392 protein-coding genes, 1 tRNA gene, 2 other RNA genes, 14 pseudogenes and 5 riboswitches (2 of these 414 only partly in view) are annotated in these 461,373 nt (G+C 40.0%); of the genes and pseudogenes, 342 read left to right on the top strand and 67 right to left on the bottom strand.

Annotated elements, in window-relative coordinates; all coding sequences use genetic code 11:
- The 15 genes from SM12261_RS08180 to rpsI all read left to right on the top strand — a co-directional run.
- Positions 1 to 516, top strand: the 3' portion of a protein-coding gene (locus tag SM12261_RS08180) for an SAM hydrolase/SAM-dependent halogenase family protein (protein ID WP_001063605.1). The gene continues 333 nt to the left of window position 1, outside the view; 516 of the gene's 849 nt are visible here — the last part of the coding sequence; its start codon lies beyond the left edge, outside the window; the stop codon is at positions 514 to 516.
- Between the two features lie 15 nt (positions 517 to 531).
- On the top strand, positions 532 to 1,077 hold the full coding sequence (locus SM12261_RS08175) for an ECF-type riboflavin transporter substrate-binding protein (protein WP_000795929.1): 546 nt from the start codon (positions 532 to 534) through the stop codon (positions 1,075 to 1,077).
- A gap of 168 nt (positions 1,078 to 1,245) precedes the next feature.
- Positions 1,246 to 2,928, top strand: coding sequence for an ABC transporter ATP-binding protein (locus SM12261_RS08170; RefSeq protein ID WP_000656561.1), 1,683 nt, complete (start codon positions 1,246 to 1,248; stop codon positions 2,926 to 2,928).
- A complete protein-coding gene (locus SM12261_RS08165; protein ID WP_001148089.1) occupies positions 2,913 to 3,743 on the top strand; it encodes an energy-coupling factor transporter transmembrane component T family protein in 831 nt (276 codons plus the stop codon). Before SM12261_RS08170 ends, SM12261_RS08165 begins: the two co-directional genes overlap by 16 nt.
- A 192-nt stretch (positions 3,744 to 3,935) precedes the next feature.
- Complete coding sequence (locus tag SM12261_RS08160) at positions 3,936 to 4,439, top strand: tRNA (cytidine(34)-2'-O)-methyltransferase (protein WP_000181382.1); 504 nt, start codon at positions 3,936 to 3,938, stop codon at positions 4,437 to 4,439.
- A 59-nt stretch (positions 4,440 to 4,498) separates the two neighbouring features.
- Positions 4,499 to 4,733: riboswitch (FMN riboswitch) on the top strand.
- A 162-nt stretch (positions 4,734 to 4,895) separates the two neighbouring features.
- The gene (locus tag SM12261_RS08155) at positions 4,896 to 5,459 is read left to right on the top strand and encodes an ECF transporter S component (protein WP_000185822.1); all 564 of its coding nucleotides are present in this window, start codon (positions 4,896 to 4,898) and stop codon (positions 5,457 to 5,459) included.
- Positions 5,449 to 6,099: a phosphatase PAP2 family protein gene (locus tag SM12261_RS08150; RefSeq protein ID WP_000653438.1), complete on the top strand. Its 651-nt coding sequence runs from the start codon at positions 5,449 to 5,451 to the stop codon at positions 6,097 to 6,099. The genes SM12261_RS08155 and SM12261_RS08150 overlap by 11 nt, the downstream gene beginning before the upstream one ends.
- A gap of 27 nt (positions 6,100 to 6,126) precedes the next feature.
- Positions 6,127 to 6,546: a chromosome partitioning protein ParB gene (locus SM12261_RS08145; RefSeq protein ID WP_000867301.1), complete on the top strand. Its 420-nt coding sequence runs from the start codon at positions 6,127 to 6,129 to the stop codon at positions 6,544 to 6,546.
- Between the two features lie 311 nt (positions 6,547 to 6,857).
- The gene (gene pheS, locus SM12261_RS08140; protein ID WP_004239141.1) at positions 6,858 to 7,904 is read left to right on the top strand and encodes a phenylalanine--tRNA ligase subunit alpha; all 1,047 of its coding nucleotides are present in this window, start codon (positions 6,858 to 6,860) and stop codon (positions 7,902 to 7,904) included.
- Entirely contained in the window at positions 7,904 to 8,413 is a 510-nt protein-coding gene (locus tag SM12261_RS08135) for a GNAT family N-acetyltransferase (RefSeq protein WP_000619937.1), read from the top strand. Before pheS ends, SM12261_RS08135 begins: the two co-directional genes overlap by 1 nt.
- A 76-nt stretch (positions 8,414 to 8,489) precedes the next feature.
- Positions 8,490 to 10,895 carry a phenylalanine--tRNA ligase subunit beta gene (pheT, locus tag SM12261_RS08130; RefSeq protein WP_000961526.1) on the top strand — a complete coding sequence of 802 codons (2,406 nt, stop codon included), beginning with the start codon at positions 8,490 to 8,492 and terminating at the stop codon, positions 10,893 to 10,895.
- Positions 10,896 to 11,130: 235 nt separating this feature from the next.
- A complete protein-coding gene (locus SM12261_RS08125; RefSeq protein WP_000895284.1) occupies positions 11,131 to 12,024 on the top strand; it encodes an ABC transporter ATP-binding protein in 894 nt (297 codons plus the stop codon).
- Complete coding sequence (locus SM12261_RS08120) at positions 12,021 to 13,220, top strand: ABC transporter permease (protein ID WP_001245398.1); 1,200 nt, start codon at positions 12,021 to 12,023, stop codon at positions 13,218 to 13,220. The genes SM12261_RS08125 and SM12261_RS08120 overlap by 4 nt, the downstream gene beginning before the upstream one ends.
- Positions 13,221 to 13,435: 215 nt before the next feature.
- Positions 13,436 to 13,882: a 50S ribosomal protein L13 gene (rplM, locus tag SM12261_RS08115; protein ID WP_001044624.1), complete on the top strand. Its 447-nt coding sequence runs from the start codon at positions 13,436 to 13,438 to the stop codon at positions 13,880 to 13,882.
- 18 nt (positions 13,883 to 13,900) lie between these two features.
- Entirely contained in the window at positions 13,901 to 14,293 is a 393-nt protein-coding gene (gene rpsI / locus SM12261_RS08110) for a 30S ribosomal protein S9 (RefSeq protein ID WP_000075964.1), read from the top strand.
- 131 nt (positions 14,294 to 14,424) lie between these two features.
- Here rpsI and SM12261_RS08105 read toward each other — a convergent pair whose 3' ends face one another.
- Together SM12261_RS08105 and SM12261_RS08100 are read right to left on the bottom strand one after the other, a co-directional pair.
- The gene (locus SM12261_RS08105) at positions 14,425 to 15,579 is read right to left on the bottom strand and encodes a site-specific integrase (RefSeq protein ID WP_000022155.1); all 1,155 of its coding nucleotides are present in this window, start codon (positions 15,577 to 15,579) and stop codon (positions 14,425 to 14,427) included.
- A 51-nt stretch (positions 15,580 to 15,630) separates the two neighbouring features.
- The gene (locus tag SM12261_RS08100; protein ID WP_000181350.1) at positions 15,631 to 16,149 is read right to left on the bottom strand and encodes a helix-turn-helix domain-containing protein; all 519 of its coding nucleotides are present in this window, start codon (positions 16,147 to 16,149) and stop codon (positions 15,631 to 15,633) included.
- Between the two features lie 147 nt (positions 16,150 to 16,296).
- On the opposite strand from SM12261_RS08100, the gene SM12261_RS08095 reads away from it, so the two are divergent.
- The 4 genes from SM12261_RS08095 to SM12261_RS08075 all read left to right on the top strand — a co-directional run bounded on the left by SM12261_RS08095 (position 16,297) and on the right by SM12261_RS08075 (position 18,293).
- Positions 16,297 to 16,578 (top strand): hypothetical protein, encoded by a 282-nt coding sequence (locus SM12261_RS08095; RefSeq protein WP_000005472.1) that lies wholly within the window; start codon positions 16,297 to 16,299, stop codon positions 16,576 to 16,578.
- A gap of 8 nt (positions 16,579 to 16,586) precedes the next feature.
- Positions 16,587 to 17,426: a phage replisome organizer N-terminal domain-containing protein gene (locus SM12261_RS08090; protein WP_001014725.1), complete on the top strand. Its 840-nt coding sequence runs from the start codon at positions 16,587 to 16,589 to the stop codon at positions 17,424 to 17,426.
- A 359-nt stretch (positions 17,427 to 17,785) separates the two neighbouring features.
- Positions 17,786 to 18,118 carry a hypothetical protein gene (locus SM12261_RS08080; RefSeq protein ID WP_001220781.1) on the top strand — a complete coding sequence of 111 codons (333 nt, stop codon included), beginning with the start codon at positions 17,786 to 17,788 and terminating at the stop codon, positions 18,116 to 18,118.
- Positions 18,099 to 18,293 (top strand): hypothetical protein, encoded by a 195-nt coding sequence (locus SM12261_RS08075; protein ID WP_000469564.1) that lies wholly within the window; start codon positions 18,099 to 18,101, stop codon positions 18,291 to 18,293. Before SM12261_RS08080 ends, SM12261_RS08075 begins: the two co-directional genes overlap by 20 nt.
- Before the next feature lie 344 nt (positions 18,294 to 18,637).
- On the opposite strand, the pseudogene SM12261_RS09745 reads toward SM12261_RS08075, so the two are convergent.
- A pseudogene (locus SM12261_RS09745) lies at positions 18,638 to 19,015 on the bottom strand (hypothetical protein).
- 251 nt (positions 19,016 to 19,266) lie between these two features.
- A pseudogene (locus SM12261_RS09650) lies at positions 19,267 to 19,441 on the bottom strand (FanG protein).
- 28 nt (positions 19,442 to 19,469) lie between these two features.
- Between SM12261_RS09650 and SM12261_RS08060 the strand changes: the two are divergent.
- The 5 genes and pseudogenes from SM12261_RS08060 (at position 19,470) to SM12261_RS08040 (ending at position 24,264) form a co-directional block, all read left to right on the top strand.
- Positions 19,470 to 20,084, top strand: a complete 615-nt coding sequence (locus SM12261_RS08060; RefSeq protein WP_000615751.1) for a CadD family cadmium resistance transporter — start codon at positions 19,470 to 19,472, stop codon at positions 20,082 to 20,084.
- A gap of 11 nt (positions 20,085 to 20,095) precedes the next feature.
- Positions 20,096 to 20,434 (top strand): Cd(II)/Zn(II)-sensing metalloregulatory transcriptional regulator CadX, encoded by a 339-nt coding sequence (gene cadX, locus SM12261_RS08055; RefSeq protein WP_000711088.1) that lies wholly within the window; start codon positions 20,096 to 20,098, stop codon positions 20,432 to 20,434.
- A gap of 268 nt (positions 20,435 to 20,702) precedes the next feature.
- A complete protein-coding gene (gene merR / locus SM12261_RS08050; RefSeq protein ID WP_000640389.1) occupies positions 20,703 to 21,095 on the top strand; it encodes an Hg(II)-responsive transcriptional regulator in 393 nt (130 codons plus the stop codon).
- Positions 21,096 to 21,123: 28 nt separating this feature from the next.
- The gene (gene merA / locus SM12261_RS08045; RefSeq protein WP_001031943.1) at positions 21,124 to 22,782 is read left to right on the top strand and encodes a mercury(II) reductase; all 1,659 of its coding nucleotides are present in this window, start codon (positions 21,124 to 21,126) and stop codon (positions 22,780 to 22,782) included.
- Positions 22,783 to 22,941: 159 nt separating this feature from the next.
- Positions 22,942 to 24,264 (top strand): annotated as a pseudogene (locus SM12261_RS08040) (ISL3 family transposase).
- 488 nt (positions 24,265 to 24,752) lie between these two features.
- Here the strand turns inward: SM12261_RS08040 and SM12261_RS08035 are convergent.
- Positions 24,753 to 25,649: pseudogene (locus SM12261_RS08035) on the bottom strand (site-specific integrase); the annotation flags it as partial.
- On the opposite strand from SM12261_RS08035, the gene SM12261_RS08030 reads away from it, so the two are divergent.
- Together SM12261_RS08030 and SM12261_RS08025 are read left to right on the top strand one after the other, a co-directional pair.
- Complete coding sequence (locus SM12261_RS08030) at positions 25,638 to 25,823, top strand: hypothetical protein (RefSeq protein WP_004239148.1); 186 nt, start codon at positions 25,638 to 25,640, stop codon at positions 25,821 to 25,823. The pseudogene SM12261_RS08035 and the gene SM12261_RS08030 overlap by 12 nt on opposite strands.
- A 380-nt stretch (positions 25,824 to 26,203) precedes the next feature.
- Positions 26,204 to 28,036: a retron Ec67 family RNA-directed DNA polymerase/endonuclease gene (locus tag SM12261_RS08025; RefSeq protein ID WP_001105313.1), complete on the top strand. Its 1,833-nt coding sequence runs from the start codon at positions 26,204 to 26,206 to the stop codon at positions 28,034 to 28,036.
- Between the two features lie 104 nt (positions 28,037 to 28,140).
- Here SM12261_RS08025 and SM12261_RS08020 read toward each other — a convergent pair whose 3' ends face one another.
- Positions 28,141 to 28,497 carry a hypothetical protein gene (locus SM12261_RS08020; protein ID WP_000735494.1) on the bottom strand — a complete coding sequence of 119 codons (357 nt, stop codon included), beginning with the start codon at positions 28,495 to 28,497 and terminating at the stop codon, positions 28,141 to 28,143.
- Positions 28,498 to 28,689: 192 nt separating this feature from the next.
- Here SM12261_RS08020 and SM12261_RS08015 point away from each other — a divergent pair, with 192 nt between their 5' ends.
- From SM12261_RS08015 to SM12261_RS08005, 3 genes and pseudogenes are all read left to right on the top strand, one after another.
- Entirely contained in the window at positions 28,690 to 29,553 is an 864-nt protein-coding gene (locus SM12261_RS08015) for an ImmA/IrrE family metallo-endopeptidase (protein WP_000656071.1), read from the top strand.
- A 2-nt stretch (positions 29,554 to 29,555) separates the two neighbouring features.
- Entirely contained in the window at positions 29,556 to 30,233 is a 678-nt protein-coding gene (locus tag SM12261_RS08010) for an XRE family transcriptional regulator (RefSeq protein ID WP_000284651.1), read from the top strand.
- A 56-nt stretch (positions 30,234 to 30,289) separates the two neighbouring features.
- Positions 30,290 to 30,693 (top strand): annotated as a pseudogene (locus SM12261_RS08005) (Y-family DNA polymerase); the annotation flags it as partial.
- Positions 30,694 to 31,051: 358 nt separating this feature from the next.
- Here SM12261_RS08005 and SM12261_RS08000 read toward each other — a convergent pair.
- Positions 31,052 to 32,218 (bottom strand): IS30 family transposase, encoded by a 1,167-nt coding sequence (locus SM12261_RS08000; RefSeq protein WP_000163015.1) that lies wholly within the window; start codon positions 32,216 to 32,218, stop codon positions 31,052 to 31,054.
- Between the two features lie 354 nt (positions 32,219 to 32,572).
- On the opposite strand from SM12261_RS08000, the gene SM12261_RS07995 reads away from it, so the two are divergent.
- From SM12261_RS07995 to SM12261_RS09645, 3 genes are all read left to right on the top strand, one after another.
- Positions 32,573 to 33,349, top strand: a complete 777-nt coding sequence (locus SM12261_RS07995; RefSeq protein WP_004239161.1) for a hypothetical protein — start codon at positions 32,573 to 32,575, stop codon at positions 33,347 to 33,349.
- A 163-nt stretch (positions 33,350 to 33,512) separates the two neighbouring features.
- Positions 33,513 to 33,863, top strand: coding sequence for a hypothetical protein (locus tag SM12261_RS07990; protein WP_000370998.1), 351 nt, complete (start codon positions 33,513 to 33,515; stop codon positions 33,861 to 33,863).
- Positions 33,864 to 34,421, top strand: a complete 558-nt coding sequence (locus tag SM12261_RS09645) for a hypothetical protein (RefSeq protein ID WP_001198039.1) — start codon at positions 33,864 to 33,866, stop codon at positions 34,419 to 34,421.
- 466 nt (positions 34,422 to 34,887) lie between these two features.
- Here the strand turns inward: SM12261_RS09645 and SM12261_RS07975 are convergent, their stop codons facing one another.
- The 3 genes from SM12261_RS07975 to SM12261_RS07965 form a co-directional block, all read right to left on the bottom strand.
- Positions 34,888 to 36,096, bottom strand: coding sequence for an ATP-binding protein (locus SM12261_RS07975; protein ID WP_001106639.1), 1,209 nt, complete (start codon positions 36,094 to 36,096; stop codon positions 34,888 to 34,890).
- Positions 36,097 to 36,491: 395 nt separating this feature from the next.
- Complete coding sequence (locus SM12261_RS07970; RefSeq protein WP_001023729.1) at positions 36,492 to 38,030, bottom strand: response regulator transcription factor; 1,539 nt, start codon at positions 38,028 to 38,030, stop codon at positions 36,492 to 36,494.
- On the bottom strand, positions 38,011 to 39,681 hold the full coding sequence (locus SM12261_RS07965) for a sensor histidine kinase (protein ID WP_000773062.1): 1,671 nt from the start codon (positions 39,679 to 39,681) through the stop codon (positions 38,011 to 38,013). The genes SM12261_RS07970 and SM12261_RS07965 overlap by 20 nt, the downstream gene beginning before the upstream one ends.
- 202 nt (positions 39,682 to 39,883) lie before the next feature.
- Here SM12261_RS07965 and SM12261_RS07960 point away from each other — a divergent pair, with 202 nt between their 5' ends.
- The 9 genes and pseudogenes from SM12261_RS07960 to SM12261_RS09640 form a co-directional block, all read left to right on the top strand.
- Positions 39,884 to 40,801 (top strand): ABC transporter permease, encoded by a 918-nt coding sequence (locus SM12261_RS07960; RefSeq protein WP_000861543.1) that lies wholly within the window; start codon positions 39,884 to 39,886, stop codon positions 40,799 to 40,801.
- 17 nt (positions 40,802 to 40,818) lie between these two features.
- Positions 40,819 to 41,715, top strand: coding sequence for a carbohydrate ABC transporter permease (locus SM12261_RS07955; RefSeq protein WP_000870790.1), 897 nt, complete (start codon positions 40,819 to 40,821; stop codon positions 41,713 to 41,715).
- A 9-nt stretch (positions 41,716 to 41,724) separates the two neighbouring features.
- Positions 41,725 to 43,290, top strand: coding sequence for a type 2 periplasmic-binding domain-containing protein (locus tag SM12261_RS07950; protein ID WP_000681132.1), 1,566 nt, complete (start codon positions 41,725 to 41,727; stop codon positions 43,288 to 43,290).
- Positions 43,291 to 43,495: 205 nt separating this feature from the next.
- Positions 43,496 to 44,140 (top strand): DUF624 domain-containing protein, encoded by a 645-nt coding sequence (locus tag SM12261_RS07945; protein WP_001170588.1) that lies wholly within the window; start codon positions 43,496 to 43,498, stop codon positions 44,138 to 44,140.
- Complete coding sequence (locus tag SM12261_RS07940) at positions 44,137 to 46,350, top strand: glycoside hydrolase family 31 protein (protein ID WP_000688732.1); 2,214 nt, start codon at positions 44,137 to 44,139, stop codon at positions 46,348 to 46,350. Before SM12261_RS07945 ends, SM12261_RS07940 begins: the two co-directional genes overlap by 4 nt.
- 366 nt (positions 46,351 to 46,716) lie before the next feature.
- Entirely contained in the window at positions 46,717 to 48,189 is a 1,473-nt protein-coding gene (locus SM12261_RS07935) for a peptide MFS transporter (RefSeq protein ID WP_000414834.1), read from the top strand.
- Between the two features lie 368 nt (positions 48,190 to 48,557).
- Positions 48,558 to 49,244: an XRE family transcriptional regulator gene (locus tag SM12261_RS07930; protein ID WP_000284671.1), complete on the top strand. Its 687-nt coding sequence runs from the start codon at positions 48,558 to 48,560 to the stop codon at positions 49,242 to 49,244.
- A gap of 3 nt (positions 49,245 to 49,247) precedes the next feature.
- On the top strand, positions 49,248 to 50,663 hold the full coding sequence (locus SM12261_RS07925; protein ID WP_000540282.1) for a Y-family DNA polymerase: 1,416 nt from the start codon (positions 49,248 to 49,250) through the stop codon (positions 50,661 to 50,663).
- Positions 50,660 to 50,871: pseudogene (locus tag SM12261_RS09640) on the top strand (hypothetical protein); the annotation flags it as partial. The gene SM12261_RS07925 and the pseudogene SM12261_RS09640, both read left to right, overlap by 4 nt.
- A 72-nt stretch (positions 50,872 to 50,943) precedes the next feature.
- Here SM12261_RS09640 and SM12261_RS07915 read toward each other — a convergent pair.
- Genes SM12261_RS07915 through SM12261_RS07895 form a run of 5 tightly spaced genes read right to left on the bottom strand, consistent with a single transcriptional unit; the run spans position 50,944 to position 53,111 of the window.
- Positions 50,944 to 51,420 carry a glutathione peroxidase gene (locus tag SM12261_RS07915; RefSeq protein ID WP_000203040.1) on the bottom strand — a complete coding sequence of 159 codons (477 nt, stop codon included), beginning with the start codon at positions 51,418 to 51,420 and terminating at the stop codon, positions 50,944 to 50,946.
- A complete protein-coding gene (locus SM12261_RS07910) occupies positions 51,417 to 51,995 on the bottom strand; it encodes a DUF3278 domain-containing protein (RefSeq protein ID WP_000711239.1) in 579 nt (192 codons plus the stop codon). Before SM12261_RS07910 ends, SM12261_RS07915 begins: the two co-directional genes overlap by 4 nt.
- 26 nt (positions 51,996 to 52,021) lie before the next feature.
- On the bottom strand, positions 52,022 to 52,348 hold the full coding sequence (locus SM12261_RS09635; RefSeq protein WP_000839386.1) for a hypothetical protein: 327 nt from the start codon (positions 52,346 to 52,348) through the stop codon (positions 52,022 to 52,024).
- A 10-nt stretch (positions 52,349 to 52,358) separates the two neighbouring features.
- On the bottom strand, positions 52,359 to 52,901 hold the full coding sequence (locus tag SM12261_RS07900; protein WP_000712356.1) for a DUF3278 domain-containing protein: 543 nt from the start codon (positions 52,899 to 52,901) through the stop codon (positions 52,359 to 52,361).
- Positions 52,902 to 52,916: 15 nt separating this feature from the next.
- Positions 52,917 to 53,111 carry a helix-turn-helix transcriptional regulator gene (locus SM12261_RS07895; protein ID WP_001082470.1) on the bottom strand — a complete coding sequence of 65 codons (195 nt, stop codon included), beginning with the start codon at positions 53,109 to 53,111 and terminating at the stop codon, positions 52,917 to 52,919.
- A gap of 166 nt (positions 53,112 to 53,277) precedes the next feature.
- On the opposite strand from SM12261_RS07895, the gene rsmH reads away from it, so the two are divergent.
- The 5 genes from rsmH (at position 53,278) to SM12261_RS07870 (ending at position 60,233) form a co-directional block, all read left to right on the top strand.
- Positions 53,278 to 54,228 carry a 16S rRNA (cytosine(1402)-N(4))-methyltransferase RsmH gene (gene rsmH, locus SM12261_RS07890; RefSeq protein ID WP_000159416.1) on the top strand — a complete coding sequence of 317 codons (951 nt, stop codon included), beginning with the start codon at positions 53,278 to 53,280 and terminating at the stop codon, positions 54,226 to 54,228.
- A gap of 9 nt (positions 54,229 to 54,237) precedes the next feature.
- Positions 54,238 to 54,555, top strand: coding sequence for a cell division protein FtsL (gene ftsL / locus SM12261_RS07885; RefSeq protein WP_000227824.1), 318 nt, complete (start codon positions 54,238 to 54,240; stop codon positions 54,553 to 54,555).
- 3 nt (positions 54,556 to 54,558) lie between these two features.
- Positions 54,559 to 56,811, top strand: coding sequence for a penicillin-binding protein PBP2X (pbp2x, locus tag SM12261_RS07880; RefSeq protein ID WP_000872180.1), 2,253 nt, complete (start codon positions 54,559 to 54,561; stop codon positions 56,809 to 56,811).
- 1 nt (position 56,812) lies between these two features.
- Complete coding sequence (mraY, locus tag SM12261_RS07875) at positions 56,813 to 57,793, top strand: phospho-N-acetylmuramoyl-pentapeptide-transferase (protein ID WP_000470817.1); 981 nt, start codon at positions 56,813 to 56,815, stop codon at positions 57,791 to 57,793.
- A 334-nt stretch (positions 57,794 to 58,127) separates the two neighbouring features.
- The gene (locus SM12261_RS07870; protein ID WP_001063354.1) at positions 58,128 to 60,233 is read left to right on the top strand and encodes an ATP-dependent Clp protease ATP-binding subunit; all 2,106 of its coding nucleotides are present in this window, start codon (positions 58,128 to 58,130) and stop codon (positions 60,231 to 60,233) included.
- A 58-nt stretch (positions 60,234 to 60,291) separates the two neighbouring features.
- Here the strand turns inward: SM12261_RS07870 and SM12261_RS07865 are convergent, their stop codons facing one another.
- Both SM12261_RS07865 and SM12261_RS07860 read right to left on the bottom strand, forming a co-directional pair.
- Positions 60,292 to 60,774, bottom strand: a complete 483-nt coding sequence (locus SM12261_RS07865) for an S-ribosylhomocysteine lyase (protein ID WP_000032563.1) — start codon at positions 60,772 to 60,774, stop codon at positions 60,292 to 60,294.
- 94 nt (positions 60,775 to 60,868) lie between these two features.
- Positions 60,869 to 62,353: a DUF1846 domain-containing protein gene (locus tag SM12261_RS07860; RefSeq protein WP_000743565.1), complete on the bottom strand. Its 1,485-nt coding sequence runs from the start codon at positions 62,351 to 62,353 to the stop codon at positions 60,869 to 60,871.
- A 152-nt stretch (positions 62,354 to 62,505) separates the two neighbouring features.
- On the opposite strand from SM12261_RS07860, the gene SM12261_RS07855 reads away from it, so the two are divergent.
- The 22 genes from SM12261_RS07855 (at position 62,506) to SM12261_RS07750 (ending at position 88,148) form a co-directional block, all read left to right on the top strand.
- Entirely contained in the window at positions 62,506 to 64,113 is a 1,608-nt protein-coding gene (locus SM12261_RS07855) for a glycoside hydrolase family 13 protein (protein ID WP_001156785.1), read from the top strand.
- 195 nt (positions 64,114 to 64,308) lie between these two features.
- Positions 64,309 to 66,267, top strand: coding sequence for a peptide ABC transporter substrate-binding protein (locus SM12261_RS07850; protein WP_001093128.1), 1,959 nt, complete (start codon positions 64,309 to 64,311; stop codon positions 66,265 to 66,267).
- Positions 66,268 to 66,456: 189 nt separating this feature from the next.
- Positions 66,457 to 67,902, top strand: coding sequence for an LCP family glycopolymer transferase CpsA (gene cpsA / locus SM12261_RS07845; protein ID WP_000091629.1), 1,446 nt, complete (start codon positions 66,457 to 66,459; stop codon positions 67,900 to 67,902).
- 6 nt (positions 67,903 to 67,908) lie between these two features.
- Positions 67,909 to 68,640 (top strand): capsular polysaccharide biosynthesis protein Cps4B, encoded by a 732-nt coding sequence (gene cps4B, locus SM12261_RS07840; protein ID WP_000565386.1) that lies wholly within the window; start codon positions 67,909 to 67,911, stop codon positions 68,638 to 68,640.
- Positions 68,641 to 68,648: 8 nt separating this feature from the next.
- The gene (locus SM12261_RS07835) at positions 68,649 to 69,341 is read left to right on the top strand and encodes a CspC family polysaccharide chain length determinant protein (RefSeq protein ID WP_000662188.1); all 693 of its coding nucleotides are present in this window, start codon (positions 68,649 to 68,651) and stop codon (positions 69,339 to 69,341) included.
- A 10-nt stretch (positions 69,342 to 69,351) separates the two neighbouring features.
- On the top strand, positions 69,352 to 70,056 hold the full coding sequence (locus SM12261_RS07830) for a tyrosine-protein kinase (protein WP_001142527.1): 705 nt from the start codon (positions 69,352 to 69,354) through the stop codon (positions 70,054 to 70,056).
- Between the two features lie 23 nt (positions 70,057 to 70,079).
- A complete protein-coding gene (locus SM12261_RS07825; protein ID WP_001209502.1) occupies positions 70,080 to 71,429 on the top strand; it encodes a sugar transferase in 1,350 nt (449 codons plus the stop codon).
- A gap of 34 nt (positions 71,430 to 71,463) precedes the next feature.
- Complete coding sequence (gene cps2T / locus SM12261_RS07820; protein WP_001232426.1) at positions 71,464 to 72,636, top strand: beta 1-4 rhamnosyltransferase Cps2T; 1,173 nt, start codon at positions 71,464 to 71,466, stop codon at positions 72,634 to 72,636.
- A gap of 2 nt (positions 72,637 to 72,638) precedes the next feature.
- A complete protein-coding gene (locus SM12261_RS07815; RefSeq protein ID WP_001169546.1) occupies positions 72,639 to 73,808 on the top strand; it encodes a glycosyltransferase family 4 protein in 1,170 nt (389 codons plus the stop codon).
- Positions 73,809 to 73,851: 43 nt separating this feature from the next.
- A complete protein-coding gene (locus SM12261_RS07810; RefSeq protein WP_050540657.1) occupies positions 73,852 to 74,454 on the top strand; it encodes a DUF1919 domain-containing protein in 603 nt (200 codons plus the stop codon).
- Positions 74,455 to 74,477: 23 nt separating this feature from the next.
- Positions 74,478 to 75,452, top strand: a complete 975-nt coding sequence (locus tag SM12261_RS07805) for a glycosyltransferase (RefSeq protein WP_000803544.1) — start codon at positions 74,478 to 74,480, stop codon at positions 75,450 to 75,452.
- 19 nt (positions 75,453 to 75,471) lie between these two features.
- Positions 75,472 to 76,467: a glycosyltransferase family 2 protein gene (locus SM12261_RS07800; protein ID WP_000877801.1), complete on the top strand. Its 996-nt coding sequence runs from the start codon at positions 75,472 to 75,474 to the stop codon at positions 76,465 to 76,467.
- A 66-nt stretch (positions 76,468 to 76,533) separates the two neighbouring features.
- Positions 76,534 to 77,700: a hypothetical protein gene (locus tag SM12261_RS07795; protein ID WP_001089418.1), complete on the top strand. Its 1,167-nt coding sequence runs from the start codon at positions 76,534 to 76,536 to the stop codon at positions 77,698 to 77,700.
- A 42-nt stretch (positions 77,701 to 77,742) separates the two neighbouring features.
- The gene (locus SM12261_RS07790) at positions 77,743 to 79,158 is read left to right on the top strand and encodes a flippase (RefSeq protein ID WP_000866212.1); all 1,416 of its coding nucleotides are present in this window, start codon (positions 77,743 to 77,745) and stop codon (positions 79,156 to 79,158) included.
- Between the two features lie 11 nt (positions 79,159 to 79,169).
- Positions 79,170 to 80,282, top strand: coding sequence for a UDP-galactopyranose mutase (gene glf, locus SM12261_RS07785; RefSeq protein ID WP_000272527.1), 1,113 nt, complete (start codon positions 79,170 to 79,172; stop codon positions 80,280 to 80,282).
- Positions 80,269 to 81,261 carry a stealth family protein gene (locus tag SM12261_RS07780; RefSeq protein WP_025169761.1) on the top strand — a complete coding sequence of 331 codons (993 nt, stop codon included), beginning with the start codon at positions 80,269 to 80,271 and terminating at the stop codon, positions 81,259 to 81,261. The genes glf and SM12261_RS07780 overlap by 14 nt, the downstream gene beginning before the upstream one ends.
- Before the next feature lie 10 nt (positions 81,262 to 81,271).
- Positions 81,272 to 82,336, top strand: coding sequence for a glycosyltransferase (locus SM12261_RS07775; protein WP_000878660.1), 1,065 nt, complete (start codon positions 81,272 to 81,274; stop codon positions 82,334 to 82,336).
- Between the two features lie 78 nt (positions 82,337 to 82,414).
- Positions 82,415 to 83,284: a glucose-1-phosphate thymidylyltransferase RfbA gene (gene rfbA / locus SM12261_RS07770; RefSeq protein WP_000676151.1), complete on the top strand. Its 870-nt coding sequence runs from the start codon at positions 82,415 to 82,417 to the stop codon at positions 83,282 to 83,284.
- Positions 83,285 to 83,878 carry a dTDP-4-dehydrorhamnose 3,5-epimerase family protein gene (locus SM12261_RS07765; protein WP_000131475.1) on the top strand — a complete coding sequence of 198 codons (594 nt, stop codon included), beginning with the start codon at positions 83,285 to 83,287 and terminating at the stop codon, positions 83,876 to 83,878. It begins immediately after the preceding gene.
- Positions 83,879 to 83,891: 13 nt separating this feature from the next.
- Entirely contained in the window at positions 83,892 to 84,941 is a 1,050-nt protein-coding gene (rfbB, locus tag SM12261_RS07760) for a dTDP-glucose 4,6-dehydratase (protein ID WP_000141489.1), read from the top strand.
- A 65-nt stretch (positions 84,942 to 85,006) separates the two neighbouring features.
- On the top strand, positions 85,007 to 85,870 hold the full coding sequence (gene rfbD / locus SM12261_RS07755; RefSeq protein ID WP_000600892.1) for a dTDP-4-dehydrorhamnose reductase: 864 nt from the start codon (positions 85,007 to 85,009) through the stop codon (positions 85,868 to 85,870).
- A 298-nt stretch (positions 85,871 to 86,168) separates the two neighbouring features.
- Positions 86,169 to 88,148 (top strand): peptide ABC transporter substrate-binding protein, encoded by a 1,980-nt coding sequence (locus SM12261_RS07750; RefSeq protein ID WP_000857579.1) that lies wholly within the window; start codon positions 86,169 to 86,171, stop codon positions 88,146 to 88,148.
- A gap of 142 nt (positions 88,149 to 88,290) precedes the next feature.
- Here SM12261_RS07750 and pbp1a read toward each other — a convergent pair whose 3' ends face one another.
- Both pbp1a and recU read right to left on the bottom strand, forming a co-directional pair.
- Positions 88,291 to 90,474: a penicillin-binding protein PBP1A gene (gene pbp1a, locus SM12261_RS07745; RefSeq protein WP_001041321.1), complete on the bottom strand. Its 2,184-nt coding sequence runs from the start codon at positions 90,472 to 90,474 to the stop codon at positions 88,291 to 88,293.
- The gene (recU, locus tag SM12261_RS07740) at positions 90,471 to 91,067 is read right to left on the bottom strand and encodes a Holliday junction resolvase RecU (protein WP_000248752.1); all 597 of its coding nucleotides are present in this window, start codon (positions 91,065 to 91,067) and stop codon (positions 90,471 to 90,473) included. The genes pbp1a and recU overlap by 4 nt, the downstream gene beginning before the upstream one ends.
- Positions 91,068 to 91,133: 66 nt before the next feature.
- On the opposite strand from recU, the gene SM12261_RS07735 reads away from it, so the two are divergent.
- From SM12261_RS07735 to tig, 17 genes are all read left to right on the top strand, one after another.
- Positions 91,134 to 91,661, top strand: a complete 528-nt coding sequence (locus SM12261_RS07735) for an SLOG family protein (protein WP_004239174.1) — start codon at positions 91,134 to 91,136, stop codon at positions 91,659 to 91,661.
- A 72-nt stretch (positions 91,662 to 91,733) separates the two neighbouring features.
- Positions 91,734 to 92,063, top strand: coding sequence for a cell division regulator GpsB (gpsB, locus tag SM12261_RS07730; protein WP_000146535.1), 330 nt, complete (start codon positions 91,734 to 91,736; stop codon positions 92,061 to 92,063).
- Between the two features lie 20 nt (positions 92,064 to 92,083).
- Positions 92,084 to 92,465, top strand: an RNA gene (gene rnpB, locus SM12261_RS07725) — RNase P RNA component class B.
- Positions 92,466 to 92,548: 83 nt separating this feature from the next.
- Positions 92,549 to 93,706, top strand: coding sequence for a THUMP domain-containing class I SAM-dependent RNA methyltransferase (locus tag SM12261_RS07720; RefSeq protein ID WP_000711362.1), 1,158 nt, complete (start codon positions 92,549 to 92,551; stop codon positions 93,704 to 93,706).
- 13 nt (positions 93,707 to 93,719) lie between these two features.
- Entirely contained in the window at positions 93,720 to 95,129 is a 1,410-nt protein-coding gene (mapZ, locus tag SM12261_RS07715) for a cell division site-positioning protein MapZ (protein ID WP_000039297.1), read from the top strand.
- 75 nt (positions 95,130 to 95,204) lie between these two features.
- Positions 95,205 to 96,629, top strand: a complete 1,425-nt coding sequence (gene gndA / locus SM12261_RS07710) for an NADP-dependent phosphogluconate dehydrogenase (protein WP_000158771.1) — start codon at positions 95,205 to 95,207, stop codon at positions 96,627 to 96,629.
- Between the two features lie 11 nt (positions 96,630 to 96,640).
- Positions 96,641 to 97,330 carry a response regulator transcription factor gene (locus SM12261_RS07705; protein ID WP_000518021.1) on the top strand — a complete coding sequence of 230 codons (690 nt, stop codon included), beginning with the start codon at positions 96,641 to 96,643 and terminating at the stop codon, positions 97,328 to 97,330.
- 100 nt (positions 97,331 to 97,430) lie between these two features.
- Positions 97,431 to 98,372 (top strand): N-acetylmuramoyl-L-alanine amidase family protein, encoded by a 942-nt coding sequence (locus tag SM12261_RS07700; protein WP_078228276.1) that lies wholly within the window; start codon positions 97,431 to 97,433, stop codon positions 98,370 to 98,372.
- A gap of 275 nt (positions 98,373 to 98,647) precedes the next feature.
- Positions 98,648 to 99,526, top strand: a complete 879-nt coding sequence (gene mvk / locus SM12261_RS07690; RefSeq protein ID WP_000163302.1) for a mevalonate kinase — start codon at positions 98,648 to 98,650, stop codon at positions 99,524 to 99,526.
- Positions 99,508 to 100,461, top strand: coding sequence for a diphosphomevalonate decarboxylase (mvaD, locus tag SM12261_RS07685; protein WP_000373450.1), 954 nt, complete (start codon positions 99,508 to 99,510; stop codon positions 100,459 to 100,461). Before mvk ends, mvaD begins: the two co-directional genes overlap by 19 nt.
- Positions 100,448 to 101,455, top strand: coding sequence for a phosphomevalonate kinase (locus SM12261_RS07680; protein WP_000562409.1), 1,008 nt, complete (start codon positions 100,448 to 100,450; stop codon positions 101,453 to 101,455). The genes mvaD and SM12261_RS07680 overlap by 14 nt, the downstream gene beginning before the upstream one ends.
- The gene (fni, locus tag SM12261_RS07675) at positions 101,439 to 102,449 is read left to right on the top strand and encodes a type 2 isopentenyl-diphosphate Delta-isomerase (RefSeq protein WP_000210642.1); all 1,011 of its coding nucleotides are present in this window, start codon (positions 101,439 to 101,441) and stop codon (positions 102,447 to 102,449) included. The genes SM12261_RS07680 and fni overlap by 17 nt, the downstream gene beginning before the upstream one ends.
- Positions 102,450 to 102,526: 77 nt before the next feature.
- The gene (gene liaF, locus SM12261_RS07670; protein ID WP_001224652.1) at positions 102,527 to 103,225 is read left to right on the top strand and encodes a cell wall-active antibiotics response protein LiaF; all 699 of its coding nucleotides are present in this window, start codon (positions 102,527 to 102,529) and stop codon (positions 103,223 to 103,225) included.
- A complete protein-coding gene (locus tag SM12261_RS07665; protein WP_000743694.1) occupies positions 103,222 to 104,217 on the top strand; it encodes an envelope stress sensor histidine kinase LiaS in 996 nt (331 codons plus the stop codon). Before liaF ends, SM12261_RS07665 begins: the two co-directional genes overlap by 4 nt.
- Positions 104,218 to 104,230: 13 nt before the next feature.
- Positions 104,231 to 104,863, top strand: coding sequence for a response regulator transcription factor (locus tag SM12261_RS07660; RefSeq protein ID WP_000698442.1), 633 nt, complete (start codon positions 104,231 to 104,233; stop codon positions 104,861 to 104,863).
- Positions 104,864 to 105,529: a DNA alkylation repair protein gene (locus SM12261_RS07655; RefSeq protein ID WP_000050044.1), complete on the top strand. Its 666-nt coding sequence runs from the start codon at positions 104,864 to 104,866 to the stop codon at positions 105,527 to 105,529.
- Between the two features lie 83 nt (positions 105,530 to 105,612).
- Entirely contained in the window at positions 105,613 to 106,896 is a 1,284-nt protein-coding gene (gene tig, locus SM12261_RS07650; RefSeq protein WP_000116485.1) for a trigger factor, read from the top strand.
- Between the two features lie 152 nt (positions 106,897 to 107,048).
- Here the strand turns inward: tig and recD2 are convergent, their stop codons facing one another.
- The 3 genes from recD2 to rnhC form a co-directional block, all read right to left on the bottom strand.
- Positions 107,049 to 109,415: an SF1B family DNA helicase RecD2 gene (gene recD2, locus SM12261_RS07645; RefSeq protein WP_000454517.1), complete on the bottom strand. Its 2,367-nt coding sequence runs from the start codon at positions 109,413 to 109,415 to the stop codon at positions 107,049 to 107,051.
- A 234-nt stretch (positions 109,416 to 109,649) separates the two neighbouring features.
- Positions 109,650 to 110,264, bottom strand: a complete 615-nt coding sequence (lepB, locus tag SM12261_RS07635; RefSeq protein WP_004239180.1) for a signal peptidase I — start codon at positions 110,262 to 110,264, stop codon at positions 109,650 to 109,652.
- Positions 110,265 to 110,267: 3 nt separating this feature from the next.
- Positions 110,268 to 111,149, bottom strand: a complete 882-nt coding sequence (rnhC, locus tag SM12261_RS07630) for a ribonuclease HIII (protein WP_000146882.1) — start codon at positions 111,147 to 111,149, stop codon at positions 110,268 to 110,270.
- An 86-nt stretch (positions 111,150 to 111,235) separates the two neighbouring features.
- Between rnhC and zapA the strand changes: the two genes are divergently transcribed.
- From zapA to SM12261_RS07600, 6 genes are all read left to right on the top strand, one after another.
- Positions 111,236 to 111,538 (top strand): cell division protein ZapA, encoded by a 303-nt coding sequence (gene zapA, locus SM12261_RS07625; RefSeq protein ID WP_000002019.1) that lies wholly within the window; start codon positions 111,236 to 111,238, stop codon positions 111,536 to 111,538.
- Positions 111,535 to 112,083 carry a CvpA family protein gene (locus tag SM12261_RS07620; protein WP_000622765.1) on the top strand — a complete coding sequence of 183 codons (549 nt, stop codon included), beginning with the start codon at positions 111,535 to 111,537 and terminating at the stop codon, positions 112,081 to 112,083. Before zapA ends, SM12261_RS07620 begins: the two co-directional genes overlap by 4 nt.
- A 102-nt stretch (positions 112,084 to 112,185) precedes the next feature.
- Positions 112,186 to 114,522: an endonuclease MutS2 gene (locus SM12261_RS07615; protein WP_001035049.1), complete on the top strand. Its 2,337-nt coding sequence runs from the start codon at positions 112,186 to 112,188 to the stop codon at positions 114,520 to 114,522.
- A gap of 163 nt (positions 114,523 to 114,685) precedes the next feature.
- A riboswitch (glycine riboswitch) is annotated at positions 114,686 to 114,774 on the top strand.
- Positions 114,775 to 114,864: 90 nt separating this feature from the next.
- A complete protein-coding gene (locus SM12261_RS07610) occupies positions 114,865 to 116,187 on the top strand; it encodes an alanine/glycine:cation symporter family protein (protein ID WP_000891462.1) in 1,323 nt (440 codons plus the stop codon).
- Between the two features lie 131 nt (positions 116,188 to 116,318).
- Entirely contained in the window at positions 116,319 to 116,867 is a 549-nt protein-coding gene (locus SM12261_RS07605) for a carboxymuconolactone decarboxylase family protein (RefSeq protein WP_004256949.1), read from the top strand.
- Positions 116,868 to 116,976: 109 nt separating this feature from the next.
- Entirely contained in the window at positions 116,977 to 117,876 is a 900-nt protein-coding gene (locus SM12261_RS07600) for a TDT family transporter (protein WP_000735981.1), read from the top strand.
- Between the two features lie 23 nt (positions 117,877 to 117,899).
- Here the strand turns inward: SM12261_RS07600 and serS are convergent, their stop codons facing one another.
- The 3 genes from serS to SM12261_RS07585 form a co-directional block, all read right to left on the bottom strand.
- The gene (gene serS, locus SM12261_RS07595; protein ID WP_000884220.1) at positions 117,900 to 119,174 is read right to left on the bottom strand and encodes a serine--tRNA ligase; all 1,275 of its coding nucleotides are present in this window, start codon (positions 119,172 to 119,174) and stop codon (positions 117,900 to 117,902) included.
- A gap of 213 nt (positions 119,175 to 119,387) precedes the next feature.
- Positions 119,388 to 119,759, bottom strand: coding sequence for a DUF956 family protein (locus SM12261_RS07590; protein WP_000079350.1), 372 nt, complete (start codon positions 119,757 to 119,759; stop codon positions 119,388 to 119,390).
- 2 nt (positions 119,760 to 119,761) lie between these two features.
- Entirely contained in the window at positions 119,762 to 121,126 is a 1,365-nt protein-coding gene (locus SM12261_RS07585) for an aspartate kinase (protein WP_000869665.1), read from the bottom strand.
- A gap of 209 nt (positions 121,127 to 121,335) precedes the next feature.
- On the opposite strand from SM12261_RS07585, the gene SM12261_RS07580 reads away from it, so the two are divergent.
- The 13 genes from SM12261_RS07580 (at position 121,336) to SM12261_RS07520 (ending at position 131,897) form a co-directional block, all read left to right on the top strand.
- Complete coding sequence (locus SM12261_RS07580; RefSeq protein WP_000400068.1) at positions 121,336 to 122,121, top strand: enoyl-CoA hydratase; 786 nt, start codon at positions 121,336 to 121,338, stop codon at positions 122,119 to 122,121.
- 93 nt (positions 122,122 to 122,214) lie between these two features.
- Complete coding sequence (fabT, locus tag SM12261_RS07575) at positions 122,215 to 122,649, top strand: fatty acid biosynthesis transcriptional regulator FabT (protein WP_000386356.1); 435 nt, start codon at positions 122,215 to 122,217, stop codon at positions 122,647 to 122,649.
- The gene (locus tag SM12261_RS07570) at positions 122,649 to 123,623 is read left to right on the top strand and encodes a beta-ketoacyl-ACP synthase III (RefSeq protein ID WP_000852951.1); all 975 of its coding nucleotides are present in this window, start codon (positions 122,649 to 122,651) and stop codon (positions 123,621 to 123,623) included. Before fabT ends, SM12261_RS07570 begins: the two co-directional genes overlap by 1 nt.
- 59 nt (positions 123,624 to 123,682) lie before the next feature.
- Positions 123,683 to 123,907 (top strand): acyl carrier protein, encoded by a 225-nt coding sequence (locus tag SM12261_RS07565; protein ID WP_000257838.1) that lies wholly within the window; start codon positions 123,683 to 123,685, stop codon positions 123,905 to 123,907.
- Between the two features lie 117 nt (positions 123,908 to 124,024).
- Positions 124,025 to 124,999 (top strand): enoyl-[acyl-carrier-protein] reductase FabK, encoded by a 975-nt coding sequence (gene fabK, locus SM12261_RS07560; RefSeq protein ID WP_000857456.1) that lies wholly within the window; start codon positions 124,025 to 124,027, stop codon positions 124,997 to 124,999.
- Positions 124,992 to 125,912, top strand: coding sequence for an ACP S-malonyltransferase (gene fabD / locus SM12261_RS07555; RefSeq protein ID WP_000167635.1), 921 nt, complete (start codon positions 124,992 to 124,994; stop codon positions 125,910 to 125,912). Before fabK ends, fabD begins: the two co-directional genes overlap by 8 nt.
- A gap of 43 nt (positions 125,913 to 125,955) precedes the next feature.
- Complete coding sequence (gene fabG, locus SM12261_RS07550) at positions 125,956 to 126,687, top strand: 3-oxoacyl-[acyl-carrier-protein] reductase (RefSeq protein ID WP_001176199.1); 732 nt, start codon at positions 125,956 to 125,958, stop codon at positions 126,685 to 126,687.
- Positions 126,688 to 126,708: 21 nt separating this feature from the next.
- Positions 126,709 to 127,944: a beta-ketoacyl-ACP synthase II gene (fabF, locus tag SM12261_RS07545; RefSeq protein WP_000774068.1), complete on the top strand. Its 1,236-nt coding sequence runs from the start codon at positions 126,709 to 126,711 to the stop codon at positions 127,942 to 127,944.
- 2 nt (positions 127,945 to 127,946) lie between these two features.
- Positions 127,947 to 128,432 (top strand): acetyl-CoA carboxylase biotin carboxyl carrier protein, encoded by a 486-nt coding sequence (accB, locus tag SM12261_RS07540; protein ID WP_001052228.1) that lies wholly within the window; start codon positions 127,947 to 127,949, stop codon positions 128,430 to 128,432.
- The gene (gene fabZ, locus SM12261_RS07535) at positions 128,429 to 128,851 is read left to right on the top strand and encodes a 3-hydroxyacyl-ACP dehydratase FabZ (protein ID WP_000565517.1); all 423 of its coding nucleotides are present in this window, start codon (positions 128,429 to 128,431) and stop codon (positions 128,849 to 128,851) included. Before accB ends, fabZ begins: the two co-directional genes overlap by 4 nt.
- A gap of 11 nt (positions 128,852 to 128,862) precedes the next feature.
- Positions 128,863 to 130,230 (top strand): acetyl-CoA carboxylase biotin carboxylase subunit, encoded by a 1,368-nt coding sequence (gene accC, locus SM12261_RS07530; RefSeq protein WP_000488686.1) that lies wholly within the window; start codon positions 128,863 to 128,865, stop codon positions 130,228 to 130,230.
- A 36-nt stretch (positions 130,231 to 130,266) separates the two neighbouring features.
- Positions 130,267 to 131,133: an acetyl-CoA carboxylase, carboxyltransferase subunit beta gene (accD, locus tag SM12261_RS07525; protein WP_001173357.1), complete on the top strand. Its 867-nt coding sequence runs from the start codon at positions 130,267 to 130,269 to the stop codon at positions 131,131 to 131,133.
- A complete protein-coding gene (locus SM12261_RS07520; protein WP_001017402.1) occupies positions 131,130 to 131,897 on the top strand; it encodes an acetyl-CoA carboxylase carboxyl transferase subunit alpha in 768 nt (255 codons plus the stop codon). The genes accD and SM12261_RS07520 overlap by 4 nt, the downstream gene beginning before the upstream one ends.
- Positions 131,898 to 132,010: 113 nt before the next feature.
- Here the strand turns inward: SM12261_RS07520 and nusB are convergent, their stop codons facing one another.
- From nusB to gatC, 7 genes are all read right to left on the bottom strand, one after another.
- On the bottom strand, positions 132,011 to 132,436 hold the full coding sequence (nusB, locus tag SM12261_RS07515; RefSeq protein ID WP_000203640.1) for a transcription antitermination factor NusB: 426 nt from the start codon (positions 132,434 to 132,436) through the stop codon (positions 132,011 to 132,013).
- The gene (locus SM12261_RS07510; RefSeq protein ID WP_000510579.1) at positions 132,429 to 132,818 is read right to left on the bottom strand and encodes an Asp23/Gls24 family envelope stress response protein; all 390 of its coding nucleotides are present in this window, start codon (positions 132,816 to 132,818) and stop codon (positions 132,429 to 132,431) included. The genes nusB and SM12261_RS07510 overlap by 8 nt, the downstream gene beginning before the upstream one ends.
- Positions 132,819 to 132,839: 21 nt before the next feature.
- Complete coding sequence (gene efp, locus SM12261_RS07505; RefSeq protein ID WP_000568643.1) at positions 132,840 to 133,400, bottom strand: elongation factor P; 561 nt, start codon at positions 133,398 to 133,400, stop codon at positions 132,840 to 132,842.
- Positions 133,401 to 133,776: 376 nt separating this feature from the next.
- Positions 133,777 to 134,820, bottom strand: coding sequence for a 2,3-butanediol dehydrogenase (locus tag SM12261_RS07495; protein ID WP_000224425.1), 1,044 nt, complete (start codon positions 134,818 to 134,820; stop codon positions 133,777 to 133,779).
- A 125-nt stretch (positions 134,821 to 134,945) separates the two neighbouring features.
- Entirely contained in the window at positions 134,946 to 136,388 is a 1,443-nt protein-coding gene (gatB, locus tag SM12261_RS07490) for an Asp-tRNA(Asn)/Glu-tRNA(Gln) amidotransferase subunit GatB (RefSeq protein WP_001008638.1), read from the bottom strand.
- Complete coding sequence (gene gatA / locus SM12261_RS07485; RefSeq protein ID WP_023946545.1) at positions 136,388 to 137,854, bottom strand: Asp-tRNA(Asn)/Glu-tRNA(Gln) amidotransferase subunit GatA; 1,467 nt, start codon at positions 137,852 to 137,854, stop codon at positions 136,388 to 136,390. The genes gatB and gatA overlap by 1 nt, the downstream gene beginning before the upstream one ends.
- Positions 137,854 to 138,156: an Asp-tRNA(Asn)/Glu-tRNA(Gln) amidotransferase subunit GatC gene (gene gatC, locus SM12261_RS07480; protein ID WP_000705419.1), complete on the bottom strand. Its 303-nt coding sequence runs from the start codon at positions 138,154 to 138,156 to the stop codon at positions 137,854 to 137,856. The genes gatA and gatC overlap by 1 nt, the downstream gene beginning before the upstream one ends.
- A gap of 293 nt (positions 138,157 to 138,449) precedes the next feature.
- Between gatC and SM12261_RS09740 the strand changes: the two genes are divergently transcribed.
- Entirely contained in the window at positions 138,450 to 138,569 is a 120-nt protein-coding gene (locus SM12261_RS09740; RefSeq protein WP_230529158.1) for a putative holin-like toxin, read from the top strand.
- A gap of 252 nt (positions 138,570 to 138,821) precedes the next feature.
- The gene (locus SM12261_RS07470; protein ID WP_001025437.1) at positions 138,822 to 140,366 is read left to right on the top strand and encodes a peptide chain release factor 3; all 1,545 of its coding nucleotides are present in this window, start codon (positions 138,822 to 138,824) and stop codon (positions 140,364 to 140,366) included.
- A gap of 454 nt (positions 140,367 to 140,820) precedes the next feature.
- Here the strand turns inward: SM12261_RS07470 and SM12261_RS07465 are convergent, their stop codons facing one another.
- Together SM12261_RS07465 and sstT are read right to left on the bottom strand one after the other, a co-directional pair.
- Complete coding sequence (locus tag SM12261_RS07465; protein ID WP_000028189.1) at positions 140,821 to 141,774, bottom strand: aromatic acid exporter family protein; 954 nt, start codon at positions 141,772 to 141,774, stop codon at positions 140,821 to 140,823.
- A 67-nt stretch (positions 141,775 to 141,841) separates the two neighbouring features.
- On the bottom strand, positions 141,842 to 143,047 hold the full coding sequence (gene sstT / locus SM12261_RS07460; RefSeq protein WP_000720163.1) for a serine/threonine transporter SstT: 1,206 nt from the start codon (positions 143,045 to 143,047) through the stop codon (positions 141,842 to 141,844).
- A 152-nt stretch (positions 143,048 to 143,199) separates the two neighbouring features.
- On the opposite strand from sstT, the pseudogene SM12261_RS07455 reads away from it, so the two are divergent.
- From SM12261_RS07455 to SM12261_RS07350, 22 genes and pseudogenes are all read left to right on the top strand, one after another.
- A pseudogene (locus SM12261_RS07455) lies at positions 143,200 to 143,761 on the top strand (mechanosensitive ion channel family protein).
- A 57-nt stretch (positions 143,762 to 143,818) separates the two neighbouring features.
- Positions 143,819 to 144,724, top strand: coding sequence for a magnesium transporter CorA family protein (locus SM12261_RS07450; protein WP_000242267.1), 906 nt, complete (start codon positions 143,819 to 143,821; stop codon positions 144,722 to 144,724).
- A 16-nt stretch (positions 144,725 to 144,740) separates the two neighbouring features.
- Positions 144,741 to 145,268 carry a YqeG family HAD IIIA-type phosphatase gene (locus SM12261_RS07445; protein WP_000234217.1) on the top strand — a complete coding sequence of 176 codons (528 nt, stop codon included), beginning with the start codon at positions 144,741 to 144,743 and terminating at the stop codon, positions 145,266 to 145,268.
- Positions 145,269 to 145,270: 2 nt separating this feature from the next.
- On the top strand, positions 145,271 to 146,377 hold the full coding sequence (gene yqeH / locus SM12261_RS07440) for a ribosome biogenesis GTPase YqeH (RefSeq protein WP_000391192.1): 1,107 nt from the start codon (positions 145,271 to 145,273) through the stop codon (positions 146,375 to 146,377).
- A gap of 213 nt (positions 146,378 to 146,590) precedes the next feature.
- Positions 146,591 to 146,902 carry a ribosome assembly RNA-binding protein YhbY gene (gene yhbY / locus SM12261_RS07435; protein WP_000060171.1) on the top strand — a complete coding sequence of 104 codons (312 nt, stop codon included), beginning with the start codon at positions 146,591 to 146,593 and terminating at the stop codon, positions 146,900 to 146,902.
- Positions 146,903 to 146,953: 51 nt separating this feature from the next.
- Positions 146,954 to 147,583 carry a nicotinate-nucleotide adenylyltransferase gene (locus SM12261_RS07430; protein WP_000963701.1) on the top strand — a complete coding sequence of 210 codons (630 nt, stop codon included), beginning with the start codon at positions 146,954 to 146,956 and terminating at the stop codon, positions 147,581 to 147,583.
- On the top strand, positions 147,583 to 148,176 hold the full coding sequence (gene yqeK, locus SM12261_RS07425; RefSeq protein WP_000541096.1) for a bis(5'-nucleosyl)-tetraphosphatase (symmetrical) YqeK: 594 nt from the start codon (positions 147,583 to 147,585) through the stop codon (positions 148,174 to 148,176). The genes SM12261_RS07430 and yqeK overlap by 1 nt, the downstream gene beginning before the upstream one ends.
- Positions 148,177 to 148,530, top strand: a complete 354-nt coding sequence (gene rsfS / locus SM12261_RS07420) for a ribosome silencing factor (RefSeq protein WP_001003032.1) — start codon at positions 148,177 to 148,179, stop codon at positions 148,528 to 148,530.
- Positions 148,531 to 148,639: 109 nt separating this feature from the next.
- Positions 148,640 to 149,381: pseudogene (locus tag SM12261_RS07415) on the top strand (class I SAM-dependent DNA methyltransferase).
- Positions 149,382 to 149,390: 9 nt separating this feature from the next.
- Positions 149,391 to 150,498: pseudogene (locus tag SM12261_RS07410) on the top strand (nucleotidyltransferase).
- Between the two features lie 181 nt (positions 150,499 to 150,679).
- Positions 150,680 to 152,293, top strand: coding sequence for a ribonuclease Y (locus SM12261_RS07405; RefSeq protein WP_000404934.1), 1,614 nt, complete (start codon positions 150,680 to 150,682; stop codon positions 152,291 to 152,293).
- Positions 152,294 to 152,422: 129 nt separating this feature from the next.
- Positions 152,423 to 153,049, top strand: coding sequence for a guanylate kinase (gene gmk / locus SM12261_RS07400; RefSeq protein WP_000775045.1), 627 nt, complete (start codon positions 152,423 to 152,425; stop codon positions 153,047 to 153,049).
- 24 nt (positions 153,050 to 153,073) lie between these two features.
- Positions 153,074 to 153,388, top strand: a complete 315-nt coding sequence (gene rpoZ, locus SM12261_RS07395; RefSeq protein WP_025169762.1) for a DNA-directed RNA polymerase subunit omega — start codon at positions 153,074 to 153,076, stop codon at positions 153,386 to 153,388.
- Between the two features lie 65 nt (positions 153,389 to 153,453).
- Positions 153,454 to 155,850 (top strand): primosomal protein N', encoded by a 2,397-nt coding sequence (locus tag SM12261_RS07390; protein WP_020903001.1) that lies wholly within the window; start codon positions 153,454 to 153,456, stop codon positions 155,848 to 155,850.
- A gap of 12 nt (positions 155,851 to 155,862) precedes the next feature.
- Positions 155,863 to 156,798, top strand: coding sequence for a methionyl-tRNA formyltransferase (gene fmt, locus SM12261_RS07385; RefSeq protein WP_000163673.1), 936 nt, complete (start codon positions 155,863 to 155,865; stop codon positions 156,796 to 156,798).
- Positions 156,791 to 158,104 (top strand): 16S rRNA (cytosine(967)-C(5))-methyltransferase RsmB, encoded by a 1,314-nt coding sequence (rsmB, locus tag SM12261_RS07380; protein WP_004239203.1) that lies wholly within the window; start codon positions 156,791 to 156,793, stop codon positions 158,102 to 158,104. The genes fmt and rsmB overlap by 8 nt, the downstream gene beginning before the upstream one ends.
- Positions 158,105 to 158,118: 14 nt before the next feature.
- Entirely contained in the window at positions 158,119 to 158,859 is a 741-nt protein-coding gene (locus SM12261_RS07375) for a Stp1/IreP family PP2C-type Ser/Thr phosphatase (protein WP_000406256.1), read from the top strand.
- On the top strand, positions 158,856 to 160,769 hold the full coding sequence (pknB, locus tag SM12261_RS07370) for a Stk1 family PASTA domain-containing Ser/Thr kinase (protein ID WP_000614511.1): 1,914 nt from the start codon (positions 158,856 to 158,858) through the stop codon (positions 160,767 to 160,769). The genes SM12261_RS07375 and pknB overlap by 4 nt, the downstream gene beginning before the upstream one ends.
- A gap of 88 nt (positions 160,770 to 160,857) precedes the next feature.
- Positions 160,858 to 161,616 carry a threonine/serine exporter family protein gene (locus SM12261_RS07365; RefSeq protein ID WP_000392943.1) on the top strand — a complete coding sequence of 253 codons (759 nt, stop codon included), beginning with the start codon at positions 160,858 to 160,860 and terminating at the stop codon, positions 161,614 to 161,616.
- 1 nt (position 161,617) lies between these two features.
- The gene (locus SM12261_RS07360; RefSeq protein WP_004239205.1) at positions 161,618 to 162,067 is read left to right on the top strand and encodes a threonine/serine exporter family protein; all 450 of its coding nucleotides are present in this window, start codon (positions 161,618 to 161,620) and stop codon (positions 162,065 to 162,067) included.
- 113 nt (positions 162,068 to 162,180) lie between these two features.
- Positions 162,181 to 163,353: a hydroxymethylglutaryl-CoA synthase gene (locus tag SM12261_RS07355; RefSeq protein ID WP_000151944.1), complete on the top strand. Its 1,173-nt coding sequence runs from the start codon at positions 162,181 to 162,183 to the stop codon at positions 163,351 to 163,353.
- Positions 163,353 to 164,628, top strand: a pseudogene (locus SM12261_RS07350) (hydroxymethylglutaryl-CoA reductase, degradative). Before SM12261_RS07355 ends, SM12261_RS07350 begins: the two are co-directional and overlap by 1 nt.
- A 140-nt stretch (positions 164,629 to 164,768) precedes the next feature.
- Here the strand turns inward: SM12261_RS07350 and SM12261_RS07340 are convergent.
- The gene (locus tag SM12261_RS07340) at positions 164,769 to 165,734 is read right to left on the bottom strand and encodes a LacI family DNA-binding transcriptional regulator (RefSeq protein ID WP_000225997.1); all 966 of its coding nucleotides are present in this window, start codon (positions 165,732 to 165,734) and stop codon (positions 164,769 to 164,771) included.
- Positions 165,715 to 167,169 carry a sucrose-6-phosphate hydrolase gene (locus SM12261_RS07335; protein ID WP_000455280.1) on the bottom strand — a complete coding sequence of 485 codons (1,455 nt, stop codon included), beginning with the start codon at positions 167,167 to 167,169 and terminating at the stop codon, positions 165,715 to 165,717. The genes SM12261_RS07340 and SM12261_RS07335 overlap by 20 nt, the downstream gene beginning before the upstream one ends.
- Positions 167,170 to 167,548: 379 nt before the next feature.
- On the opposite strand from SM12261_RS07335, the gene SM12261_RS07320 reads away from it, so the two are divergent.
- On the top strand, positions 167,549 to 169,435 hold the full coding sequence (locus tag SM12261_RS07320) for a sucrose-specific PTS transporter subunit IIBC (RefSeq protein ID WP_001064579.1): 1,887 nt from the start codon (positions 167,549 to 167,551) through the stop codon (positions 169,433 to 169,435).
- Between the two features lie 302 nt (positions 169,436 to 169,737).
- Complete coding sequence (scrK, locus tag SM12261_RS07310; protein ID WP_000164311.1) at positions 169,738 to 170,625, top strand: fructokinase ScrK; 888 nt, start codon at positions 169,738 to 169,740, stop codon at positions 170,623 to 170,625.
- A gap of 42 nt (positions 170,626 to 170,667) precedes the next feature.
- Here scrK and SM12261_RS07305 read toward each other — a convergent pair whose 3' ends face one another.
- Positions 170,668 to 171,285 carry a TVP38/TMEM64 family protein gene (locus SM12261_RS07305; RefSeq protein ID WP_000076171.1) on the bottom strand — a complete coding sequence of 206 codons (618 nt, stop codon included), beginning with the start codon at positions 171,283 to 171,285 and terminating at the stop codon, positions 170,668 to 170,670.
- Positions 171,286 to 171,469: 184 nt separating this feature from the next.
- Between SM12261_RS07305 and SM12261_RS07300 the strand changes: the two genes are divergently transcribed.
- The 19 genes from SM12261_RS07300 to SM12261_RS07200 all read left to right on the top strand — a co-directional run bounded on the left by SM12261_RS07300 (position 171,470) and on the right by SM12261_RS07200 (position 194,160).
- On the top strand, positions 171,470 to 174,532 hold the full coding sequence (locus SM12261_RS07300) for a type I restriction endonuclease (RefSeq protein WP_000113945.1): 3,063 nt from the start codon (positions 171,470 to 171,472) through the stop codon (positions 174,530 to 174,532).
- On the top strand, positions 174,532 to 176,136 hold the full coding sequence (locus SM12261_RS07295; RefSeq protein WP_001006413.1) for an HsdM family class I SAM-dependent methyltransferase: 1,605 nt from the start codon (positions 174,532 to 174,534) through the stop codon (positions 176,134 to 176,136). Before SM12261_RS07300 ends, SM12261_RS07295 begins: the two co-directional genes overlap by 1 nt.
- Positions 176,129 to 177,286: a restriction endonuclease subunit S gene (locus SM12261_RS07290; protein ID WP_001291280.1), complete on the top strand. Its 1,158-nt coding sequence runs from the start codon at positions 176,129 to 176,131 to the stop codon at positions 177,284 to 177,286. Before SM12261_RS07295 ends, SM12261_RS07290 begins: the two co-directional genes overlap by 8 nt.
- 18 nt (positions 177,287 to 177,304) lie before the next feature.
- Positions 177,305 to 178,372: a nucleoid-associated protein gene (locus tag SM12261_RS07285; RefSeq protein WP_000415506.1), complete on the top strand. Its 1,068-nt coding sequence runs from the start codon at positions 177,305 to 177,307 to the stop codon at positions 178,370 to 178,372.
- Positions 178,369 to 179,757, top strand: a complete 1,389-nt coding sequence (locus tag SM12261_RS07280) for a hypothetical protein (protein WP_115262365.1) — start codon at positions 178,369 to 178,371, stop codon at positions 179,755 to 179,757. The genes SM12261_RS07285 and SM12261_RS07280 overlap by 4 nt, the downstream gene beginning before the upstream one ends.
- Before the next feature lie 134 nt (positions 179,758 to 179,891).
- Complete coding sequence (locus SM12261_RS07275) at positions 179,892 to 180,593, top strand: DNA/RNA non-specific endonuclease (RefSeq protein WP_000748126.1); 702 nt, start codon at positions 179,892 to 179,894, stop codon at positions 180,591 to 180,593.
- 67 nt (positions 180,594 to 180,660) lie between these two features.
- Positions 180,661 to 181,065, top strand: coding sequence for a YbgA family protein (locus SM12261_RS07270; protein ID WP_000527884.1), 405 nt, complete (start codon positions 180,661 to 180,663; stop codon positions 181,063 to 181,065).
- Positions 181,049 to 181,414: a TIGR02328 family protein gene (locus SM12261_RS07265; protein WP_001241814.1), complete on the top strand. Its 366-nt coding sequence runs from the start codon at positions 181,049 to 181,051 to the stop codon at positions 181,412 to 181,414. Before SM12261_RS07270 ends, SM12261_RS07265 begins: the two co-directional genes overlap by 17 nt.
- Before the next feature lie 155 nt (positions 181,415 to 181,569).
- Positions 181,570 to 181,935: a type II toxin-antitoxin system RelE/ParE family toxin gene (locus SM12261_RS07260; RefSeq protein WP_000556942.1), complete on the top strand. Its 366-nt coding sequence runs from the start codon at positions 181,570 to 181,572 to the stop codon at positions 181,933 to 181,935.
- Entirely contained in the window at positions 181,925 to 182,218 is a 294-nt protein-coding gene (locus SM12261_RS07255; protein WP_000797746.1) for a helix-turn-helix domain-containing protein, read from the top strand. Before SM12261_RS07260 ends, SM12261_RS07255 begins: the two co-directional genes overlap by 11 nt.
- Positions 182,219 to 182,742: 524 nt before the next feature.
- Positions 182,743 to 184,992, top strand: a complete 2,250-nt coding sequence (gene metE / locus SM12261_RS07250) for a 5-methyltetrahydropteroyltriglutamate--homocysteine S-methyltransferase (protein WP_000108228.1) — start codon at positions 182,743 to 182,745, stop codon at positions 184,990 to 184,992.
- Positions 184,993 to 185,095: 103 nt separating this feature from the next.
- A complete protein-coding gene (metF, locus tag SM12261_RS07245) occupies positions 185,096 to 185,962 on the top strand; it encodes a methylenetetrahydrofolate reductase [NAD(P)H] (RefSeq protein ID WP_000089956.1) in 867 nt (288 codons plus the stop codon).
- 535 nt (positions 185,963 to 186,497) lie between these two features.
- Positions 186,498 to 188,711, top strand: coding sequence for a polyribonucleotide nucleotidyltransferase (gene pnp / locus SM12261_RS07235; RefSeq protein WP_000166429.1), 2,214 nt, complete (start codon positions 186,498 to 186,500; stop codon positions 188,709 to 188,711).
- Between the two features lie 15 nt (positions 188,712 to 188,726).
- On the top strand, positions 188,727 to 189,344 hold the full coding sequence (gene cysE / locus SM12261_RS07230) for a serine O-acetyltransferase (RefSeq protein ID WP_000539979.1): 618 nt from the start codon (positions 188,727 to 188,729) through the stop codon (positions 189,342 to 189,344).
- A gap of 11 nt (positions 189,345 to 189,355) precedes the next feature.
- Positions 189,356 to 190,240 (top strand): GNAT family N-acetyltransferase, encoded by an 885-nt coding sequence (locus SM12261_RS07225; protein ID WP_000613638.1) that lies wholly within the window; start codon positions 189,356 to 189,358, stop codon positions 190,238 to 190,240.
- 81 nt (positions 190,241 to 190,321) lie between these two features.
- Positions 190,322 to 191,665 carry a cysteine--tRNA ligase gene (cysS, locus tag SM12261_RS07215; RefSeq protein WP_000591110.1) on the top strand — a complete coding sequence of 448 codons (1,344 nt, stop codon included), beginning with the start codon at positions 190,322 to 190,324 and terminating at the stop codon, positions 191,663 to 191,665.
- Positions 191,658 to 192,044 (top strand): Mini-ribonuclease 3, encoded by a 387-nt coding sequence (locus tag SM12261_RS07210; protein ID WP_000567927.1) that lies wholly within the window; start codon positions 191,658 to 191,660, stop codon positions 192,042 to 192,044. The genes cysS and SM12261_RS07210 overlap by 8 nt, the downstream gene beginning before the upstream one ends.
- Positions 192,045 to 192,047: 3 nt before the next feature.
- Entirely contained in the window at positions 192,048 to 192,917 is an 870-nt protein-coding gene (locus SM12261_RS07205) for a helix-turn-helix domain-containing protein (protein ID WP_000560740.1), read from the top strand.
- A 112-nt stretch (positions 192,918 to 193,029) separates the two neighbouring features.
- Entirely contained in the window at positions 193,030 to 194,160 is a 1,131-nt protein-coding gene (locus SM12261_RS07200; RefSeq protein WP_000229944.1) for an ABC transporter ATP-binding protein, read from the top strand.
- A gap of 96 nt (positions 194,161 to 194,256) precedes the next feature.
- Here SM12261_RS07200 and SM12261_RS07195 read toward each other — a convergent pair whose 3' ends face one another.
- The 5 genes from SM12261_RS07195 to SM12261_RS07175 form a co-directional block, all read right to left on the bottom strand.
- Entirely contained in the window at positions 194,257 to 195,447 is a 1,191-nt protein-coding gene (locus tag SM12261_RS07195) for a ferredoxin reductase family protein (RefSeq protein ID WP_000835808.1), read from the bottom strand.
- A 249-nt stretch (positions 195,448 to 195,696) separates the two neighbouring features.
- A complete protein-coding gene (locus tag SM12261_RS07190) occupies positions 195,697 to 196,356 on the bottom strand; it encodes an amino acid ABC transporter permease (protein ID WP_000443858.1) in 660 nt (219 codons plus the stop codon).
- 9 nt (positions 196,357 to 196,365) lie between these two features.
- Positions 196,366 to 197,043, bottom strand: a complete 678-nt coding sequence (locus SM12261_RS07185; RefSeq protein ID WP_000131137.1) for an amino acid ABC transporter permease — start codon at positions 197,041 to 197,043, stop codon at positions 196,366 to 196,368.
- 12 nt (positions 197,044 to 197,055) lie between these two features.
- Positions 197,056 to 197,850, bottom strand: a complete 795-nt coding sequence (locus SM12261_RS07180; protein ID WP_000726197.1) for a transporter substrate-binding domain-containing protein — start codon at positions 197,848 to 197,850, stop codon at positions 197,056 to 197,058.
- 10 nt (positions 197,851 to 197,860) lie between these two features.
- Positions 197,861 to 198,619, bottom strand: a complete 759-nt coding sequence (locus SM12261_RS07175; RefSeq protein WP_001229574.1) for an amino acid ABC transporter ATP-binding protein — start codon at positions 198,617 to 198,619, stop codon at positions 197,861 to 197,863.
- 176 nt (positions 198,620 to 198,795) lie between these two features.
- Here SM12261_RS07175 and recJ point away from each other — a divergent pair.
- The 18 genes and pseudogenes from recJ to rplA all read left to right on the top strand — a co-directional run bounded on the left by recJ (position 198,796) and on the right by rplA (position 218,337).
- Positions 198,796 to 201,019, top strand: a pseudogene (gene recJ / locus SM12261_RS07170) (single-stranded-DNA-specific exonuclease RecJ).
- A 170-nt stretch (positions 201,020 to 201,189) separates the two neighbouring features.
- Complete coding sequence (locus tag SM12261_RS07165; RefSeq protein ID WP_000065614.1) at positions 201,190 to 202,851, top strand: ribonuclease J; 1,662 nt, start codon at positions 201,190 to 201,192, stop codon at positions 202,849 to 202,851.
- A 66-nt stretch (positions 202,852 to 202,917) separates the two neighbouring features.
- The gene (locus SM12261_RS07160; RefSeq protein ID WP_000290006.1) at positions 202,918 to 203,697 is read left to right on the top strand and encodes an alpha/beta hydrolase; all 780 of its coding nucleotides are present in this window, start codon (positions 202,918 to 202,920) and stop codon (positions 203,695 to 203,697) included.
- A gap of 133 nt (positions 203,698 to 203,830) precedes the next feature.
- Entirely contained in the window at positions 203,831 to 205,054 is a 1,224-nt protein-coding gene (gene murM / locus SM12261_RS07155; RefSeq protein ID WP_000286582.1) for a peptidoglycan bridge formation alanyltransferase MurM, read from the top strand.
- A 4-nt stretch (positions 205,055 to 205,058) separates the two neighbouring features.
- Positions 205,059 to 206,291 (top strand): aminoacyltransferase, encoded by a 1,233-nt coding sequence (locus tag SM12261_RS07150; protein ID WP_001174044.1) that lies wholly within the window; start codon positions 205,059 to 205,061, stop codon positions 206,289 to 206,291.
- A 78-nt stretch (positions 206,292 to 206,369) separates the two neighbouring features.
- Positions 206,370 to 207,071 carry a M57 family metalloprotease gene (locus SM12261_RS07145; protein WP_001267186.1) on the top strand — a complete coding sequence of 234 codons (702 nt, stop codon included), beginning with the start codon at positions 206,370 to 206,372 and terminating at the stop codon, positions 207,069 to 207,071.
- 38 nt (positions 207,072 to 207,109) lie between these two features.
- Complete coding sequence (uvrC, locus tag SM12261_RS07140; protein WP_001061166.1) at positions 207,110 to 208,957, top strand: excinuclease ABC subunit UvrC; 1,848 nt, start codon at positions 207,110 to 207,112, stop codon at positions 208,955 to 208,957.
- On the top strand, positions 208,947 to 209,801 hold the full coding sequence (locus SM12261_RS07135; protein ID WP_000680852.1) for a metallophosphoesterase family protein: 855 nt from the start codon (positions 208,947 to 208,949) through the stop codon (positions 209,799 to 209,801). Before uvrC ends, SM12261_RS07135 begins: the two co-directional genes overlap by 11 nt.
- 173 nt (positions 209,802 to 209,974) lie before the next feature.
- Complete coding sequence (locus SM12261_RS07130; protein ID WP_000670177.1) at positions 209,975 to 210,580, top strand: nitroreductase family protein; 606 nt, start codon at positions 209,975 to 209,977, stop codon at positions 210,578 to 210,580.
- A 13-nt stretch (positions 210,581 to 210,593) separates the two neighbouring features.
- On the top strand, positions 210,594 to 211,994 hold the full coding sequence (pepV, locus tag SM12261_RS07125; RefSeq protein ID WP_000125031.1) for a dipeptidase PepV: 1,401 nt from the start codon (positions 210,594 to 210,596) through the stop codon (positions 211,992 to 211,994).
- Positions 211,995 to 212,047: 53 nt separating this feature from the next.
- The gene (locus tag SM12261_RS07120) at positions 212,048 to 212,626 is read left to right on the top strand and encodes a uracil-DNA glycosylase family protein (protein ID WP_000078104.1); all 579 of its coding nucleotides are present in this window, start codon (positions 212,048 to 212,050) and stop codon (positions 212,624 to 212,626) included.
- 114 nt (positions 212,627 to 212,740) lie between these two features.
- A complete protein-coding gene (locus SM12261_RS07110; protein WP_000659133.1) occupies positions 212,741 to 213,028 on the top strand; it encodes a rhodanese-like domain-containing protein in 288 nt (95 codons plus the stop codon).
- Between the two features lie 170 nt (positions 213,029 to 213,198).
- Positions 213,199 to 214,524 carry a branched-chain amino acid transport system II carrier protein gene (brnQ, locus tag SM12261_RS07105; RefSeq protein WP_001074581.1) on the top strand — a complete coding sequence of 442 codons (1,326 nt, stop codon included), beginning with the start codon at positions 213,199 to 213,201 and terminating at the stop codon, positions 214,522 to 214,524.
- 97 nt (positions 214,525 to 214,621) lie between these two features.
- On the top strand, positions 214,622 to 215,659 hold the full coding sequence (locus tag SM12261_RS07100; protein WP_001077213.1) for a M42 family metallopeptidase: 1,038 nt from the start codon (positions 214,622 to 214,624) through the stop codon (positions 215,657 to 215,659).
- Position 215,660: 1 nt separating this feature from the next.
- Positions 215,661 to 216,131, top strand: a complete 471-nt coding sequence (locus tag SM12261_RS07095; protein ID WP_000335585.1) for an HIT family protein — start codon at positions 215,661 to 215,663, stop codon at positions 216,129 to 216,131.
- Positions 216,132 to 216,133: 2 nt separating this feature from the next.
- Positions 216,134 to 216,850 (top strand): LD-carboxypeptidase LdcB/DacB, encoded by a 717-nt coding sequence (ldcB, locus tag SM12261_RS07090; RefSeq protein WP_000747755.1) that lies wholly within the window; start codon positions 216,134 to 216,136, stop codon positions 216,848 to 216,850.
- Between the two features lie 274 nt (positions 216,851 to 217,124).
- Entirely contained in the window at positions 217,125 to 217,550 is a 426-nt protein-coding gene (gene rplK / locus SM12261_RS07085) for a 50S ribosomal protein L11 (protein WP_001085807.1), read from the top strand.
- Positions 217,551 to 217,647: 97 nt separating this feature from the next.
- Positions 217,648 to 218,337 carry a 50S ribosomal protein L1 gene (rplA, locus tag SM12261_RS07080; protein WP_001085675.1) on the top strand — a complete coding sequence of 230 codons (690 nt, stop codon included), beginning with the start codon at positions 217,648 to 217,650 and terminating at the stop codon, positions 218,335 to 218,337.
- Positions 218,338 to 218,417: 80 nt separating this feature from the next.
- On the opposite strand, the pseudogene SM12261_RS07075 reads toward rplA, so the two are convergent.
- Positions 218,418 to 219,724 (bottom strand): annotated as a pseudogene (locus tag SM12261_RS07075) (transposase).
- A 484-nt stretch (positions 219,725 to 220,208) separates the two neighbouring features.
- On the opposite strand from SM12261_RS07075, the gene SM12261_RS07070 reads away from it, so the two are divergent.
- The 15 genes from SM12261_RS07070 (at position 220,209) to whiA (ending at position 239,117) form a co-directional block, all read left to right on the top strand.
- Entirely contained in the window at positions 220,209 to 227,450 is a 7,242-nt protein-coding gene (locus SM12261_RS07070; protein WP_000792066.1) for an Ig-like domain-containing protein, read from the top strand.
- 203 nt (positions 227,451 to 227,653) lie between these two features.
- Positions 227,654 to 228,166, top strand: coding sequence for an adenine phosphoribosyltransferase (locus tag SM12261_RS07065; protein ID WP_001049320.1), 513 nt, complete (start codon positions 227,654 to 227,656; stop codon positions 228,164 to 228,166).
- Positions 228,167 to 228,347: 181 nt separating this feature from the next.
- Positions 228,348 to 229,292: a homoserine O-acetyltransferase MetA gene (gene metA / locus SM12261_RS07060; protein ID WP_001122693.1), complete on the top strand. Its 945-nt coding sequence runs from the start codon at positions 228,348 to 228,350 to the stop codon at positions 229,290 to 229,292.
- A gap of 8 nt (positions 229,293 to 229,300) precedes the next feature.
- Positions 229,301 to 229,978, top strand: a complete 678-nt coding sequence (locus SM12261_RS07055) for a DnaD domain-containing protein (RefSeq protein ID WP_000221591.1) — start codon at positions 229,301 to 229,303, stop codon at positions 229,976 to 229,978.
- Between the two features lie 97 nt (positions 229,979 to 230,075).
- A complete protein-coding gene (gene tpiA / locus SM12261_RS07050) occupies positions 230,076 to 230,834 on the top strand; it encodes a triose-phosphate isomerase (protein ID WP_000087891.1) in 759 nt (252 codons plus the stop codon).
- A gap of 33 nt (positions 230,835 to 230,867) precedes the next feature.
- On the top strand, positions 230,868 to 232,478 hold the full coding sequence (gene lytC, locus SM12261_RS07045; RefSeq protein WP_078228356.1) for a choline binding-anchored murein hydrolase LytC: 1,611 nt from the start codon (positions 230,868 to 230,870) through the stop codon (positions 232,476 to 232,478).
- A gap of 232 nt (positions 232,479 to 232,710) precedes the next feature.
- Positions 232,711 to 233,229 (top strand): Dps family protein, encoded by a 519-nt coding sequence (locus tag SM12261_RS07040; protein WP_000229882.1) that lies wholly within the window; start codon positions 232,711 to 232,713, stop codon positions 233,227 to 233,229.
- Positions 233,230 to 233,360: 131 nt separating this feature from the next.
- Positions 233,361 to 233,867, top strand: coding sequence for a dihydrofolate reductase (locus SM12261_RS07035; RefSeq protein ID WP_000162491.1), 507 nt, complete (start codon positions 233,361 to 233,363; stop codon positions 233,865 to 233,867).
- Entirely contained in the window at positions 233,867 to 234,037 is a 171-nt protein-coding gene (locus SM12261_RS09500) for a hypothetical protein (protein WP_000442260.1), read from the top strand. Before SM12261_RS07035 ends, SM12261_RS09500 begins: the two co-directional genes overlap by 1 nt.
- A gap of 36 nt (positions 234,038 to 234,073) precedes the next feature.
- Positions 234,074 to 235,306 carry an ATP-dependent Clp protease ATP-binding subunit ClpX gene (gene clpX, locus SM12261_RS07025; protein WP_012972566.1) on the top strand — a complete coding sequence of 411 codons (1,233 nt, stop codon included), beginning with the start codon at positions 234,074 to 234,076 and terminating at the stop codon, positions 235,304 to 235,306.
- Positions 235,307 to 235,314: 8 nt separating this feature from the next.
- Complete coding sequence (yihA, locus tag SM12261_RS07020; RefSeq protein ID WP_000422605.1) at positions 235,315 to 235,902, top strand: ribosome biogenesis GTP-binding protein YihA/YsxC; 588 nt, start codon at positions 235,315 to 235,317, stop codon at positions 235,900 to 235,902.
- Between the two features lie 10 nt (positions 235,903 to 235,912).
- Positions 235,913 to 236,293 carry a RidA family protein gene (locus SM12261_RS07015; protein ID WP_001140420.1) on the top strand — a complete coding sequence of 127 codons (381 nt, stop codon included), beginning with the start codon at positions 235,913 to 235,915 and terminating at the stop codon, positions 236,291 to 236,293.
- 51 nt (positions 236,294 to 236,344) lie between these two features.
- Positions 236,345 to 237,235, top strand: coding sequence for an RNase adapter RapZ (gene rapZ, locus SM12261_RS07010; RefSeq protein ID WP_000163055.1), 891 nt, complete (start codon positions 236,345 to 236,347; stop codon positions 237,233 to 237,235).
- Positions 237,232 to 238,209, top strand: coding sequence for a YvcK family protein (locus tag SM12261_RS07005; RefSeq protein ID WP_001231080.1), 978 nt, complete (start codon positions 237,232 to 237,234; stop codon positions 238,207 to 238,209). The genes rapZ and SM12261_RS07005 overlap by 4 nt, the downstream gene beginning before the upstream one ends.
- Positions 238,206 to 239,117 (top strand): DNA-binding protein WhiA, encoded by a 912-nt coding sequence (gene whiA / locus SM12261_RS07000; protein WP_000011276.1) that lies wholly within the window; start codon positions 238,206 to 238,208, stop codon positions 239,115 to 239,117. Before SM12261_RS07005 ends, whiA begins: the two co-directional genes overlap by 4 nt.
- A gap of 423 nt (positions 239,118 to 239,540) precedes the next feature.
- Here the strand turns inward: whiA and SM12261_RS06995 are convergent, their stop codons facing one another.
- Positions 239,541 to 240,509, bottom strand: coding sequence for an NAD(P)/FAD-dependent oxidoreductase (locus SM12261_RS06995; RefSeq protein ID WP_000081015.1), 969 nt, complete (start codon positions 240,507 to 240,509; stop codon positions 239,541 to 239,543).
- A 137-nt stretch (positions 240,510 to 240,646) separates the two neighbouring features.
- Between SM12261_RS06995 and cdaA the strand changes: the two genes are divergently transcribed.
- The 8 genes from cdaA (at position 240,647) to SM12261_RS06955 (ending at position 249,165) form a co-directional block, all read left to right on the top strand.
- Positions 240,647 to 241,504 carry a diadenylate cyclase CdaA gene (gene cdaA / locus SM12261_RS06990; RefSeq protein ID WP_001011069.1) on the top strand — a complete coding sequence of 286 codons (858 nt, stop codon included), beginning with the start codon at positions 240,647 to 240,649 and terminating at the stop codon, positions 241,502 to 241,504.
- The gene (locus SM12261_RS06985; protein ID WP_001230940.1) at positions 241,491 to 242,270 is read left to right on the top strand and encodes a CdaR family protein; all 780 of its coding nucleotides are present in this window, start codon (positions 241,491 to 241,493) and stop codon (positions 242,268 to 242,270) included. Before cdaA ends, SM12261_RS06985 begins: the two co-directional genes overlap by 14 nt.
- Positions 242,271 to 242,294: 24 nt before the next feature.
- Complete coding sequence (glmM, locus tag SM12261_RS06980) at positions 242,295 to 243,647, top strand: phosphoglucosamine mutase (protein WP_000521447.1); 1,353 nt, start codon at positions 242,295 to 242,297, stop codon at positions 243,645 to 243,647.
- Between the two features lie 73 nt (positions 243,648 to 243,720).
- Positions 243,721 to 244,095, top strand: a complete 375-nt coding sequence (locus tag SM12261_RS06975; RefSeq protein ID WP_001050081.1) for a DUF1149 family protein — start codon at positions 243,721 to 243,723, stop codon at positions 244,093 to 244,095.
- A 1-nt stretch (position 244,096) separates the two neighbouring features.
- Complete coding sequence (locus tag SM12261_RS06970; RefSeq protein WP_000762173.1) at positions 244,097 to 244,945, top strand: DegV family protein; 849 nt, start codon at positions 244,097 to 244,099, stop codon at positions 244,943 to 244,945.
- A 388-nt stretch (positions 244,946 to 245,333) separates the two neighbouring features.
- A complete protein-coding gene (gene dapB / locus SM12261_RS06965) occupies positions 245,334 to 246,101 on the top strand; it encodes a 4-hydroxy-tetrahydrodipicolinate reductase (RefSeq protein WP_000027873.1) in 768 nt (255 codons plus the stop codon).
- Positions 246,098 to 247,297 carry a CCA tRNA nucleotidyltransferase gene (locus SM12261_RS06960; protein ID WP_078228358.1) on the top strand — a complete coding sequence of 400 codons (1,200 nt, stop codon included), beginning with the start codon at positions 246,098 to 246,100 and terminating at the stop codon, positions 247,295 to 247,297. Before dapB ends, SM12261_RS06960 begins: the two co-directional genes overlap by 4 nt.
- Positions 247,294 to 249,165, top strand: coding sequence for an ABC-F family ATP-binding cassette domain-containing protein (locus tag SM12261_RS06955; RefSeq protein ID WP_001279117.1), 1,872 nt, complete (start codon positions 247,294 to 247,296; stop codon positions 249,163 to 249,165). Before SM12261_RS06960 ends, SM12261_RS06955 begins: the two co-directional genes overlap by 4 nt.
- A gap of 20 nt (positions 249,166 to 249,185) precedes the next feature.
- On the opposite strand, the gene mntE is transcribed toward SM12261_RS06955, so the two are convergent.
- Positions 249,186 to 250,385 carry a CDF family manganese efflux transporter MntE gene (gene mntE, locus SM12261_RS06950; RefSeq protein WP_000813940.1) on the bottom strand — a complete coding sequence of 400 codons (1,200 nt, stop codon included), beginning with the start codon at positions 250,383 to 250,385 and terminating at the stop codon, positions 249,186 to 249,188.
- 306 nt (positions 250,386 to 250,691) lie between these two features.
- On the opposite strand from mntE, the gene SM12261_RS06945 reads away from it, so the two are divergent.
- The 6 genes from SM12261_RS06945 (at position 250,692) to yaaA (ending at position 258,983) form a co-directional block, all read left to right on the top strand.
- Complete coding sequence (locus SM12261_RS06945; RefSeq protein WP_000032421.1) at positions 250,692 to 253,388, top strand: cation-translocating P-type ATPase; 2,697 nt, start codon at positions 250,692 to 250,694, stop codon at positions 253,386 to 253,388.
- Between the two features lie 138 nt (positions 253,389 to 253,526).
- Positions 253,527 to 255,695 carry a mucin-binding protein gene (locus SM12261_RS06940; protein ID WP_000534926.1) on the top strand — a complete coding sequence of 723 codons (2,169 nt, stop codon included), beginning with the start codon at positions 253,527 to 253,529 and terminating at the stop codon, positions 255,693 to 255,695.
- 129 nt (positions 255,696 to 255,824) lie between these two features.
- On the top strand, positions 255,825 to 256,235 hold the full coding sequence (locus SM12261_RS06935; RefSeq protein WP_000412230.1) for a peptide deformylase: 411 nt from the start codon (positions 255,825 to 255,827) through the stop codon (positions 256,233 to 256,235).
- Between the two features lie 11 nt (positions 256,236 to 256,246).
- Positions 256,247 to 257,842, top strand: a complete 1,596-nt coding sequence (locus tag SM12261_RS06930; RefSeq protein ID WP_000822852.1) for a hypothetical protein — start codon at positions 256,247 to 256,249, stop codon at positions 257,840 to 257,842.
- Between the two features lie 169 nt (positions 257,843 to 258,011).
- Entirely contained in the window at positions 258,012 to 258,176 is a 165-nt protein-coding gene (locus SM12261_RS06925; RefSeq protein WP_000508321.1) for a YczI family protein, read from the top strand.
- Positions 258,177 to 258,254: 78 nt separating this feature from the next.
- Positions 258,255 to 258,983 (top strand): peroxide stress protein YaaA, encoded by a 729-nt coding sequence (gene yaaA, locus SM12261_RS06920; protein ID WP_000697786.1) that lies wholly within the window; start codon positions 258,255 to 258,257, stop codon positions 258,981 to 258,983.
- A 50-nt stretch (positions 258,984 to 259,033) separates the two neighbouring features.
- Here the strand turns inward: yaaA and pclR are convergent, their stop codons facing one another.
- Complete coding sequence (pclR, locus tag SM12261_RS06915) at positions 259,034 to 260,518, bottom strand: virulence transcriptional activator PclR (protein ID WP_001245187.1); 1,485 nt, start codon at positions 260,516 to 260,518, stop codon at positions 259,034 to 259,036.
- A 217-nt stretch (positions 260,519 to 260,735) separates the two neighbouring features.
- Between pclR and SM12261_RS09415 the strand changes: the two genes are divergently transcribed.
- From SM12261_RS09415 to SM12261_RS06865, 3 genes are all read left to right on the top strand, one after another.
- Complete coding sequence (locus tag SM12261_RS09415; RefSeq protein ID WP_000682779.1) at positions 260,736 to 268,295, top strand: mucin-binding protein; 7,560 nt, start codon at positions 260,736 to 260,738, stop codon at positions 268,293 to 268,295.
- A 151-nt stretch (positions 268,296 to 268,446) separates the two neighbouring features.
- Positions 268,447 to 272,322 carry a mucin-binding protein gene (locus SM12261_RS06870; protein ID WP_001045347.1) on the top strand — a complete coding sequence of 1,292 codons (3,876 nt, stop codon included), beginning with the start codon at positions 268,447 to 268,449 and terminating at the stop codon, positions 272,320 to 272,322.
- Between the two features lie 356 nt (positions 272,323 to 272,678).
- The gene (locus tag SM12261_RS06865) at positions 272,679 to 280,805 is read left to right on the top strand and encodes an SIALI-17 repeat-containing surface protein (protein ID WP_161969981.1); all 8,127 of its coding nucleotides are present in this window, start codon (positions 272,679 to 272,681) and stop codon (positions 280,803 to 280,805) included.
- Positions 280,806 to 281,006: 201 nt separating this feature from the next.
- Here SM12261_RS06865 and SM12261_RS06860 read toward each other — a convergent pair whose 3' ends face one another.
- Positions 281,007 to 281,552, bottom strand: coding sequence for an NADPH-dependent FMN reductase (locus SM12261_RS06860; protein WP_000039631.1), 546 nt, complete (start codon positions 281,550 to 281,552; stop codon positions 281,007 to 281,009).
- Between the two features lie 359 nt (positions 281,553 to 281,911).
- Between SM12261_RS06860 and SM12261_RS06850 the strand changes: the two genes are divergently transcribed.
- From SM12261_RS06850 to SM12261_RS06760, 17 genes are all read left to right on the top strand, one after another.
- Positions 281,912 to 282,400, top strand: coding sequence for a cell wall elongation regulator TseB-like domain-containing protein (locus SM12261_RS06850; protein ID WP_000747270.1), 489 nt, complete (start codon positions 281,912 to 281,914; stop codon positions 282,398 to 282,400).
- A complete protein-coding gene (locus tag SM12261_RS06845; RefSeq protein WP_000777770.1) occupies positions 282,397 to 283,575 on the top strand; it encodes a pyridoxal phosphate-dependent aminotransferase in 1,179 nt (392 codons plus the stop codon). Before SM12261_RS06850 ends, SM12261_RS06845 begins: the two co-directional genes overlap by 4 nt.
- Positions 283,576 to 283,597: 22 nt before the next feature.
- The gene (asnS, locus tag SM12261_RS06840) at positions 283,598 to 284,941 is read left to right on the top strand and encodes an asparagine--tRNA ligase (protein ID WP_000167142.1); all 1,344 of its coding nucleotides are present in this window, start codon (positions 283,598 to 283,600) and stop codon (positions 284,939 to 284,941) included.
- 259 nt (positions 284,942 to 285,200) lie between these two features.
- Positions 285,201 to 290,996 carry a mucin-binding protein gene (locus SM12261_RS06835; RefSeq protein ID WP_000287308.1) on the top strand — a complete coding sequence of 1,932 codons (5,796 nt, stop codon included), beginning with the start codon at positions 285,201 to 285,203 and terminating at the stop codon, positions 290,994 to 290,996.
- A gap of 420 nt (positions 290,997 to 291,416) precedes the next feature.
- Complete coding sequence (locus SM12261_RS06830; protein ID WP_004239242.1) at positions 291,417 to 297,944, top strand: mucin-binding protein; 6,528 nt, start codon at positions 291,417 to 291,419, stop codon at positions 297,942 to 297,944.
- Positions 297,945 to 298,107: 163 nt separating this feature from the next.
- A complete protein-coding gene (gene rpsF, locus SM12261_RS06825; RefSeq protein ID WP_001151778.1) occupies positions 298,108 to 298,398 on the top strand; it encodes a 30S ribosomal protein S6 in 291 nt (96 codons plus the stop codon).
- Between the two features lie 11 nt (positions 298,399 to 298,409).
- On the top strand, positions 298,410 to 298,880 hold the full coding sequence (gene ssbA / locus SM12261_RS06820) for a single-stranded DNA-binding protein SsbA (RefSeq protein WP_000609602.1): 471 nt from the start codon (positions 298,410 to 298,412) through the stop codon (positions 298,878 to 298,880).
- 31 nt (positions 298,881 to 298,911) lie between these two features.
- The gene (gene rpsR / locus SM12261_RS06815; protein ID WP_000068664.1) at positions 298,912 to 299,151 is read left to right on the top strand and encodes a 30S ribosomal protein S18; all 240 of its coding nucleotides are present in this window, start codon (positions 298,912 to 298,914) and stop codon (positions 299,149 to 299,151) included.
- 173 nt (positions 299,152 to 299,324) lie between these two features.
- Complete coding sequence (locus SM12261_RS06810) at positions 299,325 to 299,828, top strand: GNAT family N-acetyltransferase (protein WP_004239245.1); 504 nt, start codon at positions 299,325 to 299,327, stop codon at positions 299,826 to 299,828.
- A gap of 79 nt (positions 299,829 to 299,907) precedes the next feature.
- Positions 299,908 to 301,308, top strand: coding sequence for a bifunctional Cof-type HAD-IIB family hydrolase/peptidylprolyl isomerase (locus SM12261_RS06805; RefSeq protein ID WP_020903466.1), 1,401 nt, complete (start codon positions 299,908 to 299,910; stop codon positions 301,306 to 301,308).
- A 1-nt stretch (position 301,309) separates the two neighbouring features.
- On the top strand, positions 301,310 to 301,672 hold the full coding sequence (locus SM12261_RS06800; RefSeq protein WP_000689605.1) for a S1 RNA-binding domain-containing protein: 363 nt from the start codon (positions 301,310 to 301,312) through the stop codon (positions 301,670 to 301,672).
- A 52-nt stretch (positions 301,673 to 301,724) separates the two neighbouring features.
- Positions 301,725 to 302,474, top strand: coding sequence for a tRNA1(Val) (adenine(37)-N6)-methyltransferase (locus SM12261_RS06795; RefSeq protein WP_033685376.1), 750 nt, complete (start codon positions 301,725 to 301,727; stop codon positions 302,472 to 302,474).
- Positions 302,464 to 302,760 carry a GIY-YIG nuclease family protein gene (locus SM12261_RS06790; protein ID WP_000349617.1) on the top strand — a complete coding sequence of 99 codons (297 nt, stop codon included), beginning with the start codon at positions 302,464 to 302,466 and terminating at the stop codon, positions 302,758 to 302,760. Before SM12261_RS06795 ends, SM12261_RS06790 begins: the two co-directional genes overlap by 11 nt.
- Before the next feature lie 178 nt (positions 302,761 to 302,938).
- Positions 302,939 to 303,874, top strand: coding sequence for a manganese-dependent inorganic pyrophosphatase (locus SM12261_RS06775; protein ID WP_000036046.1), 936 nt, complete (start codon positions 302,939 to 302,941; stop codon positions 303,872 to 303,874).
- An 86-nt stretch (positions 303,875 to 303,960) separates the two neighbouring features.
- Positions 303,961 to 304,473 (top strand): YiiX/YebB-like N1pC/P60 family cysteine hydrolase, encoded by a 513-nt coding sequence (locus SM12261_RS06770; RefSeq protein WP_000892239.1) that lies wholly within the window; start codon positions 303,961 to 303,963, stop codon positions 304,471 to 304,473.
- On the top strand, positions 304,457 to 305,107 hold the full coding sequence (locus tag SM12261_RS06765) for a DUF1803 domain-containing protein (RefSeq protein WP_000614491.1): 651 nt from the start codon (positions 304,457 to 304,459) through the stop codon (positions 305,105 to 305,107). The genes SM12261_RS06770 and SM12261_RS06765 overlap by 17 nt, the downstream gene beginning before the upstream one ends.
- Before the next feature lie 100 nt (positions 305,108 to 305,207).
- Complete coding sequence (locus SM12261_RS06760; RefSeq protein ID WP_000051184.1) at positions 305,208 to 305,399, top strand: CsbD family protein; 192 nt, start codon at positions 305,208 to 305,210, stop codon at positions 305,397 to 305,399.
- A 46-nt stretch (positions 305,400 to 305,445) separates the two neighbouring features.
- Here the strand turns inward: SM12261_RS06760 and SM12261_RS06755 are convergent, their stop codons facing one another.
- Positions 305,446 to 306,891 carry a UDP-N-acetylmuramoyl-L-alanyl-D-glutamate--L-lysine ligase gene (locus SM12261_RS06755; RefSeq protein WP_000590269.1) on the bottom strand — a complete coding sequence of 482 codons (1,446 nt, stop codon included), beginning with the start codon at positions 306,889 to 306,891 and terminating at the stop codon, positions 305,446 to 305,448.
- A gap of 105 nt (positions 306,892 to 306,996) precedes the next feature.
- Between SM12261_RS06755 and SM12261_RS06750 the strand changes: the two are divergent.
- The 33 genes and pseudogenes from SM12261_RS06750 to SM12261_RS06590 all read left to right on the top strand — a co-directional run bounded on the left by SM12261_RS06750 (position 306,997) and on the right by SM12261_RS06590 (position 356,829).
- Positions 306,997 to 308,620: pseudogene (locus SM12261_RS06750) on the top strand (putative polysaccharide biosynthesis protein).
- 204 nt (positions 308,621 to 308,824) lie between these two features.
- Entirely contained in the window at positions 308,825 to 310,783 is a 1,959-nt protein-coding gene (locus tag SM12261_RS06745) for a peptide ABC transporter substrate-binding protein (RefSeq protein WP_000748522.1), read from the top strand.
- A 312-nt stretch (positions 310,784 to 311,095) separates the two neighbouring features.
- Positions 311,096 to 311,551: a hypothetical protein gene (locus SM12261_RS06740; protein WP_000500942.1), complete on the top strand. Its 456-nt coding sequence runs from the start codon at positions 311,096 to 311,098 to the stop codon at positions 311,549 to 311,551.
- 164 nt (positions 311,552 to 311,715) lie between these two features.
- On the top strand, positions 311,716 to 312,810 hold the full coding sequence (locus SM12261_RS06735; RefSeq protein WP_000031982.1) for a cystathionine gamma-synthase: 1,095 nt from the start codon (positions 311,716 to 311,718) through the stop codon (positions 312,808 to 312,810).
- 7 nt (positions 312,811 to 312,817) lie between these two features.
- Positions 312,818 to 313,984, top strand: coding sequence for a MalY/PatB family protein (locus tag SM12261_RS06730; protein WP_000521355.1), 1,167 nt, complete (start codon positions 312,818 to 312,820; stop codon positions 313,982 to 313,984).
- A 92-nt stretch (positions 313,985 to 314,076) separates the two neighbouring features.
- Positions 314,077 to 317,175, top strand: a complete 3,099-nt coding sequence (locus SM12261_RS06725; RefSeq protein ID WP_078228455.1) for a pilus expression-regulating Snf2 family helicase — start codon at positions 314,077 to 314,079, stop codon at positions 317,173 to 317,175.
- Between the two features lie 47 nt (positions 317,176 to 317,222).
- The gene (gene zapJ / locus SM12261_RS06720; RefSeq protein WP_001206454.1) at positions 317,223 to 317,840 is read left to right on the top strand and encodes a divisome accessory protein ZapJ; all 618 of its coding nucleotides are present in this window, start codon (positions 317,223 to 317,225) and stop codon (positions 317,838 to 317,840) included.
- A 10-nt stretch (positions 317,841 to 317,850) separates the two neighbouring features.
- Positions 317,851 to 319,185 carry a UDP-N-acetylmuramate--L-alanine ligase gene (gene murC, locus SM12261_RS06715; RefSeq protein ID WP_000048085.1) on the top strand — a complete coding sequence of 445 codons (1,335 nt, stop codon included), beginning with the start codon at positions 317,851 to 317,853 and terminating at the stop codon, positions 319,183 to 319,185.
- Positions 319,186 to 319,194: 9 nt separating this feature from the next.
- Entirely contained in the window at positions 319,195 to 319,650 is a 456-nt protein-coding gene (locus SM12261_RS06710; RefSeq protein ID WP_000405280.1) for a GNAT family N-acetyltransferase, read from the top strand.
- A gap of 8 nt (positions 319,651 to 319,658) precedes the next feature.
- Positions 319,659 to 320,153 carry a GNAT family N-acetyltransferase gene (locus tag SM12261_RS06705; RefSeq protein WP_000405741.1) on the top strand — a complete coding sequence of 165 codons (495 nt, stop codon included), beginning with the start codon at positions 319,659 to 319,661 and terminating at the stop codon, positions 320,151 to 320,153.
- A gap of 79 nt (positions 320,154 to 320,232) precedes the next feature.
- A complete protein-coding gene (gene mltG / locus SM12261_RS06700) occupies positions 320,233 to 321,927 on the top strand; it encodes an endolytic transglycosylase MltG (RefSeq protein WP_001291438.1) in 1,695 nt (564 codons plus the stop codon).
- A 60-nt stretch (positions 321,928 to 321,987) separates the two neighbouring features.
- A complete protein-coding gene (gene greA / locus SM12261_RS06695) occupies positions 321,988 to 322,470 on the top strand; it encodes a transcription elongation factor GreA (protein WP_000818748.1) in 483 nt (160 codons plus the stop codon).
- Between the two features lie 75 nt (positions 322,471 to 322,545).
- Positions 322,546 to 323,910, top strand: coding sequence for an amino acid permease (locus SM12261_RS06690; protein WP_000095647.1), 1,365 nt, complete (start codon positions 322,546 to 322,548; stop codon positions 323,908 to 323,910).
- A gap of 100 nt (positions 323,911 to 324,010) precedes the next feature.
- Positions 324,011 to 324,421 carry a GNAT family N-acetyltransferase gene (locus SM12261_RS06685; RefSeq protein ID WP_000273892.1) on the top strand — a complete coding sequence of 137 codons (411 nt, stop codon included), beginning with the start codon at positions 324,011 to 324,013 and terminating at the stop codon, positions 324,419 to 324,421.
- Between the two features lie 45 nt (positions 324,422 to 324,466).
- Positions 324,467 to 324,607 carry a hypothetical protein gene (locus SM12261_RS09495; RefSeq protein WP_000676227.1) on the top strand — a complete coding sequence of 47 codons (141 nt, stop codon included), beginning with the start codon at positions 324,467 to 324,469 and terminating at the stop codon, positions 324,605 to 324,607.
- A 146-nt stretch (positions 324,608 to 324,753) separates the two neighbouring features.
- Positions 324,754 to 324,963 (top strand): helix-turn-helix transcriptional regulator, encoded by a 210-nt coding sequence (locus SM12261_RS06675; protein WP_000240380.1) that lies wholly within the window; start codon positions 324,754 to 324,756, stop codon positions 324,961 to 324,963.
- Complete coding sequence (locus SM12261_RS06670) at positions 324,953 to 325,441, top strand: DUF6773 family protein (protein WP_000797146.1); 489 nt, start codon at positions 324,953 to 324,955, stop codon at positions 325,439 to 325,441. The genes SM12261_RS06675 and SM12261_RS06670 overlap by 11 nt, the downstream gene beginning before the upstream one ends.
- A 114-nt stretch (positions 325,442 to 325,555) precedes the next feature.
- A complete protein-coding gene (locus SM12261_RS06665) occupies positions 325,556 to 327,016 on the top strand; it encodes a nicotinate phosphoribosyltransferase (RefSeq protein WP_000283125.1) in 1,461 nt (486 codons plus the stop codon).
- Complete coding sequence (nadE, locus tag SM12261_RS06660) at positions 327,013 to 327,837, top strand: ammonia-dependent NAD(+) synthetase (protein ID WP_000058030.1); 825 nt, start codon at positions 327,013 to 327,015, stop codon at positions 327,835 to 327,837. The genes SM12261_RS06665 and nadE overlap by 4 nt, the downstream gene beginning before the upstream one ends.
- Positions 327,838 to 328,144: 307 nt before the next feature.
- Complete coding sequence (locus SM12261_RS06655; protein WP_000835666.1) at positions 328,145 to 328,693, top strand: GNAT family N-acetyltransferase; 549 nt, start codon at positions 328,145 to 328,147, stop codon at positions 328,691 to 328,693.
- A 166-nt stretch (positions 328,694 to 328,859) separates the two neighbouring features.
- Positions 328,860 to 329,570, top strand: a complete 711-nt coding sequence (gene ccdA2 / locus SM12261_RS06650; RefSeq protein ID WP_000368753.1) for a thiol-disulfide oxidoreductase-associated membrane protein CcdA2 — start codon at positions 328,860 to 328,862, stop codon at positions 329,568 to 329,570.
- A gap of 13 nt (positions 329,571 to 329,583) precedes the next feature.
- On the top strand, positions 329,584 to 330,147 hold the full coding sequence (locus SM12261_RS06645) for a redoxin family protein (protein ID WP_000759264.1): 564 nt from the start codon (positions 329,584 to 329,586) through the stop codon (positions 330,145 to 330,147).
- 9 nt (positions 330,148 to 330,156) lie between these two features.
- Positions 330,157 to 331,269 carry a peptide-methionine (R)-S-oxide reductase MsrB gene (msrB, locus tag SM12261_RS06640; protein ID WP_000998569.1) on the top strand — a complete coding sequence of 371 codons (1,113 nt, stop codon included), beginning with the start codon at positions 330,157 to 330,159 and terminating at the stop codon, positions 331,267 to 331,269.
- A gap of 70 nt (positions 331,270 to 331,339) precedes the next feature.
- Positions 331,340 to 332,077, top strand: coding sequence for a response regulator transcription factor (locus tag SM12261_RS06635; RefSeq protein ID WP_000222640.1), 738 nt, complete (start codon positions 331,340 to 331,342; stop codon positions 332,075 to 332,077).
- Positions 332,074 to 333,765, top strand: a complete 1,692-nt coding sequence (locus tag SM12261_RS06630; RefSeq protein ID WP_000831084.1) for a cache domain-containing sensor histidine kinase — start codon at positions 332,074 to 332,076, stop codon at positions 333,763 to 333,765. Before SM12261_RS06635 ends, SM12261_RS06630 begins: the two co-directional genes overlap by 4 nt.
- A 114-nt stretch (positions 333,766 to 333,879) precedes the next feature.
- Positions 333,880 to 334,443 carry a TIGR01440 family protein gene (locus SM12261_RS06625; protein WP_000659520.1) on the top strand — a complete coding sequence of 188 codons (564 nt, stop codon included), beginning with the start codon at positions 333,880 to 333,882 and terminating at the stop codon, positions 334,441 to 334,443.
- Between the two features lie 2 nt (positions 334,444 to 334,445).
- Positions 334,446 to 340,352 (top strand): ZmpA/ZmpB/ZmpC family metallo-endopeptidase, encoded by a 5,907-nt coding sequence (locus tag SM12261_RS06620; RefSeq protein WP_000751577.1) that lies wholly within the window; start codon positions 334,446 to 334,448, stop codon positions 340,350 to 340,352.
- 321 nt (positions 340,353 to 340,673) lie between these two features.
- Complete coding sequence (locus SM12261_RS06615) at positions 340,674 to 351,674, top strand: sialic acid-binding adhesin (protein ID WP_000791761.1); 11,001 nt, start codon at positions 340,674 to 340,676, stop codon at positions 351,672 to 351,674.
- A 184-nt stretch (positions 351,675 to 351,858) separates the two neighbouring features.
- A complete protein-coding gene (gene pabB, locus SM12261_RS06610; RefSeq protein ID WP_000554841.1) occupies positions 351,859 to 353,580 on the top strand; it encodes an aminodeoxychorismate synthase component I in 1,722 nt (573 codons plus the stop codon).
- The gene (locus SM12261_RS06605) at positions 353,581 to 354,198 is read left to right on the top strand and encodes an alpha/beta fold hydrolase (protein ID WP_000766568.1); all 618 of its coding nucleotides are present in this window, start codon (positions 353,581 to 353,583) and stop codon (positions 354,196 to 354,198) included. It abuts the gene before it with no gap.
- Positions 354,199 to 354,247: 49 nt separating this feature from the next.
- A pseudogene (locus SM12261_RS06600) lies at positions 354,248 to 354,814 on the top strand (excalibur calcium-binding domain-containing protein); the annotation flags it as partial.
- Positions 354,815 to 354,931: 117 nt separating this feature from the next.
- Positions 354,932 to 355,891, top strand: a complete 960-nt coding sequence (locus SM12261_RS06595) for an ROK family glucokinase (protein ID WP_000078545.1) — start codon at positions 354,932 to 354,934, stop codon at positions 355,889 to 355,891.
- Positions 355,892 to 355,989: 98 nt separating this feature from the next.
- Complete coding sequence (locus SM12261_RS06590; RefSeq protein ID WP_000158610.1) at positions 355,990 to 356,829, top strand: thymidylate synthase; 840 nt, start codon at positions 355,990 to 355,992, stop codon at positions 356,827 to 356,829.
- Positions 356,830 to 356,879: 50 nt separating this feature from the next.
- On the opposite strand, the gene SM12261_RS06585 is transcribed toward SM12261_RS06590, so the two are convergent.
- Complete coding sequence (locus tag SM12261_RS06585) at positions 356,880 to 357,050, bottom strand: DUF3042 family protein (RefSeq protein ID WP_001051780.1); 171 nt, start codon at positions 357,048 to 357,050, stop codon at positions 356,880 to 356,882.
- 120 nt (positions 357,051 to 357,170) lie between these two features.
- Between SM12261_RS06585 and miaA the strand changes: the two genes are divergently transcribed.
- Genes miaA through SM12261_RS06560 form a run of 5 tightly spaced genes read left to right on the top strand, consistent with a single transcriptional unit; the run spans position 357,171 to position 361,622 of the window.
- A complete protein-coding gene (miaA, locus tag SM12261_RS06580; protein WP_000850198.1) occupies positions 357,171 to 358,055 on the top strand; it encodes a tRNA (adenosine(37)-N6)-dimethylallyltransferase MiaA in 885 nt (294 codons plus the stop codon).
- The gene (gene hflX, locus SM12261_RS06575; RefSeq protein WP_000573171.1) at positions 358,048 to 359,286 is read left to right on the top strand and encodes a GTPase HflX; all 1,239 of its coding nucleotides are present in this window, start codon (positions 358,048 to 358,050) and stop codon (positions 359,284 to 359,286) included. The genes miaA and hflX overlap by 8 nt, the downstream gene beginning before the upstream one ends.
- Positions 359,279 to 359,902, top strand: a complete 624-nt coding sequence (locus tag SM12261_RS06570) for a cystathionine beta-lyase (RefSeq protein ID WP_000129696.1) — start codon at positions 359,279 to 359,281, stop codon at positions 359,900 to 359,902. The genes hflX and SM12261_RS06570 overlap by 8 nt, the downstream gene beginning before the upstream one ends.
- A 14-nt stretch (positions 359,903 to 359,916) precedes the next feature.
- Positions 359,917 to 360,846: a ribonuclease Z gene (rnz, locus tag SM12261_RS06565; protein ID WP_000354330.1), complete on the top strand. Its 930-nt coding sequence runs from the start codon at positions 359,917 to 359,919 to the stop codon at positions 360,844 to 360,846.
- A gap of 20 nt (positions 360,847 to 360,866) precedes the next feature.
- On the top strand, positions 360,867 to 361,622 hold the full coding sequence (locus SM12261_RS06560; RefSeq protein WP_001142139.1) for an SDR family NAD(P)-dependent oxidoreductase: 756 nt from the start codon (positions 360,867 to 360,869) through the stop codon (positions 361,620 to 361,622).
- 53 nt (positions 361,623 to 361,675) lie between these two features.
- Here the strand turns inward: SM12261_RS06560 and SM12261_RS06555 are convergent, their stop codons facing one another.
- Positions 361,676 to 362,584, bottom strand: coding sequence for a LysR family transcriptional regulator (locus SM12261_RS06555; protein ID WP_001222582.1), 909 nt, complete (start codon positions 362,582 to 362,584; stop codon positions 361,676 to 361,678).
- 704 nt (positions 362,585 to 363,288) lie between these two features.
- On the opposite strand from SM12261_RS06555, the gene SM12261_RS06540 reads away from it, so the two are divergent.
- From SM12261_RS06540 to SM12261_RS06500, 8 genes are all read left to right on the top strand, one after another.
- A complete protein-coding gene (locus tag SM12261_RS06540; protein ID WP_115262369.1) occupies positions 363,289 to 363,396 on the top strand; it encodes a QVPTGV class sortase B protein-sorting domain-containing protein in 108 nt (35 codons plus the stop codon).
- Positions 363,397 to 363,527: 131 nt separating this feature from the next.
- Positions 363,528 to 364,262 (top strand): ABC transporter ATP-binding protein, encoded by a 735-nt coding sequence (locus SM12261_RS06535; protein ID WP_000811489.1) that lies wholly within the window; start codon positions 363,528 to 363,530, stop codon positions 364,260 to 364,262.
- Positions 364,263 to 364,274: 12 nt separating this feature from the next.
- On the top strand, positions 364,275 to 366,290 hold the full coding sequence (locus tag SM12261_RS06530; RefSeq protein WP_000283298.1) for an FtsX-like permease family protein: 2,016 nt from the start codon (positions 364,275 to 364,277) through the stop codon (positions 366,288 to 366,290).
- Between the two features lie 80 nt (positions 366,291 to 366,370).
- A complete protein-coding gene (locus SM12261_RS06525) occupies positions 366,371 to 367,945 on the top strand; it encodes a sensor histidine kinase (protein WP_004239283.1) in 1,575 nt (524 codons plus the stop codon).
- Positions 367,926 to 368,522 (top strand): response regulator transcription factor, encoded by a 597-nt coding sequence (locus SM12261_RS06520; RefSeq protein WP_000698194.1) that lies wholly within the window; start codon positions 367,926 to 367,928, stop codon positions 368,520 to 368,522. The genes SM12261_RS06525 and SM12261_RS06520 overlap by 20 nt, the downstream gene beginning before the upstream one ends.
- Before the next feature lie 85 nt (positions 368,523 to 368,607).
- On the top strand, positions 368,608 to 368,838 hold the full coding sequence (locus tag SM12261_RS06510; protein WP_001808324.1) for a YqgQ family protein: 231 nt from the start codon (positions 368,608 to 368,610) through the stop codon (positions 368,836 to 368,838).
- Positions 368,838 to 369,218, top strand: coding sequence for a rhodanese-like domain-containing protein (locus SM12261_RS06505; protein ID WP_000259256.1), 381 nt, complete (start codon positions 368,838 to 368,840; stop codon positions 369,216 to 369,218). The genes SM12261_RS06510 and SM12261_RS06505 overlap by 1 nt, the downstream gene beginning before the upstream one ends.
- An 88-nt stretch (positions 369,219 to 369,306) precedes the next feature.
- Positions 369,307 to 369,534 carry a hypothetical protein gene (locus SM12261_RS06500; RefSeq protein ID WP_000660081.1) on the top strand — a complete coding sequence of 76 codons (228 nt, stop codon included), beginning with the start codon at positions 369,307 to 369,309 and terminating at the stop codon, positions 369,532 to 369,534.
- A 42-nt stretch (positions 369,535 to 369,576) separates the two neighbouring features.
- Here the strand turns inward: SM12261_RS06500 and SM12261_RS06495 are convergent, their stop codons facing one another.
- A complete protein-coding gene (locus SM12261_RS06495) occupies positions 369,577 to 370,302 on the bottom strand; it encodes a 16S rRNA pseudouridine(516) synthase (RefSeq protein WP_001235011.1) in 726 nt (241 codons plus the stop codon).
- 161 nt (positions 370,303 to 370,463) lie between these two features.
- On the opposite strand from SM12261_RS06495, the gene typA reads away from it, so the two are divergent.
- The 7 genes from typA (at position 370,464) to pyrE (ending at position 377,969) form a co-directional block, all read left to right on the top strand.
- On the top strand, positions 370,464 to 372,305 hold the full coding sequence (gene typA, locus SM12261_RS06490; protein ID WP_000164111.1) for a translational GTPase TypA: 1,842 nt from the start codon (positions 370,464 to 370,466) through the stop codon (positions 372,303 to 372,305).
- A gap of 19 nt (positions 372,306 to 372,324) precedes the next feature.
- On the top strand, positions 372,325 to 372,579 hold the full coding sequence (locus SM12261_RS06485; RefSeq protein ID WP_000262672.1) for a DUF3165 family protein: 255 nt from the start codon (positions 372,325 to 372,327) through the stop codon (positions 372,577 to 372,579).
- Between the two features lie 114 nt (positions 372,580 to 372,693).
- Positions 372,694 to 374,046 carry a UDP-N-acetylmuramoyl-L-alanine--D-glutamate ligase gene (gene murD, locus SM12261_RS06480; protein ID WP_078228463.1) on the top strand — a complete coding sequence of 451 codons (1,353 nt, stop codon included), beginning with the start codon at positions 372,694 to 372,696 and terminating at the stop codon, positions 374,044 to 374,046.
- A 1-nt stretch (position 374,047) separates the two neighbouring features.
- On the top strand, positions 374,048 to 375,106 hold the full coding sequence (locus SM12261_RS06475; protein ID WP_000724823.1) for a UDP-N-acetylglucosamine--N-acetylmuramyl-(pentapeptide) pyrophosphoryl-undecaprenol N-acetylglucosamine transferase: 1,059 nt from the start codon (positions 374,048 to 374,050) through the stop codon (positions 375,104 to 375,106).
- Between the two features lie 9 nt (positions 375,107 to 375,115).
- Positions 375,116 to 376,369 (top strand): cell division protein FtsQ/DivIB, encoded by a 1,254-nt coding sequence (locus SM12261_RS06470; protein ID WP_000031175.1) that lies wholly within the window; start codon positions 375,116 to 375,118, stop codon positions 376,367 to 376,369.
- 232 nt (positions 376,370 to 376,601) lie between these two features.
- The gene (gene pyrF / locus SM12261_RS06465; protein ID WP_001206736.1) at positions 376,602 to 377,303 is read left to right on the top strand and encodes an orotidine-5'-phosphate decarboxylase; all 702 of its coding nucleotides are present in this window, start codon (positions 376,602 to 376,604) and stop codon (positions 377,301 to 377,303) included.
- A gap of 33 nt (positions 377,304 to 377,336) precedes the next feature.
- Complete coding sequence (gene pyrE / locus SM12261_RS06460) at positions 377,337 to 377,969, top strand: orotate phosphoribosyltransferase (RefSeq protein ID WP_000170898.1); 633 nt, start codon at positions 377,337 to 377,339, stop codon at positions 377,967 to 377,969.
- 50 nt (positions 377,970 to 378,019) lie between these two features.
- Here pyrE and SM12261_RS06455 read toward each other — a convergent pair whose 3' ends face one another.
- Positions 378,020 to 378,643 carry a cysteine hydrolase family protein gene (locus SM12261_RS06455; protein ID WP_000483067.1) on the bottom strand — a complete coding sequence of 208 codons (624 nt, stop codon included), beginning with the start codon at positions 378,641 to 378,643 and terminating at the stop codon, positions 378,020 to 378,022.
- Between the two features lie 253 nt (positions 378,644 to 378,896).
- Here SM12261_RS06455 and SM12261_RS06450 point away from each other — a divergent pair, with 253 nt between their 5' ends.
- The 14 genes from SM12261_RS06450 (at position 378,897) to thiE (SM12261_RS06385) (ending at position 390,062) form a co-directional block, all read left to right on the top strand.
- Positions 378,897 to 379,457 (top strand): TetR/AcrR family transcriptional regulator, encoded by a 561-nt coding sequence (locus tag SM12261_RS06450; protein ID WP_000111604.1) that lies wholly within the window; start codon positions 378,897 to 378,899, stop codon positions 379,455 to 379,457.
- Positions 379,458 to 379,788: 331 nt separating this feature from the next.
- Positions 379,789 to 380,073 (top strand): hypothetical protein, encoded by a 285-nt coding sequence (locus SM12261_RS09430; RefSeq protein WP_158077646.1) that lies wholly within the window; start codon positions 379,789 to 379,791, stop codon positions 380,071 to 380,073.
- Positions 380,074 to 380,215: 142 nt separating this feature from the next.
- Entirely contained in the window at positions 380,216 to 380,398 is a 183-nt protein-coding gene (locus tag SM12261_RS06440) for a hypothetical protein (protein WP_002877065.1), read from the top strand.
- Positions 380,399 to 380,557: 159 nt separating this feature from the next.
- On the top strand, positions 380,558 to 381,694 hold the full coding sequence (lctO, locus tag SM12261_RS06435) for an L-lactate oxidase (RefSeq protein WP_000120723.1): 1,137 nt from the start codon (positions 380,558 to 380,560) through the stop codon (positions 381,692 to 381,694).
- A 148-nt stretch (positions 381,695 to 381,842) separates the two neighbouring features.
- A riboswitch (TPP riboswitch) is annotated at positions 381,843 to 381,931 on the top strand.
- Positions 381,932 to 382,146: 215 nt separating this feature from the next.
- On the top strand, positions 382,147 to 382,815 hold the full coding sequence (locus SM12261_RS06430; RefSeq protein ID WP_000449832.1) for a TenA family protein: 669 nt from the start codon (positions 382,147 to 382,149) through the stop codon (positions 382,813 to 382,815).
- 234 nt (positions 382,816 to 383,049) lie between these two features.
- Positions 383,050 to 383,844: a hydroxyethylthiazole kinase gene (thiM, locus tag SM12261_RS06425; RefSeq protein ID WP_000202461.1), complete on the top strand. Its 795-nt coding sequence runs from the start codon at positions 383,050 to 383,052 to the stop codon at positions 383,842 to 383,844.
- Entirely contained in the window at positions 383,834 to 384,463 is a 630-nt protein-coding gene (thiE, locus tag SM12261_RS06420) for a thiamine phosphate synthase (protein ID WP_000468570.1), read from the top strand. Before thiM (SM12261_RS06425) ends, thiE (SM12261_RS06420) begins: the two co-directional genes overlap by 11 nt.
- A gap of 95 nt (positions 384,464 to 384,558) precedes the next feature.
- Positions 384,559 to 384,647, top strand: a riboswitch (TPP riboswitch).
- 156 nt (positions 384,648 to 384,803) lie between these two features.
- The gene (locus SM12261_RS06415) at positions 384,804 to 385,364 is read left to right on the top strand and encodes an ECF transporter S component (protein ID WP_000915275.1); all 561 of its coding nucleotides are present in this window, start codon (positions 384,804 to 384,806) and stop codon (positions 385,362 to 385,364) included.
- Positions 385,365 to 386,750 carry an ATP-binding cassette domain-containing protein gene (locus tag SM12261_RS06410; RefSeq protein ID WP_000522084.1) on the top strand — a complete coding sequence of 462 codons (1,386 nt, stop codon included), beginning with the start codon at positions 385,365 to 385,367 and terminating at the stop codon, positions 386,748 to 386,750.
- A 1-nt stretch (position 386,751) separates the two neighbouring features.
- Positions 386,752 to 387,402: an energy-coupling factor transporter transmembrane component T gene (locus tag SM12261_RS06405; protein WP_000241384.1), complete on the top strand. Its 651-nt coding sequence runs from the start codon at positions 386,752 to 386,754 to the stop codon at positions 387,400 to 387,402.
- Positions 387,403 to 387,412: 10 nt separating this feature from the next.
- Positions 387,413 to 388,105, top strand: coding sequence for a thiaminase II (gene tenA, locus SM12261_RS06400; protein WP_000397203.1), 693 nt, complete (start codon positions 387,413 to 387,415; stop codon positions 388,103 to 388,105).
- Between the two features lie 4 nt (positions 388,106 to 388,109).
- Positions 388,110 to 388,634 (top strand): energy coupling factor transporter S component ThiW, encoded by a 525-nt coding sequence (gene thiW, locus SM12261_RS06395; protein WP_001225552.1) that lies wholly within the window; start codon positions 388,110 to 388,112, stop codon positions 388,632 to 388,634.
- A complete protein-coding gene (gene thiM, locus SM12261_RS06390; RefSeq protein WP_001147718.1) occupies positions 388,634 to 389,437 on the top strand; it encodes a hydroxyethylthiazole kinase in 804 nt (267 codons plus the stop codon). Before thiW ends, thiM (SM12261_RS06390) begins: the two co-directional genes overlap by 1 nt.
- Positions 389,430 to 390,062 (top strand): thiamine phosphate synthase, encoded by a 633-nt coding sequence (thiE, locus tag SM12261_RS06385; RefSeq protein WP_001078215.1) that lies wholly within the window; start codon positions 389,430 to 389,432, stop codon positions 390,060 to 390,062. Before thiM (SM12261_RS06390) ends, thiE (SM12261_RS06385) begins: the two co-directional genes overlap by 8 nt.
- 159 nt (positions 390,063 to 390,221) lie before the next feature.
- Here the strand turns inward: thiE (SM12261_RS06385) and thiD are convergent, their stop codons facing one another.
- Entirely contained in the window at positions 390,222 to 391,013 is a 792-nt protein-coding gene (gene thiD, locus SM12261_RS06380; RefSeq protein ID WP_000221754.1) for a bifunctional hydroxymethylpyrimidine kinase/phosphomethylpyrimidine kinase, read from the bottom strand.
- A gap of 83 nt (positions 391,014 to 391,096) precedes the next feature.
- Positions 391,097 to 391,194: riboswitch (TPP riboswitch) on the bottom strand.
- 183 nt (positions 391,195 to 391,377) lie between these two features.
- Between thiD and SM12261_RS06375 the strand changes: the two genes are divergently transcribed.
- From SM12261_RS06375 to SM12261_RS06355, 5 genes are all read left to right on the top strand, one after another.
- Positions 391,378 to 391,773 carry a CopY/TcrY family copper transport repressor gene (locus SM12261_RS06375; protein ID WP_001167188.1) on the top strand — a complete coding sequence of 132 codons (396 nt, stop codon included), beginning with the start codon at positions 391,378 to 391,380 and terminating at the stop codon, positions 391,771 to 391,773.
- A gap of 10 nt (positions 391,774 to 391,783) precedes the next feature.
- Positions 391,784 to 392,155: a cupredoxin domain-containing protein gene (locus SM12261_RS06370; RefSeq protein ID WP_000932059.1), complete on the top strand. Its 372-nt coding sequence runs from the start codon at positions 391,784 to 391,786 to the stop codon at positions 392,153 to 392,155.
- A gap of 9 nt (positions 392,156 to 392,164) precedes the next feature.
- Entirely contained in the window at positions 392,165 to 394,408 is a 2,244-nt protein-coding gene (locus SM12261_RS06365; protein WP_000136345.1) for a heavy metal translocating P-type ATPase, read from the top strand.
- Positions 394,409 to 394,730: 322 nt separating this feature from the next.
- Positions 394,731 to 396,506: a pyruvate oxidase gene (gene spxB, locus SM12261_RS06360; protein WP_000191819.1), complete on the top strand. Its 1,776-nt coding sequence runs from the start codon at positions 394,731 to 394,733 to the stop codon at positions 396,504 to 396,506.
- Positions 396,507 to 396,660: 154 nt separating this feature from the next.
- On the top strand, positions 396,661 to 397,008 hold the full coding sequence (locus SM12261_RS06355) for a VOC family protein (protein WP_001052644.1): 348 nt from the start codon (positions 396,661 to 396,663) through the stop codon (positions 397,006 to 397,008).
- 165 nt (positions 397,009 to 397,173) lie between these two features.
- Here SM12261_RS06355 and SM12261_RS06350 read toward each other — a convergent pair whose 3' ends face one another.
- Positions 397,174 to 397,518: a lipopolysaccharide assembly protein LapA domain-containing protein gene (locus SM12261_RS06350; RefSeq protein WP_000913393.1), complete on the bottom strand. Its 345-nt coding sequence runs from the start codon at positions 397,516 to 397,518 to the stop codon at positions 397,174 to 397,176.
- 326 nt (positions 397,519 to 397,844) lie between these two features.
- Here SM12261_RS06350 and SM12261_RS06345 point away from each other — a divergent pair, with 326 nt between their 5' ends.
- The 3 genes from SM12261_RS06345 to manA all read left to right on the top strand — a co-directional run bounded on the left by SM12261_RS06345 (position 397,845) and on the right by manA (position 400,818).
- Positions 397,845 to 398,105 (top strand): SemiSWEET family transporter, encoded by a 261-nt coding sequence (locus SM12261_RS06345; protein WP_001291472.1) that lies wholly within the window; start codon positions 397,845 to 397,847, stop codon positions 398,103 to 398,105.
- A 208-nt stretch (positions 398,106 to 398,313) separates the two neighbouring features.
- Complete coding sequence (locus tag SM12261_RS06340) at positions 398,314 to 399,753, top strand: 6-phospho-beta-glucosidase (RefSeq protein ID WP_000136869.1); 1,440 nt, start codon at positions 398,314 to 398,316, stop codon at positions 399,751 to 399,753.
- 120 nt (positions 399,754 to 399,873) lie between these two features.
- Positions 399,874 to 400,818 carry a mannose-6-phosphate isomerase, class I gene (gene manA / locus SM12261_RS06335; protein WP_001294313.1) on the top strand — a complete coding sequence of 315 codons (945 nt, stop codon included), beginning with the start codon at positions 399,874 to 399,876 and terminating at the stop codon, positions 400,816 to 400,818.
- A gap of 40 nt (positions 400,819 to 400,858) precedes the next feature.
- Here the strand turns inward: manA and SM12261_RS06330 are convergent, their stop codons facing one another.
- A complete protein-coding gene (locus tag SM12261_RS06330; RefSeq protein WP_078228474.1) occupies positions 400,859 to 402,199 on the bottom strand; it encodes a sodium-dependent transporter in 1,341 nt (446 codons plus the stop codon).
- Positions 402,200 to 402,539: 340 nt separating this feature from the next.
- Between SM12261_RS06330 and SM12261_RS06320 the strand changes: the two genes are divergently transcribed.
- Complete coding sequence (locus SM12261_RS06320; protein ID WP_070482830.1) at positions 402,540 to 403,280, top strand: MerR family transcriptional regulator; 741 nt, start codon at positions 402,540 to 402,542, stop codon at positions 403,278 to 403,280.
- 41 nt (positions 403,281 to 403,321) lie between these two features.
- On the opposite strand, the gene SM12261_RS06315 is transcribed toward SM12261_RS06320, so the two are convergent.
- The 3 genes from SM12261_RS06315 to SM12261_RS06305 are packed head-to-tail and all read right to left on the bottom strand — an operon-like array spanning position 403,322 to position 405,968.
- Positions 403,322 to 403,843, bottom strand: a complete 522-nt coding sequence (locus tag SM12261_RS06315; protein WP_061864256.1) for a DUF1697 domain-containing protein — start codon at positions 403,841 to 403,843, stop codon at positions 403,322 to 403,324.
- Between the two features lie 48 nt (positions 403,844 to 403,891).
- A complete protein-coding gene (gene aao / locus SM12261_RS06310) occupies positions 403,892 to 405,064 on the bottom strand; it encodes an aminoacetone oxidase (protein ID WP_078228466.1) in 1,173 nt (390 codons plus the stop codon).
- 58 nt (positions 405,065 to 405,122) lie between these two features.
- Positions 405,123 to 405,968: a DegV family protein gene (locus SM12261_RS06305; RefSeq protein WP_078228468.1), complete on the bottom strand. Its 846-nt coding sequence runs from the start codon at positions 405,966 to 405,968 to the stop codon at positions 405,123 to 405,125.
- Positions 405,969 to 406,092: 124 nt separating this feature from the next.
- Here SM12261_RS06305 and SM12261_RS06300 point away from each other — a divergent pair, with 124 nt between their 5' ends.
- The 17 genes from SM12261_RS06300 to SM12261_RS06210 all read left to right on the top strand — a co-directional run bounded on the left by SM12261_RS06300 (position 406,093) and on the right by SM12261_RS06210 (position 422,140).
- Positions 406,093 to 406,650: a TetR/AcrR family transcriptional regulator gene (locus SM12261_RS06300; RefSeq protein WP_000004136.1), complete on the top strand. Its 558-nt coding sequence runs from the start codon at positions 406,093 to 406,095 to the stop codon at positions 406,648 to 406,650.
- 18 nt (positions 406,651 to 406,668) lie between these two features.
- Positions 406,669 to 407,136, top strand: coding sequence for a deoxycytidylate deaminase (locus tag SM12261_RS06295; protein ID WP_000136976.1), 468 nt, complete (start codon positions 406,669 to 406,671; stop codon positions 407,134 to 407,136).
- A gap of 88 nt (positions 407,137 to 407,224) precedes the next feature.
- Complete coding sequence (gene upp, locus SM12261_RS06290; RefSeq protein WP_000515974.1) at positions 407,225 to 407,854, top strand: uracil phosphoribosyltransferase; 630 nt, start codon at positions 407,225 to 407,227, stop codon at positions 407,852 to 407,854.
- A gap of 172 nt (positions 407,855 to 408,026) precedes the next feature.
- Positions 408,027 to 408,617, top strand: a complete 591-nt coding sequence (gene clpP / locus SM12261_RS06285) for an ATP-dependent Clp protease proteolytic subunit ClpP (protein WP_000613475.1) — start codon at positions 408,027 to 408,029, stop codon at positions 408,615 to 408,617.
- A 78-nt stretch (positions 408,618 to 408,695) separates the two neighbouring features.
- Positions 408,696 to 408,971, top strand: coding sequence for a YlbG family protein (locus SM12261_RS06275; RefSeq protein ID WP_000462122.1), 276 nt, complete (start codon positions 408,696 to 408,698; stop codon positions 408,969 to 408,971).
- Between the two features lie 77 nt (positions 408,972 to 409,048).
- Entirely contained in the window at positions 409,049 to 410,209 is a 1,161-nt protein-coding gene (locus tag SM12261_RS06270) for an ABC transporter substrate-binding protein (RefSeq protein ID WP_000726117.1), read from the top strand.
- Positions 410,210 to 410,325: 116 nt separating this feature from the next.
- Entirely contained in the window at positions 410,326 to 411,195 is an 870-nt protein-coding gene (locus SM12261_RS06265) for a branched-chain amino acid ABC transporter permease (RefSeq protein WP_000941427.1), read from the top strand.
- A 3-nt stretch (positions 411,196 to 411,198) separates the two neighbouring features.
- Positions 411,199 to 412,155: a branched-chain amino acid ABC transporter permease gene (locus tag SM12261_RS06260; protein WP_000662290.1), complete on the top strand. Its 957-nt coding sequence runs from the start codon at positions 411,199 to 411,201 to the stop codon at positions 412,153 to 412,155.
- Positions 412,155 to 412,919 (top strand): ABC transporter ATP-binding protein, encoded by a 765-nt coding sequence (locus tag SM12261_RS06255; RefSeq protein ID WP_001185997.1) that lies wholly within the window; start codon positions 412,155 to 412,157, stop codon positions 412,917 to 412,919. The genes SM12261_RS06260 and SM12261_RS06255 overlap by 1 nt, the downstream gene beginning before the upstream one ends.
- Positions 412,919 to 413,629, top strand: coding sequence for an ABC transporter ATP-binding protein (locus SM12261_RS06250; protein WP_000062200.1), 711 nt, complete (start codon positions 412,919 to 412,921; stop codon positions 413,627 to 413,629). The genes SM12261_RS06255 and SM12261_RS06250 overlap by 1 nt, the downstream gene beginning before the upstream one ends.
- A gap of 307 nt (positions 413,630 to 413,936) precedes the next feature.
- Positions 413,937 to 414,593 carry a CBS domain-containing protein gene (locus tag SM12261_RS06245; protein ID WP_000268667.1) on the top strand — a complete coding sequence of 219 codons (657 nt, stop codon included), beginning with the start codon at positions 413,937 to 413,939 and terminating at the stop codon, positions 414,591 to 414,593.
- A 108-nt stretch (positions 414,594 to 414,701) separates the two neighbouring features.
- Positions 414,702 to 415,797, top strand: a protein-coding gene (prfB, locus tag SM12261_RS06235; protein WP_115262371.1) for a peptide chain release factor 2 whose coding sequence is annotated in 2 segments (ribosomal slippage) — positions 414,702 to 414,773 and positions 414,775 to 415,797 — 1,095 coding nt in all. Because the reading frame shifts where the segments join, the coding sequence is not laid out codon by codon here.
- Positions 415,798 to 415,814: 17 nt separating this feature from the next.
- Positions 415,815 to 416,507, top strand: a complete 693-nt coding sequence (gene ftsE, locus SM12261_RS06230) for a cell division ATP-binding protein FtsE (protein ID WP_000022269.1) — start codon at positions 415,815 to 415,817, stop codon at positions 416,505 to 416,507.
- Positions 416,500 to 417,426, top strand: a complete 927-nt coding sequence (gene ftsX, locus SM12261_RS06225; RefSeq protein WP_000625545.1) for a permease-like cell division protein FtsX — start codon at positions 416,500 to 416,502, stop codon at positions 417,424 to 417,426. Before ftsE ends, ftsX begins: the two co-directional genes overlap by 8 nt.
- Positions 417,427 to 417,610: 184 nt before the next feature.
- Positions 417,611 to 419,791 (top strand): PTS transporter subunit IIBC, encoded by a 2,181-nt coding sequence (locus SM12261_RS06220; protein ID WP_000974075.1) that lies wholly within the window; start codon positions 417,611 to 417,613, stop codon positions 419,789 to 419,791.
- A gap of 51 nt (positions 419,792 to 419,842) precedes the next feature.
- Positions 419,843 to 420,658, top strand: coding sequence for an endonuclease/exonuclease/phosphatase family protein (locus SM12261_RS06215; protein ID WP_000670854.1), 816 nt, complete (start codon positions 419,843 to 419,845; stop codon positions 420,656 to 420,658).
- Between the two features lie 138 nt (positions 420,659 to 420,796).
- On the top strand, positions 420,797 to 422,140 hold the full coding sequence (locus SM12261_RS06210) for a DEAD/DEAH box helicase (protein ID WP_004238723.1): 1,344 nt from the start codon (positions 420,797 to 420,799) through the stop codon (positions 422,138 to 422,140).
- A 262-nt stretch (positions 422,141 to 422,402) separates the two neighbouring features.
- Here SM12261_RS06210 and SM12261_RS09620 read toward each other — a convergent pair whose 3' ends face one another.
- On the bottom strand, positions 422,403 to 422,618 hold the full coding sequence (locus SM12261_RS09620) for a hypothetical protein (protein ID WP_000780967.1): 216 nt from the start codon (positions 422,616 to 422,618) through the stop codon (positions 422,403 to 422,405).
- 382 nt (positions 422,619 to 423,000) lie between these two features.
- On the opposite strand from SM12261_RS09620, the gene SM12261_RS06195 reads away from it, so the two are divergent.
- The 13 genes from SM12261_RS06195 to SM12261_RS06125 all read left to right on the top strand — a co-directional run bounded on the left by SM12261_RS06195 (position 423,001) and on the right by SM12261_RS06125 (position 436,544).
- Complete coding sequence (locus SM12261_RS06195; RefSeq protein WP_000656278.1) at positions 423,001 to 423,333, top strand: LytTR family DNA-binding domain-containing protein; 333 nt, start codon at positions 423,001 to 423,003, stop codon at positions 423,331 to 423,333.
- 10 nt (positions 423,334 to 423,343) lie between these two features.
- On the top strand, positions 423,344 to 424,084 hold the full coding sequence (locus SM12261_RS06190; protein ID WP_001019941.1) for a response regulator transcription factor: 741 nt from the start codon (positions 423,344 to 423,346) through the stop codon (positions 424,082 to 424,084).
- A gap of 10 nt (positions 424,085 to 424,094) precedes the next feature.
- Entirely contained in the window at positions 424,095 to 425,420 is a 1,326-nt protein-coding gene (locus SM12261_RS06185) for a GHKL domain-containing protein (RefSeq protein WP_000575877.1), read from the top strand.
- Positions 425,421 to 425,778: 358 nt separating this feature from the next.
- Positions 425,779 to 425,943 carry a Blp family class II bacteriocin gene (locus SM12261_RS06180; RefSeq protein WP_000448735.1) on the top strand — a complete coding sequence of 55 codons (165 nt, stop codon included), beginning with the start codon at positions 425,779 to 425,781 and terminating at the stop codon, positions 425,941 to 425,943.
- Between the two features lie 60 nt (positions 425,944 to 426,003).
- On the top strand, positions 426,004 to 426,396 hold the full coding sequence (locus SM12261_RS06175; RefSeq protein WP_000443464.1) for a hypothetical protein: 393 nt from the start codon (positions 426,004 to 426,006) through the stop codon (positions 426,394 to 426,396).
- A 1,277-nt stretch (positions 426,397 to 427,673) separates the two neighbouring features.
- Entirely contained in the window at positions 427,674 to 427,973 is a 300-nt protein-coding gene (locus SM12261_RS06165; protein ID WP_000361394.1) for a bacteriocin immunity family protein, read from the top strand.
- 792 nt (positions 427,974 to 428,765) lie between these two features.
- On the top strand, positions 428,766 to 429,956 hold the full coding sequence (gene metK, locus SM12261_RS06155) for a methionine adenosyltransferase (RefSeq protein ID WP_000003942.1): 1,191 nt from the start codon (positions 428,766 to 428,768) through the stop codon (positions 429,954 to 429,956).
- A gap of 87 nt (positions 429,957 to 430,043) precedes the next feature.
- Positions 430,044 to 431,435, top strand: a complete 1,392-nt coding sequence (gene pgdA / locus SM12261_RS06150) for a peptidoglycan-N-acetylglucosamine deacetylase PgdA (protein WP_000361597.1) — start codon at positions 430,044 to 430,046, stop codon at positions 431,433 to 431,435.
- 76 nt (positions 431,436 to 431,511) lie between these two features.
- Positions 431,512 to 432,354: an aldo/keto reductase gene (locus SM12261_RS06145; protein WP_000844580.1), complete on the top strand. Its 843-nt coding sequence runs from the start codon at positions 431,512 to 431,514 to the stop codon at positions 432,352 to 432,354.
- 269 nt (positions 432,355 to 432,623) lie between these two features.
- On the top strand, positions 432,624 to 432,995 hold the full coding sequence (locus SM12261_RS06140; RefSeq protein ID WP_000912013.1) for a GFA family protein: 372 nt from the start codon (positions 432,624 to 432,626) through the stop codon (positions 432,993 to 432,995).
- A gap of 35 nt (positions 432,996 to 433,030) precedes the next feature.
- Positions 433,031 to 433,948, top strand: a complete 918-nt coding sequence (glyQ, locus tag SM12261_RS06135; RefSeq protein ID WP_000038733.1) for a glycine--tRNA ligase subunit alpha — start codon at positions 433,031 to 433,033, stop codon at positions 433,946 to 433,948.
- 259 nt (positions 433,949 to 434,207) lie between these two features.
- Positions 434,208 to 436,244, top strand: coding sequence for a glycine--tRNA ligase subunit beta (gene glyS, locus SM12261_RS06130; protein WP_000164733.1), 2,037 nt, complete (start codon positions 434,208 to 434,210; stop codon positions 436,242 to 436,244).
- 42 nt (positions 436,245 to 436,286) lie between these two features.
- Entirely contained in the window at positions 436,287 to 436,544 is a 258-nt protein-coding gene (locus tag SM12261_RS06125; protein ID WP_000371299.1) for a DUF896 family protein, read from the top strand.
- Positions 436,545 to 436,763: 219 nt separating this feature from the next.
- On the opposite strand, the gene SM12261_RS06120 is transcribed toward SM12261_RS06125, so the two are convergent.
- Genes SM12261_RS06120 through SM12261_RS06110 form a run of 3 tightly spaced genes read right to left on the bottom strand, consistent with a single transcriptional unit; the run spans position 436,764 to position 439,609 of the window.
- Positions 436,764 to 438,002: an NAD(P)H-dependent oxidoreductase gene (locus tag SM12261_RS06120; RefSeq protein ID WP_000673651.1), complete on the bottom strand. Its 1,239-nt coding sequence runs from the start codon at positions 438,000 to 438,002 to the stop codon at positions 436,764 to 436,766.
- An 18-nt stretch (positions 438,003 to 438,020) separates the two neighbouring features.
- Positions 438,021 to 438,626, bottom strand: a complete 606-nt coding sequence (locus SM12261_RS06115) for an NADPH-dependent FMN reductase (protein WP_000915955.1) — start codon at positions 438,624 to 438,626, stop codon at positions 438,021 to 438,023.
- A 59-nt stretch (positions 438,627 to 438,685) separates the two neighbouring features.
- Positions 438,686 to 439,609 carry an FAD:protein FMN transferase gene (locus tag SM12261_RS06110; RefSeq protein WP_004238721.1) on the bottom strand — a complete coding sequence of 308 codons (924 nt, stop codon included), beginning with the start codon at positions 439,607 to 439,609 and terminating at the stop codon, positions 438,686 to 438,688.
- Between the two features lie 308 nt (positions 439,610 to 439,917).
- On the opposite strand from SM12261_RS06110, the gene nox reads away from it, so the two are divergent.
- The 3 genes from nox to pdxT all read left to right on the top strand — a co-directional run bounded on the left by nox (position 439,918) and on the right by pdxT (position 442,908).
- On the top strand, positions 439,918 to 441,297 hold the full coding sequence (gene nox, locus SM12261_RS06105) for a H2O-forming NADH oxidase (RefSeq protein ID WP_000036778.1): 1,380 nt from the start codon (positions 439,918 to 439,920) through the stop codon (positions 441,295 to 441,297).
- 153 nt (positions 441,298 to 441,450) lie between these two features.
- Positions 441,451 to 442,326 (top strand): pyridoxal 5'-phosphate synthase lyase subunit PdxS, encoded by an 876-nt coding sequence (gene pdxS, locus SM12261_RS06100; protein ID WP_000138517.1) that lies wholly within the window; start codon positions 441,451 to 441,453, stop codon positions 442,324 to 442,326.
- Entirely contained in the window at positions 442,327 to 442,908 is a 582-nt protein-coding gene (pdxT, locus tag SM12261_RS06095) for a pyridoxal 5'-phosphate synthase glutaminase subunit PdxT (RefSeq protein WP_000689951.1), read from the top strand.
- Positions 442,909 to 442,928: 20 nt separating this feature from the next.
- Here pdxT and trhA read toward each other — a convergent pair whose 3' ends face one another.
- Positions 442,929 to 443,576, bottom strand: coding sequence for a PAQR family membrane homeostasis protein TrhA (trhA, locus tag SM12261_RS06090; protein ID WP_001098001.1), 648 nt, complete (start codon positions 443,574 to 443,576; stop codon positions 442,929 to 442,931).
- Positions 443,573 to 444,019: a DUF1836 domain-containing protein gene (locus tag SM12261_RS06085; protein ID WP_000858732.1), complete on the bottom strand. Its 447-nt coding sequence runs from the start codon at positions 444,017 to 444,019 to the stop codon at positions 443,573 to 443,575. Before SM12261_RS06085 ends, trhA begins: the two co-directional genes overlap by 4 nt.
- Before the next feature lie 134 nt (positions 444,020 to 444,153).
- Between SM12261_RS06085 and SM12261_RS06080 the strand changes: the two genes are divergently transcribed.
- The 7 genes from SM12261_RS06080 to trxB all read left to right on the top strand — a co-directional run bounded on the left by SM12261_RS06080 (position 444,154) and on the right by trxB (position 448,506).
- Positions 444,154 to 444,648, top strand: coding sequence for a GNAT family N-acetyltransferase (locus SM12261_RS06080; protein WP_000405856.1), 495 nt, complete (start codon positions 444,154 to 444,156; stop codon positions 444,646 to 444,648).
- Positions 444,648 to 445,157 (top strand): methylated-DNA--[protein]-cysteine S-methyltransferase, encoded by a 510-nt coding sequence (locus SM12261_RS06075; protein WP_001171156.1) that lies wholly within the window; start codon positions 444,648 to 444,650, stop codon positions 445,155 to 445,157. Before SM12261_RS06080 ends, SM12261_RS06075 begins: the two co-directional genes overlap by 1 nt.
- A 12-nt stretch (positions 445,158 to 445,169) precedes the next feature.
- A complete protein-coding gene (locus SM12261_RS06070) occupies positions 445,170 to 445,526 on the top strand; it encodes an arsenate reductase family protein (protein ID WP_000889083.1) in 357 nt (118 codons plus the stop codon).
- Between the two features lie 157 nt (positions 445,527 to 445,683).
- Complete coding sequence (locus SM12261_RS06065; protein ID WP_001103445.1) at positions 445,684 to 446,484, top strand: amino acid ABC transporter permease; 801 nt, start codon at positions 445,684 to 445,686, stop codon at positions 446,482 to 446,484.
- Positions 446,484 to 447,227, top strand: a complete 744-nt coding sequence (locus SM12261_RS06060) for an amino acid ABC transporter ATP-binding protein (RefSeq protein ID WP_000590982.1) — start codon at positions 446,484 to 446,486, stop codon at positions 447,225 to 447,227. Before SM12261_RS06065 ends, SM12261_RS06060 begins: the two co-directional genes overlap by 1 nt.
- A 77-nt stretch (positions 447,228 to 447,304) precedes the next feature.
- On the top strand, positions 447,305 to 447,529 hold the full coding sequence (locus SM12261_RS06055) for a DUF4059 family protein (protein ID WP_000926599.1): 225 nt from the start codon (positions 447,305 to 447,307) through the stop codon (positions 447,527 to 447,529).
- A 65-nt stretch (positions 447,530 to 447,594) separates the two neighbouring features.
- Positions 447,595 to 448,506 carry a thioredoxin-disulfide reductase gene (gene trxB, locus SM12261_RS06050; RefSeq protein ID WP_000272298.1) on the top strand — a complete coding sequence of 304 codons (912 nt, stop codon included), beginning with the start codon at positions 447,595 to 447,597 and terminating at the stop codon, positions 448,504 to 448,506.
- 39 nt (positions 448,507 to 448,545) lie between these two features.
- Here the strand turns inward: trxB and rlmB are convergent, their stop codons facing one another.
- The gene (gene rlmB, locus SM12261_RS06045) at positions 448,546 to 449,274 is read right to left on the bottom strand and encodes a 23S rRNA (guanosine(2251)-2'-O)-methyltransferase RlmB (protein ID WP_000855747.1); all 729 of its coding nucleotides are present in this window, start codon (positions 449,272 to 449,274) and stop codon (positions 448,546 to 448,548) included.
- A gap of 44 nt (positions 449,275 to 449,318) precedes the next feature.
- Positions 449,319 to 449,930 (bottom strand): peptide deformylase, encoded by a 612-nt coding sequence (gene def / locus SM12261_RS06040; RefSeq protein ID WP_001272937.1) that lies wholly within the window; start codon positions 449,928 to 449,930, stop codon positions 449,319 to 449,321.
- Between the two features lie 174 nt (positions 449,931 to 450,104).
- Between def and SM12261_RS06035 the strand changes: the two genes are divergently transcribed.
- From SM12261_RS06035 to SM12261_RS06010, 6 genes are all read left to right on the top strand, one after another.
- The gene (locus SM12261_RS06035; RefSeq protein ID WP_001189732.1) at positions 450,105 to 451,430 is read left to right on the top strand and encodes a CapA family protein; all 1,326 of its coding nucleotides are present in this window, start codon (positions 450,105 to 450,107) and stop codon (positions 451,428 to 451,430) included.
- A 21-nt stretch (positions 451,431 to 451,451) separates the two neighbouring features.
- Entirely contained in the window at positions 451,452 to 452,279 is an 828-nt protein-coding gene (locus SM12261_RS06030; RefSeq protein WP_000153517.1) for an HAD family hydrolase, read from the top strand.
- Position 452,280: 1 nt separating this feature from the next.
- Positions 452,281 to 452,916 carry an SGNH/GDSL hydrolase family protein gene (locus tag SM12261_RS06025; RefSeq protein ID WP_000290664.1) on the top strand — a complete coding sequence of 212 codons (636 nt, stop codon included), beginning with the start codon at positions 452,281 to 452,283 and terminating at the stop codon, positions 452,914 to 452,916.
- A gap of 61 nt (positions 452,917 to 452,977) precedes the next feature.
- Positions 452,978 to 453,325: a transfer-messenger RNA gene (gene ssrA, locus SM12261_RS06020) on the top strand.
- A 420-nt stretch (positions 453,326 to 453,745) separates the two neighbouring features.
- Positions 453,746 to 455,080 carry an Nramp family divalent metal transporter gene (locus SM12261_RS06015; protein ID WP_000094601.1) on the top strand — a complete coding sequence of 445 codons (1,335 nt, stop codon included), beginning with the start codon at positions 453,746 to 453,748 and terminating at the stop codon, positions 455,078 to 455,080.
- Positions 455,081 to 455,187: 107 nt separating this feature from the next.
- Positions 455,188 to 456,536 (top strand): IS3 family transposase gene (locus SM12261_RS06010; protein ID WP_115262385.1). Its coding sequence is split into 2 segments (ribosomal slippage): positions 455,188 to 455,638 and positions 455,638 to 456,536, totalling 1,350 coding nucleotides; the frame shifts between segments, so codons are not numbered across the junction.
- 60 nt (positions 456,537 to 456,596) lie between these two features.
- On the opposite strand, the gene SM12261_RS06005 is transcribed toward SM12261_RS06010, so the two are convergent.
- A tRNA-Ser gene (locus tag SM12261_RS06005) sits at positions 456,597 to 456,684 on the bottom strand.
- Between the two features lie 161 nt (positions 456,685 to 456,845).
- Between SM12261_RS06005 and SM12261_RS06000 the strand changes: the two genes are divergently transcribed.
- From SM12261_RS06000 to SM12261_RS05985, 4 genes are all read left to right on the top strand, one after another.
- Positions 456,846 to 457,586 (top strand): DeoR/GlpR family DNA-binding transcription regulator, encoded by a 741-nt coding sequence (locus SM12261_RS06000; protein WP_000920651.1) that lies wholly within the window; start codon positions 456,846 to 456,848, stop codon positions 457,584 to 457,586.
- The gene (pfkB, locus tag SM12261_RS05995) at positions 457,583 to 458,494 is read left to right on the top strand and encodes a 1-phosphofructokinase (RefSeq protein WP_000640798.1); all 912 of its coding nucleotides are present in this window, start codon (positions 457,583 to 457,585) and stop codon (positions 458,492 to 458,494) included. Before SM12261_RS06000 ends, pfkB begins: the two co-directional genes overlap by 4 nt.
- Positions 458,491 to 460,443 carry a fructose-specific PTS transporter subunit EIIC gene (locus SM12261_RS05990; protein WP_000701448.1) on the top strand — a complete coding sequence of 651 codons (1,953 nt, stop codon included), beginning with the start codon at positions 458,491 to 458,493 and terminating at the stop codon, positions 460,441 to 460,443. Before pfkB ends, SM12261_RS05990 begins: the two co-directional genes overlap by 4 nt.
- Before the next feature lie 85 nt (positions 460,444 to 460,528).
- A protein-coding gene (locus tag SM12261_RS05985; protein ID WP_004238719.1) for a DNA translocase FtsK crosses the window boundary here: on the top strand, positions 460,529 to 461,373 show its beginning. It continues 1,459 nt past the right edge of the window; the window shows 845 of its 2,304 coding nt (coding positions 1-845); it begins with the start codon at positions 460,529 to 460,531; its stop codon lies beyond the right edge, outside the window.

Genomic DNA, 461,373 nt, shown 5'->3' with positions numbered 1-461,373 from the left:
ATTCGTGAAATTTCTGAAGTGGCCAATAGACGTCAAAACACAGAGCATTCTTATACTTTCCACGGTCGTGATGTTTATGCTTATACTGGTGCTAAACTGGCTAGTGGTCACATTAGTTTTGAGGAAGTGGGGCCAGAGCTCAGTGTAGATCAGATTGTGGAACTTCCAGTCGTAGAGACAATCATTGAAGATCATCTGGTAAAGGGAGCTATTGATATTCTAGATGTGCGTTTTGGTTCGCTTTGGACCTCTGTCACACGAGAAGAATTTTACAAACTGGAACCAGACTTTGGTGACCGTTTTGAAGTGACTATCTATCACGCAGATATGCTGGTTTATCAAAATCAGGTTGTTTATGGCAAATCATTTGCAGATGTGAGAATTGGGCAACCCATCCTTTACATCAACTCTCTCTATCGTTTAGGTTTGGCTATCAACCAAGGTTCCTTTGCCAAGGCCTATAATGTAGGTGTCGGTTCATCTTGGACCATTGAAATAAAGAAAATAGAATCATAAAATAGGAGAATATAGATGAAAAATCAATCAATTAAACAAGTTGTTGCTATCGGTGTTGGAGCTGCGCTCTTCGTTGTCATCGGGATGATCAGCATTCCGACACCTGTTCCAAATACAAGCATCCAGCTTCAGTATGCGGTACAGAGCCTCTTGTCTATCATTTTTGGCCCTCTAGTGGGATTACTTGTTGGTTTAATTGGTCATGCAGTGAAGGACTCTCTTGCTGGCTACGGTCTTTGGTGGACTTGGATTATTGCTAGTGGTCTATTTGGTCTAGTCGTCGGACTCTTTAGAAAATACATTCGAGTAACACAGGGTGTTTTTGAGTTGAAGGATATTGTCTTCTTTAACCTCATTCAGATTGTTGCAAATGCTCTTGTTTGGGGTGTCTTGGCACCACTTGGAGATGTTGTGATTTATCAAGAAGCTGCAGAAAAAGTATTTGCCCAAGGGATTGTTGCGGGAATTGCTAATGCTGTAACTGTAGCTATCGCAGGTACTCTTCTCTTGCTAGCTTATTCACGTACGCAGACTCGTTCAGGAAGTTTGAAAAAGGATTAACATAAAGGCAAAGGCTGGGCAACCAGTCTTTTTCGATGTTTATAGACTAGTCAGGCAAGTAAGCTAGGATAGGAATCTTTTTGGCGCTAAGATTTTAAGAGAAGAGACTGCAAGAAGGGGTAGATTTATGATAAAATAGAAGTCTAAGAAGCGAATGAAGAGAGTAAGATGAAAGAAGCTATAATTGAGTGGAAGGATTTCTCTTTCCGGTATGAAACACAACAAGAACCGACCTTGCAAGGGGTGGACTTGACCATTTATAAGGGAGAGAAAGTCTTAATTGTTGGGCCATCTGGGTCAGGTAAGTCTACCTTGGGTCAATGTTTGAATGGGATTATTCCCAATATTTACAAGGGTCAGACGTCTGGAGAATTTTTGATCAAGGGGCAAGCGGCCTTTGATATGAGTATCTATGATAAGTCTCATCTGGTCAGTACAGTTTTGCAGGATACTGATGGGCAGTTTATCGGTCTGTCTGTGGCAGAAGATTTGGCTTTTGCTCTAGAAAATGATGTAACAAGTTTAGAAGAGATGAAAAGCCGTGTTCATAAATGGGCTGAAAAGCTGGACCTTCTTTCTTTACTGTCTCAGCGTCCTCAGGATTTGTCAGGTGGACAAAAGCAGCGGGTCAGTCTGGCTGGTGTCTTGATTGATGAGAGTCCGATTCTTTTGTTTGATGAGCCACTTGCCAATCTGGATCCCAAGTCAGGTCAGGATATTATCGAATTGATTGACCAGATTCATAAGGAAGAGGGAACGACGACACTTATTATTGAGCATCGTTTGGAGGATGTTCTGCATCGCCCTGTGGATCGGATTGTCTTGATCAATGATGGTCGTATTCTCTTTAATGGGAGCCCTGACCAGCTACTGGCGACTGATTTATTGACCCAAAATGGAATTCGAGAACCCCTTTATCTAACCACTCTCCGTCAATTGGGTGTGGATTTAGCCAAGGAAGAACAATTAGCAAATCTGGATAACTTGTCTATCTCAAAAGGCCAGATTCAGTTGCGGACGGAACTGGTAAAAGAAACCCCAGAATTGCAGTCACTCTTTAAATTAGAGGATGTGTCTTTTTCTTATGATGATAGACCGATTTTAAAATCCATTTATTTAGATATTAAAAAGGGTGAAAAGATTGCCATTGTCGGAAAAAATGGAGCAGGGAAATCAACTCTAGCCAAGGCCATAAGTAGCTTTATCCAGACGGAAGGCCGCTATCTTTGGGAAGAGCAGGATATAAAAGGAGATTCGGTAGCAGAACGGGCGGAACGAGTAGGCTATGTGCTGCAAAATCCTAATCAAATGATTTCAACCAATATGATTTTTGATGAGGTGGCTCTAGGGCTCCGTTTGCGAGGTGTGAATGAGAAGGAAATTGAAACGAGAGTCTATGAAACCTTGAAAATCTGCGGTCTCTATGAATTCCGTAATTGGCCCATTTCTGCCCTGTCATTTGGTCAGAAAAAACGTGTCACTATTGCATCGATTTTGGTTTTAGGAGCTGAAATTATCCTCCTAGATGAACCGACTGCAGGTCAGGACCAGAAGAACTATACTGAGATTATGGAATTTCTCGAAGAGTTGCATCAAAAAGGGCATACCATTGTCATGATTACTCATGATATGCAATTGATGCTGGATTATTCAGACCGAGCTCTTGTCATGGTGGATGGGGAACTGATTGCCGATACCGATCCAGCTAGTCTGTTGAGCAATCCTGAGCTGTTAGTAAAAGCCAATCTAAAAGAAACTTCAATCTTCAACTTGGCCAAGAAACTAGACGTGGATCCACTTGCTTTAACGGCATTTTATAAAGAAAGGAGAGAAGGATGCAAGCTAAATTAATCGGTTACCAGCATAGAGATACTGTGATTCATCGCTTGTCAGGAGCTGGTAAACTCCTCTTTTTCATCCTTGTATCATTGGCGGCCATGATTAGCTATGATACCAGACTGCTTGTTCTGATTGCTATTTTTTCGGTCTTTCTCCTCTATTTGTCAGAAATCCGCTTTAAAGATGTTTCCTTTGTAGCCGTTTTTGCGACGGTATTTGCCGTTTTAAACGTCTTGATGGTCTATCTCTTTTCTCCCGAGTATGGGGTTGGACTTTACGGAGAGAGGAGTGTGATTTGGCAGGGAATCGGTGCCTACACTCTGACCAGCCAAGAGCTCTTTTATCTGCTAAATCTGGCCATTAAGTACCTTTGCACTATTCCTCTGGCTATTATCTTTTTGATGACAACCCATCCTAGTCAGTTTGCTTCCAGTTTAAATCAAATTGGTGTGCCTTACAAGATTGCCTATTCAGTCAGCCTGACTTTGCGCTATATTCCAGATTTGCAGGAAGAATTCTTTACTATCAAGATGTCTCAGGAGGCGCGTGGGATGGAATTATCCAAGAAAGCTTCTCTTATGCAACGAATCAAAGGCAATCTGCGCATTATTACGCCCTTGATTTTTAGCTCGTTAGAACGCATTGATACCATCGCGACCGCCATGGAGCTTCGGCGCTTTGGGAAAGAGAAAAAACGCACTTGGTATAGTTATCAGGCCTTGAAAAAAGGAGATTATCTTACCTTGCTCTTGGCAGCCTTGTTTTTAGTAGCTAGTTTACTACTTATCTTGCAGAATCAGGGACGATTTTACAACCCTTGGAAATAGCTTGAAAAAATTGAAAAAATCAAGTCGTTTCTATTGACAATGATTCTGAAAGTGTTATACTAAGAAAGTAGTTTCGCTGATTTACTTCAAACCTGTTGTGAGGTAAGTTAACGATGCCTTAACCACGCTGTTTGCTGAGCTTGACTCCGGGCAGTGTGGCTATTTTTTTGCAATGGTGAAAGGAAGCAAGTCATGACAAATCACATTGTATTATTTGAACCTCAAATTCCACAAAATACAGGCAATATCGCGCGTACTTGCGCTGCGACCAATTCTCCCCTCCACATCATCAAGCCAATGGGCTTTCCTATCGATGATCGCAAGATGAAGCGGGCGGGGTTGGATTATTGGGATAAGCTAGAGATTTATTTTTACGAGAGTTTGGAGGATTTCATGTCTCAGATGAAGGGCAAACTCTACCTGATTTCTAAATTCGCTGAGAAAGTGTATTCTGATGTGGATTTATCGACTGACGAGGACCATTATTTTCTTTTTGGACGTGAAGACAAGGGTTTACCTGAAGACTTTATGCGCGAACATCCTGAGAAGGCTCTTCGTATTCCTATGAATGATGAACATGTCCGCAGTCTTAATGTGTCTAATACCGTCTGCATGATTGTCTATGAGGCTCTTCGCCAGCAGAACTTTGCAGGTCTTGAGCTTGTTCATACCTATGAAGTGGATAAATTGAAATAAAAAATGAAAATGAAAATGAACAAAATGCTTGCGCTTGCAAGCGTTTTTTGTTATGATAAAAGAGTCTTCAGGGCAGGGTGTGATTCCCGACCGGCGGTGACTTTAACTAGGAAATGATCTTTTCCTTTTATACTTTGTTGACAAGCTTTGCCTAACCAGAAGTTATGCCTACAGCTTGTCGCCTAGTCTAAAAGAAAAATCTCTATTTCCTTCTCTTTAAAGAAGTCCGCGAGCGCAAGCTGATGTGGTGAGATTCCACAACCGACAGTATAGTCTGGATGGGAGAAGACGAAAGAATAGCTTTGTCTGTTCTGATAGATTTATAGCTAAACTGTAACCGCTTGCTTGAATTTCCTTAATAGAGTGAGAGGGAACTTTTGGGATATAAAAAGTGAGAATAGATAGAAAATCCTTTCTAACTTCTTCTGATTTTATAGAAAATTGGAGGAACCTGTTATGACAAACACACGTCGACTTTCGACCATTGCAATTCTATCAGCTATCTCATTTGTGCTGATGTACTTTGACTTTCCGCTTTTACCAGCGGCATCCTTCCTTAAGATCGAATTTAGTATCTTGCCAGTCCTTGTGGGCTTGGTGGTCATGGATTTGCCTGCTGCTCTAGGAATTCTCTTGCTTCGCTCACTCTTGAAGCTGCTTCTTAACAGCCAGGGAGTGAATACTTACATTGGTTTGCCAATGAATATCGTAGCTTTGGGAGTTTTTGTCATCGTATTTGCTTTGATTTGGAAAAAGGAACGGACAACCCTTCGTTTCCTACTAGGCTCTCTAGCTGGAACTATTGGCTTGACCGTGGCTATGTTGGTTCTCAACTATGTTTACGCTGTTCCTTTGTACGCTAAGTTTGCTAACTTTGATATTGGAAAAATTTTGGGACTTTCCAACTACCTAATGACCATGGTATTACCTTTTAACTTGATTGAGGGAGTAATCTTTTCCGTTTCATTCTGGTTGTTGTATATTCTCTTGAAACCAACCTTAAAACATTATGAAAGATAAACAAACATTTTTAATGAAGGGCAGTTTTGCCCTTTTACTTTTCGTTATTCTTGGCTACATGGTCAAATTTTACCCTGAAACGCTGGTCGGTTTTGACCAACCGATACAGACTGCCGTTCGAGGAGACTTGCCAGATTACTTGACTATTCTTTTCCGAGCCATCACACGCCTGATTGATATCCCAGTGATTATCACTTGGGTTGTCATCGTAGCCTTTATCTTTTATCGTAAGCGGTGGAAGATAGAAAGTTTCTTCATGCTAGGGAATTTGGCTTTGGCTGGTCTTTTAATCGTGACCTTTAAAAATATCTACCAGCGCCCACGACCAGCTATTTTACACTTGGTTGAGGAGAAGGGATTTTCCTTCCCAAGCGGCCATTCTCTGGCTGTAACCTTGCTGGTCGGTTCTCTGATTGTCATTCTCAGTCAACGGATTAAAAATCCAGTCTGGAGAAAAATCGTGCAAATCGTCCTTGGTCTCTACCTAGTCAGTGTGCTGGTATCAAGGGTCTATCTGGGAGTTCACTATCCATCAGATGTCCTTGCCAGTCTCTGTGTGGGCTTGGGAGTCCTGTTTATCGAGTTTCCCTTCTATGACAAGCTCCGATTCCAATGGCGATTTAAAGGCAAGCAGAAGTGAGTATCAAATTCCTTTGAGGAGAAAGAAATGAAAGTCAATATAGCAGATCTTCATCCGACTCAACTATACTTATCAGAAAAGAAGTTGCAAGATATTCAGATGCTTTACCAGTCGGCAGAAACAATCCAAGTCGATCCAATCAGTATTCTTGCCTTTGGAAATTGCTTGTTGATTACAGATGGACATCACAGGGCTTATCAGGCTTTATTGGCAGGTCGGGATACGATTTCTGCTGAGTGGGATAGAGATGGTGGTGATGAACTATATCATCTCTATGCGCAAGCTTGTGAGGAAAGAATGATTTACTCTGTTCTGGATTTAAAAAATCATATCTTAGCTCAAGATGAGTATGAAGCAAAATGGTATAACTGGTGTGATGGTTTTAATCAAGCAGCAACTCTCTTATTGAAAAGGAAAGCAGATGAAACAGGCCTTATAAATAGGTAGTGCATTGTGTCTTGTTCCTTTTTATACTGAAATTAGTCTAATCTAACTTGTTTTTTAACTAAAAATCTGATAAACTATGTAGTAATTGAATAGAAATCCGCAAGACTAGTAGCCTAAGGGAAGTATATCAGGGAGGAGAGCCGTGACTGCAAGCTCTCTATATGAAAGCTGGGTGAATTCACTTGCGCATGGATTTAGAAATGAAGGTCTGACTTGTCAGATGAAAACGGATGGTACCGCGTGTCAACGCTCCGAGTGGAGTTTTTGGCATGTGGTTTTCTTTTTATCTACGAGCGACTGATGGAGGAAATATGTCAACTATTGAAGAACAATTAAAAGCGCTTCGCGAAGAAACGCTGGCTAGCTTGAAGCAGATTACTGCTGAAAATGAAAAAGAGATGCAAGATTTGCGTGTCTCTGTCCTTGGTAAAAAGGGTTCGCTCACTGAAATCCTCAAAGGGATGAAAGATGTTTCTGCTGAGATGCGTCCAATCATTGGGAAACACGTCAATGAAGCTCGTGATGTCTTGACAGCTACCTTTGAAGAAACAGCTAAGCTCTTGGAAGAAAAGAAAGTCGCGGCTCAACTGGCTAGCGAGAGTATCGATGTGACGCTTCCAGGTCGTCCAGTTGCGACTGGTCACCGTCATGTCCTCACACAAACCAGTGAGGAAATCGAAGATATTTTCATTGGGATGGGTTACCAAGTCGTGGATGGTTTTGAAGTGGAGCAAGACTACTATAACTTTGAGCGTATGAACCTTCCAAAAGACCACCCAGCTCGTGATATGCAGGACACTTTCTATATCACAGAAGAGATCTTACTCCGTACTCACACGTCTCCAGTTCAAGCGCGTGCAATGGATGCTCATGATTTCTCTAAAGGCCCTTTGAAAATGATCTCACCAGGGCGTGTGTTCCGTCGTGACACAGACGATGCGACCCACAGTCACCAGTTCCACCAAATTGAAGGCTTGGTTGTTGGGAAAAATATCTCTATGGCTGATCTTCAAGGAACCCTTCAGTTGATTGTGCAAAAAATGTTCGGTGAAGAGCGTCAGATCCGTCTGCGCCCATCTTACTTCCCATTCACAGAGCCATCTGTTGAGGTGGATGTTTCTTGCTTCAAGTGTGGTGGAGAAGGCTGTAACGTATGTAAGAAAACAGGTTGGATCGAAATTATGGGGGCCGGTATGGTTCACCCACGTGTCCTTGAAATGAGTGGTATCGATGCGACTGTTTACTCTGGATTTGCCTTTGGTCTTGGACAAGAGCGTGTAGCTATGCTCCGTTATGGAATCAACGATATCCGTGGATTCTACCAAGGCGATGTCCGCTTCTCAGAACAGTTTAAATAATGATTAGAAAAGTAGAAAAGGCAGATGTTGGGGTGTTGTCCAAAATTGCCAAACAAACCTTTCGTGAAACATTTGCTCATGATAATACAGAAGAGCAGTTACAGGAATACTTTGAAGAGGCTTATAGTTTGAGAGTTTTGTCAACTGAGTTGGAAAATCCAGAATCCGAAACCTATTTCATTATGCATGAAGAGGAGATAGCTGGTTTTCTCAAAGTCAACTGGGGAAGTGCTCAGACTGAGAGAGAATTAGAGGATGCTTTTGAAATTCAACGTCTCTATGTGCTACAAAAATTCCAAGGATTTGGACTAGGTAAGCAACTGTTTGAATTTGCTCTGGAACTTGCTACAAAAAATAGTTTTTCCTGGGCTTGGTTAGGTGTTTGGGAGCATAATACAAAAGCTCAAGCGTTTTATAATCGATATGGTTTTGAAAAATTTAGCCAACATCATTTTATGGTTGGTCAAAAAGTAGATACGGATTGGTTACTGAGAAAGAAATTAAGGTAAGAAGATGATTCTTCTATTGAAATGATAGGAAAGGAAAAGAACTAGAGTGACAACTGTCATTCTGGAAAACTAAATTATGCTTGTATCTTATAAATGGTTAAAAGAATTGGTGGACATTGATGTGCCATCACAGGAGTTGGCTGAAAAAATGTCAACTACAGGGATCGAGGTAGAGGGTGTCGAATCACCAGCTGCTGGTCTCTCAAAAATTGTCGTCGGTGAGGTCTTGTCTTGCGAAGATGTGCCAGAAACTCACCTCCATGTTTGTCAGGTTAACGTTGGCGAAGAAGAAGCTCGTCAAATCGTTTGTGGTGCCCCAAATGTGCGTGCTGGTATCAAGGTTATGGTGGCTCTTCCAGGAGCTCGCATCGCTGACAACTACAAAATCAAAAAAGGGAAAATCCGTGGCTTAGAGTCACTTGGGATGATTTGTTCACTTGGCGAATTGGGAATTTCTGACTCGGTTGTGCCTAAGGAATTCGCAGATGGTATCCAAATCTTGCCAGAAAATGCCGTTCCTGGGGATGAAGTCTTCTCTTACCTAGACTTGGATGATGAAATCATCGAACTTTCTATCACACCAAACCGTGCGGACGCTCTTTCTATGCGTGGAGTAGCTCACGAAGTTGCATCCATCTATGACAAGGCGGTCAACTTTAAAGAATTTACTCTAACAGAAACAAACGAAGCCGCTACAGATGCACTTTCTGTAGGCATTGAAACAGACAAGGCTCCTTACTATGCGGCTCGTATCTTGGACAATGTGACCATCGCACCAAGTCCACAATGGTTGCAAAATCTCCTCATGAACGAAGGTATTCGTCCCATCAATAACGTAGTGGACGTGACCAACTACATCCTGCTCTACTTTGGTCAACCAATGCATGCCTTTGACTTGGATACCTTTGAAGGAACTGACATCCGTGTGCGTGAAGCGCGTGCTGGTGAAAAATTGGTGACCTTGGACGGTGAAGAACGTGACTTGGACGTGAATGACCTAGTCATCACTGTCGCAGACAAGCCAGTAGCTCTTGCAGGTGTTATGGGTGGTCAAGCAACAGAAATCTCTGAGAAATCTAGTCGTGTCGTCCTTGAAGCTGCAGTCTTCAACGGAAAATCAATACGTAAGACCAGCGGTCGTCTCAACCTTCGTTCTGAGTCATCTTCTCGCTTTGAAAAAGGGATTAATGTGGCAACTGTTAACGAAGCTCTTGATGCGGCAGCTAGCATGATTGCAGAGCTTGCAGGTGCGACTGTGCGTAAGGGTATCGTTTCAGCGGGTGAACTTGATACCTCTGATGTGGAAGTTTCTTCAACTCTTGCTGATGTTAACCGTGTCCTTGGTACAGAACTTTCTTACGCGGATGTAGAAGACGTCTTCCGTCGTCTTGGCTTTGGCCTTTCTGGAAGTGCAGATAGCTTTACAGTCAGCGTCCCACGTCGTCGCTGGGATATCACTATCGAGGCAGACCTCTTTGAAGAAATCGCTCGTATCTATGGTTATGACCGCTTGCCAACCAGCCTTCCAAAAGATGATGGTACAGCTGGTGAATTGACAGCCACACAAAAACTCCGCCGTCAAGTTCGTACCATTGCTGAAGGGGCAGGTTTGACAGAAATCATCACCTATGCTCTAACAACTCCTGAAAAAGCAGTTGAGTTTACGGCTCAACCAAGTAACCTTACTGAACTCATGTGGCCAATGACAGTGGACCGTTCTGTCCTCCGTCAAAATATGATTTCTGGTATCCTTGATACGGTGGCTTACAACGTGGCTCGTAAGAATAAAAACTTGGCCCTTTACGAGATTGGAAAAGTCTTTGAACAAACAGGCAATCCAAAAGAAGAACTTCCAAATGAGATCAACAGCTTTGCCTTTGCCTTGACAGGCTTGGTTGCTGAAAAAGATTTCCAAACAGTAGCAGTTCCAGTTGATTTCTTCTATGCTAAGGGAATCCTTGAGGCCCTCTTTGCTCGTTTGGGACTCCAAGTAACCTATACGGCAACATCTGAAATCGCTAGCCTCCACCCAGGACGTACAGCTATGATTTCACTCGGTGACCAAGTTCTTGGTTTCCTTGGGCAAGTGCATCCAGTCACTGCTAAGGCTTACGATATTCCAGAAACGTATGTAGCTGAGCTCAACCTTTCAGCCATCGAAGCTGCCCTTCAACCAGCTGCTCCATTTGTGGAAATCACGAAATTCCCAGCAGTTAGCCGTGACGTTGCCCTCCTTCTCAAGGCAGAAGTGACTCACCAAGAGGTTGTGGACGCTATCCAAGCTGCAGGCGTAAAACGTTTGACAGATATCAAACTCTTTGACGTCTTCTCAGGCGAAAAATTGGGACTTGGTATGAAGTCAATGGCTTATAGCTTGACTTTCCAAAATCCAGAAGATAGCTTAACGGACGAAGAAGTCGCACGCTATATGGAAAAAATCCAAGCATCGCTCGAAGAAAAAGTCAATGCAGAAGTGCGTTAAAGTATCAATCCATCCTTTGGGGTGGATTTTTGCTTTTCAAATAACAATTCAGGATCAAAAATAGACAGTTGAGGAACAGAGAAGATAAATTGGAGTTTACCAGTGTATAATGTACTCATAGCTCAAAGTACCCTAAGATTTTTTACTAAAATGAGGATGATAAAAATGGACAGAAATCATTGTAAAGGCTATCAAAAAGGAGTATAATGAGTGCAAGACATTTCGGAGGTGAAAGATGCTAGAAGTAAGAAGTCTAGAGAAAAGTTTTGGACCCAAGCAAGTTTTGTTTGGTATTGACTTTCAAGCGCGACCAGGTCGTATTTTGGGATTAGTCGGGAAAAACGGTGCTGGGAAGACAACGATTTTCCACAGTATTTTGAAGTTTTTAGAATACCAAGGAGAAATTAGTCTGGATAATCAGGATATTCGACAAGAGACCTACGCTCGGATTGGCTATCTGCCTGAAGAACGCAGCCTCATGCCTAAATTGACAGTCCTTGAACAAGTTCGTTACTTGGCGACTCTAAAAGGTATGGATGCCAAGGAGATCAAGGAAAAACTCCCTCAATGGATGAAGAGGTTGGAAGTGAAAGGGAAGCTGACTGATAAAATCAAGAGTCTGTCAAAAGGAAATCAGCAGAAGATTCAGCTCATTATTACTCTGATTCATGAGCCAGACTTGATTATCTTGGATGAGCCTTTCAGTGGATTGGACCCGGTCAATACAGAATTGCTCAAGCAAGTCATTTTTCAGGAAAAAGAACGTGGGGCAACCATTATCTTTTCTGACCATGTCATGACCAACGTCGAGGAGCTTTGTGACGATATTCTCATGATTCGAGATGGCCGTGTGGTCTTGCATGGACCAGTTCAGGATGTCCGCAATCAATACGGGAAAACGCGTCTCTTTGTTTCAAGTGAACGAAGCAAGGAAGAATTGGAAAATCTTCCTCATGTCAAGCAGGTAAGTTTGACCAAACAAGGCAGTTGGAAATTGATCTTAGAGGATGAGAGCGCTGGAAGGGAACTCTTCCCAATCTTGACTCAGGGGCAATACATCGCAACCTTTGACCAGCAAGCGCCAACAATTGATGAAATCTTTAAACTAGAATCAGGGGTGGAAGTATGAGAAATATGTGGGTTGTAATGAAGGAAACCTATCTTCGACATGTCAAATCGTGGAGTTTCTTCTTTATGGTGATTTCGCCGTTCCTCTTTTTAGCCTTATCTGTAGGAATTGGCTATCTCCAAGGATCTTCTATGGCTCAGAGTGGCAAGATAGCAGTAGTCAGCACTGTTCCAGCTGTGACAGACAGTCTTAAATCTACCAATGGTCTCAATTTTGATTATCAGGATGAAGCCAGTGCCCAAGCTGCTATCAAGGATGAAAAATTAAAAGGCTATCTGACCATTGACCAAGAGGATAGTGTCTTGAAGGCAGTTTATCACGGTGAAACTTCCCTTGAGATTGCTATTAAGCTAGGAGTAACGAGCAAGTTAAATGAGCTTCAAGATCAACTCAATCGTTCGGCAGCCAATTTGTCACAAGAACAGGAAAAACGCTTGGGACAAACAGTTAACTTTACGGAGAAAATTGATGAATCCAAGGAAAATAAAAAAATGATTCAAACCTTTGCGGCCGCAGGGCTTGGTTTCTTCCTTTATATGATTTTGATTACCTATGCTAGTGTCACTGCTCAGGAAGTGGCTAGCGAGAAAGGAACCAAAATTATGGAGGTGGTCTTCTCTAGTATCCGTGCTAGTCATTATTTCTACGCTCGCATGCTGGCTCTGCTTCTTGTGATTTTGACCCATATTGGCATTTACGTCGTGGGTGGAATTGCTGCCATTCTTCTCTTTAAAGACCTACCAATCTTGGCACAATCTGGTATTTTAAACCATATAGGAGAGGCTTTCTCGCTCAACACCTTATTGTTTGTCTTGGTTAGCCTCTTTATGTACGTTGTTTTAGCAGCCTTCCTAGGCTCTATGGTTTCTCGCCCTGAGGATGCAGGAAAAGCCTTGTCGCCTTTGATGATTTTGATTATAGGTGGTTTTTTTGGAGTGACAGCTCTAGGTACAGCTGGTGACAATCTCATCTTGAAGATTGGTTCATATATTCCCTTTATTTCGACTTTCTTCATGCCGTTTAGAGCTATTAATGGTTATGCAAATGGGTTAGAAACTTGGATTTCGCTTGCTATTACGCTTGCTTTTGCAGTAACGGCAACAGTCTTTATCGGACGTATGTATGCTAGCCTCGTTCTGCAAACAGATGATTTAGGTCCTTGGAAAACCTTTAAACGTGCCTTATCTTATAAATAGAAGAGCCTCGCGAAAGCGAGGTTTTTTAGAGATAAAAAGAGTGGAATTCAGAAAAATATTTTTCATATCTATTGACTTTTAGGGGTGAAATTTGGTATTATAGTAGGCGGTATTGTTTACCCCATTTGAAAGGCCCCGGAACCTTCCAAATACTTTTCGATGGGAAGGAACACCCATCACCGTAAACAAAAATCGAACTATATATAGGAGAAATCATGAACAAAACAACATTTATGGCTAAACCAGGCCAAGTTGAACGTAAATGGTACGTAGTTGACGCAACTGATGTACCACTTGGACGTCTTTCTGCAGTAGTTGCTAGCGTACTTCGCGGAAAAAACAAACCAACATTTACACCACACACTGATACAGGTGACTTTGTGATTGTTATCAATGCTGAAAAAGTTAAATTGACTGGTAAAAAAGCAACTGATAAAATCTACTACACTCACTCAAACCACCCAGGTGGATTGAAACAAATCTCTGCAGGTGAACTTCGTTCTAAAAATGCAGTACGTTTGATCGAGAAATCAGTTAAAGGTATGCTTCCACACAATACTCTTGGACGCGCTCAAGGTATGAAGTTGAAAGTATTTGTTGGAGCTGAGCACACTCACGCTGCACAACAACCAGAAGTTCTTGATATTTCAGGACTTATCTAAGGAAAGGAACAATAAAGTATGTCACAAGCACAATATGCAGGTACTGGACGTCGTAAAAACGCTGTTGCACGCGTTCGCCTTGTTCCAGGAACTGGTAAAATCACTGTTAACAAAAAAGATGTTGAAGAGTACATCCCACACGCTGACCTTCGTCTTGTCATCAACCAACCATTCGCAGTTACTTCAACTGCAGGTTCATACGACGTTTTCGTTAACGTTGTAGGTGGTGGATACGCAGGTCAATCAGGAGCTATCCGTCACGGTATCGCTCGTGCCCTTCTTCAAGTAGACCCAGACTTCCGCGATTCATTGAAACGCGCAGGACTTCTTACACGTGACTCACGTAAAGTTGAACGTAAGAAACCAGGTCTTAAGAAAGCTCGTAAAGCATCACAATTCTCAAAACGTTAATCAATACGATTATATCAACGTTTCAAAGCACTTTGCAAAAATTTTGCAAAGTGCTTTTTTGTCGATTTTTGAGCTCAAATAGCTTTGTGATAACCTTCTGATAACCTCTTCTAAATTTTTAAAATCATGATTTATTTTGCTTTATTGAGATAGTCTGCAAATTTGTCAATAGAGTTTTTCTCACCAGTTTTTGTGGTGTGAGTATAGACATCTAATGTCACCTGACTGCTTGCATGACCGAGACGTTTTGATGTATTAGAAGGATCGATTCCAATTTCAGACATAAGTGTTGCATGTGTATGTCTAAACCCATGTGGGCTAATTGGTTTTAATTTATGCTTTTTAATAATTCGATTCAGTACGTTATTAATGTAATCAGCATGCAAAGGTTCAATTTTGTCATTACTTGATATGTAAGAGAACATATATTCATCACTAATATTCAGCTTTGTAAGAGGAAGCTGAGATTGTTCTTTCAGATAGAAATTTCTCCATTGCTTAATAATATCGATTGTCTCATCATCAAGATAGATTGTACGAACTGAAGATTCATTCTTTGTGCTCTTTTCAATCGCTTTACCGTCAATTCTTCCTAGACTTTTATCTATGTTCAATAGATTGCTGTCAAAGTTAATATCAGCCCATTTTAAAGCGTATAACTCCCCTTTTCGTAGTCCACTAAATGCAAGCAGTCTAAATAAAGCAAAATGTTTAAATGGCTCAGTTTCTTTCACTATATCAAGGAAATGATGTAATTCCTCCAGAGACCAAAAATTATCTGATCTAGTTTTTTTGATTTTAGGCATGATAACATTCTTCATTGGATTTCGATCAATGTAGTTCATGTTGATTGCAAAATCAAAAATTTTTGAGGTATAGGATTTTATCTGTTTGATATTTTTGAAAGTCTGAGATTTTTGTGTAATAAAGTTTTGACAGTCTAAAGGACTGATTTGGTCAATAAATTTATCGCCAAATATTGGTAGAATATGTATTCGATAGATATTCTTAGTTTGGGAAGAAGTTGTTTCTTCAACGGTACCAACATAGGCATTAAACCATTCTTGATAAAGTTCTTTATAAGTGACTTTGGGGTTAGTTTTGTCGGTACTTACTGTGGGGGCAACGACACCAGCTTCTAAACGAGCTTCGTACAATTTTGCCTCTTTTTTGGTTTTGAACCCTCTCTTTAAGTGCCTTTTTTTCTTTCCATAAGCATCTAAGCCAATGTAAAAGCTGACATAGTATAGGATTCCTTTTTTTGTTTTGTATTTGTGTATAGACATTTTTTCTCCGTATCTAAGTTTTCGGAGCTTATGTAATTGAGAAATGAGTGTCTATCTATTTTTTCTATCTTCTTGGCGGATAGCGTATTCGTCTGTTTTAATCCAGCTCTGCCAAACTTTAGAATCTTTATTTTGGTGATTCATATAATCTATAAACTCAGACATAAAACGTTTGTTTTTCTCAGCTAGGTATTCTGAGAATATATGACGAAATTCATCTGAAAAACTATCATCAAGTGGTAGTGTTAATGCCCTTTCGCCAAATTCGATACTCTTCTTTAACTTCTCCATATCGCTTTTAAAAGGTGTCACAGAACCAATTTTAGATGTTTTGAAACTATCTGTAACAATTTTAAGATTTGATGGAGCGTGTGGGTTGCTATCAAGTCCCATAATGTAAGCGACGGAAACATTAAAGTATTTTGCCAATTTTTCAGCATTATCTTTTTTAGGTTTGCGGATTCCTTGATTGTATCCAGAAAGTGTAGGATAGGCTATATTTGTAGCTTCGCTAATTTCTGTCAATTTTTTTCCGCTATTTTCTATCAGTTTAGTAATATGATTCGTCATAAGAACCTCCTTTTTATCATTATAACACATTTTATTCTTTTTGAATAAAAAAGCTTGACAAAAATTCAAAAAGGATATATAATTCAAAATGAATAACAAATTAAATGGTTTCGGAGCTTATTTAATTTAGAAATGAGGTGTGAATTTATGTCGGAAACTACTTTAGTTGTCCAGCTTCCTAAAGAATTAGAGAAGCAATTACGTGCTCACTATGATGAGATGATTTCAAATGCTGTAGCAAGAGTATTTGAAGATAAAGAACTTTATAAACCCATGGTTCGTATGTCAGGTTTGTCTAGGTGGTTAGATGTATCTACGACAACAATCCAAAAATGGACGAAAGAAGGAATGCCAACCATGGTGATTGATGGAGTGACTTTATACGATAAAAGAGCAGTAACAAGATGGTTGAAGCAATATGAAAGATAGGTACTTGTATGAATGGTGTTCAGTGGATCAAGATAACAACAGATATATTTGATGATGAAAAAATTCAGCTAATAGAATCAATGCCAGAAGGAGATACTCTTATTGTAATATGGTTTAAAATTCTGGTGCTTGCAGGAAAGCAAAATAATAGTGGCATATTAAGTCTAGGGAACAAGGTTTATTACACAGAAGAGATGCTTTCAACAGTGTTTAGACGAAAGGCTACATCTGTAAAATTAGCTCTCAGTATGTTTGAAGAATTTGGCATGATAGAAATCATAGATGGCGCTATTACCATTCCAAAATGGGAGAAACATCAGAATATAGATGGCCTAGAAAAGATTAGAAAACAAACAAGGGAACGTGTTGCTCGCCATAGACAAAAACAAAAAGCACTAATTAAAGGCGAGCCACAACTCATTTTAGACTGTAACGTTACAGTAACGGATGAAAATGAGAATGTAACGCAAGAGATTAAGAACAAGAGTAAGAATAAGAAAGAGATTGAGAATATACTGGATAATAGTTCTAGAAAGACTGAAACTTATATTCCACCCAAATATTATTCTTTGTTAGAATCCATTTCTTATAAGTACAATGATAGATTTTTGTATCCTAACAATTACACTTTAACACATGCTCAGAAGATGAAGATAGGCGAGTATTTGGCTAGTGGGTATATAACTAGTGATGAAGTTATTAGCATGATTGAACGGATTCCTGAGGATGCGACTTCTCCTTTAGCGTATTTATTTAAGTCTATGGAGAATTTAAAGCAGGAACGTATGCTGGAGTGCAAAGCTATTGCCCATGAAAATGCCCGAAAGAAGTATATGATAAATGAGTAGATATAGGACTGTTCTAAAGAAATGTTATATCACTGAGGAGCAAAATGAAATAGTGAATAACTTGATTGAAATGACAAATCATCTAAGTTTTTCCTCTTATGCCAGAAAAATGTTATTTAAGAGCTCGCCTATTTATCTTCAATTTGATTTTGAATCTTATCATGACTTTATATTTCAAGTTAGAAGAATTATCAATAACTTACGTCAGTTAGAAAGAATAGCAGAACAAAGTGAAGATTTGGATAATGTAAGGATATTTCACTACTGCGTTGAGCTGATGATAGAATATGAAAAGAAGACAAGTAAACAAGTGAAAGAACTTGTAAAACGACTAAATAAGAAAACGAGGTGATAGGACCATGAGAATAAAATCTGTGTTGAAACAGGTGTTTTTGACGGAAGAAGAAAATAAAAAACTAAATGATTGTATGAGGAAGGAAAATATTCGTAATTTTTCTGAGTTTGCTAGACAAAAATTAATACGAACAGATTTGAACATCCAAAAAGTCTCTTTTGAAGGTTTAGTTCCTTTAACAGAAGAGTTGGAACAAGTCGGAAAGAATATCAATTCTATAGCCTGTCTTGCAACTGTAGTTGGGAGAATAAGCTATGAAAACAAAATGGATATGTCTATTTTGATGCAAAAAATAGTTGATGTGATGGAGGAAAAAGATGTTTATTTTCAAAAGTAATATGGATAAGGATTTTGATCAGATATGCGAATACATATTGAAATTAAAGCGAGCAGAATTATTTCTTCATGGAATTAAACAACAAGATAAAACGAAGGCTCGTTTGTATCATGCGATGCTGGAATACTATGATGCTAACCATAAAAAAGAAAGACATATGAGAATTTTAAAATAAGGAAACGCTGTTAAAAATTTTGCAGCGTTTTTTATATATCTTCTTAAAATATTTGTACACACAAATGACAGTCAAATTGATTTTTGGGATTATTTTATCGAGAAGGAAAGATTTCTCATAATATGACTTTGCGAGCTCAGAGTCTGTATACACACACTCCCAAAATCATCCCAAAATTTGTATACACAAAGTGTATGTACTTTTTGGGATGATTTGAATTTTGGGGAATCCCCAAACCCCTGATGAATTATACGAGCAAAAAAATACCCGCTATGCGGGTGTGTACTGACCCCCAAAAGTTAGACAGAAAAAATCTAACTTTTGGGGTCAGTACAAAAGCGTTTTTATTGTATAAAGAATATCAAATAGTTTGAGGGTTTTACTTGTCGCTGTATTTCTTCACTATCCTTTTTGTAATACTCCTGCTTTGTTCCTGAAATATCTACAGTGAATACGTCATCCTTGAAGGTATAATTCTCTTTTCGGTTTATGATATTAGAGCCAGTCGGTTCGATTGTTGCACTGTCTTTATCAATTGTAAAGGTGTCGGCCTCTCCTTTGTTGCTATTTCCTTTGTTACCTGAAATGGTAAAGGCAACTTCATTTCTACTCTCGTTTATTCAACGGTATTCGCCATCTAAAGAATTGCTTGATTGGTTAGAACATGCAATTAATAAAATTGTAGATAGAGACACTAAAAGTAATGTGATAAATCTTTTCATTTACATACTTTTTATTTCTATATTATATTAAAGAAACATTACATAAGTAAGAAAGTAATTTTTTAGGTTGATCTCTTTCTTTCGGGAAAATCATTATGTTTCGGAAAGTCAAGATTTTGTTATTATTTATGATATACTGGTACCGTAATTATATCCTTACAGAGGTTAAGTAAGGGTTTCAGTACACGTCAATAGATGTCAAAATATTGATTTTAAGCGATTTTTGATTTTTGGAAACTCATTATATCACACTACAAATCAATAAAAACTCTACCTTTTTTAGATAAATATATCATCTGGATATTGAAGTTTAAGCCCTGCTGTCATTTCGATGGCAGGGCTTTTTAATATTTGGTACACTAACTTCTTATCTATATTTTGGTAGATTTTAAGTTGACATCTACAAAGTTTAATGTTAGAATACATTCAAAAATATATTTGAATGAGGTATTTTATGATTCAAAATGTTGTTACTTCAATAATCCTGTATTCTGGGACAGCCGTAGACTTACTTATTATCCTAATGTTATTTTTTGCCAAAAGAAAAAGCAGAAAAGACATCATTAACATCTATTTAGGACAATTTCTAGGCTCTGTTAGTCTAATATTACTAAGTTTGCTTTTTGCATTTGTCTTAAATTATATTCCTAGTAAAGAGATTTTAGGTTTACTCGGTTTGATTCCAATTTTCCTAGGCCTCAAAGTTTTGCTTTTAGGAGATTCTGATGGAGAAGCTATTGCCAAAGAAGGTTTGCGCAAAGATAATAAAAACCTGATATTTCTAGTCGCTATGATTACTTTTGCAAGTTGTGGTGCTGACAATATTGGTGTCTTTGTCCCATATTTTACTACCTTAAATTTAGCAAATTTGATAGTAGCTTTACTTACCTTTCTAGTCATGATTTATCTCTTGGTTTTTTCTGCCCAAAAATTGGCACAAGTCTCTTCTGTTGGAGAAATTTTGGAGAAATATAGCAGATGGTTTATTGCCGTTGTTTATTTAGGATTGGGGATATATATCCTGGTTGAAAATAACAGTTTTGACATACTATGGACTATATTAGGCTAGGAGAAAATATTATGAAAAAAGATAGTATCTGCCAAGTGAATGTTATAAATCAGCAAAATATTACAACCGCAACGAACTACCTTGAAAAGGAAAAAGTCCAAAAATCACTTCGCATTTTAACAAAATTTACCGATAATAAACAGATAAATATCATCTTCTATCTTCTTGCTGTTGAAGAACTCTGTGTCTGTGATATAGCCTGTTTACTAAATCTCAGTATGGCATCTACTTCCCACCATCTTCGTAAACTAGCCAATCAAAACATCTTGGGCACTAGAAGAGAGGGGAAAATTATATATTATTTTATAAAAGATGAGGAAATCAGGGATTTTTTTAATCAACTAGGATAACAGCTATTTTTACTACTTTTCCATGATTCTAGGGAGCTACTCTATGAAATTTCGGGTCTTCGGAATATATAGTGGAATTACTTTCTTAATAGTTTAAAAACAACTGGTGTTTAAATCGGATTTTCTGGTGGGATGTTAGGATAATCAATAGTATTATATAAAAGTATCAATCACATACGAGTGATACTTTGGGAAAAAATAAAATAGTCCAATTTACTTGACCGTGTACTATGGTACATGGTTTATAATATTCAGGGGGTGAAATAAGATGATTTATCGCATTAGTGAGTTTGCAGATAAATGTGGAGTTAATAAAGAAACGATCAGATATTACGAGCGAAAAAATTTATTACAAGAACCTCACCGAACGGAAGCTGGTTATCGGATATATTCATATGATGACGTTAAGCGTGTTGGGCTTATTAAACGAATACAGGAACTTGGTTTCTCTTTAAGCGAGATTTATAAATTACTTGGTGTTGTAGATAAAGATGAAGTTCGTTGTCAAGATATGTTCGAATTTGTTTCTAAAAAACAAAAGGAAGTGCAAAAACAAATAGAGGATTTAAAACGAATTGAAACTATGTTAGACGACTTAAAACAACGATGTCCAGATGAAAAGCAATTACATTCGTGTCCAATAATAGAAACATTAACATGAGAGATTAATTAACGAAAGGAGCTTTTTTATGAATAAATTTAAGGTAAACATTTCAGGAATGACTTGTACGGGTTGTGAAAAACACGTAGAATCAGCACTTGAAAAGATAGGTGCTAAAAATATTGAGTCTAGTTATCGTCGTGGTGAAGCAGTATTTGAACTGTCCGATGATATTGAGGTTGAAAGTGCAATAAAGGCGATTGCTGACGCAAATTATCACCCGGGCGAAGCAGAAGAAATACAAGTGCAATCGGAAAAAAGGACAGATGTAAGTTTAAATGATGAAGGTAACTATGATTATGATTACATCATCATCGGTTCTGGTGGAGCTGCCTTTTCATCTGCCATTGAAGCCGTTACTTTGAACGCAAAAGTGGCTATGATTGAGCGTGGAACGGTGGGTGGAACTTGCGTTAATGTCGGATGCGTTCCTTCTAAGACCTTATTAAGAGCAGGGGAAATCAATCATCTAGCAAAAAATAATCCATTTGTGGGATTACACACTTCGGCTTCAAATGTTGATTTAGCGCCATTAGTAAAACAAAAGAATGATTTAGTAACCGAGATGCGAAATGAAAAATATGTGAATTTAATTGATGATTATGGTTTTGAATTAATAAAAGGTGAAGCAAAATTCGTAAATGAAAATACAGTTGAAGTAAATGGCAATCAAATCACAGCCAAAAGATTTTTAATAGCTACAGGTGCTTCTTCAACTGCACCTAATATTCCCGGATTAGATGAAGTAGATTATTTAACAAGCACTAGCTTATTGGAATTAAAGAAGGTTCCAAATCGTCTTACCGTAATTGGTTCAGGATATATCGGCATGGAATTAGGACAACTATTTCATAACCTCGGGTCAGAAGTCACTTTGATTCAAAGAAGCGAGCGTCTATTAAAAGAATACGATCCTGAAATTTCAGAAGCCATTACTAAGGCCTTAACAGAACAGGGAATTAATTTAGTAACAGGTGCAACCTATGAACGAGTTGAGCAAGATGGAGACATTAAAAAAGTTCATGTTGAGATAAATGGTAAAAAGCGAATTATTGAAGCAGAACAATTGCTAATTGCCACTGGAAGAAAACCAAATACAGAATCATTAAACTTACATGCAGCAGGCGTTGAAGTTGGTTCCCGTGGTGAAATTGTCATTGATGATTATCTTAAAACGACCAATTCCCGAATTTATTCAGCTGGAGATGTCACTCTCGGTCCCCAATTTGTTTATGTAGCTGCTTATGAAGGTGGACTTGCTGCTCGTAATGCAATCGGAGGACTAAATCAAAAGGTCAATTTAGAAGTGGTTCCAGGCGTTACGTTTACTTCTCCATCGATTGCAACGGTTGGTTTAACGGAGCAACAGGCAAAAGAAAAAGGATATGAAGTGAAAACATCGGTATTGCCGTTGGATGCTGTTCCAAGAGCGCTCGTTAATCGGGAAACAACAGGTGTTTTCAAATTAGTGGCAGACGCGAAAACATTGAAAGTGTTAGGGGCGCATGTAGTGGCAGAAAACGCAGGAGACGTAATTTATGCAGCAACATTAGCTGTGAAATTCGGTTTAACTGTTGGAGATCTGAGAGAAACGATGGCTCCATATCTAACAATGGCAGAAGGATTGAAGCTGGCTGTCCTAACTTTTGATAAAGATGTTTCGAAATTATCTTGCTGTGCAGGCTAAGGGAACTTTTTTACAACTCCCTATTCAAGTGAACCAGCTAATGCTTTAAGGGATTTTCTAAGTGCATTTGTGGTCACAAAAATAATTTAACACTGATGATTTCGACATCAAATCTATAATTGATACCTTAACACTGCAGAGTAATAAAGGATGAATAATATGTCAGACTTATTATCCCTACCAGACATTAAAACAATAGAACCGCCACAAGAAAATGAAACCGATATGATGTTTAAAGTTGAAGCAGTCGGACCACCTGAACGTTGTCCTGAATGTGGTTTTGACAAGTTGTACAAACACAGTTCAAGAAATCAACTAATTATGGATTTGCCCATTCGTTTAAAGCGAGTGGGCTTACAATTGAACCGTAGACGATACAAGTGTCGTGAATGCGGATCTACCTTCTGGGAACGCCTAATATCTGTAGATGAAAAGCGTAGTATGACCAAAAGGCTTTTAAAGTCCATTCAAGAGCAATCCATGTCTAAGACCTTTGTAGAAGTCGCAGAAAGCGTTGGTGTTGACGAGAAAACCATTAGGAACGTTTTTAAGGACTATGTGGCACTCAAAGAACGTGAATACCAGTTTGAAACTCCTAAGTGGCTTGGGATAGACGAGATACATATTATCCGTAGACCTCGGCTTGTATTGACTAATATTGAACGCAGGACTATTTATGACATCAAGCCTAACCGTAACAAGGAAACAGTCATCCAACGTCTTTCAGAAATCAGTGACAGGACTTACATTGAGTACGTCACAATGGATATGTGGAAGCCCTACAAAGACGCAGTGAACACTATCCTTCCACAAGCTAAAGTTGTCGTAGATAAGTTTCATGTAGTTAGAATGGCTAATCAAGCCTTAGATAACGTCAGAAAGTCTTTGAAAGCCCATATGAGCCAAAAAGAAAGACGTACCCTTATGCGTTAAAGGTTTATCCTTCTAAAGCGTAAACACGATCTAAATGAACGTGAATCATTCCTCTTAGATACTTGGTTAGGTAATCTTCCTGCTTTAAAAGAAGCCTATGAACTCAAAGAAGAGTTTTACTGGATATGGGATACTCCTGATCCAGATGAAGGTCATCTTCGTTATAGTCAATGGAGACACCGTTGTATGTCCAGCAACTCTAAAGACGCATATAAAGACCTCGTGAGAGCCGTAGACAACTGGCATGTTGAAATATTCAACTACTTTGATAAAAGGCTCACTAATGCTTATACGGAGTCAATTAACAGCATTATTAGGCAGGTAGAGCGAATGGGTAGAGGTTACTCGTTTGATGCCTTACGAGCCAAAATCCTTTTCAATGAGAAGCTCCATAAAAAGCGTAAGCCACGATTTAATTCAAGTGCTTTCAATAAAGCTATGTTATACGATACTTTCAATTGGTATGAAGTGAATGATCACGACATTACAGACAACTTAGGTGTCGATTTTTCCACACTTATTAAGAATTTGGAGAAGGGTGATTTATAAGCCCTTTTCCACCATAAAATCCGAATACCCGAAATTTTTTGATGAAAATTACTCACAAGAAATAATATATAGAACTGTTTAAATATCTTCAGGATAGAAAAAGAAATTGTCCAGGCACGAAGAAACTGTATATTTGTTGCTAAACTGTACATCATCTTTATGATACGGTATTTCGTATTTCTCAACTACATAAGCTCCGAAAACTAAAATGTGATAACCCTTTGATAACCTCTCGATTTTCAAAAGGATTATATATGTAAATATTGAGGATTTATCTCTTAAAATTACTTGATTTTAGTGATAATTTACCATAAATATCATAATGTAGAAAAAACCAGGTCTTAAGAAAGCTCGTAAAGCTTCACAATTCTCAAAACGTTAATCAATACGATTATATCAACGTTTCAAAGCACTCAAAAGTTTACCTTATGGGTGCTTTTTTCGTGTTTTTTTGAAAAGTTCACCTCAAAGTTTACCTTATTTTCACCTTATTGTTTTAGAGACTTTAAAGCAAATTCACCTACTGTCATAGGAACTACATTAGAAGTATTTACATAAATCTGTGTTGTTCCTGTGTCACTGTGTGTTAGAGCCTCAGAAATAGCTTCTAAGCTCATTCCTGCTTGTTTAGCAAGCGTTGCTCCTGTATGTCGCAGTTTATGAGGTGTAGCATGTGCCAGCTCTTTATGTCGCTTTCTAATGCTTTTCATTTTATTGTTTAGATAGTCAGCATGTAAAGGCTTGTTGATGTTTCCTCTTGTGTCGATATATGTAAAAACAAATTGTTCTGGATTACTGATGATGCCAAACTTTGCTAGTTCATATTTTTGTTGCTCTTTCCAAGAGGTAAGAAGTTGAAGTAAATCATTAGAAATAGAGAAAATAGTTTTCTTATTTCCCTTTGTTGATTTTACTTCTCCATATCTATCTAAAGCTTGAATTAGCTGAATCTGTGATTTTGAAAAATCGATATGTTTCCATTGAAGAGCATAGGTTTCAGATTTTCTATCGCCTAAGAAAAAAGTAAGATAAAATAGGACATAATCTTTAAGGGTTATTTTATCATTCTCTAAATCTTCTTGAAATGCTGAGAACCATTCTTGGAGTTGTTCATGAGTTAGATATAAATCTTCCTCTCTCTTTGACTCTGCAAGTTGAATCTTTTTAGTAGCTTTTATTCGTCTTAATATTTTTGCGATTTTATTCGCTTCAATATATTCCAGTTCTTCTGCCCAGTCAAAAATAGAAATCACATAGCTACGTAAAGATTTAAAGTTCGCATATTCGTTAGCTTTTGATGTCATAAGGTTTAAAATAACCTGCTTGTTTTGATTTAGAAACTGTATTGTATAATTTCCAAGAAGTGGTAGTATATGTTTTTCAAAACTACGGACTATCTATTAGATGGAAAAAATGACGACATTGATTTATCAAATATCGAAGTATTGTTCCGTATGACTTCTGATGGATTGACAGAGGAAGAAAAGGTAATCTTTCGCGATGAGTTGATTGAATTCATGAAAGAGCATAAAAAACTTTTTGATGAGGACAAAAAATGAGACTTAAAGAACATAGACAACAGCGTAGAATGGTTCGTGCGGAACTGGCAAAAGAAATCTAAACGATTGTACGTAGTATCAGCCGTTGGGGAAATTGTGAGACTGATATGCTTTTGTGAACAGCTATTCAGTTGGCTAAGTTTTTTGAAGTAAGTTTGGATGAGTTTGTAGGATAAAATGTTCTTGACAGAATTCTCGAATTATTTTATACTTTAAATGCGTATGAACAGATTCTATGGCTTAGCGTTTCGTAAGTCGTTCTCCCTCTAGCAGGGGGATATAGCAAGTTACTTTAGCTTCCTAGAGGTCTAGTTGACTTGTCTGTTGCATTTTGCGTAATGAGTTTTCATACGCTTTTTTATTATTCTTAGGAGAAAACAATGAATTATGAGGATATACGCTCCAGGGACATGTTAGCTTTTGCCCTTGGGATTCCAATAAAACAATTGACAGGGTTGCTATATGGAGTGAAAATTGAAAATTGTTACACTACATTTACAATTAGTAAGAAAAATGGAAGTGAACGTACCATCAGTGCTCCAAATAAGAGCTTGAAATATGTGCAACGTAAGCTAGCTCGATTGCTTTTAAAACGGTACGAAGAATTTTTAACAGAAAAAAATACTAAAAATAGGATATCACATGCATTTTTTAAAGGAAAAAGTATAAAAACTAATGCATTACCTCATAGAAACAAAAGGTACGTACTTAATGTAGATTTGCAAGATTTTTTTGATTCGATTCACTTCGGTAGGGTACATGGTTTTTTTAAGAATAATGATTTTTTTAAATTACCTGATGTAGCGACAGTCATTGCTCAATTAACTTGTTACGAGGGAGTACTACCACAAGGAGCTCCAACGTCCCCAATAATTTCAAATTTAATATGTCAAATCCTTGACTATAAAATAATTGAACTGTGTCAAGAATATCACTTAACATATACAAGATACGCTGATGATTTAACTTTTTCGACAAACGAAAAAAATTTTGACAATAATTATCAAGATTTTCTAGACAAACTAGATAAATTAGTTACTCGTTCTGGCTTTAAAATTAATGCGGAAAAAACTCACTTTCAAGAATATAATAGAAGGCAAACAGTAACAGGTCTCTCGGTAAATAAGAAACTAAATGTGAAAAAAGATTTTTATAAACATACTAGAAGTATGGCACATAGTTTATATAAAACTGGAAAATTTATGATAAACGGTAAAGAAGGCACTCTGAATCAATTAGAAGGGCGGTTTTCTTTTATTAATGACTTGGTGAAGTACAACAACAGATTAGAAGAATTACCATCTCTAAAATTAAATTCAATAGAATACAAAAAGAATTTACAATTTACCGATGGAAAGGAATTCGAAGTCAAGAAAAATGAGCAGAAACAGATACTCGATTGGAAAAAGAATTTAAGTACTTTATCAATTAGAGAAAAAGACTATCAAAAATTTATTTTTTATAAATATTTTATAGCTAATACAAATATTACTGTAGTAACTGAGGGCAAGACTGACAGTAGATATATTAAAGCAGCTCTTCGAAAATACTATGCAGAATACCCAGAGTTAGTTACTAAGGAAAAAGATGGGTTCAAGTATAAAATAAATTTTTTACCTCGAACAAAGAGGATGAGATATTTCTTCGGTTTTTTGTCAGGTGGTGGATCTGACCAAATCCAACTTTTTAATTACTTTATTAATCGGGATAACCATATAAGTCGTAATTACATCAAATACTTTAAAGAAATCTCTGAGGATGTACCTTTGCCTCAAAAACCTACGGTATTTTTATTAGATAATGAGTGGGAAATCAAAAAGCCTCTACATAATATAATCAAAGTATTGTGCAATGCTCAAAATTTAAATGATAAAGATATCATTCAAAAAATACATACCGATTACTTGTATCACGTAGATTTAAATGCCTTTTTAATGACATTACCAGTAGATAATTTAAGTACTAAATGTGAAGTAGAAATTGAAAATTTATTTGATTTGGAAAAAATAAATACTGAGCTAATTGAACCTCTTCACGATGGGAAGAAATTTGATATCAAAAAGGAGCACGGCAATGATAAATCCATAGGGAAAGAAATTTTTGCAAACACAATATTAACTAACTACGACTCTGAAATTATTGATTTTTCAAATTTTAAGCCATTATTAGATAAACTTAGCGACATATCAAAGGATTTTACAAAATATACTTAATAACGAGCTAATAGGCAGATATAAAGTTTAAAGGACAAGCATTATTGATTTTACTCTAAAAAATCTATAATGTTTGCCCTTTAGTATTATATCTAACTCTATTACTATTTTGTCATATTAAACTTCTTAAACTCATCCTTATATGCTTTACTATCTTTTTTGAAATATTGACGTTCTGAGCCTGTAATACTAGCAGTGATAACATCATTCTTGTATTCATATTTTACCGTTGGATTGACGAATCCTGAAATCTCAAAGGTTTGTGTATCAGTATCAATCGTCATGTTACTAGTTGAAACTTCGACATCGACAGTTCCCTTGTCACCCTTAATGGTGATGACCAGGTTGGTTCCGTAGTCCCCGGTTTCATAGTATTCCCCGTCCATGATAGGTTTACTTGAACAAGCGACGAGAAAGAGAGTGGTAAGAGAAAGAGCAATAAGGCTAAGTAATTTTTTCATAAATATTTCCTCCTAGTTGGAATTTATTTTACAGGAATCGTGTTACAAACGTGTTAATGATAGGGTTTCAATTTAATTGCGAGACAGATGCATTAGTTGTTAAACTAATTTTCAGTGGACATTCATCCATTTTTTTTTATATAATTTTAGTCAACCAAATAGTTGACTTATAAATTTGTGAGGAGGCGTACTATGAAAGACGTTTATACAAGAGTAACCCAAATTGCAAGAGAACAACTATACCAATTCATGAAGGATAATCAGGTTTCACCCTTAAATTATCACTTTCATTACTATTTTGATGACTGTATCCAAAAGTTTGCCATTAAGGTAATGGAGCATCACTTTACCAATCGGAAGATTGAGGGATTGACGATGATAGATGAGGACGGTATTTTAATTTCCTATGAAAGTCAGAATTCGCAAGTTAAACAGTACTTCACTAAGTGTCATGAACTAGGTCACTATATCTTGGGACATTCAGGGAAGCAGTTTACTCAATTAAATGGAAAAAAAGATACGATTGACGAGAGTGAAGCCAATCTTTTCTCTGCTTATATTCTCATGCCTGATATTGTCTTACTATCAAAAATTTATTATCGCTTGGATAGTTTCAAGCAAGTAATGACAGAGCTATCCGTATCAGCGGATGCCTTGGAATTTCGATTACAAGATTTATTCCGCTATCGTTTGAAACGAAACAATCAAGAGATTAACTCAACTATTTATCAATATCAATCAGGTCAAAGCAAGTTTGTCCTCAGTATTTTTGAGAAAGTCCATACTGAGATTGAAGACGAGTACCGAGTGGTGAAAGAAGATGTTTTTGCTAAAGTTCTGAATCGCCTGAGAGAGTGTCATTTTGTGGCAAGTACAGAGTTTCCTGAGTTGCTAGAAAATAGCTTTCGCAAGGAACTAGAACAAGAAGATGATATTGGTACTTGGTTAGAATATGACTTTGGACAGTCAGTGGGTTACGCCTGGCGTACAGATAAGTTGACCACAAAGCAAGCAAAATCACGAGTCAAAACAATACTCCTATTAGAAAAGAGGTAGTTATGTATCAACCTGATAAATTAAAACAAAAACGAGAAGAGCTAGGCTTAGAGCAACAAGAATTGGCTGAGCTTATCGGAGTTTCAAAGCAGGCTTACTTCAAGTGGGAAAAAGGCTTGTCAAAACCAACTAAAGTCAATATTGCTAAGTTGGAAAAAGTCTTAAAGATTCCAGAAGGCTATTTGAGTGAAGATGAAATCTCATCTCTCTATAAGCAACTGACAGAGCCAAATCAGGAGAAAGCTATTACCTACGTTCGTGACCTGTTATCGTCACAGAAGATTGTTAGCATTTCTGAGAAACGTTCAGAGTATCATGTTTACGAGAAACTTTCTGCTGGTATTGGTGCCTCTGTTTATGGTGACCTGGACTATGACGTGGTTTACTACAATGAAGAATTACCGCATGATTTTGCTTCTTGGGTTGATAGAAATTCAATGGAACCGACCTACCAGAATGGAGAAGTAGCTCTTATCATAGAGACTGGTTTCGATTATGACGGTGCTGTTTATGCTGTCGTCTGGGATTCACAGACCTACATCAAGAAAGTCTATCGTGAGGAAGAAGGACTCCGCTTAGTGTCAATCGATAAGGGTTATCCTGATAAGTTTGCGCCATTCGATGAGAACCCGCGAGTCGTAGGAAAGATCGTCGGTCACTTCATGCCATTGGAGGACTAGCTATGGGGTATTTTGACTATTCATGAGAACCAAAAAGCGACATAGCTTTTGTGGATATGAAATCCTTCTATGCTAGTGTTGAGTGTGTGGAACGTGGACTACATCCGTTGAAAACCTCTCTTTGTGTCATGAGTAGAGCGGTGAATGCTAACGGCTTGATATTAGCTTCCTCGCCGATGTTTAAGAAAGTGTTTGGTAAAAATAACGTTAGCCATTCCTATGACCTGCCTTTTGATATTAAGACCAAGAAATTCAACTATTATGTAGCATGCAGACAAGGCCTGCCTATAACCTTTGATTATGTCCGATTTATCGAAGAGTGGGCTAGGATTACTCATATCGTTCCCCCCCTCGCATGGACTTGTATATTGAGAAAAACATGGAAATCCAGTACATTTTCCAAAACTATGCCAGCCCAGATGACATTCTCCCTTATTCTATTGATGAGAGATTTATTGACAGTATTTACATTTTTGATTCTTAATTAGACTGTAATACTTAAGTAGGAGAATTATTTATAAAGATTTTTAAAGAATAGACAAGATAATGTGGTAACTTCTAAAACTAACTTCCAGTTTCCCACAACCTAGCCTTTAGTATGAGAAAAACGCGTGAAATCAGTAGAAATTCTTCTTAGACTAACGTCCACTGGTTTTCTTTTTTTGATATATAAAGGTTCAAAAGAGAAAAGACTAAGAAAAAAGTGCACGACAAATAGCCCTAAAACAGAGTCGTCTTAGAGTAACTTCCAGTTGCTAGCGTTTAGTGTGAGACTTTTCGATGGTGATAAGATGTGTAGTTAGAGAGGAAAATTCCCTTTATTTCAATAAATCAGGTGATAAGTGTGTGTCTTCTGGTTTGACAAATTGGCACCCCAGAAGAGCAGCGATGTCCTCGCCAAAGTTGAAGGTGAAGACGTTGTAAGCAGATTTTCCTTGAAACTCTTCTCGTTTCAAGGAATTGACATGGGAAATGACTAGATTGACGTCTTTCTGAGTCAGCTGGTCAAAGGAAGTGCCCTTGGGCAGAATGGCTCGCAAAACCGTATGGTTCTTCTCAATCCGCCCCTTCTGGTCAGGACGGCTAGGGTCGCAGAAGTAGAGGTGAGACTTACCATCAATGTCTCGCTCAAGCTCCTCCACATAGGAGAACTCAGATCCGTTGTCCGTTAGAATGACAGGGAACAGCTGATGGAACGCATACCCTCCGTCCATGACTCTTTCTTTCAAAGCTGCGAATTTAGTGGCGACCTCCAGAGCAGTCTTGTTGTCCAAAAGCAAGGCGAAGAGGAAATTGCAGAAGGAAACGTTGAAGGTGAGCAGTAGCTTTCCACCAGGTCTGCCGATGACCGTATCCATTTCCAACCATTTGAAGAAATCATCTATTTCTCGTAACTCTTGGAAATCTTGGTAGGTTCGCCCAATTTTCAGCTCTTTGGGAATAGCTACTTTTCTGGATTTTCTGCGTGCCTTGAACTTGACCATCCGAGGGAAATCAATGGGCTTGGTTGTTAGATAGCCCAGCTTGGCATGTCGATACACCGTAGCTTTCGACACAGGTAGGTTATGTGTCTGAATGATATGGTAGATGCTTTGTTTCTTCTGGATGCCTAGGGATAAGATCTTGTCCATCTGATAAAAACTTTTCTTGTTTAGGGGAATGCCCTCTCTGGACTCCCTCAACATAGTCTTGTACTGTTCCTGGGCCTTTTTCGCGTAGTAAAGATAGCGGTTAAAGCCACAATCCGTTCTCTTTTTTGGACAGTTGTTACAGACATAAGGAGCTTTTTTGAGAAGTGGGCAATCCGTGCAATCAGATTTGACGGATGTTGGATGCATGATGCGATTGCGCTTGATTTCCTTTGAAATCGTTGACGGGTCTTTTCTAATTTTCTCAGCGATGGAACGGAAAGTCTCCTGTTGGCTGATTCCAGTTTGGATGTCAATACGTTCTTCTAGAGTGAGATGTTTTTGTTTTTTCGTCATGAGGTTCCTCCTCACGAAAAGTCTCAGACTTAATTCTAGCATCATTCGTCGTCTGAGACTAACTTCCAGTTTTGGGAGAGAGATGGAAGTTACTTTTAGAAGTTACGGACAAGATAATGTATCTATAACGTATTAGAAAGTTATTGACTAATAGTCAGTGATTGGTTATAATAAAATTGTATACTTTATTACACGGAGATGGTGTAAAGTGGTAAATAACACATCCAAATTTGGAAGTCGGTCACTTAGGAACTAAGTTTAATGACCAAAGGTGGGTTCGAACCCTACCCTCCGAAAGAGTTTTGATTTATGAAAACTTTTTCGAAGAGTAGGGTTTTTGTTTTTGGAGGGGAAATGGCACAACAGCTTACAAAGGAAAATTTATATCAATTCTATACTGAAAATATTCGATATGCAGATTTTCAGTTAGATGTTCTTAGACGTCAAATAAGACCATTAGCAGGTGAATATTATTGGTATATTTCAAATAATAAAGAAAGTCAAATTAGAAAAAAGCTTATATATGAATTGAAAGCATTGACTAATCTATACGCTTATATTTTAGGTAGCAGATTTGAATTACAATTGATGAAAATATTACATGAAAATTCTTCGGTAGCCTTTAGTGAGGCTGAATTACAAACTATTATTAAGAGAAAAGGTACAACATATGATAAATGGCATAAGTGCCTAGAAATCAGTTTTCAAAAATCAACAGATATTGATTGGACTGATGTGAATGGACAAAATCTATTAGAGCTCTTTCGAGATAAGAGTAATTATTTAAAAGAGTTTCAGGAATTTATAACGATGAGAAATAGATTGGCTCATGGTCAGTGGAGTACACAATTAAATTCTGATGGAACAAAAGAAAGTACTCCAGATGCTTTGAATAAATACGATGATATATCAAAATTAGTTTTGTTATCAAAAAAACTAGATACAATGGTTAAGATAGTTGAAACAATAGTAGTATACAGAGAAAAAAATAATGAAAAGTTCAAAAATAAGATATCTAATTTAATTAAAGAAAACAAAATTATCGACTGTAGAATCAAAAATAGTAGCCTTAAAAAATATGTCCAACTAGAAATTAATAAGTTTGATAAGAAGAAAAGTCGAAATAGATAATAATTTGAAATTATTAAAAAAATCTGGCATTAATACGGTTCGCATATATTCTATTTAAGATCAATACTTCCAATATATCGTATTAGTTTTCGGGAAGTCAAAATTTTGTTGTTATTTATGATATACTAATGCTACAATTATATCCTTTGATGAGGTAAAATTTATGGATAATGTAGTGAGATTACACTTGAAGACTGGGACTGATTCTAGACAGGAATTGGTGGATTTCTGTTTAAATAGTAAAAAACAGTATGTTGCTATTGGGTGGAGTAGTCAGAGTGAAGATCTCTATCGTGAGAGTTTTCAAGAGTATTATCAAAGGGTTAAAGAATTATCTGGAAGAGCTAACCCAGCAATTAACGTTTTTAGGGATGCAAAAGTAGACGACTTATTCTGGACAAGAGATCTAGATGGTAGATACTGGATTTGTAGAGTTAAGTCGCCTGTTGAAGTAGTATGTGATAAACGATTGGATATTGGAGCAGTCTTACCAGTTGAAGCTTATAATTTTTGAATGCAAGTTCCTGGTCAAATTAAATCGTCCTTCAATAGGCCACGAGGTGGTACTGTTGAAAGAATTCGTGATAGAATAATAATTGAGTATTCGAAAACAATTTTTAATCAATTATCAAACAGTAAATATTATAAGGTTATTCCATATGAGGATAATCTTTTGGATAATCTACCAGATTTTGACTTAGAGGAACTTGTGATATCTTATTTGCAAATAGAAGAGAACTACTATGTTCTATCTAATTCAATAGCAAATAAATCTACTACAATTAAGATCGAGTGTGAAATGATTTCTAGGGAGGTTGGCAACTTTAGGAAAGCTGTGGTTCAGGTGAAAGGTAAGAAAGCGAAAGTACTTGATGCTTTAGATTTTAAACAATATGTTGAAGAGGGATATATAGTTTACCTATATGCACCGCAAGTAATTAATATAGATCAGATTGACAATGTGATTCGAATAGATAATGATGACCTATTAGATTTTTACAAGAAAAACAAACCCATACTCCCATTATCAATAACTCAGTGGGAAACTCTATTCGGGAGTAATAACAGCTAAGTTGTTTACTTGAAATTTCCCTCATTCAATAAAACTTATACAAATTTTTTGAAATAAAAAGGCAGTTGAAAACTATAGAATATTGATTTTACACTATTTTTAGTCCAACTGAAACTCATACTTTCCAAACCAGGTCTTAAGAAAGCTCGTAAAGCTTCACAATTCTCAAAACGTTAATCAATACGATTATATCAACGTTTCAAAGCACTTTGCAAAGATTTTGCAAAGTGCTTTTTTGTCGATTTTTTAGCTCGATTAGCTTTGTGATAACCTTTTCTAAATTTTGATTGCAAGGCTAGGCGTGATTACCTTATTTAATTTCTATCATTTTTTATTTTGATGAAGGGTAACTTAGTTTCTACGGAATAACCTTTTTCGGTCATAATAAAACACTCCTGTTCATAGTTTCACTAGATCTAAACAGGAGTGTTATTTTTGCGTCTCAATTTATGTGTTCAGTGCCTATCTACTTTTCTAGTAACCAATCTATAATGTTTTTCTTCTCAATACCATTGTAATTGGCTGTTGGCTGAATCGTATCCATTGTTAATAGATATTTTGGGAATTGATCTTTAATGGCTTCTAGTGGTCTAAGTTCTCTTTCTAGTGTTTCTGGAGCAAGTGTTGTTTCACTGACTTGATAATAAGTGTAGTGACCAAGATCAGTTACAACAACAAAATCAACCTCATATTTATCTAAATTACCAACATATACTTGTGAATATCTACGTCTCAATTCTAAATATACCATATTTTCCAAGATATGCCCAATGTCTTCTTTGTGGTCTGGTAATAAGAGATGTCGTAAACCTAAATCAACGGGATAATATTTTTCTAAGCGTTGCAATAATGCTCTACCTTTTACATCAAAACGTGGAACGGAATAAAAAAGCAAACTATCTGTCAAAGTCGTCAAATAATTTTCCAAAGTATTATGGGAGATTGAAACGTTTTGGCTGACCAGGGTATTGCGAATCTTATTTGTTGATATTAAGCTACCTGTACTACTGAGAAGGGTTCGGACAATGCGTTCAATAATAGTAGGATTTGGATTTCCTAATCTAGTTACAATATCATTTAACAGTATTGAGTTATATATTCCTCTTAGATAATCAATTTTTTCAGCGTAAGATGATGTTTGCAATAAGTAAGGGAAAGCACTAAAGAGATAATTGTTAAAAATTTCTGTTGTATTCAGATTTTCTGTGAGAGATTGACCTGATAGATATTCTTCAAATGACAAAGGAAGAACCTCTATCTCAACATACCGACCAGTCAAGTTTGTTGCTAATTGGCTGCTCATAAAGTAGGCGTTTGATCCAGTCAAATAGAGGTCAACATTTGGTAGGATGAATAGACTATCTGCTACCAGTTCAAATTTCTCAACATGTTGAATTTCATCTAAAAAGATATAGTATGTTTTCTCGCTAACTAATTGATCTTTTATATAAGCGTATAATGTTTGAAAATGTCGGAGGTCATAGTAACTCAGATCCTCAAAATTGATGGATATGATTTGATCCTCGTCTACCCCAGTTGCTAGTAACTCCTCTTTATAGAGTTGAAAGAGAACAGATTTACCAGCTCGTCTAACTCCACTCACAACTTTGATGATTTGTCGGTCACGATGTCTTCTTAAAAAATCTAAATAATGTGGTCTTTTAATATAGTTCATAATAGATACCTCAAAGATAGTATAATACAAATAGACATTATTTTCAAATATTTAGAAATAAATTGGAATTTATTTTATTATTTCTAAACATTTAAAAATAATCTTTTTCTATAATCAAAAAATAGTCCATTTTGGTATGGCATGATAGTAAATCTTGTGAGGTTTTGTAGCAAGTATTCAAATAAAAAGCGCATACTATCAGGAATAAAAAACTTGATAGTATACGTTTTATCCTAGAAATATTTGCTGGCTGTTTTTCTCAAACTGACTTTTTAAGAAGTTACCTTATCAGCAATTTCAAATAAGTTTATGGAGCTATCTTTGGAAAAACTGTAGAATTTCAAAAATTACTACAGACCTTGAATTTTACTTATCATTTCAATGATTTAGATTGCTTACATTTTGTTTTGATAAGTTTTACGGTAATCTCCAGGAGAAAGTCCAGTCCTTTGTTTAAAAATTTTAGTAAAGTAAGAATAATTATCATACCCTACTTGACAAGATACTTGTGATATCGAGATATTTGTTTGAGATAGGAGAGATTTAGCAGCATTAATGCGCTTATCCGTTATATATTTAACAAGAGTTTCTCCAGTTTCTTTTTTAAAAATTCTAGCTAAATGATCTGCACTGAGATAAACAACATCTGCTAAGATAGAACGATTTATATCTTCATAGTAGTGATGATCTATGTATTCGACGATGCGTTGAATACTATTTTTTTGGTTTTCAATGTTTGTTGCAAATTTCTTAGCATGTGACCAGTAATAATCAAAGTAATCCTGAAAAGATTCAATTGAATGAAAGCGTCGTTGGAATAAGAAATCATGAGTGCTGTTTTGGAATAATTTATGTGCCGAGATTCCATTTTGATCTAGATATATTCCTATTTGTTGAGTCCAATCTAGTAAAATTTGTTGTAGTGTGAAAGTAGGTATTTGAGAATTATAAGCAAGTGAATTAATTTTTTCTCTTAATTCGTATTCACTTAAGGTATCTAAAAAAGTAATTGAAAGAGTTTCTGTTTTAAAAGAAGTTGGGAAACTATGTGGAACACATGTAATAGTATTCCAATAAGAAACATATTGTTCATTATAAGTGTAGAGTTCTTTGGTATGAAATAAAATATCGGATATTTTATGGCAACTCTTATATATAATGTTTGAGTATTTACTAAAGTTATTAGAAATTTGAGAATGAATCTCATATGCTAATTTGTCACTACGTTTTGATGAGTCTACTCTAAAAAGACAAACATATTGATCAACCTGGCTTTCCATCTTAAACAAACTTATCAGTTTATAAGAAGGTTGTGAAATTCTTTGAAGTTCTCTTTTTAGTTGAGAAGTCCATGATGGAGTTTCTACAGAATAATCTTCTTCATTAAGATTAATGGTTAAAACTGCGAGGAAAAAATACTGGTGTTGTTTAAGAATAAAATCTTGTTTGCTCGCTATGTTTTCTAGTTCATCAATGCGAGAAATTTGAGGTTTTCTAAGGTAATCATACCAGAAATTATCTTCTATTTGTAAAAGTGAATCATTTTTTCCATTTAAGTTATGATTCTCAATTTTACTAATGGCTTTTTGAATAATAAATTCTAATTTTTCAAAGTTAATGGGTTTTAGATAGTATTCAAAGCTTTGCAATTCAATTGCTTTTTGAGCATAGTTGAAGTCGGCGTAATTAGTTAAAAAAATTGTTTTTATATCATATTTTTCATTTCTAATCCAAGATAAGAGTTCGAGGCCGCTGCCTTGAGGCATTTCTATATCGCTTATCATGAGATCAATAGGATGCTCTCTAATAATATTTTGAGCTTGAGTGAGGCTATAGGCAACATAAACAATGTCAATGTGTAGTTTAGCCCAATTTATTTTCTCTCGTAAAGCTTCAATGATAAAACGATCGTCATCAACTAATAAGATGTTCATTATAACCTCCGTCTATAATCTTGTATGGAATGAGTAAAAGAATTTTAGCTCCACCTTCTTCATTATTTTCAAATGCAATACTATAGTCATTAGGATAGAGAAGATTTAAACGTTCGATGGTGTTTGTTATCCCGATATGATGTCCATCTTCTGTTATTAGAGACTGTTTCTGATTTAGTTTTGATAAAATTTCTTCAGAGAAACCTGGACCATTATCTTCGATACAAATCTGAATATAATCTGAGTCCTCAGTTTTTACTTTTTTTATTGATAGTAAAATTGTAAATAAATCTTGAAATGAAAAACCGTGTTTGATTGTGTTTTCAATAAATGTTTGTAAAAGTAATGATGGAACAAGAGTATTTTGTAAATCAGAATTGTAGTCTAGTGAAAAGTAGATACTATTTCCATATCGAATCCGTTGTATTTCTAAATAATCTTTAATATGCTGAACTTCATCTTTAAGTTCTGAAAAATCTTGATTAGCCATAAATAAATGACGGAGATAATTTGAAGTTAGGATAGTTAATTCTTCAATTTCCTTGTAGTTTTTTGTTTGAAGCATACTATGAATCATTGATAACATATTTAAGTAGAAATGCGGACGAATTTGATTTTTAAGATAATTAAGTTCTATCTTCTTAAGTTCTAGTTGTGAATGGTATTCCCGTATTTTTAATTCTTGCATGTCAAATATTACTTTATTAAGTTTATCATTTGCCTTATCAATTTCTAGTATACCTTCAGATATAAAAAATTCAGAAGGGGGGATGGAGTCCCCAAATTGAGAGAGCCGTTCAGTAAGTCTTGTTATAGGTTTAATCATCCACTGACGAATATACAGGATAATGATGATTGATAAAATGGTGATAATGATAGGAACAGCTGATAAAAATACTTCTAAGAGTGTGATATTTCTAAAGACTTCGGCATAATCGACTAAAACATAAATATCGAAAGGTAAATGTGTTTTTTCATTTTGTGCATGAATTAGGTAATTAGAGGACGGTATATTGTTAGGCTCTTTTAGGGAAAGTTTACCATTATTTCCAATATTGAGTTTTTTGAGAGGTTTTAGGATATCTTCTGAAGATATGACGGCATAAATGATTTTTCCTTCGTAATGAACAGATTTAACTAAGTATTCACTGTTTTTAGTAGTTACATTTTTCCATTTACGGTCACTTATATCACTACGCAATGATTTTAGATTTGATTTTAACAGTAAATAATCTTCATATGGAATATAAAGATTGGAGACATTTATAAAATAATCAGTACTATCGGTTTCTAATAAGAATGTCATATGAGTTTCATTTTGATATTCAAACTCTGCAAAGCTAGTTTGAACTTTTTTGAGATCTTCTTGATAGTCAAGAAACGTTTGTACATGATTTAATTTCTCTAAAGATTCATTATGCGTTATTGTTGAGTACATAAAGCGTTCTACAGAATGCAATTTCTCATTAACAGAGTCAGCATAAATTTCAATTGAACTACGTAGGTGTACTATATTTTGGTTTTTAATAAAATTTCTGGTTATGTCACTCATAGCAATATTGATTAAAATATTTATCAATAGTAGTACAAGTAGGAGTTTAAAGAAAAAATGAATAGAATGTTTTTTTGATAAGTCGTGATTTAATTTCATATACTAGTCTCCTATTAAAATTATAGCACTTTGAAAATATGATATCATGTAACAAAACAGATATGTTTTATTAAGATGTCGGAAAAGTAATAGTTCTTAAAATTAAAAAACTGAAAAATTGATAAACCTAGTCCAAAAAGTTATATTAAGGGAATTCTTTATGGTGTAAAATAATCGTAGAAAATCAGATGGGAGGAAAAACATGAAAGTAGCATCTCAACTTCATAAAATAAAATTAAAGCATAGTATTCCGTTATATATATTACTTTTTCCTTCAATATTGCTATTAATTTTATTTTCCTATATTCCCATGTTGGGACTAATTATTGCATTTAAAGACTATTCACCAGCCAATGGTATCTTTGCTAGTCAGTGGGTAGGATTTAAGTACTTTACTCAATTTTTCTCATCATTCCAATTCGGGACAACTATGTTCAATACATTAAAAATTTCACTTTATAGTATTGTAGTAGGATTCCCCTTACCTATTATACTAGCTATAATCAGTAATCAGTTAAGAGTTGGGAAATTTAGAAAAATATTTCAAGTGACAACTTACTTACCCCATTTTATCTCTACAATGGTTATGTGTGGGATGATTATCTTATTTTTATCTCCTACTAGTGGTTTGTTAGCGAATGTATTTAAGTCTGTTGGAATTACTATTCCAGATCTTTTATCAAAACCTAGTCATTTTGCAGGTGTTTATGTTTGGAGCGATGTATGGCAACATATTGGTTGGGATAGTATTATTTATCTAGCAGCGCTTTCTGCAATTGATCCTACATATTATGAGGCTGCAACTATGGATGGTGCCTCTAGGTTACAAAAAATTCGGCATATAGAATTACCATTGCTTTTGCCGACTGCTATGATTCTATTAATATTAAGAGCAGGTAGTTTATTAAGTGTAGGTTTTGAGAAAGTGTTACTACTACAGAATCCTCTTAATTTAGCAGGAAGTGAGATAATTTCGACCTATGTTTATAAAGTTGGTATGGTGAACTTTCAGTATAGTTATTCGACAGCTATAGGGTTATTTAACACGGTAGTTAATCTAATAATTTTGTTATCTGTTAACTGGTTCTCAAAAAGATATACCAGAACGGGTCTTTTTTAAAGGAAGGAGTGCTCAAGGTGAAATGGTTTCATAAATCAAGAAAAACGAACTCTGAATTATTATTTGATATAGTTACCTATGGTTTAGCAATTTTCCTTATCCTGTTAATTGTTTATCCGTTATGGTTTGTAGTGATTGCATCTTTTAGTAATCCTTCAGATGTTGCAAATGGAAAGGTATGGTTTATTCCTAGAGAATGGAAATTAGATGGATATTTACGTCTTATTCAACAACCTTTATTCTTACGTAGCTATCTAAATACCATTTTATATACTGTTGTTGGTACCTTAGTTGCTTTAGTAGTCAATATTCCAGCTGGTTATGCTTTATCTAGAAAAGAATTAGTTGGTAGAAAATGGATGAGTATTTTATACATAATCCCTATGTTCGTATCAGGTGGCTTGATTCCTACCTACTTAACAGTAAAGAATGTTGGCCTAATTGATACATTTTGGGTAATGGTAATACCTTTTGCGGTTTCATCATACAATATTATTGTTGCTAGAACTTTCTTTAATAATAGTATTCCAGACGGGATGTGGGAGGCTGCGCAAATTGATGGATGTGGTACAATTCGTTATTTTATTAAGATAGTCGTTCCTTTATCAAAAGCTATTATAGCAGTTATTGGACTTTGGACTGCAGTTGGTATTTGGAATTCGTGGTTTAATGCTTTAATTTATTTAACGAATGAAAATTTACAGCCATTGCAATTAATTTTACGACGTTTACTAATTAGTAATCAAATGTTACAATCGCAAGCAACAGGAGAAGTGGCATCAGATCTTCGTATCAAAGCCGATATGATGAAATATGCAGCAATTGTTATTTCAACCGCTCCGATAATGTTGCTATATCCCTTTGTTCAAAAATATTTTAATCAAGGCGTAATGATTGGTGCCTTGAAAGAATAGGAGAAAAACATGAAACATAAATCATTTACATATTTGTTCTTAGGAACCGTTACACTTGCTGGCTTAACAGCCTGTGCAAATTCCAATAATGCGAATAAGGACGATAAGTCTGGAGAAGATTCTTATAAAATCACAACTGTTCGTTGGTCTGACTGGGGAGAAGATTATCATAAAGGTTTTCTAACTGATTCTGCCAAAGAATCAGGTATCGATGTTAAATGGGATACACTTGTAGCTGCAGATTGGGCAGATAAGAAATCTGTGTTGGTTGCTAGTGGAGATTTACCAGATGCATTTTTAGGTTCAAATGCTTTTACAGATTCAGAAATTGCTCAGAATCAATCTTTATTTATTCCATTGGAAGATTTAATCAAAGAAAACATGCCAAATTTAACTAAGGCTATGGAGAAAGAACCTAAGATTAAAGCTATGATTACTTCACCAGATGGTCATATCTACAGTCTACCTAAAAAATTACCGATGCGTCCTACTGTAGCTAATCAGCTATTTATTAATAAAAAGTGGCTGGATAATTTAGGATTAAAGGTTCCAGAAACTTATGATGATTTAGTAAAAGTACTACAAGAATTTAAGGATAAAGATGCGAACGGAAATGGAGACGCTTCTGATGAAATTCCATTCGGAGCAGGAAACTTTGATCCAACATTCTCATATATTCTTCCGTTCAATAATCGTTTAGGGGCAGATAATACATATGAAATGTCTGTAAAAGATGGAAAACCAGTCTACCTTCGTACAGAAGAAAGTTATAAACAAGGGATTGCAGCAATGCACGAATCTTATAAAAAAGGTTTGATTGATCCGGAAATCTTTACAGAAGATACCTCTATGAGTGTAGCAAAACGTATGGATAAGGGAGTATCTAGAGTAGGTGTTTCTAGTGGTTGGACAGCAGATGCAACGTTTGGCTTACATTCAAGTGAGTATATTGCTCTACCTGCTTTAAAAGGTATGGATGGTAAACAATATGTCTTTTCTGATCCAGATCATTACAACTACGGTCGAAATGAAATTTTGATTACAAATAAGAGCAAAAATCCTGCTAAATTATTGAAATGGTTGGATAAATTATATACAGATGAAGCAAGTATTCAGAATTTCTATGGATCATTTGGAATAGCTACTGAAAAGAATGGTGATAAGTTTAAAGTGTTACCTCCTAAAGATGGTAAATCAGCTGATGAATGGGCATGGATTAATTCACTTCGAGATTTTGGTCCTAAATACGTAAGCGATGATATCAATAGTCGCGTAGAAATCGATCAAACACAAGGTGATGGATTGAAATTGAAGATGGACCAAGATTTGAAACAATTTGCGTTGCCAGCTTACCCTAATGTGATTTATTCACAAGAAGAGCTTAACAAATTATCATCAATCTATGTTAGTATTGAATCTTATGTCAAACAACAAGCATCTAAATGGGTAGTTGAAGGCGGCATAGAAAAAGAATGGGACTCATACAAAGAAACTCTTAAGAATATGGGATTGGACGAATTTATGAAGATTCAACAGGAAGCATATAATCGTTACCAAAAAGAAGTAAAAGAGTAATACTTTATATGAACTCTTGGTTGTATAAACAAGGGACTAGCTAATTACAGGAAGCGAGACTGATAACATCAAATTATCTCGCTTCCTTTATTCTAATTTTTAAAGAAATTTAGAAATGTTTTTTAAATAATTTAGGTAATATTTTTGTGCAACTGACATTCTAAAGTATAGAGTTAAGACGATTGATTTTATGGAGATATCTATTATGCAAAAATTATTTTCATTAGATGGAAAAGTGGTTAGAATTTTAACTTTTTTGACAGATTTAATTATTTTAAATACTCTATTTATTGTTAGTTGTATTCCAATAGTTACAATTGGGGCATCATTAACTTCTCTTACGACAATGTGGTATCGTATTTTAAAAGGTAAAGATACCGATATTGCTTATCATTATTTTCGGATCTTTAGACGAAATTTTAAACAGTCAACTTTTATTTGGTTGTTTATCCTCCTAATAGAATTACTTTTATATGTGAACTATTGTCTTTGGGGCTATTCAAGTTTATTTTCAGAGTATAGTTTATTGTTAGTGTTGCCCTTTTTATTTGTTATAATACTTTTGATGAGTGTTATTTTTCCCTATATTGGTTTATTTAAAGATAATCTAAAAAATAGTATTGTAAATAGCGTATTAATTTGTATTTTAAATCCAATACAAGCTATCATGTTGGTTTTATTTAATATTTCTGTACTGTATATGAGTTTTAGTAGTCCAGAACGAGTTTTAACAGCTATTTACGTATTTACATTTGGGGGCTTTGCTTTTTGCGGATTGATGAATGTAACGATAACAAATAAAATGTTTGATAAGGTAAAGAAATTTACTAAAAGGAGGACAACAAATTGAAAATTTTTAAGGGAGAGTTTTATCGAATCTCTGTATTAACAGACAAGCTAGTAAGGTTAGAATACTCTCAAACTGGAAGTTTTGAGGATAGAACGACACAACTTATCTACAATAGAGATTTTGGCCAAGTTTCGTTAGATTATATCGAGACATCAAACGTACTAGATATTATGACGGACTATTTTCATCTGCACTTTAATAAAGGAGAATTTAACGCCGAAAATTTATTTATAGAATTAAAAGGAAATTTTGCCGTATATGGTAGTCGCTGGTATTTTGGTGAGTCTATTGAAACGTTAAAAGGAACAGCTCGGACTCTGGATAAGGCAGATGGAGCAATCTCGTTAGAAGATGGAATTATTAGCCGAAATGGTATAGCCTTATTGGATGATTCTCAAGGATTTATTTGGGATGAACAGTCTGGTTATATTGAGAGAGAAAATCAAATTGACCTGTATTTCTTTGCCTATGGGCATGATTATAGAGGAGCAATCAGAGACTTTTACCATTTGACTGGTTCAACACCCTTGTTGCCAAGATATGCTTTAGGGAATTGGTGGAGTAGATATTGGCCTTATACGTCGGATGAATACTTGGATTTAATAGACAGATTTAAAGCAGAGAAAATTCCATTATCTATCGGTGTGTTAGATATGGATTGGCACATAACTGACATTCCAGCTCGTTTTGGAAGTGGCTGGACAGGATATAGTTGGAATAGAAACTTAATACCTAATCCAGAACAGTTATTGCAACAACTTCATGATAAAAAGTTAAAACTCTCCTTAAATGTCCATCCTGCTGATGGTATACGAGCTTATGAAGAAGCTTATCCTCAAGTCGCAAAACGATTGGGGTTAAATGTAGAACTAGAAGAACCTGCTATTTTTGATTTTTTTAATCCCTCTTTTAGAGAAGCCTACTTTAAAGATGTTCATTATAAGCTAGAAAAGCAGGGAGTAGATTTTTGGTGGATTGACTGGCAACAAGGGACACAAGGCATGTTGGATCCACTATGGCTTTTAAACCATTATCACTATCAGGATAGTTGTAAAAATTCAGAAGGTGGCTTGATTTTATCAAGATATGCAGGTCCTGGTAGTCACCGCTACCCTGTTGGTTTTTCAGGGGATACTATTATTAGTTGGAATTCCTTAAGATTTCAACCTTATTTTACAGCGACAGCATCAAATATCGGTTATAGTTGGTGGAGTCATGATATCGGTGGGCACATGCTGGGGGATTATGACGAAGAGCTACAAACTAGATGGCTACAGTTTGGCGTTTTTAGTCCGATAACTCGATTACATAGTTCTAGAAGTCCCTTTAATAGTAAAGAACCTTGGTTTTTTTCAGAAACAACATCTAAGATTATGAAGAAATACCTTCGTTTGAGACATCAGATGATTCCATATCTATATACCATGAATGTAAAGACACATGAGGAAGGTGCCCCATTAATCAGCCCAATGTATTATTTCTACCCAGAAAATGATGAGAGCTATAATGTTCCAAATCAATACTTTTTTGGAACAGAATTGATGGTGGCTCCCATTGTAGAAAAGATGGATTTGGCATTCCAATCTGCAAAAGTAGATGTATGGTTCCCTGAAGGTGAATGGTATGACTTCTTTTCAGAGAAAAAGTACACAGGTGGTGTGAACTTAAGTGTTTATAGAGATATTTCGACTATTCCTGTGTTTGCAAAAAGTGGTGCAATCATTCCTTTGGTTGGTTCTGAGATAGATATGGGTGTTGATTTACCTGAAGTTGTAGATTGGTATGTATTCCCAGGAAAACAACATTCTTTTGAAATGATTGAAGATCAAAATGGTCAAAGATATAAAACAAGATTATCAATCAACTGGGAAATGGGGATGGTAGAGTTAACATTACAAGGAGATTCTAGTATCGTTCCAAGTAATAGAAAACATAGAATTCATTTTAAAGGAACGAATGTGTCTATGATTGAATTGCCAAATAAGAATGATACAGCTAGATTTGAATGTAAAGATAATAAAAGGATATCCCTAAATGATGAAGTTTTTAGACTACTAAAGACGGCTTTTCTTCCATATGAATTAAAAGATAGATTGTTAAATCAATTCATCAATGCTAAAAATTCTCATGACTTAATGAATATCTTGCATCATCAGGATAAGGAATTGAGAGGGCGTTTGTTGGAAAAGATATTTACTAGCGAAAACTAATTGAGAAATTTCGTACACAATTTCTATTATTTAATGTGTAACAGTTTTACATCTCTATGCTTATTGGCTTGTATTGTAGTAACTACAAGTTTGGCATAGGGATTTTTGTTTACTGAAGAGGAAAGGATAAGTATGTTTCAAGGTTTGAAATATTTTTAAACTAAACAAGAGCAAATTTTTAAAGGAGATTTTTCAACGTAACTTCCACTTGTCTGACCGAAGTGGAAGTTAGTCTGAAATTTATGGTGGAATTAAGTATGAGACGTTAGATTTTTTCAGAAAATTTTCTAAAACAAACAGGATTTGTTTGACATTTATTTGAAAATTCTGTAAAATGAATTATTATATCGTTAAAGGAGAATATATATGGAAAAACAGAAAACATTTTTTGGACATCCTATGGGCTTGTCCACCCTCTTCTTTACAGAAATGTGGGAACGCTTTTCTTACTATGGGATGCGAGCTATCCTACTTTACTATATGTACTATAGTGTGCAAGATGGTGGATTGGGAATGGATAAGACCACAGCTGCATCGGTTATGGCGATTTATGGCTCGCTGGTATTTTTGTCCTCGGTTATCGGTGGTTTTGTCAGTGACCGTATTTTAGGAAGTCGTAAGACTGTCTTTTACGGTGGGATTTTGATTATGCTAGGGCATATTGCTTTAGCAACACCTTTTGGACAAGTGGCTCTCTATCTTTCTATTGCCTTGATTATCTTTGGTACTGGATTTTTAAAACCCAATATCTCAGATATGGTTGGGGGAATTTATGAGAAAGAGGATGATAGACGGGATGCAGGTTTTAGTATCTTTGTCTTTGGTATTAACTTAGGTGCCTTCGTTGCCCCTTATTTAGTAGGTTATCTAGGTCAGGAAGTCAATTTCCATCTAGGTTTCTCATTAGCTGCCATTGGGATGTTCTTTGGTTTGGTGAAGTATGTTTTGGATGGGAAGAAATATCTGCCTGAATCAAGTCTTTACCCCACTGATCCACTTTCACAGAAGGACCAGCAGACCTTGATTAAACGCTTGCTGATTACACTTGTCGTAGTTATTCTCGTGGTTATAGGTTTAGTCTTTACTCACCAGTTTAATGTGGATATGATTGTTAATATCTTTACAGTGATTGCTGTAATTATTCCAATCTACTATTTCTTTAAGATTTTATCTAGTCAGAAAATAACTGCCACTGAGAGATCCCGAGTATTTGCCTACATTCCTCTATTTATCGCTGGAGTACTCTTCTGGTCTATTGAGGAACAGGGTTCTGTTGTTCTCGCTCTATTTGCGGATGATCAAACTCAACTTTACTTTAATGTATTTGGGAATCAGATTCATTTTCCATCTAGCTTTTTCCAAAGTATCAATCCCCTTTTCATTATGATTTATGTGCCGATTTTTGCGTGGTTGTGGGGGAAAATGGGTAAAAAGCAACCATCCTCTGCTAAGAAATTTGCTTACGGTTTATTTGCTGCAGGTTTATCCTTCTTGTGGATGATGTTACCAGGGATGCTCTTTGGGACAGATGTTAAGGTCAGTCCTCTCTGGTTGATTATGAGTTGGGCTATTGTGATTGTAGGGGAAATGCTGATTTCGCCGATTGGTCTATCAGTCACTACTAAGTTAGCACCAAAATCCTTCCAAGCACAAATGATGTCTATCTGGTTCTTGAGTAATGCAGCTGCCCAAGCTATCAATGCTCAAATTGTAAAATTTTATACAAGCGAAACTGAAGTGGCTTACTATGGAATTGTTGGAGGAATTACGATTGTATTCGGTATTATCTTACTCTTCTACGTTCCACGTATTGAAAAACTAATGTCTGGTATCAAATAGAGAAAAACTGGAATTTCTGTAGGAATTTTAAAAGTTAGATCAATTATTTATTCAAAGGATTTAGTTCTGTATTGTATAGGGCTAGGTCCTTTTAGTTTGATTAATACTCTTCGAAAATCAAATTCAAACCGCGTCAACGTCGCCTTGCCGTACTCAAGTACAGCCTGCGGCTAGTTTCCTAGTTTGCTCTTTGATTTTCATTGAGTATAAAACTCACGATGTTTCTGCTTTTCCTAGTGGACATTTGTCTACTTTTTTTATATAATAAAACTAAACCAAATTGGTTGAGTTTTAAAAGTGACTCAACTAAAGATTAGCTTTTCTAAGGAAAATCATTTAAGATAAGGTTCTATACTAGGAGGTGAAGTATGTATCAGCCAGAAAAATTAAAGGCTCGGAGGAAAGAGTTAAAACTGACACAGAAGGAAATTGCAGAGCAACTTGGGATTAGTTTCCAAGCTTACTCAGCTTGGGAACGTGGAATCAAAGAACCGTCTAAGGAGAAGGTGTTTCAGCTAGAGAATATTTTAAAAGTGCCAAAAGGATATTTTACTCAGATCGAGATTGTCCGTCTCTACCATAGCCTCTCCAAGCAAGGGCAGGAGAAGGTTGTTCTCTATGCTCGCAACCTATCTCAAGAGGAGCAAGCCCACAAAGTGACAGCTATGCCAGAGCGCCTCTACGAGTACCGTGTTTATGAACGCATGTCAGCAGGGATTGGGGCTTCGGTCTACGATGATCAGAATTTTGATACGGTTTACTTTAATGAGGAGTTGGCTCATGATTTTGCGTCATGGGTGTCTGGGGACTCCATGGAACCTAAATACCAAAATGGTTCAGTAGCTCTGATTCGAGAGACAGGATTTGACTATGACGGGGCGGTTTATGCAGTGGTTTGCAACAACCAGACCTATATCAAACGGGTCTATCGAGAGGAGAATGGATTGCGTCTGGTCTCTATCAATCCTAAATACAAGGATATTTTCATCTCCTATGAGGAAGATCCTCGGATTGTGGGGATTATCGTTGGGAACTTTGTGCCGATGGAGGGCTAGCCAATGGGCTACTTTGATTATTCCAGAGAGCCCAAAAGTGACATTGCCTTTGTCGATATGAAATCCTTTTATGCCAGTGTTGAGTGTGTGAAAAGAGGATTGCATCCGCTGAAAACCTCGCTTTGTGTCATGAGTCGCGCGGATAATTCAACTGGTCTTATCCTAGCCTCCTCTCCCATGTTTAAGAAGATTTTTGGCCAGTCAAATGTTGGTCGGGCCTATGATTTGCCTTTTGATATCAAAACGCGAAAATTTTCCTATTACAATGCTCGAAAGCAAGGGCTACCGACTGACTCGGACTATGTTCGCTACATCGAAGATTGGGCTCAAGTGACCTTGATTGTCCCTCCTCGAATGGACGAGTACATTGCAGTCAATATGGAAATCCAGCGAATCTTTCAAAACTATGGCAGTCCAGATGATATTTATCCTTACTCTATCGATGAGGGCTTTATTGACCTGACTAGTTCGCTCAACTATTTTATCCCAGATAAGAGTCTCTCTCGCAAAGACAAGCTGGATATGCTTTCTGCTCGTATTCAGAGGGATATTTGGAGGCAGACAGGGATCTACTCTACAGTAGGTATGTCAAATGCCAATCCCTTACTGGCCAAGTTGGCTCTGGATAATGAAGCCAAGCACACTCCGACCATGAGGGCCAACTGGTCTTACCAGGATGTGGAAGAGAAGGTCTGGTCCATTCCCAAGATGACCGACTTTTGGGGAATTGGCAGGCGGATGGAGAAACGCTTGCATGCTCTGGGGATTTTTTCCATCAAGGAATTGGCAACCAGCAATCCAGACCAGCTAAAGAAAGCTCTGGGTCAGGCTGGTCTGCGTTTGTGGTTTCATGCTAACGGGATTGATGAGAGCAATGTTCATAAGCCCTATAAAGCCAAATCCAAGGGCTTGGGGAATTCTCAAATCTTGCCGAGAGACTACGTGAAGCTACGGGATATTGAAATTATTATCCGAGAAATGGCGGAGCAGGTAGCTATTAGATTGAGAAGGTCTGGTAAGAAAACAACCCTTGTCTCTATCTATGTCGGTTTCTCGAAACAGGAGGTCAGGTCGTCTATTCACACACAAATGAAGGTCGAACCGACCAATAATACAGCTGTCTTAACGGGTTATGTTTTGAAGCTATTTCATAACAAATACACTTCTGGAGCGGTCAGAAGTGTCGGAGTTAACTATTCAGGCTTTGTAGACGAGTCCTTTGGTTTGATTTCCCTTTTTGATGATGTTGATAAGTTAGAAATAGAAGAAAGGCTCCAGACGGCCATTGACTCCATTCGGGAACAATTTGGTTTCACTTCTCTTTTAAGAGCCAATGCACTGGAAGAAGGCTCTAGGAGCCTTGCCAGAAGTAAGCTGATTGGGGGACATTCTGCTGGAGGATTAGATGGATTACAATGATTTATTGTTCTTATTCACCTTTTCAATCTGCGCGAGATTATCAAAATCCAGGTATGCAGAAATGGATGGGATTTTACCTTTCAGAACACACCAGTTCGCTTAGTGAAGAAAAAATCGTGTTGATTTTTCGATAGATTTGGACCCAGTTGAGAAACTACATTTACTTTCTCAGCTTTATGTTGGCCAACTTAAGGGAAGTTTTTCTATTTAAGTCAAAGCCCATCAAAAAATCTCACTATTCATTAGGCTAAAGGAAACCTAATCATAGTGAGATTGTGAATTATAGTAATTTTTGTATGGCCTCTTCAATTTGTTTTGGGTCTGTTTTTGAAGAGAAGCGTTCAAAAACCTGCCCATCACGACTGATGAGAAATTTAGCGAAATTCCATTCGATTCGTTTTCCTAGTGGACCAGATTTCTGGTCTTTCAACCAGACATAGAGGGGATCTGTTTCCTTGCCGTTGACCTTGATCTTGGCAAAACGTGGGAAGCTGGTCTGGTAATGTAGGCTACAGAAGGCGTTGATTTCCTCTGCGCTACCTGGTGCTTGTCCCATAAACTGATTGCAAGGGAAGTCTAAAATCTCAAAACCTTGGTCTTGATAGCGATCATAGAGTTCTTGAAGTCCTTGGTACTGGAGCGTTAAACCACATCCAGTAGCAGTGTTGACAACCAAAATAACCTTACCACGATAGGCATCTAGTAGAGTTTCTTGCTTGTCTTGGTTCAAGACTGAAAAATCGTATAGTGAAGTCATTGCTTGCTTTTCTCCTTCTGTTTGGTATTTTTAGGAGTTTTCTCCTCCTGTAGTGATAGAAATCCGTAGGTCAGGGTTCCAAAAATGCTTCCGATAATCAGGCCATACATCAGGAAAGGAACACTTTTATCGAATTGCATGAGCAATTTCACAAAATCTGAAAGGGACATCTGCTGAACGAAGACTTTATGAAAGATGAGTAAGGTAAAGAAGCCAATCTGAATACTGATAAACACAATCCAGCTTCGGAATTTGATTTGGGCTTTGCTGTAGGTTTTGAGGATGATTTCTGATTTGTCATCCTTTTCAAGATGAAGCTCTTGGACGGCTTTTTGAGCTTTTATACTCATGAACAAAATGAGTCCAAAATAGATGTAGGGCATAACATTTCGAACAATTTCTATAAAGCTTCCGAACAAAATATAGAATAGGAAGAGAATGAAGGAAGAGTAAAAGATTTGGATCATGGAACGGGCGCAAGCCTTGTAGATAACCTCTTGACGGCATTCATCAAAAGGCCCTTGGATATGAAAGAAATTTCGAAGTAGGCGAGTTGTTAAGTCTTCTTTTTTCATGGGTGATTTCTCCTAAATGAACGATGCTATTTTGTTTCTTTTACGAATTGATAGAGATAATAAAGATAAGTAATAGAAGAAAGGATAGCGATAGTGAGCAGTAAATAATAATTCCAATTGCCTGAGACGAGCATCAGTTGTGGAAAAGATAGAATTATAAAGTATAGTGCTAAGTTGAGTATGCGTGTTTTTGGGGAGTTAATCTTTAGATAAGTTAGTCCTTTATTAAGTCCTGGAAAAAAGACTAGCACGAGGAATATCTCTCTGATTGGCAAGTTCCCTGAAACGATGATGAAGATGAGCAGAGAACTGAACAAAAGATGATAGGTAAGTAAAGTTACTAGTGATTTCATAGGGCACCTCCTAATCCTCATCTTGCTCTTTTTTAGTTTTTGCAATGCGACGGGAAATGAGGAACTGTATGCTTGCTCCGAAGAAGATAGAACCGAGAATGCTTGATACACCATTTCTTATAGTGAGAAGAGAATTAAAATAGTCCGGACTTTCACCTATGAGTATACTGAGAAGAGGAGTTATAAAAAACATCCATAGACCAAAGAACAAACCTGCTTTAAGACCTGGGTAGTATAGTTGCTTGCTTTCTTTCTCATTCAGCATATCTGGATCAATAGCTGTAATCCCTGTTTTTTTCATTTGGTAGGTGACATAGCCAGCAGCGATGAGGGCAATCACTAGAATCAGAGGAGGATAGATTAGAGCCACTTCTTGAGGGTATTTATAGGCCAGAAGGAGTGGAATAAGATTTCCGAAAATCATCAGATAAAAGAGGATGATAAAGACTTGGTTCCCAATACGATCGGCCTCATGCCGTTTGTATTCGTCAAGGGGACCAGAAATACCGTATGTGCGTTTGATCAGTTTTTCAGTGAAGGTTTCTTTTTTCATGAGTTGGCTCCTTTTTTAAAAATCATCCTCCCAAAAGAGACTGTTGAGGTCAGTTTGGAGGCTTCGGGCGAGATTGAGACAGAGTTCCAGAGTTGGATTATACTTGTCGTTTTCAATCATGTTGATGGTCTGTCTCGAGACGCCGATATCCTTGGCGAGTTCGAGCTGGGAAATGCCCAGTTCCTTGCGAAATTCTTTCACACGATTCATTTGTTCTCCTTTCTGATTTGTGTCGTATATATTTGACTATATTATATTCTTCTAAGAAATAGATGTCAAGCATATTTGACATATTTCTTAAAGAAATCTTACTTGTTTTTGCCCTATTTGTCTGACTAGTGCAAGCTGGTCGGATTTATGGTAAAATAGATAGGATATGACAAAAGAATTTCATCATGTAACGGTCTTACTTCATGAAACGATTGATATGCTCGACGTAAAGCCTGACGGTATCTACGTTGATGCGACTTTGGGTGGAGCGGGCCATAGCGAATATTTATTAAGTAAATTAAGTGAAAAAGGCCATCTCTATGCCTTTGACCAGGACCAGAATGCCATTGACAATGCGCAAAAACGTTTGGCACCCTATATCGAAAAAGGGATGGTGACTTTTATAAAGGATAACTTCCGTCATTTACAGGCACGTTTGCGCGAAGCTGGTGTTCAGGAAATTGATGGAATTTGTTATGACTTGGGAGTGTCTAGTCCTCAATTGGACCAGCGTGAGCGTGGTTTTTCTTATAAAAAGGATGCGCCCCTGGACATGCGGATGAATCAGGAAGCTAGTCTGACAGCCTATGAAGTGGTGAACCACTATGACTATCATGACTTGGTTCGTATTTTCTTCAAGTATGGTGAGGATAAATTCTCTAAACAGATTGCGCGTAAGATCGAACAAGCACGTGAAGTCAAGCCAATCGAGACAACGACTGAGTTAGCAGAAATTATCAAGTCTGCCAAACCTGCCAAGGAGCTCAAGAAGAAGGGGCATCCTGCCAAGCAGATTTTCCAGGCTATTCGAATTGAAGTCAATGATGAACTGGGAGCAGCAGATGAGTCCATCCAGCAGGCTATGGATATGTTGGCTCTAGATGGTAGAATCTCAGTGATTACCTTCCATTCACTAGAAGACCGCTTGACCAAGCAATTGTTCAAGGAGGCTTCAACGGTTGAAGTTCCCAAAGGTTTACCTTTCATCCCAGATGATCTCAAGCCCAAGATGGAATTGGTATCCCGTAAGCCAATCTTGCCAAGTGCAGAGGAGTTAGAAGCCAATAACCGTTCGCATTCAGCCAAGTTGCGCGTGGCCAGAAAAATTCACAAGTAAGAGGGAAAAATGGTAGATAAGAAAGAAACAACCAGTCAATTCTTGCAGAATCGTATAAAAAAATTCTCACGTGTGGAGAAGGCTTTTTATCTTTCCATCGCTTTTACGGCTCTCGTTTTAGCAGTGAGCATCATCTTTATGCAGACACGACTCTTGCAAGTGCAAAGTGATTTAACAAAAATCAATGCGCAGATAGAGGAAAAGAAGACAGAGCTCGATGATGCTAAGCAGGAAGTGAATGAATTGATTCGTTCAGAGCGCTTGAAAGAGATTGCAGATAAAAAAGATTTGAAATTGAATAATGAAAATATCCGAACAGCGGAGTAAGATATGAAATGGACAGAAAAAATAACCCGATTTGCGATAAAAAATCGTAAATCTCCAGCAAAAAACCGTAGGATAGTTGGTAAGTACCTCAGCTTTGTAGCTGTTGCCCTTTTCGCCCTCTTTTTGGCCAATTTTGCGTATATTATCGCAAAAGGTAATATATTTGGTACTGACTTGGTAAAAGAGGCTAAAAAGGTTCACCAAACCACTCGAACAGTACCTGCCAAACGCGGGACGATCTATGACCGAAATGGAGTGCCTATCGCTGAAGATGCGACCTCTTATAACGTCTATGCTGTTATTGATAAAAAATACAAGTCAGCAACGGGTAAAATTCTTTATGTAGAGGATTCGCAGTTTAATAAGGTAGCTGAAGTCTTCCATAAGTATTTGGATATGGATGAAGCTTATGTGAAAGAGCAACTAGCTCAACCAAATCTGACCCAAGTTTCCTTTGGAGCAAAAGGAAATGGGATTACCTATGCCAATATGATGGCTATTAAAAAAGATTTGAAAGATGCTAGTGTGGAAGGGATTGACTTTACAACTAGCCCTAATAGAAGCTACCCAAATGGACAATTTGCTTCTAGTTTTATTGGTTTAGCCCAACTCCATGAAAATGAGGACGGCAGTAAGAGTTTATTAGGAACTTCTGGTCTGGAGAGTTCGTTAAATACCATTCTTGCTGGGACAGACGGAATTATTACCTATGAAAAAGACCGTGTAGGAAATATCGTACCAGGTACAGAACAGGTGTCGCAACAAACTGTGGATGGTAAGGATGTTTATACAACATTGTCTAGCCCGCTCCAATCTTTCATGGAAACTCAGATGGATGCCTTTCTACAAAAAGTAAAAGGTAAGTATATGACCGCGACCTTGGTCAGTGCCAAGACCGGTGAAATCCTCGCTACCACCCAACGACCTACCTTTAATGCAGATACTAAAGAAGGAATCACTGAGGACTTTGTTTGGCGTGATATTCTTTATCAAAGTAACTACGAACCAGGATCAACCATGAAGGTCATGACGTTAGCTTCTTCTATTGACAACAATACCTTCCCAGGTGGAGAATACTTCAATAGCAGTGAATTAAAAATAGCGGATGCGACAATTCGAGATTGGGACGTTAATGAAGGTTTGACCGGTGGTGGTATGATGACATTTTCTCAAGGGTTTGCTCACTCAAGTAATATTGGGATGACCCTTCTTGAGCAGAAAATGGGTGATGCTACGTGGTTGGATTATCTAAACCGCTTTAAATTTGGGGTTCCAACTCGTTTTGGTTTGACAGATGAATATGCAGGCCAACTTCCAGCTGACAATATTGTTAATATTGCTCAGAGTTCATTTGGACAAGGGATTTCAGTAACTCAGACGCAAATGATTCGTGCCTTTACAGCCATTGCCAATGATGGCGTCATGCTAGAGCCTAAATTTATTACGGCCTTGTATGATCCAAATGATCAAACCGTTCGTAAATCTCAAAAAGAAATCGTAGGAAATCCCGTTTCGAAAGATGCAGCTAGCCAAACCCGTACTCACATGGTCTTGGTAGGAACGGATCCTAGATATGGAACTATGTACAATCATAGTACAGGAAAAGCAACTGTCAATGTTCCAGGTCAAAATGTAGCCCTCAAGTCTGGTACGGCTCAAATCGCTGACGAGAAAAATGGAGGCTACTTGGTTGGTTCTACCAACTACATTTTCTCGGTTGTGGCTATGAACCCTGCTGAAAATCCTGATTTTATCTTGTATGTAACGGTTCAACAACCTGAACATTATTCAGGTATCCAATTGGGAGAATTTGCTAATCCTATCTTGGAGCGAGCTTCAGCTATGAAAGAATCTCTCAATCTTCAATCTCCAGCTAAGAATTTAGATCAAGTGACTACAGAGTCTTCTTATGCAATGCCTAGCATCAAGGATATTTCACCCGGTGATTTGGCGGAAGCCTTACGCCGAAATATTGTGCAACCAATCGTTGTAGGTACTGGAACAAAGATTAAAGAGACTTCTGTAGAAGAAGGGACCAATCTTGCACCAAACCAACAAGTTCTCCTTTTATCGGATAAGGTAGAAGAAATTCCAGACATGTATGGCTGGAAAAAAGAGACTGCTGAGACCTTTGCTAAATGGTTGGATATTGAACTGGAATTTGAAGGTTCAGGTTCCGTCGTTCAGAAGCAAGATGTTCGGACTAATACAGCTATCAAAAACATTAAAAAAATTAAATTAACTTTAGGAGACTAATATGTTTATTTCTATCAGTGCTGGAATTGTGACATTTTTACTAACTTTAGTAGGAATTCCGGCCTTTATCCAATTTTATAGAAAGGCGCAAATTACAGGCCAGCAGATGCATGAGGATGTCAAACAGCACCAGGCAAAAGCTGGGACTCCTACCATGGGAGGTTTGGTTTTCTTAATTGCTTCTGTTTTAGTTGCTTTCTTTTTCGCCCTATTTAGTAATCAACTCAGCAATAATGTTGGTATGATTTTATTTATCTTGGTTCTTTATGGTTTAATCGGATTTTTGGACGACTTTCTCAAGGTCTTCCGAAAAATCAATGAGGGGCTAAATCCCAAGCAGAAATTGGCTCTTCAGCTTCTAGGTGGTGTCATTTTCTACCTTTTCTATGAGCGTGGTGGCGATATGCTTTCTGTCTTTGGCTACCAAGTGCATCTAGGGATTTTCTATATTGTCTTCGCTCTTTTCTGGCTAGTCGGTTTTTCAAACGCAGTAAACTTGACAGACGGTATTGACGGTTTAGCTAGCATTTCCGTTGTGATTAGTTTGTCTGCCTATGGAGTTATTGCCTATGTGCAAGGTCAGATGGATATCCTTCTAGTGATTCTTGCCATGATTGGTGGTTTGCTTGGTTTCTTTGTCTTTAACCATAAGCCTGCTAAGGTCTTTATGGGAGATGTGGGAAGTTTGGCTCTCGGTGGAATGCTGGCAGCTATTTCAATGGCTCTCCACCAAGAATGGACTCTCTTGATTATCGGAATTATTTATGTCTTTGAAACAACTTCGGTCATGATGCAAGTCGGCTATTTCAAAATGACTGGTGGAAAACGTATTTTCCGTATGACGCCTGTGCATCACCATTTTGAACTTGGAGGATTGTCTGGTAAAGGAAATCCTTGGAGCGAGTGGAAGGTTGACTTCTTCTTTTGGGGAGTGGGGCTTCTAGCAAGTCTCCTGACCCTAGCAATTTTGTATTTGATGTAAGAATGGCACCCTGATGTTTCAGGGTGTTTTTGCTTTTTAAAAAATATTGGTCAATTAAAGTCAAATTCCTTGACCTTTTTTGACTAATGTAGTATATTATGAACGTAAGGTAAATGAAAGCCTTACTAGAACACTTATTTAAAGTAAAATAGAAAGAGGTGGGGTCTATGTTTAATCTAGAAATCTTTAGAAGTAAAGATAGTCTACTCCTGCTTGAAAAAGAAAAACCAGAAATAGTACGTAGAGTAGCGATTTAGCTAGTCTAAATTTTTTAAAGAAAAAGTCAAAGATAGTCAATATCAGTAATAATAAATAACAAAAAGAGGTAAAGAATATGAACAACAACTTTAATAATTTTAACAACATGGATGATTTATTTAACCAATTGATGGGTGGTATGCGTGGATATAGTTCAGAAAACCGTCGTTACTTGATTAACGGCCGTGAAGTAACGCCTGAAGAGTTCGCTCACTATCGTGCAACTGGTCAATTGCCAGGAAATGCAGAAGCTGATGGACAAATGAAACAACAGTCTTCAGGTATGAAACAAGACGGTGTCCTTGCAAAACTAGGTCGAAACTTGACTGCAGAAGCACGTGAAGGTAAGTTAGATCCGGTTATTGGACGTAATAAAGAAATCCAAGAAACTTCTGAAATTCTTTCTCGTCGCACAAAGAATAATCCAGTTCTCGTCGGTGATGCTGGTGTTGGTAAAACTGCAGTAGTAGAAGGATTGGCCCAAGCTATCGTGAACGGTGACGTTCCTGCAGCAATCAAGAACAAAGAGATCATTTCTATTGATATTTCTGGACTTGAAGCTGGTACTCAATACCGTGGTAGCTTTGAAGAAAACATTCAAAACTTGGTAAACGAAGTCAAAGAAGCTGGAAATATTATCCTTTTCTTCGACGAAATTCACCAAATTCTTGGGGCTGGTAGCACAGGTGATGGTCAAGGGTCTAAAGGTCTTGCTGATATCTTGAAACCAGCTCTTTCACGTGGAGAATTGACAGTGATTGGCGCAACTACTCAAGATGAATACCGTAATACTATCTTGAAAAATGCAGCCCTTGCTCGTCGTTTCAACGAAGTGAAGGTTAATGCTCCTTCAGCAGAGGATACTTTTAAAATCCTTCAAGGAATTCGTGATCTCTATCAACAACACCACAATGTTATTTTGCCAGATGAAGTCTTAAAAGCTGCCGTTGATTATTCTGTTCAGTATATTCCTCAACGTAGCTTGCCAGATAAGGCTATCGACCTTGTCGATGTAACGGCAGCTCACTTGGCAGCTCAGCATCCAGTAACAGATGTTCATGCTGTTGAACGTGAAATTGAGGCAGAAAAAGACAAGCAAGAAAAAGCAGTTGAGGCAGAAGATTTTGAAGCAGCTCTAAACTATAAAACACGCATTGCAGAATTGGAAAAGAAAATCGAAAACCATACAGAAGATATGAAAGTGACTGCAAGTGTCAACGATGTGGCTGAATCTGTAGAACGAATGACCGGTATTCCAGTATCTCAAATGGGGGCTACGGACATCGAACGTTTGAAAGATATGGGTCATCGTTTGCAGACGAAAGTTATTGGTCAAGATAAGGCCGTTGAAGCAGTAGCAAAAGCTATCCGTCGTAACCGTGCTGGTTTTGATGAAGGTAACCGTCCAATCGGTAGCTTCCTCTTTGTAGGTCCTACTGGTGTTGGTAAGACTGAGTTGGCTAAACAATTGGCTCTAGATATGTTCGGAACGAAAGATGCTATCATCCGTTTGGACATGTCAGAATACAGCGACCGCACAGCCGTATCTAAATTGATTGGTACAACTGCAGGTTATGTTGGTTACGATGACAACAACAATACCTTGACAGAACGCGTCCGTCGCAATCCATACTCAATCGTCCTTCTCGACGAAATTGAAAAGGCTGACCCTCAAGTCATCACCCTTCTCCTTCAAGTTTTGGATGATGGTCGTTTGACAGATGGTCAAGGAAATACAGTAAACTTCAAGAACACTGTCATTATTGCGACCTCAAATGCTGGATTTGGCTATGAAGCCAACTTGACAGAAGATGCGGACAAACCAGAATTGATGGATCGTTTGAAACCTTACTTCCGTCCAGAATTCCTTAACCGTTTCAATGCTGTCATCGAATTCTCACACTTGAGCAAAGAAGATCTTTCTAAGATTGTAGACCTTATGTTGGTTGAAGTTAACAAGACGCTTTCTAAGAAAGACATTGACTTGGCAGTGAGCGAAGCTGCTAAAGAATACATGACTGAGGAAGGCTACGATGAAATCATGGGTGTTCGTCCACTCCGTCGTGTGGTTGAACAACAAATCCGTGACAAAGTCACAGACTTCCACTTGGATAACCTTGATGCTAAGCACCTAGAAGCTGACATGGAAGATGGTGTTTTGGTCATTCGTGAAAAAGCCTAAATCAAGATTTTGAAAATAAAAAAAGGAACCAGTTCAAAAGCTGGTTTCTTTTTTATTATTAGATGACATGACGTTCAAAGGCATCGTCAGAGATTCCTTGTTGGAGAATCAATTTTGCCCATTCTTTAGCTGAAAAGAGGCTGTGATCCTTGTAGTTACCGCAAGATTCGATGGTTGTTCCAGGGACGTCTTCCCAAGTAGTAGTCTCAGCGATTTCCTTGAGCGAATCCTTGATGACGGCCGCGATTTCAGCACTGGTGTGGCGCCCCCACATAATCATATGGAAGCCTGTGCGGCAACCAAATGGTGAACAGTCAATCATGCCGTCGATGCGGGTACGGATGAGCTTGGCTAAGAGGTGCTCAATAGTGTGAAGGCCAGCGGTAGGGATAGAGTCTTCGTTTGGTTGCACTAAACGAATATCATAATTGGAGATGACATCTCCCTTTGGCCCTGTTTCTTCCCCGATCAAGCGAACATAGGGTGCTTTAACAATGGTGTGGTCAAGTTCAAAACTTTCAACAATAACTTCTTTTGACATGGTAAATCCTTTCAGTTTTCTAATTTCATTATAACATAAAGCCAGCTCTTGAGACAGAGAGAAAACCTCTCCGAGGCTGGAGAGGTTGAAATCTTTATTTACGATACAAGCGGTCGTATTGGTAGTAAGGGTCAAAGGTTACATTGATACCCAATTTGCGAAGGACATTCTTGTCTTCATCGGTTAAGATGATGGTTGAGTGGGCTTCGCTTCCTTTGAGGTTGCCAAGTTCTTCCATAGCACGAGCAGCATCAGGATTTTCTGTAGCTGTGATAGCAAGTGCAATCAGGATTTCATTTGAATGAAGGCGTGGATTGCGGCTACCGAGATGATCGATTTTAAGACCTTGGATTGGCTTAACAACTTCAGGTTCGATTAGTTTTACTTCTTTAGCGATGTCAGCTGATTTCTTGATAGCGTTGATAAGAGCAGCGGCTGTAGGGCCAAAGAGCTCTGAGTTCTTACCTGTGACAATTTCTCCGCTTGGCAATTCAAGGGCTAGGGCTGGTCCACCAGTTTCTTCTGCTTTTTGACGTGCAGCAACAGCAACCTTACGGTCTGCTGGTGTGATACCGAGGTCATTCATAAGCAACTCGATTTTCTTGACAGCTGCTTCACCAACTTTTTCGGCTTTAAAATCAAGAACAGTTTGATAGTAGCGGCGGATGATTTCTTGTTTAGAAGCTTCGACAGCAGCTTCATCATCTGTAATAGCGAAACCAACCATGTTGACACCCATATCTGTCGGAGAAGCGTATGGAGATTTACCAAGGATACGTTCTAACATGCGCTTGAGCACTGGGAAAATCTCGATATCACGGTTGTAGTTGACAGTGGTTTCTCCGTAGGTTTGGAGATGGAAGGGGTCAATCATGTTGACATCATCAAGGTCAGCTGTGGCAGCCTCGTAGGCCAAATTGACTGGGTGATGAAGGGGAAGATTCCAAACTGGAAAGGTTTCAAATTTAGCGTAACCAGACTTGATACCATTGATTTGGTCGTGGTACATATTGGACATACAGGTTGCCAATTTTCCAGAACCAGGTCCAGGAGCAGTTACGACGATCAAGTTGCGACTGGTTTTGATGTAGTCATTTTTTCCCATGCCTTCTGGAGAAATGATGTGATCCATATCCGTTGGATATCCTTTGATTGGATAGTGAAGATAAGAATCAATTCCGTTTTTCTCAAGTTGGTTGCGGAAGGCATCTGCAGCTGGTTGGCCAGCGTACTGTGTGATGACAACGGAGCCAACAAAAATTCCCAGTTCATTGAATTTGTCAATCAAACGAAGAACTTCTTGGTCATAAGAAATGCCCAAGTCACCACGTGCTTTGGAATGTTCGATGTTGTTAGCATTAATGGCAATTACAACCTCGACTTGCTCTTTCAATTCTTGCAAGAGCTTGATTTTGTTGTCAGGCTCATAACCAGGAAGAACACGAGCAGCGTGAAAATCTTCTAACATTTTGCCACCAAACTCCAAGTAGAGCTTGCCGTCAAATTGGTTAATGCGCTCCAAAATGTGGTCGCGCTGTAGATTCAAATATTGTTCAGAACTAAAAGCTTGTTTTTTCATTTTTTTACCTCTGACCTCTATTATAATAAAAAAATGGAAGTTAGGAAACTATGGAGTTAAAAAAGGAATCAAAAAGATTAGGCAAACGCTTGCATAAAAATCTGAAAAGCGCTATCATAGACTGTAGATTATTAAAATAATGAGGTAAGAAGATGCAAGAAAAATGGTGGCACAATGCCGTAGTCTATCAAGTTTATCCTAAGAGCTTTATGGATAGCAACGGAGATGGAATTGGCGATTTGCCAGGTATTACCAGTAAGTTAGACTATCTAGCTAAGTTAGGAATCACAGCGATTTGGCTTTCTCCTGTTTATGACAGTCCCATGGATGATAATGGCTATGATATTGCTGATTATCAAGCGATTGCAGCTATTTTCGGAACCATGGAGGATATGGACCAACTGATTGCGGAAGCTAAGAAGCGTGATATTCGTATCATCATGGACTTGGTGGTCAATCATACCTCAGATGAACATGCTTGGTTTGTCGAGGCCTGTGAAAATCCTGATAGCCCTGAGCGAGACTACTATATCTGGCGGGATGAACCTAACGATTTAGATTCTATCTTTAGTGGTTCTGCTTGGGAATATGATGAAAAGTCGGGTCAGTACTATCTCCACTTTTTCAGTAAGAAACAGCCGGATCTCAACTGGGAAAATGAAAAACTTCGTCAGAAAATTTATGAGATGATGAACTTTTGGATTGATAAAGGCATTGGTGGTTTCCGTATGGATGTCATTGACATGATTGGGAAAATTCCTGACGAGAAGGTGGTTAATAATGGTCCTATGCTCCATCCTTATCTCAAGGAGATGAATCAAGCGACCTTTGGAGATCAGGATCTCTTGACAGTAGGGGAAACCTGGGGAGCAACTCCAGAGATTGCTAAGCTTTACTCTGATCCAAAGGGCCAAGAATTGTCTATGGTCTTCCAGTTTGAGCATATCTGTCTTCAGTATCAGGAAGGTCAGCCTAAATGGCACTATCAAAAAGAGCTGAATATCGCTAAGTTGAAAGAGATTTTCAACAAATGGCAGACAGAATTAGGAGTTGAAGATGGCTGGAATTCGCTTTTCTGGAACAATCATGACCTCCCTCGTATCGTCTCAATCTGGGGAAATGACCAAGAATACCGCGAAAAATCTGCCAAAGCCTTTGCCATCTTGCTTCATCTCATGAGAGGGACTCCTTATATCTACCAAGGTGAGGAGATTGGGATGACCAACTATCCGTTTGAAACACTGGACCAAGTAGAAGATATTGAATCCCTCAACTATGCGCGTGAGGCTCTTGAAAAAAGTGTTCCGATGGAAGAAATCATGGACAGTATCCGTGTCATTGGACGTGACAATGCCCGTACCCCTATGCAATGGGACGAGAGCAAAAACGCTGGTTTCTCAACAGGTCAACCTTGGTTGGCAGTGAATCCAAACTATCAAGCAATCAACGTTCAAGAAGCGCTGACAAATCCAGATTCTATTTTCTATACCTATCAGAAACTGGTTCAAATCCGTAAGGAGAATAGCTGGTTGATTCGAGCTGACTTTGAATTGCTTGATACGGTTGATAAGGTCTTTGCCTATATCCGTAAGGACGGTGACCGTCGCTTCCTAGTTTTGGCTAACTTGTCCAATGAAGAGCAAGACTTGACCGTAGAAGGAAACGTCAAATCGGTTTTGATTGAAAACACCGTGGCTCAGGAAGTTTTTGAAAAACAAAGCTTAGCTCCATGGGATGCTTTCTGTGTGGAATTACTATAAACATTTTTTACAGAAAAATTTAAAATTGAAATCGTATAAAAACAAGGGAGGACTGTATGAAAGACAGAAATCCTTTGTTTTTTTATGACTAAAGTTTATAAACTTTCATTCTCAAAATTCAATTAACTTTACAAATTCCCACTATTTTGGTAAAATAAACTTATGTTATAAAAACTAACATAAAGGAGAAAGAAGATGAATACAAAAAAGCGTGTTCTTAGCGCAGGCCTGACCTTTGCGGCTGCTTTGCTTTTAGCTGCTTGCGGACAATCAGGTTCAGATACAAAAACTTACTCATCAACCTTTAGTGGAAATCCAACTACATTTAACTACTTGTTAGACTACTACGCTGATAATACAGCTATCATTACTAACCTAGTTGATGGTTTGCTTGAAAATGACAACCACGGAAACCTAGTTCCATCTTTGGCAGAGGACTGGTCTGTTTCAAGCGACGGTCTGACTTATACCTACAAATTAAGAAAAGATGCTAAATGGTTCACGGCTGACGGTGAAGAGTACGCCCCAGTCAAGGCCCAGGATTTTGTGACAGGTATCAAGTACGCAGTGGATAATAAATCCCAGGCCATTGACTTGATTCAAAACTCGATCAAGGGCTTGAATGATTATATTACAGGAGCGGATTCTGACTTTTCTAAGGTTGGAGTGAAAGCAATTGACGACCAGACTGTTGAGTATACTTTGGCGCGCCCAGAACCTTACTGGAACTCAAAAACAACCAATAGTATCCTTTTCCCAGTGAATGAAGAATTTCTAAATTCAAAAGGCAAAGATTTTGGTACCTTATCTCCAGATAGTATTCTCTACAGCGGACCTTATTTGTTAAAAGATTTCACATCAAAATCATCGATCGAGTATGTGAAGAACCCACATTACTATGATCATGACAAAGTATCAATTGAACACGTAAAATTGGCTTACTTTGATGGTTCAGACCAAGAATTGACCATCCGTAACTTTGAAAGTGGAGCTTATTCTATCGCTGGGGTTTATCCAAATAGTTCTAACTTTGCTAAGACCAAGGAGAAATATAAGGATAATATCGTCTATAGCTTGCAGGACAAGACTTCTTGGTATTTCAATTTCAACGTCAACCGTAAGGCTTACAACCATACGTCTAAAACGACAGATGAGCAGAAGAAGTCAACTGAGACAGCTGTCTTGAACAAAAACTTCCGCCAAGCGGTGAACTTTGCCCTGGACCGCACAGCCTATTCTGCTCAGTCAAACGGGGAAGAAGCAGCTAGCAAGACTCTTCGTAACACCCTAGTGCCTCCTACATTTGTCCAAGTTGGAGACAAGACCTTTGGAGAAGTAGTTGCTTCTAAATTGGTCAACTATGGCACAGAATGGTCAGATATTAACTTGGCAGATGCTCAGGATGCCTATTTCAACAAAGAAAAAGCCCAAGCAAAATTTGCGGAAGCTAAAAAAGAATTGGCAAGTCAAGGTGTGACTTTCCCAATTCACTTGGATGTTGCAGTTGATCAGACTAGTAAAAATGCTGTGACAGGCATGAACTCAGTTAAGCAAACCCTTGAGTCGGTTTTAGGTGCTGATAACATTGTCATTGATGTTCAACAACTTTCAACGGATGATTTTAATAATGTAGCCTTTTTAGCGCCAACACCAGCTGATCGTGACTATGATTTGAACTTTGATGGTTGGGTAGGTGACTACCAAGATCCGTCAACTTATCTTAATCCTTTCAATGCAGAGGATGGATTCTACCTCAAGATTTTTGGTCTAGATGCTCAAGAAGATAAAGCTAAGATTGCTAGCTTGGGACTTGATACTTACACCAAGATGCTCAAAGATGCAGATAGCGAAAATAAAGATGTAGCCAAACGCTATGAAAAATATGCTGAAGCACAGGCTTGGATGATTGACAATTCTCTGATTATGTCAGCAATGTCAAGTGGTGGTACAGCATCTGTAACCAAAGTAACGCCATTTACAAGAGGCTATTCACTGGTCGGCATCAAGGGTGATGGCAATAACTACAAGTACATGAAACTGCAAAAAGATACTGTGACAACCAAACAGTATGAAGAAGCTAAGACTAAATGGGAGCAAGAAAGTAAAAAAGCAATCGAAAAAGCTCAAAAAGAAGCAGAAAATCATGTTAAATAAAGATGAATGAGGTTCCGTAAGGGACCTTTTTGATGTTTATATAGTAAATTTATTGATGTAATTGTTTGCAAATCAAAAAGAATGTTTCGGAAAGAAGATGAAAACGCCTTACCTAAGCGGATTTATCTCACAAGTGTATTTTTTTATGATATAATAAAATGAAATAAAAATTGATAATAGAGGTATATCGTGAGTAGATCTTCGAAGCGAGCTCGTCAGGGTAAAACAAAAATATTGATTAGTTGGGGGTTGCTAGCTATCTATGCATTACTAGCAGTCTTTTTATTGTTTTTGATTTTCAAGTACAATATGCTAGCCTTCCGATATCTCAATATAGTGGTCACTGTCTTAATTGTAGCCTTAGCTATCTTGTGCTTCTTTTTAATTCGGTCCAAGAAAGTTCAAAATCTAACGCTGATTTTATTACTACTTGGTGTGTTAATCACTGGTACTTCTCTCTTTGCCGTAGGGCAGTTCATTGGATTTACCAGTCGTTTGAATGCAACATCGAATTACTCAAATTATTCGATGAGTATTGCAGTGTTAGCAGATAGTCCAATTGATAATATCAGTCAGGTAAGCAGTGTGATGGGACCGACTGGGACGGATAAGGATAATATCCAACAGTTGATGAATGATCTTAAGGATAGTCAAAATAGGGAATTGACTGTCGAAGAAAGTAGCTCCTATCTTGCGGCCTATAAGAGTTTGCTAGCTGGTGATACAAAGGCAATCATTCTAAACAGTGTCTTTGAAAATATTATCGAATCAGAATATCCTGACTATGCTTCAAAAATTAAGAAAATCTATACCAAAGAATTAACCAAGACGGTTGAAACTCCAAAAGATATCAAAGGTAACAGTTTCAACGTTTATATCAGTGGAATTGATACTTACGGTCCAATCAGTTCAGTTTCTCGTTCGGACGTCAATATCATTATGACAGTGAATCGCGAAACTAAAAAGATTCTCTTGACAACAACACCTCGTGATTCCTATGTTCCAATTGCAGATGGAGGCAACAATCAAAAAGATAAGTTGACCCATGCGGGGATTTATGGAGTAGATGCTTCAATACATACACTGGAAAATCTCTACGGTATTGATTTGAACTATTATGCTCGTTTGAATTTCACTTCTTTCTTGAAATTGATTGATCTCCTTGGTGGAGTTGATGTTTATAATGATCAGGATTTTACATCATTACATGGTAAGTTTCATTTTCCTATAGGGAATGTACATCTTGATTCGGAGCAAGCTCTTGGTTTTGTGCGTGAGCGCTATTCTTTGGCAGATGGAGATCGGGATCGCGGCCGTAACCAGCAAAAGGTCATTATTGCAATTCTGCAAAAATTAACCTCTACAGAAGCTTTGAAAAATTATGACAGTATTATAAAAGGGCTGCAAGATTCGATTCAAACCAATATGCCACTTGAAACCATGATGAACTTGGTCAATGCCCAACTTGAAAGTGGTGGAACTTATAAGATCAATTCACAAGATCTTAAAGGGACAGGGCGGATGGATTTACCATCCTATGCCATGCCTGATAGTAACCTCTACATGATGGAGATAAGTGATAGCAGTTTAGAGTCAGTCAAGGCTGCAATCAATGATGTGATGGAAGGGAAATAAGACAAAATGATTGATATTCATTCGCATATTGTATTTGGTGTGGATGATGGTCCGAAATCTAAGCAAGAAAGCAAGGCGCTTTTGACAGAAGCCTATCGGCAAGGGGTAAGGACTATTGTATCGACATCGCATAGACGAAAAGGAATGTTTGAAACTCCTGAGGAGACGATAGAGGCAAACTTTCAAGAAGTGAAGGAGCTAGCCAAGGAAGTGGCTCCAGATTTGAACATTCTCTATGGAGCAGAAATTTATTATACCCATGATGTGCTTGAGAAGTTAGAAAAACAGGTGATTCCAAGTCTCAATGGGACACGCTATGCTCTCATTGAGTTTAGTATGGCTACCCCTTACAGGGAAATCCATACTGCCTTGAGCAATGTTCTCATGCTTGGGATAACGCCTGTAGTTGCCCACATTGAACGTTACCATGAATTAGAAAATAACGAAAAACGTGTAAAAGAGTTGATTGACATGGGCTGCTACACTCAAATCAATAGCTCAAGTATTTTAAAACCAAAGTTATTTGGGGATAAATATAAATTTATGAAGAAACGAGCTCGCTATTTCCTAGAGCGTGATTTGGTACATTTTGTGGCGAGCGATATGCACAATTTAGACCAAAGACCGCCTTACATGAAAGAAGCTTATGAGATCGTCTCAAAACAATACGGTGAAAGAAAGGCGAGAGAATTATTTATCGAAAATCCTCGCTTTATCTTGGCAGATCAAATTATTTAGGAGTTGACATGAAAGAAAATAAAGAAATCGGAATTGATGTTGTTCAATTATTTAAAATCCTTTGGAAGAAGAAACTCGCTATCATACTAACTGCGGTTGTGACAGCGTTACTTGCATTTGGCTTGAGTAGTTTTGTGTTGAAACCGGAATATGCTAGTACAACACGAATCTATGTTGTTAGTCGCAATCAATCTGAAAATACAGGGTTGACGAATCAGGATTTGCAGGCAGGTACCTATCTTGTAAAAGACTATAAGGAAATTATCCTTTCGCAAGATGTACTGGAAAAAGTCATTTCAAATCTTAAATTAGAGAAAACAGTTAAAGAACTAACTAAGAAAATTCAGGTGACAGTACCGGTAGATACTCGTATCGTATCGATCGTTGTTAAGGATGATCAACCAGAAGAAGCAAGTCGTATCGCAAATGCTCTTCGTGAAGTGGCAGCTGAAAAAATCATTAAGGTAACTCGTGTATCTGATGTAACAACATTAGAGGAAGCTAGACCAGCAATAACACCATCCTCACCTAATATTCGTCGAAATACTGCACTTGCTTTCCTAGTAGGTGGAGCAGTGATGGTTGTTGCAGTCGTATTGCTTGAATTATTGGACGATCGTGTCAAACGACCAGAAGATGTCGAAGAAGTCATGCAGGTTGCACTTTTAGGAATTGTTCCAGATTTGGATAAGTTAAAGTAAGGGAGAAAACATGCCAACATTAGAAATCTCAAAAAAGCGTTTAGATTTTGCTAAAAAAGCTGAAGAACACTATAATGCTTTGCGTACCAATATTCAATTGAGTGGTGATAATTTGAAAGTTCTTGCTATTTCATCTGTCAAACCTGGTGAAGGAAAATCGACAACGTTAACTAATATCGCCTGGGCTTTCGCGCGTGCAGGCTATAAAACATTGCTAGTTGACGCGGATATCCGTAATTCAGTTATGTCTGGTGTCTTCAAGTCAAGGGAAAAAATTACTGGGTTAACTGACTTCTTAGCTGGAACTACTGATCTTTCAAATGGTCTCTGTGATACCAATATTGATAACCTATTTGTTATTCAGGCAGGACCGATATCACCTAACCCAACGGCCCTCCTGCAGAGTGAAAATTTCCATACCATGATTGATACCTTGCGTAAGTATTTTGACTATGTCATTGTGGATACTGCACCGATTGGGATGGTTATTGACGCCGCTATCATTACACAAAAATGTGACGCTTCTATCTTGGTTACGGCAGCTGGAGAGACAAAACGACGTGATATCTTAAAGGCAAAGGAACAGTTAGAACAAACAGGAACTCCTTTTTTAGGTGTGGTTCTAAATAAATTCAACACCGAAGTTGAAAAATATGGAGCTTATGGTGGTTATGGAGCCTATGGTTCCTATGGAAATTATGGGAAAAAGAAGTAGGTAGAGTTACCTAGGAGGTAGTTTTGAGAGAAGTATCAAATATTCGAAAACTAGAGATTCTCATAATACAACTGTTTCCAATTTATCTGTTATCGTTTGTATTAGCTAGTCATGAACTTCTGGTATTTCTGATGGTGGTTCACACTATTTCTTACTACATTAGTGCATATAGTAAAAATTTCAAATACCGGACCCTTGCAGAGGAATGTATACAAACGTTAAAATATATACTGGTTTATATTTTCTTATCCTGTCTAGTTTTTCCTATTTTAGAACCAAATATACCATATTTATCATTAGCTAATCTATTATGCATTGTGACTGTAAATTCAATTATGCTAATGATTGTCAATATTTGGATTCGTAAGATTTGGAAATATCTATCACTTCAAAAAAAATATACTCAGCGTATCTTGCTAGTGACCACACGTGCACGAGTTGAGAGAGTACTAAAGCAACTGTCTACTTATGAGTATGGCTATGTTTCAGCTGTTTGTATTGTGGATGATGAGCATTTTGAGTCTTCTAATTTGACAATCGTTACGTTGGATAACTTAGTAACCTATGCTACGAGATCAGTCGTAGACCAAGTGGTGATTAATCTCCCAAGCGAGAGCTTTTTAATTGCAGATTTTGTTTCTAAATTTGAAACGATGGGTTTACCAGTAGCTGTCAATATAGCAGCTTTAGATTTTGTGACCAATGGTGAAAAAGCGATTCAACGCTTTGGAAATTCTAGTGTTGTCAATTTTTCAACAACCTTTTATCGTTCGAGTGATGTTGCTTTAAAACGAATGATGGATATAATCGGATCCTTATTTGGTCTAGTTCTTTGTGGCATAGCGTCTATTTTTCTTGTTCCTCTGATAAAAAGAGACGGAGGGCCTGCTATTTTTGCTCAGGATAGGATTGGTAGGAATGGACGTATATTTAAATTCTACAAATTTCGTTCTATGAGAGTGGATGCTGAGGAAATTAAGAAGGACTTGATGAGTCAGAATCAGATGCAGGGTGGAATGTTTAAGATTGAAAATGATCCACGCGTGACAAAGATTGGACACTTTATTAGAAAAACGAGTCTAGATGAATTGCCACAATTTTGGAATGTTCTAAAAGGGGATATGAGTTTAGTTGGTACTAGACCACCAACCTTGGATGAGTATATGAAGTATACACCTGAACAAAAACGTCGTCTAAGTTTTAAACCTGGAATCACAGGCCTTTGGCAGATTAGTGGTAGAAGTAATATTAAAAACTTTGATGATGTGGTGAAGTTAGATGTTACTTATTTAGATGGCTGGACAATTTGGAAAGATATTGAAATTTTATTGAAGACTATAAAAGTTGTAGTAATGAAAGATGGAGCAAAGTAATTTTTGTTTTATCATAAAATGAAGTAGGAGTGATATGAGAAAATCAGTTTATATCATTGGTTCAAAAGGGATTCCTGCCAAATATGGAGGTTTTGAAACTTTTGTTGAAAAATTAACAGAATCTCAAAAAGATAGCAACATAAAATATTATGTTGCTTGTATGCGTGAAAATTCAGCTAAATCTGGTATTACAGATGATCGGTTTGAATATAACGGAGCAGTCTGTTTTAATATAGATGTTCCGAATATCGGCCCGGCCCGAGCGATTGCCTATGATATTGCTGCAGTTAATAAGGCTATAGAACTAGCCAAAGAAAACAGGGATGAAGCTCCAATTTTTTACATTTTAGCTTGTCGTATTGGTCCTTTTATTTCAAAAATTAAGAAAAAAATTCAGGACATTGGAGGCACTTTACTTGTGAATCCGGATGGTCATGAATGGCTGCGAGCAAAATGGAGCTTGCCAGTTCGTAAATATTGGAAATATTCTGAGAAACTTATGGTTAAACATGCCGATTTATTGGTCTGTGACAGTAAAAATATTGAAAAATATATCCAAGAGGATTATAAGCAGTATCAACCAAAGACCACCTATATTGCCTATGGGACAGATACAGCTCCTTCAAGCCTGAAAGCAGAAGATGCCAAAGTTCGAGACTGGTATCAGGAAAAAGGAGTTTGCGAAAATGGCTATTATTTAGTGGTGGGGAGATTTGTTCCTGAAAACAACTACGAAGCTATGATTCGTGAATTTATCAAATCTAAGTCTCAGAAAGACTTTGTCCTCATCACAAATGTGGAGCAGAATAAATTTTACGATCAGTTGTTACAGGATACGGGTTTTGACAAAGATCCTAGGGTCAAATTTGTCGGAACTGTTTATGACCAAGAGTTGCTCAAGTACATTCGTGAAAATGCCTTTGCTTATTTCCATGGGCATGAGGTTGGAGGGACCAATCCTTCTCTACTGGAAGCTCTAGCAGCCACAAAACTAAATTTGTTGCTAGATGTTGGTTTTAACCGTGAAGTCGGTGAAGATGGTGCTCTTTATTGGAAGAAAGACCAGTTGGCAAGTGTCATTGATCAGGCTGAACGTTTAGATAAACAATCTATTGAAGCCTTTAATAAGAAATCAAGCAAGCGTATTGCTCAAGCCTTTACATGGGGTAAAATTGTCACAGACTACGAGAAAGTATTTAAAGGATAGAAATGCAGAAAATTTTATATCTTCACGCTGGTGCCGAAATGTATGGTGCTGACAAGGTTTTGTTGGAGCTTATTAAAGGTTTGGATAAAGAAGCCTTTGAGGCTCATGTCATCTTGCCCAACGATGGCGTCTTAGTGGGTGCATTGGAAAAGGTTGGTGCTAAGGTAAAAGTAATTGATTATCCAATCTTGCGCCGTAAGTATTTTAATCCTAAGGGAATCCTTGAGTATTTTGGCTCTTATAATCGTTATTCAAAGCAAATTGCTAAATATGCTAAGGAAAATGGCATTACTCTCATTCACAACAATACGACTGCGGTACTTGAAGGGATTTATCTCAAACGTAAGTTGAAACTTCCTTTGATTTGGCATGTGCACGAGATTATCGTCAAACCAAAAGCAATCTCAGATTTCATCAACTTTTTGATGGGACGTTATGCTGATACGATAGTGACAGTTTCAAATGCTGTGGCCAACCACGTGAAGCAGTCTCGTTTTGTAAAAAATGACCAAGTTCAGGTCATCTATAATGGTGTTGACAATGGCGCCTATCATGAAATGGATGCCAGCGCAGTTCGTGACCAGTTTGGTATCGCACAGGATGCCTTGGTTATCGGAATGGTTGGTCGAGTGAATGCATGGAAAGGGCAAGGCGACTTTTTAGAAGCTGTGACTCCAATTTTGAAGGCTAATCTAAAAGCAGTAGCTTTTCTGGCAGGGAGTGCTTTTGAAGGTGAAGAGTGGCGTGTTGATGAGTTGGAAAAGGCAATATCAGACTCACCAGTGGCCGGACAAATCAAGCGTATCGATTATTATAATCAGACAACAGAGCTCTATAATATGTTTGATATCTTTGTCTTGCCAAGCACCAATCCAGATCCTCTACCAACTGTAGTTCTCGAATCAATGGCTTGTGGTAAACCTGTAGTGGGTTACCGTCATGGCGGTGTCTGTGAAATGGTGAAGGAAGGTAAAAACGGCTTTCTCACCACACCAAATCAACCTGTAGAATTGTCTAATGCTATTCAAGAATTGGCTAACAATACCGAGAAGAGAGAGCAATTTGGTGAGTCCTCTGTCCAACGTCAAAAAGAACTCTTCTCATTACAGAGTTATATTCAGAATTTCTCAGAGATATATAAGAAATACAATACTAAGATGAATACTGAATAAATTAAGAATAAAATAAGAATAAAATAAGAATAAATTAAAACCAATCGTATATCCAATTATTAATTTTATTCCTAGACGAAGACTCAAGAATAAAAATTTTACAGTCATTTGTGATAATTGTTGGGCTGGAAAAGTTTATCAAGAATTGGGCTTGCCTTATCAAACACCATTTGTAGGGATGTTTGTCTTTTCTCCTGATAACATCAAGATGCTCGAGAATTTAAAATACTATTTGAGTGGAAATATCTCCTTGAAATTTGTTAAGAAATCAAAATATATCAAGGACTTTGATAAAGCTTATCCTTTAGCGCTTCTTGATGATATTGAACTTCATTTCTTGCATTATGTAGACCAGGAAAAATTAACTCAAAAATGGAACCGTCGTTTAGAAAGAATTCATTGGTATAATTTGTATTTCAAGTTCAATGATAATGATGCTTGTAATTATAAATTGATAAAGGAGTTTGAAAAACTTCCTTACAAGAGTAAGATTATCTTCTCTTCAAAGAATTACAGTGATTTACCTTCTCTAGTTCATTTCAAATCAGCTGAAAAGCAAGGACACGTTGGCATCGACTTGAAAACGTATCATCGCTATTTTAATGTTGTAACTTGGTTGAATAAAGGAGGAGAAGATTTAACATAGACTATACATTAGGTAATATAATTATGAAACCACTTTTAACTGTCGTTATTCCAGTTTATAATGTCGAAAAATATTTGAAACGTTGTCTTGAAAGTATACTGTCTCAAGAGTGGAAATGTTATGACATTCTACTTATTGATGACGGAAGCACTGACAATTCTCCTCAAATTTGTGATAATTATGTTAAGGAATATGACTTTATCTCAGTTATCCACAAAGAAAATAGTGGGCTTTCTGAAGCTCGTAATACTGGTATTTTACATGCTAAAGGGGAGTATGTTTATTTTCCTGATTCAGATGACTGGATTGAACCACAAACCTTTGTAGAATTAGCAGAAGAGTTGGAGTCTCGAGAATTTGATATCATTTCTTTCAACCGTGAGTTTGTAAAAAGTGAAGAAGAAATTATTTTATCTGAGCCCAAAACAGATCAAGTGTATAAAGGTAAAGAGGCTTTTGTGAAAATGTTGACGCATAGTCACATCACTGGTTTTGCCAACGACAAAATATATAAGAAATCTCTTTTTATTGAGAATAATATCCTATTTCCCAAAGGGAAATATTATGAAGATTTGGGAACAAATTATAAGCTTTTTCTCTTAGCTAATAGAGTTTATGCGACAAATCAAAAATATTACCACTACCTAATTGATAACCCTGATTCCATTACACAATCATGGAATGAGAAAAAGTTTAGAGATATGTTTGAATTTTATAAAGAAGTTTTTTATTCGGATTTAGTTCGTTCGCAAATAAATCAAGAAGAATTTCAAATTTCAAAACTTTATTATGTAAATGGATTAACCCATATTTTAGCTAGTTTGTATAAATCTAAATTGGATAAGAAATATTTAGAACTCACTAATGAAGTGAAACTTGAATTACTAAAAAATAGAGTCTTTATTTCTCAAATGAAAGATCAACCAAATAAGTTAAAATATATACTGTTTAGACTTAAAGTGTTAAAATTTGCATTCAGTATTCAAAACATTTTCTGATATGATGTAGGAGTTTAGTTTGAAATACTCAGTTGTTATTCCAGTTTATAATGTTGAGAAATATATAGATCGTTGTTTACAAAGTGTTATTTTTCAGAATTATGAGGACTTGGAGATTATAGTGATCGAGAATGGATCTACAGATAATAGTCCTCATATTTGTGATACTTATGCTAACAAGTATCCTAATATCTCAGTCTATCACATTGAAAACCACGGTGTTGGTTTTGCCCGTAATTTTGGATTATCAAAAGCAAGAGGAGAATTCATATATTTTGTTGATGCGGATGATTATTTAATTGGTAATCTATTCTCTGATTTTGAAGAGAAGCTTCATGATAAGGTTGATTTGCTGGTGTTTAGTTATTATAATTCAATAGAAAAAGATCTTATTGAATTGAAGAGAAATCCCAAAATTTTACCGAATAATGTCTTGTTAGATAAAACTAATTTTATAACTTCTTTTAAAGAATTAGTTTTAACAGATATGATGTATACAGTATGGAATAAGATTTACCGAAGAGATTTTCTAATAGACAATAATTTGTATTTTTTAAAGTATGAACTAGGTGAGGATGTACGATTTAACCTGAGGGTATACGATTTTGTTGAAAATATTTTACTGTCCACAGAGTGTTACTATGTGTACATATCAGGTAGAATGAATTCTGCAATGGGGAGTTACAATTCAAATCGAGTTACATACCAGTTAGAGGAGTTATCACAGATTGAATACTTATTAAACAAATGGAATATTTTTGATAAGTCATTTATCGATACATTAAAATCAAGAATTTTAATGAGTAACATACAGAACATAGTGCTACAAAATATGTCTATAGAGACTCAGAAAAAAAAGATTGGCAAGTTATGTAGAATTGACGATATAAATTCTCTAATAAATAGTTCTCCTTCTAAATTACACATTCTTATACGTATTTTTTTGAAAAGTAAACTATATATCATTGTAATTTTTTTGAAAAGAATACAGAATTTTGTCGATAAGAAAAGATGATACGTATAGAAATGTTTGTTAGAGTATTCAATTTATTAAAAACATGGAAAGGTTTGGAAAGTATAAGTGAATAGTACTCGCTTTATATCAGAGAAGATTTATCTATTAACTTTATTTGTATGGATTATAGTTTCTTCATTAATTACTACTACATATTTTGTTAGATTAGATGGAGCATTGTTGATTTATCGCTTATCTCTATACGCTACTATTGCTATAATTCTTATAAAAGAATTATTTAATCTTTCGAATACGATGAATTATTTTAGATTTCATTTAAAACAAATGATTCTATTCATATTATTCATATTATCTATGCTAATCGTATCTAAAAATAGAGATGGTTTACTGGATATTACAGTTATTTTACTGGTTGCTTCAGCTAGAGATATTGATTTTAAGAAGTTATTAAAAACTTTCTCATATGCATCTTTTTCAGTATTAGCGATAACGATTTTTTCTAGTAATTCTGGGATTATTTCTAATATGTATATGAATGCTAATGGAGGATATCGCTATAGTTTAGGTTTTAATTATGTATCTTTTGCTTCTCAGCGTACGTTTTTTGCAATATGTAGTTATCTGATGTATAAAGGAAGAAAAATATCATATCTTGAGCTATTTTCTTTTTTGATACTCACTATTTATATGTTCCAACAGACAGGGACAACCAGTCCTTTTTATTTGAGTCTTCTCATAATACTTTATACCTGTTTTAGTAATAAGATTTTTAAGAAAGATTTTATCATTGATAATGGCTGGTTGACTAAGATAGTAAATCATTGTTTTTCTTTTGCGTTAACGATAATACTATATTTTTGCTTCTATTCATCAGGTATGTTGTACCATTTGACCGACAAATTCACCCATAATCGTCTTAGATTAAGTGTAGAAGGATTTCATAATTTTGGGGTTTCAATTTTTGGGAGACCGATAACATTTACAACATTTGATATTTTTGGGAACTTTTCTAGTAATTATAATTTTATTGATAGTTCATTTGTCCAGCTCCTTGTTATTGATGGTTTATTAGTTACTCTATTTATGTTACCAGCTTTGACAGGAGTAGTATCCTATTTCAAATTAAAAAGAAGAGATACTGTACTAGCTTGTATAGGAATTATGACAATACATGGTATGTTTGATCCTCAGATGTTAGTACTTCGTTACTCACCTCTTATTCTATTGATTAGTCGACTATTTATCATGAACGATGAGAGAAATATTGAGTAAATAAAAACGGAATATAGAAGGGTTGAGAAAATCTAGTCAATTATGAAAGTTTTAAAAAATTATGCTTATAATCTTTCTTATCAGTTATTACTCATAATACTACCTATCATCACAACTCCATACGTTACGAGAGTATTTTCTTCAAATGATTTAGGAACCTATAGTTTTTTTAACTCCATAGTTACTTATTTTCTTTTGTTAGCTACTTTAGGAGTAGCCAATTATGGTACAAAGGAGATTTCTGGTGATCGAAAAATCATTCGTAAGAATTTTTGGGGAATTTATACTTTACAGCTAGGAGCAGCTATTTGTTCTTTTGTACTGTATGTTTTGTTATGTCTGATTTTACCTGCTATGAAAAATCCTGTGGCCTATATTCTAGGTTTTAGTTTGCTTTCTAAAGCTCTAGATATTTCTTGGTTATTTCAAGGTTTAGAGGATTTTCGAAAGATTACAGTAAGAAATATTACGGTGAAATTAGCCGGTGTTATTTCTATCTTTCTATTCATAAGATCAGCAAACGACCTATATTTATATGTTTTTTTTCTGACAACTTTTGAATTGTTGGGACAATTAAGTATGTGGATACCAGCAAGAGAGTTTATTGGTAAACCATACTTTGATTTGATGTATGCTAAAAGGCACTTGAAGCCAGTCATCTTATTGTTCTTACCTCAGATTGCTATATCGCTTTATGTAACATTAGATAGCACTATGCTTGGAGCTCTTGCTTCAACAAGAGATGTAGGTATTTATGACCAAGCTTTGAAACTTATTAATATTTTATTAACTCTAGTAACTTCATTGGGTAGTGTTATGTTACCGCGAGTTTCAAATCTATTATCATCAGGAGATCATAAAGCAGTTAACAAGATGCATGAGATGTCATTTCTGATTTATAATTTGGTAATTTTCCCTATTATAGCAGGGATGTTAATCGTAAATGATGATTTTGTAAATTTTTTCCTGGGGCAAGATTTCCAAGAAGCACGTTATGCGATAGCAATTATGATTTTTAGAATGTTCTTTATTGGTTGGACCAATATTATGGGTATTCAAATCTTAATACCTCATAATAAGAATAAAGAGTTTATGCTGTCAACAACAATTCCTGCAATTGTTAGTGTGGGATTAAATCTTCTCTTGCTTCCCAAGTTGGGCTATATAGGTGCTGCAATTGTGTCTGTCTTAACAGAGGTACTAGTATGGCTGATACAGTTATTCTATACTCGTTCTTATTTGAGAGAGGTGCCTATTCTAGGTGCATTGATTAAAATTATAATCTCATCTGGAGTTATGTATGGTATTTTGTTATTTATAAAACAATTCCTCAATGTATCACCAATGATTAATGTGGGACTATATGCTGTTCTAGGGGCAATAATTTATGCCAGCTTGATCTTAATCTTAAAGGTCATAAATCCAAATGAGTTAAAACAACAATTACTAAAAAAATAAAGGGGTGTATTATGTACGACTACTTAATCGTTGGTGCTGGTTTGTCTGGAGCAATTTTTTCTTATGAAGCAACCAAGCGTGGAAAAAAAGTAAAAGTTATTGATAAACGTGACCACATTGGTGGGAATATCTACTGTGAGAATGTAGAAGGGGTTAATGTTCATAAATATGGTGCACATATCTTCCATACTTCTAATAAGAAAGTCTGGGATTATGTTAATCAATTTGCTGAATTTAACAACTATATCAACTCGCCTGTAGCTAATTATAAGGGTAGCCTTTATAATCTACCTTTCAATATGAATACTTTCTATGCTATGTGGGGGACAAAAACTCCTCAAGAAGTGAAAAATAAGATTGCTGAGCAAACGGCTCATATGAAGGACGTTGAACCTAAAAACTTGGAAGAGCAAGCTATTAAGTTGATCGGTCTAGATATTTATGAAAAATTGATTAAAGGATATACTGAAAAGCAATGGGGACGTTCTGCGACTGACCTTCCACCGTTTATCATTAAACGTTTACCAGTTCGTTTAACCTTTGATAATAATTATTTTAACGACCGTTATCAAGGGATTCCAATTGGAGGGTACAACGTTATTATCGAAAATATGCTGAAGGATGTGGAAGTAGAACTTGGAGTTGACTTTTTTGCCAATCGTCAAGAATTAGAAGCTTCTGCTGAAAAAGTTGTCTTTACAGGGATGATTGACCAATACTTTGATTATAAACATGGTGAGTTAGAATACCGTAGTCTTCGTTTTGAGCATGAAGTTCTAGATGAAGAAAACTATCAAGGAAACGCAGTTGTAAACTATACAGAACGAGAAATTCCTTATACTCGTATTATTGAGCATAAACATTTTGAGTACGGCACACAAGATAAAACGGTCATTACTCGTGAGTACCCAGCAGATTGGAAACGAGGAGATGAACCTTATTATCCAATCAATGATGAGAGAAACAATGCTATGTTTGCTAAGTATCAAGAAGAAGCAACACAGAATGATAAGGTGATTTTCTGCGGACGTTTAGCAGACTACAAATACTACGACATGCATGTGGTCATTGAACGTGCCCTACATGTTGTAGAGGAAGAGTTTAACAAAGATAATGAAGGATAAAATTGATATTGTTGTTTTATGGGTAGATGGGAATGATCCTAACTTTATTAAGGAAAAACAAAGAGTAACTAGTCAAAAGGAATCGTTAAATGCAGACGCTGATGGTGAACAGCGTTATCGAGAATATGGAATTTTTCAGTATTGGTTTCGTATGATTGAGAGACATGCACCGTGGGTCAATAATATTTATTTAATTACGAATGGTCAAAAGCCGAGCTGGCTGAACCTTAGTCATCCAAAGTTGAGATTTATATCACATAAGGAATTTATTCCAGAATCCTATCTTCCAACTTTTAATTCAGCGACTATTGAGTTAAATCTTCATAGAATTGAAGGCTTGTCTGAAAATTTTATTTATTTTAACGATGACATGTATTTGATAAAAGATGTAAAGCCTTCAGATTTCTTTAAAAATAATAAACCGAGGCTTTTAGCAGTTTACGATGCTTTAGTTCCATGGTCCTCGTATACAAACACTTATCATAATAACGTTGAATTGATTTATCGTCATTTCCCCAAAAAGCAAGCCTTAAAGTCTTCGCCTTGGAAATTTTTTAATTATAGATATGGTGCTTTAATATTGAAGAATATCTTATTACTTCCATGGGGCCCTACGGGGTATGTAAATCAACATCTTCCAGTTCCAATGAAAAAGAGTACTTTAGCTCATCTTTGGAAAATCGAGTCGGAGGTATTGGATAGAACGTCACGGAATCAATTCAGAAATTATGGGGTGGATGTGAATCAGTATATTTGTCAGCACTGGCAAATTGAAAGTAATGAGTTTTATCCAATTTCAAAAAATATGGGTGAATCAATTGAGCTAAATCAAATTGATAAGCTGAAGAAGATTTTTGGAAATAAGAAGCGAAAACTACTATGTGTGAATGATAGTATTAATATTGATGAAAGAAATATTATACTTTTCAAAAAATTATTAGAAGAACGCTATCCAGAAAAGTCATCTTTTGAAAAATGAAAGGTAAAATATGAAATACTACTTAAAAGAAGAATTTTTAAATGATGTTAACCAAAAAAATGCTGGCAATAAGGCACGTAATGATGTTGAAACTGTGTTAAATGAGTTGGGATATATCCCTTTAAGAGTATTGGTTGATGATTGGTATAAAATGAATGTACTCAAGGCACAGATACATAAATTTCAAGCACTATCAAAAGCATTCAAACTTTTAAAAAGAGGCGATGAGATTGTTATCCAATTTCCATTATTACACCATTCCTTACTATTTAGTAATTTACTAAAATCCCTTAGAAAAAAAGGTATTAAAATCTATTTCCTGATTCATGATTTAGAAACATTACGTTTTGTAAATGATGAAACATTACCTTTTAGAATGAAATTACGTATGAAAATTACGGAGGGATCTTCTTTACATTATGTAAATGGTATTATTGCTCATAATAAAGTAATGAAAGGAGTATTAGTCAATAAAGGAGTTCTTGGAGAAAAAATTACTAATTTAGAAATCTTTGATTATTTAATTCCAGATTTTATAGAAAAAACTAGTTTAAGAAAAGAACAACCAATAATTGTTGCAGGAAATTTATCACAAGATAAAGCAGCATATCTATACTCATTACCTATAGAACCACAATTTAATTTATATGGTGTTGGATTTGATGAGTCTAGGAAGTTATCTAATGAAACCTACTTTGGTTCATTTCTTCCAGATGAACTTCCATCAGTATTGGAAGGAAGTTTTGGTTTAGTTTGGGATGGTGACAGTTCTGAGACTTGTAGTGGATTTTTTGGAGAGTATCTACGCTATAACAATTCTCATAAAGCGTCACTTTATTTGGCTTCTGGTTTCCCTATCATTGTTTGGAAGGAATCTGCTTTGTCTCATTTTGTCTTAAAGAATAATTGTGGTATCACAGTTGATTCTTTGTTTGACATACAAGAAACAATCAATAATATTTCGGAAGAAGAATATCAAGAGTTAGTAGAAAATGCACAAAAGGTAGGAAATAATATAAGATCAGGATATTATTTGAAAATAGCTTTAGAGAAACTAACTAAATACTTAGTTTAAATTCACTAAGTAATGTATCATTTGTCTCTGATTACTAATTAGAAAAATTCTAATTTAATATAGAAAGGTAGTTCGATTATGAAAGGTATTATCCTTGCAGGAGGTTCAGGAACTCGCTTGTATCCTTTGACTCGTGCTATATCCAAACAACTGATGCCGGTTTATGATAAACCCATGATTTATTATCCTCTATCGACACTCATGTTAGCTGGTATCAAAGATATTTTAATTATCTCTACTCCTCATGATTTACCTCGTTTTAAAGAGCTGCTTCAAGATGGTTCGGAGTTGGGAATTAATCTTTCTTATGCGGAACAACCTAGTCCAGATGGTTTGGCCCAGGCCTTCATTATCGGTGAAAAATTTATTGGAAATGACAGTGTCGCCCTAATTTTAGGAGATAATATTTACTATGGTCCTGGTCTATCTAAAATGCTTCAGAAGGCTGCTAATAAGGAGAAAGGTGCAACTGTTTTTGGATATCAAGTTAAGGATCCTGAAAGATTTGGTGTTGTGGAATTTGATGAAGAGATGAATGCTGTTTCTATTGAGGAAAAACCAGAACATCCTCGTTCCAATTATGCAGTGACCGGCCTTTATTTCTATGATAATGATGTTGTAGAAATTTCAAAAAATATTAAACCAAGCCCTCGTGGTGAATTGGAAATTACAGACGTAAACAAAGCATATCTAGAACGTGGAGACTTATCAGTTGAGCTAATGGGGCGTGGTTTTGCGTGGTTAGATACTGGAACTCATGAAAGTTTATTAGAGGCGTCACAGTACATTGAGACAGTGCAACGGATGCAAAATGTTCAAGTGGCAAACTTAGAAGAGATTGCTTATCGTATGGGTTATATCAGCCGTGAGGATGTATTAAAGTTGGCGCAACCTCTTAAGAAAAATGAATACGGACAATATTTGCTCCGTTTGATTGGAGAAGCATAGATGACAGATAATTTTTTCGGTAAGACGCTTGCGGTTCGTAAGGTCGAAGCTATTCCAGGTATGCTGGAGTTCGATATTCCCGTTCATGGAGATAATCGTGGTTGGTTCAAAGAAAATTTCCAAAAGGAAAAAATGCTCCCCCTTGGTTTCCCAGAGTATTTCTTTACAGAAGGAAAATTACAAAACAATGTATCCTTCTCACGTAAAAATGTTCTCCGTGGTCTACACGCAGAACCTTGGGATAAGTACATCTCTGTAGCAGATGGTGGGAAGGTTCTGGGTTCTTGGGTTGATCTACGCGAGGGCGAAACTTTCGGAAATACTTATCAAACAGTAATTGATGCAAGTAAGGGAATCTTTGTTCCCCGTGGTGTGGCTAATGGATTTCAGGTTCTATCAGATACAGTCTCTTATAGCTATCTGGTCAACGATTATTGGGCATTAGATTTGAAACCTAAATATGCCTTTGTCAATTATGCAGATCCAGAATTAGGAATTGAGTGGGCCAATCTTGCTGAAGCAGAGGTTTCAGAAGCAGATAAAAATCATCCACTACTTAAGGATGTAAAACCTTTGAAAAAAGAAGATTTGTAAAAAAGGAAAGACTATGACTGAATACAAAAAAATTATCGTGACAGGTGGAGCAGGTTTTATCGGTTCTAACTTTGTTCATTATGTTTACAAGAACTTTCCAGATGTTCACGTGACAGTATTAGACAAGTTGACTTATGCTGGAAATCGCGCTAATATTGAGGAAATTTTGGGAGATCGTGTTGAGTTAGTTGTTGGTGATATTGCTGATGCGGAGTTGGTAGACAAGTTGGCTGCTCAAGCAGACGCTATCGTTCATTATGCAGCGGAAAGTCACAATGATAATTCACTGAATGACCCATCACCGTTTATACATACTAACTTCATCGGAACCTATACTCTTTTGGAAGCAGCTCGCAAATATGATATTCGCTTCCACCATGTATCGACAGATGAAGTTTATGGTGATCTTCCTCTTCGTGAGGATTTGCCAGGAAATGGTGAAGGTCCAGGTGAGAAATTTACTGCTGATACCAAATACAATCCTAGCTCTCCATACTCATCAACCAAGGCCGCTTCAGACTTGATTGTAAAAGCCTGGGTACGATCATTTGGTGTCAAGGCAACGATTTCTAACTGTTCAAATAACTACGGTCCTTATCAACACATTGAAAAATTCATCCCACGTCAGATTACCAACATCCTAAGTGGAATTAAGCCAAAACTTTATGGTGAAGGTAAGAATGTTCGTGACTGGATTCATACCAATGATCATTCTTCGGGAGTTTGGACAATCTTGACAAAAGGTCAAATCGGTGAAACTTACTTAATCGGGGCTGATGGTGAGAAGAACAACAAGGAAGTTTTGGAACTTATCCTTAAGGAAATGGGCCAAGATGCAGATGCCTATGATCATGTAACTGACCGTGCAGGACATGACCTCCGCTATGCAATTGACGCTAGTAAGCTCCGTGATGAATTAGGCTGGAAACCAGAATTCACTAATTTTGAATCTGGTCTCAAGGAAACAATCAAGTGGTATACAGATAACCAAGAATGGTGGAAAGCAGAGAAAGAAGCTGTTGAAGCCAATTATGCTAAAACTCAGGAGATTATCAAATTATAAAAAGCAGGAAATAGTTGCTTTTTATTGCTATAGTGGGAAGAGTTACAGATTAGGAAGGTGTAGAGATGATTTTAATTACAGGAGCAAAAGGCCAATTAGGAACTGAACTTCGTTATTTATTAGATGAGCGTAATGAAGAATACGTAGCAGTAGATGTGGCTGAGATGGATATTACAAATGAAGAAATGGTTGAGAAAGTTTTCGAAGAAGTTAAACCGACTTTAGTATACCACTGTGCTGCCTACACCGCTGTTGATGCAGCAGAGGATGAAGGGAAAGAATTAGACTTTGCTATCAATGTTACGGGGACAGAAAATGTCGCAAAAGCATCTGAAAAGCATGGTGCAACCCTAGTTTATATTTCCACCGACTATGTCTTTGACGGTAAGAAACCAGTTGGAGAAGAGTGGGAAGTTGATGATCGACCAGATCCACAGACAGAATATGGACGTACAAAGCGCATGGGAGAAGAGTTAGTTGAGAAGTATGTGTCTAATTTCTATATTATCCGTACTGCCTGGGTATTTGGAAATTACGGTAAAAACTTTGTTTTTACGATGCAAAACCTTGCGAAAACTCATAAGACATTAACGGTTGTAAATGACCAGCATGGTCGCCCAACTTGGACTCGTACCTTGGCTGAATTTATGACTTATCTAGCTGAAAATTGCAAGGAATTTGGTTACTATCATTTATCGAATGACGCAACAGAAGACACAACTTGGTATGATTTTGCAGTTGAAATTTTGAAAGATACAGATGTGGAAATCAAGCCAGTAGATTCAAGTCAATTTCCAGCAAAAGCTAAACGTCCGTTAAACTCAACAATGAGTCTGGCTAAAGCTAAAGCTACTGGATTTGTTATTCCAACTTGGCAAGATGCCTTGAAAGAATTTTATAAACAAGAAGTAAAAAGTGATATTAACTAATTTGAATCCTGGTCGTTAATGAACTCCCCACGAAAATAATAGATATAATATTCTCATGACAACAGCTTTGCAGTGTGTAAGAAATGAGTTAGATTAAAGAATTAAAACTGTTTCTCAGATGCTATTTTCAAATATGATTAATAATTCCTTGACTACCTAATGTAGTTGAGGTATTTTTGATATTATTCATATTTTTGCAAATCTATTGTTTAAAAAATAATTTTCTAAAATTCTGAAAATTCTGTTGACAGGACTTTAAAAAGGGTCTATAATGGATAGAAAAACAAAGGAGAATACTATGAAAACAAGGAAAGTATTGGCTCTTGCGGGAGTCACTTTATTAGCAGCTGGTGTCTTAGCGGCTTGTTCTGGTGGTTCTGCTACTAAAGGTGAGCAGACTTTTGCATTTACCTACGAGACAGACCCAGATAATCTCAACTATTTGACAACCAGCAAGGCAGCTACTTCAAACATTACTAGTAACGTCATTGATGGATTGTTTGAAAATGACCGTTATGGGAATCTTGTTCCCTCTATGGCAGAGGACTGGTCAGTTTCTAAAGATGGTTTGACCTACACTTATAAGATTCGTCAGGATGCCAAGTGGTACACATCTGAAGGGGAAGAATATGCTCCTGTCAAGGCTCAAGACTTTGTAACAGGTCTTAAATATGCAACAGATAAGAAATCACAAGCTCTTTACTTGGTACAGGATTCAATCAAGGGGCTGGATGCTTATGCTAAGGGAGAAAATAAAGATTTTTCTCAAGTTGGAATTAAAGCCCTTGACGATCAAACAGTCCAATACACTTTGAACAAACCTGAAAGTTTTTGGAATTCTAAAACAACAATGGGTGTCTTGGCACCAGTTAATGAAGAGTTTTTGAACTCAAAAGGGGATGATTTTGCTAAAGCGACAGATCCAAGCAGTATCTTGTATAATGGTCCTTATTTGTTAAAATCTCTTGTGGCTAAATCTTCCGTTGAATTTGCAAAAAACCCTAACTACTGGGATAAAGATAATGTTCATGTTGATAAGATAAAATTGTCATTCTGGGATGGTCAAGATACCAGCAAACCTGCGGAAAACTTTAAAGATGGTAGTCTTACAGCAGCCAGACTTTATCCTACAAATGCAAGTTTTGCAGAACTTGAAAAAACGATGAAGGACAATATTGTCTATACCCAACAAGACTCTACGACTTATCTAGTTGGTACAAATATTGACCGCCAGTCCTATAAATATACTTCTAAGACTAGTGACGAACAAAAGACTTCTACTAAAAAGGCTCTCTTAAACAAGGATTTCCGCCAAGCTATTGCTTTTGGTTTGGATCGTACTGCCTATGCTTCACAAGTGAACGGTGCCAGTGGTGCAAGCAAAATTTTGCGTAATCTCTTTGTGCCACCAACATTTGTTCAAGCTGATGGGAAAAACTTTGGCGATATGGTCAAAGAAAAATTGGTGACTTACGGGGATGAATGGAAGGATGTTAATCTGGCCGATGCCCAAGATGGATTATATAATCCTGAAAAAGCCAAGGCAGAATTTGCCAAAGCTAAGTCCGCTCTACAAGCTGAGGGAGTACAATTCCCAATTCACCTAGATATGCCAGTTGACCAGACAGCAACTACAAAAGTTCAACGTGTACAGTCTTTCAAACAATCGGTTGAAGAAACCTTGGGTACAGATAATGTCGTAATTGATATTCAACAACTACAAAAAGATGAAGTCTTGAATATTACCTACTTTGCTGAAACAGCAGCTGGGGAAGATTGGGATATTTCAGATAATGTTGGTTGGTCTCCAGACTTTGCGGATCCATCTACTTACCTCGATATTATCAAACCATCAGTTGGTGAAAACACTAAAACCTACTTTGGCTTTGATTCTGGTACAGATAATGCTGCAGCTAAGAAGGTTGGTCTGAACGACTATGAGAAATTGGTAACTGAAGCTGGAAATGAGACAATAGATGTAGCAAAACGTTATGATAAGTATGCTGCAGCCCAAGCTTGGTTGACAGATAGTGCCTTGATTATTCCAACAACATCACTCACTGGTCGCCCAATCTTGTCTAAGATGGTACCATTTACGATGCCGTTTGCCTTCTCTGGTAACAAGGGGACAAGCGATCCGCTCCTATACAAATACTTGGAACTTCAAGACAAGGCAGTCACAGCAGATGAATATCAAAAAGCTCAAGATAAATGGATGAAAGAAAAAGAAGAATTCAATAAAAAAGCGCAAGAAGAACTTGCAAAACATGTGAAATAAGATAAAAAGAAGTTAGTTGTTAGCTAACTTCTTTTGGTTTTGAGAAAATAGATTGATGCCTATCCTCATGTTTTAGATGTCAATGAGTCTATTGAATTGTAGAAAAAATCCTGAGTTTTGCTTCTCAGGATTTTCTTTCATCTCACTGTTGTGGTTGTTGAACTTGTGGATTTTGTGGTGCTGGTTGTACTGGCTGCGTTGGCTGAACAGCTTGACCAGCTTGTCCTTGATTAGGATCAGTTGCTGGAGCATTATTTGGTTGTTGACCAACCGTTGTACTTGCCTGTGTAGTTGAACTTTCAGCGGTTGTGCTTGGAGTTTCTACTGTTTGTGTTTGTTGTGTAGCTGGATTATTCCAGGCGTTCTTCGCGTTGTTTTGGAAGACGAATTCTCCATTTCGATACAAGCCATCTGGCATTGTCCAGTCTCCAGGATGGTCATCTTCAGAAAGGTAAGTTATCATTGAACGGTAGACCTTACCAGCCACAAGGAAACCATCTCCGATGATTGGAGTTAGACGATTTGAGTATCCTGTCCAAACAGCCATTGCATATTTACGAGTATACCCTACAAACATTTCATCTGGGGCTACGTAGCCAGTGTTCTTGATATACTTTTCAATTTCGTCGTCAGTATAGTTAGAAGTACCTGTCTTACCTGCTTGTGGAAGCCATGGTAGGTAGGCTCCACGTCCGGTACCGTATACTAGGACTGTTTTCATCATTTCAGTCATCATATAGGCAGTAGTTTCTTTCATAGCTCGTGTGCCGGCATCAGAAAATTCTTTCTCACTACCGTCGCTAAAGACGATTTTATTGATGTACATTGGCTTGTGGTAAATACCACCATTAGCAAAAGCAGCGTAGGCAGCAGCCATTTTTTCACTACTTGCACCGTATTTTTTGTTGGATTCAGTTGTATTACTTGAAATGGCGTTTGCATAATGCATGCTTGGATAATCAATACCAAGCCCATTAAGGAAGGCTTTAGCCTTATCTAGACCGACCTTATTCAAAGTTTCAACGGCTGTGACATTACGTGATTGTTGAAGAGCATATTGGACAGTAATGTTTCCAAAGTAGCCATGATCCCAGTTGTAGACTGGAGTATCAGTACCAGGATAGTTATAAGGAACATCATGAACAATATATGCAGTAGAGTCATAGACTCCATATTCTAAAGCGGGAGCATAGTCAGTGATTGGTTTCATAGTAGAACCCCAGTCACGGTTGGTTTCAACGGCTTGGTTAACACCGAAAGATACATTACTTGATTGGTGACGGGCACCTAGTTGAGCAATGACTTTACCATTTGTTACATCTACGATGGTTGAAGCTACTTGGAGTTCATCATCTGGATAGGCAACATATTCATCTGTGTTGTAAACATCCCAAAGTCGCTGTTGAACATCTTTGTCCACATTTGTGTAGACATCCATACCTGTAGTCAGAAGGTTGTAACCAGTTTCTTGTTCAACTTGGTCAATGACTTCTTTGAGGTAGTTATCCATATAGGCTGGGTAACTATTGGCTGATTTTAAGCTCTGAAGACCGTCAGTGATAGGCGTATTGATTGCTTTCTCATACTGTTCTGCACTGATGTAATTTTGTCCCTTCATTTCTGAAAGTACCAAGTTACGACGCTCGAGAGCAGCTTCTGGATGGGAATATGGATCATATTGGTTTGGTGCCTGAGGCATTCCAGCTAGGAGCGCTAACTGTGGCAAGCTTAAATCCTTCAAGTCTTTTTCATAGTAATTTTGGGCTGCGGTTTGCATTCCATAGTTACCGTTAGACATGTAGACTTTGTTGATGTAGTAGGTTAGGATTTCTTGCTTAGTTGCTTTTTGTTCTAGTTGAACGGCCAGCCAAGCTTCTTGGGCTTTACGTGACAAGGTTTGATCAGCAGTTGAAGTTGAGAAATAAGTTAATTTAATCAATTGCTGGGTCAAGGTTGATGCCCCTTGGAGTCCTCCTTTTCCTTGGAGGTTTCGCAATGCTGCACCCATGATACGAATGGTATCGACACCTCTATGATCAAAGAAACGGTGGTCTTCGATAGACACAATTGCCTTGACTAAGTCAGTAGGAATTTCATTTGCTTGAGCATTTACGCGACGTTCAGATCCAAGGTCAGCAATCAGTTCGTTCTTATTGTCATAAATCTTGCTAGAAGTTGTCGCGATTAGTTTACTTTCAGATAAGGCTGGAGCCTTGCTAACAAAGTAGAGGAAGACACCACCACCTAATAGAAATAAAGCGATAAATAAGGTAAGGAATGTAATTCCCATATACTTTAAAAATCGCAGAATAATTTGTTTATTCATCTTGTTTTACCACCTAGTAAATGTTCTTTGATAATATCGAGATAGGGTATTTGAGGGAAGGCTCCTTGCTTTACTAAATATCCGTATTCTTGAATATATCCAAGTGGCATTGATTTCTGCCCCTTATCTTGATGATAAAAGCGAATTAAATCAAGTGCCGGCAACAAATAAGTTTCTTGTTGAGAAGAAAAATGAAGCAGTACGAAGCAAATGCCCTGCTGTTCTAGAACTTGTTCCATATGTTGAATCTGGTGAAGATGGAAGTTCTTCATTGGGATAGCATTTTTTTGCCGCGTTTCTTTAGCTTCAAAGTCAATGTAATATCCTCTATACACCCCAGAATAATCTGTTGTGGAAGCTTGTCTAAAATAGGCTTCTACAATTTTGGCTCGACTACGTTGAGGATAGTCTACTCGAACAATTTGAACAGGCGTCGGCTTTTTATGGATAACTGCCATGCCATGCGTCAGATAGTAGTCGTTGGTAGCGTTGATCATCTTTTCAAAAGTCATTCCTCGATTTGCGAAATTTTTTGGTTGAGAAATGGATGTTTGGCTTTTTTTTGATGAAATTTTATGAGGATAGTTGACCATATTTCTCCTTATTGGTACAATAACATCACTCTATTATACCATAAAAATATAAAGAAAGGTGTAAAAATGACCACAGCTTTAATTATGGGCTATTCTAATTTTGACTTGGGTGTCTTTAATGAAAAAGATATCAGGTTAAAAATTATAAAGAAAGCCATTCGCCGTGATTTAGAAAGTTTAGCAGAAGAAGGGATTAAATGGCTGGTATTTACAGGGAACTTGGGATTCGAATCCTGGGTTCTGGATGTCGCAAATGAAATGAAAGAAGAATATGATTTCAGCCTAGCGACGATTTTTGATTTTGAAACGCACGGGGACAATTGGAATGCAGCGAATCAGCTTAAACTTAGCCAATTTAAGCAAGTAGATTTTGTTAAATATGCCTATCCCAAATATGAACATACAGGGCAACTGCGTGATTACCAACGATTTTTATTGGAAAATACTGATTTAGCTTATTTTTTCTATGACCCAGAAAATGAGACCAAATTAAAATTTATGGATAACTTGATGAAAAATCAGGAAGGTTATCGCATAAAAAGGCTAACGTTTGAAGACTTAAATGAGCTAGCAGAAAATTTTTCTGAAAAGTAAGCCTTTGACCTTGATTTTTGTTTGCCTTTTTTTATATAATAATACTATTAGAAACCGAGAATGGAGAGAGAGATGGCAAGTATTATTTTTTCAGCAAAAGATATTTTTGAGCAAGAGTTTGGACGTGAAGTCCGTGGATATAGTAAGGTTGAAGTTGATGAATTTTTGGACGATGTCATCAAGGACTACGAAACTTATGCTGCCTTAGTCAAGTCTCTCCGTCAAGAAATTGCAGAGTTGAAGGAAGAATTGTCTCGCAACCCTGAATCTGCACCGGTTCAAGCAGAACCACTTGAAATGACAGCAACAACTTCTATGACGAATTTTGACATTTTGAAACGTCTAAATCGTCTTGAGAAAGAAGTGTTTGGCAAACAAATTTTAGATAACTCTGATTTGTAAGAGATTATTTGAAAAGTGCAATTTTTGGATAATCGCGTGAGGAGAATTTCTTTTCATGAGGAAAGTCCATGCTAGCACAGGCTGTGATGCCTGTAGTGTTTGTGCTAGGCGAAACCATAAGCCTAGGGACGAGAGATCGTTACGGCAGTTGAAATGGCTAAGTCTTCGGATAGGTCAGAGTAGGCTTGAAAGTGCCACAGTGACGGAGTCTTTCTGGAAACGGAGAGAGTGGAACGCGGTAAACCCCTCAAGCTAGCAACCCAAATTTCGGTCGGGGCATGGAGTGCACGGAAACGAACGTAGTACTCTGACTGCTATCAGCTATAGGCTGTTAGTGGTAGACAGATGATTATCAAAGGAAGTGGTCCTAGTCACTTCTGGAACAAAACATGGCTTATAGAAAATTGCATATAGGTTGGGGCTGAGAAATTTTCTCAACCTCATTTTTTAAAGTGGACATATAGAAAGGTCTTATAAGACTGAAAATGAAAAAAGAATTTAATTTAATCGCGACTGCTGCAGCGGGTCTTGAGGCTGTCGTTGGTCGTGAAGTACGAGAGTTGGGCTACGATTGTCAGGTTGAAAATGGCCGTGTTCGTTTTCAAGGAGACGCGAGAGCCATCATCGAAACCAACCTCTGGCTTCGTGCAGCAGACCGTATTAAGATTATCGTTGGATCTTTCCCTGCTAAGACTTTTGAGGAGCTGTTTCAGGGAGTTTTTGCTCTAGATTGGGAAAATTATTTACCGCTTGGGGCTCGTTTTCCGATTTCAAAAGCCAAATGTGTTAAATCTAAACTTCACAATGAGCCAAGTGTTCAGGCTATTTCTAAGAAAGCTGTTGTTAAGAAGTTGCAGAAACACTATGCCCGTCCAGAAGGGGTTCCTCTGATGGAAACTGGTCCTGAGTTTAAGATTGAGGTCTCTATTCTGAAAGACATAGCAACTGTCATGATTGATACGACAGGGTCTAGCCTCTTTAAACGTGGTTATCGTACCGAAAAAGGGGGAGCTCCTATCAAGGAAAACATGGCGGCAGCCATTTTGCAACTCTCTAACTGGTATCCAGATAAGCCCTTGATTGATCCGACCTGTGGTTCAGGAACTTTCTGTATCGAGGCAGTTATGATTGCTAGGAAGATGGCTCCTGGTCTTCGTCGCTCCTTTGCCTTTGAGGAATGGGATTGGATTAGTGATCGCTTGATCCAAGAAGTTCGCACAGAAGCAGCTAAGAAAGTGGATCGTGAGTTGGAACTGGATATCATGGGATGTGACATCGATGCACGTATGGTGGAAATTGCTAAGGCCAATGCTCAATCAGCAGGTGTTGCAGGAGATGTTACATTTAAGCAGATGCGCGTGCAGGATTTGCGTTCTGATAAAATAAATGGAGTGATTATCTCTAACCCACCTTATGGTGAACGCTTGTCAGATGATGCAGGAGTTACCAAGCTTTATGCTGAAATGGGTCAAGTATTTGCACCGCTGAAAACGTGGAGCAAGTTTATCTTAACCAGTGATGAAGCCTTTGAGACCAAGTACGGTAGTCAGGCGGATAAGAAACGTAAGTTGTATAATGGAACTTTAAAAGTTGATTTGTATCAATATTTTGGTCAGCGTGTGAAACGACAAGAAGTAAAGTAGAAAGGAAAAACTCATGAGTAAGAAAAGACGGAATCGTCATAAAACAGAACATAAAGAAGCGCAATTTGATTTTGATGATGCTAAAGAGCTAACGGTTGGAGAAGCCATGCGAAAAAATGAAGAGGTGGAAGCAGGTGTGTTGCCTGGAGATTCTATCTTGGACAAGTATGTGAAACAACATAAAGATGAAATTGAGGCAGATAAGTTTGAAACACGTCAGTTTAGCAAGGATGATTTAGTTGAAAAAGAAGAGGTAGAGGAGACTCAGACTCTGGATAATTTGCTTCAAGAGCTTCGTGAGGAAACAGGAGTAACTTCTCCAGCTCCAGAAGATGAATTGAATCAGTTTGATGATTTAGAATTAACACGAGTTTCAGAAGCTCCTCTTGTCGAAGAATTTGAGAAGGAAGAGGTACCATTAGTTGGAACGGAAGAGGCTCTCACACGTTCTCGAGTCACAGATAGTGAAGATGGAAAAAGTAAGAAGAAATGGGTGCTTTACGGTATTCTAGCAGCCTTAGTGGTTCTTATCCTTGGAACTGGTTATTATGTTTATCGTCAAGTGGCTCGTTCAACCAAGGAAATCCAAACTTCTCAATCAACTACAAACACGCAGCCAGATGTGGAAGAATTCAATAATTTATATGATGCCTTCTATACAGATAGCAACAAAACGGCTTTAAAAAATAGCCAGTTTGATAAACTGAGTCAACTGAAAACCTTGCTTGATAAGTTAGAAGGTAGTCGTGAATATACGCTTGCAAAATCTAAGTATGATAGCCTAGCAACTCAAATCAAGGCCATTCAAGATGTCAATGCTCAATTTGAGAAGCCAGCTATTGTGGATGGTGTCTTGGATACTAACGCTAAAGCTAAATCGGATGCTAAATTTACAGATATTAAAACTGGAAATACGGAGCTTGATAAAGTTCTAGATAAGGCTATCAGTCTTGGTAAGAGCCAGCAAACAAGTGCTTCAAGCTCAAGTTCAAGTGAAACTAGCAGCTCAAGCTCTAGTCAAGCAAGCGAAAATACTGCTAGTGAGACAAGCCCAAGTAGTTCAAATACTGCCTCAACTGAAACGAGAAGTACCCGCAGTGAAGTCAATATGGGTGTATCAAGTGCAGGAGTTGCTGTTCAAAGAAGTGCGAGTCGTGTTTCTTATAACCAGTCTGCTATTGATGATAGCAATAATTCTGCCTGGGATTTCGCGGATGGTGTCTTAGAACAAATTCTAGCGACTTCACGTTCACGTGGTTATATCACTGGTAACCAATATATCCTTGAGCGTGTTAATATCGTTAATGGCAATGGTTATTACAACCTCTACAAACCAGATGGAACCTATCTCTTTACCCTTAACTGTAAGACAGGATACTTTGTTGGAAATGGTTCTGGACATGCGGATGACTTGGACTACTAAGCAGTCGTTACAAAATTCTTTCTTTTCAAAAGTAAAAATGATAAAATAAAACAAATTAAACAAGAGGAGTGTCAAATGACAAAAGCTAACTTTGGTGTTGTTGGTATGGCCGTAATGGGTCGTAACCTTGCCCTTAATATTGAATCTCGTGGTTACACAGTTGCTATTTACAACCGTAGTAAAGAAAAAACTGAAGATGTAATTGCTTGCCATCCTGAAAAGAACTTTGTACCAAGCTATGACGTTGAAAGTTTTGTAAACTCAATCGAAAAACCTCGTCGTATCATGCTCATGGTTCAAGCTGGACCTGGTACAGATGCTACAATTCAAGCCCTTCTTCCACACCTTGACAAAGGTGATATCTTGATCGACGGAGGAAACACTTTCTACAAAGATACCATCCGTCGTAATGAAGAATTGGCAAACTCAGGTATCAACTTTATCGGTACTGGAGTTTCTGGTGGTGAAAAAGGTGCTCTTGAAGGTCCTTCTATCATGCCTGGTGGACAAAAAGAAGCATACGAATTGGTTGCGGATGTTCTTGAAGAAATCTCAGCTAAAGCACCAGAAGATGGCAAACCATGTGTGACTTACATCGGTCCTGATGGAGCTGGTCACTATGTGAAGATGGTCCACAACGGTATCGAGTATGGTGACATGCAATTGATCGCAGAAAGCTATGACTTGATGCAACACTTGCTAGGCCTTTCTGCAGAAGATATGGCTGAAATCTTTACTGAGTGGAACAAGGGTGAATTGGACAGCTACTTAATCGAAATCACAGCTGATATCTTGAGCCGTAAAGACGATGAAGGTCAAGCTGGACCAATCGTAGACTACATCCTTGATGCTGCAGGTAACAAGGGAACTGGTAAATGGACTAGCCAATCATCACTTGACCTTGGTGTGCCATTGTCACTCATCACTGAGTCAGTATTTGCACGTTACATTTCAACTTACAAAGAAGAACGTGTGCATGCAAGCAAGGTTCTTCCAAAACCAGCTGCCTTCAACTTTGAAGGAGACAAGGCTGAGTTGATTGAAAAGATCCGTCAAGCCCTTTACTTCTCAAAAATCATTTCATACGCACAAGGTTTTGCGCAATTGCGTGTAGCTTCTAAAGAAAACAACTGGAACTTGCCATTTGCAGATATCGCATCTATCTGGCGTGATGGCTGTATCATCCGTTCTCGTTTCTTGCAAAAGATTACAGATGCTTACAACCGTGATGCAGACCTTGCTAACCTTCTTTTAGATGAATACTTCTTGGATGTCACTGCTAAGTACCAACAAGCAGTGCGTGATATCGTAGCTCTTGCTGTTCAAGCTGGTGTACCAGTACCAACCTTCTCAGCAGCTATTACTTACTTTGATAGCTACCGTTCAGCTGACCTTCCAGCTAACTTGATCCAAGCGCAACGTGACTACTTTGGTGCCCACACTTACCAACGTAAAGACAAAGAAGGAACATTCCACTACTCTTGGTATGATGAAAAATAAGTAGGTCTGCCATGGGGAAACGGATTTTATTACTTGAGAAAGAACGAAATCTAGCTCATTTTTTAAGTTTGGAACTCCAAAAAGAGCAATACCGAGTTGATCAGGTTGAGGAGGGGCAAAAAGCCCTCTTCATGGCTCTTCAGACAGACTATGACTTGATTTTATTGAATGCTCGTCTGGGGGATATGACAGCCCAGGATTTTGCAGATAAGCTGAGTCGTACTAAGCCAGCCTCAGTCATCATGGTCTTGGACCATCGTGAAGAATTGCAAGATCAGATTGAGGCAATCCAACGCTTTGCCGTTTCTTACATCTATAAGCCGGTTATTATTGACAATTTGGTGGCCCGTATTTCAGCGATTTTCCGAGGTCGGGACTTTATCGACCAACACTGTAGTCAGATGAAGGTTCCAACGTCTTATCGCAATCTGCGTATGGATGTAGAACATCATACCGTTTATCGTGGCGAAGAGATGATTGCTCTGACCCGTCGTGAGTATGACCTCTTGGCTACTCTTATGGGAAGCAAGAAAGTTCTGACTCGTGAGCAGTTATTGGAAAGTGTCTGGAAGTATGAAAGTGCGACCGAAACAAATATCGTGGATGTCTATATCCGTTATCTACGTAGCAAGCTTGATGTAAAAGGTCAAAAAAGCTACATTAAAACCGTGCGTGGTGTCGGTTACACCATGCAAGAATAGAAAAGCAGTTGCAGTTATGTAACTGCTTTTTTTGAGGGGTGTTCTATATATTGACATGCGATTTTGTATTTGCTACAATCAGCTATGGAGGATAGGTCTAATGAAAATAATAAAAAAATTGATGCAAATCGCATTAGTATTCTTTTTCTTTGGTTTACTGGCAACAAAGGCAGTATTGGCGGATGATGCTGATTCAGAAGGTTGGCAATTTGTCCAAGAAAATGGTAGAACTTACTACAAGAAGGGTGACATCAAAGAAAAGGCTTGGCGAGTGATTGATGGCAAGTACTATTATTTTGATCATGTATCAGGAGAGATGGTTGTTGGCTGGCAATATATCCCGTTTCCGTCTAAAGGTAGTACAATTGGTCCTTACCCAAATGGTTTAAGATTAGAATTTATGCCAATGCCAAGATGGTATTACTTTAATCAAGATGGGGTCCTACAAGAATTTGTTGGCAAGCAAGTTTTAGAGGCAAAAACTGCTACAAATACCAACAAACATCATGGGGAACAATATGATAGTCCAGCAGAGAAACGAGTCTATTATTTTGAAGATCAACGTAGTTATCACACCTTAAAAACTGGTTGGATTTATGATGAGGGACACTGGTATTATTTACAAAAGGATAGTGGCTTTGATGCTCGTATCGACAGTTTGACGGTTGGGGAGCTAGTGCGTGGTTGGACCAATGATAACTCAACTTGGTACTATCTAGATCCAACAACTGCTACAATGCAAACTGGTTGGGAACAACTTGGCAATAAGTGGTACTACCTCCGCTCATCAGGAGCAATGGCAACTGGCTGGTATCAGGAAGGCTCAACTTGGTACTATTTAGATGCTGAAAATGGCGATATGAAAACAGGCTGGCAATACCTCGGTAACAAGTGGTACTATCTCCGTTCATCAGGAGCTATGGCAACTGGTTGGTTCCAGGTCAATGGCAAATGGCACTATGCTTATAGCTCAGGTGCTTTGGCAGTGAATACGACCGTAGATGGCTACTACGTCAACTACAATGGCGAATGGGTTCAATAATGAAAGAGGCGATTGTGAAGGAAACAATCGCTTTTTTTGTGAAAATATAATAGAATAGATAGGAGAGAATAAATACTTGTAGGAAAAAATAATACTCTTCGAAAATCAAATTCAAACCACGTCAGCGTCGCCTTACCGTAGCTATGGTTACTGACTTCGTCAGTTCTATCCACAACCTCAAAACAGTGTTTTGAGCAACCTGCGGGTAGCTTCATAGTTTGCTTTTTGATTTTCATTGAGTATGAGACGGCTTTTTCGTCTAGTAAAAGGAAAATATGACAAAAAAAGTTGGTGTCGGTCAGGCACATAGTAAGATAATTTTAATTGGGGAGCATGCAGTCGTTTACGGTTATCCGGCTATTTCCCTGCCTCTTTTGGAGGTGGAGGTGACTTGTAAGGTAGTTCCTGCAGCGAGTCCTTGGCGTCTCTATGAAGAGGATACCTTGTCCATGGCAGTTTATGCTTCTCTGGAGTATTTGAATATCAAAGAAGCCTGCATTCGTTGTGAGATTGACTCGGCTATCCCTGAGAAGCGGGGAATGGGTTCGTCAGCGGCTATCAGCATAGCGGCCATTCGTGCGGTTTTTGACTACTATCAGGCAGAACTGCCTCATGATGTATTAGAAATCTTGGTCAATCGGGCTGAGATGATTGCTCATATGAATCCTAGTGGTTTGGATGCTAAGACCTGTCTCAGTGACCAGCCTATTCGATTTATTAAGAATGTAGGATTTACAGAGCTTGAGATGGATTTATCTGCCTATTTGGTGATTGCTGATACGGGTGTTTATGGCCATACTCGTGAAGCTATTCAAGTGGTTCAAAACAAGGGCAAGGATGCCCTACCGTTTTTGCATGCCTTGGGAGAATTGACCCAGCAGGCAGAAGTTGCGATTTCACAAAAAGATGCTGAAGGACTGGGACAAATCCTTAGTCAAGCGCATTTACATCTAAAAGAAATTGGTGTTAGTAGCCCTGAGGCGGATTCTCTAGTTGAAACGGCTCTTAGCCATGGTGCTCTGGGTGCCAAGATGAGCGGTGGTGGGCTAGGAGGCTGTATCATAGCCTTGGCAACCAATTTGACTCAAGCTCAAGAACTAGCAGAAAGATTAGAAGAGAAAGGAGCTGTTCAGACATGGATAGAGAGCCTGTAACAGTACGTTCTTACGCAAATATTGCTATTATCAAATATTGGGGAAAGAAAAAAGAAAAAGAGATGGTGCCTGCTACTAGCAGCATCTCTCTGACTTTGGAAAACATGTACACAGAGACGGCCCTGTTGCCTCTACCGACGGATGCGACTGCTGATGTCTTTTACATCAATGGTCTGCTACAGAGTGAGGCGGAGCATGTCAAGATGAGCAAGATTATTGACCGTTACCGTCCAGCTGGTGAGGGCTTTGTTCGAATTGATACTCAAAATAATATGCCTACGGCAGCGGGCTTGTCATCAAGTTCTAGTGGTTTGTCTGCCTTGGTCAAGGCTTGTAATGCTTATTTCAAGCTTGGATTGACTCGGAGCCAGTTGGCACAGGAGGCTAAGTTTGCCTCAGGCTCTTCCTCTCGGAGTTTTTATGGACCACTAGGTGCTTGGGATAAGGATAGCGGAGAAATTTACCCTGTAGAGACAGACTTGAAACTAGCTATGATTATGTTGGTACTAGAGGACAAGAAAAAACCAATCTCTAGTCGTGATGGGATGAAACTTTGTGTGGAGACATCGACGACCTTTGATGACTGGGTGTGTCAGTCTGAGAAGGATTATCAGGATATGCTGCTTTATCTCAAAGAGAATGACTTTGCCAAGGTTGGGGAATTAACGGAGAAAAATGCCCTGGCTATGCACGCTACGACCAAAACAGCATCACCAGCCTTTTCTTATCTGACCGATGCAAGCTATGAAGCCATGGACTTTGTCCGTCAGCTTCGCGAGCAAGGAGAATCCTGCTACTTTACCATGGATGCAGGTCCCAATGTCAAGGTCCTATGTCAAGAGAAAGACTTGGAGCATTTATCAGAAATCTTCGGTCAGCGTTACCGCTTGATTGTGTCAAAAACAAAGGATTTGAGCCAAGATGATTGCTGTTAAAACTTGCGGAAAACTCTATTGGGCAGGTGAATATGCTATTCTAGAACCAGGGCAGTTGGCCTTGATAAAGGCTATTCCCATCTATATGAGGGGAGAGATTGCTTTTTCTACTCACTACCGTATCTACTCAGATATGTTTGATTTCGCAGTAGATTTGACACCAAATCCTGACTATAGCTTGATTCAAGAAACGATTGCTTTAGTGGAAGATTTCCTCGTTTATTGTGGGCAGACTTTGCAACCTTTTTCTTTGGAAATCCGAGGAAAAATGGAAAGAGAAGGGAAAAAGTTTGGTCTAGGTTCTAGCGGTAGCGTTGTTGTTTTGGTCATCAAGGCTCTGTTGGCTCTGTATAATCTTTCGGTTGATCAGGATCTCTTGTTCAAGCTGGCCAGTGCTGTCTTGCTCAAGCGCGGAGACAATGGTTCTATGGGGGACATTGCCTGTATTGTGGCAGAGGATTTGGTTCTCTACCAGTCATTTGATCGCCAGCAGGTAGCAACTTGGTTGGAAGAAGAAAAGTTGGCGACAGTTTTGGAACGTGATTGGGGATTTTCAATTTCACAAGTGCAACCAGCCCTAGAATGTGATTTCTTAGTGGGATGGACCAAGGAAGTGGCTGTATCTAGTGATATGGTTCAACAAATCAAGCAAAATATCAATCAGAATTTTTTAAGTTCCTCAAAAGAAACGGTGGTTTCTTTGGTAGAAGCCTTGGAGCAGGGGAAAGTTGAAAAAATTATCGAGCAAGTAGAAGTGGCCAGTCAACTTTTAGAAGGCTTGAGCGTAGATATTTACACGCCTTCGCTTAGACAGTTGAAAGAAGCCAGTCAAGATTTGCAGGCTGTTGCCAAGAGTAGTGGCGCTGGTGGTGGTGATTGTGGTATTGCCTTGAGTTTTGATGAGCAATCAACTGAAACCCTAAAAAATCGTTGGGCCGATCTGGGGATTGAGCTCTTATACCAAGAAAGGATAGGACATGACGACAAATCGTAAGGATGAGCACATCCGCTATGCCCTTGAGCAGAAAAGTTCCTATAATAGCTTTGATGAGGTGGAGTTGATTCATTCTTCCTTGCCTCTTTACGATCTAGATGAAATCGATCTGTCGACAGAATTTGCTGGTCGAAAGTGGGACTTTCCTTTTTATATCAATGCTATGACGGGTGGAAGCGATAAGGGAAGAGAAATCAATCAAAAACTAGCTCAGGTGGCGGAAGCCTGTGAAATTTTGTTTGTGACGGGCTCTTATAGCGCAGCCCTCAAAGATCCAGCAGATGACTCTTTTTCTGTCAAGTATGATCATCCAAATCTCCTTCTTGGAACCAATATTGGATTGGATAAGCCGGTTGAACTTGGTTTGCAGACTGTGACGGAGATGAATCCCTTACTTTTACAAGTGCACGTCAATGTCATGCAGGAATTACTCATGCCCGAGGGAGAAAGGAAGTTTAGAAGCTGGCAATCGCATCTAGCAGACTACAGCAAACAAATCCCTGTTCCTATTGTCCTCAAGGAAGTGGGCTTTGGAATGGATGCCAAGACCATCGAGAGAGCCTATGAATTGGGCGTTCGAACCTTTGACCTGTCAGGTCGTGGTGGTACCAGTTTTGCCTATATTGAAAATCGCCGCAGTGGGCAACGTGATTACCTCAATCAATGGGGGCAATCTACCATGCAGGCCCTTATCAATGCCCAAGACTGGAAAGACAAGGCTGAACTCTTAGTTAGTGGAGGTGTTCGCAATCCGCTGGATATGATTAAGTGTTTGGTCTTTGGTGCTAAGGCTGTAGGACTCTCTCGAACAGTTCTAGAATTGGTTGAAACCTACACAGTTGAAGAAGTGATTGGCATTGTCCAAGGCTGGAAAGACGATCTGCGTTTGATCATGTGTGCCCTTAATTGTGCCACCATAGCAGATTTGCAAAAAGTAGACTATCTTCTTTATGGAAAATTAAAAGAAGCAAAGAATCAGATGAAAAAGGCGTAACCACCGCCTTTTTTTCCATCCTCAGACTGAGGTGACTTTTTTGAAGTGTGATAAAATAGAAGGGAGAGGATGAACCTATGAGAAAATTTAAAATCTTTTTATTTATCGAAGCCTGTCTTTTGACAGGAGCTCTGATTTTGATGGTTTCAGAGCATTTTTCGCGTTTTCTGCTGATTTTATTCCTCTTTTTGCTTTTGATTCGCTATTACACTGGTAAAGAGGGCAATAATCTTCTTTTAGTGGTGGCAACCATTCTCTTCTTTTTCATCGTCATGCTCAATCCTTTTGTGATTTTAGCTATTTTTGTTGCGGTTATATACAGCCTCTTTCTTCTTTATCCGATGATGAACCAGGAAAAAGAGCAGACCAATTTGGTGTTTGAAGAGGTGGTAACGGTTAAGAAGGAGAAAAATCGTTGGTTTGGCAATCTCCATCATTTTTCAAGCTACCAGACTTGCCAGTTTGATGATATCAATCTCTTTCGTCTCATGGGCAAGGACACCATTCATCTGGAGAGGGTCATTCTAACCAATCATGACAATGTCATTATCCTTAGAAAGATGGTAGGCACGACCAAAATCATCGTACCTGTAGATGTGGAAGTCAGTCTCAGCGTTAACTGTCTCTATGGGGATTTGACTTTTTTCAACCAGCCCAAGCGAGCCCTCCGTAATGAACACTATCATCAAGAAACAAGAGACTATCTCAAGAGTAACAAGAGTGTCAAGATTTTCTTGACCACTATGATTGGCGATGTTGAGGTGGTTAGAGGATGAAAAAACAAGCTTATGTAATGATTGCTCTCACCTCCATCTTGTTTGTCTTGTTTTTCTCCCACAGCTTGCTGGAAATCCTTGACTTTGACTGGTCTATTTTCTTGCATGATGTCGAAAAAACAGAAAAATTTGTCTTTTTGTTGTTGGTATTCAGCATGTCCATGACCTTTCTCTTAGCCCTGTTTTGGCGAGGTGTTGAAGAGCTTTCTCTAAGAAAAATGCAGGCTAATCTCAAGCGTTTGTTGGCAGGGCAAGAAGTAGTTCAGGTTGCAGATCCAGATTTGGATGCCAGTTTCAAGTCCTTGTCTGGCAAACTTAACCTTTTGACAGAAGCACTTCAAAAGGCTGAAAATCACAGCCTTGCTCAGGAAGAGGAAATCATTGAGAAGGAAAGAAAGCGGATTGCTCGGGATTTGCACGATACAGTCAGTCAGGAGTTGTTTGCGGCCCACATGATTTTATCGGGTATCAGTCAGCAGGCTTTGAAATTGGATAGAGAAAAGATGCAGATCCAGTTGCAGAGTGTCACAGCTATTTTAGAAACAGCCCAGAAGGACTTGAGAGTCTTGCTCCTGCACTTGCGACCAGTTGAACTGGAGCAGAAGAGCTTGATAGAAGGGATTCAAATTCTCCTAAAAGAGCTTGAAGACAAGAGTGATCTTAAAGTTGCTTTCAAGCAAAATGTGACGAAATTGCCTAAGAAAATCGAGGAGCATATCTTCCGCATCTTGCAAGAATTGATCAGCAATACCCTCCGCCATGCCCAGGCATCTTGTCTGGATGTCTATCTCTATCAGACAGATTTTGAATTGCAACTGAAGGTGGTGGATAATGGGATTGGTTTCCAGTTAGGGAGTTTAGATGACTTGAGTTATGGACTACGCAATATCAAGGAGCGGGTTGAAGATATGGCAGGGACGGTTCAGTTATTAACAGCTCCCAAGCAAGGGCTGGCAGTTGATATCCGTATTCCCCTGCTCGATAAGGAATGATAAAGGAGTAAAGATGAAAATTTTACTAGTAGATGACCATGAAATGGTCCGATTGGGCTTGAAAAGCTACTTTGACCTCCAAGACGATGTAGAAGTTGTGGGTGAGGCTACCAACGGATCTCAAGGCATTGACTTAGCCTTGGAATTGCGTCCAGATGTCATTGTCATGGATATCGTTATGCCTGAGATGAATGGGATTGACGCGACCTTGGCTATCCTCAAAGAATGGCCTGAAGCCAAGATTTTGATTGTGAGCTCTTACTTAGACAATGAAAAAATCATGCCTGTCTTAAATGCTGGTGCTAGGGGATATATGCTCAAGACTTCTAGTGCAGACGAACTACTCCATGCTGTTCGTAAGGTGGCTGCTGGCGAGTTGGCCATTGAGCAAGAGGTCAGCAAAAAAGTCGAATACCACCGCAATCACATAGAACTACATGAGGACCTGACTGCGCGTGAGCGAGATGTTCTCCAACTTATCGCCAAGGGCTACGAAAATCAGCGTATAGCAGACGAACTTTTTATCTCTCTCAAGACGGTCAAGACCCATGTGTCTAATATCCTAGCCAAACTTGAAGTCAGCGATCGTACCCAGGCTGCAGTCTATGCCTTTCAGCACCACTTGGTGAGGCATGAGGAGTTTTAGATGAGTCTAGCAGATTTGCTTGTGGAGCTAGAAGCCGCAAAAGATTCTCAAAAAGCAGGGGCCATGGAAGCCTATATGCGCCATCAATTTTCCTTTCTAGGCATTGCGGCGCCTGAAAGAAATAAACTCTATAAAAAATACTTTCCAAAAGCGAAAAAAACAAGGGCCATCGATTGGGATTTTTTAGATACTTGCTGGGAAAAAGAGTATAGAGAATACCAGTATGTAGCTGCTAATTATTTGAAAGCAATGCAGTCTTATCTAAAGGACAGCGATTTGCCTAAGCTAGAGCAGTTGGTTGTTACCAAGTCTTGGTGGGATACGGTGGATATCCTAGATCGAGTAGTAGGGAGTTTGGTGTATGACAAGCAGGAACTGGAAAAAATAATTCTCCAATGGAGCCTGTCAGACAATATCTGGTTGAGACGCGTCGCTATTGACCACCAGTTGTTAAGAAAAGAGAAGACCAATGTTCAATTACTGGAAAAGATTCTGCTTCATAATTTGAATCAAACAGAATTCTTTATCAATAAAGCCATTGGCTGGGCTCTGAGAGACTACTCCAAAACGAATCCAGCTTGGGTAGCATGCTTCATTGAGAAAAACAAGGAAAGAATGGCTGACCTTAGTATCAAAGAAGCAAGCAAGTACCTCTCCCATCATTGAAAAGCGCATTCATTACTTGAAAAAAGTCGTCCATTTATGTTATAATAGACTGTATTTAAAAAATTTTAAGGAGAAATGACAGAATGTCTGTATCATTTGAAAACAAAGAAACAAACCGTGGTGTCTTGACTTTCACCATCTCTCAAGACCAAATCAAACCAGAATTGGATCGTGTCTTCAACTCAGTGAAGAAATCTCTTAATGTTCCAGGTTTCCGTAAAGGTCACCTTCCACGTCCTATCTTCGACAAAAAATTTGGTGAAGAGTCACTTTACCAAGACGTTATGAACGCTCTTTTGCCAAACGCTTATGAAGCAGCTGTAAAAGAAGCTGGTCTTGAAGTCGTTGCACAACCAAAAATTGACGTAACTTCAATGGAAAAAGGTCAAGACTGGGTTATCACTGCTGAAGTCGTTACAAAACCTGAAGTAAAATTGGGTGACTACAAAAACCTTGAAGTATCAGTAGATGTAGAAAAAGAAGTAACTGACGCTGACGTTGAAGAGCGTATCGAACGCGAACGCAACAACTTGGCTGAATTGGTTATCAAGGAAGCTGCTGCTGAAAATGGCGACACTGTTGTCATCGACTTCGTTGGTTCTATCGATGGTGTTGAATTTGATGGCGGAAAAGGTGAAAACTTCTCACTTGGACTTGGTTCAGGTCAATTCATCCCTGGTTTCGAAGACCAATTGGTAGGTCACTCAGCTGGCGAAACTGTTGATGTTATCGTAACATTCCCAGAAGACTATCAAGCAGAAGATCTTGCAGGTAAAGAAGCTAAATTCGTAACAACTATCCACGAAGTAAAAGCTAAAGAAGTTCCAGCTCTTGACGATGAACTTGCAAAAGACATCGACGAAGAAGTTGAAACACTTGCTGAATTGAAAGAAAAATACCGTAAGGAATTGGCTGCTGCTAAAGAAGAAGCTTACAAAGATGCAGTTGAAGGTGCAGCAATTGATAAAGCTGTAGAAAACGCTGAAATCGTAGAACTTCCAGAAGAAATGATCCACGAAGAAGTTCACCGCTCAGTAAACGAATTCCTTGGAAACTTGCAACGTCAAGGTATCAACCCTGACATGTACTTCCAAATCACTGGAACTACTCAAGAAGACCTTCACAAACAATACGAGGGAGAAGCTGAGTCACGTACTAAGACTAACCTTGTTATCGAAGCAGTTGCCAAAGCTGAAGGATTTGATGCTTCAGAAGAAGAAATCCAAAAAGAAGTTGAGCAATTGGCAGCAGACTACAACATGGAAGTTGCTCAAGTACAAAGCTTGCTTTCAGCTGATATGTTGAAACACGACATCACAATTAAAAAAGCTGTTGAATTGATTACAAGCACAGCAACAGTTAAATAATCTTATACTCTTCGAAAATCTCTTCAAACCACGTCAGCGTCGCCTTACCGTACTCAAGTACAGCTTGTGGCTAGCTTCCTAGTTTGCTCTTTGATTTTCATTGAGTATTAATAAACAAAAATCCCACCTGAATTGGTGGGTTTTCTTATGCACTATTTTCCAAAAATCTCTTTGAGGTCTGCGTCTGTAATCCCAATCATGGCTGGTATACTGTCCCAGTTTTCTTCTGTCAGGATGTAGGATTGTTCAGAGGTACTTGATGTGGCAGTTTCAGAGACAGCTGGTTGCTTTTCTTCAACATTTTCCAATAAATCACTGAAGCGTTCAATCAGATAGGTTTTTCGGGCAGTTCCGATATGTTGGGTAGCATAATCAAAGGCCTGTAATTCGCCTAGTAAGATAAGCTTGCTTTTGGCGCGTGTAATGGCTGTGTAGATGAGATTGCGCTCCAGCATACGCCTGCTAGCACTGGTGATAGGTAGGATAACAACAGGGAACTCACTTCCCTGCGATTTATGGATACTCATGGCATATGCCAAGCGAATCTTGTACCATTCGTTACGTGGGTAAGAGACTTCGTTGCCGTCAAAATCAATGACAATCTCATCTTGTTTCGACTCAGTATATTTGCCGGGAATCAGGTCTGTGATAGCTCCCAAATCCCCATTAAAGACATTGATTTCAGCATCGTTGACCAAATGAATGACCTTGTCGCCCTTACGATAGTGGCACTGGGGAGCTTCAAAACTGAGCTGATTTTTTTGTGGTGGATTGAGCAGGTCTTGCATGAGCTGATTGATAGCATCAATTCCTGCCGTCCCTCGGTACATGGGAGCCAGAACTTGGATATCACGGGCAGGAATACCACTTCTGAGGGCAGCACCTAAGATTTTTTCAATCGTAGCTGGAATATGGCCACTAGCAATTTCAAAGTAGGAACGGTCTGCTTTTTTCTGGGTGAAATCAGCTGGCAAGATGCCCTGTCGAATTTGACTAGCTAGGGTGACGATGGTTGATTCTTCGCTTTGCCTGTAAATTTTTTCCAAGCGAGTCTGAGGAATCAAGGGAATATGAAGCAGATCAGCTAGAACTTGTCCAGGACTGACAGAAGGCAACTGGTCGCTGTCGCCCACGATGAGGATTTTACTGTTAGAAGAGATGTTGGAGAAGAGTTGATTGGCCAGCCAAGTATCCACCATGGAAAATTCATCCACGATGATAAAGTCAGCATCCAGATAATCTTCCAGATGACTGGTATCATCGTCACCTGTCATTCCTAAATGTCGGTGTATGGTCGCGCTAGGCAAACCTGTCAATTCATTCATGCGGCGAGCTGCTCGTCCAGTTGGAGCAGCAAGAAGAATCGGCAGGTTGCTTTTTTTCCTGAGGTCAAGTCCTTCTAAAAGGGCATAAACAGCGATGATTCCATTGATAACAGTCGTCTTACCCGTACCGGGCCCACCTGTCAGGATAAAGACCTTGTTCTGGATAGCGTCGCAGATAGCCTGTTTTTGAATGATATCATACTTAATCCCCAGATCTTCTTCGACAGTAGTGATATGTTTTTGAATGGTTTTTAAATCCTGGCTCTTCTGTTTTCCTTTTTCAAGGATACGGACCAAGTGACTGCGGATGCCTTCCTCAGCGAAAAAGAGGCTGTTGTCAAAAATTTTGGTATCAATCTGCTGAATCTTGTCTTCTTCAATCAGGTAGGAGAGCTCTTGGGCCACTTGGCTGGGATCCAGTTCCACGGGACGAGAAGACTCAAGGAGAGTAAGGGTTTGTTCCAGCAAATCCCGTGCTTCAACATAGGTGTCCCCTGTTTCCATACAGGTCTGAAAAAGACTGTGAACTAGACCGGCACGAAAGCGTTCAGGAGCCTGACTTTCGATGCCTAGTTCTTCTGCTAATTGGTCAGCAATAGTAAAGCCCAAACCCTTGATATCTTCAACTAGTTGGTAGGGATAATTTTCAACCACGTCAAGGGTTTTTTCCTTGTAAAAGTCTTGAATCTGAAAGGCTAATTTATTGGGAATGCCGTAGTTGGCTAGTTTGGCCAAGACCATCTCGGTTCCGTAGTTGAGACGAAGAGTTGAGACGAAGGCCTCGCGATTTTTGGCAGAGAGTCCTGCAATGCCTTCTAACTTTTCTGGGTGTTGCAAAATTTCGTCAATGGTATTGCCGCCATAGGTATCTACAATTTTTTGAGCTGTTTTGAGACCAATTCCCTTGAAATGGCTACTTGAAAAGTACTTGACCAAGCCCTTGCTAGTTGGTTTTGCGCGTTCATAACGACTGATTTGCAGTTGCTCCCCATACTTGGAGTGCTGGACAATTTGTCCCCAAAAAGTATAGTCTTCTCCCTCAATCACATCAGCCATGGTGCCCGTGACAATGATTTCAAAATCATCAAAATCCTCTGCGTCTGTATCGTCGATTTCTAGGAGAAGGATGCGATAAAAATTGCTGGGATTTTCAAAAATAATCCGTTCAATAGTTCCTGAAAAATAAACTTCCATAAGATTCCTTTGCATAAATAGGTGAGAGTTAATACTCTTCGAAAATCAAATTCAAACCACGTCAGTTTCGCCTTGCCGTACTCAAGTACAGCCTGCGGCTAGCTTCCTAGTTTGCTCTTTGATTTTCATTGAGTATAACTTTGTTTCTATCCTAGTTAGACTGGGTAGAGAATAATCATCTTCTTACGATAGAAGAAGAGGCTGAGATTCTTGATTCTCGGCCTCTTAGGTCTCTTAAAATGTTCCGATACGGGTGATTGGCCAGAAGCGGAATTTAGCTTCCCCTGTGATATCTTTTGCTTTGAAGGTACCTACGTGGCGGCTGTCGCTAGAAACCAGGCGGTCGTCTCCGAGGAGAAGGTATTCTCCTTCTGGGACAGTAAAGCTAAAGTTGGTGTTATAGTTGACATCAACTGTGAAGGCTTGGGCTTTTTGAGCGATACTTCTAAAGAAAGTTCCTTTATTTCCTTCAAAGCCCTTGCCTGAGTAGGTGCTTTGGAGTTTGTCATCCTTGAAACGTTTGATGTAGTCAGCTAAGTAAGGCTCATCCGTCTCTTTATCATTGATGTAAAGTTTATCATTTTCATAACGGACGGTATCGCCAGGCATTCCGATGACACGCTTGACGATGTCTTTATTGCCATCTTCCTCATGGGCCACCACGATATCAAAACGGTCAATAGGAAGGTGCTTAACAACAAAGAGGATTTCGCCATCCGCTAGAGTCGGATCCATGGAATGTCCTTCTACGCGGACATTACTCCAAAAAAAGATACGGCTCAAAGCTAGTAATGACAGAATCAGGAGGAACAATCCCCACTCTTTTAGAAATGTTTTAAAAGAATACATAACTTACCTTTCTAAGCGTTTTTTCGCTTTTTCAGTATTTTTAAAGTGCAGTTTGGCGCAGAAGTTAAGTCCCTGCATACCATAGGCTTGCAAAATCTGGCTAGCCACCTTGTCAGATGCCGTTCCAGCTCCACTTGGAAGTTGATAGCCCAGTTCTCGTCCCAGATTTTCTAGATTTTCCAGAAAGAGATCACGCGCAATGATAGAAGAAACTGCGACAGCCAAGTATTTGCCCTCAGCCTTTTCTTCTAGGCTGATAGGATTGCTGAAACGATTGGCCTCTTGTGCCAAGTACTTGTCATAATTTTTAGCACTGGTAAAGGCATCAATCACAATTTTCTCAGGCTGAAGACCTTTTTTAAGGAGGAGATAGATAGCCTGATTATGGAGGGCAACCTTAACCGAAACAGCGTTGTAGCGGTCTCCGATGACCTCGTTGTACTTGCTTGGTGAGAGCAGCAGTGCCTGGTGCTGGATTTTTTCTTTGAGGATAGGGGCAATCTGACGGATTTTTAGGTCGGTCAGAGTTTTAGAATCCCCCACACCAAGTTTTCGCAAGAAGGCATGCTGGTCAGGTGTGACAAAGGAAGCCACAACTGCAAGCCCACCAAAGTAGGAACCATTTCCCACCTCATCTGTCCCAATTAAAGGGAAATTTTGTCCCCTGTTTTCCTCTACAACTTGATATCCAAAGAAACGAGCGTATTTCTCAGCTCCTTCACCCTGAAGCAAGACCTTTCCAGAAGTATAGATAGAAGCCGTTGCTTGAGGTAGTCGCAAAAAGTAGCGAATATAGGGATTCTTGCTGGGAGCTAGACTGGTTTGATAGTGTTCAAGAAAAGCCTGAATCTCCTTTTCACTTGGTGTGAGTGTTATACTTGCCATAGTTTCTATTGTATCATAAAAGCAGGCAAATTTGTAAAAACTGACAAAATTAGCGAATTTTGGTATAATATCGTGAGGTGAATTTTATGGCAAATCTAAATCGGTTCAAATTTACATTCGGAAAAAAATCACTAACCTTGACAAGCGAGCATGATAATCTCTTTATGGAGGAAATCGCTAAGGTTGCGACAGAAAAATACCAAGCAATTAAAGAACAAATGCCTAGTGCAGATGATGAAACAATCGCTCTTTTGTTGGCAGTCAACTGTTTGTCAACTCAACTCAGCCGTGAGATTGAATTTGATGATAAGGAGCAAGAATTAGAAGAACTCCGTCACAAGCTCGTGACTTGCAAGCAAGAACAGAGCAAGATTGAGGATTCCTTATGATTTCATTCTTTCTTCTATTGGTCTTGGCTTGGGGATTTTATATCGGCTATCGGAGAGGCCTGCTCTTACAGGTTTATTACCTGATTTCAGCCATGGCATCGGCTTTTGTGGCTGGCCAGTTTTATAAGGGACTTGGAGAGCAATTTCATTTGCTGCTCCCTTATGCAAATCCGCAGGAAGGTCAGGGAACTTTCTTTTTCCCATCGGATCAACTCTTTCAGTTGGATAAGGTCTTTTACGCAGGGATCGGCTACTTGCTTGTATTTGGGATTGTCTATAGCATCGGTCGTTTGCTTGGTCTCCTTTTGCACTTACTTCCTAGTAAAAAACTGGGTGGTAAGTTGTTCCAAGTTTCAGCAGGGATCTTGTCCATGTTGGTGACCTTATTTGTCTTGCAAATGGCCTTGACCATCTTGGCGACCATCCCCATGGCAGTTATACAAAATCCTCTTGAAAAGAGTATCGTCGCAAAACACATCATCCAGAGCATACCGGTAACAACCAGTTGGCTCAAACAAATCTGGGTGACAAATTTAATCGGATAAAAAGGGCAGGAGTTTTCCTAGCCCTTTGTTTACAGATTGACTAGAATCTATCAGAATGTAAAAAGCTACCACACCTAGACATTCAAAGACAAGGAAATAAAGATGAATAAGAAAATATTAGAAACATTAGAGTTCAATAAGGTCAAGGCCTTGTTTGAGCCTCATTTGTTGACCGAGCAGGGCTTGGAGCAATTGAGACAGCTGGCTCCGACTGCTAAAGCGGATAAAATTAAACAGGCGTTTGCTGAGATGAAGGAAATGCAGGCTCTTTTTGTTGAGCAACCGCATTTTACCATTCTTGCAACCAAGGAAATCGCAGGAGTCTGCAAGCGGTTGGAGATGGGAGCGGACCTCAATATCGAGGAGTTCCTACTTTTGAAGCGCGTGCTTCTTTCTAGCAGAGAACTACAAAGTTTTTATGATAATCTGGAAAATGTCAGCTTGGAAGAATTAGCCCTTTGGTTTGAAAAATTACACGATTTTCCGCAATTACAAGGAAATCTCCAAGCCTTTAATGATGCAGGTTTCATTGAAAATTTTGCCAGTGAAGAATTGGCGCGAATCCGTCGAAAAATCCATGATAGCGAGAGTCAGGTCCGTGATGTTTTGCAGGACCTGCTCAAGCAAAAAGCGCAGATGTTGACGGAAGGTATTGTTGCCAGCAGAAATGGCCGTCAGGTTTTACCAGTTAAAAACACCTACCGCAATAAGATTGCAGGTGTCGTTCATGATATTTCTGCCAGCGGAAACACCGTCTATATCGAACCCCGTGAGGTGGTCAAACTGAGCGAAGAGATTGCTAGTTTGCGAGCAGATGAGCGCTATGAAATGCTTCGCATTCTCCAAGAAATTTCTGAACGTGTCCGCCCTCATGCGGCTGAGATTGCCAATGATGCTTGGATTATCGGCCATCTGGACTTGATTCGTGCCAAGGTTCGTTTTATCCAAGAAAGGCAAGCAGTCGTTCCTCAGCTGTCAGAAAATCAGGAGATTCAACTGCTCCATGTCTGCCACCCTTTGGTCAAAAATGCCGTCGCAAATGATGTCCATTTTGGTCAAGATTTAACAGCCATTGTCATTACAGGTCCCAATACAGGTGGGAAGACCATCATGCTTAAAACTCTGGGCTTGACACAGGTTATGGCCCAGTCAGGTTTGCCGATTTTGGCAGATAAGGGAAGCCGTGTTGGTATTTTTGAAGAAATCTTTGCCGATATTGGAGATGAGCAATCTATTGAACAGAGCTTGTCTACCTTCTCTAGCCACATGACCAATATTGTGGATATTCTTGGCAAGGTTAACCAACATTCACTTTTACTCTTGGATGAGTTGGGAGCTGGTACAGACCCTCAAGAAGGAGCTGCTCTTGCCATGGCTATTCTGGAAGACCTTCGCCTGCGTCAAGTCAAGACAATGGCGACCACCCACTATCCAGAACTCAAGGCCTATGGTATCGAGACAGCCTTTGTGCAAAATGCCAGCATGGAGTTTGATACTGCGACTCTACGCCCGACCTATCGCTTTATGCAGGGTGTGCCTGGTCGAAGCAATGCTTTTGAAATTGCTAAACGTTTAGGATTATCTGAAGTTATCGTAGGAGATGCCAGTCAGCAGGTCAATCAGGACAATGATGTCAACCGAATCATTGAACAACTGGAAGAGCAGACGCTAGAAAGTCGCAAACGCTTGGACAATATCCGTGAGGTGGAGCAAGAAAATCTTAAGATGAACCGTGCTCTCAAAAAGCTCTACAATGAGCTCAATCGTGAAAAGGAAACCGAGCTTAACAAGGCGCGTGAACAGGCTGCTGAGATTGTGGACATGGCCCTCAGTGAGAGTGACCAGATTCTCAAAAATCTCCACAGTAAATCTCAACTCAAGCCCCACGAAATCATTGAAGCCAAAGCCAAGTTGAAAAAATTGGCTCCTGAAAAAGTAGATTTGTCTAAAAACAAGGTTCTTCAAAAGGCCAAGAAAAAACGAGCTCCAAAGGTGGGAGATGATATCGTGGTTCTCAGTTACGGTCAGCGTGGTACCTTGATCAGTCAACTCAAGGACGGTCGCTGGGAAGCCCAAGTTGGCTTGATTAAGATGACTTTAGAAGAGAAAGAATTTGACCTTGTTCAAGCCCAGCAAGAAAAGCAAGTCAAGAAGAAACAGGTCAATGTTGTGAAACGAACTTCTGGTCGTGGACCACAAGCCAGACTGGACCTTCGAGGCAAACGTTATGAAGAGGCCATGAATGAGCTAGATGCCTTTATCGACCAAGCCTTGCTTAATAATATGGCTCAAGTTGATATCATCCATGGTATCGGAACAGGTGTCATCCGTGAAGGTGTCACTAAATACCTACAAAGAAACAAACATGTCAAGAGTTTCGGCTATGCCCCGCAAAATGCTGGAGGCAGTGGTGCGACCATTGTGACGTTTAAAGGATAGAAGTATTCCGAGCTTTATACAGTAAAAACTGTTGAATTAAGTTTTACTAATAAACACATTGACAAAAGCCAACATTTTTTGTAAAATAAGAATCAATTAAATACCAACACCGAATGAAGTTTAATAGAAGTGGGGAATCGTTTGATTTTCCATGACTGTAAATGGACGGAACTCTGGAGAGACCGTAAAGGCACCGAAGGGGCAAGGCAGGCAACTGCTCAAACTCTCAGGTAAAAGGACAGAGCTAGGATAGACCGCTTTTTAGCATTTATCTAAGCATTCCAGAGTACATGTATCTTGCATGTGCTCTTTCTTTTGGGGTTGAAAAGATAGGAGAAGGAAATGTTAGAATTGCTTAAATCAATTGATGCTTTTGCTTGGGGTCCACCCCTCTTGATTCTATTGGTCGGGACAGGGATTTACCTAACTGCTCGTCTAGGCCTCTTGCAGGTTTTGCGTTTGCCTAAGGCCTTTCAGCTTATTTTTACTAAGGACAAGGGGCATGGCGATGTATCCAGCTTTGCGGCCTTGTGTACAGCCCTAGCAGCGACAGTTGGTACGGGAAATATTATCGGGGTGGCGACGGCTATCAAGGTCGGTGGCCCAGGAGCCCTCTTTTGGATGTGGATGGCCGCTTTCTTTGGAATGGCTACCAAGTATGCGGAAGGACTACTAGCTATCAAATACCGTACCAAGGATGACCATGGTGCAGTAGCGGGAGGTCCGATGCACTATATCCTTCTAGGGATGGGAGAAAAGTGGCGTCCCCTTGCTATCTTCTTTGCCCTGGCAGGTGTCTTAGTGGCTTTATTGGGGATCGGGACCTTCACCCAGGTCAACTCGATTACAGAATCTATCCAGAATACAACAACTATTTCGCCAGCAATCACAGCTCTTGTGTTGTCTGTATTTGTAGCGATTGCAGTCTTTGGTGGACTCAAGTCCATTTCAAAGGTTTCAACTACCGTTGTTCCTTTTATGGCCATCATCTATATTTTGGGAACTCTTACAGTTATTTTCTTTAATATTGGGAAAATCCCTGCTACAATCGCTTTAATCTTGACATCAGCATTTAGTCCTGTTGCTGCGGTAGGTGGATTTGCAGGTGCTAGCATTCGAATGGCTATTCAAAATGGTGTAGCGCGTGGTGTGTTTTCAAACGAATCTGGTCTGGGTTCTGCTCCCATTGCAGCTGCTGCCGCTAAGACAAATGAACCGGTAGAGCAGGGCTTGATTTCCATGACAGGAACCTTTATTGACACCCTCATCATCTGTACTCTGACTGGTTTGACCATCTTGGTAACTGGTGTTTGGAGTGGTGACTTGAATGGGGTGGCTTTGACTCAGTCAGCCTTCTCAACAGTCTTTTCACACTTTGGACCTGCCCTTTTGACCATCTTCCTTGTGCTCTTTGCCTTTACAACGATTCTAGGTTGGAACTATTACGGGGAACGTTGTTTTGAGTTTCTCTTTGGGGTTCGCTTTATCTGGCTCTACCGTGTGGTTTTTGTACTCATGGTCTTGCTGGGAGGATTCATCGAGTTGGATATGGTTTGGATTATCGCAGATATTGTCAATGCTTTGATGGCTCTACCAAACTTGATTGCCCTCTTAGTTTTATCTCCAGTTGTTATTGCTGAAACTAAAAAGTATTTTAATAAATAATGGAATCACACATCTCGTGTGATTTTTTGCTTTCATAAAAAATTTCTATCAGTGCAATTTAAAATATATATTATACACGGTATAGAATCTGTGATAGACTAGATTTCAACAAAATAAAAAGAGGTTTTATGATGACAACATTTACAATCCATACAGTCGAATCAGCACCAGCAGAAGTGAAAGAAGTTCTTGAAACAGTAGAAAAAGATAACAATGGCTATATTCCTAACCTAATTGGTCTCTTGGCTAATGCACCGACTGCTTTAGAGGCTTACCGTACTGTCGGAGCTATCAACCGTCGCAACAGCTTGACACCCGTTGAGCGTGAAGTGGTGCAAATCACAGCAGCCGTAACCAATGGTTGTGCCTTCTGCGTCGCAGGTCACACAGCCTTTTCAATCAAACAAATCCAGATGAATGATGACCTTTTGCAAGCCCTCCGCAATCGTACTCCAATTGAAACAGATCCTAAATTGGACACCCTAGCTAAGTTTACCTTGGCGGTTATCAATACCAAGGGTCGTGTAGGAGATGAAGCCTTATCTGAATTTTTAGAAGCTGGCTACACCCAACAAAATGCCTTGGATGTGGTTCTTGGTGTCAGCCTAGCAAGCCTTTGTAACTATGCCAACAACCTAGCTAATACCCCAATTAATCCAGAATTGCAACCTTATGCTTAATTCATATCTGAGTAAAATGAAGTCTGAAATAATCGGACTTCGTTTTTTTATCCCCTCATTTAAGCACTTTTATGCTATACTGAAACTGACATGATTATTGGAGGTTAAGATGAAAAAACTCCCCTTGGTATTTTCTGGTTGTTTGCTAGGTTTGGCAGGAGCTGGAAATCTTATGTTAGATACGTTACCGATTCTGTCCCATCTGCTTAGTCTGACAGGTTTGATTTTGTGGATTTACTTTCTGATTTTGCATTTGTTTAGTTGGAAGGAAACCAAGCAAGAATTGACTAAGCCTCCTCTTTTGTCAGGAATGGGGACCTTTCCCATGGCTGGGATGATTTTATCGACTTATGTCTTTCGCATTTTCCCTCATTTGCCAATAGTAGCGCAAGGACTCTGGTGGTTTTCTTTTCTCTTGGATTGGGCCTTGATTGTTATTTTTACAATTAAATTTGCCTATCCATGTAAGAGAGTAAACTCTACTCCCAGCTGGACGGTGCTTTATGTGGGGATAGCAGTGGCAGCCTTGACCTATCCTCTCGTAGGTATCATCGAAATTGCCTATGTGACCTTGATTTTTGGATTTCTCTTGACCTTCTATCTCTACCCGCTTATTTATAGCGATTTAAAGAAACATCCACTCCCGCTAGCCTTGCTTGCGCAAGAAGGAATCTACTGTGCTCCTTTCTCTCTACTCTTGGCTTCCCTTGTTCGAGTTGGAGGAGAGAGCTTACCAAATTGGGTCTTAATCGTCATGATTTTGGCTTCTCAATCCTTCTTTTTCTTTGTTTTAACTCGCCTGCCCAATATTTTAAAACAAGGCTTTCAACCATCCTTCTCAGCCCTTCCCTTCCCAACCATTAGCACAGCTATCGCGCTCAAGATGTCTCAGGGAATTTTGAAACTTCCATTTCTGGATTATCTGGTAGTGGCTGAAACCGTTATTTGTCTAACTATTTTATTCTTTGTATTAGGCGCTTATCTGATTTGGTTACGAAAAAAGGTCTAGCTAGAAATAGCTAGGCCTTATTTTTATGGTTTGATAACTTCAGCTCCACCCATGTATGGACGAAGTGCTTCTGGGATGGTCACAGAACCATCTTCATTTTGGTAGTTTTCAAGAATAGCAGCCACTGTACGTCCAACTGCAAGTCCAGAACCGTTTAAGGTGTGGAGCAATTTTACCTTGCCATCTGCTTCATCACGGTAACGGATTTGGGCACGACGGGCTTGGAAATCTTCTGTGTTTGAACAGCTTGAGATTTCACGGTAGGTATTTTGTGCTGGAATCCAAACTTCCAAGTCGTAAGTCTTGGCAGCTGAGAAGCCCATATCTCCAGTAGAGAGAGCAACGACACGGTATGGAAGGTTAAGTTTTTGAAGGATGTTTTCAGCATTGGCTGTCATTTTTTCCAATTCTTCGTAAGATTCTTCTGGTTTGGCAAATTTAACCATTTCAACCTTGTGGAATTGGTGCAAACGAATCAAGCCACGAGTATCACGACCAGCAGAACCAGCCTCAGAACGGAATGAAGGACTCATAGCAGTGAAGTAGATTGGCAGGTCTTTACCATCAAGGATTTCATCACGGTAGTAGTTTGTTAGAGGAACTTCAGCTGTAGGAATGAGGACATAATTGCTGTCGCTCAATTCAAAAGTATCTTCCTTGAATTTTGGATATTGACCAGTACCAAACATAGAATCGTGGTTAACCATGTAAGGTGTGATGACTTCAGTGTAGCCTTCTTTTCCATGTTCATCCAACATAAAGTTGTAAATAGCACGTTCCAAACGAGCGCCGAGACCTTTATAGAAGAGGAAGCGAGCTCCTGTTACCTTACCACCACGTTCCCAGTCAAGGATGCCAAGGTCTTCACCCAGATCCCAGTGAGCTTTAGGTTCGAAATCAAACTCGCGTGGAGTACCCCAACGGCGAACTTCCACATTGTCATCTTCGTCAACCCCAACAGGAACGCTATCAGCTGGAATATTTGGAAGAGTAGTGGTAAATTCTGTCAATTTAGCATCGATTTCTGCCAATTCAGCATCCAAGGCTTTGACTTCAGCAGATAGAGTTTGCATGGCAGCAATCTTGTCATCTGCATTTTCCTTGTTGCGCTTAGCTTGGGCAATCTCAGCAGAAACTGTGTTACGTTCTGCTTTTAAAGTTTCAACCTTGACCAAGATGTCACGACGTTTAGCATCGATTTCTTTCATCTCATTCAAGATAGCAGCATCTACACCACGTGTAGCTAATTTTTCTGCGACAGCATCAAAGTCTGTACGAATACGTTTGATATCTAACATAAGAACTCCTTTATGAAAAAAGCACACCTGACAAAGCGTTGGAGTGGCAGGGCCACGGTTCCATCCAACTTCACAGGTGTGCACTTGATTGTGTATGCAATTGTTACTAACGGTAGAATTTCACCTATCCCTCCTATCTGCTCGCAGCACCCGCAGACTTTCTGAAAGAAGAAGATAACCTACTTATCCGTTGCTATGATTATACTAAAGTTTCTACTTTTTTGCAAATAGATTTTTAAATTTTTGACTAATGGTTTGAATCAGGGTCGGAAGTTTGACGACCTTGTCATTGCCCAGTTTTTCGCGAGCAATTTTAAGAATGGCACCTGAGTCTTTTGAAGCAAAGAGGAATTTTCCTCTGTCTGTAAAGACTTCGAAGTGGCGACTGATTTTTCGCCCAGTGACATTTGCCCCAATTTGGTTGATATGGCTCCAAGGAATCTGGATAAATTGTTCAACATTGACATCGGGGTAAAATTCCAAAGCCTGATCTCCGACAAGGAATTTCCCAACTTTCCCAGCTATAGAGAGGTAGGAGGTGCCTGTCGTATTGAGGAGCACTGTTTTGTTAAGTGATTGAGCCATGCTTAGTCTTCCTTACTTTCACCGAAAAAGGCATTGTAGAGGGCTTTAATAGCTGCTTTCTCTTGGTCCTTATGGACAACAAACATGATAGACACTTCACTAGAACCTTGAGACATCATCTGGATGTTGATCTTATTTTCAGATAGAGCACGTGTCGCAGTAGCAGTTACTCCGATATGGCTCTTCATCTTTTCTCCAACAATCATAATGATTGAAAGGTCGTGCTCGATTTCTGCATGGTCTACTTCAGCCTTTTGAACCAACTGACGAAGGATTTCTTCTTCCTTGATAGGAGTTAGTTCGCGAGAACGGAGAATGATTGAAAGATCGTCGATACCTGTTGGCATATGTTCCCAACCGATGTTAAGATCTTCAAGGATTTGAAGAACCTTGCGTCCAAATCCAACCTCACGGTTCATGAGGTATTTAGACATGTTGATGCTGACAAAGCCAGAGTCACCAGCAATTCCTACTACTGGAAATTCATCACTACTGTGTTTTAGAACGATACGAGTACCTGGATGATCAGGATTGTTGGTATTCTTGATAACCAGAGGAATTTTTCCACGGTAGGCGGGAAGAAGGGCTTCGTCATGAAGGACTGAGAAGCCTGCATAGGCCAACTCACGCATTTCACGGTAGGTCAACTCTGGGATAGAGTGTGGTTGGTGAATGATTCCTGGGTGAGCCGCAAAGATACCATCAACATCCGTAAAGTTTTCATAGAGGTCTGCCTTAACACCGGCAGCAATGATAGAACCTGTAATGTCTGATCCTCCACGTGAGAAGGTACAGATTTGATTTTCCTTGGTAACTCCAAAGAAACCAGGAATGACAAGAACTTCATTTGTATTTGTCAATTCTTCAATCTTGTCATAACTTGATGGAATGATGCGAGCGTGACCAGGTTCACTTGTGACCACAATACCAGCTTCTCTAGGGTGCACATAGCGTGCATCGATCCCGTTTTGATTAAAGTAGGCAGCAATCAATTTAGCATTGTTATTTTCACCAGCTGCTAGGAAAGTGTCGTAGAGAAATTCGTTTTCTTCGATAGGAAGAGTAGCTAAGGCACGAATGCTTTTAGAAATTTTTTCTAGCACAGCTGGTTTAAGACCTAGTTCACTAACCATAGCAGCATAGCGGTCGATAATCCAGTTTTGACTCTTACTAATATCGTTACCAGCAACATAGTCGCGGTAGTATTTAATCAAGGCATCCGTAACCTTAGTATCTTCAGCATTGCGTTTACCAGGCGCAGAAACGACTACAAAACGACGCTCTGAATCGCTTTTTACGATGTTTAAAACTTTTTCTAATTGACTAGCAGAGGCAAGAGAGCTACCTCCAAATTTAACAACCTTCATAAGAACTCCTAAAGTAAGTATTTTATACGATTATAGCAGAAAGAAAGCCTTTTTTCAATGAAGAAAATAAGATGCTTTCTAGTATAAAGCGATCCTTTCTAATCGGCTGAGACACTTTCAGTTGATTTTTTCTTGCTTTCTGATTTTAAAAAAGATATACTTTGAAAATAGAATAATTTAAACTGCTTATAAAATAAAAAGGAGTCCTGATGGAACACATTATTTATCAGCTTGAAGAGGATTTGGCAATTCTTACCTTGAATCGTCCTGAGGTCGCGAATGGTTTTCATATTCCTATGTGTGAGGAGATTTTAGAAGCTCTGACTTTGGCAGACGAGGATCCGGCTGTGCATTTTGTCTTAATCAACGCGAATGGCAAAGTCTTTTCAGTTGGGGGAGATTTAGTAGAGATGAAGCGGGCAGTGGATGAGGATGATATTCCATCATTGACGAAAATCGCAGAATTGGTCAATACTATTTCTTATAAAATCAAGCAAATTGCAAAGCCTGTTTTGATGGAAGTTGATGGGGCTGTTGCAGGTGCCGCAGCGAATATGGCTGTTGCTGCAGATTTCTGTCTGGCAACGGATAAGGCTAAATTTATCCAAGCCTTTGTTGGAGTTGGTTTGGCTCCAGATGCAGGAGGAATTCATCTTTTGAGCCGAAGTATTGGTGTGACGCGTGCTACTCAACTAGCCATGACAGGAGAGGCTTTGACAGCAGAAAAAGCTCTAGAGTGGGGCCTAGTTTACCGCGTTTCTGAAGCTGATAAACTTGAAAAGACGAGAGAACAGCTTCTTAAAAAATTAAGACGTGGTTCAAGCAATTCCTATGCTGCCATTAAGAAGTTGGTGTGGGAGAGCCAATTTAAAGATTGGCAAGATTATGCTACTTTAGAACTGAACCTTCAGGGGTCACTAGCGAAAACAGAGGATTTCAAAGAGGGAGTTCGGGCTCATTCGGAAAGAAGAAGACCTAAATTTACAGGAAAATAAAAAAATACTTGCACCATTCTTTGAACTTTGATATAATTCTCTTGTCAAATGTTTTGATTCTAAAAGTTTTTTTGAAAAGGAGGGAAGGAAAGATTGGACTACCAACGAATTAATGAATATTTAACGTCTATATTTAACAATGTCCTCGTTATTGAGGAAGTTAGCTTGAGGGGTAGTCGTTTCAAGGATATCTCCATCAAAGAAATGCATACGATTGATGTGATTGGAAAAGTTCCAGATGTGACACCAAGTCAAGTGTCAAAAGAGTTGATGGTTACTCTTGGGACAGTTACGACTAGTTTGAATAATCTCGAACGCAAGGGTTACATTGAACGCATTCGTTCAGAACATGATCGACGTGTAGTGCATCTGCATTTGACAAAGAAAGGTCGCTTGGTTCATAGACTACATAAACGCTTCCACAAGGCTATGGTTGAAAAAATCATTGATGGTATGAGTAAGCAAGAGATGGAGGTTATGAGCAAAGGTTTGACCAATCTTTATCAATTTTTGGAGGATTTGAGATAATGGCTTTTGCAAAAATAAGCCAGGTTGCTCATTATGTGCCAGAGCAAGTGGTTACAAATCATGATTTGGCTCAGATTATGGATACCAATGATGAGTGGATTTCAAGTCGGACGGGAATACGACAAAGGCATATTTCAAGAACAGAATCTACTAGTGATTTGGCTACAGAAGTTGCCAAGAAACTGATGGCAAAAGCTGGAATCACAGGAGAGGAGTTGGATTTTATCATCCTAGCTACCATTACTCCAGATTCGATGATGCCCTCTACAGCTGCTCGTGTTCAAGCTAATATTGGTGCTAATAAGGCCTTTGTTTTTGACCTAACAGCAGCTTGCAGTGGATTTGTATTTGCTCTTTCAACTGCTGAAAAGTTTATCGCTTCTGGTCGCTTTCAAAAAGGCTTGGTGATTGGTAGTGAAACCCTCTCTAAAGCAGTCGATTGGTCAGATCGATCAACAGCTGTTTTGTTTGGAGATGGTGCTGGTGGTGTCTTGTTAGAAGCTAGCGAGCAAGAGCGTTTCTTGGCAGAGAGTCTCAATAGTGATGGGAGTCGTAGCGAGTGTCTAACTTATGGACATTCAGGCTTGCATTCTCCGTTTTCAGATCAAGAAAGTGCAGATTCATTTTTGAAGATGGATGGGCGCGCAGTCTTTGATTTTGCTATTCGGGATGTAGCCAAGTCTATCAAGCAGACTATTGAAGAATCTCCTGTAGAGGCAACAGACTTGGATTATCTGCTACTTCATCAGGCTAATGACCGTATCTTGGATAAAATGGCTAAAAAAATTGGTGTTAACCGAGATAAACTTCCAGCCAATATGATGGAATATGGCAATACCAGTGCAGCCAGTATCCCGATTTTACTTTCAGAGTGTGTAGAACAAGGCCTCATCCGTTTAGATGGTAGCCAGACTGTTCTACTATCAGGCTTCGGTGGAGGCTTGACATGGGGCACGCTCATTCTTACAATTTAGGTAATCATGTGGTGAACACATTGTTATAAAAAAACTATTTATTTTAAAGGAGTCCTATCATGGCAGTATTTGAAAAAGTACAAGAAATTATCGTTGAAGAACTTGGGAAAGACGCATCAGAAGTAACACTTGAATCAACTTTTGATGATTTGGACGCAGATTCATTGGACTTGTTCCAAGTAATCTCAGAAATCGAAGATGCTTTTGATATCCAAATCGAAGCAGAAGATGACTTGAAAACAGTTGGTGACTTGGTTGCCTATGTTGAAGAGCAAACAAAATAAGCAGAATATAAGATAGAAGGAGTAGGGAAACCCGCTCCCTCTTGTTTAGGCAATAGTTTGATTGTCAAATTATGACGGTATCGAACTATTACGTAAGCAAGAAACGATGGAGGCACTATGAAAACGCGTATTACAGAATTATTGAACATTGATTATCCTATTTTTCAAGGAGGAATGGCCTGGGTTGCTGATGGTGATTTGGCAGGAGCTGTTTCCAAGGCTGGAGGACTAGGGATTATCGGTGGGGGGAATGCCCCTAAAGAAGTTGTCAAGGAAAATATTGATAAAATCAAATCATTGACTGATAAACCCTTTGGTGTCAACATTATGCTCTTGTCTCCCTTTGTGGAAGATATTGTAGACCTCGTTATCGAGGAAGGGGTTAAGGTAGTTACAACAGGCGCAGGAAATCCAAGCAAATACATGGAACGTTTCCATGAAGCCGGTATTACGGTTATTCCTGTTGTACCAAGTGTGGCCCTAGCTAAACGCATGGAAAAAATCGGTGCGGATGCCGTTATTGCAGAAGGAATGGAAGCTGGGGGGCATATCGGTAAATTAACAACCATGACCTTGGTGCGCCAGGTTGCTGCTGCTGTATCTATTCCTGTTATTGCTGCAGGAGGGATTGCGGATGGTGAAGGTGCTGCTGCTGGCTTTATGCTAGGTGCAGAAGCTGTTCAGGTTGGAACTCGTTTTGTCGTTGCAAAAGAGTCTAATGCCCATCCAAATTACAAGGCGAAAATTTTAAAAGCTAGAGATATTGATACTACAATTTCAGCTCAACACTTTGGACATGCTGTTCGAGCTATTAAAAACCAACTGACTCGTGATTTTGAAAAAGCTGAGAAAGATGCCTTTAAACAAGAAAATCCAGATTTAGAAATTTTTGAACAAATGGGAGCGGGTGCTCTAGCCAAAGCGGTTGTTCACGGAGATGTGGATGGTGGATCTGTTATGGCAGGTCAGATCGCAGGACTTGTTTCCAAAGAAGAAACAGCTGAAGAAATCCTAAAAGATTTGTATTACGGAGCAGCTAAGAAAATTCAAGAAGAAGCCTCTCGTTGGGCAGGAGTTGTAAGAAATGACTAAAACGGCCTTTTTATTTGCTGGCCAAGGTGCCCAGTATCTAGGTATGGGACGGGATCTCTATGATCACTACCCTATTGTCAAAGAAACGATTGATCAAGCAAGTCAGGTGCTTGGTTACGATTTGCGTCATCTCATTGATAGGGAAGAAGAAAAACTTAACCAGACCCGCTATACGCAACCAGCCATTTTAGCGACTTCAGTTGCTATCTACCGTTTATTGCAAGAAAAGGGCTATCAACCTGATATGGTTGCTGGTTTGTCTCTTGGAGAATACTCTGCCTTGGTGGCCAGTGGCGCCTTGGATTTTGAAGATGCGGTTGCCTTGGTTGCTAAGCGTGGAGCCTATATGGAAGAAGCGGCTCCTGCTGGCTCTGGTAAGATGGTAGCAGTTCTCAATACGCCAGTAGAGGTCATTGAAGAAGCCTGTCAAAAAGCTTCCGAACTTGGAGTGGTTACCCCAGCCAACTATAATACACCTGCACAAATCGTGATTGGTGGGGAAGTGGTTGCAGTTGATCGAGCTGTAGAACTCTTGCAGGAAGCTGGTGCCAAACGCTTGATTCCTCTTAAGGTTTCAGGACCTTTTCATACCGCTCTCCTTGAGTCAGCTAGTCAGAAACTAGCTGAAACTCTAGCTCAGGTAAGTTTTTCAGATTTTACTTGTCCCCTAGTCGGCAATACAGAAGCTGCAGTTATGCAAAAAGAAGACATTGCTCAACTCTTGACGCGTCAGGTCAAGGAACCAGTTCGTTTCTATGAAAGTATTGCGGTTATGCAAGAAGCAGGCGTAACCAACTTTATCGAGATTGGACCGGGGAAAGTCTTGTCAGGCTTTGTCAAAAAAATTGATAAGACAGCTAAACTAGCCAATGTTGAAGATCAGGCGAGTTTGGAAGCTCTTCTAGGAAACTAGTAATCCCTTCTCCCATAAATACAGGAGGAAACAGGAGAAAAGAATGCAACTAAAAAATAAAAATATCTTTATTACAGGTTCGAGTCGGGGGATTGGTCTTGCCATTGCCCACAAGTTTGCTCAGGCAGGAGCCAATATTGTTTTAAACAGTCGTGGTGCAATTTCAGAAGAATTGCTCGCTGAGTTTTCAAACTATGGTGTCAAGGTGGTTCCTATATCAGGAGACGTGTCAGATTTTGTAGACGCTAAACGTATGGTTGATCAAGCTATTGCAGAGCTGGGTTCAGTAGATGTTTTGGTTAACAATGCAGGAATTACCCAAGATACCCTGATGCTCAAGATGACAGAAGCAGATTTTGAAAAAGTGCTCAAGGTTAACTTGACTGGTGCCTTTAACATGACACAATCAGTCTTGAAACCGATGATAAAAGCTAGAGAAGGTGCTATCATTAATATGTCTAGTGTTGTTGGTTTGATGGGAAATATCGGTCAAGCTAACTATGCAGCTTCTAAGGCTGGTTTGATTGGTTTTACCAAGTCTGTGGCTCGTGAAGTGGCCAATCGCAATATCAGGGTTAATGCTATTGCACCTGGAATGATTGAGTCCGATATGACAGCTGTTCTATCAGACAAGGTAAAAGATGCTATGCTGGCACAAATTCCTATGAAAGAATTTGGGCAGGCAGAGCAGGTTGCAGATTTAACAGTATTTTTAGCAGGCCAAGATTATCTAACTGGTCAAGTGGTTGCCATTGATGGTGGCTTAAGTATGTAGCAGAAGCTAGAGGTAAAAAAGATGAAACTAAATCGCGTAGTAGTAACAGGTTATGGAGTAACATCTCCAATCGGAAATACACCAGAAGAATTTTGGAATAGTTTGACAACTGGAAAAATCGGAATTGGTCCAATTACAAAATTTGATCATAGTGACTTTGATGTGCATAATGCAGCGGAAATACAAGATTTTCCTTTTGATAAATACTTTGTTAAGAAAGATACCAATCGTTTCGATAACTATTCTTTGTATGCCTTGTACGCAGCTCAAGAAGCCGTTAATCATGCAGGTCTTGATGTAGAGACTCTTGACAAGGATCGTTTTGGTGTTATCGTGGCCTCTGGTATTGGTGGAATCAAAGAAATTGAAGATCAAGTGCTTCGCCTAAATGACAAAGGACCAAAACGTGTGAAACCATTGACCCTTCCAAAAGCCTTACCAAATATGGCTTCAGGAAATGTTGCTATGCGTTTTGGAGCAAACGGTGTTTGCAAATCTATCAATACTGCCTGCGCTTCATCAAATGATGCGATTGGGGATGCCTTCCGCTCAATTAAATTTGGTTTCCAAGACGTTATGTTGGTAGGTGGTTCAGAAGCCTCTATCACACCTTTTGCTATTGCTGGTTTCCAAGCCCTAACTGCTCTCTCAACTACAGAGGACCCAACTCGTGCTTCCATTCCATTTGATAAGGACCGTAATGGTTTTGTCATGGGTGAAGGTTCTGGGATGTTGGTTCTTGAAAGCCTTGAACACGCTGAAAAACGTGGGGCTACTATCCTTGCTGAGGTGGTTGGTTACGGAAATACTTGTGATGCATACCACATGACTTCACCACATCCAGAAGGTCAGGGAGCTATCAAGGCCATCAAACTAGCCTTGGAGGAAGCTGAGATTTCTCCAGAGCAAGTAGCCTATGTCAATGCTCACGGAACGTCAACTCCTGCTAATGAAAAAGGAGAAAGTGGTGCGATCGTGGCTGTTCTTGGTAAGGAAGTACCTGTATCATCAACCAAGTCTTTCACAGGACATTTGCTGGGGGCTGCAGGTGCGGTAGAAGCTATCGTAACAATCGAGGCTATGCGTCATAACTTTGTACCAATGACAGCTGGAACAAGTGAAGTATCAGATTATATCGAAGCCAATGTCGTTTATGGACAAGGCTTGGAGCAAGAAATTCCATACGCTATTTCAAATACTTTTGGTTTTGGTGGCCACAATGCAGTTCTTGCTTTCAAACGTTGGGAGAATAAATAACTATGAATTTAAACGATATTAAAGACTTGATGGCTCAATTTGACCAGTCAAGTTTGAGAGAATTTTCTTATAAAAATGGGACGGATGAGTTACAGTTTAGCAAGAATGAAGCTAGACTCGTATCCGAAGTTGCAGCTCAAGTCGCTCCAGCGCCCGTTCTAGCAACACCAAGTCCAGCGGCTCCTACATCTGCTCCAGCAGAGCCTGTAGCAGAAGAAGTTCAAGCTCCAGCTGAAACAAGTGTAGCTGCTGAGGGAGATGTTGTAGAGAGTCCACTTGTTGGGGTGGCTTACTTGGCTGCTGGTCCAGATAAACCTGCCTTTGTAACAGTTGGTGATAGTGTTAAAAAAGGCCAAACATTGGTAATTATCGAAGCCATGAAAGTCATGAATGAAATCCCAGCTCCTAAGGATGGTGTGGTAACAGAAATTCTCGTTTCTAATGAAGAAATGGTTGAGTTTGGTAAAGGATTGGTACGTATCAAATGATCGATATTCAAGGAATCAAAGAAGCCCTTCCCCACCGTTATCCTATGCTCCTAGTAGACCGTGTGTTGGAAGTGAGCGAGGATACCATTGTTGCCATCAAAAATGTAACCATCAATGAGCCCTTCTTCAACGGTCATTTTCCTCAATACCCTGTCATGCCAGGTGTTCTGATTATGGAAGCCTTGGCGCAAACTGCTGGTGTCTTGGAGTTGTCTAAGCCTGAAAATAAAGGACAACTGGTCTTTTATGCTGGTATGGACAAGGTTAAATTCAAGAAGCAAGTTGTACCAGGTGACCAATTAGTTATGACGGCAACGTTTGTAAAACGTCGTGGCACCATAGCTGTGGTTGAAGCAAAGGCTGAAGTGGATGGCAAGCTTGCAGCCAGTGGTACTCTAACCTTTGCAATAGGGAACTAAGGAGGTTCTCCATGTTTCGAAAAATTTTAATTGCCAATCGTGGTGAAATTGCGGTCCGTATTATCCGTGCGGCGCGTGAATTAGGGATTGCGACGGTAGCGGTTTATTCAACTGCTGATAAGGAAGCCCTTCATACGCTTTTGGCAGATGAAGCGGTTTGTATCGGTCCTGGTAAGCCTACAGAGTCTTATCTCAATATTAATGCGGTTCTATCAGCTGCAGTCTTGACTGAGGCTGAGGCTATTCACCCAGGTTTTGGATTTCTCAGTGAAAATTCCAAATTTGCAACCATGTGTGAAGAGGTGGGGATTAAGTTTATCGGCCCATCTGGTCATGTCATGGATATGATGGGAGACAAAATCAATGCGCGTGCTCAGATGATCAAAGCTGGTGTTCCAGTCATTCCAGGTTCGGATGGAGAAGTGCATAACTCTGAGGAAGCTTTGACTGTCGCTGAAAAAATTGGCTATCCTGTTATGCTCAAGGCTTCAGCAGGTGGAGGTGGTAAAGGGATTCGTAAGGTTGAAAAACCAGAAGACCTCGTTTCAGCCTTTGAAACGGCCTCTAGCGAAGCCAAGGCCAATTATGGAAATGGTGCCATGTACATAGAACGGGTCATCTATCCAGCTCGTCATATCGAGGTTCAAATCTTAGGAGATGAACACGGAAATGTGATTCACTTGGGGGAACGGGATTGTTCTCTTCAACGGAATAACCAAAAGGTTTTGGAAGAAAGTCCTTCAATTGCAATCGGAAAAACGCTGCGTCATGAAATCGGTGCGGCTGCTGTTCGAGCTGCAGAGTCTGTTGGTTATGAAAATGCAGGGACCATTGAGTTTCTTCTTGATGAAGCCAGTGGTAAATTCTATTTTATGGAGATGAATACTCGTGTACAAGTAGAACATCCAGTAACAGAATTTGTTTCAGGTGTGGATATCGTTAAGGAACAGATTCGCATTGCGGCAGGTCAGCCTCTGTCTGTTAAGCAAGAAGATATTGTCCTACGCGGTCATGCCATCGAGTGTCGTATCAATGCAGAAAATCCAGCCTTCAACTTTGCTCCTAGTCCAGGTAAGATTACCAATCTCCATCTGCCAAGTGGTGGAGTTGGCTTGCGCGTGGATTCAGCAGTTTATCCAGGCTATACCATTCCACCTTATTATGATAGTATGATTGCTAAAATCATCGTTCACGGTGAAAATCGTTTTGATGCCTTGATGAAAATGCAACGTGCCCTCTATGAATTAGAGATTGAAGGGGTGCAGACCAATGCAGATTTCCAGCTTGACCTTATTTCAGATCGCAATGTCATTGCTGGAGATTACGATACTTCCTTCTTGATGGAAACATTTTTACCCAAGTATCAAGAAAAAGAATAAAATGACTTCAAGAGTTTAAACCGAAAAGGGGAATCAATGGCTCTATTTAGTAAAAAAGATAAGTATATTCGAATCAATCCCAATCGTTCGGTTAGGGAAAAACCTCAAGCTAAGCCAGAGGTTCCAGATGAATTATTCTCCCAGTGTCCAGGCTGTAAGCATACCATCTATCAGAAGGATCTGGGAAGTGAGCGCATCTGTCCACATTGTAGCTATACCTTTCGTATTTCTGCCCAAGAACGCTTGGCTTTGACGATTGATATGGGAACCTTCAAGGAATTGTTTACAGGGATTGAAAGCAAGGATCCCTTGCATTTCCCTGGTTATCAAAAGAAACTAGCAACTATGCGTGAAAAAACTGGTCTGGACGAAGCCGTCGTGACAGGAACAGCTCTTATTAAAGGTCAGATTGTGGCTCTTGGGATTATGGATTCCAATTTTATCATGGCTTCTATGGGTACAGTTGTAGGTGAAAAAATCACTCGCTTATTTGAGTATGCGACTGTCGAACAATTGCCAGTTGTTCTATTCACAGCCTCTGGTGGAGCCCGTATGCAGGAAGGAATCATGAGTCTCATGCAGATGGCCAAGATCTCTGCAGCAGTTAAGCACCATTCAAATGCTGGTCTCTTTTATCTGACCATTTTGACAGATCCAACGACAGGTGGTGTGACAGCTTCTTTCGCTATGGAAGGTGATATCATTCTGGCTGAACCACAGAGTTTGGTCGGTTTTGCTGGGCGTCGTGTCATTGAAAATACGGTTCGTGAAAGCTTGCCTGAGGATTTCCAAAAGGCAGAATTCCTATTGGAACATGGCTTTGTGGATGCTATTGTCAAAAGAAGAGACTTGCCAGACACCATTTCTAGCCTAGTCAGATTGCATGGAGGGAGTCCTAGATGAATATTGCAAAAATAGTCAGAGAAGCGCGTGAGCAGAGTCGCTTGACAACCTTGGACTTTGCGACAGGCATTTTTGATGAATTTATCCAATTACATGGTGACCGTTCTTTTCGTGACGATGGTGCAGTTGTTGGTGGTATCGGCTGGCTTGGGGACCAAACTGTATCAGTGGTTGGTATCCAAAAAGGCAAGAGTTTACAAGATAACCTCAAGCGGAATTTTGGTCAACCGCATCCAGAAGGCTACCGTAAGGCCCTACGTTTGATGAAACAGGCTGAAAAGTTTGGTCGTCCAGTTGTGACCTTTATCAATACTGCAGGTGCCTATCCTGGTGTGGGAGCGGAAGAACGTGGTCAGGGAGAAGCTATTGCTCGCAATCTCATGGAAATGAGTGACCTGAAAGTTCCGATTATCGCCATCATTATAGGTGAAGGTGGTTCAGGTGGGGCTCTGGCTCTAGCCGTTGCAGACCGTGTCTGGATGTTGGAAAATTCCATCTATGCCATTCTCAGCCCAGAAGGCTTTGCTTCTATTCTATGGAAAGATGGTACTCGTGCCATGGAAGCGGCAGAGCTGATGAAAATCACCTCACATGAATTGTTAGAAATGGACGTGGTGGATAAGGTGATTTCTGAAGCAGGACTTTCTAGTAAAGAACTGATTAAGAGTGTCAAAAAAGAACTCCAAACTGAGCTAGCCATACTTTCACAAAAACCGTTAGAAGAGTTGTTGGAAGAGCGCTATCAACGATTTAGAAAATACTAATACCTCAGAATACATAAAAACTAGAACTGGCAGTCAGTTCTAGTTTTTATGTGGTTCTTACTCTGTATCAAGGACGAGGTAAAAGGTGCTTGGGAAACCAAACACCTTTTCGATTATTCATTTTCTTCAGTTACAAATTGACTAAGCAGTCCGTTGATAAAGCGGGCTGATTTTTGATCTGAAAAATTCTTAGCAAGTTCAATAGCTTCATTGACTGCTACCAGCTGAGGTGTATCAAATGATGTGATTTCAAAGATACCCAAGCGTAGTAAGTTTTTTTCGACCAAGGTCAATCGTTCAACTGTCCAGCCTGACTTGAGGTGCTGGTTGATTTGTTTATCCAACTCGTCTTTTTGAGCTTGAACACCAGAAACCAAGTTCAGAAGAAAGGCAGGGATTTGCACATCTTCATCTTCACGGTCATGTGTATATGCAAAGTGACAAGCTGTTTCCATATCTGTGCCGAATTCAAGGCTCATGAGGGCTTGAAAAGCGCATTTACGAAGTTCGCGTCTAGATTCTAATAATGGACTAGTCATTGAGGAAGTCCTCGTTAAATAGATCTTTCAACTCAGGTTTTGGTGTTTTATCTGGAACGATTCCTGCAACATGGATGTTAACAGCAGCAAGTTCCACATCAGCCATATCTCGGACAGCATCTTTGACTGCTTTTTGAATAGCAAGAGCAACTTTTGGTACTTTCACACCGTACTCAAGGTAGAGGTAGATGTCAGCAGTTAGTTCTTCGTTGCTTTCTTTTAAGTAGACGCCACGACCAAGAGAGAGTTTTGATAGGGTATCAGATACGGATTTATTTGAAAATGAGTGGACACCATCAACTTTAGCAGTTGTGATGGCAATGATTTTTTCAAGTACACGTGGAGCGATAACGATTTCGCCAAATTGTTCTTCAATTCCCATAGAATGACCTCTTTCTAGAGATTAGGCACGAGAAACGTAAGTTCCTTCTGCAGTGTTGATGATCAATTTTTGTCCAGCTTCGATGAAGTCAGGAACGTTGACAACAAGTCCAGTTTCCATAGTTGCTGGTTTACCAGAACCTGTAACAGTAGCACCTTTGATAGATGGTTGTGTTTCAGCGACTGTCAATTCAACAGTAGTTGGTACAGTTACACCGATTACTTCAGTTCCGTAGAATTGGATTTTCACATCAGAGTTTTCAAGGATGTAAAGCAATTCATTTTCAACGTTTACGACTGGGATTTCGTATTGGTCGTAAGTTTCAGTGTTCATGAAGTAGGCAGTTTCATCCATTTTGTACAAGTATTGAGCTGGGACAGTTTCGATAATAGCTTGTTCGAATTTTTCTTCTGGACGGTAGCTTGTGTCAAATGTAGAACCAGTACGAACATCACGCAATTTCATACGCATGATTGTGTTTCCTTTACCTGGTTTGTGGTGGCTAGCTTCCAAAACGCGGATCAATTTTCCGTCTGCAGTTTCAAATGTCATACCAGCTTTCAATTTGCTTGCTTCAATCATGTTTTTACCTCTTTAATAAATATTATTACTCTTCATTTTACCATAAAATCTTCTGGAAATAAAGCCAAAATAGTTATTGGGAGATGGTAGGGGAGAAAAAGAATATTGCCTAGTCAGGTGGAGTGGTTAATGTTAAAGAGTATCTACCATATTTCTTCTCATACTCAATGGAAATCAAAGAGCAAACTAGGAAGCAAGCCGCAGGTTGCTCAAAACACTGTTTTGAGGTTGTGGATAGAACTGACGAAGTCAGTAACCATATATACGGTAACGTGACGCTGACGTGGTTTGAAGAGATTTTCGAAGAGTATTATATTTCAAAAGGCCGAAGTAAGCTTACTCCGACCTGTTAGTATTGTCTTAAAAAGATTGATTTTTATTCTGGTTCTACCAAAATTTTAATTTGTGACTTATCTTGAGTTAATTCGATAAAGCCTTCTTCGACGATATTTTCCAATTTGATTTTCTTAGTAACCAATTTTTCAGCAGAGAAGTAGCCTTGTTCCATCAATTCTAATACTTTAGGGAAGATATGACGATAAGCAATGATTCCTTTTAGTGTCTTTTCTTGGATTGCAAATTCATTCGGATTAATATTTGCTTCTCGTTCCCAGATAGAGACCACCATGCACTCACCTGCTTTATGTACGGCAGCTAAGGCTTGTCCTAAAACTACTGGCACACCCGTTACTTCATAAGAAACATCTACACCACCGTTTGTTAAACGATGAATAGCTTCAACAGCTGTTTCACCTTCTTCCGGACGGACAACGATAGCTCCTAACTCTTCAGCTTTTGCTTGACGTTCAGGTGATAGTTCAACAGCATAAATCTTAGAAGCACCCGCTGCACGAAGGGCTTCTATAATTAAGAGACCAATCGGACCTAAGCCAAAGACAGCAGCAGTATCACCAGCTTTTAGTGCTGATTGACGAACTGCATAAACTGCAACAGCAGCTGGCTCAGTGAGAGCAGCTTGCTCATAGCTTAAGCTATCTGGAATGACATGTACTAAGTCACCGTCTAAAACACAATATTTGGCAAATCCACCGTCTGCAGCCAAACCGACAAAATTAAGGTTTGGATCCAAATTATAATTACCAACTAAGTTATTCTTAGCTAGAATTGGTTCTACAGCAACACGATCACCAACTTTAACACGAGTAACATCGCTTCCGACTTCTACAATTTCACCAGAAAATTCATGTCCCAGTGTTACTGGTGCTTTTTGACCAGAATAGACATGTTCTTCTGTTGGGATGAAGATAGGGCCATCTAAAAATTCGTGGAGGTCAGTACCACAAATTCCCGTGAATTTAACAGCAACTTTTACTTGGTGCGGAAGTACCTCAGGGACTTCTACTTCTTGAATACGAACATCTTTTGCTGCATGCCAGCGAGCTGCTTTCATTGTAGCCATATGAATAACTCCTTATTGTTACGATTTTTAGTTTTCTTTTTAGGAAACTTTACATGTAACATTGTAAACGCTTTCCTTGTATTTGTCAAGAAAAAACCAACCTCAAGGCTGGTTTCTTTTACATATTAATCTTCTTTCAACTTCGCTAATTCCTGAGCAAGGAGTTTAAGGGCGACTTGTGGGTTGGCTTGGCCTTTGGTTGCTTTCATAAGGAATCCTGTGAAGGCCTTATCTGCGTTACGTTTACCTGACTTGAAGTCGGCAACCGCCGCTTCGTTATCGACAAAGACTTGGTGGATGATTGGAATCAGGATTTCAGGATCTGAGATTTGAACCATACCTGCTTTTTCAACGTATTCACGCGCTCCTCCGCCATTTTTAGCTAGGTGGACAAAGACTTTCTTAGCAATCTTAGAAGAGATAGTGCCGTCTTCGATGATGGCAATCATTTCAACCAAGTTTTCTGGTGTCAATTCGATTTGTTCTAGTGTCTTGCCTTCGGCATTCAAGAACTGAGCGACTTCCCCTTGGAGCCAGTTAGAGACTTGTTTGGCATCGCCACCGAGGGTAACAGCTTTTTCAAAGAAGTCAGAAGTGACTTTGTTTGCCGTCAACTGACTAGCATCATAGTCTGACAAGCCAAGGTCAGATACATAACGCGCACGGCGTTCTTTTGGAAACTCTGGCAACTCAGTTCGCATTTCCTCAATCCACTCGTCTGAGATTTCAAAGATTGGTAGGTCTGGCTCTGGGAAGTAGCGGTAGTCTGCAGCTCCTTCCTTGACACGCATGAGGATGGTTGCCTTGTTAGCTTCATCGTAACGGCGTGTTTCTTGACGGATTTGACCCCCTGAGCGAAGGATTTCAGCTTGACGTTGGACTTCGTATTCAAGACCTTTACGAACGTTTGAGAAGGAGTTGAGGTTCTTCAACTCTGTCTTGGTACCGAATTTCTCTTGACCATAAGGGCGAAGGGAGATATTGGCATCCACACGCATAGAACCCTCTTCCATCTTAACGTCAGAAATACCAGCGTACTGGATAACCTCCTTGAGGGCTGTTAGATAAGCATAGGCTTCTTCAGGAGAACGCATGTCAGCTTCAGATACAATCTCAATCAATGGCACCCCTTGGCGGTTGAGGTCAACATAAGAGTAGCCATCTGTACCGTGGGTGTTTTTACCAGCATCTTCTTCTAGGTGGGCACGTTCGATACCGATTTTCTTAGTTGTACCGTCTTCTAGCTCCACTTCAATCCAGCCGTTATAACCGATTGGCTCATCAAACTGAGAAATTTGGTAGGCTTTTGGATTATCAGGGTAGAAGTAGTTCTTGCGGTCAAAGTGCATCTTTTTGTGGATGTCCATGTTGAGGGCAAGAGCAGCCTTGATACCGGCATCGACAACACCTTTATTAAGAACTGGCAGAACTCCTGGGAAAGACCAATCAATCACGTTAGTGTTGGCATTTTGGTCATTTCCAAAGTGGGCAGAAGTAGGTGAGAAGATTTTTGAATTGGTGTTGAGCTCTACGTGGACTTCAAGTCCAATGACTGTTTCAAAGTTCATTAGTTATCACCTCCAAAAATCACGGGTTGTTGTTTGTGGTAGTCTGTTGTCGCCTCAAAAGCAGCAGCAGCTTGGTAAATGGTTTCCTCAGAGTACTTAGGACCGATCAATTGGAGACCGACAGGCAGACCTTGAGAGAATCCAGCAGGAATAGAAATTCCAGGCAGTCCTGCCAAGTTTACAGGTATGGTCAAGAGGTCAGCCAAGTACATAGCAACTGGGTCGTGGTTGAGTGAATCCAAGTCATAGGCAACACTAGGAGCAGTTGGGCCCAAAATCAAGTCGTAATCCGCGAAGACTTTTTCGAAATCTTGGATGATGAGGGTACGGACCTGACCAGCCTTCTTATAGTAGGCGTCATAGTAACCTGATGAAAGACTGAATGTGCCAAGCATGATACGGCGTTTAACCTCTTCACCGAAACCTTGGCTACGGCTGTTTACATAGATTTCATCAAGGTTGGTTGCATCTTCTGCGCGGTAGCCGTAACGGATACCGTCAAAACGTTGCAAGTTTGATGAAGCTTCAGATGAAGCAATGATGTAGTAGACGGCAACACCGTATTTTGAGTGAGGTAGACTCACTTCTTCAACAATAGCACCAAGTTTTTCAAAGTGTTTGGCTGCGTTCAGAATGGTTCCCTTAACCTCTGGGTCAATTCCTTCACCAAGGTATTCCTTAGGCAAAGCAATTTTCATGCCCTTGATGTCTTGGCCGATTTTTGAAGTAAAATCGGCAATGCGGACAGGAGCAGAAGTAGAGTCTTTGGCATCTTCGCTTGCAATAGCATTGAGCAAGAAGGCATTTTCCTTAACAGTCGGAGCGAAAGGTCCAATCTGGTCTAATGAACTACCAAAGGCAATGAGACCGAAACGTGAAACTGTTCCGTAGGTTGGTTTGAGACCGACGATCCCATTGAAGGCAGCAGGTTGGCGGATAGATCCACCAGTATCAGAACCAAGTGACAAGCGAACTTGTCCTGAGGCTACAGCTGCAGCAGAACCACTTGATGATCCACCAGGGACCTTGCTGTGGTCCCAAGCATTTTTAGTGGCACCGTAGTAAGAAGTCTCACCTGATCCACCCATGGCAAACTCGTCCATGTTGGTTTTCCCTACGACAATCATGCCTTTCGCTTTTGCATTGGCAACGGCTGTCGCATCAAAGATTGGCTCGTAGTTGTAGAGCATTTTTGAGGCTGCAGTTGTAAGAATACCGTCTGTAGAGATATTATCCTTAACTGCAAGTGGAATTCCTGAAAGGACATTATCAGCATCGATTCCAGCTTCATCAATAGCTTTAGCTTGAGCAAGAGCTTGCTCTTCAGCGATGGTAACAAAAGCGTTGATAGCGGTCTCGCGAGACTTGATATCTTCAAGTGTTGCTTGTGTTAATTCAGTTGCTGAAATTTCCTTAGAGACAAGGAGATTGTGCAAGTCTTCAATGGTTTTATTGTTGAAAGTCATTAGGCATCTCCTCCATCGTCTAGGATAGCTGGTACCTTGATATAGTAGTTGTCTTTTTCAGGTACGTTTTTAAACAAGCGATCACGGTCTGTTCCTTCTTCGGCCACATCAGGGCGGAGTACAGTCTTGCGGTCAGCCATGGTTGTAGTAGGTGCGACACCAGTTGTGTCAACTTCGCCCAGCAATTCAACCATGTCAACAATCTTAGACAAGGTAGTCGCAAAGGCAGCAGTTTCTTCTTCAGAGAATCTTAATTTTGAAAGATTGGCAACGTGTGTTACCTCTTCTTGCGTAATTTTCATCTTGCATCCTTTCGTGAAATGATGATTTTTAGTCTGTTCTATTTTACCATATTTTCCTATAAATAAGGGAAGGAAAGATGAAAAAAGACAGGTATAGGATGGAGAACGGATTCTGATGATGATTTATTTGAAAAGCGGATTTCAAAGGGGAAAATATATGGTACAATAGTTTAACAGAGAAGTGAAGACGGTGGTTACAAAATCGAAAGGATGGTGATGCTTATGTGCAGAACCTGTAAAATCTTAGTAGAAAGGAGTAACCAGATTTGTCCCCTTTTGAGGCTTTGACACTCATGTTTGTAGCTGGTAACTTTGTTATCACGCTCCTAAGGTTCATCCTTGAATTGGTAAAAGAGACAAAAAATAGCCGTCCTAACTTTGGCGAGTTAACGAGCTATTTTTTAGTTATGTAATTACAGCCACCGTCTTAAACGGCTCTGTGGGGTGTTGTTGTCGCAACACCTTTTTCTATATTTATTGTAACATTTATTTGAAAAATTGCAAGGGGAATTGTTCTACTTTAGCAGTGTCTGATATAAAATAGAAATTGAAAAAAATGCTAAAATCCGATATAATGGAGTGTTGAAAGGAATGGTAAAATCCAATGTAGAAATCATTCTTAGCTATTGAAACAAGAAAAATAGAGAATCAAAGAAAGAGAACTTATGAATATTCAAGAAGAAATTAAGAAACGTCGTACCTTTGCCATCATCTCCCACCCGGACGCGGGGAAAACAACTATCACTGAGCAGTTGCTCTACTTTGGGGGCGAGATTCGTGAGGCTGGTACCGTAAAAGGAAAGAAAACAGGGACTTTTGCCAAGTCTGACTGGATGGATATCGAGAAGCAACGCGGGATTTCGGTGACTTCATCTGTTATGCAGTTTGACTACGATGGTAAGCGCGTCAACATCCTAGACACCCCAGGGCACGAGGACTTTTCAGAAGATACCTATCGTACCTTGATGGCGGTGGATGCTGCTGTTATGGTCGTGGACTCTGCCAAGGGTATCGAGGCTCAGACTAAGAAATTGTTTGAGGTTGTGAAACACCGTGGCATTCCGGTCTTCACCTTTATGAACAAGCTAGACCGTGATGGACGTGAGCCACTGGACCTCTTGCAAGAATTAGAAGAAGTACTAGGCATTGCGAGTTACCCGATGAACTGGCCAATCGGGATGGGGAAAGCCTTCGAGGGGCTCTATGACCTCTATAACCAACGCTTGGAGCTCTATAAAGGGGATGAGCGTTTTGCTAGTTTAGAAGATGGGGACAAGCTTTTTGGCAGCAACCCTTTCTACGAGCAAGTCAAGGATGATATTGAACTTTTAAATGAAGCTGGGAATGAGTTTTCAGAGGAAGCTATTCTGGCTGGAGAATTGACACCAGTCTTCTTCGGTTCAGCTTTGACAAACTTTGGTGTGCAAACATTCCTTGAAACTTTTCTCAAGTTTGCTCCAGAGCCACATGGACATAAGAAAACAGACGGAGAAATTGTTGATCCTTACGATAAGGACTTCTCAGGATTTGTCTTTAAAATCCAAGCCAACATGGACCCTCGACACCGTGACCGTATTGCCTTTGTACGTATCGTATCGGGTGAATTTGAACGTGGCATGAGTGTCAACTTGCCTCGTACTGGTAAGGGTGCTAAACTGTCTAATGTTACCCAGTTTATGGCTGAAAGTCGTGAGAATGTGACCAATGCCGTGGCAGGAGATATCATCGGGGTTTACGATACAGGAACTTATCAGGTTGGGGATACATTGACAGTTGGAAAAAACAAATTTGAATTTGAACCACTGCCAACCTTCACTCCTGAAATTTTTATGAAAGTTTCTGCTAAGAATGTCATGAAGCAGAAATCCTTCCACAAGGGGATTGAGCAACTGGTGCAAGAAGGTGCTATTCAGCTTTATAAGAATTACCAAACAGGCGAGTACATGCTGGGAGCTGTTGGTCAACTCCAGTTTGAAGTCTTTAAACACCGCATGGAAGGCGAGTACAATGCGGAAGTAGTCATGAGCCCAATGGGTAAAAAGACCGTTCGTTGGATCAAGCCTGAGGACTTGGATGAACGAATGTCATCAAGTCGAAATATCTTGGCTAAAGACCGTTTTGACCAACCAGTCTTCCTCTTTGAAAATGACTTTGCCCTCCGCTGGTTTGCGGATAAGTATCCAGACGTAGAGTTGGAAGAGAAGATGTGACTCAGTACCAACAATTGGAACTAAAGTTCCTAATTGTTGGACGCTAGTCGCTATTTGGCGAACTAGCTAACTGCCTCACTAACTGAGTTTTACAAATGGAATCGATTTGTAAAACTCAGTGTCGTAATCTAATAATAGGTAACCGCTATGGCGGCTTACCTAAACGCTTCACTAGGAAAAATCCACGAATGGTATCGATTCGTGGACTTTTCCGTCGTAGATAGAAAAGGGTAACTGCCTTACTAACTCCGTTTGCAAATAGACTCGATTTGCAAAACTTCGTGTAGTGGATAAAAATACTGCAAAGTTTGCAGTATTTTATCTCAGCATTCTATAAACAGATGTTGAATATTAAGCCTTATTTATTTTATTATTAACCTTTATGGTAATAACTTTACAAATAAAAGAAAACTTCAGATATTCACCTTTTGTGATTGGTCTGAAGTTTTCTTTTTTACTGTCCATATTTTTGGTAAAAGTCAACTTTTACTTGGATGAAGGTTTTGGCCTCGCGTAGGAGTTGAAGAAGGGTGGCGCGGGTTTCAAATTCTTCTCTTGTCTTGGGTAGACTACGGTTCCGGAAGACTTCCAGATAGCGTTCAATTTCATCTAGCAAATCAGAAGCAGGATTGGTCTGGCTCAGTTGAGCTGCAATTTTTGAAAAGAGTTGGGCCAAAATCAGGCTCTCACTGGCAGCTAGGTGACAGGTGTTGATGTGCTGGGCCATGTTTCGCAGGATACGACTTTGTCGCTGTCTCATCTCAAAGTAGTGGATATGGTAATCAGTCTGGTGAAAGAGGTGGTCAGAGTGATCCAAATAGACCAGTCTGAGGGCTTCTTCCAAAAGGGTGTCCAATTCTTCAACTAACTGTGCTCGGTTGCGTCCATCCCCTCTGGATAAATAATATTTGAAGCGCTGGAGAATATCTTTTAACTTTTCTTCTACCAATGTGTGGTAGTGATGAATTTCCTCTTCTCGTGAAGGCATGTAGAGATTAACCAGTAAGGCAAATCCTGTACCGATAGCAAAGAGAAGGAATTCATTGACTAGGAGGTCTGGAGAGGTTGACTTTTGCACCAAGAGATGGCTAACCAAAACGCTACTTGGTGTGATGCCAATTTCCCAGCCCATCTTGTAGGCTAGAGGCACATAGAGGGCTAGATAGAGGCCGAGGCTCCAGATATGAAATCCGCTCAAGTGAAAAGCCAGAACTCCGATAACCAAAGCTAGAAGCATGGAAAAGAGGCGATTTCGGGCCAGTTTTAAGGTACTTCTACGGGTATCGGATAGGCTCAAGAGGGCGATGATTCCAGCCGAGACAGCTGAGGAGAGATTGAGAAAGTAAGCAAGAAGGCAGGCAAGACAGGTAGCTAAGATGAGCTTAGTCGTACGTTGGCTAATAGACATAAGGATTTCCTAGTAAGTTATAATAAAAGCGGAAAAGACAAGACCTGAGCAGGCTTGTCTTTATGAGTTATTTTTTACGGGCTGCTGCGTATTCGGCAACAGCAGTAAAGAGGACATCTGTTGAAGAGTTAAGGGCTGTTTCACATGAGTCTTGGATGACCCCAATCACAAATCCAACCCCAACAACTTGCATGGCAATATCGTTAGAAATACCAAAAAGGCTACAAGCAACTGGGATAAGAAGGAGGGATCCTCCGGCAATACCAGAAGCACCACAGGCTGAGATTGCTGCTACTACACTGAGGACAAAGGCTGTGGCAAAGTCAACAGGGATTCCAAGAGTATTTACTGCAGCAAGGGTTAAAACGTTAATAGTAATCGCTGCCCCTGCCATGTTGATAGTAGAACCAAGTGGGATAGAAACAGAATAGGTATCTGGATCCAGACCGAGGTCGTGGCAAAGTTTCATATTGACAGGGATGTTAGCCGCAGAACTACGAGTGAAGAAGGCTGTAACACCGCTGACACGCAAACATTTCCAAACGAGGGGATAAGGGTTTCTCTTCATAAAGAGGAAGGCAATCAATGGATTGACAACCAGAGCGACAAAGAACATAGTTGTCACCAAGAGGGCAAGCAAGATTCCGTAGTTAGCTAGGCTTCCGATTCCCTTATCAGAGATGGTTTTGAAGACAAGACCAAGGATACCAAATGGAGCTAGATTGATGATCCATTCGACAATCTTAGAAGTCACATCAGCCATAGTTTTCAGCAATTCTTTACTATTTTTGCTGGCCTCTCTCATAGCAATCCCGAAAACAACTGCCCAAGATAAGATACCGATGTAGTTAGCAGTAACGAGGGCATTGACTGGATTGTCAACCAGTTTGAGCAAGAGATTGCTGAGGACCTGGCCAATTCCATCTGGTGGTGCGATTTCTGTATTGGCACTATTTAAGGTAATCTCAACAGGGACGATGAAGCTTGCTAGGACAGCAACAAGTGCCGCTGCAAAGGTTCCCACCAAGTAAAGGAGGATAACCGTTTTCATGTTGCTATCTTGACCCTTTTGATGTTGGGAAAGGGCATTGGCAACGAGGGCAAAGACTAGAATAGGTGCGATGGCTTTGAGGCCACCAACAAAGAGATCTCCAAGTAAACCAATTCCTGAAATGTTAGGAAGTGTCAGCCCTAGGGTTCCTCCCATAAGCATACCAATCAAAATCCGTTTGATTAGGCTTGCCTTATTCCAAGCATGAATGATTTTTTTCATAACAATCTCCTTTGGTGTGTAATGTTTATGATTATAGTATAAATATGGAGCTAAAATCAAGAATTTTCTGTCTATTTTGGCTATTATTTTTGAATATTTATGGAGATTCATCACTTGTGAAACTATGGTATAATAAATGAAAGGAGTTTTCTATGCAAGAATTTATTCAAACCTACCTCAATAAGCATTGATATAACAACGATTATTGAGAATATCTTAACCAAGTTAATTTCTCTGTTATTTCTATTTTTGCTATTCTATATAGCTAAGAAACTACTTCATACCATGGTGCAGAGAATTGTTAAACCTTCTTTAAAAATGTCTCGCCACGATGTCGGGCGTCAGAAAACCATCTCACGTTTATTAGAGAATGTGTTTAATTATACCCTCTATTTCTTTTTACTTTACTGTATCTTGTCTATTTTGGGCTTGCCAGTCTCTAGTTTGCTGGCAGGTGCTGGGATTGCTGGGGTAGCTATTGGTATGGGAGCCCAAGGCTTTCTGTCTGATGTCATCAATGGCTTTTTCATCCTCTTTGAACGTCAACTGGATGTGGGAGATGAGGTCGTTTTGACAAATGGTCCTATTACCGTATCGGGCAAGGTTGTCAGTGTCGGCATTCGAACAACGCAACTCAGAGGAGAAGATCAGGTTCTGCACTTCGTTCCCAATCGGAATATCACCGTCGTCAGCAATTTCTCACGCACAGACTAGACCTGTTATTTTAAGTAATTTGTGGTACAATAGAAAGAGTTTAATAAAGGAGAAAAGATGGTTTTAGAAAAGCAGTTGGGCAATGGTTGTACCTGGATAGACCTTGATGTGGATAAGATTAAAAATATGGAAGATCTTTCTGACATCTATGGATTGGACAAGGAAACCATTGAGTATGCTCTGGATAGAAATGAACGAGCTCATATGGATTATAACCGTGAAACGGAGACGGTAACCTTTATTTATAATGTTCTTGATTTAGAAAAAGACAAAGAATATTATGAAGCGATTCCCATGACCTTTATCGTCGAAAGACAACGAATGATTACCATCAGCAACCATAAGAATGCTTATGTCATTGATCAGATGTCAGCTTATCTGGATAGCCATGAGTCGCTTTCTATTTACAAGTTTCTCTTTGCTGGTTTAGAGATTATCAGTAACGCTTATTATCCTGTCATTGAAGAGATGGATAAAAGTAAGGACGAAATTAGTGCCTTGCTACGTCAAACTACAACAAAGAAAAATCTCTTCGCCCTCTCTGACTTGGAGACTGGTATGGTTTACTTGACAGCAGCAGCAAAACAAAATCGACTCCTCTTGGAACATATCCAGGGCCATGCTCTTTATCGGAGATTTAATGATGTCGAACGAGAGCAGTTTGATGATGCCATGATTGAAGCCCATCAGTTGGTGTCTATGACAGACTTGATTTCTCAAGTCTTGCAACAACTCTCAGCTTCTTACAACAACATCCTAAACAATAACTTGAATGATAGTTTGTCAATTTTGACTATTATCTCCGTCTTACTAGCAGTACTTGCGGTTATTACAGGTTTCTTCGGAATGAATGTTCCTCTACCATTTACAGAAGAGCCAAATGCTTGGATTTATATCTTAATGACTAGCTTGATTTTATGGGTGGCCTTATCTCAATGGCTGAAGAAAATTACTAGAAAATAAAAGAAAAGGAGCCAAAATGGTGATTGAAAACTACATGCCAGACTTTGCTGTGGAAGCAGTCTATGATCTGACAGTCCCAAGCCTGCAGGCGCATGGAATCAAGGCTGTTTTGGTCGATTTGGACAATACCCTCATTGCTTGGAACAACCCTGACGGGACGCCAGAGATGAAGCAATGGCTACATGATCTTCGGGACGCGGGCATTCGCATCATTGTGGTATCAAATAACACTAAAAAACGCGTCCAACGAGCAGTTGAGAAATTTGGGATTGACTACGTTTATTGGGCTCTGAAGCCCTTCACATTTGGGATTGACCGTGCCATGAAGGAATTTCATTATGAGAAAAGTGAAGTGGTCATGGTTGGCGACCAGCTCATGACAGATATACGAGCAGCCCACCGTGCAGGCATTCGCTCGATTTTAGTCAAACCCTTGGTCCAACATGACTCGATCAAAACGCAGATCAACCGAGCTCGTGAGCGCCGTGTGAAGCGAAAAATCACTGAAAAGTACGGACCGATTACATATAAAAAAGGAATTTAACTATGGAAGAAATTCTCTGTATTGGTTGTGGAGCAACCATTCAGACGACAGATAAGGCTGGTCTTGGTTTTACCCCCCAGTCGGCACTTGAAAAAGGTTTGGAAACTGGCGAAGTCTATTGCCAACGCTGTTTCCGTCTCCGCCACTATAATGAAATCACGGATGTCCAGTTGACGGACGATGATTTCCTCAAGCTCTTGCACGAGGTGGGAGACAGTGATGCCTTGGTAGTTAATGTCATTGATATCTTTGATTTTAATGGCTCTGTTATCCCAGGCTTGCCACGTTTTGTCTCGGGCAATGATGTCCTCTTGGTGGGAAATAAAAAAGATATCTTGCCCAAGTCTGTTAAACCAGGCAAGATTAGCCAGTGGCTCATGGAACGTGCCCACGAAGAAGGACTTCGTCCAGTCGATGTCGTCTTAACTTCGGCCCAAAACAAACATGCTATTAAGGAAGTCATTGACAAGATTGAACACTACCGTAAGGGTCGTGATGTTTATGTGGTCGGTGTGACCAACGTTGGAAAATCAACTCTAATCAATGCTATTATCCAAGAAATTACGGGTGATCAGAATGTCATCACGACTTCGCGCTTCCCAGGGACAACCTTGGACAAAATCGAGATTCCGCTTGATGACGGTTCTTATATCTACGATACACCAGGGATTATCCACCGTCACCAGATGGCTCACTACTTGACGGCCAAAAACCTCAAGTATGTCAGTCCTAAAAAGGAAATCAAACCTAAAACCTATCAGCTCAATCCTGAACAAACCCTGTTTTTAGGAGGTCTCGGACGTTTTGACTTTATATCAGGAGAAAAACAAGGATTTACTGCTTTCTTTGACAATGAACTCAAACTCCATCGTACCAAACTTGAAGGCGCTAGTGCTTTCTACGATAAGCACGTCGGAACCCTTCTGACACCGCCAAATAGCAAGGAAAAAGAAGATTTTCCAAAATTAGTCCAGCATGTATTTAATATTAAGGAGAAGACTGACCTAGTCATCTCAGGCCTAGGCTGGATCCGCGTAACAGGAACTGCCAAAGTCGCCGTCTGGGCACCAGAAGGCGTCGCCGTCGTCACACGAAAAGCAATTATTTAAACACAGAAAGGAAAGGGTTGTCTAAATTCGTGCGTGCCCTGAGAGCCCACAGCGAATACTTTTCACTGTGGTGTCAGTTGGTACAAGTGATTGTACCAACTGCGGAAAATTTGAGACCTTAGGCTCAAATTTTAGTCATGAAAGTCCGAAGGACTTTGCTGACGTCCGTCACCACTTCAGAAAAGTATAAAAAGAAACTCTTTTAAGAAAATTATGTCATTAACATCAAAACAACGTGCCTTCCTCAACAGTCAGGCACATACCCTCAAACCTATCATTCAAATTGGGAAGAACGGTCTCAACGACCAAATTAAAACCAGCGTCCGTCAAGCTCTTGATGCGCGTGAATTGATCAAGGTTACTCTTTTGCAAAATACCGATGAAAATATCCACGAAGTAGCTGAAATCTTGGAAGAAGAAATTGGTGTGGATACAGTCCAAAAAATTGGCCGTATTTTGATTTTGTATAAACAATCCAGCAAGAAAGAGAATCGCAAGATTTCTAAAAAAGTCAAAGAAATATAGAAAAACTACTCCAAACAACTGTTTTTACAGAGAAATAAAGGAGACTAGCCTATGGCAATCGAACTATTGACTCCCTTTACCAAGGTAGAGTTGGAGCCAGAAATCAAGGAGAAAAAACGCAAACAAGTTGGGATTTTAGGGGGGAATTTTAACCCTGTTCACAATGCCCATCTCATCGTTGCGGACCAAGTACGCCAGCAGTTGGGACTGGATCAGGTTCTGCTCATGCCTGAATACCAACCTCCTCACGTAGATAAAAAAGAAACCATCCCTGAACACCACCGTCTCAAGATGCTTGAATTGGCAATTGAGGGGATTGACGGCCTAGCCATTGAAACCATTGAGTTGGAGCGCAAGGGCATTTCTTACACCTATGACACCATGAAAATTTTGACAGAGCAACATCCAGATACGGATTATTACTTTATCATCGGTGCTGACATGGTGGACTATCTGCCTAAGTGGTACCGAATTGATGAACTGGTTGACATGGTTCAGTTTGTGGGGGTTCAGCGCCCACGCTACAAGGCTGGAACTTCTTACCCAGTTATCTGGGTGGATGTGCCTCTCATGGATATCTCATCCAGCATGGTGCGTGACTTCCTTGCCCAAGGACGGAAACCCAACTTTCTCCTACCTCAGCCAGTGCTAGACTACATCGAGAAGGAGGGGCTTTACTGATGGGCTATCAAGACTATATTAACTGTTCCCGTGAGGCTTTGTTGGAAAAAATGGCAGAGCTTCTACCCGAGAAACGCTTAACCCATTGCTTGGGTGTGGAGCGTGCAGCTATAGAATTGGCTCAGAGATTTAGAGTCGATACCGAGAAAGCAGGACTAGCAGGCCTTCTTCATGACTATGCTAAGAAGTTGTCAGATCAGGAATTCTTAGACTTGATTGACCGTTATCAGCTAGACCCTGACCTCAAAAACTGGGGCAATAATGTCTGGCATGGTATGGTCGGAATTTATAAGATTCAGGAAGATTTGGATTTGCATGATTTAGAAATCTTGCGAGCTATTGAAATCCATACAGTCGGGGCTGACCAGATGACAGACCTAGATAAGGTTATCTATGTCGCAGACTATATCGAGCATAATCGATCCTTTCCTGGAGTGGATGTAGCGCGTGAGATTGCAAGTTTGTCACTTAATAAGGCAGTAGCTTATGAGACAGTTCGTACCGTGGAGCATCTAGCCCATCAGGGATTCCCCATCTATCCCCAAACCCTTGAAACCTATAACGCCTTTGTGCACTATTTGAAAGAGGACTAAATGAACGAAAAAGAATTACTAGAACTAGTCGTGAAAGCGGCTGATGAGAAACGTGCGGAGGATATTCTCGCACTTGACGTACAAGAATTGACCAGTGTGACAGACTACTTTGTGATCACTAGCTCTATGAATAGCCGTCAGTTGGATACTATCGCTGATAATATCCGTGAAAAAGTAGCGGAAGCAGGATTTAAAGGCAGTCATGTCGAAGGCGACGCAGCTGGAGGTTGGGTCTTGCTGGACCTTGGTGCTGTCGTTGTGCATGTCTTTTCAGAAGAAATGCGTGCCCACTATAACCTAGAAAAACTATGGCATGAGGCGGATTCAGTAGATTTATCTGAAACTCTTGCTTAGAAGACGAACTCAGTTGCAGTCAACTGGGTTTCTTTGCTTATTTTAGAAAAAATGGATAGAAAGGTATAGGGCTAGTAGTGTTTACCATGGAGCTCTTGGTATCATGATTATGGCAACTTATGAAACCTTTGCGGCTGTTTACGATGCTGTGATGGACGATGGTTTATATGACAAATGGACGGATTTTTCTCTGCGTCACTTGCCTAAAAACAAGGAGAGAAAGAAACTCTTGGAGCTGGCTTGTGGGACAGGAATTCAATCTGTGCGCTTCTCTCAGGCTGGTTTTGATGTGACTGGACTTGACTTGAGTGGGGATATGTTGAAGATTGCTGAAAAGAGAGCGGCTTCGGCCAAGCAAAAGATTGATTTTATTGAAGGCAATATGCTGGATTTATCCAAGGCAGGGAAATTCGACTTTGTCACGTGTTATTCGGATTCTATCTGCTACATGCAGGATGAAGTGGAAGTGGGGGATGTTTTCAAAGAAGTTTATAATGCCCTCAATGATGATGGTGTCTTTATCTTTGATGTGCATTCCACCTACCAGACAGATAAAGTTTTTCCAGGGCTATTCTTACCATGAAAATGCGGAAGATTTTGCCATGCTCTGGGATACCTACGAGGACGAAGCACCTCACTCCATCGTGCATGAGTTGACCTTTTTTATCAAGGAGGCTGACGGTTCCTTTAGTCGCTACGATGAAGTGCATGAGGAGCGGACTTATGAGATCCTGACCTATGATATTTTGCTGGAACAGGCTGGTTTCAAATCCTTCAAACTTTATGCGGACTTTGAGGACAAAGAGCCTACAGAAACTAGCACCCGTTGGTTTTTTGTCGCGCAGAAGTAGGAGATTATCATGACCATCACAGGTATTATCGCGGAGTTTAATCCCTTTCATAATGGGCATAAGTACCTGCTAAATCAGGCTGAGGGACTGAAAATCGTTGCCATGTCAGGGAATTTCATGCAGCGTGGAGAGCCTGCTATCGTGGATAAGTGGACACGAGCCCAGATGGCGCTGGAAAATGGGAGCGGATCTGGTAGTGGAATTGCCCTTTTTAGTCAGTGTTCAGGCGGCGGATTTCTTCGGCCAAGGAGCTGTGGATATCTTGGCTAGGTTGGGCATTGATAGCCTCGCTTTTGGGACGGAGGAAGTTCTAGATTACCAGAAAATCGCTGACTTATACACAGAGCAGGGGACTGAGATGGAGAAATTTGTGGAAAATTTGCCTGATTCCCTTTCCTATCCCCAGAAAACCCAAACCATGTGGAAGGAATTTGCAGGTCTTGATTTTTCAGGCAATACGCCCAATCATGTTCTTGCTCTTGCCTATGCCAAAGCCGTTGTTGGACACAACACCAAACTGCATCCGATTCAGCGTCAGGGGGCGGGCTACCATTCTGTAGATAAAGATGTGGACTTTGCTTCGGCGACAGCTCTTCGTCAGCACCAGAAGGATCAAGATTTCTTAGAACGCTTTATGCCTTCTGTTGCCCTCTTTGAGCAGGCCAGTAAGGTGAGCTGGGAAGACTATTTTCCCTTGCTCCGCTATCAAATCTTGTCAAATCCAGACCTAACCACTATCTATCAGGTCAATCAAGAAATGGCTGCGCGCATTAAGGAAGCTATTAAAACAGCCCAGTCTGTGGAAGAATTGGTTGAGGCGGTTGCGACCAAGCGTTATACCAAGGCGCGTGTCAGACGCCTTTTGACTTATATTTTGGTGCAGGCTAGAGAAAATGACTTGCCAGAAGACATTCATGTCCTTGGCTTTACCGAAAAAGGCAGACAACATCTCAAGTCTCTGAAAGAGCAGGTCCATCTAGTCAGCCGAATTGGCAAAGAACCTTGGGATGCTATGACCCAAAAGGCAGACCAGATTTACCAACTGGGAAATCCAAGTATAGCAGAGCAGAATTTTGGAAGAGTACCGATAAGAATAGAAACAAACTCAGTCTACTGAAAGGTGGACTTTTTCTCAAGTCTCTACTAAACTACTATTTCTAAATAACAAGTTTATTTTAGCAAACGCGTTCCAAATTCCCCAAAACATATTCTATTTTAGGTTTGTGAAAATCACTTTTTTATGGTAGAATGTAAAAGAATGTATGTCATTCGGAATAACAATAAAATGAGGTAAAAACATGGAAATCATGTCGCTTGCGATTGCTGTTTTTGCCGTCATCATTGGTTTAGTCATTGGATATGTCAGCATCTCAGCTAAGATGAAATCATCTCAGGAAGCTGCGGAGTTGATGCTTTTAAATGCTGAACAAGAAGCAACTAATTTACGTGGACAAGCTGAGCGTGAAGCGGATTTACTTGTTAATGAAGCCAAACGTGAAAGCAAGTCTCTTAAAAAAGAAGCACTATTGGAGGCCAAAGAAGAAGCCAGAAAATACCGTGAAGAAGTGGACGCTGAATTCAAATCAGAACGTCAAGAACTCAAACAAATCGAAAGTCGTTTGACAGAGAGAGCTACCAGCCTTGACCGTAAGGACGACAATTTGACGAGTAAGGAACAAACACTTGAACAAAAAGAACAAAGTATTTCTGATAGAGCGAAAAACCTTGATGCGCGTGAAGAGCAATTAGAGGAAGTCGAAAGACAAAAAGAAGCAGAACTAGAGCGTATTGGTGCTCTGTCTCAGGCAGAAGCACGAGATATTATCTTGGCTCAGACAGAGGAAAACTTGACCAAGGAGATTGCTAGCCGTATTCGCGAAGCTGAGCAAGAGGTCAAGGAACGTTCTGACAAAATGGCCAAGGATATCCTGGTTCAAGCTATGCAACGTATTGCTGGTGAATATGTAGCAGAGTCAACAAACTCAACGGTTCACCTGCCAGACGATACTATGAAGGGACGCATTATTGGTCGTGAAGGCCGTAATATTCGTACCTTTGAAAGTTTGACAGGGGTTGATGTGATTATCGACGATACACCAGAAGTGGTAACCTTGTCAGGATTTGATCCGATTCGTCGTGAGATTGCCCGTATGACCATGGAAATGTTGCTCAAAGATGGTCGTATCCACCCAGCTCGTATCGAAGAGTTGGTTGAGAAAAACCGTCAAGAGATTGACAATAAGATCCGTGAATACGGTGAGGCTGCTGCCTATGAAATTGGTGCGCCAAACCTTCATCCAGACTTGATGAAGATTATGGGACGTTTGCAGTTCCGTACTTCTTATGGACAAAATGTCTTGCGTCATTCGATTGAGGTTGCTAAGTTGGCTGGTATCATGGCGAGCGAACTTGGTGAAAATGCGGCTCTTGCCCGTCGTGCTGGATTCCTTCACGATATCGGAAAAGCCATTGACCGTGAGGTTGAGGGTAGCCACGTTGAAATCGGTATGGAATTGGCCCGTAAGTACAAGGAACATCCAGTTGTGGTCAATACCATTGCTAGCCACCACGGAGATGTTGAAGCTGAGAGCGTGATTGCAGTTATCGTTGCTGCAGCAGACGCTTTGAGCGCAGCTCGTCCAGGTGCTCGTAGTGAGTCTCTTGAAAGCTACATCAAGCGTCTCCATGATTTGGAAGAAATTGCTAACGGCTTTGAAGGGGTACAAAATAGCTTTGCCCTTCAAGCAGGACGTGAAATCCGCATCATGGTCAATCCAGGACAAATCAAGGACGACAAAGTCACAATCTTAGCTCATAAAGTTCGTGAGAAAATTGAAAACAATCTCGATTACCCAGGAAATATCAAGGTAACCGTGATTCGCGAGCTTCGTGCAGTAGATTATGCTAAATAAATAAGAAAGAGCAGTTGAAAAATTACTGCTTTTTTGTTACACTAGATAGAAAGACTGTAAAGGATAATTTGGCTTTTTGCCGTTATTCTAGAGAAATGTTATTTCACAGACTGACTAAAAGGAGACACAATGGCAGACCGAGGCTTACTAATCGTTTTTTCTGGTCCTTCAGGGGTTGGAAAAGGAACGGTTAGAAGAGAGATTTTTGAGAGTTCTGAAAATCAATTTCAATACTCTGTATCGATGACGACGCGCGCACAACGTCCTGGAGAAGTGGATGGTGTTGACTATTTCTTCCGCACTCGCGAAGAGTTTGAAGAGCTGATTCGTCAAGGACAGATGTTGGAATATGCAGAATATGTCGGCAACTACTATGGAACTCCTCTGACCTATGTCAATGAAACCTTGGACAAGGGAATCGATGTTTTCCTTGAAATTGAGGTTCAAGGAGCTCTTCAGGTCAAGAAAAAGGTTCCAGATGCTGTCTTTATCTTCCTGACACCACCAGATTTGGATGAATTGCAAGATCGTTTGGTAGGACGTGGAACAGACAGTGCAGAAGTGATTGCCCAACGAATCGAAAAAGCCAAGGAAGAAATTGCGCTTATGCGTGAGTATGATTATACGATTGTCAACGATCAGGTGCCCCTAGCTGCTGAGCGTGTCAAACGTGTGATCGAAGCAGAACACTTCCGTGTGGATCGTGTCATTGGTCACTATCAGGAGATGTTACCAAAGTCTCCAACTACTCGATAAAATTTAGAAAATAGGTACAAGCAAATGATGTTAAAACCCTCTATTGATACCTTGCTCGACAAGGTTCCTTCAAAATATTCACTCGTAATCTTGGAAGCAAAACGTGCCCACGAATTGGAAGCAGGTGCACCAACAACTCAAGGTTTCAAGTCTGAAAAATCAACTCTTCGCGCTTTAGAAGAAATCGAATCAGGAAACGTTACAATTCACCCAGATCCAGAAGGAAAACGTGAAGCAGTGCGTCGCCGTATCGAAGAAGAAAAACGTCGCAAAGAAGAAGAAGAAAAGAAAATCAAAGAGCAAATCGCTAAAGAAAAAGAAGATGGTGAAAAAATTTAAGGTTGGGGGGACTCAATCTTATTTTTTCTATTGCAAGAATGTACTGACAAGGAGGAGGTGAGAAGATGCCCATAGCCAAGATTATTGTAGATGTGCCCTTGATGCAGACGGACCAGCCCTATAGTTACAGGATTCCTGAGGAATTTCTGGGAATGCTGGAAGTTGGGATGCGAGTTCATGTGCCTTTTGGTAAGGGAAATCGCCTGATTCAAGGGATTGTTCTTGGTTTGGAGTCCCAATTGGATGAAGAAGAGATGGAGCAAGATTTAAAAGATATTGCCGAGGTACTGGATTTTTCCCCTGTTCTCACGCAAGAACAACTCTGGCTGGCTGAGGAGCTCCGTAAATCCGTCTTTTCCTATAAAATTTCTATCCTCAAGGCTATGTTACCAGGGTTTCTGAACTCTAGCTATGACAAAATTCTCTATCCTATGGCAGGTCTGAGTCAGGAAGACCGAGAGCGCTTGTTTGGTTCAGAAGATTCGCTTGCCTTTTCTTCTCTAGATTTAGGTAAGCAAGCTGAAATGATGCGTTTGACTAGAAAAGGCCTGCTTGGTCTAGAATATCAGGCGATTGATCAAAAGAAGGTCAAGACCCAGTCTTGGTATGAGGTAGACCTTGTTCAGTTAGAAGGTGTAGAGATTTCTACACGCGCCAAGAAAAAGTTAGAACTGAGAGACTATCTGCTGTCTCATCCAGAGAGCGCTTCTTTGGCTAGTTTGTTAGAGTCCTACTCGCGGGAGCAAGTCAACTTCTTTGTGGAACAAGGTGCTGTGACCATAGTTCAAAAGGAAGTTCAACGCTCGGCTGCTTATTTTGAAGGGATTGAAGCAAGTCAGCCTTTAGAGTTGAATCCAGAGCAAAGACAGGCGCGTGATGCGGTTGTCAGTGCGATTGGCAGTCATCAGCCTCCTTTCCTCCTTCAAGGGATTACAGGAAGTGGGAAGACGGAGGTTTATTTGCAGATTATCCAAGGAGCCTTGGACAAGGGCAAGACAGCTATTTTGCTGGTGCCTGAGATTTCCTTGACTCCACAAATGACGGAGCGTTTTATTGCTCGATTTGGTGAGAAAGTGGCCATTCTTCATTCAGGCCTATCCAATGGTGAAAAGTACGACGAATGGCGCAAGGTGGAACGTGGCGATGCTCAAGTTGTTGTGGGTGCCAGATCTGCCATCTTTGCTCCGCTGAAAAATCTAGGTGTCATTATAATCGATGAGGAGCATGAAGCGACTTATAAGCAGGACAGCAATCCCCGTTACCATGCTAGAGAGGTAGCTATTTTACGGGCCCAGTATAATCAAGCAGCACTGGTACTTGGTTCAGCAACTCCTAGTCTGGAAAGCCGTGCTCGGGCTGGAAAAGGCGTTTATCAACATTTACGTCTGACCCAGCGCGCCAATCCTTTAGCTAGGATCCCTGAGGTTCAAGTAATTGACTTTCGGGACTATATCGGACAAAATGAAACGTCAAACTTTACGCCACCTTTGCTAGAAGCGATTCAGGATCGTCTGGCTAAAAAAGAGCAGGTGGTTCTTATGCTCAATCGTCGTGGTTATTCTAGCTTTGTTATGTGTCGGGAGTGTGGGACCGTGGATACTTGTCCTAACTGTGACATTTCCTTGACCTTGCACATGGATACCAAGACCATGAACTGCCATTATTGTGGTTTTTCGAAGGACATTCCTCAGGTCTGTCCTAACTGTAAGAGCCGAAGTATTCGTTACTATGGGACAGGGACACAGAAGGCTTATGATGAGCTGGCAGAACTCTTTCCGCAGGCCCGCATTTTGCGGATGGATGTGGACACGACTCGTAAGAAAGGTAGTCACCAAGCTCTTCTTGACCAGTTTGGGCGAGGAGAAGCAGATATTTTACTAGGTACTCAGATGATTGCCAAGGGATTGGATTTTCCTAATGTAACCTTAGTTGGAGTTCTCAATGCGGATACGGCATTGAATCTACCTGATTTCCGTTCTTCTGAGAGAACCTTCCAGCTCTTGACTCAGGTTGCAGGCCGGGCAGGTCGTGCTGAAAAAGCTGGGCAGGTCTTGATTCAGTCTTACAATCCTCAGCACTACGCTATTCGATTTGCAAAGGATCAGGATTACGAAGGTTTTTATGCCTATGAAATGGGAATCAGACGACAACTTGGTTATCCGCCTTACTATTTCACTATTGGCATTACCCTTTCTCACAAGAAAGAAGAAGAGGTGGTCAAACGTGCTTATGAAGTTATGAATATTTTGCGGTCAGGATTGTCAGAGACCAGTAACATTCTTGGGCCAACCCCCAAACCGATTGCTCGTACCCACAACCTCTATCATTACCAGATTTTGATTAAATACCGTTTAGAAGATGAGCTAAGTCCGACCCTCAACCAGGTCTTAGCCTTGACTCAAGAACGGGAAAATAGTGAGCTCCGTCTCAGCATTGACCATGAGCCACAGCAATTTTTATAAGAAGGAGAAGATATGACAAAATTAATCTTTATGGGGACACCCGACTTTTCAGCAACAGTCTTAAAAGGACTTTTGACAGATGACCGTTACGAAATTCTAGCCGTTGTGACCCAGCCGGACCGTGCTGTTGGGCGAAAAAAAGTGATTCAAGAAACCCCAGTCAAGCAGGCTGCCAAGGAAGCAGGGCTTCCTATTTATCAACCTGAAAAATTATCTGGAAGTCCTGAGATGGAAGCTATTATGAAGCTAGGAGCAGATGGAATTGTGACTGCTGCTTTTGGGCAGTTTCTGCCAAGTAAACTCCTTGATAGCATGGACTTTGCGGTCAATGTTCACGCTTCCCTTCTTCCCAAACACCGTGGTGGTGCGCCTATCCATTATGCCTTGATTCAAGGGGATGAGGAAGCTGGTGTGACCATCATGGAAATGGTGAAGGAAATGGATGCAGGAGATATGATTTCTCGTCGCAGTATTCCAATCACGGATGAGGACAATGTCGGCACCTTGTTTGAGAAATTGGCGCTAGTTGGTCGTGATTTGCTTTTGGACACTTTGCCTGCCTACATTGCTGGGGAAATCAAACCTGAACCGCAGGATCCAAGTCAGGTCACTTTCTCGCTAAATATCAAGCCAGAGGAAGAAAAACTGGACTGGAACAAAACCAATCGTCAACTCTTTAACCAAATCCGTGGCATGAACCCCTGGCCTGTTGCCCATACTTTCCTTAAGGGCGACCGCTTTAAGATTTATGAAGCACTACCAGTAGAAGGTCAGGGAAATCCAGGTGAGATTCTCTCTACTGGTAAGAAAGAATTGATTGTCGCAACGGCAGAAGGGGCTCTATCCCTCAAACAAGTGCAGCCAGCTGGTAAACCTAAGATGGACATTGCTTCCTTCCTCAATGGAGTTGGACGTACATTGACTGTAGGAGAACGATTTGGTGACTAAAGTAGAAACGGCTAGAAGTTTAGCCCTAGCAGTATTAGAGGATGTTTTTATCAATCAAGCATACTCAAATATCGCCTTAAATAAGCATTTCAAGGGAAGTCAACTTTCGGCAGCAGACAAGGGCTTGGTGACCGAGCTGGTCTATGGAACGGTAGCCCGTAAACTGACTCTGGAATGGTACCTATCCCACTTTATCGAAGACAGAGACCAGTTAGATAGTTGGCTTTATGTCCTTCTTCTCATGAGTGCTTACCAGCTCCGCTATTTGGACAAGATTCCAGACCATGCTGTGGTCAATGAAGCAGTAGAATTGGCCAAAGTCCGTAAAAAAGGCAGTGAAAAATTGGTCAACGCTGTCCTTCGCCGTATCTTGCGTGAAGGCTGGCCAGATATTGCTAGCATCAAGCGAAAAAACAAGCGTGATTCTATTGCCTATTCTCTTCCAGTTTGGCTAGTTGCCAAGCTCAAGGAAGAATACGGAGAAGAGCGAGCTCAAGCTATCTTTGAAAGCCTTTTGGTGCGCAACAAGGCTAGTATTCGTGTAACGGACCTAGGACGAAAAGAAGAAATCCAAGTCTTGTTGGAGGCCAGTGATTCACCTTTGTCTGTTTTTGGTCTCGTCAAGGAGCAGGGGCATTTTGCAGGCCATGACCTATTTTCAGAGGGGGCTATTACTATCCAAGACGAGTCTAGTCAGCTGGTTGCTCCCACTCTTGATTTACAAGGTGGTGAGCAGGTTCTAGATGCCTGTGCGGCTCCAGGTGGGAAAACAGCCCATATAGCCTCTTATCTAACGACAGGTCAGGTTACTGCTCTGGACTTGTACGACCATAAGTTGGACTTAATACAAGAAAATGCCCAACGTTTGGGAGTTGCAGATCGGGTTCAAATGCAAAAATTAGATGCCAGAAAGGTGCATGAGTTTTTTGGTCAGGATTCATTTGATAAGATTTTGGTAGATGCTCCCTGTTCAGGAATCGGTCTTCTGCGCCGAAAACCAGACATCAAATACAATAAAGAAACGGCAGATTTCGCGTCCTTGCAGGAAATTCAGCTAGAAATATTAGGTAGTGTTTGTCAAACACTACGCAAAGGTGGTATAATAACTTATAGTACCTGTACTATTGTCTCAGAGGAGAACTTTCAAGTCGTACAGGCATTTTTAGAAAGTCATCCTGAATTTGAGCAGGTTACACTAGAACATGAATGTAAGGATATCATGAAAGACGGCTGTATCCTCATTACACCTGAATTGTATGGAAGTGATGGATTTTTTATCAGTCAATTTCGTAAGATATCGGATTAGGAAGGAACTAACACATGGAAATTTCATTATTAACAGATGTTGGTCAGAAACGAACAAATAACCAAGACTATGTCAACCACTATGTCAATAGAGCTGGACGTACTATGATTATCCTAGCTGATGGTATGGGAGGTCATCGCGCAGGGAATATCGCTAGTGAAATGGCGGTAACAGACCTAGGTGTAGCTTGGGTAGATACTCAAATCGATACAGTTAATGAAGTACGTGAATGGTTTGCTAACAACCTTGAGATTGAAAATCAAAGGATTAACCAATTGGGACAAAATGAAGCCTATAAAGGAATGGGAACAACCCTTGAGGCTGTAGCCATTATTGATAATCAGGCTATCTATGCCCACATTGGGGATTCTCGTATCGGTTTGATTCGTGGAGAAGAATACCACCAGTTAACGAGCGACCATTCTTTGGTCAATGAATTGCTTAAGGCAGGTCAATTGACACCTGAAGAAGCTGCTAGCCATCCACAGAAAAATATTATTACCCAGTCAATCGGTCAAAAAGACGAAATTCAGCCTGATTTTGGAATGATCACCCTTGAGCCGGGAGACTATCTCTTACTCAATAGTGATGGCTTGACAAATATGATTTCAGGCAGTGAGATTTCTGATATTGTAACCAGCGATATTTCTTTGGCAGATAAGGCAGCAACCTTGATCCGTTTTGCCAACAATGCGGGTGGTTTAGACAACATCACAGTTGCCCTTATTGCTGTTAATGAGGAGGAAACAGAATGATCCAAATCGGCAAGATTTTTGCCGGGCGGTATCGGATTCTCAAACAGATTGGTCGAGGAGGCATGGCAGATGTTTACTTGGCTAAAGATTTGATTCTAGACGGGGAAGAAGTGGCAGTAAAGGTCCTGAGAACCAACTACCAGACAGACCCGATTGCTGTGGCGCGTTTCCAGCGGGAAGCGAGAGCCATGGCGGATCTGGACCATCCTCATATCGTTCGGATTACAGATATCGGTGAAGAAGAGGGACAACAGTATCTTGCAATGGAATATGTTGCTGGATTAGACCTCAAACGCTATATCAAGGAACATCACCCTCTTTCAAATGAAGAAGCGGTTCGAATCATGGGACAAATCCTCTTGGCTATGCGCTTAGCCCATACTCGAGGAATTGTTCACAGGGATTTGAAACCGCAAAATATCCTTTTGACCCCAGATGGGACTGCCAAGGTTACAGACTTTGGGATTGCAGTAGCCTTTGCAGAGACGAGTTTGACTCAGACCAACTCAATGCTGGGTTCCGTTCATTATTTATCGCCAGAGCAGGCGCGTGGTTCTAAAGCAACTGTGCAGAGTGATATCTATGCCATGGGGATTATTTTCTATGAGATGCTGACAGGTCATATTCCTTACGATGGGGATAGTGCGGTAACCATCGCCCTCCAGCATTTCCAGAAACCTCTGCCGTCGGTTATAGCTGAAAATCCATCTGTGCCTCAGGCATTAGAAAATGTTGTTATCAAGGCAACTGCTAAGAAATTAACAGATCGTTACAAATCAGTCGCTGAAATGTATGTGGATTTGTCGAGTAGTTTGTCTTATAATCGTCGTAATGAACCAAAGCTAGTCTTTGACGATGCAACTAAGGCAGATACTAAAACTCTTCCTAAAGTACCGCAAAGTACCTTGACTTCTATTCCTAAAGCTCCGGTACAAGAGGGAAGACCTCAACCTAAGCCCCAACCTCATCAGACAGAAAAAACAGTACCTAGTTCAAAGCCAACCAAACGTCGTCGTATGAAAGCACGTTATCCAATTTTATTTGCGACCTTCTTGTTGGTTGTGGCATCCTTGGTATGGATTTTATATAGAACGCCCGCTACCATTGCTATTCCAAATGTGGCAGGTCAGACGGTTGCAGAGGCTAAAGAGGCTCTAAAAAAAGCCAATTTTGAGGTTGGTGAAGAAAAATCAGAGTCCAGTGATAAGGTTGAAGAAGGTCGGGTTATTCGTACAGACCCTGAAGCTGGTAAAACACGTAAAGAAGGAACAAAAATTAATTTGATTGTGTCTTCTGGTCAGCAGTCTTTCCAACTCGGAAATTATCTCGGAAGAAAGTCCAGTGATGTAGTGGCAGAATTGAAGGGTAAGAAGGTTCCAGAAAATCTGATTAAGATTGAGGAAGAAGAATCCAACGAAATCGAAGCCGGTACAATCATGAAACAAAGTTTACCGGAGGGAACAACCTATGATCTTAGCAAGGCAACTCAAATAGTTTTGACAGTTGCTAAAAAAGTAAATTCTATTTCAATGCCAAGCTATATTGGTTCTAGCCGAGAATTTGCAGTCAATAATCTTACAGAGATATATGACATTAAAAAAGCTAATATCGAAGTTGTAGAAGTGTCTAAAGCTCCTGAAGGAACTGCTGAGGGGACTGTTATAGAGCAAAGTCCAAAAGCAGGCGAAAAAGTAGACTTGAGCACTACTCGTGTTAAAATTTCTATTTATAAACCCAAAACACCACCATCAAGTTCCTCTTCAACGTCAGTTCAACGTGGTAACCAAGGTTCACCTACTACTCCAAATCAAGGGAATCAACAAGGTGGCCAGCAAGGAAATCAACAAGGAACGGTTCCTACTCCGAGTCAACCAAATAGTGAAGGAAATCACGAAAATTCTCGTGATTAAACGAATCTTTGTCATGATTTCATGGCAAAGATTTTTTTTGACTCCGGATTTGTGATAGAATAGTAGGAGTTGATAAAAGGAGGAACGCATGGAAGAATCAAGAGAATTAAATGCCGTCATCGATGTGATTATGTTAGCAGGAACCATTCTCCTTAAAAGTGGTTCAGAGATTCATCGTGTAGAAGATACCATGATTCGTATTGCGCATTCGCAGGGAATTTTGGATTGCAATGTTCTGGCTATGCCTGCCGCAATCTTTTTCTCCATTGAAAATACCAATATTTCGCGAATGAAACGCGTGACCTCCTCTTCTTATAATATTGAAAAAGTCTGCGATGTCAACCAGATTTCTCGTCAGTTGGTAGGGGGGCAGATTGATTTAGAGACAGCGTTCAAGCAATTGAAGGCTTTGCAAGCCCAACCTCTTCCTTATACTAAGTTGCAGGTAACTCTGGCTGCGACCTTTAGTGCTCCTTTCTTTTCAATTATGTTTAGTGGAAATATCTACGACGCACTTGGGGCAGGAGTGGCTACCTTATTTGGTTTTGCCTTTTCCCTCTATGTAGAGAAGTTTATCCGAATTCCCTTTGTGACAGCATTTGCTGGAGCCTTTGTCTTTGGGATGATAGCCCAGTTTTGGGCTCGCTACACAGGTTTTCCTTCAACGGCAGATTTGATTATAGCTGGTGCGGTCATGCCGTTTGTACCAGGTATTGCCTTGACCAATGCGGTTCGTGATATTATGACCAACCACATAAACTCTGGTATGAGTAAGATGTTTGAATCCCTGCTCATTACCCTTGCTTTAGGGGCGGGAACTTCTGTCGCCTTGGTATTGATGAACTAATATGACACTAACAACCTTTTTATTACAAGCAGTAGCAAGTCTTCTTGCTATAATCACTTTTTTAATCGTACTCAATGTTCAACGTTCTATGCTCTTACCAGGAGGAATTTTGGGCATGGCTGTCTGGCTAATTTATCTTTTGCTCAAGGAACCGACCAATGTTATTGTGGCTACTTTTATTGCAGCCATTATCGGTTCTTGTGTCAGCCAGATTTTAAGTATTCTTTATAAGACACCTGCTGTAGTCTTTATCTTGGCAATCTTGGCACCTCTGGTTCCGGGTTATCTCTCCTATCGGACAACTGCCTTTTTTGTGACGGGAGATTACAGTCATGCCATTGCTAGTGCAACCTTGGTTGTTATGTTGGCTTTGGTGATTTCCATTGGAATGGCTAGCGGAACAGTGATTCTTAGACTGTATTCTTACTTACGAAAACAGCATAATCGTTAGACTAACAAGAGACTTGATTTGGTGAATCAAGTCTTTTTTCTCTCTTTTACTGCTATTTGTGATAAAATAGTATAGAACGATTTTTTACAATGAATGATAAAACAGAGGTAAATATGACAATCGGTATTGATAAGATTGGTTTTGCGACCGGTCAATATGTCTTGAAATTACAAGACTTAGCAGAAGCGAGGGGAATTGACCCTGAAAAATTAAGTAAAGGACTCTTACTCAAGGAATTGAGTATTGCGCCCCTAACTGAGGATATCGTGACCTTGGCGGCCAGTGCAAGTGATTCTATTTTAACGGAGCAAGAAAGAGCAGAAATTGATATGGTCATTGTAGCTACTGAGTCAGGAATTGACCAAAGTAAAGCTGCAGCCGTCTTTGTGCATGGTTTGCTGGGCATCCAGCCCTTTGCTCGTAGTTTCGAGATTAAAGAAGCCTGCTATGGAGCGACAGCTGCCCTTCATTATGCCAAATTGCATGTGGAAAATTCTCCAGAGTCCAAAGTTTTGGTTATTGCCAGTGATATTGCCAAATATGGTATTGAAACACCTGGAGAACCCACTCAGGGTGCTGGAAGTGTGGCTATGTTGATTACACAGAATCCACGCATTATGGCCTTTAATAATGACAATGTAGCTCAGACTCGTGACATCATGGATTTCTGGCGTCCAAATTACTCAACAACCCCTTATGTAAATGGTGTCTATTCTACCCAGCAATATCTAGATAGTTTGAAAACGACTTGGCTTGAATACCAAAAACGCTACCAGCTTACCTTAGATGATTTTGCTGCGGTTTGCTTCCACTTGCCTTATCCTAAATTAGCGCTAAAAGGCTTGAAAAAAATCATGGATAAGAGCCTGCCGCAAGAGAAAAAAGACCTCTTGCAAAAGCATTTTGACCAGTCTATTCTCTACAGTCAAAAGGTGGGAAATATCTATACAGGTTCCCTCTTCCTCGGACTCTTGTCTCTCTTGGAAAATACAGATAGCTTGAAGGCTGGGGATAAAATTGCCCTTTATAGTTACGGAAGTGGGGCTGTAGCTGAGTTCTTTAGCGGTGAATTGGTTGAAGGATATGAAGCTTATCTGGATAAGGACCGTTTGAACAAGCTCAACCAACGAACTGCCCTGTCTGTTGCAGACTATGAAAAAGTCTTCTTTGAGGAAGTAGAGTTAGACGAAACAAATTCTGCCCAGTTTGCTGGCTATGAAAATCAAGATTTTGCCTTGGTTGAAATTGTTGACCACCAACGCCGTTATAGCAAGGTTGAAAAATAATGAAGATAAGTTGGAATGGATTTTCTAAAAAATCATACCAAGAGCGCCTCGAGCTGTTAAAAGCTCAGGCGCTCCTTAGTCCTGAGAAGCAAGTGAGTTTGGAGCAGGATGAACAGATTAGTGTGACTGTGGCAGACCAGCTGAGTGAGAATGTAGTGGGAACTTTTTCTCTGCCTTATTCGCTGGTCCCAGAGGTTCTCGTTAACGGTCAGGAATACACAGTTCCCTATGTGACAGAAGAACCCTCAGTGGTTGCTGCGGCCAGCTATGCCAGTAAAATCATCAAGCGAGCAGGCGGTTTTATTGCCCAAGTCCATGAGCGCCAGATGATTGGGCAGGTAGCTCTTTATCAAGTTGCTAATCCTGAACAAGCGCAAGAGAAAATTGCCAGCAAGAAAGCCGAACTCTTGGAACTTGCCAATCAAGCCTATCCTTCTATCGTTAAACGTGGAGGTGGGGCGCGTGATTTGCATGTAGAGCAGATCAAAGGTGAAACAGACTTTCTCGTTGTTTATCTCCATGTCGATACCCAGGAAGCTATGGGAGCTAATATGCTCAACACCATGCTGGAAGCCTTGAAACCAGTCTTAGAAGAACTCAGTCAGGGACAGAGTCTCATGGGAATCCTGTCTAATTACGCGACCGATTCTCTGGTGACTGCAAGCTGTCGTATCGCCTTTCGATACTTGAGCCGCCAAAAGGATCAAGGACGAGAAATTTGCGGAGAAGATAGCCTTGGCTAGTCAGTTTGCGCAGGCTGATACTTACCGAGCTGCTACTCATAATAAAGGGATTTTTAATGGTATAGATGCCATTTTAATAGCCACTGGTAATGACTGGCGTGCTATTGAAGCAGGGGCTCATGTCTTTGCCAGTCGAGATGGACGCTATCAAGGTCTTAGTCAATGGACGCTGGACCTTGAAAGAGAAGAATTGGTCGGTGAGATGACCCTGCCTATGCCTGTAGCGACAAAGGGTGGCTCTATCGGTCTCAACCCTCGTGTAGCCCTCAGTCATGAACTACTGGGAAATCCATCTGCTAAAGAATTAGCTCAGCTTATCGTGTCTATCGGTCTTGCCCAAAACTTTGCGGCTCTCAAAGCCTTGGTGAGCACAGGGATTCAGCAAGGGCACATGAAATTGCAGGCCAAATCCTTGGCTCTCCTAGCAGGTGCCAGTGAATCTGAAGTTGCTCCCCTAGTCGAGCAACTTATCGCAGATAAAACCTTTAACCTTGAGACAGCCCAGCGCTATCTCGAAAATTTAAGATTATAAAAAACTCAGACGAATTGGTCTGAGTTTTCTTGTGCTTATACTCAATGAAAATCAAAGAGCGAACTAGGAAGCTAGCCGCAAGCTGTACTTGAGTACGGTAAGGCGACGCTGACGTGGTTTGAAGAGATTTTCGAAGAGTATTAAATACTTTTTCCAGGTAATAGGGTAACTGGTAAGAAGTAGCCTGTTGTCGCAACTTCCTTACCTTCGATCTTCTGCAAGAGAAGATCAACAGTGAGGCAGGCAATCTCTTGCAAAGGTTGCTTAATTGTTGTCAAATGAGGGTAGTAGTTCTCGATAAAATAGGTCCCATCGTAGCCGATGACTTTGAGCTCTTCAGGAACAGAAATGCCTAGTTCTTGAGCAATTTTAATGACCAGAATAGCTGTCAAATCATCTGAAGCAAAAATGGCATCTGGTTTTTGACGAGTCAAGATATTCTTGATTTCCATTTCTTTTCTGACGGGAGAAAAGTCACTGGAAATATTGATAATAGGCGCTTTTGGGAGTACGGATGCAAAACCAGCGTGGCGCAGTCCGGTTGGCGAATTGGAATTGTCATTCCCTGTAATCATGATGATAGACTGGGCGCCTGTCTTAACCAAGGTCTGGGCAGCAAGAACCCCACCAGCGTAGTTGTCAGAGGAAACGACAGGGATGTCTGGAGATAGGTTTCGGTCGAAGGAAATAATCGGCGCTGTCACGCGATTGTAGTCTTCAATTCCCAAGTTGTGACTACCCGAAATGATGCCGTCCACCTGATTGGCTTCCAACATTTCGATGTATTCGCGTTCCTTTTCAGAATCGTGCTCACTGTTGCAGATGATGGTCTTATAACCATTTTTGAAGAGTTGGTGCTCCAGCTTATCAATCAATTCTGCATAGAAAACATTGGAAATATTGGGGAAAATCAAGCCGATTAACTTAGCTGATTTTCCTTGCAGACTACGAGCCAGGTTGTTGGGTTTATAGCCCAATTCTCGCATGGCTTCATTGACCTTTTGAATGGTTTTCTCAGATAGATAACCTTTTTTATTGATAACCCGAGAAACGGTAGTAGGGCTGACGCCTGCAAGTTTGGCGACATCAGTTAGTTTTGCGACCATAATCTAATTCATAGTAAGTTCCAGTTGGGTTTCCAGATTTGATGAGGATACCATTTTGGTCCGCATGTGGGAAGACACGACCAGAAAATACTTTTTCTCCTTTATTGATGAAAATTTCAAAGACAGAGTTATCAATGAAAATTGTAGCAGTAGTAGCCTGATTATCGATAGGGCAAGAGCGAGTTGTCCCAAATTCTTGGGCATACTGTTCACCAGCCTGGCTACGATCTACTGTCACTTGACCATTTGCAAGGTCAAAGTTGATGGAAAGTCCCTTGCCTTCTTTATCAGCAAGTAAGACAATCTCGCTCTGGCTATTAGGTTCCAAGTTGAGTTCAAGTTCGTAGCTGTTATTGGTTTGGGGACGGTTTGAGAAGGCTTCTTCAGAAGCACGAAGGTCCTTGATAGTCGCGACTGGGTATTGGTAGAGTTTGCCATCTTTGATAGTTAGTTCTTTGACCAAAGAGAAGGTTCCTTGGTGGTCAAAACGGTCAGATGGGTAAGAAACATCTGGCAAACCAAGCCAGCTAACAGCTAGAGCACGTCCATCAGGAGCGTTGAATGCTTGGGTTGCATAGGCTTCAAAACCAAAATCCATATTTTGGAGTTGAGACACATCTACCATTTTGGCATTTTCAGGGTCAAAGGAAGCCCCAATTTTATACATATTTGGATAGATATTATCGTAGTCTAGAACATCTTTATCCAATCCTTGTGGGCAGTAGAGAAGGACAGGTTGCTCTCCTACAAAGACCAGATTTGGGCATTCCATCATGTAGGCAGTGCGGTCGTTAGCAAAGTCAAGGTCGCCAACAGCTTGCCAGTTTGTATAGTCGTTGTCAACAGCCTTGTAGAGACGAACGAAGCCTTTTTTCTCCAAATCCTGTCCTCCGACGATAGCATAATATTGACCTTTAAAATTAAAAATTTGCGGATCGCGGAAGTGGTCTGTAGAGTCTGCTGGCTGGTCGATTAAGATCTTGTCAATCTTCGTAATATTGCCATCCTTATCCATCAAAGCCCCGATCTGGTATGGGTGACGAATCCAGTTTTCATCACGGACATTTCCTGTATAGAATAGGAACAAGTTATCGCTAAATTGCATAGCAGAACCAGAGTAGGCACCGTGGCTATCTAATGGAGTATCAGGCAAAACTTTGACACCAGTTTCTGTGAAGTGAACCAAGTCCTCACTTTCCAATTGCACCCAAGATTTCAAACCGTGGGCTGCACCGAAAGGAAAGTTCTGATAAAAAATAATCCACTTTCCATCAAAGTAAGAAAAGCCATTTGGGTCGTTTAGGAGTCCTGTTTTTGGCTCAACATGGTAATGAGTATGCCATGGAGATTGTGCCATATTTTCCTTAATATTCTTAATTTCTTCTTGCGTCCAGTCTTGATAAAGTCTGTAACGACGCTCAGTAGTCCATTCCATTCATTCATTCCTCCAAAAATCTTATCACATTTAATAGTAACCGTTTTCGATAAAAAATGCAAGCCTTTTATGTTAAAAAAGAGAAAAAACTGTTAAACGTTTATCATAAATTTAAAGCAGGAAATTAATCAACTTTTCAAGAAAATATGAAAGATAATGAAACAAAAGCCTTTTAACTAAGATTTCAAACTTGTTTTTTAAGGAATTCCTGCTAAAACAGTCAAAATCAATCAATCTAAAGCGAGCTTACTAAGTGGATAGAATATTTTTTCTGCAAAACGCTTGACATATTTCTAAAACATGATAAAATAATAGTCGTAAGGGCGGATAAAATCGCTTTCAAACAAGAACAAAATTTTATATAAGGAGATTTTTGCAAATGAACAATCAGGAAATTGCAAAAAAAGTCATCGATGCCTTGGGCGGACGTGAAAATGTCAACAGTGTTGCCCACTGTGCGACTCGTCTTCGTGTCATGGTCAAAGATGAAGGAAAAATCAATAAAGAAGTGATTGAAAACTTGGAAAAAGTTCAAGGTGCTTTCTTTAACTCAGGTCAATACCAAATCATCTTTGGTACAGGTACAGTTAACAAAATGTACGATGAAGTTGTTGCACTTGGTTTGCCAACATCATCTAAAGATGACATGAAAGCAGAAGCTGCTAAACAAGGGAACTGGTTCCAACGTGCTATCCGTACTTTCGGTGACGTTTTCGTTCCAATCATCCCAGTTATCGTAGCGACAGGTCTCTTTATGGGTGTGCGTGGTCTCTTGACTGCTCTTGGAATGACACTTCCAGCTGATGTGACAACTTACACTCAAATCTTGACAGATACAGCCTTTATCATCTTGCCAGGTTTGGTTGTGTGGTCAACCTTCCGTGTATTCGGTGGAAATCCAGCCGTTGGTATCGTTCTTGGTATGATGCTTGTTTCTGGCTCACTTCCAAACGCTTGGGCAGTCGCTTCAGGTGGTGAAGTAACAGCTATGAACTTCTTTGGTTTCATCCCTGTTGTTGGTTTGCAAGGTTCCGTTCTTCCAGCCTTCATCATCGGGGTTGTCGGAGCTAAATTTGAAAAAGCTGTCCGCAAGGTTGTTCCAGATGTGATTGACCTCTTAGTAACGCCATTCGTGACACTTTTGGTTATGTCTATCCTTGGACTCTTTGTCATCGGACCAGTCTTCCACGTCGTTGAAAACTACATCCTTATCGCTACAAAAGCGATCCTCAGCTTGCCATTTGGTCTTGGTGGTTTCTTGATCGGTGGGGTTCACCAATTGATCGTCGTATCAGGTGTGCACCACATCTTCAACTTGCTTGAAATTCAATTGCTTGCTGCTGACCATGCTAACCCATTCAACGCTATCATCACAGCTGCTATGACAGCTCAAGGTGCTGCGACTGTTGCGGTTGGTGTTAAAACTAAAAATCCAAAACTAAAAACACTTGCTTTCCCAGCTGCTCTTTCTGCCTTCCTCGGTATTACAGAGCCTGCTATTTTCGGGGTGAACTTGCGCTTCCGTAAGCCATTCTTCCTTTCATTGATTGCTGGTGCAATCGGTGGTGGATTGGCTTCTATCCTTGGACTTGCTGGTACTGGTAATGGTATCACCATCATCCCTGGTACAATGCTTTACATCGGTAACGGACAACTTGCACAATACCTTCTTATGGTAGCTGTATCATTCGTTCTTGGTTTCGCTCTTACTTATATGTTTGGTTATGAGGATGAAAAAGAAGTTGCTACTGAAGTAGAGACAGAACGTTTGGTTCAAGAAGAAACAACTGGTAACATTCCAGCAGCTCTTCAAAATGAAACACTTGTAACTCCTATTGTCGGTGATGTTGTAGCTCTTGCTGATGTCAATGACCCAGTCTTCTCAAGCGGAGCTATGGGCCAAGGTATCGCTGTGAAACCAAGTCAAGGTGTAGTATATGCACCAGCTGATGCTGAAGTCTCAATTGCCTTTCCAACAGGACACGCTTTTGGTTTGAAAACAACTGATGGTGCTGAAGTTTTGATCCACGTTGGTATCGACACTGTAACAATGAACGGTGAAGGTTTTGAAGCAAAAGTTGCCCAAGGTGATAAGGTTAAAGCTGGCGATGTTCTTGGAACATTTGACTCAAACAAAATCGCTGCAGCTGGACTTGATGATACAACAATGGTTATCGTTACAAATACAGCTGACTACGCTTCAGTAGCTCCAGTCGCAACAGGTTCAGTTGCTAAGGGGGATGCTGTTATTGAAGTGAAAATCTAATACTCTTCGAAAATCAAATTCAAACCATGTCAGCTTCGCCTTGCCGTAGATATATGTAACTGACTTTGTCAGTCTTATCTACAACCTCAAAGCATTGCTTTGAGCAACCTTCGGCTAGCTTCCTAGTTTGCTCTTTGATTTTCATTGAGTACAATATTCCCTCTCAAAATGAAAACGAACAAATGACATGTTTGTTCGTTTTTGCTTGAATGGTAAGATTTACAGAGGAAAATCTAAAAAATAGAGAAATTTAGCCTTTCGAAATATGCTATAATAAAGAAAATAAAAACAAGAGGTTTATCATGACAAAATTATATGGAAGCTTGGAAGCGGGCGGTACAAAGTTTGTCTGTGCTGTCGGTGATGAAAACTTTAACGTTGTAGAAAAAACACAATTTCCAACGACAACTCCAATCGAAACAATCGATAAAACCATCGAGTTCTTCTCAAAATTCGATAACCTTGCTGGTCTTGCAGTTGGTTCATTTGGTCCGATTGATATTGATAAAAACTCAAAAACTTATGGCTTTATCACGACGACTCCAAAACCAAACTGGGCAAATGTGGACTTGCTTGGTGCCCTTCGTCGCGCCCTCAACGTGCCAATGTACTTCACTACAGACGTAAACAGCTCTGCTTATGGTGAAGTGGTTGCCCGTAACAATGCTGGTGGCCGTATCGAAAACTTGGTTTACTACACAATCGGTACAGGTATCGGTGCAGGTGTTATCCAACGTGGTGAGTTTATCGGTGGTGTGGGTCACCCTGAAATGGGTCATTATTATGTTGCTAGACACCCAATGGATATTGAAAAAGAGTTTAAGGGTGTTTGTCCTTTCCATAAGGGATGTCTGGAAGGCTATGCAGCTGGTCCAAGTTTGGAAGCTCGTACAGGTGTACGTGGGGAAAATATTGAACTCAATAACCCTGTTTGGGATGTTCAAGCCTACTATATCGCTCAAGCTGCGGTTAATGCGACAGTGACTTTCCGTCCAGACGTGATTGTCTTTGGTGGAGGGGTCATGGCTCAACAACACATGCTGGACCGTGTCCGTGAGAAATTTACATCTCTTCTTAATGGCTACCTACCAGTTCCAGATGTGCGTGAATACATCGTCACTCCAGCAGTCGCAGGAAATGGTTCTGCTACTCTTGGAAACTTTGTTCTTGCAAAAGAAGTTTCAAAATAAAGCACAAAATCCGCTTGGGAAACCAAACGGATTTTTTACATGTCAAAGCATTTGCCAGAAAAAGTCGATAATATAGGTCAGACCGTAGGTATAAACCACGAGAGTAAAGGGCTTGGTCAGAATGATGATAGTCATATAGCGCTTGAAGCTCATCTTGGTCAGGGCAGCCAGCATACAGAGAAAGTCAGCTGGACTAATGGGCCAAATCATCATAAAAATAAAGAAACGGTCAAAACGATTACCCTTATCCAACCAACCGATGTACTTGTCATAGGTGCGCTTGCTGACGACAGACTGGACAAAGGCAGCCCCATAGAGGCGCACCAGATAAAAGATAATGGCACAGCCAATCACGATGCCGATATAGTTGTAGATAGTCCCGATGATGTGCCCGTATATAAAGACTCCAGCCACCGAGGTCAAGGCCCCTGGGATGATAGGGACGACCGTTTGTAAAATCTGTAAAAAGATAAAGAGAGGTGGCCCCCAGATACCTGCCTGCTGGATAAAGGCAGAGAGGGTTTCTTTAGACTGTAAAATCCCAGCCTGATAAGCCCAAATACAGAAAAGCAAACTCCCAACTCCACCTACAATCGATGAGATATTGATAACTTGCTGTAAAAGGGGAGAAACTGCTTTCATTTGTTTATCCTGTGACATGTAAACTCCTCATAGATAGTATAACTCTACTATACCATATTTTGGAGGAGAAAGGGGGAATGAGTCTTTTTGCTATGGGAAGAGTGATGGAATTTGAGGCTAAACATGCTATAATAGACCTAGTATAAAATTTTGGAAATTTCAGGATATGAATAGTTCAAATGAAACGTAAGGAAGGTTTGCGATGGCAAGACGAAAAGATTTTTCTGAATTAACAAGAGTACAAATCCCAGCAGCTCTGCATTTGATGCGAATGGGTTATACCTATCTTTCTCGTAATAGTAAAGAAATTGAAGAAAGAGATCCAGATACCAATATTCTTGTATCTGTTTTTAAAGAGCAATTTTTAACGTTTAATAACTATTTAACAGATGAAGATTTTGAGAGAGAATTGGCCAATATCAAGCTGGAACTGGATCAAAATGATTTAGGGCGCTCCTTCTTTAAAAGGATACAGGGACAAGAAGGTGCTGTTTATATCGATTGGGAAAATCCTGAAGCCAACATCTTCCATCTGGCGCTTGAAGTCACTTGTCAAAATGGGCAAGATGAATTTCGCCCGGATATAGTTGTGTTTATCAATGGACTTCCCCTTTCTTATATCGAAGTTAAACAACCCAATGCTATCCGTGATGGAAAGACAGGGATTCAGTCAGAACAGGACAGAACCAGATACCGTTTTGAAAATCGTAAGTTCCGTCGTTTTAACAATATTACTCAATTGATAGCTCTATCAGATAATTTACCTTATATCAGTGGCCAAGGTCAACAAAAACAGGGTTCTTACTACGGTTCAAATGCCTATTCAAAAACCAAGTTTAATGCTTTCAAGGAAGAAAGAGAAGTAGATTTTCTGAATTCAATTGTACCTTTAAGAGATGAACAAATTGATTTCGTACTTGAGGATGTGAAGCGTTTTGCTCTCAAATCTCAACCAGAATTTACAACAAATTTACAGCCCGAGACTCCTTGCAATACTTTTCTATCATCTTTGTATCAAAAAGAACGCCTGCTTTTCATGCTTCGCTTTGGGCTGGTCTATGTAGAAGAAGAAAGCAAGGGAGGTCAGATGCAATTGCAGAAGCATGTTATGCGCTATCCGCAGTATTTTGCAACTCGTGCTATCGAAGAGACTATCGCAAGAGGTATCAAGAAGGGCGTTATCTGGCATACACAGGGCTCAGGTAAGACGGCCTTAGCTTTCTTTAATATCCGCTATCTGACCAATTATTTCTCAAAACAGGGCATTGTCCCTCAGTTTTACTTTGTTGTTGATCGCTTGGATTTGGCAGACCAAGCCTTTAAGGAATTTACCAAAAGAGGTCTAAAAGTTAAGCGCATCAACAATCCTCGAGAACTCAATCAAAAACAAGATGGTTATGATGTCGCTGTTGTCAATATTCAGAAGTTCAAAGATGATTCAGACCTGACCGACCGCTCTGGCTATGATCTCAATCGTCAAAATATTTACTTTATCGATGAAGCTCATCGCTCTTATAACGAACGAGGTTCCTACCTGCCAAATCTATACCAAGCCGATACTAATGCGATCAAGATTGCATTGACTGGGACCCCCTTGATTACCTATAAGAAAGATGGTAAGACCAAGGAAAGCCATGCGACTACACGTGATATTTTTGGGGATTATATTCATAAATACTACTACAACCAGTCTATAGATGATGGTTTTACCTTGCGTTTGATGCGAGAAGATATTGAGACGTCCTATAAAGATAATCTCAGAGCCATAAATGAAGAAATCCAACGTGGGGATTTATCAAAAGAAGATATCTTTGCTCATCCGCACTATGTGGAACCTATGCTTGATTTTATTCTGGAGGACTTTAATCGTGCGCGTGATCTGGTTTTTGATGACCAGACTATTGGTGGTATGATTGTCTGTGATTCGTCCAAGCAGGCGCGTGAGCTTGAAAAACAGTTAGAAGAACGACGAAAGGCTGGAACAACCAACTTGACCTCTGCTCTCATCCTCCATGATGAGGGAGACAAGGAAGAGAAAAAGGAAAAGGTGGATGCCTATAAAGAAGGTAAGATTGACCTCATTATCGTCTATTCGATGCTCCTGACAGGTTTTGATGCGCCTCGCCTCAAGCGTCTCTATCTAGGTCGCAAGATTAAGGCTCATAACCTTCTCCAGACTTTGACTCGTGTGAATCGTCCTTACAAGGACTATCTCTTTGGCTATGTAGTTGATTTTGCGGATATTTCTAAAGAATTTGACAAGACTAATCGTGCTTATTTGGAAGAACTCAATCAAGAATATGATACGATCCTGACTGGGGAAAATGGAGAGGATGTGTTTGGGTCGCTCTTTGTGCCAGCAGAGGAAATTTCTCAGGAACTAAGCAAGACAGAGCGCATCCTCATGGACTATCCAACCTCTAATCTAGAGTTCTTTTCTCAATCAATTGATGATATCAAGGATAGAAAGCAACTAAATGAACTACGAAAAGCCTTAGAATCGGTTAAGCAGTACTATAATATCGCCCGCTTACTCGGTTATGACCATTTGATTAAGCAGATTGATATTGCTCAGATTGCAACTCTGCTCAATGTCATCTCAAGACGTTTGCTGACCTTGTCCCTGATAGATAAGCCAGATGACTTTTCTAGTCGCACTCTTTTAAATCTTGCCATGTCTGAGACCAGTTTTAGTTTTGTCAAGATTGCGGAGGAAGAACTCCGTCTAGCAGCCAATGACCTAGAAAATTTGAAGCGTCGAGTTGCTGGAGGCATCATAAAACAGCGTGATGAGAAAGATCCTGAGTGGGTTTTTCTCTACGAAGAATTCCAGCGCATCATGAAAAAACACTTAATATATGGACAAGAAGGCTACACTATGGAAAACATCAAAGAAATTCAAAAAGAGTATGAAGACCTCTTTAGGTCAGTGGAAAATCATCGTACTCATATGAGACGTTTGACAATGAATTTTGGCGGAGATGAAATGGCGGCACGTTCCTATAAACACGTGACCAACTCGACTATGGTAAGCGAGTACCCAGCAGTTTATCATGTCATTAAAGATTCTAAAGTTGCACTGGACCACAAAATCGGTCAAAATCAAGGAGTGCTTGATAATGAGGACTTCTTCAAAAAAATGATTCGAGAAGTCGCTCGAATTGCAATGAAAACCAACCAATCTGCAAGTGATTTGACAAGACAGGTTTTTAACGATATCGTCGAGTCGCTATTTGAAGGATATGAAGAGGAATACCAACACTAATGAATGAAACATATAAAGTTCAAGTCCAAGACTTGGTAGATGATTTGAAAGCAGTCTTTACCCATGCGGGCCTAGGAGGGGAAGCGGGTGAATACAAACTCCTTACCCAGTCCTTCCTCTACAAATTTTTAAATGATAAGTTTTTATATCAGGCAAAGTGCCTAGATGAAGTTAATACTTATGAGCACTTATTGACTTTGAGTGAAGATGACTATGACTGGCTCTTGGAGGATATCGGTACAAGTACGGCTTGGCTCAAGCCTGATCAGTTAATCGAAACCCTTCACCGTCAGCAAAATGAAGCGACTTTCTACGAGAGTTTTGAAAATACCCTCAACCAGATCGCTATTGACAATAACGATATCTTCTCAGTGCATACGGACGGAGATACGGCTATTCGTCTCTTTGACGAGCGTTTGATTACAGATACCATCTCAGATAGCAGTAAGCGTAACGAAGTGGCAAAAGCTATCATCAATCTCCTTGCACGCGTCAAGTTTGATGAGAGCATTTTTTCACAAGGCTTTGACTTTTTTTCTACTCTCTTTGAGTACATGATCAAGGACTACAACAAAGACGGAGGTGGCAAGTATGCCGAGTACTACACGCCTCACTCTGTGGCTAAGATTATTGCAGATATTCTGGTGGGGAATGACCAACCATCAAACGTGCGAATCTATGACCCGTCAGCTGGTTCGGGAACCTTACTGATGAACCTGGCTAGTCGTATCGGTGTCGATAAGACTACTGTCTACAGTCAGGATATCTCGCAAAAATCATCCAACCTCCTTCGTCTCAATCTGATCTTGAATGGACTACAGCATTCCATTCATAATATCGTACAGGGGAATACCATTATCGCTAATCGCCATCCTGAGAAGATGGACTATATCGTGTCAAACCCTCCTTTCAAGCTGGACTTTTCAGAGTGGCGTGACCGAGTGGAAAGTTTGCCAGAAGCCAGTGAACGTTTCTTTGCAGGTGTGCCAAAGGTTCCAGCTAAGTCTAAGGATAAGATGGCGATTTACGAGCTCTTTGTTCAGCATATCATCTATTCCTTGAAGCCAGATGGTCAAGCAGCCGTTGTCTTGCCGACAGGATTTATCACTGCCCAGTCAGGGATTGACAAGGCCATCCGTCAACACTTGGTGGATCATCAAATGCTGGCAGGTGTTGTCTCTATGCCGTCTAATATCTTTGCGACGACAGGTACCAATGTCTCCATCCTCTTTATCGATAAGAAAAACAAGGGCGATGTCGTCCTTATCGATGCCTCAAACCTCGGAACTAAGGTCAAGGAAGGCAAGAACCAAAAGACCGTTCTTTCTCCTGAAGAAGAGCAGAAGATTGTCGAGACCTTTATCAAGAAAGAAGCCGTCGAGGACTTTTCTGTCACTGCCTCTTATGAGGAAATCAAGGAGAAAAACTACTCTCTTAGCGCAGGCCAATACTTTGACATCAAGATCGACTATGTAGATATCACAGCAGAAGAGTTTGAAGCTAAGTTGACCGCCTTTCAAAATAGACTCTCAGATCTATTCCAGCAATCGCATGCATTGGAGCAGGAGATTGAAGGGCAGATGAAGGGGTTGAAGTATGAGTGAGAAGCTAAGTGATGTTGTAACTATAATTAGTGGAGGTACTCCAAAAACAAGTGTAAAAGAATATTGGGATGGAGATATTGATTGGTTAGCAGTTGCAGACTTTAATACTTCAAATCGCTATGTTAGTACTGCTTCTAAGAAAATCACGGAGTTAGGATTAAATAATAGCAACACAAAGATGTTAGAGAAAGGCGATTTAATTATATCAGCTAGGGGAACTGTTGGAGCTATTGCACAGTTAACCAAACCTATGGCCTTTAATCAATCATGTTTTGGATTAAGAGGTAAGAAAAATAAGTTAGAAACAGATTATTTATATTATTGGCTTAAAAATTATGTGGATATTTTACTTAACAAAAGTCAAGGCAGTGTGTTTAATACTATAAATTTATCCACATTTGATGATATCAAAATTGACTTACCTAATATTGAAAATCAGAGATCAATTTCTAATTTCCTAACTTTACTTGATAATAAAATCCAAATCAACAACCAAATCAACCAAGAGTTGGAAGCCATGGCTAAGACCCTCTATGACTACTGGTTTGTGCAGTTTGATTTCCCAGACCAGAATGGCAAACCCTACAAATCATCAGGCGGAAAGATGGTCTATCACCCAGAACTCAAACGCGAAATCCCAGAGGGATGGGGAGTGGAGAAGTTGAAGTATTTTCTCACAATTAAAAATGGTAAAGATCATAAGCACTTGCAAGATGGTAAGTTTGCTGTATATGGTTCAGGTGGGATTATGAGAACAGTTGCAGACTATTTGTATTCAGGAGAATCAATTCTCTTTCCAAGAAAAGGTACATTAAATAATGTAATGTACGTAAATGAGGAATTTTGGACTGTAGATACGATGTTTTATTCAGAAGTTAATAAAAATAATTCTGCACTGTATGTATTCTATTCAGTAAAAGATATTGATTTTAATAAATTAAATACAGGAACGGGAGTCCCGAGTATGACTTCTTCAATTTTATATGATTTAAATATAATTGTTCCTGAAGAAAATATTTTAGAAAAATTCAATACGATAGTTAAACAAAACTATGAAACAATCAAATTAAATAATATTCAAAACCAAGAACTTAACCAACTTCGCGATTGGCTCTTGCCAATGCTGATGAATGGACAGGTTATAATCTAATGTTTAGGAGATAATGATATGGAAAAGAGATTAAGGTTATTTCATTTTTCTAAAGATCAATACGGAGAACCGTATTATGTACCAGGTATAATTTTTGACGATTCTTTCGCAGAGTTCAGTAAAATTGTAGAAGATTTAGATTCTAGAATAAATAAATGTATTGATGATAAATATGCTAAGAATATCAGATTTAAGACACCTTCTTCACAGATGGTAACAAATGTATCAGAGATTTTTGAAAATGAAGAGAATTTCGATAGAAACTCAGAAGACATTGCAAGTAAATTTCAAGACTCAATAGGACGTAGGTTTCAAAATGATTTTTATTTAGTAGTACTTACAACTGAAATTGAAAGTAGAGAAGTCCTTTTTCTTGTTAAGATGGAAACAGGAACTGCTATCCAGGTAACTGATGAAAACACATTAACCACATTAGACAAGATTCTTCCAGATAAGAAATCAAGACTTCAAAAGGCTACTGTAATCTACAAAGATAAAACAATCCAGTTTAAAGAAAATAGAGAAGAGCCGAATTCAGAAAGAGAAAATATCCACTCAAGAGTTTTGGATAGGACTGACGAGAATATTTCTGGTTATTTCTTCACAAAATTTTTGGATAGTAATAACGTTATAGATGATGAAGATTCAGCAGCTAGAATGGCTATACAAGCGATTGAAACTGTCGTTAAACCATACATAAAGTCTGAAGTGAGTCCAGAAATTGTAAAAGAAAAGTTAACAAGTTTTTTATCTCAGAGAAGAGATACATCATTTGAAGGGCTGATTCAAGAGGTTAGTGATGTATTAAACTTTAATATAGAAAATAGAGAAACAGATATAGAAAAATTATCACAGGAAGCATATGATTTAGCGAAAAGAAAAAATAATACTGTTGTAGCTAGTTTCGTAGCAAAGTTATATCGTCCACCTAAAGTAACATATGTAGCTCAGGGAGATGAACAACAAATTAAAATAAGCTTTCTTAAAAGTCTAGAGACTCATAGAGATGTTTATTGGGATGATGACGACGACGATTTTTACGTTTTAAAAATTAACAAAGAAGTAATTACTCTGATTGAGAGGTGATTACATTGATTAAAGAACTTATTAAATATATTGACGCTTTCAATGATGTTGTCGGACGTATTAATATTGATTATAAAGAAAATAAGTTTATCTACATTTTAGAGTTCGAAATTTCAGAGAAAGAGTTAGATAGTTTTAAGGAAAAGATCAATAGTTATAAAATAAATGAACTGGATATAACTTGTAATAATTACCCGTTGGAGTCCTGTAAAGAAACTAAGGAAATCAATAGGGTTGCTGTAACAATGAAACAAAACCAATTTCCTTTAGAGGACCAATCATTATATTTTAGAAACAGCAATGACTTTTATACATTTGAAAAAAAGTTTTTAAAAAAGACAACATTCAAAAGTCTAGAAAATAGGAATACAAAGATAAGAATTTGGATTCCAGAAGAAAATAGTGATATATATTCGCCTGTTTTTTCATTTTATGAAGAAAGTTTAGAGATACCTGATATATTAATTTCAAAAACGGAATTTAATCATAATATGCTTTGCGCTCTTCCTAAAATAATTTCAGATAGAAATTTTGATGAATTTAAAATCGAGACACTTGATGGTTTTCTAAGTATAGTTTCGGAAAGAAAAATATCCAAAGATGAATATATTATAAGTTTTGAAAAAAATGCTATTTTAGAAATGAATAGTATTGAAATAGATAATATAGGTTTATTTGGTGTTCTCAATCAATTATTTGATTTTATTTTTTATGATGACAAAACTTATTATGAAAAGTTGATAATTTTTAGAAATGTTTTTTCTGAATTTATCAAGCGACAAAATACAATTAATAATATGGATTTTCAATATATTTTAAAAAATGTACAATCGAATTATAATTTATTTATCAATGATAAATTGAAAAAGTTTATATCTGATAAACAAAAGTTAACAGAAGATTTTTCAAAACTGCAAAAAGAGATTTTGATTAGTATAAAAAATATTTCTAATACAATATCTCAGCAATTTTTAGTTTTAATTGTAACAATATTAACTACCTTTATTTTTAAAAATTTTAATACAAGGCTAGCGATGTCTTTAACTGTATATTCTGGGATATTTTATTTAATTTGTATAATTATAGTAAACAAAGTGAGAGGATGGAGTTTTGATTCTAAATCTATAATATCAGAGTGCAATGATATTGATAAAAACTATAATATGTTGTACAGTATAGATGAAAGTTATATTATTGCTTTGAAAGAATCTGAGGGCTATAAAACAGAATTAGAAAGGTTGAAAAAAATTGAGACCTTATATAAATGGTTGATTTATAGTCTTTTATTCATTTTGATAGTTATATTGATTCTGATTTATAAACATAATGAATTGTATGATCAAATTAATTTGTATAAAGAAATAGTTGATTTGTTACTACCTTAAAATTTAAAAAAGAGCAACATTCTCAAAAAAAGAAGCAAATAGATTGAAATGGTTACTTTATATACGTTCTATTGAGGAGATTGATTTTACTGAGGTGGAAGAATGGATAAGTGAAGGCAGATTTGGAGACTAAAATGAAAAAGAGTTTTTCGAACTCAGAGAAAGAAATTTTAGATTTGATATATATTCCGATTGAGCAAGTTACTAATTTAGTTGGAAGCTCGGTTCAGTATTGTAACAATATTCTTGTCAGAAAGAATGAATCGAATTATTTTGTTGTGAATGATAATATCTCAGAAATTGAATTTCCGGATGAATGTGAAACAGGCTATATTGAGTGCCACTCAAGAGATGAATATGAAAGACCTATTGGAGCTAAATTTTTTATCAAACAAGGAGATGGGGAATATAAGAGAGGTAATACAGTTAACCCTTCTTTTTGGGACATCTTAAACAAAAATGATGATTATGAAAGTTTTTTTCATAGAGGACATATCATAGCTTCGGTATTTGGTGGAGACAAAAAAATTCCCAATACCAGAAATAGAGGGAAATTATCCCAGTTCATTCAGACGAAGTGGAGCAACGAGAATGATTACGGGTTAAATCCATACTGTCAATGGCGTTTTGAAGAGAAAATTAAAGAAAGAGTAGTGACAGATTCAGTTTGTATTGATTCTCGTCTCATTTATCGAAATAAGGCAGATAAGATTCCAATTGGAATACACATGCAGGCAGTAACAAAGAGCGAATCTCTATTCAATGTCTTTATTCCTAATATTGATCCAAATATAAAAATAAATTATAAAAAATGCACATTTAAATTAAATAAGTAATCGCATCCAAGTAAAATATAACTTTGTTTCCGTATTTCCTGGGAACTAGTAGAAAGTTAGGAGAAATATGGGAAACAACAACCAACGTGCCCTTTGCCAACAACTCTGGGCTAGAAACAAATACCTTGTCTTGAGCCATTCCAGCAATATTTACAATGAGATTCGCCAATATCTCAAGCAAGAAGTGGTGGAGGTGAGTCAGGTTCAAGAGATGATTGACCGAGCTTGTCAAATCCCAGAACATAGGGGTCAGGTTTGTAATGCCTTTCAGCATATTTGGGGCTATTTTAAAAAGAAAGCGACAGATGCTGAGCGCAAGGACTACATGATCCTGCTGGATCGCTACCGCTTTGGTCAGGCTTCCAAGGAAGATGTAATCGCTAAGACTCGAGACTTGCTTGATTGCTATCCAAATACCTACTTGCAACATTCGACTTTACTGAAAGGAGACTCCCATGAGACTTTGGCATGAGACTTTGATTTCACAACTTCCCCGGCCTCAACTTTTGGGGCAACATCGAGAGTGTTGCGCCCTGCGTGGCAATGGTTGGGGCAGAAAGCATGCGACGGTGGATTATGTCTTTACCCACTCGCCCTATCGTCTCTATGCCTATCATCGCTTGATTATGGAGGAGATGGCTGACCGTGGCTACAATGTCAGTCCAGAGTGGTTGGATAAAAACTATCGTGGTAAGACCTGCCCTACTTATCAAGAATTAGTAGAGGAAAAGTTGACTAGTCCTATATACAGCGAACATGACGCAACCTACTATGAGGAGTGTCTGGCAAATCTCCGAGAGAAGGGGATAGAGCTGGAATAATAGTAAGGATTGCCTTCAATTTATAACTCTTCTCGTATTTTTTCGAATAATAAAGATGAGACCTTTGGAATTTTTCTAAGGTCTTCTTTTTATGAATGTTAGGATTTACTTTTAATAACTTTTAAGTTATAATTAAATTAGAAAGAGGTTGCTAGGTGCATACGATTTACTTCTATAAGGACAAAAATGGAAATGAGCCAGTCTTGGATTATATGAGAGAATTGGCCTGTCGTAAAAGTAAGGATAGCCGCATCAAACTCAATAAACTAAATGACTATATCGAGTTACTTAGTCAGCAAGGGACCAGAGCTGGGGAACCTTATATGAAACACTTGGAAGATGAGATATGGGAACTAAGACCTTTGAGAGATCGAATTTTATTTGTAGCGTGGCTTGATGGTAGTTTTGTTCTTTTACATCATTTTGTCAAAAAGACTCAGAAAACTCCTAGAAGAGAAATTGAAAAAGCCAAGCGTGAACTGAAGGACTTAAAAGAAAGAGGGGTAAGTGATGAAGAATAGTGCTATTGGGAGTAACTGGAAGGATGTCAGGTCAGAACTCTTTACCAAGGAGGAAATACTTGAAAGTGATATGCGAGTGGCTATCATGAGTGAGTTGATTGAAGCCAGACATGAGCAAGGAATCAGCCAGAAAAAGCTAGAGGAACTCAGTGGAGTGAGCCAGCCTGTCATAGCTAGGATGGAAACAGGAAAGACAAGTCCTCAGTTGGATACAGTCTTGAAAGTTTTAGCCAGTTTAGGAAAGACACTAGCAGTCGTCCCACTTGAACAGAGAAAGAGTTGATAGGAAGAAGTTGGAAAACTTTAACAAATTTAACAGTTATAGTGCCTCAAGTGTATAATATAGAAAAATTATGCTTTATTTATATCAAGTGCGAACGAAGTGAGCTTTTAGCGGATATTTCCCGCTATAGTGGTATTCTAGATAATAATTTATTATTATCTAGAACGGAATTTTTGAGACATTCTGGCTCAAAAATTAGGGATGAAATTACGAAGTGAGTTGCTCCCGTCCGCACTTTTCAGGGAAATATCAGAATTACAAAAGAAAAATCAACCTATAGTCTTTTCTAATAACAAGTCATAGTCACTTATAAGAATTACTAATAACACGTTTGAAGAGCCTAACTGCAATAGAGCTATAAAACAAGATATACAAAGGATTTGAGGCATGTGTCTCAAGTCTTTTTCTTTTGTCTAAAATAGAGGTATAGTTTCAAACTATATCAAAGCCTAATTTTTTACAATTATACAGATGATTTCTTTTCTGTTAAGATAGTTTCAACAACAAATTTTGGAGGACACATCATGTCAACTACAATCATCGGTTTCCCTCGTTTGGGAGAATTCCGCGAATTAAAATTTACAACTGAAAAATACTTTAGAAAAGAAATCTCAGAAGAAGAACTCTTGGCAGCAGCAAAAGACTTGCGTGCTAAACACTGGAACATTGTCAAAGAAAAAGGCATCACTGAAATTCCATCAAATGACTTCTCTCACTATGACAACTTCCTAGATGCAGCTTTCCTTTTCAATGTGGTACCTGCTTCAGTTCAAAACCTGGACTTGTCTGACCTTGAGCGCTACTTCGCTTTGGGTCGTGGTTACCAAGGAGAAAAAGGGGACGTTCGCGCCCTTCCAATGAAGAAATGGTTCAACACCAACTACCACTACATCGTTCCTAAGTTTGAAAAAGACACTCAAGTCAAACTTGCAGGTCACAAGATCTTCGATGAGTTCCAAGAAGCAAAAGAACTTGGATTGAACACTCGTCCAGTTCTTGTAGGTCCATTCACTTTCCTTCAATTGTCAGACTTTGAAGAAGGTGTGAAAGCAGAAGACTTCGTAGACAGCTTAGTGGCTGCTTACCAAGAAGTTTTTGCAAAATTGGCTGAACTTGGTGCAACTCGCATCCAATTGGATGAAGCGGCTCTTGTAAAAGACTTGACAGCTGAAGAAAAAGCTCTCTTCTTGAACCTTTACAATAAACTTTTGGCTGACAAAAAAGGTCTTGAAGTCTTGCTTCAAACTTACTTCGGAGATGTTCGTGACGTATACGCTGACCTTGTAAACTTGCCAGTAGATGCTATCGGTCTTGATTTCGTTGAAGGTAAGAAAACTCTTGAATTGGTTAAAGGTGGTTTCCCAGCTGATAAGACTCTTTATGCAGGTATTGTCAATGGTAAAAACATCTGGCGTAATAACTACGAAAAGAGCTTGGCTGTTCTTGAACAAATCCCAGCTGAAAACATTGTCTTGACAAGCTCATGCTCACTTCTTCATGTGCCATTTACAACAGCTAATGAAGAATTTGAACCAGCTATCTTGAACCACTTTGCCTTTGCAGTTGAAAAATTAGATGAGATCCGTGATTTGGATGCTATCCGCAATGGTCAAGGTGAAGAAGCACTTGCAGCCAACAAAGAACTCTTTGCGACTGAGCGTGTTGGTGAAAATGCGGAACTTCGTGCGCGTATCGCTGGCTTGACAGACGCAGACTACACTCGTTTGCCAGCCTTTGCAGAACGTGAAGCTATCCAAGAAGAAGCTTTCAAACTTCCAGCTCTTCCAACAACAACTATCGGTTCATTCCCTCAAACAAAAGAAGTTCGTGCTAAACGTTTGGCTTACCGTAAAGGTGAATTGTCTCAAGAAGAGTATGACGCTTTCCTTGCTGAAACAATTGACGAATGGATCAAATGGCAAGAAGATATCGACTTTGATGTCCTTGTTCACGGTGAATTTGAGCGTAATGACATGGTTGAGTACTTCGGTCAAAACTTGTCAGGTTACCTCTTCTCTAAAAATGGTTGGGTACAATCATACGGTATGCGCGGGGTGAAACCACCAATCATCTGGGGTGATGTAACTCGTCTTAACCCTATCACTGTTAAATGGTCTAGCTATGCACAAAGCCGTACAAACAAACCTGTTAAAGGTATGTTGACTGGACCAGTAACTATTCTCAACTGGTCATTCCCACGTGAAGACATCTCTATCAAGGATTCTACTCTTCAAATCGCTCTTGCTATCAAGGATGAAGTGCTTGACCTTGAAGCTGCTGGTGTGAAAATCATCCAAATCGATGAGGCTGCTCTTCGTGAGAAATTGCCGCTCCGTCGTAGCGACTGGTACGAAGACTACCTTGACTGGGCAATTCCTGCCTTCCGCTTGGTACACTCAACAGTAGCGCCAGACACACAAATCCACACTCACATGTGTTACTCAGAATTTACAGATATCATCCCAGCTATCGACAACATGGATGCAGATGTTATTTCCTTTGAAGCTAGCCGTTCAAACCTTGAAATCTTGGACGAACTCAAAGCGAAAAACTTCCAAACAGAAGTGGGACCTGGGGTTTACGATATCCACTCACCTCGTGTGCCAAATGAAGGCGAAATCGACAATACAATCGAAGCCATCCTTGCTAAAGTGCCGAGCAAGAAAGTTTGGATCAACCCTGACTGTGGTTTGAAAACACGTGGTATTCCAGAAACAAAAGAAAGCTTGATTCGCCTTGTTGAAGCAGCTAAAGCTGCGCGTGAGAAATTGTAAGATAAGGATTTCTCTAGAAGCGCTGTTTGGTCAATCTGCCTGTTTCACTTGGATTCTAGGAATCCAGCTAACGAAAAAAATCAACTAGAAAAGGATAATGACTATGTCACGCCAAACACCGTCACTCTCATTTGAAGTGTTCCCTCCAAACCCAGCCGTGGGTAATGATAAAATTATTTCTGCTCTTCAAGATATGCAGGAGTTGGCTCCCCACTTTATCAGTGTGACTGCCAGCAATAATAAATTTAATATCAAGGAAACGACGGTCCGTTTGGCCGACTTTATCCAAAATGACTTGGCGATTCCGACTATTGCTCACTTGCCAGCCATCTATTTGACCAAGGACAAGGTTGCTGAAACCATTGCTGATTTGGACAAGGTTGGAGTGCAGAAAATTTTGGCTCTTCGTGGGGATATTATTCCAGATGTGGAACCACAAAAGGATTTCCGCTACGCAACTGACTTGATCGAGTTCATCAAGGAACAAGCCCCTCACTTTGATATTGTTGGTGCTTGTTATCCAGAAGGTCATCCAGATTCACCAAATCAGATTTCAGATATTCAAAATCTTAAGAAGAAAGTGGATGCAGGCTGTTCGAGCCTTGTAACTCAGCTTTTCTTTGATAATGAGCGCTTCTATGATTTCCAAGACAAGTGCATCTTGGCTGGGATTGATGTTCCCATTCATGCAGGGATTATGCCAATTCTGAATCGAAATCAGGCTCTCCGCCTCTTGAAGACTTGTGAGAATATCCATCTTCCACGCAAATTTAAAGCCATCTTAGACAAGTATGAGCATGACCCTGAGTCGCTCAGAGCAGCAGGACTTGCCTATGCAGTGGACCAAATCGTGGACTTGGTAACTCAGGATGTTGCCGGTGTGCATCTCTACACTATGAACAATGCTGAAACAGCAAAATATATCCACCAAGCAACCCATGCCTTGTTTAATCACCAGTCTCTAGGATAATAAAAAGCAAACCATTCTTCTCAGGTGAGGGGAATGGTTCCTTTTTAATGGTAAAGGCCGCACTTTTTAAGAAAAATATGATAAAATAGACTCTGTACGTACTTGATACAAAGATGAGGGTATTAAATAATAGAATGCATTTAAACTGCAAGGTTTAGCGATATGAGCGAGTCAAATCGATATCATTTGACGAGAGAGTTAGTAAAGCATTTAGCTAATTGCCTGATAGCGATTAGCGTGAAAGGTTTAGATGCTTTAGTCTCAAACCTTTCTGATGATTTGTATCTTGAGTAATTGAACCCGGGCTAAATCCCTAGTGAAAAAGATAGATTTCCTGGTGTACATGGTACACTGCGTCAATCGAATGCTATCTTGTGTAATTGAACCCGGCCGAAAAGCTGTGTAAAAAAGATAAACTGTCTTGTCTTCATCGAAGACTTCGTCAGTTTCCTATTTTTACTTTGCTTTTGACGTCCTTGGTATCTTGATCTTTGTAGGCAAGGCGTATAATTTCATCAATCCAAAGGGGATTAAAATGACAAAACAAGTGTTTCAAACGACTTTTGCGGGTCGTGAGTTAATTGTAGAGACTGGTCAGGTTGCTAAGCAAGCAAATGGCTCTGTTGTTGTACGTTATGGTGAGTCAACTGTCTTGACTGCTGCCGTTATGTCTAAGAAGATGGCAACTGGGGATTTCTTCCCACTTCAAGTCAACTATGAAGAAAAAATGTATGCGGCTGGGAAGTTTCCTGGTGGCTTTATGAAACGTGAAGGGCGTCCTTCAACGGATGCGACATTGACAGCGCGTTTGATTGACCGTCCAATCCGTCCTATGTTTGCGGAAGGTTTCCGTAATGAAGTACAAGTCATCAACACAGTTCTTTCTTATGATGAAAATGCCTCAGCACCAATGGCAGCTATGTTTGGTTCATCCTTGGCGCTTTCTATTTCAGATATTCCATTTGACGGACCAATTGCTGGGGTACAAGTGGGATATGTAGATGGCCAAATCATCATCAACCCTACGCAAGAACAAGCAGAGCAATCGCTCCTTGAATTGACAGTAGCTGGTACCAAACACGCCATCAACATGGTAGAGTCTGGTGCTAAAGAATTGTCAGAAGAAATCATGTTGGAAGCTCTCCTTAAAGGGCACGAAGCAGTCAAAGAATTGATTGCCTTCCAAGAAGAAATCGTTGCAGCAGTTGGTAAGGAAAAAGCAGAAGTAGAATTGCTTCATGTGGACGCTGAATTGCAAGCTGAAATCATCGCAGCCTACAACAGCGACCTCCAAAAAGCGGTTCAAGTTGAAGAAAAATTGGCTCGTGAAGCTGCAACTCAAGCAGTTAAGGACCAAGTTACTGTTGTGTATGAAGAAAAATATGCAGACCACGAAGAATTTGATCGTATCATGCGTGATGTGGCTGAAATCTTGGAACAAATGGAACACGCAGAAGTGCGTCGTTTGATCACAGAAGACAAGGTACGTCCTGACGGTCGTAAGGTTGATGAAATCCGTCCTTTGGATGCGGTTGTTGACTTCCTTCCTCGTGTGCACGGTTCAGGTCTCTTCACTCGTGGACAAACTCAGGCTCTTTCAGTCTTGACCTTGGCTCCGATGGGTGAAACTCAAATCATTGATGGTTTGGATCCAGAGTACAAGAAACGCTTTATGCACCACTATAACTTCCCACAATACTCTGTTGGGGAAACTGGTCGTTACGGTGCGCCAGGTCGTCGTGAAATCGGTCACGGTGCTCTTGGTGAGCGTGCACTTGCTCAAGTCTTGCCAAGTTTGGAAGAATTCCCATATGCTATCCGCTTGGTAGCTGAGGTCTTGGAATCAAATGGTTCTTCATCTCAAGCTTCTATCTGTGCGGGAACTCTTGCCCTTATGGCTGGTGGTGTGCCAATCAAGGCGCCAGTAGCAGGGATTGCCATGGGTCTCATCTCAGATGGAAACAACTATACAGTCTTGACAGATATCCAAGGTTTGGAAGACCACTTTGGAGATATGGACTTTAAGGTTGCAGGTACTCGTGACGGGATTACAGCCCTTCAAATGGATATCAAGATTCAAGGAATCACTGCAGAAATCTTGACTGAAGCACTTGCTCAAGCCAAGAAAGCGCGTTTTGAAATCCTTGATGTGATTGAAGCAACCATTCCAGAAGTTCGTCCAGAATTGGCTCCAACTGCTCCGAAAATTGATACCATCAAGATTGATGTGGACAAGATTAAGATTGTCATCGGTAAGGGTGGAGAAACCATCGACAAGATTATCGCCGAAACAGGCGTTAAGATTGATATCGACGAAGAAGGAAATGTGTCTATTTACTCTAGCGACCAAGATGCTATTAACCGTGCCAAAGAAATCATTGCTGGTTTAGTTCGTGAAGCCAAAGTGGACGAAGTTTACCGTGCTAAGGTTGTTCGTATCGAGAAATTTGGTGCCTTTGTCAATCTCTTTGATAAGACAGATGCCCTTGTTCATATCTCTGAGATGGCTTGGACGCGTACCAATAATGTCGAAGACTTGGTAGCAATCGGTGATGAAGTTGATGTTAAGATTATCAAGATTGATGAAAAAGGACGTGTGGATGCTTCTATGAAAGCCCTTCTTCCTCGTCCTCCAAAACCTGAACGTGATGAAAAAGGCGAAAAGTCTGAGAGACCTCACCGCCCACGTCATAACAAGGACCACAAACCTAAGAAAGAATTTACAGAAACACCAAAAGATTCAGAATAAGAAAAGGAGAAATGTATGGGATGGTGGCGCGAAACCATTGATATCGTAAAAGAAAATGATCCAGCGGCCCGCACCACTTTGGAGGTTTTGCTGACTTATCCAGGTGTCAAGGCCTTGGCGGCCCACCGTCTCTCGCATTTTCTCTGGAAGCATGGCTTCAAACTCCTGGCTCGTATGCACAGTCAGTTTTGGCGCTTTTGGACTCAGATTGAGATTCATCCAGGCGCACAGATTGATTCAGGTGTCTTTATCGACCACGGCTCTGGTCTGGTGATTGGGGAAACAGCGATCGTTGAAAAAGGTGTTCTCCTTTATCACGGAGTGACTCTTGGTGGGACTGGTAAGGATGTTGGCAAACGCCATCCGACCGTTCGAAAGGGAGCACTCATATCAGCCCATGCCCAAGTTATCGGACCAGTAGAAATCGGTGAAAATGCCAAGGTCGGTGCTGCAGCAGTTGTTGTAGCAGACGTACCTAGTGATGTGACGGTTGTCGGTATTCCTGCTAAGATTGTCCGTGTACATGGTAAAAAGGATGAGCCGGTCATTCACGAAGTCGAAGAAAAACGAGAGTACTACGTCAATAAACTCGAGCAGGCTAAAGAAGCCAGTCACAGATCGTCTGGGTTGTAGAGGATACCTATATGATTCAAGCAAGAAACAAGTTAAGCCAAGAGGAGATATCTGAGGCGAAAAAACTAATTAACTGTTGCCAAAACTATGACGGTACCTATCGTGATCCCTATCTATCTAACATGCTTAATTTTGACCCAAACATGCCCGCCTTTTTCCTTTATTATGAAAAAGGCGAACTTGTTGGTTTATTAACTGTCTATGCAGATGATCAAGATGTGGAAGTGACGATACTGGTTCATCCAGCTCATCGCCGTCAGGGGATTGCGCGTGCATTACTTACTAGTTTTGAGAAAGAAACGGCTTCTTTCCCTATTCGTTCAGTTACTTTTCAGACAGAGCGTGTTTTTCTAGACCGCCATCCTGATTTTGTTAGCAACTGGGAATTGGTAGAGGATGAAGAGACAGAAACTTGGTTAGGTAAGGATAGAAAACCTTATCCGTTAGCAACTGTTTCCAATCTTGAAGTTTTGTTAGCAGATAGTTCGTATCAGGATCAAATTAGTCAGTTAAAATTTCAGGCATTTTCAGAGGAACATGAGTCTAGAGAGATTGTGGATAGATATGTCGCTGAAGCTCTGAAGGATCCAGAAAGTCGCTTATATATTTTGTTAAAAGACGGTCAGGTTATTGGAACTTGCACGGTAGATTTATCGACTAATACGAATTACTTCTACGGGTTAGCAATATCTGAACCTGAACGTGGGAAAGGCTATGGAAGCTACTTAGCAAAATCCCTTGTCAACCAACTAATTGAGCAAAATGACAAGGAATTTCAGATTGCAGTAGAGGACAGCAATGTAGGTGCCAAGCGCTTGTATGAAAAAATTGGCTTTGTCAAACAGACCCAGGTGGTTTATCTGAATGAGAAAGGAGCAAGGGATTCCGAAGTGTAGAGAGATTCGGACTGAAATTCAATTGAACTCTTAGTGATGAAACTAATTGTTCTTGGATTTTAGCTTTCCTAACTATGATTTATGATTAAAATCTATGACACTATGTCTCGTGATTTGCGAGAATTTGTCCCGATTGAGGACGGCAAGGTCAAGATGTATGTTTGTGGGCCAACCGTGTATAACTATATCCACGTAGGGAATGCCCGTTCGACGGTAGCTTTTGATACGATTCGACGTTACTTTGAGTATCGTGGGTACGAAGTTGCCTATATTTCTAATTTCACGGATGTGGATGATAAGATTATCAACCGTGCCAAGGAAGAAGGCATCACGCCTCAGGAGGTTGCGGACAAGTACATCGCTGCCTTTCGTGAGGATGTGACAGCCTTGGGCGTCAAACCTGCGACCCGCCATCCGCGTGTGGTGGAGTTTATGGCTGACATCATCCGCTTTGTGGAAGATTTGATTGAAAAAGGCTTTGCCTACGAGAGTCAAGGAGATGTCTATTTCCGTGTGGAAAAATCTCACAACTATGCCAAATTGGCTAATAAAACCTTGGAAGATTTGGAGCTGGGTGCTTCAGGTCGTACCGATGAAGAAACAGCTCGTAAGGAAAATCCTGTAGACTTTGCCCTCTGGAAATCTGCCAAATCAGGCGAGATTTCTTGGGACAGTCCTTGGGGACCTGGTCGTCCGGGCTGGCACATCGAGTGTTCAGTCATGTCGACAGAGATTTTGGGCGACACCATTGATATTCACGGTGGTGGAGCTGACCTAGAGTTTCCTCACCATACCAATGAAATTGCCCAGTCAGAAGCCAAAACAGGCAAGACCTTTGCCAACTATTGGATGCACAATGGCTTTGTCAATATCGACAATGTCAAGATGTCCAAATCCTTGGGCAACTTTATCACAGTGCACGATGCCCTCAAAAACCTTGATGGCCAAGTACTTCGTTTCTTCTTTGCGACACAACATTACCGTAAGCCTATCAACTTTACGGAAAAGGCAGTGCGAGACGCTGAGACCAATCTCAAGTATTTGAAAAACACCTATGAGCAACCATTTACTGGAACTGTAAATGCTCAAGAGTTGCAAGCTTTTAAAGATAAGTTTGTAGCAGCAATGGATGAAGATTTTAACGCGGCAAATGGAATCACAGTAGTCTTTGAAATGGCCAAGTGGATCAATTCTGGCAACTATGATGCAAGTGTTAAGGAAGCTCTTGCAGCCATGTTAGAAGTCTTTGGGATTGTCTTTGTTGAGGAAGTTTTGGATGCAGAGATTGAAGACTTGATCCAAAAACGCCAAGAAGCGCGTGCCAATCGTGACTTTGCGACAGCGGACCATATCCGTGACCAATTGGCTGCTCAAGGGATTAAGCTCCTAGACACCAAAGATGGAGTGAGGTGGACACGTGATTGATGTCAATCTCATTAACGGGATTGCGTTAGCTTTTGAGGGGGACGCGGTGTATTCTATGTATATTCGCCGTCACCTCATCCTCAAAGGTATGACCAAGCCCAATAAACTCCACCAAGAAGCGACCAAGTATGTCTCAGCCAAGGCTCAGGCTCGCCTGATTTCCCTTATGTTAGAGGAGCAAGTCCTGACGGAAAAAGAAGAAGAAATCTATAAACGTGGTCGCAATACCAATAGTCACACCAAGGCTAAAAATGCTGATGTGGTAACTTACCGTATGTCCACAGGTTTTGAAGCAGTCATGGGCTATCTCCATATGACTGAAAATCTGGAACGTCTTGAGAGCTTGATTTCGTGGTGCATCCAAAAAGTGGAGGGCTAGGACATGATAGCAAAAGAACTACAAGACTGGTTTCCTGAAGCTCAGATTTCAGACCAACCAGTAGAGAAAGAGGGCTATCTCACTCTCCCTTTAGCTTCTCAGCAGTGGATTTTGCTGGAGGAAGCTGGGCTCAGCGAGCGTGAAAAGCAGTTGGTTGCCCTTTTGACCCAGCAGGAGCAGGCTCGTTCGCTCAATCCTTGGTATTCTTATCTGATTGAGGGTAAGGGACAGGCACCACAAGCTTTTAAAAAGATTCAGCTGGTTTACTGTCATCTTTCCTATTTTCAGCAGGAAAATCTAGCTTCTTGGCTGGATATGATGCGGACCCTTTTTCCTAACTGTCAGACGGTGCTTCAGGTTGGGGCTCAGGATTATGTTTTCGTACTTCAACAAGATAAATACACCTCTGTACGAGCTATTTTAAGTGATACGATTGAAGCGGTTGAGTATGACTTTGGACTTCGTCTGTCAATCATGTTGGGCCAGGTTTGGTCTCAGACAGGCCATCAAGCCCTATCAGACTTGATTAAAGCAGAGCGCGATTTGTTTAAGACTTGGTGGCGTCAGGGTCACCAAGGTGTTCACACCTTTTCACAACTCTATCTTTGGAGTATGGGGGAAAGAATTGTGGACCTGAGAGTCATTAAAGAATGTCTACACCAGATGATTTTGGATCAAGACCAGATTCAGGAAATCATTCTCTCTCTTTGGGAAAATAGTGCTGTTCTCACTAAAACAGCCCAGCAACTCTATCTGCACCGCAATTCTCTCCAATACAAGATTGATAAATGGGAAGAGTTGACAGGGCTTCAGTTGAAAGAATTGACTGACTTGACCCTGTGTTATCAATTGATTTTACCAGATATTCTCTAAAGTTTTGTGCAAGTTGCACAGAACTTTTTTATTTTTTTGGTCACCTTGCCATAGAAATGTAAAGCGTTTTCATCTATAATAAAACTATCAAAAGACAAAAGGAGTTCACCTCATGGTAGAATTGAATCTTAAAAACATTTACAAAAAATATCCAAACAGCGAACACTATTCAGTTGAAGACTTCAACTTGGACATCAAAGACAAAGAATTTATCGTTTTCGTAGGTCCTTCAGGATGTGGTAAATCAACAACTCTTCGTATGATTGCTGGTCTTGAAGACATCACAGAAGGTACTGCATCTATCGATGGCGTGGTTGTCAACGACGTAGCTCCAAAAGACCGTGACATCGCCATGGTATTCCAAAACTACGCTCTTTACCCACACATGACTGTTTATGACAACATGGCTTTCGGTTTAAAATTGCGTAAATACAGCAAGGAAGACATCGATAAACGTGTGCAAGAAGCAGCTGCAATCCTCGGTTTGAAAGAATTCTTGGATCGTAAACCAGCTGACCTTTCAGGTGGTCAACGTCAACGTGTTGCCATGGGTCGTGCCATCGTCCGTGATGCAAAAGTATTCTTGATGGACGAACCTTTGTCAAACTTGGATGCAAAACTTCGTGTATCTATGCGTGCTGAAATCGCTAAAATCCACCGTCGTATCGGAGCTACAACTATCTACGTAACTCACGACCAAACAGAAGCGATGACACTTGCAGACCGTATCGTTATCATGTCAGCAACTAAAAACCCTGCTGGTACAGGTACTATCGGACGTGTAGAACAAATCGGTACACCTCAAGAAGTTTACAAAAACCCAGTTAACAAATTCGTAGCAGGATTCATCGGAAGCCCAGCTATGAACTTCATCAACGTGAAATTGGTTGGTAGCGAAATTGTTTCTGACGGTTTCCGTTTGAAAGTTCCAGAAGGAGCATTGAAAGTTCTTCGTGACAAAGGCTACGAAGGTAAAGAATTGATCTTCGGTATCCGTCCAGAAGACGTGAATGCAGAACCTGCTTTCCTTGAAACATTCCCAGAATCAGTTGTCAAAGCTACTATCTCTGTATCAGAATTGCTTGGTTCAGAATCTCACCTTTACTGCCAAGTTGGTAAAGATGAATTTGTTGCCAAAGTTGATGCTCGTGACTACTTGCAAACAGGTGCAACAGTTGAACTTGGATTTGACTTGAACAAAGCACACTTCTTCGACGTAGAAACTGAAAAAACAGTCTACTAAGCAAATGAAATGTCAAAACACTGCTAGAAATCTGGCAGTGTTTTTTTGAGATTGCGTAGAAAAAACTCCTGGGAAATTCCAGGAGAGTATGAGTAATTATTTGAACTTGAATCCTTCGTAAATAAGCTCTGTTTTTGGACTTTCTTTCTTAATCTGTTTGGCAAGTGACTTCATCATAGAAAGAGGACCACACATATAGACGCTTGCATGATCGGGCACTTTTTCTTGATCAAAATTAAGATAGCCGTCTTTCCTACTGTCTACTAGATGGAGTTCAAAATTAGGATTTTTCTGAGCATAGTCACGGAGCAAATCTAGGTAGACTGCATTTTCCTCTCCATGGAAGCTATAGTAGAAGTGAACCTGTTTATCTAAAATAGGATGTTCACGGATGTAAGAGATGAAGGGGGTGATTCCAATACCTCCAGCAATCCAAACCTGATTTTCTCGTCCTTCTTTTATGATCATGTGTCCGTAAGCTCTGTCTACGCTTACTTTGCTGCCGACTTGAAGATTGTCATAGATATTCTTGGTATGGTCGCCTGAATTTTTAACAGTAAAGTAAAGAGTTTGACCATGACCTCCTGAGATAGAAAAGGGATGCGGAGCGCTTTCAAAGCCTTCTTGGAAAATCTTTAGAAAGGCAAATTGTCCTGATTGATAGTTGAAAGGTCTGCTAAGATGGATTTGAATTTCTCTAGTATCATGATTTAAGTGTTTGAGATTGGTAATTTTCCCTAGATAGGGGAAGCCAATCTTTTGATATAGAAAAATGATATAAAAACCAGCTAGTAAGCCTAAAAGGGCATAGCTACCAACAAGAAAACTTAGAAGATTAAATGTAAGGAGACGATTGCCCATCATCATGTAGACGTGAAGGAGTCCGAAAATATAAGCTAGGTAAACTAGACGGTGAATCCATCGCCAAGCTTCGTATTGGATGTATTTGCCTAAATAGGCGACAAGGATGATACTGACAAAGATATAGATGGCAAGATTTCCAAACTGAGTAGCTAATCGAGAGCCCCACAAACCGCCCATACTAAAGTTATGAAAGATGAGTAGGATGATGGAGAGAAAGGCTGTGAATTTGTGGACGGTGTAGACCTTCTCCAAACCGTGAAACCAGTTTTCTATTAGAGGGAGACGAGTGGCGAGGATAAAGGTCAGAGATAGGCTTGTTAAAGCTAGTCCTGGAATCATGAATTGGGGAGAAGTGTTCATCCAAGTCAAAATAGTCAAGATAAAACTAGCTATGATAAAGAGTAGTCCTTTGATTGATTTCATAGAAAATTCCATTTTATTAAGATTTTGATTTGTTGTAAATAAATTTGTTACATTTTATCATAGAAAAAGTATGGTGTCAAATTGAGGTCTATAAATGTTTACTATCATCAAAAAACTCTCCAATTGAACTGGAGAGTGGCTGTTTATACTCAATGAAAATCAAAGAGCAAACTAGGAAGCTAGACGCAGGCTGTACTTGAGTACGGCAAGGTGAAGCTGACGTGGTTTGAATTTGATTTTCGAAGAGTATTATTCTGCAGCTTGTTGCCAACGTTTGGCCAGCATATGAGATAGGCTCGAAATTGCTAGGTTAAAGCTGAAGTAGATGAGGGCAATCAGGATATACAGACTGAAGACTTGCTCTGGTTCGAAATAACGGCCCATGAGAATTTGGCTAGCTCCAAAGAGTTCTTGTAGGGCGATAACAGAGTAGAGGAGGCTGGTATCCTTAATCACGGTTACAAACTGAGAAATGATGGCTGGCAGCATTTTACGAATGGCTTGTGGGAGAATGATGTGGTAGAGGATTTGGGCTGAGGTAAATCCTTGCGACATTCCTGCTTCGTACTGCCCCTTGTCTACGGCATTGAGACCGCCTCGGATAATCTCAGCTAGGGCCGCTGATGTAAAGAGGGTAAAGGCAGTGATTCCTGCTGGTGTGGATTTCATCTTGAACACTAAAAAGATAGTGAAAATCCAGAGGAGGTTGGGAACGTTACGCACAAACTCGATGTAAATGCTGGAGATGATGCGCAAGATAGGATTTTTGCCATTTCTCATGACAGCTAGCACCGTACCGATAAGGGTAGAGAGGACGATGGCAATCAGAGAAATGTAGAGGGTCAAGCAAAATCCTTTAAAGATAAAGACTAGGTTATCTGGGGTCAAAACTTCTAAAATGGATTCCATAGTAACCTCCTAAAGTGAATAGGCTTTTTTGTTGGCTTGCTCCATCTTGCGACCAAACTGGGCAACAGGGAAGCAGAGAGAAAAGTAGAGAAGGGCAGCGCCTAAAAAGGCTGGAATGTAGTTTCCATTGAGAGCTGACCAAGACTTGGTCACAAACATCAAGTCCACTCCAGAGATGATAGCGACGGTGGAGGTGTTTTTGATGAGGTTGACGATTTGGTTGGTCAAAGGAGGGAGAATGATACGAAAGGCCTGAGGCAAGATAATCAAACGCATAGCACTGATATAGGTAAAACCTTGCGACAAGGCGGCCTCCATCTGACCGCTAGGAATAGACTGAATTCCTGAGCGAATCACCTCAGCGATATAGGCGCCGTGATAAAGTCCGACGCAGAGAACAGCTGTCCAATAAATCGGAATCATGATGATATGGTCACTGATAAGAGGTAGGCCATAAAAAACGATAACAAACTGCACCAAGAGGGGAGTATTTTGGTAAAATTCGACAAAGATGCGAGCCAAAATTCTCAATATCGGACGTTTACTGGTTGACATGGCTCCGAAGAAGATGCCCAAAACCATGGCTAGGATAAAGGATCCAATCGCTAGGGCAAGGGTGAAGAGGAAACCATTGAAAAATTGTCCAAAATCCTGAAAATAGGCTGTCCAAGATGATAAATCTGTCATGGGGTGTCCTCCTTAATCTGCGGTATGACTAGATGGTTTGAGCTTGTAACGGTCATAGAGTTTCTGCAAACTGCCATCCTTGCTCCATTTAGTAACCAAGTTATCGAGATAGTCGTTGAGTTCGGTATTTGATTTCTTGGTAACGATACCGTAGTCAGATGGCTTGAAACTATCATCTAGTAGTACTGTGCGTTTGCTGATGTAGCCAGACAAAATCGAGCGGTCAACGGAAAAGGCATCAATACGGTGAGCGTGTAGGGAAGTGATCAATTCTGGGTAGGAACCAAGTTCGACGAATTTAAACTTCAGGCCTTTCTTTTTACCCAGTTCAGTAATCAGGCGTTGGGTGATGGAACCTTGGGCAACACCGATGGTTTTTCCGTTTAGGTCCTCAATGCTTTTGATTTTGGCAGATTTATTGACCAAAAAGCCAGATGCGTCCGTGTAGTAGGGACTGGTAAAGTTGTAGAGTTTTTTGCGTTCGTCTGTGATGGTAAAGGTTGCGATATCCATATCGACCTGTTCATTGTCTAGAAGTGGTCCACGAGTTTGTGCGGTAACAGGCACATAGCGAACCTTGACCTTGAGTTCATCTGCTACCATCTTGGCCAAGTCTGTTTCGATACCAGAATAGGTCCCTGTCTTAGGATCCTTGTAGCCGAAATTGGGAACGTCTTGTTTTACACCGACAACCAGCTCGCCTCTCTTTTGAATGTCTGCGACACTGGTATCAGCCTGAACTGGTTTTGCAGCAGCAAGGCCCAAAAGGCTAATCAATAATGCGGATAAAAAGAATTTCTTTTTCATAGGCGCCTCCTTATTTGACTTTGTCACTTTCGTGGTTGATGATTTTGCTGAGGAATTGTTGGGCACGAGGTTCACTTGGATTGTCGAAAAAGTCATCAACATCTGTCGTATCCACCAAAACCTCTCCATCAGCCATAAAGATGATGCGGTCCGCAACTTCACGGGCGAAGCCCATTTCATGGGTCACGACAATCATATTCATACCATCGTGGGCTAATTTTTGCATAACTGCCAGAACATCGCCGATGGTTTCAGGGTCAAGAGCAGATGTTGGCTCATCAAAGAGGAGGAGTTCAGGATGCATAGCGAGTCCACGTGCGATGGCAATCCGTTGTTTTTGTCCACCAGATAGCATGGCTGGATAAGAATCTTTCTTGTCCCACATATTTACAAATTCCAGATATTTTTGGGCTGTTTTTTCAGCTTCTATTTTATCAATTCCTAGAACTTTTATGGGAGCTAGTGTTATATTTTCTAACACCGTTCTGTGTGGATAGAGGTTGAAATGCTGGAAAACCATACCGACTTCCTTGCGAAGCGGTACTAAATCTTTCTGGCTGGCACCAGCAACTTGGTGACCATTTACTAGAAGGCTTCCTTTATCAACAGCCTCCAAACCATTGATGGTGCGGATAAGAGTGGATTTTCCAGAACCAGAAGGGCCTAGGAGGACAACGACTTGCCCTTTTTCAAAACGGAGATTGATGTCGCGGAGTGCGTGGTAGTCTCCGTAATATTTTTCGACGTGTTCAAATTCTACTAAAGCCATAAGGAATCTCCTTTGTGTTAGATTTTATAACATGATTCTACACCAAAAGATTTGTCTTGTCAAATCATATCTGAAAAAATTCACTAAAATTTTATAAAAAAGCAATCTGGATAGAGAAAAAGCCTAAATCGTGTTATAATGAAGCAAGAGAATTCTTAGAAAGAGTGGATGTCTTTTTGATAACACCTACTTATGAATGGCAGTTTGCCCCGCAGGTAGAAGATGCGGATTTTACAAAGATAGCCAAGAAGGCTGGACTGGGTCCTGAGGTGGCTCGGTTATTATTTGAGAGGGGGATTCAGGACCAAGAAAGTCTGAAGAAGTTTTTAGAGCCTTCTTTAGAGGACTTGCATGACCCTTATCTACTCCATGATATGGACAAGGCAGTGGAACGGATTCGTCAGGCCATTGAAGAAGGGGAAAATATTCTCGTCTATGGAGACTACGATGCGGATGGTATGACTTCGGCTTCTATTGTGAAGGAAAGTTTGGAACAGCTTGGTGCCGAGTGCCGGGTTTATCTGCCCAATCGTTTTACCGACGGTTATGGACCTAATGCCAGTGTTTACAAATACTTTATCGAGCAAGAAGGAATTTCCTTGATTGTGACGGTGGATAATGGGGTTGCGGGTCATGAGGCCATTGACCTGGCCCAGTCTATGGGAGTGGATGTCATTGTGACTGACCACCATTCCATGCCTGAAACCTTACCAGATGCCTATGCTATTGTCCATCCTGAACATCCGGATGCGAACTATCCTTTCAAATATTTGGCTGGTTGTGGAGTTGCTTTCAAGCTGGCTTGTGCCCTTTTAGAAGAAGTACAAGTGGAATTGCTTGATTTGGTCGCTATTGGTACCATTGCTGATATGGTGAGTTTGACGGATGAAAACCGTATCTTGGTTCAGTATGGTCTGGAGATGTTGGGACATACCCAGCGCATTGGTCTGCAAGAAATGCTGGACATGGCTGGGATTGCTGCCAACGAAGTAACAGAAGAAACGGTTGGTTTCCAGATTGCCCCTCGTTTGAATGCCTTGGGCCGTTTGGATGATCCCAATCCTGCCATTGATTTGCTGACTGGCTTTGATGATGAGGAAGCACATGAGATTGCTCTCATGATTCATCAGAAAAACGAAGAGCGCAAGGAAATCGTCCAGTCTATCTATGAAGAAGCTAAGACCATGGTGGACCCTGAGAAGAAGGTCCAAGTCTTGGCTAAGGAAGGCTGGAATCCTGGGGTTCTGGGTATCGTCGCTGGTCGTTTGTTGGAAGAACTAGGGCAGACAGTCATTGTTCTCAATATAGAGGACGGTCGTGCCAAGGGTAGTGCTCGTAGTGTGGAAGCGGTCGATATTTTTGAAGCCCTAGATCCCCATCGCGACCTCTTTATCGCATTTGGCGGTCATGCTGGTGCAGCAGGAATGACGCTGGAAGTTGAGAAACTCTCAGATTTATCTCAGGTTTTGGAAGATTATGTCCGTGAAAAAGGAGCGGATGCTGCTGGCAAGAACAAGTTAAATCTAGATGAAGAATTGGATTTGGAAGCACTTAGCTTGGAAACAGTCAAAAGTTTTGAACGTTTGGCACCTTTTGGCATGGACAATCAGAAACCTGTCTTTTATATAAAGGATTTTCAGGTCGAAAGTGCCCGTACCATGGGGGCAGGCAATGCCCATCTCAAACTGAAAATTTCTAAGGGTGAGGCTAGTTTTGAAGTGGTGGCCTTTGGCCAAGGCAGATGGGCGACAGAGTTTTCTCAAACCAAGAATCTAGAGCTGGCAGTCAAATTGTCTGTCAACCAATGGAATGGGCAAACTGCCCTCCAGTTGATGATGGTGGATGCGCGTGTGGAGGGTGTTCAACTTTTTAACATCCGTGGGAAGAATGCAGTTTTGCCAGAAGGGGTTCCAGTCTTGGATTTTGCTGGAGAATTTCCGAATCTAGTAAATAGTGAAGCTATTGTCGTGAAAACCATTCCTGAGGATATTACTCAGCTGAAGACCATTTTTCAGGAACAAAATTTCTCTGCTGTCTATTTCAAAAATGATATTGACAAGGCCTACTATCTGACAGGGTATGGGACTAGAGAGCAGTTTTGCCAAATTGTACAAGACCATCTACCAGTTTCCAGAGTTTGATATTCGCTACAAGCTGAAAGATTTGGCAGCTTATCTTAATATTCAGCAAATCTTGCTGGTCAAAATGATTCAAATATTTGAAGAATTAGGTTTTGTGGTAATCAAAGATGGGGTTATGACAGTCAATAAAGAAGCGCCAAAGCGGGAAATCGGAGAAAGTCAGATTTACCAAAATCTCAAACAAACCGTCAAAGACCAAGAAATGATGGCGCTGGGTACCGTGCAAGCAATTTATGACTTTTTAATGGAAAAAGAGTAGATCATAGGAAAGAGTTGGGAAACCAGCTCTTTTTTGAAAACAAATCTTCATTTTGAAAATCATCAAAAAAATGGTATAATGGTAGGAAAAGATTCGGCTAAAAGTAATGCTTTTAGAATAAAAGGGCAAGCAACCCTATAATCAAGATAAACTAAGCTTTCGGAGGAAAAATGAGTAATATCAGTTTAACAACACTTGGTGGTGTACGTGAAAATGGGAAAAATATGTATATCGCTGAAATCGATGGGTCTATTTTCGTTTTGGATGCAGGTCTAAAATACCCTGAAAATGAACAACTAGGGGTGGACGTAGTCATTCCTAATATGGACTACCTTTTTGAAAATAGCGACCGTATTGCTGGGGTTTTCTTGACCCACGGGCATGCGGATGCCATTGGTGCTCTGCCTTATCTCTTAGCTGAAGCCAAGGTACCTGTATTTGGCTCTGAGTTAACCATTGAGTTGGCCAAACTTTTTGTCAAAGGAAATGACACAGTTAAGAAATTCAATGATTTCCATGTCATTGATGAGGATACGGAGATAGATTTTGGAGGGACTGTGGTGTCCTTCTTCCGTACGACCCACTCTATCCCAGAAAGTTTGGGTGTTGTCTTGAAGACAGCTGAAGGTAGTATCGTTTATACAGGTGACTTCAAATTTGACCAGACAGCTAGTGAATCTTATGCCACAGACTTCGCTCGTTTGGCAGAAATCGGTCGTGATGGAGTTCTAGCTCTTCTTAGCGATTCAGCCAATGCGGACAGTAATATCCAAGTGGCTAGCGAAAGTGAAGTTGGGGACGAGATTACTCAAACCATTTCGGACTGGGATGGTCGTATCATTGTTGCAGCAGTAGCTAGCAACCTCTCTCGTATCCAGCAGGTGTTTGATGCTGCGGATGCAACAGGCCGTCGTGTGGTCTTGACAGGATTTGATATTGAAAATATCGTCCGTACTGCTATTCGCCTCAAGAAATTGTCTCTAGCTAACGAAAGTCTTTTGATTAAACCAAAAGATATGTCTCGCTTTGAAGACCATGAGTTGATTATTCTTGAGACAGGTCGTATGGGTGAGCCTATCAACGGTCTTCGCAAAATGTCGATTGGTCGCCACCGTTATGTGGAAATCAAGGACGGTGACTTGGTCTATATCGTAACCACTCCGTCTATCGCTAAAGAAGCAGTTATGGCGCGTGTGGAAAACATGATTTATCAAGCTGGCGGGGTTGTTAAACTGATCACCCAAAGTTTGCGTGTGTCAGGTCACGGAAATGCGCGTGACTTGCAGTTGATGATCAACCTCTTGCAACCCAAGTATCTCTTCCCAATTCAAGGGGAATATCGTGAGTTAGATGCTCATGCTAAGGCTGCTATGGCAGTTGGAATGTTGCCAGAACGCATTTTTATCCCTAAAAAGGGAACCAGCATGGCTTATGAGAATGGAGACTTTGTCCCAGCTGGAGCGGTTTCGGCAGGGGATGTCTTGATTGACGGGAATGCTATTGGTGATGTTGGTAATGTGGTTCTTCGTGACCGTAAGGTCTTGTCAGAAGATGGAATTTTCATCGTCGCAATCACCGTTAACCGTCGTGAGAAGAAAATTGTGGCCAAGGCTCGTGTTCACACGCGTGGATTTGTTTATCTCAAGAAGAGCCGTGATATTCTCCGTGAAAGTTCAGAATTGATTAATCAGACGGTAGAAGACTATCTTCAAGGAGATGACTTTGACTGGGCAGATCTTAAAGGGAAGGTTCGTGATAATCTGACCAAGTATCTCTTTGACCAGACTAAGCGTCGTCCAGCTATTTTACCAGTAGTCATGGAAGCAAAATAAGCGATGAAATAAACGGAGAGAAAGTCGAATTTCGGCTTTTTCTTATAGAAAAATAGAGGAAAAATTATGGCAGTAATGAAAATCGAGTATTACTCACAAGTTTTGGATATGGAGTGGGGAGTGAATGTCCTCTATCCTGATGCTAATCGAGTGGAAGAACCAGATTGTAAAGACATTCCAGTCTTGTACCTCTTGCACGGGATGTCTGGTAATCATAATAGTTGGCTCAAGCGGACCAACGTAGAACGCTTACTCCGAGGAACCAATCTCATCGTTGTTATGCCCAATACCAGCAACGGTTGGTATACCGATACCCAATATGGTTTTGACTATTACACAGCTCTAGCAGAGGAATTGCCACAGGTTCTGAAACGCTTCTTCCCTAATATGACTAGCAAGCGTGAAAAAACCTTTATCGCTGGCCTCTCTATGGGAGGCTATGGCTGTTTCAAATTGGCTCTTGCTACAAATCGTTTTTCTCATGCAGCTAGCTTTTCAGGTGCGCTTAGTTTTCAAGATTTTTCTCCTGAAAGCCAAGATTTGGGAACACCAGCTTACTGGAGAGGTGTTTTTGGGGAGATTAAAGATTGGACAACTAGTCCTTATTCTCTAGAAAGTCTGGCTAAAAAATCGGATAAAAAGACCAAACTTTGGGCTTGGTGTGGCGAGCAGGATTTCTTGTACGAAGCCAATAATCTCGCAGTGAAAAATCTCAATAAACTGGGATTTGATGTGACCTATAGCCATAGTGCTGGAACTCACGAATGGTACTACTGGGAAAAACAATTGGAACGGTTCTTAGCAACCCTACCAATCGATTTCAAATTAGAAGAGAGATTAAGCTAGTTTAGTTTGTATTACTCTTTCAATAACCATGTCTTCTATGGAATAGAAACTAAAATATGTTTTTACTAGACTTTCTAAACAAAAATAGTAGAATAGTAGTTAAATTCTATTATTGTTGGAAAGAGAGTAAGAGATGTATCGTTATCAAATTGGCATTCCCACATTAGAATATGATCAGTTTGTTAAAGAACATGAATTAGTCAATGTATTACAAAGTAGTGCTTGGGAAGAGGTTAAGTCTGATTGGCAACATGAAAAGTTTGGCGCCTACCGAGGAGATAAATTACTGGCTACAGCTAGTATTTTGATTAAAACTCTTCCTCTAGGCTATAGAATGTTTTATATCCCAAGAGGTCCTGTATTAGATTATAAGGATGCTGAACTCTTGAACTTTGTTCTTCAATCCATTAAGTCCTATGCTCGAAGCAAGAGAGCGATTTTTGTGATTTTTGACCCAAGTATTTGCCTATCGCAAAGTTCAATCAAGCATGAAAAAATAGAATATCCTGAAAATATGGCTATTATTGAAAATTTGCAAAGAATGGGAGTAAGGTGGTCAGGAAAGACCGATGGAATGGGAGATACCATTCAGCCTCGTATTCAGGCAAAAGTATACAAGGAAAATTTTACAGAAGATAAACTTTGCAAGTCAACAAAACAAGCTATTCGATCCGCTCGAAATAAGGGTGTAGAGATTCAGATTGGTAGAGATGAATTGTTAGAATCTTTCTCGTTTTTGATGAAAAAAACTGAGAAGCGAAAAGATATCCATTTGAGGAATGAAGCCTATTATAAAAAATTGTTAGATAATTTTAAGGACAAGGCCTACATTACGCTGGCTACTCTGGATATCGCTAAGCGTTTACGAGAATTAGAAGAACAGTTAGCGAAAAACTTAGCGTTGGAAGAAGCGTTTACTGAGTCGACTCGAACTTCAAAAGTAGAAGCCCAGAAGAAGGAAAAAGAGCGTTTGGTAGAAGAAAGAGATTTCTTGCAGAGATATCTGAATGAAGAAAAATCAAACATTCCTTTAGCAGCTACTTTGAGTTTGGAATTTGGTAATACCTCTGTTAATCTATATGCTGGTATGGATGATGCTTTTAAACGTTATAATGCACCAATTTTAGCTTGGTATGAAACAGCTCGCTATGCTTTTGAGCGAGGTATGGTGTGGCAAAATTTAGGTGGTGTTGAAAACTCTCTCAATGGTGGACTTTACCATTTTAAGGAAAAATTTAATCCAACGATTGAAGAATACTTGGGTGAGTTTACAATGCCCACCCATCCTCTTTATTCTCTGTTAAGAATCGCTCTTGATTTTCGCAAGGCATTAAGAACAAAACATCATAGAAGGTAAGTACATGGCATTAATTACACTCACAAAAGAAGAATTTCAAGCTTATTCTGATCAGGTCTCTTCTCGTTCTTTTATGCAATCTGTCCAGATGGGGGACTTGTTAGAAAAAAGAGGGGCTCGAATTGTTTATCTTGCATTGAAACAAGAAGGAGAAATTCAAGTTGCAGCTCTGGTTTATAGCTTGCCCATGCTGGGTGGCCTACATATGGAGATCAATTCGGGGCCGATTTATACCCAACAAGATGCTCTCCCAGTTTTTTATGCGGAGTTAAAAGAATATGCCAAGCAAAATGGTGTATTAGAGTTGCTTGTAAAACCTTATGAAACTTATCAAACTTTTGATGGTGAAGGTAATCCAATAGATGCTGAGAAAAAAAGTATTATTCAAGGTTTGACTGATTTAGGTTATCAATTTGATGGTTTAAAAACAGGTTACCCAGGTGGAGAACCGGATTGGTTATATTGTAAAGATTTGAATGAGCTAACTGAAAAGACCTTGCTTAACAGTTTTAGTAAAAAGGGGAAAGCTTTGGTGAAAAAGGCTGATACATTTGGTATTCAGTTGAAAAAATTAAATCGTGAAGAACTTTCAATTTTTAAGAATATAACAAAAGAAACCTCTGAACGTAGAGAATATAGTGATAAAAGTTTAGAATATTATGAGCACTTTTATGATTCATTTGGAGAACAAGCGGAGTTTGTAATTGCTAATCTAAATTTAGGAGAATATATACAAAATTTAATACATAAGCAAAAAGAATTATCTGAAAAAATAGCTACCTCACTACTCTTATTAGAACAATATCCAGATTCTGCACAAAAGAAAAAAGAACACAAAGAATTGGCTAGGCAGTATGAAAGCTTTGAAGTTCGAAAAGCAGAAGCACGAGAGTTGATTGAAAAATATGGAGAGAAAGATCTTGTCTTAGCAGGTAGTTTATTTATTTATATGCCTCAAGAAACGACCTATCTTTTTAGTGGTTCCTATACTGAGTTTAATAAATTTTATGCACCAGCTTTGCTTCAGAAATATGTTATGTTGGAAAGCATAAAACGTGGGATCCCTAAATACAACTTCCTAGGGATTCAAGGGATTTTTGATGGTAGTGATGGTGTTTTGCGTTTTAAACAAAATTTTAATGGCTATATTGTACGCAAAGCGGGTACTTTCCGTTACCATCCATCACCTTTAAAATACAAAGCTATTCAGTTATTCAAAAAAATATTAGGACGTTAAGATGAAAAAGCCAGTATTTAGCTTTCTTTCAGCTTGATTTAGTAAAATAGTCTTTATTTGCTAGAAAGGTGGAGAGACATGCGCTGGATTTTTTGTTTGATAGGGGCTTTCTTTTCTTTTGTGTGGCGTTTGTTTTGGCGCCTGGTTTGGATAGTTGTGCTCTTATGTGCGTTTGCTTTCGGACTTCTCTGCTATCTGAACGGGGATTTTCAAGGAGCGCTAAAGCAGGCAGAACGGTCAGTCAAGATTGGTCAACAAAGTATCGACCGATGGGAAAAAACAGGGCAACTGCCTAAGTTGAACCAGACAGATAGCCACCAGCATTCTGAAGGAAGGTGGCCACAGGCCTCTGCTCGTATTTACTTGGATCCCCAGATGGATTCACGCTTTCAAGAAGCTTATTTAGAAGCGATTCAGAATTGGAATCAAACGGGTGCTTTTAACTTTGAAATTGTCACCGAGTCCAGCAAGGCAGATATCTTGGCTACGGAGATGAATGACGGAGGTACTCCTGTGGCAGGAGAGGCGGAAAGTCAGACCAATCTCTTAACAGGACAATTCTTGTCTGTAACGGTGCGTCTGAATCATTATTATCTGTCCAATCCTGACTATGGCTATTCCTATGAGCGCGTTGTCCATACGGCAGAACATGAGTTGGGTCATGCGATTGGCTTGGACCATACAGATGAGAAGTCTGTCATGCAACCTGCGGGTTCCTTTTATGGTATCCAGGAAGAGGATGTTGCAAACCTTCGAAAAATATATGAGACTAGTGAGTAGGGAACAATCTTTCCCTACTTTTTTGCTATAATGGAATTATGAACAACTTGATTAAATCAAAACTAGAGCTCTTGCCGACCAGCCCTGGTTGTTACATTCACAAGGATAAAAACGGTACCATTATCTATGTAGGAAAGGCTAAAAATCTGCGTAACCGCGTGCGGTCCTATTTTCGTGGAAGTCATGATACCAAGACGGAAGCTCTGGTGTCTGAAATTGTAGATTTTGAATTTATTGTTACGGAGTCTAATATTGAGGCACTTCTCCTAGAAATTAATCTGATCAAGGAAAATAAGCCTAAATACAATATCATGCTCAAGGATGATAAGTCTTATCCTTTCATCAAAATCACTAATGAGCGCTATCCTCGTTTAATTATCACCCGTCAGGTCAAGAAGGACGGCGGTCTCTACTTTGGACCTTATCCAGATGTGGGGGCAGCCAATGAAATCAAGCGGCTGCTGGATCGAATTTTCCCTTTTAGAAAGTGTACCAATCCACCGTATAAGGTCTGTTTTTACTACCATATCGGCCAATGCATGGCCCACACTATCTGTAAGAAGGATGAGTCCTACTTCAAGTCTATGGCTCAGGAGGTTTCTGATTTCCTAAAAGGGCAGGATGACAAAATCATTGATGACCTCAAGGGCAAAATGGCAACGGCAGCCCAGTCTATGGAGTTTGAACGTGCGGCAGAATACCGTGACCTGATTCAGGCTATTGGAACGCTTCGAACCAAGCAACGGGTCATGGCTAAGGATCTCCAGAATCGTGATGTCTTTGGCTACTATGTGGACAAGGGTTGGATGTGTGTGCAGGTTTTCTTTGTCCGTCAGGGAAAACTCATTGAACGTGACGTCAATCTATTCCCCTACTACAATGATCCGGATGAGGATTTTCTAACCTATGTAGGACAATTCTATCAAGAAAAATCTCATCTAGTTCCCAATGAGGTGCTGATTCCGCAGGATATTGACGAAGAAGCTGTCAAGGTCTTGGTGGATACCAAGATTCTCAAACCCCAGCGTGGAGAGAAAAAGCAACTAGTCAATTTGGCTATAAAGAATGCTCGAGTCAGTCTAGAGCAGAAGTTCAATTTGTTAGAAAAATCTGTCGAAAAGACCCAAGGAGCTATTGAAAATCTAGGTCGTTTGCTCCAAATTCCCACCCCAGTTCGCATCGAGTCCTTCGATAACTCCAACATCATGGGAACTAGTCCTGTTTCAGCCATGGTGGTCTTTGTCAACGGAAAACCTAGTAAGAAGGATTACCGTAAGTATAAAATCAAGACTGTCGTCGGGCCAGACGACTATGCTAGTATGCGAGAGGTCATTCGCAGGCGCTATGGTCGAGTACAGCGTGACGGTTTGACTCCTCCAGATTTGATTGTGATTGATGGGGGACAAGGTCAAGTCAATATTGCCAAGCAAGTCATTCAAGAGGAGCTGGGCTTGGATATTCCCATTGCAGGTCTGCAAAAGAATGATAAGCACCAAACCCATGAATTGCTCTTTGGAGATCCGCTTGAGGTGGTGGAGTTATCTCGCAATTCTCAGGAATTTTTCCTCCTCCAACGTATACAAGATGAGGTCCACCGCTTTGCTATAACTTTCCATCGCCAACTGCGCTCGAAAAATTCTTTTTCATCACAACTGGATGGAATTGAAGGGCTGGGACCTAAACGCAAGCAGAATCTCATGAAGCATTTCAAGTCTCTAACAAAAATCAAGGAAGCCAGTGTGGATGAGATTGTCGATGTTGGAGTACCTAGAGCTGTTGCAGAGGCTGTGCAGAGGAAGTTGAACCCGCAGGAAGCAGTGGAATTAGCTCAAGTGGCGGAAGAAAGAGTAGATTACCAAACGGAAGGAAACCACAATGAAACATAAAATCGCAATTTTATCAGATATTCATGGAAATGCGACGGCTTTAGAAGCAGTGATTGCAGATGCTAAAAATCAAGGAGTCAGTGAATACTGGCTTCTGGGAGATATTTTTCTTCCCGGTCCAGGTGCAAGTGACTTGGTAGCCCTGCTAAAGGACCTTCCTATCACAGCCAGTGTTCGAGGCAATTGGGATGATTGTGTCCTTGAGGCCTTGGATGGTGAATATGGTTTGGAACATCCACAAGAAATCCAGTCAATGCGAATGACCCAGTTTTTGATGGAGCGAATGGATCCTGCAACGATTGTCTGGTTACGAAGCTTGCCTTTGCTGGAAAAGAAAGAGGTTGCTGGGTTGCGCTTTTCTATCTCTCATAATTTACCTGACAAAAATTATGGGGGTGACTTGTTGGTTGGGAATGATACAGAAAAATTTGACCAACTGCTAGATGAGGAAACGGACGTGGCAGTCTATGGTCATGTCCACAAGCAGTTGCTTCGTTACGGCAGTCAAGGGCAACAAATCATCAATCCAGGGTCGATTGGCATGCCCTATTTTAATTGGGAGGCGTTAAAAAATCACCGTGCCCAGTATGCCGTGATAGAAGTTGAAGATGGGGAATTGGTAAATATCCTATTTCGTAAAGTCGCTTATGACTATGAAGCGGAGTTGGAGTTGGCCAAATTCAAGGGGCTTCCTTTTATCGAAATGTATGAAGAGCTACGACGAGAAGACAACTATCAGGGGCACAATCTGAAACTCTTAGCCAATTTAATAGAAAAGCATGGGTATGTAGAGGATGTGAAGAATTTCTTGGAGGCTATAAAGTCAGAATATAAGATGGACTAGTTTCTTTAAGCAGCTGAAAATTAATTGGAACTGGATGAGGGGATTCCTGATTTAAATGGTTTTCTTCATTCGGTTGCTTATCCTTGTTCCAGTTTGTTTCTACGAAAAATCTCTGCAAGCTCTTTCAAATTATGGTAGAATGGAAGCAGTAGAATTAGAAAAGGAAATCGATTATGAAATTTCTTGAATTAAATAAAAAACGTCATGCGACTAAGCATTTCACTGATAAGCCAGTTGATCCTAAGGATGTGCGTACGGCTATCGAAATTGCAACCTTGGCACCAAGTGCCCACAACAGCCAGCCTTGGAAATTTGTGGTGGTACGTGAGAAAAATGCCGAACTAGCAAAATTGGCTTACGGTTCAAACTATGAACAGGTATCATCAGCGCCTGTAACTATTGCCTTGTTTACAGACACAGATTTGGCTAAACGTGCTCGTAAGATTGCCCGAGTTGGTGGTGCTAACAATTTCTCAGAAGAGCAACTTCAATATTTTATGAAGAATTTGCCTGCTGAATTTGCCCGCTACAATGAACAACAAGTCAGCGACTACCTAGCTCTCAATGCAGGTTTGGTTGCTATGAACTTGGTTTTGGCTCTTACAGACCAAGGAATCGGATCAAATTTGATCCTTGGATTTGACAAATCAAAAGTCAATGAGGTTTTGGAAATTGAAGACCGTTTCCGCCCAGAACTTTTGATTACAGTGGGTTACACAGACGAAAAATTGGAACCAAGCTACCGCTTGCCAGTAGATGAAATCATCGAGAAAAGATAGGAAGAAGAAAAAAATGACAGCAATTGATTTTACAGCAGAAGTAGAAAAACGCAAAGAAGCCCTCTTGGCTGACTTGTTTAGCCTTTTGGAAATCAACTCAGAACGTGATGATAGCAAGGTTGATGCTGAGCATCCATTTGGACCTGGGCCGGTAAAAGCCTTGGAAAAATTCCTTGAAATCGCAGACCGCGATGGCTACCCAACTAAAAATGTTGATAACTACGCAGGACATTTTGAGTTTGGTGATGGCGAAGAAGTTCTCGGAATCTTTGCCCACATGGACGTGGTGCCAGCTGGTAGCGGTTGGGACACAGACCCTTACACACCAACTATCAAAGATGGTCGTCTCTATGCGCGTGGGGCTTCAGATGACAAGGGACCTACAACAGCTTGTTACTATGGTTTGAAAATCATCAAAGAATTGGGACTTCCAACTTCTAAGAAAGTTCGTTTCATCGTTGGAACAGATGAAGAATCAGGTTGGGCAGACATGGACTACTATTTCGAGCACGTAGGACTTGCAAAACCAGACTTTGGTTTCTCTCCAGACGCTGAATTCCCTATCATCAATGGTGAAAAAGGAAATATCACGGAATACCTCCACTTTGCAGGTGAAAATGCGGGTGCTGCCCGTCTTCACAGCTTTACAGGTGGTTTGCGTGAAAACATGGTACCAGAATCAGCAACAGCAGTCGTTTCAGGTGATTTGGCTGACTTGCAAGGGAAACTAGATACTTTTGTTGCAGAACACAAACTCAGAGGAGAAATTCAAGAAGAAAACGGTCAGTACAAGGTTACCATCATTGGTAAATCAGCGCATGGTGCTATGCCTGCTTCAGGTGTCAATGGTGCGACTTACCTAGCCCTCTTCCTTAGCCAGTTTGACTTTGCTGGTCCAGCCAAAGACTACCTTGACATCGCTGGTAAGATTCTCTTGAATGATCATGAGGGTGAAAGTCTCAAGATTGCCCATGTGGATGAAAAGATGGGTGCCCTTTCTATGAATGCTGGCGTCTTCCGCTTTGATGAAACAAGCGCTGATAATACCATTGCCCTTAATATCCGCTATCCAAAAGGAACAAGCCCAGAGCAAATCAAGTCAATCCTTGAAAACTTGCCAGTTGCTTCTGTTAGCCTTTCTGAACACGGTCACACGCCTCACTATGTGCCAATGGAAGATCCACTTGTCCAAACCTTGTTGAATGTCTATGAAAAACAAACTGGTCTTAAAGGTCACGAGCAAGTCATCGGTGGTGGAACCTTTGGTCGTTTGCTAGAACGCGGTGTTGCCTACGGTGCTATGTTCCCAGACTCAATTGACACCATGCACCAAGCTAATGAATTTATCGCCTTGGATGATCTCTTCCGAGCAGCAGCAATCTATGCCGAAGCTATTTACGAATTGATCAAATAAAACGATAGAAGTCTGAGATTGTATGCTTAGACTTCTTTTTGGAGGGAGAGTAGATGTCTCAAATTGAAAAAATCAAGCAGGCTATTATGGCAGATCCGCAGAATGCTACCTATACAGAGCGTGGCATTGAGCCTCTCTTTGCAGCACCAAAGACTGCTCGCATCAATATCATCGGTCAGGCACCGGGGCTTAAAACCCAAGAAGCAGGACTTTATTGGAAAGATAAGAGTGGTGACCGCCTGAGAGACTGGCTAGGTGTGGATGAAGATACCTTTTACAATTCAGGATATTTTGCTGTTCTGCCTATGGATTTCTACTTTCCAGGACATGGCAAGTCAGGAGACTTACCACCGAGAGCAGATTTTGCAGAAAAATGGCATCCACAGCTCTTGCAAGAATTACCAGATATCCAATTGACCCTCTTGATTGGCCAATATGCCCAAGCCTACTATTTACAGGAGAAAGTCAGTGGCAAAGTGACAGAACGGGTAAAACATTACCAGAACTACTTGCCAACCTATTTTCCATTAGTTCACCCCTCGCCTAGAAATCAAATCTGGATGGCCAAAAATCCTTGGTTTGAGGCAGAAGTGGTGCCAGATTTGAAAAAAAGAATTAAAACTATTTTATAGTCAATGAAAATCAAAGAGCAAACTAGGAAGCTAGCCGCAGGCTGTACTTGAGTACGGTAAGGCGACGCTGACGTGGTTTGAATTTGATTTTCGAAGAGTATTAGGAGAAAAAGAATGAAAGAAATTTCCTTTGACGCATTTTACCAGCTTTACCAAAATGACCAACTTTCTTTAGTGGACGTGAGAGAAGTGGATGAGTTTGAAGCTCTTCATTTAGAAGGTGCTCAGAATCTTCCTCTGAGTCAATTAGCTGATACTTATGATCAATTGGACAAGGACCAGTTACATTATGTTATTTGTAAATCTGGAATGAGATCGGCGCGTGCTTGCCAATTCCTATCAGAACAAGGTTATGAGGTTATCAATGTACAGGGTGGCATGTTAGCCTTTGAAGAACTTTAGACATTAGAATTTTCTCCTACTTGGCGTGGACTGGGTAGGGGATTTTATTTTTAGACAATTCTCATTTTTAAGAATCTTGAAAACATTCAATATTTACTTCGTGAAGCTTTTTTCATACTCCTATTCATGATATACTAGGTCAGTATTTTATAAATATGAAGGAGATTTTCATGGCTAAAAAAGGTGCCCTAACAGGTTTACTCCTGTTTGGAATATTTTTTGGTGCGGGGAACTTGATTTTTCCGCCTTCTCTAGGTGCACTATCTGGAGAACATTTTCTTCCTGCCATCGCAGGTTTTGTCTTTTCAGGTGTCGGTATCGCCGTCTTGACTCTTATTATTGGAACGCTAAATCCTAAAGGATATATCTACGAGATTTCAACAAAGATAGCGCCTTGGTTTGCGACTCTTTACCTCTCAGTTCTTTACTTGTCAATCGGTCCATTCTTTGCTATCCCACGTACAGCTACAACAGCTTACGAAGTAGGGATTAGCCCCCTTTTGTCGGATGCAAATAAAGGTCTTGGTTTGATTGTCTTTACAGTTCTGTATTTTGCAGCAGCCTATTTAATCTCGCTTAATCCATCAAAAATCTTAGACCGTATTGGCCGTATTTTAACGCCAGTCTTTGCGATTTTGATTGTTATCTTAGTTGTTTTAGGAGCTTTCAAATACGGTGGAACAAGTCCTCAAGCTGCTTCAGCTGCTTATCAAGCTTCTGCCTTTGGGACAGGTTTCCTAGAAGGTTACAATACCTTGGATGCTCTTGCCTCAGTTGCCTTTAGTGTAATCGCAGTTCAAACCTTGAAACAACTTGGCTTCTCAAGTAAGAAAGAATACATTTCGACTATTTGGGTTGTTGGTATCGTTGTTGCCCTTGCCTTCAGCGCTCTTTACATCGGTTTAGGTTTCCTTGGAAATCATTTCCCAGTACCAGCTGAAGCGATGAAGGGTGGAACACCTGGTGTTTACATCTTGTCACAAGCGACTCAAGAAATCTTTGGCTCAACAGCTCAACTCTTCCTTGCAGCTATGGTTACTGTAACCTGCTTCACAACAACAGTTGGTTTGATTGTGTCTACAGCTGAGTTCTTTAATGAGCGCTTCCCACAAATCAGCTATAAGGTTTATGCTACAGCCTTTACCTTGATTGGATTTGCTATTGCTAACTTGGGTCTTGATGCGATTATCAAGTACTCAATCCCTGTACTGGTTATCTTGTACCCAATCACCATTGCCATCGTTATGATTGTCATTGTCAACAAATTTGTAGCTCTTTCAAAACCAGGTATGCAGTTGACAATTGCAGTCGTTACAGCTATTGCCATTGCAAGCGTATTAGGAAGCTCATTTAAGGTTGAGTTTCTTGCAAACCTTGTCAACGCTCTTCCTTTTGCCAAGGCATCACTCCCATGGTTAGTACCTGCCATTGTCGGAATCTTGCTCTCGTTGGTTCTACCAAACAAGCAAGAAAGCGATGTTTTTGAAATGGAATAATCATTAAAATCACTTTTGTAGCCAAGTCTACAGGAGTGATTTTCTTTTTTTATCCGATGATAAATGTGTTATAATAGGTAGCAAAAGAGGTGAAGAAATGAATCAAACAGTAGAATATATCAAAGAACTAACAGCCATTGCGTCGCCAACGGGCTTCACTCGGGAGATTTCGGACTATTTAGTCAAGACTCTAGAAGGTTTTGGTTACCAGCCGGTTCGCACAGCTAAGGGCGGTGTCAATGTGACCATCAAAGGTCAAAATGATGAAGAGCATCGCTATGTGACTGCTCATGTAGATACGCTGGGTGCTATTGTCCGTGCTGTCAAACCAGACGGCCGTCTCAAACTGGATCGTATCGGTGGCTTTCCTTGGAACATGATTGAAGGTGAAAACTGTACCGTTCATGTGGCTAGCACAGGTCAAAAGGTATCAGGAACCATCCTCATCCACCAAACTTCTTGTCATGTCTACAAGGATGCAGGAACTGCAGAACGCACTCAAGACAATATGGAAGTGCGTTTGGACGCCAAAGTAACCAATGAAAAAGAAACTCGTGCTCTTGGCATTGAGGTCGGTGATTTTATCAGTTTTGACCCACGAACTGTCGTGACAGAGACAGGTTTTATCAAATCTCGTCATTTGGATGACAAGGTCAGCGCAGCGATTTTGCTCAATCTCCTTCGCATTTATAAGGAAGAGAAGATTGAATTGCCAGTAACAACCCATTTTGCTTTTTCAGTCTTTGAAGAAGTGGGACACGGTGCCAACTCTAACATTCCTGCTCAGGTAGTAGAGTATCTGGCTGTGGATATGGGGGCTATGGGAGATGACCAGCAAACAGATGAGTATACAGTATCTATCTGTGTCAAGGATGCATCAGGTCCTTATCACTATGACTTCCGTCAACACTTGGTGACCTTGGCGAAAGAACAAGATATCCCATTTAAGCTGGATATCTATCCATTTTATGGTTCGGACGCTTCAGCGGCTATGTCTGCAGGTGCAGAAGTCAAACACGCCCTTCTCGGTGCTGGTATCGAGTCTAGTCATTCTTATGAGCGTACTCATATTGACTCAGTAGTCGCAACAGAGCGTATGGTTGATGCTTACCTTAAGAGCAATTTGGTAAATTAATATGTGCCTTATATGTCAGAGAATTGACCTCATCAAAGCTGGGAAAAATCCTTACTTTGTAAGAGAGTTGGAAACAGGCTACCTTGTAATCGGAGACCACCAGTATTTTGCAGGCTATAGCCTCTTTCTAGCTAAGGAACACGTTACCGAATTGCACCATTTGAAAAAGGAAACGAAACTCCGTTTTCTGGAAGAAATGAGTGTGGTTCAAGAGGCAGTTGCTAAGGCCTTTGTTGCTGAAAAAATGAATATCGAACTGCTAGGAAATGGTGATGCTCATCTTCATTGGCATCTGTTTCCTAGACGAACAGATGATATGAATGGTCACGGTCTCAAGGGGCGTGGGCCAGTCTGGTGGGTTCCCTTTGAAGAAATGACCTCAGAAACCTGCCAAGCAAAACCGGATGAGATTAAAAGATTAGTCAAATGTTTATCGTCAGAACTAAATAAACTATTAGAAATAAAGGAGTAGAAATGAAAAAAAGATACCTTATCTTGACAGCCTTGCTAGCCTTGAGTCTAGCGGCTTGTTCACAGGAAAAAGCAAAAACTGAAGATGGCGCAGCTAAGACAGAACAAACAGCCAAAGCTGATGGAACAGTCGGCAGTAAATCTCAAGGAGCTACCCAGAAAAAAGCAGAAGTGGTAAACAAAGGAGACTACTACAGCATTCAAGGAAAATACGATGAAATCATCGTAGCCAATAAACACTATCCATTGTCTAAGGATTACAATCCAGGGGAAAACCCAACAGCTAAGGCAGAGTTGCTCAAACTCATCAAAGCTATGCAAGAGGCAGGTTTCCCAATCAGTGACCATTACAGCGGTTTTAGAAGTTATGAAACTCAGACCAAGCTCTATCAAGATTATGTCAATCAAGATGGGAAGGCAGCGGCTGACCGATACTCTGCTCGTCCTGGCTATAGCGAACACCAAACAGGTTTAGCCTTTGACGTGATTAGTACCAATGGAGAATTGGTCACAGAAGAAAAAGCAGCTCAATGGCTCTTGGACCACGCTGCTGATTATGGCTTTGTTGTCCGTTATCTCAAAGGTAAGGAAAAAGAAACAGGCTATATGGCTGAAGAATGGCACCTTCGTTATGTCGGAAAAGAAGCCAAAGAAATTGCTGAGACTGGTCTCAGTTTGGAAGAATACTACGGCTTTGAAGGCGGAGATTACGTCGATTAATATTCTTCGAAAATCTCTTCAAACAATGTCAGCGGCGCCTTACCGTAGGTATGGTTACTGACTTCGTCAGTTTTATCTGCAACCTCAAAGCTGTACTTTGAGCAGCCTGCAACTAGCTTCCTAGTTTGTTCTTTGATTTTCATTGAGTATAAAAAATAAACTTTTCTCTTGCAATTATAGATAAATAGTGTATAATAGATGAGTATGTGTAAAGCATACTTGTGGGAGGTAAAAATCTCTAATTACCGCCAAAACCACAAAGGAGGATTTAAAAATGGCTAAAAAAGTCGAAAAACTTGTAAAATTGCAAATCCCTGCTGGTAAAGCTACACCAGCTCCACCGGTTGGACCTGCTCTTGGTCAAGCTGGTATCAACATCATGGGATTCACAAAAGAGTTCAACGCTCGTACAGCTGACCAAGCTGGTATGATCATTCCAGTTGTTATCTCAGTTTACGAAGATAAATCATTTACTTTCATCACTAAAACACCACCAGCTGCTGTTCTTTTGAAAAAAGCTGCAGGTGTTGAAAAAGGATCAGGTACACCTAATAAAACTAAAGTTGCTACAGTTACTCGTGCGCAAGTACAAGAAATTGCAGAAACTAAGATGCCAGATTTGAACGCAGCAAACGTAGAGTCTGCAATGCGTATGATCGAAGGTACTGCTCGTTCTATGGGATTCACTGTTGTTGACTAATCAATAACACCCCCAATATAACCCGCAAGACTTCATCATTTCGAGAAGTGACGTGGGAGATGAAAATCGATTGAACCACTTACAAGGAGAATAGAAAATGGCTAAAAAAAGCAAACAACTTCGTGCTGCTCTTGAGAAAATCGACAGCACAAAAGCATACAGCGTAGAAGAAGCTGTAGCACTTGCAAAAGAAACTAACTTTGCAAAATTTGACGCAACTGTAGAAGTTGCTTACAACTTGAACATCGACGTTAAAAAAGCTGACCAACAAATCCGTGGAGCAATGGTATTGCCAAACGGTACTGGTAAAACTTCACGCGTTCTTGTTTTCGCACGTGGTGCAAAAGCTGAAGAAGCAAAAGCTGCTGGTGCAGACTTTGTTGGTGAAGATGACCTTGTTGCTAAAATCAACGACGGTTGGTTGGACTTCGACGTAGTTATCGCTACACCTGATATGATGGCTCTTGTTGGACGTCTTGGACGTGTCCTTGGACCACGTAACTTGATGCCAAACCCTAAAACTGGTACTGTAACAATGGATGTTGCTAAAGCAGTTGAAGAGTCTAAAGGTGGTAAAATCACTTACCGTGCTGACCGTGCAGGTAACGTTCAAGCAATCATCGGTAAAGTATCATTTGAAGCTGAAAAATTGGTTGAAAACTTCAAAGCTTTCAACGAAACAATCCAAAAAGCAAAACCAGCTACAGCTAAAGGAACTTACGTAACAAACTTGACTATCACAACTACTCAAGGTGTTGGTATCAAAGTTGACGTAAACTCACTTTAATCAGTAGTTTATAAACAAAGACGAGTACGAAAGTGCTCGTTTTTTTGGCTCATTGTCAACTGTAGTGGGTTGAAGAAAAGCTAAGATCGAGAAAGGACGAAATTTGTCCTTTCTTTTTTGATATTCAGAGCGATAAAAATTCGTTTTTTGAAGTTTTCAAAGTTCCGAAATCCAAAGGCATTTCGCTTGATAAGTTTAACGAGATTATTGGTCGCTTCCAATTTGGCGTTGGAATAGGGTAGTTGAAGGGCGTTGATAATCTTCTCTTTATCCTTTAGAAAGGTTTTAAAGACAGTCTGAAAAAGAGGATGAACCTGTTTAAGATTGTCCTCAATAAGTCCGAAGAATTTGTCTGGCTCCTTGTTCTGAAAGTGAAGAAGTAAGAGTTGATAGAGATTATAGTGGTGTTTCAACTCTTCTGAATAGCTCAAAAGCTTGTCTAGAATCTCTTTATTCGTTAAGTGCATACGAAAAGTAGGGCGATAAAATCGTTTATCACTGAGTTTACGGCTATCCTGCTGTATGAGCTTCCAGTAGCGCTTGATAGCCTTGTATTCATGGGATTTTTGATGAAACTGATTCATGATTTGGACACGGACACGACTCATAGTACGGCTAATGTGTTGGACAATATGGAAACGATCCAACACGATTTTATCGTTTGGGAGTGAAACAGTCTGGGAGACTGTTTCAGCCTGAGCATAGAAATTAGAAAGCGAAGCTGTTTAGCTAATTCATAGTAGGGACTAAACATATCCATAGTAATGATTTTCACCTGACAACGAACGGCTCTATCGTAGCGCAGAAAGTGATTTCGGATGATAGTCTGGGTTCTACCTTCAAGCACGGTGATAATGTTGAGATTGTCAAAATTTTGCGCAATAAAACTCATCTTTCCCTTAGTGAAGGCATACTCGTCCCAAGACATAATCTCAGGAAGATGAGAAAAATCATGCTTAAAGTGGAAGTCATTGAGCTTTCGAATGACAGTTGAAGTTGAAATGGCCAGCTGATGTGCAATATCGGTCATAGAAGTCTTTTCAATCAACTTTTGCGCAATCTTTTGGTTGATAATACGGGGGATTTGGTGATTTTTCTTGACGATAGAGGTCTCGGCTACCATCATTTTAGAGCAATGATAGCACTTGAAACGACGCTTTCTAAGGAGGATTCTGGTAGGCATACCAGTCGTTTCGAGGTAAGGAATCTTAGAGGGTTTTTGAAAGTCATATTTCTTCATTTGACTTCCGCAATCAGGACAAGATGGAGCCTCATAATCCAGTTTAGCGATGATTTCCTTGTGTGTATCTCTATTCACGATATCCATAATTTGGACATTAGGGTCTTTGATATCGAGTAGTTTTGTGATAAAATGTAATTGTTCCATATGAATCTTTCTAATGAGTTGTTTGGTCACTTTTCATTATAGATCTTATGGGACTTTTTTTCTACAACAAAATAGGCTCCATAATATCTATAGGGGGGTTACCCACTACAAATATTATAGAGCCGTTTTTTTGTCTTTAGTTTTATTTCATTAGCCCAAACCTTCTTGAAAAATCTCAAAAGTTGGTAGAAAGGTTTGTGTTTATCAATTACTCATTTGATTTTAATAAGATTATTTAAGTATATAAAAGGGTTCAAAGGGGATATTAATAAAAATGTGTAAAACTTAGTAATAATATACGTAATATATTAAAAAAATTATCAAATAAGTTGCTTTTAAAAGATGAATATGGTATCATTAATTTGTATGCTAAAAACAGTTTTTTTGATATAGGTCACTTCTTATATTAATAACTTTATTTGTAAGGAGTTTTACTATCGATTAAATTGGAGGCAACAAAAAAATAAGGAGGATTTCATTCTAAATGAAAAATAAACAACAAGATTTTAGAACGGAAAAGTACATTCGTTACGGTATTCGTAAGTACAGCTTTGGTGCAGCATCAGTAGCAATTGCAGCTGGTTTGATGTTCCTAGGTAATGGCGCGGTATCAGCGACGGAAGTACAAGGCACAGAAACTGCAGTAGCAGCATCAGCTCCAGCTGAAAAAGCTGATCAGAATACTGCAGAAGTGAAACCTGAGACTACAAAAGCAGAAGAAGCAAAAACAGAAGAAGCAAAACCAGTAGCTAAAGTAGAGGATGCTAAAAAAGTAAATAAAGCTGTCCTAGAAGCAAGTATTGCTACTTTGGAGTCTAAACTTTCAACTGCTAAATATGCAGATGCTACAGTAGTAAGCTCAGCTAAGGAAGTATTGGCAGCAGCTAAAGCAACTCTTGCAAAAGCAGATGCTAGTCAAGCTGATGTAGATGCTCAAGCAGAAACTGTATCAGCATTGAGTACTGTAGTTACTGAGTCAAATACTGCTGGTTTCGATAAAAAGAAAGCAGCTGAAAAAGAAGCTGCTAAAGCAGAAGTTGAAAAAAAATCTACTCCAGCAGAAAAAACTCTTTCAGAAGCTAAATCAGCGCTTGACAAAGCTTCATCAGAAGCAGATGTAACAAACAGACTTGCAAAATCTGAACTTTCTAAGAAGGAAGTGAAGGAAGAAAATAAAGCAGCTGTTGAAGCGGCAGTAGCTAAAAACCAAGCAGTTCTTTCTGAAACAAAAGCTCTTTTAGCTGAAAAGAGCGTAACAAAAGAACAAGTAGATGCTCAATTGGAACGCCTCAACGAGTCTATTCTTGCAGTTTACAATGAATTGAAAAACGCAGGAATCGGTCGTGATGGTAAGTTCGCAATCAACTTGGAAGACGCTCAAACAACAGCACTTAAAGATGCAACAGCAGAAACAGGTGCGAAATGGTTGGAACAAAATGGTTATAAATCTTTAGCTGAAGCTCCTAAATATATCAAAGGAAATGCAGATGATGATAAAGCCATTAAAAACCTAAACAACCAAATTCAATGGTTGGATTTTGGAGATGATACGGCTTGGACAAACAGAAAAGCAAATAAACAACTTCAAGTAGGTTCAGTTTATGAAAAAGAATTGATGCCTGGATACATTGTAAAAATGACTGTTAAGGAATTGAAACCATTCCATGCAACAGAAATTTATAAAAACCGTGTAGCTGGAACTAGTCATGAAGCATCATATAAACCGAATGAAGAAAATATCTTTAACCAGGTTACTAAAAATCCATTTTCTACAGGTATCAGTGGTAATCAACAAACTGGATATACACACGTTAAAAACGCTGGATTAGATACAGGTTCAGCAAAAACAACGATTGCAGGTACTGATGATAGTGGTACAGGACGTGATGGTCAAATCGTTGGTGTCAAGTTTGCTATTGAAGCTACATACAATGGTAAGCCGGTTAAACCTGGTATCGTTATGACATCAGGGGAAGATATCGGTAGTTTAGAGACAGAAATCTATACAACGAATGGTACACCTTGGGAATTAGCAGGAGTTGTTGGTTCTACTAATGGTCATACTGATATGTATAAACCACACCCTAACTTTAACAGATTAAATGAGTGGGGTGGAAATTTAAACAAATGGACTACTGAAGAATTACGAAATGCTATTGATGGCAAAATGTTTGCTACTAAAGATGCAGCAACTGCAGGTTTAGGATCACAAGTGTTCGGAGGCTACACGAACGGAGACTCTGCTACGCCAGTAGTGTCTACTTCAAATGTAACTGAAGTAGGATTTTATATCATGTCTTCTGGACAACAATCATCTATGATTGGTATTAAATTCTCTGACTTTGGAGATCTTCCAGAATCATATGGAGCAGCTGAACACTTCTTAAGAACTCAAGCTAAAGATTATCAAACAGGTCAAATTAACCAAATTCAGCAACCTTACCTAGGGACTGTCAAAGCTGATATCGATTCAGTATCTGGTACACGTGTTCGTGGTGTCGATTCAGATGATACAAAAGAGCAAGGTGATGAAGGTGTAGCTCAGCTTATTGCTCCAGAAGATGTGCATATTAACAAAGATAACGGTGAACCAGAAGTTAAAATTGTACAAGCTGAAGATAATACATACCGTGTTAAAGTGATTGCATCAGCAAATGGTAATGATAACTATGATGGTACAGTAGGCCCTGCTTATGTGCGTGGATTTATCGATTTCAATGGGAATGGTAAATTCGATGAAGGTGAAGCTTCTGAAGTTGTTACAGTAAATGGTAACCAACAAACAGTAGAACTAGTTTTCAAAAATACTCAAGTTATTGATACTACTAAAAATGCAGTTAACTTCCGTACGCGTATTGCGACAGATAGAAAACAAATTGAAAAACCAGTGGGAATTGCTTTCTCAGGTGAGGTAGAAGATAACCAAATCCAAGTATCTATTCCTCCACGTGGAGATAAGGAAGAAACAACTGGTAAACAAGGTGAGACTCAATCTGTAGGTATTGAATTTGTATCACGTGCTCAAGGAGATGATGCTTCAGATCTTGGATCAAACAATGGTAAAACTACCTTTAATTCATACGGTAAACTAGATTATTCTGAACAAGGAAACTCAATCAGCACAGAAACAACTAAGAAAAAACAAGCTGAAGGTGTAATGATTGTAGATCCAGAAGGAAACTTAGTTAAATCATACACTAAAGCTGGTCAAGGTACTTATACAGTAACTGATGATAAAGTAACCTTCACTCCAGAAGCAAGCTTTGTTGGAAAAGCTGATGGTATCGTTTTGCGTGCGGTAGATGCTAATGGTCAATCAACTGGATGGACAGCACTTACGGAACAACATGGTGTAGAAAACATTAATGAGGGATCTCATACTACTGCAACTAAAACAATGGATGCTGTTTATATTCCAACAGTAACACCAAAAGAAATCACTGCAGACCCAGAAGAATCAACAGATGTACAAGGTAAAGCTCAAAAGAAAACTCCAACTTTCACAGCAGGTGCAGATACAGAGAATCCAACACCAGTAACACCAAGTGCACAATATCCAGCTAAATTAGTTGATCCAGCTACTGGACAACCAACTGATGCAACATCTGTAACTGTAGAAGGACAAGGAACTTACACAATTGATCCAACAACAGGAGAAGTAACATTCCAACCGCTTCCAAACTTTACTGGAACAGCGACTGGAATCGGTGTATCACTAACAGCTCCTGTAGGTCAAGATAAAGATAGAAATCCTGTAACAGCTTCAGCTACAACTACATATACACCAACTGTGACACCAGTAACACCGACAGCTGCCCCAGCTACTTCAACTGGAGTACAAGGTGAAACACAAAAAGGAACTCCTACATTTACAGAAGGAAATTCTGAAGTTCCAATTAAAGAAGGCTCTGTCAAACTATTGAATCCAGATGGAACAGAAGCAACTGGACCAGTTGATGCTTTAGATGAAAAAGGTAATAAGGTTGGTGAATACACTGTTAACCCAGCTACAGGTGAAGTAACATTCACACCAACTGATAAAACTTACACTGGTAAAGTAACACCAGCTAAAGTTCAAGCAGAAGATAAAAACGGAACTAAAGTTTCTACAACTTACACGCCAACAATCGTAGGGGTAACACCAACAGCAGACCCAGCTAAATCTGTCGATATTCAAGGTGCAACTCAAGAAAATACAGTTTCATTTGAACCTGGTAAGACTACAATTGCTGGAGAAGAAAAAACGGTAGAGATCGATCCATCTACTTACACTCTTCTTGGTGAAGATGGACAACCAGCTACAGAAGTACCAGCTAAAGATCCGAATGGAAAAGTAATTGGTAAATACACTCTTAAAACTGTAGATGGAAAAGCTGTTGCAGTATTTGAACCAACAGACAAAACATACTCTGGAGAAGTTCAACCAGTAAAAATCCAAGCTAAGGATAAAAACGGAACAGCTGTTGAAACAACTTACACACCATTAATTACACCAGTAACACCAACCGCGGAACCAGCTGAAACAACAGATATCCAAGGTAAAGAACAAACTGGTAAACCAACATTTACTCCAGGTAATCCAAATGTTCCAATGGATGATGATACTCCAGCGACCTTCGAAGATGGATCAAAAGAAAAAGTTGTACCAGGCGAAGGAACATACACAGTTGAACCAGATGGAACAGTGAAATTCACACCAGAAAAAGGATTTACAGGTAAAGGAACAGGCGTAACCGTTAAACGTGTAGATAAGAATGGCACACCAGTGACAGCTAAATACACTCCAACAGTAACACCAGTAACACCAACTGCGGAACCAGCTGAAACAATAGACATCCAAGGTAAAGAACAAACTGGTAAACCAACATTCACTCCAGGTAATCCAAATGTTCCAATGGATGATGATACTCCAGCAACCTTCGAAGATGGTTCAAAAGAAAAAGTTATTCCAGGCGAAGGAACATACACAGTTGAACCAGATGGAACAGTGAAATTCACACCAGAAAAAGGATTTACAGGTAAAGGAACAGGCGTAACTGTTAAACGTGTAGATAAGAATGGCACACCAGTGACAGCTAAATACACTCCAACAGTAACACCAGTAACACCAACAGGAACAGACGCTGTAACAGAAGATGTTCAAGGTTCAACTCAAACAGGTAAACCAACATTTGAAGGTGGAAAAGTAACAGTAAATGGTGAAGAAAAAACTGTTGAAATCGATGAAGATAAACCAGCTAAATTGGTAGATCCAAAAACAGGTGATCCAGTTGATTCAGTAACTATCGAAGGCGAAGGAACATATACAGTGTCTCCTGACGGAACAGTTACATTTACACCAGAGAAGAACTTCACAGGTAAGGGAACAGGTGTAACAGTTCAACGCGAAGATAAGAACGGCACACCAGTTAAAGCTACTTACACACCAGTTGTAAAACCAGCAACACCAACAAGTTCAGATGTTATTACTACAAATGTTCAAGGTGCTACTCAATCAGGAACACCAACATTTGAAGGTGGAAAAGTAACAGTCAACGGTGAAGAAAAAACTGTAGAAATCGATGAAACTGTTAAACCAACATTTGATGATGGTACAACTGAGAAGAAAGTACCAGGTGAAGGAACATACACAATCGATGAGAACGGTACAGTAACCTTTACACCAGAGAAGAACTTCACTGGTCAAGCAACAGGTGTAACAGTTAAACGTGTAGATAAGAACGGTACACCAATCACAGCTAAGTACACTCCAGTAGTCGTTCCAGTAACACCAACTTCAAAAGATACTGAATCAGAAGGTCCTAAAGGACAACCTCAATCAGGAACACCAACATTTGAAGGTGGAAAAGTTACAATCAACGGTAAGGAAGTTCCAGTTGAAATCGATGAAACAGTTAAACCAACATTTGACGATGGCACAACTGAGAAGAAAGTACCAGGTGAAGGAACATACACTATCGATGAAAACGGTAAAGTAACCTTCACACCAGAGCCTGACTTCGTAGGAAAAGCTAAAGGTGTAACAGTTAAACGTGTAGATAAGAACGGTACACCAGTAACAGCTACTTACACTCCAACAGTTCGTCCTGATACTTCATTCGTTGATAAAGATGGTAACCCACTTTCACCAACAGAAGATGGAACTAAACCAACTAAAGACATCCCAGGATACAAGATTGTTAAAACTGAGATTGACGAAAAAGGAAATACAAAACACATCTACGAGAAAGTGACAACAACTTATAAAGATAAAGATGGCAATGTAATTCCAAACTATCCAACAGAAGACGGCGAACAACCTAAGAAAGATATCCCAGGCTACCGCTTCGTAGAAACTAAGAAACTTCCAAATGGAGATACAGAGCACGTCTACGAAAAAGTTAAGACATCATTCAAGGATAAAGAAGGAAACGAGATTCCAGGTAATCCAAGCGAAGATGGCGACCAACCTAAGAAAGATATCCCAGGCTACCGCTTCGTAGAGACTAAGAAACTTCCAAATGGCGATGTAGAACACGTTTATGAGAAAGTTAAGACAAGTCACAAGGATAAAGACGGAAATGAAATTCCAAACTATCCAACAGAAGATGGCGACCAACCTAAGAAAGATATTCCAGGTTACCGCTTCGTAGAGACTAAGAAACTTCCAAATGGCGATATCGAACACGTCTACGAAAAAGTTAAGACATCATTCAAGGATAAAGAAGGAAACGAGATTCCAGGAAATCCAAGTGAAGATGGCGACCAACCTAAGAAAGATATCCCAGGCTACCGCTTCGTAGAGACTAAGAAACTTCCAAATGGCGATATCGAACACGTCTACGAAAAAGTTAAGACATCATTCAAGGATAAAGAAGGAAATGAGATTCCAGGAAATCCAAGTGAAGACGGCGACCAACCTAAGAAAGATATCCCAGGCTACCGCTTCGTAGAAACTAAGAAACTTCCAAATGGAGATACAGAGCACGTCTACGAAAAAGTTAAGACATCATTCAAGGATAAAGAAGGAAACGAGATTCCAGGTAATCCAAGTGAAGATGGCGACCAACCTAAGAAAGATATCCCAGGCTACCGCTTCGTAGAGACTAAGAAACTTCCAAATGGAGATACAGAGCACGTCTACGAAAAAGTTAAGACATCATTCAAGGATAAAGAAGGAAACGAGATTCCAGGAAATCCAAGTGAAGATGGTGAACAACCTAAGAAAGATATCCCAGGTTACCGCTTCGTAGAGACTAAGAAACTTCCAAATGGCGATGTAGAACACGTTTATGAGAAAGTTTCAACTCCAGCACCAACGCCAACGCCAACTCCATCAACACCAGTTTACGAAAAAGTATTAACAACTTATGTAGACGAAAATGGTGAATTGATTATTCCGAATGAAGATGGTTCACATCCACGTAAATCATTAGAAGGTTATGAGTTGGTTCGTACAGAAACAGATGCTAATGGAAATGTTCGCAATGTTTACCGTAAGATTCAATCTCAAAAACCAGTACAACCAGTTGAGCCAGCTACTCCAGCAATGCCTGAACAGCCAGCTAAACCTCAAGTACCGGCTACTCCAGCACAACCAGTACAACCAACAGCAATGAAAGAAGCTGAAGGTAAACGTGAATTGCCAAATACTGGTACAGAAGACAATGCTAGCCTAGCAGCACTTGGACTTCTCGGAGTATTGAGTGGATTTGGTCTTGTCGCTCGCAAGAAGAAAGAAGACTAAGCCTTCTAATTGACATGATTTGTTTGCAATGAACAGATTATCCTTAAAACTGATGAATCGAAAGATTCATCAGTTTTTTGGCTATTATGGCTACAGAGTGAGTAGCGAAATCGGGCTCTTTGGGAGTAAATAATGATTATACTTTCATATTTCGGAGAAAATATGGTATAATAGAGAGTAAAAACTTTGAAAGAAAGAAAAAGATGAATTTAAAAGATTATATTGCAACAATTGAAAATTATCCAAAGGAAGGCATTACCTTCCGTGATATCAGTCCTTTGATGGCTGATGGAAATGCTTATAGCTACGCTGTTCGTGAAATCGTTCAGTATGCTACTGACAAGAAAATTGACATGGTTGTAGGACCTGAGGCTCGTGGATTTATCGTGGGTTGTCCAGTTGCCTTCGAGTTGGGAATTGGTTTTGCACCTGTTCGTAAGCCAGGGAAATTACCACGTGAAGTTATTTCTGCTGACTATGAAAAAGAGTACGGTGTTGATACCTTGACTATGCACGCGGATGCCATCAAGCCAGGTCAACGTGTTCTTATCGTAGATGACCTCTTGGCTACAGGTGGAACTGTTAAGGCAACCATTGAGATGATTGAAAAACTTGGTGGTGTTGTGGCAGGTTGTGCCTTCCTTGTTGAATTGGATGAATTGAACGGCCGTGAAAAAATCGGTGACTACGACTACAAAGTTCTCATGCATTATTAATGAAAAACAGTCCCTAGGGCTGTTTTCTCTACATTAGGATATAAAAACAGACTATAGCTAGTTAGAGAAAAACTATAATTGAAAACTATATCTTCTTACAGTATAATAAAAGGAACAAGTGTTTGAGATTTGACTTCAAACACATGCAATGATTCCTGAAAAGTACAGTTAGGAGAGAGTTATGCCGATTCGAATTGATAAAAAATTACCAGCTGTTGAGATTTTACGGACAGAGAATATCTTTGTCATGGATGATCAACGCGCTGCCCACCAAGATATCCGTCCCTTGAAGATTTTGATTTTAAATCTTATGCCCAAGAAAATGGTGACAGAGACTCAGTTGTTGCGCCATTTGGCCAATACACCCCTACAACTGGATATTGATTTCCTCTATATGGAGAGCCATCGTTCTAAAACAACTCGATCAGAACACATGGAGACCTTCTACAAAACTTTTCCAGAAGTTAAGGATGAGTATTTTGATGGGATGATTATCACGGGTGCTCCAGTTGAGCATTTACCATTTGAGGAAGTGGACTATTGGGAGGAATTCAGTCAGGTTATCGAGTGGTCCAAGACCCATGTCTATTCGACCCTTCATATCTGTTGGGGGGCTCAGGCTGGGCTTTATCTCCGCTATGGGGTAGAAAAATACCAGATGGATAGTAAGTTATCAGGTATTTATCCTCAGGATACCTTAAAAGAAGGGCACCTTCTCTTTAGAGGCTTTGATGATAGCTATGTATCCCCTCATTCACGGCACACGGAGATTTCCAAGGAAGAAATTTTAAATAAAACCAATCTAGAGATTTTATCGGAAGGACCTCAGGTTGGGGTTTCGATTTTGGCCAGTCGTGATTTACGAGAAATTTATAGTTTTGGGCATTTGGAATATGACCGTGATACCTTGGCAAATGAATATTTCCGAGATCGTGACGCAGGTTTGGATCCTCATATTCCAGAAAATTACTTTAAGGATGATGATGTCAACCAGACACCTTGTCTTTGTTGGTCTTCATCAGCAGCCCTCTTTTTCAGCAACTGGGTGAACTATGCCGTCTATCAGGAGACGCCTTTTGACTGGAGAAAGATAGAAGATGATGCATCTGCATATGGGTATTTATAAGAGGAATTATGACATATTTAGACGCTTTTAAATCAGGGAACTTGGTTTTACCGAGTGCCCTGCTCTTGCATTTTAAGGAACTCTTTCCTTCCAGTGACGATTTTCTGGTCTGGCAATTTTTCTATTTGCAAAATACGACAGGCTTAGAAGAAATGTCCCCAAGCCAGATTGCTGAAAGGATTGGCAAGGAAATTTCAGATGTAAACCAGGCTATTTCCAATCTGACGGAGAGGGGACTGCTTCAGTATCGAACGATTGAATTGAATGGTGAAATTGAATTACTTTTTGATGCCAGTCTAGCCTTGGAACGTTTGGACGACTTGCTTGGAGCTGTTCAATCAAGTTCAGACCAATTGGCACCTCAAAATCAGCTTAAGGATTTGGTGGAAACCTTCCAACAGGAGTTGGGTCGCTTGTTGACGCCTTTTGAGATTGAGGATTTGACCAAGACTCTTAAGGAAGATGGGACCAGTGCTGACTTGATTAAGGAAGCTCTTCGTGAAGCGGTTTTGAATGGCAAACCAAACTGGAAGTACATTCAGGCGATTTTGAGAAATTGGCGCCATGAAGGCATCAAAAGTGTGGTCCAAATAGAGGCCAAGCGGGCAGAAAGAGAAGCAAGCAATCCTCAGTTGACACAGGTATCGGCAGATTTTAGAAATGCCATGGATCTTTGGAAGGATTAATAGTTGGAAGCAGGCTTGAAATCCGAGTAAGATTTGCAAGCTGTGTCTAATTGTGATAAAATAAATAGAAAATAAATTGAAAAAAGAGGTATGTGAAATGTCACGTAAACCATTTATCGCTGGTAACTGGAAAATGAACAAAAATCCAGAAGAAGCTAAAGCATTTGTTGAAGCAGTTGCATCAAAACTTCCTTCATCAGATCTTGTTGAAGCAGGTATCGCAGCTCCAGCTCTTGATTTGACAGCTGTTCTTGCTGCTGCTAAAGGTTCAAACCTTAAAGTTGCTGCTCAAAACTGCTACTTTGAAAATGCAGGTGCTTTCACTGGTGAAACAAGCCCACAAGTTTTGAAAGAAATCGGTACTGACTACGTTGTTATCGGTCACTCAGAACGCCGTGACTACTTCCATGAAACTGACGAAGATATCAACAAAAAAGCAAAAGCAATCTTTGCAAACGGTATGCTTCCAATCATCTGTTGTGGTGAGTCACTTGAAACTTACGAAGCTGGTAAAGCTGCTGAATTCGTAGGTGCTCAAGTATCTGCTGCATTGGCTGGATTGACTGCTGAACAAGTTGCTGCATCAGTTATCGCTTACGAGCCAATCTGGGCTATCGGTACTGGTAAATCAGCTTCACAAGACGATGCACAAAAAATGTGTAAAGTTGTTCGTGACGTTGTAGCTGCTGACTTTGGTCAAGAAGTTGCAGACAAAGTTCGTGTTCAATACGGTGGTTCTGTTAAACCTGAAAACGTTGCTTCATACATGGCTTGCCCAGACGTTGACGGTGCCCTTGTTGGTGGTGCGTCACTTGAAGCAGAAAGCTTCTTGGCTTTGCTTGACTTTGTAAAATAATCAGTAGCAAAAGCTAGGTGGAACAGCATTCAGATGTCTGTTCCATTTTTTATAGGAGAGGAAAGATTGAAAACAAAGATTGGAAAAATTGGATTAGCAAGTGCCTTTTTGCTTGGATTGATCGTTAATCAGGTGGCTGCAAATGAAGCTGAAGTGAAAGCATCTTCGGAAGAAAGCAGTGTTCAAGCTTCTTCTAGTAAGGTAGAAGAAAAGAAATCAGAAACGACTACAAGTCAAAAAGAAGAAGAGAAAAAGGTTGAGACTTCTTCTAGTCAGCGTCCAGAGAAAAAGGAAGAAGTAAAAGAGACGCGAGCTAGTAGTCAGAAAGAAGAAAGTAAGCCAAATTCAACATCAGCACATTGGGAAGGTGACTTCTATGTAAAAGCAGATGGTTCAAAAGCTAAGAGTGAATGGATTTTCGATACTAGCTACAATAGTTGGTTCTATATAAAAGCAGATGGTCGTTATGCCCAAAAAGAATGGCATGGAAACTACTACCTCAAAGCAGGTGGATACATGGCTAAAAATGAATGGGTTTACGATAACAATTATAAGAGCTGGTTCTACCTCAAGGCAGATGGTTCTTATGCAGAACAAGAATGGCAGAAAATCAATGGCAAATGGTACTATTTTAAGAAGTGGGGCTATATGGCTAAAAGTCAGTGGCAAGGAAATTATTTCTTGAATGGTCAAGGTGCCATGATGCAAAACGAATGGCTTTACGATAATCATTATAAGAGTTGGTTCTATCTTAAGGCAGATGGTTCTTATGCTAATGAACAGTGGCAAAAGATTGATGGCAAGTGGTATTATTTCAAGAAGTGGGGCTATATGGCTCAAGATGAGTGGCATGGAAACTACTATCTTACTGAAAGTGGTGTCATGGCAACAGGTGAGTTAATCATGGACGATACTCGTTATACTTTTGCTGATTCAGGGGAACTGAAAGAAAAGAAAGCCTTGAATGTTGGTTGGGTTTATCGAAATGGACACCGTTATTTCTTTAACCATCGTGAAGAACAGGTCGGAACTGACCGTGCTAAGAAGGTTATTGATGTCAGTGATCATAATGGCCGCATTAGTGATTGGAAAAAGGTTATCCAGGAAAATGGAGTTGATGGTGTTATTGTGCGCTTAGGATACAGCGGTGTAGAAGATAAGGAATTGGCACATAATATTCAAGAATTTAATCGACTAGGTATTCCTTATGGTGTTTATCTTTATACCTATGCAGAAAATGAAACAGATGCTGAGAATGATGCTAAGCAGACTATTGAACTCTTGAAGAAATACAAGATGAACTTATCTTATCCAATCTACTATGATGTTGAAAACTGGGAGTATGAAAATAAATCTAAGAAAGCTCCAGCAGATACAGACACTTGGGTTAAAATTATCAATAAGTATATGGAAACCATGAAGCATGCTGGTTACCAAAACGTGAAAGTTTATAGCTATCGTCAACTTTTGCAAACTCGTTTGAATCATCCAAATATTTTACAACATGTAAACTGGGTTGCAGCTTATACGGATGCGCTTGATTGGAACAATCCTCATTATTCAGGAGAAAAAGGATGGCAATATACTTCATCTGACTCTCTTAAAGGGATACGAGGACAGGTTGATGTCAGTGTCTGGTATTAAGATGTAAAATGAGAAAAGAGCCTACAAATTGTATACTCTTTTTCTTTATTTTATAGCTGTTAAGAGAGTTTGAAAGTGACTAGGTTTTATTCTAAAAAAATCTTAAATTATCAGTCTATTGCAACTTTTCTCATGTGAGTCATTTGGCTTGCTATTGGTTTTCCTTAGTAGTATACTAAGGTAGTAATCATTAAGAAGTGGTTACAAATAATAATGAATGAGGTAAAATAAAATGGTAGAATTGAAAAAAGAAGCAGTAAAAGACGTAACATCATTAACAAAAGCAGCGCCAGTAGCATTGGCAAAAACAAAGGAAGTATTGAACCAAGCTGTTGCTGATTTGTATGTAGCTCACGTTGCTTTGCACCAAGTGCACTGGTACATGCGTGGTCGTGGTTTCCTTGTATGGCATCCAAAAATGGATGAGTATATGGAAGCTCTTGATGGTCAATTGGATGAAATCAGTGAGCGTTTGATCACACTTGGTGGTAGCCCATTCTCTACATTGACAGAATTCCTTCAAAACAGTGAAATCGAAGAAGAAGCTGGTGAATACCGTAATGTTGAAGAAAGCTTGGAACGTGTCCTTGCTATCTACCGTTACTTGTCAGAACTCTTCCAAAAAGGTTTGGATGTTACTGATGAAGAAGGTGACGATGTGACAAACGGTATCTTTACAGATGCTAAAACTGAAACTGATAAAACAATCTGGATGCTTGCCGCAGAACTTGGACAAGCACCTGGTTTGTAAGAAATAGAATAATCATATAAAAATCTGTAGGATGCCTCTTACAGATTTTTTTCTATTCTGTAAGCTATTCCAAACCAGTCTTTTTTTGAGTTTTTTGATAAAATAGTACTATCAGTGAAAAGGATGGAAGCATGACTAAGAAAATCGTAGCTATTTGGGCCCAGGATGAAGAGGGTGTGATTGGTAAGGGAAATCGCCTGCCTTGGCATTTGCCAGCAGAACTGCAACACTTCAAAGAAACAACTCTGAATCATGCTATCTTGATGGGGCGTGTGACCTTTGATGGGATGGGGCGTCGCTTGCTTCCACAACGGGAAACTCTGATTTTGACGCGTAATTCTGAAGAAAAGATAGACGGGGTTACTACTTTTCAGGATGTCCAGTCTGTCTTGGACTGGTATCAGGCTCAAGAAAAGAATCTTTATATTATCGGTGGGAAGCAAATTTTTCAGGCTTTTGAACCCTACCTTGACGAAGTAATTGTGACTCAAATTCATGCTCGGGTGGAGGGAGATACCTATTTCCCTGAGGAGTTTGATTTGTCTCTTTTTGAGACAGTTTCAAGCAAATCCTATACCAAAGATGAGAAAAATCCTTATGATTTTACCATCCAATACCGCAAGAGAAAGGAAGTCTAATGGAACGTAGTATATTTGGTTTTTTCACAGCCATGCTGTGTTTGGTCTGCTTACTTGCAGGAGCACAGGCTTTTCGTAAAAAGCGTTATGGGCTTTCTGTCCTGCTCTGGTTAAATGCCTTTACCAATTTGGTCAATAGTATCCATGCTTTTTACATGACCTTATTTTAGATAGAATGACAGTATAGAATAGAACGGAAGGAAATCATGCCTACAAATAGGAATAATGATATGATGGTTTATTGCTCATTTTGTGGCAAAAGCCAAGAAGAAGTACAAAAAATAATCGCAGGTAACAACGCCTTTATCTGTAATGAATGTGTGGAGTTAGCCCAGGAAATCATTCGAGAGGAGTTGGCGGAAGAAGTCTTGGCAGACTTGTCTGAAGTTCCAAAACCAATCGAACTCCTCCATATCTTGAACCACTATGTAATTGGTCAAGATCGTGCCAAACGTGCCTTGGCAGTGGCAGTTTACAACCACTACAAACGCATCAATTTCCACGATACGCGTGAAGAGTCAGAAGATGTGGATTTGCAGAAGTCAAATATCTTGATGATTGGCCCAACTGGTTCAGGGAAAACTTTTCTTGCCCAGACCTTGGCTAAGAGCTTGAATGTGCCTTTTGCGATTGCGGATGCAACAGCTCTTACTGAGGCTGGTTATGTGGGTGAGGACGTGGAAAATATCCTCCTCAAACTATTGCAGGCTGCTGACTTTAACATTGAACGTGCAGAGCGTGGCATTATCTATGTGGATGAAATTGACAAGATTGCTAAGAAGAGCGAGAACGTATCGATCACACGTGACGTTTCTGGTGAAGGGGTGCAACAAGCCCTTCTTAAGATTATCGAGGGAACAGTTGCCAGCGTACCGCCTCAAGGTGGACGTAAACATCCACAACAAGAGATGATTCAAGTGGATACTAAAAATATCCTCTTCATCGTGGGTGGTGCCTTTGATGGTATTGAAGAAATCGTCAAACAACGTCTGGGTGAAAAGGTTATCGGATTTGGTCAAAACAATAAAGCGATTGATGAAAACAGCTCTTACATGCAAGAAATCATCGCAGAAGATATTCAAAAATTTGGTATTATCCCTGAGTTGATTGGACGTTTGCCTGTCTTTGCTGCTCTTGAGCAATTGACGGTTGATGACTTGGTTCGTATCTTGAAAGAGCCAAGAAATGCCTTGGTTAAACAATATCAAACCTTGCTTTCTTATGATGATGTCGAGTTGGAATTTGACGACGAAGCCCTTCAAGAGATTGCCAACAAGGCCATCGAACGTAAAACGGGTGCGCGTGGTCTTCGCTCTATTATCGAGGAAACCATGCTAGATGTCATGTTTGAAGTACCGAGTCAGGAAAATGTGAAATTGGTCCGCATCACTAAAGAAGCTGTCGATGGAACGGATAAACCAATCCTAGAAACAGCCTAGAGGTGACTATGGAACTTAATACACACAATGCTGAAATCTTGCTCAGTGCGGCTAATAAGTCCCACTATCCGCAGGATGAATTGCCAGAGATCGCTCTTGCAGGGCGTTCAAATGTTGGCAAGTCTAGCTTTATCAATACCATGCTGAACCGTAAGAATCTGGCTCGTACGTCAGGGAAACCTGGTAAAACCCAGCTCCTGAACTTCTTTAACATTGATGACAAGATGCGCTTTGTGGATGTGCCTGGTTATGGCTATGCCCGTGTTTCTAAAAAGGAACGTGAAAAGTGGGGGCGCATGATTGAGGAGTACCTAACGACTCGGGAAAATCTCCGTGCAGTGGTCAGTCTAGTTGACCTTCGTCATGACCCGTCAGCAGATGATGTGCAGATGTACGAATTTCTTAAGTATTATGAGATTCCAGTCATCATTGTGGCGACCAAGGCGGACAAGATTCCTCGTGGTAAATGGAACAAGCACGAATCAGCAATCAAAAAGAAATTAAACTTTGACCCAAGTGACGACTTTATCCTCTTTTCATCTGTCAGCAAGGCAGGGATGGATGAGGCTTGGGATGCAATCTTAGAAAAATTGTGAGGAAAAGAAAATGGCAAAAACAATTCATACAGATAAAGCTCCAAAGGCTATCGGACCCTATGTTCAAGGAAAAATCGTTGGCAACCTTTTGTTTGCTAGTGGTCAAGTTCCTCTCTCTCCTGAAACTGGGGAAATCGTTGGAGAAACGATCCAAGAACAGACAGAACAAGTCTTGAAAAATATTGGTGCTATTTTGGCAGAAGCAGGAACTGACTTTGACCATGTTGTCAAAACAACTTGCTTCTTGAGCGATATGAACGACTTTGTTCCTTTTAACGAGGTTTACCAAACGGCCTTTAAAGAGGAATTTCCAGCTCGTTCAGCAGTAGAGGTAGCTCGTCTTCCTCGTGATGTAAAAGTCGAAATCGAAGTCATCGCAGAGATTGGATAAGCTAGTTGAAGTTTGGTGTTGCCAAACTTCTTTTGATATAAGGAGAGATAGATGACAAAGAAACAACTTCACTTGGTGATTGTGACAGGAATGAGTGGTGCAGGGAAAACAGTTGCCATTCAGTCCTTCGAAGATTTGGGTTATTTTACTATTGATAATATGCCTCCAGCTCTCTTGCCTAAGTTTTTGCAGTTGGTGGAAACAAAGGAAGACGACCATAAGTTGGCCTTGGTAGTAGATATGCGTAGCCGTTCTTTCTTCTCAGAGATTCAAGCTGTTTTGGATGAGCTGGAAAACAAGGAAGAACTGGACTTTAAAATTCTCTTTTTGGATGCAGCTGATAAGGAATTGGTCGCTCGTTACAAGGAAACCAGACGGAGTCACCCACTAGCTGCAGATGGACGAATTTTGGATGGAATTAAGCTGGAACGTGAACTCTTGGCACCTTTGAAAAATATGAGTCAAAATGTGGTGGATACGACAGAACTAACTCCTCGTGAGCTGCGCAAAACCCTTGCAGAGCAGTTTTCAGATCAGGAACAAGCCCAGTCTTTCCGTATCGAAGTCATGTCTTTTGGTTTTAAATATGGAATCCCGATTGATGCGGACCTAGTCTTTGATGTCCGTTTCTTGCCAAATCCCTATTATCTACCAGAACTGCGTAATCAAACGGGAGTGGATGAACCAGTTTATGACTATGTCATGAACCATCCTGAGTCAGAAGATTTCTATCAACATTTGTTGGCCTTGATTGAGCCGATTTTGCCAAGCTACCAAAAGGAAGGGAAGTCTGTTTTGACCATTGCCATGGGTTGTACAGGGGGACAACACCGTAGTGTGGCCTTTGCCAAACGCTTGGCACAGGACTTATCCAAGAATTGGCCTGTCAATGAAGGGCATCGTGACAAAGACCGAAGAAAGGAAACGGTAAACCGTTCATGAGAAAACCAAAGATAACGGTGATTGGTGGAGGAACTGGGATTCCTGTCATTCTAAAAAGTCTGCGTGAAAAAGATGTGGAAATCGCTGCTATCGTAACGGTGGCGGATGATGGTGGTTCATCAGGTGAACTCCGAAAAAATATGCAACAATTGACACCGCCAGGTGATCTTCGTAATGTCCTTGTGGCCATGTCGGATATGCCTAAGTTCTATGAGAAAGTCTTTCAGTATCGCTTTTCTGAGGATGCGGGAGCCTTTGCTGGCCATCCATTGGGTAATCTCATCATTGCTGGCCTGTCAGAAATGCAGGGTTCGACCTATAATGCCATGCAGTTATTGAGCAAATTTTTCCATACAACTGGGAAGATTTATCCTTCCAGTGACCATCCTTTGACCCTGCACGCAGTCTTTCAGGATGGGACAGAAGTGGCTGGAGAGAGCCATATTGCAGACCATCCAGGCATGATTGACCATGTCTATGTGACCAATACCCTTAACGATGATACGCCTCTGGCTAGCCGTCGAGTGGTGCAGACCATTCTTGAAAGTGACATGATTGTCCTCGGACCTGGTTCTCTCTTTACCTCTATTTTGCCCAATATTGTAATTAAGGAAATCGGGCAGGCGCTTTTGGAAACCAAGGCAGAAATCGCCTATGTCTGCAATATCATGACCCAACGTGGGGAGACGGAACACTTTACAGATAGTGACCACGTGGAGGTCTTGCATCGTCACCTTGGTCGACCTTTTATCGATACTGTCTTGGTGAATATTGAAAAAGTGCCTCAGGAATACATGAATTCCAACCGTTTTGATGAATACTTGGTGCAGGTGGAACATGATTTTACTGGTCTTTGTAAGCAAGTTCCGCGCGTGATTTCATCCAACTTCCTTCGTCTGGAAAATGGAGGCGCCTTCCACGATGGGGATTTGATTGTGGATGAATTGATGCGGATTATACAGGTGAGAAAATGAGTTTCACAGTAGCAGTAAAAGAAGAAATCCTAGGTCAGCACCATCTGAGCCGGCATGAATTATCTGCCATTATCAAGATGTCTGGCAGTATCGGTCTCTCGACTTCGGGCCTGACCTTGTCTGTCGTGACAGAAAATGCCAAACTGGCTCGCCACCTCTATGAGTCCTTTCTCCATTTCTATGAAATCAAATCGGAAATCCGACACCACCAAAGAAGTAATCTTCGTAAGAATCGGGTCTATACCGTTTTTACAGATGAAAAGGTGCAGGACCTTCTGAGTGATTTGCACTTGGCCGACTCTTTCTTTGGCCTAGAAACAGGTATTGATGAGGCGATTTTATCGGATGAGGAAGCAGGTCGTGCCTATCTTTGTGGTGCCTTCTTGGCAAATGGAAGCATTCGTGACCCTGAGTCAGGCAAGTATCAGTTGGAAATCAGTTCTGTTTATCTGGACCACGCGCAAGGGATTGCCTCCCTTCTCCAGCAATTTTTACTAGATGCTAAGGTGCTTGAGCGCAAGAAGGGAGCTGTGACCTATCTCCAGCGAGCCGAAGATATTATGGACTTCTTGATTGTCATCGGAGCCATGCAGGCGCGTGATGATTTTGAGAGGGTTAAGATTTTGCGAGAAACCCGTAATGACCTCAATCGAGCCAATAATGCCGAGACAGCTAATATCGCTCGGACAGTCTCTGCCAGCATGAAGACTATCAACAATATCAGCAAAATCAAAGATATCATGGGCTTAGAAAATCTGCCAGTGGATTTGCAGGAAGTAGCGCAGTTGCGGATTCAGCACCCAGACTACTCTATCCAGCAGTTAGCAGATAGCCTCAGCACCCCTCTGACCAAAAGTGGTGTCAACCACAGACTCAGAAAAATCAATAAGATAGCCGATGAGTTATAAAGATATAAAACACCTCTTTCTTGACAATTAAATAGAGTATGTGAGATAATAAAGGGGAATTGAGAAGTTCTAGCATTTTAGTGCTAACAGAAATCCCCTCGGTACTGCAATACTGAGGGGATTTTTTTCTAGGTTAGATAGCACTAACCAGGAAGGTTACTTGTCGAAGTGATCGTCTAACCAACGAGTCACCAGCCATGAGATGATACTCTCGATGACTGCGATAAGTACTATTTTGAGAAGTTCTAGCATCTGTAATACCTCCTTTTCCAAGGCGTATTGTTAGTGCCGTCCCTATTATATCACATGTTTTATCAGTTTGATAGGCATTTTTATTTTTGTTAAAGAAGGGGGAAATATGAGCTAACAAATTAGCCGATGAACTATAAAACCACGAATCCTATGTGACTCGTGGTTCTTTTTCTATAAACTAGTAGAGTGTTTTGGTTGTACTTTTTGTTCTGGGTCGATGTAGTTAATGGCATTGTTAACAGCGGTTGGTGCTTCTCCAAGCCCTGTCGCAATCAGATCAATTTTTCCGTCATAGTAGCAACAGTCACCGATAGCATAGATACCTGCTTGGCTAGATTCTTGCTTGCTATTGACGATAATCTTGTGACGGTTGAGGTCCAGACCCCAGTTTTTAAGGTTACCAACAGAAGATTTGAAACCATAGTTGACAAAGAGGTGGTCTAGGTCAATAGTTTCTGTTTCATCAGATTTGACTTTTGTGATTTCAAGTTTATCGAGTGTTTTTCCATCTCCAAGGAGTTGGCTAGGGACGAATGGTGTCTTGATGATCACAGAAGATTCCTGCAAAGCTTGGACACTGTGTTCCAAGGCGCGGAAATTATCTCTACGGTGGACAAGGGTAGTTGGCGCAATTTTTTCAAAAGCTAAAGCCCAATCAACAGCTGAGTCCCCACCACCCAGAATCGTCACTTTCTTACCAGCATATTGCTGAATGTTAGAAACGTGGTAGTGGATATTTTCATAGCCCTCAACGCCTTCTAGTTCCAGCGGACGTGGTTTGAAGGCACCACCCCCCATAGCAATGATAACAGTTTTAGACAGATGACTTCCTTTAGAAGTTGTGATGACAAATCCTTCTTCTTGTTTTTCAATCTCAAGAACCGTTTCGTTGAGATGAATAGGGGTATCAAAGCCATTTAATTGCTCGATTAGACGGTTAGTCAACTCTTCTCCAGTCAGGTTTGGGAAACCCGGGACGTCTAAAATTTCCTTTTCAGGGTAGAGAATAGCAGGTTGTCCACCTAGTTGGGGAAGAGAGTCGATGATTTGGACCTTGGCTTGGCGTAGGTGGGCATAGAAGGCTGCAAAAAGCCCGACAGGACCACCACCTACAATGGTAATATCATAGAGTTGAGACATGGTTTCTCCTTTGTTTTTTCTAGTCAGTTTATTTTATCATATTTTTCCTTAATTTAAAATGAAGTAGGATAGGGAAAAAAATGCCAGAAAAATGGTATAATAGAAAGGAACGTGTTTGGACAGAGAGGAGACAGCAGATGAACTTTCAACAATTATCCAATCTGCAATATTGGACTAGCTTGTTTTCTAGTCCTTGGAGTATTGCCATCAATCTGTTTGATATTTTGATTGTGGCCTATATTTTATATCGTTTTACAAAAGCGATAGCTGGCACCAAGATTATGATTTTGGTGCGTGGGGTCGTGATCTTTGTATTAGCCCAGGTTGTGGCCAATATCCTTGATTTAACAACGATTTCTTGGTTGATTAATCAGATTATCACCTATGGGGTTATTGCTGCGGTTGTTATCTTCTCTCCAGAGATTCGGACTGGTTTGGAACGCTTGGGAAGGGCGACAGATTTCTTTTCTACTGCTCAAATTAGTGCAGAGGAGCAAATGATTCGTGCCTTTGTCAAGTCGGTTGAATATATGAGTCCTCGTAAGATTGGTGCTCTGGTTGCCATCCAACGAGTTCGGACCTTACAAGAATACATTGCGACAGGGATTCCTTTGGATGCCAATATTTCAGCTGAACTCCTTATTAATATCTTTATCCCCAACACTCCCCTACACGATGGTGCTGTGATTATCAGAGAAAATCGAATAGCAGTAACCTCTGCCTATCTTCCCTTGACAGAAAGCACAGGGATTTCCAAGGAATTTGGGACCAGACACCGGGCGGCTATCGGTTTGTCAGAAGTATCCGATGCCTTGACCTTCATCGTCTCAGAGGAAACAGGAGGCATTTCTATTACCTATAACGGTGTTTTCAAGCACGACTTGACGATTGAAGAATTTGAAGCAGAGCTACGAGCAATTCTTTTGCCAGCTGTTGAGGAAAAAGTCAGTTTCAAGGACCGTTTGCTAGGAGGTTGGAAATATGAGAAAAAATAGTCTATATATCATTTCATCTCTCTTTTTTGCTTGTGTCTTATTCATTTATGCAACGTCAACCAACTTTCAAAATAGCAATACCGCAAGGCAGGTCAAATCAGAAACCTACACCAATACGATAACGAACGTTCCTATCGATATTCACTATGATAATGACCAGTATTTCATTAGTGGATTTGCATCAGAAGTTTCAGTGATATTAACCGGAGCTAATCGTGTGACCTTGGCCAGCGAAATGCAGGAGAGCACTCGTAAGTTTAAGGTCACAGCGGATTTGACGGATGCCAGTGTTGGAACGATTGAAGTTCCCTTGAATATTGAAAATCTTCCAAGCGGATTGACCGCTGTGGCAACGCCTCAAAAGATTACAGTGAAAGTTGGGAAGAAGGTTAAGCGAGATGGGATGATTGTTGTGCCACAAGTTGACCAAAGCCAGATTGATTCCAAGCTACAAATTGATAGTGTAACCGTGTCAAACGAACGAGTTTCTGTCACAACTGACCAAGAAACATTAGCTAAAATCGATCGTATTATTGCGCTTTTACCAACCAGCGAACGCATAACCGGTAATTACAGTGGTTCAGTACCTTTGCAGGCAATCGATCGCAATGGTGTTGTCTTACCGGCAGTTATTACTCCGTTCGACACAACAATGAAGGTGACTACAAAACCAGTAGCACCAAGTTCAAGCACATCAAATTCAACTACAAGTAGTTCGTCGGAGACGTCTTCGTCAACGAAAGCAACTAGTTCAAAAACGAATTAAAAATAGAAAAAGGATTTTATAAAAATGGGTAAATATTTTGGGACTGATGGAGTCCGTGGAGAAGCTAATGTAGAATTAACGCCAGAATTGGCCTTTAAACTAGGACGTTTTGGAGGCTATGTTCTTAGCCAACATGAAACGGAAGCGCCGAAAGTTTTTGTAGGACGTGACACACGTATTTCTGGGGAAATGCTAGAATCTGCCTTGGTGGCAGGTCTCCTCTCTGTAGGGATTCACGTCTACAAACTTGGTGTCCTTGCAACACCAGCAGTAGCTTACTTGGTAAAAACTGAGGGAGCCAGTGCAGGTGTCATGATTTCTGCTAGCCACAACCCAGCCCTTGATAATGGGATTAAGTTCTTTGGTGGTGATGGTTTCAAACTAGATGATGAAAAAGAAGCAGAAATTGAAGCCTTGCTAGATGCTGCGGAAGACACTCTTCCTCGTCCAAGTGCTGAAGGCTTGGGAACCTTGGTAGATTATCCAGAAGGTTTGCGTAAGTATGAAGGATATCTTGTTTCAACTGGAACTCCTCTTGAAGGAATGAAGGTTGCCTTGGATACGGCTAATGGTGCAGCTTCTACAAGTGCCCGTCAAATCTTTGCAGATCTTGGTGCTCAATTAACTGTTATTGGGGAAACACCAGATGGTCTTAACATCAACCTTAATGTTGGTTCAACCCACCCAGAAACCCTTCAAGAAGTGGTCAAAGAAAGTGACTCAGCTATCGGTTTGGCTTTTGACGGAGACAGTGACCGTTTGATTGCTGTCGATGAGAATGGTGAGATCGTTGATGGTGATAAAATCATGTACATCATCGGAAAATACCTTTCTGAAAAAGGACAATTGGCGCAAAATACAATCGTGACAACCGTTATGTCTAACCTTGGTTTCCACAAGGCCTTGGATCGTGAAGGCATTAACAAGGCAGTCACTGCAGTTGGCGATCGTTACGTTGTTGAAGAAATGCGAAAATCAGGCTACAACCTTGGTGGTGAACAGTCTGGTCACGTCATCTTGATGGACTACAATACAACAGGTGATGGCCAATTATCTGCTGTTCAATTGACAAAAATCATGAAGGAAACTGGTAAGAGCCTGTCAGAGTTGGCAGCAAAAGTAACCATCTATCCACAAAAATTAGTCAATATCCGAGTGGAAAATGCTATGAAGGAAAAGGCTATGGAAGTGCCAGCTATCAAGGACATTATCGAGAAGATGGAAGAAGAAATGGCAGGGAATGGGCGTATCCTTGTTCGTCCAAGTGGAACAGAGCCCCTCTTGCGTGTTATGGCAGAAGCTCCTACAACAGAAGAAGTGGACTACTATGTTGATACTATCGCAGACGTAGTTCGAGCTGAAATCGGGATTGACTAAATCCTAGAAAACTAGATGAAAATAAAAAATTATGGTACAATAGCTTATAATATTGTAGCCGAGGGAGAAAGACATGAATCTTAAACGTGAACAAGAATTTGTTAGTCAGTATCATTTTGATGCGCGTAATTTTGAATGGGAAAATGAAAATGGAGCTCCTGAAACTAAGGTGGATGTGAACTTCCAATTAATTCAACATGACCAAGAAAATCAAGTGACTTCCTTGATTGTTGTCTTGAGTTTTATGATTGTATTTGATAAATTTGTCATCAGTGGAACCATTTCACAGGTGAACCATATCGATGGTCGTATTGTTAACGAACCAAGTGAATTGAACCAAGAAGAAGTGGAAACCTTGGCTCGTCCATGTTTGAATATGCTCAACCGTTTAACTTACGAAGTAACTGAAATTGCATTAGACTTACCAGGAATCAATTTGGAGTTCTAATATGAAATTAGCTGTTATCACAGATTCCTCTGCCTATCTCAGTGCAGATACCTTGCAAAGAGAAGATTTATTTGTTTTGGATATTCCTGTCAATATTGATGGTGAGGAGTATGTCGAAGGCATCAATCTGACTGCTGAGGAATTTTACCAAAAAATGGCTCAGGCCTCTGAATTGCCTAAGACCAGTCAACCAAGTATTGCCAAGTTAGATGAGATTCTAACTTCGCTCAAAGAACAAGGTTACACCCATGCTTTAGGGCTTTTCCTATCTTCTGGAATTTCAGGTTTTTACCAAAATATCCAGTATATGGTGGATGACTATGAGGGCTTAACCATTGCTTTTCCAGACACTTTAATCACAAGTGCTCCTCTGGGTATCATGGTTGAAAGTGTCTTTAACTGGCGAGACCAGGGCGATGACTTTGCCATTATTCAGGATAAGCTAGCTATTCAGATTAGTCACACATCTGCTTTCATCATGGTGGATGACTTGGACCACTTGGTTAAAGGGGGACGCCTTTCAAATGGAGCTGCGATTTTGGGCAATCTGCTAAGCATTAAGCCGATTCTTTATTTTAATGACCAAGGTGTGATTGAAGTGTACGAAAAAGTTCGTACTGAAAAGAAAGCAACCAAGCGTTTAATTGAGATTATCAAGGAAGCAACAGCTTCAGGCCAATACCGTATCATTGTCATTCACGGGAATGCTCCTGAAAAGGCTGAAGAATTGCGTCAGCACTTGCTAGATTCTGAAGTGGGTACGGATATTTCACTTGCTACATTTGGTAGTGTCATTGGAACACACCTAGGAGCAGGAAGTATTGCTCTGGGTTATATTCCAGTGATTTAGTTAGCACTTCTAGACTAGTTAAGAAGGCTTGTATCTTAGAAATTGAACACGGACTACCTGCCTCTTGAAAAAAGATGTCTGTCTTGCCTTTTGTGGAAAGTCAGCGCCATCCCCTATTTTTCACGGGCAGCTAAGGCCCTTTGTATCTTGATAATTGAACACGCCTGGAACCCTCTGTGAAAAAGATAGGTCTTCCAAGGAGTATTTACTCCTTGATCAGAACTCCTATTTTCACGTTGTGCTCTTACAGGCTTTGTATCTTAGAAATTGAACACGGACTACCTGCCTCTTGAAAAAAGATGCCTGTCTTGCCTTTCATGGAAAGTCAGCGTCATTCCCTATTTTTCAAGGGCAGCTATCGTCCTTTGTATCTTAGTCAGGAGTAGAGATGAGTATTCGAGTAATTATTGCTGGTTTTAAGGGAAAGATGGGCCAGGCTGCTTGTCAGATGGTCTTGGCTGATCCAGACTTGGACTTGGTAGCAGTTTTGGATCCCTTTGAGTCTGAATCAGAATGGCAGGGTATTCCTGTTTTCAAGGATAAGGCTGATTTGGTCGGTTTTGAAGCAGATGTCTGGGTAGACTTTACTACACCAGCTGTTGCCTATGAAAATACACGCTTTGCTCTTGAAAATGGCTTTGCTCCAGTAGTTGGGACAACAGGTTTCACGAGTGAAGAGATTGCAGAGCTAAAAGCATTTTCTCGTGCTCAAGATTTGGGTGGCTTGATCGCTCCTAACTTTGCCTTGGGTGCTGTTTTACTCATGCAATTTGCAAGGCAGGCTGCTAAATATTTCCCAAATGTGGAGATTATCGAGCTCCATCATGACAAGAAAAAGGATGCTCCGAGTGGAACTGCTATTAAAACAGCTGAGTTAATGGCAGAAGTTCGAGAGTCTATCCAGCAGGGTGCAGCAGATGAGGAAGAATTGATTGCAGGTGCTCGTGGTGCTGACTTTGATGGCATGCGCATCCACTCAGTTCGTTTGCCAGGTTTGGTAGCCCATCAGGAAGTCATCTTTGGCAATCAGGGAGAAGGATTGACACTCCGTCATGACTCCTATGATCGCAGCTCCTTCATGACAGGGGTGAATTTGGGAATTAAAGAAGTTGTCAAGCGTCATGAGCTTGTCTATGGATTAGAACACTTATTATGAGATTAACGCAAATGCCTTCTGAATTTCAGAAGGCTTTACCAGTATTAGAAAAAATTAAAGAAGCAGGTTTTGAGGCCTATTTTGTTGGAGGTTCTGTTCGAGATGCCCTCCTCAATCGTCCTATCCATGATGTGGATATTGCGACGTCTTCTTATCCAGAAGAAACCAAGCAGATTTTTCCGCGAACAGCCGATATCGGAATCGAGCATGGAACTGTCTTGGTCTTAGATGGGGACGAGGAGTATGAGGTGACTACTTTTCGGACAGAGGATGTCTATGTGGACTATCGCAGACCCAGTGCGGTCTCTTTTGTGCGCTCGCTAGAAGAAGACCTCAAACGCCGTGATTTCACAGTCAACGCCTTTGCCTTGGACGATACAGGAGAAATCATTGACTTGTTTCATGGTTTAGAAGATTTGGAAAAGCAAGTCTTACGAGCAGTTGGAGTGGCAAGTGAGCGTTTCAACGAAGATGCTTTGCGGATTATGCGTGGTTTCCGTTTTCAAGCCAGTCTTGGTTTTGAACTTGAGACAGAAACGTTTAAAGCAATGAAGACCTTGACGCCACTTTTGGAGAAAATTTCTGTGGAGCGTACCTTCGTTGAGTTTGATAAACTCTTGCTGGCTCCATTTTGGAGAAGGGGTTTGGCTTCCATGATTGAGAGTCAAGCTTATGACTATCTCCCTGATATGGCATCTAGCAAAGACAAACTTAACAGACTGTTTGATTTGGAGACTGATTTCACCTTTGAATCTTCAGAGCAAGCCTGGGCTGCTCTACTGTGGGCTTTGGAGATTGAAAATGCGCAGCCATTTTTGAAGGCTTGGAAGACCTCACGTCAGTTTGCTAAGCAAGTTCAGGATTTACTGACTATTTTGGCCTTGCGTGAAAAGGGAGAATTGAGCAAGCGCGATTGTTATCGCTTTGACTTGGATTTTCTTTTACAGGCTGAAAATCTTCGTCAGGCTCAGGGAAAACCAGTCAACCCACAAGTCATCACAGAAACCTACCAGAGTCTGACCATTCATGACAAGAAAGAAATCCAAATCAACGGTGGTATTTTGATCAAGGAATATGGCTATCAACCAGGTCCAGATTTGGGAGAGATTTTAACAGAGATAGAGTTTGCCATTGTCGATGGAGAATTGGAAAATGACCGTCAAGCCATCCATGCTTATCTAAGGGAGAAAAAATGAGTGATTTTATCGTTGAAAAACTAAGCAAATCCGTTGGTGACAAGACCGTTTTTAAGGATATTTCCTTTATCATCCATGACCTAGACAGAATTGGTCTAATCGGTGTCAATGGGACTGGCAAGACCACCCTTTTAGATGTTCTTTCTGGTGTTTCTGGCTTTGATGGGGATGTTAGTCCTTTTTCAGCTAAGAATGATTACCAAATTGGTTACTTGACTCAAGATCCTGATTTTGATAATAGAAAGACAGTTTTGGATACGGTTCTATCTAGTGAACTAAAGGAAATCCAGCTCATTCGTGAATATGAGTTGATTATGCTCAACTACAGTGAGGACAAGCAGGCTCGTTTGGAACGGGTCATGGCTGAGATGGATTCTCTTCAAGCTTGGGAAATTGAGAGTCAGGTTAAGACGGTTCTCTGCAAGCTGGGGATTCAGGACTTATCTACTCCTGTTGGGGAATTGTCAGGTGGTCTGAGAAGACGGGTTCAGTTGGCACAAGTCTTACTTGGTAATCACGACCTTTTGCTTTTGGATGAGCCGACCAACCATCTGGACATTGCGACTATTGAGTGGCTGACCCTCTTTTTAAAAAATTCCAAGAAGACCGTCCTTTTTATCACCCACGATCGTTATTTCCTAGACGCTTTGTCAACACGTATTTTCGAGTTGGATCGCGCAGGTTTGACCGAGTACCAGGGAAATTACCAGGACTATGTTCGCCTAAAGGCGGAACAGGATGAGCGCGACGCGGCTCTACTTCATAAAAAGGAACAACTTTATAAGCAAGAATTGGCCTGGATGCGCAGACAACCGCAGGCGCGTGCGACCAAGCAGCAGGCTCGTATCAATCGTTTCCATGACTTGAAGAAAGAAGTTTCAGGTGGTGCTGCTGAGACAGACTTAACCATAAACTTTGAAACCAGTCGGATCGGTAAAAAAGTCATCGAGTTTCAGGATGTTTCCTTTGCCTATGAAAACAAGCCTATTTTGCAAGATTTTAATCTCTTGGTGCAGGCCAAAGATCGTATTGGAATCGTTGGGGACAACGGTGTTGGAAAATCAACCCTGCTTAATCTGATTGCAGGCAGTCTTGAGCCGACAGCAGGACAAGTTGTGATTGGGGAAACAGTTCGCATCGCCTATTTCTCTCAGCAAATTGAGGGATTGGATGAGAGCAAGCGAGTTATCAATTACTTGCAGGAAGTGGCAGAAGAGGTCAAGACCAGCGGTGGTTCTACGACTTCCATTGCGGAATTGCTGGAGCAGTTCCTCTTCCCACGTTCGACGCATGGAACCTTGATTGAGAAATTGTCTGGTGGAGAGAAAAAACGCCTTTATCTTCTCAAACTGCTCCTTGAAAAACCAAATGTTCTTCTCTTGGACGAGCCAACCAATGACCTAGACATTGCGACCTTGACAGTTTTGGAGAATTTTTTGCAAGGCTTTGCAGGTCCTGTCTTGACAGTTAGCCATGACCGCTATTTCTTGGATAAGGTAGCGACCAAGATTCTAGCTTTTGAGGATGGCAAGATTCGTCCATTCTTTGGTCATTATACTGACTACCTTGATGAAAAGGCCTTTGAAACAGAGATGGCCAATCAAGTGCAAAAGGCTGAAAAAGAAAAAGTGGTCAAGGTGCGAGAAGAGAAGAAACGCATGACCTACCAAGAAAAGCAGGAGTGGGCAAACATTGAAGGCGATATTGAAGCCTTGGAAAATCGTATCGCTGCGATTGAAGAGGAAATGCAGGCTAACGGCTCTGACTTTGGCAAACTAGCGACTCTCCAAAAAGAACTGGATGAGAAAAACGAGGCACTCCTTGAAAAATACGAACGCTATGAATACCTAAGTGAATTTGATAGCTAGGAGAATAGAAAAATCCCGTCTCATGACAGGATTTCTCTATTCTTTTTTGTTTCTTGGTGAAAGATATTTTGCCAAGTTTCGTGACGGCGCCAGATACTGGTATGGACGATACCATCTAACTCATAGCAGATGAGTTTGGTCTTTTGACTGATGGAAGTGATCTGAATATCCTTGATAGCTGAATTCAAATCTTTTTCGGCTTTATAGGCCTCTTTATCCATCTGCTCTCCATCCTGACGAATATAGACAAAATCGTCAGCTAAGAGTTCTTCCAGTTGATTTCCTTGGTCAATCAATTGTTCACGCATAAGTAATTTTTTATAGACATTGTCTAAAATTTCGTCCTCAGGGATAGGTGCTGGCTCGATATGGACATCGGTATCAAAAACTCCAAAACGCTCTTCCAGCATGGATTCGACCTGATCCGCAATCTCATGACTTTCATAAACTGATAAGTCAGGATTCATTTCCAGGGTGATATCAAGATAGATATTGCTACCGTAGGTACGACCTCTTTGGGACTTGACCTTGCTGATTTTGGGAATTTCCATGATAGCTTTTTGGTAGTCCTCAAGCAGACGGTCGTCGAAACCATCTGAAAGGCTAAAGGAAGACTCGATGAAGATATCATAGGCAGTTTTCAAGATAAAGAAAGTGATGATGATGGCGACCAGTTTGTCCACAATAGGATAATTGAAACTGCTAGCAAGAATGGCAATGGTCGTACCAAGTGATGTAACAGCATCAGAAAGATTATCCTTGGCAGCTGCTTTCAGTGCCTTGGAGTTGGATTTCTTACTGAGGCGAGTATTGTAGAGATAGACTATGAACATAATCGCTGCAGAAATGATTCCCAGAGTTGCGCCCAGAGGATCAATGACCGTTTCTTCCCGGCTGAGAATCTTTTGAATGGTATCCTGCAGCACATCAAAGCCAACATAAAACATAATGATGGAAGTGATTAAGCTAGCCAAATCTTCAATCTTCCAGTGACCAAAACGGTGGTCACGGTCTGCAGGCTGGCGTGCCATTCGAATCCCAATCAAGAGGGCCACATTTCCAATGATATCGGATACGTTATTGAAACCATCTGCCACCAAACTGGATGAATGAAGAAGGTGGCCAGTTGCTAATTTGGCTGCAGACAAGAGCAGGTAGGTCGAAATGCTGATAATGGCACCACGTTCCGCCAACTTGAGATTTGAAATAGATTGCTTCATTCAACTTCCTTTCTAGTCACATAGCATTCTACCATTATACTGGTTTTCAAGGGAAAATTCAAATAAGGCATTTTTTACTCTTTGAAAATTTTTCAAAATTTGGTATAATAGTACTACTCAAGGGAGTAGCTGGCAGAAACCTGTGATAGTGTCGTCATTCCGAATTTTATACTGAAAAGTATGTTTTCCGGCCCTATCTTAAACAGCGAGACTTGTTATGATTAACAGGTCTCTTTTTGTTTGTCGTGAAAAGATACGATGAGGAAAAGAGAGTCTGTTTAGCACACAATGTCAAGGAGGAGACACATGTCAAAAGAACAAAAACGCCAAGCGTTTTACACTCAAAGTCCTGAAGAGGTCTTGAAGGCTGTGGATGCGACCGAGCAAGGTTTGTCATCAAGCGAGGCAGAAAAACGCCTTGCCGAATTTGGCCACAATGAACTCGAAGAGGGTGAGAAACGATCAATCCTGGTCAAATTCATCGAACAGTTTAAGGATTTGATGATTATCATCCTAGTTGCGGCAGCTATCTTGTCAGTCGTGACTTCTGGTGGAGAAGATATTGCAGATGCCATCATTATCCTAGCCGTGGTTATCATCAATGCTGCCTTCGGTGTTTATCAAGAAGGAAAAGCAGAAGAAGCTATCGAAGCCCTCAAATCCATGTCAAGTCCAGCTGCACGTGTCCTTCGTGATGGGCATATGGCGGAGATTGACTCTAAAGAATTGGTCCCTGGAGATATCGTTTCTCTTGAAGCAGGTGACGTGGTGCCAGCAGACCTACGTTTGCTAGAAGCCAATTCTCTTAAAATCGAAGAAGCTGCCTTGACAGGCGAGTCTGTGCCAGTCGAAAAAGACTTGACAGTCGAGCTTGCTGCAGATGCTGGTATTGGTGACCGTGTCAATATGGCCTTCCAAAACTCAAACGTGACCTATGGTCGTGGAATGGGTGTTGTTGTTAATACAGGTATGTACACAGAAGTCGGTCATATCGCAGGCATGCTTCAAGACGCTGATGAGACGGATACACCCCTCAAACAAAACTTGAACAATCTTTCTAAGGTCTTGACCTATGCTATCTTGGTTATTGCTCTTGTTACTTTTGTAGTGGGTGTCTTCATTCAAGGGAAAAATCCACTTGGTGAGTTGATGACCTCTGTTGCGCTTGCTGTTGCAGCCATCCCAGAAGGACTTCCTGCTATCGTGACCATCGTTCTTGCCCTTGGTACGCAAGTTTTAGCCAAACGAAACTCTATTGTTCGTAAGTTGCCAGCAGTAGAAACCCTTGGTTCAACTGAAATCATCGCTTCTGATAAGACTGGTACGCTGACCATGAACAAGATGACCGTCGAAAAAGTCTTCTACGATGCAATCCTACATGACTCAGCTGATGATATTGAACTAGGGCTTGAAATGCCCCTTCTTCGTTCAGTTGTCTTGGCCAATGATACTAAAATAGATGTGGAAGGCAACCTGATTGGTGATCCAACCGAAACAGCCTTTATCCAGTATGCCTTGGATAAGGGTTACGATGTCAAAGGATTTTTAGACAAATATCCTCGTGTAGCTGAATTGCCATTTGACTCTGACCGTAAGCTCATGTCAACGGTTCACCCATTGCCAGATGGTAAATTCCTTGTAGCAGTCAAGGGTGCGCCAGACCAACTCTTAAAACGTTGTGTTCTTCGTGATAAGGCTGGGGATATTGCTCCGATTGATGAGAAAGTTACAAACCTCATTCATACAAACAATTCTGAAATGGCTCACCAAGCCTTGCGTGTCCTTGCTGGTGCTTATAAGATTATTGACAGCATTCCAGAAAACCTCACTTCTGAAGAGCTTGAAAATGATTTAATCTTTACTGGTTTGATTGGGATGATTGACCCTGAACGTCCTGAGGCAGCTGAGGCTGTTCGTGTGGCTAAGGAAGCGGGAATTCGTCCAATCATGATTACGGGTGATCACCAAGACACTGCAGAAGCTATTGCCAAACGTTTGGGAATCATTGATGCAAACGATACAGAAGGTCACGTTTTAACTGGTGCTGAGCTCAACGAACTGTCAGATGAAGACTTTGAAAAAGTAGTTGGTCAATACTCTGTTTATGCCCGTGTGTCTCCAGAACACAAGGTTCGTATCGTCAAGGCTTGGCAAAAACAAGGTAAAGTCGTTGCTATGACAGGTGATGGTGTCAATGATGCGCCAGCTTTGAAAACAGCAGACATCGGTATCGGTATGGGAATCACTGGTACAGAGGTTTCTAAGGGGGCATCTGACATGATTCTTGCAGATGATAACTTTGCGACCATCATCGTCGCAGTTGAAGAAGGACGTAAGGTCTTCTCAAACATTCAAAAGACTATTCAGTATTTGCTTTCTGCTAATACTGCTGAAGTATTGACCATCTTCCTATCAACCTTGTTTGGTTGGGACGTCTTGCAGCCAGTTCATCTTTTGTGGATCAACTTGGTAACAGATACCTTCCCAGCTATCGCTCTTGGTGTTGAACCTGCTGAGCCTGGTGTCATGAATCATAAACCACGTGGACGCAAGGCAAGCTTCTTCTCAGGTGGTGTTGTGAGTTCTATCATCTATCAAGGTGTACTCCAAGCAGCTATTGTTATGAGTGTTTATGGACTTGCGATTGCTTACCCAGTTCATGTGGGTGACAATCATGCCATTCATGCAGATGCCCTAACTATGGCCTTTGCAACCCTTGGCTTGATTCAACTCTTCCATGCCTACAATGTCAAATCTGTTTACCAATCCATCTTGACAGTTGGTCCATTCAAGTCTAAGACATTTAACTGGTCTATCTTGGTATCCTTCATCCTTCTCATGGCAACAATCGTCGTAGAACCGCTTGAAGGAATCTTCCACGTAACCAAACTAGACTTGTCACAATGGGGAATCGTTATGGGTGGAAGCTTCTCAATGATTATCATCGTCGAAATCGTTAAATTTATCCAACGTAAACTCGGTTTTGACAAGAATGCGATTTAAAAAAAAGTCATCTTCGGATGGCTTTTTTAAATAACTTTAAAAAGAATAGAAAAAACTTTAAAAAAGAGATGTTAAATGTAATGCCGCTTACTAAAATATTAGGTATAAGAATAGTAAATAATAACTTAGGGGGAAATCATGGGAAGTAAAAAATGTATTTACTCTATCCGTAAATTGAGTTTGGGTGTTGCTTCAGTTGTTGTGGCTTGTGGTTTAGGTTTTTTAGCTGGCTCTGTTGGGAGTGTATCTGCAGATGAAACGCTCGCAGCTAGTCATATCTTAGAAACAGACAAACCTTCTAGCGAAAGCATTGACAAGGATAAGTCTGTCGAGGGTTCAGAAAAAGAAGCTACTGCTTCAGAAGAGCAACATTTTGAAGAAAAACATTTAGATACTCCTAAAGTGACTGAAAAGGAATCTCGTGTTGAATTTAATTATATTGATGAATCAACAGGGAAAAAACTTTTTTCAGATGAGCGTACTGGTAAGGTGGGAGAGGATCTTCACTACGATACGAGAAAGAAAATTAGTGAGTTCAAATGGAATGGCTATGTATTGGTTGAAGATGGTTATTTGAAAACGGATGAATCGAAGAAGCTGTTTCAAGATGATCAGACTCCGCAAACGTATACTATTAAATTAACTCCAAAACATGAAGTGATTAGCTTACAAAACCAGACTAATCCTAAGTCAAATGAAGAGGTGGAAGCTGGTGTTGTCGATAGTCCTAAGTGGCCTGCAGATGCTGAAAAGATCAGAACCAATCAAGAAAGGCCTTTAGAGAGAACGATTCAAAGAATCATTAAATATAAATATAAGAATAATGGTAAAGAAGCCTTTGCTGAGAAAAAACAAAGTATTTCCTTTGAACGCTATGCGACTGTTAATCTTGTTACTAAGGAAATTTCCTATTCTAACTGGAAAATAAAACAGGAGCATATTAAAAATCAAACAGCCAAGATTAGCTATGTGGATATCAGTGAAAACAAGCTACTGAAGGAAGATACAGTTACTGGGGAATCTGGTTATCCTATTGAATACAGTACGCTAAAAACGATTAGTGACTACAAGCGACAAGGATACGATCTTGTATCAAGTGATTATGATCGAGGTTTACAATATTTTGACCAAGATAGTAAGACTGGTCAAATATTTAAGGTTGCTTTAACCCCTCGCCTAGAATTTATTTATCCTGAAGATAGAATTCCAACTGCTCATAAAAAAGTTGATGAGGATGTTCAAGATTCACCTTTATGGCCTGCCAGTGTTTCTAAAATCGTCAATAAAAAATCTATTGACCGAAACATTGCTTATCGAGATTTTGTGACACATGATAAGGTTGCTGAAGATCGAAATGATCAAGTTGATTTCAAACGCGTTGCCAAGGTTGATTTTGTAAGAGGAGACCTTTATTATCGTGATTGGACGAGTGATCAACCAAATCTATCTAAAGTAGCGACACCACTGCTAAAAGGCTTGGTGGCAGATAAAGAAGCAGTTGCAGAGAAAACAGTGGCAGTAACAGATCCTGTAATTAGGGAAACTGTTTACTACAAACAATTAGGAAAATGGATAGCCATTTCTCCAACTGCAAATGAGAATGTGGCTTTGATTCAATATCCCAATGACCAAGATGGTAATCCTGCTAAAGCAGGTCTTGCTAGCAATCCAGGTTTAGGAACAATCCCTTATCTTAAAGGTTATAAGGCTGTGACATCAGCTACTGATTTGGTGTTGAAGGATTCTTCGCATCCAGAATTGGGTTACTTATTACCTGAAGTACCAGAAGATTTTACAAAAGACACAATAATCAATTATCTACCTGTGAAAGCTACTGAGCCAGAACCACCAAGAGGTGATCAACCCAAGACGCCAGAAGCTCCAACCCCTGAGGAGCCAAAGCACCCAGAAGTACCGACGGTAGATCAACCTAAGAATCCTGAAAAACCAACACCTGAGGACCCTAAACAGCCGGGAGTGCCGACTGTTGAGCAACCAAAAACTCCAGCAAGTCCAGTACCTGCGGAGCCAAAGCGCCCCGAAGTTCCAGCTGTTGCTCAACCTAAGGTTCCCGAAAAACCATCCCCTAAGGAACCCAAGCAACCTGAAGTTCCGACTGCTGAGCAACCAAAGACTCCAGCAAGTCCAGCGCCTGAGGAGCCAAAGCACCCAGAAACTCCAATAATAAGTGAAACAAAGGAAGCTGGTAAACTACCAGAGACAGCTAGTCATGATTCTATTTTGCTAGTAGTCGGATTCTTATCAGCCCTATCTGGCGTCCTATTGTTTAAAGTTAAAAAAGATTAAGAATTTACAAATAGAAAAAAAGTCATCTTCGGATGGCTTTTTGCTACAGTTTAGGGAAAGGGCTTGCAGTTATCGGCTTTTGTGCTATAATTGCTATAATATAGTAAAAAGTAAGTGGAGTGTGAGGAAGTGGAGAAGAAAATTGTAAAGGATATTTTGTTTTTATCTCAGGTGTCTCAGCCGGCAAGTCAGGAAGACCTTTATCTTGCTAGAGATTTGCAGGATACGCTTTTAGCAAATCGTGAGACTTGTGTCGGTCTGGCTGCCAATATGATTGGGGTGCAGAAGCGCGTGATTATCTTTAATCTTGGCTTGGTTCCTGTGGTCATGTTTAACCCAGTGCTCCTGTCCTCTGAAGGAGTTTATGAGACAGAGGAAGGTTGTTTGTCCTTGACAGGTGTGAGACCTACTAAGCGTTATGAAATCATAAGGGTTGCCTATTGTGACAGCAAGTGGCAGGAACAGACCATTACTTTGACAGGCTTCCCGGCTCAGATTTGCCAGCATGAACTGGATCACTTGGAAGGACGAATCATTTAGGAGGAAAGCAAATGAAACGAATAGTCTTTGAACTTATTTTTATCGCAACGACCTGGTATATCTTTTTACCGCCTCTTAACCTGACCAGCTGGGAATTTCTCTTTTTCCTCTGTGGGCATTTGCTGGTTGTAGCAATCTTATTTGGCTTTGGCAAGGGAATCAATCTGGTCAAAACGGTTCATGTGCGCCACGGAAAGGCGGAAGCTGCCTTAAATCTTGAGGGTTTCAAAATCAATCGGTTAGGGAAAATCCTTTTAGCTTCTATTGGAGGAATTCTTCTCTTAGCAGCCTTGGTTTCCTTGGTAACTTCTAGCATTTTTCAGGCTAAAAATTATGCCAATGTAGTCACGGTTACGGAAAAAGACTTTACTGATTTTCCTAAGACTGATACCAGTAAGGTTCCTATCTTAGATAGAAGTACCGCTGAAAAAATTGGGGACCGCTACTTGGGTTCCCTAACAGATAAGGTGTCGCAGTACGTAGCGGCAGATACCTATACCCAATTGACAATTGATGGGAAGCCTTATCGGGTTACACCACTAGAATACGCAGATCCTATCAAGTGGTTTAATAATCAGGCCAAGGGAATCGGCGAGTATATCAAGGTAGACATGGTGACTGGAAATGCGGACTTGGTGGACTTGAAGACACCAATCAAGTATTCGGATTCGGAGTATTTTAACCGTGATGTCAAGCGTCACCTGCGCTTGAAGTACCCAACTAAAATCTTCAAGACTCCATCTTTTGAGGTGGACGATGAAGGTAATCCTTTCTATGTGGCTACGGTTTACCAAAAGCAATTTGGACTTGCGGTTCCCCGTCCTGTTTCAGTCATTATCTTGGATGCTACAAATGGAGAAACCAAGGAATACAGCTTATCAGAAGTCCCAGAATGGGTAGACAGGGTCTATCCAGCTGAGGAAACCATTGAGCAAATCAACTACAACGGCAAGTACAAGGACGGTTTCTGGAATGCTATGATTTCCAAGAAAAACGTGACCCAGACTACCAAGGGCTATAATTACTTGTCTATCGGCAATGACATCTATCTCTACACAGGTGTGACGTCGGCCAATGCAGATGAAAGTAATCTTGGTTTTATCCTAGAAAATATGCGAACAGGAGAAATCACTAAGTACAGCTTGGCTTCTGCGACCGAAGAATCAGCCCGTGAATCAGCCGAAGGTGCTGTTCAGGAGAAATCCTACAAGGCAACCTTCCCAATCCTCATCAACCTCAATGACAAGCCTCTCTACATCATGGGCTTGAAGGACAATGCTGGTTTGGTCAAAGAGTACGCCTTGGTTGATGCAGTCGAGTACCAAAATGTTATCGTAGCTACGACAGTGGAAGAACTGCTCAGCAAGTACGCCAATAAAAACGACCTTGAAATTGATAATGAAACAACAGAAAGCATTAAGGGTGTGGTGGCAGACCTCAAATCAGCTGTTATCAAGGGCGACACCGTATATTTCTTTAAAGTTGATGGCAAGATATACAAAGTCAAGGCCTCAGTCTCAGATGACCTTCCTTACCTTGAAAATGGTAAAACCTTCGAAGGTCAAGTAGGAAAAGACAACTATCTCAAGACCTTTAAAGTACAGTAATACTCTTCGAAAATCTCTTCAAACCACGTCAACGTCGCCTTGCCGTACTCAAGTACAGCCTGCGGCTAGTTTCCTAGTTTGCTCTTTGATTTTCATTGAGTATAAAAAAGCTTTATTTAAGAAGTATATGTTATAATAAGGTAAATTAAGCCTAATGGAGGACAAAGAAATGGGTTTTTATGTGATGCTTGCTTCAATGCTACTCGGACTGCTCGCTTTGAAGATAGGTTTTTCTCAGTTCAAGGAGAAAAAAGATAAATTCTTATCTATCTTAACAAGTTTAGCTGGCCTAGCCCTTGTTCTCGTGGCTGTCTGGTTAGGATGGCCAAAATAAATAGAGAAGCCTCGGTCAAACCGAGGTTTTTCAGATGAATTTCTTGGTAGTGGCAAAAAAATATGCTACACTATCAATATGAAAATTTTAATCCCAACAGCAAAAGAAATGAACACAGACTTGCCAAGTATTGAAGCCACTCCTTTAAAACCAGAAAGTCAGGCCGTGCTGGATGCCTTGGCTCTCTATTCTGTTAGTCAATTGGAGAGTTTTTACAAAGTTTCAGCCGAGAAAGCTGTGGCAGAATTTCAAAATATCCAAACTTTAAAAAAACAAACTGCTCAACACTATCCAGCCTTGAAACTTTTTGATGGGCTTATGTACCGTCATATCAAGCGAGACAAACTGGACGAGGCAGAACAAGCCTATCTTGAAAATCATGTCTTCATTACCTCGGCCTTGTACGGTGTTGTTCCAGCCTTGTCACCTATGGCCCCTCACCGTTTGGACTTTTTGATGAAGTTAAAAGTCGCTGGTAAGACTTTGAAGAGCCATTGGAAGGCAGCCTATGATGAGGCTATGAATGGTGAAGACCTAATTTTCTCCCTCTTGTCGTCAGAGTTTGAAACTGTGTTTTCTAAGGAAATCAGAGAAAAAATGGTGACCTTCAAATTCATGGAGGATAGAGGTGGTCAGCTGAAGATTCACTCAACCATTTCCAAGAAAGCGCGTGGTGCCTTCCTAACATCTCTAATAGAAAATCAAGTACAAACTGTGGAGGAAGCACGTCGCTTGAACTTTGCCGGATTTGCCTACCGAGAAGATTTGTCACAACCACAGGAATTGGTTTTTGTTAAGGAAGTTTAGAAATCAGATAAGAGAAAAAGTCAGCAGGATTATGCTGACTTTTTTCTAGCTTATAAAGTATTGGACAAATGAATCTCATTTGATAAAGTATTAAGATGATTAACCAAATCCATGATTGACAGATGATTTTGACAAATAAACTTCTTGGTAATTCCTGGAATATAGAAATTAGACACGATGATATCATAACCTGTCTGATTTAAAATCTCAGGACTCGTTTCCAATTCATCCCAAGTATCGAAGGTAAAGCGGTTATTACAGTAGTAGGAAAGCATATCAACAAAGGTAAGGGATATAGCATGGTCAAAATTACTGATAATCAAAACCTTGATAGGTGGTCGATTTTCTAACAACTGAGTAGAGAGGTTTTCAGCATGGGTTAAGATGGTGTACATCAAGTGTTCCAACTGTTCAGGATGGTCATGCTGTCCAATTGCCTGACGATATTGGGCCAGTTCTTGACGTGCACTTCCCATAAAGTCTGGGAAGTAAACTTCAAATTTTTTAATCGTCAATGCTTTTTGTTCAAATAAGATTGGGGTAGAAAAGATTTCCTGTCTTTCAAAGAAAGCAGTGTTGTGTAAATGCCAAATCAGCTCATCGTGGTTAGTAAAAGTAATCTTATATTGTTTTGCTAGGCGTTCTAATATTTGACTAAGTAATTGGTAAGAGTATCTTGCTTCACTGTTATCTTCTAAAGAGTTGAAGAATTCTTGAGGATCTAAGAAAAGATTGTTTTGAATAAAGGATATAAAAATTTGGGCAATGATATCTGGGGTGATTTCCAGTCCCAGTTTTTCAGAAAAATGGACAAGTATCTCCTCAAAGTTTGGAATACTCATCAAAAGAGGGTAGTATTCATCGTAGAAATGATTTGGTAAGTCGATGAAATGACCGTTTTTAATGCGGTAAATACTGATGGCTATCATCAATTTGTACATTCTATAGATTGAAAATCGCATTGGATAATTCGTGATCTTATAGAAGAAGTCAGTGAACTCTGTTAAATCCTCTTCAGGAAGGTCAGGAAAAGGCCAGTCTAGGAAATAATAGCGCTCAGAAAAATATTGGGCAAAAAAATAGCGAATATCGATTTCATTGCCACGTATTTCGGATGGAGTAAATGATAGTTCAATTTGGAATTGAGTTGACAGAGTTTTTGTAATATTTCTGCCCAATCGATAGAGGTTGGCATTACTAGAGTGAAGATTTTCTATCGTTCGATAAATAGGTAACCCCTCATTGAAGAACATATACTCTAGTAATTGAAAAGATTGAGAATGGGCAAGAAAATGTTGATATACATCTTCCACGCTAGTCTGCATATCTAAATCTATCATAATTCCGTTAATAGAAGATTGGATATCGATAGTTGGAAAGGCGGTACGTAATTCATTTAAATCACTTTTTAGAATTCGTTCTGTACATCCTAAATTGTCAGCGAGTTCATGTAATCTCATCCAATTACGATTCTGGATTAAGATCTCCATTAAGCGTAGTTGTCTTTGAGCTTTTGTGGATAAAAGGTTGCGCATGTAGGTAATTTCCTCCAAATTTCATTATATCATATTATTGTCTAAAGTGTACAAAAATGTTGGAGTAGAAAAAGTGTCTGAATTAGTCAGAAAAATTAGAATAATATAAGTGGCTTTTAGGTACAAAAAGAGAATATATTAATTACATAGAAAATATTGATTTATATATCAAATAGTTGTAGAGTGAGAACTATAAAATACTATCTAGGAGTTCACAATGAAACATTCACATAAAAAATCATTTGACTGGTATAGCTTGCAACAAAGATACTCTATTCGTAAGTATCACTTTGGTGCAGCGAGTGTCTTGCTCGGGACGGCCTTAGTCTTGGGAACTGCTGCCAATGCCCAAGCAGTACAAGCAGAGGAAAAAAATCCAGAAGCTACTAACAGTGTTTCTGTTGATAAGGTAGAAGAAGCTACCAAACCAGCAGAAGTTTCTACAGCTAAGAAAGAAACAACCTATGCAGCTCCAACGGTTGCTAATCCAGTAGAAGTAACTCCAGCTAAATCTGAAGATGCTAAAGCACCAGCAGAAAAAGTTGAAGAAGCAAAAGATAAAAAAGAAGAAGTAAGTCATCAAGATGCTGTTGACAAGTCAAAATTGTTAACGGCTCTTTCGCGTGCAGAAAAATTGGAGCTTAAGTTATATACTGAAGATAGTGTAAAACGCCTTCAAAATAGTATCCAATCTGCTAAAGGATTATTAAATAAAGCAGATGTGACAGAGTCAGAATTATCTCAAGCAGAGTCTGATCTTCAAGCAGCAGTTATCGCTTTGGAACTTAGAGGGACAACTAAAGTTGCTGATAAAGCTGAAGTAGTGAGTAAAATTGAATCAGTTGAAACGAAAAATGCTGAATCAAAAGTAACTGAACAAACTTCTAAGGTAGAAAAAGATAAAAGCGCCTTAAAACCTGTTAAAGGACTCCGAGTAGAAGATGCAAAGGCCAATAAAGAAGGCGGATGGAATATTCCCTTAGACCAAGAAGCCCGCTTGCAATTAAAGAGTGCTATTGAAGCCCATGCAGCACAATCACGTTCACGTCGCCGGAAACGTGATATTGGAGATTTGGACTATACTTTCAAGAAAGTTATGACTCCAGTCAATCCAGGTCATTATGCAGATGCTAAGAGTGTGGATGAGTTAACAGTTAATCCAGATTTTACCCCTGAGACAGAAATCAACGTTTGGTATAAGGATTTAGGTTATATCAATCTAGTCGATAAAAATGGACATTACATCAATTCAAATGGTGAAGTAGTAGAAAATAAAGAAGCAGCTATTCGTCGACAATATAAAAACGACTTTAATGATACAACAAGAGCAGATGTAACTGAAATTCCTAATGCACCAGTTGGTTGGAAAATTAGTGACAACCAATCTATTCGTGGATATGATGCAGAAACAAAAACTATTGATCCAAACGACGATAATGATTTAGATGCTGTTGGTAAAGATTCTAATGTAGTCATTGAAAAAGAAAATCAAAAAGCTGTTATCCGTTATGTAAGCACTAATGGTAATCAAGTTCTCAAAACAGATGAAGTGACAGGTAAGTCAGGTGAAGCCATTGCCTACAGCACAACAAGTCAAATCAATGAATTCAAGAAACAAGGCTACAAGCTTGTTAGCGATGAATTCACAGCAGGTGGTGCTAAGGTTTATGACTATGATACAGCACGTGACCAAGTCTACACTGTAACCCTTTCAGAACGTGTTGAACCGGTTAACCCAGATAACCCAAATCCACAACCAAATACACCAGTTAATCCAGGACAACCAGATAGCCCACGTTGGCCAGGAACCGTTGAAAACTTGGATAACAAGGAAAGTGTTAGCCGTACTATCCATTATGTTTATGAAGATGGAAGTAAGGCTAAGGATGATGTGGTTGAAACACTGAACTTCAAACGTTGGAGTAATGTCAACTTGGTAACAGGTCATATCGACTTCCAAGACTGGACAACTAATGATGATACGTTTGATAAAGTAGTCTCTCCAACTATCGCAGGTTACACAGCGGATAAATCAGAAATCCCAGCTGTAAGTGGAGTTCAAGCGAAAGACCAAGACCGTGTTGAAACAGTCACTTATCATAAGGATGCCCAAAAAGCTGTTATCCGTTATGTAAGCACTAATGGTAATCAAGTTCTCAAAACAGATGAAGTAACAGGTAAGTCAGGAGAAGCCATTGCCTACAGCACTACAAGTCAAATCACAGAGTTCAAGAAACAAGGCTACAAGCTTGTTAGCGATGAATTCACAGCAGGTGGTGCTAAGGTTTATGACTACGATACAGCACGTGACCAAGTCTACACTGTAACCCTTTCAGAACGTGTTGAACCGGTTAACCCAGATAACCCAAGCCCACAACCAAATACACCAGTCAATCCAGGACAACCAGATAGCCCACGTTGGCCAGGAACCGTTGAAAACTTGGATAACAAGGAAAGTGTTAGCCGTACTATCCATTACGTTTATGAAGACGGAAGTCAGGCTAAGGATGATGTGGTTGAAACACTGAACTTCAAACGTTGGAGTAATGTCAACTTGGTAACAGGTCATATTGACTTCCAAGACTGGACAACTAATGATGATACGTTTGATAAAGTAGTCTCTCCAACTATCGCAGGTTACACAGCGGATAAATCAGAAATCCCAGCTGTAAGTGGAGTTCAAGCGAAAGACCAAGACCGTGTTGAAACAGTCACTTATCATAAGGATGCCCAAAAAGCTGTTATCCGTTATGTAAGCACTAATGGTAATCAAGTTCTCAAAACAGATGAAGTGACAGGTAAGTCAGGTGAAGCCATTGCCTACAGCACTACAAGTCAAATCACAGAATTCAAGAAACAAGGATATAACCTTGTTAGCGATGAATTCACAGCGGGTGGTGCTAAGGTTTATGACTATGATACAGCACGTGACCAAGTCTACACTGTAACCCTTTCAGAACGTGTTGAACCGGTTAACCCAGATAACCCAAATCCACAACCAAATACACCAGTTAATCCAGGACAACCAGATAGCCCACGTTGGCCAGGAACCGTTGAAAACTTGGATAACAAGGAAAGTGTTAGCCGTACTATCCATTACGTTTATGAAGACGGAAGTCAGGCTAAGGATGATGTGGTTGAAACACTGAACTTCAAACGTTGGAGCAATGTCAACTTGGTAACAGGTCATATTGACTTCCAAGACTGGACAACTAATGATGATACGTTTGATAAAGTAGTCTCTCCAACTATCGCAGGTTACACAGCGGATAAATCAGAAATCCCAGCTGTAAGTGGAGTTCAAGCGAAAGACCAAGACCGTGTTGAAACAGTCACTTATCATAAGGATGCCCAAAAAGCTGTTATCCGTTATGTAAGCACTAATGGTAATCAAGTTCTCAAAACAGATGAAGTAACAGGTAAGTCAGGAGAAGCCATTGCCTACAGCACAACAAGTCAAATCACAGAGTTCAAGAAACAAGGCTACAAGCTTGTTAGCGATGAATTCACAGCAGGTGGTGCTAAGGTTTATGACTACGATACAGCACGTGACCAAGTCTACACTGTAACCCTTTCAGAACGTGTTGAACCGGTTAACCCAGATAACCCAAGCCCACAACCAAATACACCAGTTAATCCAGGACAACCAGATAGCCCACGTTGGCCAGGAACCGTTGAAAACTTGGATAACAAGGAAAGTGTTAGCCGTACTATCCATTATGTTTATGAAGATGGAAGTAAGGCTAAGGATGATGTGGTTGAAACACTGAACTTCAAACGTTGGAGTAATGTCAACTTGGTAACAGGTCATATCGACTTCCAAGACTGGACAACTAATGATGATACGTTTGATAAAGTAGTCTCTCCAACTATCGCAGGTTACACAGCGGATAAATCAGAAATCCCAGCTGTAAGTGGAGTTCAAGCGAAAGACCAAGACCGTGTTGAAACAGTCACTTATCATAAGGATGCCCAAAAAGCTGTTATCCGTTATGTAAGCACTAATGGTAATCAAGTTCTCAAAACAGATGAAGTAACAGGTAAGTCAGGTGAAGCCATTGCCTACAGCACTACAAGTCAAATCACAGAATTCAAGAAACAAGGATATAACCTTGTCAGCGATGAATTCACAGCGGGTGGTGCTAAGGTTTATGACTATGATACAGCACGTGACCAAGTCTACACTGTAACCCTTTCAGAACGTGTTGAACCGGTTAACCCAGATAACCCAAGCCCACAACCAAATACACCAGTCAATCCAGGACAACCAGATAGTCCACGTTGGCCAGCTAGTGTCCATGATTTAGATAACAAAGAAAGCGTTAGCCGTACTATCCATTACGTTTATGAAGATGGAAGTAAGGCTAAGGATGATGTGGTTGAAACACTGAACTTCAAACGTTGGAGTCGTATTAACCTAGTGACTGGTCAAATTTTCTTCCAAGACTGGACAACTAATGATGATACGTTTGATAAAGTAGTCTCTCCAACTATCGCAGGTTACACAGCAGATAAATCAGAAATCCCAGCTGTAAGTGGAGTTCAAGCGAAAGACCAAGACCGTGTTGAAACAGTCACTTATCATAAGGATGCCCAAAAAGCTGTTATTCGCTATGTAAGCACTAATGGTAATCAAGTTCTCAAAATAGATGAAGTGACAGGTAAGTCAGGTGAAGCCATTGCCTACAGCACTACAAGTCAAATCAATGAATTCAAGAAACAAGGCTATACGCTTGTCAGCGATGAATTCACAGCGGGTGGTGCTAAGGTTTATGACTATGATACAGCACGTGACCAAGTCTACACTGTAACCCTTTCAGAACGTGTTGAACCGGTTAACCCAGATAACCCAAATCCACAACCAAATACACCAGTTAATCCAGGACAACCAGATAGCCCACGTTGGCCAGCTAGTGTCCATGATTTGGATAACAAAGAAAGCGTTAGCCGTACCATCCATTACGTTTATGAAGATGGAAGTAAGGCTAAGGATGATGTGGTTGAAACACTGAACTTCAAACGTTGGAGTCGTATTAACCTAGTGACTGGTCAAATTTTCTTCCAAGACTGGACCACTAATGATGATACGTTTGATAAAGTAGTCTCTCCAACTATCGCAGGTTACACAGCAGATAAATCAGAAATCCCAGCTGTAAGTGGAGTTCAAGCGAAAGATCAAGACCGCGTTGAAACAGTCACTTATCGTAAGGATGCCCAAAAAGCTGTTATCCGTTACGTAAGCACTAACGGCAATCATGTTCTCAAAACAGATGAAGTGACAGGTAAGTCAGGCGAAGCCATTGCTTACAGTACAACAAGTCAAATCACAGAATTCAAGAAACAAGGCTATAACCTTGTTAGTGATGAATTCACAGCGGGTGGTGCGAAGGTTTATGACTACGATACAGCACGTGACCAAGTCTACACTGTAACCCTTTCAGAACGTGTCGAACGTGTAACACCGAAAGATCCTAAACCACAACCCAACACACCAGTCAATCCAGGACAACCAAATACACCAAATTGGCCAGGTACTGTTGAGAGAATGGAGAAATTGACCCAAACAATAAGTCGTCGTATTAATTTCCGTTACTACACAAATGGGAAAGCTGCGTATGGATCAATTGATCAACATATCAGTTATGAACGAAATGCACTTGTGAATTTGGTTTCTGGTGATATTAATTATGAACAATGGAAGATTAAGGCTATTAAGAACCAAGACATTGTAGCTCCAGTAGCATCTCAACCAGCTGTTTCAACTCCAACGGTTGTCAACAATAGTGAATCAAGAGTTGCTAGATCATCTAGAAGCAGACGAGCATTGTCAGAAGTAGCTCCTGTTTTAGAAAATACTTTAGCTACACAAGTTCATAATTCTCAAGTGTCTCCATTAGGTTTAACTGTGACAGAAAATGGTGAGCGTTCTGTACGCCGTTCATCAAGAGGTAAACGTGCTGCTGTAGCGGAATCAACTACTTCAAATAATTCAGAAGCGGATTCATCTGTTAATGCTGTCTTCAAAGCTGTACGAACTCCTATTACACCAAAATACTATGCTACTGTGAATAAAGTAGGGACGATGGAGGTTAATCCAAATTCTCCTCAAGATACAGAAGTTAATGTTGACTTGAAAGAAATGGGACGCATTGTTGCAGTTAATGAAAAAGGTCAATATATAAATGCCGAAGGTGAGGTCGTTAAAAATATTGACGATGCACTATATAAGTATTATGATAACGATCCTAATGACGCTACTAGAGCAGGCATTACAAAGATACCAGATGCACCACATTTTTATGCTTTCCATAAAGAACAACCAAATGTCTGGGGATATAGCATAACGGATAGAACAGTTGATCCAAATGATGATTCAGATCCTGACCGTATCGGTAAGAATACATTAATTTCTTATGATGCAATTATTGATCCAGTGTCTAAGGAAACAAACCAAACGGTAAGCTTTACTGGTGCAGGTTCTGAAACTCCTAAAGATAATGTTCAAAATGACTTTGTCTTCAAGGGGTCATATAATGAAGCAACTAAAGAAACAACTTGGGAAAACAAGAACCATACCTATGGAACAGTTAAAGTACCAGTTGTGACAGGATATTTTGCTGATAAAGCAGAAGCTGGTGCTAAGACAGTTACGCCAGATTCACCAAAAGCAACAGATACAGTTACATATAAAGCTTTGGGTAAAATCATTCCAGTAGATGCTTCTGGAAATGTGATTGCAAATGCTCCTCAACCACAATACCTGAATGATGCAAATGATCCTCGTAAAGCTGGAGAAACAGCAGTACCTGAAATTGTAGGCTACAAACCAGAGCGTACAAGTGTTACACCTGAAAATCCAGGTGAAGATACAAAGGTAACTTACGTCAAGACAGATCAAGTTGCAGTAGTTCGTTATATAGATATGGATAATAAGGATGAGGTCGTTCATACAGACAATATTACTGGTAAATCTGGAGAAAAGATTGCCTATACGACAGAAACTGTTTTGAAATCGTTGATTGAAAAAGGGTACTTATTGAAGGAAGATGGTTTCCCTACAGATGCAACTTTTGATACAGATGAAACAAAAGTTCAAGAATATACAGTTCTATTGAAACATAAGATTACTGTTAAAAAAGATACTCCAAAACTTGTGGAAAGAACGATTCATTATGTATTTGCAGATGGTACAAAAGCAAGTGAAGATCACCATGATCAAGTAAGCTTTTCACGTATGTTAAGTATCGATAATGTAACAGGTAAAACTACAAGTACATCTTGGGTTTCTGAAGATGGGGTAACAAGTTTTGACGAAGTGATATCTCCAAGCATTGCAGGATACAATCCTGATCTTGCTAAGGTAGATTCGGTTCAAGGAATTACAGCAGAAACTGAAAATCAAGTTGTAACTGTAACTTATAGAAATGTTCAACCAATTCCACAAGTTACACCAACTCCAATTCCGACTCCAACCCCAACCCCACAAGTTACGCCGGATCCAGTACCGACTCCAACTCCAACTCCGGTTCCAACCCCGGTACCGACTCCAACTCCACAGGTTATGCCGTCACCAACCCCAAATCCAACTCCAGTTCCAACTCCAACCCCGGCTCCACATGTGCCGTCAGAAGTTCCAAACCAAACTCCAGTTGCTAGAGAGAATGAAAAAGAACTTCCTAAAACTGCAGGTCACTCTTCTGGTATGGCTCATGTTCTGGGAGTATTTGGCTTAATTGCTGGATTTAGTTTAGTTGGAAAAGCAAAAAGAGATGAATAAAATCAAAACAAAACTCTAGGCAACAAAATATTGTAAGTGTAGTGTTTTAGGGAGTGAGAATGTATGTCAATACAGCATCAATTCCACTCCCTTTTTTATCATAAAATAGTTAGAGAGAAAAAATATGTATTCAAGAGTAAAACGGAATCAAATGAATAAGGTAAACAAGTATTCCATTAGAAAATCAAGTTTTGGTGCAGTATCTGTTGCTGTAGCTGCCTTGATGGTTTTTGGTGCTTATTCAGGTGTGAGTGCAGATGAACAGAAAGTAGATTCACATCGAACTGAAAAAGAGGAACAAAAAGTCTCTGAAAAACCTGACGAGACTAAGCAAAAAAATTCAGAGGAAAAAATAGCAGAATTGCCTTCCGCTCTTCAAACTCCAGTTTTGGAAAAAGAAGAATTAGATGTCAATGCCCTTCTAAAGAAAGAAGCAGAATCTAAAGTGGCAGCTGAGACAAAAAATGCTGACTCAAAAGAATTAACTTCTAAAGAAGTAAAACCTAGCGAAGAAAAAACTACTTCACCTGCTTCAAGTGAAAAGGTAAATGAAGAAAAATCAGTCGAAAAAACTACTCTGGATCAGGTTGTATCAGAAGCAGAAGTTTTAAATCAAGTCGCTTTACGTTATTCTCAAGAAGCAGAACGTAAAGCTGAAGAAAAAGCCTTAGTTCAAGCCGCTGTTAAGACAGCCACCATTCAGATTTCACAATCAAAAGCCTTATTAAAAGATTCATCTGTTAGTGCAGAAAATCTTAAGACTCAATTAAATCAACTGTATTCAGCTATCGAAACAGTGTATACTGAGTTGCAACGTGCAGGACATGGCAAGAAAATTAGCGCTAGTCTATCGCCAATTCAAACACAAGATGTAGCTATCGATAATGGAAATATTATTGCCAATGGTACAATCGATATGGCGGACCGTGTGACTTCAACAGGTATTGCTGATTATCGTTTCCAATTAAAATTTAAAAATGGTGCCTATCATAAGGGGGATATCTTCACAATTGGCTTGAAGGAATTACCACAAGACAATAATCTTCCTCAAAAATTGGTTGCTGAAGGTAAAGTATTTGCAGAACGAGTGAGTCTGATTCAGAAAAATGATAATGCCAAAGCTGGAAGCCTTTCATACTGGGCTTCACGTGGAGATCGTGACGTTGCTTTGGACACTAAAGAATCATGGGATTTAGTTGACAAAGGAAGTCATATTGAAGCAACATACCGTTTCACTGACGAAATTGAACGCTTAGACGATGTTACTTTTGAACTTCAATACAGAGGTGGAATTCGTTATCCTAGAGTGAATGTGGATAAGTCTGTAACTGGTGTTATCTCAGTTAATGGTCAAAATGTAGTCACTAAGAATTACACTGTGATTAAAACAGATATCGGAGCACCTAAAGTTTATGATACACCTACTACAGCTAACTTCACAGGTGATGTGATGTTGGATGATGATGGAAGTATCAAGACATACAACAGTACCCTTCGTATCGGAACATGGAAATCAAACTTTAGTGCAGGGACTCGTTTCACTGTTCGTATTAAAGATACAGAATTCAATAAGTTTGCTACTGTTGGTGAATTTATTGAGCGTGGTGCCCACAATGTCGAAATGATAAATACTAGCCCTGATACATCAAGAACAAGGGTAAATCGCCATAATGTTATCTTGGAAGCACCTCGTGAAGAGCCTGGTCAACATGCCAAATTCAAGATTCTTAAGGCAGCAGATAATGAATTAACCTTTGAATTGGTATCTGGAAAGATGTTGGCTGGAAGAACTTATGTATTACGTACAAAAGATTTTGGAGTTGATCGTGTTCCGACAAGTCACACAGTTAATTATCTGAATGAAGCTAGAAATGGTTTTAAATCGAATGTTCCAGGGACATTGACAGTGGTTGATGCCAAAGGTAAAAATCTTACAGACCAATACGAACAAGCTGCTGATTCTGACTGGAAAATTGCTAACCCAGATATGGTTAGAACAGATGGACGCCTTGTATATGGAGATGTAGCTGTTCGCTTCGTTGATACTCAAGGGAAAATGCTTCTTCCTGCCATTGCAGCGGTGGAAAATGGAGGTATCCTTCAAGACAAATTCACTACTGTAAGACCATCTACCAAAATTGATACTAGCTATGTAGCTACTTTGGAGAGAAATACAACTGAGACAGAAGTTCAAGAAAACAAAGGAATTCAAACAACATCTATCACAGCACCTTATTTATTGCATTCACCAAATGGTAAATATTATGTCTTCAAAGAGTATGCACAGAATGATCGTTTCTATAGCAATACGAAGACATCTGGTACGATTACACGAGCTCAAGCCAACGTGGTAGCTGTGTACGAAGAAGCTAAATTTGGTAAAGTTGATATTCAGTATCGTGATAAAACAAGTCAAGCTATTTTAGAAACATTCAATACACCACATGATAAGAGTTCAAATCTCATTAACTTGTTGGGAAATAACTATGATGTGACTGCTAAAGTTCCTGAACGTTTCGAAAAAGATGGTGTAGTATATGTCTTGTCACAAACACCTGCTAATAGTAAGGGACATTTGACACAGGCTGATATCCATGTTGTTTATGATTATCTTGCTCAACAAAAAGCACAGGTTAAATACCTCAATCAAACAGAAACAAGTCCTAAAGTTTTAGGAAATGTGGATAGTGTAGTTGGTCTTCCAGGTGAAACAATTGCTTATAATTCAAAAACTCGTATTAATCAATACCTAAAACAAGGATATGAATTAGTACATGACGGTTTTGCAAATGCTAATGATAAACGCTTTGACAGTGAAAAACAAACTGATCAAGTATTCTCAGTTCAATTAATCGAAAAAGTTATGACTGTCACAGCAGATGATCCTAAACCAATTGCTGGAAATCCATTGGTAGCAGGAGATGCATTGTCACCTGTTTGGCCTAAATCGGTTGAAAACTTAGATACACTGAGAAAAATGACCAAGCAGACCATTCACTACAAATATCTAAAAGATGGTAAAAAAGCTTTCAAAGATGTAGTTCGATCTGTAGTTTTTGAAAGAGTGGCGAGAGTTAACCTCGTTACTGGTGCAGTTATTTATGATAATTGGAAAATCACAAGAATTGATGATAAACCAGTAGCGTCAGTGGATACGACTGTTCATAAACCAAATGTCACTCCACAAGGAGTAACAACTATTGCAGCAACTCCTTCTAGTCTAGGGAATGGAATTTCTATCAAACCAGTTTTGACTGTTCCGAATCCAGTTGTTGCATCATCACCAATTGTTGCAAAACCCGTTGTACCGGTCAAGCCAGTAACACCGGTTAAACCAGCAGTGTCAACTCCGGCCAAGCCAGCGCCTGTCGTTAAACCAAAACCGGTAGCACCAGTAACACCTGTCAAACCAGTAGTTTCGACACCAGTAACTCCAGCGCCTGTTGCCACACCACAACCAGTTGCTCCAGTGAAACCAGTAGCACCTGCACCGGTAACACCTGTTAAACCAGTAGTATCTACTCCAGCTACACCAACACCAGCTGTGCAACCAAAGCCGGTAGCGACTACTGATTCAAAACCTAGCTTAACTCCAGCTGAAGCCTTGGCTGCAATTAAACCAACAGATTTTTCTTCACAAACATCTGTTAATAAGAAAACAGAGACAACACCTGTTCCTGGTGGAACGGCTACGACTACAACTACAACGACAACCACTGTTACCTCAAATGCGGCAACAGCAGGTCCAACAACACCGATTGTCACTATCACGACAAATGAGACCGAAACTCATTCAGAGGTGACAAGTGTCATTCATACTGGTACTACCAGCCACACGCATGTAGTCGGAGTTGTTACAAAACCAAATGTAGTTGTTACTCATCCAAAACCAAGTGTTCAGCCTAAACCGCATTTAACGAGACCTCATCATGGACCAGTACACCATGTTCCTTCACGTCCAGGTAAACAAGTTAAACCAATTAGAACTGGACCAGGAACTCGTGGTCATGCTAGAAGACATCGCTAAATATAAAGTGTTAATACTGATTTAACTAGTAGGATAGTATAATCTAAATAAAATAGAGTTTATAAAAATGAGTAACTTAATATAAAAGTTGCTCATTTTTTGATAATAAAATGAATTTAGTAATTTTCTGGATTAGTAAATTATTTTTACAAAAATATAACAAATCTTATAAACAATATATTATGTATCGAAAGGGTTTGCATATAAGGAAATAAAAGAATATAATATATACAAGAAGTAATTTTATAATTTGAAGCAAGGAGTTCTTAATGTTTTTTAATCGAAAAGGAATCAATCAAAAGAATTGGCGGATGATAAAGAAAGGGAAGCATTTTCTTTTTGGGTGCACTCTTTTTTTGGCTACCGGAGCAGTGACGATACAGAATCCACATCTTGTTCATGCTGATGAAATGGTTGCGTCTCTGAATGATTCAACTAAAGTTAAAGATGAAGATCCGAATAGTGACAAGATTCCAAACGATGTGGAAAATCATCCACAGGTAGAAAATCCTGTTAAAGAATCAGATAAGATTTCTGAACATGTTCCAGAAGAAAAAATTCTTGAAAAGTCTTTAGAGCATCCAGTCAAAGCTGTGGATAAAACTGCTTTAAATGAATTAATTGAAAAGATTAGGAACACTGATTTACAGACTAAAACAGCTAAATCAGTTGAAAATCTTAATCTCTCTTTGTCGCGTGCGCAAGCAGTCTTGGATAAAGAAGGTGCTAGTCAGGATGAGATAGATAAAGAAGTTCAAGCTTTGTCTGAATCATTTGCTCAACTGGAAGAGAAAAGCAACGACATAGACAAAAAAGAAAAGCAAGCAGACAAAGCAAACGATAGTGATGAAAAGAAAAATCCTTCAACAGAAAAGATCGCTAAGGTTCAGGCTCTTGTTTCAGAAATTAACCAACTGGCAGGAGAAATCAGTTATGAATTCAGTGAATCTGAAAGCAAATCTCTTCAAGTATTTGCAGATTTATCTGAGGGAAAAGCCACTGAGAGTGAAGTTGATGGTGCTCTAAATGAAGCGAAGAGCCTCCGCAACAAAGTAGCTAATAGAGTAACTCGAGCACAATCTGGGAAACGTGATCCACGGAATGGAAAACCAATTGATGGTAAGGGAGAGAGTGGGTTTAGAGCTATTTGGATATCGTCAATTGCTAACAAATACGAGGGTAGTAATGCGTTAGTAAACGAAAATAAAAAAGAATTAACTTTTTATAATTCAGATACTCTATTCTCGGTAATGACAGCATATGGTAAAAGAGGAAATGGAGAGCCATTAGTAAGATATCCGAATGGCCCTAAACGTGGAGAGGAAGATCCTACTCCGTATTATGTAAAAAGAGTAGGAGTTATAAGTGGTCTTAATCAAGTTAAAGGTTTAAAACTACGTGTAGCTTATAAAAATTTCCAAACAGGAAAGAAAGAAGAAGTAGATATTGCTGCTAACTATTGGAATGTAAATAATCCTGAAGTGCAAATGGCTCTTGTTGGAACTATAGGTGATGGTGGAAATGTAACACCAGGTACTTATCATATTACAATTGGAGCAAATGGGACACATAAACAAAATACAATTACCTATACTTTGACTATCAAACCTCAAAGTGAACGTAATACTGTTAGAGATTTAACGCCAACTTATGTGGATGATGTCCGTCATTTAACGGAAACAGAAAAAAATGCTTTGATTGAAAAATTTAAAGCAGAGCATCCAAATGTGGTTAATCGTGCGAATCATATCGACTTTGACCATGCTGAGGTATCAGCTGATGGTGCAACAATGACGATTCATTTTAAAGATGGATTCAACCCTAAAACCATTCAAACAAATGCGACAAATGATGTAGAAGCGAAACATTCCAGTTTGACTGCTTATTTTGGGGATTCAAAAGAATTATATACGAATCCAAGAGAATTAGTACGATCAAAAACAGGACATGAAGTACCAACAACGGCTCAGGTAACGTATAAAACACCATTTAACTTGCAAGAAGCAGGGACAAGAAATGTTGTTGTCACAACAACTTATGAAAATGGAGTAACAAAAGATGTAACAACTCCTTATACAGTTTTAGATTTTCTAGGAAAACAAGATAAAAAAATTAATCAGAATCAGTCTGGTCAACTAGGGGATGCTAGAAATTACGTGACAGTTTCAGATAATTCAGCAGTTCCAGGAGAATTAACAGTTCGTTGGAAAGGTGGCTCTTCTAATGTGGATACCTCTGCAGCAGGTGTACAACATAAAGAAATCGAAATTCTTCGTGGTAGTCATTTAATGAAAACTGTGAATGTCCCAGTTGAGATTGTAGATAATATTAAACCGACAATTACTGCCCCTGATAATATTACATTAACGAGATTAGAAGGACTACCTAGTGAAATCAATATTCACGCTCAAGATAATGATAAAGGAGTAGGTCTCAAAGAAAGTAACTCTGTAACGGTTGACAATCTACCGAATCCATTATCTTACAATGCAAAAAAATCAAAAATTGAAATTAATGGCGTTATTCCAAATAATTTCCAACTTGGTAAATCAAGTATTCAAGTGACTGTTAAAGCGGTTGATAAAAAAGAAAATACTGCGACTAAAAATATTACTTTCCATATTCAATCTCAAACACAAAAATATACAGCAGTTGCTAATTCTCAAATTCAAGAAGTGAGTTATGGGGAAGCGCCTGATGCAGGAACAAGTATTCAAAAAAATGGGCTGCCAACAGGTACAAGATACGGATGGGCAACACAACCTAATACGGCAACAGGCCCTGGGGATCAAACCGAAGTCGTAACTGTAACCTATCCAGATGGCTCAACAGATACAGTACCTGTAACCGTGAAAGTCCGTAAACTAAGTGATGAACATATACCAACTGGAAAGACAATTACTGTGAATCAAAATGATCCAGTAACGAATGATAGATTAAAAGCAGCAGTAACAGTGGATAATGGTGGAACTAGAAAAGTCAAGTCAGTTACTGCAGCGCCTATAAGCACTGTGCATGCAGGCTCACAAACCATAAAAGCGACAGTAACTTATCTGGATAATACCACTGATCCAGTTGATATTCCTCTAGAAGTAAAAGACGTAATTGCTCCAACAATTCAAACACCAACAGAAGGTCAAACATGGGAAATCACAGCATTAGATAAGACATTGCCACCTATTAAAGTAGCAGTTGCTGATAATCCTGGAGGAAGTGGAATAAAGAGTATTGTTCCAATGAACTTACCAAGTTTCTTGAAGTATGATAAAGCGACAAGTAGCATCGTTTTCCAAGATGGAGAACGTGAAGTTCCAAAATTGTCTGGAAGAACTCGAACTACAAGAAATATAACATTACGTGTGGAAGATAATGCAGGAAATAGTAGTGAACGAACATTTAGTATTACTCACATGCCTATGGCTGAAAAGTATAATCCACAAGCGAATGCAACGATTCAAGAAGTGAGCCATGGTGAAACTCCTAATCCGAAAACAAGTGTGAATACAGCAGGATTACCGACTGATGCTCAATATACATGGAAATCTGCACCAGATACGAATAGACCTGGAAATAAAACAGGAGTCGTGAAAGTTACTTATCCAGACGATTCAGTAGATGAAGTAACGGTTACTGTAAAAGTTCGTAAGCTAAGTGATGAGTATGAACCTACAGCTACAAAAATTGTCAAAAATCAAAACGATACTGTCTCAGAACAAGACTTAAAATCTGCTGTGACAATTAATAAAAACGGTAATAGTAAGGTGAAAACTGTTACTCCTGTTGGGAAAATTAGTACTGCTGAGACAGGGAACAAAGAAATTTCAGCAACGGTAACCTATCTCGATGATACAAGGGATACGGTAACAATTCCTTTAGAAGTAAAAGATGTAACGGCTCCAACGATTCAAACACCAGCGAATGGTCAGAATATCGATTTAATAGCATTAGATAAAGCATTTTCTCCAATTAAAGTAACATCTGAAGACAATGCAGGAGGAAGTGGTGTTCGGTCAACAACGGTAACAGACTTACCAGATTTCTTAACTTATGATGATGCGAATAAAACCATTAAGTTTAAAGATGGTACTCAAGAAGTTCCAAAATTACCAGTTGGTACAGATTCTCAAACACATACAGCTACAATTCGAGTGACAGATAATGCGAATAATAGTAGTACTTCACAATTAACGTTTACTGTGAAATCAATGACTACCAAATATGATGCAACAGCAAATCCGAACAAACAAACAGTGAGTTATGGGGCAACTCCAGATGCAGGAACAAGCGTGAATCAAACAGGCTTACCGGAAGGGACAAGTTATGCTTGGAAAACACCACCAGTAACGACCGATGGGCCTGGAGAAAAAGATGGTGTAGTAGAAGTAAAGTATAAAGACGGTTCGAAAGATATCGTAAATGTAAAAGTTACTGTAAAAGGACTTAGCTCAGAATACGAAGTAACTGGAACGCTAATTGAAGTAAATCAAAATGATTCAGTTTCAAATGACGACTTAAAAGCGAAAGTAACTGCAACTTCAAAAGCAGGAAATGTGAATGGAACAGATAAGATTTCAACAGTTACAGCACCTACAATCAGCACAGCTAACTATGGTGAACAAACTATTAACGCTACAGTAACTTTCAAAGATGGAACAACTAAAGAAGTGACCATTCCTCTGAAAGTTAAAGACGTGACACCACCAACAATCCAATCACCAGCAGAAAATACAAACTGGGAAATGACAGCATTAGACAAAGCTTTACCAAATATGGAAGTAAGAGCGGAAGATAATGAAAACGGAAGTGGAATTAAAAACGTTACTGTGACAGGCTTGCCTGATTACTTAGAATATGATAGTACAACTAACGCTATTAAATTCAAATCAGGAAAACAAACAGTAGAAAAACTAGCTGAGAATACACCAAGTCAAGAATTTACTTTAAACATTCGAGCAGAAGACAAAGCAGGAAATGTCAGCGAAAGAACTGCGAAAATCACTGTATCTTCAATGAGTACCAAGAATACTCCAACGCCAATTTCACAAAATACAAGTTATGGACAAGTGCCAGATCCTAATAAAAGTGTAGATAAAGCAGGCTTACCAGAAGGCACAACCGTCACATGGAAAGAAACTCCAGTTGTGAATACACCAGGAAGTCATCCAGGAGTAGCCTTAGTTCATTATCCAGATGGAACGGAAGATGAAGTAGAAGTACCAGTCACAGTTAAGAAACAAAGTGACACCTTCAACCCAACGGCAAAAGAACCGAACCAAACTGTGCGTCACAACGAAGTACCAGATCCAGAGAAAAGTATTAATACAAACGACTTACCAAAAGGAACAAACTATAGCTGGTCAGAACAACCAGACACAAGTAAACCAGGAAGTAAGACAGGAAAAGTATTAATCACTTACCCAGATAAGAGTACGGAAGAAGTGACGGTAACGGTAAACGTAACGCCTCAAAATGATGAATACACACCAACTGGAATCCCTCAAGAAGTGGACAATGGACACGTACCAGATCCAGAAACAAGTGTAACCAAAACCGGCTTACCAGAAGGCACAACTGTTACATGGAAGACAAGGCCAGATGTCAGCACACCGGGCAGTCATCCAGGAGTAGCGTTAGTTCATTATCCAGATGGAACGGAAGATGAAGTCGAAGTACCAGTAAGGGTAAAAGAACAAAAAGATACCTTCAACCCAACGGCAAAAGAACCGAACCAAACTGTGCGTCACAACGAAGTACCAGATCCAGAGAAAAGTATTAATACAAACGACTTACCAAAAGGAACAAACTATAGCTGGTCCGAACAACCAGACACAAGTAAACCAGGAAGTAAGACAGGAAAAGTATTAATCACTTACCCAGATAAGAGTACGGAAGAAGTGACGGTAACGGTAAACGTAACGCCTCAAAATGATGAATACACACCAACTGGAATCCCTCAAGAAGTGGACAATGGACACGTACCAGATCCAGAAACAAGTGTAACCAAAACCGGCTTACCAGAAGGCACAACTGTTACATGGAAGACAAGGCCAGATGTCAGCACACCAGGCAGTCATCCAGGAGTAGCCTTAGTTCATTATCCAGATGGAACGGAAGATGAAGTAGAAATTCCTGTCACAGTTAAGAAACAAAGTGACACCTTCAACCCAACGGCAAAAGAACCGAACCAAACTGTTCGTCACAACGAAGTACCAGATCCAGAGAAAAGTATTAATACAAATGACTTACCAAAAGGAACAAACTATAGCTGGTCAGAACAACCAGACACAAGTAAACCAGGAAGTAAGACAGGAAAAGTATTAATCACCTATCCAGACCATAGTACGGAAGAAGTGACGGTAACGGTAAACGTAACTCCACAAAATGATGAATACAGCCCAACTGGTATTGCGCAAACCGTAGACAATGGACATGTGCCAGATCCAGAAACAAGTGTAAACAAAACAGGCTTACCAGAAGGCACAACCGTCACATGGAAAGAAACTCCAGTTGTGAATACACCAGGAAGTCATCCAGGAGTAGCCTTAGTTCATTATCCAGATGGAACGGAAGATGAAGTAGAAGTACCAGTCACAGTTAAGAAACAAAGTGACACCTTCAACCCAACGGCAAAAGAACCGAACCAAACTGTTCGTCACAACGAAGTACCAGATCCAGAGAAAAGTATTAATACAAACGACTTACCAAAAGGAACAAACTATAGCTGGTCAGAACAACCAGACACAAGTAAACCAGGAAGTAAGACAGGAAAAGTATTAATCACTTACCCAGATAAGAGTACGGAAGAAGTGACGGTAACGGTAAACGTAACGCCTCAAAATGATGAATACACACCAACTGGAATCCCTCAAGAAGTGGACAATGGACACGTACCAGATCCAGAAACAAGTGTAACCAAAACCGGCTTACCAGAAGGCACAACTGTTACATGGAAGACAAGGCCAGATGTCAGCACACCGGGCAGTCATCCAGGAGTAGCGTTAGTTCATTATCCAGATGGAACGGAAGATGAAGTCGAAGTACCAGTAAGGGTAAAAGAACAAAAAGATACCTTCAACCCAACGGCAAAAGAACCGAACCAAACTGTTCGTCACAACGAAGTACCAGATCCAGAGAAAAGTATTAATACAAATGACTTACCAAAAGGAACAAACTATAGCTGGTCAGAACAACCAGACACAAGTAAACCAGGAAGTAAGACAGGAAAAGTATTAATCACTTACCCAGATAAGAGTACGGAAGAAGTGACGGTAACAGTCGAAGTAACGCCACAAAAAGACGATTACGATCCACAGCCAAAAACACAAACGGTAGAACATGCTCAAGTACCATCTGCAAAAGATAGTATTGAAAATGTAAAAACGTTACCAGAAGGAACGACTTTTGGATGGAAAGATGGAAAAATTCCAGATACTTCAAAACATGGGGAGAAAAAAGGTGTTGTAACTGTAACGTATCCAGATGGAAGTACAGAAGATGTTGATGTTGTAATCACTGTGAATCCAGAAGATTTCAGTCCAGTAGTTCCGATGGAGAAAGTACCAGTGAAAAATCCTGAGAACTTAAGTCCAGAAGAACAAGATAAAGTGAAAGAAAAAGTGACAAAAGCAAATCCAGGAAAAGACGTAACAGTTGATTCAAAAGGAAATGTAACAATTACAGATCCGGAGACAAAAGTAAGTCATGAAATTTCTCGAGATAAATTAGTTTTTGCATATGCAAAAGGTGAACCAGAAACTTCGAAAATCCCTGAATTTAATGGCGGAGTGAACGCACCAGATTCGCCAGTTCATGAAGTTCCAGAGTTTGCAGGTGGAGTAAATGGTGAGCCAGAAATTCAAGAAACCTTACCGGAATTTAATGGCGGAGTGAACGCACCAAATTCACCAACACATGAAGTCCCAGAATTCAATGGAGGTGTAAATGGTGAGCTTCCTGATCCAGTAGAAGTATCTAAAATTCAACTGATGATCACCAAGTGGGTTGATGAAAATGGAAAAGAATTGAAACCAGCGGATGCCAAAGCACCAAAGGTATTAGGTGAAGCCAATGAAGCATTTGAACATGGTGAAATTGAAGGGTATGTATTTGTAAGAACAGAAACTAAAGGTGATGTTGTAACTCACATCTTCAGGAAAGTGAGTCCAGTCAGACCAACAGGTGACGGTCAACAAAGACCAGCTACACCATCTGATGATACAAATCCTAGACCGGATATTGCTACCCCTACTGAGGTGCCAGCTACTCAAGCGGCTGGACAACCAAGTCAAATAGTTGCAATGCCTGCTCAATTGCAGAATGAAGTGTCAGAAACGAATCCATCCGTTTCTCAAACTCAAGCAGTATTGCCAAATACTGGTATACAAGAAGACCGTACTACAGGTACAGTAGGAGTTCTCTCTCTTCTTGGCGCATTTGGTTTGCTATTTGCCAAAAAGAAAAAAGACGATGAAGAGGAAGCTTAAATAGATGATCTCATCTGATCCTTGGTAGCTTTCCCTACATGAAGTCTTTGTAAATCAAAAAGAACTAGAAACATCACTCATTTGTGAGAACTCTAGTTCTTTTTTCGTATTTCAAGAAGTAGTCATTCAATTGTTGATAAATTGACTAGTTTTTTGATATATAGGACTAAAAGTCTGTTTAAAAATAACGATTAGTGATGACTAGATCGCATTGACCAAATCTTGAGCTTGTTTTTCAAGTGAGTTTAGGACTGTTTCTTCAAGAACCAATTTTCCGTCTGCCCAAGCAGAGTCATTAACACGTGCAGCAGTGAAATCACCAACGATTTGCGTACGGATAAATGGCAAGAGGTCCTTGTAAATAGCGAAAAGTTGATCGTGACCGGCATTAGCTACAGATGATACTGTGACAAACTTGTCTTGAAGGGCAGAAGCACCACGTGTATCAGATAAGTCAAGGGCACGAGATAGCCAGTCAAGCAAGTTTTTCACTGTACCAGGGATAGAGAAGTTGTAGACTGGAGAGAAGATCCAGATAGCATCCGCAGCGAGAACTGCTTCACGAGCAGCTGCTACAGCTGGGTGAGTTGGAACTTCTAAATCTTGACTGAAGAGAGGGACAGCTGAATAATCAAGATAGCTAACTTCTGCTTTACCAGCAAGTGCTTTCTCAGCTTCGAGCGCCATTTGGTGGTTGAAAGAACCTTGGCGAAGAGATCCGACGATAAATAATACTTTTTTAGACATGATGTGTCTCCTTTTTCTTAAATTTCCGAGAAGTCTCTCGTTGTTACGGAATATATTACAACAAAACAAAAGGACTTGCAAGAAATTTGCTCAGAGTTTATTTGAAAATTATAAAATTGCTGAAACTTAGTCACGTGCTACTGGAAAAGTAAGAACTGTTTTTTGGATTCTGGTTTGCTTTGAAGTAAGAAATAGAATTGGTTGCTTATACTCAATGAAAATCAAAGAGCAAACTAGGAAGCTAGCCGCAGGTTGTACTGGAGTACGGCAAGGCGAAGCTGACGTGGTTTGAATTTGATTTTCGAAGAGTATTCTTATATTCACTTGTAATAAAGTTTAATAGATGGTAAAATAGACGAGTGAAAAAAAGACAAAACAAAGCAAAAAATAATCTACTGTGGCAGTATGGTCTAGGGATGACGATTTTGCTTGTGGTTATCAGTGCTTCCTTTCTGTATCTAGTGTTTCTGAGTATGAAACCTTATCAAACAGCTAAAAGTGAAGGAGAAAAATTAGCTCAGCAGTATGCAGGATTAGAGCAGGCTGATCAGGTTGACTTATACAATGGCTTGGAATCCTATTATAGCATTCTTGGTCGTAATAAAAAACAAGAAGCACTTGCTGTCCTGATTGGAAAAGATGACCATAAGATTTACGTTTATCAACTAAATCAGGGTATTTCACAAGAAAAAGCGGAAGCCGTTTCTAAGGAAAAAGGAGCTGGCGAGATTGACAAGATTACCTTTGGCCGTTATCAAGACAAGCCAATTTGGGAAGTCAAGTCAGGCTCTGATTTTTATCTAGTAGATTTTGAAACAGGAGCATTGGTCAATAAGGAGGGCCTATGAAACTATCCAACCGTGTTTTAGAAATGGAAGAAAGTGTGACCTTGGCTGCTGGAGCCCGTGCTAAAGCACTCAAGGCTGAGGGAAGAGATATTTTGTCTCTAACCTTGGGTGAGCCAGATTTCACTACTCCAAAAAATATCCAAGATGCCGCCATTGCATCGATTCAAGATGGGCGTGCTTCTTTTTATACAGTGACCTCAGGTCTGCCAGAGCTCAAGGCAGCGGTCAATACCTACTTTGAGCGCTTTTATGGCTATTCTGTAGCGCCAAATCAAGTGACAGTCGCTGCTGGAGCCAAATATTCTCTCTATACCTTCTTTATGGCAGTGGTCAATCCAGGTGATGAAGTGATCATCCCAACCCCATACTGGGTCAGCTATGGAGACCAGGTCAAGATGGCAGAGGGTGTGCCAGTCTTTGTCCCTGCTAAAGAGGACAATCACTTTAAGGTGACCGTAGAGCAGCTAGAAGCAGCTCGCACAGATAAGACCAAGGTTTTGGTGCTGAATTCGCCATCCAATCCGACAGGTATGATTTACACCCGTGAGGAGCTCTTGGCAATCGGGAACTGGGCTGTAGAAAAGGATATTCTCATCCTAGCAGATGATATTTATGGCCGTTTGGTTTATAATGGCCATGAGTTTACAGCCATTTCTAGCTTATCTGAAGCGATTCGCAAGCAAACAGTGGTCATCAATGGTGTGTCTAAAACCTATGCTATGACTGGTTGGCGGATTGGCTATGCCGTTGGAGAAGCAGACATTATCGCTGCCATGTCCAAGATTGCAGGTCAAACAACTTCAAACCCTTCAGCAGTAGCCCAGTATGCAGCAGTTGAGGCTCTATCAGGTGAGCAAGATACTGTAGAAAGCATGCGTCAGGCTTTTGAGGAACGACTCAATACCATCTATCCCCTACTTGCTGAGGTGCCTGGATTTGAAGTGGTCAAACCACAAGGAGCCTTCTACCTCTTCCCAAATGTCAAAAAGGCCATGGAGATGAAAGGCTATACGGATGTGACAGACTTTACAACCGCTATCCTAGAAGAAGCTGAAGTAGCCTTGGTAACAGGAGCTGGATTTGGAGCGCCAGAAAATGTGCGCCTCAGCTATGCGACAGACCTAGATACGCTTAAAGAAGCAGTTAAACGCTTGAAAGAATTTATGGAAAAATAAAAGAAAAAGAAAAGGAAAAATAATGACAAAACGTGTAACGATTATTGATGTAAAAGACTATGTTGGTCAAGAAGTGACGATTGGTGCTTGGGTTGCCAATAAATCAGGAAAAGGAAAAATCGCCTTCTTGCAATTGCGTGATGGAACAGCCTTCTTCCAAGGTGTAGCCTTTAAACCAAACTTTGTAGAAAAATTTGGTGAAGAAGTGGGACTTGAGAAGTTTGATATCATCAAACGCTTGAGCCAAGAAACTTCTGTTTATGTGACAGGGATTGTCAAAGAAGACGAACGTTCTAAATTTGGTTATGAGTTGGACATTACAGACATCGAAGTGATTGGTGAATCTCAAGACTACCCAATTACACCAAAAGAACACGGAACAGACTTCTTGATGGACAACCGTCACTTGTGGCTTCGTTCTCGTAAGCAAGTAGCGGTGATGCAAATCCGTAACGCTATTATCTATGCAACTTATGAGTTCTTTGACAAGAACGGTTTCATGAAATTTGATAGCCCAATTCTTTCAGGAAATGCGGCAGAAGATTCAACAGAACTCTTTGAAACAGACTACTTCGGAACTCCAGCCTACTTGAGCCAATCAGGTCAGCTTTACTTGGAAGCAGGAGCTATGGCCCTTGGTCGTGTATTCGACTTTGGTCCAGTATTCCGTGCTGAAAAATCAAAAACACGCCGTCACTTGACTGAGTTCTGGATGATGGACGCAGAGTACTCATACTTGACACACGATGAGTCACTTGACTTGCAAGAAGCTTATGTAAAAGCTCTTCTACAAGGTGTTCTTGACCGTGCGCCTCAAGCCTTGGAAACATTGGAACGTGATACAGAGCTCTTGAAACGCTACATTGCAGAGCCCTTCAAACGTATCACTTACGATCAAGCCATTGACCTCTTGCAAGAGCATGAGAATGATGAAGACGCTGACTACGAACATCTTGAGCATGGAGATGACTTTGGTTCACCGCATGAAACTTGGATCTCAAACCACTTTGGTGTGCCAACATTTGTCATGAACTATCCAGCAGCCATCAAGGCCTTCTACATGAAACCAGTTCCTGGAAATCCAGAGCGCGTGCTTTGTGCAGACTTGCTTGCTCCAGAAGGTTATGGAGAAATCATCGGTGGTTCTATGCGTGAGGAAGACTACGATGCCCTTGTTGCTAAGATGGATGAACTTGGTATGGACCGTACAGAGTATGAATTCTACCTTGACCTTCGTAAATACGGTACAGTTCCACACGGTGGATTTGGTATCGGTATTGAGCGTATGGTAACATTCGCAGCAGGTACAAAACACATCCGTGAAGCCATTCCATTCCCACGTATGTTGCACCGTATCAAACCGTAAAAATAAAATAAAAAAGTTATTATAATAAAAAGAAGGTAAATCCCTTCTTTTTTTGAACTTTGGGTACAAAAATAATGTACAAAAAACGAGAATATATAGAGCTTTTTGATTGACTAATTTTAAAAATATATGGTAGAATCGGGTTATGAATATTGTGTTGTTGTTTCGTTAAAGAAGGTGTTCTTTAGCAGGAAAGGCAGGGAATATGAAGAACTCCAACCTTATTCTAAATCAACATATATATAAAAAAGGAGAAAAAATGTATTCAAGAATGGAGAAATACCATGGTAGAAGAGCTCAGCGCTTTTCTATTCGTAAGTATAGCTTTGGTGCCGCTAGTGTTCTATTGGGAACTGCTCTTCTTTTAGGAGCAAATGCTGTTAAAGCTGATGAAACAAGTACTGCTTCTACAAAAACTTCAGAAGTTACAAATTCTGATAAACAGAAACCTGATTCAGCCATAACAACACCAGTTGTGGAGGAACTTCCAGAATTAAAAATTGATGCTGTAAAAGCAGATGAAAAACCTGAAGTTAAAGAAGAAGCTAAACCTGTAGCAGAAAAAGAAGTTACCGATAAAGCTGCAACAGAAAAATCTGATAAAGAGCAAGCTGACAAAAAAGAAGTAGCTAAAGAAAAAACTGACAAAGAATCACCTAAAAAAGCTGCAACAGAAAAAGCACAAGATGAAGTGAAGACAGTTCTTACCCAATTGACTTCAGAAGCTGAGGTTATGGCATCTGTAGCTTCAAACTTCTCAGATAAAGAAGTGAAAGATGAAGCTGCCAAAAAAGAACTTGCGGTTACGATTGAGGCAGTTAAACTGGAAGCAGCGAAGTCTAACGATTTGCTTTCATCCGATGCTTCTAAAGACCAAATGGTAGCCCAAGTGAATCGTCTTTCTGCTGCCATTGAAGCAGTTTATACGGAAATGAAACGTGCAGGTCATGCAGGTAAAGTAGAATCGGTATTAGCTGCTACTGCGTCAAAAATTACAGGTAAAGACGTTCTTAAAGATGGCGAAACAGTTAATGCTGTAACAAACGCTTATGTTGATATGAATGCTGATAATACAAAACCTGTAGGATGGGGATTTGATACTACTATTAGCACATCAACTCTTAAAGCAGGTTCTATTACAAAAATTGAACTGACTAACTTAGCTGAGCTAGGTGGTGGTTTGGCAGTAAATACGGAAATCAGAGAGACAGATGGAACAGTAGTTGGTAAAGTTAAATCTATCGATTATAAAACAACTACAGGAAACAACAATAACAAATCTACACCATATTGGGGACAACGTACTCAACGTGGAATGACTTATGATCAGCGTGTTGCTGAGCAACCAGCGGTAGCGAATGAAACTGGTACATATACTTACAACATCGAGTGGAACGATAAAGTAAAAGACTATCCTAATGTGTCGTTTGGAGCGAGTAATTTATCGGGGAGTGGATACTATGCACCAGAAATTTCAAAAGATACTCCGTATACAGCAACTATCAAAATTGATGGGCGTACAGTTCTTGAACATACTTATACAAGAAAAGGTCAACAACCTAACTATCAAAAACAAGGTACTAGTGCATCACTAAGTGAAAACAATGGATTGACATACCTTAACAATGAGCAAACAGGTAGAAGTGATTCAATCGTATTAAAAACTGATTCAGATGTTCGTTATGGGGTAGGATCTAAATTCACTATTAAACTTCCAAATGCAGATTTTACTGAGTTTAAAGAACTTGAAGGAAGTTCTAACTTTGTAAATGGATTAAATACAGCGTCCACTATTAACCCTAATAAAGGAGATAGTATTACATATCGTCCAGCTAGTCGATGGGCTAATGTTAAAGCTAACGAAAACAACGTTTGGATTCTAAACGATGGTCGTGATAGTGGGTTCACACTAACACCTAGATTAATCTCACCAACTGAGTTAGAACTTACAGTTACAGAAGGTGCTATTCAAGAAGGTTCTGTAGTTTCTATGCCTCTTCAATCTTTAGGTATTGAAAAAGTAATAAAAGACAAAACCTTAACAAGTGAATATTCTAAAATTACTTATGAAAATGGATTAATTAAAGAAGGTTATGTAGGAAACGATAAAACTGCAGCAACTCTTACTGTATCAGGTGGAGAATCTGTTAACGGTGAAAAAGAAGACGTTGCAACTACAGTGCCAAATGGTTGGAGTGTTAAAGGTGACGGTAAAGTTCAAGGTGAGCCACCAACAGGTGCTGTTGTTAGAACATTTAAAGATTTAGTGACAGGTGAAGTTATAGGTTTTGAACCAACAAGATATACGGGGAATATTCCTTTAAGTGAAGATGGTTCAAAAGATTATACTAATGTACTTGGAAACAAATATGATGTAAGTAATGATCCCGTAGACTTAGTTAAAGAAGTTAATGGAGAAGAATACATTCTTGCAGATATCCCTGCTGAAAATACAAAAGGAACACTAAGTGTTACGAAGACAAGAGCAAGAGATTTATATTCTGAAGAAGAATTAAAAGCTAAAGGTATAAATGGATCTGCATTTGTTACCCCAGCAGAGTATGATTATGTTAAGAAAACAAAAGTAGAAGAAGTAAACCGTACAATTAAATTTGTATATGCGGATAATGTTGCAGGCTTAGCGGGTACAGAAGTATTCCCATCACAAAAACAAACTGTAAGCTACACAGGTTCAATCAAGTTAACTGCAGAAGGTAAAGCGGTAATTAACTCTAATGACAGACCAGTTTATATTAACTGGAAAGGAACTGATGGACAAAGCACTGATCTTCCAGAACTTGCAGTACCTCAAAAAGAAGGTTACATCGCAAGTGTAGAAAAAGTTCCAGTACAAGCAACAACAGCTACAGATGAAGATTACGAATATGTTGTTAAATATACAGCAATCCAAAAAGCGAAAACAATATTTGTAGACGAAAAAGGAAATGCAATTCCAGGAGTAGCTGAAATTACAGAACAAGGTGGATCAGAAACTCCATTAACAAAAGAAGCTGATGTTAAAGCTAAGATCAAAGAACTTGAAAACAAAGGATATGAATTAGTATCTAATACATACCCAGAAGGTGGTAAGTTCGATACGGATAAAGATACAGATCAAGAGTTCAAAGTAATACTTAAACAAAAAGAAGTTACAGTAACACCAGATCAACCAAAAACACCAGGAACTCCAGTAGATCTAAACAACCCAGACGGACCTAAATACCCAGCTGGCTTGGAAGAAAAAGATCTAAACAAAACTGTTACACGTACAATCACTTATGTGTACGAAGATGGAACTCCAGTATTAAATGAAGATGGAACACCAAAAACAGTAACACAAGAAGCTAAATTCACACGTGAAGCAAAAGTAAACTTAGTTACAGGAGAAGTTACATACGGAGATTGGTCAGAAGCTAAAGATTTAGCTGAAGTTAAATCACCAGTAGTAACAGGTTTCTTAGCTGATAAAGCAAGTGTTCCAGTAGTAAATGTAACTGGAGATTCAAAAGATATTACGGAAGTAGTAACCTACAAACCAATCGGATCATGGATTCCAAACATCCCAGGACAACCAACAAACCCAATCAAATATCCAAATAATCCAGATGATCCAACACAACCAGGTAAACCAACAGAAGTGTTACCATATGTACCAGGATTCACACCGAAGGATAAAGATGGAAATCCACTTAAACCAGTAGATCCAGCAGATCCAACAAAAGGATATATCGTACCAGATCTTCCAACAGATCCAAGTCAAGACACACCAATCAACTACGTAAAAGACACGCAAAAAGCGAAAACAACATTCGTAGATGAAAAAGGGAATCCAATCCCAGGTGTTGACGCTATTACTGAAGAAGGTGACTCAGATACACCACTTACAAAAGAAGCTGACGTAAAAGCTAAAATCAAAGAACTTGAAAACAAAGGATATGAATTAGTATCTAATACATACCCTGAAGGTGGTAAGTTCGATAAAGATAAAGACACTGATCAAGAGTTCAAAGTAACACTTAAAGCTAAAGAAGTTACAGTAACACCAGATCAACCAAAAACACCAGGAACTCCAGTAGATCCAAATAACCCAGACGGTCCTAAATATCCAGCTGGACTTGAAGAAAAAGATCTAAACAAAACAGTAACACGTACAATCACATACGTATACGCAGATGGAACTCCAGTGTTAAATGAAGACGGAACACCAAAAACAGTAACTCAAGAAGCTAAATTCACACGTGAAGCTAAAGTCAACTTGGTTACAGGTGAGGTTACATACGGAGACTGGTCAGAAGCTAAAGACTTACCTGAAGTGAAATCACCAGTAGTTAAAGGATACTTAGCTGATAAAGCAACAGTACCAGCTACAAAAGTAACTGCAGATTCAGAAAATACTAAAGAAGTAGTAACCTACAAACCAATCGGTTCATGGATTCCAAACATCCCAGGTCAACCAACAAACCCAATCAAGTATCCAAATGATCCAACAGATCCAACAAAACCGGGTCAACCAACAGAAACATTACCATACGTTCCAGGATTCACACCAGAAGATAAAGATGGTAATCCGTTGAAACCAGTAGATCCAAACGATCCAACTAAAGGATATGAAGTTCCAAGTATCCCAACAAATCCAGGTGAGGATACACTAATTAACTATGTAGCTAACAAAGCTAACTTGGTAGTTAAATATGTAGATGAAAATGGGAAAGAACTTCTACCAACAGAAACTAAAGAAGGTAAAGTTGGTGATGACTACTCTACAAGTGGAAAAGTTATTACTGGCTATGTATTGGACCGTGTAGAAGGTGAAGCTAAAGGTAAGATTGGAACAGATGGAACAACAGTAACATATGTTTACAAACCACTTGGTTCTTGGATTCCAAACATTCCAGGTCAACCAACAAACCCAATCAAGTATCCAAATGATCCAACAGATCCAACAAAACCGGGTCAACCAACAGAAACATTACCATACGTTCCAGGATTCACACCAGAAGATAAAGATGGTAATCCGTTGAAACCAGTAGATCCAAACGATCCAACTAAAGGATATGAAGTTCCAAGTATCCCAACAAATCCAGGTGAGGATACACCAATTAACTATGTAGCCAACAAAGCTAACTTGGTAGTTAAATATGTAGATGAAAATGGGAAAGAACTTCTACCAACAGAAACTAAAGAAGGTAAAGTTGGTGATGACTACTCTACAAGTGGAAAAGTTATTACTGGCTATGTATTGGACCGTGTAGAAGGTGAAGCTAAAGGTAAGATTGGAACAGATGGAACAACAGTAACATATGTTTACAAACCACTTGGTTCTTGGATTCCAAACATTCCAGGTCAACCAACTACCCCAATCAAGTATCCAAATGACCCACAAGATCCAACAAAACCAGGACAACCAACAGAAGTGTTACCATACGTTCCAGGATTCACACCAGAAGATAAAGATGGCAACCCACTTAAACCAGTTGATCCGAAAGATCCATCAAAAGGATATGTAGTACCAAACATCCCAACAAATCCAGGTGAGGATACACCAATTAATTACATTCCAAATGTAACTCCAAATGGTGATCAGGACGGTTATACTCCACAACCAAAACCGCAACCTGAACAAGTTGTGACTTACTATGTAGACGAAAATGGTAAAGATATCGCACCAAGTGAAAAAGGAGCACAAGCTCCAAAAGGAATTTCAGGTTACGAATACGTAACAACTACGAAAGACCCTAATGGAAATCTTGTACATCATTACAAGAAAGTGGCAACACCACAACCTGTTCCAACAACACCAGAGACTCCTGAACAACCAGTAGCTCCAGTGCAACCGGAACAACCAACAACTCCAACCCAACCTGCTGTTCCAACACCAGCTGAAACATCAGTACCAACTGATTCAGCTACTAAACCAGCAACACCTAAATATGTTGATGGTCAAAAAGAATTGCCTAACACAGGTACAGAAGCTAATGCTAGCCTCGCAGCGTTTGGACTTCTTGGAGCCCTAGGTGGATTTGGACTTCTTGCTCGCAAGAAAAAAGAAGACTAAAAACTCATAGTTTTTGAGAAGATGATTCGTCATCTTCTTTTTTTACTCTTTGTCCACTGTAGTAGGTTTAAGAAAAGCGGCTCCATAATATCTATAGAGGATGTACCCGCGACAAATAGTACATCTCAGAAATAGTATATATTCATTTTTGAGATGATAGTTTGTTGTCTTCTATGTTGTATTTTTTATGAAATATATATCCAAGTATGTTTAGGAAGAGTTTGATAATATTATTTTTTTGTACCTAGGGCACAAAAATAATATAAATAAATCGAGCATAAATAAGATGTATTTATTGACGAGTTAATTTTATTTATGATAAACTGGTATGGTTGTTTTTGGAACCAAAAATTTAATATATAAATATATATGTGTTTCTAAGAACTGTAAAAATTTAAGTTGAGAGAAAAAGGAGAAAACATGTATTCGAGAATGGAAAAATATCATGGTAGAAGAGCCCAGCGTTTCTCTATCCGTAAATATAGTTTTGGGGCAGCGAGTGTCCTTTTGGGAACGGCACTTGTTTTAGGTGCTAATGGAGTACAAGCTGATGAGACTCTACCAGTAAATCCGACTACTTCTGATTTTGCAGCTACAAATAAGAAGGATGCAGACTCTGCTCTAACAACACCTGTAGTTGAAGAACTTCCAGAATTAAAGATTGATGCTGTAAAAGCAGATGAAAAACCTGAAGTAAAAGAAGAGGCTAAAACTGAAGCAACACCTGTAGCAGAAAAAGAAATTACTGATAAAGCTGAAAAAGAAAAATCTGATAAAGAGCAAGCTGACAAAAAAGAAGTAGATAAAGAAAAGGCTGAAACAGTAAAACCTAAAGATGAAGTTAAATCAGTTCTTACTCAATTGACTTCAGAAGCAGAAGTAATGGCAACAGTTGCTTCAAACTTCTCAGATAAGGAAGCTAAAGATGTTGAAGCTAAACAAAAATTATCAGCTGCAATTGCTGCAGTCAAGCTTGAAGCGGTAGCGGCAAAAGGTTTGCTCTATTCTAACGATTCTACGGAAGAACAACTAACAGCCCAAGTAAATCGCATCTCATCTGCTATTGAAGCAGTCTACGCTGAAATGAAACGTGCAGGTCATGCAGGTAAAGTAGAAGCTGTGCTTGGAGCTACAGCTGCTAAAGATCAAACCATTACAGGTAAAGGTGTTATTAGAAATGGTAATGCAATTGTAACAGTTAATAATGCCTATGTGACTATGAACGCAGATAATACTGCACCTAAAGCATGGGGAATTGATGTAGTATTTGATACATCTCAAGCGCAAAATGGTGATACTACTACGATTGAAATGAAAAACCTAACAGGGTTTGGAGATAGCTTTAAACCTGGTACAAAAATTACTGCAGCAGATGGAACTGTAATTGGTGAAGTTTCATCTAAAGAAACTACTAACTCTGTAGGAAGTAGAGGAGGAGAAAGTCCATTCTGGTCTCAACGTAAGAAAGATGGTAAGACTTATGAAGAGCGTCTTACCGAACAACCAGCTATTCCGAATGAAGTAGGGACTACTACTTACACGATTAGATGGAATGACAAGGCGAAAAACTATGCTGTAACAACTTTCTATGCAGAAAACTTAACAGCCATTGATTACTATGCACCTAATATTTCTAAAGATACAGAATACACAGCTGCGATTAGTGTAAATGGTCAACAAATTTTAGAACATAAGTATACTCATAAAGCATCTAAGTCAGCGGCACAAAAACAAGATACTTCTGCTACTATTATGGGAGATAACATTTTAGGATATAAAGGAAGTGAACGCGTTAGAAAGAGTGATGCAGTAGTTATTAATACTGATAGTGATGTACGTTACGGAAAAGGTTCTAAATTTACGATTACATTACCAAATGATGATTTTACGTATTTTAAAGCAATTGATGGTTCAAAAAACACTGTCACAAATACTAATAAGGCTGATAGTATAAGTTACCGTCCTGCAGGTCGTTGGAATAATGTTCAAGCTAATGCAAACAACGTTTGGATTCTTAATGACGGTCGTGATACAAACTTTACATTAAAAGCTACTGTAAAATCACCGACAGAATTAGAAATAGAAGTAATCGATGGAGCAATCCAAGAAGATTCAACAGTTTCAATAGGTTTAGATAAACTTGGAGTTGAGAAAGTTATAACAAACCGTACATTCTCAGACGAGTATTCTAAATTCATTTACGATGAAGCTGGTCGTTTGAAAGATGGAAGTGTTGTTGGAGATACTGATAAAACTGCAGCTACTCTTACAGTTTCAGGCGGGACACCGCTTAATGGAGGAGAGGAAAATGTAACTACCAAAGTTGCAAACGGTTGGAAAGTTGAAGTTGGAGCTGGAGGTAATAGCCAGTTTGAAACAGGTGCTGTTACTATTACTTTAGTAAATATTGAAACAGGTGAAGAGTTTGCATATGAACCTACAAATTATGATGGTTATGCTAAGCCTAATGAAGATGGTAGCTATGAAACTAAGAACATTTTAGGTAAAAAATATGATGTTTCAAACCAAGTTCCTGATTTAACTAAAACTATCAAAGGTGTTGAGTATATTCGTGTTGATGTTCCGTCAAAAGGAACAACAGGAACTGTTAATATTGGTCCAAAACGTGCTAGCGCTATCTATAGTTCAGAGGAACTTCAAGCGAATGGAGTAAACCCTAATGCTTTTGTAAATAATGTTGTTTACTACTATGTTAAGAAAACAAAAGTAGAAGAAGTAAACCGTACGATTAAGTATGTTTACGCAGACGATGTTAAGGATCTTGCAGGACAAGAAGTATTTGAACCAACAAAACAAACTGTAAGCTATACAGGTACTATCCAAGTAAATGATAAAAATGAAGCGCAGGTAGATGCCAATAGAAAACCTATCTATATTAATTGGGTTGGAAACGGTGATACAAACCTTCCAGAAGTAACAGTACCTCAAAAAGAAGGTTACATTGCAAGTGTAGAAAAAGTTCCGGTACAGCCAACAACTGCAACAGATGAAGATTACGAATATGTAGTAACTTACTCACCAATCCAAAAAGCTAAAACAACATTTGTCTACCAAGACAAAGATGGTAATGTTAAGCAAGTGGAAGGTAACACGCCAATCTCTGAAACAGGTAAAGGTGGAGACAAACTTACAAAAGCAGATGAAATCGCTGCGAGAATCAAAGAAGCTCAAAACAAAGGATATGAAGTAGTTTCTAATACATATCCAACAGATGGCGTCTTTGATAAAGATGTCGACACTGACCAAGAGTTCACAGTAACACTTAAAGAACGTGTTGTACCAGTTACACCAGATCAACCAAAAACACCAGGGACACCTGTTGATCCAAACAATCCAGACGGACCTAAATACCCAGCTGGCTTGGAAGAAAAAGATCTAAACAAAACAGTAACACGTACAATCACATACGTATACGAAGATGGCACTCCAGTATTAAGCGAAGATGGCACTCCAAAAACAGTAGCACAAGAAGCAAAATTCACACGTGAAGCAAAAGTAAACTTAGTTTCAGGTGAAGTGACTTACGGAGATTGGTCAGAAGCAAAAGACTTATCTGAAGTTAAATCACCAGTAGTTAAGGGATTTGTAGCTGACAAAGCAAGTGTTGCAGTGGTAAATGTAACAGGTGATTCCGAAGATATTAAGGAAGTAGTAACCTACAAACCACTTGGTTCATGGGTACCAAACATTCCAGGTCAACCAACAGACCCAATCAAGTATCCAAACGATCCAACAGATCCAACAACACCAGGAACTGATAAACCAAAAGTACCATACGTTGAAGGATTCACACCTAAGGATAAAGATGGAAATCCACTTAAACCAGTAAATCCAAACGATCCAAAAGAAGGATATGAAGTACCAAATCTTCCAACAGATCCAAGTCAAGATACACCAATCAACTACGTAAAAGATACGCAAAAAGCAAAAACAACTTTCGTAGATGAAAAAGGAAATCCAATTCCAGGTGTTGACGCTATTACTGAAGAAGGTGATTCAGACACACCACTTACAAAAGAGGCTGAAGTAAAAGCTAAAATCAAAGAACTTGAAAACAAAGGATATGAATTAGTTTCTAATACATACCCAGAAGGCGGTAAGTTCGATAAAGATAAAGACACTGATCAAGAGTTTAAAGTAACGCTTAAAGAACGTGTTGTACCAGTTACACCAGATCAACCAAAAACACCAGGGACACCTGTTGATCCAAACAACCCAGACGGACCTAAATACCCAGCTGGCTTGGAAGAAAAAGATCTAAATAAAACTGTTACACGTACAATCACATACTTATACGAAGATGGAACTCCAGTATTAAATGAAGACGGCACTCCAAAAGTTGTTACCCAAGAGGCTAAATTCACTCGTGAAGCTAAGGTCAACTTGGTAACAGGTGAAGTGACTTATGGAGATTGGACACCAGCTCAAGACTTGGCTGAAGTGAAATCGCCAGTAGTACCAGGATACTTAGCTGATAAAGCAAGTGTACCAGTTGTAAATGTAACTGCGGATTCAAAAGATACTACAGAGGTAGTAACCTACAAACCACTTGGTTCATGGGTACCAAATATCCCAGGTCAACCAACAAACCCAATCAAGTATCCAAATGATCCAACAGATCCAACAACACCAGGCAACGACAAACCAGTTCTTCCATACGTACCAGGTATGACTCCTAAGGACAAAGATGGTAATCCGTTGAAACCAGTAGATCCAAACGATCCAACTAAAGGTTATGAAGTACCAAATGTTCCAACTAACCCAGGTGAGGATACACCAATCAACTACGTGAAGGATACGCAAAAAGCGAAAACAACTTTCGTAGATGAGAAAGGAAATCCAATTCCAGGTGTTGATGCTATTACTGAAGAAGGTGACTCAGATACACCACTTACAAAAGAAGCTGACGTAAAAGCGAAAATCAAAGAACTTGAAAACAAAGGATATGAATTAGTATCTAATACATACCCAGAAGGTGGTAAGTTCGATAAAGATAAAGATACTGATCAAGAGTTCAAAGTAACACTTAAAGAACGTGTTGTACCAGTTACCCCAGATCAACCAAAAACACCAGGAGCACCTGTTGATCCAAACAACCCAGACGGACCTAAATACCCAGCTGGCTTGGAAGAAAAAGATCTAAACAAAACAGTCATACGTACAATCACATATGTGTACGAGGATGGAACTCCAGTGTTAAATGAAGACGGAACTCCAAAAGTTGTTACTCAAGAGGCTAAGTTCACTCGTGAAGCTAAGGTTAATTTGGTAACAGGTGAAGTGACTTATGGAGATTGGACACCAGCTCAAGACTTGGCTGAAGTGAAATCACCAGTAGTTAAAGGATACTTAGCTGATAAAGTAACAGTACCAACTACAAAAGTAACTGCGGATTCAAAAGATACTAAAGAAGTAGTAACCTACAAACCACTTGGTTCATGGATTCCAAACATTCCAGGACAACCAACTAACCCAATCAAGTATCCAAATGATCCAGCAGATCCAACAAAACCAGGAAGTGATAAACCAGTTCTTCCATACGTACCAGGTCACACACCTGTTGATGGAAACGGACAACCACTTAAACCAGTAGATCCAAAAGATCCATCAAAAGGATACGAAGTACCAAATGTTCCAACTAATCCAGGTGAAGATACACCAATCAACTACGTAGCGAACAAAGCGAACCTAGTAGTTAAATATGTAGATGAAAAAGGCAAAGACCTTCTACCTTCAGAAACTACAGAAGGTAAAGTAGGTGATGAGTACGCTACAAGTGGAAAAGTTATTACTGGATACGTATTGGAACGTGTAGATGGAGAAGCGAAAGGTAAGATTGGAGAAAACGGTACAACAGTAACTTATGTTTACAAACCACTTGGTTCATGGATTCCAAACATCCCAGGACAACCAACAAATCCAATCAAGTATCCAAATGATCCAACGGATCCAACAAAACCAGGCCAACCAACAGAAGTAGTACCATACGTCCCAGGCTACACACCTAAGGATAAAGATGGTAATCCGTTGAAACCAGTGGATCCAAACGATCCAACTAAAGGATATGAAGTACCAAGTGTCCCAACTAACCCAGGTGAGGATACACCAATTAACTACGTAGCGAACAAAGCTAACCTAGTAGTTAAATATGTAGATGAAAACGGTAAAGAGCTTCTACCTTCAGAAACTACAGAAGGTAAAGTAGGTGATGAGTACGCTACAAGTGGAAAAGTTATTACTGGATACGTATTGGAACGTGTAGAAGGTGAAGCTAAAGGTAAGATTGGAGAAAACGGTACAACAGTAACTTATGTTTACAAACCACTTGGTTCATGGATTCCAAACATTCCAGGTCAACCAACTAACCCAATCAAGTATCCAAATGATCCAACGGATCCAACAAAACCAGGAAGTGATAAACCAGTTCTTCCATACGTACCAGGTCACACACCTGTTGATGGAAACGGACAACCACTTAAACCAGTAGATCCAAACGATCCAACAAAAGGATACGAAGTACCAAATGTTCCAACTAACCCAAGTGAGGATACACCAATTAATTATATTCCAAACAGTCCTAAGCCAAACCCAACTCCTTACCCAGGACCAACTCCAGCTCCAACTCCTAAACCAGAGCCTAAGCCGGAACCAGCACCAGTTCCAACAACACCAGAGACTCCTGAACGACCAGTAGCTCCAGTGCAACCGGAACAACCAACAACTCCAACCCAACCTGCTGTTCCAACACCAGCTGAAACATCAGTACCAACTGATTCAGCTACTCAACCAGCAACACCTAAATATGTTGAAGGTCAAAAAGAATTGCCTAACACAGGTACAGAAGCTAACGCTAGTCTTGCAGCGCTTGGACTTCTTGGAGCCCTAGGTGGATTTGGACTTCTTGCTCGCAAGAAAAAAGAAGACTAAAAACTCATAGTTTTTGAGAAGATGATTCGTCATCTTCTTTTTTTATTTCGGTGTTTTTACTTGCGTAAAAAATTTTTTTCTAGTATAATAGTTTATTGTGAGCGAACCTCACTTACCCCTTGCAAAGTCTTGGGGTCATTAGACCAAAAGGAGGAACATATCAATGGCTAAATACGAAATTCTTTATATTATTCGTCCAAACATTGAAGAAGAAGCTAAAAACGCTTTGGTAGCACGTTTTGACTCTATTTTGACTGACAACGGTGCAACTGTTGTTGAATCAAAATCTTGGGAAAAACGTCGTCTTGCATACGAAATCAAAGATTTCCGTGAAGGACTTTACCACATCGTTAACGTTGAAGCAAACGACGATGCAGCTCTTAAAGAGTTTGACCGTCTTTCAAAAATCAACGCTGACATTCTTCGTCACATGATCGTCAAAACTGACGCTTAAGAAGGTAAACTATGATTAACAATGTTGTACTTGTAGGGCGTATGACACGTGACGCTGAGTTGCGTTATACCCCATCAAATGTAGCAGTTGCGACTTTTACTCTTGCAGTAAACCGTACATTTAAGAGTCAAAATGGCGAACGTGAGGCTGATTTTATCAATGTCGTTATGTGGCGCCAACAGGCTGAAAACCTTGCTAATTGGGCTAAAAAAGGCTCACTTATCGGGGTGACAGGTCGTATCCAGACTCGTAGTTACGATAACCAGCAAGGACAACGTGTCTACGTGACAGAGGTCGTGGCTGAGAATTTCCAAATGTTGGAAAGCCGTAGTGTGCGTGAAGGTCACACAGGTGGAGCTTATTCTGCACCAAGTTCAAACTATTCAGCGCCTACAAATTCAGTACCAGACTTTTCACGTGATGAAAATCCATTTGGAGCAACAAATCCATTGGATATTTCAGATGATGATTTACCATTCTAATGGACAACTAAAATTATAAAGGAGAAAAAACATGGCTCAACAACGTCGTGGCGGATTCAAACGCCGTAAAAAAGTTGATTACATCGCAGCAAACAAAATTGAATATGTTGATTACAAAGATACTGAGCTTCTTAGCCGTTTCGTTTCAGAACGTGGGAAAATCCTTCCTCGTCGTGTAACAGGAACTTCAGCTAAAAACCAACGTAAAGTAACAACAGCTATCAAACGCGCTCGCGTAATGGCTTTGATGCCTTTCGTAAACGAAGATTAAAGAAAAGACCCGGTTGGGTCTTTTTTTCACGAGCCTTGAAATGAGAGAGCGAGTTTGGGTTCGGGTGGACCTCTTTTTCAGACCCGGTTGAGTCTTTTTTTCACGAGATAGTTTTTTTCTGACTTTGGCGTGCTATAATGGTAATAGAAAGAGTAAAGGTGGGTAAGTCAAAGATGAATTGTACGATTAGAAATATGATTAAGTCTGATATTGAATCCTTATCTCATGGATTTATGAATCAAGGTTGGCCTGGTAGAGAGGAAATTTTGGCTAGATATTTTCTGGAACAGGAAAGTGGGGAGAGAGAAGTTTTAGTTGCAGAGATTGATGGTGCTGTAGCGGGCTACATTACCATTTTGCCCTCTGCTAAACACGGGCCTTTTGCGTCAATCTATCCAGAGCTTTCAGATTTCAATGTGTTTGAACCATTTAGAAATAAAGGCATAGGCAATAGGCTCTTAGAAAAAGCGGAACAAGGAGTTAAGCGTTTTTCTGGTAAAGTATGTCTAGGTGTAGGTTTGCACTTGGGGTATGGTCCTGCCCAGAGATTGTATATCAAACGAGGCTATATTCCAGATGGGACAGGTGTCTGGTATAGAAATAAACCGCTAGAAATGGGTGCAAGTTGTCAAAACGATGATGATTTAGTTTTATACTTATCCAAGGACTTACAATAAAACGGGAAACTTTTTGAAAATAGGGGATTTAGCTACTTTATGGTATAATGGAAAGAGTTAGATTGAAAGAGGTAGTGAGATGGATGCCAAATTAAGATACAAGGCAAAGAAAATCAAGATTGTCTTTTTTGATATTGATGATACATTGCGGAATTCAAAGACAGGTTTTATTCCAGCTTCAATCCCAACTGTTTTTAAGCAATTACGTGAGAAAGGAATTTTGACAGGTATTGCTTCTGGACGAGGGATTTTTGGTGTCGTACCAGAGATTCGTGAGCTAAAGCCTGACTTTTTTGTAACCTTAAATGGTGCCTATATTGAAGATAAAAAAGGTCAGGTCATTTACCAGCATCAGATCGAGAAGTCAGATGTTGAGGAGTATATCTCTTGGGCTAAGGAAGAAGGAATTGAGTATGGCTTGGTTGGGAGTCATGACGCCAAATTATCGACTCGCACCGATATGATTAGTGAGGCTATCAATCCAATTTACCCCGATTTGGATGTGGATCCTGATTTCCATGAGAAAGAAGACATCTATCAGATGTGGACTTTTGAAGACAAAGGAGATGACTTACACTTACCTGACAGTCTCTCTGACAAACTTCGCATGGTTCGTTGGCATGAGCATTCGTCTGATATTGTGCCGATTTCAGGCTCCAAAGCGACGGGTGTGGAAAAGGTTGTGGAACACCTTGGCTTGAAACCAGAGAACGTCATGGTTTTTGGAGATGGCCTGAATGACTTGGAACTCTTTGATTATGCTGGAATCAGCGTTGCAATGGGAATTTCTCATGATAACATCAAAGAAAAAGCAGATTATATTACAAAAACATTAGAAGAAGATGGCATTTTTGATGCCTTAGAAGGATTTGGTATGGTAGAAAAAGAATTGCATTTCCCACAAGTAGATATTGAAACAGTAGAAGGTCCTATCGCGACTATTAAGACTAATCACGGAGACTTGCGTATTAAGCTCTTCCCTGAACATGCTCCTAAAACAGTAGCTAACTTTGTTGCACTTTCAAAAGATGGCTACTATGATGGTGTCATTTTCCACCGTATTATCAAGGACTTTATGATTCAAGGTGGAGATCCAACTGGAACTGGTATGGGTGGCGAGTCAATCTACGGCGAATCATTTGAGGATGAATTCTCAGAAGAACTTTACAATATCCGTGGTGCTCTTTCCATGGCCAATGCTGGTCCAAATACCAACGGCAGCCAGTTCTTTATCGTGCAAAATCAACACCTGCCTTATTCTAAAAAAGAAATTGCTCGTGGTGGTTGGCCAGAACCGATTGCGGAAATCTATGCCAACCAAGGTGGAACCCCTCACCTAGACCGCCGTCACACTGTATTTGGTCAGCTAGCTGATGAAGCTTCTTACGCTGTCTTGGATGCCATTGCTGCTGTTGAGACAGGAGCTATGGATAAGCCAGTTGAAGATGTTGTGATTGAAACAATTGAAATCGAGGACTAAGATGAAAATCGGTGATAAGCTAAAGGGCCGTATTACAGGGATTCAGCCCTACGGAGCCTTTGTTGAGCTAGAGACGGGTGATACGGGGCTGATTCACATTTCAGAGATTAGGACAGGCTTTATTGAAAATATCCAAGAAGCCTTGAAAGTCGATGAAGAGGTTCAAGTTCAAGTAGTGGATTTAGATGAATTTACAGGGAAAGCTAGTCTTTCTATCCGCACTTTGGAGGAAGAAAAGCACCAGTTTCCGAGACGGCGACGCTTTTCAAGCGACCGTTTTAACTACGGCTTTGCGCCTCTCAAACGAATGATGCCAATTTGGACCAAGGAAGCCCTTCAACATTTGAAGAATCAGAAGCACTAGTTAGAAATCTATATTCTTTGTAATGTTAATATAAATTTGCTATAATAGGACCATGGAAGAAGAACAATTATTAAAATCAGGAGAGCGCATTAACCAGCTCTTTTCGACAGATATTAAAATCATTCAAAATAGAGAGGTTTTTAGCTATTCGGTGGATAGTGTTCTCTTGTCACGTTTTCCACGTTTTCCTAAAAAGGGCTTGATAGTGGATTTCTGTGCTGGGAATGGAGCAGTGGGGCTTTTTGCTAGCACTCGGACTCAGGCACAGATTTTGGCTGTTGAGATTCAGGAGCGTTTGGCGGATATGGCTGAACGCTCTGTCCGTTTGAATGGTTTGGAAGAGCAGATGGAGGTCATCTGTGATGATTTGAAAAATATGCCTGCTTACATCCAGGGAAGTAAGGTGGATATGATTTTGTGTAATCCGCCCTATTTCAAGGTGGATCCTCATTCTAATCTGAACGAGAGTGAACATTATCTCTTGGCGCGCCATGAAATTACGACTAATTTGCAGGAAATCTGTCGTAGTGCCCAGAGTATTCTCAAGTCTAATGGGCGTTTGGCCATGGTTCATCGTCCTGATCGACTTCTGGATATTTTGGATACATTACAACGGCATAATCTAGCTCCTAAGCGCCTGCAGTTTGTTTATCCAAAAAGAGAAAAGGAAGCCAATATGCTTTTGATTGAGGCAATCAAGGATGGTTCAACAAGCGGCTTTAAGGTCTTACCACCTCTCATTGTTCACAATGATGATGGCTCTTATACGCCTGAACTTGAAGAGATTTATTATGGATCATAAGGCTTATATGTACGTGCTGGAGTGCCGTGATGGATCTTACTATACAGGCTATACGACTGATGTGAGAAGACGCCTTGCTGTCCACAATAGTGGGAAGGGAGCCAAATACACACGAGCACGCTTGCCAGTCAAACTTATCTATGTTCAAGGTTTTGCCAGTAAGGAAGAAGCCATGTCAGCAGAAGCCCTTCTCAAGCGTAAGAAGAGGCCACAGAAGGAAAGATTTTTATCTGAAAATCAAGATAGAAATTTACTCATACTCAATGAAAATCAAAGATCAAACTAGGAAGCTAGCCGTAGTCAGTACTTGAGTACGGCAAGGCGAAGCTGACGTGGTTTGAAGAGATTTTCGAAGAGTATCAGTTATTTTGAAGAATTGTGAGGAGCCCTTTGACTCCTCTTACTTTTGTCAAAAAGCGAAAAAAATGCTACAATAAAGAGAATAAATAAAATGAGGTATTATCATGTCTAAGATTCTAGTATTTGGTCACCAAAATCCAGACTCAGATGCCATCGGGTCATCTGTAGCCTTTGCCTACCTTGCAAAAGAAGCATACGGTTTGGATACGGAAGCTGTTGCTCTTGGAACTCCAAATGAAGAAACAGCCTTTGTCTTGAACTATTTTGGTGTAGAAGCACCGCGTGTTATCACTTCTGCCAAAGCAGAAGGAGCAGAGCAAGTTATCCTGACTGACCACAATGAATTCCAACAATCTGTATCAGATATCGCTGAAGTAGAAGTTTACGGTGTTGTAGACCACCACCGTGTGGCTAACTTTGAAACTGCAAGCCCACTTTACATGCGTTTGGAGCCAGTTGGTTCAGCGTCTTCAATCGTTTACCGTATGTTCAAAGAACATGGTGTAGCCGTGCCTAAAGAGATTGCTGGTTTGATGCTTTCAGGTTTGATTTCAGATACTCTTCTTTTGAAATCACCAACAACACACCCAACAGATAAGGTTATTGCTCCTGAATTGGCTGAATTGGCTGGTGTCAACTTGGAAGAGTATGGTTTGGCTATGTTGAAAGCTGGTACAAACTTGGCTAGCAAATCTGCTGACGAATTGATTGACATCGATGCTAAAACTTTTGAATTGAACGGAAATAATGTCCGTGTTGCTCAAGTAAACACAGTTGACATCGCTGAAGTATTGGAACGCCAAGCAGAAATTGAAGCTGCAATGCAAGCCGCTAACGCAGCAAATGGTTATTCTGACTTTGTCTTGATGATTACAGATATCGTCAACTCAAACTCAGAAATCCTAGCACTTGGTGCTAACATGGACAAGGTTGAAGCAGCCTTCAACTTCAAACTTGAAAACAATCATGCCTTCCTTGCTGGTGCTGTTTCACGTAAGAAACAAGTGGTACCTCAATTGACTGAAAGCTTTAATGCTTAAGATTTTGAGTGTTAATTCAAATTAGGAAAGGCTAGTTTGACTTATATCGAAAGGAGTTTCGGCTCCTTTTTTTCTAGGAGTGAAGCATGTTAGAAAATGGCGATTTGATTTTTGTGAGAGATGAGTCAGATATGGGACAGGCCATTCAGACTTCCACAGGCAACTATAACCATGTTGCGATTTGTTTGGATGGGATGATTTACCACGCTAGTGGACAGGATGGTGTTGTCTGTCAGGAACCAGTAGACTTCTTTGAGTCCAATCACTTGTACGACCTCTATTTCTACCCAGAAATGGATATCCAGTCTGTGAAGGAAAAAGCTTGCAAACATCTAGGAACACCCTACAATGCTTCTTTCTATCCAGCTGGACCTGGTTTCTACTGTTCCCAGTACATGGCAGAAATCCTACCGATTTTTGAAACGATTCCCATGAAATTTGGAGATGGGGAGCAGGAGATTAGTGATTTTTGGAGAGAGTATTACAGAGAACTAGGTCTGCCTGTTCCTTTGAACCAAGCTGGGACCAATCCTAGTCAGTTGGCAGCATCGCCTCTGTTAGAATGTAAAGAAAGGAATCTTCATGATTCAGATTTTTAATCCATCTCGTTTGACGAGACAGCCATTTTTTAGAGAATTGATCCGCTATCTGGACCAGCATGAGGATGTGATTTTGCGAGAAATTAAGGCTCAATTTCCAGATGTTGCAGTTGATAAACTCATGGAAGAGTATATAAAGGCAGGTTTGATTCTACGAGAAAATAAGCGTTATTACCTTAATCTTCCTATGCTTGAATCACTCGATAGTCTCGAACTGGATCAAGAGATTTTTGTCAGCGAAGATAGTCCAGTCTATCAAGCCTTGTTAGAGCAGAGTTTTGAGACAGAATTACGAAATCAAACCAATGCAGCTATTTTAGTTGAAAAGACGGACTTTGCGAGAACAGAAATGACCTTGTCCAATTATTTCTACAAGGTCAAACATCAGTATCCTTTGACAGAAAAACAGCAGGAGCTTTACGACATTTTGGGAGATGTTAATCCTGAGTATGCTCTCAAATATATGACGACTTTTTTGTTGAAATTTCTCAAAAAAGACCAGCTTATACAGAAACGCCGTGATATCTTTGTGGATAGTTTGGTCGTCCTAGACTATATTGTCCAAAATGAAGAGGGGAAGTATGAGTTGACCGTCGATTTTGACAAGGAGAGATTAACTTTCTACTTAGCGTGAAATTTTGTTTCTGAGCACATTGTTTGACTTTCCTTAGGATTAAGTATAAACTATATGTAACCGGTAACACATATCGGAATAAACTAAAGGAGACAATCATATGTCACTTGAAAACAAATTGGAACAAGCAACAGGCGCTATCAAAGAAGGATTTGGTAAAGTTACTGGGGATAGCAAGACTGAAGCAGAAGGCGCTGTAGAAAAGACAGTTGCTAAGGCAAAAGAGGTAGTTGAAGATGCTAAAGGTGCTGTAGAAGGTGCCGTTGAAGGTTTGAAAAACGCTTTTAAATAAAAATAGAAAAAATCAAGGGTTTCATTTCCCTTGATTTTTTACTATCTTATAAATAATTTTCTGCGACGGCTGCATCTCCTGGATAGGCTTCTTTCTTGCCTTGAACGATTTGGTAGCAATCGGCTCCCTTACCGGCGATAATAACTGCATCTAATTCGTGATTTGTGATAGCCATAGCTGCCTTGATGGCTTCTTGGCGATCCGCAATTTTTTCAACAGGATGATTGATGTAACTCCTAATTTCATCTGCAATGGCCATTGGGTCTTCATAGTTAGGGTCATCAGCAGTCAAAAAGACTTGAATCTCAGGGTGTTGATTGAGGAGAAGTCCAAAGTCCTTACGACGACTTTCTCCCTTATTTCCTGTCGAACCTAACACCAGAGCAATCTTTCCTGTTTGATGAGTCTCTACAACATTGATGAGTTTTTTGAGACTGTCACCATTGTGGGCGTAGTCGATGAAAACCTTGGCTCCGTTTTTCTGAGTGAGGACTTCCATACGACCAGGAACACGGGTTGCAGCGATTCCTTTTTTGATGTCCTCAAGACTAGCTCCGAGACGGAGGCAAGCAAGTCCAGCAGCAACGGCATTTTCTTGGTTAAAGTGGCCAATGAGTTGAATATCATAATCTCCAGCGAGTTTACCCGTAGCTGAAAAGCTAAAGGCTTTGGAATTCTCGATTTGGTTATCAGACTGGCTGCCGTAGAAATCATGGTCTTGATCTTCTACTTGTTCTTTCAAGACAGAAAAGTGATCCATGTCACTATTAATGATGACTGCTCGGCTATTTTCCATCAAGAGACGTTTGTGGTAGAAGTAGTCTTCAAAGCTAGGGTGTTCAATCGGGCCGATATGGTCGGGGCTGATATTGAGGAAAACTCCCACATCAAAGGTTAGACCATAGACACGTTTGACCAGATAGGCCTGACTGGAGACCTCCATGATGAGGTGAGTACGGTCATTTTGCACAGCTTGATTCATCATGTCAAAGAGGTCAATACTCTCAGGGGTTGTCAATGCAGACTTAAAGAAAGTCTTGCCATCTAGAGTTGTATTCATGGTCGAGAGCATAGCAGGTCGATGCCCTTGAGATAAAATGTTATAGGCGAAGTAGGCTGCTGTTGTTTTACCCTTAGTACCAGTAAAGGCAAGGAGTTTGAGTTTTTTCTGTGGATTGCCATAAAATTCCATAGCTACCAAACTCATGGCTTTCTTGATATCACTGACGATAATAGCAGGAATACCAACCTCATAATCTTTTTCAGCCACATACCAACCGAGGCCTTGAGAGATGGCAGAAATCAGGAATTCCTTCTTAAAGGCAGCACCCTTGACGAAAAAGAGGCTCTTCTCTTTGGCCTTGCGGCTATCATAGCAGATGGTGTCAAATATGACATGGCTGTAGTTGTAGTGATAATGTCCTTGGTCGATAATCTCACGGAAGAGATCATCTTTCTTTAAAATATCTAATACGGTTTCAATCTTAATCATACTTTCTATTGTAAACCGAAAGTCGTAAATTTACAAGTAACAAGGAAAAGTTTATAATGGAAGATGAGGAATTTTTCCTAGTTATTAAAATTAAATGAGGAATCTATGTCTAACGAAAACAATCACCAGCAGGCCCAGATGTTACGAGGGACTGCTTGGCTAACGGCTAGTAACTTTATCAGTCGTCTACTCGGGGCTATTTATATTATCCCTTGGTATATCTGGATGGGGTCTTATGCGGCTACAGCAAATGGTCTCTTCACCATGGGCTATAATATCTATGCCTGGTTCTTGCTGGTTTCAACAGCGGGTATCCCAGTTGCAGTGGCTAAGCAAGTGGCCAAGTATAATACCATGCGAGAAGAAGAGCATAGCTTTGCCCTGATTCGGAGCTTTTTAGGCTTTATGACAGGATTAGGTCTGGTTTTTGCTTTAGTCTTGTATGTCTTTGCTCCTTGGCTAGCAGATTTGTCAGGTGTAGGGAAAGACCTGATCCCAATCATGCAGAGCTTGGCTTGGGCGGTCTTGATTTTCCCATCTATGAGTGTGATTCGAGGCTTCTTCCAAGGGATGAATAACCTGAAACCTTATGCCATGAGCCAAATCGCTGAGCAGGTCATTCGTGTTATCTGGATGCTCTTAGCTACCTTTATGATTATGAAAATGGGTTCAGGGGATTATCTAGCAGCGGTTACCCAATCCACCTTTGCTGCTTTTGTCGGCATGGTAGCTAGTTTTGCAGTTTTGATCTATTTCCTTGCCAAAGAAGGATTACTTAAAAGAGTCCTTGAAACAGGAGATAAGATAAACAGCAAGCGTCTTTTGGTCGACACCATTAAGGAAGCCATTCCTTTTATCCTGACAGGGTCTGCTATCCAGCTTTTCCAGATTTTGGACCAGATGACCTTTATCAATAGTATGAGTTGGTTTACCAACTATAGTAATGAAGACTTGGTTGTCATGTTTTCTTATTTCTCTGCCAATCCTAATAAAATCACTATGATTTTGATTTCTGTTGGGGTTTCGATTGGGAGTGTAGGTTTGCCACTTTTGACTGAAAACTATGTTAAGGGGGACTTGAAGGCGGCTTCTCGTCTAGTTCAGGACAGCATCACCATGCTTTTCTTATTCCTACTGCCAGCAACTGTTGGAGTGGTCATGGTAAGAGAATCTCTTTATACAGTCTTCTATGGTAAGCCAGATAGTTTAGCTATGGGCTTGTTTGTCTTTGCCGTTTTGCAGTCTACCATTTTAGGTTTGTACATGGTCTTGTCTCCAATGCTTCAGGCCATGTTCCGCAACCGTAAGGCCGTTCTCTACTTTATCTATGGTTCGATTGTCAAGCTAGTCTTGCAAATACCTACCATTGCTCTCTTTCACAGTTATGGTCCTTTGATTTCCACAACTATCGGTCTTATCATTCCTAACGTCTTGATGTATCGGGATATTTGTAAGGTAACGGGTGTCAAGCGCAAGATTATTGTGAAGCGAACTATTTTAATCAGTTTGTTGACTTTTGTTATGTTCATCAGTGTAGGCGCTATCCAGTGGGTACTGGGATTTGTCTTCCAACCAAGTGGACGTTTGTGGAGTTTTCTATATGTAGCCCTTGTTGGGTGCCATGGGTGGGGGTGTTTATGGAGTTATGAGTCTCCGTACCCGTCTATTGGACAAGGTGATTGGAAAAGCTCAAGCAGATCGCTTACGAATCAAATTAAAGTTAACTTAAAAAAACATTTATAAATAAAAGGGATAATTTGAACATTTCTATCATGAAATGCTTGAATTATTCTCTTTTTATTATTTTGTAGAATAATTTCTATAGTTTGTGGATAGTAATTTAATTTTTCTTAAATTTTACTTAAAAAGCTATTGACTAAATAAAACTCAAGTTGTATAATAAGACAAATATTTAAATCAGGAGGTTCTGGAGATGAAAAAGTCTAAAGCCAAGTATGCAGCACTTGCAGGTGTCGTGTTAAGTGCAGGTATTTTATTAAGCGCGTGTGGAAGTTCTAGCACAGGGTCAAAAACATATAACTATGTTTATACCAGTGATCCGTCTAGTTTGAATTATCTAGCAGAAAACCGTGCAACAACCAATGATATTGTGACTAATCTAGTAGATGGTCTCATGGAAAATGACCAGTATGGAAACTATATTCCATCTTTGGCAGAGGATTGGAGTGTTTCTAAGGACGGTTTGACCTATACCTACAAACTGCGTAAAGATGCTAAATGGTATACTGCAGATGGAGAAGAATATGCTCCTGTAACTGCCCAAGATTTTGTAACTGGTTTGAAATATGCAGCAGATAAAAAATCAGAAGCCTTGTACTTAGTTCAAGAATCCGTTGCAGGTTTGGATGATTACATTAACGGTAAAACAAGCGACTTTTCAACTGTCGGAGTCAAGGCACTTGATGACCAAACTGTTCAATATACCTTGACACGACCAGAATCTTACTGGAACTCAAAAACAACTTCAACCATTCTCTTCCCAGTCAATGCGGATTTCTTGAAATCAAAAGGGGATGATTTTGGGAAGGTAGACCCATCTAGTATTTTGTACAATGGACCTTTCTTGATGAAATCCTTTGTTTCAAAATCTGTTATTGAATTTAAGAAAAATCCGAACTACTGGGATGCTAAAAATGTCTTTGTAGATGATGTGAAATTGGCTTATTATGATGGTAGTGACCAAGATGCACTAGCTCGTAACTTTGTTGAGGGAGCTTATAGTTATGCTCGCCTTTATCCAAATAGTGCAAGCTTTGAAGGTATTAAAGAAAAGAATAAGGACAATATCATCTATAGCTTGCAAGATGCCACTTCTTATTTCTTAAACTTTAATCTAGATAGAAAATCTTATAAGTTCACTTCCAAGACAAGTGATGCTGAAAAGAAATCGACTCAGGAAGCGGTTCTCAATAAAAACTTCCGTCAAGCCATTAACTTTGCCTATGATCGTACAGCTTACGGGGCTCAATCTCAGGGAGAAGATGGTGCAACTAAGATTTTGCGTAACTTGGTTGTTCCTCCAAACTTCGTAAGTATCAACGGGAAAGACTTTGGTGAAGTAGTAGCCTCTAAGATGGTGAATTATGGTAAGGAATGGCAAGGAATCAACTTTGCGGATGCCCAAGATTCATACTACAATGCTGAAAAAGCCAAGGCTAAATTTGCAGAGGCTAAGAAAGAACTCCAAGCTAAAGGAGTCCAATTCCCTATTCACTTGGACATGACAGTTGACCAAGCTGCTAAACAGGGTGTTCAAGAGGCAAATTCTATGAAGCAATCTATTGAAGCAGCTTTAGGTGCAGAAAATGTTGTAATTGATATTCAACAACTTACTACTGAAGACTATGATAATACAAGCTATTTGGCTCAGACAGCAGCTCAGAAGGATTATGATCTATACAACGGTGGTTGGGGTCCTGATTACCAAGATCCTTCAACCTATCTTGATGTCTTCAATCTTAATTCTGGTGGTTTGTTGCAAAATCTAGGTTTAGAGCCAGGTGAAGCCAATGACAAAGCCAAGGCTGTTGGATTGGATGTCTACACTCAAATGTTAGAAGAAGCCAATAAGGAACAAGATCTTGCAAAACGCTATGAAAAGTATGCTGATATCCAAGCGTGGTTAGTAGATAGCGCTTTAGCGATTCCAAATGTTTCTAAGGGTGGAACACCAACATTGAGAAAAGTTGTTCCTTTCTCAACACCATATTCATTAGCTGGTAATAAAGGTATCGAATCATATAAATATCTCAAAGTACAAGATAAAACAGTCACAAAAGATGAATATGAAAAAGCCAAAGAAAAATGGCTGAAAGAAAAAGAAGAATCCAATAAAAAAGCCCAAGAAGAATTGGCAAAACATGTCAAATAAGGATTTTTCAAGAAAAACGATGGTTTCAAAAGAAACTGTCGTTTTTTATAGAATGATGGCGAAGTTGGAAGAAAAGTGCTTACATTTTTTAAATTGTTTATCAAATTTATGATATAATGAATATAATAAAAGTTGTGAGAAGCTATTTTTTTAAATCCTCTTCCAGTGTTAACTGAAGTATACACATGCTAGGATGATTTTATAGGAGGGGATGCCGTCTACTGTAAAAGTAAGATAAAACTCAATAATTGATAAGTTCTTCTTTAAATGAAGAATTCTTAACTGGCTATTTACTAATAGGGAGGTATCATCATGGGCGCTATTATGGAGTTTGCAACAGAAAAACAGATTGCATCATTTCTCTCAACTTGTCACATTGAAGGACAAAAGAATTTTCTGATGGCTTTCAAGAAAAAGACATGGTTGAAATCCTTTATTGATTTTTTCATTATAGGTGGTTCCTACTATGTTCAGTCGAGTGTGAAGCCTAAGATTCTAGCATTCACATCTAAGGGAATCTACTTGATGGACATCAGTGATGTGACTGAGAAACGTTCTAATCACGTCGTAGAGATGCCTTGGAATCAAGTTCAAGATTTTACTTATAAGACAGCCTTGAATACAGTTAGGCTGAATTGGAATTATCAAAATGAAGACTATATTTTTTCCGTGGATGTCGGTCAGATTGGTCAGCATGTGGGCCAATATCAATTTAATAAAGACCATTATGACTATTTAGCCCAACAGGATTTCTTTCAGTCAAAGTAAACTCTAGCAATCATTTTCACAAAAGAATCTGGAAGCTTTTCTGGATTCTTTTTAGCTTTACTCGATAAGTCTATAGTTTGAAACTATAACTAGCTCTTGAAAAGAAGAAAATGAGTTGATGAAAATAAGTGGTACAATAGTTACTATAGATTTGGAGGTATTGTATGAGCAAGGAATTACACATTAACACAATTTTGGCCCAGGCGGGCATTAAGTCAGATAAAGCGACAGGAGCTTTGGTGACACCGCTTCATTTTTCAACGACCTATCAGCATCCAGAGTTTGGTCAATCTACTGGATTTGACTATACGCGCACCAAAAACCCAACTCGCAGTAAGGCTGAAGAAGTCTTGGCGGCTATTGAGTCAGCAGACTATGCCCTAGCGACTAGCTCAGGGATGTCAGCTATTGTACTGGCCTTTAGCGTTTTTCCAGTAGGAAGTAAGGTCTTGGCTGTCCGTGACCTTTATGGTGGTTCTTTCCGCTGGTTCAATCAAGTGGAGCAGGAAGGTCGTTTCCATTTTACCTATGCCAATACAGAAGAAGAGTTGATTGCCGAGTTAGAAAAGGACGTAGATGTTCTCTATATCGAAACCCCAACCAATCCCTTGATGTTGGAGTTTGATATCGAAAAACTAGCAAAATTAGCTCATGCTAAGGGTGCCAAAGTGGTGGTGGACAATACTTTCTACAGCCCTATCTACCAACGTCCGATTGAAGATGGAGCAGATATCGTTCTTCATTCAGCAACCAAGTATCTAGCAGGCCACAATGATGTCTTGGCTGGAGTTGTTGTGACCAATAGTGTAGAATTATACGAAAAGCTTTTCTACAATCTCAATACGACAGGGGCAGTCTTGTCTCCATTTGACAGTTATCAATTGATTCGTGGTCTCAAGTCCTTGTCTCTTCGTATGGAGCGCTCAACAGCTAACGCCCAAGAAGTGGTTGCCTTTTTGAAGGATTCTCCAGCAGTTAAGGAAGTTCTCTACACTGGTCGTGGGGGTATGATTTCCTTTAAAGTAGCAGATGAAACACGCATTCCTCACATTTTGAACAGTCTTAAGGTCTTCTCTTTTGCGGAAAGTTTGGGTGGGGTAGAAAGTCTCATTACTTATCCAACGACGCAAACTCATGCTGATATTCCAGCAGAAGTGCGCCACTCTTATGGTTTGACAGATGACCTCTTGCGTTTGTCGATTGGGATTGAGGATGCTAGAGATTTGATTGCAGATTTGCACCAAGCCTTGGAAGGATAAGAAAAAGATGGGAAAATATGATTTTACAAGCCTGCCCAATCGTTTAGGGCACCATACCTATAAATGGAAAGAAGCAGAAACGGATAGTGAAGTCCTACCAGCTTGGATAGCGGATATGGACTTTGTAGTCTTGCCTGAAATCCGCCAAGCCGTGCAGACTTACGCTGATCAACTGGTTTATGGCTATACCTATGCCAGTGAAGAGTTAATTAAGGAAGTTCAAAAGTGGGAAGCCACACAACACGGTTACCACTTTGACAAAGAGGCTCTTGTCTTTATCGAGGGTGTGGTACCAGCCATCTCAACAGCTATTCAAGCCTTTACAAAAGAAGGCGAGGCGGTTTTGATTAACACACCTGTCTATCCACCCTTTGCACGCAGTGTCAAGTTGAACAACCGCAGATTGATTACCAATTCTTTGGTGGAAAAAGATGGTCTGTTTGAGATTGACTTTGATCAATTGGAGAAGGATTTGGTGGAAGAGGATGTCAAACTCTATATTCTTTGCAATCCTCACAATCCTGGTGGACGTGTTTGGGAAAAGGAAGTGTTGGAAAAGATTGGCCAACTCTGCCAAAAACACGGTGTTTTCTTGGTTTCGGATGAGATTCACCAAGATTTGGCCCTCTTTGGTCACAAGCATCATTCCTTCAATACCATTAATCCTGCCTTCAAAGATTTTGCGATTGTCTTGAGCAGTGCCACTAAAACCTTTAACATTGCTGGGACAAAAAATTCCTATGCAGTTATTGAAAATCCTAAGTTGAGACTGGCTTACCAGAAACGCCAGTTGGCTAATAATCAACATGAAATTTCAGGTTTGGGTTATTTGGCGACAGAAGCTGCCTATCGCTATGGTAAGGATTGGTTAGAGGAACTCAAGCAAGTCTTTGAAGACCACATCAATTATGTGGTAGATCTATTTGGAAAAGAGACTAAAATCAAGGTTATGAAACCGCAAGGAACCTACTTGATTTGGCTTGATTTTTCAGCCTATGACCTGACTGATGAAACATTACAAGAGCTTTTGAGAAATGAAGCTAAGGTTATCCTTAACCGTGGTTTGGATTTTGGAGAGGAAGGAAGTCTCCATGCTCGCCTCAATGTAGCCATGCCTAAATCTCTGTTGCAAGAAGTGTGTCAGCGAATTGTGACGACTTTTGCTAAACTTTAAAAATCCAGCCTTCTAGGAGAAAAGTATCCTTAGAAGGCTATTTTCATAGGGGAAAATATGGTATAATAAAAAGATAAGGTAAAGGTAAAAATATGGCTAAATTGATTCCGGGGAAAGTCCGTATCGAAGGCGTTGCCCTTTATGAAACTGGTAAGGTTGACATTATCAAGGAAAAGAACAATCGGCTCTACGCTCGCATTGCAGAAGAAGAACTGCGCTATAGTTTAGAGGACGATTTGGTTTTTTGTGCCTGCGATTTTTTCCAAAAGAGGGGCTACTGTGTGCATTTGGCAGCGTTGGAGCATTTTCTAAAAAATGATGAGCGTGGTCAGGAAATCTTGCAGAGTTTGGAAGAAGGCCATGAGGAAAAAGAGGCCGTTGAAACCAAGGTGACCTTAGGTGGAAAATTTTTGGACCGAATCTTGTCTCCAAAATCAGACCGAGCCTATGAGTTGTCGGCTGTGGGTCAGGTGGAAGCAGGAAGCAATCATATCTTGTGGACGCTTAGAATCGGGCAAATCAATAGCCAAAAATACTACGTTATTCGGGATATTCCACTCTTTTTAAAAGTTGTCGAGAAGAGAAAGCCTTATATGATTGGCAAGACCTATGAGGAATCCTTGTCTTGGGAATCCTTTGATGAGGCCAGCCAAGAACTTTTGACTTTCTTGCGGGGACTAGTGGAGGAAGGACAGGCTCCAGAGCTCTTTTTCCAAAACCAAGGTCGGCATCTCTTTTTCCCTCTGACTTTTTTTGAGCAGGGTGTGAATTTACTGATGGCCTTGCCCCATTTTCAATTTGACCATCAAGTGGATAGCTACCAAACCCTGCTTTTTCAGGATTTGCATGCGGATGCCAATCTATTTACCTTTACAGTAACAGAATACTCGGACTATTTTGAAATGGAAATCAGTGAGAGTCCGAGGGTCAATGCCTTTTATCAAGGAGCTGTGCTTTTCCATAAAGGACAGGTTTATTTTCTAACAGACCAGCAGATGCGCCTTCTCAAGGAAATCAAAGCGCTGCCTTTGGATCAACAAGGAAAGAAATATCTGCAATTTGATAGCAGTGATCGAGATAAGTTGGCTTCTTGTCTAACGCTCTTTGGTCAGATGGGCACCGTTTCAGCTCCAGAACGTCTACATATCAAAACTTTTACACCCTCTTTTTACTTTGACAGGGAAGAAGACAATCGGATTCGTTTAGAAATTCAGTTTGATTATGGAGACAGGAAGGTATCTAGCAGACAAGAGCTAGAAGAATTACCTTTTTCGAGTGATGCTGACTTAGAAGAAAGAGTTTTTCAAGTCTGTTTGGCAGCTGGATTTGAAGCGGATTTTCAATCTTGGCGTCAGGCTTTAAAAGCAGAGTCTGTTTATCATTTCTTCCATGAAATCATTCCAGTTTTTGAAAAACTCGGAAATGTTGATCTATCAGACAAGCTAGAAGAAATTTATAGCCTAGCAAGCCCTCAAGTGCAGATTGCTTCCAAGGGAGGTCTCTTGGAAATCCAGTTTGATTTTCAAGATATCGCCCAAGAGGAAATTGACCAAGCCATGAAGGCCTTGGTTGATAATCGAGATTTTTATATTGATTCGTCTAATCAAGTCTACTTTTTTGATGAAGAGACCAAGAAAATTCGCCAAAATCTACAGGAACTGGGGCAGTTTGAATTAAAAGATGGGACCTTGAAGGCTCGAAAATCCTTGGCTTATAGTTTAGCTCATCTCTTTGAAGGACGTGACCGTGTTTCTTTTTCACAAGAATTCCAGAATTTGGCCCAGGATTTGACGCATCCAGAGGACTTCCCTAGACAAGCAACTCAAGTCAAGGCTGCCTTGCGAGATTATCAGGAAAAGGGGATCGGCTGGCTACAAATGCTCCATCATTATGGTTTTGGTGGGATTTTAGCTGATGATATGGGACTTGGTAAAACCCTGCAGACCATTGCTTTTTTGACCAGTCAAGTGACAAAAGAAAGTCGGGTCTTGATTTTAGCTCCATCAGGTTTGATTTACAACTGGGCAGATGAATTTCAGAAATTTGCTCCACAGTTGGATGTGGCTGTTGTTCATGGTTTAAAGGCTAGTCGTGAAGAGATTCTTGCTGAAAGCCATCAAATCTATGTGACTAGCTATGCTACCTTCCGTCAGGACAGTGAGCTTTATCAGGGGATGGCCTTTGACTTCCTTTTCTTAGATGAAGCTCAGGTCATGAAAAACGCCCAGACTAAGATTGCCCAGACCTTGAGACAATTTGTGGTGCCATCAGTTTTTGCCTTGTCAGGAACTCCGATTGAAAACCATCTGGGTGAACTGTGGTCTATTTTCCAAATCGTCATGCCAGGACTTTTGCCAAGCAAGAAAGAATTTATGAAATTGCCAGCTGAGCGCGTTGCTCAGTTTATCAAACCTTTCGTGATGCGACGTAAGAAAGAAGAAGTTCTGACTGAATTACCAGACTTAATCGAAGTGGTTTATAAAAATGAACTGGAAGACCAGCAAAAGGCTATTTACCTAGCCCAGTTGCAACAGATGCGAGACCGTCTGGCTCAAGTGTCAGATCAGGAATTTCAGCGAAGTCGTGTGGAAATCTTGTCTGGTCTGATGCGCTTGCGTCAAATCTGTGACACTCCTGCCCTCTTTATGGAAGATTATCAGGGAGCCAGTGGCAAACTGGATAGTCTTCGAGACCTGCTACTACAGGTGGCAGACGGCGGACACCGTGTCTTGATTTTCTCGCAGTTCAAGGGAATGTTGGAGAAAATTGAACAAGAATTGCCAGACTTGGGCTTGACTTCCTTTAAAATTACCGGTTCGACCCCAGCCAAGGAAAGACAAGATATGACCAAAGCCTTTAACCAAGGGGAAAGAGATGCCTTTCTGATTTCCCTCAAGGCTGGTGGTGTCGGTCTGAATCTGACAGGTGCTGATACGGTTATTTTGGTTGACCTTTGGTGGAATCCTGCGGTGGAAGCGCAAGCTATTGGCCGTGCCCATCGGATAGGTCAGGAAGAAACGGTTGAGGTTTATCGCTTAGTGACCAGGGGAACCATTGAAGAAAAAATTCAGGAACTCCAAGAACAAAAGAAACATCTAGTGTCACAAGTATTGGATGGAACAGAGTCACGTGGCAGTCTCAGCCTAGCAGAAATTAGAGAAATTTTGGGAATTTCTGAAGCCAGCACTTGAAAAATCAAGACAATACGCTATAATGAAGTGTTGAAAGGAAATAGAAAATGAGAGAAGAACGATTTCCATTGGTGTCAGATGATGAGATCATGTTGACTGAGATGCCGGTTATGGACCTCTATGATGAATCTGACTTTATCAGTAATATCAAGGGAGAATACCGTGATAAGAATTATCTGGAGTGGGCCCCTATTACTGAAGAAAAACCAGTAAAACAGATTGAAAAGCTAGTAGAGAAACCTAAGAAGGCTGGTTTAGGAGTTAAAAAAGAAGGAAAAAGCTATGCGGAGGTGGCGCGTGAAGAAGCGCGTGCGGACTTGAAAAAGAAACGCTCAGCAAGTTATCTGACTAAGGATATTACTCCTACAAGGCGCCCTTCTCAGCAACGTTTGGATAGACAGGGCAATCAACCTACCGCGCCTTTCCAAAAGGAAAATCCTGGCGAATTTGTCAAATACAGTCAAAAATTGACTCAGTCTCATTACATCTTGGCGGAAGAAGTGAACAATATGTCGACTCAAGCTGAGCCAAAAGAAACTTCAGGCCCAAAGAAAAACAATTATGATTTTCTGAAGAAGAGCCAAATCTACAATAAAAAGAATCAACAAAAAGAACAAGAACGTCAGGTTGCCCAAGAGTTGAATCTGACAAGAATTACGGAATAGGGGAGAAAACATGTCAAAGACATATCATTTTATCGGAATTAAGGGATCAGGTATGAGTGCCTTGGCCTTGATGTTGCACCAAATGGGGCATAAGGTACAGGGTTCAGATGTTGAAAAGTACTACTTTACTCAACGTGGTCTTGAGCAGGCAGGAATTACCATTCTTCCTTTTGATGAAAAGAATCTAGACGGTGATATGGAAATTATCGCTGGAAATGCCTTTCGTCCAGATAACAACGTCGAAATTGCCTATGCGGACCAAAATGGCATTAGCTACAAACGTTACCATGAGTTCCTAGGTAGCTTTATGCGCGACTTTGTTAGCATGGGAGTTGCTGGAGCGCACGGAAAAACTTCAACGACAGGTATGTTGTCTCATGTCTTGTCTCATATCACAGATACTAGCTTCTTGATTGGAGACGGGACAGGTCGTGGATCAGCTAATGCCAAATATTTTGTCTTTGAATCTGACGAATATGAGCGCCACTTCATGCCTTACCACCCAGAATACTCTATTATCACCAACATTGACTTTGACCATCCAGACTATTTCACAAGTCTAGAAGATGTTTTCAATGCCTTTAACGACTATGCTAAACAAATTACCAAAGGTTTGTTTATCTACGGAGAAGATGCTGAATTGCGTAAGATTACGTCTGATGCTCCGATTTATTATTATGGTTTTGAAGCAGAAGGTAATGACTTTGTAGCTAGTGAACTTCTTCGTTCAACAACTGGTTCAACCTTCACCGTTCATTTCCGTGGACAAGAGTTGGGGCAATTCCATATTCCAACCTTTGGTCGTCACAATATCATGAATGCGACAGCCGTTATTGGTCTTCTTTACACAGCAGGATTTGATTTGAACTTGTTACGTGAACACTTGAAAACATTTGCCGGTGTTAAGCGTCGTTTCACTGAGAAAATTGTCAATGACACGGTGATTATCGATGATTTTGCCCACCATCCAACAGAAATCATTGCAACCTTGGATGCGGCTCGTCAGAAATACCCAAGTAAAGAGATCGTAGCAATCTTCCAACCGCATACCTTTACTAGAACTATTGCCCTGTTGGACGAATTTGCCCACGCTTTGAACCAAGCAGATGCTGTTTACCTAGCGCAAATTTATGGATCTGCTCGTGAAGTAGACCATGGTGATGTTAAGGTAGAAGACCTAGCCAATAAAATCAATAAGAAACACCAAGTGATCACCGTTGAAAATGTTTCTCCACTCCTAGACCATGATAATGCTGTTTACGTCTTCATGGGAGCAGGAGATATCCAAACCTATGAATACTCATTTGAGCGACTCTTGTCTAACTTGACAAGCAATGTTCAATAGGATTTTTCTATGGAAATTCCAATTAAGATCATTCAGGCAAGTAAGTCTGATTTGGCTGAGATAGAGACACTTCAGGCCTCATATTTTCCAGCTGAAAAGCAGCAACCTTCCCATATTTTAGAAGAAAGTATCCGTAAGTCTGCGGATACCTTTCTTCTAGCTAGGGATGAAAATCAGCTTCTGGGCTATGTTCTAGGTGGTCCTCAGCCCCACAATCCGAAATGTCTAGAAATACACTCTTTAGTCATTGATACTGACCATCAGAGACAGGGCTTGGGAACGCTTCTTCTTGCGGCTTTGAAAGATGTGGCAGTTAAGCTGGATTACAAAGCTATTCGTTTGAAGAGTCCGGATGAGTTGCTTTCCTATTTTGAAATGAACGGTTTTATTGATGAAGAAGAGACAAATTCGCTTTATGCAGCTAGTCAAGGCTTTAGTATGATTTGGTTTAATCTCTTTTTTTAGGAGGCACAATGGAAATTAGGAAAGCAAGATTAGAAGATTTGGATCGTATCGTTGAGATTGAACTAGAAAATTTCTCTGCTGAAGAAGCTATTCCTCGCTCTATTTTTGAGGCGCATTTGCGAGAGATTCGGACCTCTTTTCTGGTTGCAGAAAAAGAAGGCAGAATCATGGGGTATATAGAAGGGCCAGTTGGACCGCACCGCCATCTGCAAGATCAGTCTTTTACAGAAGAGATAGAAGATTATAGTCATAAGCCTGGTGGTTATATCTCTGTGACCTGTCTTTCTATTGCCAAAGAATCACAGGGACTTGGACTTGGTAAAAAATTACTAACATCCTTGAAAGAACTGGCTCTTGAACACGAAAGAGAAGGCATTAATCTAACCTGTCATGACTATCTCATCGCCTACTACGAAAAGCATGGATTTGTCAATGAAGGTAAGTCCCAGTCAACCTTTGCAGGGGAAACCTGGTATGATATGGTCTGGGAAGCTAAAAAATAAGCTAGAAAAGCATGCTAGGTTGCTTTTCTTTCGTTTTTAAGATATAATATTATGGATTGTCAACGAGGAGGATAAACTTTTGAGTGAAAAGCCAAGAGAAGACGAAAAATTAAGCTTTAAAGAGCAGATTTTACGTGATTTAGAAAAAGTAAAACGTTATGAAGGGATTCGTCAAGAGGCCGCTGAACTTGATGAAAAAAAATCAGCTTTGTCTGTCCCTGACACAAAAATTGCTGATGAAGAAGTGATGAATGCATCCCTATCAGCTGTTGAAAAAATTATGGAGAATGCACCACGTGTTCCACAGCATCCTAGTGAAGATGTGCCTGCATCACCGGCGGAGGAACTAAGAGAGGAAGCTCCAATCGTTCCTAGTCACCCTAGTCAAGATGTTCCAGCTTCACCAGCTGAAGCAAGTCCATCAAGACCGGTTCCAGGACCAGATGTCAATCGTCCACAAAAGGTCGAAAGAGATTTGAACACAACTCCAACAAGAGTAGCTGTTTCTTATAAAACTGAAGAACAAAAAGAGACACAAGCAGAAGCGCCAAGACCTGAACCGGTCGTCGAAGCGGAAGCTGTTGACGTGATTTCTGAAACTCCACGTCGTAGTCGTCGTGAGACAGTTAAACCTGTCAAGAAGAAAAAATCACATTTGAAAGCTTTCTTCATTTCTCTATTGATTTTCCTTGCCTTGATTTCAGCAGGTGGTTACTTCGGTTACCAGTATGTTCAATCATCTTTATTACCAGTTGATGCAAATTCTAAGGAATATGTAACGGTTCAAATCCCAGAAGGATCCAATGTCCAAGAGATTGGATCAGCACTTGAACATTCTGGTGTGATTAAACACGGAGTGATTTTTGCTTTTTATGCTAAATATAAGAATTATTCAGATTTGAAGGCTGGATATTACAATTTGCAAAAGAGCATGAGTACAGAGGATATCATCAAAGAACTACAAAAAGGTGGTACTCCTGAACCTCAAGAACCTTCACTTGCAGATTTGACCATTCCAGAAGGATATACCATTGATCAAATTGCCCAAGCTGTAGGCCAATTACAAGGTGAATTTAAAGAACCTTTGACAGCGGATGCTTTCTTGGCTAAAGTGCAAGATGATAACTTTATCAGTCAAGAAGTTGCTAAATATCCAAACCTACTCGAAAGCTTGCCAACGAAAGAAAGTGGAGCTCGTTACCGTTTGGAAGGTTATCTTTTCCCAGCGACCTACTCTATCAAGGAAAGCACAACTATTGAAAGTTTGATTGATGAGATGCTGGCAGCCATGGATAAGACCTTGACTCCGCACTATAGTGCAATTAAGTCTAAAAACTTAACAGTCAATGAATTGCTAACAATTGCTTCACTTGTTGAAAAAGAAGGTGCTAAGACTGAAGACCGTAAGTTGATTGCAGGTGTCTTCTACAATCGTTTGAACCTTGGTATGCCACTTCAAAGCAATATTGCAATCTTGTATGCCCAAGGGAAACTTGGCCAAAATATCAGCCTAGCAGATGATGCTGGAATTGACACATCGATTAATTCACCATACAATGTTTATACAAAACCTGGTTTGATGCCTGGTCCAGTAGATAGTCCAAGTCAGGACGCGATTGAAGCAAGTATCAACCAAACAAAGAGTGAGAACCTCTACTTTGTAGCCAATGTTACAGATGGTAAAGTCTATTACGCAGTGACACAGGAAGAACATGATCGTAATGTAGCTGAGCACGTCAATAGCAAGCTTACTCAAAATAGTAGTTCAAACTAAGACTACAAAAATGAGAATCTCAGATAGAGATTCAATACTATCGAAAGAAAGTTGAGAAAAATGGCAGAAAAAACATATCCTATGACCCTTGCGGAAAAGGAAAAACTTGAAAAAGAATTAGAAGAATTGAAATTGGTCCGCCGACCAGAAGTGGTAGAACGCATTAAGATTGCCCGTTCATATGGTGACCTTTCAGAAAACAGTGAATACGAAGCAGCTAAGGATGAACAAGCTTTTGTCGAAGGACAAATCTCTAGCTTGGAAACAAAAATCCGTTATGCTGAAATCGTCAATAGCGACTCAGTTGCCGATGATGAAGTGGCGATTGGAAAAACAGTCACTATCCAAGAAATTGGTGAGGACGAGGAAGAAGTTTATATTATCGTAGGTTCAGCCGGTGCGGATGCCTTTGCGGGTAAAGTTTCAAATGAAAGCCCAATTGGACAAGCCTTGATTGGCAAGAAAACAGGTGACACAGCAACCATTGAAACACCTGTTGGTAGCTATGATGTAAAAATCTTGAAGGTTGAAAAAACAGCCTAAAAACAGAAAAAAGGAGTGAGGAGGCAGTGCGCTTCACTCACTCCTTTTTCCATTTTAAATTGAATTGGAGACGTTATGAGTTCAAAGAAGAAAAAAAATAAGATGGAGCGTGGTCTGACCAATCGTCACGTGCAGGTTATGGCCATTGCGGGAACAATCGGAACAGGACTCTTTTTGGGAGCGGGGCGCTCTATCAGCCTAACAGGTCCTTCCATTGTACTGATTTATATGATTACAGGGGCCTTCATGTTCCTCATGATGCGTGCGGTTGGGGAAATGCTCTACCAAGACCCTGAGCAACATACCTTTATCAACTTTATCACGCGCCATTTAGGTAAGGGCTGGGGTTATTTCTCAGTTTGGTCTTACTGGCTATCCGTTGTCTTTATCGGTATGGCGGAAATCACTGCTATCTCTCACTATGTTCAGTTCTGGTTCCCTAGCTGGCCAAGTTGGATGATTGAGATTGGATTTTTGACTATTCTAGCCTTGGTCAATTTGATTGCGGTGAAACTCTTTGGGGAAGTTGAGTTTTGGTTTGCGATGGTCAAGATTGTGGCTATTTTAGCCATGATTGCCACAGGAGTCTTTATGGTCTTGACAGGCTTTAAGACACCACATGGAGTAGCAAGTTTGGCTAATATCGCCGACAATTTCTCACTATTTCCTAATGGTGGAGTTAACTTTGTCATGGCCTTCCAGATGGTGTTCTTTGCCTACCTCATGATTGAGTTTATTGGGGTAACTACTTCAGAAACAAAAAATCCACGCCAGGTCTTGCCAAAAGCTGTTAAGGAAATTCCTTTGCGTATCGTCTTTTTCTATGGTGGAGCTCTTTTAGCCATTATGTCTATTATTCCATGGCGTGAACTTGCTTCAGCTGATTCTCCCTTTGTTACGGTGTTTGAATTGGCCGGTATCAAGTGGGCGGCAGCCTTGATTAACTTCGTCGTTTTGACCTCAGCAGCATCTGCTCTTAACTCAACCCTTTATTCAACCGGTCGTCATTTGTACCAGATTGCCCATGATTCACCAAATCCATTCTTAAAGGCTATTAAGGCAGATACTCTTTCTCGTCATAACGTGCCACAAAATGCTATCATTGCTTCAGCAATTTTGATTGCCCTAGCAGCCTTTATCAATGTCTTGCCAGGTGTTTCGGATGCTTTTGCCTTGATTACGGCATCATCATCAGGTGTCTATATCGCCATTTATATCTTGATTATGGTGGCTCACCTTAAATACCGCAAGTCACCAGACTTTATGGCGGATGGCTACCTCATGCCCCACTATCGTTTCTTAAATCCTTTAACCATGCTATTCTTTGCCTTTGTCTTTGTAACCCTCTTTTTACAAGAGTCTACCTTTGTAGGAGCAATCGGTTCAGCTATCTGGATTATCGGTTTCGGGATTTACAGCCAGTGGAAATTTAGAAAATAGATTTGAAACTCATCAACTTAGCTTGGTGGGTTTTTGCTAGTTTGACAGTCTATTGAAATAAGACTATAATCAAGCTGTATCAGTTTTCGAGGAGGTTTGGATGTACTTTAGATTGGAAAATGAGGAATCCCAGAAAGCACAAGAAATTGGGAATTTGATTCGTGCTTATAACCGTTCCAAAAGAGAAGAGGCTGAAAGTGTGCCACTTAATCTTTATGTAGAAGATGAAAAGGGATATCTCCTGGCAGGTCTGGTAGCTGAGACTTTCGGAAATTGGTTGGAAATCGAGTATTTGTTTGTAAAAGAGGAACTGAGAGGGCAAGGAATCGGTTCAAAACTATTGCAGCAAGCAGAAACTGAAGCTAAGAATCGAAACTGTCGTTTTGCTTTTGTCAATACTTACCAGTTTCAAGCTCCAGATTTTTATAAAAGGCATGGCTACAAGGAAGTCTTTACCTTACAAGACTATCCCTACATTGGGCAAAGATATTATTACCAAAAAGATTTGTAAGGTGAATATGAAAGTATAAGGCAAAGAGGGGTTCTTGACATAGGTATGAAGGGGATTCTCGATAAATACCAGTTAAATCCTACAAATTGTGTCTTTCTAGACGATATGGAGGACAGTACAATCGTAGCTGAGACATTAGATGTGAAATCCTACGATGCTGTAGATGTTTTGAAACAAATTGAATAAGCAGAAACTCTCTATCTTTTTTTGGTAGAGAGTTTTTTGTTAATAAAATTTTACAAAATGACATTTATAAATTGCATTAAGTTAGATATATGATATAATGTTGTTAAAAAGAGGCGCAACTTTTTAAAACTATAAGGAGGACGCAGGTGGTTAAAAATTTAAAATTAAAATTAGCTCGGGTTGAGCTTGATTTAACACAAGGTCAACTGGCAGAGGCTGTTGGGGTGACGCGCCAGACTATTGGTTTGATAGAGGCGGGGAAATACAATCCTAGTCTTTCCCTCTGCCAGTCCATTTGCAGATGTTTAGGCAAAACTTTGGATCAATTATTTTGGGAGGAAGAAGATGAAAAATAGATTTTTTTATTATCAATTACTAGACGAAAGAGAAGAACAACTGATCAATAAAGCGGGGGCTGAAAGTTTCTATATCTCTATAGCTTTCTTGATTTTATCTTATATGATTGCAGTATTAGCACCAAGTCTTTTTAATCCGAGAATGATTCTCATCACTATCATTATTGGAACTTCTTACTTTTTCGGCCGTGCTCGAGATTTTGGTGTGAACTACTATAGTCGTTTTCATTTTACAATTTTAGGGTGTTTGCTGGTAACTCTCGCTATTACGACTCTTTTGATGTTGCAGAATTATCAATTCAACATAGAAATTTATCAGCACAATCCTTTGAACCTTAAATACTTATCTGCTTGGGTCATTACTTATCTGATTTACCTTCCTTGGGTTTTTATCGGTAATCTCGGCCTTAAAAGTTATGGCGAATGGGCTCAGAAAAAATTTGAACAAGATATGGATGAACTGGAGAGTGGAGAATAGCTTGTTACTCTTTTCTCAATCCAGCCAAAATGTGTTATAATAGTACTAATTTATTGGAACACATGAAAGTTCTTGAAATTTTCATTGGTTTCTAGTTAAGGAAGTAGGAAAAGTATGTATCCAGATGATAGTTTGACATTGCACACGGACTTGTACCAGATTAACATGATGCAGGTTTACTTTGACCAAGGGATTCACAATAAAAAGGCGGTCTTTGAGGTTTATTTCCGCCAACAGCCTTTTAAAAATGGCTATGCAGTTTTTGCAGGTTTGGAAAGAATTGTGAATTATCTTGAAGACTTGCGTTTTTCAGATAGCGATATTGCCTATTTGGAGTCGCTGGGCTATCATGGGTCATTCTTGGACTATCTCCGCAATTTCAAGTTGGAGTTGACCGTTCGTTCTGCCCAAGAAGGGGACTTGGTTTTTGCTAATGAACCGATTGTGCAGGTGGAAGGCCCTCTAGCTCAATGTCAATTGGTCGAAACGGCTCTTTTGAACATCGTCAACTACCAGACCTTGGTGGCGACTAAGGCAGCTCGTATTCGTTCAGTCATTGAAGATGAACCCTTGATGGAGTTTGGGACACGTCGGGCTCAAGAAATGGATGCAGCTATCTGGGGAACACGCGCAGCGGTGATTGGTGGTGCCAATGGAACCAGCAACGTGCGTGCTGGTAAACTCTTTGACATTCCTGTCTTGGGAACCCATGCCCATGCCTTGGTACAGGTTTATGGCAATGACTATGAAGCTTTCAAGGCTTATGCTGCGACCCACAAAAATTGTGTCTTTCTTGTGGATACCTATGACACCCTTCGCATTGGGGTACCAGCTGCCATTCAGGTGGCGCGTGAGCTGGGTGACCAGATTAACTTTATGGGTGTGCGGATTGACTCTGGGGATATTGCCTACATTTCCAAGAAAGTTCGTCAGCAATTGGACGAGGCTGGATTTACAGAGGCTAAGATTTATGCTTCAAATGATTTGGACGAAAATACCATCCTCAACCTCAAGATGCAAAAGGCCAAGATTGATGTCTGGGGCGTGGGAACTAAGCTGATTACAGCCTATGACCAGCCAGCTCTTGGGGCAGTTTATAAGATTGTTGCAATCGAAGATGAAAATGGCCAGATGCGCAATACCATCAAGCTGTCAAATAATGCTGAAAAAGTGTCTACACCAGGTAAGAAGCAGGTGTGGCGCATTACCAGTCGTGAAAAAGGCAAGTCAGAAGGAGACTATATCACTTTTGATGGCGTAGATGTTGCCAGCATGACAGAAATCAAGATGTTCCATCCGACCTATACTTACATCAAGAAGACGGTTCGTAATTTTGACGCTGTTCCTCTCTTAGTGGATATCTTCAAAGACGGAAAATTGATTTACAATCTACCTAGCTTGACTGAGATTCAGGATTATGCTCGTAAGGAATTTGACAAGCTGTGGGATGAATACAAGCGCGTGCTCAATCCTCAGCATTATCCAGTGGATTTGGCGCGTGATGTATGGCAAGACAAGATGGACTTGATTGACAAAATGCGTAAGGAAGCCCTCAGTGAAGGAGAAGAAGAATGAGTTTGCAAGAAACGATTATCCAAGAGCTGGGTGTCAAACCAGTGATTGATGCCCAGGAAGAAATTCGTCGTTCCATTGATTTCTTAAAAAGATACTTGAAAAAACACCCCTTCCTAAAGACCTTTGTATTAGGGATTTCTGGGGGACAAGACTCAACATTAGCAGGACGATTGGCTCAACTGGCCATGGAAGAACTGCGAGCAGAGACAGGGGATGATAGCTACAAATTTATCGCTGTCCGCCTGCCTTATGGAGTACAAGCCGATGAAGCAGATGCTCAAAAAGCCCTAGCCTTCATCCAGCCAGATGTCAGCTTGGTTGTGAATATCAAGGAGTCTGCAGATGCTATGACAGCTGCAGTTGAAGCGACAGGTAGTCCTGTTTCAGACTTCAACAAGGGCAATATCAAGGCTCGTTGCCGTATGATTGCTCAGTATGCCCTTGCTGGTTCCCATAGCGGAGCAGTCATTGGAACAGACCATGCTGCGGAAAATATCACAGGCTTTTTTACCAAGTTTGGTGACGGGGGTGCGGATATTCTCCCTCTTTACCGCCTCAATAAGCGTCAAGGAAAACAACTTTTGAAGGAACTTGGTGCAAATCCAGCCCTTTATGAAAAAATCCCAACGGCAGACCTAGAAGAAGACAAACCAGGCCTGGCTGACGAAGTCGCCCTCGGAGTCACCTATGCAGAGATTGACGACTACCTAGAAGGCAAAATAATCAGCCCAGAAGCCCAAGCAAGAATCGAAAACTGGTGGTACAAAGGCCAACACAAACGCCACTTACCCATCACCGTATTTGATGACTTTTGGGAGTGAAAACCTCCAGTGGAGGTTTTCAGCCTCTCATCTTGAAATAAGAAAGTGAGAGAAGGTCCTGTGGACCTTTTTACCCTGAGCCTAGAAATGAGAAAGCGAGGAAGGTCCTGTGGACCTTTTTAGATTCTTGCCCTGAAATCAAAAAGAAAGAAAAACCTCCAGTGGAGGTTCTTACCCCGAGCATGAAAACAAGTAAGTGAAGAAGGTCCGTGTGACCTTCTTCGCTTATTACCTTGAAATTCAAAAGCAAAGTAAATCTAAATTGAGGTTGGGCAGAGAATCATCTATCAGAAAGTGAGGTAGCGTAATGAAATCTATCGGTACGCAGATATTACAGACAGAGCGTTTAATCTTGCGAAGATTTGTGGAAAGTGATGCAGAAGCTATGTTTCAGAATTGGGCTTCATCTGCTGAGAATCTAACCTATGTCACCTGGGATCCCCATTCTAATGTCGAAATCACTCGAAACTCGATTCGAAATTGGGTTGCCTCCTATGCTAATCCCAACTATTACAAATGGGCCATTTGTCTCAAAGAAAACCCGGAGCAGGTGATAGGAGATATCAGCATCGTTGCAATAGATGAGAACGATTCTTCTTGTGAAATTGGCTATGTGCTAGGCAAGAAATACTGGGGTCATGGTATGATGACAGAGGCCTTGAAAGCTGTCTTGGACTTTTGTTTTACTCAAGCAGGTTTTCAAGATGTCAGAGCACGATATGCTAGTCTCAATCCAGCTTCAGGTCGTGTCATGGAGAAGGCTGGAATGTCCTATCTCAAGACTATTACCAATGGTGTAGAGAGAAAAGGCTATCTTGCTGACCTTATTTATTATCAGATAAGTAGGGAAGACTAGTGAATTTTCTTTTCTGTTTCCATCAAAGTCAGACTGTGTCTGGCTTTTTTTGCAACATTTTTTACATAATCTGATTAAATTCCTATTTTTCCCTATCATTGTCCATGTTTTTTCTTGAGTTTTGGGGCTATAATAGTCCTATCAAATCAAAGAATGGAGGAAAGCAATGGATAATATAATCTTTTTTATCAGTGTTTTTCTTGCTGGAATTCTCTCCTTCTTTTCTCCTTGTATTTTACCCTTGTTACCGGTCTATGCAGGGGTCTTGTTGGATGACAAAGATGGTGCTCAGACTTCTAGTAGCAAATTTTCAATCTCTGTTGTCAGTTTATTGCGAACTCTGGCCTTTATAGTGGGTATTTCCTTTATTTTTATTTTACTGGGTTATGGAGCTGGTTTTTTAGGCAATTTGCTATATGCTTCTTGGTTTCAGTATGTGACGGGTGCGGTTATCATTCTCTTGGGCTTGCACCAGATGGAAGTCTTACATTTGCAGGGGCTTTACAAGGAAAGAAGGCTACAATTAAAGAGACAGGGGCAAAAGGGTAAGGGCTATAGTCAGGCATTTTTACTGGGATTGACCTTTAGTTTTGCTTGGACGCCATGTGTGGGGCCGGTTCTAGGCTCTGTTTTGGCCTTGGCGGCTTCAGGTGGTGCTGGAGCTTGGCAGGGAGCTGGTCTCATGTTGGTTTACACGCTGGGTTTGGCGCTACCATTTTTAGTTCTAGCTCTTGCCTCCAGCTATGTTTTGAAACATTTCCGAAAACTTCATCCCTATCTAGGAACCCTCAAAAAAGTGGGTGGTTTCCTCATTATCGTGATGGGAATCTTGGTGCTTTTGGGAAATGCTTCCATTTTGACTACATTATTTGAATAGAGAGGAAAAAGAAATGAAAAAATGGCAAACATGTCTCCTTGGAGTAGGCTCAATCTGTTGCTTGGCAGCCTGTTCTGCTAAAAATATGTCAGACGAATCTACTATGAAGGAGCAAACAAAAACAGAACAAGTTAGTTCGCAAACTGCGACTAAAGGTCAGGCGGTTGCTGATTTTGAACTGACGGGAGTAGATGGCAAGACTTACCGTTTATCTGATTACAAGGGCAAGAAAGTCTATCTTAAATTCTGGGCGTCTTGGTGTTCCATCTGTCTAGCCAGTCTTCCAGATACAGATGAAATTGCTAAGGATGCTGGTGATGACTATGTGGTCTTGACAGTGGTGTCTCCTGGACACAAGGGGGAACAAGCTGAAGCAGACTTTAAGAACTGGTACAAGGGCTTGGATTATAAAAATTTCCCAGTTCTAATTGACCCATCAGGTAAACTTTTAGAAAGTTATGGTGTTCGTTCTTACCCAACTCAAGCCTTTATAGACAAGGAAGGAAAACTGGTCAAGACGCAACCAGGTTTTATGGATAAGGATATGATTTTAAAGACATTGAAAGAAATGGGGTAGAGAAAGATCATGAATGATAAAGTAAAATTGTTTGTCTTGGCAGGAATCTTTTTCCTAGCCATAAGCGGTTTCTATTTTCTATTGATGCGAAATGCAGGGCAGACGGATAGCTCGCAAATTGAGAAAGCATCAGTTAGCCAAGGAGGAAAAACAGTGAAAAAAACAGAAGTGAGTAAAGATGCAGATTTGCACGAAATTTATCTGGCTGGAGGTTGTTTCTGGGGAGTTGAGGAATATTTCTCACGCGTTCCTGGAGTGACAGATGCCGTATCAGGCTATGCGAATGGTAGAGGGGAAACAACCAAGTACGAATTGATTAACCAAACAGGTCATGCGGAGACTGTTCATGTTACCTATGATGCTAATCAAATTTCTCTTAAAGAAATCCTGCTTCACTATTTCCGCATTATCAATCCAACTAGCAAAAATAAACAAGGAAATGATGTGGGAACCCAGTACCGTACTGGTGTTTATTACACAGATGACAAGGATTTAGAGGTGATTAACCAAGTCTTTGATGAGGTGGCTAAGAAATACGATCAACCTCTAGCAGTTGAAAAGGAGACCTTGAAAAATTTTGTAGTGGCTGAGGATTACCACCAAGACTATCTCAAGAAAAATCCAAATGGCTACTGCCATATCAATGTCAATCAGGCGGCCTATCCCGTCATCGATGCCAGCAAATATCCCAAACCAAGTGATGAGGAATTGAAAAAGACCTTGTCACCTGAGGAGTATGCAGTCACCCAGAAAAATCAAACAGAACGAGCTTTTTCAAACCGTTACTGGGATAAATTTGAATCTGGTATCTATGTGGATGTAGCAACTGGTGAACCTCTCTTTTCATCAAAGGATAAGTTTGAGTCTGGTTGTGGCTGGCCTAGTTTTACCCAACCCATCAGTCCAGATGTTGCCACCTACAAGGAAGATAAGTCTTACAATATGACACGCATGGAAGTGCGAAGCCGAGTTGGAGATTCTCACCTTGGCCATGTCTTTACGGACGGCCCACAGGACAAGGGTGGCTTGCGCTACTGTATCAATAGTCTCTCTATCCGCTTTATTCCCAAAGACCAAATGGAAGAAAAAGGCTACGCTTATTTACTAGATTATGTTGATTAAGAGGGCTTTCCTAAGCAGTTAGAGGAGAATTTTGCTATACTGATACTAGTAAGTGACAAAGGAGAGAAGCATGACCTATACAATCTTAATCGTAGAAGATGAATATCTGGTAAGACAAGGATTGACCAAGCTGGTCAATGTAGCAGTCTACGATATGGAAATCATCGGTCAAGCTGAAAATGGAAGGCAGGCTTGGGAATTGATACAAAAGCAGGTGCCAGATATTATTTTAACCGATATCAACATGCCTCAGCTAAATGGGATCCAGTTGGCCAGTCTGGTCCGAGAAACCTATCCTCAGGTGCATTTGGTCTTTTTAACAGGCTACGATGATTTTGATTATGCCTTGTCTGCTGTCAAACTAGGTGTGGATGATTACCTACTCAAGCCCTTTTCTCGTCAGGATATCGAGGAAATGCTGGGGAAAATCAAGCAAAAGTTGGATAAGGAAGAGAAAGAAGAGCAGTTACAAGATTTATTGACTGATAAGTTTGAGGGAAATATGGCCCAGAAAATCCAGTCCCATCTGGCTGATAGCCAATTTAGTTTGAAGAGTTTGGCCAGTGACTTGGGTTTTAGCCCGACTTATCTGAGTTCTTTGATTAAGAAAGAGTTAGGCCTGCCTTTTCAGGATTATCTGGTGAGAGAACGTGTCAAACAAGCCAAGCTTTTGCTTTTAACTACCGATCTGAAGATTTACGAGATCGCAGAGAAGGTTGGCTTTGAAGATATGAACTATTTTACCCAACGTTTTAAACAGATTGCAGGTGTGACACCTCGCCAGTTTAAGAAGGGGGAAGATCGATGAAACGTTCTTCTCTCCTAGTCAGAATGGTTATTTCCATCTTTCTGGTCTTTCTCATTCTCCTAGCTCTGGTTGGGACTTTCTACTATCAATCTAGTTCTTCAGCCATTGAGGCTACTATTGAGGGCAATAGCCAAACGACTATCAGTCAGACTAGCCACTTTATCCAGTCTTATATCAAAAAATTAGAAACCACCTCGACCAGTTTGACCCAGCAGGCAGATGTCCTAACCTATGCTGAGAATCCCAGTCAAGAAAAGGTCAAGGGAATTCGAGATTTGTTTTTGACCATTTTAAAGTCAGACCAGGACTTGAAAGCTGTTGTGCTGGTAACCAAATCTGGTCAGGTCATTTCTACGGATGATAGTGTGCAGATGAAAACTTCCTCAGATATGATGACTGAGGATTGGTACCAAAAGGCTATTCATCAGGGAGCTAAACCAGTTTTAACTCCAGCTCGTAAATCAGATAGCCAGTGGGTCATTTCTGTCACTCAAGAACTTATTGATGCAAAGGGAGCTAATCTGGGCGTGCTTCGTTTGGATATTTCTTACGAAACTCTGGAAGCCTATCTTAACCAACTTCAGTTGGGTCAGCAGGGCTTTGCCTTTATCATCAATGAAAACCATGAATTTGTTTACCATCCTCAACACACAGTTTATAGCTCATCTAGCGAAATGGAGGCCATGAAACCCTACATCGAGACAGGTCAGGGATATACCCTTGACCACAAATCCTACGTCAGTCAGGAAAAGATTGCTGGAACTGATTGGACGGTGCTTGGCGTGTCTTCGTTGGAGAAGTTAGACCAGGTTCGGAGTCAACTCATGTGGACCTTGCTTGGAGCCAGTTTCACATCTCTTCTTGCTTGTCTCTGCTTGGTGTGGTTTAGTCTTAAACGCTGGATTGCCCCTTTGAAGGATTTGAGAGAAACTATGCTGGAAATTGCTTCTGGTAATCAGAATCTTCGTGCCAAAGAAGCGGGTGCTTATGAATTGAGAGAGGTGACTCGCCAGTTCAATGCCATGTTGGATCAGGTTGATCAGCTGATGGTAGATATTCGCAGGCAGGAAGAAACGACCCGTCAGTACCAACTTCAAGCTCTATCAAGCCAGATTAACCCCCATTTCCTCTATAACACCTTGGACACCATCATCTGGATGGCTGAATTTCAAGATAGTCAGAGAGTGGTGCAAGTGACCAAGTCCTTGGCGACTTATTTCCGCTTGGCGCTCAATCAGGGTAAAGATTTGATTTGCCTGTCTGATGAAATTAATCATGTCCGCCAGTATCTATTTATCCAGAAACAACGCTATGGCGATAAGCTGGAATACGAAATTAATGAAAATCCTGCCTTTGATAATCTAGTCTTGCCCAAGCTAGTGCTACAACCTCTTGTAGAGAATGCTCTTTACCATGGCATTAAGGAAAAGGAAGGCCAGGGACATATTAGAGTTTCTGTTCAGAAACAGGATTCGGGATTGGTCATCCGCATTGAGGATGATGGGATTGGTTTCCAAGACGCTAGCGATAGTAGTCAAAGTCAACTCAAACGTGGGGGAGTTGGTCTTCAAAACGTTGACCAGCGGCTCAAACTTCATTTTGGAGAAGATTACCAAATGAAGATTGATTCTGTCCCCTCAAAAGGGACGACAGTTGAAATATACATAAATAGAATAGAAACTAGTTAACTCCCAGTCAATTCTGGGAGTTTTATGCGTAATTGGGCAAGCTTTCTAGGTTGTCTATCTTGCTAAAACGTAGAAAAAACGATATGATAGATAATGACAAAAGAGGTATCAAGTATGAAGGAAAAAGACATTCAAAGAGAAACAAGCCAGATTGTAAAAGATGTATTAGAAAAGGCCAATTTGAAGCAGGGATCTATCTTTGTTTTGGGCCTTTCTTCTAGTGAAGTGATAGGTGGTCAGATTGGCAAGGAATCCAGCCAAGAAATTGGGGAAATCATTGTGAAGACCATCCTAGATATCCTAGAAGAAAATGGAATTCATCTAGCCGTTCAAGGTTGTGAACATGTCAATCGGGCCCTCGTCGTTGAACGTCAGGTGGCAGAGCAGTTTGGTCTGGAAATGGTCAGTGTCCTTCCTACCCTTCATGCAGGAGGTTCAGGTCAGTTGGCAGCCTTCAAGTTTATGCAAGATCCAGTTGAGGTTGAATTTATCAAGGCTCATGCTGGATTGGATATCGGAGACACTGCAATTGGCATGCATGTCAAGCATGTTCAGGTTCCGATTCGCCCTCTTTTGAGAGAAATTGGGCATGCCCATGTAACGGCTCTTGCTAGCCGTCCAAAATTAATTGGAGGTGCGCGTGCGCATTATCCACAAGATTCTATCAGAAAGTCGTGAGAATGAAAAAAACAAAACAACAACTAGAAAAAATCACCAAATATTCGATTCGTAAGCTAACTGTTGGGGTAGGTCCTGTAGCCATCGGGGCCTTCCTTTTTGGTGCTAGTACCCTTTCAGTAGATAAGGTTCAAGCCAATGAAGTCGGCGGTGCTCATAGCGTTCATTACCGTTATTTGGCGGAGCAGGAATTGACCGAGTCTGAAAAAGCCCTGATTCACCATGAAGTTCCTACAGAATTTCAAGATGATGATATTCTTTATGTAGTTTATCGCAAGAAGGCAACTACCAGTCAACAACTTCCTTATACAGGAAGTAAGGAACTAGCTTTGGCAGGTCTTGGCTTGGCAACGGCTTCTCTAGCAGTCTTTTTGGTGTCCAAAAAAGGTCGTAGAGAAGTTCTAGGTGTTCTCTTGATTGGTTCTTTAGGAGCCAGCACCTTTGTACCTTATGGGACATTCGCATTTGAAAATAAAGAATTGCTTTCTTATAACCAAACTATTTCAGCCTCTACACATGAAGGCTTGGCTGAAGGGATTATCCATATTGATGGCTATGAATACATTGGCTACTTCAAGGAAGCAGAACTCCATCCATCAAGACCAGCTTCAGCTGAACAGACTCAGTTGCCAGTAGAGAAGCAAAGTTCAAAAGAAATCGAGAAAACTGAAGTCGTTCAAGAAAGACCTGCTGTTGCTCCAGAAACTATCGTTGAGAATCCTGTAGTAGAGAATCCAGTTGCTCCTGCTATTGAAGAAAAACCAGTTTCTGAGAAGCCTCAGACAAGACAGGAAGAGAGCTTGGTGGAGATTCCGTTTGAAACAGTCACAAATCCAGATGCGAATCTAGCAGAAGGACAGACTCGTATCGTCGCAGCTGGAGTAAATGGTCAGCGTCGCCTTGTAAGCAAAGTTTCGATGGTCAACGGTCAAGAAGTTAGAGAAGTCATCGAAGACCAAGTAGTCCAAAATCCTGTGTCGCAAGTCATTGCAGTCGGAACTAAGAAAGAGGTGCAACCTGCTCCAACTCCAGTACCACAAGCTGAACCAAGTCACCAAGTAGCTAAAGGTACACAAGAAGAAGGTAAGACAGGACAATCCTTAACGCAACCAGAATTGCCAGAGGCTTCAGTAGAAGCAAAAGGAACCCAAGAAGAAGGTAAAGAAGGTCAATCCTTAACACAACCAGAATTGCCAGAGGCTCCAGTAGAAGCAAAAGGAACTCAAGAAGAAGGTAAGGCAGGACAAGCTCTAACACAGCCAGAATTGCCAGAGGCTCCAGTTGAAGTAAAAGGTACACAAGAGGAAGGCAAAGCAGGTCAAGCTCTTGTACAAGAACCGTTACCTGAGTACAAAGTAACTGAGGGAACCCTTGTTGAAACATCGACTACAGACCTAGACTACAAAACTGAAACGACTGAGGATCCAACTAAGTATACGGACGAAGAAACTGTCGTAAGAAATGGAGAAAAAGGTAGTCAAGTTACTAAAACAACTTATAAAACAGTAGAAGGTGTTAAAACTGACCAAGTTCTTTCAACTAGCACAGAAGTTGCCAAGGAGCCTGTAAACCAACAGGTAAGTCGTGGGATAAAACCAATTGAAGGAACTCTTGTAGAAGAAAGTCTTGAAAAGATTCCATTTAAGGAAGTTGTTAAAGAAGATGACCAACTGAAAAAAGGCTTAGAAGTTGTAGCTCAAGAAGGAAAAGAAGGCCAGAAAAAAATCACCAAGACCTTTAATACCATTAAGGGAGTTAAAACAGAGGACGCTCCAAAAGTTACAGAGGAAATCCTTGAGGCACCTCAAGACAAAATTTTGAAACGTGGTACTAAGAACTTTGAAAAGCCAGTATTGACCATCACAGCAGTTGAACCTAAGGATTTGAAACGTACTTCAGATGTTAAGTATAGTCTAGAAAATCCAAGTAAGGCAGTCATTAAATCTATCACCCTAACTCTGAAAAAAGGTGATGAGATTGTCAAAACTTTGAATGTTTCGCCAGAAGACCTAACTGCTAATTTAACAGATTTACAGTACTACAAGGATTATAAACTTGAAACCAAGATGGTTTATGACCGTGGTGAGGGTGATGAAGAAGAAATTCTGAAAGAAGAACCTCTAAGAATTGACCTCAAAAAAGTTGAAATCAAGAACATCAAAGAAACAAGCTTGATGAGTGTAGACGCTGATGGTAATGAAACAGATACTAGTTTATTGACAGCAAAACCAGCTGATGTTGCTCCACTTTATTTACGAGTGACCACTCATGACAATAAAATAACAAGACTGGCTGTTGACAAGATTGAAGAAGTAGAAAAAGACGGAAAAACTTTATACAAAGTTACTGCCAAAGCACCTGATTTGATTCAACGGAATGCTGACAACACACTGAACGAAGAGTATGTTCATTACTTTGAAAAACAAAAAACACACGAAGGTGATGTATATTATAGCTTTGACGACCTTGTAAAAGCTATTCAAAAAGACCCGACTGGTACATTTAAGCTTGGTAGCAATATCAATGCTGCTAACGTTAAACCAGCAGGAAAATCTTATGTTACTAATGCTTTCAAAGGAACATTGACAAGCACTGACGGTAATAAATTTACCATTAGCAATATGAACAGACCTTTATTCGGTGATATTGTCGGTGGTACTGTTAAAGATTTACTACTTGAAAATGTAAATATCGACATGCCAGGGACTGATAGGATTGCACCGCTAGCGAATGTTATCAAAAATAATGCGACTGTAGAGAACATTAAAGTAACAGGTAACGTTGTTGGTAATAATGATGTATCTGGTGTTATCAATAAAATTGATGGTAGTGGAAAATTAAGTAACGTTGCATTTATCGGTAAAGTACACGCTGCTGGAAATCGCGGTGGTTACTTAACAGGTATCGTCGGTGAAAACTGGAAAGGTATTGTAGAAAAAGCTTATGTTGATGCTGAAATCACAGGTAACAAAGCTAAGGCCGCTGGAATCGTATATTCATCTCAAAACGGTGGCAACAACAATACTTTAGGTAAAGAAGGTACTCTTCGAAACTCTGTAGCAAAAGGCTCTATTGAACTCAAAGAAGCCGTTATGTCTGGTGGACTGCTAGGGACTAACTGGGCACTAGGGGCTATAGAAGACAACATCACTATGATGAAAGTTAAGACTGGTGAAATGGTCTTTGGTCATTCTGATATTGATGCTGATGATTACTTTACATACTCTAGAACGAAGCGCAATTACAGTGTTGAGGGTGTAAGTGAAGGTAAAACAACTTATAATAATTCTAAAAAAATTCCTAGCATAACTAAAGAAAAAGCTGATGAATTAATCTCTAAAATGGGAATCACTGCTGATAAATTTGAAAGCACACTTCCTGTTGAAGATAAACTGAACAATATTGTAAGTAAAGCTAATCAATACAAAAATATTGATGACTACGATGCTTCTCGTGAGCTTGCTTACCGTAACATCGAAAAACTTCAGCCATTCTATAACAAAGAATGGATTGTCAACCAAGGGAACAAGCTTGCAGAAGGTTCAAACTTATTAACGAAAGAAGTCTTGTCTGTTACTGCGATGAAAGGCAATGACTTTGTCACAGACCTTACAGATGCTGACCATATTTTGGTTCACTACGCAGATAAGACAAAAGACATCTTTACAATTTCACCGAAAGAATCTAAAGTGAAACAAGTGAAAGAATACAGCGTGGCTGAATTGGGTGAAGTCGTTTATACACCAAACATGGTTGTTAAAGATCGTACAGATTTAATCAGCGCTATCGAAAGCAAGTTAAGTCCAGTAGAATTACAATCTGAGCCGATTTACCAACACTTGGGTAGAACTGGTGGCAACAAAGTCAATGCAATTAAAGATTTGTACTTAGAAGAAAGCTTCAAGTATGTTAAAGATAATCTTAATAAATTCGTTACGAAGTTAGTTGAAAATGAAGATCACCAGCTTAACACTGATGAAGCTGCAAAACGTGCCTTGATTAAGAAAATCGATGACAATAAGGCCGCAGTTCTTCTTGGTTTGTCTTACCTCAACCGTTACTACGGAGTTAAATTCGATGACTTTAATATTAAAGAATTAATGCTATTCAAACCTGACTTCTATGGTAAGAATGTAAATGTGTTAGACTTCTTGATTAAGGTTGGTTCTAAAGAAAGTAACATTAAAGGTGATAGAACTTTAGAAGCTTATCGCGAAACGATCGGTGGAGTTATTGGTATAGGTGAGTTAAACAGTTTCTTAGACTATAATATGCGTCTATTCACAAGTGACACAGACTTAAACGATTGGTTCATAAAAGCTACTAAAGATAATGTATATATCGTTGAACCTAAAACAACAACTCCTGAATTTGCTGATAAGAAACACAGAGCATACGAAGGATTAAACAACGATGTTCACGGTAAGATGATTTTACCACTTCTTAACTTAAAAGATGCGCATATGTTCTTAATCTCAACATATAACACTATAGCATACAGTTCATTTGAGAAATACGGTAAGAATACTGAAGCCGAACGTGAAGCATTCAAAGCTGAAATCAATAAAGTTGCTAAAGGTCAACAAAATTACCTAGATTTCTGGTCTCGTCTATCATTGGATAAAGTTCGCAACCAGCTGCTTAAGAGCAATAACATGGTGCCAACACCAGTACTTGATAACCAAAACTATAAAGGAATCAGCACAGATAAATATGGATATACGAATAGTGGTAAGGATGTAGCGCCTATCCGTGAATTGTACGGACCAACAGGTCGTTACCACGCAACTGACTGGCGTATGGGAGCTGTAGCTCGTATCTACGGTAATCCATATAAAGATGATTCAGTCTTCTTTATGGTGACGGATATGATTAGTGACTTTGGTATCTCAGCCTTCACTCACGAAACGACTCACGTAAATGACCGTATGGTTTATTTAGGTGGTTCAAGACACCGTGAAGGTACTGACCTAGAAGCATTTGCACAAGGTATGCTGCAATCACCTGCTGAAACAAGTCCAAACGGTGACTTTAAAGCACTAGGATTGAACATGGCCTACGAACGTCCAAACGATGGAAACCAATGGTACAACACTAATCCAAATGACCTTACTTCTCGCGCTGAAATTGATCATTACATGAAAGGTTTCAATGATACGCTTATGCTTCTTGATTATCTTGAAGGAGAAGCTGTAATTGATAAAGGCAGTAAAGAACTAAACAACGCTTGGTTCAAGAAAGTAGATAAGCAACTTCGTGGAGCTAATACGAAGAACCAATACGACAACGTTAGAGATTTAAATGCAGAAGAAAAAGAATATAATTTAACATCTGTTAACGACTTAGTAGAGAAAAACTTCATGACCAAACACGGTCCTGGTAATGGTCAGTATGATCCAACTGGATTTGGCTCTGCCTATGTAACTGTACCAATTACAGCTGGTATCTATGGTGGTAATACGAGTGAAGGTGCTCCAGGAGCAATGTCATTCAAACATAACACCTTCCGTATGTGGGGTTACTTTGGATATGAAAAAGGCTTCCTAAATTATGCTTCTAACATGCTGAAAAATGAGTCTAAACAAGCAGGTCATGCTACTCTAGGAGATGACTTCATCATTAAGAAAGTTTCTGATGGTAAATTTAATACTCTAGAAGATTGGAAGAAAGAATACTTCAAAGAAGTTGTTGATAAAGCGAAAGCAGGATTTAACCCTGTTACAATCGACGGTACTACATACAGTAGTTACGATGACTTGAAGAATGCATTTGTTGCTGCCGTTGATAAAGATAAAGCAACTCTTAATAATGGTTCAGTTAAATTTGATAATACCGTATCACTTAAAGAGAAAATCTTCAAGAAACTTCTTCAACAAACAAACAGCTTTAAAACTTCAATCTTTAAATAATTTTGTTAGTCCTGAAGGGACTGACTTAATCTCAAAAAGGAGAGGCAAGTATGTCTTCTCCTTTTTATTTATGTAGTGATTGACTGTTCATTTACAAGCATAATTATTGAATATATTTATAACTAAAATACTAGAAAATAGATTTTCAAAAAGTAAATGAAATGTCAGGCAGGGCTTTGTTTTATGGATTCTGTTCTAGTTCAAACAACTTGCAAAAATAGCTTAAAAATTATAAAATTAAATATAAAGTAATTTGTAAATACGCATAAAGTTTAATATGATATAATGTGTATACAGATAAGAGAAAAGGAAATATTATAAATGAAGAACAAGCTTTCTGATAAGTCCCTTGAGAATCAGAGAAAAGAAAAAATCATGCGTTTCTCCATTCGTAAATATAGTTTTGGTGCAGCGAGTGTAGCGGTTGCTGCCTTTTTAATGTTTTTAGGAAATGGAGCAGTTGCAGCTGATCAATTGAAAGTAACTGAAGAGTCTTCTAGTAAAGTAGAGTTGGCTCAATCAGGTGGGGAGAAGGCTGAAAATCAGAGTGAGTCCAAAATCAGTGAGCCAAAAATTAGTAAACCAGAATTAGATAAAAGCCAACTTGCAAATTATATTGGTGAAATTGAAGGTAAGATTTCAAGTGGAGCCTACGCTAATAAGACAGAGGAAAGTGTAGCGAGTCTAGCTGCTGAATTGGCTAATGCCAAAGCAACTTTAGCGAACGCAAGCAGTCAAGAAGAATTGACGAGTGCCTATCAAAAACTGGTTGCTACAGTTAACTCAAAATTACGAAATAAGCTGGTTGAGAAAAAAGAAATTGTTTCAACAGATACAACTGAAGGTAAAGAAACAGTTGGTATCAAAGCTGATAATACTGAGAAACCATCAGAATCAAATGCGATTGAAAATACTGGTGCCAATGATCCACGTAATGGGAGTGAAATTGAAAAGGATACAACATTCCGTGCAGCTGTGAATCAAGATCCTAAGGTAGACTTTACATTCTCCATACCAGATGAGAAGAAAATCTATATCTATAACGAAGAGCATTTCTCATTAGAAATTCCTGTTTATTCTGAAACTGGAAAGATTCGTTATGCAACGATTAAGAAAGGATCTAGACAAAGATTCCCTAATGTTGCAGGTACAGATAATGACTTGGATGTTGAATTTGGATTTACTGCTAGGGTAATAAATCGTGCTGAAACGGCAGGGGTAACATCGGAGGCGAGTCAAGCAAATCCTGCGAAAATCGTTATTACAGGTCGTCCAAACGATATACTGAAAAAACACAGAGATTATACAAAACAAGAAAACCAAACACTTAACGTGGGTACTCGTTATATTCAGGTGGTTGATGATCAAGGTAGAGAGAATCTTAAAAAAGGTGATAGTATTGCAGACCCAGGGTATTTCTACTTAGTATTAAAAGCTCAATCTAAGAAATATTCATTAAGATCTCAACCTACAGATGAAAAGATTTCTGTAACTAGTTTGACAAATCCTACAGCAGAAGACTTGCAAAAAATCAAAGATAGTATTCAACTAGAATATTCAACAACAAACGAAGATGCACGATTTGCTGATAAACGTGGAACTTTAGTTGAACATCCTGAGGATGTTATCCAATCTGTTAATATCGTTGGGAATAATATCGTTGTGACATTTACAGATGGTTCTACGAAGACAAAACCAGTAAGTGAAATTGTACAAAAAAATGTTCCGCCGGTTGTTAATCTACCGTATTCAAACGAAGCGAACAGAAATATTTATATCTATTCTGGAGAAGAGACAGACCTAACATTTACTGCAACGGATGAGTCTAAGATTAAGGACCTAAAACTTCGTGGCCCTGGTGACATTAACTATAATAATGCAACTAGTTTTGGTTTAGCAGTAGGGAATATTGTTGATAGCGCAGTAACAAGCGGAGCGGGTTCTGTTTCTGAAGATAAGAAGACAGCAACCATTAAAATGACTGGAACAACGAATTTAACTGCTGGGAAAAAATGGACAAGTGTTATCGTTGCAAAAGATGACAACAATGGAGAAAGTGCACCTTTTAACGGAAGAATTAATGCAACTACTAATCCTGCAGAACGTCAAAAAATTGAAGGTTATGTTGAATTTGTTGTAAAAAATCAAACTACTAAATATGATATTAAGACTCCAGAAGGAACAGTTAGTGTAGTAGATCCAGCGAATGTTACGGCTGACGAATTTGAAAAAATTAAAGAAAAAGTAAAAATCGAATACTCTCAAACTAACGATGATGCTAATTTTACTAGCAAGAGAGGACAAGCTGTAGACAATCAGGCGACAAGAATTTCTACGATTACAAAAGATGCTAATGGAAATCTTGTTGTGACCTATAAAGATGGTTCAACTGATACAAAACCTTTATCAGAATTCACAAGTTTAAATAAACAACCTGCAATTGATGCGGTTAACAAGGCTGCTGAAGATAAAATTGCAGAGATTAATGCTAATACAAACGCAACTGCAGAAGAAAAAGCAGCTGCAATCGAAAAAGTTAATGCCGATAAGGCGAAAGCTTTAACAGCAATTAATGATAACTCGGTAACGACAAAAGCAGCATTAGATAATGCCAAAACATCTGGGACAACAGCGATTAGCAATGATAATCCTGTAGTAACGAAGAAAAATACGGCAAAAGCAGCTATTGACTCAGCTTTAAGAGCGAAAGAAGCAGCCATCGATGCGAATGACGACTTAACGACAGAAGAGAAGAATGCAGCAAAAGCAGATGCACAGGCAAAAGCGAATGCAGCAAAAACAGCAATCGATAATGCAACAACAAACGTAGCAGTGGACTCAGCCCAAACGGCAGGAACAACAAGTGTAAGTTCAGTAATGCCAACAGCGGTAGCGAAACCAGCGGCTAAGAAAGCAATCGAAGACGCGCTGAAAGCGAAAGTAGCACAACTTGATGCAAGAAATGATTTAACAACTGAAGAAAAAGAAGCAGCAAAAGCAGATGCACAAGCAAGAGCAACAGCGGCTAAAAATAATATTGATACTGCAACAACAAACTCAACAGTAGATAATGCGAAAACTACAGGCGTTGCTGATGTAGAAAGCGTTAATCCGCAAGCAAGCCAAAAGAAAACTGACGCAAAAAATGCAGTTGATGAAGCGTTAAAAGCAAAAGAAGCAGAGATTGATGCCAATAACGATTTGACTGCTGAAGAAAAATCCAAAGCTAAGGAAGACGCAAAATCCAAAGCAGATGTAGCAAAGCAAGCCATCGACAACGCGACAACAAACGATGCAGTAACTCAAGCTAAAAACGCTGGGGCAATATCAGTAGATTCGGTGACTCCAACGCCGGTAGCCAAACCAGCAGCGAAGCAAGCCATCGATGACGCATTAAAAGCTAAGAATGACGCAATTGATGCCAACAACGATTTGACAGACGAAGAAAAAGCAAAAGCTAAGGAAGACGCGAAAGCGAAAGCAGACGCGGCGAAGCAAGCAATCGACAACGCGACAACAAACGATGCGGTAGAACAAGCTAAAAATGACGGAGCGACAAGTATATCTTCAGTAACTCCAACACCAACAGCTAAACCGGCTGCAAAACAAGCCATCGATGACGCATTGAAAGCAAAGAATGACGCGATTGATTCCAATAACGATTTAACGGCTGAAGAAAAAGCCAAAGCTAAGGAAGATGCGAAAGCCAAAGCCGACGCAGCGAAACAAGCGATCGACAACGCGACAACAAACGATGCAGTAACTCAAGCTAAAAACGCTGGGGCAACATCAGTAGATTCGGTGACTCCAACGCCGGTAGTCAAACCAGCTGCAAAACAAGCCATCGATGACGCATTGAAAGCAAAGAATGACGCGATTGATTCCAATAACGATTTAACGGCTGAAGAAAAAGCCAAAGCTAAGGAAGATGCGAAAGCCAAAGCCGACGCAGCGAAACAAGCGATCGACAACGCGACAACAAACGATGCAGTAACTCAAGCTAAAAACGCTGGGGCAACATCAGTAGATTCGGTGACTCCAACGCCGGTAGTCAAACCAGCTGCAAAACAAGCCATCGATGACGCATTGAAAGCAAAGAATGACGCGATTGATTCCAATAACGATTTAACGGCTGAAGAAAAAGCCAAAGCTAAGGAAGATGCGAAAGCCAAAGCCGACGCAGCGAAACAAGCGATCGACAACGCGACAACAAACGATGCAGTAACTCAAGCTAAAAACGCTGGGGCAACATCAGTAGATTCGGTGACTCCAACGCCGGTAGTCAAACCAGCTGCAAAACAAGCAATTGATGACGCATTGAAAGCTAAGAACGACGCGATTGATGCCAACAATGACTTAACAGACGAAGAAAAAACTGCGGCGAAAGCTGATGCAAAAGCCAAATCTGACGCAGCGAAGCAAGCAATCGACAAGGCGACAACAAATGATGCAGTAACGCAAGCTAAAAACGACGGAGCAACATCAGTAGATTCGGTGACTCCAACTCCGGTAGCCAAACCAGCAGCTAAGAAAGCCATCGATGACGCATTGAAAGCTAAGAACGACGCGATTGATGCCAACAATGACTTAACAGACGAAGAAAAAACTGCGGCGAAAGCTGATGCAAAAGCCAAATCTGACGCAGCGAAGCAAGCAATCGACAAGGCGACAACAAATGATGCAGTAACGCAAGCTAAAAACGACGGAGCAACATCAGTAGATTCGGTGACTCCAACTCCGGTAGCCAAACCAGCAGCTAAGAAAGCCATCGATGACGCATTGAAAGCTAAGAACGACGCAATTGATGCCAACAACGATTTGACTGCTGAAGAAAAAGCCAAAGCTAAGGAAGACGCGAAAGTCAAAGCCGATGCAGCGAAGACTGCAATCGACAAGGCGACAACAAATGCAGCGGTGGAACAAGCTAAGGCTGATGGAGCGACAAGTGTATCTTTAGTAACACCAACAGCGCAAGCGAAGCCAGCTGCAAAACAAGCCATCGATGAAGCATTAAAAGCAAAAGAAGCAGCAATAGATGCCAACAATGACTTAACAGCAGAAGAAAAAACAAAAGCTAAAGAAGATGCGAAAGCCAAAGCAGACGCAGCAAAACAAGCAATTGATCAAGCAACAACAAATGCATCGGTAGAACAAGCTAAAAATGATGGAACAACAGAAGTAAACAATGTGAATCCAACAGCGCAAGCGAAGCCAGCGGCTAAAAAAGCGATCGATGACGCGTTAGTTGATAAGATTAAAGAAATCGAAGCAAATAACAACTTAACAGACGAAGAAAAAGCCGCAGCTAAGCAAGAAGCGCAAGCCAAAGCAGACGCAGCGAAACAAGCAATCGACAACGCAACAACAAACGATGCAGTTGAGAAAGCTAAAAACGATGGAGTGACAAGTGTATCTTCAGTAAGTCCAACAGCGCAAGCTAAGCCAGCGGCTAAACAAGCAATCGACGATGCATTAAAAGCTAAGGAAGCAGCAATTGACGCAAACAACGACTTAACAGACGAAGAGAAAACTGCAGCGAAAGCTGATGCGAAAGCAAAAGCAGACGCAGCTAAGCAAGCCATCGACAACGCAACAACAAACGATGCAGTTGAGAAAGCTAAAAACGACGGAGTGACAAGTGTATCTTCAGTAAGTCCAACAGCGCAAGCTAAGCCAGCGGCTAAACAAGCAATCGACGATGCATTAAAAGCTAAGGAAGCAGCAATTGACGCAAACAACGACTTAACAGACGAAGAGAAAACTGCAGCGAAAGCTGATGCGAAAGCCAAAGCCGACGCAGCGAAGACTGCAATTGACAATGCAACCACAAACGATACCGTAACGCAAGCTAAAAACGACGGAGCGACAAGTGTATCATCAGTCACTCCAACACCAACAGCTAAACCGGCTGCTAAGAAGGCCATCGAAGATGCGCTGAAAGCTAAGGAAGCAGCAATCAACGCAAATAATGACTTAACAGACGAAGAAAAAGCCAAAGCTAAGCAAGAAGCGCAAGACAAGGCAGCTGCAGCGAAACAAGCGATCGATAATGCGACAACAAACGCGGGAGTAGACCAAGCTAAGGCTAATGGAACAACAGAAGTAAATAATGTAAATCCAACAGCAGTGGCAAAACCAGCAGCTAAAAAAGCAATCGACGATGCCCTAAAAGCTAAAAATGACGCGATTGATGCTCGAGATAATCTGACAGCTGAGGAAAAAATAGCAGCTAAGGAAGAAGCTAAAGCCAAAGCCGACGCAGCGAAGACTGCAATCGACAACGCAACCACAAACGATGCAGTAACTCAAGCTAAAAATGATGGGGCAGCAAGTGTATCTTCAGTGACTCCAACTCCAGTAGCCAAACCAGCAGCGAAGAAAGCAATTGATGATGCGCTAAAAGCTAAGAACGACGCAATCGACGCAAATAACGACTTAACAGATGAAGAGAAAACAGCAGCGAAAGCTGATGCGAAAGCAAAAGCCGACGCAGCGAAAACAGCGATTGACAACGCGACAACAAATGATGCAGTAGAAAAAGCTAAAAATGATGGAGCAACATCGGTAGATTCGGTGACTCCAACTCCAGTAGCGAAACCAGAGGCGAAGAAAGCAGTAGAAGATGCACTTAAAGCCAAAGAAGCAGAAATCGATGCTCGAGATGATCTGACAGCTGAGGAAAAAACAGCAGCTAAAGAAGAAGCGAAAGCCAAAGCAGACGCAGCGAAGACTGCAATCGACAATGCGACAACAAATAATGCAGTAACTCAAGCTAAAAACGCTGGAGCAACGAGTGTATCTTCAGTAAATCCAACAGCGCAAGCTAAGCCAGCAGCTAAGAAAGCAATAGACGATGCGCTTAAAGCTAAGAACGATGCAATCGATGTGAACAATAATTTAACAGCTGAAGAAAAAACAGCAGCGAAAGCTGATGCGAAGGCAAAAGCCGACGCAGCAAAACAAGCAATTGACAACGCGACAACAAATGCTGACGTTGAGAATGCAAAAACTACTGGAGTGGCAGATGTAAACTCATTGAATCCAGTAGCGGTTAAGAAACCAGAGGCGAAAAAAGCAGTAGAAGAAGCTCTTAAAGCAAAAGAAACAGAGATTGATGCGAACAATGACTTAACAGCAGAAGAAAAACTAGCAGCTAAGGAAGAAGCTAAGGCAAAAGCAGATGCAGCTAAGAAAGCAATCGATGGAGCTGATACAGATATTAAGGTTGATGTAAATAGTATATCTGGTTTAAGTGATGTAAATTCATTTAGTCCAGAACCAGTTAAGAAATCAGAAGCTAAAAAAGCTGTAGATGAAGCACTAAAGGCAAAAGAAGCAGAAATTGATGCGAATAATGACTTAACAGCAGAAGAAAAATTAGCAGCTAAGGAGGAAGCTAAAGCTAAAGCCGATGCAGCTAAGAAAGCAATCGATGAAGCTGATACAGATATTAAGGTTGATGTAAATAGTATATCTGGTTTAAGTGATGTAAATTCATTTAGTCCAGAACCAGTTAAGAAATCAGAGGCTAAAAAAGCAATTGATGCAGCTCTAGAGAAGAAAATAGAAGAAATCGATGCTCGAGATGATTTAACAACTGAAGAGAAAACTGCAGCAAAAGCTGAAGTAGAAAATAAAGCTAATGAGGCAAAAGACGCAATCGATGCAGCAGATACAGACATTAAAGTAGATGTAAATAGTGTATCTGGTTTAAGTGATGTGAACTCGTTTAGTCCAGAAGCAGCTAAAAAACCAGCAGCCAAACAGGCAATAGATGATGCATTAAAAGCAAAAGAAGATGCAATAGATGCGAATGATGATTTAACAGCTGAAGAAAAAACTAAAGCCAAAGCAGAAGCTAAGGCAAAAGCTGATGCAGCGAAAGAAGCAATCGACAATGCGACAACAAACGCAGAAGTGGAACAAGCTAAGACTGCAGGAACGGCATCAGTAGCTTCAGTGACTCCAAAGCCAGTGGCAAAACCGACTGCGAAGCAAGCCATCGACGACGCGCTTAAAGCTAAGAACGACGTGATTGACTCTCGTACAGACTTGACAGATGAAGAGAAAGCTGCGGCTAAGTCAGAAGCAAAAGCTAAGGCCAACGCAGCAAAAGCAGCCATCGATAATGCAACAACAAATGCGGAAGTAGACCGAGCTAAGGTGACTGGAATAACAGAAGTAAAAGCAGTAGATCCACAACCAGAAGCGAAGCCAGAAGCTAAGAAAGCCATCGATGATACCTTAAAAGCTAAGACTGATGAAATAGACTCTCGTACAGACTTGACAGATGAAGAGAAAGCTGCGGCGAAAGCAGACGCTAAAGCGAAAGCTGATGCAGCGAAGACTGCAATCGACAACGCAACAACAAACGATGCAGTAACTCAAGCTAAAAACGATGGGGCAGCAAGTGTAGCTTCAGTAAATCCAACAGCGCAAGCGAAGCCAGCGGCAAAACAAGCTATCGATGATGCATTGAAAGCTAAGACCGACGCAATTGATGCCAATAACGATTTAACAGCAGAAGAAAAAGCCAAAGCTAAGGAAGACGCAAAAGCGAAAGCTGACGCAGCTAAGCAAGCCATCGACAACGCAACAACAAACGATGTAGTAACTCAAGCTAAAAACGATGGGGCAGCAAGTATAGCTTCAGTAAATCCAACAGCGCAAGCGAAGCCAGCGGCAAAACAAGCTATCGATGATGCATTGAAAGCTAAGACCGACGCAATTGATGCCAATAACGATTTAACAGCAGAAGAAAAAGCCAAAGCTAAGGAAGACGCAAAAGCGAAAGCTGACGCAGCTAAGCAAGCCATCGACAACGCAACAACAAACGATGTAGTAACTCAAGCTAAAAACGATGGGGCAGCAAGTGTAGCTTCAGTTACTCCAGCAGCAGTAGTGAAGACAGCAGCTAAGCAATCCATCGACGAAGCTCTGAAAGCTAAGAATGATGAAATCGACGCTCGTACAGACCTAACAGATGAAGAGAAAGCTGCTGCTAAGTCAGAAGCAAAAGCTAAGGCTGACGCAGTGAAAGCAACCATCGACAACGCAACAACAAATGCAGAAGTAGAACAAGCTAAGGTGACTGGAACAACAGAAGTCACTTCAGTCAATCCAGAGGCGTTGACTAAGTCAGCAGCTAAGCAATCCATCGACGAAGCTTTGAAAGCTAAGACTGATGAGATAGACGCTCGTACAGACTTGACAGATGAGGAGAAAACTGCAGCTAAGGGAGACGCGAAAACAAAAGCTGACGCAGCGAAGACTGCAATCGACAACGCAACAACAAACGATGCAGTAACTCAAGTTAAAAACGATGGGGCAGCAAGTGTAGCTTCAGTGACTCCAGCAGCAGTAGCGAAGACGGAAGCTAAGCAAGCCATCGATGAAGCTCTTAAAGCTAAGAGTGCTGAGATAGACGCACGTACAGACTTAACAGACGAAGAGAAAACTGTGGCTAAATTAGATGCAAAAGCCAAAGCTGACGCAGCGAAAGCAACCATCGACAACGCAATAACAAATGCGGAGGTAGAACAAGCTAAGGTGACTGGAATAACAGAAGTAAAAGCAGTAGATCCACAACCAGAAGCTAAGACAGCAGCTAAGCAAGCCATCGATGATGCCCTAAAAGCTAAGAACGACGAGATAGACGCTCGTACAGATTTAACAGACGAAGAGAAAACTGCTGCTAAGTCAGAAGCAAAAGCTAAGGCCGACGCAGCAAAAGAAGTTATCGATAAAGCGACAACCAATGCAGAAGTTGACCAAGCAAAGTCAACTGGAATTGCAGAAGTCACTTCAGTAAATCCAGGTGCAGTGGCTAAGACAGAAGCTAAGCAAGCCATCGACGAAGCTCTGAAGGCTAAGAACGACGAAATCGACGCACGTACAGACTTAACAGATGAAGAGAAAGCTGCTGCTAAGTCAGAAGCAAAAGCTAAGGCTGACGCAGCAAAAGAAGCCATCGACAAAGCAACAACGAATGCAGCAGTCGACCAAGCTAAAACTAACGGAACTTTAGAAGTCACTTCAGTAAATCCAGAAGCAGTAGCGAAGACAGAAGCTAAGCAAGCCATCGACGATGCTTTGAAAGCTAAGACTGCCGAAATTGATGCTCGTACAGACTTAACAGATGAAGAGAAAACTGCAGCCAAAGCAGATGCAAAAGCCAAAGCTGACGCAGCAAAATCAGCCATAGATAAAGCAACAACGAATGCAGAAGTCTACCAATCTAAGTCAACTGGAATCACAGCAGTGACTTCAGTAAACCCAGAGGCAGTAGCGAAGACAGAAGCTAAGCAAGCCATCGACGAAGCGCTTAAATCTAAGACTGATGAAATCGACTCTCGTACAGACTTAACAGACGAAGAGAAAACCGCGGCTAAAGCAGAAGTAAAAGATAAGGCTGACGCAGCAAAATCAGCCATAGATAAAGCAACAAAGAATGCAGAAGTCGACCAATCTAAGGCAACTGGAATCACAGCAGTGACTTCAGTAAACCCAGAGGCAGTAGCGAAGACGGAAGCTAAGCAATCCATCGACGAAGCGCTTAAAGCTAAGACTTCCGAGATAGACTCTCGCACAGACTTAACAGAAGAAGAGAAAATTGGGGCTAAGGCAGAAGCAAAAACAAAAGCTGACGCAGCGAAGACTGCAATCGACAACGCAACAACAAATGCGGAAGTAGAACAAGCTAAGGTGACTGGAACAAGAGAAGTAAATAATGTAAATCCAGACGCAGTAGCAAAGTCAGAAGCTAAGAAATCCATCGACGAAGTTCTTAAAGCTAAGACTGCCGAGATAGACGGACGTACAGACTTAACAGATGAAGAGAAAACTGCAGCCAAAGCAGACGCGAAAGCTAAAGCTGACGCAGCGAAAGCAGCCATCGACAAAGCAACAACGAATGCAACAGTCGACCAAGCTAAGTCAACTGGTATTGAGGAAGTGAACTCAGTCAATCCGATTGCACAAATTAGACCGGCAGTTGGAGCAAGTGCTGGAGTTCATGTAAACTCAGCTAATCCAACTTCTAAAGAAAAACCACAGGAAAAACAAGCAATAGACCAAGTATTGAAAACTGATGAAGCCAAAGCTAAAGTGAAAGATAGTGTAGCATCTACTATCTCACAACTTGAAAATGAGAATCAGCAAGTAGCTACTAATCAGCGTGTAGTGGCTAGAGAATTGCCAAATACAGGTACAACAGAATCCATAACAGCAATTGTTGCAGCAACAGCTAGTGCGATACTTGGTTTTGGTCTTATTGCTCGTCGTCGAAAAGAAGATGAAGAAGACAAATTAGAAAATCAGTAACGATTTCTAACAGTTGCAACTCCTTTTTTGAGACTAAGTAGATAATATTATTCTTAAAACTCTCCTAGAGCAAAATAGCTACTAGGAGAGTTTTTTCTCTAATCAGAAGATACGTGACGGGACTAAAAACAATCTCATCTGCTTTGCGGATGAGGGTTTTCTTATTTTGTGCTATACTTAAGATATGCATAGAAAAACAGTGATTGATTTTAGGGCTTTGGGCGAGAGATACACCTTTACCCAGCCTATTAAAGAGTTGAAAACGAGAAATGTAGCAGAAGTGGCAGATTTGCTGGTACAAGTGGAAAGCTACCAAGAGCAAGGCTACTATGTGGTGGGCTATGTCAGCTACGAGGCTGCACCTGCTTTTGAGGAGAAATTAGCAGTTCATAAAGCTCCTTTACTGGACGAGTATTTGCTTTACTTTACTGTTCACGATAGGGTGGAGACATCTCCTATTCCCCTGACTTATGATGAGGTTGATTTGCCTTCAAATTGGCAGGAAGTGACGTCTGAAGCAGATTATGAAAAGGCGATTGCTCAGATTCACCATCATTTGCGGCAGGGGGACACCTATCAGGTCAACTACACCGTCCAACTCAAGCAAAAATTAAGTGCCAATCCTTTTGCCATCTACAATCGTATGGTAGTAGAGCAGGAGGCGGGCTACAATGCTTATGTTGAACATGACGAGATGGCAGTGATTTCCATGAGTCCAGAACTCTTTTTTGAGCAAAATGACCGCGAGTTGACAACACGACCAATGAAGGGAACGACTCAGCGTGGGGTAACTGACCAAGAAGATCTTGAACAGGCCAGTTGGTTGGAGCAGGATTCTAAAAATCGCTCTGAAAATATGATGATTGTGGACCTCTTGCGCAATGACATGAACCGTATTTCTGAGGTGGGGAGTGAGCATGTAGAGCGTCTTTGCCAAGTGGAACAGTATTCAACGGTTTGGCAGATGACTTCGACCATCAAGAGTTGGTTGCGAGAGGATGTTGACCTTGTAGAGATATTCCGTTCTCTATTTCCTTGTGGTTCCATAACGGGAGCTCCGAAAATTGCGACTATGGAAATCATCAAGGACTTGGAGCCACAACCGCGCGGAGTCTACTGTGGAACGATTGGTCTCCTGCTTCCAAATGGACGACGAATTTTCAATGTTGCTATTCGGACCATTCAACTGCATCAAGGGAAAGCCATCTATGGAGTTGGCGGAGGCATTACATGGGATAGCACTTGGGAGTCTGAATACCGTGAGGTTCATCAAAAGGCGGCAGTTCTTTATCGTAAACAAGCTCGTTTCAAACTGATTACTACAGGGAAAATCAGCCAGAAGAACTTGCTGTTTGAAGAACAACATATAGAAAGGCTGAGAAAAGCTAGTCGGTATTTTGCCTTTCCATTTGATTCAGAAAACTTGAAACAAAAGATAGAGGAAGAGTGTCAGGCTTGTGATGCTAATCAAGATTACCGCTTGCATATTTCTCTCGACAAGTCTGGAGAGATAGAAGTAGATCGTCAAGTATTAACAGCTCTTAGTCCAAGTTTTTGTCAGGCCAAACTTTGCCTTCAGGAAGCCAATTTGCAACAAGCCTTTATCTACTTCAAAACGACTCACCGACCGCATTTGAGCATAGGGGAGCAAGAGATCATTTACCATAATAAGTCTGGAGAACTTCTTGAAACCTCTATCGGAAATTTGGTTCTAAAAATCGATGGGAAACTCTACACACCGCCTATCCGACTTGGAATCTTGTCAGGAATTTATCGTCAACATTTGCTGGAAACAGGACAGGTAGAAGAGAAAATCTTAACCTTGGCAGATTTAGTCCAAGCAGAAGCTATTTACGGTTGTAATGCAGTGAGAGGCTTGTATGCGTTAAGCCTTGAGGAGAACTAGATGAAACTGATATTTTTACACGGGTTAGGGCAGTCAGCAGAGAGTTGGAAAGAAGTTCGGAATCTACTGACAGATTATCCTTCTGAGGCTATTGAGTTATTTCCTTCTGGAGTTAGCAACTATCAACAAGCTAAAGAGCGAGTTTATCAGCATCTAGCTCAAGAGACAGAACCTTTTATTTTGGTTGGATTATCCTTAGGTGCTGCTCTGGCACTAGAACTTTCCAGTTACGATTTACCAAATTTCCGAGCTTTGGTTCTATCAGGATGCCCACTTAAATTGTCCGGTAATATCCTTTTTTACATTCAGTTGCTGATTTTTAAACTACTTCCCAAAAGGGTATTTGAAAAACAGGGAGCAGACAAAGCTCTTATGGTCGGAGTTTCTGAGGAATTGAAGACACTTGATTTAACGGATATATCAAGAACTTGTCCTTATCCAACCTTACTAATTTGTGGCAGCAAAGATAAACCGAATCTTAGTTCTATGAGAAGTCTTCATAAACTAATATCAGAATCTCAATTTCAGATTATACCAGATGGACCTCATGTCTTGAATAAGGCTAAACCAAAGGAGTTTGTAGAAAAGATCAGAAGTTTCCTTGAATTGCTGAAATAAGTTTGATAAAATAATAGTGAAATCGATAACATCATCATAGGAGAAAGAAATGAATAAACGTTTATTTTTAAAAATGAGTCTGGCTACCTTGCCAGTTTTAGCCTTGTTTTCACAACCTGTGTTAGCAGAAGAAAACATTCATTTTTCTAGTTGTAAAGAAGCTTGGGCGAATGGATACGCAGATATTCACGAGGGAGAACCTGGTTATTCTGCCAAGTTAGACCGCGATCATGATGGTGTGGCTTGCGAATTGAAAAATGCTCCTAAGGGTGCTTTTAAAGCAAAACAAGCGGCTACAACTCAAACTGATACAACTTCATCCACAGCAAGTGGTTGGGTTAAGCAGGACGGTTCTTGGTACTATTTTGATGGAAATGGAAATCCAGTGAAAAATGCATGGCAGGGAAGCTATTACCTGAAAGCTGATGGTAAAATGGCACAGAGTGAATGGATTTATGACTCTTCTTATCAAGCTTGGTATTATTTGAAATCAGATGGTTCTTATGCTCGCAATGCATGGCAAGGAAACTACTATTTGAAATCAGATGGTAAAATGGCTAAAAATGAGCGAGTTGATGGAGGCCGCTACTATGTAGATGCTTCAGGTCTATGGAAACCATAAGTAAGGATAAAATCTAGAAAGTTAATGCAAACCTTTGCATAAATGAGTGAATTTTGTTATACTAGTACTGTAAGCATTTTCAATTAATTCATAATTAAAAAGGAGAATATGATGAGTCAAAAGATTATTGGGATTGACCTTGGTGGAACTTCTATCAAATTTGCAATTTTAACTCAAGAGGGAGAAATCCAAGAAAAATGGTCTATCAAGACAAATATTTTGGATGAAGGAAGCCACATTGTAGATGATATGATTGAGTCTATTCAGCATCGTTTGGACTTGCTTGGATTGGCAGCAGTGGACTTCCAAGGAATTGGGATGGGATCACCAGGTGTGGTTGACCGTGAAAAAGGGACTGTTATCGGTGCCTACAACCTCAACTGGAAAACTCTTCAACCAATTAAAGAAAAAATTGAAAAAGCCTTGGGCATTCCATTCTTCATCGATAATGATGCCAACGTGGCAGCTCTTGGTGAGCGCTGGATGGGTGCTGGTGATAACCAACCAGATGTTGTCTTTATGACACTCGGAACTGGTGTTGGTGGCGGTATCGTTGCAGAAGGTAAATTGCTTCACGGTGTTGCTGGTGCAGCAGGTGAGCTTGGCCACATCACTGTTGACTTTGACCAACCAATCGCATGTACCTGCGGTAAGAAAGGTTGCCTTGAGACAGTTGCTTCAGCAACAGGAATTGTCAACTTGACTCGTCGTTATGCCGATGAATACGAAGGCGATGCAGCCTTGAAACGTTTGATTGATAACGGAGAAGAAGTAACTGCTAAGACTGTCTTTGATTTGGCAAAAGAAGGAGACGACCTTGCTTTGATCGTTTACCGTAACTTCTCACGTTACTTGGGAATCGCTTGTGCTAACATTGGCTCAATCCTAAACCCATCAACAATCGTCATCGGTGGTGGTGTGTCAGCTGCAGGAGAATTCCTTCTACAAGGTGTTCAAAAAGTCTACGATGAAAATACCTTCCCACAAGTACGCACATCAACAAAATTGGCTCTTGCAACTCTAGGAAATGACGCTGGAGTTATCGGGGCAGCATCACTTGTATTGCAGTAAAATAATAAAAGGAGAAAAACACTACTTTAAATCGAGTGATTTTCCTCCTTTCTTTTTTTATGCTATACTAGTTAGGACAATAAATGAGGTGAGAGTAAATGACAAAAGCAGATACGATTTTTAAAGAGAATATTGAACGAATCCTCAAAGACGGTGTCTTTTCTGAGCAGGCCCGTCCTAAGTATAAGGATGGAACCGTTGCCAACTCCAAGTATATGACTGGTGCCTTTGCCGAGTATGACTTGTCCAAGGGAGAATTTCCCATCACAACCTTGCGTCCTATCGCTATTAAATCCGCCATCAAGGAAGTGCTCTGGATTTACCAAGACCAGTCTAATAGCCTAGAAGTTCTCAATGACAAGTACAATGTTCACTACTGGAATGACTGGGAAGTGGGAGATACAGGAACCATTGGTGAGCGCTATGGTGCCGTTGTTAAGAAACACGATATTATCAATAAGCTTCTCAAACAGTTGGAAGCCAACCCTTGGAACCGCCGAAACATCATCTCCCTTTGGGATTACCAAGCTTTTGAGGAGACAGAGGGCCTCCTTCCATGTGCCTTTCAGACCATGTTTGATGTCCGCCGTGTAGATGGGGAAATCTATCTGGATGCGACCTTGACCCAGCGTTCGAATGACATGTTGGTGGCCCACCACATCAATGCTATGCAGTACGTGGCTCTTCAAATGATGATTGCCAAGCATTTCGGCTGGAAGGTTGGGAAGTTCTTCTACTTCATCAACAATCTCCATATCTATGACAATCAATTTGAACAAGCTCAGGAATTGCTCCGTCGTGAGCCATCAAACTGCCAACCACGTTTGGTCTTGAATGTGCCAGATAAGACCAATTTTTTTGATATTAAAGCAGAGGACTTTGAGTTGGTGGATTATGACCCTGTCAAGCCACAGTTGAAGTTTGACCTAGCTATTTAAAAGAATAGAAAAAAGAAGTTGAGAAAATAAATCCCAACTTCTTTTGTTTCTTAACGTGATACGCGGCGACGAGCTGCTTTTTTACGGTTTTCTTCGATGAAAGCTGCTTTTTGCTCTTCTGGTTCGATCACTTTCTTTTTAAATGCGTATACTGCACCTGCGACTGCAGCGACAGTTCCTGCGACACCTGTTACAAGACCTTTAGCGAATCCTTTAGCCATGAGTCTTCCTCCTTTATCTTCTTAATCAGCCAGCCCCCTCAAGAGGTCACATTTTTCTGACTGACCTTTTTGTGTTATAATAATAGTAACGAAAAAATGGGAATTTTTCAAGGAAAAAAGATGAAAACAAAAATAATTGTGATTGTTGGACCGACTGCAGTTGGAAAAACAGCCCTTGCCATCGAAGTTGCAAAGCGTTTTAATGGCGAAGTGGTTAGTGGAGATAGCCAGCAAGTCTATCGAGGTCTGGATATAGGGACGGCTAAGGCTAGTCCAGAAGAGCAGGCAGCTGTTCCTCATCATTTAATCGATGTTAGAGAGGTAACCGAGTCTTACTCGGCTTTTGATTTTGTTTCAGAAGCTAAGAAGGCTATTGAGGATATTCAAAGCCGTGGCAAGCTAGCTATTATTGCTGGTGGGACTGGGCTTTATATCCAGAGCTTGCTTGAAGGCTACCACCTAGGTGGTGAGACTCCTCATGAGGAGATTTTAGCTTATCGAGCTAGTTTGGAGCCATATTCAGATGAGGAATTAGCCCATTTGGTGGAGCAAGCAGACCTTGAGATTCCCCAGTTTAATCGTCGTCGTGCGATGCGTGCCTTGGAAATTGCCCATTTTGGTCAGGATTTGGAAAATAAAGAGAGTCTATATGAACCGCTGATTATCTGCTTGGACGATGAGCGCAGTCAGCTTTATGAGCGTATCAATCGCCGAGTAGATCTAATGTTTGAGGCTGGGCTTTTGGATGAGGCTAAGTGGCTCTTTGCCCATTATCCAGATGTGCAGGCAGCCAAGGGCATTGGTTACAAGGAACTCTTTCCTTACTTCCGTGGAGAGCAGACCTTGGAGGATGCTAGTGAGAGTCTCAAACAGGCGACTCGTCGTTTTGCCAAACGTCAGTTGACCTGGTTCCGTAATCGCATGCAGGTCACCTTTTATCAAATCGGAGAATCTGGTGTGCAAGACCGTATTTTTAGCCAGATAGAGGAGTTTTTAGATGATTGAAACGGAGAAAAAAGAGGAGCGGGTCCTGCTCATTGGTGTGGAATTGCAGGGCATGGACAATTTTGACCTCTCCATGGAAGAATTGGCCAGTTTAGCGAAAACGGCTGGGGCAGTCGTTGTAGATAGTTACAGACAAAAACGTGAAAAATATGATTCCAAGACCTTCGTCGGCTCTGGTAAGTTGGAAGAGATTGCGCTTATGGTGGATGCAGAAGAAATCACCACTGTCATCGTCAACAACCGTCTGACGCCAAGGCAAAATGTCAATCTAGAGGAAGTTCTGGGTGTTAAGGTCATTGACCGTATGCAGTTGATTTTGGATATCTTTGCCATGCGAGCTCGGAGCCATGAAGGGAAGCTCCAAGTCCACCTAGCCCAGCTCAAATATCTCCTGCCTCGCTTGGTTGGTCAGGGGATTATGCTCAGCCGTCAGGCAGGGGGAATTGGTTCCCGTGGACCTGGTGAAAGCCAGTTGGAGTTGAACCGTCGTAGTGTTCGCAACCAAATCACGGATATCGAGCGCCAGCTCAAGGTGGTTGAGAAAAATCGGGCGACTGTCAGAGAAAAACGTTTGGAGTCAAGCACCTTTAAGATTGGTTTGATTGGTTACACCAATGCTGGGAAATCAACCATCATGAACACTTTGACCAGTAAGACACAGTATGAAGCAGACGAGCTCTTTGCGACTTTGGACGCGACAACTAAGAGTATCCATCTGGGAGGCAATCTCCAAGTAACTTTGACAGATACAGTTGGCTTTATCCAAGATTTGCCGACAGAGTTGGTGTCCAGTTTCAAGTCAACCTTGGAAGAAAGCAAGCATGTGGACCTTCTGGTTCATGTTATCGATACCAGCAATCCTTACCATGAGGAGCATGAAAAAACAGTCCTGTCCATCATGAAAGACCTGGACATGGAAGATATTCCTCGCTTGACCCTTTATAATAAAGCGGATTTGGTGGAGGATTTTACGCCGACCCAAACGCCTTATACCCTCATTTCTGCCAAGTCTGAGGATAGTCGTGAGAACTTGCAGACACTATTTTTAGAGAAAATCAAGGATATTTTTGAATCTTTTACCCTGCGCGTGCCTTTTTCTAAGTCCTACAAGATTCATGATTTAGAAAGTGTTGCGATTCTTGAAGAACGTGATTATCAGGAAGACGGCGAAGTGATTACAGGCTACATTTCCGAGAAAAATAAATGGAGGTTAGAGGAATTTTATGACTGATATTAAAACCTTGGCTCTAAAATATGGGGGCTATACAAGTCTGGATAAGGTCTATCTGGATCAACTTCTAGCTGGTAAAACAGAGCAAGAGCAGTTGGCACTGATCACTCCTCCGCCTAGCGTGGTCAATGCTTATTTTGCAGAACTCTACCAGAAAAAAAGTCCTGAGGCTGCGACGGATTATTTTGCGGAACTCAGTCAGGAACTGAATCTTTACAATACTGAGCCAAGTTTCACCCTAGAAAATAAGCCTTTTATTCGGCTTAATCTGTCGGGTAAATCCTTTGGTTTTTGTTATGAGAGTGAGGGTCTGGGTCGGATTTTCTCTGAAAATGAAGAGAAGATTTCGGATGACTTGCTTTTTGAAATTGCGCAAATTTTCCCCCATCAACTGGTCTTTGAAGAGTCTGGTAAGATTTACATGAAGGCTGTTGTAGATGAGGAAGTTGTTAGCATGGAGAGTCTCACAGCTTTGACTGATTTGGAAAGCTTGGCTGATGGTCGTAAACGTCTCAAAGCCTACAGTCAAGAGGATTTATTGCAAGAAGCTAGAGCTTTTACTGGCAAGCGCTATTTCCGATCGGAAAACCGCACAGCCATGTTATATATTGATTAATTAGAAAGTATCGAATGGATATTCAATTTTTAGGAACGGGGGCAGGTCAGCCCTCTAAAGCCCGCAATGTTTCCAGTCTCGCCCTGAAACTCTTGGACGAGATTAACGAAGTCTGGCTCTTTGACTGTGGAGAAGGTACGCAAAATCGCATTCTGGAAACCACAATTCGACCACGTAAGGTCAGCAAAATCTTTATTACCCACCTACATGGAGACCACATCTTTGGCTTGCCAGGTTTCCTTTCTAGCCGTGCCTTTCAGGCCAATGAAGAGCAGACAGATTTGGAAATCTATGGACCTCAGGGAATCAAGTCATTTGTCTTAACCAGCCTTCGTGTGTCAGGTTCTCGTCTGCCCTACCGCATTCATTTCCATGAGTTTGACCAAGATTCCCTTGGGAAAATCCTTGAGACCGATAAATTCACTGTGCATGCAGAGGAGTTGGACCACACTATTTTCTGCGTTGGCTATCGTGTCATGCAAAAGGACTTGGAAGGAACTTTAGATGCTGAAAAGCTCAAGGCAGCTGGAGTCCCATTTGGCCCACTTTTTGGGAAAATCAAGAACGGGCAGGATGTTGTTTTGGAAGATGGAACTGAAATCAAGGCAGCAGACTATATCTCAGCTCCACGTCCAGGTAAGATTATCACCATTCTGGGTGACACCCGAAAAACCAATGCTAGTGTGCGTCTGGCTGTCAATGCCGATGTCCTTGTCCATGAATCGACTTATGGCAAGGGTGATGAAAAAATTGCTCGTAACCATGGCCACTCTACTAACATGCAAGCTGCACAAGTAGCGGTAGAAGCAGGTGCCAAACGCCTCTTGCTTAACCATATCAGTGCCCGTTTCCTCTCAAAAGATATCAGCAAGCTCAAGAAAGATGCTGCTAGCATTTTTGAAAATGTCCATGTGGTCAAAGACTTGGAGGAAGTGGAAATCTAGCAGTCACAGAAAGGATAAGTATGCCTACTATTCTCATTACTGGAGCTAGCGGTGGCCTGGCCCAAGAAATGGTTAAACTTCTGCCAAATGACCAACTCATCTTGCTTGGTAGAAATAAGGAAAAATTAGCCCAACTCTACGGAAATCATCCCCATGCAGAATTGATGGAAATCGATATTACCGATGACTCAGCCTTAGAATCTCTGGTAACTGACCTCTATCTCCGTTATGGCAAGATTGATGTCTTAATTAACAATGCTGGTTACGGGATTTTTGAGGAATTTGACCAGATTTCCGACCAAGATATTCATCAGATGTTCGAGGTCAATACCTTTGCCCTAATGAATCTGTCTCGTCGCCTTGCGGCTCGAATGAAGGAAAGTCAAAAAGGCCATATCATCAATATTGTTAGTATGGCAGGTTTGATCGCTACTGGCAAGTCTAGTCTCTACTCAGCCACTAAGTTTGCGGCCATTGGTTTTTCAAATGCTCTGCGCCTCGAACTCATGCCCTATGGAGTCTATGTGACAACAGTCAATCCAGGACCAATCCGAACAGGATTTTTTGACCAAGCGGACCCAGATGGGACTTATCTTAAGTCGGTTGACCGTTTCTTGTTAGAACCAGATACAGTGGCTAAAAAGATTGTCAAGATTATAGGAAAAAACAAACGAGAACTCAACCTCCCGATTTTGTTGAACCTAGCCCATAAGTTTTATACTCTCTTTCCCAAGCTAGCAGATAAGTTGGCAGGGGAAACTTTTAATTATAAGTAAAAAGAACCAATGTGCAGGTTGTTGCTAGCCTACATATTGGTTCTTATTATTTTTCAACTATCAAACTGGACTTCTTCTAGTAGATAGTCGATAAAGCGTTCGCCCATCTTAGAGAGGCTTGTTTTTTCATGCTGGATATAGACCAGCTCAATGGGGTCATCAATGTCCAGTGGGATAGAAACGATATTGTCTCCGTTGAGGTTGCTGTTCAAAATTCCTGTCGCAATGGTATAACCGTCCAAACCAATCAAGAGATTAAAGAGGGTGGCACGGTCACTGACTACGATAGATTTTTTGTGGTATTCCTGCGAGAGAATCTCTTCTGAAAAGTAGAAGGAGTTATGAGTTCCTTGATCATAGCTGAGGTAAGGGAAGTTCTCCAAATCAGATAGTTTGACCTTGTCTTTCTTTGCCAGAGGATTGGTCTTGCTGACAAAGATATGCGGTTGCGCGGTAAAGAGATGGTGAGCCAGCAGGTGGTTGTCATCCAGCATTTTCGTTAAAACATCACGGTTGTAGCTGTTAAAAAATAGGACACCGACCTCACTACGGAAGTTCTTGACGTCGTCGATAATCTCCCAAGTACGAGTTTCACGAAGGAAGAGCTCGTATTTCTCCATATCACTTTTCTTGAGTAGAGAAACAAAGGCATTGACTACAAAGGCATAGTGCTGGGAGGAAACGCTAAAGAGTTCGCGGTGGGCGACAGGATTTTTATAGCGTTCTTCCAAAAGCTGGGTCTGCTCGACAACCTGACGGGCATAAGAGAGGAACTCCATCCCATCACGGGTCAAGGTGATGCCCTTGGGGTTGCGGATAAAGATCTCAATGCCCATTTCATTTTCCAAATCTCTCACAGCGTTGGAAAGACTCGGTTGAGTGATAAAGAGTTGCTTAGCTGCCTCATTCATGGAGCCAGTTTCGACGATTTTGATAATATAGTGTAATTGTTGAATTCTCATGTTTTTATTGTACCACACTTGCGTCAGAATCGCCAAAGAAGATAGGAAAATCAGGGGGAGTGTGTGAGTCTCTGTAAAGTAGTTAAGAAGAAATTTTTAAACCATTTAGTAAATAAGATTAAAAATTTTACTCGAAAATAAGAAATTTGCACGATTTACTCATTACTTATCCAATACTAGAGTTTATACTAGTTACTGTAAAGATGATCATCTAAAAGAAGGAAGTAACCTTATGGCTAAAAATACAAGTCGTCCAGAGATTGATTCTCTAAGTTTCGAGGTTGAAAACCAAGAACTTTTCGGGAAATTACAAGCTAGTGGTACACAGCTTTTAAAATGACACTAGCAGGCCGCTGTGGATTGTGTTTCACCTGTTTCTATGAGTGTACGACAAATAATGTTCGCTGTTAGATAAAACAAAAGGAAAATTCTAGTGTTTTATTACAAAACATTGACAACATTTTGATTTGGTGTTATATTTACGGGGAGAAATACAAATAAAACAAGACAACTTTGAGATTGATTCTTTGGATTATGGAAATTAATAGCCAAGAATTAGATGGTAAATCCGCTGCTGTGTGGCGTACGGCTGTTAGATTAACAGCACAGGGGCGCTGTGGTTGGTGATTTACATATTCTTATGAATGTATTTCGCCAAACGTGCGCTGTGGATAAAACTCTCTATTTTTTGACAGGAGGATAAAATGGAAGGAATTATTGGAACACTAGAATTCTATGCACCTGTACTGGCCTTAGGAGTTGTTGTCATAGGGATTGTTTACTTTATGAAAAAAAGAAACGATCGCAAATAATCAACATCGACCGATACCTGAAAAAGGCATCGGTTTTTTTATTACTTGAATATATTGCACAAAATACTCATGCCAAACATTGAAAGGAACCGTATAATGAGAGAGTAATAAAGAAACGGAGGAATGAAATGATGAAACAGCTTATTGTGACAGGATTAACGAAAACATTTGGTCAAGGGGATAATATCGTTCATGCTTTATCAGATGTGAACTTGTCCGTTGAAAAAGGTGAATTTCTGGCAATTATGGGGGCCAGTGGTAGTGGAAAAACAACACTCCTCAATTGTATTTCAACGATTGATAAACCAACATCAGGTGAGATTCGATTTGAAGATTTTGACATCATCCATGCCAAGGAAAATGAACTAGCTGACTATCGTGCTAAAAACATTTCCTATATTTTCCAAGCCTACAACTTGGTGGAAACCTTGACGGTCTATGAAAATATCGTTCTACCTCTTCAAATTCAGGGGAAAAATATCAAAAAACATCAGGATAAGATTGAGGAAATTTTGGATAAGTTGGCCATCCAAAACTTAAAAGATAAGTTTCCTAATCAGTTATCAGGTGGTCAGCGACAACGTGTGGCAACTGCTAGAGCCTTGATTGATGATTCTAAACTGATTATCGCAGATGAGCCGACAGGAGCCTTGGACTCTGCCAATTCTGAAAAACTGATGGCGCTTTTGCAGGAAATCAATAAAAGTTTTGGTATTACCATTTTATTGGTTACGCATGCCCCTGCTGCAGCCAAGTACTCTTCACGGATGGTGCTACTTAGCGATGGAAAGATTATGGATGATTTGGAACGTAACAGCTTATCTAATGAACAGTATTTGCAAGAGATTTACAGCCGTACCAGATAGGAGGGGGAGAGTATGTATCCAAAATTGATTTTACGAAATGTATTTCGAAATTTACAGACCTATACCATCTATTTTTTCAGTCTGACCTTGATTTATAGCTTGCTCTACGCTTTTAATGCTTTACCAAGCCATCCAGTGATGCAAAGTTTATCAGGAGCAAAGGAAATGTTGACGACGGTGATGAGTCAGTACATGGGCTTGCTTTCCTATCTGATTCTATCGGCGATTGCCTTTCTCGTCGTTTATTCCACAAACTTTGTCCTGGGACGGCGTAAGAAAGAGCTGGGACTTTATGCAACGCTGGGAATGAAGAAGAAGCAGATTATCGGTACCCTGTTCTTTGAAACCATGCTGGTCAATATCTTTTCCTTGATTCTAGGTTTCTTGCTTGGATTGATTTTACTGGTCATTCTAGCTAAGATTGCATCTGAGTTTTTCATGGCCAATTACTTTGGTAGTCTGCTTTTCTTTGATAGCAAGTCTGTCATCTTACTAGTTTATTCCTATTTGGTAACCAGTTTTATTGTAGGTGTCATGGACATTCTTGCCTTTAGAAAGCAAAATATCATTGCACTTATTCAAGAAAATGGGGTCAAAAAATCTGTCTTGGCAAAAGGCAAGCCAGTTCTCCAAGTACTTCTCTTTATTCTTTCGACAGCTGTTATCGGCTTTGGTGCTCTCTATTTTTCAGACTATCATCATCTATCATTCTTGAAAAGCTGGGGTATCTTGCTGGTATCTATCTTCGTGATTTTTGTGATTTTATTTTACAATACCTTGAGCCATTTTATCTTGGTCTCCCTTAGAAAACTGCCTCAAACCTACTATAACAAACTAAACACTTTTAAAATCCGTCAATTTTCAAAACAAGCTGATAGTAATTCGGTCACGTTGGCTGTCTTATCCTTGACCTTGACACTGGCTCTCAGCTTACTCGTTTTTAGTGGTAGTGCCTATACGACTATGAACCGAGAGCTGAACAAATACTCACCTTATGATGTAACTGTCAATCTCTACCGTGGTAAAGAGTTTCAATTTTCTCAGGAATCTGTCAAAGACAGATTGAAAGCCGATGGCTTTGACTTTAACCTCATCAAAGAGGAGTACAGCTGCCCTATCTATTCTAGTGATTTAACTTATAAAGATTTGATTGATACCAGCAATCTCTGGGAGCATGATAAGAAACTTCCTGAATCAAAAGTACCGATTTTAGGAATTTCTGCCTACAATCATCTCCGCAAACTGCAAGGGAAAAAAGCGATTGACTTGGCAGAAGACCAATTTCTAGTCAATGCCAATTATAAAGGAACTGCCAAGCAGATCCAGGACTTTCTATCAACGACCAAAACCTTCATGATTAACGGTCATTCTCTCAACCTTGCCTCTTCAAAGCCACTTGAAACAGTTTACTTTTTATCTTCAGTAACTACAAATGACTCAGGAACCTTGATTGTACCAGATAAGGTAGTAGTTGGATTGACGGAAGACCACACGACCTATGTTGCCAATTTCAAGGAAAATATAGACAAACGGGAAGTAGAAACATTCTTGAGTCAGTGGATTGAAAAATACTACTTCACTCGTGATGGAGCAGAGTTGAATTCGTTCACCTATCAAACCAAAGGAAGTATTTTCGAGGTTTACCTTGGATTTATGGGCGTCATTGTCTTTGTCATGATTTTTGTCAGTGTTATTTTTATCATTATTTCCCTCAGTATCTTGTCCCTTCAAACTTCAACAAGTGCTTTGGATAGTGTAAATGATTATCAAATCTTATACCTTCTTGGAAATAAGAGGAAGCAAAATCGTACTATTCTTTTGCAACAGATTCTAAGTTATTTCTTGGTTCCGCTGGTCATCGCAGGTCCGCTAGCATTTGCCTTGAGTACCGCTCTTTTGGGCTATTTTGAGAACTTCGCTAATACCAGCATTTCTATTGATATCACCTATCTGGGAGTAGCGGTTTTACTCTTTGTCCTTTACTTGCTAGTGACTTACAGAGTAAGTTGGCAAATTATTGAAAATTAAGTCAAATACCAGAGTTGCCAATCCGACAATTCTGGTATTGTGTTATAATGATATTAAAGTAGTTCAGGAAGTGGATACATATGAAACAGTTTGTCAAATCGCTCTCGAAAAACTCACTTTTATTGTGGTGGTTGACGATTTTTAATCATCTAGCTTTAATGATTTATATTTATTATAGGATTCCTCTGGACTTTTCGACAGATTTTTCCTTGCAGATGGTTTTATTGCTGATTATTGCTTTAATTGTATTTAGCTATATTTGTAATATTGTGACCTTTCGGTATAGTGAGTTGAAACTTTGGTTGCTCCTGATGATGTTTCTCATTAGCTGGCAATCCATATTTAATCAAGGAGTTGCGAGCACCCTGTTGCACTTTTTTGATATTCTTCATCCTCTCAACTCTTTTTTATTGGTGTATAGTTCTCTGTCTATTATCTTTCTGGGAGAGAAAATAGGAGAAGAACTGTTGAGTGTGTCCTTTGTGTTGACACTAATCACCATTAGTTCGTATCTGTTAAGTCCTTCAATTTTTTTATTTCTGTCCTTGTTTGCGTCTTTCTTTTTAAACCTTGTTCCCTTGATTTTACTGATTTTATATCATAAAGAGTTGAAAAGTAAACTCAAGTATCAGAGACGAAATTTGTGGATATTAGCTTTGATATTGCCTCTTTCTTATTTCTTTTTGTATATCAATACGAGGGGCTCAGGAGTGATGAACCTAGTCTGGTATCTAGAAATTCTTGGTATCTTAGCTTTTTTACACTTCAAAACGATTGTCAGCTCTCTTCAAAAAAGGGTATCAGAGTTGAAATTGTCCTATATAAAAGCTTTTTCACGCTTGTTTTTACTGCTTATGTTTTTGTTAGTAGGCATTTTCATCATCTTTCGTCTAGACTTAAACACGAGCTTTTTGGTATTGAATATCATGTTACTATTGTTCGGGATTTGTTCGGAAGAATTGATTCGCCTTTTTCGTTCTGCTGAAATGCTAGATGCTAGGGATTATGTAAAAGTTCTCTTTTTAAAGCGTAACCGCATGGTGAAAAGTCTGCTGGCAAATGAAGACACAGAACAACAGTTCTCGGAATTTCTTCACAATGAAATCCTGCAAAATGTGATGGCGATAAAAAATTTCAATAAATATAGTATCAATCGGGCTTTTGGTGAACAGATCAATCTGGTGACAGAGGAGTTGGTTCAGCGGATTCGTGAGCGGATGGATTATTATCAGCCAATGGTAGAAACAGACGAGCAGTTAGACATACAGTATCAAGGGCTGATTAATCGGATTGTCAAGCGCTATCACGCAGAAAATGAAGTCGTCACACAGTTTCCTGTCCACTTTAGGCTTTTATCTCCTTACGATAAAATTACCTATCGTCTGGTTGAGGAATTGGCGACCAATGCCGTTAAGTACGCTAGTGGTGGAAGGATTTCTTTGAAGATTGATATGCATGATGACGCTCTTTTTATCATTTCTGAAAATGACTGCCTTCAAACAGAAAAATCCTTAGGTTATGGCTTGAAAAATATGTCTAATAAAATTAGTGTTTTAGGTGGTCAAATGCAGATTTTTGAAAATAACAAGAGATTTCGTGTAGAAATTACTCTCCCGATTGATAAGGAGTTGTGTTATGAAAATTTTGTTAATTGATGATCATAAATTATTTAGCCAAAGTATCAAGATGATTTTAGAGTTATCGGAAAACATTAAAAAGGTCCAGTTAGTGGATAATTTTTCGACTATTTCGGAGATTGCTTTTAATGACTACGACATTATTTTGATTGACATCAACCTGACGAGTCTGTATCAAGCTGATGGGCTGACCTTGGCACAAGAGATTATTGACAATGGTTGTTCTAGTAAGGTTGTGATTTTGACGGGATACAGCAAAAAGATGTATGAACACCGAGCTAAAGCTATGGGGGCTTATGGATTTCTAGATAAAAGTATGGATCCAGATGAGTTGGTGAAAAAACTGGAAAAGATTTATCTAGGAGGTAAGATCTTTTCAGATGAAGTGATGGTAGAGGTGCTAACACCACGAGAAATCGAGATACTAGAACTGGTTAGAAATGGCTTGACTATTGATGATGTCTGTGACAAGGTCTATGTGAGTAAACGTACAGTTTCCAATCACCTGGCCAATATCTTTTCAAAATTAGGAGTGGCTAACAGGCAGGAGGCGATTCATATCGCTGAGCAGTTGGGCTATTTTCCACCAGATTAAAAAGTTGCAGAAGATGCAGCTTTTTTAATTTCTGCGATACTTCTTGTGTGGTCTCTTCTTGAAAAAAACACAAAATTTTGCTAGAATGAGTCTTATGAAAACATTCTATGATGTGCAGCAATTCCTCAAACGATTTGGTATTATTGTTTACATGGGAAAACGCTTATATGATATTGAACTGATGAAGTTGGAACTCTCTCGGATTTACGATGCAGGGTTGATGGACAAATTAGACTATCTAGAGGCAGAAGCGGTTCTACGCAGAGAGCACAAGGTAGAATTGGATTATATTGAGAAAAATGGAGAAAAGAACTAATGGTTACTTGGATTTTGTGGGCACTTATACTGGCAATGTTGGCATGGATGGGCTTTAACTATCTTCGTATTCGCCGTGCGGCTAAAATTGTGGACAATGAGGAATTTGAAGCCTTGATTCGTACAGGTCAATTGATTGATTTGCGTGATCCAGCAGAATTCCACAGAAAACATATCCTTGGTGCCCGCAATATTCCTTCAAGTCAGTTGAAGACTAGTCTTGCAGCCCTGCGTAAAGACAAACCTGTCCTTCTCTACGAAAACCAACGTGCGCAACGAGTTACAAATGCAGCTCTTTACTTGAAAAAACAAGGCTTTTCTGAGATTTATATCCTTTCTTATGGCTTGGATTCTTGGAAAGGGAAAGTGAAGACTAGCTAATCTTATTTCCAAATTAGTCGAATGATAGGATGAAGCTATTGTTTTATAGTATAATTAATTTGTATAAAATTTAAGGAGTTCTTAGAACATGAAAGAAAAGAAGAAAAATCCACTTTTTGTGGGCATCTTGTCGATTATTCTTGGTTTGTTATTTCCGTTGGGAGGTATTGGTTTAGGTATTACCAGTTTATTGTATGCTAACTCACTTCAAAAAGAATCTGGACTAGACTATAAAACAGAAAAAATTATAGCTATTGTAGGGATTGTAGTTTCCGTAATTAATTGGGTTTTAGGATTGATTCTTTTTATGAATTAAGTAGTGTAAAACAAAAAAGCTTTATTTGAAAGCTTTTTTGTTTTATCCACTTTTCTCTAAGTAGTTTTTAATGATTTTCAATTCCTCTTGGTTCAAGGGACGGTATTGACCTTCTGCTAGTTCTGGGTCTAATGTAAACTCACCGAACTGAATTCGTTTGAGTGAGGTCACCTTGACACCAACCGAGAGAAACATTTTCTTAACCTGATGAAATTTTCCTTCTGAAATGGTGATAGAAGCTTGACTGAGGGAAGGACTTGCAGATAGAATCTCTAGTCTTGCAGGTTTACAGACAGTGCCATCTAAAAAGACAATTCCCTTTTGAAAGGCTTGGATATGGTCAGGTGTCAGAAGTCCATTAACCTCAACCTGATAAGTTTTATCGACATGATATTGGGGATGGAGGAGCTGAAAGCCCAAAGGACCGTTATCAGTCAAGAGGAGGAGTCCTGTCGTATCTCGGTCCAGTCGGCCGACGGCATAGAGCATGTCAGACTGGATGTCAGGCGGAAGGAGGTCCATGACGGTTGGAAGTTCCCTGTCTTTATTGGCTGTAACGACACCAGTAGGTTTATGAAGCATAAGATAGGTGTGTTCATAGCCTTGAATGATTCGACCCTGAAAAAGGAGTTCTTGTAGCCCTGTATCGATATTTTGAGCTAGGGAGCGGGCTGGGCAACCATCGACTAGAATTTCCCCTTTGAGTAAGGCTTGTTTCATGGCTTTTCGGCTGATTTTTTCTTGGGCTAATAAATTATCTAAACGCATACTGTGCCTATCTTATCATAAGTCGCTTGCTTTGAAAAGGCTTGACGTGAAAAGAAAAGCACAGTGAAAACATTTACACTTGCTTGAGTTATGTTATTTACCTGAAATTATGGTATAATCGTTCAGTTAGAAAATAAATTTTGAATATTATAGAGGAAATCATGACAAAATTAAGAGAAGATATCCGTAACATTGCGATTATCGCCCACGTTGACCACGGTAAAACAACCCTTGTTGACGAATTATTGAAACAATCAGAAACGCTTGATGCACGTACTGAATTGGCTGAGCGTGCTATGGACTCAAACGATATCGAAAAAGAGCGTGGAATTACCATCCTTGCTAAAAATACAGCCGTTGCCTATAACGGAACTCGTATCAATATCATGGACACACCAGGACACGCGGACTTCGGTGGAGAAGTTGAGCGTATCATGAAAATGGTTGACGGTGTTGTTTTGGTCGTAGATGCCTACGAAGGAACAATGCCACAGACTCGTTTTGTATTGAAAAAAGCCTTGGAACAAGACCTTGTCCCAATCGTGGTTGTTAACAAAATCGACAAACCATCAGCTCGCCCAGCTGAAGTAGTGGACGAAGTCTTGGAGCTTTTCATCGAGCTTGGTGCAGATGATGACCAGCTTGATTTCCCAGTAGTGTATGCTTCAGCAATCAACGGAACTTCTTCATTGTCAGATGACCCAGCTGACCAAGAAGCTACTATGGCACCAATCTTTGACACGATTATTGACCATATCCCAGCTCCAGTAGATAACTCAGATGAGCCTTTGCAGTTCCAAGTATCACTTTTGGACTACAATGACTTCGTTGGTCGTATCGGTATCGGTCGTGTCTTCCGTGGTACTGTTAAAGTTGGGGACCAAGTTACCCTTTCTAAACTTGATGGTACAACTAAAAACTTCCGTGTTACAAAACTCTTTGGTTTCTTTGGTTTGGAACGTCGTGAAATTCAAGAAGCCAAAGCAGGTGACTTGATTGCCGTTTCAGGTATGGAAGATATCTTTGTCGGCGAAACTATTACTCCGACAGACGCAGTTGAAGCTCTTCCAATCCTACACATCGATGAGCCAACTCTTCAAATGACTTTCTTGGTCAACAACTCACCATTTGCTGGTAAAGAAGGTAAATGGGTGACTTCTCGTAAGGTGGAAGAACGTTTGCAGGCAGAATTGCAAACAGACGTTTCCCTTCGTGTTGACCCAACTGATTCACCAGATAAATGGACTGTTTCAGGACGTGGAGAATTGCACTTGTCAATCCTTATCGAAACAATGCGTCGTGAGGGATATGAACTTCAAGTATCTCGTCCAGAAGTTATCGTAAAAGAAATCGATGGTGTTAAATGTGAACCATTTGAACGTGTTCAAATCGACACTCCAGAAGAATACCAAGGATCTGTTATCCAAAGCCTTTCTGAACGTAAGGGTGAAATGTTGGATATGATTTCAACTGGTAATGGTCAAACTCGTTTGGTCTTCCTTGTTCCAGCGCGTGGTTTAATCGGATACTCAACTGAGTTCTTGTCAATGACTCGTGGTTACGGTATCATGAACCATACCTTTGACCAATACTTGCCATTGATTCCAGGGGAAATTGGTGGTCGTCACCGTGGTGCCCTTGTTTCTATCGATGCTGGTAAGGCTACAACTTACTCAATCATGTCTATCGAAGAACGTGGTACGATCTTTGTCAACCCAGGTACTGAGGTTTATGAAGGAATGATCATCGGTGAAAATTCTCGTGAAAACGACTTGACAGTTAACATCACTAAGGCGAAACAAATGACTAACGTTCGTTCAGCTACTAAGGACCAAACAGCTGTTATCAAGACACCTCGTATCTTGACACTTGAAGAGTCTCTTGAGTTCTTGAACGACGACGAGTACATGGAAGTAACGCCTGAGTCTATCCGTTTGCGTAAACAAATCCTTAACAAGGCAGAGCGTGAGAAAGCTAACAAGAAGAAAAAATCAGCTGAATAAGAGCTAGAAAGAGATAAAGATGGTTTATTTAATCATAGGACTCCTCTTATTACTACTCTATGTATTTGCGACACCAGAAAGCATTAAAGGGACAGTCAATATCGTCCTTGTCGTCTTTGCTTTCGTAGCACTCTTGATTTTGCTGATGTTGTCTGTCCTGCAAATTTTTCAGCTACCGACAGAATTCTTTATCGCAATCGCCATGCTCTTCCTAGCATACTTTAGCTTGCGAGATATTACCCTCATGTCGGTTAGTAAAAACAAAAGAAGATAAAAAGAGAGCTTTGGCTCTCTTTTTGTTTGTTAGAATGCTGAATCTGAGCATTTTCGTTTAGAATTATTTCCATAAAAATGGTAAAATAGTAAGAGTAGAAATGGAGTTCGAGACATGAAAGTAATAGATCAATTTAAAAATAAGAAAGTCCTTGTTTTAGGTTTGGCCAAGTCAGGTGAATCTGCAGCTCGTTTGTTGGACAAGCTAGGTGCCATTGTGACAGTAAATGACGGGAAACCTTTCGAGGACAATCCAGCTGCCCAAAGTTTGCTGGAAGAAGGGATCAAGGTCATTACAGGTGGCCATCCATTGGAACTTTTGGATGAAGAGTTTGCCCTCATGGTGAAAAATCCAGGTATCCCCTACAGCAATCCCATGATTGAAAAGGCTTTGGCCAAGGGAATTCCAGTCTTGACTGAGGTGGAATTAGCTTATTTGATTTCTGAAGCACCGATTGTTGGTATTACTGGTTCGAACGGTAAAACAACCACAACGACTATGATTGGGGAAGTTTTGACTGCTGCTGGCCAACATGGTCTTTTATCAGGAAATATCGGCTATCCTGCTAGTCAGGTTGCACAAACTGCGTCAGACAAGGACACGCTTGTCATGGAACTTTCTTCTTTCCAACTGATGGGTGTTCAAGAATTCCATCCTGAGATTGCGGTTATTACCAACCTCATGCCAACTCATATCGATTATCATGGTTCTTTTGAGGAATATGTAGCAGCCAAGTGGAATATCCAGAACAAGATGACAGCGGCTGATTTCCTTGTCTTGAACTTTAATCAAGACTTGGCAAAAGAATTGGCAAGAAAAACACAAGCTACCGTTGTACCATTCTCAACACAGGAAAAGGTTGATGGAGCTTATCTGGAAGATGGTCAACTCTACTTCCGTGGGGAAGTGGTCATGGCAGCGAATGAAATCGGAGTTCCAGGTAGCCACAATGTGGAAAATGCCCTTGCGACGATTGCTGTAGCCAAGCTTCGTGGTGTGGATAACCAAACCATCAAAGAAACTCTTTCAGCCTTTGGAGGTGTCAAACACCGTCTCCAATTTGTGGATGAAATCAAGGGTGTCAAATTCTATAATGATAGCAAGTCAACCAATATCTTGGCTACTCAAAAAGCCTTGTCAGGATTTGACAACAGCAAGGTCATTTTGATTGCAGGTGGTTTGGACCGTGGCAATGAGTTTGACGAATTGGTGCCAGATATTACTGGACTCAAGAAGATGGTCATCCTTGGTCAGTCTGCAGAACGTGTTAAACGGGCAGCAGACAAGGCTGGTGTGGCATATGTGGATGCGACTGATATTGCAGATGCGACCCGCAAGGCCTACGAGCTTGCGACTCAAGGAGATGTGGTTCTTCTCAGTCCTGCCAATGCCAGCTGGGATATGTATGCTAACTTTGAAGTACGTGGCGACCTCTTTATCGACACAGTAGCGGAGTTAAAGGAATAATATGAAAAAAATTGTCTTTACAGGTGGGGGGACGGTTGGACACGTGACCCTTAACCTTTTGTTAATGCCTAAGTTCATCGAAGATGGTTGGGAAGTCCACTATATCGGGGACAAGCGTGGTATCGAACACCAAGAAATCCTCAAGTCAGGTTTGGATGTTACCTTCCATTCTATTGCGACTGGAAAATTGCGTCGCTATTTCTCTTGGCAAAATATGCTGGACGTCTTTAAAGTTGGCTGGGGAATTGTCCAATCTCTTTTTATCATGTTGCGACTTCGTCCACAGGCCCTTTTTTCAAAGGGGGGCTTTGTCTCTGTGCCGCCTGTTATCGCTGCGCGTGTGTCAGGAGTGCCTGTCTTTATTCACGAATCTGACCTATCTATGGGCTTGGCTAATAAAATTGCCTATAAATTTGCGACTAAGATGTATTCAACCTTTGAGCAAGCTTCAAGTTTGTCTAAGGTCGAGCATGTGGGGGCAGTGACAAAGGTTTCAGACCAAAAAAATTCAGAACCAGATGAATTGGTGGATATCCAAACCCACTTTAATCCTAAATTGCCAACTGTATTGTTTGTCGGTGGTTCTGCAGGCGCTCGTGTCTTTAACCAATTGGTGACAGACTATAAGAAAGAACTGACAGAGCGCTACAATATTATCAATCTAACTGGAGATTCTAGCCTGAATGAGTTGAGCCAAAATCTCTTTCGTGTTGACTATGTGACCAATCTCTATCAACCCTTGATGGAATTGGCTGATATTGTTGTGACACGTGGTGGTGCCAATACGATTTTTGAGCTCTTGGCCATGGCAAAATTGCATGTTATTGTGCCACTTGGTCGTGAAGCTAGTCGTGGTGACCAGATTGAAAATGCAGCTTACTTTGTAAAAAAAGGCTATGCAGAAGAGCTTCAAGAAAGCGATTTGACCTTGGACAGTTTGGAAGAGAAGCTTTCTCACTTACTAAGCCACAAGGAAGACTATCAAGCCAAGATGAAGGCTTCTAAGGAATTGAAATCTCTAGCAGATTTTTATCAATTGTTAAAAAAAGATTTATCATAAGGAAAGTAAATGTCAAAAGATAAGAAAAATGAGGGCAAAGAAATCCTCGAAGAATTTAAAGAGTTATCAGAATGGCAGAAACGAAACCAAGAATATCTAAAAAAGAAGGCTGAGGAAGAAGTAGCCCTAGCTGAGGAGAAGGAAAAGGAAAGACAAGCTCGAATGGCTTCAAAATCTGAAAAGTCAGATGCAACTGAGGACCAAGAGAGTGAATCTGATCCAAAAGACTCAAAATCAGCTAAGGAAGAGTCTGAAGAAAAAGTAGAAGAGTCAGAAGACGTCAAAAAAGAAGTACCCAAAGAAGAACCAAAATCCAAAGAGCCAAAGAAACAGAATAAACAGGATAAAAAACTAGAGAAAAAGCCTGTAAAGGAAAAACCGGTCAAACCGAAAATTCCAGGAGTTCATATCTGGCGGGCTATCTCGATTTTGTTTCTCAGTCTGATTTTATTGGTTGTCTCTGCTTATTTGCTTAGTCCTTATGCGACCATGAAGGATATTCGTGTTGAGGGAACAGTGCAAACTACAGATGATGATATTCTACAGGCTTCAGGCATTCAGGATTCGGATTATACGATTAACCTTCTGCTAGATAAGGCAAAATATGAAGAGCAGATTAAGTCTAATTATTGGGTTGAATCAGCTCAGCTTGTCTATCAATTTCCAACCAAGTTTACAATCAAGGTCAAGGAATATGATATTGTGGCCTACTATGTTTCTGGAGAAAATCATTATCCAATTCTTTCAAGTGGTCAGCTTGAAACCAGTTCGGTCAGTTTGGTGAGTCTGCCAGAAACTTATATATCAGTTCTCTTTAATGACAGCGAACAAATCAAGACCTTTACCTCAGAACTTGCTCAAATTAGCCCAGAACTCAAAGCAGCCATCGAAAAGGTGGAACTAGCCCCAAGCAAGGTGACATCAGATTTAATTCGATTGACTATGAATGATTCGGACGAAGTCTTGGTTCCCCTTTCTGAAATGAGTAAGAAATTGCCTTATTACAGTAAAATTAAGCCTCAATTGTCAGAACCAAGTGTGATTGACATGGAAGCTGGAATTTACAGCTACACAGTGGCGGATAAATTAATTATGGAGGCTGAGGAAAAAGCCAAACAAGAGGCTAAGGAAGCTGAGAAGAAACAAAAAGAGGAAGAGAAGAAAAGACTGGAAGAACAGCAGAATAAATTAGAAGAGGAAAGGAAAAAGCTGGAGGAAGAGGGCAATCAAAACCAAACGACCCGACGTTCATCGCGCCGCTAGGTTTAGCTTTTCTCTTGTAGTTCTTCAGTGGTCATGTTTTTACTTGACAAGTTCTAGTAGAAATAATAGAATAGTAAAAAACCTTTAAAGCAGTCCAGAGAGGCAGCTAAGGTTAGACGGTGAAAGGGTGGAGACTACCCATTTTTCGTGGAACCTTGCTGTTGGCAGGTTCCTTTTTTCGTGGCTTCTTGTGGCCAGACTCTCTCACTAGCAAAGGTAAAAGGAGAAACCTATGCGAGAACATCGTCCAGTTATTGCTCTTGATTTTCCTAGTTTTGAGGCGGTCAAGGAATTTTTAGCTCTTTTTCCAGCAGAAGAAAGCCTTTATCTTAAGGTAGGGATGGAGCTTTATTACGCAACGGGGCCTGAGATTGTCTCTTACTTGAAAGACCAGGGGCACAGTGTCTTTTTGGATCTCAAGCTGCATGACATTCCCAATACAGTTAAGTCAGCTATGAAGGTCTTATCTCAGCTTGGAGTGGATATGACCAATGTTCATGCTGCTGGGGGTGTAGAGATGATGAAGGCTGCGCGTGAAGGTCTTGGAAGTCAAGCAAAATTGATAGCTGTAACGCAGCTTACATCAACGTCAGAAACTCAGATGCAGGACTTTCAAAACATCCAAACCAGCCTGCAAGAGTCTGTAATACATTATGCCAAGAAGACAGCTGAAGCTGGCTTGGATGGTGTCGTTTGCTCGGCTCAGGAAGTGCAACTCATCAAGCAGGCCACCAATCCAGATTTTATCTGTCTGACACCGGGCATTCGTCCTCAGGGAGCAGCGATTGGAGACCAAAAACGCGTCATGACGCCAGCGGATGCTTATCAAATCGGTAGTGACTATATCGTAGTGGGACGTCCCATTACCCAAGCTGAGAATCCTGTTGCAGCTTATCATGCCATCAAGGATGAATGGACACAGGACTGGAATTAAAGAACTAGATTAGAAAAATAAAAGGAGAAGACCATGACACTTGCTAAAGATATCGCTAGCCACCTCTTGAAAATTCAAGCCGTTTACCTCAAACCAGAGGAGCCTTTCACTTGGGCATCTGGTATCAAGTCACCGATTTACACTGATAATCGTGTGACACTAGCCTATCCTGAAACGCGTACTCTAATTGAAAATGGTTTTGTAGATGCTATCAAAGAAGCCTTTCCAGAGGTAGAAGTGATTGCAGGAACTGCGACAGCAGGGATTCCTCACGGAGCCATCATTGCTGACAAGATGAATCTGCCATTTGCCTACATCCGTAGCAAACCAAAAGACCACGGAGCTGGTAACCAAATCGAAGGCCGCGTAGCTCAGGGGCAAAAGATGGTAGTGGTTGAAGATCTTATTTCAACAGGTGGTTCTGTTCTTGAAGCAGTAGCAGCAGCAAAACGAGAAGGAGCAGATGTGCTTGGAGTTGTAGCGATTTTCAGCTACCAATTGCCAAAAGCAGATAAGAACTTCTCAGATGCAGGTGTTAAACTTGTGACGCTTTCTAACTACAGTGAATTGATTCATCTAGCCCAAGAAGAAGGCTATATCACACCAGAAGGCTTGGATCTCCTAAAACGCTTTAAAGAAGACCAAGAAAATTGGCAAGATGCTTAAGACATAGAAAATCAGGTAGTCACTAGGATTACCTGATTTTGTTTTTAATACTAAAGTTGAGCGATAACTTCCTCAGTTGTCAAAACTTGGTTGGCAATGTAGCCGTAGTTTGTTAGTGCAGCTTGGTAGGCTTCTTCACCTGGAGCACCGACAGCATCGTTAACAACAATGACATTGTAGCCTAATTCTATGAGTTCACGCATGTGTGAATCCACGCAGAGATTAGCATTCATACCAGCCAAGATGACGGTGTCGATACCATTTTTGCGGAGTTGAAGGTTAAGGTCGTTGCTTTCTGGGCCAAAGATTTTATGTCCGTTGACAACAATAGTATCTTCATCCAAAAATGGTTTAATCTCTTCAATCATATCTGCTCCAGAGCCTTCTGGAATTGCTGAATACTGGCTATCACGCCAAAACATTTCGTTTTCAATCATCATCGTTTCACCAGCAGCTTTAAATTGCCACTTGTGATCGTGTGGATAGAAGTAGTGCGGTGAGATAAAACGCTTGTAGCCACGCTCTTTAGCAAGAGCGAAAAGCTTTGTCAGATTTTCAATAGTATTAACTTTTTCAAGAACATCTTTAGTTGCTCCGAATCCTTTACCAGTAGATTTTAAGAATTCAACTTGCGGGTCTGTGATAACAAATGCGACATTTTTCTGATTGAACATGAGGTTCCTCCTAATATGATTTGATTAACAGCCAATAGGAATTTAGACTGTTAGTTTGATGATTTTCCAAATGGTAGTTTTAGTTACATACTGACCGTTCGGTACAATTATAATAACATCTAGAATTGAATTTGTAAATCAATTTGCTCAGAACAAAAATTTTAATGATAAAACAGTGGCAAAAGGAGGTGGTTTCAATTGTTTGGTCTCAGACTCTGAATCTGCTATAATAGGAAAAAAGAGAGGTGAGCAGATGAGCGTTAAAGAGCGTATTTTACAAAGTGCTGAGGAATTGATTTATCAGAAGGGTTATGATGCCACCTCCATCAGTGACATCATGGAGGTGGCTGATGTTGGCAAGGGGCAGCTTTATTATTATTTCAAATCTAAGAAGGAAATTGGTTTGACGGTCATTCAAGATATTTTAGCAAAGTGGCGAAAAGAGCTTTTTGAAGATATTTTTGAAGCAGACAAGTCTGACAGTGACAAGTTTTCGGATATGATTGACTGGGTTTGTCAATTTCATGAAAGTCAGACAGTCTTTTATGGTTGCCCAATTGGTAATCTGATTGTGGAATTGTCCACAGAAGATGAGAACTTCCGCTGTCCTCTCAATGATTTTATGACCCAGTGGACAGAGAAGTTAGCCAGCCTCTTGCAAGACCTGCATGCTGACTGGTCAGAAGAACGGTCGCAGTTGCAGGCCCGTCAAGTCATCTCCAGTATTCAAGGCAGCATTGTCATTCTCAAAGTCAGCCAAGACATCCAAGTTTTAGAAAATAATATGACGGATTTGAAAAAGAATTATTGTTAATTTTTAGCCGAAGAATTAAAAGTATGTTAATTTATGGATTGTGGTTAAGAGGTAAGAATGACAACAGATATTAAAACTGAAATTGGTCATAGAGTAAGACAGGAACGTGAACGTCACAAATTGACGAGAGAAGAGATCTGTGGACAGAAGCTGACTTAATAATCAAACAGCTGATGCGTACTGAGCTTGGGCAATCCTTGCCAACAATTACTAAGTTACAATATTTATCTAAGCGATTAGAAGTTCCGATAGATACTTTTCTTGAAAATAAAGAACTAGCTCTTCCTGAGGAATACTTTAAGATAAAGTACCGTATCATGAAGTCTCCAGTATAGTATATGGAGATTCCAAGCGTATTACGGAAAAACTAACTTTAATTGAGGAAGTTTATAATTGTTACGGTGACATCCTTCCTGAAGAAGAGTTGCTGAGTCTAGACTTGATTGAAAGAATATTAGGCTTGATAAGAACAGGGACAGGTAGTTTCGCTGAAGATATTTTTGATGATTATTTTAAGCAAGTAACACTAAAGCAAGTTTACACATTCAATGATTTACTATTAATTGATTATTTTGCTATGCAATGTCAAGACTTGATTTATAGAAGAGAGCATTAGATGATTTTCGGATTAAGTTGTTGAAACAGCAATTAGTTAGTGATGAAATGTATAATGTAGAGCTACTATCAGTTCTTTGTGCCATAGCGGTTGTTTATGTTGTTCATAATGACTATAAACATATGATATCTCTAGTAAAAAGATGAATGAAATTTTATCAGTAACAACGTTGCAAGTCTATAAACCTGGAATTTCAGTATTTGAAGCTAAGTGCTATCTTTATTTTGAAAATGATAAAAATAAAGCAAAGGAACTTTATCACTCAGCAACTATACTAGCTGAACAATTTGATGATAAAGTATTAGAAAATGAAAAGATTATTTGAATTTCCATAACTTAAGAAAGTTCATCATTTTTAATTATCTCTGTAAAATGATTGAAAGTATGAAATTTCCAAACAAAATATTTGAAAAGTTTTGAAAAAAGAGTTAAGATATTTTTGTAACATACAAAGTAAACGCTTACTTATTAAGGAGGGCATTTTATGTCATACAAAACAAGCAATGCAGAAGGTCATGTAGATTTCATTAATACCTATGATTTGGAGCCAATGGCGCAACAAGTTATTCCTAAAGCAGCATTTGGCTATATCGCTAGTGGGGCGGAAGATACTTTCACTTTGCGTGAGAATATTCGTGCCTTTAACCACAAACTCATCGTTCCTCATACACTTTGCAATGTAGAAAATCCAAGTACAGAGATTGAATTTGCAGGTGAAAAATTGTCTTCACCAATCATTATGGCGCCTGTTGCAGCTCATAAATTGGCAAATGAACAAGGTGAAGTGGCGACTGCGCGTGGTGTGCATGAGTTTGGTTCTCTTTACACAACTAGCTCTTACTCTACTGTAGATCTTCCAGAAATTACGGAAGCCCTTCAAGGGACACCTCATTGGTTCCAATTTTACTTTAGTAAAGATGATGGAATCAACCGCCACATCATGGACCGTGTGAAGGCTGAAGGTTATAAAGCGATTGTCTTGACGGCAGATGCGACTGTAGGGGGCAATCGTGAGGTGGACAAACGTAATGGTTTTGTCTTCCCAGTTGGCATGCCGATTGTTGAAGAATACCTGCCAGAAGGTGCTGGTAAATCAATGGACTTTGTTTACAAATCAGCTAAACAACGCTTGTCTCCACGTGATGTAGAATTTATCGCTGAATACTCAGGACTTCCTGTTTATGTCAAGGGACCACAATGCCGTGAGGACGTTGAACGTTCGCTTGCTGCAGGTGCTTCTGGTATCTGGGTGACCAACCATGGTGGCCGTCAAATCGACGGTGGACCAGCTGCCTTCGATTCACTTCAAGAAGTAGCTGAAGCAGTTGATAAACGTGTGCCAATTGTCTTTGACTCTGGTATTCGTCGTGGCCAACACGTCTTTAAAGCCTTGGCTTCAGGAGCAGACTTGGTAGCTATTGGCCGCCCGGTTATCTATGGCTTGGCTCTCGGCGGTAGTGTTGGTGTGCGTCAAGTCTTTGAACACTTGAATGCAGAATTGAAGACAGTTATGCAGTTATCTGGAACTCAGACTATTGAAGATGTCAAACACTTCAAACTCCGTCACAACCCATACAATCCAACCTTCCCAGTTGACCCTCGTGACTTAAAATTGTATTGATAAAATAGCTTGCCTCCACTTGATGTGGAGGTTTTTCTTCGTCTATAGGAAGAATAAATCACCATTGAAATCTATATAAATATATTTTTCAGTCAAATATCTTGCTAGGGCTTTCATTTTTTGCTATACTGGTCCAGTAATTAAATAATAAAGACATTTGGGGTGCTTTAGGCTGAGATGATACCCATTGAACCTGATACAGTTAAGACTGGCGAAGGGAAATGTGAAACGTTTTTTCGTATGGCGAAATGAACAATCTAATCTTGTAAGCTAAACTCTAATTCTTGATTGTAATTGGAGTTTTTTTGTTTATATAAGCTGAATGAAGGTGATACAAAGCATTTAGGTAGCTCTTCTTGAACGCCCTTGATTTTCTTTAAAAAGGTCAAGTAAAACTAGGATTTTCTTGATGTTTTGTTGATTACGAACGAGTAAAGAGAGGAAAAGTAAATATGGAAACACAAGACTATGCATTTCAGCCAGGTTTGACTGTTGGAGAATTATTAAAAAGTAGTCAGAAGGATTGGCAGGCTGCAATCAATCATCGTTTTGTTAAGGAACTTTTTGCGGGGACAATTGAGAATAAGGTCTTAAAAGAATACCTAATTCAAGATTATCACTTCTTTGATGCCTTCTTATCCATGCTGGGTGCCTGCGTAGCCCACGCAGACCAGCTTGAATCCAAGCTTCGTTTTGCCAAGCAACTAGGCTTTCTTGAAGCAGATGAAGACGGTTATTTCCAGAAGGCTTTCAAAGAGTTAAAAGTATCTGAGAATGATTATCTGGAAGTGACCTTGCATCCTGTAACAAAAGCCTTTCAGGATCTAATGTATTCGGCAGTGGATTCATCAAACTATGCACATCTTTTGGTCATGCTGGTCATTGCAGAAGGTCTCTATTTAGACTGGGGTTCTAAAGATTTGGCTCTACCTGAAGCCTACATTCATTCGGAATGGATCAATCTCCACAGAGGTCCTTTCTTTGCAGAGTGGGTTCAATTTCTGGTTGATGAACTTAATCGTGTTGGGAAAGGTCTAGAAGATTTGACAGAACTTCAGCAACGCTGGAATCAAGCAGTCGTTTTAGAATTAGCCTTTTTTGATATTGGTTACGATGCCTAGAGAAAGTTTAGGATATTTACAAATTTGATGAGGTAATTCTCTTCGAAAATCAAATTCAAACCACGTCAGCTTCACCTTGCCGTACTCAAGTACAGCCTACGGCTAGCTTCCTAGTTTGCTCTTTGATTTTCATTGAGCATAAATCATTCAATGTAAATAAAAAAATTTCTTAACGAAAGATAGAGATAAATCGAAATCAGTAGATCGTATAAAGTGAAAAGGAAAGATTTCAATATGACAAGTTTAAAATTATTAAAAGAAAAAGCACCTTTGGTCATTTGTATCACCAATGATGTAGTAAAAAATTTCACAGCAAATGGATTAGTAGCACTGGGTGCATCACCAGCCATGAGTGAGTTTCCAGCAGATTTAGAGGATTTGTTAAAGTATGCTGGTGGTTTATTAATAAACATAGGAACATTAACAGATGAAAATTGGAAATTATACCAAGCTGCTCTGAAAATTGCAGAGAAATATAATGTCCCAGCAGTTTTAGATCCTGTAGCCTGTGGAGCAGGAGAATATAGAAAAAAAGTAGCAGATGATCTAATTAACAATTACAAACTAGCAGCGATTAGAGGAAATGCTGGCGAGATTGCCTCTTTAGTAGGAATAAATGTGGAATCTAAAGGAGTAGATAGTGCGGGTGTAGATAATATTGACGAAATTGCTCTAGCAGCAAATGAGAAGTTTAATATTCCAATTGTAGTAACAGGTGAAGTGGATGCTATTGCGGTAAATGGAGAAGTGGTAACGATTCATAATGGTAGTGCCATGATGCCAAAAGTTATTGGGACAGGATGCTTATTAGGTGCTGTAGTAGCAAGCTTTATCGGACTAGAAAAAGGTCAAGAATTGAAATCATTAGAAACAGCAATGTTGGTTTACAATATCGCTGGAGAAATGGCAGAAAAACGTCCAAATGGGCATCTTCCTGGAACATTTAAAGTTGAATTTATAAATGCCTTATACGAGATTACAGACGAAGATGTAAAGAAATTCAAAAGAGTGAAGAAAAATGTTTCATAAAGAATTACTAAAACTATATTTTATTTGTGGAACGACTACTTGCCAAGGAAAAGATCTATATACGGTCGTTGAGGAAGCCTTAAAAGGTGGTATAACCTTATTTCAATTCCGTGAAAAAGGTGAGGGAGCCCTGAAAGGTATAGAAAAAGTCGAACTAGCAATAAAACTACAGGCTCTTTGTAAAAAATATAATGTTCCATTTATCGTTAATGATGATATTGATTTGGCATTGGAAATAGATGCTGATGGCGTACATGTAGGACAAGATGACCTTGGAGTTGATGAAATTAGAAAATTGATGCCAGATAAAATAATTGGTCTTTCTATAAAAAACGAGGAAGAATTTCAACAATCAAAAGTTGAATATGTAGATTATGTTGGTGTTGGTCCTGTATTTGATACCCAGTCAAAGGATGATGCTGGTGGTGCTATAGGTTATGAAGGTCTTAAATTGATGAGAAAACTATTGCCACAAATGCCCTTAGTTGCAATTGGTGGGATACAGACGCAACATATTAAAGACATTATGAAGACCAATGTTGACGGTGTTTCAATCATTTCAGCAATATCGTATGCAAAAAATATAGAAAAAACTGTTCGAGAAATGAGTGAAAAATAGGTATCGATCTAACCAAAGAAAGATCTGCTGTATTTCCAGTTCAATTTCTTGAACTGGAAAAAATCGTTTGTTATAATATTTATATAATTAAATAATAAAGACATTTGGGGTGCTTTAGGCTGAGATGATACCCATTGAACCTGATACAGTTAAGACTGGCGAAGGGAAATGTGAAATGGTTTTGTATTTATAGAAACTAACCATCTAATCTTGTAAGCTGAACTCTAATTCCTATCTGTAATTAGAGTTTTTTCTTTTACGAAACTGGATGAAGATGATACAAAGCATTTAGGTAGCTCACATTGAATACCCCACTTTTCTTTAAAAAAGGAGTTTTTTTATGTTGAAAAAATGGCAGTTAAAAGATGTTATCTTACTTGCTTTCTTGTCTATCTTTTTTGGTGGTGTTTTTGTGGGTTCAGGCTATCTGTTTGATATCCTCACCCTGATTTTAGCACCTCTTGGTTTACAGGCCTTTGCCAATGAAATCCTCTTTGGTCTCTGGTGTATGGCTGCGCCTATTGCTGCAATCTTTGTTCCAAGAGTCGGAAGTGCAACGATTGGAGAAGTGCTAGCTGCGCTTGCTGAAGTCCTTTATGGTAGCCAATTCGGTCTAGGTGCCCTTTTGTCTGGCTTGGTTCAAGGTTTGGGAAGTGAACTTGGTTTTATCGTAACCAAGAATCGCTATGAAAGTTGGCTCTCTCTAACTGCCAATAGTATTGGGATTACGCTTGTTAGCTTTGTCTATGAATACATTAAGTTAGGTTACTATGCCTTCTCCCTTCCTTTTGTCCTTTCCTTGCTTGTAGTACGTTTTATTTCCGTCTTTTTCTTCTGTACCATCTTGGTTCGTGCCATTGTCAAACTCTATCATCAGTTTGCAGCTGGAGGCAAGGCATAGATGGGGCTGGAACTACGAGCGATTCAGTCACCAATCTTCCCTGAGCCGCTTGATTTTACTTTTCATGCGCAAGCCTTTACCTTGTTAGTTGGGAGCAGTGGTTCAGGAAAATCCAGCCTCTTTCAAATGATTGCCCAAGTCAGTTCTCTTCCCTATAGCGGTCAAGTCCTGATAAATGGGAGCGAGGTCAGTCAGCTTTCTATCATCGAACGTGTCCAGACGGTTGGTATTCTCTTTCAAAATCCCAATCATCAATTTACCATGGAGAACTTGTTTGAGGAGCTGATTTTTACCTTGGAAAATATTGGGCATCCCGTTCAGGAAATTGATTCTAAAATAGCAGATGTGGTTCGACAATGTCGCTGCGAGAAGATCTTGCACCGTCCCATCCATCACTTATCAGGTGGGGAAAAGCAAAAGGCTGCTTTGGCTGTTCTCTTTGCTATGAATCCTAGGGTCTATCTCTTGGATGAGCCCTTCGCTTCCATTGACCGCAAGAGTAGGATAGAGATATTGGAGATTCTAAAAGAGTTGGCCTCTAATGGGAAGACAGTTATTTTGTGCGACCATGATTTATCTGACTATGAAGCCTATATCGACCATATGGTGGAGCTAAGAGACGGACAACTAACGAAAATAAATCAAATCCCTGCCTCTGAAATGACACAGGCTGTTTCAAAGGAGATTGCTTCTAGCCCAGAACTATTCCATATGGATCGAACAACTTGTGAGCTGGATAAGCATCCCCTCTTTTCAATTGCGGATTTCACATTTTACCAAGGGATTTCCTGTATCTTGGGTGATAATGGTGTCGGGAAATCAACCCTCTTTCGATCTATTCTTCAATTTCAAAAGTATAAGGGGCGCATTACCTGGAAGGGGACAGTCCTGAAAAAGAAAAAGAGTTTGTATCGTGACCTGACGGGTGTTGTTCAGGAAGCTGAGAAGCAGTTTATCAGAGTCAGTCTGCGAGAGGAACTGCAATTAGATAGTCCAGACTCTGAAAGAAATCAGCGGATTCTCCAAGCTTTACAATATTTTGATCTGGAGCAGGCATTTGATAAGAGTCCCTATCAATTAAGTGGTGGCCAGCAAAAGATTCTTCAGCTCTTGACCATCTTGACCAGCAAGGCGTCTGTGATTTTGCTAGATGAACCTTTTGCAGGTTTGGATGATAGAGCCTGCCATTATTTTTGCAAGTGGATTGTGGAGGAGAGAAATCAGGGAAGAAGTTTTCTGATCATTAGCCATCGTTTAGATCCCTTGATCTCTGTGGTTGATTATTGGATTGAGATGACTAGTCAGGGTCTCAGTCATGTGAAAAAAGTGACAATTACCAAACCACTCACATCTCAGAGTAGCAATACTCAAGGGGAGGTGAGATAGTATGGTCAAAGTAGCAACCCAGACACCGATTATCAGTCTCTTCTTGCTGATTTTATCCTTGGAAACATCTTTCATTCCTTCGATTGCTCTTAATCTCTCGGTAGTCGCATTTTGCATTCTCTTTATGCTCTATTACCGGCGATTTAAAGTATTGGCTTGGATGATTCTGCTCGCCATTTTGCCATCCTTGGCCAACTACTGGGCAGTTCAGTTACATGGGGATGCTTCGCAGGCAGTCATGCTTGGAACGAGGGCCTTTGTGACCGTTTGTATTGGTCTTGTCTTTGTTTCCTCTATTTCCCTAAAAGAGCTTCTCTTGTACTTGGCTCAAAAGGGGTTATCACGCTCTTGGGCCTATGCCTTGATTGTGGTATTCAATTCCTTCCCCCTTATCCAGCAAGAAATCAAGTCCCTCAAGGAAGCTTGCTTATTACGCGGTCAAGAACTACATTTTTGGTCGCCCTTGATTTACAGCAAGGTTCTGATGACAGTCTTTAGGTGGCGCCATCTTTACCTGAGAGCCCTATCGGCGCATGGATATGACGAACATGCACAGGCGGAGAATCGCTATCGGACTTTTTATATTCCTCAAAGGACACTATTCATCTACCTGCTTTTCTTTTTATTGCTTCAAACCAGTCTATTTTTATAAAGGAGTTATTATGGAATTTACAGATATTGCGATGGAATTATCCAAGGAAGCTTGGCAGACTTCCTTTCATCACCCCTTTGTTTTACAGTTGCAAGAGGGAAATTTAGACCTGTCCATCTTTCGCTATTACTTGATTCAGGATGCCTACTATTTGAAGGCCTTCTCAGAAGCCTATCACCTCTTGGCTGATAAGACTTCAAATCAAGAGATGAAAAGACTCTTGAAACAAAATGCTCAGAGTCTAGTGGAAGGTGAGTTATTTATCCGCCAACAATTTTTCAAGGAATTGGAAATCAGCGATCAGGAAATGGATGAGCATCCAATCGCTCCAACCTGCTATCATTATATCTCTCACATTTATCGGCAATTTGCAGAGCCAAACTTGGGTATTGCCTTTGCAAGCTTGCTGCCTTGTCCTTGGCTATATCATGATATAGGCAAATCACTTAATCTTAAACCATCACCAAATCCTCTCTATCAACAATGGATTGAAACGTATATTACGGATGAATTGGAGCAGCAGATCAGAGAGGAAGAGGCTCTGGTCAATCAACTCTATCGAGAAAGTGACGAGACAGACAAGAAAAAAATGCTAGATGCCTTCCACATCAGTGTTCATATGGAAGCTAAGTTTTGGGAAATGGCCTACCAACACCAGACATGGAAGAGCGATTTACAGTCTTTAGAAACAGGAGAAGAATAGAAACATGAGAAAGCACCAATTACAAGTTCACAAATTAACCATTTTATCCATGATGATTGCCCTTGATGTAGTCCTTACGCCTATCTTTCGGATTGAGGGAATGGCACCGATGTCCAGTGTAGTCAATATTCTAGCTGGAATCATGATGGGACCTGTTTATGCCTTGGCTATGGCTACAGTGACAGCCTTTATCCGTATGACGACTCAAGGGATTCCGCCTTTAGCTCTCACAGGAGCGACTTTTGGAGCCCTTCTAGCAGGTCTCTTTTATAAGTATGGTAGAAAATTTTACTTTTCTGCTTTGGGAGAAATTTTGGGAACAGGTATTATTGGTTCTATTGTTTCCTATCCTGTTATGGTACTCTTTACAGGATCGGCCGCTAAGCTTAGTTGGTTTATCTACACTCCTCGATTTTTCGGTGCAACCTTGATTGGTACAGCGATTTCCTTTATTGCCTTTCGATTTTTAATCAAGCAGGAATTCTTTAAAAAAGTTCAGGGATATTTCTTTGATGAAAGGATAGACTGATGCAGGCATTTACAAATCCTTTTCCTCTGGCAACGACTTCCCTCATTCACTGTATTACCAATGAGATTTCTTGTGAGATGCTAGCAAATGGGATTTTGGCTCTGGGATGTAAACCAGTTATGGCAGATGATCCCCGTGAGGTTCTTGATTTTACTAAGCAAAGCCAGGCACTCTTCATCAATTTGGGGCATTTGTCAGCTGAGAAGGAAAAAGCAATCCGTATGGCAGCTTCTTATGCAGATCAAGTTTGTCTTCCAATGGTAGTAGATGCAGTTGGCGTAACAGTTTCATCCATTCGTAAGAGCTTAGTTAAAGACCTTTTAGACTATAGACCTACGGTACTTAAAGGAAATATGTCGGAAATCCGAAGTCTTGTTGGCTTAAAACACCACGGCGTTGGGGTAGATGCGAGTGCTAAAGATCAAGAAACTGAGGATTTGCTTCAAGTCTTGAAAGACTGGTGTCAGATCTATCCAGGTATGTCATTCTTAGTCACAGGCCCTAAGGACCTCATCGTTTCGAAGAATCAGGTCGCTGTACTGGGAAATGGCTGTGCTGAATTAGACTGGATAACAGGGACAGGAGACTTGGTTGGAGCTTTAACAGCTGTTTTTCTCAGCCAAGGAAAGACTGCCTTTGAAGCTTCTTTCCTAGCGGTTTCTTATCTCAATATCTCCGCTGAGAGAATAGTTGTTCAAGGAATGGGATTGGAAGATTTTCGTTACCAAGTACTCAATCAGCTTTCACTCCTCAAAAGAGATGAAAACTGGCTAGATGCTATCAAAGGAGAGGTTTATGAATAGAGAAGCACTTAGACTATATCTGGTAACCAATCGCTACCAAGATTCCTTGCAAAGTTTTCTTGAAAAGATTGAGACGGCTTGCCGCTCAGGGGTTACCATAGTCCAATTACGAGAAAAAAATCTCACAACAAATCAATATTATCAACTGGCAAAACAAGTCAAGGAAATAACAGATGCCTATCAGGTACCCTTGATAATCGATGATCGTTTGGATGTTTGTCTTGCGGTTGATGCTGCTGGTCTGCATATTGGAGACGATGAACTACCAGTTTCGGTTGCCCGCAAAGTCCTAGGTCCTGAAAAAATCCTCGGTGTCACAGCTAAAACTGTAAAAAGAGCCCTCGAGGCAGAAGAAGGAGGTGCGGATTACTTGGGGACAGGAGCCATTTTCCCGACTACGACCAAGGAAAATGCACCCATCACTCTGATTTCAACCTTGAAGACAATTTGCCAAAGGGTTGCCATTCCAGTAGTTGCCATTGGCGGCTTGACATCAGAGAACATTGACCAACTTATCGGCACGGGCATAGCTGGTGTAGCTGTAGTGCGTGATTTGATGCAGGCAGAAGATATAGAGACAAAAACGCAAGCCTTTTTGACAAAGTTGGATGACATTATTTTCTAATTAATACTCAATGAAAATCAAAGAGCAAACTAGGAAGCTAGTCGCAGGTTGCTCAAAGCACAGCTTTGAGGTTGCAGATAAAGCTGACGTCGTTTGAAGAGATTTTCGAAGAGTATAAAAACTCTCTAATTCCCTTAAAGTAGGAACTAGAGAGTTTTTTTAATCTTTAAAGCTTGTATGGTTAACTGGGCCAGAACCATGACCGAGTTGAGGGGCGTCTTGGATGGCTTTCGTGATAAAGGCCTTGGCTTTATCGACTGCTTGATAGAGGGTTTTCCCCTTGGCTAGTTCAGCAGTAATCACTGCAGCAAAGGTACATCCAGTACCATGTGTATGACAGGTTTGAATTCGTGGACTTTCCCAGACAAATTGGTCCTCCTTGGTAAAGAGGAAATCCTTGGCACCGCCTTCGAGATGGCCTCCTTTGATGACAACAGACTGAGGACCAAATTCTTTTAAAATCAGGCGACCGGCACGCTGCATGTCTTCAGGATCATGGATTGAAAAACCAACAATCTCTTCTGCCTCAGGAAGATTGGGTGTAATAATAGTTGCAAGGGGAAGTAGATTTGTTTTTAGGTAGTCTCTGGCACTGGTATCAATCAGGGTGTCTCCGCTTGTTGCGACCATAACAGGGTCAAGGACGTAGGGACAATCCAGCTTTTTAAGATAGGGCTGGATGATCTCCATGATCTCAGTAGTTGCCAACATCCCTGTTTTTACAGCCTGAGGTGGAATATCAGAAAAGACACTCTCCAATTGGGCTTTCAACATTTGAGGAGAAACGTGCTCGATTAATTGAACACCTCTGGTATTTTGAGCGACAAGACTGGTCACAACGGCCATTCCATAGACATCTCTAGCTTGGAACGACTTTAAGTCAGCCATAATGCCAGCACCACCACTAGGGTCAGTCCCTGCAATGGTCAAAGCAACGGGTAAATAAGTCATCTAAAACCTCCCAACCAACTGAAGTTTGTATTCTTAAGAACAAGCTAGTCTGTTTTAGAAAGGCAATAGAAGACTGCTAGTCCCCATTATCATTTCCACTTCCATCAGCTAGCATTACCTAGATTGAGTCAAAGGGTCTAACAGTCGTTAATCTCAGCTTTACGCACCCCTAGTGGTTGTTTTCTTTTTTCTTTAGTATAGCATATTTTCATAGTTTATATAGTAAGATTTGACTGCAAATCCTTTATCATAGGGTTAAAATTCAATTTTTCAAAGAAAAGATTAATTTCATAGTTGACAAATGTAGATTTTAAGAGTATACTGATAATTGTAATTGACAAATGTAGATTTTGGAGGTGTGATTATGCAGATTTCAGATGCAGAATGGCAGGTCATGAAGATTATTTGGATGCAAGGAGAGCAGACTAGTTCAGATTTGATTAGGGTTCTGGCGGAGCGGTTCGACTGGTCCAAGTCGACCATTCAAACTCTTTTGGCTCGTTTGGTTGAGAAAGAGTGCCTGACGAGGAAAAAAGAAGGCAAGTCCTTTGTCTATTCAGCCCTTTTAACTTTGGATCAAAGTCGAGACTTGCTTGTTCAAGATATCAAAGATAAAGTTTGTTCCCGTAGGATTAAGAACTTGTTGGCTGATTTGATTGCTGAATGTGATTTTACTCAGGCTGACTTGGAAGACTTGGAAGCTGTGATTTCTGAGAAGAAATCAAGCGCTGTAACAGAAGTAAAATGTAATTGTATGTAAAGGAGACGTCATGTTGAATATTATTGTAACCATTATTTGTATTGCCCTTATCGCGTTTATCTTGTTTTGGTTTTTCAAAAAGCCTGAAAAATCTGGACAAAAGGCCCAGCAAAAAAACGGCTACCAAGAGATTCGAGTGGAGGTCATGGGGGGCTATACGCCTGAGTTGATTATCCTCAAGAAATCAGTGCCAGCCCGCATTGTCTTTGACCGCAAAGATCCTTCACCATGTTTGGATCAGATCGTATTTCCAGACTTTGGTGTACATGCGGATCTGCCAATGGGGGAAGAGTATGTAGTGGAAATCACGCCTGAGCAGGCTGGAGAGTATGGTTTCTCTTGTGGCATGAATATGATGCACGGTAAGATGATTGTAGAATAGGAGAATGATATGACTGAAATTGTAAAAGCAAGTCTTGAAAATGGTGTTCAAAAAATCCGTATCACGGCAGACAAAGGCTACCATCCAGCCCACATTCAACTGCAAAAAGGAGTTCCTGCTGAGATCACCTTTCACCGTTTGACACCTTCAAACTGTTATAAGGAAATTCTGTTTGAAGAAGAAGGCCTCTTGGAACCAATCGGCGTGGATGAAGAGAAGACAATTCGTTTTACCCCTCAAGAATTAGGTCAACATGAATTTTCTTGTGGTATGAAGATGCAAAAGGGAAGTTATACAGTTGTTGAGAAGACTCGAAAATCTCTATCACTTTTACAGCGTTTTTGGATTACTAGTATCTTTACTGTGCCTCTTGTAATCCTCATGATTGGGATGTCGACAGGAGGAATTAGTCACCAAGTCATGCGTTGGGGCACCTTTTTAGCCACAACACCGATTATGCTAGTAGCAGGTGGTCCTTATATCCAAAGTGCTTGGGCTAGTTTTAAAAAGCACAATGCCAACATGGATACCTTGGTTGCTCTGGGAACCCTAGTGGCCTATTTCTATAGCTTAGTTGCCCTCTTCGCTGGCCTCCCCGTTTACTTTGAAAGTGCTGCCTTTATCTTCTTCTTCGTTCTTATGGGAGCCGTTTTTGAGGAGAAAATGCGGAAAAATACTTCCCAAGCTGTGGAGAAATTACTTGACTTGCAGGCTAAAACAGCAGAAGTATTGCGTGAGGATAACTATGTTCAAGTCCCTTTGGAGCAAGTCAAGGTAGGTGACCTGATTCGAGTGCGTCCCGGTGAAAAGATTGCGGTTGATGGTGTCGTAGTAGAAGGTATCTCTAGTATTGATGAGTCTATGGTGACAGGTGAGAGTCTGCCTGTGGACAAGACAGTTGGAGATACCGTCATTGGTTCAACCATCAATAATAGTGGAACACTTGTTTTTAGAGCAGAAAAAGTTGGTTCAGAGACTGTTTTGGCTCAGATTGTGGATTTTGTGAAGAAAGCTCAGACAAGTCGTGCGCCGATTCAGGACTTGACGGATAAAATTTCAGGGATTTTTGTTCCAGCAGTTGTCATTTTAGGGATTGTGACCTTTTGGGTTTGGTTCGTCTTGCTCAGGGATAGTGTAGTTGTGCTTGGAGCGAGCTTTGTGTCTTCGCTTCTCTATGGAGTAGCAGTTCTGATTATTGCCTGCCCTTGTGCATTGGGACTTGCAACACCGACAGCCCTTATGGTGGGGACAGGTCGCAGTGCCAAGATGGGAGTTCTCCTCAAAAATGGAACGGTTCTACAGGAAATCCAGAAAGTCCAAACTATTGTTTTTGATAAGACAGGAACTTTGACGGAAGGGAAACCTGTGGTCACAGATATCATCGGCGACGAAGTAGAAGTGCTTGGATTGGCAGCTTCCTTGGAAGAAGCTTCTCAACACCCATTGGCTGAGGCTATTGTTAAGCGAGCGACTGAAACTGGACTTGAGCTTCACACTGTGGAAAATTTCCAAGCCTTGCACGGAAAAGGTGTTTCAGGGCAAATCAATGGAAAACAAGTTTTGCTTGGAAATGCTAAAATGCTGGATGGCATGGATATTTCTAGCACTTATCAGGAAAAACTAGAACAACTGGAAAAAGAAGCTAAGACAGTTGTGTTCTTGGCTGTTGAGAATGAAATCAAAGGCTTGCTTGCTCTGCAAGATATTCCTAAGGAAAATGCTAAGCTTGCCATCAGTCAGTTGAAAAAACGAGGTCTTAAAACAGTCATGCTGACAGGAGACAATGCTGGTGTGGCGCGTGCCATTGCCGATCAGATCGGAATCGAAGAGGTCATTGCAGGTGTCTTGCCAGAGGAAAAAGCTCATGAAATCCATAAACTACAAGCGTCTGGCAAAGTAGCCTTTGTTGGGGATGGTATCAATGACGCTCCTGCCCTTAGTGTAGCAGATGTGGGGATTGCTATGGGAGCTGGAACAGATATTGCCATCGAGTCAGCAGATTTGGTGTTGACAACTAATAACCTCCTAGGAGTGGTTCGTGCTTTTGACATGAGTAAGAAAACCTTTAATCGAATTCTGCTCAATCTTTTCTGGGCCTTTATCTACAATGTCGCCGGAATTCCGATTGCAGCAGGAGTCTTTTCAGGTGTTGGACTGGCTCTCAACCCAGAACTGGCAGGTCTAGCCATGGCCTTTAGTTCTGTATCCGTTCTGACCAGTTCACTCTTACTAAACTTTAGTAAAATAGACTAAAAGCGGGCTTGCTCGCTTTTTATACTCTTCAAAAATCTCTTCCAACCACGTCAGCTTTGTCTGCAACCTCAAAGCTGTGCTTTGAGCAACCTGTGGCGAGCTTCCTAGTTTGCTCTGTGATTTTCATTGAGTATTATAAAACAGAAGCTAAAAACGTTTTCAAACTGTACTGTAATAGAGAATAAAAACTTCTGAGCAGATTCTTAGTAAAGTCAAAATAAATGTGATAAATTAGTATTGTAAAAATTTACTGAAACGTTTTCAAAAACTATATGAAACCTTTTTTAGTAGATTTAAAAATATTTGAAGGAGAGTTATCATTATGACTCAAGGGAAAATTACTGCATCTGCAGCAATGCTTAATGTATTGAAAACATGGGGCGTAGACACAATCTACGGTATCCCATCAGGAACACTCAGCTCATTGATGGATGCTTTGGCTGAAGACAAAGATATCCGCTTCTTGCAAGTTCGTCACGAAGAAACAGGTGCTCTTGCAGCGGTTATGCAAGCTAAATTCGGCGGCTCAATCGGGGTTGCAGTTGGTTCAGGTGGTCCAGGTGCGACTCACTTGATTAACGGTGTTTACGATGCAGCTATGGATAACACTCCATTCCTAGCAATCCTTGGATCACGTCCAGTTAACGAACTCAACATGGATGCTTTCCAAGAATTGAACCAAAACCCAATGTACAACGGTATCGCTGTATACAACAAACGTGTAGCTTACGCTGAGCAATTGCCAAAAGTAATCGACGAAGCTTGCCGTGCTGCAGTTTCTAAAAAAGGTCCAGCTGTTGTTGAAATCCCAGTAAACTTCGGTTTCCAAGAAATCGACGAAAATTCATACTACGGTTCAGGTTCATACGAACGTTCATTCATCGCTCCTGCTTTGAACGAAGTTGAAATCGACAAAGCTGTTGAAATCTTGAACAATGCTGAACGTCCAGTTATCTATGCTGGTTACGGTGGTGTTAAAGCTGGTGAAGTGATTACTGAATTGTCACGTAAAATCAAAGCACCAATCATCACAACTGGTAAAAACTTTGAAGCCTTTGAATGGAACTATGAAGGTTTGACAGGTTCTGCTTACCGTGTTGGTTGGAAGCCAGCCAACGAAGTGGTCTTTGAAGCAGACACAGTTCTTTTCCTTGGTTCAAACTTCCCATTTGCTGAAGTTTACCAAGCATTCAAGAATACTGAAAAATTCATCCAAGTGGATATCGACCCTTACAAACTTGGTAAACGTCATGCCCTAGACGCTTCAATCCTTGGTGATGCAGGTCAAGCAGCTAAAGCTATCCTTGACAAAGTGAACCCAGTTGAATCTACTCCATGGTGGCGTGCAAACGTTAAGAACAACCAAAACTGGCGTGATTACATGAACAAAATCGAAGGTAAAACTGAGGGTGAATTGCAATTGTATCAAGTTTACAATGCAATCAACAAACATGCTGATCAAGACGCTATCTACTCAATCGACGTAGGTGACACTACTCAAACATCTACTCGTCACCTTCACATGACACCTAAGAACATGTGGCGTACATCTCCACTCTTTGCGACAATGGGTATTGCCCTTCCTGGTGGTATCGCTGCTAAGAAAGACAATCCAGATCGCCAAGTATGGAACATCATGGGTGACGGTGCATTCAACATGTGCTACCCAGACGTTATCACAAACGTTCAATACGACCTTCCAGTTATCAACGTTGTCTTCTCAAATGGTAAATATGCCTTCATCAAGGACAAATACGAAGACACAAACAAACACTTGTTTGGTTGTGACTTCCCTAATGCTGACTATGCGAAAATCGCTGAAGCTCAAGGTGCTGTAGGATTTACAGTTGACCGTATCGAAGACATCGATGCAGTTGTTGCAGAAGCTGTTAAACTCAACAAAGAAGGTAAAACTGTTGTGATCGATGCTCGCATCACTCCACACCGTCCACTTCCAGTAGAAGTACTTGAATTGGATCCAAAACTTCACTCAGAAGAAGCAATCAAAGACTTCAAGGAAAAATACGAAGCAGAAGAACTCGTACCATTCCGCCTCTTCTTGGAAGAAGAAGGTTTGCAATCACGCGCAATTAAATAATTCCTCTCGTCGAAAATCAAATTTAAACTGTGTTATCTTCACCTTGCCGTACTTCAGTACTGCCTGCGGTTCGATGCCTTGTTTATTCTTTGATTTTCTTAGAGCGAAACTTAAAAAGATCGGAGCAATCCGGTCTTTTTATGGAGGATAGTAAATGAATTTAAATCAATTAGATATTATCGTTTCCGATGTTCCACAAGTCTGTGCTGACTTGGAGCGTATTTTGGATAAAAAATCCGATTATGTTGATGACAGTTTTGCTCAGTTTACGATTGGCAGTCACTGTCTGATGTTGTCCCAAAATCATTTGATTCCTTTGGAAGATTTTCAGTCAGGAATCATTCTTCATATCGAGGTTGAGGATGTAGACCAGAATTACCAACGGTTGAAAGAACTTGGTATCCAGGTTTTAAACGGACCAACTGTAACCGATTGGGGAACAGAGTCCTTATTAGTTAAAGGGCCTGCTGGTCTAGTGATTGATTTTTATCGTATGAAGTAGGTAATTCTATTATCAAATTTTTTATCTAAACATTCTTGGAGTGAAACTTAAAAAGATCGGAGCAATTCGATCTTTTTTGTATTTATGCGACTTTCAGTCCGTCTCGCTCCGTTAGGTGCGAGACAAAAAACCACCCGTTTTCACGGGTGGTTATGATTTCTACACTTATTGTTTGGCTTCCTGTTTTAATTGTTGCACCTGTTCCTCGTACTGGACAAGCTCCCTGTCTTTTATATTGATAGTCGCTTCTGCTTCAGCAATGCGGCTTCTCAGATCTTGAGTCTTGTTATGGTGATAGCTAATACCAATAGCACTACCAGCAATGATCCCGATTACTAGACAAGTAAAAATCACCAAAATCAAGGGAGCAGATAGTTGTGTAAAGACAAGACTGACAGTTACTGTTTGACGATTGAGTAGACCAAATGAGATCACAATGACTAATAAGCTCAAACCGCCAATTAGATAAGCCTTATCTTTCAGTGACAATTCATTAAATTTTTTTAGCATAAGTTCCTTTTCTCCTGACTATGTTGATAGAAAACTACACACCATTTAGGTATTAACAAAATTCATTTTACTAGAAAATTTCGATACTGTCAATAATTTCTAACGGCTTATTTACCATCAATCAATCGATTCATTGAAAAGGAGTATTCATTTTCTAATATTTGATTGAGTAAACAGAACGGAGCAATTCGGTCTTTTTTCTGTTCCCTCTTTCTTATAACAAGATTGTGATAGTTTATATCTTTATAACAAAAGTTTTAAAGACTTGATTGTTTTGAAAGAATATTTTAAAATAAGATTCAGTAAAAATGAAAGAGGTTTTGAAAATGTCTGAAAAACAAATGAAAATTTTAGGTTGGGTAGCGACCTTTATGTCTGTTATGATGTATGTGTCTTACTTCCCACAAATCATGAACAATCTGGCTGGTCAAAAAGGAAATTTCATCCAGCCCTTGGTTGCTGCCATCAACTGTAGTCTCTGGGTTTACTACGGTCTTTTCAAAAAAGAAAGAGATATCCCCCTTGCAGCAGCTAATGCACCAGGTATTATTTTTGGCCTAGTGACGGTTATTACAGCTTTGATTTAAAAGGAACAGAGGAGACTAGTTTTCAGTCTTCTTTTTTGTTTCAGGGGAGGCTATTTACTTTTTCTAGAGGATAATTTTTTAAAAAACAATCTGATAAACTTAAATAGTAGAATAGTATCAGTATGTCACAGTATTTTATAAGAAAAGGTTTACAGAATAAGTTATAATATAAGTAAATGAACAAGCAAATAAGAAAGTGAGTAGAGTTATGACCGAAAAACTGACTTTTCCGGATGGTTTCTTGTGGGGCGGAGCGACAGCTGCCAACCAGTGTGAGGGTGCTTATAATTTAAAAGGTCGTGGATTGGCGAATGTGGATGTCGTCCCCATCGGTCCAGATCGTGAAGCCATTATCACAGGTCAGAAAAAGATGTTTTCGTTTGAGGAGGGCTATTTTTACCCAGCCAAGCAAGCTATTGATATGTACCATCATTACAAGGAAGATATTGCCCTTTTTGCGGAAATGGGCTTTAAGACTTATCGTCTATCCATTGCTTGGACTCGGATTTTTCCTAAGGGCGACGAAACAGTGCCAAATGAAGCTGGTCTAGCCTTTTATGAGGATTTATTTAAGGAGTGCCACAAGTATGGTATCCAACCTCTGGTGACTATCACTCATTTCGACTGTCCTATGCACTTGATTACAGAGTACGGTGGTTGGCGCAATCGTCGGATGTTAGACTTCTATGAAAAACTTTGTCGCACACTCTTTACCCGCTATAAGGGTTTGGTCAAATATTGGCTTACCTTCAACGAAATCAACATGATTCTCCATGCCCCCTTTATGGGAGCTGGGCTCTGTTTTGAAGAAGGAGAAAATCAAGAACTGGTTAAATATCAGGCTGCACACTATGAGTTGGTAGCTTCAGCTCTTGCGACAAAGATTGCCCACGAAATTGACCCAGAAAATAAGGTGGGATGTATGTTGGCTGCAGGGCAATACTATCCTAACACAGCCCATCCAAGAGACTACTGGGCAGCCATGGAGGAAGACCGCAAGAGTTACTTCTTCATTGATGTTCAAGCGCGTGGGGAATACCCAAATTACGCAAAGAAGCAGTGGGAGCGTGAGGGAATTAAGATTCAAATGACGTTAGAGGATTTGGACTTGTTGAAGAATCATACTGTTGACTTTGTTTCCTTCTCTTACTATGCGAGCCGAGTGGCCTCAGGGGATCCAGAAGTGAGGAATATGACCGCTGGAAATGTCTTTGCCTCTATCAAAAATCCTTATCTGGAATCCTCTGAATGGGGTTGGCAGATTGACCCATTGGGACTTCGTATCACCCTCAATGCCATCTGGGATCGTTACCAAAAACCTATGTTCATCGTAGAAAATGGACTCGGTGTTATAGACACGCCAGATGAAAATGGCTATGTAGCGGATGACTATCGAATTGCTTATTTAGAGGCCCACATCAAGGCTATGCGAGATGCCATTTACCAAGATGGGGTTGACTTGCTCGGTTATACGACTTGGGGATGTATCGATTTGGTTTCAGCTGGAACGGGCGAAATGAACAAGCGCTATGGCTTTATCTATGTGGATCGAGATAATGCGAGTCAAGGAAGTCTCAAACGGAGCAAGAAGAAATCCTTCTACTGGTACAAGGATGTCATTGCCAGCAATGGTGCAAGTATTGAGTAGAGCACATTTGTTCACTATTTTTATAAAATCTTCTCTCTACTTTATATAATAGGAAAAAGAGTTCAATTAGACCTGGCTTTTTGCTATAATGAGGGGAGAAAAATCAGACAGGAGAATAAGATGTCAGAACCATTATTTTTACAATCAGTTATGCAAGAAAAAATCTGGGGTGGAACCAAGCTACGTGATGAGTTTGGCTACGACATCCCAAGTGAAAAAATCGGAGAATACTGGGCCATCTCAGCTCATCCAAATGGAGTCTCTAAAGTTTCCAATGGTCGTTACGAGGGAACAGACCTAGCTACTTTGTATGCAGAACACCGTGAATTGTTTGGCAATCGTCCAGAACCTGTATTTCCGCTTTTGACTAAGATTCTGGATGCCAACGACTGGCTCAGCGTCCAAGTTCACCCAGATGATGCTTATGGACTGGAGCATGAAGGCGAACTTGGAAAAACAGAATGCTGGTACATTATCGCAGCGGATGAAGGTTCAGAGATTATCTACGGTCACAATGCTAAGTCAAAAGAAGAACTCCGCCAGCAAATCGAGGATAAAAACTGGGAGGACTTGCTGACAAAAGTTCCTGTTAAGGCTGGAGATTTCTTCTATGTGCCAAGTGGCACCATGCATGCTATCGGGGCAGGCATCTTGATTCTTGAAACCCAACAGTCTAGTGATACAACTTACCGCGTCTATGACTTTGACCGTAAGGATGATAATGGCAACTTGCGTGAACTTCACCTTGAAAAATCTATCGATGTTTTGAACATTGGAGAGCCTGCCAATAGCCGTCCTGTAACTGTTAAAGCAGATGATTTGCGTTCCACTCTCCTTGTATCTAATGATTTCTTTGTAGTTTACAAGTGGGAAATCACTGGAAAAGTTGATTTTGAGAAGACAGCTGATTACACCTTATTCAGTGTCTTAGCTGGTCAAGGTCAGCTAACTGTTGACGGAAAAAACTATCCAATCCAAAAAGGCAGCCACTTTATCCTACCAAGTGATGTTGAAGCTTGGATTCTGGAAGGGCAAGGTTTGGAATTGATTGTTAGTCATCCATAAAAAAGAAAGGGCCTGAGTTCATTACTCAAGTCCTTTTTGATTACATAAATTGGGCGATAAAGACCACGATGATGATGATAGGAATGATAAAACGAAGAAGGAAGAGCCAGACCTGGAAAAGTCCCTGTTTACATGCTCGTTCATCAAGGTGTAGTTCCTCCATGGCAAGAGCCTTCTTAAAAATATAGCCTGTAAAGAGTGAAAGGCAGAGAGCACCAAATGGCATGAGGAGATTAGAAACCAAGAAGTCCATAGCATCAAAGAAGGTCTTCCCAAAGATATGAACATCCGCCATAACACCGTAAGATAGGGCTGAAGGAATTCCAAAGACAAAGGTCAAGATTCCTAAAATAGCACTCCATTTAGCACGCTTACTGTTGTCCTGATTGGTGATATTACCCACATTGATTTCCAGCATAACAACGGAAGAAGTGACCGTCGCAAAGAGGAAGAGCAGGAGGAAGAGGATGTAGAAAATGGTTCCAAAAGGCATCTTGTCAAAGAGCTGAGGCAAGACGATAAATAGCAAGCTTGGTCCCCCTTCAGACTGGATATTGAAGGCTGACATGGCTGGGAAAATGGCTAGACCTGCCATGATGGATACCGAGATATTCATGGCTACGATGGAAATCCCTGACTGAACCAGATTGGTTTTCTTATCCAAGTAAGAAGCATAGGTCAGCATGGCTGTAACCCCTAGTGAGAGGGCAAAGAAAGATTGTCCCAGAGCATATAGGAGACCAGCACTGGTCAGCTTAGAGAAGTCTGGTTTTAGGAAGTAAAGAACCCCTTCCATGGCATTTGGCAAACTGAGAGAACGACCGATGATGACGACAAAGATGATAAAGAGCAGGGGCATCATGACTTTCGAAGCTCTTTCAATCCCTTTTTGAACCCCACGTGATACAATGAAGATATTCAATAGGATAAAGGCTGCTTGAGCTCCTAGGGCAATGGCTGGATTTGAAATGATTGAAGTAAATAACTGAGCATAATCCCCCGTTCCACCAATTTGGAACAATTTTCCAAACTCAATGCCTAGATAAACCAGAATCCATCCCCCAATAACACTGTAGAAAGATAAGAGGATAAAGAGGGCAAAGGCACCAATCCAACCGATAAAGTTGTACTTACTATTCTTGCCGAGTTTTCCAAAGGTTTTGATTGCTGAAACACCAGCACTACGGCCAAGGGCAAATTCAGCAAGCAGGAGCGGGAAACCGATTAAAATGGTAGAAATAAGAAAGACTAGTAAAAAGCCTCCACCGCCATTAGCAGCAGTCATATAGGGAAATTTCCAAACGGCTCCAAGTCCGATAGCTGAACCAGCAGATGCTAGAATAAAGCCTAGTTTAGAACCCCATTGCGATTTTTCAGACATAGTTAAACTCCTAAAATTAGTATTACAAAAGAAAAAGCTACTGCCCTTGGCAAATAGCCTCATCAGTACTCAAAATGAGCCTTTCTTTTGATTGATAGACTTGACTATCCTATCATGTTTTCTAAGGTCTGTCAAGAAAACCATTTTCACGTTATGATAAAGTAAAAAATTTCGCAAAAACGCTTGACTCTGACCTAGGGGGAGGGGTTATACTATCAATGTAATACTCTTCGAAAATCAAATTCAAACCACGTCAGCGTCGCCTTACCGTACTCAAGTACAGCCTGCGGCTAGCTTCCTAGTTTGCTCTTTGATTTTCATTGAGTATAAGGAGGAAATCATGTACCATATAAAAGAAGCTGCGCAGCTTTCGGGCGTCTCTGTCAAGACCCTACACCACTACGATAAGATAGGACTTTTGGTTCCTTTAAAGTCGGAAAATGGCTATCGAACCTATAGTCAGGAGGATTTGGAACGCCTTCAGGTTATTCTTTATTACAAATATCTAGGTTTTTCTTTAGAAAAAATAGCAGAGCTATTAAAGGAAGAAAGAGAAGATTTATTGCCTCATTTGACCAGGCAGTTGGACTATTTGACTCGAGAAAGGGAACATCTGGATACCTTGATTTCAACCTTGCAAAAAACCATTCAAGAACAAAAAGGAGAAAGAGAAATGAGCATTCAAGAGAAATTTGCTGGATTTAACTACCAAGACCATCAAAAATACCACCAAGAGGCGGTAGAGAAATATGGACAAGAAGTCATGGACCAAGCGCTGGAGCGCCAAAAAGGTCACGAAGACGAAGCTACGGCTGCCTTCAATCAAGTCTTTCGAGCCTTGTCACAAAATCTTCAAGCTGGTCTACCTGTAACAGCAACCGAAAATCAAGAAGAAGCCGCTAAACTCTTGCAAGCCATCCGTACTTATGGATTTGACTGCTCTATTGAGGTATTTGGTTATATCGGTAAAGGCTACGTCTACAACCCAGAATTTAAGGAAAACATTGACAAATTTGGACCTGGAACAGCCCAGTACACATCAGATGTGATTGCCTATTATGTCCAAACTCAGACAAAATAAAATCGGAGGAGCATTCTTCCGATTTTTACTAAATTCAAGCACTATTTGCTTAATAATTTTTCTACCACATTTAGTTTTCGCATGGTCAAATCTACATTAAAAAGCTTTTCAAGATAGTTGGTATGGAGTTTCTTTTGTTTAGCAGTTCTAGGGAGATAGAGGTAAAGGCAGTGGTTACCAATACAAATTTCTTCTTCACCGTAATCAATTTTCAATTTGTCTAAAGGGAGGCTTTGAATAGATTCTTGATAAAAAATCACGTGTATACGGTCATAAAGATAGTGTTCTCCAAAAGGGTTTTCTTGGACAATTTTTTTAAAATCACTTTTGTTCTTGATAACCATTTTTAAGTCGGCCCCAATTTTTTCCTTTATCAGAGTATGAACACATTCTCGTATTTCTTCTAAATCTAAATCACTTTCAAGAATGATATTCCCACTTTGAATATAGGTTCGAACTTGTTGAAAACCGGCTTCTGTTAAGATATCTACTAGATAAGACATTTTAGGGATAGCATTTTTTCCATTAGGAGTAACTCCCCTTAACAAGATAATATGTTCCAAAGGACTTCCTTTCTTTTGGGGCTGATTTAGCCATTAAATAATTCAGATTTAGATTGGGTTTGATCCCGCCACCCAACCAGTACAGAGGGCAGAAGTGATGTTAAACCCACCCGTGTGGGCATTGATATCCAGTACCTCGCCAGCAAAGTGGAGTCCAGGTACCAGCTTACTTTCTAGAGTTTTGGGATTGATTTCCTTGAGACTGACGCCCCCTTTGGTAACAAAGGACTTAGCAAGGGACATTTTACCAGTTACAGGAATTTTAAGTCCCTTGATAGACTGGACAAGTTGTTCGCGTTCCTTTTCAGTCAGTTGTTTGACTTTGTCAGGATAGCCTGGCACAAAAAATTCTGCCAAGTGTTCTGGAAGTAAAGTTTTTAAGGCATTTTTTAGAGATTTTTCCCGATTTTCTTCTAGAAATGTAGCCAAGTCTTTCTCAGAAAGTTGAGGTAGAACATCCAGTGAGAGAACCTCTCCGCCCTTGACAAAGCTGGACATACGCAGAGCAGCAGGGCCTGACAAACCAAAGTGGGTAAAGAGCAAATCGTGAGTGATGACATGCTTACCATAGCTTAGGGTCACATCGTCCAATGAAATTCCTTGCAAGGCCTTGTGTGGAAAATCTGTCAACAAAGGACTTTCAGCGGCTTCAAGATCGGTAATGGTATGCTTAAAATGACGGGCAATCTCGTGACCAAAACCAGTCGAACCAGTAGAGGGATAGGATTTCCCACCAGTTGTGACAATGAGTTTCTCACAAGTGAAGGTTTGGTCTGCGGACTTAAGGACAAACTGGTCGTCTATCTTTTTAACCGAAACAATCTCCGTTTTAGTAGCAACTCGACCACCGAGTTCAGTGATTTTCTTTTCCAAGGCCTCGATAATGGTCCGAGACTTGTCACTAGCAGGAAAGACGCGTCCGTGGTCTTCGACCTTAAGTTTAACACCATTTTCTGTAAAAAAATTAATGATATCATGGTTATCAAATTGGGAGAAGACACTGTAGAGAAAGCGCCCATTTCCAGGGATGCCAGCTAGTAGGTCATCTAGAGTTCCGTTGTTGGTTACATTGCAACGTCCCCCACCAGTACCAGCTAATTTTTTTCCAAGTTTCCGATTTTTTTCGATGAGGAGGGTTTTCTGTCCATAAAAGCTACTGGAAATCGTAGCCATCATACCAGCAGGACCTCCACCGATGACAATAGTATCAAAATGTTTCATAGCTCTATTGTACCACAAAAAAACAAGAGATGATGGTCACCTCTTGTCAAGAATGCAATTAATCAATTTCATATCCCATCAGCAAACCACCATCTTCTGCATAGAAACTGCAGAGACCAGATGTTGGGAGAATTTTAATATTCGCCTGTGGGAAATTTTCACGGATTCGGTCTGAAAGCTGTTGGCAACATTTCTCGTTATTGCGTTGAGCCATGACAATACGACCACCAGCATATCCTGCTTTCACTAACTCTTCATATGCTGCCTGAATCGATTTCTTTGCTCCTCTTGCTTTTTGTAGCAATTCAAGGGTTCCAGTTTCACTAGCTTCTCCGACCATACGGATGTTGAGAAGGCCAACGACTGTACCGATAAGCTTGCTCAAACGGCCATTTTTCACCAAGTTATCGACTTTAGCTAGGACAAAAAGTAACTTGGTTTTTTCTTGATAGGCAGTGATAGCTTCAACCACTTCTTCAAAAGATAAGCCTTGGTCAATCAAATCATTTAATTTTTCTACGAGCAAGTCAACTTCTCCACCAGCAGACAAACTATCAATTACATGAATCTTAGTGTCAGGATGGTCTTCTAGATAAATATTCTTTGCTAGTTGAGCACTATTGTGACTGCCAGAAAGAGTACCAGTGATGGTTACTAGGAAAATATTTTTGGCTCCTTCAAATGCTCGCAAATAATCATCTGGGCTTGGACAAGCTGATTTTGAAGCTTCTGCAGTTGCATACATGGTTTCCATCATTTGGTCAATGTCAAGACTGGCATCATCAACAAAGACCTGATCAGCTACTTGAATGGTTAAGGGGACACTTACAAAGGTCGTGTCAATAGCTGGTGTTGCCAGCTGACGATAATCACAACCAGAGTCAGCAATAATCTTCCAAGTCATAGAAATTCTCCATCTTTGTCAGTTATACATTGACAAAGGTTCTGTCTTTTTTTACAATTATATCATGAAAGCCCTTGAAACAAAAGCCTCATCCGTCTGTTGTGACAAGTAGAAAGAAAATGTTATGTCTGAACGTAGAATCTCTGAAAAGTCTCTTGAAAATCTCAGAAAATCAAACCAAGAATCCAATTTATTAACTAGAGAAGCCATCGAAACAGCCCTCTTGCAGCTCTTGGAAAAAAAGGACTTGACCAAGATTAGTATCTCTGAATTGGTCAAACGTGCAGGCGTTTCTCGTGCGGCCTTTTATCGCAATTATGATTCCAAAGAGGAGATTTTAGAAAGCGTCTTTAAACGAACTGTCCACAACATCATGGAACAACTGCACCATTATGATTTAAAGACAGATCTTTATCTGGTTTGGGTTCATCTTTTCCGAGAAGCAAGAAAGGAAGCCAGAGTGATTCAACTTGCCTTAGATTACCATCTGGAAAAAATCTTTGTCCAAGCGATGCAGGAGTTTCTGGAAAAATACCATGGGAAATCAAAAGGTGTCAGCTCTTATCTTCATTCCTTCTGGAGCTCGGCCATCGTCTCTGTCCTTCTAAAATGGATCAAGGATGGCATGAAGGTACCTGCTGAAAAGATAGCGGATTTACGGTTACCATTTTTTAAAAAATAGAGAAAAAGGAGAAGAGATATGACTGAAAAAAGACTAGCATGGGATGAGTATTTTGCAGCCCAAGCCTTACTAATTGCCAATCGTTCCACTTGTAAACGTGCCAAAGTTGGCGCGATTCTGGTTAAGGATAATAAGGTAATTTCAACTGGTTACAATGGTTCAGTGTCAGGAACTGAGCATTGTATTGATCACGAATGTCTGGTCATCGAAGGCCACTGTGTTCGTACCCTTCATGCTGAGGTTAATGCCATTCTCCAAGGTGCAGAACGTGGGGTTCCCAAAGGCTTTACAGCCTATGTGACCCACTTTCCATGTCTAAACTGTACAAAACAATTGCTTCAGGTTGGTTGCAAGCGTGTGGTTTATATCAACCAGTACAGAATGGACGACTACGCCCAATACCTTTATCAAGAAAAGGGGACAGAATTGACTCATTTACCACTTGAGACAGTACAGACAGCTCTTAAAGAGGCTGATCTAATGTAAAAAATATCAAAAATAAATGGTTTAGAAAGATTTTTAAACCGTTTTTTGGTATAATAAGAAGAATAAATTGAAAGAAGGAATTCCAAAAATGGGAAAAATTGAAGTTATTAATCATCCACTGATTCAACACAAATTGTCAATCTTACGTCGTACAGATACTTCTACAAAAGCTTTCCGTGAGCTAGTAGATGAGATTGCAATGTTGATGGGATATGAAGTACTTCGTGATCTTCCACTAGAAGATGTGGAAATCGAAACACCAATCACAAAAACAGTTCAAAAACAATTGGCAGGTAAGAAATTGGCTATCGTTCCAATCTTGCGTGCAGGTATCGGGATGGTTGATGGACTTTTGAGCTTGGTTCCAGCTGCTAAAGTTGGCCACATCGGTATGTACCGTGATGAAGAAACGCTTCAACCAGTTGAGTACTTGGTGAAATTGCCTGAAGATATTGACCAACGTCAAATTTTTGTGGTAGACCCAATGTTGGCAACAGGTGGCTCAGCAATCTTGGCTGTTGATTCTCTTAAAAAACGTGGCGCATCAAATATCAAATTTGTCTGCCTTGTATCTGCTCCAGAAGGTGTTAAAGCCCTTCAAGAAGCTCATCCAGATGTAGAAATCTTTACAGCAGCCTTGGATGAACGCTTGAACGAACACGGTTATATCGTTCCAGGTCTTGGAGATGCTGGGGACCGCTTGTTCGGTACAAAATAAAATAAAAAAGAGATTGACTTGGAAAAGGATTTCCAGTCACGAAAGGAGGTTGAATTTTTGTTTCTGTCTGATGAAAACAGAGCAAAAATTTGACCTTTTTTGACCAAGATATTATAATAGTCTTATCTTCAGTCATTTGACCAACAAAATTAAAACTCAAAAGGAGAAATAAATGATTCCTGTAGTTATTGAACAAACAAGCCGTGGAGAACGTTCTTACGATATTTACTCACGTCTTCTCAAAGACCGCATCATTATGCTGACAGGCCCAGTTGAAGACAATATGGCTAACTCTGTTATTGCCCAATTGCTTTTCTTAGATGCCCAAGATAGTACAAAAGATATTTACCTTTATGTCAATACACCTGGTGGTTCCGTTTCAGCTGGTTTGGCAATCGTTGATACCATGAACTTTATCAAGGCCGATGTCCAAACCATTGTTATGGGAATGGCAGCATCTATGGGGACGGTCATTGCATCAAGTGGAGCAAAAGGCAAACGTTTCATGCTTCCAAATGCAGAGTATATGATCCACCAACCAATGGGTGGTACAGGTGGAGGTACTCAGCAAACCGATATGGCGATCGCTGCAGAACACTTGCTTAAAACTCGTAATACTTTGGAAAAAATCTTGGCTGAAAATTCAGGTCAGTCAATCGAAAAAGTCCATGCAGATGCAGAACGAGATAACTGGATGAGCGCCCAGGAAACACTTGAATATGGCTTTATTGATGAAATCATGGCCAACAATTCATTGAATTAATGGTGATAGAAGGCAAACTCGACTGGGTTTGCTTTTTTTGGTATAATAGGGAGAGATTTCTTAGAAAGAGGATTTATCATGTTTGAAAAAGTCAATCGATCTGGCTTGATTATCTATCTTTACTATAATCGTGATGCCAAAAAACTGCAGGATTATGGAGATATTACCTATCATTCCAAGAAACATCGTTACTTACAGCTTTATGTTCCAACTCAAGAAGTGGAGCAATTGGTCGGGCGCTTGGGCAAGGAAAAATTTATAAAAAAAGTTAGAGTTTGTCATATCCAAGAGTTGGAAACACCCTTTGTGGGCAATCTTTATCGAGAGGAAAACGTTATCATCGAAAAAGTCTAAGAAAAGTGTTGACAATTTTCTGATAATTCGGTATATTCTTAACATGCTATTTATTTAAGAATAAGGAGACAAAAAAGATGAAGAAAAAATTTGCCCTATCGTTTGTGGCGCTTGCAAGTGTAGCACTTCTTGCAGCCTGTGGAGAAGTGAAGTCTGGAGCGTCAAACGCTGCTGGTAATTCAGTAGATGAAAAGACAATCAAAATTGGATTTAACTTTGAAGAAACTGGTGCCGTAGCAGCCTACGGTACATCTGAACAAAAAGGTGCCCAACTTGCCGTTGATGAAATCAATGCTGCAGGTGGTATCGATGGAAAACAAATCGAAGTAGTCGATAAAGATAACAAGTCTGAAACAGCTGAGGCGGCTTCAGTAACAACTAACCTTGTAACCCAATCTAAAGTATCAGCAATCGTAGGACCTGCGACATCTGGTGCAACTGCAGCTGCGGTAGCTAACGCTACAAAAGCAGGTGTTCCATTGATTTCGCCAAGTGCGACTCAAGATGGATTGACTAAAGGTCAAGATTACCTCTTTATCGGAACTTTCCAAGATAGCTTCCAAGGAAAAATTATCTCAAACTATGTTTCTGAAAAATTGCAAGCTAAGAAAGTTGTTCTTTACACTGATAATGCTAGCGACTATGCTAAAGGTATTGCCAAAGCCTTCCGTGAAGCTTACAAAGGTGAAATCGTTGCAGATGAAACTTTCGTAGCAGGTGACACAGACTTCCAAGCAGCCCTTACAAAAATGAAAGGGAAAGATTTTGATGCTATCATCGTTCCTGGTTACTACACTGAAGCTGGTAAAATTGTAAACCAAGCGCGTGGTATGGGAATTGACAAACCAATCGTTGGTGGTGATGGATTCAACGGTGAAGAGTTTGTACAACAAGCAACTCCTGAAAAAGCATCAAACATCTACTTTATCTCAGGCTTCTCAACTACTGTAGAAGTTTCAGCTAAAGCAAAAGCTTTCCTTGATGCTTACCGTGCTAAGTACAACGAAGAGCCTTCAACATTTGCAGCCTTGGCTTATGACTCAGTTCACCTTGTAGCAAACGCAGCAAAAGGTGCTAAAAACTCTGGTGAAATCAAGGATAACCTTGCTAAAACAAAAGATTTTGAAGGTGTGACTGGTCAAACAAGCTTTGATGCAGACCACAACACAGTCAAAACTGCTTACATGATGACCATGAACAATGGTAAGGTTGAAGCAGCAGAAGTTGTAAAACCATAATAGAAAAATGTTGAAATAGGGAATGAGCCTCTGACTCACTCCCTGTTTCGATGTTTAAGAACCTATCAAAAAGTGAGGGGAAACCCTCAAAATTATAAATAGAAAGAGTGAATCTTATGCTCCAACAACTAGTAAATGGTTTGATTCTAGGTAGTGTTTATGCGCTGTTAGCCCTAGGATATACCATGGTTTACGGAATTATCAAGCTCATCAACTTCGCCCACGGTGATATTTATATGATGGGAGCCTTTATCGGTTATTTCTTGATTAATTCTTTCCAAATGAATTTCTTTGTAGCTCTTATTGTAGCTATGTTAGCGACAGCCATTCTTGGTGTCGTGATTGAGTTCCTTGCTTACCGACCTTTGCGTCACTCTACTCGTATTGCTGTTTTGATTACAGCTATTGGGGTTTCTTTCCTATTGGAATATGGGATGGTCTATCTGGTTGGTGCTAATACCCGTGCCTTCCCTCAAGCGATTCAAACAGTTCGCTATGATTTGGGACCAGTTAGCCTAACAAACGTGCAGTTAATGATTTTGGCCATTTCCTTGATTTTGATGATTTTGTTACAAGTCATTGTCCAAAAGACTAAGATGGGGAAAGCCATGCGTGCAGTATCCGTAGATAGCGATGCAGCGCAATTGATGGGGATCAATGTAAACCGTACTATCAGCTTTACCTTCGCTTTGGGGTCAGCTCTTGCGGGTGCGGCTGGTGTTCTGATTGCCCTTTATTATAACTCTCTTGAGCCTTTGATGGGGGTTACTCCAGGTCTTAAGTCTTTCGTTGCCGCAGTACTTGGTGGTATCGGAATTATTCCTGGTGCGGCTCTTGGTGGCTTTGTGATTGGTCTATTGGAAACCTTTGCGACAGCCTTTGGAATGTCAGACTTCCGTGATGCCATTGTTTATGGAATCCTGTTGTTGATCTTGATTGTCCGCCCAGCAGGTATTCTTGGTAAAAATGTGAAAGAGAAGGTGTAAACGATGAAAGAAAATTTAAAAGTTAATATTCTATGGTTACTCCTTTTGTTAGCTGGCTATGGCTTGATTAGTGTATTGGTTTCAGTTGGAGTACTAAACCTATTCTATGTACAGATTTTACAACAAATTGGAATTAATATTATTCTGGCTGTTGGTCTCAACTTAATCGTTGGTTTTTCAGGCCAATTTTCACTTGGTCATGCTGGTTTCATGGCGATTGGTGCCTATGCAGCAGCTATTATTGGTTCTAAATCACCAACCTACGGTGCCTTCTTTGGAGCTATGCTTGTAGGGGCTTTGCTTTCAGGAGCAGTTGCCTTGCTTGTCGGAATTCCAACCTTGCGCTTGAAGGGGGACTATCTTGCGGTAGCGACTCTAGGTGTTTCTGAAATTATCCGTATCTTTATCATCAATGGCGGAAGCCTTACAAATGGTGCGGCAGGTATCTTGGGAATTCCTAACTTTACAACTTGGCAAATGGTTTACTTCTTTGTCGTGATTACAACTATTGCAACCTTGAACTTCTTGCGTAGTCCAATTGGTCGTTCAACCCTTTCTGTTCGTGAGGATGAAATCGCTGCTGAGTCAGTTGGGGTTAATACGACTAAAATTAAAATCATCGCCTTTGTCTTTGGTGCCATTACTGCAAGTATTGCAGGGTCACTTCAGGCAGGATTTATCGGTTCAGTTGTACCGAAAGATTACACTTTCATCAACTCAATCAATGTTTTGATTATTGTTGTATTTGGTGGACTTGGTTCCATTACAGGTGCAATCGTTTCAGCTATTGTTCTGGGAATTTTGAATATGCTTCTCCAAGATGTTGCTAGCGTGCGTATGATTATCTACGCTTTGGCTTTGGTATTGGTAATGATTTTCAGACCAGGCGGACTTCTTGGAACATGGGAATTGAGCCTATCACGTTTCTTTAAAAAATCTAAGAAGGAGGAACAAAACTAATGGCATTACTTGAAGTAAAACAGTTAACCAAACATTTTGGCGGTCTAACAGCTGTTGGAGATGTGACTCTTGAATTGAACGAAGGGGAATTGGTTGGACTAATCGGTCCAAACGGAGCTGGGAAAACCACCCTTTTCAACCTCTTGACGGGTGTTTATGAACCAAGTGAGGGAACAGTAACCCTAGATGGTCACCTTTTGAATGGAAAGTCACCTTATAAGATTGCTTCTTTGGGACTTGGACGTACATTCCAAAATATCCGTCTCTTTAAAGATTTAACAGTTTTGGATAATGTTTTGATTGCTTTTGGCAACCATCACAAACAACATGTTTTTGCTAGTTTCTTACGCTTACCAGCTTTTTATAAGAGTGAAAAAGAATTAAAGGCTAAGGCTTTGGAATTGTTGAAAATCTTTGATTTAGATGGTGATGCAGAAACTCTTGCTAAAAATCTTGCCTACGGACAACAACGTCGTTTGGAAATTGTTCGTGCTCTCGCTACGGAACCTAAAATTCTCTTTTTAGATGAACCAGCAGCAGGTATGAACCCACAGGAAACAGCCGAATTGACTGAGTTAATTCGTCGTATCAAAGATGAATTTAAGATTACGATCATGCTGATTGAACACGATATGAATCTGGTCATGGAAGTGACAGAACGTATCTACGTACTTGAATATGGTCGTTTGATTGCTCAGGGAACTCCAGACGAAATTAAGACCAATAAACGCGTTATCGAAGCTTATCTAGGAGGTGAAGCCTAATGTCTATGTTAAAAGTTGATAATCTTTCTGTGCATTACGGTATGATCCAAGCAGTCCGTGATGTAAGCTTTGAAGTAAATGAAGGAGAGGTTGTTTCCCTTATCGGTGCCAATGGTGCAGGTAAGACAACCATTCTCCGTACCTTGTCTGGTTTGGTTAGACCGAGTTCAGGAAAGATTGAATTTTTAGGTCAAGAAATCCAAAAAATGCCAGCTCAAAAAATCGTGGCAGGTGGTCTTTCACAAGTTCCAGAAGGACGCCACGTCTTTCCTGGCTTGACTGTTATGGAAAATCTTGAAATGGGAGCTTTCTTAAAGAAAAACCGTGAAGAAAATCAAGCCAACTTGAAGAAAGTTTTCTCACGCTTTCCTCGTCTTGAAGAACGGAAGAACCAAGATGCAGCTACTCTTTCAGGGGGAGAACAGCAAATGCTTGCCATGGGACGCGCCCTCATGTCAACACCAAAACTTCTTCTTTTAGATGAACCATCAATGGGACTTGCCCCAATCTTTATCCAAGAGATTTTTGATATCATTCAAGACATCCAGAAACAAGGAACAACCGTCCTCTTGATTGAACAAAATGCCAATAAAGCACTCGCAATCTCTGACCGAGGCTATGTATTGGAAACAGGGAAAATCGTTCTATCAGGAACAGGAAAAGAACTCGCTTCATCAGAAGAAGTCAGAAAAGCATACCTAGGTGGCTAAAACAATCCACTGGATTGTTTTAGTCGGTGGATGAGGATTACGAAGTAATCATCATTATAGTCCAGGGGACCTTTTTAGTTGACAGATATAGATTGTAAAGCAATCTTTATCTACATTAAAAGGTTAATTTCTAATAATTGAAAAAATCGAATGAAATGTATCTTACCTTCATTCAGAGAGCTCTATTTCAGAGCTCTTTTTGCTAGCTTATTCATACTTTTCTGAATTTTGAAAAAGAAATGTAAGCGTTTGATAGATTTACAAAAAGATTGTATAATAGGGATAAGAATAGAAAAGGAGAAGTCTCATGGCAGTTAAAGATTTTATGACCCGCAAGGTAGTTTATATTAGTCCGGATACAACAGTATCTCATGCAGCAGATTTGATGAGAGAGCAAGGGTTGCACCGCTTGCCTGTTATCGAAAATGATCAATTGGTTGGTTTGGTAACTGAGGGAACCATTGCCCAAGCTAGTCCATCCAAAGCAACAAGTCTTTCTATCTATGAGATGAATTATCTTCTAAATAAGACAAAAGTAAAAGATGTGATGATTCGCGATGTTGTCACTGTTTCAGGCTATGCGAGTCTAGAGGATGCAACTTATCTGATGTTGAAAAATAAGATTGGTATTCTTCCTGTCGTAGATAATCATCAAGTATACGGAGTTATTACGGATCGTGACGTTTTCCAAGCCTTTCTTGAAATTGCAGGTTATGGTGAAGAAGGGATTCGTGTGCGCTTTGTTACGGAAAACGAAGTTGGCGTTCTTGGAAAAATTATTTCTTTGATTGTAGAAGAAAATTTGAATATCTCGCATACAGTCAATATTCCGCGTAAGGATGGTAAGGTCATTATCGAAGTTCAAATCGATGGATCAATTGATTTACCAGCCTTGAAAGAAAAATTTGAATCAGAGAATATTCAAGTAGAAGAGATTACTCGTACTTCAGCAAAAGTCTTGTAAGAAGGGAAGCCGAAAGGCTTCTTTTTACGTGTAATAAGGGATTAGAGCAAAAGATGGAAAGAAATGATAAAATATGCTATAATGAAATAATGTAAAAAAGGAGTATTTATGGACATTTCAGAAATTCGTCAGAAAATTGACGCAAATCGTGAAAAATTAGCTTCTTTCAGGGGGTCTCTTTGACCTCGAAGGTTTAGAGGAAGAGATTGCCATCTTGGAAAACAAGATGACAGAACCTGATTTTTGGAACGATAATATCGCGGCCCAAAAAACGTCGCAAGAATTAAATGAATTAAAAAACACCTATAACACCTTTCACAAAATGGAAGAGTTGCAGGATGAAGTTGAAATTTTATTAGACTTTTTAGCTGAAGATGAGTCGGTACATGAAGAATTGGTTGAACAGTTGTCAGAACTTGATAAGATGATGACCAGTTACGAGATGACCTTGCTCTTGTCAGAACCTTATGACCATAATAATGCCATCTTGGAAATCCATCCAGGATCCGGTGGTACTGAGGCTCAGGACTGGGGTGATATGTTGCTTCGTATGTACACTCGCTATGGAAATGCTAAAGGCTTTAAAGTGGAAGTATTGGATTACCAAGCAGGAGATGAAGCTGGTATCAAGTCAGTAACCTTATCTTTTGAAGGACCTAATGCCTATGGTCTTCTCAAGTCAGAAATGGGTGTACACCGTTTGGTACGAATTTCACCATTTGACTCTGCTAAACGTCGCCACACCTCTTTCACATCTGTAGAAGTGATGCCAGAATTGGATGATACTATTGAAGTAGAAATCCGTGAAGATGATATCAAGATGGATACTTTCCGTTCAGGTGGTGCTGGTGGACAAAACGTCAACAAGGTTTCCACAGGTGTGCGTTTGACACACATTCCTACGGGAACTGTCGTTCAGTCAACAGTCGATCGTACCCAGTATGGAAATAGAGATCGTGCCATGAAGATGTTGCAGGCTAAGCTCTATCAAATGGAGCAGGAGAAGAAAGCTGCGGAAGTCGATTCCCTCAAGGGTGAGAAAAAGGAAATCACATGGGGAAGTCAAATTCGTTCTTATGTTTTCACGCCATATACTATGGTAAAAGACCATCGAACTAACTTTGAAGTTGCACAAGTAGATAAGGTTATGGATGGAGACCTAGATGGTTTTATTGATGCCTATCTCAAGTGGAGAATCAGCTAAGATAGAAAGGAACTCACATGTCAATTATTGAAATGAGAGATGTCGTCAAAAAATACGACAACGGAACGACTGCCCTACGTGGTGTTTCGGTAAGCGTTCAACCAGGGGAATTTGTTTACATCGTAGGACCTTCAGGAGCTGGGAAATCAACCTTTATTCGTTCTTTGTATCGCGAAGTAAAAATCGAAAAAGGAAGCTTATCTGTTGCTGGTTTTAATCTGGTTAAAATTAAAAAGAAAGATGTTCCTCTCCTACGTCGTAGTGTTGGGGTTGTCTTCCAAGATTATAAACTGTTACCAAAGAAAACCGTTTATGAAAATATTGCTTATGCAATGGAGGTAATTGGAGAAAGTCGCCGTAATATCAAAAAACGTGTTATGGAAGTCTTAGACTTGGTTGGATTGAAGCATAAGGTTCGTTCTTTCCCAAATGAACTTTCAGGGGGAGAACAGCAACGGATTGCAATTGCACGTGCCATTGTAAACAATCCAAAAGTATTGATTGCGGACGAACCAACAGGAAACTTGGACCCAGATAATTCATGGGAAATTATGAACTTGCTGGAACGCATCAATCTCCAAGGTACAACTGTCTTGATGGCTACCCACAACAGTCAGATTGTAAATACCTTGCGCCACCGTGTCATTGCCATTGAAAATGGCCGTGTCGTTCGTGACGAAGCTAAAGGAGAATATGGATACGATGATTAGTAGATTTTTTCGTCATTTATTTGAATCGTTAAAAAGTTTGAAACGAAATGGCTGGATGACAGTAGCTGCTGTTAGTTCAGTTATGATTACTTTGACCTTGGTTGCAATATTTGCATCTGTTATCTTTAATACGGCTAAACTAGCTACAGATATCGAAAATAATGTCCGAGTAATGGTATACATTCGTAAGGACGTAGCTGATAATAGTGAGACGATTGAAAAAGAAGGTCAAACTGTTACAAATAACGACTACCATAAGGTATATGATGCTTTGAAAGGTATGTCAACCGTTAAAAGTGTTACGTTTTCAAGTAAAGAAGAACAATATGAAAAGTTGACAGAAACAATGGGGGACAACTGGAAAATCTTTGAAGGCGATGCCAATCCTCTTTATGATGCATATATCGTTGATACAAATACACCCAGTGATGTAAAGACAGTAGCAGAAGAAGCTAAAAAAATCGAAGGTGTATCAGAAGTTCAAGATGGTGGTGCTAATACAGAACGCTTGTTTAAGTTAGCCTCATTTATTCGTGTCTGGGGACTAGTTATCGCTGGATTATTGATTTTCATTGCGGTGTTCTTGATTTCTAATACTATACGTATCACCATTATTTCACGAAGCCGTGAAATTCAAATCATGCGTTTAGTAGGTGCTAAGAATGGCTATATCCGCGGACCTTTCTTGCTTGAAGGTGCCTTCATTGGTTTGCTTGGAGCAACACTTCCATCAGTTCTGGTATTTATTGTCTATAAAATGGTTTACCAATCGGTTAATAAGTCATTGGTTGGTCAGAACCTTTCAATGATATCACCAGAAGTATTCAGTCCACTGATGATTGCTCTATTATTTGTGATTGGAATTTTTATCGGTTCAATCGGATCAGGAATTTCAATGCGCCGATTCCTGAAAATCTAAAATAAAATAGAAGTATATTTGAGGAGATTTTAATATCTCCTTTTTTACTACAAAAATTTTAGAAAAAAGTCTACTTTTTTTTATAAAAGCCTTTACAAAAAAAATTAAAGTGGTATAATTAAATTATAGAAAGTGCAAACGTTTTCGTAAAACGTTTGCCTAAATAAAAATAAAGGAGATTTGAATGATGAAAGATACATTCAAAAATGTCTTGTCTTTCGAGTTTTGGCAAAAATTCGGTAAGGCTTTGATGGTGGTTATCGCGGTTATGCCGGCTGCTGGTTTGATGATTTCAATCGGTAAGTCTATCGTGATGATTAACCCAACCTTTGCACCACTTGTTATTACTGGTGGTGTACTAGAACAAATCGGTTGGGGGGTTATCGTTAACCTTCATATCTTGTTCGCCCTAGCCATTGGAGGTAGCTGGGCTAAAGAACGTGCTGGTGGTGCTTTCGCCGCTGGTCTTGCCTTCATCTTGATTAACCGTATCACTGGTACAATCTTTGGCGTATCAGGCGATATGTTGAAAAATCCAGATGCTATGGTAACAACTCTCTTTGGTGGATCAATCAAAGTTGCTGATTACTTCATTAGTGTTATGGAAGCTCCAGCACTTAACATGGGTGTGTTCGTAGGGATTATTTCTGGTTTTATTGGAGCAACTGCTTACAATAAATACTATAACTTCCGTAAGCTTCCTGATGCACTTTCATTCTTTAACGGAAAACGTTTTGTACCGTTTGTAGTTATTCTTCGTTCAATAATTGCTGCAATTGTACTTGCTGCTTTCTGGCCAGTAGTTCAAACAGGTATCAATAGCTTTGGTATCTGGATTGCTAACTCACAAGAAACTGCTCCAATCCTTGCACCATTCTTGTATGGTACATTGGAACGTTTGCTCTTACCATTTGGTCTTCACCATATGTTGACTATCCCAATGAACTACACAGCTCTTGGTGGTACTTATGAGGTCTTAACTGGTGCAGCAAAAGGTAGCCAAGTATTTGGTCAAGATCCACTTTGGCTTGCATGGGTAACAGACCTTGTAAACCTTAAAGGTACTGATGCTACTCAATACCAACACTTGTTAGATACTGTTCACCCAGCTCGTTTCAAAGTTGGACAAATGATTGGTTCATTCGGTATCTTGATGGGTGTGGTTGTGGCTATCTACCGTAATGTTGATGCAGACAAGAAACACAAATACAAAGGTATGATGATTGCAACAGCTCTTGCAACATTCTTGACAGGGGTTACTGAACCAATCGAATACATGTTCATGTTTGTAGCAACACCTATGTACCTTGTTTACTCACTTGTTCAAGGTGCGGCCTTCGCTATGGCTGACGTAGTAAACCTACGTATGCACTCATTCGGTTCAATCGAGTTCTTGACTCGTACACCTATTGCGATTAGCGCTGGTATCGGTATGGATATTGTTAACTTTATCTGGGTAACTGTTCTCTTTGCCGTAATCATGTACTTTATCGCAAACTTCATGATTCAAAAATTCAACTACGCCACTCCAGGACGTAACGGAAACTACGAAACTGCTGAAGGTTCAGAAGAAGCTAGCAGCGAAGTGAAAGTTGCAGCAGGTTCTCAAGCTGTAAACATTATCAACCTTCTTGGTGGACGTGCAAACATCGTTGATGTTGATGCATGTATGACTCGTCTTCGTGTAACTGTAAAAGATGCTGATAAAGTCGGTGATGCAGAACAATGGAAAGCAGAAGGAGCTATGGGTCTTGTCATGAAAGGACAAGGAGTTCAAGCTATCTACGGTCCAAAAGCAGACGTATTGAAATCTGATATCCAAGATATCCTTGATTCAGGTGAAATCATTCCTGAAACTCTTCCAAGTCAAATGACGGAAGCGCAACAAAACACTGTACACTTCAAAGGTCTTACTGAGGAAGTTTACTCAGTAGCAGATGGTCAAGTTGTTGCTTTGGAACAAGTGAAAGATCCAGTATTTGCTCAAAAAATGATGGGTGATGGATTTGCTGTAGAACCTGCAAATGGAAACATTGTATCTCCAGTTTCAGGTACTGTATCAAGCATCTTCCCTACAAAACATGCTCTTGGTCTTGTGACTGAAGCAGGTCTTGAAGTATTGGTTCACATTGGTTTGGACACAGTAAGTCTTGAAGGTAAACCATTTACAGTTCATGTTGCTGAAGGACAAAAAGTTGCAGCAGGAGATCTCCTTGTCACAGCTGACTTGGATGCTATCCGTGCAGCAGGTCGTGAAACTTCAACAGTGGTTGTCTTCACAAATGCTGAAGCTATTAAATCAGTTAAATTAGAACAAACAGGTTCTCTTGCAGCTAAAACAGCAGTTGCTAAAGTAGAATTGTAATACACTTGAGGTTGGAAGCTGTTTTCCAACCTCTTGTTTTGGGAGAAAAGCATGAAATTTTTAACACTCAATACTCATAGCTGGATGGAAAAAGAAGCTGAGGAAAAATTCCAGCTCTTGCTTGAGGATATTCTTGATAAAGACTATGATTTGATTTGTTTCCAAGAAATCAATCAGGAGATCACTTCGCTAGAGGTGGAGGTGAATGACTTTTATCAAGCTTTGCCAGCAGCAGAGCCTATTCACCAAGATCACTATGTTAGACTTTTGGTTGAAAAGTTGTCAGAGCAAGGAAAAAATTACTATTGGACTTGGGCCTATAACCATATTGGTTATGACCGCTATCATGAAGGTGTGGCTATCTTGTCTAAAACACCTATTGAAGCAAGAGAAATTTTGGTTTCAGATGTGGATGATCCAACAGACTATCATACTCGCCGTGTCGCCCTGGCTGAAACTGTAGTCGATGGTAATGAACTTGCAGTTGCCAGTGTCCACCTTTCTTGGTGGGATAAAGGTTTCCAAGAAGAATGGGCACGAATTGAGGCTGTCTTGAAAGAATTGAACAAGCCGCTTTTGCTAGCTGGAGATTTCAACAACCCAGCTGGTCAGGAAGGTTACCAAGCTATTTTAGCTAGTCCATTAGGCTTACAAGACGCATTTGAAGTTGCTCAAGAGAAAAGTGGTAGCTATACTGTTCCACCAGAAATTGATGGATGGAAGGGGAACACTGAACCCCTTCGAATCGACTATGTTTTTACTACCAAGGAGTTAGCGGTGGAAAATTTACATGTCGTATTTGATGGTAACAAGAGTCCACAAGTGAGTGATCACTATGGCTTGAATGCTATTTTAAACTGGAAATAATGACTGAAAAGAGGTTGGGATTCACAAATTCCAGCCTTTTTTACTAGAGAAGCTACTAGAAATAGCCTAAATAAGTGAGACTACTGAAATGGAATAAAATATGGTATAATTGATAGGATAGATAGAATCGAGGATATTATGTCATTTACGAAATTTCAATTTAAAAAATATATTAGTGAAGCCTTGGAGGAGTTGAAATTTACAACTCCAACAGAGGTGCAAGACAAGTTGATTCCTATTGTTTTGACAGGTCGTGACCTAGTCGGTGAATCAAAAACAGGTTCGGGTAAGACTCACACTTTCCTATTGCCGATTTTCCAGCAATTAGATGAAGCCGACGATAGTGTTCAAGCAGTCATTACTGCACCGAGCCGTGAATTAGCTACTCAAATTTACCAAGCAGCCCGTCAGATTGCAGCCCACTCAGATGTCGAAGTTCGTGTGGTTAATTATGTGGGTGGTACGGATAAGGCTCGCCAGATTGACAAATTGGCAAGTAACCAGCCTCATATTGTTATCGGAACGCCTGGCCGTATTTATGACTTAGTTAAGTCTGGTGACCTAGCTATTCACAAGGCTAAGACCTTTGTGGTCGATGAGGCAGATATGACCTTGGATATGGGATTCTTGGAAACTGTTGATAAGATTGCTGGAAGCCTTCCAAAAGACTTGCAATTCATGGTCTTCTCAGCGACTATCCCACAAAAACTGCAACCATTCTTGAAAAAATACTTGTCAAATCCTGTTATGGAGAAAATCAAGACCAAAACGGTCATTTCTGATACCATTGATAATTGGTTGATTTCTACAAAGGGACGTGACAAGAATGCTCAAATTTACCAGTTAACTCAGTTGATGCAACCGTATTTGGCAATGATTTTTGTTAACACTAAAATGCGTGCTGATGAATTGCATTCATATCTGACTGCTCAAGGCTTGAAGGTAGCGAAGATTCATGGAGATATTGCCCCTCGTGAACGCAAGCGTATCATGAACCAGGTGAAAAATCTGGATTTTGAGTACATTGTCGCAACAGACTTGGCAGCGCGTGGGATTGACATTGAAGGTGTCAGCCATGTCATCAATGATGCCATTCCGCAAGATTTATCTTTCTTTGTTCACCGTGTTGGTCGTACTGGAAGAAATGGCCTACCAGGTACAGCTATTACCCTTTACCAACCCAGTGATGACTCGGATATCCGTGAGTTGGAGAAATTGGGAATCAAGTTTACTCCTAAAATGGTCAAAGACGGGGAATTTCAAGATACTTATGACCGTGATCGTCGTGCCAACCGTGAGAAAAAACAAGATAAACTTGATATCGAAATGATTGGTTTGGTTAAAAAGAAAAAGAAAAAAGTCAAACCAGGTTATAAGAAGAAAATTCAATGGGCGGTTGATGAAAAACGCCGCAAGACCAAGCGCGCTGAAAATCGCGCACGTGGTCGTGCAGAGCGTAAAGCAAAACGCCAAACATTTTAATAGAAAAAGTTGGAGTACTGAGCTCCAACTTTTTCTATTATGTGACTGAAAGTCACATAATAAACTAGCTCATATCAATAAAATAGTAGAGGTTCTAATCAATTTCAATAATTCAGAAAAAAGAAGACTGACAAAATATGACTACTTTAAGATGACACTAAAATTTGATATCAAACTCTAGCATATGGAGGAAGAAATCAAAATTAATGGATAGGTGATTACGGATATAAAGTTATAAGACTTGAAACTTTATTTCATAGACTTAATCACTCTTATCCTTCTTAAATTCATAGAGCTCTTCCAAGTAAAAATGAATTTTTTCTTTAATATATTTTAATGATTTATTATTAGTTATGTCTATAACACCAAACACACTATAGTGGTTTCGGTAAAGCTCATCATAATCAATCTGACTGCCTATGATGATGACTTCTGATTTTTTTGAACTAAATTGGATAGATTTTAAATAGAGTTTCATTTTTTTAGATGTTAGAGACCCTGATTTTATGATAAAATAAGTAGAAGATTTATATTTGTAGTTAATCTTATGTCCTTGTAAAATTTTTGTATTTTTGAATGTTTTTTTAAGAAATAATATTTTAAATACAGAGATAAAATATAGCCAAATAAAGAGTAGTGTAAAATTTGAATTGCCTTCATAGCTTTCCTTTCATTAGAAATTAGTTTATCAAATGAAGAAAGATTAATATTATTGAGATACTAAAAAGTATCTATTTTATCATGAAATGTCTAAATTAAGAAAATTTTTACCATTTGAGATAGTATAGAAACCATTTGAGATTTTTATAATTTAATTTCCATCATTCTGATAAGATTAAACTGATAGAAGGAGGCTAAATATGAAAGACTACATTTTATATCAAGATAGAGCTATCGTAAAGGTATCACTCTCTAAAATTTATTATGTTACAACTCACCCTACAAAAGCTCATGCTGTTCTTTTTGTAACAGCAGAAGGGAATTTTGAAGCTTCAACCTCACTAGCTAAAATCGAAGAGGAAAGTACAGAAGAACTTATTAGATGCCATAGAAAGTTTCTTGTGAATAAAGATAAAATAGCAGGATTTAATCATGAGACAAGAACGATTATGTTTATGGATGATAGAGTATCAGACATCGCTTGTTCTAGAAGACACTTTACAATATTAAAAAATCAGTGGAAAAATATATAGGAGTGAAGTAGTGAATATTTTTATACTAGAAGATAATTTTTTACAACAGACTAGAATTGAAAATGTTGTCAAAAAAATTTTGGTGGATAATAAGATTGAGTATAGGCATTTTGAGGTTTATGGAAAACCTCAACAGCTTTTAGAGGACATTTCAGAGAGAGGAAATCATCAATTATTTTTACTTGATATTGAAATAAAAGATGATGACAAAAGAGGATTAGACGTTGCTAGAGAAATTAGAAAACTTGATTCTCAAGCAGTGATTGCTTTTGTAACATCTCATTCTGAGTTTATGCCTGTATCTTTTGAATATTTAGTATCAGCTATTGATTTCATTGATAAAGAATTACCTGAACCATTATTTATCAAACGAATTGAAAATGTTATTTTAAGTGTTAGCGATAATCAAGGAATAACAGTATCTGAGGACTCTTTTATATTTACAGGATCCAAAGCTCAAATTCAAGTCCCTTTTAAAGATTTATTGTATATTGAAACATCAACAATTGCTCATAAGTTGACTCTCTATTCAAAACGAGACATAGTTGAATTTTATGGACAATTGTCAGATATTCTTAAACAGGAACCACGTTTATTTCAATGTCATAGATCATTTATCGTAAATCCTTATAATATATCTTTAATTGATAAAGAAAATCGGTTAGTTCATTTTCAGAACGGGTCCTCTTGTATTGTCTCTAGATTAAAAATTCGTCCACTTATGAAAGTTATCGAAAGACTTCATGACTAAGGAGATTTAGATGATATTTTTTCTAAATATTATAGGTGTTTTTCTATTGTTATGTATCCATACTAAGGTTGTAGGTGAGAGATTAAATCTAAAAAAAGTAGTAATGTCCATTATTCTGTTCCATCTTTTATCATTACTATTTATTGTTTTGTTTAAATCAACTGGATTTTACTTTCTTGGGTCATTATTGCTTTATCCTACCTTTTTTATCCTATATACTTTGTCTATTGGTAAATTAAGAAGTAAGGTTTCTTTATTACTTTTTTACTCATTATTTCCACTTGGATTTTGGGATGTCATCAAAAATTTTTTAGGTTACTTTATAATTTCTAAGATTCCAATATTGTATAGACTATATGAAACTAATCTAGGAACAATGATTTTCTCTTTATTAGCTGAAATTATTGTGTTTTTTCTTATTAGTCTCTTTCGATATAATTTTAGTCATTTAAAAATAAAGAACTTGGATAGAAAGACAAAATTTATTTTAATTACTGCGGATATTTTAATGCTAGCCTATTTTATCTTACCATCTTATATAAACTACAGTGATAAAGTAAGTTGGGATAGAATGTTGGATTATAAAGAATTATGGACAGCAGTTTACTTTTTATTGTTTATTTGTTTTGTTAATCTCTTGGATAGAAGATTACTTCAAGAACTACAGGAGAAAGTCGTTCTACAAAAAGAAATTCAATTGCAAAATCTTAGTAATTATAGTCAACAAGTTGAGGGGCTGTATCAAGAAATTAGAAGCTTTAGACATGATTATGCTAATATTTTATCGAGCTTAAAAATAGGTATAGATCAAAAAGATATTAATCTGGTTTCTCAAGTTTATGATAGTGTTTTGAAAAATTCTGGTGAAAAATTAAAAGGCAAGCGTTTTGATGTAGCACATCTAAGAAATATCAATGATTTGGCGTTAAAGAGTTTACTATTATCTAAGTTATCGGAGGCCCAAAACTTATCTGTTCCAGTTTCCCTGGAGATTGGTGAACAGTTCTCTATAAAAAATATGGAACAAATAGACTTCTTAACAATTACTTCTATCTTGTTAGATAATGCTATAGAGTCCGCAGCAGAAGGAGGAATAGCAGTTTGTTTCCTTGAGGATACAGAATGGAATAAATTAGTCATGATTGTAAAAAATTCTACTTTAGAAAGAGAGATAGAATTGAGAGATATATTCAAGCGTGACAATTCTTCAAAAGGCGTAGGTCGGGGTATAGGATTGGCCAATGTTCGGAGAATTTTAAAATCTTATCCAAATGTATGTTTGAAAACAACAAGTAAAAATTATGTCTTTACACAGATCTTGGAAATAGAACTTTAAAAGAATCCCCCTTAAAATATTCTATAGAATATTTTAAGGGGGATTCTTTTGTTATGACTTTATATACATTATTTTTTAGCTAGTTCCTGTAAATGAGTTAGGAAATAGTCATAACAATAAAACTGGGCAAAAAAGCTAGAGTGACGACTTCACAATATCTAGCAGCGATTTGTGGAATAAATTTTAAAATGATTTATTTTTAATCTTGAAAGGTTACAAATCATGAAAAAATACGTTTCGTGATGAAAATCGTACATTTTAAGACTTAGCGGTAAAAATCTCTGTTGTTCTGCTATACTGAACTTGTCAAGGTTATAATCTGACAAAAATAATAAAAATTAATATGGAGGTATTCCCCATGGAAACAAAGACAACGATTCAATTTGATGTTTTGGATACCGAAATGTTGGCTAGTATTGAGGGAGGAACAGCTAGTGCAGGGGAAGTTTGCACATTAGCAGGAGCAATGATTGGTAGTTTGGTTGCACCAAGAGCTGGAACTTGGGCTGGAGGTGTTTTATGAGCACAATATTGCACAGCTATATGGGCTATCGCTAGATTTTTATAGAAAAGGGGTTAGTTGATGGAAAGTGGTGAATTTAGGCTAATTTTAGCTCTTTTTATATCTTTTTTTATAATAGGTGTGATTGGAATAGTTCTAAATGTTCCAATAAGCGAAGTTTTAGTTCTTTCTGTAGGTAGTGTGTTTTTTGAGTTGCTGATTCACTTATTAACGCATAATAAGAAGAGAGGAAACATTAGTTTTGAACTATGCTTTAATCGATACAAGCAATTTATTAAAAAGATTTTAGCACCTACATTTTTTCTGTTACTATTATCAATTATTTTTGTCGTTATAGATGGTTATAAGTCGTCATCTGTATTATTTTATACTCATATATTTGTAGTGTTATTTACAGTAGTATACATTATTTGCTCGAATAATATCGAATTACATATTTCAAAAAAAGAATGAGTTAGCGTTTTACTTATAGTATATAATAATAAATTATTTTGAGACATAGTAGTAAAGTGATTGAGCTATAGATATGATGAGGATGGAAATATGGAGATTGTTATAATGAACATAGTTAATTATCTCTTGCTAAAGATTGAATGGATAGTAAGTAATATCTTTATAAAAATGAGCATACTTTGGATGCTTATTTGGTTTCTATACTATTTAAAGAGTGATTTAGCAATGTATTTCTTGTTTTTTGGAAATGGCTTTTTATTATTGCTAATAATTTTTCGATTTGCACTGTATCAAATTAAACTAGTAATGCAGAATGATATTAACTAATTATGTCTAAATCATATTTTTGGTAATCAGATTATAATCATTCTGGACTTTTTCAAGACTTTTTGATAACTCCGATAATGTGTCTATTTAAATTTGAAGATAAGTGGAGTTAGCAACATGTAAATACTTTGTGATAAAAATCGATTTTGTTTTGCTATACTGAACTTGTCAAGGTTATAATCTGACAAAAGATTTCTATTATATACGAGATATTCATCATGGATACAAAAACAATAGAACAAGTTAATGTGTTCAAAGCTGATGCTCTTTCTATTATTGTGTTGAAGGAGGTAAAAATGATTTGGCATGTATTTCAGGTAGGGCAGGGATGACTGAGATAGGCTTTTTATACGCTGGACCTGCTGGTGCTGCGATTCTAGGTGGTGATACAGCTATGCGAGTTTGCTAAAAAGAGAGGATGTACAATGAATAGTTCAATGAGTCAGTTTTCAATTCTAAAAAACAGTGATTTACAAGAGTACTCTGGTGGATTAAATCCCACTTGTGGAGTATGAGTTGGTATGTCAATTTATATAGGTCTAACTGCATTTACTGGTCTTGTTGGTGTTGCATTTGCGATTTCAACAGGCGGGCTAGCGGCAGGTAGTTTTTGTTTATAACGAGAAAAGTAATTAGTATATTTTACATTATTTCTCTAGGAGTCTTGTCTTTACTAAAGTCACAAGATATTGTTGATATCATAGCCACTCTACTATTAATTTGTATAGGTTTAAAAGGAATAAACCAAAAGGGAATTTTATAAGGTTGTGATGACGATACTTTTTCGCCTCATTACATGTTTGGACAATGTTTCATCTGTTAATTTCCAAATTGAGAATGGGGATATTGTAACTAAGTGTGATTTTGAGTTAACTAAAGATGTCATGGCTAATGGTTGGATATCATCATTGGGTAGGAGCTATTGTCTTTCAGGTTATAGAGGATAATTTATGGATAAGAGAACAGAAGAAATTCTCAATAAGGTTTACAATTTGATTTTAGATACAGAGATTCATAAAAATGAACGAGATATTTTATTACGTTATAAAACTCTATTAGAGAATACAAAAAATGAACAGAGAGTTGTCATGGAGTTGGCAGAAGCTCTTCGTCAGCAGGCTGTTAGTGGGATTCATAGTCAGAAATCATTGAGCCCAAAGGTTGCGACATTTTATAAAGAAATTGCCACATATGGAGAATTGAGTAAAAATCTAGCTCAAGGATTAATTTCTTTTGGTATAACGAGATAAGGAAAAATGAGCAGAAAAAACTTACCAAATTTGTAACAAGATAAAAAATTAATATAAATGTAAGGAAATATTCGTGATGAATACAAAGGTGAAACAATTTGAAGTAATGGATGAAGCAATGCTATCCAGCATTGAAGGTGAACTCTCATGTTTTGAGAAGGGATTGTTTCTTTAAGGGGATATGGTGGAGCTATTATAGGCTTTTGGATAGGAACTGAATTTTTTTCTACGAAATAGAAAGTTGAGGTACAAATGAAGCAGCGTTTGATAATTGCAATTAGTTTTATAATGACTGGGATAGTCATTAACATTTTATTCAAATCAAATACTATTATTCATAAATTTATTGCTATATTAGGTCTGAGTATGTATTATAGAGGTGTTTTTAGAGAGTATAAAAAATTTAAAAACAATTCAGATTTTGATTTAATTCTGTATATAACAGGATTAAATCCTTTTTGTTTTATGAGAACGAACTATCTATACAGAAACACTACATTATAGACTGCAAATTGAGTTTAAAAATGGTATAATGGTAAAGTTATATAGTCCCGATAAGATGGTAGAAATTTCTATTTTTTCTTTCGAGTCGCAACTCGCAAAGAATGACGGCTCAAAAGTCGTTCGTCATTCTACGGTTGCCGCTATAATGCGGTCACCCTATGCGCCTTACTAGCTTCAGAAATAAAAAAGTATCGTTTTTATTTCTTACGCGTTGTAACTCTTAGAAAATGAAAATACCTATCAGTACTTTGTAACTCTATAACACTATTTTTAAGGGGGGACATTTTTATGTCAGAACGTAAATTATTCACGTCTGAATCTGTATCTGAGGGGCATCCAGATAAGATTGCAGACCAAATTTCGGATGCGATTTTGGATGCTATTTTAGCTAAAGATCCAGAGGCGCACGTTGCTGCTGAGACAGCTGTATATACTGGTTCAGTCCATGTTTTTGGTGAAATATCTACAAATGCTTATGTGGATATTAACCGTGTGGTTCGTGATACCATTGCAGAGATTGGCTACACTAATACAGAATATGGTTTTTCTGCTGAGACTGTAGGAGTACATCCATCTTTGGTGGAACAATCTCCTGACATTGCCCAAGGTGTTAACGAAGCCTTGGAGGTTCGTGGAAATGCAGATCAAGATCCGCTGGACTTAATTGGTGCTGGAGACCAAGGTCTCATGTTTGGCTTTGCAGTGGATGAAACAGAAGAGCTCATGCCTTTGCCAATTTCACTCAGTCATAAATTGGTTCGTCGTCTGGCAGAACTTCGTAAGTCTGGGGAAATTAGCTATCTTCGCCCAGATGCTAAATCACAAGTTACGGTTGAGTATGATGAAAATGACCGTCCAGTACGTGTGGACACAGTTGTTATTTCAACTCAGCACGATCCAGAAGTCAGCAACGAACAAATTCACAATGATGTCATTAATAAGGTTATCAAAGAGGTTATTCCAGCCTCTTACTTGGATGAGCAAACCAAATTCTTCATCAATCCTACTGGTCGTTTTGTAATCGGTGGACCGCAAGGGGACTCAGGTTTGACTGGTCGTAAGATCATCGTAGATACTTATGGTGGCTACTCTCGTCACGGTGGTGGTGCCTTCTCTGGTAAAGATGCGACTAAGGTGGACCGTTCAGCCTCTTATGCGGCTCGTTATATTGCCAAGAATATCGTTGCAGCAGGCCTTGCTAAGAAAGCAGAAGTGCAATTGGCCTATGCCATCGGTGTTGCGCAGCCTGTCTCTGTTCGTATCGATACCTTTGGTACAGGAACAGTAGCCGAAAGCAAGCTTGAAAAAGCAGCCCGTCAAATCTTTGACCTTCGCCCTGCAGGAATTATCCAAATGCTGGACCTCAAGCGTCCAATTTACCGTCAAACAGCGGCTTATGGACACATGGGACGTACAGATATTGACCTTCCATGGGAACGTTTGGACAAGGTAGATGCTTTGAAAGAAGCAGTAAAATAAGATTTTAAGAGGGAGTTCCCCTCTTTTTAATATACTATTTCCTCTAAAATAATTGAAATTATAGCCTGAATTTGATATGATATCTCTATGGATAAAAGTAGAGCAAAACGTGTTGAGCACGATAAAAAGAGAATCGGTTTAATAGCCCTGGTAGCTATCTTTTCGGTAAGTATTTGTGTCCTTGGTTCAATGATTGGATACAAAGTATATACAAAGCAAAGTTTCGAACAAAAAATTGAGTCTTTAAAAAATGATAAAGATAATCAATTGAGTGAGGGAAATCAGAAAGATCATTTTCGTAAGGGACAAGCCGAAGTAATTGCCTATTATCCTCTCCAAGGGGAGCAAGTGATTTCGTCTATAAAGGGAATCATGACACAGGATATTAAAGACAATCTAGAGGATAAGGAAAATCTGGTTTTTTATTATACGGAGAAACAGGATTCAACTTTAAAAGGGATTGTCAACCGAAGTGTGGTGAAACAAGTCTATGATTTAACTTCTTCAAAAGTTGAAGAGACTGAAAAAACTAGTCTGGCAAAAGTACATTTGACAGAAGATGGTAAACCTTTTACACTTGATCAATTATTTTCAGATGCTAGTAAGGCCAAAGAGAAACTGATAAAAGAACTGACTTCTTTTTTACAGGATAAGAAATTGGAGCAAGAAAAGATTGATCAAGTTGTTAAAGGTTTCTCTGACCAAGACTTGTCTGCATGGAATTTTGATTACAAGGATAGTCAGATTATCCTTTATCCAAGTCAGTCAGTTGAAAATCTAGACGAGATTGCCTTGCCAGTATCTAGTTTCTTTGAAGTTATTCAGTCCTCTTATTTATTAGATAAGGATGCAGAGCTATATAAGGCTTATTATGAAAAGAAAAATCGTAAAGTAGTGGCCCTGACTTTTGATGATGGACCAAATCCTGCAACGACAAATCAAGCATTAGATACTCTTTCCAAGTATGGTATCAAGGCAACTTTCTTTGTGCTAGGTAAGAATGTTTCTGGAAATGAAGAGATTTTGAAACGCATGAAATCGGATGGACATGTCATTGGAAACCATAGTTGGAGTCATCCAGTGCTTTCAAAACTTTCCCTTGATGAAGCTAAAAAACAAATTACTGATACTGAGGATGCGCTAACTAAGGTGCTGGGTTCTAGTTCTAAACTTATGCGTCCACCTTATGGGGCTATTACAGATGACATTCGCAATAGTCTCGATTTGAGCTTTATTATGTGGGATGTAGATAGTCTGGACTGGAAGAGTAAAAATGAAGCATCTATTTTGACAGAAATTCAGCGTGAAGTCAAGAATGGTTCTATTATTCTCATGCATGATATCCATGTTGAGACAGTGAATGCTTTACCCAAGGTCATTGACTATTTGAAAGGTCAGGGTTATGACTTTGTGACAATTCCAGATTTGTTAGACTCTCGTCTTAAAGCTCATCAGATCTATTACGACCGCAATCAATAATACACAAAATCTAAAGAGAAAAGTTTTCCTTGAAAATTTGGCTCTTTGGATTTTCTTCTCATAGAAAGGAAAAATAATGAAATCTTATACTTTAAACAATGGTGTTACAATTCCAGTACTGGGATTTGGAACCTGGAAAGCTGAAAATGGAGAGATTGCATATCAAGCTGTACTAGAGGCTTTAAAGGCAGGCTATCGCCATATCGATACGGCAGCTATTTATAAAAATGAAGAAAGCGTTGGTCGTGCCATTCAAGATAGTGGAGTTCTGCGTGAGGAAATTTTTGTAACCAGCAAACTCTGGAATACAAATCATAGCTATGAGCAAGCTCGTCAGGCTTTTGAAGAGTCTTTAGAGAAGCTGGGCTTGGAATATTTGGATTTGTATTTGATTCATTGGCCAAATCCAAAACCGCTCAGAGAAAATAACCACTGGAAAATCCGAAATTCAGAAGTTTGGAGAGCGATGGAAGACATCTATCAAGAAGGCAAAATCCGTGCTATCGGTGTTAGTAATTTCCTTCCCCATCATTTGGATGCCTTGCTTGAAACAGCAAAAATTCTTCCAGCGGTCAATCAAGTTCGTTTGGCTCCAGGTGTGTATCAAGAGGAAGTCGTAGATTACTGTCGAGAAAAAGGAATCTTATTGGAAGCTTGGGGCCCTTTTGGTCAGGGAGAACTGTTTGATAGCAAGCAAGTGCAAGAAATCGCGTTAAATCACGGTAAATCGGTTGCTCAGATAGCCTTGGCCTGGAGCTTAGCAGAAGGATTTTTACCACTTCCAAAATCTGTCACAGCTTCTCGTATTCAGGCTAATCTTGATTGCTTTGGAATTGAACTGAGTCATAAGGAATGTGAAACCTTAAAAACAATTGTTGTTCAGTCTGGTGCTCCACGAGTTGATGATATGGATTTCTAGAAAATCATAAAAAGAATTGTACATTGTGCTAATTTTTGATATAATAGTCAGCAGGAAAGAAAGTCTTATGGCGTTCTTCAAGCGAACTTGGGATAGTGGGAGCCAAGTAGGGCAAAATAAAGAACTGGCGCTTTCTGTAATATTTTTAAAAACAAATGAAGTAATAAATTAGGGTGGAACCGCGTTTCTGACGCCCCTAGTCGCAAGGCTTGGGTGTTGAAATTCGGTTCTTTTTGAATTCGTCTAATGCCTAAGTAGAAAGGAGCATAATGCTTAAAGGATCTTGTTTATGTAAAGCAGTGACCTACACTCTAGATGAGGAATTATCGGAATTAGTTTTTTGTCATTGCTCATTTTGTCGGAAAGCAACTGCGTCTGCCTATACAGTTAATGCTAAAGTTAGCAGTGAAAAGCTAGTATTGCATGGAAAAGAAAAGCTTGTTTCCTATAGTTCTTCTCCAGGAAAACAGCGTTATTACTGCCAGAACTGTCATAGTCAAATTTTCACTGTTCAAGAAAATATACCAGAAGTCTGTGCTTTGAAATTAGGTACAATAGATGAAAGCGATCAGAATTTACAAACTGTTCCTAAACGTCATATTTTTCAGGACCCAGCCTTTTCTTGGTTGCTTGAAAAATAAATCTAAGAAGATAATATAAATTAAAGGAGTATTCAATGTCTAAGAAATTAACATTTCAAGAAATTATTTTGACTTTGCAACAATTTTGGAATGACCAAGGTTGTATGCTTATGCAGGCTTATGATAATGAAAAAGGTGCGGGAACAATGAGTCCTTACACTTTCCTTCGCGCTATCGGACCTGAGCCATGGAATGCGGCTTATGTAGAGCCATCACGTCGTCCTGCTGACGGTCGTTACGGAGAAAATCCTAACCGTCTTTACCAACACCACCAATTCCAGGTGGTCATGAAGCCATCTCCATCAAACATCCAAGAACTTTACCTTGAGTCTTTGGAAAAATTGGGAATCAATCCTTTGGAGCACGACATCCGTTTTGTTGAGGATAACTGGGAAAACCCATCAACTGGTTCAGCTGGTCTTGGTTGGGAAGTTTGGCTTGACGGTATGGAAATCACTCAGTTCACTTATTTCCAACAAGTTGGTGGATTGGCAACTGGCCCTGTGACTGCGGAAGTTACCTATGGTTTGGAGCGTTTGGCTTCTTACATCCAGGAAGTAGACTCTGTCTATGATATCGAGTGGGCTGATGGTGTAAAATACGGAGAAATCTTCATCCAGCCTGAGTACGAGCACTCAAAATATTCATTTGAAATTTCTGATCAAGAAATGTTGTTGGAAAACTTTGATAAGTTTGAAAAAGAAGCTGGTCGTGCCTTGGAAGAAGGATTGGTGCACCCTGCCTATGACTATGTTCTCAAATGTTCACATACCTTTAACCTACTTGATGCGCGTGGTGCGGTATCTGTAACAGAGCGCGCAGGCTATATCGCTCGTATCCGTAACTTGGCCCGTGTCGTAGCTAAAACCTTTGTCGCAGAACGAAAACGCCTAGGCTACCCACTTTTGGATGAAGCAACACGAGCTAAACTCTTAGCAGAAGACGCAGAATAGTGAGTAATATTGTGCTCTAAAATCGTTAGAGGCAAGTCGAAGACTTGCTAGAGGGATATGCACCGCCGTACTGTTATGTGGGGATTTTTGAAACCTTAGGTTCAAAAATTAGTCAGCTAAATCCACTTTGATGAGACTGTTGGAAATCTTGATCAATTTAGTATTAGATTTCCATACAGACTCACAAAGTTAGTTAGCGACGTCCCCAGTACCTAAGGTGCATATCAAAAAAGATTGAAGAAAATGTAAAGGAAAAAACATGACAAAAAACTTATTAGTAGAACTCGGTCTTGAAGAATTACCAGCCTATGTTGTCACACCAAGTGAAAAACAACTTGGCGAAAAAATGGCAGCCTTCCTCAAGGAAAACCGCCTGTCTTTTGAAGCTATTCAGACCTTCTCAACACCACGTCGTTTGGCTGTTCGTGTAACTGGTCTTGCAGACAAACAGGCTGATTTGACAGAAGATTTTAAGGGGCCAGCAAAGAAAATTGCCTTGGATAGTGATGGAAACTTCACCAAAGCAGCTCAAGGATTTGTTCGTGGAAAAGGATTGACTGTTGAAGATATCGAATTCCGTGAAATCAAGGGTGAAGAATATGTCTATGTTACCAAGGAAGAAATTGGTCAAGCAGTTGAAGCCATTGTTCCTGGTGTTGTAGATGTCTTGAAGTCCTTGACTTTCCCTGTCAGCATGCATTGGGCTAACAACACCTTTGAATACATCCGCCCTGTTCACACTTTAACTGTTCTTTTAGATGAAGAAGAGTTTGACTTGGATTTTCTTGATATTAAGGGTGATCGTGTGAGCCGTGGTCATCGTTTCTTGGGACAAGAAACTAAGATTCAGTCAGCATTGAGCTACGAAGAAGACCTTCGTAAGCAGTTTGTAATCGCGGATCCTCGTGAACGTGAGCAAATGATTGTTGACCAAATCAAAGCAATCGAAACTGAGCATGGTGTACATATCGAAATTGATGCGGACTTGCTTAATGAAGTCTTGAACTTGGTTGAATACCCAACTGCCTTTATGGGAAGTTTTGATGCCAAATACCTTGAAGTTCCAGAAGAAGTTTTGGTGACTTCGATGAAGGAACACCAACGGTACTTTGTTGTCCGTGATCAAGATGGTAAACTCTTGCCAAACTTCATTTCTGTTCGTAATGGAAACGCAGATCATTTGGAAAATGTCATCAAAGGAAATGAAAAAGTCTTGGTAGCTCGCTTGGAAGACGGAGAATTCTTCTGGCGTGAAGACCAAAAATTGGTGATTTCAGATCTTGTTGAAAAATTAAACAATGTAACCTTCCATGAGAAAATTGGTTCCCTTCGTGAACACATGATTCGTACTGGTCAGATTGCTATTCTCTTGGCAGAAAAAGCTGGTTTGTCAGCGGATGAAACGATTGACCTAGCCCGTGCAGCAGCCATTTACAAGTTTGACTTGTTGACAGGTATGGTTGGTGAGTTTGACGAACTCCAAGGAATTATGGGTGAAAAATATGCCCTTCTTGCTGGGGAAACTCCAGCGGTAGCAGCTGCTATTCGTGAACACTACATGCCTACTTCAGCTGAAGGAGAACTTCCAGAGAGCAAGGTCGGCGCAGTGCTTGCCATTGCAGACAAATTGGATACGATTTTGAGCTTCTTCTCAGTAGGTTTGATTCCATCAGGGTCTAATGACCCTTATGCTCTTCGTCGTGCAACTCAAGGTGTAGTTCGTATCTTGGATGCTTTTGGTTGGCACATTGCTATGGATGAGCTGATCGATAGCCTTTATGCTTTAACATTTGATAGCTTGACTTATGAAAATAAGGCAGAGGTTATGGATTTTATCAAGGCTCGTGTTGATAAGATGATGGGTTCTACTCCAAAAGATATAAAGGAAGCCGTTCTTGCAGGTTCAAACTTTGTTGTGGCGGATATGTTGGAAGCAGCAAGTGCTCTTGTAGAAGCAAGTAAGGAAGAAGATTTCAAACCATCTGTTGAATCACTTTCTCGTGCCTTTAACTTGGCTGATAAGGCAGAAGGAGTTGTTGCAGTTGATTCAGCACTCTTTGAAAATGACCAAGAAAAAGCCTTGGCAGAAGCAGTAGAATCACTCGTTTTATCAGGTACTGCCAGTCAGCAATTGAAACAACTTTTTGCTCTTAGCCCAGTTATTGATTCTTTCTTTGAAAATACTATGGTTATGGCCGAAGATCAGGCTGTCCGTCAAAATCGTTTGGCAATCTTGTCTCATTTAACTCAAAAAGCAGCTAAGCTTGCTCGTTTTAACCAAATTAACACTAAATAAAATTTGATAAACGGACTTTATCTTATCACAAAGGAGAGAAACATGGATCCTAAAAAAATTGATCGTATTAACGAGCTTGCCAAAAAGAAAAAAACAGAAGGCTTGACACCAGAAGAAAAAGTTGAACAAGCCAAACTACGTGAGGAGTACATCGAAGGGTACCGTCGCACTGTTCGTCACCACATCGAAGGGATCAAAATTGTGGACGAAGAAGGAAACGATGTTACACCAGAGAAACTACGTCAAGTTCAACGTGAAAAAGGGTTACATGGTCGTAGTCTCGATGATCCAAATTCATAATAATACTCTTCGAAAATCTCTTCAAACCACGTCAGCTTCACCTTGCCGTACTCAAGTACAGCCTGCGGCTAGCTTCCTAGTTTGCTCTTTGATTTTCATTGAGTATAAATATTCTTTCTTTTAACAAAGATAGATGAAATAATACCAAAAGACTAGCAGTTTTTGTCTGCTAGTCTTTTTTCGCTAAAAAAGGAACCAATATGGTTCCCAGAACTATTATTAGTTACTTGCGCCAGATGTAGCGTCTGCGCCACCACCGTGACCTCCAGCATCACCTGCATCAGAAGCTCCAGATGTGGCATCTGCGCCACCGTGGCCTCCGGCAGGAGCTGCAGCATTTCCACCAACTAGACGTTGACCAGTTGTATTGAGGTACCAGTCAAGCCATGGTTGGAAATTAAAGATGATTTCATTGATTCCAGCATATGAACCATCTGGATAGTACATTGCTTGGTAATTATGGGTATTAATAACGCCTTCTGGTGTTCCTGGCACAATTGTACGGACATATTCTTGATCCCCGTTACGCAGTACGCCAACAACCCATTCAACGTTTTTCATTCGAGAATCTGGCAATGAACCGTGTACAGTTCCTAAACGGTTTCCTGATTGAGCACGTACACGTTTACCAAACATTGTATTTGGATCTTGGTGTGCGTTATTAAAGTACAAGAACTGGTTATTATCATCTGCAAATGTCAACTCAAATGGCATTGCTTTCAAGAACATGTCAATTTGGTTAACTGTCAAGATACCATGGTCTAATTTAACGTAAGTATCTCCAGAAACAGCTCCAACAAGTTCAGCTGCTTTTTCTACCCATTCAGGATCGTCTGGATCAACACCTTGAATGGTAGTTGCAATTGAATTTGTACAATATAAATCTTCTGGTGCAATTGGTTTTGGTTTTTTCAATTTTGAAACGACTCCCACATATTTTACAAAGTTGTCCAAGCATGTTTCAAGGAAATTAATAGTTCCTTCATTTGTGATATTGCCCTCTGCGTCAAATGCTTCTTTGGCTTTACCAAGAAGGAATTCATTTCCTGGAAGTGTGTAGGCATTGACACCTGGAGCGTCAAGAATCTTACGAAGGTGAACTTGGGCACGAGAAGTACCTTGGTCGTAGTAAGAAGCTCCCACAATCATGACTGGTTTGTTTTCAAATGGATGAACTTCGTATGAAAGCCATTCAAGAACAGATTTAAGAGAAGCTGAGATTGTGTGGTTGTGCTCAGGAGTAGCGATAATGACACCATCAGCACGAGTAATTCTGTTATACAAGAGACGCAATTGGAAACTTTCATCCCATTTTTCGTCTTGGTTAAACATTGGAACTTCGTCAATTTCGAGAACTTCTAATTCAAATTTGAGTTTGAAGTGACGACGGATGAATTCCAAGAGTTTACGGTTATATGATTGATCGTAGTTTGATCCTACAAGTCCAACAAATTTCATTCTTTTTGGTCTCCTATCTTACAAATTTTCCCAGTCAAATTCTTCAGCATCTTTGCGAAGTAAGGCTTGTGCGTTGCGCAATTTTTCTGTAATTTTTACAAAGATACGGAAGTCGTCAAAAGTAGCATCCAGTTTTTTAATAACATCAAGATCTACTAGATCTCCACTTGGATTAAAGGCTTGAAGAGAATGTGAAAGCAAGAATTCATCAGGAAGGACACTTGCTTTGATTTCTGGTGCGTTTAAGATTTGGCGAAGTTGCATTTGAGCACGTGATGAACCAAGCGTACCGTAAGAAGCACCTGTAATCATGATTGGTTTGTTCAAGAGTGGGTAAATACCATAAGACAACCAAGCAAGAGCGCTCATCAAAACAGCTGGGATAGAGTGGTCGTACTCAGGAGTACCGATAATAACGCCATCTGCCTCTTCAATTTTAGCAGCAATTTCTAAAATTTCAACAGGTACTTGCTTGTCGGCTGGTTTATTGAAGACAGGAATGTCTTTAATTTCAACAAGTTCAATTTCAGCTTTTTCAGCAAAATGTTTTTGCATGTATTGAAGCAATTGGCGGTTTGTAGAACGTTTTGAATTTGTTCCAACAATAGCAATAAGTTTTAACATGAGATTTCCTTTCTCTTTTTACATAATACGATTTTAAAACTCCATTGAAATATCTATTTCTATAGAGTTGGAATTCCTGAAGAACAGCTTAGGTGACCTTCCTTATCGATGAGGATAGCTTCGATGCCCTCCAAACTTTCGACTTGCCAGAGGATAGAAGCAGGTCTTTCTCCAAATAGACGAGTTGTCCAGATTTCACCATCAACTGATTTATCAGAGATGATTGTTAGACTAGCTAGTTCCGTTTCAACAGGATATCCTGTTTGGCTGTCAAAAATATGATGGTAATCTTTTCCATCGACAGTCAGGTGACGTTCATAAATGCCTGAAGTCACGACAGATTTATTGACAACAGGGATGGTCATTAAGTGATTTCCCCTAGGATTGGCTGGGTCTTGAATCCCAATTTGCCAAGGGTGATCCCCTCTTGCCTGATTTTTTCCAATGGTCAGGATATTCCCTCCCAGATTGATTAAGGCAGATGTTACTCCCTCTTCTCTCAGAAATTGGGCAACTTTATCCGCACTATAACCCTTGGCTAAACAACCAAGATCGATCTTCATTCCTTTTTGTTTTAAAAACACAGTGGAAGTGGACGAATCTAACTCGATATAATGAGGATTGATTAAAGGTAGCACCGATTCAATTTCTTGAGGCTGGGCGACCTTGGCATCTGAAAAACCGATACGCCAGGTTTGAATCAAGGGACCAATGCTGATGTTGAGATGACTAGAGGGCGCTAGGCTATGCTCTAATCCAAGTGAAATCAATTCAAACAAATCAGGATGAACTTTGACTGGAGCTATTCCAGCTTGATAATTGATTTCCATCAACTCAGATTCTTGACTATTGGCATTGAAGCGGTATTCAAGCTCTCTGAGTAAATCAAAGGATTTCTGGATCAAGCTATCGGCTCGCTCATCTACTAATGAAATAGTGATAGTAGTCCCCATTAGCCGTTCGGAATGTGAACTAAGAGGCAAGCTACCAACTCCTTTCTTTTATGAAAAGAAGACTGAAATATAGTAAATTTATATTAAGTTTAACCCCTTACATTTTCTTTTCATGATACTAGCATACCATAAAGTCAGCGTTTTCACAAATAAAATTTGTAAACTTGTCAAGAAATATGCTCAGAAAATAAAGAGTAATTGTAAGAAAGACTGATAAAATACAGATTATTTACATTTTTTTACAAAAAAAACGGGAAAATTAGCAAAACTCTTGTAAACGCTAACAGTAAATGTTATACTAGAGGGGTAAATTTAAAATTGAAGGTAGGAATTTTTCTATGAGTAAAATCGTTGTAGTTGGTGCTAACCACGCTGGTACAGCATGTATTAACACTATGTTGGATAACTTTGGAAATGAGAACGAAATCGTTGTATTTGACCAAAACTCTAACATTTCTTTCCTAGGATGTGGAATGGCCCTCTGGATTGGTGAACAAATTGACGGTGCTGAAGGCTTGTTCTATTCTGATAAAGAAAAATTGGAAGCTAAAGGTGCTAAGGTATACATGAATTCACCAGTTCTTTCAATAGACTATGATAACAAAGTAGTTACAGCGGAAGTTGAAGGAAAAGAGCACAAAGAATCATATGAAAAATTGATTTTCGCTACAGGTTCTACACCAATCTTGCCACCAATCGAAGGTGTTGAAATTGTTAAAGGAAACCGTGAATTTAAAGCAACTCTTGAAAACGTACAATTTGTGAAATTGTACCAAAACGCTGAAGAAGTGATTCACAAATTGTCTGATAAGAGTCAACACCTTGACCGAATCGCCGTTGTTGGTGGTGGTTATATCGGTGTTGAACTTGCTGAAGCCTTTGAACGTCTTGGAAAAGAAGTTGTCCTTGTTGATATCGTTGATACTGTTTTGAACGGTTACTATGACAAAGACTTCACACAAATGATGGCGAAGAACTTGGAAGACCACAACATCCGCTTGGCGCTTGGTCAAACTGTTAAAGCAATCGAGGGTGACGGTAAAGTTGAACGCTTGATTACTGATAAAGAAACTTTTGATGTGGATATGGTTATCCTTGCAGTTGGTTTCCGTCCAAACACAGCCCTTGCTGATGGAAAAATTGAACTATTCCGTAACGGTGCCTTCCTTGTAGACAAAAAACAAGAAACATCTATCCCAGGCGTTTACGCAGTAGGTGACTGTGCGACTGTTTATGACAACGCTCGTAAAGACACTAGCTACATTGCGCTTGCTTCAAACGCTGTTCGTACTGGTATCGTTGGTGCATATAACGCATGTGGACATGAATTGGAAGGAATCGGTGTTCAAGGATCAAACGGTATCTCAATCTACGGTCTTCACATGGTTTCAACTGGTTTGACTCTTGAAAAAGCTAAAGCTGCTGGTTACAATGCAACTGAAACAGGCTTTAACGATCTTCAAAAACCAGAATTCATGAAACATGATAACCATGAAGTAGCCATCAAGATTGTCTTTGACAAAGATAGCCGTGAAATTCTTGGTGCACAAATGGTTTCACGCGATTCTGCAATCAGCATGGGAATCCACATGTTCTCACTTGCTATCCAAGAACATGTGACAATTGATAAATTGGCATTGACAGACCTATTCTTCTTGCCACACTTCAACAAACCATATAACTACATCACAATGGCTGCCCTTACAGCTGAAAAATAAAATTTGATGAACTATCTGGCCTTAAGCTAAGGTCAGATAGTTTTTTTAGCCAATCTGTACCCACACAATTACGTTTTTTTTATCTTGTACTTCATTTTAATCTAACTTAAAATGAAATGGTAGCTACCAATATAAATAATGAGGATAAAATAAATGACTGAAAATCGTTATGAACTAAATAAAAACTTGGCACAGATGCTCAAAGGTGGGGTTATCATGGACGTTCAGAATCCTGAACAGGCCCGCATTGCAGAAGCTGCTGGTGCGGCTGCTGTTATGGCCTTGGAGCGGATTCCAGCTGATATCCGTGCAGCTGGTGGTGTTTCCCGTATGAGTGATCCAAAGATGATTAAGGAAATCCAAGAAGCGGTTAGTATTCCAGTAATGGCCAAGGTCAGAATCGGGCATTTTGTTGAAGCTCAGATTTTAGAGGCTATTGAGATTGACTATATCGATGAGAGTGAAGTTTTATCTCCAGCAGACGACCGTTTCCATGTGGACAAAAAAGAATTCCAAGTTCCTTTTGTCTGTGGGGCTAAGGATTTGGGGGAAGCCTTGCGTCGTATCGCTGAAGGTGCTTCTATGATTCGTACCAAAGGAGAACCGGGTACGGGGGATATCGTCCAAGCTGTTCGTCATATGCGTATGATGAATCAGGAAATTCGCCGTATTCAAAACTTACGAGAGGACGAACTTTATGTTGCTGCTAAGGACTTGCAGGTACCTGTAGAATTGGTTCAATACGTCCATGAACATGGAAAATTGCCAGTTGTAAACTTTGCGGCTGGAGGCGTTGCAACGCCAGCAGATGCTGCGTTGATGATGCAATTAGGGGCAGAGGGTGTCTTTGTCGGTTCAGGTATTTTCAAGTCAGGAGATCCTGTTAAACGAGCGAGTGCCATTGTCAAAGCGGTAACTAACTTCCGTAATCCTCAAATCCTAGCTCAAATCTCTGAAGATCTAGGCGAAGCCATGGTTGGTATTAATGAAAATGAAATTCAAATTCTCATGGCAGAGCGAGGAAAATAGATGAAAATCGGAATATTGGCCTTGCAAGGGGCCTTTGCAGAACATGCAAAAGTGCTAGATCGATTAGGTGTCGAGAGTGTTGAAATCAGAAATTTAGAAGATTTTCAGAAACATCAGAGTGATTTGTCGGGTTTGATATTACCTGGTGGGGAATCTACAACCATGGGCAAGCTCTTACGTGAGCAGGACATGCTGATTCCCATTCGAGAAGCCATTCTATCTGGTTTACCAGCCTTTGGAACCTGTGCAGGCTTGATTTTGCTGGCTAAAGAAATTACTTCTCAGGAAGAGAGTCATCTAGGAACTATGGATATGGTGGTCGAGCGCAATGCCTATGGGCGCCAACTAGGAAGTTTCTATACGGAAGCAGAATGTAAGGGAGTCGGTCAGATTCCAATGACCTTTATTCGTGGTCCAATTATCACTAGTGTTGGAGAGGGTGTAGAAATTCTAGCAACAGTTGATAATCAAATCGTTGCAGCCCAAGAAAAAAATATGTTTGTAACTTCTTTTCATCCAGAATTGACTGATGATGTGCGCTTGCACCAGTACTTTATCAATATGTGTAAAGAAAAAAGTTGAGATTGAATTTCTCAACTTTTTTACATGTAATAAACAATGGCAATGTATTGGAGGGCAGACGCAACTAGGATAAAAAGATGCCAAATCATGTGGAAATAAGGTTTCTTCTTGGCGTAAAATCCAGCTCCAACTGTATAACATAGTCCGCCAGTTACCATGAGACTCCAGAAAATTGGTGTCGTTTGACTGATAATGGCAGGAATGATAGCTAGAACCAACCAGCCCATAATCAGGTAAAGTGCAAGGCTAAATTTCTCATTGACTTTTTTAGCAAAGATTTTATAGAGAATACCAAAGATGGTCGTTCCCCACTGGATAGCAATAATCAGATAGCCAAACCAGTTATTCATCAAAGTCAGTACGACAGGTGTATAAGAGCCAGCAATAGCAACATAAATCATAGAATGGTCAATGATTCGCAAGACATATTTGTGGGTCGAACCATAGGCCATAGAGTGATAAATGGTGGATGATAGGAACATGAGAAAGAGACTAATAACGAAAATGGAAACGCCGATAGAGGATAAAAATCCGTGTGTCTCATAACTATAGGTTGATGAAATAGGCAGTAAGATGAGCATGATGACTGCACCTACGGCATGGGTCACACTATTAGCAATCTCTTCTCCGAAACTGAGTTGTTTGCTGAGTTTAAGACTAGTGTTCATTGGATTACCTCCTCTTGAGTATGATCGATTAAGGCTAGGGTTTGATGATAGAGTTTAACGGTTTGGCAGCTGGTTTGGATAATGGGGTTAGCTGGGTCAATTCCTTGGTTCATGTAGTCCACAAAAGCATCGTAGAGTTGGTCTGAACTTGCTTGAGTTTGGAGAGTATTAAGTGTCTGAGCTATTTCTTGAATAGAGAATACCGACTTGAGGGTTGTGATAGCAATCAGACGGGCAATCTGTTGGCGTTGGTATTTTTTCTTGTCAGGCTTTGTTAGGTAACCATGTTTCACATAATTGTTGACCATGGATGCTGTCAGGCCCTTGTCTTTATCAGGAGAGATAGGGGAGCAGACCTGATTGACATAGAGCAAAACCTGGTCCAGATAGAGGTCAATATTTGGGATTTCTGCCCATTTTGGGTAGGAAAAGGTAGTTTTCATTTTCAACTCCTTTTTATCTAGTTTTAATAACTAGATTATAAAATAATAGAAATAGAAAGTCAAGTTTTAACTGCTTGTAGAAAGACTTAAATTATGCTATGATGGGAGAAACTAGTCAGAAATGAGGAGAAAAGATGGAAATTCGTTTAGCTTTTCCAAATGAAGTAGATACCATCATGCAGGTGATGGAGGATGCTAAAAAATGTTTAGCAGATGCTGGTAGTGACCAGTGGCAAAATGGTTATCCAAATGCTGATATTATTATTGAGGATATTATCTCAGGTCAAGCCTATGTAGCCTTGGAAGAGGGAGAATTACTAGCTTATGCAGCTGTGACCAAGAGTCCAGAGGCAGCCTATGAAGCCATTTATGAAGGAAACTGGCAAGCTGGGGAGTCAGAGTACCTAGTCTTTCACCGTATTGCTGTGGCAGCAGATGTACAGGGACAGGGCGTTGCTCAAACCTTCTTAGAGGGCTTGATTGAAGGTTTTGACTATCTAGATTTTCGCTCAGATACGCATGTTGCAAACAAGGTCATGCAGCATATTTTTGAAAAACTTGGTTTTAAACAGGTTGGTAAAGTGCCTGTTGATGGCGAACGCTTGGCCTATCAAAAATTAAAGAAATAATGCAAAAGATGTACGTAAAAATGCTCTACTTTTCGCCAATAGGAACCTTGTCTTTGGTTGCCGACGAGCAATATCTGTATGGCATTTGGGTGCAGGAGCAGAAGCATTTTGAGAGAGGACTAGGAGATGAGACGATAGAAGCAGTTGTTAGTCATCCAATTTTAGATCCAGTTATTGCTTGCTTAGATGATTACTTTAAAGGCAAGTCTCAGGATTTATCCGACTTGCCCTTGGCTCCAATCGGAACGGATTTTGAAAAGCGAGTTTGGTCCTATCTACAGGGAATTCCTTATGGTCAGACAGTGACCTATGGACAAATAGCCCAAGAGCTACAAGTGGCTTCTGCTCAAGCAATTGGTGGAGCGATAGGACGCAATCCGTGGTCTATCCTAGTACCTTGTCATCGGGTGCTGGGAGCTGGCAAGCGTCTGACAGGTTATGCTGCAGGAGTGGAAAAGAAAGCTTGGCTCTTGGAGCATGAAGGCGCAGATTTTAAAGATATAAAATAGAAAGTGAAAGACATGTTAGAATTTATCGAATATCCAAAATGTTCAACTTGTAAAAAAGCAAAACAAGAATTAAACCAACTCGGTGTGGACTATAAAGCCATCCATATCGTTGAAGAAACACCTAGCCAAGAAGTCATTTTAAACTGGCTAGAAACCTCGGGTTTTGAGTTGAAGCAATTTTTCAACACCAGTGGGATCAAATACCGTGAATTGGGGCTGAAAGATAAGGTAGGAAGTCTGTCAAACCAAGAAGCAGCTGAGTTGCTAGCAAGCGACGGTATGTTGTTAAAACGCCCCATTTTAGTAGAAAATGGAACTGTTAAGCAAATCGGTTATCGAAAAGCTTATGAAGAATTGGGATTGAAATAGTTTTTATCTATCTCTTTGATAGATAAAATATATAACCTCCCTGTTTCAAAGTATGATAAACTAGTAGGTAGACAAAGTCTGTACCTGACCGTAGCAAATAATTTCATTGACGGCAAAAGTATGGTAGAATGAATCATTATCAGGAGAGGATGTTTTTATGAATGTTACAACGATTTTAGCATCAGATTGGTACCAAAACTTGATGCAATTGATTCCGGATGGCAAGCTTTTTAGCTTGCGTTCGGTCTTTGATGGAATCCCGAGAATTGTCCAACAACTTCCAATAACGATTATGTTGACCATTGGTGGTGCTCTTTTTGGCTTGGTTTTGGCGCTTCTTTTTGCCATTGTGAAGATCAATCGTGTCAAAATTTTATACCCCTTGCAGGCCTTCTTTGTTAGCTTCTTAAAAGGGACACCGATTTTGGTGCAACTCATGTTGACCTACTACGGAATTCCTTTGGCTTTGAAAGCTCTCAATCAGCAATGGGGAACTGGTTTCAATATCAATGCGATTCCAGCCGCTGCTTTTGCAATTGTCGCCTTTGCCTTTAATGAAGCAGCTTATGCTAGTGAAACCATTCGTGCAGCCATTCTCTCAGTCAATCCTGGTGAGATTGAGGCGGCACGCAGTCTGGGGATGACCCGAGCGCAAGTTTATCGTCGCGTGATTATTCCAAATGCGGCCGTTGTGGCGACTCCAACCTTAATCAATTCCCTAATCGGCTTGACCAAAGGAACTTCTCTAGCCTTTAGTGCGGGTGTTGTGGAAGTCTTTGCCCAAGCTCAGATTTTGGGTGGAGCTGATTACCGCTACTTTGAACGCTTTATCTCCGTTGCCCTTGTTTATTGGGTAGTCAATATCGGAATTGAAAGCCTTGGTCGTTTCATCGAGAGAAAAATGGCTATTTCTGCACCCGATACAGTGCAAACAGATGTGAAAGGAGACCTTCGTTAATGATTAAGATTTCGAATTTAAGCAAATCCTTTTCAGGACAGACTGTCTTGGATCATCTGAACTTGGATATTCAAAAAGGGGAAGTTGTAGCCTTGATTGGTTCTTCAGGAGCTGGAAAATCAACCTTCCTTCGTAGTCTCAATTATCTTGAAACACCTGACAGTGGCTCTATTCAGATTGATGATTTCTCAGTTGATTTTTCTAAAATCACTCAAGAAGAAATCCTTGCCCTACGCCGTAAGTTGTCTATGGTTTTCCAACAGTTTAATTTGTTTGAACGCCGAACAGCACTTGATAATGTGAAAGAAGGCTTGGTTGTTGTCAAGAAATTATCCGACCAAGAAGCAACCAAGATTGCCAAGGAAGAGTTGGCTAAGGTTGGGCTTTCAGACCGTGAAAACCATTATCCTCGCCATTTATCAGGTGGACAGAAGCAACGGGTTGCCCTAGCGCGTGCACTTGCGATGAAACCAGATGTCTTGCTCTTAGACGAACCAACTTCAGCCCTTGATCCAGAATTGGTCGGCGAAGTAGAAAAGTCTATTGCAGATGCTGCTAAGTCAGGTCAAACCATGATTTTGGTTAGTCATGACATGTCCTTTGTAGCTCAAGTTGCGGATAAGATTCTCTTCCTAGATAAGGGGAAAATCATTGAGTCTGGAACACCGGATGAGATTATCCACCATCCTAAAGAAGAGCGAACAAAAGAATTCTTCGCTAGTTACAAACGGACTTATATTTGATATAATAGATAAAGAAAAACTCAGTTAGCTGGACTAGCTGAGTTTACTCTTTAAAAAAGATAGAAATGAGAGAAATCATGCTACTGCAACTATTTTCTTTATATTTCGAGAGTTTGATCTTGACCACCATCCTCGTCCTGATTTTTTTAGGGATTTGGATTGGACTGAGAGCCATGTCGGGAGTTGATAAGACAGCCAAGGCTCGCCAAGCCCATCTCTATGATATGATTATGATTGGTGTTTTGGTTGTTCCAGTATTATCCTTTGCGGTTATGAGTTTAATTCTTGTTTTCAAGGCATAATCCTTGCGTGATTGACAAGAAAGAGTTAGAATAAAGATAGTTACAACAAGAAAGAAGGAAACTATATGTACGATACTATTATTATCGGTGCTGGACCTGCAGGTATGACTGCAGCCTTGTATGCTGCTCGAAGCAATCTGAAAGTAGCCTTGATTGAAGGTGGTCTGCCAGGTGGTCAGATGAATAATACATCTGATATTGAAAATTACCCTGGATACGCTAATATTAGTGGGCCAGAATTGGCAGAAAAGATGTTTGAACCGCTTGAAAATCTTGGTGTTGAGCACATTTATGGTTATGTTGAAAATGTCGAAGACCATGGTGATTTTAAGAAAGTGATGACTGATGACCAAACATATGAAACTCGTACCGTTATCGTAGCGACTGGCTCTAAACACCGTCCTTTGGGAGTACCTGGAGAAGAAGAACTGAACAGTCGTGGTGTTTCTTACTGTGCCGTGTGTGATGGTGCTTTCTTCCGTGACCAAGATTTGTTGGTAGTTGGTGGCGGAGATTCAGCTGTCGAAGAAGCCCTCTTCTTGACTCGTTTTGCTAAGACTGTTACCATTGTTCACCGTCGTGACCAACTTCGTGCCCAAAAGGTTTTACAAGACCGCGCCTTTGCGAATGAGAAAATCAGCTTTATCTGGGATTCTGTAGTGAAGGAAATCAAGGGAGAAAACCGAGTAGAATCTGTCGTCTTTGAAAATGTGAAAACAGGTCAAGTGACAGAGCAAGCCTTCGGTGGCGTCTTTATCTATGTTGGATTAGACCCTCTTAGCGATTTTGTTAAAGAATTGAATATTCAAGATCAGGCTGGCTGGATTGTGACAGACAACCACATGAAAACTGCAGTTGATGGTATCTTCGCAGTTGGAGATGTTCGCTTGAAAGACCTTCGCCAAGTGACAACAGCAGTTGGAGATGGCGCTATCGCAGGTCAAGAAGCTTACAAGTTTATTACAGAACATAGTTAATCATAAAAAAGTTTCCAATCAGATGACTGGAAACTTTTTTTATAGTCTATTTCGGAAAACTTCGTACATGAGAATGGCTGCAGCAACACTGGCATTAAGGCTTTGAACATGTCCATTCATGGGAATAGTAATCATTTCATCGACCTGTTTTTTGATGTTGGTAGAGATGCCTTTTCCTTCATTTCCGATGATGAGGGCGATTTTTCCTTTTGTATTCCACTTATGGCAAGGAGTACCGTTCATATCTGTTCCAAAGGTCCAGAAGCCTTCACCCTTGAGTTTGTCTAGAGTTTGGCTCAGATTGGTTACGCGGGCAATTGGAACGTGTTCAATAGCACCTGTGGCCGTTTTGGCAACGACAGGAGTAACTCCGACAGCACGGTGCTTGGGAATGATGACACCTGAAACGTTGGTCGCATCAGCTGTTCTCAAGATGGAACCTAGATTATGAGGGTCAGTTAACCCATCCAGAATCAATAGAAGTGGATTTTCTTCTTGGCGTGTTTTGGCAAGGATTTGGTCCAGTTCGCTATAGGCAAATTCGGATACTCGTAGAACGAAACCTTGGTGGACAGCACCTTCAGTCATCTCAGAGAGGGATTTTTTTGAAGTCCAAGAAATGGATACTTTTTTTTCTGTAGCCAGTTCCTTGACTTTCTCAACATTCTTACCTCGGAGATCTTCTTGGAGGTAAAGTTTGTTCCCTGTGTTTGCAAGGAGGGCTTCGGTAACGGCGTGGACGCCATAGACAATATCATTTGTTTTCATGCCTCTATTATAACACAAAACCCCGTCTTGCAACGGGATTTTATTTATTCAAGAATCAGTAGACCATCTTTAACTTCAAATGGGTCTTTTTCATTGATACGATCGTAAAACATGATTCCGTTGATGTGGTCAATTTCATGCTGAACAACGATGGAGTTGTAGCCTTTGAGCTTGATACGGTGTTTTTCGCCGTCCTTGTCAAAGTAGTCAACAGTAACGCGAGCATGGCGAACAACATAGCCAGGCACATTGCGGTCAACAGAGAGGCAACCTTCTCCTTCGCCAAGAGCAGCGTCTTGAACAGAGTGAGAGACGATTTTTGGATTGTACATAATGGCTTGTAAGTCGTAGGCTTCCTGCGGAGTTTCACCTTCTTCAACAATGTTTGGTACCAAAACAGCGATAATACGTTTTGAGATATCTAATTGAGGAGCAGCAAGTCCAACACCACCTCGGAGCCCCATCTTTTCAGCCATGACAGGATCTTGGGAATGTTTGAGGAATTGCATCATCTTTTCACCGAGAATGATTTCCTGGTCAGACAAGGGGAAAGTGACTTCCTCAGCAACCGCGCGTAGAGTTGGATTTCCCTCGCGGATAATATCTTTCATATCAATTAAGTGAGCAGCTTTTGTAATACGTTCTATTGCAGACATTTTCTCTCCTTTCATTACCTCTACATGATATCACAAAATGACAAGGATTGAAAGTATTACAGCCTTTAGGATTTATAGAAAATAGATAGGAAGTTCAATTCAATTGTGAAAGAAATACTTATCTGTGATATAATAAAAAGAAAAGGCTTGCATTAGAAAGTAGGGAGAATGAAGATGCAAAGAAGACAAGATAGACATAAACGTGGACCAGTTTTTCATTTTGTGAGAGGCTTTGTAAACTTTTTTAGGAGTTATCGCAAGTGGAGCAATAAGGGATTTGTGGCGATACTCTTGCTAGCAGTTGCTTTATCAATGGGCTTGGTCTTGTTGTTTGAAAGCTTCCAAGGAATCCCCTTAACCAGTCAAAAAAAGGATGCCATTTCTCAAGAAGCAAATAAGACCAATCAAAATACTAAAGATCAGGAAGAGGAAAAAACTGCTAGAATTATGGCCAATGGGGACCTCCTTTATCATATTCCTATTTATCGTTCGGCTTTAAAAGAAGATGGGACCTATGATTTTCATGAGAATTTTGATTATGTGAAACCATGGCTCAAACAAGCAGACCTAATTATAGGTGATTTTGAAGGTACTGTGAACAAGGACCACTATTTGGCAGGTTATCCCCTATTTAATGCACCTGGTGAAGTTATGGATGCCATCAAGGATGCCGGTTATCAAGTGCTAGACTTGGCGCATAACCATATCCTAGATTCACAAATAGAAGGTGTGGTTTCAACAGCAGATGCTATTGAGAAGGCAGGAATGACACCTATTGGAGTGTATACGCATGAGTCACGTGATCAAGCTCCACTGGTTATCAAGGAAGTGAACGGCATCAAGGTTGCACTTTTAGCCTATTCTTATGGTTTTAATGGAATTGAGCAAAGTATTTCTCAAGAAGACTATAACCGCTATCTTTCAGACCTAAATGAAGACAAGATGAAGGCTGAAATTGAACGAGCAGAGAAGGAAGCAGATATCACCATTATCATGCCTCAGATGGGTGTGGAGTATCGCTTGGAACCAACTGAAGAACAAAAGGCTCTTTATCACAAGATGATCGATTGGGGAGCGGATATTATCTTTGGAGGGCACCCTCACGTAGTTGAACCATCTGAAACGGTTGAAAAAGATGGGGACAAGAAACTCATTATCTATTCAATGGGGAACTTCATTTCCAATCAACGAATTGAAACCATGCAAGATGAAGAGAATGCTAAGTGGACAGAGCGCGGCGTGCTCATGGATGTGACTATTAAGAAAAAAGCCGGTAAGACGACAATCGAAACTGCAAAAGCGCATCCTTCTTGGGTAAACCGTACACCAAAAGGAACCTATTCTCCAGAAGGTTATCCACTATTCCTATACCAAACTTATATCTTAGAAGATTTTATCGAGGGTGGTAGTCATCGTGACCAGTTAGATGAAGCGACTAAGGAACGAATTGATACAGCCTACAAAGAAATGAACGAACATGTGGGATTGAAGTGGGACTAGCTTGAATCCAGAGGAAAGTAAATGACGATTAAGGTAATTGCAACAGATATGGATGGGACCTTGCTGGATGCTAGAGGCCAGCTTGATCTCCCACGTTTGGAAAAGATTTTAGATCAGTTGGATAAAAGGGGTATTCGTTTTGTCATTGCGACTGGGAATGAAATTCACCGCATGAGGCAACTACTGGAGCACTTGGTCGATCGGGTGGTTCTGGTTGTTGCAAACGGTGCTCGTATTTTTGAAAACAATGAACTGATTCAGGCTCAGACTTGGGATGATGCCATTGTCGATAAGGCTTTGGCTCATTTTAAGGGTCGAGCGTGTCAGGATCAGTTTGTTGTAACGTCTATGAAGGGTGGTTTCGTCAAAGAAGGTACGATTTTTACAGACCTTGAAAGTTTTATGACTCCAGAAATGATTGAAAAATTCTACCAACGGATGCAATTTGTGGACGAATTAACCTCTGACCTCTTTGGTGGTGTGCTCAAGATGAGTATGGTTGTTGGTGAGGAACGTTTGAGTTCGGTCTTGGAAGAAATCAATGACCTCTTTGATGGCCGTGTTCGTGCTGTATCGAGTGGCTATGGTTGCATTGATATCCTTCAAGCTGGAATTCATAAAGCATGGGGCTTGGAAGAATTACTCAAGCGCTGGGACTTGACCTCCCAACAAATCATGGCTTTTGGTGACAGTGAAAATGATGTTGAAATGCTTGAAATGGCTGGAATTGCCTATGCGATGGAAAATGCTGATGATAAAGCCAAAGCTGTGGCGACTGCTCTAGCGCCAGCCAATAGCCAAGGAGGAGTTTATCAAGTCTTGGAGAACTGGTTAGAAAAAGGAGAATGAAGTGGCAGTACAGTTATTAGAAAATTGGCTCCTAAAGGAACAAGAAAAAATCCAAACCAAGTATCGTCACTTAAATCAGGTTTCTGTTGTAGAGCCAGACATTCTTTTTATTGGGGATTCCATTGTCGAATATTATCCTCTGCAGGAACTATTTGGGACTGCAAAGACGATTGTCAATCGAGGCATTCGAGGTTATCAGACAGGGCTGTTATTAGAGAATCTGGATGCGCATCTGTACGGTGGGGCGGTAGATAAAATTGTCCTTTTAATTGGGACGAACGATATCGGAAAAGATGTGCCTGTGAATGAGGCTCTCAATAATCTCGAATCTATCATACAATCCATTGCTCGCGATTATCCACTGACAGAGATAAAATTGCTTTCCATTTTGCCAGTCAATGAGGGCGAGGAGTACAAGCAGACAGTCTATATCCGCACGAATGAAAAAATTCAGAAATGGAATCAAGCCTATAAAGAACTTTCCTCTGCCTATATGCAGGTAGAATTTGCGCCAGTTTTTGATAGTTTGACAGACCAGGCAGGCCAACTCAAAAAAGATTATACAACTGATGGGTTGCACCTTAGTGTTCCCGGTTATCAGGTTTTGACAAAATCTTTGAAAGACTATCTTTTGTAGTTAATTGCTTTCCTTTTTGCATTTTTGAGTTAGATAAGGTATAATGGTTTTATTGTCTTTTGGGGTCGTTACGGATTCGACAGGCATTATGAGGCATATTTTGCGACTCGTGTGGCGACGTAAACGCTCAGTTAAATATAACTGCAAAAAATAACACTTCTTACGCTCTAGCTGCCTAAAAACCAGCAGGCGTGACCCGATTTGGATTGCTCGTGTTCAATGACAGGTCTTATTATTAGCGAGATACGATCAAGCCTTGTCTAGCGGCTTGATAAGAGATTGATAGACTCGCGGTTTCTAGGCTTGAGTTATGTGTCGAGGGACTGTTAAACGAATACATAACCTATGGTTGTAGACAAATATGTTAGCAGATGTTTGGACGTGGGTTCGACTCCCACCGGCTCCATTGATAATTTACATTGTTTTGTAAATCTTTCTAAAACGTTGTTTTTACAACGTTTTTTATTTTATTCTTTGGTATTCTTTTGCAAAAAAAGAATACAACATTTTGTTGTATCCTAAATATTAAATCAAGTCCTGAATTTTCTTAAGTTTTTATCATATTTTCTGTTATAATTAAGGTGCCTTAAGAAAAATAATGAAAAAACTAAATGTTTTTCATATAGTTTTCATTTTTTGTGTTATAATTAAGGTGCCTTAAGAAAAATATTAAGGTGCCTTAAGAAAAATATTAAGGTGCCTTAAGAAAAATAATGAAAAAACTAAATGTTTTTCATATAGTTTTCATTGTTTTAATAGTTTAAAGTCAATCTTATTTTTCTCTAATAGAAAATAATGAAAAAGTAGGTTTAGAAAGAGGTAAGTATCTATGTCTTCTCATAAAAAAGTGTCACTCTCTGAGATTAATCAATCTATCGATACTCCAAATAACAATCATTTCTGGCAAAATTTAAATGCCTTTTTAGGTCCGGGTGCTCTTGTCGCAGTTGGTTATATGGATCCAGGAAACTGGATTACCAGTGTAGTCGGTGGTGCTTCCTATAAGTATAGTCTCTTGTTTGTTATCTTGATTTCATCTCTCATTGCCATGCAACTTCAGCAGATGGCAGGAAAGCTTGGTATTGTAACCCAGATGGACCTGGCTCAAGCAACGGCTCATCATTCACCTAAATGGCTTCGTTATAGTCTATGGGTGATTTTAGAATTAGCCTTGATGGCGACAGATCTGGCAGAAGTTCTAGGTTCAGCGATTGCTCTCAATCTTCTCTTTAAGATTCCGATTATGATAGCAATTCTCTTGACCGTGTTGGATGTTTTTCTCTTATTGCTTCTGATGAAATTTGGCTTTAAGAAGATTGAAGCTATTGTGACAACACTGATTTTAACCATTCTAGCAATTTTTACCTATCTGGTAGCTTTGTCACATCCAAGCTTCCAAGGAATCGTTGAGGGTTATCTACCGAATGCAACCTTATTTGAAAGTCCCTTGCCAGGGCATGAAAGTCAATTAACCTTGGCACTAGGGATCGTGGGAGCAACGGTTATGCCCCATAACCTCTATTTGCATTCTTCCTTGTCTCAAACTCGGAAAATCAATCACAAGGACAAGAATGATGTTCGAAAAGCCGTGCGCTTTATGACCTGGGATTCAAATCTCCAATTATCCTTGGCCTTTGTGGTTAACTCCCTTCTATTAATTCTCGGGGCGGCTCTCTTTTTCGGCCATGCATCTGAGATTTCTGCCTTCTCTCAAATGTATAATGCCTTGCAGGATTCTACTATTGCAGGAGCTATAGCTAGCTCGACCTTATCAACCTTGTTTGCCTTGGCTTTATTAGCCAGTGGTCAAAATTCGACAATTACGGGTACCTTGACTGGACAAATCGTTATGGAAGGTTTCTTGCATATGAGATTACCTCAATGGTTCATTCGTTTGGCAACTCGTCTCTTTGCCTTGTTGCCTGTCATGATTGTAGCGGTTCTGTTTGGTCATCAGGAAAAAACATTGGATCAGTTATTGGTTTATTCACAAGTCTTTCTTTCGATTGCTCTTCCATTTTCAATCTTCCCACTGATTTATCTAACTTCTAAGAAATCACTGATGGGAGAATTTACCAATGCCAAATGGAATACCATCCTTGGCTATATCGTTTCCATTATCTTAACAATTCTCAATGTGAAATTGTTATTTGATATTTTCTAAGAAATTCACCCGAGTTATAAAACAAGCATATAAGAAAAAAGATACCCAAGATTGTACTGCACCCCAAAAGTTAGACAGAAAAAATCTAACTTTTGGGGTGTTTTATTATGAAATTGAGTTATGATGATAAAGTTCAGATCTATGAACTTAGAAAACAAGGATATAGCTTAGAGAAGCTTTCAAATAAATTTGGGATAAACAATTCTAATCTTAGGTACATGATTAAATTGATTGATCGTTACGGAATAGAGTTCGTCAAAAAAGGAAAGAATTGTTACTATTCTCCTGAACTAAAACAAGAGATCATTGATAAAGTTCTTCTTGAGGGGCATTCACAAATTAGGGCGTCTCTGGATTATGCTCTTCTAAGTAGTGGATTACTTTCGAATTGGCTGGCACAATATAAGAAAAACGGGTATACTATTGTTGAGAAAACAAGAGGGAGACCACCTAAAATGGGACGTAAGCCAAAGAAGAGATTTGAAGATATGACAGAATTAGAACGTCTTCAAGCAGAAAATGAGTACTTGAGAGCGGAGAATGCCATTCTAAAAAAGTTGAGAGAACTCCGATTGAGAGACGAAAAGGAGCAAGAAGAAAAACGGAAATTGTTCAAGGACTGGTAACAGAGTTTTCTTTAGATATCCTTCTAAAGATTATTAAACTTGCCCGTTCAACTTATTATTACCACTTAAAACAGCTGGATCAAAGCGATAAAGATTATGATATTAAAGCTGAAATTCAGTCAATTTATACTGAGCATAAAGGAAATTACGGCTATCGTCGCATGACTCTAGAATTACGAAATCGTGGCTTCGTAGTGAACCATAAGAAGGTGCAGCGTCTGATGAAAGTACTTGGTTTAACGGCTCGAATTCGCCGTAAACGGAAGTATTCTTCATACCAAGGAGAGGTTGGCAAGAAAGCAGATAATCTTATTCAACGTCAATTTGAAGCAACCAAACCAATGCAAAAGTGCTACACAGATGTGACAGAATTTGCCATTCCAGCAAGCAGCCAAAAGCTTTATTTATCACCAGTTTTAGATGGCTTTAACAGAGAAATTATCTCCTACAATCTTTCTACTTCGCCGAACTTAGTACAAATGAAAGCTATGCTAGAACAAGCCTTTACAGAGAACCATTACGAAAATACAATTCTCCATAGTGACCAAGGATGGCAATACCAACACGATTTCTATCATCATTTTTTAAAGAATAAGGGAATCCAACCATCTATGTCACGTAAGGGAAATAGTCCAGATAACGGTATGATGGAATCTTTCTTTGGCATTCTTAAGTCTGAAATGTTTTATGGTTATGAGAATACGTTTCAGTCACTTGAACACTTGGAACAAGCTATTGTAGACTATATTGATTACTACAACAACAAACGAATTAAGGTAAAACTAAAAGGACTTAGCCCTGTACAATACAGAACTAAATCCTTTGCTTAAATTAATTGTCTAACTTTTTGGGGTCAGTACAGATTTCTTGGGTATCTTTTTTAAAATAAACGGAAGACATGGGATTCGAACCCACGCACGCTGTTACACGCCTACCGCGTTTCCAACACGGCCTCTTAAGCCTCTTGAGTAATCTTCCAATACTTACTCAAATAGTCTACCATAAAGGCCCCTATCTTGCAATAAAAATTCTAGAAATAAGAAAAATGATAGATTTTGAAAGAAAATGACAAAAAATGCTTGACTTTGAAAGAAAGTGTGATAGAATGAATAGTGTAAACGATAACAGGAGGTGATTCAGTGTTAAAAACAGAGCGGAAACAACTGATTTTAGAGGAGTTAAATCAACATCATGTAGTTTCTCTAGAAAAATTAGTTAGTTTGCTAGAGACCTCAGAATCAACGGTTCGAAGAGACTTGGATGAGTTGGAAGCGGAAAACAAGCTTCGTCGCGTGCATGGTGGAGCAGAATTGCCCCATTCCTTGCAGGAAGAAGAAACCATTCAAGAAAAATCTGTCAAAAACCTTCAAGAAAAGAAGTTGCTGGCTCAGAAAGCAGCCTCTCTCATTAAGGAACAAGATGTCATCTTTATCGATGCTGGAACAACAACTGCTTTTTTGATCCATGAATTGGTCAATAAGAATATTACTGTTGTGACAAATTCGATTCACCATGCCGCACAGTTGGTTGAAAAGCAGATTCCAACTGTCATGGTTGGAGGAAGTGTCAAGATGGCAACAGATGCTAGCATCGGGGGCGTTGCTCTTAACCAGATTAACCAATTGCACTTTGACCGTGCCTTTATCGGGATGAATGGTGTGGACGATGGCTATTATACGACTCCTGATATGGAGGAGGGAGCTGTTAAGCGTGCTATTTTAGAAAATGCCAAACAGACCTATGTCTTGGTGGATTCGTCAAAAATTGGACAAACTTGCTTTGCCAAGGTAGCACCACTCAAACGAGCTATTGTTATCACAAGTCAAGGGCATGAGCTCTTGCAGGCTATTAAGGAGAAAACGGAGGTAATAGAAGTATGATTTATACAGTCACACTCAATCCATCCATTGACTATATCGTTCGTTTGGACCAAGTCCAAGTCGGTAGTGTCAATCGTATGGACAGTGATGATAAGTTTGCTGGTGGGAAAGGAATCAATGTCAGCCGTGTCTTGAAACGTTTGGATATACCAAATACAGCGACGGGATTTATCGGAGGCTTTACTGGTAAATTTATCACAGATACCCTTGCAGAGGAAGAAATCGAGACATGTTTTGTCCAAGTGGCAGAAGATACTCGTATCAATGTTAAAATCAAAGCAGACCAAGAAACAGAAATCAACGGAACCGGTCCAAATGTCGAACCAGCTCAGCTAGAAGAATTGAAAGCTATTTTATCTAGTCTGACAGCAGAAGATACGGTTGTCTTTGCGGGTTCGAGTGCTAAAAACCTAGGCAATGTTATCTACAAGGATTTGATTGCCTTGACACGCAAGACTGGTGCGCAAGTCGTTTGTGACTTTGAAGGACAGACCTTGATTGATAGTTTGGACTATCAGCCACTTTTGGTCAAACCAAATAATCACGAGCTTGGAGCTATCTTTGGAGTGAAACTCGAAAGTTTAGATGAAATCGAGAACTATGCTCGTCAGTTACTGGCCAAAGGAGCTCAAAACGTCATTATCTCCATGGCTGGCGACGGTGCCCTTCTTGTCACATCTGAGGGAGCTTACTTCGCAAAACCTATCAAGGGAACAGTCAAAAATTCAGTTGGTGCTGGTGATTCTATGGTTGCCGGATTCACAGGTGAATTTGTCAAATCAAAAGACGCAGTAGAAGCCTTCAAATGGGGAGTTGCTTGTGGAACGGCAACTACCTTCTCGGATGACTTGGCAACAGCAGAATTTATTAAAGAAACATATGAAAAAGTTGAGGTAGAAAAACGATGAAAATTCAAGACCTATTGAGAAAAGATGTTATGTTGCTGGATTTGCAAGCAACTGAAAAAACAGCTGTCATCGACGAGATGATTAAAAGTTTGACAGACCACGGTTATGTGACAGATTTTGAAACCTTTAAAGAAGGAATTTTGGCGCGTGAAGCTCTCACTTCTACAGGTTTGGGTGATGGTATCGCAATGCCTCACAGCAAAAATGCTGCTGTCAAAGAAGCGACAGTTCTCTTTGCCAAGTCAAACAAGGGTGTTGACTACGAGAGCTTGGATGGACAATCAACTGACCTCTTCTTTATGATTGCAGCTCCAGAAGGTGCCAATGATACTCACTTGGCAGCCTTGGCAGAATTGTCTCAATACTTGATGAAAGACGGTTTTGCTGACAAACTTCGTCAAGTAACATCAGCTGACCAAGTTATCGAACTTTTTGACAAAGCTTCCGAAAAAACTGAAGAGCCTGTTCAAGCACCTACTAATGACTCTGATGAGTTTATCGTTGCTGTTACAGCTTGTACAACAGGTATTGCTCACACTTACATGGCTCAAGAAGCCCTTCAAAAAGTGGCTGCTGAAATGGGTGTTGGAATCAAGGTTGAAACCAACGGTGCTAGCGGTGTTGGAAACCAACTAACTGCTGAGGACATCCGCAAGGCTAAAGCTGTTATCATCGCTGCAGACAAGGCGGTTGAGATGGATCGTTTCGATGGCAAACCATTGATCAATCGTCCAGTTGCTGACGGGATCCGTAAAACAGAAGAATTGATTAACTTGGCTCTTTCAGGAGATGCTGAAGTCTACCGTGCTGCTAATGGAGCAAAAGCTTCGACAGCAAGCAACGAAAAACAAAGCCTTGGTGGTGCCTTCTACAAACACTTGATGAGTGGTGTATCTCAAATGTTGCCATTCGTTATAGGTGGTGGTATCATGATTGCCCTTGCCTTCTTGATTGACGGTGCTTTGGGTGTTCCAAATGAAAATCTTGGTAATCTTGGTTCCTACCATGAGCTAGCTTCTATGTTTATGAAAATTGGTGGAGCTGCCTTTGGTTTGATGCTCCCAGTCTTTGCAGGTTATGTTGCATACTCTATCGCTGAAAAACCAGGTTTGGTAGCAGGTTTCGTGGCTGGTGCTATTGCCAAAGAAGGTTTTGCCTTTGGTAAAATTCCTTATGCCGCAGGTGGTGAAGCAACTTCAACTCTTGCAGGTGTCTCATCTGGTTTCCTAGGTGCCCTTGTTGGTGGATTTATCGCAGGTGCTTTAGTTCTTGCTATCAAGAAATACGTTAAAGTTCCTCGTTCACTTGAAGGTGCAAAATCAATCCTTCTCTTGCCACTTCTTGGAACAATCTTGACTGGATTTGTCATGCTAGCTGTGAATATCCCAATGGCAGCAATCAATACTGCTATGAATGACTTCCTAGGCGGTCTTGGAGGAGGTTCAGCTGTCCTTCTTGGTATCGTCCTTGGTGGAATGATGGCTGTTGACATGGGGGGACCAGTCAACAAAGCGGCTTATGTCTTTGGTACAGGTACGCTTGCAGCAACTGTTTCTTCAGGTGGTTCTGTAGCCATGGCAGCAGTTATGGCTGGAGGAATGGTGCCACCACTTGCAATCTTTGTCGCAACTCTTCTTTTCAAAGATAAATTTACTAAAGAAGAACGCAACTCTGGTTTGACAAACATCATCATGGGCTTGTCATTTATCACTGAGGGAGCAATTCCATTTGGTGCCGCTGACCCAGCTCGTGCTATCCCAAGCTTCATCCTTGGTTCAGCAGTAGCAGGTGGACTCGTTGGTCTTACTGGTATCAAACTCATGGCGCCACACGGAGGAATCTTCGTTATTGCCCTTACTTCAAATGCTCTTCTTTACCTCGTTTCTGTCTTGGTAGGAGCAATCGTAAGTGGTGTGGTCTATGGTTACCTACGCAAACCACAAGCATAAAAAATAGAAAAATGAAAAGATTGGACCGTTTGGTGCAGTCTTTTTCTCTTTCCGAAATGCCTGTGAAATATGGTATAATAGAAGAATGGCAAACAAGAATACAAGTAAAACAAGACGGAGACCGTCTAAAGCAGAACTCGAAAGAAAAGAAGCGATTCAACGAATGTTGATTTCGTTGGGAATCGCGCTTTTATTGATTTTCGCAGCCTTCAAATTAGGGGCTGCAGGTATAACCCTTTACAATTTCATTCGCTTGCTGGTGGGTAGCCTAGCTTATCTGGCAATATTTGGCATCCTGCTCTACCTCTTCTTTTTCAAGTGGATACGAAAACAGGAAGGACTCCTATCAGGCTTTTTAACCATATTTGCTGGTTTGCTCTTGATTTTCGAGGCTTACTTGGTTTGGAAATATGGTTTGGACAAGTCCGTTCTAAAAGGAACCATGGCTCAGGTTGTGACGGATTTAACTGGTTTTCGAACGACCAGTTTTGCTGGTGGAGGCTTGATTGGTGTTGGACTCTATGTGCCAACAGCCTTTCTCTTCTCAAATATCGGTACTTACTTTATTGGTTCTATCTTGATTTTAGTGGGTGCCCTCCTAGTCAGTCCTTGGTCTGTTTACGATATTGCTGAATTTTGCAGTAAAGGCTTTGCCAAATGGCGGGAAGGGCATGAGCGTCGAAAAGAGGAACGCTTTGTTAAACAAGAAGAAAAAGCTCGCCAAAAGGCTGAGGAAGAGGCTAGATTAGAACAAGAAGAGGCTGAAAAAGCCTTACTCGATTTGCCTCCTATTGATATGGAAACAGGTGAAATTCTGACAGCAGATGTTGTGCCTGACGTTCCACCTTTTCCAGAAGAAGAGTGGGTAGAACCAGAAATCATCCTGCCTCAAGCTGAACTTGAATTCCCTGAACAGGGAGATAACTCTGA

Source organism: Streptococcus mitis NCTC 12261 (assembly GCF_000148585.2).
GTDB classification, from domain to species: Bacteria; Bacillota; Bacilli; order Lactobacillales; family Streptococcaceae; genus Streptococcus; species Streptococcus mitis.
The sequence above is the reverse complement of the archived record's forward strand: the minus strand, read 5'-3'. Positions and strand labels throughout refer to the sequence as shown.

Bases quoted from the DNA above. Each gene is read 5' to 3' on its own strand.
- SM12261_RS08030 (WP_004239148.1), top strand. From the start codon at position 25,638: ATGTTTTTCAAAACTACGGACTATCTATTAGATGGAAAAAATGACGAC.
- SM12261_RS06845 (WP_000777770.1), top strand. From the start codon at position 282,397: ATGAAACTATCCAACCGTGTTTTAGAAATGGAAGAAAGTGTGACCTTG.
- lepB (WP_004239180.1), bottom strand. From the start codon at position 110,264: ATGTATTCTTTTAAAACATTTCTAAAAGAGTGGGGATTGTTCCTCCTG.
- msrB (WP_000998569.1), top strand. From the start codon at position 330,157: ATGAATGATAAAGTAAAATTGTTTGTCTTGGCAGGAATCTTTTTCCTA.
- SM12261_RS07815 (WP_001169546.1), top strand. From the start codon at position 72,639: ATGCAGAAAATTTTATATCTTCACGCTGGTGCCGAAATGTATGGTGCT.
- SM12261_RS06535 (WP_000811489.1), top strand. From the start codon at position 363,528: ATGAAACAGCTTATTGTGACAGGATTAACGAAAACATTTGGTCAAGGG.
- SM12261_RS06745 (WP_000748522.1), top strand. From the start codon at position 308,825: ATGAAAAAGTCTAAAGCCAAGTATGCAGCACTTGCAGGTGTCGTGTTA.
- SM12261_RS06705 (WP_000405741.1), top strand. From the start codon at position 319,659: ATGGAAATTAGGAAAGCAAGATTAGAAGATTTGGATCGTATCGTTGAG.
- SM12261_RS06250 (WP_000062200.1), top strand. From the start codon at position 412,919: ATGTCTATGTTAAAAGTTGATAATCTTTCTGTGCATTACGGTATGATC.
- SM12261_RS07040 (WP_000229882.1), top strand. From the start codon at position 232,711: ATGGTAGAATTGAAAAAAGAAGCAGTAAAAGACGTAACATCATTAACA.
- cysS (WP_000591110.1), top strand. From the start codon at position 190,322: ATGATTAAAATCTATGACACTATGTCTCGTGATTTGCGAGAATTTGTC.
- fni (WP_000210642.1), top strand. From the start codon at position 101,439: ATGACGACAAATCGTAAGGATGAGCACATCCGCTATGCCCTTGAGCAG.
- dapB (WP_000027873.1), top strand. From the start codon at position 245,334: ATGAGTATTCGAGTAATTATTGCTGGTTTTAAGGGAAAGATGGGCCAG.
- SM12261_RS07165 (WP_000065614.1), top strand. From the start codon at position 201,190: ATGAGTAATATCAGTTTAACAACACTTGGTGGTGTACGTGAAAATGGG.
- aao (WP_078228466.1), bottom strand. From the start codon at position 405,064: ATGAAACATTTTGATACTATTGTCATCGGTGGAGGTCCTGCTGGTATG.
- gatC (WP_000705419.1), bottom strand. From the start codon at position 138,156: ATGAAAATTACGCAAGAAGAGGTAACACACGTTGCCAATCTTTCAAAA.
- SM12261_RS06120 (WP_000673651.1), bottom strand. From the start codon at position 438,002: ATGAAATTTGTTGGACTTGTAGGATCAAACTACGATCAATCATATAAC.
- SM12261_RS07870 (WP_001063354.1), top strand. From the start codon at position 58,128: ATGAACAACAACTTTAATAATTTTAACAACATGGATGATTTATTTAAC.
- SM12261_RS06355 (WP_001052644.1), top strand. From the start codon at position 396,661: ATGAATTTAAATCAATTAGATATTATCGTTTCCGATGTTCCACAAGTC.
- SM12261_RS09495 (WP_000676227.1), top strand. From the start codon at position 324,467: ATGAAGGGGATTCTCGATAAATACCAGTTAAATCCTACAAATTGTGTC.
- SM12261_RS08020 (WP_000735494.1), bottom strand. From the start codon at position 28,497: ATGAAAAAATTACTTAGCCTTATTGCTCTTTCTCTTACCACTCTCTTT.
- SM12261_RS06255 (WP_001185997.1), top strand. From the start codon at position 412,155: ATGGCATTACTTGAAGTAAAACAGTTAACCAAACATTTTGGCGGTCTA.
- pbp2x (WP_000872180.1), top strand. From the start codon at position 54,559: ATGAAATGGACAGAAAAAATAACCCGATTTGCGATAAAAAATCGTAAA.
- SM12261_RS08075 (WP_000469564.1), top strand. From the start codon at position 18,099: ATGTTTATTTTCAAAAGTAATATGGATAAGGATTTTGATCAGATATGC.
- SM12261_RS06340 (WP_000136869.1), top strand. From the start codon at position 398,314: ATGACCGAAAAACTGACTTTTCCGGATGGTTTCTTGTGGGGCGGAGCG.
- SM12261_RS07335 (WP_000455280.1), bottom strand. From the start codon at position 167,169: ATGGAATGGACTACTGAGCGTCGTTACAGACTTTATCAAGACTGGACG.
- SM12261_RS06305 (WP_078228468.1), bottom strand. From the start codon at position 405,968: ATGACTTGGAAGATTATTGCTGACTCTGGTTGTGATTATCGTCAGCTG.
- SM12261_RS06440 (WP_002877065.1), top strand. From the start codon at position 380,216: ATGAATGAAATTTTATCAGTAACAACGTTGCAAGTCTATAAACCTGGA.
- SM12261_RS06775 (WP_000036046.1), top strand. From the start codon at position 302,939: ATGTCTAAGATTCTAGTATTTGGTCACCAAAATCCAGACTCAGATGCC.
- rapZ (WP_000163055.1), top strand. From the start codon at position 236,345: ATGACAAAGAAACAACTTCACTTGGTGATTGTGACAGGAATGAGTGGT.
- SM12261_RS06295 (WP_000136976.1), top strand. From the start codon at position 406,669: ATGACTGAAAAAAGACTAGCATGGGATGAGTATTTTGCAGCCCAAGCC.
- SM12261_RS07390 (WP_020903001.1), top strand. From the start codon at position 153,454: ATGCCCATAGCCAAGATTATTGTAGATGTGCCCTTGATGCAGACGGAC.
- SM12261_RS07850 (WP_001093128.1), top strand. From the start codon at position 64,309: ATGAATACAAAAAAGCGTGTTCTTAGCGCAGGCCTGACCTTTGCGGCT.
- SM12261_RS06220 (WP_000974075.1), top strand. From the start codon at position 417,611: ATGATGAAAGATACATTCAAAAATGTCTTGTCTTTCGAGTTTTGGCAA.
- SM12261_RS07365 (WP_000392943.1), top strand. From the start codon at position 160,858: ATGGAAGAATCAAGAGAATTAAATGCCGTCATCGATGTGATTATGTTA.
- SM12261_RS07975 (WP_001106639.1), bottom strand. From the start codon at position 36,096: ATGAACTATATTAAAAGACCACATTATTTAGATTTTTTAAGAAGACAT.
- ssbA (WP_000609602.1), top strand. From the start codon at position 298,410: ATGATTAACAATGTTGTACTTGTAGGGCGTATGACACGTGACGCTGAG.
- fabD (WP_000167635.1), top strand. From the start codon at position 124,992: ATGACTAAAACGGCCTTTTTATTTGCTGGCCAAGGTGCCCAGTATCTA.
- SM12261_RS07855 (WP_001156785.1), top strand. From the start codon at position 62,506: ATGCAAGAAAAATGGTGGCACAATGCCGTAGTCTATCAAGTTTATCCT.
- SM12261_RS09645 (WP_001198039.1), top strand. From the start codon at position 33,864: ATGCAAGTTCCTGGTCAAATTAAATCGTCCTTCAATAGGCCACGAGGT.
- SM12261_RS08125 (WP_000895284.1), top strand. From the start codon at position 11,131: ATGCTAGAAGTAAGAAGTCTAGAGAAAAGTTTTGGACCCAAGCAAGTT.
- SM12261_RS07930 (WP_000284671.1), top strand. From the start codon at position 48,558: ATGTATCAGCCAGAAAAATTAAAGGCTCGGAGGAAAGAGTTAAAACTG.
- SM12261_RS07910 (WP_000711239.1), bottom strand. From the start codon at position 51,995: ATGAAAAAAGAAGACTTAACAACTCGCCTACTTCGAAATTTCTTTCAT.
- SM12261_RS07970 (WP_001023729.1), bottom strand. From the start codon at position 38,030: ATGAACATCTTATTAGTTGATGACGATCGTTTTATCATTGAAGCTTTA.
- mapZ (WP_000039297.1), top strand. From the start codon at position 93,720: ATGAGTAAGAAAAGACGGAATCGTCATAAAACAGAACATAAAGAAGCG.
- mvk (WP_000163302.1), top strand. From the start codon at position 98,648: ATGACAAAAAAAGTTGGTGTCGGTCAGGCACATAGTAAGATAATTTTA.
- SM12261_RS07190 (WP_000443858.1), bottom strand. From the start codon at position 196,356: ATGGAATCCATTTTAGAAGTTTTGACCCCAGATAACCTAGTCTTTATC.
- SM12261_RS07135 (WP_000680852.1), top strand. From the start codon at position 208,947: ATGAAACATAAAATCGCAATTTTATCAGATATTCATGGAAATGCGACG.
- SM12261_RS07200 (WP_000229944.1), top strand. From the start codon at position 193,030: ATGGTAGAATTGAATCTTAAAAACATTTACAAAAAATATCCAAACAGC.
- SM12261_RS06495 (WP_001235011.1), bottom strand. From the start codon at position 370,302: ATGCGTTTAGATAATTTATTAGCCCAAGAAAAAATCAGCCGAAAAGCC.
- SM12261_RS06410 (WP_000522084.1), top strand. From the start codon at position 385,365: ATGGGGCTGGAACTACGAGCGATTCAGTCACCAATCTTCCCTGAGCCG.
- ftsL (WP_000227824.1), top strand. From the start codon at position 54,238: ATGGTAGATAAGAAAGAAACAACCAGTCAATTCTTGCAGAATCGTATA.
- SM12261_RS06060 (WP_000590982.1), top strand. From the start codon at position 446,484: ATGATTAAGATTTCGAATTTAAGCAAATCCTTTTCAGGACAGACTGTC.
- SM12261_RS07585 (WP_000869665.1), bottom strand. From the start codon at position 121,126: ATGAAGGTTGTTAAATTTGGAGGTAGCTCTCTTGCCTCTGCTAGTCAA.
- SM12261_RS06595 (WP_000078545.1), top strand. From the start codon at position 354,932: ATGAGTCAAAAGATTATTGGGATTGACCTTGGTGGAACTTCTATCAAA.
- SM12261_RS06520 (WP_000698194.1), top strand. From the start codon at position 367,926: ATGAAAATTTTGTTAATTGATGATCATAAATTATTTAGCCAAAGTATC.
- liaF (WP_001224652.1), top strand. From the start codon at position 102,527: ATGAGAAAATTTAAAATCTTTTTATTTATCGAAGCCTGTCTTTTGACA.
- SM12261_RS06555 (WP_001222582.1), bottom strand. From the start codon at position 362,584: ATGAGAATTCAACAATTACACTATATTATCAAAATCGTCGAAACTGGC.
- SM12261_RS06525 (WP_004239283.1), top strand. From the start codon at position 366,371: ATGAAACAGTTTGTCAAATCGCTCTCGAAAAACTCACTTTTATTGTGG.
- murM (WP_000286582.1), top strand. From the start codon at position 203,831: ATGTATCGTTATCAAATTGGCATTCCCACATTAGAATATGATCAGTTT.
- SM12261_RS07005 (WP_001231080.1), top strand. From the start codon at position 237,232: ATGAGAAAACCAAAGATAACGGTGATTGGTGGAGGAACTGGGATTCCT.
- glyQ (WP_000038733.1), top strand. From the start codon at position 433,031: ATGTCTAAGAAATTAACATTTCAAGAAATTATTTTGACTTTGCAACAA.
- recU (WP_000248752.1), bottom strand. From the start codon at position 91,067: ATGGTCAACTATCCTCATAAAATTTCATCAAAAAAAAGCCAAACATCC.
- SM12261_RS06505 (WP_000259256.1), top strand. From the start codon at position 368,838: ATGGTTACTTGGATTTTGTGGGCACTTATACTGGCAATGTTGGCATGG.
- SM12261_RS08160 (WP_000181382.1), top strand. From the start codon at position 3,936: ATGACAAATCACATTGTATTATTTGAACCTCAAATTCCACAAAATACA.
- SM12261_RS06530 (WP_000283298.1), top strand. From the start codon at position 364,275: ATGTATCCAAAATTGATTTTACGAAATGTATTTCGAAATTTACAGACC.
- SM12261_RS06755 (WP_000590269.1), bottom strand. From the start codon at position 306,891: ATGATTAAGATTGAAACCGTATTAGATATTTTAAAGAAAGATGATCTC.
- SM12261_RS07775 (WP_000878660.1), top strand. From the start codon at position 81,272: ATGAAATACTACTTAAAAGAAGAATTTTTAAATGATGTTAACCAAAAA.
- SM12261_RS07355 (WP_000151944.1), top strand. From the start codon at position 162,181: ATGACAATCGGTATTGATAAGATTGGTTTTGCGACCGGTCAATATGTC.
- gpsB (WP_000146535.1), top strand. From the start codon at position 91,734: ATGGCAAGTATTATTTTTTCAGCAAAAGATATTTTTGAGCAAGAGTTT.
- metF (WP_000089956.1), top strand. From the start codon at position 185,096: ATGTCACGCCAAACACCGTCACTCTCATTTGAAGTGTTCCCTCCAAAC.
- SM12261_RS06925 (WP_000508321.1), top strand. From the start codon at position 258,012: ATGGGTTTTTATGTGATGCTTGCTTCAATGCTACTCGGACTGCTCGCT.
- SM12261_RS06805 (WP_020903466.1), top strand. From the start codon at position 299,908: ATGGATGCCAAATTAAGATACAAGGCAAAGAAAATCAAGATTGTCTTT.
- efp (WP_000568643.1), bottom strand. From the start codon at position 133,400: ATGATTGAAGCAAGCAAATTGAAAGCTGGTATGACATTTGAAACTGCA.
- SM12261_RS06175 (WP_000443464.1), top strand. From the start codon at position 426,004: ATGGAAAGTGGTGAATTTAGGCTAATTTTAGCTCTTTTTATATCTTTT.
- SM12261_RS09620 (WP_000780967.1), bottom strand. From the start codon at position 422,618: ATGAAACTCTATTTAAAATCTATCCAATTTAGTTCAAAAAAATCAGAA.
- miaA (WP_000850198.1), top strand. From the start codon at position 357,171: ATGAAAACAAAAATAATTGTGATTGTTGGACCGACTGCAGTTGGAAAA.
- rnz (WP_000354330.1), top strand. From the start codon at position 359,917: ATGGATATTCAATTTTTAGGAACGGGGGCAGGTCAGCCCTCTAAAGCC.
- hflX (WP_000573171.1), top strand. From the start codon at position 358,048: ATGATTGAAACGGAGAAAAAAGAGGAGCGGGTCCTGCTCATTGGTGTG.
- SM12261_RS07960 (WP_000861543.1), top strand. From the start codon at position 39,884: ATGAAAGTAGCATCTCAACTTCATAAAATAAAATTAAAGCATAGTATT.
- thiE (WP_001078215.1), top strand. From the start codon at position 389,430: ATGAATAGAGAAGCACTTAGACTATATCTGGTAACCAATCGCTACCAA.
- SM12261_RS06860 (WP_000039631.1), bottom strand. From the start codon at position 281,552: ATGTCTAAAAAAGTATTATTTATCGTCGGATCTCTTCGCCAAGGTTCT.
- SM12261_RS06245 (WP_000268667.1), top strand. From the start codon at position 413,937: ATGGCAGTTAAAGATTTTATGACCCGCAAGGTAGTTTATATTAGTCCG.
- rplM (WP_001044624.1), top strand. From the start codon at position 13,436: ATGAACAAAACAACATTTATGGCTAAACCAGGCCAAGTTGAACGTAAA.
- SM12261_RS06030 (WP_000153517.1), top strand. From the start codon at position 451,452: ATGACGATTAAGGTAATTGCAACAGATATGGATGGGACCTTGCTGGAT.
- SM12261_RS08120 (WP_001245398.1), top strand. From the start codon at position 12,021: ATGAGAAATATGTGGGTTGTAATGAAGGAAACCTATCTTCGACATGTC.
- SM12261_RS06370 (WP_000932059.1), top strand. From the start codon at position 391,784: ATGTTGAATATTATTGTAACCATTATTTGTATTGCCCTTATCGCGTTT.
- SM12261_RS07720 (WP_000711362.1), top strand. From the start codon at position 92,549: ATGAAAAAAGAATTTAATTTAATCGCGACTGCTGCAGCGGGTCTTGAG.
- SM12261_RS08100 (WP_000181350.1), bottom strand. From the start codon at position 16,149: ATGACGAATCATATTACTAAACTGATAGAAAATAGCGGAAAAAAATTG.
- cysE (WP_000539979.1), top strand. From the start codon at position 188,727: ATGGGATGGTGGCGCGAAACCATTGATATCGTAAAAGAAAATGATCCA.
- SM12261_RS06740 (WP_000500942.1), top strand. From the start codon at position 311,096: ATGGGCGCTATTATGGAGTTTGCAACAGAAAAACAGATTGCATCATTT.
- rfbA (WP_000676151.1), top strand. From the start codon at position 82,415: ATGAAAGGTATTATCCTTGCAGGAGGTTCAGGAACTCGCTTGTATCCT.
- SM12261_RS07835 (WP_000662188.1), top strand. From the start codon at position 68,649: ATGAAAGAAAATAAAGAAATCGGAATTGATGTTGTTCAATTATTTAAA.
- def (WP_001272937.1), bottom strand. From the start codon at position 449,930: ATGTCTGCAATAGAACGTATTACAAAAGCTGCTCACTTAATTGATATG.
- SM12261_RS06630 (WP_000831084.1), top strand. From the start codon at position 332,074: ATGAAACGTTCTTCTCTCCTAGTCAGAATGGTTATTTCCATCTTTCTG.
- SM12261_RS06730 (WP_000521355.1), top strand. From the start codon at position 312,818: ATGGGAAAATATGATTTTACAAGCCTGCCCAATCGTTTAGGGCACCAT.
- SM12261_RS06635 (WP_000222640.1), top strand. From the start codon at position 331,340: ATGACCTATACAATCTTAATCGTAGAAGATGAATATCTGGTAAGACAA.
- pyrF (WP_001206736.1), top strand. From the start codon at position 376,602: ATGCGAGAACATCGTCCAGTTATTGCTCTTGATTTTCCTAGTTTTGAG.
- rlmB (WP_000855747.1), bottom strand. From the start codon at position 449,274: ATGAAAACAAATGATATTGTCTATGGCGTCCACGCCGTTACCGAAGCC.
- SM12261_RS06765 (WP_000614491.1), top strand. From the start codon at position 304,457: ATGATTCAGATTTTTAATCCATCTCGTTTGACGAGACAGCCATTTTTT.
- SM12261_RS08060 (WP_000615751.1), top strand. From the start codon at position 19,470: ATGATTCAAAATGTTGTTACTTCAATAATCCTGTATTCTGGGACAGCC.
- SM12261_RS07935 (WP_000414834.1), top strand. From the start codon at position 46,717: ATGGAAAAACAGAAAACATTTTTTGGACATCCTATGGGCTTGTCCACC.
- SM12261_RS06810 (WP_004239245.1), top strand. From the start codon at position 299,325: ATGAATTGTACGATTAGAAATATGATTAAGTCTGATATTGAATCCTTA.
- SM12261_RS07570 (WP_000852951.1), top strand. From the start codon at position 122,649: ATGGCTTTTGCAAAAATAAGCCAGGTTGCTCATTATGTGCCAGAGCAA.
- SM12261_RS06270 (WP_000726117.1), top strand. From the start codon at position 409,049: ATGAAGAAAAAATTTGCCCTATCGTTTGTGGCGCTTGCAAGTGTAGCA.
- rnhC (WP_000146882.1), bottom strand. From the start codon at position 111,149: ATGGCAAGTATAACACTCACACCAAGTGAAAAGGAGATTCAGGCTTTT.
- pbp1a (WP_001041321.1), bottom strand. From the start codon at position 90,474: ATGAATAAACAAATTATTCTGCGATTTTTAAAGTATATGGGAATTACA.
- yqeK (WP_000541096.1), top strand. From the start codon at position 147,583: ATGGGCTATCAAGACTATATTAACTGTTCCCGTGAGGCTTTGTTGGAA.
- thiM (WP_000202461.1), top strand. From the start codon at position 383,050: ATGACAAGTTTAAAATTATTAAAAGAAAAAGCACCTTTGGTCATTTGT.
- SM12261_RS08135 (WP_000619937.1), top strand. From the start codon at position 7,904: ATGATTAGAAAAGTAGAAAAGGCAGATGTTGGGGTGTTGTCCAAAATT.
- SM12261_RS07990 (WP_000370998.1), top strand. From the start codon at position 33,513: ATGGATAATGTAGTGAGATTACACTTGAAGACTGGGACTGATTCTAGA.
- SM12261_RS06930 (WP_000822852.1), top strand. From the start codon at position 256,247: ATGAAACGAATAGTCTTTGAACTTATTTTTATCGCAACGACCTGGTAT.
- lctO (WP_000120723.1), top strand. From the start codon at position 380,558: ATGTCATACAAAACAAGCAATGCAGAAGGTCATGTAGATTTCATTAAT.
- SM12261_RS06560 (WP_001142139.1), top strand. From the start codon at position 360,867: ATGCCTACTATTCTCATTACTGGAGCTAGCGGTGGCCTGGCCCAAGAA.
- SM12261_RS06940 (WP_000534926.1), top strand. From the start codon at position 253,527: ATGGGAAGTAAAAAATGTATTTACTCTATCCGTAAATTGAGTTTGGGT.
- pepV (WP_000125031.1), top strand. From the start codon at position 210,594: ATGACAGCAATTGATTTTACAGCAGAAGTAGAAAAACGCAAAGAAGCC.
- SM12261_RS06070 (WP_000889083.1), top strand. From the start codon at position 445,170: ATGTTAGAATTTATCGAATATCCAAAATGTTCAACTTGTAAAAAAGCA.
- SM12261_RS06450 (WP_000111604.1), top strand. From the start codon at position 378,897: ATGAGCGTTAAAGAGCGTATTTTACAAAGTGCTGAGGAATTGATTTAT.
- ftsE (WP_000022269.1), top strand. From the start codon at position 415,815: ATGTCAATTATTGAAATGAGAGATGTCGTCAAAAAATACGACAACGGA.
- trxB (WP_000272298.1), top strand. From the start codon at position 447,595: ATGTACGATACTATTATTATCGGTGCTGGACCTGCAGGTATGACTGCA.
- SM12261_RS06165 (WP_000361394.1), top strand. From the start codon at position 427,674: ATGGATAAGAGAACAGAAGAAATTCTCAATAAGGTTTACAATTTGATT.
- thiE (WP_000468570.1), top strand. From the start codon at position 383,834: ATGTTTCATAAAGAATTACTAAAACTATATTTTATTTGTGGAACGACT.
- SM12261_RS07205 (WP_000560740.1), top strand. From the start codon at position 192,048: ATGATAGCAAAAGAACTACAAGACTGGTTTCCTGAAGCTCAGATTTCA.
- cps2T (WP_001232426.1), top strand. From the start codon at position 71,464: ATGAGAAAATCAGTTTATATCATTGGTTCAAAAGGGATTCCTGCCAAA.
- SM12261_RS07130 (WP_000670177.1), top strand. From the start codon at position 209,975: ATGAAATTTCTTGAATTAAATAAAAAACGTCATGCGACTAAGCATTTC.
- SM12261_RS06690 (WP_000095647.1), top strand. From the start codon at position 322,546: ATGAGTTCAAAGAAGAAAAAAAATAAGATGGAGCGTGGTCTGACCAAT.
- SM12261_RS07320 (WP_001064579.1), top strand. From the start codon at position 167,549: ATGAACAATCAGGAAATTGCAAAAAAAGTCATCGATGCCTTGGGCGGA.
- SM12261_RS07680 (WP_000562409.1), top strand. From the start codon at position 100,448: ATGATTGCTGTTAAAACTTGCGGAAAACTCTATTGGGCAGGTGAATAT.
- SM12261_RS06265 (WP_000941427.1), top strand. From the start codon at position 410,326: ATGCTCCAACAACTAGTAAATGGTTTGATTCTAGGTAGTGTTTATGCG.
- accC (WP_000488686.1), top strand. From the start codon at position 128,863: ATGTTTCGAAAAATTTTAATTGCCAATCGTGGTGAAATTGCGGTCCGT.
- thiM (WP_001147718.1), top strand. From the start codon at position 388,634: ATGCAGGCATTTACAAATCCTTTTCCTCTGGCAACGACTTCCCTCATT.
- SM12261_RS07510 (WP_000510579.1), bottom strand. From the start codon at position 132,818: ATGGGAATTGAAGAACAATTTGGCGAAATCGTTATCGCTCCACGTGTA.
- SM12261_RS06790 (WP_000349617.1), top strand. From the start codon at position 302,464: ATGGATCATAAGGCTTATATGTACGTGCTGGAGTGCCGTGATGGATCT.
- pnp (WP_000166429.1), top strand. From the start codon at position 186,498: ATGACAAAACAAGTGTTTCAAACGACTTTTGCGGGTCGTGAGTTAATT.
- metE (WP_000108228.1), top strand. From the start codon at position 182,743: ATGTCAACTACAATCATCGGTTTCCCTCGTTTGGGAGAATTCCGCGAA.
- lytC (WP_078228356.1), top strand. From the start codon at position 230,868: ATGTCTGTTCCATTTTTTATAGGAGAGGAAAGATTGAAAACAAAGATT.
- typA (WP_000164111.1), top strand. From the start codon at position 370,464: ATGACAAAATTAAGAGAAGATATCCGTAACATTGCGATTATCGCCCAC.
- SM12261_RS07430 (WP_000963701.1), top strand. From the start codon at position 146,954: ATGGCAATCGAACTATTGACTCCCTTTACCAAGGTAGAGTTGGAGCCA.
- clpP (WP_000613475.1), top strand. From the start codon at position 408,027: ATGATTCCTGTAGTTATTGAACAAACAAGCCGTGGAGAACGTTCTTAC.
- SM12261_RS06945 (WP_000032421.1), top strand. From the start codon at position 250,692: ATGTCAAAAGAACAAAAACGCCAAGCGTTTTACACTCAAAGTCCTGAA.
- SM12261_RS07015 (WP_001140420.1), top strand. From the start codon at position 235,913: ATGGCAAAAACAATTCATACAGATAAAGCTCCAAAGGCTATCGGACCC.
- SM12261_RS07265 (WP_001241814.1), top strand. From the start codon at position 181,049: ATGAGACTTTGGCATGAGACTTTGATTTCACAACTTCCCCGGCCTCAA.
- SM12261_RS08080 (WP_001220781.1), top strand. From the start codon at position 17,786: ATGAGAATAAAATCTGTGTTGAAACAGGTGTTTTTGACGGAAGAAGAA.
- uvrC (WP_001061166.1), top strand. From the start codon at position 207,110: ATGAACAACTTGATTAAATCAAAACTAGAGCTCTTGCCGACCAGCCCT.
- SM12261_RS09635 (WP_000839386.1), bottom strand. From the start codon at position 52,348: ATGAAATCACTAGTAACTTTACTTACCTATCATCTTTTGTTCAGTTCT.
- mraY (WP_000470817.1), top strand. From the start codon at position 56,813: ATGTTTATTTCTATCAGTGCTGGAATTGTGACATTTTTACTAACTTTA.
- SM12261_RS06725 (WP_078228455.1), top strand. From the start codon at position 314,077: ATGGCTAAATTGATTCCGGGGAAAGTCCGTATCGAAGGCGTTGCCCTT.
- cdaA (WP_001011069.1), top strand. From the start codon at position 240,647: ATGAACTTTCAACAATTATCCAATCTGCAATATTGGACTAGCTTGTTT.
- SM12261_RS06345 (WP_001291472.1), top strand. From the start codon at position 397,845: ATGTCTGAAAAACAAATGAAAATTTTAGGTTGGGTAGCGACCTTTATG.
- SM12261_RS09500 (WP_000442260.1), top strand. From the start codon at position 233,867: ATGGAACGTAGTATATTTGGTTTTTTCACAGCCATGCTGTGTTTGGTC.
- SM12261_RS06415 (WP_000915275.1), top strand. From the start codon at position 384,804: ATGTTGAAAAAATGGCAGTTAAAAGATGTTATCTTACTTGCTTTCTTG.
- SM12261_RS07665 (WP_000743694.1), top strand. From the start codon at position 103,222: ATGAAAAAACAAGCTTATGTAATGATTGCTCTCACCTCCATCTTGTTT.
- SM12261_RS06065 (WP_001103445.1), top strand. From the start codon at position 445,684: ATGAATGTTACAACGATTTTAGCATCAGATTGGTACCAAAACTTGATG.
- fabG (WP_001176199.1), top strand. From the start codon at position 125,956: ATGCAACTAAAAAATAAAAATATCTTTATTACAGGTTCGAGTCGGGGG.
- SM12261_RS07615 (WP_001035049.1), top strand. From the start codon at position 112,186: ATGAATAAGAAAATATTAGAAACATTAGAGTTCAATAAGGTCAAGGCC.
- fabZ (WP_000565517.1), top strand. From the start codon at position 128,429: ATGATCGATATTCAAGGAATCAAAGAAGCCCTTCCCCACCGTTATCCT.
- SM12261_RS06260 (WP_000662290.1), top strand. From the start codon at position 411,199: ATGAAAGAAAATTTAAAAGTTAATATTCTATGGTTACTCCTTTTGTTA.
- SM12261_RS08170 (WP_000656561.1), top strand. From the start codon at position 1,246: ATGAAAGAAGCTATAATTGAGTGGAAGGATTTCTCTTTCCGGTATGAA.
- brnQ (WP_001074581.1), top strand. From the start codon at position 213,199: ATGGCTAAAAAAGGTGCCCTAACAGGTTTACTCCTGTTTGGAATATTT.
- SM12261_RS06835 (WP_000287308.1), top strand. From the start codon at position 285,201: ATGTATTCAAGAATGGAGAAATACCATGGTAGAAGAGCTCAGCGCTTT.
- SM12261_RS07195 (WP_000835808.1), bottom strand. From the start codon at position 195,447: ATGAAATCAATCAAAGGACTACTCTTTATCATAGCTAGTTTTATCTTG.
- SM12261_RS07375 (WP_000406256.1), top strand. From the start codon at position 158,119: ATGGAAATTTCATTATTAACAGATGTTGGTCAGAAACGAACAAATAAC.
- SM12261_RS06470 (WP_000031175.1), top strand. From the start codon at position 375,116: ATGTCAAAAGATAAGAAAAATGAGGGCAAAGAAATCCTCGAAGAATTT.
- SM12261_RS06800 (WP_000689605.1), top strand. From the start codon at position 301,310: ATGAAAATCGGTGATAAGCTAAAGGGCCGTATTACAGGGATTCAGCCC.
- SM12261_RS06115 (WP_000915955.1), bottom strand. From the start codon at position 438,626: ATGTTAAAACTTATTGCTATTGTTGGAACAAATTCAAAACGTTCTACA.
- glf (WP_000272527.1), top strand. From the start codon at position 79,170: ATGTACGACTACTTAATCGTTGGTGCTGGTTTGTCTGGAGCAATTTTT.
- SM12261_RS06995 (WP_000081015.1), bottom strand. From the start codon at position 240,509: ATGTCTCAACTCTATGATATTACCATTGTAGGTGGTGGTCCTGTCGGG.
- pdxT (WP_000689951.1), top strand. From the start codon at position 442,327: ATGAAAATCGGAATATTGGCCTTGCAAGGGGCCTTTGCAGAACATGCA.
- yihA (WP_000422605.1), top strand. From the start codon at position 235,315: ATGGAACTTAATACACACAATGCTGAAATCTTGCTCAGTGCGGCTAAT.
- ftsX (WP_000625545.1), top strand. From the start codon at position 416,500: ATGATTAGTAGATTTTTTCGTCATTTATTTGAATCGTTAAAAAGTTTG.
- SM12261_RS06145 (WP_000844580.1), top strand. From the start codon at position 431,512: ATGAAATCTTATACTTTAAACAATGGTGTTACAATTCCAGTACTGGGA.
- zapA (WP_000002019.1), top strand. From the start codon at position 111,236: ATGGCAAATCTAAATCGGTTCAAATTTACATTCGGAAAAAAATCACTA.
- SM12261_RS08175 (WP_000795929.1), top strand. From the start codon at position 532: ATGAAAAATCAATCAATTAAACAAGTTGTTGCTATCGGTGTTGGAGCT.
- SM12261_RS07175 (WP_001229574.1), bottom strand. From the start codon at position 198,619: ATGGCTTTAGTAGAATTTGAACACGTCGAAAAATATTACGGAGACTAC.
- whiA (WP_000011276.1), top strand. From the start codon at position 238,206: ATGAGTTTCACAGTAGCAGTAAAAGAAGAAATCCTAGGTCAGCACCAT.
- fmt (WP_000163673.1), top strand. From the start codon at position 155,863: ATGACAAAATTAATCTTTATGGGGACACCCGACTTTTCAGCAACAGTC.
- SM12261_RS06485 (WP_000262672.1), top strand. From the start codon at position 372,325: ATGGTTTATTTAATCATAGGACTCCTCTTATTACTACTCTATGTATTT.
- rpsF (WP_001151778.1), top strand. From the start codon at position 298,108: ATGGCTAAATACGAAATTCTTTATATTATTCGTCCAAACATTGAAGAA.
- merA (WP_001031943.1), top strand. From the start codon at position 21,124: ATGAATAAATTTAAGGTAAACATTTCAGGAATGACTTGTACGGGTTGT.
- SM12261_RS07110 (WP_000659133.1), top strand. From the start codon at position 212,741: ATGAAAGAAATTTCCTTTGACGCATTTTACCAGCTTTACCAAAATGAC.
- sstT (WP_000720163.1), bottom strand. From the start codon at position 143,047: ATGAAAAAAATCATTCATGCTTGGAATAAGGCAAGCCTAATCAAACGG.
- SM12261_RS07965 (WP_000773062.1), bottom strand. From the start codon at position 39,681: ATGAAATTAAATCACGACTTATCAAAAAAACATTCTATTCATTTTTTC.
- SM12261_RS07360 (WP_004239205.1), top strand. From the start codon at position 161,618: ATGACACTAACAACCTTTTTATTACAAGCAGTAGCAAGTCTTCTTGCT.
- SM12261_RS06195 (WP_000656278.1), top strand. From the start codon at position 423,001: ATGAAAGACTACATTTTATATCAAGATAGAGCTATCGTAAAGGTATCA.
- SM12261_RS07445 (WP_000234217.1), top strand. From the start codon at position 144,741: ATGGTGATTGAAAACTACATGCCAGACTTTGCTGTGGAAGCAGTCTAT.
- SM12261_RS08010 (WP_000284651.1), top strand. From the start codon at position 29,556: ATGTATCAACCTGATAAATTAAAACAAAAACGAGAAGAGCTAGGCTTA.
- SM12261_RS06330 (WP_078228474.1), bottom strand. From the start codon at position 402,199: ATGTCTGAAAAATCGCAATGGGGTTCTAAACTAGGCTTTATTCTAGCA.
- SM12261_RS06055 (WP_000926599.1), top strand. From the start codon at position 447,305: ATGCTACTGCAACTATTTTCTTTATATTTCGAGAGTTTGATCTTGACC.
- SM12261_RS06075 (WP_001171156.1), top strand. From the start codon at position 444,648: ATGCAAAAGATGTACGTAAAAATGCTCTACTTTTCGCCAATAGGAACC.
- pgdA (WP_000361597.1), top strand. From the start codon at position 430,044: ATGGATAAAAGTAGAGCAAAACGTGTTGAGCACGATAAAAAGAGAATC.
- SM12261_RS06830 (WP_004239242.1), top strand. From the start codon at position 291,417: ATGTATTCGAGAATGGAAAAATATCATGGTAGAAGAGCCCAGCGTTTC.
- zapJ (WP_001206454.1), top strand. From the start codon at position 317,223: ATGAGAGAAGAACGATTTCCATTGGTGTCAGATGATGAGATCATGTTG.
- SM12261_RS06645 (WP_000759264.1), top strand. From the start codon at position 329,584: ATGAAAAAATGGCAAACATGTCTCCTTGGAGTAGGCTCAATCTGTTGC.
- pdxS (WP_000138517.1), top strand. From the start codon at position 441,451: ATGACTGAAAATCGTTATGAACTAAATAAAAACTTGGCACAGATGCTC.
- murC (WP_000048085.1), top strand. From the start codon at position 317,851: ATGTCAAAGACATATCATTTTATCGGAATTAAGGGATCAGGTATGAGT.
- SM12261_RS06870 (WP_001045347.1), top strand. From the start codon at position 268,447: ATGAATAAGGTAAACAAGTATTCCATTAGAAAATCAAGTTTTGGTGCA.
- SM12261_RS07055 (WP_000221591.1), top strand. From the start codon at position 229,301: ATGACATATTTAGACGCTTTTAAATCAGGGAACTTGGTTTTACCGAGT.
- yaaA (WP_000697786.1), top strand. From the start codon at position 258,255: ATGAAAATTTTAATCCCAACAGCAAAAGAAATGAACACAGACTTGCCA.
- cadX (WP_000711088.1), top strand. From the start codon at position 20,096: ATGAAAAAAGATAGTATCTGCCAAGTGAATGTTATAAATCAGCAAAAT.
- scrK (WP_000164311.1), top strand. From the start codon at position 169,738: ATGACAAAATTATATGGAAGCTTGGAAGCGGGCGGTACAAAGTTTGTC.
- SM12261_RS07035 (WP_000162491.1), top strand. From the start codon at position 233,361: ATGACTAAGAAAATCGTAGCTATTTGGGCCCAGGATGAAGAGGGTGTG.
- SM12261_RS07600 (WP_000735981.1), top strand. From the start codon at position 116,977: ATGAAAAAACTCCCCTTGGTATTTTCTGGTTGTTTGCTAGGTTTGGCA.
- SM12261_RS08090 (WP_001014725.1), top strand. From the start codon at position 16,587: ATGAATGGTGTTCAGTGGATCAAGATAACAACAGATATATTTGATGAT.
- SM12261_RS06320 (WP_070482830.1), top strand. From the start codon at position 402,540: ATGTACCATATAAAAGAAGCTGCGCAGCTTTCGGGCGTCTCTGTCAAG.
- SM12261_RS07295 (WP_001006413.1), top strand. From the start codon at position 174,532: ATGAATGAAACATATAAAGTTCAAGTCCAAGACTTGGTAGATGATTTG.
- SM12261_RS07495 (WP_000224425.1), bottom strand. From the start codon at position 134,820: ATGGCTACAATGAAAGCAGCTCGCTGGCATGCAGCAAAAGATGTTCGT.
- accB (WP_001052228.1), top strand. From the start codon at position 127,947: ATGAATTTAAACGATATTAAAGACTTGATGGCTCAATTTGACCAGTCA.
- rplK (WP_001085807.1), top strand. From the start codon at position 217,125: ATGGCTAAAAAAGTCGAAAAACTTGTAAAATTGCAAATCCCTGCTGGT.
- gndA (WP_000158771.1), top strand. From the start codon at position 95,205: ATGACAAAAGCTAACTTTGGTGTTGTTGGTATGGCCGTAATGGGTCGT.
- SM12261_RS06685 (WP_000273892.1), top strand. From the start codon at position 324,011: ATGTACTTTAGATTGGAAAATGAGGAATCCCAGAAAGCACAAGAAATT.
- nox (WP_000036778.1), top strand. From the start codon at position 439,918: ATGAGTAAAATCGTTGTAGTTGGTGCTAACCACGCTGGTACAGCATGT.
- SM12261_RS07620 (WP_000622765.1), top strand. From the start codon at position 111,535: ATGATTTCATTCTTTCTTCTATTGGTCTTGGCTTGGGGATTTTATATC.
- tenA (WP_000397203.1), top strand. From the start codon at position 387,413: ATGGAATTTACAGATATTGCGATGGAATTATCCAAGGAAGCTTGGCAG.
- rfbB (WP_000141489.1), top strand. From the start codon at position 83,892: ATGACTGAATACAAAAAAATTATCGTGACAGGTGGAGCAGGTTTTATC.
- SM12261_RS06185 (WP_000575877.1), top strand. From the start codon at position 424,095: ATGATATTTTTTCTAAATATTATAGGTGTTTTTCTATTGTTATGTATC.
- murD (WP_078228463.1), top strand. From the start codon at position 372,694: ATGAAAGTAATAGATCAATTTAAAAATAAGAAAGTCCTTGTTTTAGGT.
- SM12261_RS06970 (WP_000762173.1), top strand. From the start codon at position 244,097: ATGAAATTAGCTGTTATCACAGATTCCTCTGCCTATCTCAGTGCAGAT.
- SM12261_RS07830 (WP_001142527.1), top strand. From the start codon at position 69,352: ATGCCAACATTAGAAATCTCAAAAAAGCGTTTAGATTTTGCTAAAAAA.
- SM12261_RS07405 (WP_000404934.1), top strand. From the start codon at position 150,680: ATGGAAATCATGTCGCTTGCGATTGCTGTTTTTGCCGTCATCATTGGT.
- upp (WP_000515974.1), top strand. From the start codon at position 407,225: ATGGGAAAAATTGAAGTTATTAATCATCCACTGATTCAACACAAATTG.
- SM12261_RS07340 (WP_000225997.1), bottom strand. From the start codon at position 165,734: ATGGTCGCAAAACTAACTGATGTCGCCAAACTTGCAGGCGTCAGCCCT.
- manA (WP_001294313.1), top strand. From the start codon at position 399,874: ATGTCAGAACCATTATTTTTACAATCAGTTATGCAAGAAAAAATCTGG.
- SM12261_RS06760 (WP_000051184.1), top strand. From the start codon at position 305,208: ATGTCACTTGAAAACAAATTGGAACAAGCAACAGGCGCTATCAAAGAA.
- pheS (WP_004239141.1), top strand. From the start codon at position 6,858: ATGTCAACTATTGAAGAACAATTAAAAGCGCTTCGCGAAGAAACGCTG.
- SM12261_RS06670 (WP_000797146.1), top strand. From the start codon at position 324,953: ATGAAAAATAGATTTTTTTATTATCAATTACTAGACGAAAGAGAAGAA.
- SM12261_RS06615 (WP_000791761.1), top strand. From the start codon at position 340,674: ATGAAGAACAAGCTTTCTGATAAGTCCCTTGAGAATCAGAGAAAAGAA.
- pknB (WP_000614511.1), top strand. From the start codon at position 158,856: ATGATCCAAATCGGCAAGATTTTTGCCGGGCGGTATCGGATTCTCAAA.
- SM12261_RS07995 (WP_004239161.1), top strand. From the start codon at position 32,573: ATGGCACAACAGCTTACAAAGGAAAATTTATATCAATTCTATACTGAA.
- SM12261_RS06455 (WP_000483067.1), bottom strand. From the start codon at position 378,643: ATGTTCAATCAGAAAAATGTCGCATTTGTTATCACAGACCCGCAAGTT.
- SM12261_RS06275 (WP_000462122.1), top strand. From the start codon at position 408,696: ATGTTTGAAAAAGTCAATCGATCTGGCTTGATTATCTATCTTTACTAT.
- metA (WP_001122693.1), top strand. From the start codon at position 228,348: ATGCCGATTCGAATTGATAAAAAATTACCAGCTGTTGAGATTTTACGG.
- SM12261_RS06605 (WP_000766568.1), top strand. From the start codon at position 353,581: ATGAAACTGATATTTTTACACGGGTTAGGGCAGTCAGCAGAGAGTTGG.
- SM12261_RS06975 (WP_001050081.1), top strand. From the start codon at position 243,721: ATGAATCTTAAACGTGAACAAGAATTTGTTAGTCAGTATCATTTTGAT.
- SM12261_RS06350 (WP_000913393.1), bottom strand. From the start codon at position 397,518: ATGCTAAAAAAATTTAATGAATTGTCACTGAAAGATAAGGCTTATCTA.
- pyrE (WP_000170898.1), top strand. From the start codon at position 377,337: ATGACACTTGCTAAAGATATCGCTAGCCACCTCTTGAAAATTCAAGCC.
- SM12261_RS07520 (WP_001017402.1), top strand. From the start codon at position 131,130: ATGAATATTGCAAAAATAGTCAGAGAAGCGCGTGAGCAGAGTCGCTTG.
- SM12261_RS07150 (WP_001174044.1), top strand. From the start codon at position 205,059: ATGGCATTAATTACACTCACAAAAGAAGAATTTCAAGCTTATTCTGAT.
- clpX (WP_012972566.1), top strand. From the start codon at position 234,074: ATGCCTACAAATAGGAATAATGATATGATGGTTTATTGCTCATTTTGT.
- SM12261_RS07255 (WP_000797746.1), top strand. From the start codon at position 181,925: ATGAAGAATAGTGCTATTGGGAGTAACTGGAAGGATGTCAGGTCAGAA.
- SM12261_RS06795 (WP_033685376.1), top strand. From the start codon at position 301,725: ATGGAAGAAGAACAATTATTAAAATCAGGAGAGCGCATTAACCAGCTC.
- SM12261_RS06625 (WP_000659520.1), top strand. From the start codon at position 333,880: ATGAAGGAAAAAGACATTCAAAGAGAAACAAGCCAGATTGTAAAAGAT.
- rsfS (WP_001003032.1), top strand. From the start codon at position 148,177: ATGAACGAAAAAGAATTACTAGAACTAGTCGTGAAAGCGGCTGATGAG.
- SM12261_RS07100 (WP_001077213.1), top strand. From the start codon at position 214,622: ATGAATCAAACAGTAGAATATATCAAAGAACTAACAGCCATTGCGTCG.
- spxB (WP_000191819.1), top strand. From the start codon at position 394,731: ATGACTCAAGGGAAAATTACTGCATCTGCAGCAATGCTTAATGTATTG.
- SM12261_RS08095 (WP_000005472.1), top strand. From the start codon at position 16,297: ATGTCGGAAACTACTTTAGTTGTCCAGCTTCCTAAAGAATTAGAGAAG.
- SM12261_RS08145 (WP_000867301.1), top strand. From the start codon at position 6,127: ATGAAAGTCAATATAGCAGATCTTCATCCGACTCAACTATACTTATCA.
- gatB (WP_001008638.1), bottom strand. From the start codon at position 136,388: ATGAACTTTGAAACAGTCATTGGACTTGAAGTCCACGTAGAGCTCAAC.
- SM12261_RS06375 (WP_001167188.1), top strand. From the start codon at position 391,378: ATGCAGATTTCAGATGCAGAATGGCAGGTCATGAAGATTATTTGGATG.
- gatA (WP_023946545.1), bottom strand. From the start codon at position 137,854: ATGACTTTCAACAATAAAACCATTGAAGACTTGCACAATCTCCTTGTC.
- SM12261_RS06405 (WP_000241384.1), top strand. From the start codon at position 386,752: ATGGTCAAAGTAGCAACCCAGACACCGATTATCAGTCTCTTCTTGCTG.
- rpoZ (WP_025169762.1), top strand. From the start codon at position 153,074: ATGATGTTAAAACCCTCTATTGATACCTTGCTCGACAAGGTTCCTTCA.
- SM12261_RS06430 (WP_000449832.1), top strand. From the start codon at position 382,147: ATGGAAACACAAGACTATGCATTTCAGCCAGGTTTGACTGTTGGAGAA.
- glmM (WP_000521447.1), top strand. From the start codon at position 242,295: ATGGGTAAATATTTTGGGACTGATGGAGTCCGTGGAGAAGCTAATGTA.
- SM12261_RS08155 (WP_000185822.1), top strand. From the start codon at position 4,896: ATGACAAACACACGTCGACTTTCGACCATTGCAATTCTATCAGCTATC.
- SM12261_RS07865 (WP_000032563.1), bottom strand. From the start codon at position 60,774: ATGTCAAAAGAAGTTATTGTTGAAAGTTTTGAACTTGACCACACCATT.
- SM12261_RS06085 (WP_000858732.1), bottom strand. From the start codon at position 444,019: ATGAAAACTACCTTTTCCTACCCAAAATGGGCAGAAATCCCAAATATT.
- SM12261_RS06955 (WP_001279117.1), top strand. From the start codon at position 247,294: ATGAGTGATTTTATCGTTGAAAAACTAAGCAAATCCGTTGGTGACAAG.
- SM12261_RS06500 (WP_000660081.1), top strand. From the start codon at position 369,307: ATGAAAGAAAAGAAGAAAAATCCACTTTTTGTGGGCATCTTGTCGATT.
- tpiA (WP_000087891.1), top strand. From the start codon at position 230,076: ATGTCACGTAAACCATTTATCGCTGGTAACTGGAAAATGAACAAAAAT.
- accD (WP_001173357.1), top strand. From the start codon at position 130,267: ATGGCTCTATTTAGTAAAAAAGATAAGTATATTCGAATCAATCCCAAT.
- pheT (WP_000961526.1), top strand. From the start codon at position 8,490: ATGCTTGTATCTTATAAATGGTTAAAAGAATTGGTGGACATTGATGTG.
- gmk (WP_000775045.1), top strand. From the start codon at position 152,423: ATGGCAGACCGAGGCTTACTAATCGTTTTTTCTGGTCCTTCAGGGGTT.
- SM12261_RS06770 (WP_000892239.1), top strand. From the start codon at position 303,961: ATGTTAGAAAATGGCGATTTGATTTTTGTGAGAGATGAGTCAGATATG.
- SM12261_RS07660 (WP_000698442.1), top strand. From the start codon at position 104,231: ATGAAAATTTTACTAGTAGATGACCATGAAATGGTCCGATTGGGCTTG.
- glyS (WP_000164733.1), top strand. From the start codon at position 434,208: ATGACAAAAAACTTATTAGTAGAACTCGGTCTTGAAGAATTACCAGCC.
- SM12261_RS09740 (WP_230529158.1), top strand. From the start codon at position 138,450: ATGTTTGTAGCTGGTAACTTTGTTATCACGCTCCTAAGGTTCATCCTT.
- thiD (WP_000221754.1), bottom strand. From the start codon at position 391,013: ATGACTTATTTACCCGTTGCTTTGACCATTGCAGGGACTGACCCTAGT.
- rfbD (WP_000600892.1), top strand. From the start codon at position 85,007: ATGATTTTAATTACAGGAGCAAAAGGCCAATTAGGAACTGAACTTCGT.
- SM12261_RS06710 (WP_000405280.1), top strand. From the start codon at position 319,195: ATGGAAATTCCAATTAAGATCATTCAGGCAAGTAAGTCTGATTTGGCT.
- SM12261_RS08150 (WP_000653438.1), top strand. From the start codon at position 5,449: ATGAAAGATAAACAAACATTTTTAATGAAGGGCAGTTTTGCCCTTTTA.
- SM12261_RS07655 (WP_000050044.1), top strand. From the start codon at position 104,864: ATGAGTCTAGCAGATTTGCTTGTGGAGCTAGAAGCCGCAAAAGATTCT.
- SM12261_RS06015 (WP_000094601.1), top strand. From the start codon at position 453,746: ATGTCTTCTCATAAAAAAGTGTCACTCTCTGAGATTAATCAATCTATC.
- SM12261_RS07275 (WP_000748126.1), top strand. From the start codon at position 179,892: ATGAAAAAGAGTTTTTCGAACTCAGAGAAAGAAATTTTAGATTTGATA.
- serS (WP_000884220.1), bottom strand. From the start codon at position 119,174: ATGTTAGATATCAAACGTATTCGTACAGACTTTGATGCTGTCGCAGAA.
- SM12261_RS08025 (WP_001105313.1), top strand. From the start codon at position 26,204: ATGAATTATGAGGATATACGCTCCAGGGACATGTTAGCTTTTGCCCTT.
- mvaD (WP_000373450.1), top strand. From the start codon at position 99,508: ATGGATAGAGAGCCTGTAACAGTACGTTCTTACGCAAATATTGCTATT.
- thiW (WP_001225552.1), top strand. From the start codon at position 388,110: ATGAGAAAGCACCAATTACAAGTTCACAAATTAACCATTTTATCCATG.
- tig (WP_000116485.1), top strand. From the start codon at position 105,613: ATGTCTGTATCATTTGAAAACAAAGAAACAAACCGTGGTGTCTTGACT.
- SM12261_RS06125 (WP_000371299.1), top strand. From the start codon at position 436,287: ATGGATCCTAAAAAAATTGATCGTATTAACGAGCTTGCCAAAAAGAAA.
- SM12261_RS06215 (WP_000670854.1), top strand. From the start codon at position 419,843: ATGAAATTTTTAACACTCAATACTCATAGCTGGATGGAAAAAGAAGCT.
- metK (WP_000003942.1), top strand. From the start codon at position 428,766: ATGTCAGAACGTAAATTATTCACGTCTGAATCTGTATCTGAGGGGCAT.
- nadE (WP_000058030.1), top strand. From the start codon at position 327,013: ATGAGTTTGCAAGAAACGATTATCCAAGAGCTGGGTGTCAAACCAGTG.
- SM12261_RS07700 (WP_078228276.1), top strand. From the start codon at position 97,431: ATGAAAATAATAAAAAAATTGATGCAAATCGCATTAGTATTCTTTTTC.
- SM12261_RS07225 (WP_000613638.1), top strand. From the start codon at position 189,356: ATGATTCAAGCAAGAAACAAGTTAAGCCAAGAGGAGATATCTGAGGCG.
- SM12261_RS07750 (WP_000857579.1), top strand. From the start codon at position 86,169: ATGAAAACAAGGAAAGTATTGGCTCTTGCGGGAGTCACTTTATTAGCA.
- SM12261_RS07145 (WP_001267186.1), top strand. From the start codon at position 206,370: ATGCGCTGGATTTTTTGTTTGATAGGGGCTTTCTTTTCTTTTGTGTGG.
- SM12261_RS07925 (WP_000540282.1), top strand. From the start codon at position 49,248: ATGGGCTACTTTGATTATTCCAGAGAGCCCAAAAGTGACATTGCCTTT.
- SM12261_RS07285 (WP_000415506.1), top strand. From the start codon at position 177,305: ATGGAAAAGAGATTAAGGTTATTTCATTTTTCTAAAGATCAATACGGA.
- SM12261_RS07590 (WP_000079350.1), bottom strand. From the start codon at position 119,759: ATGGCTCAATCACTTAACAAAACAGTGCTCCTCAATACGACAGGCACC.
- SM12261_RS07185 (WP_000131137.1), bottom strand. From the start codon at position 197,043: ATGACAGATTTATCATCTTGGACAGCCTATTTTCAGGATTTTGGACAA.
- SM12261_RS05990 (WP_000701448.1), top strand. From the start codon at position 458,491: ATGAAAATTCAAGACCTATTGAGAAAAGATGTTATGTTGCTGGATTTG.
- mntE (WP_000813940.1), bottom strand. From the start codon at position 250,385: ATGAAGCAATCTATTTCAAATCTCAAGTTGGCGGAACGTGGTGCCATT.
- SM12261_RS07580 (WP_000400068.1), top strand. From the start codon at position 121,336: ATGGAACACATTATTTATCAGCTTGAAGAGGATTTGGCAATTCTTACC.
- SM12261_RS08105 (WP_000022155.1), bottom strand. From the start codon at position 15,579: ATGTCTATACACAAATACAAAACAAAAAAAGGAATCCTATACTATGTC.
- SM12261_RS06620 (WP_000751577.1), top strand. From the start codon at position 334,446: ATGAAAAAAACAAAACAACAACTAGAAAAAATCACCAAATATTCGATT.
- SM12261_RS07465 (WP_000028189.1), bottom strand. From the start codon at position 141,774: ATGTCTATTAGCCAACGTACGACTAAGCTCATCTTAGCTACCTGTCTT.
- rplA (WP_001085675.1), top strand. From the start codon at position 217,648: ATGGCTAAAAAAAGCAAACAACTTCGTGCTGCTCTTGAGAAAATCGAC.
- SM12261_RS07300 (WP_000113945.1), top strand. From the start codon at position 171,470: ATGGCAAGACGAAAAGATTTTTCTGAATTAACAAGAGTACAAATCCCA.
- rpsI (WP_000075964.1), top strand. From the start codon at position 13,901: ATGTCACAAGCACAATATGCAGGTACTGGACGTCGTAAAAACGCTGTT.
- ccdA2 (WP_000368753.1), top strand. From the start codon at position 328,860: ATGGATAATATAATCTTTTTTATCAGTGTTTTTCTTGCTGGAATTCTC.
- SM12261_RS07180 (WP_000726197.1), bottom strand. From the start codon at position 197,850: ATGAAAAAGAAATTCTTTTTATCCGCATTATTGATTAGCCTTTTGGGC.
- SM12261_RS07900 (WP_000712356.1), bottom strand. From the start codon at position 52,901: ATGAAAAAAGAAACCTTCACTGAAAAACTGATCAAACGCACATACGGT.
- trhA (WP_001098001.1), bottom strand. From the start codon at position 443,576: ATGAACACTAGTCTTAAACTCAGCAAACAACTCAGTTTCGGAGAAGAG.
- SM12261_RS08015 (WP_000656071.1), top strand. From the start codon at position 28,690: ATGAAAGACGTTTATACAAGAGTAACCCAAATTGCAAGAGAACAACTA.
- SM12261_RS07095 (WP_000335585.1), top strand. From the start codon at position 215,661: ATGTGCCTTATATGTCAGAGAATTGACCTCATCAAAGCTGGGAAAAAT.
- SM12261_RS07805 (WP_000803544.1), top strand. From the start codon at position 74,478: ATGAAACCACTTTTAACTGTCGTTATTCCAGTTTATAATGTCGAAAAA.
- nusB (WP_000203640.1), bottom strand. From the start codon at position 132,436: ATGACTAGTCCATTATTAGAATCTAGACGCGAACTTCGTAAATGCGCT.
- SM12261_RS06655 (WP_000835666.1), top strand. From the start codon at position 328,145: ATGAAATCTATCGGTACGCAGATATTACAGACAGAGCGTTTAATCTTG.
- SM12261_RS07735 (WP_004239174.1), top strand. From the start codon at position 91,134: ATGACCACAGCTTTAATTATGGGCTATTCTAATTTTGACTTGGGTGTC.
- SM12261_RS07305 (WP_000076171.1), bottom strand. From the start codon at position 171,285: ATGTCACAGGATAAACAAATGAAAGCAGTTTCTCCCCTTTTACAGCAA.
- SM12261_RS06510 (WP_001808324.1), top strand. From the start codon at position 368,608: ATGAGTCTTATGAAAACATTCTATGATGTGCAGCAATTCCTCAAACGA.
- SM12261_RS06585 (WP_001051780.1), bottom strand. From the start codon at position 357,050: ATGGCTAAAGGATTCGCTAAAGGTCTTGTAACAGGTGTCGCAGGAACT.
- SM12261_RS07270 (WP_000527884.1), top strand. From the start codon at position 180,661: ATGGGAAACAACAACCAACGTGCCCTTTGCCAACAACTCTGGGCTAGA.
- SM12261_RS07915 (WP_000203040.1), bottom strand. From the start codon at position 51,420: ATGACTTCACTATACGATTTTTCAGTCTTGAACCAAGACAAGCAAGAA.
- SM12261_RS07290 (WP_001291280.1), top strand. From the start codon at position 176,129: ATGAGTGAGAAGCTAAGTGATGTTGTAACTATAATTAGTGGAGGTACT.
- SM12261_RS06210 (WP_004238723.1), top strand. From the start codon at position 420,797: ATGTCATTTACGAAATTTCAATTTAAAAAATATATTAGTGAAGCCTTG.
- SM12261_RS07070 (WP_000792066.1), top strand. From the start codon at position 220,209: ATGAAAAATAAACAACAAGATTTTAGAACGGAAAAGTACATTCGTTAC.
- SM12261_RS06180 (WP_000448735.1), top strand. From the start codon at position 425,779: ATGGAAACAAAGACAACGATTCAATTTGATGTTTTGGATACCGAAATG.
- fabK (WP_000857456.1), top strand. From the start codon at position 124,025: ATGAAAACGCGTATTACAGAATTATTGAACATTGATTATCCTATTTTT.
- SM12261_RS07895 (WP_001082470.1), bottom strand. From the start codon at position 53,111: ATGAATCGTGTGAAAGAATTTCGCAAGGAACTGGGCATTTCCCAGCTC.
- SM12261_RS07450 (WP_000242267.1), top strand. From the start codon at position 143,819: ATGGTTTTAGAAAAGCAGTTGGGCAATGGTTGTACCTGGATAGACCTT.
- SM12261_RS08165 (WP_001148089.1), top strand. From the start codon at position 2,913: ATGCAAGCTAAATTAATCGGTTACCAGCATAGAGATACTGTGATTCAT.
- SM12261_RS06735 (WP_000031982.1), top strand. From the start codon at position 311,716: ATGAGCAAGGAATTACACATTAACACAATTTTGGCCCAGGCGGGCATT.
- SM12261_RS06035 (WP_001189732.1), top strand. From the start codon at position 450,105: ATGCAAAGAAGACAAGATAGACATAAACGTGGACCAGTTTTTCATTTT.
- SM12261_RS06985 (WP_001230940.1), top strand. From the start codon at position 241,491: ATGAGAAAAAATAGTCTATATATCATTTCATCTCTCTTTTTTGCTTGT.
- SM12261_RS07790 (WP_000866212.1), top strand. From the start codon at position 77,743: ATGAAAGTTTTAAAAAATTATGCTTATAATCTTTCTTATCAGTTATTA.
- SM12261_RS07065 (WP_001049320.1), top strand. From the start codon at position 227,654: ATGAATTTAAAAGATTATATTGCAACAATTGAAAATTATCCAAAGGAA.
- SM12261_RS07160 (WP_000290006.1), top strand. From the start codon at position 202,918: ATGGCAGTAATGAAAATCGAGTATTACTCACAAGTTTTGGATATGGAG.
- fabF (WP_000774068.1), top strand. From the start codon at position 126,709: ATGAAACTAAATCGCGTAGTAGTAACAGGTTATGGAGTAACATCTCCA.
- SM12261_RS06960 (WP_078228358.1), top strand. From the start codon at position 246,098: ATGAGATTAACGCAAATGCCTTCTGAATTTCAGAAGGCTTTACCAGTA.
- SM12261_RS07605 (WP_004256949.1), top strand. From the start codon at position 116,319: ATGACAACATTTACAATCCATACAGTCGAATCAGCACCAGCAGAAGTG.
- SM12261_RS07565 (WP_000257838.1), top strand. From the start codon at position 123,683: ATGGCAGTATTTGAAAAAGTACAAGAAATTATCGTTGAAGAACTTGGG.
- SM12261_RS07610 (WP_000891462.1), top strand. From the start codon at position 114,865: ATGTTAGAATTGCTTAAATCAATTGATGCTTTTGCTTGGGGTCCACCC.
- greA (WP_000818748.1), top strand. From the start codon at position 321,988: ATGGCAGAAAAAACATATCCTATGACCCTTGCGGAAAAGGAAAAACTT.
- yhbY (WP_000060171.1), top strand. From the start codon at position 146,591: ATGTCATTAACATCAAAACAACGTGCCTTCCTCAACAGTCAGGCACAT.
- SM12261_RS06665 (WP_000283125.1), top strand. From the start codon at position 325,556: ATGTATCCAGATGATAGTTTGACATTGCACACGGACTTGTACCAGATT.
- SM12261_RS06140 (WP_000912013.1), top strand. From the start codon at position 432,624: ATGCTTAAAGGATCTTGTTTATGTAAAGCAGTGACCTACACTCTAGAT.
- asnS (WP_000167142.1), top strand. From the start codon at position 283,598: ATGACAAAACGTGTAACGATTATTGATGTAAAAGACTATGTTGGTCAA.
- SM12261_RS07860 (WP_000743565.1), bottom strand. From the start codon at position 62,353: ATGAAAAAACAAGCTTTTAGTTCTGAACAATATTTGAATCTACAGCGC.
- cps4B (WP_000565386.1), top strand. From the start codon at position 67,909: ATGATTGATATTCATTCGCATATTGTATTTGGTGTGGATGATGGTCCG.
- rsmH (WP_000159416.1), top strand. From the start codon at position 53,278: ATGACAAAAGAATTTCATCATGTAACGGTCTTACTTCATGAAACGATT.
- SM12261_RS07945 (WP_001170588.1), top strand. From the start codon at position 43,496: ATGCAAAAATTATTTTCATTAGATGGAAAAGTGGTTAGAATTTTAACT.
- SM12261_RS06365 (WP_000136345.1), top strand. From the start codon at position 392,165: ATGACTGAAATTGTAAAAGCAAGTCTTGAAAATGGTGTTCAAAAAATC.
- SM12261_RS08000 (WP_000163015.1), bottom strand. From the start codon at position 32,218: ATGACGAAAAAACAAAAACATCTCACTCTAGAAGAACGTATTGACATC.
- SM12261_RS09415 (WP_000682779.1), top strand. From the start codon at position 260,736: ATGAAACATTCACATAAAAAATCATTTGACTGGTATAGCTTGCAACAA.
- recD2 (WP_000454517.1), bottom strand. From the start codon at position 109,415: ATGGAAGTTTATTTTTCAGGAACTATTGAACGGATTATTTTTGAAAAT.
- pfkB (WP_000640798.1), top strand. From the start codon at position 457,583: ATGATTTATACAGTCACACTCAATCCATCCATTGACTATATCGTTCGT.
- SM12261_RS06540 (WP_115262369.1), top strand. From the start codon at position 363,289: ATGGAAGGAATTATTGGAACACTAGAATTCTATGCACCTGTACTGGCC.
- SM12261_RS07470 (WP_001025437.1), top strand. From the start codon at position 138,822: ATGAATATTCAAGAAGAAATTAAGAAACGTCGTACCTTTGCCATCATC.
- ldcB (WP_000747755.1), top strand. From the start codon at position 216,134: ATGAAAAAAAGATACCTTATCTTGACAGCCTTGCTAGCCTTGAGTCTA.
- SM12261_RS07120 (WP_000078104.1), top strand. From the start codon at position 212,048: ATGTCTCAAATTGAAAAAATCAAGCAGGCTATTATGGCAGATCCGCAG.
- SM12261_RS06080 (WP_000405856.1), top strand. From the start codon at position 444,154: ATGGAAATTCGTTTAGCTTTTCCAAATGAAGTAGATACCATCATGCAG.
- SM12261_RS07950 (WP_000681132.1), top strand. From the start codon at position 41,725: ATGAAACATAAATCATTTACATATTTGTTCTTAGGAACCGTTACACTT.
- SM12261_RS06300 (WP_000004136.1), top strand. From the start codon at position 406,093: ATGTCTGAACGTAGAATCTCTGAAAAGTCTCTTGAAAATCTCAGAAAA.
- pabB (WP_000554841.1), top strand. From the start codon at position 351,859: ATGCATAGAAAAACAGTGATTGATTTTAGGGCTTTGGGCGAGAGATAC.
- rpsR (WP_000068664.1), top strand. From the start codon at position 298,912: ATGGCTCAACAACGTCGTGGCGGATTCAAACGCCGTAAAAAAGTTGAT.
- SM12261_RS07765 (WP_000131475.1), top strand. From the start codon at position 83,285: ATGACAGATAATTTTTTCGGTAAGACGCTTGCGGTTCGTAAGGTCGAA.
- SM12261_RS06475 (WP_000724823.1), top strand. From the start codon at position 374,048: ATGAAAAAAATTGTCTTTACAGGTGGGGGGACGGTTGGACACGTGACC.
- SM12261_RS06590 (WP_000158610.1), top strand. From the start codon at position 355,990: ATGACAAAAGCAGATACGATTTTTAAAGAGAATATTGAACGAATCCTC.
- merR (WP_000640389.1), top strand. From the start codon at position 20,703: ATGATTTATCGCATTAGTGAGTTTGCAGATAAATGTGGAGTTAATAAA.
- pclR (WP_001245187.1), bottom strand. From the start codon at position 260,518: ATGCGCAACCTTTTATCCACAAAAGCTCAAAGACAACTACGCTTAATG.
- SM12261_RS07705 (WP_000518021.1), top strand. From the start codon at position 96,641: ATGGGGAAACGGATTTTATTACTTGAGAAAGAACGAAATCTAGCTCAT.
- SM12261_RS06570 (WP_000129696.1), top strand. From the start codon at position 359,279: ATGACTGATATTAAAACCTTGGCTCTAAAATATGGGGGCTATACAAGT.
- yqeH (WP_000391192.1), top strand. From the start codon at position 145,271: ATGGAAGAAATTCTCTGTATTGGTTGTGGAGCAACCATTCAGACGACA.